437 protein-coding genes, 1 tRNA gene, 5 pseudogenes and 3 riboswitches (2 of these 446 cut by a window edge) are annotated in these 454,636 nt (G+C 74.6%); of the genes and pseudogenes, 240 read left to right on the top strand and 203 right to left on the bottom strand.

The window, feature by feature from the left end; translation table 11 throughout:
• Positions 1-333, bottom strand: the start of a protein-coding gene (locus KPL57_RS31565; protein WP_226354303.1) for an iron ABC transporter permease. Its footprint begins 717 nt before the window's first position; the window shows 333 of its 1,050 coding nt (coding positions 1-333); its start codon is at positions 331-333; the stop codon falls past the left edge of the window.
• Positions 330-2,180, bottom strand: a complete 1,851-nt coding sequence (locus KPL57_RS31560; protein WP_226354302.1) for a siderophore-interacting protein — start codon at positions 2,178-2,180, stop codon at positions 330-332. Before KPL57_RS31560 ends, KPL57_RS31565 begins: the two co-directional genes overlap by 4 nt.
• Positions 2,181-2,334: 154 nt before the next feature.
• Here KPL57_RS31560 and KPL57_RS31555 point away from each other — a divergent pair, with 154 nt between their 5' ends.
• Together KPL57_RS31555 and KPL57_RS31550 are read left to right on the top strand one after the other, a co-directional pair.
• Positions 2,335-3,900 (top strand): helix-turn-helix domain-containing protein, encoded by a 1,566-nt coding sequence (locus KPL57_RS31555; protein ID WP_226354301.1) that lies wholly within the window; start codon positions 2,335-2,337, stop codon positions 3,898-3,900.
• Between the two features lie 305 nt (positions 3,901-4,205).
• Positions 4,206-4,427: a hypothetical protein gene (locus tag KPL57_RS31550; RefSeq protein WP_226354300.1), complete on the top strand. Its 222-nt coding sequence runs from the start codon at positions 4,206-4,208 to the stop codon at positions 4,425-4,427.
• A gap of 53 nt (positions 4,428-4,480) precedes the next feature.
• On the opposite strand, the gene KPL57_RS31545 is transcribed toward KPL57_RS31550, so the two are convergent.
• The 6 genes from KPL57_RS31545 to KPL57_RS31520 all read right to left on the bottom strand — a co-directional run bounded on the left by KPL57_RS31545 (position 4,481) and on the right by KPL57_RS31520 (position 9,824).
• Positions 4,481-5,188 carry an SDR family NAD(P)-dependent oxidoreductase gene (locus KPL57_RS31545; protein ID WP_226354299.1) on the bottom strand — a complete coding sequence of 236 codons (708 nt, stop codon included), beginning with the start codon at positions 5,186-5,188 and terminating at the stop codon, positions 4,481-4,483.
• A 106-nt stretch (positions 5,189-5,294) separates the two neighbouring features.
• Positions 5,295-5,702: a RidA family protein gene (locus KPL57_RS31540; protein WP_226354298.1), complete on the bottom strand. Its 408-nt coding sequence runs from the start codon at positions 5,700-5,702 to the stop codon at positions 5,295-5,297.
• Between the two features lie 287 nt (positions 5,703-5,989).
• The gene (locus KPL57_RS31535; RefSeq protein WP_226354297.1) at positions 5,990-7,969 is read right to left on the bottom strand and encodes an alpha/beta fold hydrolase; all 1,980 of its coding nucleotides are present in this window, start codon (positions 7,967-7,969) and stop codon (positions 5,990-5,992) included.
• Complete coding sequence (locus tag KPL57_RS31530; RefSeq protein WP_226354296.1) at positions 7,966-8,919, bottom strand: CPBP family intramembrane glutamic endopeptidase; 954 nt, start codon at positions 8,917-8,919, stop codon at positions 7,966-7,968. Before KPL57_RS31530 ends, KPL57_RS31535 begins: the two co-directional genes overlap by 4 nt.
• A 159-nt stretch (positions 8,920-9,078) precedes the next feature.
• The gene (locus KPL57_RS31525) at positions 9,079-9,495 is read right to left on the bottom strand and encodes an ester cyclase (RefSeq protein ID WP_226354295.1); all 417 of its coding nucleotides are present in this window, start codon (positions 9,493-9,495) and stop codon (positions 9,079-9,081) included.
• Positions 9,496-9,629: 134 nt separating this feature from the next.
• Positions 9,630-9,824 carry a putative quinol monooxygenase gene (locus tag KPL57_RS31520; RefSeq protein ID WP_226354294.1) on the bottom strand — a complete coding sequence of 65 codons (195 nt, stop codon included), beginning with the start codon at positions 9,822-9,824 and terminating at the stop codon, positions 9,630-9,632.
• Positions 9,825-9,980: 156 nt separating this feature from the next.
• Here KPL57_RS31520 and KPL57_RS31515 point away from each other — a divergent pair, with 156 nt between their 5' ends.
• Positions 9,981-10,847 carry a DedA family protein gene (locus KPL57_RS31515; RefSeq protein WP_226354293.1) on the top strand — a complete coding sequence of 289 codons (867 nt, stop codon included), beginning with the start codon at positions 9,981-9,983 and terminating at the stop codon, positions 10,845-10,847.
• A gap of 164 nt (positions 10,848-11,011) precedes the next feature.
• On the opposite strand, the pseudogene KPL57_RS31510 reads toward KPL57_RS31515, so the two are convergent.
• Positions 11,012-11,903 (bottom strand): annotated as a pseudogene (locus tag KPL57_RS31510) (IS5 family transposase).
• Between the two features lie 58 nt (positions 11,904-11,961).
• Here KPL57_RS31510 and KPL57_RS31505 point away from each other — a divergent pair.
• On the top strand, positions 11,962-12,417 hold the full coding sequence (locus KPL57_RS31505; protein ID WP_226354292.1) for a bifunctional 2-polyprenyl-6-hydroxyphenol methylase/3-demethylubiquinol 3-O-methyltransferase UbiG: 456 nt from the start codon (positions 11,962-11,964) through the stop codon (positions 12,415-12,417).
• Between the two features lie 40 nt (positions 12,418-12,457).
• Here the strand turns inward: KPL57_RS31505 and KPL57_RS31500 are convergent, their stop codons facing one another.
• Entirely contained in the window at positions 12,458-12,835 is a 378-nt protein-coding gene (locus KPL57_RS31500; RefSeq protein ID WP_308253101.1) for an ATP-binding protein, read from the bottom strand.
• Between the two features lie 48 nt (positions 12,836-12,883).
• On the opposite strand from KPL57_RS31500, the gene KPL57_RS31495 reads away from it, so the two are divergent.
• The 3 genes from KPL57_RS31495 (at position 12,884) to KPL57_RS31485 (ending at position 15,448) form a co-directional block, all read left to right on the top strand.
• Entirely contained in the window at positions 12,884-13,693 is an 810-nt protein-coding gene (locus tag KPL57_RS31495) for a ThiF family adenylyltransferase (protein ID WP_226354291.1), read from the top strand.
• A gap of 152 nt (positions 13,694-13,845) precedes the next feature.
• Positions 13,846-14,370 carry a citrate/2-methylcitrate synthase gene (locus tag KPL57_RS72870; protein WP_226354290.1) on the top strand — a complete coding sequence of 175 codons (525 nt, stop codon included), beginning with the start codon at positions 13,846-13,848 and terminating at the stop codon, positions 14,368-14,370.
• A 556-nt stretch (positions 14,371-14,926) separates the two neighbouring features.
• Complete coding sequence (locus KPL57_RS31485) at positions 14,927-15,448, top strand: transposase (protein WP_226354289.1); 522 nt, start codon at positions 14,927-14,929, stop codon at positions 15,446-15,448.
• Positions 15,449-15,663: 215 nt separating this feature from the next.
• Here the strand turns inward: KPL57_RS31485 and KPL57_RS31480 are convergent, their stop codons facing one another.
• Together KPL57_RS31480 and KPL57_RS31475 are read right to left on the bottom strand one after the other, a co-directional pair.
• On the bottom strand, positions 15,664-16,449 hold the full coding sequence (locus KPL57_RS31480; RefSeq protein ID WP_308253056.1) for an alpha/beta hydrolase: 786 nt from the start codon (positions 16,447-16,449) through the stop codon (positions 15,664-15,666).
• 69 nt (positions 16,450-16,518) lie between these two features.
• Positions 16,519-17,214: a GntR family transcriptional regulator gene (locus KPL57_RS31475; RefSeq protein ID WP_226354288.1), complete on the bottom strand. Its 696-nt coding sequence runs from the start codon at positions 17,212-17,214 to the stop codon at positions 16,519-16,521.
• Between the two features lie 140 nt (positions 17,215-17,354).
• Between KPL57_RS31475 and KPL57_RS31470 the strand changes: the two genes are divergently transcribed.
• From KPL57_RS31470 to KPL57_RS31450, 5 genes and pseudogenes are all read left to right on the top strand, one after another.
• Positions 17,355-18,161 (top strand): alpha/beta fold hydrolase, encoded by an 807-nt coding sequence (locus KPL57_RS31470; protein WP_226350940.1) that lies wholly within the window; start codon positions 17,355-17,357, stop codon positions 18,159-18,161.
• An 81-nt stretch (positions 18,162-18,242) separates the two neighbouring features.
• Positions 18,243-19,664 (top strand): aminopeptidase P family protein, encoded by a 1,422-nt coding sequence (locus KPL57_RS31465; RefSeq protein WP_226354287.1) that lies wholly within the window; start codon positions 18,243-18,245, stop codon positions 19,662-19,664.
• On the top strand, positions 19,661-22,060 hold the full coding sequence (locus KPL57_RS31460) for a S9 family peptidase (RefSeq protein WP_226354286.1): 2,400 nt from the start codon (positions 19,661-19,663) through the stop codon (positions 22,058-22,060). Before KPL57_RS31465 ends, KPL57_RS31460 begins: the two co-directional genes overlap by 4 nt.
• A gap of 59 nt (positions 22,061-22,119) precedes the next feature.
• On the top strand, positions 22,120-22,926 hold the full coding sequence (locus KPL57_RS31455; RefSeq protein WP_226354285.1) for an alpha/beta fold hydrolase: 807 nt from the start codon (positions 22,120-22,122) through the stop codon (positions 22,924-22,926).
• Positions 22,927-23,430: 504 nt separating this feature from the next.
• Positions 23,431-23,631 (top strand): annotated as a pseudogene (locus KPL57_RS31450) (IS30 family transposase); the annotation flags it as partial.
• Between the two features lie 18 nt (positions 23,632-23,649).
• On the opposite strand, the gene KPL57_RS31445 reads toward KPL57_RS31450, so the two are convergent.
• Positions 23,650-24,768 (bottom strand): serine hydrolase, encoded by a 1,119-nt coding sequence (locus KPL57_RS31445; protein ID WP_226354284.1) that lies wholly within the window; start codon positions 24,766-24,768, stop codon positions 23,650-23,652.
• Positions 24,769-24,938: 170 nt separating this feature from the next.
• Complete coding sequence (locus KPL57_RS31440) at positions 24,939-26,057, bottom strand: DUF418 domain-containing protein (protein WP_226354283.1); 1,119 nt, start codon at positions 26,055-26,057, stop codon at positions 24,939-24,941.
• Between the two features lie 642 nt (positions 26,058-26,699).
• Here KPL57_RS31440 and KPL57_RS31435 point away from each other — a divergent pair.
• The 4 genes from KPL57_RS31435 (at position 26,700) to KPL57_RS31420 (ending at position 31,636) form a co-directional block, all read left to right on the top strand.
• Positions 26,700-26,966, top strand: coding sequence for an amidohydrolase family protein (locus KPL57_RS31435; protein ID WP_226354282.1), 267 nt, complete (start codon positions 26,700-26,702; stop codon positions 26,964-26,966).
• A gap of 125 nt (positions 26,967-27,091) precedes the next feature.
• Positions 27,092-27,826: a DUF1345 domain-containing protein gene (locus tag KPL57_RS31430; RefSeq protein WP_226354281.1), complete on the top strand. Its 735-nt coding sequence runs from the start codon at positions 27,092-27,094 to the stop codon at positions 27,824-27,826.
• A 1,174-nt stretch (positions 27,827-29,000) separates the two neighbouring features.
• Positions 29,001-30,416 carry an MFS transporter gene (locus tag KPL57_RS31425; protein WP_226354280.1) on the top strand — a complete coding sequence of 472 codons (1,416 nt, stop codon included), beginning with the start codon at positions 29,001-29,003 and terminating at the stop codon, positions 30,414-30,416.
• Complete coding sequence (locus KPL57_RS31420) at positions 30,413-31,636, top strand: amidohydrolase family protein (RefSeq protein ID WP_226354279.1); 1,224 nt, start codon at positions 30,413-30,415, stop codon at positions 31,634-31,636. Before KPL57_RS31425 ends, KPL57_RS31420 begins: the two co-directional genes overlap by 4 nt.
• Positions 31,637-31,661: 25 nt before the next feature.
• Here the strand turns inward: KPL57_RS31420 and KPL57_RS31415 are convergent, their stop codons facing one another.
• Complete coding sequence (locus KPL57_RS31415; protein WP_226354278.1) at positions 31,662-32,900, bottom strand: CdaR family transcriptional regulator; 1,239 nt, start codon at positions 32,898-32,900, stop codon at positions 31,662-31,664.
• A 305-nt stretch (positions 32,901-33,205) separates the two neighbouring features.
• On the opposite strand from KPL57_RS31415, the gene KPL57_RS31410 reads away from it, so the two are divergent.
• From KPL57_RS31410 to KPL57_RS31400, 3 genes are all read left to right on the top strand, one after another.
• Positions 33,206-34,507, top strand: a complete 1,302-nt coding sequence (locus tag KPL57_RS31410) for an FAD-binding oxidoreductase (protein WP_226354277.1) — start codon at positions 33,206-33,208, stop codon at positions 34,505-34,507.
• Positions 34,508-34,560: 53 nt separating this feature from the next.
• Entirely contained in the window at positions 34,561-35,463 is a 903-nt protein-coding gene (locus KPL57_RS31405) for an alpha/beta hydrolase-fold protein (RefSeq protein WP_308253099.1), read from the top strand.
• A gap of 199 nt (positions 35,464-35,662) precedes the next feature.
• Positions 35,663-36,814: a nucleotide disphospho-sugar-binding domain-containing protein gene (locus KPL57_RS31400; RefSeq protein WP_226354275.1), complete on the top strand. Its 1,152-nt coding sequence runs from the start codon at positions 35,663-35,665 to the stop codon at positions 36,812-36,814.
• 96 nt (positions 36,815-36,910) lie between these two features.
• On the opposite strand, the gene KPL57_RS31395 is transcribed toward KPL57_RS31400, so the two are convergent.
• Together KPL57_RS31395 and KPL57_RS31390 are read right to left on the bottom strand one after the other, a co-directional pair.
• Positions 36,911-37,675 (bottom strand): DUF1345 domain-containing protein, encoded by a 765-nt coding sequence (locus tag KPL57_RS31395; RefSeq protein ID WP_226354274.1) that lies wholly within the window; start codon positions 37,673-37,675, stop codon positions 36,911-36,913.
• Positions 37,656-39,200, bottom strand: coding sequence for an alpha/beta hydrolase (locus KPL57_RS31390; RefSeq protein ID WP_226354273.1), 1,545 nt, complete (start codon positions 39,198-39,200; stop codon positions 37,656-37,658). The genes KPL57_RS31395 and KPL57_RS31390 overlap by 20 nt, the downstream gene beginning before the upstream one ends.
• Before the next feature lie 192 nt (positions 39,201-39,392).
• Between KPL57_RS31390 and KPL57_RS31385 the strand changes: the two genes are divergently transcribed.
• The 3 genes from KPL57_RS31385 (at position 39,393) to KPL57_RS31375 (ending at position 42,335) form a co-directional block, all read left to right on the top strand.
• Positions 39,393-40,112 carry a MerR family transcriptional regulator gene (locus KPL57_RS31385; protein ID WP_226354272.1) on the top strand — a complete coding sequence of 240 codons (720 nt, stop codon included), beginning with the start codon at positions 39,393-39,395 and terminating at the stop codon, positions 40,110-40,112.
• A 215-nt stretch (positions 40,113-40,327) separates the two neighbouring features.
• Positions 40,328-41,239 (top strand): patatin-like phospholipase family protein, encoded by a 912-nt coding sequence (locus tag KPL57_RS31380; RefSeq protein ID WP_226354271.1) that lies wholly within the window; start codon positions 40,328-40,330, stop codon positions 41,237-41,239.
• A gap of 88 nt (positions 41,240-41,327) precedes the next feature.
• Positions 41,328-42,335 carry a PHB depolymerase family esterase gene (locus KPL57_RS31375; protein WP_226354270.1) on the top strand — a complete coding sequence of 336 codons (1,008 nt, stop codon included), beginning with the start codon at positions 41,328-41,330 and terminating at the stop codon, positions 42,333-42,335.
• A 10-nt stretch (positions 42,336-42,345) separates the two neighbouring features.
• On the opposite strand, the gene KPL57_RS31370 is transcribed toward KPL57_RS31375, so the two are convergent.
• Both KPL57_RS31370 and KPL57_RS31365 read right to left on the bottom strand, forming a co-directional pair.
• Positions 42,346-43,215, bottom strand: a complete 870-nt coding sequence (locus tag KPL57_RS31370) for a mycofactocin-coupled SDR family oxidoreductase (protein WP_226354269.1) — start codon at positions 43,213-43,215, stop codon at positions 42,346-42,348.
• Entirely contained in the window at positions 43,212-43,808 is a 597-nt protein-coding gene (locus KPL57_RS31365; protein WP_179761573.1) for a hypothetical protein, read from the bottom strand. Before KPL57_RS31365 ends, KPL57_RS31370 begins: the two co-directional genes overlap by 4 nt.
• Positions 43,809-43,972: 164 nt before the next feature.
• On the opposite strand from KPL57_RS31365, the gene KPL57_RS31360 reads away from it, so the two are divergent.
• Positions 43,973-44,890 (top strand): LysR family transcriptional regulator, encoded by a 918-nt coding sequence (locus KPL57_RS31360; RefSeq protein WP_226354268.1) that lies wholly within the window; start codon positions 43,973-43,975, stop codon positions 44,888-44,890.
• A gap of 18 nt (positions 44,891-44,908) precedes the next feature.
• Here KPL57_RS31360 and KPL57_RS31355 read toward each other — a convergent pair whose 3' ends face one another.
• The 5 genes from KPL57_RS31355 to KPL57_RS31335 form a co-directional block, all read right to left on the bottom strand.
• Positions 44,909-45,694, bottom strand: coding sequence for a sulfite exporter TauE/SafE family protein (locus tag KPL57_RS31355; RefSeq protein ID WP_226354267.1), 786 nt, complete (start codon positions 45,692-45,694; stop codon positions 44,909-44,911).
• On the bottom strand, positions 45,691-46,323 hold the full coding sequence (locus KPL57_RS31350; protein ID WP_226354266.1) for a rhodanese-like domain-containing protein: 633 nt from the start codon (positions 46,321-46,323) through the stop codon (positions 45,691-45,693). Before KPL57_RS31350 ends, KPL57_RS31355 begins: the two co-directional genes overlap by 4 nt.
• A gap of 34 nt (positions 46,324-46,357) precedes the next feature.
• On the bottom strand, positions 46,358-47,755 hold the full coding sequence (locus KPL57_RS31345; RefSeq protein ID WP_226354265.1) for an MBL fold metallo-hydrolase: 1,398 nt from the start codon (positions 47,753-47,755) through the stop codon (positions 46,358-46,360).
• A 79-nt stretch (positions 47,756-47,834) separates the two neighbouring features.
• Positions 47,835-48,101: a metal-sensitive transcriptional regulator gene (locus KPL57_RS31340; protein ID WP_226354264.1), complete on the bottom strand. Its 267-nt coding sequence runs from the start codon at positions 48,099-48,101 to the stop codon at positions 47,835-47,837.
• Positions 48,102-48,205: 104 nt separating this feature from the next.
• The gene (locus tag KPL57_RS31335; protein WP_226354263.1) at positions 48,206-48,844 is read right to left on the bottom strand and encodes a TetR/AcrR family transcriptional regulator; all 639 of its coding nucleotides are present in this window, start codon (positions 48,842-48,844) and stop codon (positions 48,206-48,208) included.
• Between the two features lie 101 nt (positions 48,845-48,945).
• Here KPL57_RS31335 and KPL57_RS31330 point away from each other — a divergent pair, with 101 nt between their 5' ends.
• Both KPL57_RS31330 and KPL57_RS31325 read left to right on the top strand, forming a co-directional pair.
• A complete protein-coding gene (locus tag KPL57_RS31330) occupies positions 48,946-49,527 on the top strand; it encodes a hypothetical protein (protein WP_226354262.1) in 582 nt (193 codons plus the stop codon).
• Positions 49,528-49,634: 107 nt separating this feature from the next.
• Positions 49,635-50,090: a MarR family winged helix-turn-helix transcriptional regulator gene (locus tag KPL57_RS31325; protein WP_226354261.1), complete on the top strand. Its 456-nt coding sequence runs from the start codon at positions 49,635-49,637 to the stop codon at positions 50,088-50,090.
• Between the two features lie 15 nt (positions 50,091-50,105).
• Here the strand turns inward: KPL57_RS31325 and KPL57_RS31320 are convergent, their stop codons facing one another.
• Positions 50,106-50,798 (bottom strand): DJ-1/PfpI family protein, encoded by a 693-nt coding sequence (locus KPL57_RS31320; protein ID WP_226354260.1) that lies wholly within the window; start codon positions 50,796-50,798, stop codon positions 50,106-50,108.
• 88 nt (positions 50,799-50,886) lie between these two features.
• Between KPL57_RS31320 and KPL57_RS31315 the strand changes: the two genes are divergently transcribed.
• Together KPL57_RS31315 and KPL57_RS31310 are read left to right on the top strand one after the other, a co-directional pair.
• The gene (locus tag KPL57_RS31315; protein WP_226354259.1) at positions 50,887-51,381 is read left to right on the top strand and encodes a DUF2269 family protein; all 495 of its coding nucleotides are present in this window, start codon (positions 50,887-50,889) and stop codon (positions 51,379-51,381) included.
• A 3-nt stretch (positions 51,382-51,384) separates the two neighbouring features.
• The gene (locus KPL57_RS31310; RefSeq protein ID WP_226354258.1) at positions 51,385-51,648 is read left to right on the top strand and encodes a hypothetical protein; all 264 of its coding nucleotides are present in this window, start codon (positions 51,385-51,387) and stop codon (positions 51,646-51,648) included.
• 10 nt (positions 51,649-51,658) lie between these two features.
• Here KPL57_RS31310 and KPL57_RS31305 read toward each other — a convergent pair whose 3' ends face one another.
• The gene (locus tag KPL57_RS31305; protein WP_226354257.1) at positions 51,659-52,570 is read right to left on the bottom strand and encodes an alpha/beta hydrolase; all 912 of its coding nucleotides are present in this window, start codon (positions 52,568-52,570) and stop codon (positions 51,659-51,661) included.
• Positions 52,571-52,675: 105 nt separating this feature from the next.
• Positions 52,676-53,458, bottom strand: a complete 783-nt coding sequence (locus KPL57_RS31300) for an IclR family transcriptional regulator (RefSeq protein WP_226354256.1) — start codon at positions 53,456-53,458, stop codon at positions 52,676-52,678.
• Between the two features lie 182 nt (positions 53,459-53,640).
• On the opposite strand from KPL57_RS31300, the gene KPL57_RS31295 reads away from it, so the two are divergent.
• The 10 genes from KPL57_RS31295 (at position 53,641) to KPL57_RS31250 (ending at position 61,893) form a co-directional block, all read left to right on the top strand.
• Positions 53,641-54,471, top strand: coding sequence for a DUF6282 family protein (locus KPL57_RS31295; RefSeq protein ID WP_226354255.1), 831 nt, complete (start codon positions 53,641-53,643; stop codon positions 54,469-54,471).
• Positions 54,472-54,517: 46 nt separating this feature from the next.
• On the top strand, positions 54,518-54,892 hold the full coding sequence (locus KPL57_RS31290; RefSeq protein ID WP_226354254.1) for a helix-turn-helix transcriptional regulator: 375 nt from the start codon (positions 54,518-54,520) through the stop codon (positions 54,890-54,892).
• Between the two features lie 31 nt (positions 54,893-54,923).
• Positions 54,924-56,357 (top strand): substrate-binding protein, encoded by a 1,434-nt coding sequence (locus KPL57_RS31285; RefSeq protein ID WP_226354253.1) that lies wholly within the window; start codon positions 54,924-54,926, stop codon positions 56,355-56,357.
• A 126-nt stretch (positions 56,358-56,483) separates the two neighbouring features.
• Positions 56,484-58,028, top strand: a complete 1,545-nt coding sequence (locus KPL57_RS31280; protein WP_226354252.1) for an amidase — start codon at positions 56,484-56,486, stop codon at positions 58,026-58,028.
• Positions 58,025-58,729, top strand: coding sequence for a nitrile hydratase subunit beta (gene nthB, locus KPL57_RS31275; protein WP_226354251.1), 705 nt, complete (start codon positions 58,025-58,027; stop codon positions 58,727-58,729). Before KPL57_RS31280 ends, nthB begins: the two co-directional genes overlap by 4 nt.
• A 3-nt stretch (positions 58,730-58,732) precedes the next feature.
• Positions 58,733-59,365 (top strand): nitrile hydratase subunit alpha, encoded by a 633-nt coding sequence (gene nthA, locus KPL57_RS31270; RefSeq protein WP_226354250.1) that lies wholly within the window; start codon positions 58,733-58,735, stop codon positions 59,363-59,365.
• The gene (locus KPL57_RS31265; RefSeq protein ID WP_062398650.1) at positions 59,362-59,769 is read left to right on the top strand and encodes a nitrile hydratase accessory protein; all 408 of its coding nucleotides are present in this window, start codon (positions 59,362-59,364) and stop codon (positions 59,767-59,769) included. Before nthA ends, KPL57_RS31265 begins: the two co-directional genes overlap by 4 nt.
• Positions 59,770-59,850: 81 nt before the next feature.
• Positions 59,851-60,600, top strand: coding sequence for a nitrile hydratase subunit alpha (locus tag KPL57_RS31260; RefSeq protein WP_226354249.1), 750 nt, complete (start codon positions 59,851-59,853; stop codon positions 60,598-60,600).
• A 221-nt stretch (positions 60,601-60,821) separates the two neighbouring features.
• Complete coding sequence (locus tag KPL57_RS31255) at positions 60,822-61,169, top strand: hypothetical protein (RefSeq protein ID WP_226354248.1); 348 nt, start codon at positions 60,822-60,824, stop codon at positions 61,167-61,169.
• A 328-nt stretch (positions 61,170-61,497) separates the two neighbouring features.
• On the top strand, positions 61,498-61,893 hold the full coding sequence (locus tag KPL57_RS31250) for a hypothetical protein (protein ID WP_226354247.1): 396 nt from the start codon (positions 61,498-61,500) through the stop codon (positions 61,891-61,893).
• Positions 61,894-61,954: 61 nt separating this feature from the next.
• Here KPL57_RS31250 and KPL57_RS31245 read toward each other — a convergent pair whose 3' ends face one another.
• The 4 genes from KPL57_RS31245 to KPL57_RS31230 are packed head-to-tail and all read right to left on the bottom strand — an operon-like array spanning position 61,955 to position 66,260.
• Positions 61,955-62,380, bottom strand: a complete 426-nt coding sequence (locus KPL57_RS31245) for an acyl-CoA thioesterase (RefSeq protein WP_350665836.1) — start codon at positions 62,378-62,380, stop codon at positions 61,955-61,957.
• Positions 62,381-62,415: 35 nt separating this feature from the next.
• Positions 62,416-63,129: a S9 family peptidase gene (locus KPL57_RS31240; RefSeq protein ID WP_226354245.1), complete on the bottom strand. Its 714-nt coding sequence runs from the start codon at positions 63,127-63,129 to the stop codon at positions 62,416-62,418.
• Positions 63,130-63,149: 20 nt separating this feature from the next.
• The gene (locus tag KPL57_RS31235; RefSeq protein ID WP_226354244.1) at positions 63,150-65,678 is read right to left on the bottom strand and encodes a cation-transporting P-type ATPase; all 2,529 of its coding nucleotides are present in this window, start codon (positions 65,676-65,678) and stop codon (positions 63,150-63,152) included.
• 15 nt (positions 65,679-65,693) lie between these two features.
• Positions 65,694-66,260, bottom strand: a complete 567-nt coding sequence (locus KPL57_RS31230) for a Chromate resistance protein ChrB (RefSeq protein WP_226354243.1) — start codon at positions 66,258-66,260, stop codon at positions 65,694-65,696.
• Positions 66,261-66,346: 86 nt separating this feature from the next.
• On the opposite strand from KPL57_RS31230, the gene KPL57_RS31225 reads away from it, so the two are divergent.
• Complete coding sequence (locus tag KPL57_RS31225) at positions 66,347-67,321, top strand: aldo/keto reductase (RefSeq protein WP_226354242.1); 975 nt, start codon at positions 66,347-66,349, stop codon at positions 67,319-67,321.
• A 107-nt stretch (positions 67,322-67,428) separates the two neighbouring features.
• Positions 67,429-68,319 carry a hypothetical protein gene (locus KPL57_RS31220; RefSeq protein WP_226354241.1) on the top strand — a complete coding sequence of 297 codons (891 nt, stop codon included), beginning with the start codon at positions 67,429-67,431 and terminating at the stop codon, positions 68,317-68,319.
• A gap of 68 nt (positions 68,320-68,387) precedes the next feature.
• On the opposite strand, the gene KPL57_RS31215 is transcribed toward KPL57_RS31220, so the two are convergent.
• The 11 genes from KPL57_RS31215 to KPL57_RS31165 all read right to left on the bottom strand — a co-directional run bounded on the left by KPL57_RS31215 (position 68,388) and on the right by KPL57_RS31165 (position 75,301).
• Positions 68,388-68,987, bottom strand: coding sequence for an alkaline shock response membrane anchor protein AmaP (locus KPL57_RS31215; RefSeq protein ID WP_179761582.1), 600 nt, complete (start codon positions 68,985-68,987; stop codon positions 68,388-68,390).
• Entirely contained in the window at positions 68,987-69,532 is a 546-nt protein-coding gene (locus KPL57_RS31210) for a DUF6286 domain-containing protein (RefSeq protein WP_226354240.1), read from the bottom strand. The genes KPL57_RS31215 and KPL57_RS31210 overlap by 1 nt, the downstream gene beginning before the upstream one ends.
• Positions 69,529-70,044, bottom strand: coding sequence for an Asp23/Gls24 family envelope stress response protein (locus tag KPL57_RS31205; RefSeq protein WP_226354239.1), 516 nt, complete (start codon positions 70,042-70,044; stop codon positions 69,529-69,531). The genes KPL57_RS31210 and KPL57_RS31205 overlap by 4 nt, the downstream gene beginning before the upstream one ends.
• A 5-nt stretch (positions 70,045-70,049) precedes the next feature.
• A complete protein-coding gene (locus KPL57_RS31200; RefSeq protein ID WP_179761584.1) occupies positions 70,050-70,262 on the bottom strand; it encodes a hypothetical protein in 213 nt (70 codons plus the stop codon).
• A 67-nt stretch (positions 70,263-70,329) separates the two neighbouring features.
• The gene (locus tag KPL57_RS31195) at positions 70,330-70,731 is read right to left on the bottom strand and encodes a hypothetical protein (protein WP_073575989.1); all 402 of its coding nucleotides are present in this window, start codon (positions 70,729-70,731) and stop codon (positions 70,330-70,332) included.
• On the bottom strand, positions 70,728-71,192 hold the full coding sequence (locus KPL57_RS31190) for an Asp23/Gls24 family envelope stress response protein (protein WP_226354238.1): 465 nt from the start codon (positions 71,190-71,192) through the stop codon (positions 70,728-70,730). The genes KPL57_RS31195 and KPL57_RS31190 overlap by 4 nt, the downstream gene beginning before the upstream one ends.
• Positions 71,193-71,473: 281 nt before the next feature.
• Positions 71,474-71,947 carry a hypothetical protein gene (locus KPL57_RS31185; protein WP_226354237.1) on the bottom strand — a complete coding sequence of 158 codons (474 nt, stop codon included), beginning with the start codon at positions 71,945-71,947 and terminating at the stop codon, positions 71,474-71,476.
• Between the two features lie 109 nt (positions 71,948-72,056).
• Entirely contained in the window at positions 72,057-72,872 is an 816-nt protein-coding gene (locus KPL57_RS31180) for a trans-aconitate 2-methyltransferase (protein ID WP_226354236.1), read from the bottom strand.
• Between the two features lie 106 nt (positions 72,873-72,978).
• A complete protein-coding gene (locus KPL57_RS31175) occupies positions 72,979-73,524 on the bottom strand; it encodes a L,D-transpeptidase (RefSeq protein WP_226354235.1) in 546 nt (181 codons plus the stop codon).
• 317 nt (positions 73,525-73,841) lie between these two features.
• Positions 73,842-74,168: a putative quinol monooxygenase gene (locus tag KPL57_RS31170; RefSeq protein WP_226354234.1), complete on the bottom strand. Its 327-nt coding sequence runs from the start codon at positions 74,166-74,168 to the stop codon at positions 73,842-73,844.
• A gap of 107 nt (positions 74,169-74,275) precedes the next feature.
• Positions 74,276-75,301, bottom strand: coding sequence for an NAD(P)-dependent alcohol dehydrogenase (locus KPL57_RS31165; protein WP_226356600.1), 1,026 nt, complete (start codon positions 75,299-75,301; stop codon positions 74,276-74,278).
• Between the two features lie 249 nt (positions 75,302-75,550).
• Here KPL57_RS31165 and KPL57_RS31160 point away from each other — a divergent pair, with 249 nt between their 5' ends.
• The 7 genes from KPL57_RS31160 (at position 75,551) to KPL57_RS70455 (ending at position 79,952) form a co-directional block, all read left to right on the top strand.
• Positions 75,551-76,660 carry a hypothetical protein gene (locus tag KPL57_RS31160; RefSeq protein ID WP_226354233.1) on the top strand — a complete coding sequence of 370 codons (1,110 nt, stop codon included), beginning with the start codon at positions 75,551-75,553 and terminating at the stop codon, positions 76,658-76,660.
• Positions 76,661-76,677: 17 nt separating this feature from the next.
• The gene (locus tag KPL57_RS31155) at positions 76,678-77,208 is read left to right on the top strand and encodes a PadR family transcriptional regulator (protein WP_226354232.1); all 531 of its coding nucleotides are present in this window, start codon (positions 76,678-76,680) and stop codon (positions 77,206-77,208) included.
• A gap of 57 nt (positions 77,209-77,265) precedes the next feature.
• Positions 77,266-77,715: a DUF1707 domain-containing protein gene (locus tag KPL57_RS31150; protein WP_226354231.1), complete on the top strand. Its 450-nt coding sequence runs from the start codon at positions 77,266-77,268 to the stop codon at positions 77,713-77,715.
• Positions 77,702-78,109 (top strand): hypothetical protein, encoded by a 408-nt coding sequence (locus KPL57_RS31145; protein WP_226354230.1) that lies wholly within the window; start codon positions 77,702-77,704, stop codon positions 78,107-78,109. The genes KPL57_RS31150 and KPL57_RS31145 overlap by 14 nt, the downstream gene beginning before the upstream one ends.
• A 31-nt stretch (positions 78,110-78,140) precedes the next feature.
• Positions 78,141-78,773: a class I SAM-dependent methyltransferase gene (locus KPL57_RS31140; protein WP_226354229.1), complete on the top strand. Its 633-nt coding sequence runs from the start codon at positions 78,141-78,143 to the stop codon at positions 78,771-78,773.
• A 14-nt stretch (positions 78,774-78,787) separates the two neighbouring features.
• Positions 78,788-79,171 carry a hypothetical protein gene (locus KPL57_RS31135; protein WP_226354228.1) on the top strand — a complete coding sequence of 128 codons (384 nt, stop codon included), beginning with the start codon at positions 78,788-78,790 and terminating at the stop codon, positions 79,169-79,171.
• Between the two features lie 376 nt (positions 79,172-79,547).
• Positions 79,548-79,952: a transglycosylase family protein gene (locus KPL57_RS70455; RefSeq protein WP_373324044.1), complete on the top strand. Its 405-nt coding sequence runs from the start codon at positions 79,548-79,550 to the stop codon at positions 79,950-79,952.
• 140 nt (positions 79,953-80,092) lie between these two features.
• On the opposite strand, the gene KPL57_RS31125 is transcribed toward KPL57_RS70455, so the two are convergent.
• The 4 genes from KPL57_RS31125 to KPL57_RS31110 form a co-directional block, all read right to left on the bottom strand.
• Positions 80,093-81,244 (bottom strand): acyl-CoA dehydrogenase family protein, encoded by a 1,152-nt coding sequence (locus tag KPL57_RS31125; protein WP_226354227.1) that lies wholly within the window; start codon positions 81,242-81,244, stop codon positions 80,093-80,095.
• The gene (locus KPL57_RS31120; protein ID WP_226354226.1) at positions 81,241-82,251 is read right to left on the bottom strand and encodes a TIGR03617 family F420-dependent LLM class oxidoreductase; all 1,011 of its coding nucleotides are present in this window, start codon (positions 82,249-82,251) and stop codon (positions 81,241-81,243) included. Before KPL57_RS31120 ends, KPL57_RS31125 begins: the two co-directional genes overlap by 4 nt.
• 1 nt (position 82,252) lies before the next feature.
• Positions 82,253-83,140: an alpha/beta fold hydrolase gene (locus tag KPL57_RS31115; RefSeq protein ID WP_226354225.1), complete on the bottom strand. Its 888-nt coding sequence runs from the start codon at positions 83,138-83,140 to the stop codon at positions 82,253-82,255.
• 65 nt (positions 83,141-83,205) lie between these two features.
• On the bottom strand, positions 83,206-83,676 hold the full coding sequence (locus KPL57_RS31110; protein WP_226354224.1) for a MarR family winged helix-turn-helix transcriptional regulator: 471 nt from the start codon (positions 83,674-83,676) through the stop codon (positions 83,206-83,208).
• 57 nt (positions 83,677-83,733) lie between these two features.
• Between KPL57_RS31110 and KPL57_RS31105 the strand changes: the two genes are divergently transcribed.
• Positions 83,734-84,585 carry an alpha/beta fold hydrolase gene (locus tag KPL57_RS31105; RefSeq protein ID WP_226354223.1) on the top strand — a complete coding sequence of 284 codons (852 nt, stop codon included), beginning with the start codon at positions 83,734-83,736 and terminating at the stop codon, positions 84,583-84,585.
• On the opposite strand, the gene KPL57_RS31100 is transcribed toward KPL57_RS31105, so the two are convergent.
• Positions 84,575-85,183: a class I SAM-dependent methyltransferase gene (locus tag KPL57_RS31100; protein ID WP_226354222.1), complete on the bottom strand. Its 609-nt coding sequence runs from the start codon at positions 85,181-85,183 to the stop codon at positions 84,575-84,577. The two genes, KPL57_RS31105 and KPL57_RS31100, sit on opposite strands and share 11 nt — an antisense overlap.
• Before the next feature lie 20 nt (positions 85,184-85,203).
• Between KPL57_RS31100 and KPL57_RS31095 the strand changes: the two genes are divergently transcribed.
• Positions 85,204-85,917, top strand: a complete 714-nt coding sequence (locus KPL57_RS31095; protein WP_226354221.1) for an alpha/beta hydrolase — start codon at positions 85,204-85,206, stop codon at positions 85,915-85,917.
• On the opposite strand, the gene KPL57_RS31090 is transcribed toward KPL57_RS31095, so the two are convergent.
• From KPL57_RS31090 to KPL57_RS31080, 3 genes are all read right to left on the bottom strand, one after another.
• Positions 85,918-86,835 carry an alpha/beta hydrolase gene (locus KPL57_RS31090; protein ID WP_226354220.1) on the bottom strand — a complete coding sequence of 306 codons (918 nt, stop codon included), beginning with the start codon at positions 86,833-86,835 and terminating at the stop codon, positions 85,918-85,920.
• A 225-nt stretch (positions 86,836-87,060) separates the two neighbouring features.
• A complete protein-coding gene (locus tag KPL57_RS31085) occupies positions 87,061-89,181 on the bottom strand; it encodes a chorismate-binding protein (RefSeq protein WP_226354219.1) in 2,121 nt (706 codons plus the stop codon).
• Positions 89,182-89,239: 58 nt separating this feature from the next.
• Positions 89,240-89,896: a nuclease-related domain-containing protein gene (locus KPL57_RS31080; protein WP_226354218.1), complete on the bottom strand. Its 657-nt coding sequence runs from the start codon at positions 89,894-89,896 to the stop codon at positions 89,240-89,242.
• A 73-nt stretch (positions 89,897-89,969) separates the two neighbouring features.
• On the opposite strand from KPL57_RS31080, the gene KPL57_RS31075 reads away from it, so the two are divergent.
• A complete protein-coding gene (locus KPL57_RS31075; RefSeq protein ID WP_226354217.1) occupies positions 89,970-90,470 on the top strand; it encodes a DUF1992 domain-containing protein in 501 nt (166 codons plus the stop codon).
• Between the two features lie 55 nt (positions 90,471-90,525).
• Here the strand turns inward: KPL57_RS31075 and KPL57_RS31070 are convergent, their stop codons facing one another.
• The 4 genes from KPL57_RS31070 to KPL57_RS31060 are packed head-to-tail and all read right to left on the bottom strand — an operon-like array spanning position 90,526 to position 92,432.
• Complete coding sequence (locus tag KPL57_RS31070) at positions 90,526-91,014, bottom strand: SRPBCC family protein (protein WP_308253055.1); 489 nt, start codon at positions 91,012-91,014, stop codon at positions 90,526-90,528.
• The gene (locus KPL57_RS70450; protein WP_308253054.1) at positions 91,004-91,330 is read right to left on the bottom strand and encodes a metalloregulator ArsR/SmtB family transcription factor; all 327 of its coding nucleotides are present in this window, start codon (positions 91,328-91,330) and stop codon (positions 91,004-91,006) included. Before KPL57_RS70450 ends, KPL57_RS31070 begins: the two co-directional genes overlap by 11 nt.
• An 8-nt stretch (positions 91,331-91,338) precedes the next feature.
• The gene (locus KPL57_RS31065) at positions 91,339-91,860 is read right to left on the bottom strand and encodes a hypothetical protein (protein WP_226354216.1); all 522 of its coding nucleotides are present in this window, start codon (positions 91,858-91,860) and stop codon (positions 91,339-91,341) included.
• Positions 91,857-92,432: a DUF1707 domain-containing protein gene (locus KPL57_RS31060; protein WP_226354215.1), complete on the bottom strand. Its 576-nt coding sequence runs from the start codon at positions 92,430-92,432 to the stop codon at positions 91,857-91,859. Before KPL57_RS31060 ends, KPL57_RS31065 begins: the two co-directional genes overlap by 4 nt.
• Positions 92,433-92,600: 168 nt before the next feature.
• On the opposite strand from KPL57_RS31060, the gene KPL57_RS70445 reads away from it, so the two are divergent.
• Genes KPL57_RS70445 through aroQ form a run of 3 tightly spaced genes read left to right on the top strand, consistent with a single transcriptional unit; the run spans position 92,601 to position 95,093 of the window.
• Positions 92,601-93,950 (top strand): sensor histidine kinase, encoded by a 1,350-nt coding sequence (locus KPL57_RS70445; RefSeq protein ID WP_226354214.1) that lies wholly within the window; start codon positions 92,601-92,603, stop codon positions 93,948-93,950.
• Positions 93,947-94,615 carry a response regulator transcription factor gene (locus KPL57_RS31050; RefSeq protein ID WP_226354213.1) on the top strand — a complete coding sequence of 223 codons (669 nt, stop codon included), beginning with the start codon at positions 93,947-93,949 and terminating at the stop codon, positions 94,613-94,615. The genes KPL57_RS70445 and KPL57_RS31050 overlap by 4 nt, the downstream gene beginning before the upstream one ends.
• A gap of 4 nt (positions 94,616-94,619) precedes the next feature.
• A complete protein-coding gene (gene aroQ / locus KPL57_RS31045; protein ID WP_226356599.1) occupies positions 94,620-95,093 on the top strand; it encodes a type II 3-dehydroquinate dehydratase in 474 nt (157 codons plus the stop codon).
• A 55-nt stretch (positions 95,094-95,148) separates the two neighbouring features.
• Here aroQ and KPL57_RS31040 read toward each other — a convergent pair whose 3' ends face one another.
• Positions 95,149-95,559 (bottom strand): VOC family protein, encoded by a 411-nt coding sequence (locus KPL57_RS31040; protein ID WP_226354212.1) that lies wholly within the window; start codon positions 95,557-95,559, stop codon positions 95,149-95,151.
• Positions 95,560-95,687: 128 nt separating this feature from the next.
• Between KPL57_RS31040 and KPL57_RS31035 the strand changes: the two genes are divergently transcribed.
• On the top strand, positions 95,688-96,677 hold the full coding sequence (locus KPL57_RS31035) for a Gfo/Idh/MocA family protein (protein WP_226354211.1): 990 nt from the start codon (positions 95,688-95,690) through the stop codon (positions 96,675-96,677).
• A 72-nt stretch (positions 96,678-96,749) separates the two neighbouring features.
• Entirely contained in the window at positions 96,750-98,213 is a 1,464-nt protein-coding gene (locus KPL57_RS31030) for a peptide MFS transporter (RefSeq protein ID WP_226354210.1), read from the top strand.
• A 66-nt stretch (positions 98,214-98,279) separates the two neighbouring features.
• Here KPL57_RS31030 and KPL57_RS31025 read toward each other — a convergent pair whose 3' ends face one another.
• The 3 genes from KPL57_RS31025 to KPL57_RS31015 form a co-directional block, all read right to left on the bottom strand.
• Positions 98,280-98,558, bottom strand: coding sequence for a hypothetical protein (locus KPL57_RS31025; protein ID WP_062398562.1), 279 nt, complete (start codon positions 98,556-98,558; stop codon positions 98,280-98,282).
• A 138-nt stretch (positions 98,559-98,696) separates the two neighbouring features.
• Complete coding sequence (locus KPL57_RS31020) at positions 98,697-99,116, bottom strand: DUF1772 domain-containing protein (protein ID WP_226354209.1); 420 nt, start codon at positions 99,114-99,116, stop codon at positions 98,697-98,699.
• Positions 99,113-99,976, bottom strand: coding sequence for an NAD(P)H-binding protein (locus tag KPL57_RS31015; protein ID WP_226354208.1), 864 nt, complete (start codon positions 99,974-99,976; stop codon positions 99,113-99,115). The genes KPL57_RS31020 and KPL57_RS31015 overlap by 4 nt, the downstream gene beginning before the upstream one ends.
• A 122-nt stretch (positions 99,977-100,098) precedes the next feature.
• Between KPL57_RS31015 and KPL57_RS31010 the strand changes: the two genes are divergently transcribed.
• The gene (locus KPL57_RS31010) at positions 100,099-101,118 is read left to right on the top strand and encodes an AraC family transcriptional regulator (RefSeq protein ID WP_226354207.1); all 1,020 of its coding nucleotides are present in this window, start codon (positions 100,099-100,101) and stop codon (positions 101,116-101,118) included.
• Positions 101,119-101,488: 370 nt separating this feature from the next.
• Here KPL57_RS31010 and sigJ read toward each other — a convergent pair whose 3' ends face one another.
• Both sigJ and KPL57_RS31000 read right to left on the bottom strand, forming a co-directional pair.
• A complete protein-coding gene (sigJ, locus tag KPL57_RS31005) occupies positions 101,489-102,355 on the bottom strand; it encodes an RNA polymerase sigma factor SigJ (RefSeq protein WP_226354206.1) in 867 nt (288 codons plus the stop codon).
• Between the two features lies 1 nt (position 102,356).
• Complete coding sequence (locus tag KPL57_RS31000; protein ID WP_226354205.1) at positions 102,357-103,403, bottom strand: FAD-dependent oxidoreductase; 1,047 nt, start codon at positions 103,401-103,403, stop codon at positions 102,357-102,359.
• 108 nt (positions 103,404-103,511) lie between these two features.
• On the opposite strand from KPL57_RS31000, the gene KPL57_RS30995 reads away from it, so the two are divergent.
• Positions 103,512-104,249 carry an SDR family oxidoreductase gene (locus tag KPL57_RS30995; RefSeq protein WP_226354204.1) on the top strand — a complete coding sequence of 246 codons (738 nt, stop codon included), beginning with the start codon at positions 103,512-103,514 and terminating at the stop codon, positions 104,247-104,249.
• Between the two features lie 68 nt (positions 104,250-104,317).
• A complete protein-coding gene (locus KPL57_RS30990; protein ID WP_226354203.1) occupies positions 104,318-104,845 on the top strand; it encodes a bifunctional nuclease family protein in 528 nt (175 codons plus the stop codon).
• Here KPL57_RS30990 and KPL57_RS30985 read toward each other — a convergent pair.
• The 7 genes from KPL57_RS30985 to KPL57_RS30955 all read right to left on the bottom strand — a co-directional run bounded on the left by KPL57_RS30985 (position 104,842) and on the right by KPL57_RS30955 (position 114,270).
• Positions 104,842-106,698, bottom strand: coding sequence for an ABC transporter ATP-binding protein (locus KPL57_RS30985; protein WP_226354202.1), 1,857 nt, complete (start codon positions 106,696-106,698; stop codon positions 104,842-104,844). The two genes, KPL57_RS30990 and KPL57_RS30985, sit on opposite strands and share 4 nt — an antisense overlap.
• Before the next feature lie 49 nt (positions 106,699-106,747).
• Positions 106,748-107,983, bottom strand: coding sequence for a multidrug effflux MFS transporter (locus KPL57_RS30980; RefSeq protein ID WP_226354201.1), 1,236 nt, complete (start codon positions 107,981-107,983; stop codon positions 106,748-106,750).
• 101 nt (positions 107,984-108,084) lie between these two features.
• Positions 108,085-110,406, bottom strand: a complete 2,322-nt coding sequence (locus KPL57_RS30975) for an FdhF/YdeP family oxidoreductase (protein WP_226354200.1) — start codon at positions 110,404-110,406, stop codon at positions 108,085-108,087.
• A 126-nt stretch (positions 110,407-110,532) separates the two neighbouring features.
• Positions 110,533-111,015: a carboxymuconolactone decarboxylase family protein gene (locus tag KPL57_RS30970; protein WP_226354199.1), complete on the bottom strand. Its 483-nt coding sequence runs from the start codon at positions 111,013-111,015 to the stop codon at positions 110,533-110,535.
• Between the two features lie 10 nt (positions 111,016-111,025).
• Complete coding sequence (locus tag KPL57_RS30965; RefSeq protein ID WP_226354198.1) at positions 111,026-111,496, bottom strand: Rrf2 family transcriptional regulator; 471 nt, start codon at positions 111,494-111,496, stop codon at positions 111,026-111,028.
• A 141-nt stretch (positions 111,497-111,637) separates the two neighbouring features.
• Positions 111,638-113,623: an acyl-CoA dehydrogenase gene (locus KPL57_RS30960; protein ID WP_226354197.1), complete on the bottom strand. Its 1,986-nt coding sequence runs from the start codon at positions 113,621-113,623 to the stop codon at positions 111,638-111,640.
• Positions 113,620-114,270 carry a TetR family transcriptional regulator gene (locus tag KPL57_RS30955; RefSeq protein ID WP_226354196.1) on the bottom strand — a complete coding sequence of 217 codons (651 nt, stop codon included), beginning with the start codon at positions 114,268-114,270 and terminating at the stop codon, positions 113,620-113,622. Before KPL57_RS30955 ends, KPL57_RS30960 begins: the two co-directional genes overlap by 4 nt.
• A 205-nt stretch (positions 114,271-114,475) precedes the next feature.
• Here KPL57_RS30955 and KPL57_RS30950 point away from each other — a divergent pair, with 205 nt between their 5' ends.
• From KPL57_RS30950 to KPL57_RS30930, 5 genes are all read left to right on the top strand, one after another.
• On the top strand, positions 114,476-115,780 hold the full coding sequence (locus KPL57_RS30950; RefSeq protein ID WP_226354195.1) for an acetyl-CoA C-acetyltransferase: 1,305 nt from the start codon (positions 114,476-114,478) through the stop codon (positions 115,778-115,780).
• Positions 115,777-117,129 carry a 3-oxoacyl-ACP reductase gene (locus KPL57_RS30945; RefSeq protein ID WP_226354194.1) on the top strand — a complete coding sequence of 451 codons (1,353 nt, stop codon included), beginning with the start codon at positions 115,777-115,779 and terminating at the stop codon, positions 117,127-117,129. The genes KPL57_RS30950 and KPL57_RS30945 overlap by 4 nt, the downstream gene beginning before the upstream one ends.
• A complete protein-coding gene (locus KPL57_RS30940) occupies positions 117,129-118,025 on the top strand; it encodes a MaoC family dehydratase (protein WP_226354193.1) in 897 nt (298 codons plus the stop codon). The genes KPL57_RS30945 and KPL57_RS30940 overlap by 1 nt, the downstream gene beginning before the upstream one ends.
• A gap of 363 nt (positions 118,026-118,388) precedes the next feature.
• Positions 118,389-119,549 carry a pyridoxal phosphate-dependent aminotransferase gene (locus KPL57_RS30935; protein WP_226354192.1) on the top strand — a complete coding sequence of 387 codons (1,161 nt, stop codon included), beginning with the start codon at positions 118,389-118,391 and terminating at the stop codon, positions 119,547-119,549.
• On the top strand, positions 119,546-119,974 hold the full coding sequence (locus tag KPL57_RS30930; protein WP_226354191.1) for an SRPBCC family protein: 429 nt from the start codon (positions 119,546-119,548) through the stop codon (positions 119,972-119,974). The genes KPL57_RS30935 and KPL57_RS30930 overlap by 4 nt, the downstream gene beginning before the upstream one ends.
• Here the strand turns inward: KPL57_RS30930 and KPL57_RS30925 are convergent.
• Positions 119,940-120,614, bottom strand: coding sequence for a VC0807 family protein (locus tag KPL57_RS30925; RefSeq protein WP_226354190.1), 675 nt, complete (start codon positions 120,612-120,614; stop codon positions 119,940-119,942). The two genes, KPL57_RS30930 and KPL57_RS30925, sit on opposite strands and share 35 nt — an antisense overlap.
• Before the next feature lie 205 nt (positions 120,615-120,819).
• Complete coding sequence (locus KPL57_RS30920; protein ID WP_226354189.1) at positions 120,820-121,521, bottom strand: hypothetical protein; 702 nt, start codon at positions 121,519-121,521, stop codon at positions 120,820-120,822.
• A gap of 303 nt (positions 121,522-121,824) precedes the next feature.
• Here KPL57_RS30920 and KPL57_RS30915 point away from each other — a divergent pair, with 303 nt between their 5' ends.
• The gene (locus tag KPL57_RS30915; protein WP_226354188.1) at positions 121,825-123,411 is read left to right on the top strand and encodes a mononucleotidyl cyclase; all 1,587 of its coding nucleotides are present in this window, start codon (positions 121,825-121,827) and stop codon (positions 123,409-123,411) included.
• 31 nt (positions 123,412-123,442) lie between these two features.
• Complete coding sequence (locus KPL57_RS30910) at positions 123,443-125,059, top strand: acyl-CoA synthetase (RefSeq protein ID WP_226354187.1); 1,617 nt, start codon at positions 123,443-123,445, stop codon at positions 125,057-125,059.
• A 13-nt stretch (positions 125,060-125,072) separates the two neighbouring features.
• Here KPL57_RS30910 and KPL57_RS30905 read toward each other — a convergent pair whose 3' ends face one another.
• The 6 genes from KPL57_RS30905 to ppc form a co-directional block, all read right to left on the bottom strand.
• Positions 125,073-125,753 carry an SIMPL domain-containing protein gene (locus KPL57_RS30905; RefSeq protein WP_226354186.1) on the bottom strand — a complete coding sequence of 227 codons (681 nt, stop codon included), beginning with the start codon at positions 125,751-125,753 and terminating at the stop codon, positions 125,073-125,075.
• Entirely contained in the window at positions 125,750-127,753 is a 2,004-nt protein-coding gene (locus tag KPL57_RS30900; RefSeq protein WP_226354185.1) for a prolyl oligopeptidase family protein, read from the bottom strand. Before KPL57_RS30900 ends, KPL57_RS30905 begins: the two co-directional genes overlap by 4 nt.
• A gap of 14 nt (positions 127,754-127,767) precedes the next feature.
• Positions 127,768-128,526, bottom strand: coding sequence for a LamB/YcsF family protein (locus KPL57_RS30895; RefSeq protein ID WP_226354184.1), 759 nt, complete (start codon positions 128,524-128,526; stop codon positions 127,768-127,770).
• 425 nt (positions 128,527-128,951) lie between these two features.
• Positions 128,952-129,785 carry an rRNA methyltransferase gene (locus tag KPL57_RS30890; RefSeq protein WP_226354183.1) on the bottom strand — a complete coding sequence of 278 codons (834 nt, stop codon included), beginning with the start codon at positions 129,783-129,785 and terminating at the stop codon, positions 128,952-128,954.
• A 49-nt stretch (positions 129,786-129,834) separates the two neighbouring features.
• Complete coding sequence (locus KPL57_RS30885) at positions 129,835-130,035, bottom strand: hypothetical protein (RefSeq protein WP_062398523.1); 201 nt, start codon at positions 130,033-130,035, stop codon at positions 129,835-129,837.
• Between the two features lie 34 nt (positions 130,036-130,069).
• On the bottom strand, positions 130,070-132,838 hold the full coding sequence (ppc, locus tag KPL57_RS30880) for a phosphoenolpyruvate carboxylase (RefSeq protein WP_226354182.1): 2,769 nt from the start codon (positions 132,836-132,838) through the stop codon (positions 130,070-130,072).
• A gap of 207 nt (positions 132,839-133,045) precedes the next feature.
• Between ppc and KPL57_RS30875 the strand changes: the two genes are divergently transcribed.
• Positions 133,046-135,064 carry a beta-galactosidase gene (locus tag KPL57_RS30875; protein WP_226354181.1) on the top strand — a complete coding sequence of 673 codons (2,019 nt, stop codon included), beginning with the start codon at positions 133,046-133,048 and terminating at the stop codon, positions 135,062-135,064.
• Positions 135,065-135,203: 139 nt separating this feature from the next.
• On the opposite strand, the gene KPL57_RS30870 is transcribed toward KPL57_RS30875, so the two are convergent.
• From KPL57_RS30870 to KPL57_RS30850, 5 genes are read right to left on the bottom strand one after another with little or no spacing between them, the layout of a single operon-like run.
• Positions 135,204-135,482, bottom strand: a complete 279-nt coding sequence (locus tag KPL57_RS30870; protein WP_226354180.1) for an HPr family phosphocarrier protein — start codon at positions 135,480-135,482, stop codon at positions 135,204-135,206.
• 26 nt (positions 135,483-135,508) lie between these two features.
• A complete protein-coding gene (locus KPL57_RS30865) occupies positions 135,509-137,023 on the bottom strand; it encodes a PTS fructose transporter subunit IIC (protein WP_062398517.1) in 1,515 nt (504 codons plus the stop codon).
• Entirely contained in the window at positions 137,020-137,469 is a 450-nt protein-coding gene (locus KPL57_RS30860) for a PTS sugar transporter subunit IIA (RefSeq protein WP_226354179.1), read from the bottom strand. Before KPL57_RS30860 ends, KPL57_RS30865 begins: the two co-directional genes overlap by 4 nt.
• Positions 137,466-138,413, bottom strand: coding sequence for a 1-phosphofructokinase (pfkB, locus tag KPL57_RS30855; protein ID WP_226356598.1), 948 nt, complete (start codon positions 138,411-138,413; stop codon positions 137,466-137,468). Before pfkB ends, KPL57_RS30860 begins: the two co-directional genes overlap by 4 nt.
• 26 nt (positions 138,414-138,439) lie before the next feature.
• Complete coding sequence (locus tag KPL57_RS30850) at positions 138,440-139,201, bottom strand: DeoR/GlpR family DNA-binding transcription regulator (RefSeq protein ID WP_226354178.1); 762 nt, start codon at positions 139,199-139,201, stop codon at positions 138,440-138,442.
• A gap of 98 nt (positions 139,202-139,299) precedes the next feature.
• Here KPL57_RS30850 and KPL57_RS30845 point away from each other — a divergent pair, with 98 nt between their 5' ends.
• From KPL57_RS30845 to KPL57_RS30830, 4 genes are all read left to right on the top strand, one after another.
• Positions 139,300-140,961, top strand: coding sequence for a putative PEP-binding protein (locus tag KPL57_RS30845; RefSeq protein WP_226354177.1), 1,662 nt, complete (start codon positions 139,300-139,302; stop codon positions 140,959-140,961).
• 203 nt (positions 140,962-141,164) lie between these two features.
• Positions 141,165-142,796, top strand: a complete 1,632-nt coding sequence (locus KPL57_RS67540) for a DICT sensory domain-containing protein (protein WP_264198689.1) — start codon at positions 141,165-141,167, stop codon at positions 142,794-142,796.
• Positions 142,797-142,875: 79 nt separating this feature from the next.
• Positions 142,876-143,493: a ClpP family protease gene (locus KPL57_RS30835; protein WP_062398509.1), complete on the top strand. Its 618-nt coding sequence runs from the start codon at positions 142,876-142,878 to the stop codon at positions 143,491-143,493.
• 5 nt (positions 143,494-143,498) lie between these two features.
• Positions 143,499-144,110 (top strand): ClpP family protease, encoded by a 612-nt coding sequence (locus KPL57_RS30830; protein ID WP_062403890.1) that lies wholly within the window; start codon positions 143,499-143,501, stop codon positions 144,108-144,110.
• An 11-nt stretch (positions 144,111-144,121) separates the two neighbouring features.
• Here the strand turns inward: KPL57_RS30830 and KPL57_RS30825 are convergent, their stop codons facing one another.
• The 3 genes from KPL57_RS30825 to KPL57_RS30815 all read right to left on the bottom strand — a co-directional run bounded on the left by KPL57_RS30825 (position 144,122) and on the right by KPL57_RS30815 (position 145,704).
• Complete coding sequence (locus KPL57_RS30825) at positions 144,122-144,403, bottom strand: helix-turn-helix domain-containing protein (RefSeq protein ID WP_226354176.1); 282 nt, start codon at positions 144,401-144,403, stop codon at positions 144,122-144,124.
• A gap of 71 nt (positions 144,404-144,474) precedes the next feature.
• Positions 144,475-145,320, bottom strand: a complete 846-nt coding sequence (locus tag KPL57_RS30820; protein ID WP_226354175.1) for an alpha/beta fold hydrolase — start codon at positions 145,318-145,320, stop codon at positions 144,475-144,477.
• Positions 145,321-145,383: 63 nt separating this feature from the next.
• On the bottom strand, positions 145,384-145,704 hold the full coding sequence (locus tag KPL57_RS30815) for a metalloregulator ArsR/SmtB family transcription factor (protein ID WP_226354174.1): 321 nt from the start codon (positions 145,702-145,704) through the stop codon (positions 145,384-145,386).
• 100 nt (positions 145,705-145,804) lie between these two features.
• On the opposite strand from KPL57_RS30815, the gene KPL57_RS30810 reads away from it, so the two are divergent.
• Entirely contained in the window at positions 145,805-147,736 is a 1,932-nt protein-coding gene (locus tag KPL57_RS30810) for a heavy metal translocating P-type ATPase (RefSeq protein ID WP_226354173.1), read from the top strand.
• Positions 147,737-147,758: 22 nt separating this feature from the next.
• On the opposite strand, the gene KPL57_RS30805 is transcribed toward KPL57_RS30810, so the two are convergent.
• Positions 147,759-148,382: a TetR/AcrR family transcriptional regulator gene (locus KPL57_RS30805; RefSeq protein WP_226354172.1), complete on the bottom strand. Its 624-nt coding sequence runs from the start codon at positions 148,380-148,382 to the stop codon at positions 147,759-147,761.
• 96 nt (positions 148,383-148,478) lie between these two features.
• Between KPL57_RS30805 and KPL57_RS30800 the strand changes: the two genes are divergently transcribed.
• A complete protein-coding gene (locus KPL57_RS30800; protein WP_226356597.1) occupies positions 148,479-150,773 on the top strand; it encodes a HAMP domain-containing sensor histidine kinase in 2,295 nt (764 codons plus the stop codon).
• A gap of 15 nt (positions 150,774-150,788) precedes the next feature.
• On the opposite strand, the gene KPL57_RS30795 is transcribed toward KPL57_RS30800, so the two are convergent.
• Entirely contained in the window at positions 150,789-151,478 is a 690-nt protein-coding gene (locus KPL57_RS30795) for a response regulator transcription factor (protein WP_073576792.1), read from the bottom strand.
• Between the two features lie 101 nt (positions 151,479-151,579).
• Here KPL57_RS30795 and KPL57_RS30790 point away from each other — a divergent pair, with 101 nt between their 5' ends.
• The 8 genes from KPL57_RS30790 (at position 151,580) to KPL57_RS30755 (ending at position 161,337) form a co-directional block, all read left to right on the top strand.
• Positions 151,580-153,178: a carboxyl transferase domain-containing protein gene (locus KPL57_RS30790; RefSeq protein WP_226354171.1), complete on the top strand. Its 1,599-nt coding sequence runs from the start codon at positions 151,580-151,582 to the stop codon at positions 153,176-153,178.
• 8 nt (positions 153,179-153,186) lie between these two features.
• Positions 153,187-155,271, top strand: a complete 2,085-nt coding sequence (locus KPL57_RS30785) for a biotin carboxylase N-terminal domain-containing protein (protein WP_226354170.1) — start codon at positions 153,187-153,189, stop codon at positions 155,269-155,271.
• On the top strand, positions 155,268-156,428 hold the full coding sequence (locus KPL57_RS30780; RefSeq protein WP_226354169.1) for an acyl-CoA dehydrogenase family protein: 1,161 nt from the start codon (positions 155,268-155,270) through the stop codon (positions 156,426-156,428). The genes KPL57_RS30785 and KPL57_RS30780 overlap by 4 nt, the downstream gene beginning before the upstream one ends.
• Before the next feature lie 92 nt (positions 156,429-156,520).
• Positions 156,521-157,540: an NADP-dependent oxidoreductase gene (locus KPL57_RS30775; RefSeq protein WP_226354168.1), complete on the top strand. Its 1,020-nt coding sequence runs from the start codon at positions 156,521-156,523 to the stop codon at positions 157,538-157,540.
• Between the two features lie 22 nt (positions 157,541-157,562).
• Positions 157,563-159,026 (top strand): fused MFS/spermidine synthase, encoded by a 1,464-nt coding sequence (locus tag KPL57_RS30770; RefSeq protein WP_226354167.1) that lies wholly within the window; start codon positions 157,563-157,565, stop codon positions 159,024-159,026.
• 649 nt (positions 159,027-159,675) lie between these two features.
• Positions 159,676-160,116, top strand: a complete 441-nt coding sequence (locus KPL57_RS30765) for a hypothetical protein (RefSeq protein WP_226354166.1) — start codon at positions 159,676-159,678, stop codon at positions 160,114-160,116.
• 64 nt (positions 160,117-160,180) lie between these two features.
• Positions 160,181-160,780, top strand: coding sequence for a superoxide dismutase (locus KPL57_RS30760; protein WP_226354165.1), 600 nt, complete (start codon positions 160,181-160,183; stop codon positions 160,778-160,780).
• A complete protein-coding gene (locus tag KPL57_RS30755) occupies positions 160,777-161,337 on the top strand; it encodes a flavin reductase family protein (protein WP_226354164.1) in 561 nt (186 codons plus the stop codon). The genes KPL57_RS30760 and KPL57_RS30755 overlap by 4 nt, the downstream gene beginning before the upstream one ends.
• Here the strand turns inward: KPL57_RS30755 and KPL57_RS30750 are convergent.
• Complete coding sequence (locus KPL57_RS30750) at positions 161,279-161,455, bottom strand: hypothetical protein (RefSeq protein ID WP_168172146.1); 177 nt, start codon at positions 161,453-161,455, stop codon at positions 161,279-161,281. The genes KPL57_RS30755 and KPL57_RS30750 overlap by 59 nt on opposite strands.
• A gap of 301 nt (positions 161,456-161,756) precedes the next feature.
• Between KPL57_RS30750 and KPL57_RS30745 the strand changes: the two genes are divergently transcribed.
• Entirely contained in the window at positions 161,757-163,133 is a 1,377-nt protein-coding gene (locus tag KPL57_RS30745) for an ATP-dependent 6-phosphofructokinase (protein WP_224401228.1), read from the top strand.
• A gap of 8 nt (positions 163,134-163,141) precedes the next feature.
• Here KPL57_RS30745 and KPL57_RS30740 read toward each other — a convergent pair whose 3' ends face one another.
• On the bottom strand, positions 163,142-163,969 hold the full coding sequence (locus KPL57_RS30740) for a SirB1 family protein (RefSeq protein ID WP_226354163.1): 828 nt from the start codon (positions 163,967-163,969) through the stop codon (positions 163,142-163,144).
• Positions 163,970-163,988: 19 nt separating this feature from the next.
• Entirely contained in the window at positions 163,989-164,951 is a 963-nt protein-coding gene (locus tag KPL57_RS30735; RefSeq protein ID WP_226354162.1) for an ATP-binding protein, read from the bottom strand.
• 222 nt (positions 164,952-165,173) lie between these two features.
• On the opposite strand from KPL57_RS30735, the gene KPL57_RS30730 reads away from it, so the two are divergent.
• Positions 165,174-165,626: a MaoC family dehydratase gene (locus KPL57_RS30730; RefSeq protein ID WP_226354161.1), complete on the top strand. Its 453-nt coding sequence runs from the start codon at positions 165,174-165,176 to the stop codon at positions 165,624-165,626.
• 13 nt (positions 165,627-165,639) lie between these two features.
• Entirely contained in the window at positions 165,640-166,848 is a 1,209-nt protein-coding gene (locus KPL57_RS30725) for an acetyl-CoA C-acetyltransferase (protein ID WP_226354160.1), read from the top strand.
• A gap of 42 nt (positions 166,849-166,890) precedes the next feature.
• On the opposite strand, the gene KPL57_RS30720 is transcribed toward KPL57_RS30725, so the two are convergent.
• Positions 166,891-167,379 carry an inorganic diphosphatase gene (locus KPL57_RS30720; RefSeq protein ID WP_073576771.1) on the bottom strand — a complete coding sequence of 163 codons (489 nt, stop codon included), beginning with the start codon at positions 167,377-167,379 and terminating at the stop codon, positions 166,891-166,893.
• A 226-nt stretch (positions 167,380-167,605) separates the two neighbouring features.
• Between KPL57_RS30720 and dacB the strand changes: the two genes are divergently transcribed.
• The 4 genes from dacB (at position 167,606) to hpt (ending at position 171,868) form a co-directional block, all read left to right on the top strand.
• Positions 167,606-169,015, top strand: coding sequence for a D-alanyl-D-alanine carboxypeptidase/D-alanyl-D-alanine-endopeptidase (gene dacB / locus KPL57_RS30715; protein ID WP_226354159.1), 1,410 nt, complete (start codon positions 167,606-167,608; stop codon positions 169,013-169,015).
• A gap of 147 nt (positions 169,016-169,162) precedes the next feature.
• Positions 169,163-170,140 carry a zinc-dependent metalloprotease gene (locus tag KPL57_RS30710; RefSeq protein WP_235975617.1) on the top strand — a complete coding sequence of 326 codons (978 nt, stop codon included), beginning with the start codon at positions 169,163-169,165 and terminating at the stop codon, positions 170,138-170,140.
• Positions 170,137-171,249 (top strand): tRNA lysidine(34) synthetase TilS, encoded by a 1,113-nt coding sequence (gene tilS, locus KPL57_RS30705; protein ID WP_226356596.1) that lies wholly within the window; start codon positions 170,137-170,139, stop codon positions 171,247-171,249. The genes KPL57_RS30710 and tilS overlap by 4 nt, the downstream gene beginning before the upstream one ends.
• 58 nt (positions 171,250-171,307) lie before the next feature.
• A complete protein-coding gene (gene hpt / locus KPL57_RS30700; protein WP_073576928.1) occupies positions 171,308-171,868 on the top strand; it encodes a hypoxanthine phosphoribosyltransferase in 561 nt (186 codons plus the stop codon).
• Between the two features lie 7 nt (positions 171,869-171,875).
• On the opposite strand, the gene KPL57_RS30695 is transcribed toward hpt, so the two are convergent.
• The gene (locus tag KPL57_RS30695) at positions 171,876-172,886 is read right to left on the bottom strand and encodes a S1 family peptidase (protein WP_226354157.1); all 1,011 of its coding nucleotides are present in this window, start codon (positions 172,884-172,886) and stop codon (positions 171,876-171,878) included.
• Between the two features lie 345 nt (positions 172,887-173,231).
• Between KPL57_RS30695 and ftsH the strand changes: the two genes are divergently transcribed.
• The 11 genes from ftsH (at position 173,232) to KPL57_RS30635 (ending at position 183,956) form a co-directional block, all read left to right on the top strand.
• Complete coding sequence (ftsH, locus tag KPL57_RS30690; protein ID WP_226354156.1) at positions 173,232-175,733, top strand: ATP-dependent zinc metalloprotease FtsH; 2,502 nt, start codon at positions 173,232-173,234, stop codon at positions 175,731-175,733.
• 32 nt (positions 175,734-175,765) lie between these two features.
• Positions 175,766-176,380 carry a GTP cyclohydrolase I FolE gene (folE, locus tag KPL57_RS30685; RefSeq protein WP_226354155.1) on the top strand — a complete coding sequence of 205 codons (615 nt, stop codon included), beginning with the start codon at positions 175,766-175,768 and terminating at the stop codon, positions 176,378-176,380.
• A 49-nt stretch (positions 176,381-176,429) separates the two neighbouring features.
• A complete protein-coding gene (folP, locus tag KPL57_RS30680; protein WP_226356595.1) occupies positions 176,430-177,260 on the top strand; it encodes a dihydropteroate synthase in 831 nt (276 codons plus the stop codon).
• Positions 177,257-177,622 (top strand): dihydroneopterin aldolase, encoded by a 366-nt coding sequence (gene folB / locus KPL57_RS30675; protein ID WP_226354154.1) that lies wholly within the window; start codon positions 177,257-177,259, stop codon positions 177,620-177,622. Before folP ends, folB begins: the two co-directional genes overlap by 4 nt.
• Entirely contained in the window at positions 177,619-178,134 is a 516-nt protein-coding gene (gene folK / locus KPL57_RS30670; protein WP_226354153.1) for a 2-amino-4-hydroxy-6-hydroxymethyldihydropteridine diphosphokinase, read from the top strand. The genes folB and folK overlap by 4 nt, the downstream gene beginning before the upstream one ends.
• Entirely contained in the window at positions 178,131-178,667 is a 537-nt protein-coding gene (locus KPL57_RS30665; RefSeq protein ID WP_226354152.1) for a DUF3180 domain-containing protein, read from the top strand. The genes folK and KPL57_RS30665 overlap by 4 nt, the downstream gene beginning before the upstream one ends.
• Before the next feature lie 48 nt (positions 178,668-178,715).
• Positions 178,716-180,605, top strand: a complete 1,890-nt coding sequence (locus tag KPL57_RS67535; protein ID WP_264198688.1) for a PrsW family glutamic-type intramembrane protease — start codon at positions 178,716-178,718, stop codon at positions 180,603-180,605.
• A 296-nt stretch (positions 180,606-180,901) separates the two neighbouring features.
• Complete coding sequence (locus KPL57_RS30650) at positions 180,902-181,825, top strand: Rossmann-like and DUF2520 domain-containing protein (RefSeq protein WP_226354151.1); 924 nt, start codon at positions 180,902-180,904, stop codon at positions 181,823-181,825.
• Complete coding sequence (gene panC / locus KPL57_RS30645; protein WP_226354150.1) at positions 181,822-182,709, top strand: pantoate--beta-alanine ligase; 888 nt, start codon at positions 181,822-181,824, stop codon at positions 182,707-182,709. Before KPL57_RS30650 ends, panC begins: the two co-directional genes overlap by 4 nt.
• Before the next feature lie 22 nt (positions 182,710-182,731).
• Positions 182,732-183,142: an aspartate 1-decarboxylase gene (gene panD / locus KPL57_RS30640; protein ID WP_226354149.1), complete on the top strand. Its 411-nt coding sequence runs from the start codon at positions 182,732-182,734 to the stop codon at positions 183,140-183,142.
• A gap of 10 nt (positions 183,143-183,152) precedes the next feature.
• A complete protein-coding gene (locus KPL57_RS30635; protein WP_226354148.1) occupies positions 183,153-183,956 on the top strand; it encodes a type III pantothenate kinase in 804 nt (267 codons plus the stop codon).
• A 58-nt stretch (positions 183,957-184,014) separates the two neighbouring features.
• Here KPL57_RS30635 and KPL57_RS30630 read toward each other — a convergent pair whose 3' ends face one another.
• The gene (locus KPL57_RS30630; protein ID WP_226354147.1) at positions 184,015-184,773 is read right to left on the bottom strand and encodes a class I SAM-dependent methyltransferase; all 759 of its coding nucleotides are present in this window, start codon (positions 184,771-184,773) and stop codon (positions 184,015-184,017) included.
• A gap of 160 nt (positions 184,774-184,933) precedes the next feature.
• On the opposite strand from KPL57_RS30630, the gene lysS reads away from it, so the two are divergent.
• The 4 genes from lysS (at position 184,934) to KPL57_RS30610 (ending at position 190,696) form a co-directional block, all read left to right on the top strand.
• Entirely contained in the window at positions 184,934-186,391 is a 1,458-nt protein-coding gene (gene lysS / locus KPL57_RS30625; protein ID WP_226356594.1) for a lysine--tRNA ligase, read from the top strand.
• A gap of 276 nt (positions 186,392-186,667) precedes the next feature.
• Positions 186,668-187,015 carry an Lsr2 family protein gene (locus tag KPL57_RS30620; RefSeq protein ID WP_073576759.1) on the top strand — a complete coding sequence of 116 codons (348 nt, stop codon included), beginning with the start codon at positions 186,668-186,670 and terminating at the stop codon, positions 187,013-187,015.
• Positions 187,016-187,094: 79 nt separating this feature from the next.
• Positions 187,095-187,922, top strand: a complete 828-nt coding sequence (locus tag KPL57_RS30615; RefSeq protein ID WP_226354146.1) for a siderophore-interacting protein — start codon at positions 187,095-187,097, stop codon at positions 187,920-187,922.
• A 230-nt stretch (positions 187,923-188,152) separates the two neighbouring features.
• Positions 188,153-190,696: an ATP-dependent Clp protease ATP-binding subunit gene (locus KPL57_RS30610; protein WP_226354145.1), complete on the top strand. Its 2,544-nt coding sequence runs from the start codon at positions 188,153-188,155 to the stop codon at positions 190,694-190,696.
• Between the two features lie 71 nt (positions 190,697-190,767).
• On the opposite strand, the gene KPL57_RS30605 is transcribed toward KPL57_RS30610, so the two are convergent.
• Positions 190,768-191,454 (bottom strand): nucleoside/nucleotide kinase family protein, encoded by a 687-nt coding sequence (locus KPL57_RS30605; RefSeq protein ID WP_226354144.1) that lies wholly within the window; start codon positions 191,452-191,454, stop codon positions 190,768-190,770.
• Positions 191,455-191,483: 29 nt separating this feature from the next.
• Between KPL57_RS30605 and KPL57_RS30600 the strand changes: the two genes are divergently transcribed.
• Positions 191,484-192,518, top strand: coding sequence for a YihY/virulence factor BrkB family protein (locus KPL57_RS30600; RefSeq protein WP_226354143.1), 1,035 nt, complete (start codon positions 191,484-191,486; stop codon positions 192,516-192,518).
• A gap of 4 nt (positions 192,519-192,522) precedes the next feature.
• Here the strand turns inward: KPL57_RS30600 and KPL57_RS30595 are convergent, their stop codons facing one another.
• A complete protein-coding gene (locus tag KPL57_RS30595; protein ID WP_226354142.1) occupies positions 192,523-193,998 on the bottom strand; it encodes a helix-turn-helix domain-containing protein in 1,476 nt (491 codons plus the stop codon).
• Positions 193,999-194,189: 191 nt separating this feature from the next.
• Here KPL57_RS30595 and KPL57_RS30590 point away from each other — a divergent pair, with 191 nt between their 5' ends.
• The 3 genes from KPL57_RS30590 (at position 194,190) to KPL57_RS30580 (ending at position 196,764) form a co-directional block, all read left to right on the top strand.
• Positions 194,190-195,713 (top strand): aldehyde dehydrogenase family protein, encoded by a 1,524-nt coding sequence (locus tag KPL57_RS30590; protein WP_100878912.1) that lies wholly within the window; start codon positions 194,190-194,192, stop codon positions 195,711-195,713.
• Positions 195,713-196,114, top strand: coding sequence for a DUF779 domain-containing protein (locus KPL57_RS30585; protein WP_226354141.1), 402 nt, complete (start codon positions 195,713-195,715; stop codon positions 196,112-196,114). Before KPL57_RS30590 ends, KPL57_RS30585 begins: the two co-directional genes overlap by 1 nt.
• A gap of 65 nt (positions 196,115-196,179) precedes the next feature.
• Positions 196,180-196,764 carry a cysteine hydrolase family protein gene (locus KPL57_RS30580; RefSeq protein WP_226354140.1) on the top strand — a complete coding sequence of 195 codons (585 nt, stop codon included), beginning with the start codon at positions 196,180-196,182 and terminating at the stop codon, positions 196,762-196,764.
• A gap of 44 nt (positions 196,765-196,808) precedes the next feature.
• Here KPL57_RS30580 and KPL57_RS30575 read toward each other — a convergent pair whose 3' ends face one another.
• The 5 genes from KPL57_RS30575 to KPL57_RS30555 form a co-directional block, all read right to left on the bottom strand.
• Complete coding sequence (locus tag KPL57_RS30575) at positions 196,809-197,549, bottom strand: Sir2 family NAD-dependent protein deacetylase (protein WP_226354139.1); 741 nt, start codon at positions 197,547-197,549, stop codon at positions 196,809-196,811.
• Between the two features lie 101 nt (positions 197,550-197,650).
• Positions 197,651-197,968, bottom strand: coding sequence for an antibiotic biosynthesis monooxygenase (locus KPL57_RS30570; protein WP_226354138.1), 318 nt, complete (start codon positions 197,966-197,968; stop codon positions 197,651-197,653).
• Positions 197,969-197,978: 10 nt separating this feature from the next.
• On the bottom strand, positions 197,979-198,332 hold the full coding sequence (locus tag KPL57_RS30565; RefSeq protein WP_226354137.1) for an MmcQ/YjbR family DNA-binding protein: 354 nt from the start codon (positions 198,330-198,332) through the stop codon (positions 197,979-197,981).
• A gap of 9 nt (positions 198,333-198,341) precedes the next feature.
• Positions 198,342-198,866, bottom strand: a complete 525-nt coding sequence (locus KPL57_RS30560; RefSeq protein ID WP_226354136.1) for a 2'-5' RNA ligase family protein — start codon at positions 198,864-198,866, stop codon at positions 198,342-198,344.
• Between the two features lie 12 nt (positions 198,867-198,878).
• Positions 198,879-199,742 (bottom strand): A/G-specific adenine glycosylase, encoded by an 864-nt coding sequence (locus KPL57_RS30555; protein WP_226354135.1) that lies wholly within the window; start codon positions 199,740-199,742, stop codon positions 198,879-198,881.
• A 426-nt stretch (positions 199,743-200,168) separates the two neighbouring features.
• Here KPL57_RS30555 and KPL57_RS30550 point away from each other — a divergent pair, with 426 nt between their 5' ends.
• Positions 200,169-201,005: a hypothetical protein gene (locus KPL57_RS30550; RefSeq protein WP_226354134.1), complete on the top strand. Its 837-nt coding sequence runs from the start codon at positions 200,169-200,171 to the stop codon at positions 201,003-201,005.
• Positions 201,006-201,008: 3 nt separating this feature from the next.
• Here the strand turns inward: KPL57_RS30550 and radA are convergent, their stop codons facing one another.
• Together radA and KPL57_RS30540 are read right to left on the bottom strand one after the other, a co-directional pair.
• Complete coding sequence (gene radA, locus KPL57_RS30545; protein ID WP_226356593.1) at positions 201,009-202,388, bottom strand: DNA repair protein RadA; 1,380 nt, start codon at positions 202,386-202,388, stop codon at positions 201,009-201,011.
• On the bottom strand, positions 202,385-203,122 hold the full coding sequence (locus tag KPL57_RS30540; protein WP_226354133.1) for a copper chaperone PCu(A)C: 738 nt from the start codon (positions 203,120-203,122) through the stop codon (positions 202,385-202,387). Before KPL57_RS30540 ends, radA begins: the two co-directional genes overlap by 4 nt.
• A gap of 344 nt (positions 203,123-203,466) precedes the next feature.
• On the opposite strand from KPL57_RS30540, the gene KPL57_RS30535 reads away from it, so the two are divergent.
• From KPL57_RS30535 to ispF, 3 genes are read left to right on the top strand one after another with little or no spacing between them, the layout of a single operon-like run.
• Positions 203,467-203,958, top strand: coding sequence for a CarD family transcriptional regulator (locus tag KPL57_RS30535; RefSeq protein WP_020625956.1), 492 nt, complete (start codon positions 203,467-203,469; stop codon positions 203,956-203,958).
• A gap of 5 nt (positions 203,959-203,963) precedes the next feature.
• Positions 203,964-204,680, top strand: coding sequence for a 2-C-methyl-D-erythritol 4-phosphate cytidylyltransferase (gene ispD / locus KPL57_RS30530; RefSeq protein ID WP_226354132.1), 717 nt, complete (start codon positions 203,964-203,966; stop codon positions 204,678-204,680).
• Positions 204,677-205,144 carry a 2-C-methyl-D-erythritol 2,4-cyclodiphosphate synthase gene (ispF, locus tag KPL57_RS30525; RefSeq protein WP_226354131.1) on the top strand — a complete coding sequence of 156 codons (468 nt, stop codon included), beginning with the start codon at positions 204,677-204,679 and terminating at the stop codon, positions 205,142-205,144. The genes ispD and ispF overlap by 4 nt, the downstream gene beginning before the upstream one ends.
• Here the strand turns inward: ispF and KPL57_RS30520 are convergent.
• The gene (locus KPL57_RS30520) at positions 205,141-205,560 is read right to left on the bottom strand and encodes a glyoxalase/bleomycin resistance/extradiol dioxygenase family protein (protein ID WP_226354130.1); all 420 of its coding nucleotides are present in this window, start codon (positions 205,558-205,560) and stop codon (positions 205,141-205,143) included. The two genes, ispF and KPL57_RS30520, sit on opposite strands and share 4 nt — an antisense overlap.
• A gap of 67 nt (positions 205,561-205,627) precedes the next feature.
• Here KPL57_RS30520 and cysS point away from each other — a divergent pair, with 67 nt between their 5' ends.
• Complete coding sequence (cysS, locus tag KPL57_RS30515; RefSeq protein WP_226354129.1) at positions 205,628-207,019, top strand: cysteine--tRNA ligase; 1,392 nt, start codon at positions 205,628-205,630, stop codon at positions 207,017-207,019.
• 14 nt (positions 207,020-207,033) lie between these two features.
• A complete protein-coding gene (rlmB, locus tag KPL57_RS30510) occupies positions 207,034-208,008 on the top strand; it encodes a 23S rRNA (guanosine(2251)-2'-O)-methyltransferase RlmB (protein WP_226354128.1) in 975 nt (324 codons plus the stop codon).
• Between the two features lie 112 nt (positions 208,009-208,120).
• Here rlmB and KPL57_RS30505 read toward each other — a convergent pair whose 3' ends face one another.
• Genes KPL57_RS30505 through KPL57_RS30495 form a run of 3 tightly spaced genes read right to left on the bottom strand, consistent with a single transcriptional unit; the run spans position 208,121 to position 210,826 of the window.
• Entirely contained in the window at positions 208,121-208,966 is an 846-nt protein-coding gene (locus tag KPL57_RS30505) for a metal ABC transporter permease (protein ID WP_226356592.1), read from the bottom strand.
• 8 nt (positions 208,967-208,974) lie between these two features.
• On the bottom strand, positions 208,975-209,811 hold the full coding sequence (locus KPL57_RS30500) for a metal ABC transporter ATP-binding protein (protein WP_178375751.1): 837 nt from the start codon (positions 209,809-209,811) through the stop codon (positions 208,975-208,977).
• A gap of 1 nt (position 209,812) precedes the next feature.
• Positions 209,813-210,826: a metal ABC transporter solute-binding protein, Zn/Mn family gene (locus tag KPL57_RS30495; protein WP_226354127.1), complete on the bottom strand. Its 1,014-nt coding sequence runs from the start codon at positions 210,824-210,826 to the stop codon at positions 209,813-209,815.
• Between the two features lie 163 nt (positions 210,827-210,989).
• Between KPL57_RS30495 and KPL57_RS30490 the strand changes: the two genes are divergently transcribed.
• The 3 genes from KPL57_RS30490 to KPL57_RS30475 all read left to right on the top strand — a co-directional run bounded on the left by KPL57_RS30490 (position 210,990) and on the right by KPL57_RS30475 (position 214,324).
• Complete coding sequence (locus tag KPL57_RS30490; RefSeq protein WP_226354126.1) at positions 210,990-212,093, top strand: LacI family DNA-binding transcriptional regulator; 1,104 nt, start codon at positions 210,990-210,992, stop codon at positions 212,091-212,093.
• Positions 212,087-212,929, top strand: a complete 843-nt coding sequence (locus KPL57_RS30485) for an MOSC domain-containing protein (protein ID WP_226354125.1) — start codon at positions 212,087-212,089, stop codon at positions 212,927-212,929. The genes KPL57_RS30490 and KPL57_RS30485 overlap by 7 nt, the downstream gene beginning before the upstream one ends.
• 444 nt (positions 212,930-213,373) lie before the next feature.
• Positions 213,374-214,324, top strand: coding sequence for a transglycosylase domain-containing protein (locus KPL57_RS30475; protein ID WP_226354124.1), 951 nt, complete (start codon positions 213,374-213,376; stop codon positions 214,322-214,324).
• 15 nt (positions 214,325-214,339) lie between these two features.
• Here KPL57_RS30475 and otsB read toward each other — a convergent pair whose 3' ends face one another.
• From otsB to KPL57_RS30460, 3 genes are read right to left on the bottom strand one after another with little or no spacing between them, the layout of a single operon-like run.
• The gene (gene otsB, locus KPL57_RS30470) at positions 214,340-215,104 is read right to left on the bottom strand and encodes a trehalose-phosphatase (RefSeq protein WP_226354123.1); all 765 of its coding nucleotides are present in this window, start codon (positions 215,102-215,104) and stop codon (positions 214,340-214,342) included.
• Entirely contained in the window at positions 215,101-216,519 is a 1,419-nt protein-coding gene (locus KPL57_RS30465) for a trehalose-6-phosphate synthase (RefSeq protein ID WP_226354122.1), read from the bottom strand. The genes otsB and KPL57_RS30465 overlap by 4 nt, the downstream gene beginning before the upstream one ends.
• A gap of 33 nt (positions 216,520-216,552) precedes the next feature.
• On the bottom strand, positions 216,553-218,025 hold the full coding sequence (locus tag KPL57_RS30460) for a threonine/serine exporter ThrE family protein (protein ID WP_226354121.1): 1,473 nt from the start codon (positions 218,023-218,025) through the stop codon (positions 216,553-216,555).
• A 153-nt stretch (positions 218,026-218,178) separates the two neighbouring features.
• Here KPL57_RS30460 and KPL57_RS30455 point away from each other — a divergent pair.
• Positions 218,179-218,253 (top strand) — tRNA-Thr (locus KPL57_RS30455).
• Positions 218,254-218,310: 57 nt separating this feature from the next.
• Here KPL57_RS30455 and KPL57_RS30450 read toward each other — a convergent pair.
• The 3 genes from KPL57_RS30450 to KPL57_RS30440 are packed head-to-tail and all read right to left on the bottom strand — an operon-like array spanning position 218,311 to position 220,421.
• Positions 218,311-218,772, bottom strand: a complete 462-nt coding sequence (locus KPL57_RS30450) for a nitroreductase/quinone reductase family protein (RefSeq protein ID WP_226354120.1) — start codon at positions 218,770-218,772, stop codon at positions 218,311-218,313.
• 48 nt (positions 218,773-218,820) lie between these two features.
• Positions 218,821-219,816, bottom strand: coding sequence for an alcohol dehydrogenase catalytic domain-containing protein (locus tag KPL57_RS30445; protein ID WP_226354119.1), 996 nt, complete (start codon positions 219,814-219,816; stop codon positions 218,821-218,823).
• Complete coding sequence (locus KPL57_RS30440; RefSeq protein WP_226354118.1) at positions 219,813-220,421, bottom strand: NAD(P)-binding domain-containing protein; 609 nt, start codon at positions 220,419-220,421, stop codon at positions 219,813-219,815. Before KPL57_RS30440 ends, KPL57_RS30445 begins: the two co-directional genes overlap by 4 nt.
• Positions 220,422-220,565: 144 nt before the next feature.
• Here KPL57_RS30440 and KPL57_RS30435 point away from each other — a divergent pair, with 144 nt between their 5' ends.
• On the top strand, positions 220,566-221,177 hold the full coding sequence (locus tag KPL57_RS30435) for a TetR/AcrR family transcriptional regulator (protein ID WP_226354117.1): 612 nt from the start codon (positions 220,566-220,568) through the stop codon (positions 221,175-221,177).
• A 124-nt stretch (positions 221,178-221,301) separates the two neighbouring features.
• Here the strand turns inward: KPL57_RS30435 and KPL57_RS30430 are convergent, their stop codons facing one another.
• Complete coding sequence (locus KPL57_RS30430; protein WP_226354116.1) at positions 221,302-221,931, bottom strand: TetR/AcrR family transcriptional regulator; 630 nt, start codon at positions 221,929-221,931, stop codon at positions 221,302-221,304.
• Positions 221,932-222,267: 336 nt separating this feature from the next.
• Here KPL57_RS30430 and KPL57_RS30425 point away from each other — a divergent pair, with 336 nt between their 5' ends.
• Positions 222,268-223,710 (top strand): alpha/beta hydrolase, encoded by a 1,443-nt coding sequence (locus tag KPL57_RS30425; RefSeq protein WP_226354115.1) that lies wholly within the window; start codon positions 222,268-222,270, stop codon positions 223,708-223,710.
• 46 nt (positions 223,711-223,756) lie between these two features.
• Positions 223,757-224,344: a hypothetical protein gene (locus KPL57_RS30420; protein WP_226354114.1), complete on the top strand. Its 588-nt coding sequence runs from the start codon at positions 223,757-223,759 to the stop codon at positions 224,342-224,344.
• A gap of 263 nt (positions 224,345-224,607) precedes the next feature.
• Here KPL57_RS30420 and KPL57_RS30415 read toward each other — a convergent pair.
• Together KPL57_RS30415 and KPL57_RS30410 are read right to left on the bottom strand one after the other, a co-directional pair.
• Positions 224,608-225,631: pseudogene (locus KPL57_RS30415) on the bottom strand (aldo/keto reductase).
• Between the two features lie 467 nt (positions 225,632-226,098).
• Complete coding sequence (locus tag KPL57_RS30410; RefSeq protein ID WP_226354113.1) at positions 226,099-227,040, bottom strand: GlxA family transcriptional regulator; 942 nt, start codon at positions 227,038-227,040, stop codon at positions 226,099-226,101.
• A 121-nt stretch (positions 227,041-227,161) separates the two neighbouring features.
• On the opposite strand from KPL57_RS30410, the gene KPL57_RS30405 reads away from it, so the two are divergent.
• From KPL57_RS30405 to KPL57_RS30395, 3 genes are all read left to right on the top strand, one after another.
• The gene (locus KPL57_RS30405) at positions 227,162-227,830 is read left to right on the top strand and encodes a DJ-1/PfpI family protein (protein WP_226354112.1); all 669 of its coding nucleotides are present in this window, start codon (positions 227,162-227,164) and stop codon (positions 227,828-227,830) included.
• Entirely contained in the window at positions 227,827-228,147 is a 321-nt protein-coding gene (locus KPL57_RS30400; protein WP_226354111.1) for a hypothetical protein, read from the top strand. Before KPL57_RS30405 ends, KPL57_RS30400 begins: the two co-directional genes overlap by 4 nt.
• Before the next feature lie 126 nt (positions 228,148-228,273).
• Entirely contained in the window at positions 228,274-229,221 is a 948-nt protein-coding gene (locus KPL57_RS30395) for an acyl-CoA desaturase (protein WP_226354110.1), read from the top strand.
• A 24-nt stretch (positions 229,222-229,245) separates the two neighbouring features.
• Here the strand turns inward: KPL57_RS30395 and KPL57_RS30390 are convergent, their stop codons facing one another.
• Positions 229,246-229,974: an AraC family transcriptional regulator gene (locus KPL57_RS30390; protein ID WP_226354109.1), complete on the bottom strand. Its 729-nt coding sequence runs from the start codon at positions 229,972-229,974 to the stop codon at positions 229,246-229,248.
• A gap of 196 nt (positions 229,975-230,170) precedes the next feature.
• Between KPL57_RS30390 and KPL57_RS30385 the strand changes: the two genes are divergently transcribed.
• The 6 genes from KPL57_RS30385 (at position 230,171) to KPL57_RS30360 (ending at position 237,076) form a co-directional block, all read left to right on the top strand.
• Positions 230,171-231,214, top strand: a complete 1,044-nt coding sequence (locus KPL57_RS30385) for an ABC transporter substrate-binding protein (RefSeq protein ID WP_226354108.1) — start codon at positions 230,171-230,173, stop codon at positions 231,212-231,214.
• 31 nt (positions 231,215-231,245) lie between these two features.
• A complete protein-coding gene (locus KPL57_RS30380) occupies positions 231,246-231,554 on the top strand; it encodes a YciI family protein (RefSeq protein ID WP_226354107.1) in 309 nt (102 codons plus the stop codon).
• 164 nt (positions 231,555-231,718) lie between these two features.
• Positions 231,719-233,254, top strand: a complete 1,536-nt coding sequence (locus KPL57_RS30375) for a long-chain fatty acid--CoA ligase (RefSeq protein WP_226354106.1) — start codon at positions 231,719-231,721, stop codon at positions 233,252-233,254.
• Between the two features lie 45 nt (positions 233,255-233,299).
• On the top strand, positions 233,300-234,298 hold the full coding sequence (locus KPL57_RS30370) for an LLM class flavin-dependent oxidoreductase (protein ID WP_226354105.1): 999 nt from the start codon (positions 233,300-233,302) through the stop codon (positions 234,296-234,298).
• Between the two features lie 73 nt (positions 234,299-234,371).
• Positions 234,372-236,327: an acetoacetate--CoA ligase gene (locus KPL57_RS30365; RefSeq protein ID WP_226354104.1), complete on the top strand. Its 1,956-nt coding sequence runs from the start codon at positions 234,372-234,374 to the stop codon at positions 236,325-236,327.
• Between the two features lie 2 nt (positions 236,328-236,329).
• A complete protein-coding gene (locus KPL57_RS30360) occupies positions 236,330-237,076 on the top strand; it encodes an LLM class flavin-dependent oxidoreductase (RefSeq protein ID WP_226354103.1) in 747 nt (248 codons plus the stop codon).
• Positions 237,077-237,084: 8 nt separating this feature from the next.
• On the opposite strand, the gene KPL57_RS30355 is transcribed toward KPL57_RS30360, so the two are convergent.
• Entirely contained in the window at positions 237,085-237,858 is a 774-nt protein-coding gene (locus tag KPL57_RS30355) for an SDR family NAD(P)-dependent oxidoreductase (RefSeq protein WP_226354102.1), read from the bottom strand.
• Between the two features lie 58 nt (positions 237,859-237,916).
• On the bottom strand, positions 237,917-238,228 hold the full coding sequence (locus tag KPL57_RS30350) for a hypothetical protein (RefSeq protein WP_226354101.1): 312 nt from the start codon (positions 238,226-238,228) through the stop codon (positions 237,917-237,919).
• Between the two features lie 170 nt (positions 238,229-238,398).
• Between KPL57_RS30350 and KPL57_RS30345 the strand changes: the two genes are divergently transcribed.
• Both KPL57_RS30345 and KPL57_RS30340 read left to right on the top strand, forming a co-directional pair.
• A complete protein-coding gene (locus KPL57_RS30345) occupies positions 238,399-239,559 on the top strand; it encodes an LLM class flavin-dependent oxidoreductase (RefSeq protein WP_226354100.1) in 1,161 nt (386 codons plus the stop codon).
• A 105-nt stretch (positions 239,560-239,664) separates the two neighbouring features.
• Positions 239,665-239,919 (top strand): nuclear transport factor 2 family protein, encoded by a 255-nt coding sequence (locus tag KPL57_RS30340; RefSeq protein ID WP_226354099.1) that lies wholly within the window; start codon positions 239,665-239,667, stop codon positions 239,917-239,919.
• 10 nt (positions 239,920-239,929) lie between these two features.
• On the opposite strand, the gene KPL57_RS30335 is transcribed toward KPL57_RS30340, so the two are convergent.
• Positions 239,930-240,667 carry a LuxR C-terminal-related transcriptional regulator gene (locus KPL57_RS30335; RefSeq protein ID WP_226354098.1) on the bottom strand — a complete coding sequence of 246 codons (738 nt, stop codon included), beginning with the start codon at positions 240,665-240,667 and terminating at the stop codon, positions 239,930-239,932.
• A 101-nt stretch (positions 240,668-240,768) separates the two neighbouring features.
• On the opposite strand from KPL57_RS30335, the gene KPL57_RS30330 reads away from it, so the two are divergent.
• The 3 genes from KPL57_RS30330 to KPL57_RS30320 are packed head-to-tail and all read left to right on the top strand — an operon-like array spanning position 240,769 to position 243,904.
• On the top strand, positions 240,769-242,352 hold the full coding sequence (locus KPL57_RS30330) for a class I adenylate-forming enzyme family protein (protein ID WP_226354097.1): 1,584 nt from the start codon (positions 240,769-240,771) through the stop codon (positions 242,350-242,352).
• Positions 242,349-242,849 carry a flavin reductase family protein gene (locus KPL57_RS30325; protein WP_226354096.1) on the top strand — a complete coding sequence of 167 codons (501 nt, stop codon included), beginning with the start codon at positions 242,349-242,351 and terminating at the stop codon, positions 242,847-242,849. The genes KPL57_RS30330 and KPL57_RS30325 overlap by 4 nt, the downstream gene beginning before the upstream one ends.
• On the top strand, positions 242,846-243,904 hold the full coding sequence (locus KPL57_RS30320; RefSeq protein ID WP_226354095.1) for a zinc-binding dehydrogenase: 1,059 nt from the start codon (positions 242,846-242,848) through the stop codon (positions 243,902-243,904). Before KPL57_RS30325 ends, KPL57_RS30320 begins: the two co-directional genes overlap by 4 nt.
• A gap of 43 nt (positions 243,905-243,947) precedes the next feature.
• Here the strand turns inward: KPL57_RS30320 and KPL57_RS30315 are convergent, their stop codons facing one another.
• The 4 genes from KPL57_RS30315 to KPL57_RS30300 all read right to left on the bottom strand — a co-directional run bounded on the left by KPL57_RS30315 (position 243,948) and on the right by KPL57_RS30300 (position 246,259).
• Positions 243,948-244,151, bottom strand: coding sequence for a CsbD family protein (locus KPL57_RS30315; RefSeq protein ID WP_208822960.1), 204 nt, complete (start codon positions 244,149-244,151; stop codon positions 243,948-243,950).
• Between the two features lie 74 nt (positions 244,152-244,225).
• A complete protein-coding gene (locus tag KPL57_RS30310) occupies positions 244,226-245,023 on the bottom strand; it encodes an aldo/keto reductase (RefSeq protein ID WP_226356591.1) in 798 nt (265 codons plus the stop codon).
• A gap of 145 nt (positions 245,024-245,168) precedes the next feature.
• On the bottom strand, positions 245,169-245,609 hold the full coding sequence (locus tag KPL57_RS30305) for a CBS domain-containing protein (RefSeq protein WP_073576711.1): 441 nt from the start codon (positions 245,607-245,609) through the stop codon (positions 245,169-245,171).
• Between the two features lie 35 nt (positions 245,610-245,644).
• On the bottom strand, positions 245,645-246,259 hold the full coding sequence (locus KPL57_RS30300; protein ID WP_226354094.1) for a carboxymuconolactone decarboxylase family protein: 615 nt from the start codon (positions 246,257-246,259) through the stop codon (positions 245,645-245,647).
• 189 nt (positions 246,260-246,448) lie between these two features.
• Between KPL57_RS30300 and KPL57_RS30295 the strand changes: the two genes are divergently transcribed.
• Positions 246,449-247,495, top strand: a complete 1,047-nt coding sequence (locus KPL57_RS30295; RefSeq protein WP_226354093.1) for a Glu/Leu/Phe/Val dehydrogenase dimerization domain-containing protein — start codon at positions 246,449-246,451, stop codon at positions 247,493-247,495.
• Positions 247,495-248,691, top strand: coding sequence for a 4-hydroxyphenylpyruvate dioxygenase (hppD, locus tag KPL57_RS30290; protein WP_226354092.1), 1,197 nt, complete (start codon positions 247,495-247,497; stop codon positions 248,689-248,691). Before KPL57_RS30295 ends, hppD begins: the two co-directional genes overlap by 1 nt.
• Before the next feature lie 5 nt (positions 248,692-248,696).
• Here the strand turns inward: hppD and KPL57_RS30285 are convergent, their stop codons facing one another.
• A complete protein-coding gene (locus tag KPL57_RS30285; protein WP_226354091.1) occupies positions 248,697-250,094 on the bottom strand; it encodes an amidase in 1,398 nt (465 codons plus the stop codon).
• A 100-nt stretch (positions 250,095-250,194) separates the two neighbouring features.
• Here KPL57_RS30285 and KPL57_RS30280 point away from each other — a divergent pair, with 100 nt between their 5' ends.
• From KPL57_RS30280 to KPL57_RS30265, 4 genes are all read left to right on the top strand, one after another.
• The gene (locus tag KPL57_RS30280) at positions 250,195-251,835 is read left to right on the top strand and encodes a sigma-54-dependent Fis family transcriptional regulator (RefSeq protein ID WP_226354090.1); all 1,641 of its coding nucleotides are present in this window, start codon (positions 250,195-250,197) and stop codon (positions 251,833-251,835) included.
• 114 nt (positions 251,836-251,949) lie between these two features.
• A complete protein-coding gene (locus KPL57_RS30275) occupies positions 251,950-253,062 on the top strand; it encodes an NDMA-dependent alcohol dehydrogenase (RefSeq protein ID WP_226354089.1) in 1,113 nt (370 codons plus the stop codon).
• Positions 253,062-253,994 (top strand): MoxR family ATPase, encoded by a 933-nt coding sequence (locus KPL57_RS30270; RefSeq protein WP_226354088.1) that lies wholly within the window; start codon positions 253,062-253,064, stop codon positions 253,992-253,994. The genes KPL57_RS30275 and KPL57_RS30270 overlap by 1 nt, the downstream gene beginning before the upstream one ends.
• Positions 253,995-254,077: 83 nt before the next feature.
• Positions 254,078-254,944 carry a VWA domain-containing protein gene (locus KPL57_RS30265; RefSeq protein WP_226354087.1) on the top strand — a complete coding sequence of 289 codons (867 nt, stop codon included), beginning with the start codon at positions 254,078-254,080 and terminating at the stop codon, positions 254,942-254,944.
• A gap of 14 nt (positions 254,945-254,958) precedes the next feature.
• Here the strand turns inward: KPL57_RS30265 and KPL57_RS30260 are convergent, their stop codons facing one another.
• The 9 genes from KPL57_RS30260 to KPL57_RS30220 form a co-directional block, all read right to left on the bottom strand.
• Positions 254,959-255,708: a DUF1345 domain-containing protein gene (locus KPL57_RS30260; RefSeq protein ID WP_226354086.1), complete on the bottom strand. Its 750-nt coding sequence runs from the start codon at positions 255,706-255,708 to the stop codon at positions 254,959-254,961.
• Positions 255,709-255,728: 20 nt separating this feature from the next.
• Positions 255,729-256,658 (bottom strand): undecaprenyl-diphosphate phosphatase, encoded by a 930-nt coding sequence (locus KPL57_RS30255; RefSeq protein ID WP_226354085.1) that lies wholly within the window; start codon positions 256,656-256,658, stop codon positions 255,729-255,731.
• 129 nt (positions 256,659-256,787) lie between these two features.
• Positions 256,788-257,411 carry a DedA family protein gene (locus KPL57_RS30250; RefSeq protein WP_208822936.1) on the bottom strand — a complete coding sequence of 208 codons (624 nt, stop codon included), beginning with the start codon at positions 257,409-257,411 and terminating at the stop codon, positions 256,788-256,790.
• 278 nt (positions 257,412-257,689) lie between these two features.
• Complete coding sequence (locus tag KPL57_RS30245; protein ID WP_226354084.1) at positions 257,690-258,448, bottom strand: FAD:protein FMN transferase; 759 nt, start codon at positions 258,446-258,448, stop codon at positions 257,690-257,692.
• A complete protein-coding gene (locus tag KPL57_RS30240) occupies positions 258,445-258,912 on the bottom strand; it encodes an FMN-binding protein (protein ID WP_226354083.1) in 468 nt (155 codons plus the stop codon). The genes KPL57_RS30245 and KPL57_RS30240 overlap by 4 nt, the downstream gene beginning before the upstream one ends.
• 5 nt (positions 258,913-258,917) lie before the next feature.
• Entirely contained in the window at positions 258,918-260,333 is a 1,416-nt protein-coding gene (locus tag KPL57_RS30235) for a ferric reductase-like transmembrane domain-containing protein (RefSeq protein ID WP_226354082.1), read from the bottom strand.
• 23 nt (positions 260,334-260,356) lie between these two features.
• A complete protein-coding gene (locus KPL57_RS30230) occupies positions 260,357-261,793 on the bottom strand; it encodes a HAMP domain-containing sensor histidine kinase (RefSeq protein WP_226354081.1) in 1,437 nt (478 codons plus the stop codon).
• The gene (locus tag KPL57_RS30225; protein WP_255656658.1) at positions 261,790-262,488 is read right to left on the bottom strand and encodes a response regulator transcription factor; all 699 of its coding nucleotides are present in this window, start codon (positions 262,486-262,488) and stop codon (positions 261,790-261,792) included. Before KPL57_RS30225 ends, KPL57_RS30230 begins: the two co-directional genes overlap by 4 nt.
• Before the next feature lie 12 nt (positions 262,489-262,500).
• Positions 262,501-263,892, bottom strand: a complete 1,392-nt coding sequence (locus KPL57_RS30220) for a helix-turn-helix domain-containing protein (protein ID WP_226354080.1) — start codon at positions 263,890-263,892, stop codon at positions 262,501-262,503.
• Between the two features lie 202 nt (positions 263,893-264,094).
• On the opposite strand from KPL57_RS30220, the gene KPL57_RS30215 reads away from it, so the two are divergent.
• Genes KPL57_RS30215 through KPL57_RS30205 form a run of 3 tightly spaced genes read left to right on the top strand, consistent with a single transcriptional unit; the run spans position 264,095 to position 266,849 of the window.
• Positions 264,095-265,111, top strand: coding sequence for an amidohydrolase family protein (locus KPL57_RS30215; RefSeq protein WP_226354079.1), 1,017 nt, complete (start codon positions 264,095-264,097; stop codon positions 265,109-265,111).
• Positions 265,108-265,827, top strand: coding sequence for an iron-sulfur cluster assembly protein (locus tag KPL57_RS30210; protein ID WP_226354078.1), 720 nt, complete (start codon positions 265,108-265,110; stop codon positions 265,825-265,827). Before KPL57_RS30215 ends, KPL57_RS30210 begins: the two co-directional genes overlap by 4 nt.
• The gene (locus tag KPL57_RS30205; protein WP_226354077.1) at positions 265,824-266,849 is read left to right on the top strand and encodes an NAD(P)-dependent alcohol dehydrogenase; all 1,026 of its coding nucleotides are present in this window, start codon (positions 265,824-265,826) and stop codon (positions 266,847-266,849) included. Before KPL57_RS30210 ends, KPL57_RS30205 begins: the two co-directional genes overlap by 4 nt.
• Before the next feature lie 164 nt (positions 266,850-267,013).
• Here the strand turns inward: KPL57_RS30205 and KPL57_RS30200 are convergent, their stop codons facing one another.
• Entirely contained in the window at positions 267,014-267,475 is a 462-nt protein-coding gene (locus KPL57_RS30200) for a MarR family winged helix-turn-helix transcriptional regulator (protein ID WP_226354076.1), read from the bottom strand.
• 100 nt (positions 267,476-267,575) lie between these two features.
• On the opposite strand from KPL57_RS30200, the gene KPL57_RS30195 reads away from it, so the two are divergent.
• The 3 genes from KPL57_RS30195 to KPL57_RS30185 are packed head-to-tail and all read left to right on the top strand — an operon-like array spanning position 267,576 to position 269,838.
• Complete coding sequence (locus KPL57_RS30195) at positions 267,576-268,712, top strand: LLM class flavin-dependent oxidoreductase (protein ID WP_226354075.1); 1,137 nt, start codon at positions 267,576-267,578, stop codon at positions 268,710-268,712.
• On the top strand, positions 268,712-269,323 hold the full coding sequence (locus tag KPL57_RS30190; RefSeq protein WP_226354074.1) for a CE1759 family FMN reductase: 612 nt from the start codon (positions 268,712-268,714) through the stop codon (positions 269,321-269,323). The genes KPL57_RS30195 and KPL57_RS30190 overlap by 1 nt, the downstream gene beginning before the upstream one ends.
• A gap of 5 nt (positions 269,324-269,328) precedes the next feature.
• Positions 269,329-269,838 carry a VOC family protein gene (locus KPL57_RS30185; protein WP_226354073.1) on the top strand — a complete coding sequence of 170 codons (510 nt, stop codon included), beginning with the start codon at positions 269,329-269,331 and terminating at the stop codon, positions 269,836-269,838.
• A gap of 9 nt (positions 269,839-269,847) precedes the next feature.
• Here KPL57_RS30185 and KPL57_RS30180 read toward each other — a convergent pair whose 3' ends face one another.
• Positions 269,848-270,432 carry a hypothetical protein gene (locus tag KPL57_RS30180; protein ID WP_226354072.1) on the bottom strand — a complete coding sequence of 195 codons (585 nt, stop codon included), beginning with the start codon at positions 270,430-270,432 and terminating at the stop codon, positions 269,848-269,850.
• A 102-nt stretch (positions 270,433-270,534) separates the two neighbouring features.
• Between KPL57_RS30180 and KPL57_RS30175 the strand changes: the two genes are divergently transcribed.
• Together KPL57_RS30175 and KPL57_RS30170 are read left to right on the top strand one after the other, a co-directional pair.
• Positions 270,535-271,374, top strand: a complete 840-nt coding sequence (locus KPL57_RS30175; protein WP_226354071.1) for an alpha/beta fold hydrolase — start codon at positions 270,535-270,537, stop codon at positions 271,372-271,374.
• A gap of 31 nt (positions 271,375-271,405) precedes the next feature.
• Positions 271,406-273,409, top strand: coding sequence for an alpha-amylase family protein (locus KPL57_RS30170; protein ID WP_226354070.1), 2,004 nt, complete (start codon positions 271,406-271,408; stop codon positions 273,407-273,409).
• A gap of 16 nt (positions 273,410-273,425) precedes the next feature.
• Here the strand turns inward: KPL57_RS30170 and KPL57_RS30165 are convergent, their stop codons facing one another.
• The 4 genes from KPL57_RS30165 to KPL57_RS30150 all read right to left on the bottom strand — a co-directional run bounded on the left by KPL57_RS30165 (position 273,426) and on the right by KPL57_RS30150 (position 278,286).
• The gene (locus KPL57_RS30165; RefSeq protein ID WP_226354069.1) at positions 273,426-274,514 is read right to left on the bottom strand and encodes a hypothetical protein; all 1,089 of its coding nucleotides are present in this window, start codon (positions 274,512-274,514) and stop codon (positions 273,426-273,428) included.
• A gap of 120 nt (positions 274,515-274,634) precedes the next feature.
• Complete coding sequence (locus KPL57_RS30160; RefSeq protein ID WP_226354068.1) at positions 274,635-275,609, bottom strand: NAD(P)-dependent oxidoreductase; 975 nt, start codon at positions 275,607-275,609, stop codon at positions 274,635-274,637.
• Between the two features lie 17 nt (positions 275,610-275,626).
• Positions 275,627-277,411: a choline/carnitine O-acyltransferase gene (locus KPL57_RS30155; RefSeq protein ID WP_374203814.1), complete on the bottom strand. Its 1,785-nt coding sequence runs from the start codon at positions 277,409-277,411 to the stop codon at positions 275,627-275,629.
• 5 nt (positions 277,412-277,416) lie between these two features.
• On the bottom strand, positions 277,417-278,286 hold the full coding sequence (locus tag KPL57_RS30150; protein ID WP_226354066.1) for a pre-mRNA-splicing factor SPF27 family protein: 870 nt from the start codon (positions 278,284-278,286) through the stop codon (positions 277,417-277,419).
• A gap of 204 nt (positions 278,287-278,490) precedes the next feature.
• Here KPL57_RS30150 and tatA point away from each other — a divergent pair, with 204 nt between their 5' ends.
• Entirely contained in the window at positions 278,491-278,766 is a 276-nt protein-coding gene (gene tatA / locus KPL57_RS30145; RefSeq protein WP_264198684.1) for a Sec-independent protein translocase subunit TatA, read from the top strand.
• Positions 278,767-278,786: 20 nt separating this feature from the next.
• Positions 278,787-279,527 (top strand): SDR family oxidoreductase, encoded by a 741-nt coding sequence (locus tag KPL57_RS30140; protein WP_226354064.1) that lies wholly within the window; start codon positions 278,787-278,789, stop codon positions 279,525-279,527.
• A gap of 93 nt (positions 279,528-279,620) precedes the next feature.
• Here the strand turns inward: KPL57_RS30140 and KPL57_RS30135 are convergent, their stop codons facing one another.
• Complete coding sequence (locus tag KPL57_RS30135) at positions 279,621-279,929, bottom strand: hypothetical protein (RefSeq protein WP_226354063.1); 309 nt, start codon at positions 279,927-279,929, stop codon at positions 279,621-279,623.
• Between the two features lie 326 nt (positions 279,930-280,255).
• Between KPL57_RS30135 and ectA the strand changes: the two genes are divergently transcribed.
• The 4 genes from ectA (at position 280,256) to thpD (ending at position 283,601) form a co-directional block, all read left to right on the top strand.
• Complete coding sequence (gene ectA / locus KPL57_RS30130) at positions 280,256-280,858, top strand: diaminobutyrate acetyltransferase (protein WP_226354062.1); 603 nt, start codon at positions 280,256-280,258, stop codon at positions 280,856-280,858.
• The gene (ectB, locus tag KPL57_RS30125) at positions 280,855-282,108 is read left to right on the top strand and encodes a diaminobutyrate--2-oxoglutarate transaminase (RefSeq protein WP_226354061.1); all 1,254 of its coding nucleotides are present in this window, start codon (positions 280,855-280,857) and stop codon (positions 282,106-282,108) included. The genes ectA and ectB overlap by 4 nt, the downstream gene beginning before the upstream one ends.
• 9 nt (positions 282,109-282,117) lie before the next feature.
• Positions 282,118-282,513 (top strand): ectoine synthase, encoded by a 396-nt coding sequence (locus KPL57_RS30120; protein ID WP_226354060.1) that lies wholly within the window; start codon positions 282,118-282,120, stop codon positions 282,511-282,513.
• Between the two features lie 128 nt (positions 282,514-282,641).
• Positions 282,642-283,601 carry an ectoine hydroxylase gene (gene thpD, locus KPL57_RS30115; protein ID WP_226354059.1) on the top strand — a complete coding sequence of 320 codons (960 nt, stop codon included), beginning with the start codon at positions 282,642-282,644 and terminating at the stop codon, positions 283,599-283,601.
• Here the strand turns inward: thpD and KPL57_RS30110 are convergent.
• On the bottom strand, positions 283,581-284,369 hold the full coding sequence (locus KPL57_RS30110; RefSeq protein WP_226354058.1) for an SGNH/GDSL hydrolase family protein: 789 nt from the start codon (positions 284,367-284,369) through the stop codon (positions 283,581-283,583). The genes thpD and KPL57_RS30110 overlap by 21 nt on opposite strands.
• 155 nt (positions 284,370-284,524) lie before the next feature.
• Between KPL57_RS30110 and KPL57_RS30105 the strand changes: the two genes are divergently transcribed.
• Positions 284,525-285,193, top strand: a complete 669-nt coding sequence (locus KPL57_RS30105; protein WP_226354057.1) for a DUF3159 domain-containing protein — start codon at positions 284,525-284,527, stop codon at positions 285,191-285,193.
• Between the two features lie 272 nt (positions 285,194-285,465).
• The gene (locus KPL57_RS30100) at positions 285,466-286,671 is read left to right on the top strand and encodes a hypothetical protein (protein WP_226354056.1); all 1,206 of its coding nucleotides are present in this window, start codon (positions 285,466-285,468) and stop codon (positions 286,669-286,671) included.
• 44 nt (positions 286,672-286,715) lie between these two features.
• Here the strand turns inward: KPL57_RS30100 and thiE are convergent, their stop codons facing one another.
• Complete coding sequence (gene thiE, locus KPL57_RS30095; RefSeq protein WP_374203856.1) at positions 286,716-287,417, bottom strand: thiamine phosphate synthase; 702 nt, start codon at positions 287,415-287,417, stop codon at positions 286,716-286,718.
• A gap of 30 nt (positions 287,418-287,447) precedes the next feature.
• Positions 287,448-287,556: riboswitch (TPP riboswitch) on the top strand.
• Between thiE and thiO the strand changes: the two genes are divergently transcribed.
• The 3 genes from thiO (at position 287,554) to KPL57_RS30080 (ending at position 289,699) form a co-directional block, all read left to right on the top strand.
• Positions 287,554-288,726: a glycine oxidase ThiO gene (gene thiO, locus KPL57_RS30090; protein ID WP_226354054.1), complete on the top strand. Its 1,173-nt coding sequence runs from the start codon at positions 287,554-287,556 to the stop codon at positions 288,724-288,726. Its footprint overlaps the riboswitch before it by 3 nt.
• A complete protein-coding gene (thiS, locus tag KPL57_RS30085; RefSeq protein ID WP_062398305.1) occupies positions 288,726-288,926 on the top strand; it encodes a sulfur carrier protein ThiS in 201 nt (66 codons plus the stop codon). Before thiO ends, thiS begins: the two co-directional genes overlap by 1 nt.
• Positions 288,927-288,928: 2 nt before the next feature.
• Complete coding sequence (locus KPL57_RS30080) at positions 288,929-289,699, top strand: thiazole synthase (protein WP_226354053.1); 771 nt, start codon at positions 288,929-288,931, stop codon at positions 289,697-289,699.
• 46 nt (positions 289,700-289,745) lie between these two features.
• Here the strand turns inward: KPL57_RS30080 and KPL57_RS30075 are convergent, their stop codons facing one another.
• Positions 289,746-290,267: a gamma carbonic anhydrase family protein gene (locus KPL57_RS30075; RefSeq protein ID WP_226354052.1), complete on the bottom strand. Its 522-nt coding sequence runs from the start codon at positions 290,265-290,267 to the stop codon at positions 289,746-289,748.
• Between the two features lie 97 nt (positions 290,268-290,364).
• On the bottom strand, positions 290,365-290,970 hold the full coding sequence (locus KPL57_RS30070) for a hypothetical protein (RefSeq protein ID WP_226354051.1): 606 nt from the start codon (positions 290,968-290,970) through the stop codon (positions 290,365-290,367).
• A 64-nt stretch (positions 290,971-291,034) separates the two neighbouring features.
• Between KPL57_RS30070 and KPL57_RS30065 the strand changes: the two genes are divergently transcribed.
• Positions 291,035-291,841: a class I SAM-dependent methyltransferase gene (locus KPL57_RS30065; protein WP_226354050.1), complete on the top strand. Its 807-nt coding sequence runs from the start codon at positions 291,035-291,037 to the stop codon at positions 291,839-291,841.
• A gap of 208 nt (positions 291,842-292,049) precedes the next feature.
• Here KPL57_RS30065 and KPL57_RS30060 read toward each other — a convergent pair whose 3' ends face one another.
• The 7 genes from KPL57_RS30060 to KPL57_RS30030 all read right to left on the bottom strand — a co-directional run bounded on the left by KPL57_RS30060 (position 292,050) and on the right by KPL57_RS30030 (position 301,414).
• Entirely contained in the window at positions 292,050-293,837 is a 1,788-nt protein-coding gene (locus KPL57_RS30060) for an HNH endonuclease signature motif containing protein (protein WP_226354049.1), read from the bottom strand.
• Between the two features lie 533 nt (positions 293,838-294,370).
• Positions 294,371-295,309 carry a response regulator transcription factor gene (locus tag KPL57_RS30055; RefSeq protein WP_308016853.1) on the bottom strand — a complete coding sequence of 313 codons (939 nt, stop codon included), beginning with the start codon at positions 295,307-295,309 and terminating at the stop codon, positions 294,371-294,373.
• Positions 295,306-296,685 (bottom strand): histidine kinase, encoded by a 1,380-nt coding sequence (locus KPL57_RS30050; protein ID WP_308253052.1) that lies wholly within the window; start codon positions 296,683-296,685, stop codon positions 295,306-295,308. Before KPL57_RS30050 ends, KPL57_RS30055 begins: the two co-directional genes overlap by 4 nt.
• Positions 296,686-296,707: 22 nt before the next feature.
• On the bottom strand, positions 296,708-298,051 hold the full coding sequence (locus KPL57_RS30045; protein WP_226354048.1) for an iron-containing alcohol dehydrogenase: 1,344 nt from the start codon (positions 298,049-298,051) through the stop codon (positions 296,708-296,710).
• A gap of 169 nt (positions 298,052-298,220) precedes the next feature.
• Positions 298,221-299,336 carry an XdhC/CoxI family protein gene (locus KPL57_RS30040; protein WP_226354047.1) on the bottom strand — a complete coding sequence of 372 codons (1,116 nt, stop codon included), beginning with the start codon at positions 299,334-299,336 and terminating at the stop codon, positions 298,221-298,223.
• Positions 299,329-300,510 carry a VWA domain-containing protein gene (locus KPL57_RS30035; protein WP_226354046.1) on the bottom strand — a complete coding sequence of 394 codons (1,182 nt, stop codon included), beginning with the start codon at positions 300,508-300,510 and terminating at the stop codon, positions 299,329-299,331. Before KPL57_RS30035 ends, KPL57_RS30040 begins: the two co-directional genes overlap by 8 nt.
• A 10-nt stretch (positions 300,511-300,520) precedes the next feature.
• Positions 300,521-301,414: a MoxR family ATPase gene (locus tag KPL57_RS30030; RefSeq protein WP_226354045.1), complete on the bottom strand. Its 894-nt coding sequence runs from the start codon at positions 301,412-301,414 to the stop codon at positions 300,521-300,523.
• A gap of 578 nt (positions 301,415-301,992) precedes the next feature.
• On the opposite strand from KPL57_RS30030, the gene KPL57_RS30025 reads away from it, so the two are divergent.
• Positions 301,993-302,517: a transglycosylase family protein gene (locus KPL57_RS30025; RefSeq protein WP_226354044.1), complete on the top strand. Its 525-nt coding sequence runs from the start codon at positions 301,993-301,995 to the stop codon at positions 302,515-302,517.
• A gap of 156 nt (positions 302,518-302,673) precedes the next feature.
• On the opposite strand, the gene KPL57_RS30020 is transcribed toward KPL57_RS30025, so the two are convergent.
• From KPL57_RS30020 to moaC, 3 genes are read right to left on the bottom strand one after another with little or no spacing between them, the layout of a single operon-like run.
• Positions 302,674-303,123, bottom strand: a complete 450-nt coding sequence (locus KPL57_RS30020) for a molybdenum cofactor biosynthesis protein MoaE (RefSeq protein ID WP_226354043.1) — start codon at positions 303,121-303,123, stop codon at positions 302,674-302,676.
• The gene (locus tag KPL57_RS30015; protein WP_062403845.1) at positions 303,120-303,602 is read right to left on the bottom strand and encodes a molybdenum cofactor biosynthesis protein B; all 483 of its coding nucleotides are present in this window, start codon (positions 303,600-303,602) and stop codon (positions 303,120-303,122) included. The genes KPL57_RS30020 and KPL57_RS30015 overlap by 4 nt, the downstream gene beginning before the upstream one ends.
• A complete protein-coding gene (moaC, locus tag KPL57_RS30010) occupies positions 303,599-304,108 on the bottom strand; it encodes a cyclic pyranopterin monophosphate synthase MoaC (RefSeq protein WP_226354042.1) in 510 nt (169 codons plus the stop codon). Before moaC ends, KPL57_RS30015 begins: the two co-directional genes overlap by 4 nt.
• A 456-nt stretch (positions 304,109-304,564) precedes the next feature.
• Here moaC and KPL57_RS30005 point away from each other — a divergent pair, with 456 nt between their 5' ends.
• Positions 304,565-305,170: a transglycosylase family protein gene (locus tag KPL57_RS30005; protein ID WP_226354041.1), complete on the top strand. Its 606-nt coding sequence runs from the start codon at positions 304,565-304,567 to the stop codon at positions 305,168-305,170.
• A 73-nt stretch (positions 305,171-305,243) separates the two neighbouring features.
• On the opposite strand, the gene KPL57_RS30000 is transcribed toward KPL57_RS30005, so the two are convergent.
• Positions 305,244-305,846, bottom strand: a complete 603-nt coding sequence (locus KPL57_RS30000) for an NTP transferase domain-containing protein (protein WP_073576670.1) — start codon at positions 305,844-305,846, stop codon at positions 305,244-305,246.
• A gap of 2 nt (positions 305,847-305,848) precedes the next feature.
• Positions 305,849-306,031 carry a hypothetical protein gene (locus KPL57_RS29995; RefSeq protein WP_020623622.1) on the bottom strand — a complete coding sequence of 61 codons (183 nt, stop codon included), beginning with the start codon at positions 306,029-306,031 and terminating at the stop codon, positions 305,849-305,851.
• A gap of 123 nt (positions 306,032-306,154) precedes the next feature.
• Here KPL57_RS29995 and KPL57_RS29990 point away from each other — a divergent pair, with 123 nt between their 5' ends.
• A complete protein-coding gene (locus KPL57_RS29990) occupies positions 306,155-308,476 on the top strand; it encodes a helicase-associated domain-containing protein (protein WP_226354040.1) in 2,322 nt (773 codons plus the stop codon).
• Between the two features lie 78 nt (positions 308,477-308,554).
• On the opposite strand, the gene KPL57_RS29985 is transcribed toward KPL57_RS29990, so the two are convergent.
• The 4 genes from KPL57_RS29985 to KPL57_RS29970 all read right to left on the bottom strand — a co-directional run bounded on the left by KPL57_RS29985 (position 308,555) and on the right by KPL57_RS29970 (position 314,805).
• Positions 308,555-309,124: an ATP/GTP-binding protein gene (locus tag KPL57_RS29985; RefSeq protein WP_224387299.1), complete on the bottom strand. Its 570-nt coding sequence runs from the start codon at positions 309,122-309,124 to the stop codon at positions 308,555-308,557.
• A gap of 28 nt (positions 309,125-309,152) precedes the next feature.
• Complete coding sequence (locus tag KPL57_RS29980; protein ID WP_226354039.1) at positions 309,153-309,863, bottom strand: DUF742 domain-containing protein; 711 nt, start codon at positions 309,861-309,863, stop codon at positions 309,153-309,155.
• A gap of 77 nt (positions 309,864-309,940) precedes the next feature.
• A complete protein-coding gene (locus KPL57_RS29975; protein WP_020623626.1) occupies positions 309,941-310,369 on the bottom strand; it encodes a roadblock/LC7 domain-containing protein in 429 nt (142 codons plus the stop codon).
• The gene (locus KPL57_RS29970) at positions 310,366-314,805 is read right to left on the bottom strand and encodes a nitrate- and nitrite sensing domain-containing protein (RefSeq protein WP_226354038.1); all 4,440 of its coding nucleotides are present in this window, start codon (positions 314,803-314,805) and stop codon (positions 310,366-310,368) included. The genes KPL57_RS29975 and KPL57_RS29970 overlap by 4 nt, the downstream gene beginning before the upstream one ends.
• Before the next feature lie 363 nt (positions 314,806-315,168).
• Between KPL57_RS29970 and KPL57_RS29965 the strand changes: the two genes are divergently transcribed.
• From KPL57_RS29965 to KPL57_RS70440, 3 genes are all read left to right on the top strand, one after another.
• Positions 315,169-316,830 (top strand): DNA repair helicase XPB, encoded by a 1,662-nt coding sequence (locus KPL57_RS29965; protein WP_226354037.1) that lies wholly within the window; start codon positions 315,169-315,171, stop codon positions 316,828-316,830.
• 82 nt (positions 316,831-316,912) lie between these two features.
• Positions 316,913-317,146, top strand: coding sequence for a hypothetical protein (locus tag KPL57_RS29960; RefSeq protein WP_226354036.1), 234 nt, complete (start codon positions 316,913-316,915; stop codon positions 317,144-317,146).
• Positions 317,147-317,266: 120 nt separating this feature from the next.
• Positions 317,267-317,818: a PspC domain-containing protein gene (locus KPL57_RS70440; RefSeq protein WP_308016851.1), complete on the top strand. Its 552-nt coding sequence runs from the start codon at positions 317,267-317,269 to the stop codon at positions 317,816-317,818.
• 97 nt (positions 317,819-317,915) lie between these two features.
• On the opposite strand, the gene KPL57_RS29950 is transcribed toward KPL57_RS70440, so the two are convergent.
• A complete protein-coding gene (locus KPL57_RS29950; protein WP_226354035.1) occupies positions 317,916-318,524 on the bottom strand; it encodes a TIGR03086 family metal-binding protein in 609 nt (202 codons plus the stop codon).
• A gap of 63 nt (positions 318,525-318,587) precedes the next feature.
• Here KPL57_RS29950 and KPL57_RS29945 point away from each other — a divergent pair, with 63 nt between their 5' ends.
• Complete coding sequence (locus KPL57_RS29945) at positions 318,588-319,553, top strand: YafY family protein (protein WP_226354034.1); 966 nt, start codon at positions 318,588-318,590, stop codon at positions 319,551-319,553.
• Positions 319,554-319,644: 91 nt separating this feature from the next.
• Here the strand turns inward: KPL57_RS29945 and groL are convergent, their stop codons facing one another.
• On the bottom strand, positions 319,645-321,273 hold the full coding sequence (gene groL / locus KPL57_RS29940; RefSeq protein ID WP_020622657.1) for a chaperonin GroEL: 1,629 nt from the start codon (positions 321,271-321,273) through the stop codon (positions 319,645-319,647).
• A gap of 218 nt (positions 321,274-321,491) precedes the next feature.
• Between groL and glp the strand changes: the two genes are divergently transcribed.
• From glp to KPL57_RS29920, 4 genes are all read left to right on the top strand, one after another.
• Complete coding sequence (gene glp / locus KPL57_RS29935; RefSeq protein ID WP_226354033.1) at positions 321,492-322,745, top strand: gephyrin-like molybdotransferase Glp; 1,254 nt, start codon at positions 321,492-321,494, stop codon at positions 322,743-322,745.
• Positions 322,746-323,347: 602 nt separating this feature from the next.
• The gene (locus tag KPL57_RS29930) at positions 323,348-324,058 is read left to right on the top strand and encodes a phosphatidylserine decarboxylase (RefSeq protein WP_226354032.1); all 711 of its coding nucleotides are present in this window, start codon (positions 323,348-323,350) and stop codon (positions 324,056-324,058) included.
• A 10-nt stretch (positions 324,059-324,068) separates the two neighbouring features.
• Positions 324,069-325,076 carry a CDP-diacylglycerol--serine O-phosphatidyltransferase gene (pssA, locus tag KPL57_RS29925; RefSeq protein ID WP_226354031.1) on the top strand — a complete coding sequence of 336 codons (1,008 nt, stop codon included), beginning with the start codon at positions 324,069-324,071 and terminating at the stop codon, positions 325,074-325,076.
• A gap of 23 nt (positions 325,077-325,099) precedes the next feature.
• Positions 325,100-327,448 (top strand): AAA family ATPase, encoded by a 2,349-nt coding sequence (locus tag KPL57_RS29920; RefSeq protein ID WP_226354030.1) that lies wholly within the window; start codon positions 325,100-325,102, stop codon positions 327,446-327,448.
• Between the two features lie 91 nt (positions 327,449-327,539).
• On the opposite strand, the gene KPL57_RS29915 is transcribed toward KPL57_RS29920, so the two are convergent.
• Both KPL57_RS29915 and KPL57_RS29910 read right to left on the bottom strand, forming a co-directional pair.
• Positions 327,540-328,235: a LytR C-terminal domain-containing protein gene (locus tag KPL57_RS29915; protein ID WP_224401311.1), complete on the bottom strand. Its 696-nt coding sequence runs from the start codon at positions 328,233-328,235 to the stop codon at positions 327,540-327,542.
• 16 nt (positions 328,236-328,251) lie between these two features.
• On the bottom strand, positions 328,252-328,569 hold the full coding sequence (locus KPL57_RS29910; protein WP_100878847.1) for a DUF3263 domain-containing protein: 318 nt from the start codon (positions 328,567-328,569) through the stop codon (positions 328,252-328,254).
• Positions 328,570-328,773: 204 nt separating this feature from the next.
• On the opposite strand from KPL57_RS29910, the gene KPL57_RS29905 reads away from it, so the two are divergent.
• Together KPL57_RS29905 and KPL57_RS29900 are read left to right on the top strand one after the other, a co-directional pair.
• Positions 328,774-329,355, top strand: a complete 582-nt coding sequence (locus KPL57_RS29905) for a peptide deformylase (RefSeq protein ID WP_226354029.1) — start codon at positions 328,774-328,776, stop codon at positions 329,353-329,355.
• Positions 329,356-329,461: 106 nt separating this feature from the next.
• Positions 329,462-329,728: a hypothetical protein gene (locus KPL57_RS29900; protein WP_226354028.1), complete on the top strand. Its 267-nt coding sequence runs from the start codon at positions 329,462-329,464 to the stop codon at positions 329,726-329,728.
• 10 nt (positions 329,729-329,738) lie between these two features.
• Here KPL57_RS29900 and KPL57_RS29895 read toward each other — a convergent pair whose 3' ends face one another.
• Positions 329,739-330,383 (bottom strand): response regulator transcription factor, encoded by a 645-nt coding sequence (locus KPL57_RS29895; RefSeq protein WP_226354027.1) that lies wholly within the window; start codon positions 330,381-330,383, stop codon positions 329,739-329,741.
• Positions 330,380-331,534, bottom strand: coding sequence for a sensor histidine kinase (locus tag KPL57_RS29890; protein WP_226354026.1), 1,155 nt, complete (start codon positions 331,532-331,534; stop codon positions 330,380-330,382). Before KPL57_RS29890 ends, KPL57_RS29895 begins: the two co-directional genes overlap by 4 nt.
• Before the next feature lie 122 nt (positions 331,535-331,656).
• Between KPL57_RS29890 and KPL57_RS29885 the strand changes: the two genes are divergently transcribed.
• Both KPL57_RS29885 and KPL57_RS29880 read left to right on the top strand, forming a co-directional pair.
• Positions 331,657-332,469 (top strand): ABC transporter ATP-binding protein, encoded by an 813-nt coding sequence (locus tag KPL57_RS29885; RefSeq protein WP_226354025.1) that lies wholly within the window; start codon positions 331,657-331,659, stop codon positions 332,467-332,469.
• Complete coding sequence (locus tag KPL57_RS29880; protein ID WP_226354024.1) at positions 332,466-334,580, top strand: FtsX-like permease family protein; 2,115 nt, start codon at positions 332,466-332,468, stop codon at positions 334,578-334,580. The genes KPL57_RS29885 and KPL57_RS29880 overlap by 4 nt, the downstream gene beginning before the upstream one ends.
• Positions 334,581-334,626: 46 nt before the next feature.
• Here KPL57_RS29880 and KPL57_RS29875 read toward each other — a convergent pair whose 3' ends face one another.
• Positions 334,627-335,058 carry a nitroreductase family deazaflavin-dependent oxidoreductase gene (locus KPL57_RS29875; RefSeq protein WP_226354023.1) on the bottom strand — a complete coding sequence of 144 codons (432 nt, stop codon included), beginning with the start codon at positions 335,056-335,058 and terminating at the stop codon, positions 334,627-334,629.
• A 236-nt stretch (positions 335,059-335,294) separates the two neighbouring features.
• On the opposite strand from KPL57_RS29875, the pseudogene thiC reads away from it, so the two are divergent.
• From thiC to KPL57_RS29850, 5 genes and pseudogenes are all read left to right on the top strand, one after another.
• Positions 335,295-336,293: pseudogene (thiC, locus tag KPL57_RS29870) on the top strand (phosphomethylpyrimidine synthase); the annotation flags it as partial.
• Positions 336,294-336,509: 216 nt separating this feature from the next.
• Positions 336,510-337,361: a bifunctional hydroxymethylpyrimidine kinase/phosphomethylpyrimidine kinase gene (thiD, locus tag KPL57_RS29865; RefSeq protein WP_226354022.1), complete on the top strand. Its 852-nt coding sequence runs from the start codon at positions 336,510-336,512 to the stop codon at positions 337,359-337,361.
• Between the two features lie 190 nt (positions 337,362-337,551).
• Positions 337,552-339,813 carry a xanthine dehydrogenase family protein molybdopterin-binding subunit gene (locus KPL57_RS29860; protein ID WP_226354021.1) on the top strand — a complete coding sequence of 754 codons (2,262 nt, stop codon included), beginning with the start codon at positions 337,552-337,554 and terminating at the stop codon, positions 339,811-339,813.
• A complete protein-coding gene (locus KPL57_RS29855) occupies positions 339,810-340,358 on the top strand; it encodes a (2Fe-2S)-binding protein (protein ID WP_073576649.1) in 549 nt (182 codons plus the stop codon). The genes KPL57_RS29860 and KPL57_RS29855 overlap by 4 nt, the downstream gene beginning before the upstream one ends.
• Complete coding sequence (locus KPL57_RS29850; RefSeq protein WP_226354020.1) at positions 340,355-341,173, top strand: xanthine dehydrogenase family protein subunit M; 819 nt, start codon at positions 340,355-340,357, stop codon at positions 341,171-341,173. Before KPL57_RS29855 ends, KPL57_RS29850 begins: the two co-directional genes overlap by 4 nt.
• A gap of 34 nt (positions 341,174-341,207) precedes the next feature.
• Here the strand turns inward: KPL57_RS29850 and KPL57_RS29845 are convergent, their stop codons facing one another.
• Together KPL57_RS29845 and KPL57_RS70435 are read right to left on the bottom strand one after the other, a co-directional pair.
• Positions 341,208-341,846 carry a response regulator transcription factor gene (locus KPL57_RS29845; RefSeq protein ID WP_226354019.1) on the bottom strand — a complete coding sequence of 213 codons (639 nt, stop codon included), beginning with the start codon at positions 341,844-341,846 and terminating at the stop codon, positions 341,208-341,210.
• On the bottom strand, positions 341,843-343,069 hold the full coding sequence (locus KPL57_RS70435; protein WP_226354018.1) for a histidine kinase: 1,227 nt from the start codon (positions 343,067-343,069) through the stop codon (positions 341,843-341,845). The genes KPL57_RS29845 and KPL57_RS70435 overlap by 4 nt, the downstream gene beginning before the upstream one ends.
• A gap of 110 nt (positions 343,070-343,179) precedes the next feature.
• Between KPL57_RS70435 and KPL57_RS29835 the strand changes: the two genes are divergently transcribed.
• Both KPL57_RS29835 and KPL57_RS29830 read left to right on the top strand, forming a co-directional pair.
• On the top strand, positions 343,180-343,779 hold the full coding sequence (locus KPL57_RS29835; protein ID WP_226354017.1) for a hypothetical protein: 600 nt from the start codon (positions 343,180-343,182) through the stop codon (positions 343,777-343,779).
• Entirely contained in the window at positions 343,769-344,905 is a 1,137-nt protein-coding gene (locus KPL57_RS29830) for a DUF418 domain-containing protein (protein ID WP_226354016.1), read from the top strand. Before KPL57_RS29835 ends, KPL57_RS29830 begins: the two co-directional genes overlap by 11 nt.
• Here KPL57_RS29830 and mftM read toward each other — a convergent pair.
• Both mftM and KPL57_RS29820 read right to left on the bottom strand, forming a co-directional pair.
• Positions 344,859-345,569 carry a mycofactocin oligosaccharide methyltransferase MftM gene (gene mftM, locus KPL57_RS29825; protein WP_226354015.1) on the bottom strand — a complete coding sequence of 237 codons (711 nt, stop codon included), beginning with the start codon at positions 345,567-345,569 and terminating at the stop codon, positions 344,859-344,861. The two genes, KPL57_RS29830 and mftM, sit on opposite strands and share 47 nt — an antisense overlap.
• Before the next feature lie 127 nt (positions 345,570-345,696).
• A complete protein-coding gene (locus tag KPL57_RS29820) occupies positions 345,697-346,299 on the bottom strand; it encodes a hypothetical protein (RefSeq protein ID WP_226354014.1) in 603 nt (200 codons plus the stop codon).
• 135 nt (positions 346,300-346,434) lie between these two features.
• On the opposite strand from KPL57_RS29820, the gene KPL57_RS29815 reads away from it, so the two are divergent.
• Positions 346,435-347,430: a zinc-binding alcohol dehydrogenase family protein gene (locus KPL57_RS29815; protein ID WP_226354013.1), complete on the top strand. Its 996-nt coding sequence runs from the start codon at positions 346,435-346,437 to the stop codon at positions 347,428-347,430.
• A 55-nt stretch (positions 347,431-347,485) separates the two neighbouring features.
• Here KPL57_RS29815 and KPL57_RS29810 read toward each other — a convergent pair whose 3' ends face one another.
• The 3 genes from KPL57_RS29810 to mdo (KPL57_RS29800) form a co-directional block, all read right to left on the bottom strand.
• Positions 347,486-349,027 (bottom strand): VWA domain-containing protein, encoded by a 1,542-nt coding sequence (locus KPL57_RS29810; protein WP_226354012.1) that lies wholly within the window; start codon positions 349,025-349,027, stop codon positions 347,486-347,488.
• Between the two features lie 13 nt (positions 349,028-349,040).
• A complete protein-coding gene (locus tag KPL57_RS29805; protein ID WP_226354011.1) occupies positions 349,041-350,306 on the bottom strand; it encodes a MoxR family ATPase in 1,266 nt (421 codons plus the stop codon).
• Positions 350,307-350,442: 136 nt separating this feature from the next.
• Positions 350,443-351,735, bottom strand: a complete 1,293-nt coding sequence (gene mdo, locus KPL57_RS29800) for an NDMA-dependent methanol dehydrogenase (protein WP_226354010.1) — start codon at positions 351,733-351,735, stop codon at positions 350,443-350,445.
• A gap of 233 nt (positions 351,736-351,968) precedes the next feature.
• Positions 351,969-352,178, top strand: a riboswitch (cobalamin riboswitch).
• Positions 352,179-352,304: 126 nt separating this feature from the next.
• On the opposite strand from mdo (KPL57_RS29800), the gene metE reads away from it, so the two are divergent.
• The 4 genes from metE to KPL57_RS29780 all read left to right on the top strand — a co-directional run bounded on the left by metE (position 352,305) and on the right by KPL57_RS29780 (position 357,951).
• Complete coding sequence (gene metE / locus KPL57_RS29795) at positions 352,305-354,614, top strand: 5-methyltetrahydropteroyltriglutamate--homocysteine S-methyltransferase (RefSeq protein WP_226354009.1); 2,310 nt, start codon at positions 352,305-352,307, stop codon at positions 354,612-354,614.
• Positions 354,615-354,704: 90 nt separating this feature from the next.
• Entirely contained in the window at positions 354,705-356,228 is a 1,524-nt protein-coding gene (locus KPL57_RS29790) for an ABC transporter substrate-binding protein (RefSeq protein ID WP_226354008.1), read from the top strand.
• The gene (locus tag KPL57_RS29785) at positions 356,225-357,169 is read left to right on the top strand and encodes an ABC transporter permease (protein ID WP_226354007.1); all 945 of its coding nucleotides are present in this window, start codon (positions 356,225-356,227) and stop codon (positions 357,167-357,169) included. The genes KPL57_RS29790 and KPL57_RS29785 overlap by 4 nt, the downstream gene beginning before the upstream one ends.
• Positions 357,166-357,951: an ABC transporter permease gene (locus tag KPL57_RS29780; RefSeq protein WP_226354006.1), complete on the top strand. Its 786-nt coding sequence runs from the start codon at positions 357,166-357,168 to the stop codon at positions 357,949-357,951. Before KPL57_RS29785 ends, KPL57_RS29780 begins: the two co-directional genes overlap by 4 nt.
• A gap of 2 nt (positions 357,952-357,953) precedes the next feature.
• Here the strand turns inward: KPL57_RS29780 and KPL57_RS67525 are convergent, their stop codons facing one another.
• Entirely contained in the window at positions 357,954-358,085 is a 132-nt protein-coding gene (locus tag KPL57_RS67525; protein WP_264198683.1) for a hypothetical protein, read from the bottom strand.
• Positions 358,086-358,171: 86 nt separating this feature from the next.
• On the opposite strand from KPL57_RS67525, the gene KPL57_RS29775 reads away from it, so the two are divergent.
• Complete coding sequence (locus tag KPL57_RS29775; protein ID WP_226354005.1) at positions 358,172-359,173, top strand: hypothetical protein; 1,002 nt, start codon at positions 358,172-358,174, stop codon at positions 359,171-359,173.
• Positions 359,174-359,179: 6 nt separating this feature from the next.
• Here KPL57_RS29775 and KPL57_RS29770 read toward each other — a convergent pair whose 3' ends face one another.
• The gene (locus tag KPL57_RS29770; RefSeq protein WP_226354004.1) at positions 359,180-359,854 is read right to left on the bottom strand and encodes a TetR/AcrR family transcriptional regulator; all 675 of its coding nucleotides are present in this window, start codon (positions 359,852-359,854) and stop codon (positions 359,180-359,182) included.
• A 79-nt stretch (positions 359,855-359,933) separates the two neighbouring features.
• On the opposite strand from KPL57_RS29770, the gene KPL57_RS29765 reads away from it, so the two are divergent.
• The 4 genes from KPL57_RS29765 to KPL57_RS29750 are packed head-to-tail and all read left to right on the top strand — an operon-like array spanning position 359,934 to position 365,297.
• The gene (locus tag KPL57_RS29765; protein ID WP_226354003.1) at positions 359,934-360,899 is read left to right on the top strand and encodes an ABC transporter substrate-binding protein; all 966 of its coding nucleotides are present in this window, start codon (positions 359,934-359,936) and stop codon (positions 360,897-360,899) included.
• A complete protein-coding gene (locus KPL57_RS29760; RefSeq protein WP_226354002.1) occupies positions 360,896-362,695 on the top strand; it encodes an ABC transporter ATP-binding protein in 1,800 nt (599 codons plus the stop codon). Before KPL57_RS29765 ends, KPL57_RS29760 begins: the two co-directional genes overlap by 4 nt.
• A complete protein-coding gene (locus KPL57_RS29755) occupies positions 362,692-364,434 on the top strand; it encodes an ABC transporter ATP-binding protein (protein WP_226354001.1) in 1,743 nt (580 codons plus the stop codon). The genes KPL57_RS29760 and KPL57_RS29755 overlap by 4 nt, the downstream gene beginning before the upstream one ends.
• Entirely contained in the window at positions 364,431-365,297 is an 867-nt protein-coding gene (locus KPL57_RS29750) for a siderophore-interacting protein (protein ID WP_226354000.1), read from the top strand. Before KPL57_RS29755 ends, KPL57_RS29750 begins: the two co-directional genes overlap by 4 nt.
• 34 nt (positions 365,298-365,331) lie before the next feature.
• Here KPL57_RS29750 and KPL57_RS29745 read toward each other — a convergent pair whose 3' ends face one another.
• The 3 genes from KPL57_RS29745 to KPL57_RS29735 form a co-directional block, all read right to left on the bottom strand.
• Positions 365,332-366,456, bottom strand: a complete 1,125-nt coding sequence (locus KPL57_RS29745) for a HoxN/HupN/NixA family nickel/cobalt transporter (protein WP_374203813.1) — start codon at positions 366,454-366,456, stop codon at positions 365,332-365,334.
• Positions 366,457-366,647: 191 nt separating this feature from the next.
• Positions 366,648-367,724: a ribonucleotide-diphosphate reductase subunit beta gene (locus tag KPL57_RS29740; protein ID WP_226356586.1), complete on the bottom strand. Its 1,077-nt coding sequence runs from the start codon at positions 367,722-367,724 to the stop codon at positions 366,648-366,650.
• Between the two features lie 5 nt (positions 367,725-367,729).
• Positions 367,730-370,630 carry a ribonucleoside-diphosphate reductase subunit alpha gene (locus tag KPL57_RS29735; protein WP_226353999.1) on the bottom strand — a complete coding sequence of 967 codons (2,901 nt, stop codon included), beginning with the start codon at positions 370,628-370,630 and terminating at the stop codon, positions 367,730-367,732.
• 131 nt (positions 370,631-370,761) lie between these two features.
• A riboswitch (cobalamin riboswitch) is annotated at positions 370,762-370,966 on the bottom strand.
• A gap of 169 nt (positions 370,967-371,135) precedes the next feature.
• Here KPL57_RS29735 and KPL57_RS29730 point away from each other — a divergent pair.
• Complete coding sequence (locus tag KPL57_RS29730) at positions 371,136-371,885, top strand: trans-aconitate 2-methyltransferase (protein ID WP_226353998.1); 750 nt, start codon at positions 371,136-371,138, stop codon at positions 371,883-371,885.
• On the opposite strand, the gene KPL57_RS29725 is transcribed toward KPL57_RS29730, so the two are convergent.
• Positions 371,886-373,406, bottom strand: a complete 1,521-nt coding sequence (locus KPL57_RS29725; protein ID WP_226353997.1) for an ABC transporter substrate-binding protein — start codon at positions 373,404-373,406, stop codon at positions 371,886-371,888.
• The gene (locus KPL57_RS29720) at positions 373,403-373,789 is read right to left on the bottom strand and encodes a hypothetical protein (protein ID WP_226353996.1); all 387 of its coding nucleotides are present in this window, start codon (positions 373,787-373,789) and stop codon (positions 373,403-373,405) included. Before KPL57_RS29720 ends, KPL57_RS29725 begins: the two co-directional genes overlap by 4 nt.
• Before the next feature lie 120 nt (positions 373,790-373,909).
• On the opposite strand from KPL57_RS29720, the gene KPL57_RS29715 reads away from it, so the two are divergent.
• Positions 373,910-374,272 carry a hypothetical protein gene (locus KPL57_RS29715; RefSeq protein ID WP_226353995.1) on the top strand — a complete coding sequence of 121 codons (363 nt, stop codon included), beginning with the start codon at positions 373,910-373,912 and terminating at the stop codon, positions 374,270-374,272.
• Positions 374,273-374,300: 28 nt separating this feature from the next.
• Here KPL57_RS29715 and KPL57_RS29710 read toward each other — a convergent pair whose 3' ends face one another.
• From KPL57_RS29710 to KPL57_RS29695, 4 genes are all read right to left on the bottom strand, one after another.
• Positions 374,301-375,728: an ABC transporter ATP-binding protein gene (locus tag KPL57_RS29710; protein WP_226353994.1), complete on the bottom strand. Its 1,428-nt coding sequence runs from the start codon at positions 375,726-375,728 to the stop codon at positions 374,301-374,303.
• Positions 375,725-376,531, bottom strand: coding sequence for an ABC transporter permease subunit (locus tag KPL57_RS29705; protein WP_226353993.1), 807 nt, complete (start codon positions 376,529-376,531; stop codon positions 375,725-375,727). The genes KPL57_RS29710 and KPL57_RS29705 overlap by 4 nt, the downstream gene beginning before the upstream one ends.
• Complete coding sequence (locus tag KPL57_RS29700; protein WP_308253051.1) at positions 376,528-377,469, bottom strand: ABC transporter permease; 942 nt, start codon at positions 377,467-377,469, stop codon at positions 376,528-376,530. The genes KPL57_RS29705 and KPL57_RS29700 overlap by 4 nt, the downstream gene beginning before the upstream one ends.
• A gap of 76 nt (positions 377,470-377,545) precedes the next feature.
• On the bottom strand, positions 377,546-379,114 hold the full coding sequence (locus KPL57_RS29695; RefSeq protein ID WP_226353992.1) for an ABC transporter substrate-binding protein: 1,569 nt from the start codon (positions 379,112-379,114) through the stop codon (positions 377,546-377,548).
• 42 nt (positions 379,115-379,156) lie between these two features.
• Between KPL57_RS29695 and KPL57_RS29690 the strand changes: the two genes are divergently transcribed.
• Positions 379,157-379,744: an NADPH-dependent FMN reductase gene (locus KPL57_RS29690; protein ID WP_226353991.1), complete on the top strand. Its 588-nt coding sequence runs from the start codon at positions 379,157-379,159 to the stop codon at positions 379,742-379,744.
• Between the two features lie 19 nt (positions 379,745-379,763).
• On the opposite strand, the gene KPL57_RS29685 is transcribed toward KPL57_RS29690, so the two are convergent.
• The 4 genes from KPL57_RS29685 to KPL57_RS72865 form a co-directional block, all read right to left on the bottom strand.
• Positions 379,764-381,296: a VWA domain-containing protein gene (locus KPL57_RS29685; RefSeq protein ID WP_226353990.1), complete on the bottom strand. Its 1,533-nt coding sequence runs from the start codon at positions 381,294-381,296 to the stop codon at positions 379,764-379,766.
• Positions 381,293-382,351, bottom strand: a complete 1,059-nt coding sequence (locus tag KPL57_RS29680; RefSeq protein ID WP_226353989.1) for a MoxR family ATPase — start codon at positions 382,349-382,351, stop codon at positions 381,293-381,295. Before KPL57_RS29680 ends, KPL57_RS29685 begins: the two co-directional genes overlap by 4 nt.
• Before the next feature lie 86 nt (positions 382,352-382,437).
• Complete coding sequence (gene mdo, locus KPL57_RS29675; RefSeq protein ID WP_226353988.1) at positions 382,438-383,709, bottom strand: NDMA-dependent methanol dehydrogenase; 1,272 nt, start codon at positions 383,707-383,709, stop codon at positions 382,438-382,440.
• A 135-nt stretch (positions 383,710-383,844) separates the two neighbouring features.
• Positions 383,845-384,981 (bottom strand): GNAT family N-acetyltransferase, encoded by a 1,137-nt coding sequence (locus tag KPL57_RS72865; RefSeq protein WP_374203812.1) that lies wholly within the window; start codon positions 384,979-384,981, stop codon positions 383,845-383,847.
• Positions 384,982-385,139: 158 nt separating this feature from the next.
• Between KPL57_RS72865 and mftA the strand changes: the two genes are divergently transcribed.
• From mftA to mftE, 6 genes are read left to right on the top strand one after another with little or no spacing between them, the layout of a single operon-like run.
• Positions 385,140-385,226 (top strand): mycofactocin precursor MftA, encoded by an 87-nt coding sequence (gene mftA / locus KPL57_RS29660; RefSeq protein ID WP_060710386.1) that lies wholly within the window; start codon positions 385,140-385,142, stop codon positions 385,224-385,226.
• Positions 385,216-385,527: a mycofactocin biosynthesis chaperone MftB gene (gene mftB / locus KPL57_RS29655; RefSeq protein ID WP_062398180.1), complete on the top strand. Its 312-nt coding sequence runs from the start codon at positions 385,216-385,218 to the stop codon at positions 385,525-385,527. Before mftA ends, mftB begins: the two co-directional genes overlap by 11 nt.
• A gap of 37 nt (positions 385,528-385,564) precedes the next feature.
• A complete protein-coding gene (gene mftC, locus KPL57_RS29650) occupies positions 385,565-386,800 on the top strand; it encodes a mycofactocin radical SAM maturase (RefSeq protein ID WP_062398178.1) in 1,236 nt (411 codons plus the stop codon).
• A gap of 58 nt (positions 386,801-386,858) precedes the next feature.
• Positions 386,859-391,565: an FAD-dependent oxidoreductase gene (locus KPL57_RS29645; protein WP_226353987.1), complete on the top strand. Its 4,707-nt coding sequence runs from the start codon at positions 386,859-386,861 to the stop codon at positions 391,563-391,565.
• On the top strand, positions 391,562-393,073 hold the full coding sequence (locus tag KPL57_RS29640) for an MFS transporter (protein ID WP_226353986.1): 1,512 nt from the start codon (positions 391,562-391,564) through the stop codon (positions 393,071-393,073). Before KPL57_RS29645 ends, KPL57_RS29640 begins: the two co-directional genes overlap by 4 nt.
• Positions 393,074-393,090: 17 nt before the next feature.
• Entirely contained in the window at positions 393,091-393,813 is a 723-nt protein-coding gene (mftE, locus tag KPL57_RS29635) for a mycofactocin biosynthesis peptidyl-dipeptidase MftE (RefSeq protein WP_226353985.1), read from the top strand.
• 7 nt (positions 393,814-393,820) lie between these two features.
• Here mftE and KPL57_RS29630 read toward each other — a convergent pair whose 3' ends face one another.
• On the bottom strand, positions 393,821-394,954 hold the full coding sequence (locus KPL57_RS29630; RefSeq protein ID WP_226353984.1) for an alkaline phosphatase family protein: 1,134 nt from the start codon (positions 394,952-394,954) through the stop codon (positions 393,821-393,823).
• A gap of 96 nt (positions 394,955-395,050) precedes the next feature.
• On the opposite strand from KPL57_RS29630, the gene mftF reads away from it, so the two are divergent.
• The 7 genes from mftF to KPL57_RS29595 all read left to right on the top strand — a co-directional run bounded on the left by mftF (position 395,051) and on the right by KPL57_RS29595 (position 402,984).
• Positions 395,051-396,544, top strand: a complete 1,494-nt coding sequence (mftF, locus tag KPL57_RS29625; RefSeq protein ID WP_226353983.1) for a mycofactocin biosynthesis glycosyltransferase MftF — start codon at positions 395,051-395,053, stop codon at positions 396,542-396,544.
• Between the two features lie 383 nt (positions 396,545-396,927).
• Positions 396,928-397,443 carry a (2Fe-2S)-binding protein gene (locus KPL57_RS29620; protein WP_100878813.1) on the top strand — a complete coding sequence of 172 codons (516 nt, stop codon included), beginning with the start codon at positions 396,928-396,930 and terminating at the stop codon, positions 397,441-397,443.
• A gap of 1 nt (position 397,444) precedes the next feature.
• Positions 397,445-399,928 (top strand): xanthine dehydrogenase family protein molybdopterin-binding subunit, encoded by a 2,484-nt coding sequence (locus KPL57_RS29615; protein ID WP_226353982.1) that lies wholly within the window; start codon positions 397,445-397,447, stop codon positions 399,926-399,928.
• Positions 399,925-400,776 carry a xanthine dehydrogenase family protein subunit M gene (locus tag KPL57_RS29610; protein ID WP_226353981.1) on the top strand — a complete coding sequence of 284 codons (852 nt, stop codon included), beginning with the start codon at positions 399,925-399,927 and terminating at the stop codon, positions 400,774-400,776. Before KPL57_RS29615 ends, KPL57_RS29610 begins: the two co-directional genes overlap by 4 nt.
• Before the next feature lie 81 nt (positions 400,777-400,857).
• Positions 400,858-401,586 (top strand): SRPBCC family protein, encoded by a 729-nt coding sequence (locus KPL57_RS29605; protein WP_374203811.1) that lies wholly within the window; start codon positions 400,858-400,860, stop codon positions 401,584-401,586.
• Positions 401,587-401,662: 76 nt separating this feature from the next.
• The gene (locus tag KPL57_RS29600; protein ID WP_226353980.1) at positions 401,663-402,679 is read left to right on the top strand and encodes a P1 family peptidase; all 1,017 of its coding nucleotides are present in this window, start codon (positions 401,663-401,665) and stop codon (positions 402,677-402,679) included.
• Positions 402,676-402,984, top strand: coding sequence for a hypothetical protein (locus KPL57_RS29595; RefSeq protein WP_226353979.1), 309 nt, complete (start codon positions 402,676-402,678; stop codon positions 402,982-402,984). The genes KPL57_RS29600 and KPL57_RS29595 overlap by 4 nt, the downstream gene beginning before the upstream one ends.
• Positions 402,985-403,010: 26 nt before the next feature.
• Here KPL57_RS29595 and KPL57_RS67520 read toward each other — a convergent pair whose 3' ends face one another.
• Positions 403,011-403,487, bottom strand: a complete 477-nt coding sequence (locus KPL57_RS67520) for a PepSY domain-containing protein (RefSeq protein ID WP_308253050.1) — start codon at positions 403,485-403,487, stop codon at positions 403,011-403,013.
• Positions 403,488-403,635: 148 nt separating this feature from the next.
• Between KPL57_RS67520 and KPL57_RS29585 the strand changes: the two genes are divergently transcribed.
• From KPL57_RS29585 to KPL57_RS29560, 6 genes and pseudogenes are all read left to right on the top strand, one after another.
• Positions 403,636-405,096 carry a hypothetical protein gene (locus KPL57_RS29585; protein WP_073576609.1) on the top strand — a complete coding sequence of 487 codons (1,461 nt, stop codon included), beginning with the start codon at positions 403,636-403,638 and terminating at the stop codon, positions 405,094-405,096.
• Positions 405,093-405,830 (top strand): annotated as a pseudogene (locus KPL57_RS29580) (hypothetical protein); the annotation flags it as partial. The gene KPL57_RS29585 and the pseudogene KPL57_RS29580, both read left to right, overlap by 4 nt.
• A 496-nt stretch (positions 405,831-406,326) precedes the next feature.
• Complete coding sequence (locus KPL57_RS29575; RefSeq protein ID WP_226353978.1) at positions 406,327-410,808, top strand: hypothetical protein; 4,482 nt, start codon at positions 406,327-406,329, stop codon at positions 410,806-410,808.
• A complete protein-coding gene (locus tag KPL57_RS29570; protein ID WP_226353977.1) occupies positions 410,805-411,800 on the top strand; it encodes a hypothetical protein in 996 nt (331 codons plus the stop codon). Before KPL57_RS29575 ends, KPL57_RS29570 begins: the two co-directional genes overlap by 4 nt.
• 120 nt (positions 411,801-411,920) lie before the next feature.
• Entirely contained in the window at positions 411,921-412,802 is an 882-nt protein-coding gene (locus KPL57_RS29565; protein WP_226353976.1) for a polysaccharide deacetylase, read from the top strand.
• Entirely contained in the window at positions 412,802-413,098 is a 297-nt protein-coding gene (locus tag KPL57_RS29560) for a hypothetical protein (protein WP_226353975.1), read from the top strand. The genes KPL57_RS29565 and KPL57_RS29560 overlap by 1 nt, the downstream gene beginning before the upstream one ends.
• A 25-nt stretch (positions 413,099-413,123) precedes the next feature.
• On the opposite strand, the gene KPL57_RS29555 is transcribed toward KPL57_RS29560, so the two are convergent.
• Positions 413,124-414,401: a HAMP domain-containing sensor histidine kinase gene (locus tag KPL57_RS29555; RefSeq protein WP_226353974.1), complete on the bottom strand. Its 1,278-nt coding sequence runs from the start codon at positions 414,399-414,401 to the stop codon at positions 413,124-413,126.
• Positions 414,401-415,147 carry a response regulator transcription factor gene (locus tag KPL57_RS29550; RefSeq protein ID WP_226353973.1) on the bottom strand — a complete coding sequence of 249 codons (747 nt, stop codon included), beginning with the start codon at positions 415,145-415,147 and terminating at the stop codon, positions 414,401-414,403. The genes KPL57_RS29555 and KPL57_RS29550 overlap by 1 nt, the downstream gene beginning before the upstream one ends.
• A 104-nt stretch (positions 415,148-415,251) precedes the next feature.
• Here KPL57_RS29550 and KPL57_RS29545 point away from each other — a divergent pair, with 104 nt between their 5' ends.
• Positions 415,252-415,713: a hypothetical protein gene (locus tag KPL57_RS29545; protein ID WP_226353972.1), complete on the top strand. Its 462-nt coding sequence runs from the start codon at positions 415,252-415,254 to the stop codon at positions 415,711-415,713.
• Between the two features lie 25 nt (positions 415,714-415,738).
• Here KPL57_RS29545 and KPL57_RS29540 read toward each other — a convergent pair whose 3' ends face one another.
• From KPL57_RS29540 to KPL57_RS29530, 3 genes are all read right to left on the bottom strand, one after another.
• Entirely contained in the window at positions 415,739-416,011 is a 273-nt protein-coding gene (locus tag KPL57_RS29540; RefSeq protein ID WP_226353971.1) for a MoaD/ThiS family protein, read from the bottom strand.
• A 2-nt stretch (positions 416,012-416,013) separates the two neighbouring features.
• Entirely contained in the window at positions 416,014-417,072 is a 1,059-nt protein-coding gene (gene moaA, locus KPL57_RS29535) for a GTP 3',8-cyclase MoaA (RefSeq protein WP_226353970.1), read from the bottom strand.
• A gap of 152 nt (positions 417,073-417,224) precedes the next feature.
• Positions 417,225-418,445, bottom strand: a complete 1,221-nt coding sequence (locus KPL57_RS29530) for an acyl-CoA dehydrogenase family protein (protein WP_374203810.1) — start codon at positions 418,443-418,445, stop codon at positions 417,225-417,227.
• Between the two features lie 107 nt (positions 418,446-418,552).
• Here KPL57_RS29530 and KPL57_RS29525 point away from each other — a divergent pair, with 107 nt between their 5' ends.
• The 4 genes from KPL57_RS29525 (at position 418,553) to KPL57_RS29510 (ending at position 422,280) form a co-directional block, all read left to right on the top strand.
• Positions 418,553-418,957, top strand: coding sequence for a molybdopterin-binding protein (locus tag KPL57_RS29525; RefSeq protein WP_062398137.1), 405 nt, complete (start codon positions 418,553-418,555; stop codon positions 418,955-418,957).
• Between the two features lie 95 nt (positions 418,958-419,052).
• Positions 419,053-419,826: an ABC transporter permease gene (locus KPL57_RS29520; protein ID WP_226356580.1), complete on the top strand. Its 774-nt coding sequence runs from the start codon at positions 419,053-419,055 to the stop codon at positions 419,824-419,826.
• Positions 419,823-420,914: a sulfate/molybdate ABC transporter ATP-binding protein gene (locus KPL57_RS29515; RefSeq protein ID WP_226353969.1), complete on the top strand. Its 1,092-nt coding sequence runs from the start codon at positions 419,823-419,825 to the stop codon at positions 420,912-420,914. Before KPL57_RS29520 ends, KPL57_RS29515 begins: the two co-directional genes overlap by 4 nt.
• 184 nt (positions 420,915-421,098) lie before the next feature.
• A complete protein-coding gene (locus KPL57_RS29510) occupies positions 421,099-422,280 on the top strand; it encodes a S8 family peptidase (protein ID WP_226356579.1) in 1,182 nt (393 codons plus the stop codon).
• On the opposite strand, the gene KPL57_RS29505 is transcribed toward KPL57_RS29510, so the two are convergent.
• A complete protein-coding gene (locus KPL57_RS29505; protein ID WP_226353968.1) occupies positions 422,277-423,140 on the bottom strand; it encodes a hypothetical protein in 864 nt (287 codons plus the stop codon). The genes KPL57_RS29510 and KPL57_RS29505 overlap by 4 nt on opposite strands.
• Positions 423,141-423,188: 48 nt before the next feature.
• On the opposite strand from KPL57_RS29505, the gene KPL57_RS29500 reads away from it, so the two are divergent.
• The 4 genes from KPL57_RS29500 to KPL57_RS29485 all read left to right on the top strand — a co-directional run bounded on the left by KPL57_RS29500 (position 423,189) and on the right by KPL57_RS29485 (position 428,138).
• Positions 423,189-424,820, top strand: a complete 1,632-nt coding sequence (locus tag KPL57_RS29500; protein WP_226353967.1) for a phosphatidylserine/phosphatidylglycerophosphate/cardiolipin synthase family protein — start codon at positions 423,189-423,191, stop codon at positions 424,818-424,820.
• Between the two features lie 79 nt (positions 424,821-424,899).
• Positions 424,900-426,564, top strand: coding sequence for an AMP-binding protein (locus KPL57_RS29495; RefSeq protein ID WP_226356578.1), 1,665 nt, complete (start codon positions 424,900-424,902; stop codon positions 426,562-426,564).
• A gap of 105 nt (positions 426,565-426,669) precedes the next feature.
• Entirely contained in the window at positions 426,670-427,056 is a 387-nt protein-coding gene (locus tag KPL57_RS29490; protein WP_062398128.1) for a cold-shock protein, read from the top strand.
• A 158-nt stretch (positions 427,057-427,214) separates the two neighbouring features.
• A complete protein-coding gene (locus KPL57_RS29485) occupies positions 427,215-428,138 on the top strand; it encodes an MsnO8 family LLM class oxidoreductase (protein WP_264198681.1) in 924 nt (307 codons plus the stop codon).
• 16 nt (positions 428,139-428,154) lie between these two features.
• Here the strand turns inward: KPL57_RS29485 and KPL57_RS29480 are convergent, their stop codons facing one another.
• The 3 genes from KPL57_RS29480 to KPL57_RS29470 form a co-directional block, all read right to left on the bottom strand.
• Positions 428,155-428,664 (bottom strand): DUF2771 family protein, encoded by a 510-nt coding sequence (locus tag KPL57_RS29480; RefSeq protein ID WP_226353965.1) that lies wholly within the window; start codon positions 428,662-428,664, stop codon positions 428,155-428,157.
• Between the two features lie 43 nt (positions 428,665-428,707).
• The gene (locus KPL57_RS29475; protein WP_226353964.1) at positions 428,708-430,210 is read right to left on the bottom strand and encodes an MFS transporter; all 1,503 of its coding nucleotides are present in this window, start codon (positions 430,208-430,210) and stop codon (positions 428,708-428,710) included.
• Between the two features lie 76 nt (positions 430,211-430,286).
• The gene (locus KPL57_RS29470; protein ID WP_226353963.1) at positions 430,287-431,111 is read right to left on the bottom strand and encodes a glutaminyl-peptide cyclotransferase; all 825 of its coding nucleotides are present in this window, start codon (positions 431,109-431,111) and stop codon (positions 430,287-430,289) included.
• A 39-nt stretch (positions 431,112-431,150) separates the two neighbouring features.
• On the opposite strand from KPL57_RS29470, the gene KPL57_RS29465 reads away from it, so the two are divergent.
• From KPL57_RS29465 to KPL57_RS29440, 6 genes are all read left to right on the top strand, one after another.
• Complete coding sequence (locus KPL57_RS29465; protein WP_308253049.1) at positions 431,151-431,984, top strand: DUF3027 domain-containing protein; 834 nt, start codon at positions 431,151-431,153, stop codon at positions 431,982-431,984.
• Positions 431,882-434,791: a sacsin N-terminal ATP-binding-like domain-containing protein gene (locus tag KPL57_RS29460; RefSeq protein WP_374203855.1), complete on the top strand. Its 2,910-nt coding sequence runs from the start codon at positions 431,882-431,884 to the stop codon at positions 434,789-434,791. Before KPL57_RS29465 ends, KPL57_RS29460 begins: the two co-directional genes overlap by 103 nt.
• Positions 434,788-436,062 (top strand): D-inositol-3-phosphate glycosyltransferase, encoded by a 1,275-nt coding sequence (mshA, locus tag KPL57_RS29455; RefSeq protein WP_226353961.1) that lies wholly within the window; start codon positions 434,788-434,790, stop codon positions 436,060-436,062. The genes KPL57_RS29460 and mshA overlap by 4 nt, the downstream gene beginning before the upstream one ends.
• Entirely contained in the window at positions 436,059-436,538 is a 480-nt protein-coding gene (locus tag KPL57_RS29450) for a YbjN domain-containing protein (protein ID WP_226353960.1), read from the top strand. The genes mshA and KPL57_RS29450 overlap by 4 nt, the downstream gene beginning before the upstream one ends.
• A gap of 122 nt (positions 436,539-436,660) precedes the next feature.
• Complete coding sequence (locus tag KPL57_RS29445) at positions 436,661-438,238, top strand: AMP-binding protein (protein ID WP_226353959.1); 1,578 nt, start codon at positions 436,661-436,663, stop codon at positions 438,236-438,238.
• Between the two features lie 265 nt (positions 438,239-438,503).
• Positions 438,504-438,995, top strand: a complete 492-nt coding sequence (locus KPL57_RS29440) for an N-acetyltransferase (protein ID WP_226353958.1) — start codon at positions 438,504-438,506, stop codon at positions 438,993-438,995.
• Positions 438,996-439,005: 10 nt separating this feature from the next.
• Here KPL57_RS29440 and KPL57_RS29435 read toward each other — a convergent pair whose 3' ends face one another.
• The gene (locus KPL57_RS29435) at positions 439,006-439,944 is read right to left on the bottom strand and encodes an AraC family transcriptional regulator (protein ID WP_226353957.1); all 939 of its coding nucleotides are present in this window, start codon (positions 439,942-439,944) and stop codon (positions 439,006-439,008) included.
• Positions 439,945-440,105: 161 nt separating this feature from the next.
• On the opposite strand from KPL57_RS29435, the gene KPL57_RS29430 reads away from it, so the two are divergent.
• On the top strand, positions 440,106-440,549 hold the full coding sequence (locus tag KPL57_RS29430) for a VOC family protein (RefSeq protein ID WP_226353956.1): 444 nt from the start codon (positions 440,106-440,108) through the stop codon (positions 440,547-440,549).
• 4 nt (positions 440,550-440,553) lie between these two features.
• Here KPL57_RS29430 and KPL57_RS29425 read toward each other — a convergent pair whose 3' ends face one another.
• Positions 440,554-441,513, bottom strand: coding sequence for an FAD-dependent oxidoreductase (locus KPL57_RS29425; protein ID WP_226353955.1), 960 nt, complete (start codon positions 441,511-441,513; stop codon positions 440,554-440,556).
• A gap of 83 nt (positions 441,514-441,596) precedes the next feature.
• Between KPL57_RS29425 and KPL57_RS29420 the strand changes: the two genes are divergently transcribed.
• Positions 441,597-442,031, top strand: a complete 435-nt coding sequence (locus KPL57_RS29420; RefSeq protein ID WP_226353954.1) for a hypothetical protein — start codon at positions 441,597-441,599, stop codon at positions 442,029-442,031.
• Here the strand turns inward: KPL57_RS29420 and KPL57_RS29415 are convergent.
• Positions 442,019-442,651, bottom strand: a complete 633-nt coding sequence (locus KPL57_RS29415; RefSeq protein WP_226353953.1) for a TenA family protein — start codon at positions 442,649-442,651, stop codon at positions 442,019-442,021. The genes KPL57_RS29420 and KPL57_RS29415 overlap by 13 nt on opposite strands.
• A 122-nt stretch (positions 442,652-442,773) precedes the next feature.
• Here KPL57_RS29415 and gabP point away from each other — a divergent pair, with 122 nt between their 5' ends.
• Both gabP and KPL57_RS29405 read left to right on the top strand, forming a co-directional pair.
• Complete coding sequence (gene gabP, locus KPL57_RS29410) at positions 442,774-444,177, top strand: GABA permease (RefSeq protein WP_226353952.1); 1,404 nt, start codon at positions 442,774-442,776, stop codon at positions 444,175-444,177.
• Between the two features lie 46 nt (positions 444,178-444,223).
• Positions 444,224-444,988 (top strand): GntR family transcriptional regulator, encoded by a 765-nt coding sequence (locus KPL57_RS29405; RefSeq protein WP_208818916.1) that lies wholly within the window; start codon positions 444,224-444,226, stop codon positions 444,986-444,988.
• An 8-nt stretch (positions 444,989-444,996) separates the two neighbouring features.
• On the opposite strand, the gene KPL57_RS29400 is transcribed toward KPL57_RS29405, so the two are convergent.
• Positions 444,997-445,506, bottom strand: coding sequence for a VOC family protein (locus KPL57_RS29400; protein ID WP_100878790.1), 510 nt, complete (start codon positions 445,504-445,506; stop codon positions 444,997-444,999).
• A 57-nt stretch (positions 445,507-445,563) separates the two neighbouring features.
• Positions 445,564-445,995, bottom strand: coding sequence for an Lrp/AsnC family transcriptional regulator (locus KPL57_RS29395; protein WP_208818931.1), 432 nt, complete (start codon positions 445,993-445,995; stop codon positions 445,564-445,566).
• A 122-nt stretch (positions 445,996-446,117) separates the two neighbouring features.
• Between KPL57_RS29395 and ddaH the strand changes: the two genes are divergently transcribed.
• From ddaH to KPL57_RS29350, 9 genes are all read left to right on the top strand, one after another.
• Complete coding sequence (ddaH, locus tag KPL57_RS29390; RefSeq protein WP_226353951.1) at positions 446,118-446,918, top strand: dimethylargininase; 801 nt, start codon at positions 446,118-446,120, stop codon at positions 446,916-446,918.
• Entirely contained in the window at positions 446,915-448,135 is a 1,221-nt protein-coding gene (gene rocD, locus KPL57_RS29385) for an ornithine--oxo-acid transaminase (RefSeq protein WP_374203809.1), read from the top strand. Before ddaH ends, rocD begins: the two co-directional genes overlap by 4 nt.
• Before the next feature lie 17 nt (positions 448,136-448,152).
• Positions 448,153-448,887: a phosphoglyceromutase gene (locus tag KPL57_RS29380; protein ID WP_226353950.1), complete on the top strand. Its 735-nt coding sequence runs from the start codon at positions 448,153-448,155 to the stop codon at positions 448,885-448,887.
• 166 nt (positions 448,888-449,053) lie between these two features.
• Positions 449,054-450,316 (top strand): cell wall metabolism sensor histidine kinase WalK, encoded by a 1,263-nt coding sequence (locus KPL57_RS29375; RefSeq protein WP_226353949.1) that lies wholly within the window; start codon positions 449,054-449,056, stop codon positions 450,314-450,316.
• 1 nt (position 450,317) lies between these two features.
• Entirely contained in the window at positions 450,318-451,007 is a 690-nt protein-coding gene (locus tag KPL57_RS29370) for a response regulator transcription factor (protein WP_062398072.1), read from the top strand.
• 46 nt (positions 451,008-451,053) lie between these two features.
• On the top strand, positions 451,054-452,061 hold the full coding sequence (locus tag KPL57_RS29365; RefSeq protein WP_226353948.1) for a Ppx/GppA phosphatase family protein: 1,008 nt from the start codon (positions 451,054-451,056) through the stop codon (positions 452,059-452,061).
• Positions 452,061-453,575, top strand: a complete 1,515-nt coding sequence (locus tag KPL57_RS29360) for a hypothetical protein (protein WP_226353947.1) — start codon at positions 452,061-452,063, stop codon at positions 453,573-453,575. Before KPL57_RS29365 ends, KPL57_RS29360 begins: the two co-directional genes overlap by 1 nt.
• A 62-nt stretch (positions 453,576-453,637) precedes the next feature.
• Positions 453,638-454,462 (top strand): sugar phosphate isomerase/epimerase family protein, encoded by an 825-nt coding sequence (locus KPL57_RS29355; RefSeq protein WP_374203854.1) that lies wholly within the window; start codon positions 453,638-453,640, stop codon positions 454,460-454,462.
• Positions 454,463-454,471: 9 nt separating this feature from the next.
• A protein-coding gene (locus KPL57_RS29350; protein WP_226353946.1) for a thioesterase family protein crosses the window boundary here: on the top strand, positions 454,472-454,636 show its 5' portion. Its footprint extends 681 nt past the window's final position; only the first 165 of its 846 coding nucleotides appear in the window; the start codon lies at positions 454,472-454,474; its stop codon lies beyond the right edge, outside the window.

Here is a 454,636-nt window from a genome sequence, read left to right as displayed (position 1 = left end):
GACCCCCAGGATCCCCGGGTCGGCCAGCGGGTTGCGGGTGTAGGCCTGCATCAGCGCCCCGGCGACGCCGAGGGCGGCGCCGACCGCGATGGCCACCAGGGTGCGCGGCATCCGGTAGTACGCGACGAGCGTCCACGCGTCCGGATCGGTGTGCCACCCGGACACGGCGGCGGACAGCACCCGCACGGGGGAGGGGGTCTCGGCGCCGATCGCGAGACTGGCCAGCACCGTGACCGCGAGCACGAGCACGAGCACACCCAGCGCCCGGCCGATCGGGCGTCGCCGCGGGGCGTGCTCCGTCGCGGGGCCGAGCGTGTCCGGGACGGCGGTCACCGCAGGGTCCGCAGCGTGCTGCGCCAGCCGAGGCCCTCGGTCCGCTCGACGCGCAGGCCGGCCCGCTCGATCACCGCCTGCAGCTCGGCCGGAGTCCGCAGACCGGTCCCGTCGCGGGTCAGGGCGAGCAGGTCCGCCTCGGCGTCGTGCTCGTCCATCTCATCGAGGTCGAACGTGTCCTCGACGACGAGCACTCGCCCGCCCGGCTCGAGGTTCTCCGTCATCCGGCGCAGCGCGTGCGCCGCGTCCGCGTCGGGCAGCGGCCCCAGTGCCCGGACGACGAGCACGGCGTCCGCGGCCGGAGACGGCTCGAAGATCGACTGCTCGACGACGGCGACGCGCTCGCGGCTGCTCCCGTCGGGAATCGAGTCGGGAAGGTCCCGGCGGAGCCAGTCGGCCTGCGCGGGCAGGGCGCAGATCGTGATCCGCAGGTCGGGGTTCGCCGTGGCGATCTCCCGGGCCTGGACCCCGGCGCCGCCCGAGTGGATCACCAAGTGGGCGACCCCGTCCAGCGCGGGCGCCTTCGCCAGCGGCTCGGCGATCCACTTCGACGCGCCCGCGACGGTGTCCAGGAACCGGTCCTCGTAGGACTGGTCGCGCCGCAGCGCCGGGAAGTCCCGGCCGGTCACGGCCGCGTAGCTCGGGCCACCCGTGCGGACCGACTCCCCGAGGCCGTACAGGCCGAGCCACTGCCGCCCGACGACGCCGTCCGGGGCGAGCGCGTCGATCCAGAGGTCCGCGGCCAGGAACTCCCCGACCTCGGTCAGCCCGTAGTGTCCCGGCTCCGTCTCGTTCACCACGTCGACCGTGTGCAGGTACCGCAGGAGCTTGCCCAGCGCGCGCTCGTCGCTGCCGGACCGGGCGGCGAGGTCGGCCACCCCCGTGACGCCGCGGGAGATCAGGTCGCCGATCCCCAGACCCGCGGCGACCCGCAGCGCGATCGGCGGGACCAGCTCGGAGAGCTCGTGGAACCGGTCGAACGCGCCGGCGGTCCGCTCGACGTCGGGAACGGCGGCGTCGTCGGCGCGGGCGACGGTCTCGGTGCGCCGCCAGTAGCCGGTGAACTCGACGTCCTCCTTCGGCATCCCGCGCTCCTCGACGAGGTGCCTGCGGATGTCGCGCACGACGGCCTGCTCGCCCGCCACCCACGCGAACGGCCGGCCCGGGGGCCACTCCAGGTCGCGCACGGCGTCGAGCAGGAGCGTGGACGTGCCCGCCTCGGCGCCGTCGCGCACGAGCCAGCGGACCGTGACGCCGGGGAGCTCGCGCAGCGGCTGGACGTGCGAGGACTCGGCGACCTCGATCAGCACCCGTGCCGCGGCCGTCTCCGGCAGCTCGTCGAGCAGCCGCGCGATGGCCGGCAGCGCGGTCTCGTCGCCGACGACGAGCAGCCGGTCCGCGCCGACCGGCATGCCCATCGACGAGCTGGGGCCGCCCATGTGGATGCGGTCCCCCGGCTCCGCCCGGTAGGCCCAGGTGGTGGCGACGCCGACGCCGTGGCGGACGACGTCGACATCCAGCTCGCCGGTCGCGGGATCCCAGCGCCGCACCGAGTACGCCTTGGACAAGGGTCGCCTGCCGGGAGGCATGGCGGTCCCGCCCTCGCGCTGGATCGGCAGCACCGGCTCCGTCTCCCCGGGGTAGGGGAAGATCAGGCGGACCGAGTCGTCGAAGCCGGACGAGGTGAACGCCGGCCGCTTGATGCCATTGGCTGAGGTGAACGCGTCCAGCTGCGGTCCGGTGAGCGTCACCCGGCGCATGCCGGGGGTCAGGTCCTCGATGCGGGCGACGCGGAGCTCGCGCACGCTGATCGGGTGCACCGTCACGGGGCGCGAGGTCTTCGGCACGGTTCTCCTCGATGTCGTCGGTGCGCGACCGGCGTGGCGCGACGGTCGGGGGAGTCGGTCCGTCGACCCGTAACTTAGGCATCCCATTGCTAAGGTGATGGTGCGCGTACTGCCAGATGGTTGTCAGCGACGGCGTCGACCGGGACGGAGGGCCGTGGCCGTTCTCACCGCCGCCTCACCACCGCCGATCCCGGGCGCGCACACCGGGGCCGGGTGGAACCGGGGGACGCACCTGCTGGCGTGGGTGCACACCGGGGTGGCCCGGGTGGAGCTGGAGTGCGGGCGCGTCGAACGGCTCGCAGCCGGCGAGGGGATCTGGGTCCCGGCCGAGCACGGCCGGCGGATCAGCACCCGTCCGGGCGCCGTGGCCTTCCCCTACGGCGTGCCGCCGGAGCTCGCCCCGGGGGCCGGGTCGGCGGAACCGGTCCGGTTCGACGTCCGGCCGGAATGGCACGACTGGCTGATCCAGCACTACGTGCACTTCATCGCGCCCGTGACCAGCTTCGGCTACACCCGGGCCTCGCTCCTCGACGTCGTCGACACCGCCGCGGGGCCCTCCACCGGGCCGAACGGCGGTCCGCCCCTGCCCGCGGGCCCCGTCGCGCGGTCGGTCGCCGAGGGGTTGGCGCGGAACCCGGCGCTCGACCACACCGCCGGGCAGTGGGCGGACCGGGCCGCGTGCAGCACCCGGACGCTGCACCGGGAGTTCCTGCGCGACACCGGGATGACGTTCGCGCAGTGGCGCACCGCCTACCGGCTGACGGTGGCCTGCGAGCTCCTGGCTGCGGGGGAGGACGTCAGCCGCGCCGCGGTCCGGTCCGGGTTCGCCGGGCGGAACGGGTTCGCGCGCGCGTTCCGCGGCCGCTACGGCATCACGCCCCGTGAGTACCGGGAGCGGTCACGGGCCCGCGACACCCACCCGTCGCAGCGGCCACCGGACCTCCCCCGGGCCGGGGTCCTCGGCCGGGTGCTGGGCGGAGCAGCGGGCGGGCGTCCGCTGTCGGCCACCCAGACCCCGCCGCACACCAACCGCGTGCACGTCCTCAGCTGGATGTATCGCGGGTCCGGCTATCTGCGCGTCGACGGGGTGACCCACCACCTCCGCCGGGGCGACGCGATATGGATCCCGGCCGGTCGGGAGCACCAGTTCGGAACCCATCCCGGCTCGATCGCGCTCCCGCTCGGGGACCTCCACCCCGGGGACGGGCACGGCCTCGGCGGCCTGCGCGTGGAGTTCCCGCCGAGCTGGGACGCCTACCTGCTGCACCGCTCGGTGAGCGCGCGCACCCCGCTGCGCCCGGACGGCCACGACCACCGGACGATCCTCGACCTGTTCCGCGGGCAGCTCGCGTCTGATCGCGCACGCTCGCTCCCGATGCCGCGCAGCGATCCAGCCCGCGCCGTGGCCGAGGCCGTCCTGCGGCGGGCCCCGGAGACTGCGGACATCGTCGTGGACAGGCCGCTGAACGACGTCTTCCGCCGTGAGACCGGGATGACGTTCGCTCGGTGGTGTCTGGCCGCGCGGATGCGCGAGGCCCGTGAGCTGCTGGCCGGCGGCGCCACGCCGACCAGCGTCGCGCGGCAGGTCGGGTACACCCGGCTGTCGAACTTCAGCCGTGCGTTCACCGCCTTCCACAGCGAGCCGCCACGGGAGTACGTAAGCCGGGTTCGTTCGATCCGCACCGGGCCCGGCGATGCGCGGGGACGGCCTCCTCGGTAGTGGACCCGTTCCATGGTTGCCCCGGCCGCCCCGACGGCTTCGGCGGTGACCGCGCCGGGCGAGGCCAGGAACACCATCATGCCGGCGATCTCCGGCGTCGTAGGCCCGAGGCTAGACGGGCGCCGCCGCACCCGCCCGCGACCTACGGATCAGAGGTCTGTGTGAGTCCCGTCAGTCCGCGCAGCAGCCTGCCGACCGTGATCAACGCCAACATCTGTCCCAACGGATGCGACTGCCCACGTTGCCCGTCCCTTCGACGCTGTTGATGATCGATCCCGAGTTCGACCACGGACCACGGACCGCAGGTGCGCGCGCTGGGCGGTGCCGACGTCGTCCTCGACACGGTCGGCGAGGGCACCCTGAAACGCAGCCCCCTCGCCCTCGCCCTCGCCGACCTCGGCTGTGTCGTGTCTATCGTGGACACGCCACGGCCGCAGACTGCTCGCGGGTGGTGGGGCGGCCACGGGCCGGGTACGGCTGAGTGGGAAACCGCCATCACCACCCGCCCTCTCGACGAGCCGGTGTAGCGGCCGGGGTCCGGGCCGGCGCCTGCCGCGCGGCCGGAACCGAATAGGCCGGGTCACCGCACCGGGGCGGCAGGAGGTGGGGAGCCGACACCGTGTTCGCCGTACACCACCTCGGCGACTCGACGCTCACGGTGCAGATCGAGGTAGGTCCGGGCGATCGTGTCCGGCATGCTCGCCGGGCCCGCGCGCCCGATCCAGGTCGCGAGCGCGACGTGGGCGACGTACACGCCGGTGTCCCGGAGCTCCTCGTGCAGGTTGAGCACCCAGTTGCGGAGCGCCCCGCTCGCCGCGGCAATGTTCCCGAGCGGCGGGTGCACGACCGGGCCCGACGAGGCGCCGGTGGTGACGATGATCGTGCCGCGGCCGCGACCGATCATGCCTGGGAGCACCTGTCGTACGGAGGTGACCCCGCCGAACAGGAAGAGCTCCAGATACGGCTGCAGCGACTCCACGGTGACCTCGGTCGCTCCGGTCACCGTGGCCTCGGTGGTGTCTCGCGGGAACGGGGAGTACCCCAGTACGTCGATGTCGCCGAATTGCGCCCTGATCGCCTCGAACGCGTCGATCAGGGCACGCCGATCGGTCACATCGGCGACGAAGCACCCGGCGGTGACGCCGGTCCGGGCCAGTTCCTCGGCGCCGGCGTCGAGGGTGGAGCGGGTGCGCCCGATGAGGGCGATGTCGTACCCGGCTGCGCCGAAGCGCCGGGCGATGGACAGCCCCAGCCCCGGTCCGGCGCCGACCACCACTGCGACGGCCATCGGTCTTCCTCTCTCTCTGCGCGGTAGGGACTGCCGACGGCGCGCTCGTTCAACGCGCGCCGTCGGTGGGACCCGAGCCCGACTGTGGCGGCCGGGTGCGTCTGTTTCAGGGCAGGACGGCCACGGCGTCGATCTCGACGAGATACCCCGGTGCGGCCAGGGCGGTGACTCCGATCCAGGTGCTCGGCTGCTGCAGCTCCACGCCCAGCGCCGCGGCCGCCCGGTCACGTCCCTCGACGATCTGTCCGGCCTTCTGCTCGTCGAGGTCGACGACGTACACGGTGACCTTGGCCAGATCGGCCATCGTCGCGTCGACGGCGTCGAGGGCGGCGGCGACGTTGAGGAAGCACTTCTCGGCCTGGGCGGCGACGTCGTCGTGGCCCACGAGGTTGCCCTCGGTGTCCCAGGACACCTGGCCGGCCAGGTGGATGATGCGCGATCCCTGTGCGACGGCCACCTGGTGGTGGACCTCGACCCGGTTCACGTTCTCGGGGTGTACCAGCTTCACGGGCACGGGTGTTCTCCTGTCGGTGAGGGGGTGTACCTGTCGGGCTCGGTCGGTCGGCCAGGTCCCTGCGGGCCGGCCGGGACCGATATCTCGGGGGTGAGGAACAGCAGGAGGTCCTCGGACGGTGTGCCATGTCGTCCGGCACGTCACGGATCGGCCACGGACCCGACCGTCGCGTGCGCGATTGCCTCCGCCGGCTCGACCGGCCGGGACCGGAACGGCGAGTAGGAGGACGCGAGCTCCAGGGCGGCTGTGGCCGGCTGCGACACCGGTCCAGCCCAGGACGGCGCAGCTCACCGATGTCCCCCGGCCGAACCCGGGGGCGTTCCCGCGGAGGTGCCCGCGCGGCCACCGAGGTGGGTCGCGAAATGCGACTCGATGGCGAGGTAGAGGCGTCGGCGGTTCTGCGGGTTGGCGAAACCGTGTCCCTCGTCGGGGGCGAGGAGGTACTCCACCGGGACGCCGCGCTTGCGCAGTGAGGCGACGATGTTGTCCGACTCGGCCTGTACGACGCGGACGTCGTTGGCGCCCTGGGCGACGAGAAGGGGGGTGCGTATCCGGTCGACCATGGTGATCGGTGAGCGGGCGGCCATGTCCGCCTCCTGCTCGGCGATCTCGGGGTCCCCGACGTAGCGGTACCAGTTGTTGACGAACTGTGGGCGCAGGAATTCCGGCAGTGTGCGCATGAAGTTTGCCAGGTCGGAGACGCCGACGTAGTCGACGGCGGCGGCGAAACGGTCGGGGGTGACGGTGACTCCGACCAGGGCGGCGTAGCCGCCGTAGGACCCGCCGTAGATGCCGACCCGGTCGGGGTCGGCGTATCCCTGTGCCATGGCCCAGTCGACGGCGTCGATCAGGTCGTCGTGCATGGCGCGGGCGAACTCGCCGATCGCGGCGGTGACGTGGTGGCGCCCGTAACCGGTGGAGCCGCGGAAGTTGACCTGCAGGACGGCGTAGCCGCGGTTGGCCAGGAATTGGGCCTCCGGGCTGTATCCCCAGGAGTCGTGCATCCACGGGCCGCCGTGCACGGCCAGCACGAGGGGCAGGCCGCGGGGTTCGACGCCGACCGGCAGGGTCAGCTGGGAGTGCAGCTCGAGTCCGTCGCGGGCGGGGAAGGAGACCGGCGTCATCGGGGCCAGGTCGTCGGGCCCGAAGCTGCGCTCGGGCCGGTGCAGCAGCCGCGCCTGCCCGGTGGCGTGGTCGTAGAGCCAGGTGACGCCGGGCTCGCGGTCGTGCACGAACGTGGCGACCCACCGCCGGCCGGCGTCGTCGGAGGACAGGGGGCCGAGCACGCCGTCTGAGAGCTTCTGCAGCGCGGCGTAGACCTCGGCGAACTCCGGGTTGACGACCTCCACGTGCGGGCGGTCGGAGACGAAACGGACCGCGAGGACCTCCCCGGTGCGCCGGGCTGTGTAGACCATCGGTGGCAGGACCCCGGGGACCGCGGTGCCGCTGATGTCGACGTCGAGGCCCTCGACCTCGGCGACGACGGTCTCGTCACCGGTCGTTCGGTCGATCCGGACCAGCCGCAGGTGGTCGCCGTCGCCGAAGGAGCCGACGAGCAGGCCCTGCCCGTCGGAGGTGACCAGCTGGGGGTGGATGCCCATCGGATGCTCCGCACCTCCCACGGTCCGCAGCAGGCGCGGCGTGCCGGCGTCGACGGTCCCGGTACCGGCGGCCCCGGTGTCGAAGGCACTCACCTCCACCGTGCCCTGCGGGGTCAGCACGGTCTGGAAGGCGGGCCGGTCGTCGCGGTCGAGCAGCACCGACGCCCTCGGGTCGTCCTGCGCGAGGTGCACGGTCGTCTCACCGGTGGCCACGTCGATGCGGAACACGTCGGTGAACAGCGTCCGCCGGTTCATCCAGACCAGGACGGTGCCCGGGATCGAGGTGACCGGCTCGACGCCCAGCACGCGTGAGCCCGGGTCCATCGGGGTGAGGTCGACGGCGGCGCTGCCGGGATCGTCGAGATCGACCCGGAACAGGTGCCAGTCCTCGTTGCCGTCGTTGTCCTGCAGGTAGAGCAACCACCGCGGGTCGTCGGTCCAGTGGTGGATGTAGATCCCGCGGCGGGTGTCGGCGGTGACCTGGACGGCCTCGTCATGGGTTTGTTCGACACCCCGTACCCAGATGTTCAGCCGCCCGCCCGCCGGAGCCGAGTAGGCCAGCCGGGTGCCGTCCGGGGACAGCGAGGGAGCGGCGAAGGCCGGGTCGGCGAAGAACTCCTCGAGCTCGATCAGATCCGTCGTCGACCCGGTCGGTGTGGCGGTCATCGGTTGCTCCTCGTCTGTGTGGGGCGGTGGTCAGGACGTGTCGTCGTCGGCCGGGGCGGTCGGGGCGTGCGCGCGCGTCGTTCGTAGGCCCAGACCAGGACGACCATGGCGATGTTCCCGGCGACGAGGATCAACAACGCCGGGCCGCCGGTGTCGGTCGTGCGGTCGATGGTGGCGCTCCCGCCGCCGGAGAGGAGGTTGCCGGCGATACCGGCGAGGACGTTGTTGGCCACGTGGAACGCCATGGGCGCCTCCATGCCGCCGCTGATGATCGCGATCAGGCCGGTGTTCACGGCGATCACCAGGAAGTAGCCGAACAGCCACGGATCGCCGGAGCCGTGGGCCACGGCGAATCCCAGGGCGGAGACCACGAGTCCGACTGCCAGGGCCGGGCGCACGGCTCGCACCCAGCTCGCGGCCGCGGGCAGCAGGGCGCTGCGGTACGTCAGCTCCTCGCCGACGGCCTGGATCGGGGTGGTGAGCACGGTGACCGCCAGCAGCGCGACCGTCGTGCCCGTGATCCCGAAACCGGTCCAGCCCGTGGACTGCGGAGCCACGACACCGGTGATCGTCAGCACGGTTCCCATGACGATCGCCGCGCCGATCAGGTGATGAGCCAGCCGCCGCCGGTCGAACGCCCGTCGATGACGAAGCAGCGAGCTCCACGGCACTCCGGTCATCCACACCAGCAGTCCGGCCGCCACCAGCCCGGTCACGCCGATCGAAAGGTTGGCGGCCAGCGCCTTCCACGGCGTGAACACGGTGGACAACGGATCGTCGCTGCCCTCGACGAGACCGGCGAGTAGGAAGAAGACGACCTGCAGTCCCACCAGGACCGGGGGCAAGGCCACGATCAGGACGAGCGGCTTCCACCAGCTCATACGCAGGTGAGCGCCGAACGGCCGGGAGTCGTCGACGCCGGGTCGGGTGGACCGTGCCGGGGCGCTCATCGGCTGCTCGGGACGAGGCGGTTCGTGCTGCGCCGGAACGCCCACACGACGACCCGGGCGGCCGGGCTGAGGTCGGGACGGACGTGGTCCGGAGACCGGCTGATCGTGGACATCGGAAGCTCCCGGGTCGATGGTGTGCGGTGAGGGAAGTCGATGCCGCTACGGCACCCTCAAGAAGGAGTGGCGTAGGTCATACAGCGGGCCGGTGCAGCGTGTCGACGTCGACGAAGTTCCGCAGCTGAGTGAGCCGGTCGTCGCGCAGCTCGTACATGCCCTACTCGGTGAAACGGAACGACGTTCCGGACCGAGCCCGGCCGAGCCGGTCGCGTATCGGGTGCCGGCGAGCGTGAGCCGGGCCGCCACCCGGACGCCGTCGACGAGCGGGTCCTCCAGATGCCAGGAGAAGTCGGGCACCGTGTCCACGAGCGCGCGCGGGGCCGCGATCGGCTGATCGCGGGTGACCGGCTCGCCGTTGAAGCTCACCTGCTCGTGGACGAACTCGTCCATGCGGTCGAACTCGTGAGCATTGAGCGCACCGAGATGGGCCCGGCAGAGTTCGCGCACGTTGCCGGTCACGTCCGCTCGCTGCTGTGTAGGGGGATCAGGATCTCGACGTGCCGTGGGGTGGCGTAAATCGCCTCGCCGACCGCGGCGTACTCCCGCTAGAAGTCGAGCGCGCGGATCTCTTTCCAGCACGTGTCCCGGACCCGTCAGCTCTCGACAAACCGGATGGTGTCCGGATCATCCGCGGAGTCGAACACGTGGCGGTAGCGGCACTCCGGCCGGGCCCGGACCCGGCCGATGACCCGTGCGAGCGCCTTACGGTGGGACTCGCGGCACTCCGGCCGGATGTGCAGCGCCACCTGGATGACGAACGGGTTCGACGTGCCGGCAGTGCAAACCATGCCACCGGGCAAGGTCGAGATCGGTCCCGATCGAGCGCCGGGCCGTTGCCATGACCCGCACGGGTGAAACGTGTTGACCCTGCCGTAACGGCAGGGTGTCTGGTTCAACCGTACGTGATCAGTGCCGTGTCGGACGGCCGACCGTGGGGGACAGCGATGACGGGTACCAACGACGGCCCGCGACCGGATGGGTTGGGGAACACCGAGGCCGAGACGACCCGGCTCCCGCAGGTCGATCCGGCCGGCGGACCGGCACCGGGGACGGGTCCGACGACGAAGCGGATGCGGTGGCGGAGCAAGGACTACTCACCCGAGGAGCTCGCCGAGGCGAAGAAGGCATGGCGCGACGCCATGCCGTGGGACCACCCGATGTCGCGCACGGACAAGGTGCTGGCCTTCTCGACCCTCGGCGTGATCGTGTTCATGTTGGCCACGATGCCGGTGCGACCGTTCCTGCTGGCCTCCTACCCGGTCGCGCTCAGCGCCGTCACCGGCAGCCTGTCCGCGATCGGTGCGGGAGCGGCATTCGCCAGGATCGGGGAGGGCCAGCTGTGGCTGGTGATCGCGGCGGGCGTGTTCGGAATGATCAAGTTCGACTGGCTGTTCTGGCTGGCCGGCAGGCGCTGGGGTAGCAAGATCGTGGAGCTCTTCGCCCCCGGTGAAGCCGCGAAGCGGCTTGTGGCCCGGATTCGGTCCTGGCCGTCGTGGGCCATGCCGCTGGTCGTCGTGGGAGCGGCCCTGCCCGGTATCCCGGCTCCGGCGGTGTTCGCCGTCGCCGGTCTCGGCGGGATGGGCCTGGTCAGGTTCCTGATTTTCGACGCGATCGGGGCTGCGCTGATCACCGGGCTGGTCGCCGGACTGGGGTACGGGGTCGGCCAGAGCGCGGTCGACATCGTGCTGCTGATCGACGACTACGCGCTGTACATCACGCTGGCGCTCGTCGTCCTGGTGTCGTTCCGGGCCGGATACCGCGGATACCAGGAGGACAAGGCCAAGAAGGCCCGCGCTGCCGAGGCGTCGTGATGCGCAGGCACGGGCGATCCTCGCTCGGCACCCGGTCTGCCCGCCGGTCGCGCGCCCGGGTCCCGGTCGACGAGGCCCGCGCCGTGATCGCCCGTGCCGTTGCGCGACGCACCGAACCCAGCTGACCCGAAGATCTGGGGGCGATCGACACTTCGCTACTACACCTAGGCAGTGTCTCCCAATGCCCGTAGCCAGGTGATGATCGCCTTCAACACGACCCCGCCACGGAAGGTCAGGGCGAGTTTGTCGTAGCGGGTCGCCAGGCCGCGCCACTGCTCACAGAACCCGCGCTCGACGACGTTGCGGCCGCGGTAGTCGACACGGTCGAACGCGGGTGGTCGACCGCCGCGTGAGCCTCGCCGTTTCTGATGCCTTTGTTGGTCAGCGGGCTCGGGGATGACCGCGACGATCCGCCGTTCGCGCAGATGCCGGCGGATCGCGCGCGAGGAGTAGGCCTTGTCTGCGCGGACCCGCTCCGGGCGGGTCCGCGCACGGCCCGGCCCGGCCCGGTCGATACGCAGGTGACTCATCAGGTGCAGAAACATCGGGGCGTCGCCGGCCTGGCCGGGACCGACGAGCACGACCAGCGGGCGGCCGTGGCCGTCAACGAGCTGGTGGATCTTCGTGTCGAGCCCGCCGCGGGACCGACCGAGTGCGTGATCGGGCGGCTCGACGCGCAGATTGTTGTAGTTCGATCCTGCCCCCTGTGTCCCGCGTGAGGGTCGCGGAGTGCTGGCGAGCACGAATGATCGACGAGTCCACCGACACCGCCCAGTCCACGAGCCCGGCCGAGTCGGCATCGGCCAGCAGAGCTGCGAGAACGTGATCCCAGGTGCCGTCACCGCAGTAGCGGCGATGCCGCTTCCACAACGTCTGCCAGGGCCCGAACTCGGCCGGTACATCGCGCCAGGCCAGCCCGCAGCGGTATCGGTAGATGATCCCCTCGACCACCCGGCGGTGATCGGCGAACGGGCGACCCGGCAAACCGTCAGAGGTCGGCAGCAACGGCTCAAGCCTCGCCCACTGGGCATCGTTCAGAACAGCTCGCCGCGACACCTGATGATCATCCCCCAGCGCCACGCGACCGGATTAGGAGACACTCCCTAGCTCGGCTTTGGATGTGGGCACAGGAAACGGCCTGCTCGCAGCCGAACTGCGTCGTGCAGTCCCCAACGTGACAGGCATCGACTGTGACTCGACTGTTCTGGACTCGGCGCGGCTGGAGGTTGACTCGGTCCGCTGGGTGCAGGGAGACGTCATGAGTCACCCTTTCGAGCTTGGCGCGTTCGATGTGGTCGCCTCGGTCGCCACGACGCACCATCTCCCAGATCTCGAAGCGACGTTGCTGCGGTTCGCCGAGCTGACCGCACCGGGAGGTGTTGTGGCTGTGGTCGGTCTTGCTCGGACCTCCCGACTCCCAGAGGTGCTGCTTCATGGGTTCGGTGCGGTGCAGCACGCCTACCTCCGGAGACGCCTGGGCTTCTGGGAGCACTCCGCGCCCATGGTCTGGCCGCCGGAGCACACCTACGCCGAAGTCCGCCGCGCAGTGTCAACGGCGGGTTTGGAGTGACCCCGTAACGACGGTCTGGGACTGACCCCCCTGTCGGTTCTCAGTCGTTGCTGGCGCGGTTGTGCTTGGCCAGGAGTTCGCGGCGGGCTCGGGTGCGGTAGGAGTCCCCGGACAGGGTCAGGACCTCGGCGTGGTGGACGAGGCGGTCGATCATGGCTGCGGCGACGACGTCGTCGGAGAACGTCTCGCCCCACCGACCGAACGGCAGGTTCGAGGTGACCATCACCGAGCCCTGTTCATAGCGTGAGGCGATGAGCTGGAAGAACAGGTTCGCCGCGTCCTGGTCGAACGGGATGTAGCCGACCTCGTCGATGATGATCAGTTTGTAGCGGCGGATCTTCTTCAGCTCTGCCTCGAGCCGTCCGCTCTGGTGCGCGGCGGACAGTCTGGTGATCCAGTTGCTGGCGGTGTCGAACAGGACCGAGTAGCCGGCGTGCGCAGCCTTGACCCCGAGCCCGATCGCGTCATGGACTACGACGTGGTCGAGCCGATCAACCTCGACCGCATGATCGGCACGACCCGTCGTGACGCGCGGCGATCCCGAAAGAAGACCAGCGTGGCGGCCCGCCTCATGCGAGCCGCGTCGACCGCGGCCTCACCGACCATCGAGAGGTTCAACACCAGCATCTGCTCGCCGGAGGGCCTGGCCGCGGCGCTCGACTTCGACATCATCTTCTCCTGTGTTGACCGCCCGTGGCCCCGCGCCGTGCTCAACACCCTCGCCTACGCCGACCTCATCCCCGTCATCGACGGAGGTATCAACATCGAGACCCGCCCCGGGCCCGACGGGGGCATGCGCGGCGCGAGCTGGCGAGCCCACACGCTCGTGCCCGGACGTACATGCCTGCAGTGCTCCCGACAACTCGCGGCGCACGAGGCGACCCTCGACATGGGCGGCCTGCTCGACGATCCCGAGTACATCCGACGCGCTGGCCGCCCCACAGGCGGAAGCCCCAACGTCGCCCTGCTGTCCGCCAGCGTCAGCGCCGCCCAGCTCGCCCAGCTCGCCCAGCTCGTAAGTCTGGTGGCCAAACCCGCAGGTTTCGGCGTACCCCTCCCACTTCGCTACAGCCTCGCCGGGCACCTCCATGAGCACCTGAACTGCGAGCCCGCCGAGTACTGCCCCGTTGAGAAGAGTGTCGCTGTGGGGGATCAACGGCAGAGTCTCATCCGCGACGAGGGGCCCTGGATACAGGGGCAGAGGGAGCCGACACTTCTTGCCCGCGCTCGGTCCGCAGTCGGTCAGCGAGTTGGCCGCTTGCGCCCCAGAGGGTAGAAGGTGGCTCGCGCCGCGTCCCAGGCCGCCACCCGCCTCGTCCCCGGTTCGAGGAGCCACACACGGGACGAGCCAAGGTGTCGGCGCGGGCACCTTGCTCGCCTCGATGATCCCCGTAACGCTTCGCTGGTGTCCCTCGAATTGCTCAGCCTGTGCAGTCTGCCGGCAAGCTCGCGCTCGGTGGTGTGCTGCCCGGCTTCGGTCAGGCCCGCTACGAAGGGGTCGATCCACGCGCCGGCCACCTGCTCGACGAGCTGCTCGCCGACGACACGGCCGATCCGGTGCGGCGGCGCGTCGTGGGCGACGTCCTCGAACTCGTGGCCGGCCGCGGCGGTGAGTCCCCCAACGTCGAGTTCGCCCTCGGCGCTCTCTGTCACGTGCACGGGTTGGTCCACGGTGCGGGGGAGGTCCTGTTCCACCTCGGACGGTCGGCAGGGTGGCTCGCCCACGCGCTGGAGGAACGGGATGGTCGCGCGCAGGGTGTGTCCGCCGATCTTCCCGGCCGCGTTCGTCGTGGGGACCGCGATGGTCAGCACCGTCGCTGCGCTACTGATGCGGGAGATCGTCGGTCGGGGACTGCCCGACCTGACCCCGCGGACGCGCGGAGCGAGCAGGGCTACCGTGACCGAGGACGGCGGGTAGGGAGTCGACCGTCACAGCGTCAGGCCGGCGCTTGATGCCCTGAACTGGGACCGTGCACCGAATGATGTCGTGGCCTCCCTCATGGCCTCCAACGGTGTCCACCGATGGTGCTGGATGGGCATCGTGTTCTGCACGACGTGCATGAACGGACGGCCTGCGCACGGGTGTTTCCACGATGGAAGAACTCGTAATGCGTAGGTCTGGGGTTCGACCCCCCAAGGCGGCTCCATTTTCGCTGGTCAGAGCCCTGACGGTGGCTTCGTTCGTGCTTCCGGACACCAGCGTGGCCTCCATGGCTGAACTCTGTGCTGGTCAGCGCCGTGGTGACGTGGCCTCCACCGGTATGCGTGTGTCGCTGGTGCCAAACCTGATGCGCGTGTCCCGAGAACACCGAGAGGAACTGAGAGCATGTTTGAGAAGAGTCGGCGTGTCTACCTGACCACGAGTCCGTGGTGATCCACCGTGGACGGTGATGACACGGCGACGCTGGCGGTAGCCGTCGGATGCCAGTGACGAGCAGAGGGCGGTGATCGAGCTGTTGTTGCCCGCGCCGGAGCCTGGTGGGCGTCCGGAGAAGCATCCGGCCGGCACGTGGTGGATGCGATCCTCTACGCCGTGCGGGCGGGGTGTGTGTGGCGGGCGTTGCCTGCGGATCTCCCGCCGTGGCGGACCGTGTACTGGTACTTCAACCGGTGGGGGCGGCAGCGGGTCACCGAGAATCTCCTCCCGGTCGTGCGCGGGCAGGTACGGGTAGGCGAGGGTCGTGATCGGGAGCCGAGCGCGAGGATCATCGACTCCCAGAACGTGAAAGGTGCCGACACCGTCGGGAGCGGGTCACGGAGCTATGACGCGGGGAAGAAGATTGACGGCCGGAAGCGGTTCATCGTCACCGATACCACCGGTCTGCTGCTGACGGTCACGGTGTGCTCGGCCGGACGCCAGGCCCCCGACGGCGCCAAGGCCACACTGCTCGGGCTGCATCTGGCGACTGCGGTCCGATTCGTGTTCGCCGACGCCGGTTCGCCGGACGCCTGCTCGACTGGGCCCAGACCTTCCTACGCACCAGGATCGAGGTCGTTCGCAGAGCCACAGGACAGCGCGGGTTCGCGGTGATCCCCCGCCGGTGGGCGGTCGAACGGACCCTGGCCTGGCCCACCGCGCACCGCCGCCTGGCTCGTGACTACGAACGTCACCGAGCTTCCTTCGAGGCCATGGTCCGCTGGGCAGTGATCAACACCATGACCCGCCGCCTGGCCCGGGGGAGGCTCCGCCATTCGACAGCAACGACGCCAGTTCGCACCTACAAGCTGATCTTCTTGAACACCCTCTCAAGGGTCGGTGCGGGCGACCATGTCGCGGACCGTGGCCAGTGTCCGGTCCGGGAACTCGAGATGCATCGCGTGTGTCGAGCCCGGCCAGATCTCGAGTGTCCCGCCGAAGCCGTCGGCCAGCCTGCGGTGGCTGGCGTTGACCCTGCCGCCCTTGCGGTCGGCGGTCACCACGACGGTGGGTACGTGGCGGAGGTCGGTCTCGCGGAACTGGTCGGCCGTACGCGCGAGACCGTGTAGCGATCGCCGTAGCTGGGGCTGGTCGGTGTCGGCGAGGCGTCGGTAGGCATCGATGCAGTCGGGGCGGAGCGGGCGGCGTCGGATCGACCTGTCGATGGACCGGAGCGTGGCGTACCTCAGCAGCGCCGGGACGCCGGGGAGACGGGCGGCGGCGGCGACCATCCCGTAGGCGCGTTCCAGCCGCGCGGCGACGGTCGGGTCGTTGACCGGGGTGGGGTCCAGCAGGACGAGCCCGGCGACATCGTCGGGGTGATCGTGGGCGAGCGATGCGGCGGCGGCGCCACCGAGGCTCTGGCCGACAACGATTACCGGGCCGACCTGCAGGTCGGTGATCATGCGGTGCAGGTGCGACGACGCTTCGGCGAAGGTTCCGCGCTCGGTGGAGAGTCCGGTCCCGGGGCGGTCGTACTCGATCACTCGACACCCCGGTTCGTCGCGCAGCCCCCTGACGAGGCCCGGGAAGAAGCCGTGGCTGGAGGCAGCACCTCCGGCCAGCAGCAGCATCGTGGGGCCGTCGCCACCGTGGATGCGGATGGTCTCGTTCATCAGCGCTCCTGTTCGTGTGATCGATGTGTCGGTCGGGCGGTGTGGTCGACGGTGACGTCGTGCGAGGGGTCAGCGGCCGAGCATGCGTGCTGCGTCCTCGGATCGGGCGAGGCTGTGCAGCAGGGCCGCCCGACCGGTGTGGTCGATGTCGTCGGCGAGCGCGGCGACGGCGGGCTCGCCGCCTTCACGCAGGCGCTCGAACAGCGTTCGGTGCAGGGCCGCCATCGCCGCCGCGTCGAAGTCGGGCCGGACGAAGGTCAGCAGCAGCCGCAGCTCGTCCTCGCAGCGCCGGTAGCTGTCCATGAGCAGTGGGTTGCCGGATGCGGCGACGATCCGTTCGTGGATCGCGCTGTGCGCCATGGTGAGCTCGCGCCACGCGAGCGGCTCGTCGCGTTCGGCAATCGCCTCCAGGTGCTCGACGGCGGCCTCGACCTCCGACAGGTCCGCGCCGGCGGTCTGCGCGAGACGCAGCGCGCCGAGCTCGAGCACCTTGCGGTAGTCGAAGACCTCGTCGATGCGGGTCCTGCTCAGCGGTGCCACGCCGACGCCGCGATGGCGCTCGTGGGTGACGAGACGGGAGTCGACGAGCAGGCGCAGCGCGGCACGGATCGTGTGCCGGGCGACGTCGAACCGCTTCGCGAGGCTCTCCTCGCGGAACCGGGTGCCGACCGGGTGTGCGCCGTCGAGCAGCTCGTCGCGCAGCACGGCGGCGACCCGCTCCGCTGCGGTCCCCGCGCGGTCGTTCCCGGGGATGGTTGCGCTCATGCGTGCACCTCCATATTGTTCCACAATACAGCCCGACGATTGATGACCAAATCTTGCGCGCGTCGCGCCATCGACGTGCAGGTGAGCGAGGCCCGGACCCGATCCGCCGCCCTCGCGTCAGGGAAGCGACGGAGAGCCCCATGAACGAGAGCACCCAGGTCCACGGCAGCTCCGGTCCTCCCGTCCTGCTGCTGCCCGGAGGCCACGTCAGCTGCCGCGGCTTCTATCCCGGCTACCCGGAAGCCCTCGTCGCGGACCCGGGTGCGCGCGTCATCCTGCACGACCGACCGGGCACGGGTGTCTCGCCGGTGCCGGGGACCCTCGCCGACGCGAGTGAGGACCTGCACGCGCTGGTGGGTCGGCTCGGGATGGGACCCGTCGTCGTGGTCGGGCAGAGCCTCGGCGGCGACGTGGCCCTGCACTTCGCCCGGGACTTCCCCGACGACGTCGCCGGCCTCGTGCTGCTCGATCCCATGCCGTGCGGCGACGTGGAGCTCGCTTCCACGATCGAGGGCATGCACGCCAGGACAACGCGTGCCGTCCGTCTGCCCCTGGTGCGATGGCTCCTGCGTCGCAGGATGCGCTCCGTGATCGAACGCGCCATCGAGAACACCGGACTGCGCGGCCCGTACGCCGACGCGGCGCGGGCGAACGCCGACATCGACGTCCGTGAGCTCTCGCGCGCGATCGAGGGACTCACCGCGCGCGCGGCGGATCTCGACGAGTCGGACCTGCCCCGTGGCGTCCCGGCGGCGATCGTGAGCGCCGACCACGAGCCGGGCCGCATCGGCGACAGCGCACGGGCCGTCCACGCTCGCATCGCCGAGGCGCTCGGCGTGCCGGTCACGCGGTGGCCGGGCACCTCGCACGGGCTTCACCTCGAGCGGCCCGAGCAGACGATCGAGGTCATCCGCGCGGTCGTGCGCGAGAGCGCGAGCCGTGCGTGAGCGGCACAGACCCGACGGCATGGCGTCGCCACCGAGCCGCTCGCCGCCTACGCCATTGCACCCTCAACTGGAGGTCACCCCATGTGCGAACCGACCGACGCCGAGCTCGACGCGCTGCTCACCGCGCGCCCGGGCATGTGCCGCGCCCAGCTGCGACTGCTCGTCGGGGGATGGGCGCCCCCGCCGCCGGGTGCGGTGCCGTGGGCCGGCGCGGAGCCGAGGGCCCGTCGGCGGGCCGAGCTCGCGGACGCGTTTCCCGGCGAGTGGCTCGTGGTCCCCAGCGGTCGTCCGCAGCGCCGGTGCAACGACCTGCTGTATCCGTTCCGGCCGGGCTCGGACTTCACCTGGCTGGTCGGCGACGACGAGCCGGGGTCGGTGCTCGTCGTCGACCCTTGGGGAGCGTCCACGCTCTACCGCGACGAACGTCCCGCACTCGGCGATCCGCTGTCGCTGCTCGACGGTCACCGTGGCGCGTTCTGGGCCGGCCAGCCGACGCCGTCTCCGGTCGTCGCCGCCGAGCTCGGCCTGCCCGTACTCCCGCTCTCGCTGCTTCCCGGGGTGCTCGCCGACGCCGGCCCCGTCCGGGCGATCCACGGACTCGATGCCGACGTCGACGCCGCCATCCCGAACAGCGATGCGAGCGCCGAGCTCCCGCGCACGATCGCGCGGATGCGACTGGTGAAAGACACCCACGAGATCGCTCTCCTCCGGCGGACCGCCGCCGACACCGTCGCGGGATTCGAGGCGCTCGCCGCGGCGCTACCGGCGGCGGTCGCGCTCGGTGAGGCGCACCTGGAGGGTGTGTTCGCCCGGCACGCGCGCACGGTGGGGCACGGTCCCGCCTACAACTGCGTCGTCGGCGCCGGGGACAACGCCACGGTGCTGCACTGGATGCGCAACGACGGTGCGGTGCGGGCCGACGACCTCGTGCTGGTCGACGCCGGTGTCGAGGGGGCCGAGCGGTACGCGGCGGACGTGACGCGCACGTTCCCCGCCTCGGGTTCCTTCACACCCGAGCAGCGGGCCGTCTACGACGTCGTGTTCGCCGCGCAGGAGGCCGCGCTCGCCCTCGTCCGACCGGGCGCGACGCTGCGGGACCTGCACGCGGCCGCGATGGACGTCGTGGGCGCGGGTCTGCGCCGGCTCGGCGTGCTCACCGACGAGGTCGCCGGGGAGCTGACCGACGCGCAGACGGCGGTCCGGTGGATGCCGCACGGCATCGGCCACATGCTCGGCGTCGACCTGCACGACTGCATGGCGGTCGCGACTGAGTGGATGACGGCGCCGCTCGAGCCCGGTCACGTCATCACGGTCGAGCCCGGTGTGTACTTGTCGCCGCACGATGCGCACGTGCCAGGGCACCTGCGCGGGATCGGTGTGCGGATCGAGGACGACGTCGTGGTGACCGAGGACGGGTACGAGAACCTGACCGTGGCGCTGCCGCGTTCCTCGGACGATGTCGAACGGTGGATCGCGTCGATCAATGCGCGAGGTGCGGCGTGAGCGCACCGGAGTTCATGTCCCCCGAGCACGTCGCGATCATGCGCGAGAAGCTGCTCGACGAGCCGACCGTGCTTGCGGTCTGCCGCGACCTCGACCGCAGCTACGGCATCACCTACGTACTCGACGACGGCCCCGGCGGCGAGCAGGTCCGTTGGCAGATGACCTTCGACCCGGAGGCCGGGGTCCACGTCGATCTCGGCGATCCCGCCCGTGCCGACCTCGTGTACCGCGGAACCTGGGCCGCGGTGATGCGAGCGGCGACCGCACGGCGCCGCGGCGAGGAACCGGCCGATCCGCTCACGCTCCACGGCGACCCCGCCGTGCTCGACCGGATCGGTCCTGCCTTCGCAGCGGCGCACCGGGTGGCGGCGATCGAGACGAGCCTGCCCGACGTCGAGGAACGACCGGAGCAGCACGCTCGGATGGGCGCCGACGTCCGCGACACCCCGCTGTACGCAGAGGTCGCGCAGCACCTCGACCGGCTCCTCGGGCCGACGTACGGCCGGCCCGGTGTGCTCCGCGACCTCGAGGTGTCGCCCGATGGCACACAGGTCGTCGTGACCGCGACGGTGCTCGACGGACCCGACGCATCCCCCCGGGCCGCGATCCTCGCGGTGCGCGACGGGTCGATCGAGCCGCTCACCTCCGACGTCGGGTCGGCGCACGGCGCGAGGTTCTCACCGGACGGCCGCACGCTCGCCTTCCTCACCGACCGCCGGACACCCGGTGCCGCGCAGGCCGCCCTGCTGCGGACCGGCCTGGGCGAGGCCGTGGCGGCACCGGTGGCGGCCGGCGCGGTCGAGTACGTGCGCTGGTCACCGGACGGTCGGCACCTGCTGCTGGGGGTGGCCGGCGAGGGAGCCGACCGGGCCGCCGCGGCGGGCTCGGGAACGACCGCCGCACGCCCCGACCCCGATCGTGCCTCGTGGCTGCCCCGGGTGACCTCGGACTCCGACGACGTCCCGTGGCGGACGCTGTGGGTCGTCGACGTCGACAGCGGCGGGCTGCGGCGGGTCGGCCCCGAGCGGTGGAACGTCTGGGAGGCCGACTGGGCCGGATCGGACGCCGTGGTCGCGATCGCCTCGAGCTCCCCGGACGAGGACGCCTGGTACAGGGCGACGCTCGACCATCTCGACCTCGGCACCGGCGACGTCCGGACCCTGCTCACCAGCGACGTCCAGCTCGCCGTGCCCACCGGATCCCCGGACGGCCGTCGGATCGCCGTCGTGCAGGCGCTGTGCAGCGACCGCGGTATCGCCGCCGGCGAGCTCACCGTCGTCGACGTCGACACCGCCGAGACCCACATGCCGGACACGCTCGGCGCCGACGTCTCGGACGTGCGGTGGATCGACCCGCAGCGGCTCGGGTACGCGGGCCTGCGGCGTCTGGAGTGCGTCGCCGGCACCGTCGACACGACCCGGTGGACCACCGAGGAACAGGTGCGGAGCACGGGCTCCCTCGGCGGCGGGTCAATGCATCCGGCGGCGGCCTTCGCCGGCGACGACGTGCTCACCATCCAGGAGAGCTACGTCAAGCCGCAGCGGATCGTGCGTACCTCGGGTGGCCGGGACGACCTGCTGTACGAGCACCGTCACGCCGGCGTCGACCACCTCCGCTCGATCGCCGGGACCGCCGCCGCCGTGCGGTGGCAGGCGCCGGACGGGCTCGAGATCGACGGCATTCTCTGCACCCCGGACGGTGCCGGCCCGTTCGCGCTCGTGGTCAACCTGCACGGCGGGCCGGTCTGGGGTTTCCGCGAGACGCAGGGCATGACCTACCCCTGGGTGGCGTTCCTCGTCTCGCGCGGCTTCGCCGTGCTGAGCCCGAACCCGAGGGGCAGCAGCGGTCGCGGACGGGCCTTCGCCGAGCGCGTCGTCGGCGACATGGGCGGCGCCGACGCGCACGACGTGCTCGCCGGGATCGCTTCGCTCGTCGACCGCGGCATGGCCGACCCGGATCGTGTCGGGCTCATCGGCGGCAGCTACGGCGGCTTCCTCTCCGCGTGGCTCCCCACGCTGGACACGCGCATCGCGGCCGCCGTGCCGATGTCCCCGGTCACCGACTGGACGAGCCAGACATTCACGACGAACATCGCGCGATGGGGACTGCAGTTCCTGCAGGCCGATCCGCAGGACGGGGACGGCCACCTGCACACCAGGAGCCCCGTGACGTACGCGAGCCGGGTGCGGACGCCGTGCCTGCTCGTCGCCGGAGCGCACGACCGGTGCACCCCGCCGGGGCAGGCCGAGGAATTCCACCGCGCCTTGAGGCTGCACGACGTGCCGTCCGCGCTCGTCGTCTACCCGGAGGAAGGCCACGGCGTACGGCACCCCGCCGCTCGTGCGGATCTCCTGACCAGGGTGGCCTCGTGGTTCGAGCGACACATGCCCCAGTGAACGGGACGGGCGTCGACCCACCGACGCGACAGGCAACAGCACACACGGAGGAGAGCACGGTGGACGACGAGGTACGCATCTACGGTGAGACAGGTCAGCCGGTGCTACTCATTCCGGGCGGTAACGTCACCTGTGACGGCTTCTACCCGGAGCTGATCGAGGCGTTGCTGGACGATCCCGGCGCCCGGGTGATCGTTCACGACCGGCCGGGGACGGGCTCGTCACGCACCGAAGGCACGATCGCCGGCGCCACCCGCCACCTGCATGCGCTCATCCGGCGTCTCGGGATGGGCCCCGTCGTGGTCGTCGGACAGAGCCTCGGGGGCGGGATCGCGCTCCTGCTGGCACACGACTACCCCGACGACGTCGCAGGCATCGTCTTCCTGGACGGCACACCGGTGAACGCCGAAGGGGTCACGCGCCAGGTCGAGCAGTCGCTAATGGACGGCGCAGCGGCCGTCACCGACCCCGCCGCGCGTGCCGACGTCGACGAGGCCACCGCCGCCTGGGTCGAGTCCGAGATCGAGAACCACCGGATGCGGCCGCCGCAGGCGGAGGCGATGAGACGGAGCTTCCAGATCGACAAGGCGCGCCTCGCCGACTACGCGAGAGGGCTGGGCGACATCGCCGCGACGTTCGACCAGACACGTCTGCGTCCCGACATCCCGGCTGCGATCATCAGCGCGGACTACCCACCGGGCAACGAGCTGACCGACGCGGGCCTGGCCGCACACCGGCGCATCGCCACGGCGTTCGGAACGGTCGCCACAATATGGCCCGGCTCCCTCCACACGGTGCACCTCTCGCACCCCCAGGAGACCACCGAGATGGTCCGCGACATCACGCGCCGCGCCGCCGGTATCTGATGTGCGCACGGCGGCGATGGGGCGGACACCAGTCGACATCACGGCCGGCGCACCACCCGGACACGGCCGCCTTACGGTGCAGAGAGGCCCATCCCGACCGACGAAGCCGTCTCGTCGTCGTTCCCGGTAGTTAACGTCGGCTGGCTGCATTGCCTGCCTGTCCGCGGTGCCTGACCCCGTGACCAGCCACTGGGACGGGGACCTACGATCCCACGCCTGCTGATCTGTAGAGAGCGGTGGATCTCCTGAGCCGCGCACACCGCCGCCCGGCCCGGGACCAAAGGCGCCACCGCGCCGTGTCCAGGCCATGACCCACCCGACGCATCGCGCCATCGCGGGCATGCCCGACGCCAGCAGAAGCACGTGTTCCCTCCCGCCACACGGACTTCTCAAACACGTTCTGAGAGACGGCGAGGGCGCGGGCCCCCGCAACGAGTTCACGCTGCGGCCCGGTCGTCACCGCAGCGCTCGGTCTGCCGACTATTTCTGCCATCTGCGTTCGCCTGGCAATGCCCAACGAACGAGAACGCCAACGGGCTGCCCCGCGAGTACTTCCCTAAGGGCACTGATCTGAGCGTCTATACCGTTGACCATCTCGAAGAGGTCGCCGCCGAGCACAACGCCCGCCCTCGCAAGGTCCTCGGGTGGTCCAGCCCGCAGGCCGCTTTCAGTAGCCTTCGGGACGTCCCCGTGTTGCGACGCTGACTGGAACCCGCCCCGTCGTTACGGGGTTACTCCGGACCCGCCGTCGACAGCGCTGGCTCGCTCGACGGCGAAGTCGATGAGTCGTTGTCCCATCTGCGGGAACTCCATGACGTCCTGGAGATTCTCCGCGCTTGACGTCATCGCCACGAGGCCCGTTCCCGACTTGCGATGCAGAGCGCCGAAGGACTGGTACGACATCGTCGCTCCGGCGTGTTGGCTAACCGGACCGTGGCCACGGTCCAGGTTCCACCAGCCGATTGCCTGCCGGAAGCCGGCGGTACTGCCGTATGGGGTGTTCGCCGGATCAGAACCCGCCGGCCACTCGAACTCTGTCTCCTGGGCGAATCGCAGGGCCGTCGTCAGCTCGCTGTCGTCATGTGCGAGGTTGGCTTCGATGAAGGTCAACATGTCGGCCATGGTGGACCGGATTCCCCCTTGCGGGAGCATGATGTCCCAGTACCAGTTCGGCGACGGCGTGCCATCTGCGTAGTAGCCTCGGACCAATCGGGAGGATTGGTCCGTCGATAGTGTGTAGGCGGTGTCGACGAGACCCAGGGGGTCGCCGAGGTGACGCTTCAGGAGCGATTCGAAGGTCTGTCCTGATGCGACTTCGAGGATGTGGCCCAGCACGGATAATCCGGTACGCGAGTACTCCCAACCGCTACCACGCGGCCGGACGAGTTCGGCAGCCTCCAGCTCCTCGTCCAGATGAGCTTTGGTGTAGTCGGCGTAGTACGTGAACCGCGTGGGGTCTTCCGTCGACACCGCCTCGCTGATCATGCGAGCGAGTACCACGCCGTCCCCCGACAGGCCGGACGTATGCGTCGCAAGGTCGAACACGGTGATCTCACCGACCTCCGACCTGATGTTCAGATCCGGGAAGTAGTCAGCGATGGTGTCGGTGAAGGAGAGCACGCCCTGCGATACGAGAATCGAGAGTACAGATGTCGTGTACACCTTCGAGAACGACCCGATCTCGTAGAGCGTCCGCTCGTCCGGCACCGTGACGTACTGGGCGTCCGGTGAGCGGAAAGCGAAGATCGACCGGTGTCCGTTCTGGGTCAAGCCGATCGTGAGTGTCAGCTCGTTCCGGTTGCGGATATACTCTTGGCCGGCTTTCTCGAGTTCGAGCTGCACAGTCAACAATTCTTCTGTCCCATGATTTGACCTTTCCTTTACATCTCATTGTGGTTACCTGCCACGGGCATGTCACCGAGATTGCGTCGGTCCTGTCGTCGAATTTGCTCGGCCGCGCCACGGCTTGGCTGCATGACGGTTGTTCGGCGGACCCGTGGGTCCAGGCGAGGTCAGCCGGTACGTGCCGGTCGTTTGCCGTGGGTCAGTCGGCGGAGTACCACCTCGGCGGGACCGCGTCGTCCGGCACGGTCGAGGGCCGCTGAGAGAGCGATCCCGAGCAGCCAGGTCGTGAGGCCGAGCAGCGAGGCTTGCCACACCGTCAGGTCGGCGCCCAGCCCGAGCGACCAGGCGGGCAGCAGAGCGCAGAAGACGACGGACTGGCCGAGGTAGTTCGACAGCGACCGCCGACCGGTGGCGAGCAGCGCCTGCGGGACCGCACGCGTCGCGAACAGGCCGAACAGCGCCCCGAACCCGAGTCCGCCTGCGAGCCCTCCGGTCTGGTGCAGCACCCCGGCGACCATTGCGAGTCCGATGGTCGGCTGCCACCAATCCACGGCTGCGAGCGCGAGCGGCAGCCCGGTCAGTGCCGCGACGGTGATCCCGATGACGGCGGTTCGGCGCAGGAGCGGGCGGTACCGGCCGGGCTCGTCGAGAATGCCGCGCTGGGCCGCGAGCGCGCCAAGGGCGACCATCCCGACCGTGGTGAGCGCTGCGACGACCGTGCTGCCCAGCCACTCGGGCAGGTGCAGCAGCATGGCCATGGTCGGGCCGGTCGCCGTCATGCTGGGCCAGGCGGGACCCGCTGGCAGGCCCGACGTCGCCCCGACCGCGCCTGCGATCAGCAGGCCGATGACCGCGATCGCTCCCAGGGTGCGGTCCGAGGCGCGGACCACGACCACGGCGGACAGGAGCAGCAGCAAACCGTAGGCGCCGACGATGTCGGCGGGGAACAGCAGCACGCCGTGCAATGCACCGATCGCAATCATCCACGCCCCGCGGCGGCGCAGGACCCCGACGGCGCGGCCCGGCTCCCGCCCTCGTGCGGACTGGACAGCGCCATATCCGACGAGCATCGCGAACAGCGGGTAGGCCCGCCCGTCGACGAACAGCATCTGGAACACGACCACGATCTGGTCGGCCAGGCCCAGGTCGGCCGGGTAGCCACGCAGCCCGGCGGAGCCGTAGAGATAGAGATGGACGTTCGCGAGCGCGATCATCAGCAGCATCGCGCCCCGAGCGAGGTCGGGCGCGACGGCTCGGGCTGTCGGCGTACCGGCGACGGTACTCATGCCCGTCCGCTCGCACGGTGCATCGGTGCGGCAGCGCCGGGCGGTGTGGCCACACCGGTCGGTGTCCTGGGCACTCTCGTCCTCCTAGTCGGGCCGTCGCCACGGTGGCGTCCGGCGGGTGCTCCCCGGCTACGGGCGGGCACAGGTGTGGCGACCGCGGTTGGTTGTTGCTCGCGGCCGTACCAGTGGAAGGTGTGCCGTCGGGGCAGAGTCAAGGCGGCGGTGCCACTGTCACCGGGTCGGGTTGCTCGACGAGCCCGGACGCGGGCGGAATGACTACGAGCAGTACCGGATGCCCCACTTGCCGAGCTCCTGAGGGTCGCCGCAGCGTCGGACAACTCTCGGGCGGATCTGCTCTCACCAGCAGCGATTCCCCGTGATAGTCGTCAGTGCGCCGATATGCGACGCGATCGCGTACCGAGTTCAACGCCCCGGCCAGGCGCAGCAGGTCGATCCGAGTGCTCGGCGATCAGTGCAGTACTCAGCCGCCGGATCAGGAACGGACCGGCGTGCGGGAACGCCGCCTCAACGCTCGAACTAGGCACGGTCGCAGTAGGGGTCAGCTAGCTCAGGTCCCCAATCCGCGGCTAGAGCTGCAACCCCAGGTAGGCGGTAGAGCGCGAAACCGACCACCGTGACGCCGTGGCCGCCAGCCTCGACTCACTGCGCTGGGCCACCGTCCACGGTGCCGACGCGCTCGGGATGAACGACCGCATCGGCACCTTGTCCCCCGGCAAGCAGGCCGACGTGATCGTCGCGGGAGGCCCGGGCGTCGGCCAGCACCCGGTGTACGACGCCGCCGCCGGGATCGCCGAGCGGGTGCGAGCCACCGCCGGGGCCCTGCCGGGCACGCCCGAGGACGGGTTATCCGACCTCACGGCCCTCGCCACGGCCAACCTGGCGTGCTGACCCCAGTGGTCGCCGCTACCTGCTGACCGCTCCGGCGCGATCGCCCGGTTCCGGCGTCGCCGAGCTCGAGGCGGTGCGATCCTCGCACCGCTCGGAAGATCGATTCACAAGGTGAGGGAACTGAGATGACCACTACCGAGACACCGACTGCCGACAACAGCGTCGCGACGGGCGGGTCGTGGGGCACGCGCGTGCTCGACCTGCTCCTGCTGCTCGTCGCCATCGTCATGTTCGCCGACCTGTCGGTCAACGAGAACATCGACGACGTCGTCTACCAGGTGACCGCGCTGCTGTGGATCGTCCTGGCCAGCGCGTTCATCGGCGTCCGGCTCTACCGGATGCGACGCGCACGGCGCGGCGACGTGAACTGGACGCGACGGCTGCAGGACACCCGGCTGGGCTATCTCGTCGTCACGACGACAGTCCTCACCATCATGAACGCGATCATCCTGCTGCTGCAGTTCACCGGCGACGCCGGGGAGAAGGCGACCGCCGAGCTCGTCGCGCAAGGCGGTGACCCGGACCAGATGGACGCCCTGGTCTCGATGTACTCGGCATCAGCGCTCCTGCTGATCGTCCTGTCCTGGGTCGTGCTACACCTCAGCTACGCGGAGCGGTACGCCCGGATCTGGGCGCTGGGCCGGAGCAAGGGCGTCGAGCACGTCGAGTTCCCCGGGTGCACGGAGCCGACGCTCACAGAGTTCGTCTACATGGCTGTCACCGTCGGCTTCACCTTCGCGACCTCCGACGTAAGCGTGCTGTCGACGGAGATGCGCTCGAAGATGGTCTTCCACGGACTGCTGGCGTTCCTCTACAACACCGTCATCGTCGCGGCCACGGTCGGCGTCCTCACCGGCTGAGCAGCCCCAAGGCGGGCCGTTTCTGCCACCCGGTCACCTCAACGACAACTTTGTCAGTGCTCCGGGAATTCGTATCCGTGCTGACCTTCGCGCCGTGGAACTCGTCGAAGTGTGTGGCGCCTCGCAGTTGGTCAGGCAACGGGCGGTTAGAGACAACACGATCTTGTCCCTACCGGTTGTGCCAGCCGAGAGGGGAGGGCCGGGAGATGGGTCGCGAGCGGGACTGGACGGTGGCCCGGCGCAGCACGCGCCGGGTGGGAGGCCAGAGCAGTGACGGTGTCGTTCCTGTAGGACGCAACGATCGCCCGCGAGATGTGCCTGAGCAAACTCATCGACGCACTCGACATCGCGGCCAGGGCGCTGCGTCCGGCGTGGCGCGCAGAGTCCGGTCGCTCGATGTGCGGTGCAGGAACTCGTGACGTTGTCGAGGATCCAGGGTGGGAGTGGGGTGCCGCAGCGGCCGTCGTGGCCTCCCTCGTGGCCTCCAAAGGTGTCTACCGCTGGTGTCAGATGTGCACCGTGTTCCGCCTGACGTGCACGGATGGACCGCCTGCGCATGGTTGGTTCCACGACGGGAGAACTCGTAATGCGCAGGTCTGGGGTTCGACCCCCCAAGGCGGCTCCGAGAAGCCCCTGGTAGCGACGCTGCCGGGAGCTTTCCCTTTGGCCTGGCGGGCAGAAATCCCCTCCACCCCCCGGCTTCCGTGCCATCCCCTTCGGCCCTGCTCGACCGTTCGGCTACAGCGTGTAGCGAACACGACGGAGCGCGCCTGCGGACGATCGTGATCAACTTGCCGCTCGGGCGACTGCGCTCGTGGCTCCGTGCGGAGTGCCGTCGCGGTCCTCAACCGCGGGAGGTGCGGCTACGGCAGGCGTCGGCCGTAGCGGCGCGACACCGTGGCTCGGATCTCCGCCGAGTCGCTCGCAGCCGGCGTCACCGCCCCCCCTCGGCGTACAGCCGCTGCGCACCCGGTTCCACGATCACCGCCGCGAACTGGTCCTCCCTCGGCCGGACCGTGCCGCAACCGGGCGCGACACATGTCGCGGCCCGGCCACACAAGTCGCAACCGACGACCACTGCTCTGCCCGGGACGGGCGCACCAGGCTGGGCCCCTCAGCCGTCGGTCCGCGCTGCGCAGGGTCGTCGCGATCGCCGATGACGAAGGGACCTAGCATGAGCGTTCCGGAGCCCCGTCGCGAAGACCTCGTCGAGGTGCCGTCCGGTCGTCGCCGGACCGTTCTCGCCGCCGCGGTCGGGAACTACGTCGAGTGGTACGAGTTCGCGGTGTACGGCGTGGTCGCGGCCTACATCTCGCGAGCGATGTTCCCCGCCGACGACCCGTCCGTCGCGATGCTGAACACCTGGGCGACCTATGCGGTCTCGTTCCTGGCACGTCCGGTCGGCGGCGTCCTCCTCGCGCGCTTGGGCGACCGGCATGGTCGTCAGCACATCCTCTACGTCACCATCGCGATGATGTCGATCGCGACGTTCTCCATCGCCCTCATCCCGTCCTACGCGGTGGTGGGGATCGCGGCACCGATCCTGCTCGTCTGCGCTCGCCTCGCCCAGGGCATCGCCGCAGGCGGGGAGTTCGCCGGGGCGACGGCGTTCCTCTACGAGCACGCGCCGGCCGGGCGCCGGGCCCGGACGGTCAGCTACCTGGGCGCCAGTACCTTCTGCGCGATCGTCTCCGGATCCGCGGTGGCGACCCTGCTCGCCGTCGCACTGCCCGCCGAGATGATGCAGTCCTGGGGGTGGCGCGTGGTCTTCGCCACGGCGCTCCCGCTCGGCCTCGTCGGCATCTACATCCGACGCCGGCTCACCGACACCCCCGCCTTCCACGCCCTGCGCGAGCAGGCCGAGTCGGACGACCACGGGGACGACCACCTGAGCCTGTGGCAGGTGGTCCGACGGAACCACCGCGCGATACTGCTCTACCTGGGGTTCGGCAGCTTCTACTCCGTCGCCGTCTACGTCAGTTTCACCGCCTACTTCGCGTACATGCAGGTCAACGGGATGCCACCGGGCTCGGCTCTGGCGATCAACACCGTCGGCGGCGTCGTCGTCATCGTCGGGATCCTCCTCTCGGGCGGTCTGGCCGACCGGGTCGGCCGACGGCCGTTGCTGATCGCGTGCATCGGCGCCCTCGCCGTCGTGACCGTTCCCACGTTCCTGCTGGGGGCGACCGGCTCCCCGGCACTGGCCCTGCTGGGCGCGTTGCTCTTCGTCGTCCCCCTGTCGGTCCTCATCACCCCGGCCGTCATCTGCGTGGCGGAGCTGTTCCCGGTCCGGGTACGGGTCACCGCGGGAGCGATCGCCTACAACCTGACCGTCGTCGTGGGCGGATTCACCCCGTTCATGGCCGTGTGGCTCACCTCGGCCACCGGTTCCGGCCTGGCCTTCCCACTGCTGGTCGTCGTGCTCGCCGTCGTGGCGCTGATCGTGGTCCTGCGCGGCTATCGCGAACCGGGTGCGGCGCAGGAGGAACTCGATAGGCTCTCCCCACCGCGTCCCACGGCGGCGGACCGTGCGTCCCCGGTCGTGCGGCCCCCCTTCCGTGACGACGACGAGAGGCCGATCCGACCGTGAGAATAGTAGGAGCGACCGTCGTCGACGGAACCGGGGACGGGCCCATCGACGGCCGGGCGGTCGAGGTGGCGGGCGGACGTATCGTCGGCCGGCCGGCCGCAGCGGGCCCACCGTCCGACGTCGTCGACTGCACCGGCCTGACCGTCGTCCCGGGACTGATCGACGCCCACGTTCATCTCGGCCTCTCCAGCCACATCGACGACGCCCTCGCCTTCCGGATATCGGTCGCGGAGCTGGCCGCCGACATGTTCGAGAACTGCCGCCGCACGCTGCACGCCGGATTCACCACGGTCCGCGACACCGGGGGCATCGACGCGGGACTCGCGGGCGTGGTGGCGAGCGGCAAGATCCCCGGACCGGACATCATCCACTGCGGTCCGGTGCTCTGCCAGACCGCGGGCCACGGGTACCAGGCGGCCGAGTGGGAACCGACCTCGCTGTGGCACCAGCACGACATCCTCGGGCTGCGGTTCGTCGCGCTCCCCGGTGACGGTCCCGACGAGGTCCGGAGGAACGCCCGCGAGGCGTTCGGCCGGGGGGCGAGCTTCCTCAAGATGTGTGTGACGGGCGGTGTCGTCTCGCGCCACGACAAGCTGACCGATACCCAGTTCACCGTCGCGGAGATCGCCGCCGCCGTCGGCGAGGCCGACGCCCGCGGCACCTACGTGACGGTGCACGCCCACAACAACGCGGGGATCCGCAACGCGGTCGCCGCCGGTGTGCGGTGCGTCGAGCACGGGACCATGGTCGACGACGAGACGGCCGCACTGCTCGCGGCGCACGACGTCGCGCTCGTCCCCACCCTGTCCGTCGTGCGTCTGCTGACGGAGAGCACCACCGGGGCGGGCCTTCCGGAGTCCATGCGGTCACGGCTCGACGGCACCTACCAGGGAATGGTGGACGCCGTCGGAGCCGCGCGTCGCGCGGGTGTCCGGGTGGGCCTGGGGTCGGACCTGATCGGCCCGAACCAGGACCGGCGCGGCCTGGAGCTGCTCCTACGTTCCCGCATCGAGAGTCCGCAGGCGGCACTCGAGGCGGCGACGAGGGTGAACGCCGAGATCCTCGGGATCGCCGACGAGGTGGGAACGATCGAACCGGGGAAGCGCGCCGACCTGGTGGCGTTCGCCGGGAACCCGCTGGATGACCCGGAGCTGTTCGAGGATCCCGACGCGGTCGTCCTCGTCGTCCAGAACGGGAGGATCGTGAAGGACCTGCGCTGACGTCGGTCGCGGCGCACTCGCCACGTCATGGCTGCTCGCCGACGGCTCGCGACGCAGACGAGGCGGCGAGCGCCCGCAGCTTGAGTCCCAGGTGCAGGGTCAGCCGGTCGTCACCGTCGTCGAGCCGGTGGTCGGTGATCTCCTCGATGCGTCGGAGCCGGTGGTACAGCGTCGCCCGGTGGATGCACAGGCGCCCCGCGGCCCGCCGGACGTCGCAGGCGCTGTCGAGGTACGTCTCGAGGGTCGTGACGAGCACCCGCCGCCCGTCCGCGGCGTCGAGGGCCTCCAACGCCGGCACCCGCGCGGCGGCCGCCAGCTCGTCGGCCGGCAGCCGGAGCAGGACGTCGTGGACCCCCAGCCGTCCCCAGCTCGCCACCTCCCCCAGCGAGGGCACCAACAGCGCAGCGCGTGCGGCGGCGAATGCCTGACGGTGGGCGTGGACGACCTGGTCGAGCTCCTCCACGACGTCGCTGACGCCGACGACGAACCGGGTGTCGCGCCCGCTCAGCTGCCGGAACCGGGCGAGCACGGTACGGGTGAGCGCGTCGGTCCGGCGCGGGGCCGGGTCGCTCGTGACGGCGAGCAGCAGCCAGGCTCGGGAACGGGTCGCGACCATCAGCCCGACCCCGTCGGGAAGGCTCGCCAACCCGTCCTGGACCGCCGCGGCGACCGCCACGTCGTCCGGCCCCCCGGCCGTGCCCGCGGGCCCCCTCTGCGCCGCGACGACCTGGAAGCCCGTCGTCCGTCCGCCGAACACCTGCTCGGCTCGCAGGTCGTCCACCGCCTGCGACCTGAGCTCCTCGTCGGATGTGACCAGATCCCGCAGGATCGTCTCCCGCCGGACGTTCGTCCGCTCGCGCAGCAGCAGACGCGCATAGAGCATCACTCCCGCGCGCGACGCAGCCTCCTCAGCCATCGCGATCTCGGCGCCGGTCAGCGGGTTCGCCTCGTTGTCGATGAGCCACAGGTGACCGAGCAGCAGGGTGTTGCACCGCACGGGAGCGCAGAGCCGCCTCCCGATCCCCGGCAGGTCGAGCTCCACCGTGCCCGGCCGGGTCCATCCGCCGATGCCGAGGGCGAGCAGCGCGCGGGTCACCTCCTCGGACACCGCCCGGTTCAGCACCGACGTGATCCGCGTCGGGTCCTCGTCCCCGAAGTGCCTGCTGGCGGCCAGGAGCCGGATCGCCGGATCGTCGATCGCCACCGACCGCCCCAGCCGCCCGGCCAGGTCGTCGACGAGCAGCTGCAGGTCCTCGTCGGGCATGGGGCTCCTCCGGGCTCGTCGCGGCCGCACGGTGGGCGCGTCCGGGTGGCGGACCGGTCCGAACCGTACCGAGACCGCCGGTCGCAGGGCCGGGCCGTCGAGGGGACGGGTGTGTCGCGTGCGGGACGGTCGGGTCATGCGCCGGCGTCGGCGCGCGCCCGCGACAGATGTCGCGCGCCGGCGGCCCGACGTTCGTCAGCTCGCCGATGTTCGTGGCCCGGTCGCGATGGAGACTGGAACGGGCATCCGGCCCGGAGCCGTCCGTGGGGGCGGCGGCACGGGTGCGACCAGGAGGAGGTGCGTCCGTGCGGTCGGAGGTCGTGGTCGTCGGCGCCGGCGTCGTCGGCTCGTCGATCGCCCTGGACCTGGCCCGTGGGGGGTACGGCGTCCTCGTCGTCGACAAGGCGGGCGGGGTGGGGCACGGATCGACCAGCGCCTCCAGCGCGGTGGTGCGGTTCAACTTCTCCACGTGGGCGGGGGTGGCCGGAGCGTGGGAGTCGAGGGCTGCGTGGGAGCGATGGGACGAGCACCTCGGCGGTGCGGACCCGGCGGGAACGGCGCGCTACGTCCGCACCGGCCTCGCGGCCCTCGACGTCGATGCCGCCCCACGGAGCACCTACCTCCCCTTCTTCGACGACGCCGGCATCCCCTACGAGGAGTGGGACGCCGATACCCTGGCCCGGCGGGTCCCCGGCATCGACAACGGTCGCTACTGGCCGCCCCGCAGGATCGACGACGAACGGTTCTGGGCCGACGCCCGCTCCCGGCTCGGTGCGGTCTTCACCCCCGATGCCGGCTACGTGTCCGATCCGCAGCTCGCTGCGCAGAACCTGGCCACCGCGGCCCGCCGGCACGGCGCCGAGTTCCTCCTACGCCGCGCGGTGACCGGCATCGGGTGCCGGCACGGCCGGACGTCGGAGGTCCGGCTCGACGACGGCACCCGGGTCTCCTGCAGCATCGTGGTCAACGCCGCGGGCCCCTGGTCGGCGACGGTCAACGCGCTGGCCGGCGTCGGGTCCGACTTCACCGTCCGGACCCGGCCGCTGCGTCAGGAGGTCGCCCATGTCGCGGCGCCCCGCGGCTACAACGCGTCTGGGACCGCCGGTACCAGCCTCGCGGACCTGGACCTGGGGATCTACGTCCGCGGAGAGGTCGGTGACGGCATGCTGGTCGGGGGCACCGAACCGGAGTGCGACCCGTTCGACAGGGTCGACTCGCCCGACGACGTGGACCCGGCACCGACGGCCGCGGTGTTCCAGGCCCAGGTGACCCGCGCCGCCAGGCGGCTGCCGGACCTCGGGGTGCCGAACCGGGCCCGAGGCGTCGTCGGGGTGTACGACGTCGCCGACGACTGGACCCCGATCTACGACCGGACCGGGCTCCCCGGCTTCTACGTCGCGATCGGGACCAGCGGGAATCAGTTCAAGAACGCCCCGGTCGTCGGACGGTTCATGCGAACGATCATCGAGTGCGTCGAGAACGGCGTCGACCACGACACCACCCCCGCCCGGTTCACCGCACCCCTCACCGGGGCCACGATCGACCTGGGCGCCTTCTCCCGCCGACGGCCGGTCGGTCCGGGGGGACCGGGGACCGTCATGGGCTGACGGCCGCCACGCCGCAGGCATCGTCACCACGAGAGGACACGGGATTGAGCACCATGCTGCACGGCTGCCTCGGCGGCACGGAGTACTTCGAGATCACGGCGTCGTACGGACGCCGCTACGGCATCTGGGTGACCACGCCCCCGGGGTACACCGCCGCAGCGGACCCGCTGCCACTGGTCTACGTGCTGGACGGGAACTTCTCCGTCGGGCTCACGGCCCCCCTCATCGTCACCCAGGCGGACCCGTACCTGACGGTGGCCCCCTACGTCCAGGTCAGCGTCGGCTACGCGGGCGACGACGCCGGGAGCTGGGAGACCCTGCGCAACCGCGACCTCGTACCCCCGGGTGAGCCGGTCAGCCCGGTCATGGTGTCCACCCTGGAGGCCGCCCGTGACTCCGGCGCCATGTCCCAGGAGCAGGTGGACGTCTACCTCCGCGAGCTCGCCGACACCCGCGCGGACGACTTCCTCGACTTCCTGACCGACGAGCTCCACCCCCGTCTGCGGACACGGCTGGGTGTCGGCGACACCGGGCACGGGCTGTTCGGCTACTCCTACGGCGGGCTGTTCACCCTCTACGCCTGGCTGCGCGGCGCGGCGCCGTTCTCGACCTTCGGAGCGGGGAGCCCCGGCGTCATCGCAGCCGACAGCCGGATCTTCGACCTGCTCGACGCCGCTCCGGAGCCCCGCGCGGGCTCGTCCGCTGCGCGGCTGCACCTCACGGTGAACGAGGTCGAGCTGCTCGGCGACATCCCGGTCTACCGTGGACTCGGGCAGAACGTGCTCGTCGTCCTCGACCGTCTCCGGCGCACCGGGCGGGCGTCGGATGTGACCGCCGCGGTGCTGCGCGAGACGCATGTCACCGGGTTGCAGGCGTCGTTCCTCGACTACCTCACGACCTGCCGGGCGCGACCGGAGCGGACGACGGGAGCGGACTCGGTCCTCGGCCGGACCTGAGCTGGTCGGACGGCCGGAACGGCCCGGAGGCTCGGAGCCGCACCGCGCGGTCCGGGGTGGTCGCGGGGGGTGCTCCGGTGGGGCGTGACGAGCGCGGTGAGGTCGCCGTCGTCGGCGACCGGATCACGCTCCGGCCGGGAAGCTGCTACAACCGACGATGACGATCTTGTCGCCCGCCCCCGTGAAGGACCGGCCTCCCATGCGCATCCTGTTCACCGCGGTCGCCGCGCACGGGCACGTCCTGCCGCTGGCGCCGCTGATCGCCGCCGCGCTGGAGCAGGGGCACGCCGCGGCGTTGGTGACGAGCGCCGGGCTGAGCGATGTGGTCGCCCGTGAGCTCGCCGACGGTGTGGAGCACCTGCCGGCCGGTCCGATGCCCGTCGAGCTGGCCACGGAGGCGGCGCGCCGCTCGGGTGAGGACATCATGGCGCCGTCGGTCGACGGGATCGGCGAGACCTTCGGCGGGGTGCTGCTCGACCTGGCCGCCGACGACGCCCTCGCCGCCGCGCGGCGGTGGTCGCCGGATCTGGTGGTGTCCGAGTTGTACTGCACCGTCGGACCGCTGGTCGCGACCGCTCTGCAGCTCCCGCTGCACGAGGTCCGGATGACCGCCCCGCTGCCGGCGCCGCTCGCCGCTGCGATCGCCCGTGCCGCCGAGGGCCCCTACGCGCGGCGCGGCCTGCGACCGCGCGACCCGGACACGGTGCTCGACCTGTGGCCGGTGGAGCTACGCGACCCCGCCATCGCGACCCGCCCGGACCCGGGACACGTCCTGCCGGTCCGGGCCACTCCCCATCGGCGCCCCCGTCCGGAGCCGCGCTGGTCCCCGCCGCCGTCGTCCTCCGGGCGGCCGCGGGTGTTGGTCACGCTGGGCACCATCTTCTCCGGTGCCGACATGCTCACCGCCGTGGTCGACGCGGTGGCCGGGGCACCCGTCGACGTGGTGGCGACCCTCGGCCTGGCTCTGGGCGACGCCGCGGCGGTGGACCGGGACCGGACCGGTGCGGGAGGGGGCACGGTCACCGTCGTCGGGTTCGTGCCGATCGACGAACTCCTCGACGATGTCGACCTCGTCGTCGGTGTCGGCGGCGCCGGGACCGTCCTGGCCGCGCTCGGCCGCGCGATCCCGCTGGTCCTCTGGCCCCGGGGCGCCGACCACCCCACGATCGCGGCAGGCGTCGCCATGGCGGGAGCGGGGGTGGTGGTCGACGATCTCGCGGCGGTCGGGCCGGCCGTCGCACGGGTGCTCGACGATCCCGCGATCCGTGCCGGGGCCCGCTCGGTCGCCGAGTCGATCGCCCGTGCCCCCGGCCCCGCCGAGGCCGTCCGCGTGCTCACCGGACGCGGCTGACCGGCGAGGACGGTGCCCGGCGTCCACCGGCGGTCAGGGCGCCGATGTACACCGGCGTCGCACGGCGCGCCCGGGGACGACGACGCGTGCGTGCGATCACGTGGCGACTGTGACGAGCAGCGACACCAGCAGCGCGATGAGCACGGTGTTGAAGACGAAGGCGACGACGGCGTGCAGCGCCGCCGTCTGCCGCATGGCGCGCCCCGTCACGGCGACGTCCGCGCTGGTGTAGGCGGTGCCGACCTGGATCGCGAGGTAGAGGTGGTCGGTGAACCCAGGTGGCCCGTCACCGGTGCCCGCGAAGACCAGCCCGCCGACGCGGGCGTTCTCCCGGGCGTAGTGCACGGCGTAGACCGTCAGGATGAGCAGCCACGAGGTGCTCACCACCAGGACCGCCAGCCCGACGACGACGGGGTCCTCCCGCAGCTCCCGCAGCACCATCGCGCCGACCACGGCCCCGATCGCCACCGTGCAGAACGAGAGGGCGCCGAGCGGGCCACCGCTGCCCGCGAGCCACTCGACGCGTCGTCGGCGCCGTCGTCCCGAGCGGTTCTCGGTCAGCCACCCGGCCAGCGCGGCCCCGTCGGCCCGGCGCAGGACCGTGATGGTCAGGCCCGCGTAGAGCGCGGCCCAGACACTCCATGCTCCGAAGTAGACGGAGACGACGAAGCCCAGCGATCCGATGTCGTCGGGTGCGACGGTCTGGACGGCGGCGCCGTACGCGGCGGCGAGGACGACGGTGACCGCGGTCGTGACGAGGTACCGGGTGCCGTCGGAGGCCAGGCGCGGCCGGCGGGGCGCTGCGGGGCCGCCCCGTCCCGGGCGGGACTCGGAGAGCGGGTCAGAGGGAGCAGTGGGCATCGTCGGGCACCGTCAGGTCGATGAGGTAGTCGGCGACGACGTCGTCGACACAGGCGTTCCCGGCGACGAGCACCGTGCCGTGCCGCTCACCCTCGACGGTGAGCAGGCCGGATCCGAGGGTGTCGGCGAGGGCGACGCCGCCCTCGTGCGGCGATGCGGGATCGCCGGTGACGGAGACGACGAGCGTCTGCGGCAGGCCGTCGACGTCGGTCGCGTAGGGCGACCCCAGCGTCGGGTCGGCGGGCCAGTGCTCGCAGCCGTCGCGGGCCCCGCTCCCGCGGCCGTCGTCGAGGAACGGCGCGGCCTGCAGCATTTCCCGGCGCATCGCCGTCTCCTGGTCCGGGGTCAGCCGCTCGCGGTCGTTGCAGTGGGTCGCGAAGGCGCCCTCGATGAACGTGGACCAGCTGCCGTCGCTCTGCAGCTCGTGGGCCCCGTCGCGGATCGCCAGCAGCAGGTCTCCCCGGCCCGCCGTGAGCTCGGTCAGTCCCTGGACGAGCGTCGGCCAGTTGTCCTGTGAGTAGAGGGCGAACAGCACGGCCTCGACCGCGCTCCGGTAGGTCAGCCCGCGGTCCCGGCCGGTGGGGGCGGGGTCGTCGGCGAGCGGCCGGACGAGCTCCTGGAACCGCGCGGTGGCCTGCTGCGGGTCGTCCCCCAGCGGGCAGCTCCCGGCCGCGGCGCAGGCGGTCGCCATGGCGTCGAACGAGCGCTGGAAGCCGGCGTACTGCTGGACCATCCGGTCCCGGATGCCCAGGTCCGGGTCCATCCCGCCGTCGAGGACCATGCTCCGGACGTTGCGCGGGAACGTCTCGGCGTAGACCGCGCCCAGCCGGGTGCCGTAGCTGGCCCCCAGGAAGTTCAGCTGGTCGTCGCCGAGCACGGCGCGCAGGACGTCCATGTCCCGGACCGTGTCGCGGCTGCCGAGGTGGCTGATGACGTCCGCCCCGCCGGAGCCCTCGGCGCAGCTCGCCGCGGCGTGCCGGGTGACGTCCTCGCTCCAGGTCTCCCCGCCGAACAGGAAGGTGGCCATGAGCAGGTCGGCCCGGCGCTCGGCGTCGGTGAAGCAGTCCACGGTCGGGGTGGACGCCCCGGTGCCGCGCATGTCGAAGCCGACCAGGTCGAACCGCTCGGTGATCCGGTCGGAGCCTGGGAAGGCCGCCAGCTGGGCGGCGTAGGACATCCCCGGCTTCGCCGGCCCGCCGGGGTTGACGACCAGGGAGCCGATCCGGTCCCCGGTCGCCGGGACGCGCAGGACCCCGAGCTCGGCCGTCCGTCCGGCGGGGTCGTCGTAGTCCAGCGGGACCGTCAGCCGGGCGCACTCGAGGCCGTCCGCGCCGAGGACGGCGGCGTCGGTCTCGGTGGTGGCGTACCCGGCGCACGGGCCGAAGGCGAGCTCCTGGGTGTGGAAGGCGGCTAGCGGTGCGGGGTCCGACCCGCCGGCGGTGGCCGGCGCGGTGGCGCACCCGGCGAGGAGACCGAGCAGGACGGTGGAGGTGATCAGCGGGCGTAGGCGTGGGTGACGGGACACGGCGAGGACGACTCCGGATCGAGCAGGTGACGGGGCAGGGGCAGCGCACACCTGGCCGTCACGGCCACCTCAAGATGCAACGGTGTAGCGCCGGTCACCGGTTATGGTCGGTTCGTCCCCGTCCCCCGACGGCGCCGCGACCGCGCCCGGGCCGGGCGTCCGCGCACGCTGGTCGGAGGGAAGGACGGTGCCGTGGTGTGGAGCCCCCGCCGGCTGGCCGAGCTCGCCGGGACGAGTCGTCGCGCGGTGCGGCACTACCACGAGCTGGGGCTGCTCCCCGAGCCGGAACGGCGGTCGAACGGGTACCAGCAGTACGGGGTGGAGCACCTCGTCCGGCTGATCCGGATCCGTCGGCTCACCGAGCTGGGTCTGTCGTTGTCGCAGGTCGCCGCGGTCGGGGACGCCGACCGGCTGCCCACCGGGGTGCTGCGCGAGGTCGAGGCCGGGATCGCCCGCGACATCGACCGTCTGCAGCGGACCCGCGCGGAGCTCGTGACGATGCTCGAGCAGGAGACGCCGCTCGACGTGCCCGTCCGGATCGCCAGCCGGATCGAGGGGCTGCCCACGGCCGAACGGGGCCTCGTCGTCGTCCTCAGCCGGCTGCTCGGTCCGCGGCCGCTCGAGGCCTACCTGGACCTGCTGCCCCCGTACCGGTCGCACGCGGCCGTCGTCGCCTTCGACAACCTCCCCGGCGACGCCGACGAGTCGAGCCGCGAGGTCGTGGCGACCGGCATCGCCGAACACCTCCGGCGCCTCTCGGCGGAACGCCTCACCCAGTTCCAGCTGATCGAGGCCGGTCTGCGGGGGGCCGGACCGGGGCGCCAGGACGTCCGGAGGGCCGTCGGAGACCTGTACAACCCCGCGCAGCTCGACGTCCTGACGAGGGCGCGGCGCCGCACCGCCGCCCGCTGACCGGACCGGCCGCACGCGGGGACACCGCGTCATCGACCTCCGGCCCTCGTCGTGATCTCCGACCTGCACCGTGTCCCACCCGACGCGGTGGGGCATCCTGCACCGGACGGCGGCCGAGCACCGACGGCGATCGTCACCCGGAGAGTCGGCGGAGGGGGAGCGGCATCCATACCTCGCAGCGGCTGCCCGAGGACGGCGAGGTCCTGCGGGCGCTGGTGCGTCGCCGCGACACCGGTCGCCGCGACGACGGCCACCGGATCGCACTGGTCATCGCGAGCGGCGGCATGCGCGGTGCCTACGCGGGCGGGATGGCCCACGCGATCGACGACGCGGGGCTGGCCGGCGGGTTCGACGCCGTCTACGGCAGCTCGGCGGGTGCCTACATCGGCGTCGCACTGATCCACGCGGGTGGTGCGAACGCGGCACGCATCTTCTTCGAGGACATGGCCTGCCGGGACTTCATCGATCCGCGACGGCTCTGCGGCCGCGGGTCGATGGTGTCGCTGGACCACCTGGTGGACCGGATCCTGGTGGACTCGAAACCCATGCCGTGGGACCGGATCCGTGACTCGACCGTCGCGTTGAACGTGGTCGCGACGGCCGTGGACGACCTGAGCGGGCACGTCCTCGAGCCGCGCACGATCTCCGACTGGAAGCTCGCCATGCGCGCGACGTCGTCGATCCCGCTGCTCGCGGGCGGGCCGGTGCGGCTGCACGACCGCTCGTGGATCGACGGGGCCGTGTCCGAGCCGCTGCCGCTGCTCCGGGCGCTGCGGGACGGCAGCACGCACGTACTGGCGCTGATCAATCTCTCGGTCCCGGAGCTCCGTCGCATCCCGGCCGACCCGCCCTCCCCGCTCTGGGCCCGGGGACTGAACCGCCTGGTCCCGGGGCTCGGCGACATCGCGCAGAGCGAGAGCGGTCTGGGGCCGGTCCGGGCCGTCCTCGAACAGGCCGACCACCCGCACCGACGGCACGCCCACCTGCTGACGGTCGGTCCCGAGGCCGACGCGGGGGTCGGTCCGCTGACCATCGACCCCGTGAAGGTGCGGACCGCCACCGAGATCGGCTACGCGGCGTTCACCGCGGCCCTGGACCGCGCCGTGGAGAGGGCGCAGCCGATCTGAGCCGACGGTGCCGACGTGGGGTTGACCCGGCCGCGACGGCACGGGCTGCACTGTCGTCGTCCACCGGGAACGAGGAGCTGAGGCCGGAATGCGCGACCGTCGACCCACCCGCCGTCCCGCGGCCCTGCTCGCGGGGGTGACCGCGCTGGCGCTGCTCGCCCTCCTGGTCCCCGCCGCGATCGCCGAGGCGCGGGAACCGGCGGGCGGCCAGGACCGGCATGGCAGCTACGCCGGCTCGCAGGGCCGGCTCGACTACCAGGTCCACCTGCCGCCCTCGTGGCGTGCGGACCGGACGCTGCCGGTCGTCGTGGCCGTGCACGGCTGCGGCATGACCGGGTCCGGGCTGAACTCGATGCGGGCCATGACCGGTTTCGACGACCTCGCCGACCGGGAGGGCTTCATCGTCGTCTACCCGACCCAGTCGATCCTGCGCAACGCGATGATGTGCTGGAACTCGTTGTCACCGGAGCACCAGCAGCGGGGCCGGGGTGAGCCGGAGCTGCTGGCGGGCGCGATCAGGCAGGTCGTCGAGGTCTACGGGGCGGACCCGGCCCGCGTGCACGTCGCCGGGGCGTCCTCCGGTGCGGGCTCGGCGGTGATCCTCGGGGTCACCTACCCCGACCTGGTCGCGACCGTCACCTCGGTCGCGGGTGGGGAGTACCGGTTCCACCGGTTCGAGGAGGACCCGACCCTGACGCCGGTCGACACGGCCCGTCTCGCGCAGGCCGAGATGGGCCCGCGTGCCCGGCAGGTCCCGCTGCTGGTCGTGCAGGGCGACCGGGACGAGGTCGTCCGCCCGTTCATGGCAGACCGTCTGGTGCGGCAGTGGCTGGCGCGCGGTGCGCTCGTCGCCACCGGGCGGCCCGACACCGACACCGCACCCGGTGTCGTCACACGCGTCGAGCCGCCCGACGGCCACCCCTGGACCCGCACCGTCCACCGCGCCCCCGGCCGGGCGGACGTCGACCACCACCTGGTCGAGGGCATGGGGCACGCCTGGTCCGGGCCCCGCTCCGACGGCCTGTTCGCCGACCGGGCCGGGCCCGACCTGTCGGCGGCGGTGTGGGAGTTCGCGTCGGCGAGGCCGATGGGCTGACGGCCGGCCGTCAGACCGCGTCGTGCGGGACCTTGAACGGCGCGGTGATTCCACCGTCGACGGGGAGCGCCACCCCGGTCACGTACCGGGCCTCCTCCGAGGCGAGCCACACGACGGCGTTGCTGATGTCCACCGGATCCACCCAGGAGATCGGCAGTGCGTGCATCGCCTTCATCGCCGCGGCGGCCAGTGCCGGGTCGGTACCGGGCGCACCCCCGGTGAACAGGCCGTGGATCGCCGGGTTCTGGATCATGTCGGTGTCGACGTGGGTGGGGTGCACGGTGTTGACCCGGATGCTGTGCGGCGCGAGCTCGACCGCGAGGACCTTCATCAGGCCCACCAGGCCGTGCTTGGCCGCGCAGTAGTGGGCGAGGTTCGGGAACCCCATCAGCCCCGCGACGGAGCTGGTGAGCACGATCGCACCGCCGCGGCCGCCGTCGACGATCGCGGGCGCGGCGGCGCGGACGGTCTTCCACACCCCGGTCAGGTTGATGTCGATCATCTCCTGCCAGACGTCCTCCTCCATCTCCAGCGCGGGGCCGAAGCCGGCGATGCCCGCGTTGGCTAGGACGATGTCGAGGCGGCCGAGCTCCGCGACGGCGTCGGCCACCGCGGACCGCAGCGCCGGCAGGTCGCGGACGTCGGCCCGGACCGCCAGGACGCGCCGGTCCAGGTCCTCGACGAGCTTCACCGTCTGTTCGAGGTCGGCGGGTCCGGCGGTCGGGTAGGGCGCCGACGCGACCGGGGCGCAGTGGTCGACGAGGACGATGTCCGCGCCCTCCTCGGCGAGCCGGACGGCGTGCGACCGTCCCTGCCCGCGCGCTCCGCCGGTGATCAGCGCGACCTTCCCGGCCAGACGGCCGCCGGAGGCGGCGCTCACGGCAGGACCCGGTCGATCTCGGGCGCGAGCAGCTCGGCGGCGCGGGCGGCGGTGATGACGTCGGCCGGGTCCGGCTCGATGATCTCGCGGGACGCCCCGTCCTCGTAGACGTGCTCGCCGATGAGCCGGCAGCGCTCGTCGTAGGGCCAGACGAACGCGAGGGTGCGGCGCAGCAGGTACATCTCGCCCGGGTCGCCGGCCCGGATGTCGGAGAAGGCGCTCTCGCCGAGCATCGGCGCGGGGACGAACGCGTTGAAGACGACCTCGCCGGAGAAGCCGTGGTCGTTGACCGCGATGTCCTGGTCGGCCACCCACATGACGAGCGCGTTCGCGGCCACCAGCGACTCGTAGAACCCGAGGACCTGCTCCATGCCGTCGAGGACGATCGACTGGCCGCCCTCGTGCAGCCGGTACTGCGGGTGCTCGACGGTCATGTCCGGGGCGAGGAGCTCGTGGTAGCGCCCGGCGACCTCCAGCAGCCCGTGCCGCCGGTAGTTCTTGAGGATCGCGCGGTGGCGCGGGTTGTCGATGCTCTCGAGCTGTTTCTCCAGCCCGGCGAACATCGTCACGAACTCCTGTTCGTAGCGGCTCATGGGTACTCCTCCGTCGGTGGTGGGACGCGACGGAGCCTCGCCGGGGGCGGCCGGGTGCGTCCATGACATGTCCCGGCGCGACCGTGAACCATCCGGTTATCACCGCAGCTCAGTGGTCCTCATCGACGGTGTCGTGGGACACTGCGTCACGGAGGGGAGTCGATGTGGACCTCAACCTGCACCTCGTGCGCTACCTCGTGGCCGTCGTCGACGAGGGGCACCTCGGGCGGGCGGCGGCCCGGCTGTACGTCAGCGGGCCCGCGCTGAGCAAGCAGATCCGGACGCTGGAGCACAAGCTCGGCGCCGAGCTGCTCGACCGCAGCGCGCACCCCCTGGTCCCCACCGAGGCGGGCCGCCGGTTCCTCGCCGAGGCCCGCGTGGCCCTCGACGCCGCGGACCGGGCCGTCGCCGCGGTCGAGGCACACCGTCGCGCCGCCGCCGGCGTCGTCCGCCTCGGGTTCATGACCGCGGCGACCGGTACCCACACCCGGCGCATCATCGAGCTGGTGCAGCGCGACGTCCCCGCCGCGTCGGTCCAGCTCGTGCAGCTGCCGTGGCCCGACCAGGCCGCCGCCGTCCGCGCCGGGACCGTCGACGCCTCGCTCGTCCGGCCGCCCGTCGCCGACACCGACGGGCTCCGGCTCGACGTGGTCCGGCTCGAACCCCGCGTCGTCGCGCTCCCGCGCGGCCACCGGCTGGCGGCCCGCGCCGTCGTCGAGCTGGCCGACCTCGACGGCGAACCCCACGCGAACGACGACCGGACCGACGAGCAGTGGGTGCGCTGGTGGGCCTGCGACCCGCGGCCCAGCGGCGTGCCGGTCACCTACGGGCCCACCGTGCACACCATGGACGAGCTGCTGGAGGTCGTCGCCGCCGGTGCGGCCGTCGCGATCACCGGGAGCTCCGTGGTCGACAGCGTCCGGCACCCGGAGGTCGTCTTCGTCCCGATCGCCGACGTCGCCCCCTGCCCGATCTCGCTCTGCACCCGCAGCGCGGACCGGTCACCGCTGGTCGAGGCGCTCCGCCGGGCGGTGGACGCGGTCCGGACGGCGATCGACGCCGAGGCACTCGTCGACGGCTGACCGGCGGCCGGGGCCTCCTCAGGCGAGGAGCGCGAGCGTGCTGCGCACCCCCACCCCGGCGGCCACGAGCAGCACGAGGACGGCGAACCCGCGACCGAGCAGGGCGGCCGGCAGCCGGCGGGCCAGCCGTCCCGCGGGCAGCGACACGGCGACGGCGGCGACCGCGAACGGGCCGATCGCCGTCCACGGCAGGTGCAGCCCGCCGGCCGCCAGGTACAGGACCAGGGCCGCCGCCGAGTTGACCACGATGATCACCAGCGAGGTGGCGACGGCCGTCGTCGTGCGCAGCCCGAGGGCCACGACCAGCGCCGGCACGAGCAGGAACCCGCCGCCGACGCCGAGCAGCCCGGTCAGCAGCCCCACGGCCAGGCCGGTGAGGATCGCGCGGGGGAGGCAGCGTCGCCAGGCGACGCCGCCGTCCGGGAGCTCGCAGACCCCGCCCGTCCCGGTGCCGCGCCGCAGCATGTGGACACCCGCGGCGACCATGACGGCGGCGAACACGAGCATCAGCCACCGGTCGTCGAGGTGGTGGTGGAGGACCCCGCCGAGCAGCGAGGCCGGGACCCCCGCGGCGCCGACGACGACGGCGAGCCGCCAGTCGACGTCGGTGCGGGCCCGGGGGAGGGCGGCCACGAGCGAGGCCAGGCCGACCACGACGAGCGAGCCGGGCACCGCGTCGGACAGGGGCAGCCCGAGGCCGTAGACCAGGGCGGGGACGGCGAGGATCCCGCCGCCCCCGCCGACGAGCCCGAGCAGCGACCCGATGACGACGCCGAACGCGGCCGCGAGCGCGACCGTGGTCATGACGGGCGTGTGCCGGGTCGGCGTTCCAGCGCGGCCAGGGTCTCGGCCACGGTCGGGTCGGCCGCCGCCCGGTTGAACGGGAGCCGGGCCAGGACCGCGCCCATGGTGCAGGTGTCGGTGAGTGCCGAGAGCACGAGACCCGTGCCGACGGCGCCGGACAGCAGCCGCCCGGCGGGGGCGAGGTACCGCCCGGCGAGCAGCCCGGTGAGCACGAGGGCCCCCGCGCCGAGACGGACCTGCCGTTCGAGCGCCCAGGCGTGCCGGCCCCGGACGACGTCGCCGCCCGCCTCGGCGTAGGCGGGGACGCCGCCGTCGAGGACGTGGGCGTGGTCCAGGCCCGCGCCGGTCAGGTGCCGGCGGGCCTGCTCGGCGCGGACCCCGGACCGGCAGACGAGCACGACGGGCGCGCTCCCGGTGTCGAGCAGGCGGGCGAGCTCGGCGGTGTGCTCGGCCAGGGTCCGGACGGGGACGTGGTACGAGCCGCGGATGTGCTGCGCCTCGTACTCCGCGGCGCTGCGGACGTCGACCACCATCGGGGTGCCGGTACCGGCCGGGGGCTGCTCGACCCAGCTCCGCAGGGTCGCGGGGCTCACGGTGGACGCGTCGGTGGACGCGGTGGGGGCGTTCATGGGGTGGGTGTCTCCGGGGGTCGGGTCGGGCGGGTCAGTGCGCGGCCGTGGCGCGGACGGTGTCGGCGAGCCGCAGGCCCGCACCGGCGGCGCGGGTCCAGTCGTCGTCGACGAGGACCAGGTCGCGGCCGGGGCGGGTGGGGTCGGCGGCGAGGAGCGAGACCGCGACCGAGGCGCGGTAGCCGGAGCCGCAGTGGACCCACACCTGGCGGTCGGTGGGGACCTCGTGGCGTCGTGCGGGGAGCTGGTGCAGCGGGACGTGGGCGGACCCGGCGAGGTGGCCGGCGCGCCGTTCGGCCTCGGTGCGGGTGTCGAGGACGAACACCTCGTCCTGGCCGCGGGCGGCGAGCCCGGCGAAGTCCGAGACCGGGTAGGACGCGAGCCCGCCGTCGCCGGCCAGCTCGGTGATCTCCCCGGTGCCCGCACCGGAGGGCCGGTCGATGCCGATCCGGACGAGCTCCCGCTGGGCCCGCGCGACCTGCTCCGGGTCGTCGCCGACCAGGGTGAGCGCGGCGCCGTACGGGAACAGCCAGCCCAGGTACGTGGCGAAGGGCCGGGCCAGCTCGAACGACAGGCTGCGCGGCAGGTGCCCGGCGGCGAACGCGGTCCGCGAGCGCAGGTCGACGACCCACTGACCGGCCGCGATGCGCCGGCGCAGCTCGGCCGGGTCGACCGGCTCCGGCGCGGAGAGGTCGACCGGGGCCGGACCGGCGGCGTTGGCCGGACCCATGTGGACGTAGTACGCCGGGTAGGCGCCCAGGCCGGCGATCAGGGTGTCGACGAAGTCCTGCTCGTCCTGGGTCATCGCCGGGTTGACCCGCGCCTGCTCGGCGACGGTCGAGGCGTCGCCGGAGGTCGGGGTGGCCGAGCAGAAGCTGCCGAAGCCGTGGGTCGGCAGGACGGCGGCGTCGGCGGGCAGCTCGGCGACCAGGCGCCGGACCGAGTGGTACTGCGCGTGGGTCAGCTCGACCGTGTCCTCGGCGGAGATCAGGTCGGTCCGGCCGGTGGACCCGTGGAGCATCGAGCCGCCGGTGAACACCGCGACCGTGGCGCCGGTGGAGTCGGCCAGCGCGTAGGACAGGTGGTGGTGGGTGTGGCCGGGGGTGGCGATCGGCCGCAGCAGCATGGCGCCGACCGCGAACTCGTCGCCCTCCGACGCCGGGGTGCGGTCGAAGGCGACCCGGTCGCGCGCGTCGACCAGGTAGACGGCGCCGGTCCGCCGGGCCAGCTCCAGGCCGCCGCTGACGTAGTCGTTGTGGATGTGGGTCTCGGCGACGCAGGCGATCGTGACGCCGAGCTCGGCGGCGAGGTCCAGGACGCGGTCGATGTCGCGCTGCGGGTCGACCACCAGTGCGGTCGTGCCGTCGGTCGCGAGGTAGCTGCGGTCCCCGAGACCGGGGGTCCCGAGGGTGCGGATGTCGATATCGGTCATCGTGGATTCCCTACCCGGTAGGGTATGTCCTACCGAATCGTCGGTACTGCGGGGACGGGGTCGTGCGGGCTCGGCCGGGTCAGGCGAGCGACAGGAACAGGCGCTCCATCTCGGCCATGTCGACCGACTGCTCGCCCTCGGCGCTCTCGGTCACGCACTGCCGGAGCCCGGTGGCGATGATCTTGAAGCCGGCCTTGTCGAGGGCGCGGGACGCCGCCGCCAGCTGGGTCACGACGTCCTTGCAGTCGCGGCCGTCCTCGATCATGCGGATGACACCGGCGATCTGGCCTTCCACGCGACGCAGGCGGCTGACCACGTCGGTGAGTTCTGCGGTCTTGACCTGCATGGGGGCTCCCTCGTCTCGTGCCGGCCCGCGGTCGGCGCGGTCCCTGTGTGGACGAAGGTACCCCCAGGGGTACCCCCGGCGGGTGTCGCGTGCGGCACAGGTCCTCAGTGCAGCAGCGTGAGCAGGCCGTCGAGTCCGCGGTGGAACGCGTCGCCGACGTGGGCCGCCCCGTCGATGTCGGCGCCGGACATCGCCCCGTCGCGCATCATCAGGAAGTGCTGGGCCGCGTGGTCCGGCCGCCCGCGTCGCGGCGAGGAGCCGAAGACCTGCGCGAACAGGTCGGTGAGGGTGGCGACGTACCAGGCGCGGTGCTCGGCGACGACCCGGCGGACGGGGTCCTCGGGATCGGGGAACTCGGCGGCGGCCTTCAGGAACGCGCATCCCCGGAACTCCGGCCGGGACAGGTCGTCGACCAGGGCGGTGCCGATCGCGCGGACGGCGCCGTCCGCGGTGGCCGCGGACCCGACGGCCTCCTGCAGGGCGGCGCGGGTGTGGGCGTCGACGCCGCGCAGGTAGGCGACGACGAGCGCCTCCTTCGACGGGAAGTGCCGGTAGAACGTGGCGCGCGTCGTCGGGGTCTCGGCGACGATCCGCTCGACCCCGACCGCCCGGATGCCCTCGCGGTAGAACAGCCCGCCGGCCGTCGCGAGCAGGCGCTCACGCGCCTCGGAGCGCCCCGGTCCGGTCGACGCCGGGGCGGTGCCGGTTCTGTCCGCGGGGGCGTCGGACGTCGTGCGGATCACCTGCGCAGGCTAGCAGAAAGAACGATCGGTCTTGCGGACGGCGACGCCCGCTGCCATGCTCGCCCCAGCAAGGAAGAACGGTCTTTCTACCTGGAGGCGTCATGGCGAGCACCCACACCACCGACCGGACGGCGAACGGCCCGTCCTCCGCGCAGGGCGACGCGCCCGCCCTGCGGCGGCTCTACCTGGTGCGTTCCGGGTTCGCGCTGGTCTGGGCGGTCCTGCTGTTCCTGAACGCGTCGGACATCGGCCCGATGACGGCGGCGCTGCTCGTGCTCTACCCGCTGTTCGACGTGGCCGCCGCGGTGGTCGACGCCCGCTCGTCGCGGGCGACCGGGGTGGCCCCCGGGCTGTACGTCAACGTCGTCCTGAGTGCGCTCGCCGCGGCCGGGCTCGCCGTCGCCCTCACCTCGGGCGTGCCGGCGGTGCTGCGGGTGTGGGGCGCCTGGGCGGTCGTCGCGGGGATCGTGCAGCTCGTCGTCGCGCTGCGGCGCCGACGGCTGGGCGGGCAGGGCGCGATGATCGCCAGCGGGTCCCTGTCGGTGGTCGCGGGCACCTCGTTCGTCGTCATGGCCTCGGGTGCGGGGGCGTCCCTGTCCGGTGTCGCCGGCTACGCCCTGCTCGGCGGCGTCTTCTTCCTCGTCTCGGCGCTGCGGCTCGGCCGCGTGCTGGGGAGCCGCTGACCGGGTCCCCGGCGACCACGACGCCGAGCGGGCCGGAGCCGACGAGGAGAACGGCCGGTGCGTGCCCGTGCGAGACTGGCGGGCCCCACCGTTCCTGCGGAGATGAGTTGTCGGACGACACCGGCGGACCGCCCCCCGAGCCCCGGACGGCCTTCCTGGTCATGGCCCTCGGTCGTCGGCTCCGGGAGACCGCCGAGACGAGGCTGCGCGCACGCGACCTGTCGATGCGCCACCTCGCCGCGCTGGGGCACCTGGCCCGCGACCCGGGGTGCTCCTACAGCGAGCTCGCCCGCCGCGCCGGCGTCACCGCGCAGAGCATGCAGGCCACGTTGGTGCAGCTCGAGGAGCTGCGGGCGGTGGAGCGGCGCACCCCCGCCGGGCGCGGGCGGCGGGCCCGGCTGCACGTCACCGCCGTCGGGGCGGAGCTGAACGACTGGGGCCGTGCGGTCCTCGACGCGCTCGACGACGAGGTGTTCGGTCACGTTCCGGGGGAGCTGCGTCGCGGTGTCGCGGAGGTCCTCCTGGAGGCGTTCACCGGAGAGGCTCCCGGCGGCGGGTCGTAGCGGTGGAACGCCCGGTCACCGCGCCCGCGCGGCCGTCGTCCGTTCGATCTCGGCGTTCGCCGCCGCGACCATCGCCCGCACCTGCGCGACGGCCGCGGGTGTCGACCGTTCGGGCGTCCCGGCGTCGAACGGGGGCTGCGGGTCGTACTCCAGGGCGAGCTGGACGGTGCGGGCCCGCTCCTCGCCGAGCATCCCGGCGAGGACGGTGAGGCCGAAGTCGATGCCCGCCGTGACCCCGCCGCCGGTGATGCGGTTGCCGTCGACGACGGTGCGCGCCACGACGTTCTCGGCACCGAACGCCGCCAGCAGGTGGCGGGTCGTCCAGTGCGTCGTGGCCCGGCGGCCCCGCAGCAGGCCCGCCGCGCCGAGGACGAGCGACCCGGTGCAGACCGAGGTCACCCAGCGGGCGCGGGCGCCGACGTCGGCGACCCAGTCCAGCAGCTCGGGGTCGGCGATCACGTCCTTCGTCCCGAAGCCGCCCGGGACCATCAGCAGGTCGACCTCGCGCGGGCAGTCGCGCAGCGTCGTGGTCGGCAGGATCGCCATGCCCGAGTCCGAGACGACCGGATCGGTGTCCTTCCAGGCCAGGTGCACGTCCATGTCCGTCGCGAGCACGGCGTGCGGCCCGACGAGGTCGAGGTGGGTCAGGCCGGGGAAGAGCAGCATCGCCGCGACCGGGCGGCGGGGCGGGTCCTGGGGCTGTGACACGGGTACCTCCTCCGAAGTTTCAGTCGAACTGTAACATCGTGTTTCAGTCGGACTGCACGTCGAACGTGGGACCCGGGAGGGGCATGCGATGGGAAAGGTGCTGCTGAGCCTGCACGTGGTGGCGGCGATCGTCCTGATCGGACCGGTGACGGTCGCGGTCAGCCTCTTCCCCCGGTACGCGGGCCTCGCACTGGGCGTCGGCGGCGACGGGCCGCGCCCCGTCGGCGCACAGGGTGTGCCGGCGCTGCTGCACCGGATCAGCCGCGTCTACGCGGTCGCTGGCCTGAGCGTCCCGGTCCTCGGTATCGCGCTGGCGGTGCAGATGGGCGTGCTGACCGACCCGTGGCTGGTGATCTCGCTGGTCCTGACCGTCGCCGCCGCCCTGGTGCTGGCCCTGGTCGTGCTGCCCGAGCAGCAGCGCGCGATGGACCTGATCGCCGACTCGGACGCGGCCCCGACCGACCGGGCGACGTGGGCGCGGCGCGCCGGGAAGCTCAGTGCGGCGTCGGGGATCTTCGGTCTGCTGTGGGTGGTCGTCGTGGTGCTGATGATCGTCCGCCCCGGCTCCACGACGGGGGTCTGACCGGTGCCCGACCCCGCGGAACGCCGCTGGCTCGCCCTGGCGTCGGTGGTCGAGACGGCGTCGCTGGCCGTCCTGCTGCTGAACCTGGCCACCGTGCACCTGCCCGGGGTCGCGTCGGTCCTCGGGCCGGTGCACGGGCTGGCCTACCTGGTCACGATCGCCGTCGCCTGTCTGATGCCGACGACCGGGACGACCCGGCTGCTCTCGGTCGTCCCGGCCGTCGGCGGGCTGCTGGTCCTGCGCCGGACGCGGACGCCCGCCGCCTGACCGGCGGGACTCAGGCCACGGCGACCGGGGCGAACGCGTCGCCGAAGAACTTCTCCACCGTCTCCATCAGGTGCGCGAAGGTCGGGTTGTCGTCGAACATCCACTCGGTGTGGCCTGCACCCTCGATGATCTCCAGCCGCTTCGGCTCGGCGGCGTGGTCGTAGAGCGACCGCGCCTCCTCCGGCCGGTGCAGCCGGTTCTCGGCACCGTGCACGACGAGCAGCGGCCGCGGCGCGATGCGGTGCACGAGGGACTCGGGGCTGAAGCGCAGCAGCATGTCGGCGGACTCCAGGGTCACCCCGGCCCCGAACCCGGGGGCCCTGTACAGCTCCTCGCCGACGTAGCCGTCGGTGCGGGCGTCGCGGTCGAGCCGCACGACGTCCCATGGGGAGGTCACCTCGGACCGTCCGGCCGTCGCGCGGATGCCGCGGTCGGCGGCGATCCGGCGCACGAGGCTCGCCCAGGAGCTCTCGTCGTGCATGGTGCGGGTGGACCGGGTGCCGTCGGCGATGCCGTTGACCGCGGCGACCGCGCGGACCCGGGGGTCCTCCGCCGCCTCGGCGACGACGACGCCCCCGCCGAGACCCCACCCGAGCAGCCCGATCCGGGAGGGATCCACATCGGGCTCGACGGTGACCCGGTCGACGGCGGCGCGCACGTCCTCCGCCCACTCCTGGGGGACCAGGCGGCCGCGCTCGCCCTCGCTGGCGCCGAATCCGCGGTAGTCGAAGGCCAGGACGGCGTAGCCGCGCGGGGTCAGCGCCCTGGCGAAACGCTCGGGGTGGATCACCTTCAGGCCCTGGTAGCCGGAGGCGGCGACGAGCACCGGGTACGGGGCACCGGAGCCGCCGTCGTCGGGGAGGTGGAGATCGGCGTCGACGCGGGCGCCGGTGCTGAAGAAGGGCAGGGGTCGGACGGGCACGGCGTTCCTCCGTGGTCGGTGGTGCGGGCGTGAGGGGGTGCCGGACCCCGCCGTCGTGCAGGGACCGGTGTCGGTGCTGCGGCGCGGGCGCGTGTCGGCGCGGCGTCAGGGGGTCCGCTGCGGACCGGCGGGCGACCCGGCCATCTCGCGGGTGATCCGTCCGGCGGCGGCCTGCACGAGCCGGGCGACGGCGTCGAGCTGCGGCGCGACGCGGGCCTTCGGCGCGGAGACGTTCAACGCGGCGCAGACCCGTCCGTGCAGGTCGCGGACGGGGGCGGCGATCGCGATCCGGCCGGGCTCGAACTCCTCGTCCACCCAGGCGAAGCGCTGGTTGCGGGCCCGGCGCAGCCGTGCCACCAGCTCGTCGAGGTCCACCCCGGCGGGCAGGGCGGCCGGCGCAGTGCCCCCGGCGAACAGCCGGCGGGCCACGTCGTCGGGGTGGTCGAACAGCAGCGCCCTGCCGGAGGAGGTGTTGTGGACCGGCGCGAACCGACCGGCCCAGTCATCACGGACCGGGGTCGGGGTCCGGGACAGCAGGGTGAGCACACCCTGGTCGTCGAGCACCGACAGGTGCGCCCGCTCCCGGGTCAGCACGGTGAGCCTGCCCAGCACCGGCGGGGTCCGGGCCAGCAGCCACTGCCGCTCCGCGTGGCGGGCCATCGTGACGATCCGCAGCCCGAGCCGGTAGGTCCGGGTCTCCGGGTCCCGCTCGGCCAGGCCGGTCTCCTCCAGCACGCGCAGTGCCCGGGAGATCTGGGACTTCTCGCGCCCCACCCGGCGGGCGATCTCGACGACCCCGAGACCGCCCCGCTCCACCGCCTCGGCCGAGCCCAGCAGGTCGAGGATGGTCGCCGCCCGGTGGACGCTGGACGGCCGCTCCGTAGCCATGGGCAGAAGCTTGCGCAGCGTCCCGCGGCGAATCAAGAGCAGTTGTCCGTGCAGCAACATCTCGGGGCCGCCGCCCGTCACCGATGCCCGGAACGGTCGATCTGTGCAGGTCGGACGGGTGAACGGTTGCTCCCGGAGCACCGGGTCTTGTGGTCGGGGGGCGGCGTCGCCACGGTGGGCGCGTGTTCGATCTGCACGTCCACGCGGCGCCCGACATCGTCCCCCGGCGGGCCGACGACCGGGACACCGTCGCCGCCTACGCCGCGGCGGGGTTCCGGGGCTGTGTCCTCAAGGGCCACTACGAGTCGACCGTCGGGCGGGCCGCCGCCGCGGGCCGGGACACCCCGCTCGCCGTCCACGGGGGACTCGCACTCAACCAGCACGTGGGCGGGATCAACCCGGCCGCGGTCGTCGCGTGCCTGGAGTCCGGCGGCCGGGTCGTCTGGATGCCGACGGCCGACGCGCACACCCAGCGCACCGCCGGTCTGCCCGCGCTGTGCTGCGTGCGGCCCGAGCTCCCGGCGACCTCGTACGCGGTCCCGCCGGTCGACCCGTCGACGGCCGACACGGTCCGGGCCGTGTGCCGCGCGGTCGCCGAGGCCGACGCCGTCCTCGCGACCGGGCACCTCGGCGCCGACGAGTGCGACTGGCTGGTGCGGACCGCGTCCGGGCTCGGTGTCCGCCGGATCCTGCTGACCCACCCCGGCTACACCGTCCCCGGCATGCCCGCCGCGCGGGCCCGCGCGCTGACCGACCTCGGCGCCGTCGCCGAGATCACCACCTTCCAGCTCCTCCACCAGCCCGGATGCACCGCGGAGGCGCTCGCCGGCTACGCGCGGGCCGTCGGCCTCGACCGCGTCGTGCTGTCCTCCGACGCCGGGCAGCCGGACTCCCCGCCACCACCCGAGGCACTGGCGCTGCTCGTCGACACCCTCGCCCGGCAGGGCCTCGACCGCGGGGCGCTGGCGGCGTGCGCGGGGGACCTCCCCGAGGCGCTGGTGACGCCCGCCTGACGGTGTCACACCCGACGGACGGGCCGTCCGCGTTAGACTCCGCATCATGTCATCGGATCCTGACGCGTCTGCCGGGGCCGGCCGGGACGCCGGCCCCGCCTTCGACGCGCTCGCCGATCCCGTCCGCCGCCGCATCCTGACCGTGCTCTCCGAGCACGACGAGGTCAGCGCGGGCGACCTGGCCGACCGCATCACCTCGGTCGGCCGGACCGCCGTCTCCACCCACCTGCGGGTGCTCCGCGTCGCGGGGCTGATCACCGAGCGCCGTTCCGGCCGGTACCGCTACTACTCCATCGAGCCCGGTGGTGCGGCCGCCGACGTCATCGCGTTGCTGCGCACCCTGTTCCAGTCCTCCCTCGGCGAGGTGGGGTCCGCCGTGGAGAGCCGTCCCGCGACGGACCGGGAGGGCGCGACCGGATGACCGGCCCCTCCGTGCGGGGAGACTGACCCCCATGGGGACGATCGCGCTCGCGGTGGAGGAGTTCGTCGCCGCCGACCCGGCGGTCGTCTTCGGACGTTTCGGGCGTGACTCCGGCGCGGGCTGGCTGTTCGGTGCGGCGTGCGACCGGGTCGCGGTGGGCGAGCCGGTCACCCTGCGGGCGCCCATCGCCGGCGGGCCGCCGGTCGACGTGCTCGGCCGGATCAGCGAGCTCCGCGGACCGCGCACCATCACGATCACCCACGACCAGCCCTGGCGGGGCCGCATCCGGCTGCGGTTCACCCCCGCACCCGGCGGCACCCGGATCCGGCTCGACGCCGGGATCGACGAGCGCGGGCTGGAGTGGCTGATGCGCCGCCGCGGGCACCCGGTCCGCGACCACGCCGTCACCGGGCCGCGCATCGGGGTCCTCACCAGCCGGTCCGGCTCGGGCGGGCTGTTCGCCTCGGCGGTGGCGAACGTGGCCACGCTCGCCGTCGAGGAGATCAACGCGGCGGGCGGGGTCGGCGGCAGGCCGGTGGACCTGCTGGAGGCCGACGACGCCACCGACCCCGGCACCGGGGCGCTGGAGGCGCTGCGGCTGGCCCGGGCCGGCTGCCGGACGATCTTCCTGACGACGACGTCGGCCACCTACCACGCCGTGTCGACCGCTCTGACCGGCCGCGACGTGCTCGTCGTGCACACCAACATGAACGAGGGCGGCGGCGAGTCCCGGCTGCGGATCCGGCTGGGCGAGCGGCCCGCGACCCAGCTCGCGACGGCCGCGGGGCCGGTCATGCGGGCGGCCGGCGGGCGTCGCTGGTTCCTGGCGGGCAACGACTACGTGTGGCCCCGTGCGGTCAACACCGCCGCGCGCGAGGTGCTCCCGGCGCACGGCGCAGTGCTGGTCGGCGAGGGCTACGCCGCGCTCGGGGCCCGGGACTTCGCCCCGCTGGTCGAGCGGATCGCGGCCTCGGGCGCCGACGTCGTGCTCAACACCTTCGTGGGCGCCGACGCCGCCGCGTTCGAGCGCCAGTGCCACGCGATGGGGCTGCGGGACCGGACGGTCAGCCTGGGCCCGGCGATGGACGAGGCGACCCTGGAGCGGGTCGGGCTGCGGGCGGCGGAGGGCATCCACGGGGTCTCGGGCTACTTCCAGCACCTGCAGACCGAGCGCAACGGCACGCTGCTGGAGCGCTACCGGGCCCGCTTCGGGCAGTGGGCGCCGCCGCTGTCGTCGCTGTCGGAGTCGATGTTCGAGGCGATCCACGTGTGGGCCGTCGCGGCGCGCCGGGTCCGCTCGACCGAGCCGGTGCCCGTCGCCGACGAGATCCGGTTCGGCCGCTACGACCTGCCGCGGGGCACCCTGGCGCTCGACGGCCACCACCACGTCGAGCAGCCGCTGCACCTCGCGACCGCCCGCGGCGCGACCTTCGGCTCGATGGACGACAGCGAGGGACGGTCGTGAATACGCGCATGTGACAGGGGTGGAACGGACGCGTCAGACCTCGTGTCAATGCGTCTGTATTGATTGACATGAGCAGGCATGAACCCTAGCTTTCTCGCATCCCCCCGATGTGAGGAGCACCGCTCGATGGCGATTCCACCTCCCGACGCCGCCCGTCTGGCGGCCCTGAACGAGCACTACGCGTTCGGCCTGTCGGAGGCCGAGCTGGCCGAGTTCGGCCCGGCGGTGACCGCGACCCTCGCGTCCTCGGAGCGGGTCGAGGAGCTCTACCGCGCCACCGCGCCGCAGGCACCGCAGCGGGAGTGGTCCGAGCCCGCGGACAACCCCCTGGGTGGCTGGTACGTCACCACCTCGGTGCCCGGCGCCGCGCAGGGCCCGCTGGCCGGGCGGACCGTGGCACTCAAGGACAACATCTCCCTCGCCGGGGTGCCGATGACCAACGGGTCGGCCACCGTCGAGGGGTTCGTCCCCTCCCGCGACGCCACGGTCGCGACCCGGCTGCTCGCGGCCGGGGCGACGATCACCGGTAAGGCGATGTGTGAGGACCTGTGTTTCTCCGGGGCCAGCTTCACCTCCCGGCCGTGGCCGGTGCGCAACCCCTGGGACCCGACCCGGGTCTCGGGCGGATCCTCGAGCGGGAGTGCGGCGCTGGTCGGGTCCGGCGCGGTCGACATGGCCGTGGGCGGTGACCAGGGCGGCTCGATCCGTATCCCGTCGGCGTTCTCGGGGACCGTGGGGCACAAGCCCACCCACGGGCTGGTCCCCTACACCGGGGCGTTCCCCATCGAGGCCACGATCGACCACCTCGGCCCGATCACCCGCACCGTGTCCGACGCCGCGCTGATGCTCGGGGTCCTGGCCGGGGTCGACGGGCTCGACGCCCGCCAGCCCACCACGCTGGACCCGGTCGACTACCTCGCCGCGCTCGAGCAGTCTGCGGCCGGGTTGCGGGTCGGGATCGTGACCGAGGGCTTCGGCCGTCCGGAGAGCGACCCGGGTGTCGACGAGGCCGTGCGCGCGGCGATCACCACCCTGACCGGGGCCGGGCTGGTCGCCGAGGAGATCTCGATCCCCTGGCATCTGGACGGTATGGCGGTCTGGAACGTCATCGCCACCGAGGGCGCCGCGCACCAGATGGTCGACGGCAACGCCTACGGCATGAACTACCCCGGCCTCTACGACCCCGAGCTGATCGGCCACTACCACCGCCGGCGCCACGCCCGCGGGTCGGAGCTGTCCAAGACCGTCAAACTCGTCGGGCTGTCGGGTGGCTACACCTTCGGTCACGGCGGCGGCGCCTACTACGGGATGGCCCGCAACCTGGCCCTGGAACTGCGCGCGGCCTACGACCAGGCGTTGACCGGCTACGACGTGCTGGTCATGCCGACCCTGCCCTACACCGCACCCGAGCTGCTCGGTCTCGACGCCGACCTGGGCACCTACCTGCCCACCGCGCTGGGGATGGTCGGCAACTGTGCCCCGTTCGACGTGTCCGGGCACCCCGCCGCGAGTGTCCCCGCCGGGCTGGTCGAGGGCCTACCGGCCGGGCTGATGATCGTCGGCCGGCGTTTCGACGACGCGACCGTGTTGCGGGTCGCGCACACCTTCGAGCAGGCCGTCGGCGGCTTCCCCGCTCCGCCGGCCCTCACCACCGTGGGAGGACAGAAGTGAACGGAGTCTTCGATCTCGGCGGCACCGACGGGTTGGGCAAGGTCGAGAACGACCACATGTCCGAGCCCGTGTTCCGCGCCGACTGGGAGAAGCGCGCCTTCTCCATGTTCGCGCAGAGCGCCCGCGCCGGGCTGTTCAACGTGGACCAGTTCCGGCACGGCATCGAGAAGATGGACCCTGCCGAGTACCTGATCTCGAACTACTACGAGCACTGGATGCACACGGTCGAGCACTACGCCGAGGCCGCGGGCGTGCTCGACCCGGCCGAGCTGGAGGCGCGGACCCAGCACTACCTGGAGAACCCCGACGCGCCGCTGCCCGAGCGGGAGACCGACACCGAGATCGTCGAGTTCGTCGACTGGGCGGTCACCAACGGGTTCCCGGCCCACCGCGAGTCGGACAAGGTCGCGCAGTTCTCCGTCGGCGACGAGGTCGTCATCTCTTCCGAGAGCCCCTACGGCCACACCCGCCGGGCCCGCTACATCCGCGGCCGCCGCGGCGTGATCAGCGCGGCCCACGGCACCTACCTCTACCCCGACACCGCCGGCAACGGGCTCGGCGACTGCCCCGAGCACCTCTACACCGTCCGCTTCGACGCCACCGAGCTGTGGGGCGCCGAGTACGCGGACCCGAACGGCGTCAACTACTTCGACGTGTGGGAGCCGTACCTCTCGCTCGTCCCCGCCACCCAGGGAGCCTGACCCATGACCGCGAAGCCCACCGACACCCCGCTCCGCACGCAGGAGGAGATCACCGCCCGGGTCAAGGCCCTGGAGTCGCTGCTGATCGAGAAGGGCGTGATGACCACCGCGGCGGTCGACCGTCTCGCCGAGGTCTACGAGAACGAGGTCGGCCCGCAGCTGGGCGCGAAGGTCGTCGCCAAGGCCTGGACCGACCCGGAGTTCAAGGCGCGCCTGCTGGAGGACGCCTCCGCGGCCTGCCGCGAGCTCGGGATCGGCGGCCTGCAGGGCGAGGAGATGGTCGCCGTCGAGAACACCGACGACGTCCACCACGTCATCGTCTGCACGCTGTGCTCGTGCTACCCGTGGCCGGTGCTCGGGCTGCCCCCGAACTGGTACAAGGCGCCGCCGTTCCGTGCCCGTATCGTGCGTGAGCCCCGGAAGGTGCTGGCCGAGGACTTCGACCTGCCGCTGCCCGACAGCGTCGAGATCCGGGTGTGGGACTCCAGCTCCGAGCTGCGCTACTGGGTGCTGCCGCAGCGCCCGGCCGGCAGCGAGCACCTCTCCGAGGACGAGCTGGCCGCGCTGGTCACCCGGGACTCGATGATCGGCGTCGGTAAGGCGAAGCCGGTCGTCACCCAGGCGGCCCGCGGATGAGCGCCGGGGTCCGGACGGACGCCACCGAGCTGGGCGACGCCCGCCGCCGGATCGAGAAGCTCGTCTGCGACATGCCCGGGGCGGACAAGCCGTTCACCGAGCCGTGGGAGCTGCGGGCCTTCGCCATGGCGGTCGCCGCCTACCACGAAGGCCACTACGAGTGGAGCGAGTTCCAGCTCTCCCTGGTCGAGGCGATCAAGGCCTGGGAGAACGGCGACGGCGGCGAGCCCTGGAGCTACTACCAGCACTGGCTGGACGCGCTCGAGCACACGCTCGCCGCGAGTGGGGCCCTGTCCGACTCCGTCGCGCTCGACGACCGCACCCGCCAGGTCCTGGCCACGCCGCGCAACGCGAACCACCACGAGGCACGACGCGAGCCGGTCGCGATCGACCCGGCCCGCTGAACGACGCGTGCGGGGCCGGTCCGCGCTCCCCGCGGGCCGGTCCCGCACGTCCTTCCCGACACCCCGATCGGAGGCGGCACCGTGGACCTGCTGGTCAACCTGGCCGAACGCGCGGTGCTCCGGCACGGCCTCACCACCGCCGCCACGATCGACCGCTGGTACGACCACCACGCCGACGAGGTCGGCCCCCGCGCCGGTGCCCGTGCGGTCGCCCGGATCTGGACCGGCACGGGGCGGCCGGACACAGCGGACGCGGCCGGTGCCCGGCTCGGCCGCTGTGACTGCGGCCGGGTCTGGCGTACCCACCGCGACACCCCCGGTGTCCGCAACGTGGTGCTCCCCGCCGGGACCGGGTGCAGCGGCTGGCCGGTGCTCGGGGTGCCCCCGAGCTGGTACCGGCCGCGCTCGGAGTACCTGCTCGACGTCGCGGGGCACACCGGCCCCGGGGTCCGCACCGCGATCTGGTCGGACTCGGCCCGCGTCCACCACCTGGTCGTCCCGGGGGCGCCGGCGCGGTGCACCGACGGCCCGGCCGACCTGGAGGGACGTGTCAGCCGGGCGGCGCTGCGGGGTCTCGACCCCGCCCCGTCCCCGGCGCCGCCGGACGCCCGGTGGGCCCGCGGCCTGCCCGGTTACGACCTCGACGAGCGGCTGCTCGACCGGCCGTGGCAGCTCCGCGCGGTCGCACTCGTCCTCGCCGTCGGGACCGACCGCCCGGACCTGCGCCCGCTGCTCGCCGCCGCGGTCGCCGCCGCGCCGTCGGCCGAGGTCTACGCCGCCTGGCCCGCCGCGGCGGCCGCGGCCGTGCGGGCCACGACATCCCCGCGATGAACCGACGGTCCCGTCGTCGTGCGAAATCGCCGACTCGGCGACGAAACCATATCGTGTGAATATCTGACGCTCGGTGATTGTTCCCCACGATGGTGTTCTGAGCTTGATGGGTACCTTTCCCGCCATTACGGTTCTTCTCAGCCGGTTCGGGCTCCCCCCTTTGTCGTCGGGCCGGCACGTGCCCGGATCCGAATGGATCCGTGACTCACCAGGAGAAGACTGTGCAGAAGAAGAAGGCCGGTTTCGTCGCCGCCGTGTCCGCCGTCGCCCTGCTCGGCCTGTCGCCGCTGGCGTTCGCCGGCTCGGACAGCGTCATCGACAAGGACGCCAAGGGCATCGTCGCGGGCGCCAACGGCAACAACGGCAACGTGCCGGTCCAGGCGTGCAACAACAACGTCCCGGTCAACGTCCTGGGTGTCCAGGTTCCGGTCGAGGACGCCGCTGCGGGCAACGGCCTGACCGGTGCCGCCGGCATCGCGGGCAAGGGCAAGGCCGTGTCGGGCGACTCCACCACCGACCAGTCCGACAACTGCGGCCAGGAGGCCGGCGCGGGCGACTCGGTCAACTGACCGACTCCTCGTCGCTGACGTGCCCCGGGACCCTCGCGGTCCCGGGGCACGTCCGTGTCCGGGGCAGGGGCGCGTGACCACCCGCCGTGGTCGTCGTCGCCGGCCCCGGTGCCGCTCCGGGCGGTTCGCCCCGATCGCATTCGACCCGATCGTGGGAGTATCCGAACGGAAAGTAATTCGGCCACCCGATGGTGGTAGAAGAATTGTTCGGGCTCTCCCGCGCAGCTAGATTCGCAGCCAGTCGGCACGGGCTCCCCCCTTTTTGTCAGCGTGCCGTCATGGAACGGGGCCTTCACCACGGCCCTGAGACCTCATCAGGAGAAGAACTGTGCTGAAGAAGGCCGGAATCATCGTCGCGGCGTCCGCCGCGTCCCTGCTCGCCGTTTCCCCGCTGGCCTTCGCCGGCGACTACGCGGGCGACTCCGCCAAGGACGGCAAGCACCACGGCAAGCACGAGTCGGGCCACATCGACAAGGACGCCAAGGGCCTGCTCGCGGGTGGCCTGAACGGCAACAACGTCAACGTGCCGATCCAGGTCTGCAACAACAACATCCCGGTCAACGTGCTGGGTGTGCAGGCCCCGATCGAGGACGCGAACCTGCTGAGCGGCCTCACCGGCGCCCTCGGCCTGGGTGGCAAGGCCAAGGCGGTCTCCGGCGACTCGACCACCGACCAGTCCGACAACTGCGGCCAGACCTCCGGCGCGGGCGACTCGGTCAACTGACCTCCCCGTACCTCGACGTGCCCCGGGACCGTGCGGTCCCGGGGCACCGTCGTGTCCGGGGTCAGTCGCCGGCCCGGCGCGCCTCGCGACGCCTGCGCGCCTCGTCCCGGCGACGGCGCTCGGTGTCGGTCGACGGGACCAGCTCCGGGACCGGGACCGGCCGCCGGTGCTCGTCCATCGCGACCATCGTGAAGTAGCAGCTGTTGGCGTGCCGCTGGGTCCGCTCGGTGATGTTCTCCGTGGTGACCCGGATGCCGATCTCCATCGAGCTGCGCCCGGTGTCGTTCACCGACGCCTGGAAGGTCACGAGCTCGCCGATGTAGATCGGTTCGCGGAAGCGGACCCGGTCCACCGAGAGCGTCACGACGTAGGTCTCGGCCCAGCGGCTCGCGCAGGAGAACGCGACCTGGTCGAGCAGCTTCAGGATCGCGCCGCCGTGGACGTTGCCGGAGAAGTTGGCCATGTCCGGTGTCATCAGCACGGTCATCGTGAGCTGGTGGCGGGGCAGGCCGCCGGGCGCGGTCACGTCGCCGCCGCCAGGATCTCCCGGGTCACCGTCTCCCAGGCCGCCGACAGCGGGTCGACCACCGCGAAGTGGTCGCAGCCGGGCAGCTCGACGAGCCGCACCGACGGGTGCCGGCCGGCGTAGGAGCGCGAGACGCCCAGCGGGACGCGGTCGTCGGCGTCGCCGTGGACGATCGTCACCGGCCCGGGCGGGGTCGGGCCCGCCGCCGGGTCCAGGTCGGTGCGCCCGGCCGCCGGGCCGCCGAGGTAGGCGCGGACCGCGCCGTCGCCGAGGTTCTCCGCGTCGGCCAGCGCCAGGTCCGCGACCGGGGCGAGCGGCACCGTCGCCCGCACCAGCGACGGCTCGACGGCCGCGGCGTGCAGCACGAGGTGCCCGCCCGCGGAGTGCCCCACCGCGACGACCGGACCGGCGACGGCGCGGGCGGCCCGCAGACCGGCGAGCACGTCGGCGACCGTCGCGTCCGGGTCGCCGGGCACCCGGCGGTACTCCAGCGAGGCCACCGGCAGCCCCAGCGCGTTCAGGGCGGCCGCCATCGACCGCAGGTGCGTCCGGTCGATCGGGGGCCGCCAGAACCCGCCGTGCACCAGCACGACCAGCGGGCGGCCGGGCCCGCCGTCCGGCCACAGGTCCATGACCTGGTCGGGGTCGTCGCCGACGGCGACGGTGCGGGGCGGCTCGGGAGCCGGGCGGGACAGGACCGATCCGTTCACGACCGGTGGTCTAGCACGGATCACCCCGCCGGGCGCCCCGTGGCGGCCCGCCGTCGCCCGGCCTTGCGCAGCTCCAGCACCGCGACGGCGGCCACCGGCACCAGCACCGCCGCCGTCCACTGCGGACCGGTCAGCGGGGTGAGCCGCAGCGTCTCCCGCAGCACCGGCACCGTCGTGACCACCCACACCGCCACGGCGGTCACCACCGTCCACCACGGCAGGAACCGGTTCGCGAACAGCCCCGCCCGCAGCACCGGCGTCCGCTCGGTGCGCATCACCCAGGCCAGCGCCAGGTGCCCGGACAGCCAGCCCACGAACGCGACGGTCTGCGAGGCGGTGACCAGGTACAGCCCGCCGACGGCGACGAACAGCGCCGCCGCCCCCGCGGCGAGGTCGCCGAGCAGGGCCCGGTCCAGGAAGCGTGCGCCCGGGTCGCGCGGCGGGCGGGTCATGGCGTCGCGCTCGGCGGGTTCGGCGGCGAAGGTCGCGCTGCCCGCGATGTCCATGAACATCTCCAGCACCACGATCTGGATCGGGGTGAACGGCACGGCCATCCCGGTGAGCACCCCGGCGGCGACGGTCGCGACCAGCCCGGCCTTGCAGGCCAGGTAGTAGGCGACGCCCTTGCGCAGGTTCCCGTGCAGCGTGCGGCCCTCGTGCAGGGCCCGGGTGAGGGTGGAGACGTCGTCGTCGGCCAGGACCAGCCCGGCCGCCTCGCGGGCCACGTCGGTGCCCGACGAGCCCATGGCCACGCCGACGTCGGCCCGGGCGAGCGCGGGGGCGTCGTTCACGCCGTCCCCGGTCACCGCCACCACCTCCCCGCCGGCCTGCAGCGCGGTGACCAGGCGCAGCTTGTGCGCGGGCGTGACCCGGGCGAACACCGGCGTCGACGCGACGGCGGCGGCCAGCGTCGCGTCGTCGAGACCGTCGAGATCGCGGCCGGTCAGCACCGGGTCGGGGTCGATCCCGACCTCCGCGGCGACGGCCCGGGCGCAGGCGGGGTGGTCGCCGGTCACCATTACCACCCGCACCCCGGCCCGCCGCGCGGCGGCGACGGCCTCGGCGGCGCCCGGGCGCGGCGGGTCGGACAGCGCCACGAGCCCGGCGAGAACGAGGTCGCGCTCGGCGTCGCCGACCGTCGCCGGGACCTGCGACGCCGGCCTGCTCGCCACGGCGATCACCCGCAGGCCGCGGGCGGCGAGCGCGGCGACCCGGCCCGCGGTCTCCGGCGACGGCGCCGCGCAGCGGGCCAGGACCGACTCCGGCGAGCCGGTGGTCACCACCGTGGCGGTGCCGGACGCGCCGGCGGGCAGGACGACCGTCATCGTCTCCCGGCCGGGGTCGAACGGGAACCGGGCGACCGGCTCGGTGGGCGTCGGCAGGCCCCGGTCGCGGGCCGCGACCAGGAACGCGACGTCGGTCGGGTCGCCGGACCAGCCGCCGTCGGGCTCGGGGGCGGTCTCGGTGCAGGCCGCGCCGAGGCCGAGCAGGGTGTCGTCGTCGACGCCCGGGGCCGGTTCGACCCGCGCGACGGCCATCCGGTTGCGGGTCAGCGTGCCGGTCTTGTCGGTGGCGAGCACCGTCACCAGCCCGAGGGCCTCCGCCGCGCGCAGCCGCCGGACCAGCCCGCGCCGCCGCGACAGCCGGTGCGCGCCGAGCCCGAGCACCAGGCTGACGATGATCGGCAGCTCCTCCGGGACCGTCGCGAAGGCCAGGGTGAGCCCGGTCAGCACCATCTCCCTCCACGGCCGCCCGGTCAGCACCCCGACCAGCGGGACGAGCACGCTGAACGCGATCGCCAGTGTCGCGAGGCTGCCGGCGAGCTCGCGCATGGCCTGCTGGAGCGCGGTCCGGGGCGGCCGCGCGGCGACGACGAGCCCGGTCAGCGTGCCCAGCTCGGTGGCCGTCCCCGTCGCGACGACGACGCCGCGGGCCCGCCCGGCGACGACCGTCGTCCCGGCGAACACCAGGTTCGCCCGCTCGGCCAGCGCGGTGTCGCCGGACAGCACCCGGGCGGCGTCCTTGGGGGCGGCGACGGGTTCCCCGGTGAGGGTCGACTCGTCGACGCGCAGCCCCCAGGTCTCGACCAGGCGCAGGTCGGCGGGCACCCGCGAGCCCGCCGCCAGCGGTACGAGGTCGCCGGGCACGACGTCGTCGACCCCGACCGAGACGGTGCTCCCGTCGCGCACCACCGGCGTCGTCGGGGCGGTGAGCTCGCCGAGCGAGGCGATGACCGACTTCGCGCGGAACTCGGCGAACACCTCGACCCCGACGACCGCCGCGATGATCACGACGACGGCGACGGTGTCGTCGAGCCGCCCCCAGACGCCGTAGAGCACCGCGATCGCCGCGAGCAGCAGCATCATCGGCTCGGTGACCTCGTCGGCCAGCACCCGCAGGAAGGTGACCCGGCGCGGGACGACCCACCGGTTGGGACCGTGCCGCCCCCGCCGCGCCGCGGCCTCGGCGCCGGTGAGGCCCCGCAGTGCGTCCGTACCGAGGTCGTCGACCACGGCCGCGCCGGTCGCGGTGTGCGCCCCGCTGCTCACGGGCTGCTCACGGGCTCAGTCCGTACGCGGTGGCAGGTCGGGGGCCACGCCCTCGGCGCGGTAGACGGCGGCGGTGAACGCGTCGAGCGCGCGCCGGCAGCGGTCGAGCAGGGCCTCGGCGTCCTTGCCACGCTCGTCGGGGAAGAAGTCCCGGGACGAGATCGTCGCCAGCCAGCGGGTGAGCCGCTCCAGGTCCTGCTCGTTCTCCTCCAGCTCGGCGAAGGAGTAGTTGTCCCGGGCGGACTCCTTCTCCAGCTCCGCCAGCAGCGCGTCGCCGCGCTCGGTGAACTCGGCGAACTCCTTGCCGCGCTCGGCGCGGATCCGGGCGACGATGCCGTCGTCGCTGCTCCCGGCGGCGACGTCGAGCGCGAACGCGGTCCCGCCGGACTCGCGGACGTAGGTCGCGAGCCCCTCCAGGAACGTGCGGTGCTCGTCGGTCGCCGGCAGCACCCAGGCGCCGTTCTGCAGGCCGACCGCGCCCGCGGCGCGGGCCCGGCGCCACAGCGTGACCCGGGGGCTCGAGGGGGAGGCGGGCAGCTGCGCGAGCAGCAGGACCCAGCCACCGGACGGCGCGTCGGTCATGCCCGGGGACGGTACCGGCCGGCACCGGCATGCAACAGGTGTTTCGTCGGGTGCGGCGCCGCCGCCCGGTGCGGCAGGCTGGGGCCATGCCCGCCCCCGCCCACCGTCTCGGCCTCGGCCTGGCCGCCATCGCCCGCCCCGCCTACATCACCTCCGGCCGCGCCGACGAGCTCGGCGACGACCGCGACGTCGCCACCCTGCGCGACCGCTCCCGCGCCCTGCTCGACGCCGCGTACGCCGCGGGTGTCCGCTACCTCGACGTCGCCCGCTCCTACGGCCGCGCCGAGGAGTTCCTCGCCGGCTGGCTCGCCGACCGGCCCGGGGTCACCGGAGGCGGGGACCCCGTCGAGATCGGCTCGAAGTGGGGCTACCGCTACGTGGGCGGGTGGCGGACCGACGCCGGCACCCACGAGGTGAAGGACCACTCGCTCGACGCCTTCACCGAGCAGTACGCGCTGAGCCACGAGCTGCTCGGCGACCACCTCGGGACCTACCACGTGCACTCCGCGACGCTCGACACCGACGTCCTCGACGACGGGCGCGTCCACCGCGCGATGGCCCACCTGCGCGACCGGGGGATCCGGGTCGGCATCTCCACCTCCGGCCCCGCCCAGGCCGACGCGGTGCGCCGGGCGCTGGACGTCCGGGTGGACGGCGAGCCGCTGTTCACCTCGTTCCAGAGCACCTGGAACCCGCTCGAACCCTCGGTGGGCCCGGCGCTGGCCGAGGCCGCCGACGCCGGGGCCCGGGTGATCGTGAAGGAGGTGTTCGCGAACGGCAGGCTCGCGCCGGGCGGGGAGGACGGCACCGAGGGCGCCCGCGCGGCCGCGGCGCTGGCCGCGCGGACCGGGATCGGGCTGGACCGGATCGCCGTCGCCGCGGCGCTGGCGAACCCGTGGGCGTGGCGGGTGCTGCTCGGCCCGGTCGGGACCGACCAGCTCGCGTCGAACCTCGCGGGCGCGGAGCTCACGCTGCCCGCGGACGCGGCCGAGGAGCTCACTGCGCTGGCCGAACCGGCCGAGCGCTACTGGGCCACCCGCTCCGCGCGCCCCTGGAGCTGACCCCGCGTTTCCCGGCGGACATACGCTCGTTTACCTTCCAGCCACCTTGCGGTCCCGCCGACGTCGCCCGCCGATGCCGCCCGGCCGCGTGGTGAGGAGGAGGGGACATGACCGCCCAGGACCATCTCGCCCAGGGCCACGGCGCCCAGGGCCGCGGCGCGCACAGCGCCGACGACGACCCGGCCACGGTCGTCATCCCGCGCTACACCGAGGACGCCGGGGCCGGTCCGCGGCCCGCGGCGGCGCCCGGGGCCGCGAGCCCGGCCCGCGCGGAGCCGTCGCCCGAGGCCCAGGCCGCCGCGCCCGGCGCACCGCACCTGGCGCTGCTGCGTCGCGGGCCGGTCGTCGGCACCGCCGCCGCGATCGTCGCCGTGCTGGCGCTGGCCCACTACGGCGCCGCCGTCTACGGCATCGGGCGGCCGGGCTTCGAGATCCCGGCCCCGATCCGGCTGGGCACCGAGCTGAACATCTCGACCTGGTTCAGCTCGGCGATGCACCTGACCAACGCGGCGCTGCTCGCGCTGATCGCGGCGAACTCGGTGCGCCGCGAGCGGTGGCGCTGGATCCTGCTCAGCCTGTCCTGCGCGGTCGTCGCGATGGACGAGACCGCGGCCAACCACGAGCAGGTCGGCTGGATCATCCACACCACGTTCGGCACGAGCGGCTTCCTGACCTACGCCTGGATCATCCCGGCCGTGGTGCTCGTCGCCGTCGTCGCGGCGCTGTGCCTGCCGATGGTGCTGCGCCGGCCGGGAGCCTGGCTCGTCGTCGCCGGGGCGGCGGTGTTCCTGCTCGGCGCGGTCGGGCTGGAGTCGGCCGGTGGGGCCCTGTTCGAGCAGACCGGTGACGTGCAGTCCTTCGCCTACAACGTCCTGGCCGGCACCGAGGAGACCTTCGAGATGGTCGGTCTGGTCATCGCGATGGCCGGGCTGCTCCGCATGGCGGGCGGCAGCGGCCTGCGGATCGCCGGCGCCGGGTTCGTCGACCGGTCCCGCTGACCCACCCGCACACGACGACGGGGCCCCGGTGATCCGGGGCCCCGTCGTCGTTCGTGGGTGCGGAGTGCTCAGCCCACCCGCGAGTGCTCCTTCTCCTCGGCCAGGCGCAGCACCAGGTCGGCGCGCCCGGACTCGATGTCCAGTGCGGACCGCAGCCGCGGCAGCGCGTGGTCGGTGATCCGGGTGCGCAGCGCGGCGAGGTCGGCACCGTCGTCCGCGGTCACGTCCAGGTGGATCTCCGGACGGCGGCGGTCGCCGACGAGCGCGGCGGCGGCGCGCTGGACGCCGTCGTAGCTCTCGATGTCGGCGGCCAGTGCGTCCGCGGCGTGGTCGGAGTGGATCCGGGTCGTCCCGGCGTCCCGGCCCGCCACCTGCGCCGACGGCAGCGTCCACGCCGAGGTGCGCGGCCTGCGCCGGGCCTGGGCGAGCAGCCAGCGCAGCGCCAGCAGCCCGACCACGACGGCGACGGCGAGCGTCACCCACGGCGCCCACTCGGGCAGCGTGAGACCGGCGGGCAGCAGCGGGACCGACGGGTCGATCCCGGGGAGCACCTGGCGCAGGACGCCGGTGCCGAACAGCAGCCCGAACACGCCCGCGGCGAGCAGGACGAGCCCGATCAGGAACAGCAGGGTCCGGTTGAGCCGGGCCGGTGGGGTCGCGCTGGCCATCACGCCTCCTGCTGCTTCGTGCCGGTCACGGACACCGTGACCTTCGGGCTGCGGGCCGGTCCCACCGCGTCGAGCCGCTGCGCGACCGCGCTGCGGACCCGGTCGCGCAGGTCCTTCGGGTCGCCGAACGCGGCGTGCGCGGTGACGGCGGCGCGGCGCCCGGTGCTCTTCACCGACGCCTTGGTGACGCCGTCGACGCCGGTGGCGGCGTCGGCCAGCGCCCGGTTGAGGCTGCGCCGGGTGATCCCGGAGTCGAGGTGCTCGGCACCGCCCGCCGAGGTCAGCGGGAACACGGTCGGGGTGCCCGGCCGCAGTGCGACCACGACGAGCACCAGCCCGACCAGCCCGACCAGACCGGACACGACGAGCACGGGCACGTCGGCACCGGTGAACCCGGCGATGGTGGAACCCAGCACGCCGAAGTCGACGATCGGCTGCTGTCCGAGGAGCAGCTGCACGACCGCGACGGCGACGACGACACAGAGCGCGAGCAGGACCAGCGCCACGATGCCCGCGGCGAGGGACTTGCGGGGGCGGCGGATCATTCGAGCTCCCTCGCGGCCGGCCGGGCGGCGCCCGGGACGGTGAGTGCGGTGACGACGACGTCGACCCGCGCGACGGACAACCCGGTCAGCGCCTCGACCTGCCGCACGACGTGCGCGCGGGCGCGGTCGCAGACCGCGGCCACCGGGGACGGGTAGGCGACGGAGATCCGCGCGTCGATCCGGGTCGACTGCCCGGAGACGGTCGCCTCGACGCGGGGGTGGCCGCCGGAGTCGTCGCGGCCGAGCATCCGCCCGACCGTGCCGGTGGTCCCACCGACACCCTCGGTCTCCTCCAGGGCCCCGAGCGCGATCTTCTGCACGACCTGGTCGGCGACGTCGACCCGGCCGCGGTCCTCCGGGGCCGTGCCGCCGGGGCCGTCGGCACCCGCGGAGCCGGTGCCGGTGTCGATCGTGCGGGTCGGGGTGTCGTCCGGCGGGGGAGGGGCGAGGCGGGTGGCCCGGATCGTGTCCGGGTCCCCGGTCGCCGTCCCCGTCGGCTCGACGGTGCTCACCGGGTTCACCGGACCTTGTCGCGGCCGCGCCCGGACAGCCCCGACCGCTCGGAGAGCTCGGACAGGTCGAGGTCGCCGTCGAGCCAGCGGCCGATGGCGAGGCCGATCGCGCCGAGGATCAGGGCGAGGACGAACCCGCCGAAGCCGCCGACGATGCCGGCGATGGCCAGGAGGAGACCGGCGATCAGGCCGATCTGGGTGTTGGTGGACAGGGACATCACAGTCACGTCCTTCGAGACGAGGAGGTACCGGACGTCCGGGGATGTGGACGGGCGTCCGGGCGGATCAGGGGGTGGCCGCGGGAGGGACCGGGAGCTCGCCGGTGGCGGGTGCCGAGTCCGACGGCCGGATCGGCGTCGACTCGGTGGGGCCGGCGTAGTCGCCGACCACCACGTCCACCCGCGCGCCCCCGACGACCGGGAGCAGCGCGGTGCGGACCTGGCGGTCGATCTCGGCCACGGAGGCCGGGTAGCGGCCGACCACGTGCACCTCGACGGCCGGGGCCGTGGGGTCCACGCGGATGCCGCTCACCCGGCGTCCGGGCAGGTAGGTGGCGATCTCACCGAACCGGCCGCCGTGCAGCTGTGCGACGCCGGGGCAGCCCAGCACCGCGTCGGCGATCCGGTCGGTGTCGACCGCACCCGTGGCGACGATCCCGTCGCCGTCCGCGGCGACGCGGGCGCTCACGCCACCCGCGAGGTGGACTCGATCTTCTTCGGCTCCTCGTCCTTGCCGTCGTCCTCGGACGGCAGGTGGACGTCGTCGACCGAGATGTTGACCTCGACGACCTCGAGCCCGGTCATCCGCTCCAGGGCGGAGATGACGTTGCGGCGCACGGCCTTCGCCAGGTCGGCGATGGAGACGCCGTACTCGACGACGACGTTGATGTCGACGGCGGCCTGCTTCTCGCCGACCTCGACCGACACACCCTGCGAGGCGTTGGTGGTGCCACCCGGGATGCGCTCGCGCAGCGCGCCGAACGCGCGAGCCGCGCCGCCGCCGAGGGCGTAGATGCCGCTGACCTCGCGGGCCGCCAGGCCGGCGATCTTCGAGACGACCGTCTCGGCGATTCGGGTGCTGCCGTGCTCGGACTGCAGGGCGGACGGGGTGCCGGTGACGGCCGGGGCCTTGGTGTCGGTGGTGCTCATGTGCGCCTCCAGGTCATGGCCCGGTATCGGGCCTCACAGTGGTCCGGATCGGGGGGCCGGTTCGCACCGGTTGTGCCCCCTCGATCCGCTCGACACACATGGGAGGCCCGGCGGTGGCGCATCCTCACGCACGACTTCGGGTGGTCGTCGTCACACCGCGGTCGGGGTTACGGGTCGCTGACCTGGGCAGGAACCCTCTGACCTGCGACGGGAGGGCTCCGCAGGGGGGTCGGAGTGGCGGCTTTGCGATCACACGATCGGATGATCATCGGACGTGGCGCTCAGCCGGGCGGGAGGCCGATCGTCCAGCCGGTGACGTCGCGCAGCGCCACCTGCCAGCAGGCCGGCTCGACGTAGTTCGGCCCGCCGACGGCGGTCGGGACCACGAGCGCGTCGGTGAAGTAGATCCAGTGGATGTCCTTCACCGGGATGTCCCGGCCGGGGCGCTCGTCGCCGCGGCCGTCGGCCATGTCGTCGAACATGTCGGCCATGGACGCCGCGGACTCGTTGCCCGGGTCGCCCGCGGTGAGCCGGCGCAGCTGGTCCCCGAGCCCGCGCAGCCAGGCCGAGGGGTGCACGGCGTTGCCGAACACCAGCCCGGCCGGCGTGGCGACGGTGAGCGGGACGCTGTTGCGCTCGTCGCGGTAGGCGATCGACAGCACCGCCTGCAGGTAGCTCGGTGCGCTCAGCTCGGGGATCGTGACCACGCGCTGTGCGTCGGCCATCCCGGCGGGTCCGTCGGCTTCGACCGTCATGGCTCCGGACGGTAACCAGGAACCGCCCGGTCACGACAGGTCCACGTCGACCTGACGAGAACGGCCGGACGGTCCAGCGGTCGCACCGCCACCCGGCCCAGCCGACCCCTCAGGAACGACGTGCGCGCGCTGCGACGCCCGGTTCCGGGCGGCGCGGGGACGGCACCGCGACCTCGGGGTGGACGACGACGTCGAACCGGGCCCCGGCGCCGTCGGGGCCGACGCCGTCGACGGTCTCGTGCGCCCGGACCGTCAGCCCGCGGGCGGCCGCCGCGGCGGCGAGCGCCTCGTGCACCCGGTCGGCCGTCCCGGCCTGCCCGAACGCCCCGCGGTAGTGGTAGGCGAGCAGCATCCCGCCCGGCCGCAGGCGGTCCAGCAGGGCGGCCAGGCCGACCTGCAGTGTGACCGTCTCCCAGTAGTAGAGGACGTCGGAGCAGACGATCAGGTCGAAGTCGCCCTCGGGCATCTCGTGCGGGAGCGTGCGGCGGACGAAGGTCCCCGACGGCACCCGGGCGGCGGCCCGCTGGACCGCGGCCGAGCAGATGTCGACCCCGAGCAGCGCCGCGGTGTGCCCGGCGAGTCGGACCGACAGGGCACCCTCGCCGCAGCCGACCTCCAGCACCCGGTCGAAGCGGCGGCCGGCGAGCGCGTCCATGACGGTGCCGTACTTCTGCTGCTCGTAGGCCGACAGCCCGATCGAGTACGGGTCCGGGCTGCGGTAGAGCCGGTCGTGCGTGCGCCGGCCCCAGCCCGGCTGCCACAGCCAGGTCTGGCCGGTCCAGCGCGGGTCGTGCTCGTCGCGGCCGAGCCGGGCCAGGCTGCGCACCGGGACCGCGGCGGCACGCGCGCCGCCGCTCAGGGAGAGCCGCGCGATCCGCCGGGCGTGGTCGATCGGCGTGCGACGGGCGGGTCGGCTCTCGGCCATCGGGCGCTCCCGGGGACGGACGGGTGATACGTCCGGTGTGTCGCCGGACGACCACCTCCGCGTTACGCCGGACGACCGAGCAACCCCCGATGCGGTGACTCCGCGCTCACTGGCCCTTACGGGCCGCGGTCTCCTCGGAGGCCTTCACGACCTGCACCTGGTCGCCGATCTGCAGGTAGTCGAAGTACGCCTTGGCCTCGGCCGGCGGGACGTGGATGCAGCCGGCCGAGGAGCGGTTCGGGTCGCCGCTGTGGAAGGCGATGCCGCCGTCGTTGAAGAACACCGACCAGGGCATCGGGGCCGGGTCGCCGTTCGGCAGCCGCGACTCCTCGCTCTTGTGGGTCGCGTCCTTGCGGTAGACGCGCAGCGAGTGGCCGACCGGGGTCTCCTGGCCGTTGCCGCCCGAGGAGATGCCGATCGGGCCACGGATGACCTTGCCGTCCTGGATGAGCCAGGACTTCTGCGAGTCCAGGTCGACGCAGGCCTTGGCGGTGATCGAGCACGGGGTGCCCGGGACGAGCGGCTGTGCGCGGGCCTGCTCGGCGGCGGGGGATCCGGCCAGTGCCGTCCCGGCGACGGCGACACCCGCGATGGTGGCCAGTCCGAGGCCCAGTGCGACGAGGCGGCGGGGCCGCTGTCGGACGGTGTCCATGGGGTGCTCCTGTTCGTCCGCGTCGCCCGGGGCGGCGACGCCACGTGATCGTTCCGTCACCGTGGGAGACGCGCGGGGAGCGCCCAGGTTGCGTGACGAAAAGCTCTGCCGTGCGCGGCCAGTCTGCACCCCGGCCCCGACCGGCCCGGACGCGGTGCGCTCCCGTCCCGATCACCCGGAAGGACCGTCTCGGTTCCGATGTCCGGTCCGCCCGGCTCCGTCCGTCCGGCGCAGCCGGGACACCTGCTCGCGGCACCGGTGGACACGACGATGCCGGCGACCCGTGGGGGGCGCCGGCATCGTCGGGAGGGACGGGGTCAGTGCGGGGTGACCTCACCCATCTCGACCCAGGCGTCCTTGCCGTCCTCGCTCTGGAAGTTGATGAGCGGCTTCTCCGGCACGACCGAGCCCATGAAGTCGAAGAACTTCTGCGCGTGGTCGGTCTTGACGTGCGCGTCGCCGGCCGCGCTGTCCTTGAAGACCTCCACGATCACGAACTCGTTCTGCTTCTCGACGTTCTCGTGGTAGTCGAAGGAGATGTTGCCCGGCTCCGAGTTCACGTCCTTCTTGTACTGCGAGATGCCGGACAGCCACTCCTCGCGCTTGTCCGGGCGGATCTGGGCCTTGAGCACGATGAGGATCACGTGAGCCTCCGGTTCACTTCTGGTCGGCAACGTCGCCGGGGATCGTTCCACGGATCGCCGCACCGCGGGCGTCTCGAAGTGCGACGCCGCGGGGCTTGACGGACCCCTCAGGCGAAGGTCGCGGTGTCGATCACGAAGCGGTAGCGCACGTCGCCCCGCACGACCCGCTCCCAGGCCTCGTCGACCTGGTCGCAGGAGATCGTCTCGATGTCGGCGCCGAGGCCGTGCTCGGCGCAGAAGTCCAGCATCTCCTGGGTCTCGCGGATGCCGCCGATCTTCGAGCCGGACAGGCTCCTGCGGCCCGCGACCAGCGAGAACCCGTGGTAGGACAGCTTCTCCTCGGGCACGCCGACGTTGACCATCGAGCCGTCGAGCTTCAGCAGGCCGAGGTAGTCGTCGACCGGGATCACCGCGGCGACGGTGTTGACGATCAGGTCGAAGGACCCGGCCAGCTCGGTGAAGGTGGCCTCGTCCTCGGTCGCGTGGTAGTGCGCGGCCCCGAGTCGCCTGCCGTCCTCCTGCTTGGACAGCGTGCGGGAGAGCACCGTGACCTCGGCGCCCATCGCCGCGGCGATCTTGACGCCCATGTGGCCGAGACCGCCCATGCCGACGATCGCCACCTTCTTCCCGGGGCCCGCGTTCCAGTGGTGGAGCGGGGAGTAGAGGGTGATGCCCGCGCACAGCAGCGGCGCGGCGACGTCGAGCTCGACGCCCTCCGGGATGCGCAGCACGTAGTTCTCGTCGACGACGATCTGCGTGGAGTAGCCGCCGTAGGTGGGCTCGCCGTCGTACTCCGTCGCGTTGTAGGTCTGCACCTCGCCCTTCAGGCAGTACTGCTCCTCGCCGGCCCTGCAGTTCTCGCACTCGCGGCAGGAGTCGACGAAGCAGCCGACGCCGACGGTGTCGCCCACGGCGTAGCGGGTCACGTCGTCGCCGACCGCGGAGACGACGCCGGCGATCTCGTGGCCGGGGACCATCGGGTAGATGCCCTCGCCCCACTCGTCGCGGGCCTGGTGGATGTCGGAGTGGCAGATCCCGGCGTACCGGATGTCGATGACGACGTCGTGCGGCTTCGGGTCGCGGCGGGTCACGGTGCCGCGCTCGAACGGCTTGTTCGGGCCGGCGGTGGTCATGGCGGGCACGGTCGTGGGCACGTTTCCTCCTGGTCGGCGTCGCGTGTGGACGTCGTGTCTGGGGTGGCCGGGCTCCGGTGCCGCGGCGGTACGGGCGGCCGTCGTACGGCCGCATCGCCATGTGGCTACCCGTCGATGGTTGTGCACAATGCATCGGCGGGCTGTGGTTCACGTCTCCCACCCGCGGAGGAGCGCAGGATCCGTCGGAGGAGGGATCCGCGGCCGCGCCACCGTCCCTACCGTCGTGTCATGACCTGGACGAGGGGGGACGCCGCGGTGCGGCGGGAGGACGATGTGGACGGCGCCGCCGCGACGACGGCGGTGCCGACGACGCCGCGACCGTGGTGGAACCGGGTGGGCTGGGCGCTGCACGCGCTGCTGCGGTTCGTCCTGATCCTGCTCATGCAGGCCTACGTCTGGTCCAAGCTGAACCTGTCCCAGATGGGCCGGGCCGACTACTCCGACGCGCTGGCCATGACCGGTGAGAAGAGTCCGATGGGCCTGCTGTGGGGGCTCATGGCCTACTCCCCGGTGATCCAGTTCCTCGCCGGGTTCGCCGAGCTCGTCGTCGTGCTGCTGCTGGTGTTCCGGCGCACGGCGTGGGTCGGCGGCCTGCTCGGGACCGTCGCGCTCGGCACCGTCTTCCTGCTGAACATGACCTACGACGTGCCGGTCAAGCAGTTCGCCCTCGCCCTGACGGTCGGGTTCGCGCTCGTCGCGGCTCCCGAGCTGCCGCGGGTGGTCCGGTTCCTGGCCGGGCGTCCGACGGCGGCGACCGTGGGCTCCCCGTGGCTGCTGCCGTGGCCGCGGGTCCGCCGGGTCACCCGGTGGCTCGTCCCGGTGCTCGGGCTGGCCCTGGTCGCCGCGCAGGGCGTGCTGTTCCAGCAGTTCCAGCCCGCCCTCCAGCGGAGCGACCTCGCGCTCGCCGGGGTGTACCGGGTGGTGGAGGACCCGACGGCCCCGGCCGCGCGGCTCGCCGACGACCGGCGCTGGCAGCACGTCGCCGTCGGGCAGTGGACCTACGTCGGCCCGTCGATCCCGATCCCCGGCTACCCGCAGTCCGGGTCCGCCGGGATCTCGCTCCGGCTCGCCGACAGCACCTTCGTCCGGGGGACGTGGCGGCCCGTGGGGGACCGGACGATCCGGGTCGAGTGGAACCCGCCGCAGTCCGGGGCCGCCCCGATGTTCGAGCCCGCCGTCCGGACGGTCGAACTCACCTGGGCGGTCCGGCCCGACGGCCGGGTCGAGCTGGCCGGGGACGGGCAGCGGCTCGTGCTGGAGAGCGATCCGGAGCTGCGCTTCCTCTACGACCGCGGCTTCTCCTGGGCGGAGGGCAACGGGGCGGCCGTCAACCGCTGAGGCCCTACGCTGGCCCGATGATTCCGCGGCTGGGACTCGCCGAATGGGTGGTGCTGGCCGTGGCCGGCGAGCGTCCGGTGCACGGTTTCGCCGTCGCCGCGCTCACCGCCGCCGACGGCGAGCTGGGCCGGGTGTGGCAGATCCCGCGCCCGGTCGTCTACCGGGCCATCGGCAGGCTGGTCGACGCCGGCCTGATCACCGCCGAGGCCGTCGAGACGAAGGGCGGCCCGCCCCGCACCCTCTACGCCGCGACCCCCACCGGCCGCGGCCACGTCGACGCCTGGCTGGGCACCCCGGTCCCGCACGTGCGGGACCTGCGCTCGGAGTTCCTGCTGAAGCTGGCGGTGCTGCATCGGCACGGCCGGGACGCGACCGCGCTGGTCGACGCCCAGCGTCGCGAGCTGGCCCCGATCGTCGCGGCGCTGCGGGCGGAGCAGGACCGGGCCGGGCGGGCGGGGGACGACGGCGCCGACGAGTTCGACCGGATGCTGGCCGCCTGGCGGCGCACCTCGGCGGAGGCGGCGCTGGCCTTCCTCGACGAGCTCTGACTTGTGCTCCCGACACGGATAGCGGATAGTCTCGATATCCGATCAGGAGGGGTGGTCATGGTGGACGTACGCATCGGTGACGCCGAGCGGGAGCGCGCACTGGAACGGCTCGGCAGGCACGTGGGGGACGGGCGGCTCGACCTCGCCGAGTTCTCCACCCGCAGCGAGCAGGTGACCGCGGCGCGCACGGCGTCCGAGCTCGCCGCCGTCGAGGCGGACCTGCCCCGGCTGCCGCGACCCGCCGACCCGGAGCGTGAGCGCCGGGTCCGCCGGACCGTCCTGGCCGCGACCTGGGGGCCGTGGGCGCTGACCGCGGTGATCGTCCTGACGGTCTGGGCCGCCGTCGCGCTCGGCGGGGGCGGCGGCTACTTCTGGCCGATCTGGGTGATCGGGCCGTGGGGTGCGGTGCTCGCGCTCGGCACGCTCACCGGCCGCTCGGTCGCCGGTCCGTGCGGGCGGGCGAGAACCGGCGCGGAACGGGTACACCGGGTACATGCCCCGTCGTGACCTGACCTGGATCCCCCGCCTGCTGGGCGCCGCCACCGCCGCCTACGGCGCGGCCGTCGCCGCGAAGCCGGACGTGCTGCTGTCGCCGACGAAGCTGTCCGGCGGCGGCCGGACCCCGTCTTCGGGGACCACGCTGCTCGCGCGGGCGGTCGGCGGGCGCGACCTCGCGTCCGGCCTGGCCATGGCGCTGGCCCCGGCCGGCACCCCGCTCAAGGCCGCCATCGCGGTGCGGGTCGGCGCCGACGTCGTCGACCTCGTGGTGCTGGGCTCGCAGCTCCCCGACCGCGACGCCCGGGAGAAGGCGACCATGGTCGCCGCCGGCTGGGGCGCGCTGTGCGCGCTCTCGCTGCTCGCCGCCGACCCGCCGCGCCGGGGGTTGCTCGGGCGCGCATGACAGCCCGCGGGCCGTCCACCATGATCGGGCGATGGCCACGAGCACCGGGGGCGACCCCCACCTGGAACGCGCCTACTCGCTGAGCGGCCCGGCCGACGCCCGGGCCCTCTACGACGAGTGGGCCCCCACCTACGACGCGGACCTCGCCGGCGAGACCCAGGGCTACGTCGCGCCCGCGGTCACCGCGGACGCCGTCGTCGCGGCCGCGGGCCCCGGCGGGGAGATCCTCGACGCCGGCTGCGGCACCGGGCTGGTCGGCGTCGCGCTCCGCGAGCGCGGCGCGACCACCGTCGACGGGATCGACCTGTCGACCGGGATGCTGGAGCGGGCCCGCGCCACCGGCGCCTACCGGGAGCTGCGCGAGGCCGACCTCACCGCCGCGCTCGCGCTGCCCGACGACTCCTACGACGTCGTCGTCTGCGTCGGGACGCTCACCCACGCCCACGTCGGGCCCTCGGCGCTGGCGGAGTTCACCCGGGTCGTGCGGCCGGGCGGGTACCTGGTCGCGACCGTCCTCGACGACGTCTGGGAGTCCGGGGGCTACCGTGCCGAGGTCGACCGGCTCGCCGCCGCCGACGTGTTCGAGGCCGTCTCGATCGAGGTCGCGCCCTACCGGTCCGGGCAGCAGGTCGACTGCCGCCTCCTGGTGCTGCGGGTGCGGTAGGTGAGGATGGACCCATGAGCGACGACCGCGGCCCGGTGACCGGGCGCCGGATCCTGACCGTGCTGCTGGTGCTCTCGGCCGCTGTGCACGTCCGGCTCGCGTTCGGCGCCGCGGGGCCGGTCCTGGCCGGGCTGGACGGGCTCGTCGCCGCGGCCGCCGTCGTGTCGCTGCTCCTGCTGCTGCGCCGGGCCGACGGCCCGGCGCTGCTCGCCTGTGCCGTCGCCGGCGGGCTCGGTGTCGCGCTGTTCCTCGTGCCCGGGCTCCTCGCCGTCGCGCAGGGGGTGAACTGGACCGCCTGGCTCGACGCGTGGGCGTTCGGCGGTCTGCTGCTCGACGCGATGGTCGTGCGGATCGCGGTGTTCACCCTGCGCCGGGCCGAGGGCGCGCCGCGCCGCTGACGCCGGTGGAACATCTCCGGATCGAAAGCATCGGCGCCTTCCCTGTCGGTTCCGTGATCGTGGAAATGTACTCCTGAGCTGCGACGACGTAATCGGTCGTTATCTCCGTGTGATACGTCACCGGCCGTCCGCTTGACCTGATCTCGGCCGGTCGGCGAACTTCGTGGTCGCTCCGGTCCACACGGGCCGGGCACGCACCGAAGCGCCGGAACCGCCACGCCACCACGGCCCCGTCCCGCGGTCCCCGGCCAGTCGACCTGCACGGACCGAGACGGGGCCGCGGGCCGCGAGTCCCCTCGCGACGACACCGGCACAGCGCTCCCCGCGCGACCGGCCCGCCCGGAAAGCCGTGGGTCCGGACCTCAGGTGATCAACAATGAGCAGCACGCGCATGTCCATCCGTGGGCGTTTCGTCGGAACTCTCGTCGCCGGTGTCCTGGCGTTCGGCGCTCCGCTCGCCCTCGCCGGGCCCGCGACGGCCGCCCCCGAGACCTCCGCCGCGGTCGCCCCCGCCGCCGTCGCGGTCCCCACGCAGTCCGTCGCGACCTCGACGTGGGACAAGCTCGCCCAGTGCGAGTCCAGCGGGAACTGGAACACCAACACCGGCAACGGCTTCTCCGGCGGCCTGCAGTTCACGCAGTCCACCTGGAAGGCCTTCGGCGGGTCGGGCAAGGCGCACAACGCCAGCAAGTCCGAGCAGATCCGCGTCGCCGAGAACGTCCTGGACGCCCAGGGCTGGAAGGCGTGGCCGGCCTGCTCCAAGAAGCTGGGCCTGCGGTAGTACGCGGCACGCACGGCGGCCGGTGACCCGCTCGGGTCACCGGCCGCTGTCGTGATCACGGATCGGGCACCGATCACGTCGCCCGGCGACTCGTCCGGTGCCCGATCGGTGATCACCGGAGAGTCGAGGGCGGCGTCGGGTCAGTAGCTGCGGGGCAGCCCGAGCACGTGCTCGGCGACGTGGTTGAGCACCATCTCCTGCGGCAGCGGCGCCAGGCGCATCAGGCGGGCCTCGGTGAAGTAGCGGCTCACGTCGTACTCGGTGGCGTAGCCGAACCCGCCGAGGGTCTGCACCGCCCGGTCCGCGGCGAAGAACGCGGCCTCGGCGGCCAGGAACTTCGCGGTGTTGGCCTGCTCGCCGCACGGCTCGCCCGCGTCGTAGCGGGCCGCGGCGTCGGCGATCACCAGTGCCGCAGCCTGGAGCCGCATGTGCGCCTCGGCCAGCGGGAACGCGATGCCCTGGTTCTGCCCGATCCGCCGCCCGAACACGGTGCGCTCCTTCGCGTAGGCGACGGCGGCGGCCAGCGCGGCCCGCCCGGTGCCCAGCGCCTCGGCGGCGATCAGGATCCGTTCCGGGTTGAGCCCGTCGAGGATCAGCCGGAAGCCGCGGCCCTCCTCGCCGACCAGGTCGGCGGCGTCGACGGGAAGGTCGTCGTAGACGACCTCGCAGGACACCACCGCGTTGCGGCCCAGCTTGTCGATCGGGGTGATCGTGACCTCGGGGCGCTGCAGGTCGGCGAGCAGCAGCGACAGCCCGTCGGTCCGCTTCGCCACCTCCGCGCGCGGGGTGGTGCGCACCAGCAGCAGGACCTTGTCGCAGAACGGCGCCTTCGACGTCCACACCTTGCGCCCGCGGACCAGGTACCGGTCGCCGTCGCGGCGGGCGGTCGTGGTGATCGCGGTGGTGTCGAGGCCCGCGTCGGGCTCGGTGACGCCGAACGCGACCTGCAGCGACCCGTCGGCGACCCGGGGCAGGTAGCGCCGCCGCATCTCCTCCGAGCCGTGCCGGACGACCGGGTTCATCCCGAAGACCGACAGGTGGATCGCCGACGCCCCGTTCATCGCCGCCCCGGACGCGGCGACCTCCTCCATCACCGCGGCGGCCTCGGAGATCCCGGCGCCCCCGCCGCCGTAGGCCTCGGGGATGGCGACGCCGATCCAGCCGCCGGCGGCCATCGCGTCGTGGAACTCTTGCGGGAACCGGTGCTCGCGGTCGCAGGTGCGCCAGTACTCCGCCCCGAAGCCGGAGCAGACCGCGCGGACCCCCTCCCGGATCTCCGGATGCGTGCTCACGCCGCGCGCAGCCGGGTGACGACGTCGAGCACCAGGGCGGGGTCGGCGTCGTAGGGGGTGTTGAGCGAGACCCGGTCGACGAGGCCGCGGTAGCGGTCCGCGACCCCGGACGCCACCCCGGCCGGGTCGCCCGCGACGGCGAACAGGGCCAGCAGGTCGTCGTCGACCAGACCGGCCATCTCGTCCCAGGCCTGCCGGCGCGACAGTCCGTTGAGCTCGTCGGCGAGCGCGCCGCGGCCGTGGTGCTCCAGGACCGGCTTGTACGGCGGGGTGGAGGCGTAGAAGGCGATCTGGCGGCGCACCCCGGCCTCGGCGACGGCCCGGGCCTCGGCGTCGGCGCCCAGGACCGCGAAGACCGGCAGGCACACGTCGAAGCCGGTGAGGTCGTCGCGGCCGCGTCCGCGGCGCAGCGCGGGCAGCGTCACCTCCGCCAGGTACGACGGCGAGGTCAGCGAGTGCGCCAGCAGGCCGTCGGTGACCCGGCCCGCGACCTCGGTCATCCGCTCGCCGACCGCGGCCAGCATCACCGGCGGGATCCCGTGCGGGTTCGGCCCCGGTGAGAAGAACTCGGTCATCAGGGTGTGGGAGTAGAACTCGCCGCGGTGGTGCAACCGGTCCCCGGTGGCCCAGGCGTCGAAGATCGCCCGCAGGGCCGAGACGAAGTCCTCCATCCGGGCCGCGGGGCGGCTCCACGGCATCCCGAACCGGCGCTCGATGTGCGGGCGGACCTGCGAGCCGAGCCCCAGGTCGAACCGGCCGCCGGAGAGCAGCTGCACGTCGTTGGCCTGGTAGGCCAGCGTCATCGGGTTGCGGGCGAAGGCGACCGCGATCGCCGACTGCAGCCGGATCCGGCTGGTCGCCCGGGCGGCCAGCGCCAGCGACACGAACGCGTCGTGCGAGGTCTCGGGGACCGACAGGGCGTCGTAGCCCTCGGCCTCCGCGGCGACGGCCGCCGCCTCGGTCTCGAGCGGGGAGGCGGAGAAGCCGCCGGTGGTGTCGACGCGCAACTCAGGCGCCCCGCTGCTCGGGGACGACACGGTCGAGCCAGGACAGCAGGTCCGCGACGATCTCCTCGCGGTTGGTCTCGTTGAACACCTCGTGCCGGGCACCCGGCCAGATCTTCAGCGTGACGTCCTGCAGCCCGGCCTCGGCGTAACGCTCGGTCAGCGGCCGCACCAGGGCCAGCCCGGCGTTGACCGGGTCCTCGTCCCCGACGACGACGTACACCGGCAGCCCGCCCGCGATCCGCTTGAGCGTGGCGACCTCGCCGAGGGGCCGGGCGGCGGCGAACATCGCCTGCGTGCCGGGCAGGTCGAGGCCGAAGCCGCAGCGGGCGTCGGCGACGTAGGCGTCGACCTGCGCGGGGTCGCGGCTGAGCCACTCGAAACCGGTGCGCTGCTCGAACGGCGCGTTGAACGACGACAGGTCCAGCGGCGCGGACAGGTCCAGGCCCTGCTCCATCAGGTCGAGCAACGCGGTGCCGGACAGCACGACCGCGTCCGGCGGCGTCCCGTCGGCGACGAGGAACTGCTGCACGGCGAACGAGCCCATGCTGTGACCGAGCAGCACCAGCGGGGCGCCCGGGTGCTCGGCGCGGGCGTGCGCGGACAGCAGCCCGATGTCGCTGACCAGCTGTCCCCAGCCGTCGTCGCCGAGGACGCCGAAGTTCTCGGGCCCGCCCGCGGTGGCGCCGTGACCGCGGTGGTCCTGGGCGTAGACGGCGAAGCCGCGGGCGGTCAGCGCGTCGGCGAGGGCGACGTAGCGCAGGGCGTGCTCGCCCATGCCGTGGGTGATCTGGACGATTCCGCGCACCGGGTCGCCCGCGGCGGCGGGGAGCCAGCGGTAGGCGGTGACGGCGGCGCCGTCGCGGCCGGAGAAGGTGAACGTGTCGGACATGCGTGGGCACCGCCAGTGGTGAGGGGTCGATCTCGGTCGGATCGTGCGTCACGGGGCCGGGGCGGTCAATGCTCAGGCCCGATCCCGGGTTCGATCTCGGCCAGGTCGGCGACCATCGCCGCCAGGACGCGCAACGTGGCGTCGACGTCGCCGGGCCGCAGCCGCGCGGCGACCGCCCGCAGCCGGGCGTGCTCGCGCCCGACGACGTCGTCGATGACCGCCCGGCCCGCCGCGGTGGCGGCGACGAGCTTGGACCGCCGGTGGCGGGGGTTCTCGGTCCGCTCGACCAGGCCGGCGGCGAGGGCGTCGTCGACCATGCGCTGCACGAACTGACGGCTCAGTGACTGCGACCGGCCGATCTCCGGCACGGTCATCGGTCCGTGGCGGCGCAGCTGGTCGAGCACCGCACGCACGCCGGCGGACATCCGGTTGTCCGGCTCCGCCTCCTCGACCTCGCGCAGCACCCGCCGATACAGGGGCCCCACCAGCACGTACACCTCGGCGAGCTGCTCGGCGGCCCGGTCGACATCGGTCACCACCGCAGTATGACACCTCAGTTGTCATTCTCTGTGTGCTATGACACCTTGGTTGTCATGACACTCACGCTCGCCCAGGCCACCGTCCCGACGTTCCTGACCGTGCCGGGCGTCCGGATCGCCTACCGCGACACCGGTCCGCACCCCGGCGGGCTGCCCCCGCTGGTCCTGCTGCACGGCGGTGCGCTCGACGGCCGGATGTGGGCCCGGCAGGTCGCCGCGCTCTCCGACCGGCACCGGGTCGTCGTCCCGGACGCCCGCGGGCACGGTGCCTCGTCCGACCCCGGCCCCGAGGGGTACCGCCCGCACGACGACGTCGCGGCGCTGCTCGAGCACCTTGACCTGGGCCCGGCGGTCCTGGTGGGGCTGTCGATGGGGGCGCGGACCGCGTTCGACACCGCGCTGGAGCGCCCGGACCTCGTCGACCGGGTCGTGGTCTGCGGGGCCGGAGCCGGGGAGCCGGCCTGGACGGACCCGTGGATGCTCGACACCATGGCCCGCTGGGAGCAGGCCCGTATCGACCTCGACGCCGAGCGGTGGATCGCGGTCTTCCTGGAGTTCGTGCCCGGCCCGTACCGCACGGCCGCCGACGTCGACCCTGCCGTGCTCGCCGAGGTCCGGCTGATGGCCGTGGACCTGCTCGCCCACCACCTGCCCGCGGACCCGGCCGCGCCGCCGCCGCCGATCGGTTTCCTCGACGACGCCCTCGCCCGCACCCGGAACCTGGCGGTGCCGCTGCTCGGGATCGTCGGCGACCTGGACTCCGAGGGCCACCGGCGGATCGTCGCCGACACGGTCGCGGCCGTGCCGGACGGCCGGCTCGTGACGCTGCCGGGGACCGCGCACTACCCGAACATGGAGTGCCCGGCGGAGTTCGAGCGGGCGGTGACCGAGTTCCTCAGCCGGTAGGGGTGCGGGCCCACACCGCGTACAGCGGATCCCCGGGCGCGCCGCAGTCGCGGGCCGAGGGGGCGTCGAACGCGCCGCTGCGCCGGAAGTACTCCCCGACGATCGCGACCCGCGTCCTGTCGTCGGAGGCGAGCCAGCCGCGGACCGCCTTGGTCGGGAAGCAGCGGTTCGAGAACGTGGCGGCGAACACCCCGCCCGGCACCAGCACCCGTCCCACCTCGGCGAACACCGCGACCGGGTCGGTCAGGTAGTCGACCGAGACGGTGCAGACGCAGGCGTCGAACGCGGCGTCGGCGAAGGGGAGCACCGGGTCGGCGTTGAGGTCGTGGCGGACGGCCTCGTGGGCCATCTCGTTGGCGGCGAGCTCGGCCCGGTTCATGCCCAGCACGGTCAGGTGCTCCGGGCGGCGCGGCAGGTGCGACACCCACGACGACATCAGGTCCAGCACCCGGCCGGTGGTGCCGATCTCGTCGTAGAACGCCGACGCGGCGGCGATCGCGCCCTCGTCGATGTGCTGGACGAAGCGCGGGGGCAGGTAGAACTCGCGGTCGTCGACCGGGTCGGCGCGGTCGAAGAAGCCGTCGGGGAAATCGCTCATCGTCGTGGAAGTCTGCCGTCATGACGACGTTCGTGCTGGTCCACGGCGCCTGGGGTGGCGCCCACTCCTTCCACCTGGTGCGTCCGCTGCTGCGCGCGTCCGGCCACGACGTGCTGACGCCCGCGCTCACCGGCATCGGGGAGCGCTCGCACCTGGCGGGGCCGTGGATCGACCTGTCCGTGCACGTGCGCGACGTGGTCAACGCCGTGCTCTACGAGGACCTGCGCGACATCGTGCTGCTCGGGTTCTCCTACGGCGGCATGGTCGTGACCGGGGCGCTCGACGAGATCGGCGACCGGGTCCGCGAGCTGGTCTACCTCGACGCGTTCGTCCCCGCCGACGGCGAGTCCGCGCTGGACCTGGCGCCCGGCCTCGCCGGCGCGGTGCCGGCCCCGGGCGCACCGGGACTGGGGGCGTCGTGGCTGGTCCCGGGCCCGGAACGGCACTACGACGACCCGGCCGAGGCCGCGTGGTCGGCGCCGCGGCGCTCCCCGCAGCCGGTCCGCACACTCACCGAGCCGGTGCGGCTGTCCCGGCCGCTGGAGCAGTGGCCGTGCGGCCGGACGTTCGTGCGAGCCACCCGGGAGGACGTCGCGGGCGGGCCGTTCACCGCGGCCGCCGACCGCGCCCGGACCTCCGACGCCTGGCGCTACGCCGAGATCGACACCCACCACCTCGTGCCGCAGAACCGGCCCCGCGAGCTGGCCGCGCTGCTGCTGGACCTGGCCGGGTGATCAGCCGCCGAGCGCGCCGCGCAGCCAGGCGACCGAGCGACCGGTGAAGTCGTCGGCGAGCGCGACGCCCTTGCCCCAGCCGTCGAAGCCGTGCGGGGCGCCGGGGACGACGTCGAGCTCGACCGGCACCCCGGCCTCGCGCAGCCGCCGCGCGTAGGTGATGTCCTCGTCGTGGAACAGGTCGACGTCGCCGACGCCGATCCACGTGGGCGGCAGCCCGGACAGGTCGGCGCGACGGGCGGGCACCGCGTACGGGGCGGGCTCGCCGGTCCCGGGCGGGCGCCCCAGGTAGGCCCGCCAGCCGACCTCGTTGTTGCGGTTGTTCCACACCCGGTGCGGGGGCCGGTCGAGCTCGCGACGGGCGGCGGTGCGGTCGTCGAGCATCGGGTAGACCAGCCACTGCGCCACCGGCTGCGGTCCGCCCTCGTCGTGCAGGCGCTGGACCAGCGCGGCGGCCAGGCAGCCCCCGGCGCTCGCCCCGCCGACGGCGATCCGCGCCGGGTCGACCTCCAGCCGGTCGGCGGCGTCGCGCAGCCAGGTCCAGCCGGCGTGGCAGTCGTCGAGCGCGGCCGGGAACGGGTCACCGGGCGCGAGCCGGTAGTCCACCGAGACGACGACGATCCCCAGGTCCGCGGCGAGCCCGCCGCACCGCACGTCGTCGATCATGGGGGAGCCCAGTACGAGGCCGCCGCCGTGGAACCACAGCAGCGCCGCGGGGGTCGTGCGGTGGTCGGGGACGTGCACGCGCAGCAGCGGCGGGCCCGGGTGGGTGGTGGACCGGACCCCGTCGACGGCGGCGGGCCTGCCGCGCCGGGACAGCCGCTGCAGCAGGCGCAGCAGCCGGGGGCGGTGCAGCGGGATCGGGGGGACCCACCGCAGGGGGCGACGCAGCTCGGCGGCGATCCGGTCGGTGCTCACGACCCGATCCTGCCGGTGCGGGCCGACCTCGCACACCTTCTGAGGATCTCGCACCGTCTGCAGGGGCTGCGAGGTGCGGGGAACCGGTGCGAGGTCGTGCGGTCCGTGGCCGACGGGGCGCTGCCGGTCGCGCCGCCGGTCGCGCTGACGCTGCCCGGTGCCGGGCGGGGACCGCGGGGCGGCACCGGCGGTCGCCCGGAGGCGGTGTGGTGGCGCGGCGCTCGGTCAGCGCGACAGCGCCGCGGCGAGGCGGCGGGTCAGCGGGTCCGGGGCCGCCCACGCGGCGACGGTGTGGCCGTCGTCCTCGACCCGGCGCACCCACTGCACCCCGCGCAGCGCGTTGACCAGCAGGAACCCGGCGGCCTCGGCGAGCGCGGCCAGGGGCAGCGGAGCGATCCGCACGGCGCCGGGGCCCAGCAGGTCGAGCAGTGCGCGGCGGCCGGTCCCGGGCAGGATGCGGCCGTCGAGCGGGGGGACCCACAGCCGCCCCCGGTGCACGGCGGCGACGGCGGAACGCGTCGTCTCCAGCACCAGGCCCGCCGGGTCGCACAGCAGCGGCGCACCGTCCCCGACCTCGGCCTCGTGGGCGTCGAGCCAGCGGCGGTCGGCGAACTTGTGGGACTCGCCGTCGGAGCCGCGCCGGACGACGGCGACCACACCGCCCTGCGCGTCGAGCGGGACCGGTCCGGACCAGGGGACCGCGCGCACGGTGACCCGCGACGGGTCGTCCGGAGTCGCCTCGACCCGGACCCGGTGGTGCCCGGCCAGTCCGGCGACGGCCGCGGCGACCTCGGTCTCGACCCGCGCGTCGAGGGGGCGGCCGGTGACCGCGAGGTAGGAGCGACGCAGCCGGGCGGCGTGCTCGCCGACCCGGCGGGCCCGGCCGTCGACGCAGGCCAGCGTCTCGAACAGGCCCGCGGCCCGGTCGGCGGGCCGGGCGACGGGCGGCCGGACCGGTCGGGGCGGGCCGTCCAGCGCGGCCAGGACCGGGGCGGCCTTGGTCAGGACCTCGCCGAACTCCTCCGCCGGGTCGGAGTCGACGGTGATGCCCCCGCCGACGCCGAGCCGGCCGGTGCGGCTGCCGTCGGGCCCGGCGGGGCCGAGGTCGAGGGTGCGGATCGCGACGTTCAGCTCCAGCCCGGCCAGCGGGCTCACCCCGCCGACGGCGCCGGTGAACAGCCCGCGGTCGCCGTCCTCGCAGTCGGCGATCACCTCGCAGGCCCGGATCTTCGGCGCGCCGGTGACCGAGCCCGGCGGGAACGTGGCGGTGAGCAGGTCGGCGTCGGTGACGTCGTCGTGCAGGGTCGCGTGCACCCGCGACACCAGGTGCCACACCCCCGGATGCGGTTCGACGGCGAGCAGCCGCCCCGGCCGCACCCCGCCGGGCCGTGCGACCCGGGCCAGGTCGTTGCGCATCAGGTCGACGATCATCACGTTCTCGGCGGCGTCCTTCACCGAGGCGCCGAGCCGCGCGCGTTCGGCGTCGTCGGCGTCGCCACCGGTGCGCGGCCGGGTGCCCTTGATCGGCGCGGTGGTGACCCGGGCGCCGGCACGGTGCAGGAACAGCTCCGGGCTCGCGCCCACCGCGGCCCGCTCCGGCGTCACGACGAGTGCGGCGCGGGCCGGTGCGACCGGCTCGACGAGCCGGGCCCACGCCTCGTGCGGGTCGCCGTCGAGCCGCACCTCCAGCCGGGTCGCGATGTTGGCCTGGAAGATCTCGCCGCGGCGGATCTCGGTGACGCACCGCTCGACCGCGGCCAGGTGCGCGTCGCGGTCGGGCCACCGGGTGACCGCGATCCGGGCCGTCCGGTCCGGCGCCGGGCGGGCGAGGTCGGCGCACAGCTGCGCGTACCGGCGCTCGGCCGAGCCGGTGTCGGGGTGCACCGCACCGGCGTGGTCCGGCAGGCCCGGCAGCGGGGTTCCGCCGGCGACCAGCGCCTCGAACCACCAGCGCTCGCCGTCGTGCCGCAGCACGTCGCGGTACCAGGACAGCGCCGCCGTCGGCCGCACACCGGGCGGGGCGTGGTCCAGGAGCCCGAACCAGCCGCCACCGACGGCCCCGCCGGTCCCCGCGTCCGTCCCGGCGCCCGGGCCCGCGACCGGGCCCGCCTCCGGGCCGGCGGACCGTGGCGGCGCGTCCAGCACGGCGAACGGGTCGGCCCCGTCCGGCGCGGTGAGCACCGGGTCGGTGGCGACCAGCGCCCCCCACGACCAGCTCCCGCCGAAGGCGACCAGCCGCGGCCGGTGGGCGAGCCGGCGCACCGCCGCCGCCACCCCGGACGGCGCGACGCCGTCCGGGACCGGGACACGGTGCAGCCCGGTCCGGGCCGGGGCGGTCGAGGTCACCGGGAGAGCATGCTGATCCGGCCCCGCGCGGGGAAGGCGCCGTGACCCGGCGCACGTCTCATCCCCAGCTCTCGGGGCGCCGGGCGACGGCGTGGATCCGCTCCACCTCCCGTGGGCCGAGCACCGGGGTCAGCCCGCGCAGGGCGTACACCAGCGCGCCCTCGGTGGCGACCACGACGTCGTCGGGCCAGCGGCGTACCCGGAGCGGGGCCCCGACCAGCGCGATCACCGGGCGGACCGGCGTCGACGCGGCGGCGGCCCCGAGCCGGGGGAGCAGCAGCTCGCGGACCCGCTGCGCCTCGGCCCGGGCCCGCGGCACCGCGTCCGTGGCCGTCCCCGCGACGACCAGCCGCTCGCCGTCGAGGAGCAGGGAGCGGCCGCGGTGGTGGCGGGTGTCGATGACGCAGATGCCGGGTGGCCCGATCAGGACGTGGTCGAGGTCGGCGGTGCCGCCGTCGAGCGGGACCGAGTGCAGGACCTGCCACGCCGCGGGCCTGCCGAGCAGCCGGTCCCGGCGGGTCCGCCCCGTCAGCGCGGTCAGCAGGTGCGCGGTGCGCTGCTCGCCGTCGGCGCCGAGGCGCCAGTTCCGGTCGGGGAACCCCGCCCTCCGCTGCTGCGCGGCGACGTGCCCCACCCGCCGGCCGGGGTAGTGGCGCGCCAGGTCCAGCGCGCGGGAACGGTCGGTCGTGGGGGTCGTCGCGGGTGTCGTCGTCATGGCGCGGAGTGTGCACCCGACCACCGACAGGAAAGGGCGCTCGCCGGTAACCTCGCGACGGGGTGGTGCAGCCATGAACGGTGTGGACCCGCGGTTCGAGTCACCGGTCGACCGGACGATCCGGGAGGCCGTCGAGCGGGGCGACTTCGACGACCTGCCCGGCAAGGGCAAGCCGTTGCCCGGCGCGGGACGGATCGGCCCGGTCGACGAGAACTGGTGGATCCGCGGCTACCTGGAGCGGGAGGGCGTCCCGGGCGACGCGATGCTGCCGCCGTCGATCCAGCTGCGCAAGGAGCTGGACCGGATCGACGAGACCGTCACCCGCTTCGTCGACGAGCGCCGCGTGCGCGAGCACGTCGAGGAAGTCAACTCCCGGGTCGTCGATTACATGCGCCACCCGATGGGCCCGCGCGTGCCGATCCGCAGGCTCGACGCCGACGAGGTCGTCGCGCGCTGGCACACGGCCCGGGAGCGACGGCGGGCCGTCGCCCGGGCCGTCGCGCCGCCGCCCGCCACCGCGGAGCCCGTGCCGGGGGCCCGCCGTGGCTGGTGGGCCCGCCTGTTCGGCCGCTGAGAGCCGTCGGGGACCCTCCGGCGCGGAGACCACCGGGCGACGGGTCCGCGCGGACTCACCGGGCGGGCGTCGCCGGTGTCCGTGGCGCGAAGTGACCGGGGGAGGCCAGCGGCCGGTCGGTCTCCAGCAGCGTCTTGAGCGCGGACAGGATCGCGGGCCAGCCCTCGCCGACGTCGCGGGCGTCCTGCGCGCCCTGCTCGTCGTCGGTGAAACCGGTGTGGACGACCTGCAGCTTCACCGCCTCGTCGCCGAACGGGGAGACCGCGAACTCGACGACGGTCGGCGGCCGCCCCGCGGCCTGTTCGGCGCGGCCGGTGAAGGTGTAGGACAGCCGGTGCGGCGGCTCGACGGCGAGGATCTCGCCGATGAAGTCGTCGCGGTCGGGATGGACCGCCTCCAGCGGGCTCCCGACCCGCCAGTCCGAGGTCAGCTCCGCGCCGCCCCAGTACTGCATGGTGAACGCGGGCGTGGTCAGCGCCCGGAACACCTGCTCGGCGGTGCTGCGGATGTAGGTCGTGTAGACGAACCTGCGCTCACTGCTCATCGTGCTCCTCCAGTGCCGCGCGCAGGGCGGTGACCGCCTGCGCCCGGCTGCGCTCGAACTTCCCGATCCACCGGTCGTGGATCTCCTGGATGGGGACCGGGTCGAGGTGGTGGAGCTTCTCCCGGCCGCGACGCAGGGTCGTCACCAGCCCGGCCGCCTCCAGCTGCGCGAGGTGCTTGGACACGGCCTGCCGGCTCATGTCCAGTCCCTCGCACAGTGCGCCGAGCGTCGACTCGCCCTGCTCGTGCAACCGGTCGAGGATGCGCCGCCGCGTCGGGTCCGCGAGTGCGCGGAAGACGGCGTCCACGTCGGTCACGCGGCCAATTATGCAACCATTCGGTTGCCTGTCAACCGCTGCCGGGACAGCCGTCCGCCGGGCTTCTCCACCGACAGCACCGTCGCGCCCAGCAGCATCACCTGGTGCAGCACCGACGCCGCGACCAGCAGCGGCAGGACCGACCGGTCACCGGCCGCGGCGGTGTCGACCCACCCGGTGGTGAGCGCGACCGACGAGACGATCACCGCCAGCGCCAGCACGGTCTTCGCGACGACCCAGCGGTACCGGAACAGCCCCCACGCCGTTCCGAGACCGAGGGCCGCCCCGCTGAGGACGGTGCCGACGGCGAGGAACGGGATCATCCCGTTCCCGACGGTGCCCATCACCGCGACGGCGAACCCGGCGTCGGTGCCCTGCAGCAGCACCGCCACGGGCAGCACCAGCATCACCAGCGACGCGCCGGTCCAGGCCACCGCGAGCAGCACGTGCACCGTCCGCAGCGCGGCCCGCGGGCGCCGGGCGAGCCGCCGCGGTGCGGTCCGTCCGGCCCGCTCGGCGACGGCGGTCACCGCAGTTCCTCGGGCAGCTCCTCGTCCGGCGACGCCTCGCGCTCGGCCCGCCGGGAGTGCACGAACAGGATCAGGCCCAGCCAGAACGCCGGCCCGATCGGGACGAACAGCGGCGCCGGGCCGAGCACCGCGCCCAGCACCAGCAGGAGCAGCACGGCGACGGTCACCCCGGCGTGGATCCGCAGGTTGCGCTGCGCGCGGGGGGTGAGCGGACCGCGCCGGGGGCGACGCGGGCGCGGCGGGCGGGGCAGCCCGGCGAGCAGCGGGACGAGCTCGTCGCGGGTGCGGGCGGCGTAGGCGGCGGCCTGCCGCTCGTCGGACTCGGCGAGGGTCAGGCGCCCCTCGGCGGCGGCCGTCCGCAGCCGGGCGGTGACGTGCTCGCGCTCGGCGTCCGAGGCGAGCAGGGCGTCGGACCGGGGCGGGAGGCCGCCCGCGGTCGTCGCCGTGGGCGCGGTCGGGGCCGTGTCGGCCGGGAGCGGTGTGGCGGGGGACGGTGTGGCGGAGGACGGTGCGGCCGGTGCCGGTGCGGTGGCCGGTCCGGGTGCGGGACGGGTGTCCGGAGTCGCTGTCATGACGGCCAGCGTCGCCGTGCCGAGGGGGCGCGCGCGTCCGCCCGCGGTCGCCGATCCCGCTGCCGCCCCCGGGGAAGGAGCGGCCGCCCGCGTACTCCCGCGGGTGTACGGCACCGGTCACCGTCCGGACGACGACCGCTGTCGGTGCCCCGGTCTACGGTGTCCCGCGTGCCCGCCGACCGACGTCCGAGGTGGGGCGGGATCGCGCGGATCCTCGTCCCCGCGCTGGTCGTCGGCCTGTTCACCGTGGGCGGGACGGCGTTCTACGCCGTCCGCAGCGCGCAGTACCCGGACCCGGACACGACGGCGCTCCCGCTCGACGGGCTCGCCGCCGTGCTGCTCGCGGTGGGGCCGGTCGCGCTGCTGTTCCGGCACCTGAACCGGGTCGTGGCGCTCGCGGTGTGCGCGGCCGCGGTCGTCGTCTACCTGGGCCTGGGGTACCCGCTGCTGGGGCCGCTGGGGTTCGCGTTCGCCGTGGCGCTGGTGTCCGCGGTCGCCGCGGGGCGCCACCACCGGGCGCTCGCGGTGCTCGTCGTCGCGCTGGCCGTGCTGGCCGGATGGCTGCTCGTGACCGGGCGGCCGATCCCGTGGCCGGCGACCGCGCCGGTGCTGGCCTGGCTGGCGGCGCTCGTCGCGGGCGGCGCCCTGTGGCGGGTCCGGCGCGAGCGCACGGCGCAGGCCCGGCGGGCCGCCGAGGCCGAGCGTCGGCGCAGCGCCGACGCCGAACGGCTGCGCATCGCCCAGGAGCTGCACGACGTGCTGGGCCACCACGTCTCCCTGATCAACGTGCAGGCCGGGGTCGCGCTCTACCTGATGGACGACGACCCGGAGCAGGCCCGCACCGCGCTCACCGAGATCAAGCGGGCCAGCCGCGACCTGCTGCGCGAGATGCGCTCCACCCTCGGCGTGCTGCGCGGGGTCGACGAGCAGGCACCGCGTGCGCCCACCCCCGGCCTGGACCGGCTCGACGCGCTGCTCGACGAGGTGCGCGTCGCGGGGCTGCCGGTGCACCGCGGCACCGAGGGGACCCCGCGGCCGCTGCCGACCGGGGTGGACCTGGCCGCGTACCGGATCGTGCAGGAGTCGCTGACCAACACGCGTCGGCACGCGGGGGCGGGCACCGCGGTGGTCACCCTCCGGTTCGGCGACGACGCGCTGGACCTGACCGTCGACGACGACGGTGCCGGCCCGGCGCCCGGCGCGGTGGACGGCACGGGGCTGACCGGCATGCGCGAGCGCGCGCGCTCGGTCGGCGGGACCCTGGAGGCGGGGCCGGGCCCGGAGCGGGGCTTCCGGGTGCACGCCCACCTGCCCGCGCCCCCGGCCGACCGCGCCGCCCCGGACGACCCCACCGTTCCGGGCGCCCCCGCCGCTCCGGCCGACGCCCCCGCCTCGGACGCCGCCGCCCCGGACCGTGCTGCCCCGGACGCCCGGCCGCACGTGGAACCGGCTGCGACCGGACGGGTGGGGTCGACCGGGGCGACCGACCGCCCCACGACCCCGGGAGCCGACAGGTGATCCGCGTCCTGCTCGCCGACGACCAGGCGCTCGTCCGCTCCGGGTTCCGCGCCCTGCTCGGTTCCCAGCCCGACCTGGACGTGGTCGCCGAGGCCGCCGACGGCGCACAGGCCGTCACCGCGGCCCGCGAGCACCACCCGGACGTCGTCCTCATGGACATCCGCATGCCCGGCACCGACGGCATCACCGCGACCCGGGAGATCACCGACGACCCGGACCTCGCCGGCACCCGGGTGGTCGTCCTGACCACCTTCACCGACGACTCCTACGTCTTCGACGCGATCCGCGGCGGCGCCAGCGGCTTCCTGGTCAAGGACTCCGAACCGGCCGACCTCATCCACGCCATCCGGGTCGTCCACAGCGGGGAGGCCCTGCTCGCCCCGGCGGTCACCCGCACCCTGATCGCCGAGTTCGCGGCGCGCTCCCGGGGCGGCCCCGACGGCGCGGTCCGGCTCGGCGAGCTCACCGACCGCGAGCGGGAGGTCCTCGCCGAGGTCGCGGCCGGGCTGTCCAACGACGAGATCGCCGCCCGCCTGCACATGAGCCCGACGACGGCGAAGACCCACGTCAGCCGCACGATGACCAAGCTCGGCGCCCGGGACCGCGCGCAGCTGGTCGTACTGGCCTACGAGTCGGGCCTGGTCCGCCCCGGCTGGCGCGGCTGAGAGGATCGCGGGCGTGACCACCGTCTTCGTGTTCAACGGCCCGAACCTCAACCTGCTCGGGACCCGCAAGCCGGAGGTGTACGGGACCACCGTGCTCACCGACGTCGAGGCGCTGTGCCGGGAGTCGGCCGCCGCGCACCATCTCGAGCTGGACTTCCGCCAGACCAACCACGAGGGCGTCCTCGTCGACTGGATCCACGAGGCCGGTGCCGCGGTGAAGCGCGGCGACGCGGTCGGCCTGGTCCTCAACGCCGCCGCCTACACCCACACCTCGGTCGCGCTGCACGACGCGATCGAGGGTGCCGAGCTCCCCACGGTCGAGGTGCACATCTCCAACGTGCACGGCCGCGAGACCTTCCGGCACCACTCGTTCGTCTCGCCGGTGGCGGCCGGGATCGTCGTCGGGTTCGGCGTCGACGGCTACGCACTCGCCATCGACGGGCTCGTCCGCAAGGCGCGCCCGCTGCGCGCGGTCTGACCGGGACCGCCGCTGCCGCACCCCCCGTGGGCGGCAGCGGCGGACCGGGCGCCGGTCACCCCCCGGCGACGGCCGACGGGTCCATCCACACGAACTCCAGGTGGTGGCCGTCCGGGTCGTCGATGCCGCGGCCGTACATGAAGCCGTGGTCCTCGGTCTTGCCGGACAGCGTCCCGCCCGCGGCCAGACCGGCGTCGATCAGCCGGTCGACGTCGTCGCGGCTCTCCACGCCGAAGGCGTTGATGACCTCGCGGGCGGTCCGCGGGTCGGCGACACTGGGCTGCTCGGTGAACTCCCGGAACCGGTCCTGCGCCATCACCATGATCACGATGGCGTCGCTGACCACGAACGACGCGGTGCGCTCGTCGGAGAACTGCTCGTTCAGCCCGAAACCGAGCGCGGAGTAGAAGGCCTTCGCCGTGCCGAGGTCGGCGACCGGCAGGTTCACGAAGATCATGTTCGGCATCGCGGGCTCCTGTGTGGACGTGGCGCCGGAGGTTCCGGTGCCGTTCGAAGGGGTGGACCGGGCGCGGTGACCGGACTCATCGGTCGGCCGCCGGGAACTTCCCGCCGGGGCCGGGCAGGATCGGGGCCATGAGCGTGAAGTGGGGAATCATCGGTCCCGGACGCATCGCCGACGCCGTCGCGCCGGACTTCGCGCACGTGCCCGGCGCCGAGCTCGTCGCCGTCGCGTCGCGTTCCGCGGAACGCGGCGCGGAGTTCGCCCGCCGGCACGGGATCGAGCGGGTGCACACCGGCTACCGGGCGATCCTCGACGACCCCGACATCGACGTCCTCTACGTCGCGACCCCGCACCCGCAGCACCGCGCGATCGCCCTGGCCGCGATCGAGGCCGGGAAGGCGCTGATGGTGGAGAAGGCGTTCACCGTCAGCTCCGTCGCGACCCGCGAGATCGCCGCGGCCGCCCGCCGCCGGGGCGTGTTCGTGATGGAGGCGATGTGGACGCGGTTCTTCCCGGCCGTCGTCCGGCTGCGCGAGCTCGTCGCCGAGGGCGCGATCGGGGAGGTCCGCTCCGTGCAGGCCGACCTCGGCGTGCGCAACCGCACCGCGGACGACGACCGCTTCTTCTCCCCGGAGCTCGGCGGCGGTGCCCTGTTCGACCTCGGCGTCTACGTGGTCTCGTTCGCCCAGATGCTGCTCGGCAGCCCCGGTACGGTCGCCGCGAGCGGTGCGCTGACGCCGTCCGGTGTGGACCTGGAGGAGTCGATCCTGCTCGGCTGGCCCGACGGCCGCAGCGCCGCACTGCAGGTCAGCCTGCAGTGCGCGATGCCCGGCTCGGCCCGGGTGATCGGCACCGAGGGCTGGATCGAGGTGCCGCCGCGCTTCCACCACCCGGACCGGATCGTGGTGCACCGGCACGGCGCCGACCCCGAGGAGATCGTGCTGCCGGCCACCGGGCGCGGCTACGCGCACGAGATCGAGGAGGTGACCCGCCGGGTCGCGGCCGGGGAGACCGAGAGCCCGGTCATGCCGCTCGCGGACACCGTCGCCGTCCAGGACGTCATGGCCGCCGTCGCCGACCGGGTCGGGATGGTCCCGGAAGAGGGACCGGCGTCCCTCTGACGGGTTGCGATGCGGTGACGGTCACTCGTCAAGCGCTTTACGACCGTTGCGTCGCGGAGTAGACCGAACGGCGTGTCCGACACCACGACCACATCCCAGCGCCGGGAGAGGACCTTTCTCGGCCACCCCGTCCAGCTCTCGACCCTGTTCGGCGTCGAGATGTTCGAGCGGTTCTCCTTCTACGGCATGCAGGGGATCCTGCTCATCTACATGTACTACTCGGCCACCCAGGGCGGCCTGGGTCTGGACGAGGGGGTGGCGGCGGGCATCGTCGGCGCCTACGGCGGCACCGTCTACCTCTCGACGATCCTCGCGGCCTGGTCCGCCGACCGGCTCTTCGGTCCCGAGCGGGTGCTGTTCGGCAGCGCCGTCTCGGTGATGGCGGGCCACATCGCGCTGGCCCTGGTCCCCGGTGCGCCCGGGCTCGCGATCGGCCTGGTGCTGGTCGCGTTCGGCAGCGGCGGGATCAAGGCGAACGCCTCGACGATCCTGGCGTCGCTCTACGGCCCGGGCGACGACCGTCGCGACGCCGGGTTCTCGATCTTCTACCTGGGCGTCAACATCGGTGCCTTCAGCGGGCCGCTGCTCACCGGGCTGCTGCAGTCGACGTGGGGCTTCCACATCGGCTTCGGCGCCGCCGCGGTCGGCATGGCGATCGGCCTGGTCCAGTACTGGTTCAACCGGTGCGCGCTCCCGGAGTCGGGCTGGGTCGTCCCGAACCCGCTTCCGGCCGCCACCCGGATCCGGGCCGGGATCGGCGCGGTCGCGCTGCTGGTCGTCGTCGGTGTCCTGATCGCCACCGACGTGATCACCGCCGACCGGCTGAAGTGGATCGTGTTCGGGATCGTCCTGGTCGCGACCGTCTCCTACTTCACGCTCATGCTGACCAGCCCGAAGGTGGACCGCGTCGAGCGCCGCCGGGTGCTGGCGTTCCTGCCGATGTGGCTCGCCTCGGTGATGTTCTGGGCGATCTTCCAGCAGATCTTCACCGTGCTCACCATCTACGCCGACAAGCGCCTGGACCGGACGATCCTCGGCTGGGAGATGCCGGTGACCTGGACCCAGTCGATCGAGCCGGTCTTCGTCATCCTGCTCGCCGGCGTCTACGCCACGGTGTGGACCAAGCTCGGGCCGCGCCAGCCGTCGTCGCCGCTGAAGATGGCGATCGGCACCGTGGTCGTCGGCTGCGCGTTCCTGCTGTTCGTGCCGTTCGCCGGCACCGGCGCCAACGGGACGCCGCTGCTCGCGGTCGTCGGGATCCTGCTGGTGTTCTGCCTGGCCGAGCTGTTCACCTCGCCGGTCGGGCAGTCGCTGTCGACCAAGCTGGCGCCGCAGGCGTTCCAGACCCAGATGGTGGCGCTGTTCTTCCTGTCGGTCTCGATGGGCACCGTGCTGTCCGGGCTGCTCGCGGAGCTCTACAGCGAGGGCGCCGAGGTGGCCTACTTCGGCATCACCGGGGTGACCGCGATCGTGGTCGGCCTCGTCGTCGTCGCGCTGGTGCCGAAGCTGAAGGTCCTGATGGAGGGCGTCCGCTAGGCCCCGGTCGAACACCGGTTCGATCCGTCCCCAGCTGTGCACACACCTGTGGACAACTCCGGTGGATCACCGACGACGGGTGCGCCGGATCGTCGGTGAGTCCATCGTGTCGCCGGCCATCTCCCGGGCGATCCGCACGACGTGCGCGCGGACGTCCGGGGGCTGGTCGGCGATCCGCATCGCCAGCATCTCCAGCACCGAGGCCAGGCCGAACGCGATCTCGGGGCGGCTGAGTCCGGCGTAGCGCGCCTGCACGGCCTCGTGCCGCAGCGCGGCCGCGGCGGCGAGCACCGTCTCGCGGTCGGTGCGCAGGGCGGCCAGCCGCCGTCGTTCGTGGGTGTTCATGCTCCCCCGGTCGTCGCTGCGGAGCCGTCGCGGGCGACGGCCGGTCCGCACCCGGGGGAGCGGGCGCGGCGACCAGCGTGCCCCGCCCGCCCCGGCAGACGCCAGACGGGTCCCCGAGATGTCGCACACACGTTCGGCTCAGAGCAGCAGCAGGGCCACGCCGAGTGCCGAGAACGCCCCCCGGAGGTGGTTCGCGGCGCTCCACCGCGGGGCGAACGCGGCCCAGTCGCCGTCGCGCTCCAGGGCGTTGTTGAGCGGGATGTTCACCGCGGCGGTCACGGCGAACCCGGCCAGCACCGCGACCCCGCCCGCGATCCGCAGCGGCTGCCCGCCGAGCGCCCCGGCCACCGTCACCGCGCCGGCGAGCAGTGCGGTGCCGGCGAACAGCGTCCCGAACACCGGGTTCACGATCACCCGGTTCACCCCGCGCATCACCGCGACCGCCTCCGCGGCGGGGCGACGACGCAGGGCGGGGAGCACCGCGACCGAGAAGGCCAGGTAGACCCCGCCGAGCAGGCCGGCCCCGGTGAGGGTGGCGCCGTCGAGGACGCCGGTCATCCCGCCACCCCCGCCGCCCACTCCTCGACGGTCAGCACGCCGTCGACGGCGCCCCGCGGGCCGTGCGCGCGGATCTCCCCGCGGTTGAACGCCCGGTTCATCGCGACGTGCAGCCGCGCCCCGTCCGCGGACAGCCCGGCCCCGCGCAGCAGCCGCTCCATCTCCTCGTCCGGGACGCGCACGTAGGCCAGGTCCGGCAGGCCCAGCGCGGGCCCGAGCGCGGCGACGGCGTCGGGCACCGTCCGGTCCGCCGCGCCCTGCACCTCGACGACCCCCGGCGCGTCCGGGGCGAGCAGTGCCGCGGCGGCGGCCCGGCCGACGTCGCGGGTGGCGACCATCGGCAGCGCGACGTCCAGGTCGACCGAGTCCGCGTGCACCCCGTGCGCCCGCATGGCGTCGACCGACCACAGGAAGGACTCCAGGAACAGGCCCGGCCGGACCCGGGTGACGTGCGCGTCGAGCGTCGCCAGCCGGGCCTCCTGGTCGTGCAGGCTGCCCAGGTACCCGGTCGCGGCGAGGTCGGGGCCGCCCGGAACCTCCGCCCCGAGCGAGCTCAGCGCGACGACCCGGGGCACGGCCGCGTCCCGCAGCGCGGCGACGACCGACTCCCCGAGCCGGGCCTGGTGGGCGGCGTGGTCGGGCCCGGTGACGTCGAACGGCAGCAGCACGAACGCGGCGGCCGCGCCGTCGAACGCCCGGCGCAGGAACGCCCGGTCGCCCAGGTCACCGGGCCACGGCCGCACCCCCGGCGCGGCGACGGCCGGGCGGCGCGCGACGGCGCGGACGTCCACCCCGGCCGCGGTCAGCTCCCGGACGACCTGCGATCCCACGTTCCCGGTCGCACCCAGCACGGTGATCATGTCGAACTCCTCTCGTCGGTGTCCGTCCACGATCACCGCCGTCGACCGGACGGAGAATGGCTATGGATCCACAACTGATGCTCGTTCGTCCACAGGTAGGGATGAGCTGTGGACGGACTGTCATGCTGTGCACCGTGTCCACCGCGCCGCCGTTCCCGGCCGCCGACCCGCTCGGGGAGGCGCTGCACGTGCTGCGGATGGACGGCGTCTTCTACTGCCGCTCCGAGCTCGGCGAGCCGTGGGGGATGACGCTGCCGCCGACGCCGGGCTGCCTCTGGTTCCACGTCGTCACCTCCGGCGGGTGCCGGCTCACCGTCGACGGCGCCGGCGGCCGGGACGGGCCCGCGGACGGGGCCGACCGCGAGCTGCGGCCCGGCGAGCTCGTCGTCGTGCCGCGGGGGACCGGCCACGTGCTGCGCAGCGCGCCCGGTGTGTCCGCCCCGGACATCCGGTCGATCCCGCACCCGATGCTCGACGGGCGCTACGCGCTGCTCCGGCACGGCGGTGACGGTCCGGTGACCCGGATGGTGTGCGGCGCGGTCCGGTTCTCCCACCCCGCCGCGGGCGACCTCGTCGCGAGCCTGCCCGACCTCGTCCGGGTCGAGCCGTCGCCGATCGGGGACCGGGTGCAGGACACACTGCGGCTGCTGGCCGCGGAGGTCGAGCTCGGCGGACCCGGCAGCGACGCGGTGATCACCCGGCTGGCCGACGTGCTGGTCCTCCAGGCGGTGCGCGGCCGGCTGCAGGCCGACGCGGCCACCCGTACCGGCTGGCTCGGAGCGCTCGCCGACGACCGGATCGGCCGCGCTCTCGCCGCGGTGCACCGCGAGCCGGAGCGGGACTGGACCGTCGCCGCGCTCGCCGCGACGGCGGTCATGTCGCGGTCGGCGTTCTCCGCCCGGTTCACCGAGCTCGTCGGCGAGCCCGCGATGGGCTACGTGACCCGGTGGCGGATGCACGCCGCCGCCGAGTTCCTGTCAGGGGGGAGTGGGACGGTGGCGCAGGCGGCCCACCGGTTCGGCTACCGCTCCGAGGCGGCGTTCGCGCGGGCCTTCTCGCGGGTCGTCGGGGAGCCCGCCGGACGGGTGCGCCGGCACGGGCTCGCGGGCACGACCGACGTCCTCGCCGCCTTCCGGAGCTGATCCGGGCCCTCGCACACACGTTCGACACAGGGCTGCTACGCTGCGACGACGCCACCGGGAGAGGAGCGGCGCATCAGATCGATCGTCCCGTATCCGGATCTCTCGCGACCGTCCTAGACGGCGGTATGCGACGGCATGCGCGTGCGTCGATGCCGTCGTATGACGCTATCTAGTGCTGGTGCGAGAAAGCGGTACAGAGTCGGATCGACGGTCGATGCACTCGTCTGCGCTTCTCTCGGGACGATCCGAGACAGGGCTAGAGAACGCTACGTGCGCCCGCCCGCTCGGGTCGTCTGCGCTTCTCTAGCGTGCGCGCGAGACGGCGGGAGAGAGCCCGAGGTGCCGCCGGCCGGCACCCGGGCCCGGGTGCTCACAGGTGGGCGAGCTTCTCCGGGTTGCGTACCGCGTAGACCGCGGTGACCAGGTCGGCCCCGTCCACCTCGGACACCTCGATGAGCACGACGCTGTCGACGCCGTCCGGCCCCCGCACCACCACCGCGGGGAGCCCGTTGAACTCCGCGGCGCCGGTCAGCGCACCCGGCAGCGGCCGCGCCGCCAGCCCGACGAGGAACCGCGCGACCTTCTCCGCCCCGCGGATCGGGCGCCGGGCCGCCGACACCGCGCCGCCGCCGTCGGCGAGCGAGACGACCTCGGGGGCCAGCAGCGCGGTCAGCGCCGCGACGTCGCCGCCCAGCGCCGCACCGACGAACGCCTCCGCGACCCGCCGGGCCCGGTCCGGGGGCACGGTGAAGCGCGGCCGGCGGGCCCGCACGTGTTCGCGCGCCCGGTGCGCGATCTGCCGGACCGTGGCGACCGGGCGCCCGGTCGCGGCGGCGATCTCGTCGTAGCCGGTGCCGAAGGCCTCCCGCAGCACGAACACCGCACGCTCCTCCGGGGCGAGGGTCTCCAGCACGAGCAGCATCGCGACGGTCACGTCGTCGGTGCGCAGGGCGCGGTCGGCGGCGCCGTCGTCGCCGGTCGGCAGCGGGTCGGGCAGCCACGGTCCCGGGTAGGTCTCCCGGGCCCGGGCCACGGTGCGCAGCCGGTTCAGCGCCTGCCGCGACACCACCCGCGCCAGGTACGCCCGCGGGTTCCCCACCTCGTCGTGCGCGGTGGCCGACCAGCGCAGCCAGCTGTCCTGCAGCACGTCCTCGGCGTCGGCGACGCTGCCGAGGATCTCGTAGGCGACGGCGAACAGCAGGCCGCGGTGACGGTCGAACTCGGCGAGCGGGTCCACCTCAGGCCACCCGCCCCCGGGCCCGGCGCAGCGCGTAGCGGCACACCTGCTCCTTCACCACGGCCGCCGCGCCGCCGCCGAGCGCGACCGGCCGGGGCACGTCGTGGCGGTCCACGAGCTGGATCAGCGCGGCGTCCGGCCCGAGCGCCAGGCACTGCGCGGCGTAGGACACCGAGGCCGCCGGTGCGGGGCGTCCGCGCAGGCCCGCGAGCACGGTGCGTGCCGCGGCGACCCCGAGCGGGAGGGCGGCCTGGCAGCTCGCGCGGACCAGCCCGACCTCCGGTGGGGCGGCGACGGCGTCGCCCGCGCCGACGATCCGGGCGTCGCCGGTGCAGGTGAGCGTGGCGTCGGTGCGCAGGCGGCCGTCGTCGTCGACGGGCAGGCCGGAGTCCCGGGCCAGCCCCGGGACGGCGGGCGTCGTGGTCCACACGACCAGTTCGGCGCCGAGCGCGGCCGGGTCGGTCACCGTGACGCCCTCGCCGACCTCCACCCCCAGCGACGCCAGCCGGGCGCGGACCCGGTCCCGGCTGCGGGCGGGCAGCTCCGCGGCGACCGGGCCCGCCGACAGCAGCCGCACGCGCAGGCCGGGCCGGGCGGCGGCGAGCTCGGTGGCCGTCTCCAGCCCGGTCAGCCCCGCCCCGACGACGGCGACGACCGCCCCGTCGGGCAGGGCCGCGGCGGCGTCGTGCACCCGGCGGGCGCTCTCCAGGGTGTCCACCCGCAGCGCGCCGTCCGGGGCCGTCCCCGCCCCGCTGCCGACCGCGTACACGAGCCGATCGAACCGCAGCACGTCGCCGTCGTCGAGGGTCGCCGTGCCGTCCCCGATCCGGATGACCCGCGCCGCGCGGGTGCGGACCCGCCGGTGCAGGACCTCGCGCAGCGGCACCGTCGCCGCCCCGGTGCCCGCGGCGAGCCGGTGCAGCCGCACCCGCTCGACGAACTCCTCCCGCGGGTCGACGACCGTGACCGCCGCCCCGCCCGCCGCGATCCGGTTCGCCGCCGCGACCCCCGCGTACCCCGCTCCGACCACCAGCACCGTCGCGTCCATGTCGCTCTCCTCCCGTGTGTGCGCTGTCGGGACTCCGACACCGCCCGGGGCCGCCCGCGTGACGATCTGTGTCCGGGGTCACCGGTCGGCGCGTGGCAGGGTGGGCCCATGAGCGGGGTGGCGGTGGTGACCGGGGCCGGGTCGGGCATCGGCGAGGCGGTGACCCGCGGCCTGCTCGACGCCGGCTGGCGGGTCGCACTGGCCGGGCGCCGGCGTGAGCCCCTGACCGGGGTCGCGGCGGGCCGCGACGGGACGCTCGCCGTCCCCACCGACGTCACCGACCCCGCCTCGGTCGACGCCCTGTTCGCCGCGGTGCACGAGCGCTGGGGCCGGGTCGACCTGCTGGTCAACAACGCCGGCACGTTCGGCGCGGGCGGCACCGTCGACGAGATCTCCGTCGAGGACTGGAACGCGGCCGTCGCGGTCAACCTCACCGGCTCGTTCCTCTGCGCCCGCGCGGCGTTCGCGGCGATGCGGGCCCAGGACCCGCAGGGCGGGCGGATCATCAACAACGGCTCGATCTCCGCGCACGTCCCCCGGCCGGGCAGCGCGCCCTACACCGCCACCAAGCACGCGATCACCGGGCTGACCAAGTCGCTCTCGCTCGACGGCCGCGGGTTCGGCATCGCCTGCGGTCAGATCGACATCGGCAACGCCGCCACCGAGATGACCGCGGGCATCGCGACCGGCGCCAAGCAGGCCGACGGCTCGGTGCGGCCGGAGGCCACCTTCGACGTCCGGCACGTCGCCGACGCCGTCGTCTACATGGCCGGGCTGCCGCCGGAGGCGAACGTGCAGTTCCTGACCGTCGCGGCGACGACGATGCCCTGGCTCGCCCGGGGCTGAGGGGGCGTCTCTTTCTGAGACTTCCGTCACCTGCCGTCGCGGGGGACACTGTGCGAATGACTCGGAGGATGCACGTCCTTCGCCTGATCGTGCATGCCCGGTCGCGCCAGCCGGTGCTGCTGCTCGGCGAGGCCGACGGCGACCGCTGCGTGCCGGTGTTCCTGCGGCCCCCGCAGGCCGAGGTCATCGCCGTGGGCCCGCGCGACGACGAGGGCACCCCGCTCACCCAGGACGTGCTGCTCCCGGTCGTGGAGGCCCTGGGCCGCACCCTGGAACAGGTCGAGATCTCGGACCTCGTCGACGGCGTCTACACCGCCGAGCTGGTCTTCGACGGCGGCACCCGGCTGGCCGTGCGACCGTCGGACGCGTTGTCGCTGGCCGTCCGGGAGGGGCTGCCGATCGGGATGGCCGAGCACGTGCTCGACGAGGTCGGCCAGGCCGTCGACGACGTCCTGCCCCCCGACGGCGACGACACCACCGGCGCCGCCGCGCAGGCCCGCGCGGCCACCGCCGGCCCGGCGGACGCCCCGCCGGAGCAGCAGATGCAGGAGTTCCGCGAGTTCATCGACGAGGTGTCGCCGGAGGACTTCCGCTAGGCCGCGGCCGGCGCCCCGGCCCACAGCTCGGCGTAGCGCCCGCCCCGGGCGAGCAGCCCGGCGTGGTCCCCGCGCTCGACGATCCGGCCCTGTTCGAGCACGAGGATCTCGTCTGCGTGGCGGACGGTGGACAGCCGGTGCGCGATGACGAGCGCGGTCCGCCCGTCCAGCGCCTCGGCCAGCGCCGCCTGCACCGCGGCCTCCGAGGTGGTGTCCAGGCTGGCCGTGGCCTCGTCCAGCACCACGATCCGCGGCCGGGCCAGCAGCACCCGCGCGATCGTCATCCGCTGGCGCTCCCCGCCGGACAGCCGGTACCCCCGCTCCCCGACGACGGTCCCGAGTCCGTCCGGCAGGGCCGCCACCAGGCCGTCGAGCCGGGCCCGGCGCAGCGCCGCCCACAGCTCGGCGTCCGTGGCCTCCGGTGCCCCGATCCGCAGGTTCGCCGCCACCGTGTCGTGGAGCAGGTGCCCGTCCTGGGTCACGAACCCGACCGCGCGGTGCACCGAGGCGGTCGTCAGCTCGCGCACGTCCACCCCGCCGATCCGGACCGCGCCGTCGCCGACGTCGTAGAGGCGGGCGAGCAGCTGGGCGACCGTGGACTTCCCGGCCCCCGACGACCCGACGACCGCCACCACCGCCCCGGGCGCCGCGCGGAACGAGACGTCGTGCAGCACCTGCTCGCCGCCGCGGGTGTCGAGCGTCGCGACCTCCTCCAGCGACGCCAGCGACACCTGGTCGGCGGTCGGGTAGGCGAACGAGACCCGGTCGAACTCGACGCCGACCGGCCCGTCGGGCACCGGGCGCGCGTCCGGGGCGTCGGTGATCATCGGCTCCAGGTCGAGCACCTCGAGCACCCGCTCGAAGCTGACCAGCACGGTCATGATCTCCATCCGGGCGCCGGCCAGCGCGGTCAGCGGCTGGTAGAGCCGGGTCAGCAGCAGCGCGAGCGCCACGACGTTCCCCGCCGACAGCGCCCCGGCCAGCGCGAACCCGCCCCCGACCCCGTAGACGACGGCGACGGCCAGCGACGACGCGAGCGTCAGCGCCGTCACGAACGTCCACTGCAGCATCGCCGAGCGCACCCCGATCGCACGGACCCGGTCGGCCCGTTCGGCGAACTCCGCGGACTCGCGCTCCGGGCGGCCGAACAGCGTGATCAGGGTGGCGCCGGGCGCGGAGAACCGCTCGGTCATCCGGGTGCTCATCACCGCGTTGTGGTCCGCGGCCGCCCGCTCCAGCGCGGCCAGCCGCCGCCCCATCAGCCGGGCCGGGACCAGGAACGCCGGCAGCAGCAGCGTCACCAGCAGGGTCACCGGCCAGGAGATCACCAGCATCGCGGCGAGGGTCAGCACCAGCACGACGACGTTGGACACCACCCCGGCGAGGGTGTCGGAGAACGCCCGCTGCGCCCCGAGCACGTCGGAGTTCAGCCGCGACACCAGAGCGCCGGTGCGGGTGCGGGTGAAGAACGCGACCGGCATCCGCTGCACGTGGTCGAACACGGTGGTCCGGAGCTGGTGGATCAGGCTCTCGCCGAGGTTCGCCGAGTACCAGCGGGTCAGCATCGACAGCGCCGCCTCGACCAGCGCGACGGCCGCCATCAGCCCGGCCAGCAGCGCGAGCACCGACAGCGGCTCGCCGCGGGTCACCGCGTCGGTGGCCCGCCCGGCCAGCAGCGGCACCGCCACCGTCAGCACGGCGGCGGCGGTGCTCACGGCGAGGAACGCCGCGATCCGCCGCCGGTGCGGCCGGGCGAAGGCCAGGATCCGACGGGCCGTCTCCCCGGCCGGGCGGGTGCGCCTGCCGGGCTCGGTGCTCGCGTTGCGCAGGGCCGTCCAGGTGCTCGCGTCCATGGTGCGGCACGCTACGAACTGAAGTTGACTTCAGGTCAAGTGCGGGCTCTCACGCGGCCGCGAGCCCGGGCTCCTCGTTCAGGTCCGGCAGCGTCCACGGCCGTGCGACGACGACCAGCGCGATCCCGGCGAGCGCGATCGCGCCGAACATGGCGGTGCCCATCGCGGCCGCGTCGTTGCCGAGCAGCCCGACCACGGGCGAGGTCGCGGCGCCGATCCCGAACTGCAGCGACCCCAGCAGCGCCGACGCCGTCCCGGCGGACTCGCCGTGCCGGGCCAGCGCCAGCGCGGGCGCGTTCGGCAGGACGAAGCCACAGGCCAGCAGCAGTGCCCACACCCCGGCGAGCACAGCGGGCAGGCCGCCGGTGCCGGTCGCGGTGAGCACGGCCAGCACGAGCCCGACGAGCACCCCGGCGGCGACGGCGGTCGACATCACCTGGCGGGGCTCGAAGCGGCGCAGCACCACCGGGTTGAGCTGGGTGCCGACGACCAGCCAGATCGCGCCGGCGCCGAAGGCGATGCCGAACGTCTGCTGGTCCATCCCGAACTGCTGCTGGTAGACGTACGCGGCGCCGGAGACGTAGCTGAACAGCGCGCCCATCGCGAGCCCGGCGACGAGCACCAGCCCGACGAAGGTCCGGTCGCGCAGCAGTCCGCCGTAGGTCCGCAGGGTGGGGCCGAACCGGGCCGACCGGCGTCGGGAGACGGGGAGGGTCTCGGGCAGCCCCGAGGTGACCACGGCCAGCATGACCAGGCCGTAGCCGGCCAGGAACAGGAAGACCCCGCGCCAGGAGACCCAGTTGAGCAGGGCGGCGCCGAGGGTCGGGGCGAGCACCGGGAAGGCGCCCATCACCAGGATCAGCCGCGAGAGCATGGTCGCCGCGGCCCGGCCGGTGAACAGGTCGCGCACCACGGCGAGACCGATCACCGCGCCCGCCGAGGCGCCGACGCCCTGCAGCACCCGCAGCACCGCCAGCACCTCGATGCTCGGGGCGACCGCGACCAGCGCGGAGGCCAGCACGTGCACGGCGGTGCCGGCGAGCAGGAGCCGGCGCCGGCCGTAGGCGTCGGACAGCGGGCCGATCACCAGCTGGCCGAGCGCGAGACCGGCGAGCGTGCCGGTCAGCGTCAGCTGCACGACCGGCTCGGACGCGACGAGGTCGCGCCCGACGTCCGGCAGCGCGGGCAGGTACGTGTCGATCGTCAGTGGACCGAGCGCGATCAACGCGCCCAGGATCAGCGCGATCCGTAATCGGCTCGGCGCGGTGACTGCAGTGGTGGTCACTCGGACGTCCCCCCTCGTGTGGCCGAACGGTGCAACCTCACGAGGGGTGACGCCGATTCCGCCCGGACGTCACCGGACGGGTGAGCGCGCTCACACGTCGATCACCGGGTGGCGGGCTCCAGTCGCACCTGCACCCACTTCGACGTCGGGCAGCGCGAGGACTCCGCGTAGGACTCGAGCGGGATCAGCGGGTTCGTCTCCGGGTAGTACGCGGCGATGCAGCCCTTCGGCGTCGAGTACGACACCAGCCGGAAGTCGTCCGCGCGCCGCTCGCTGCCGTCGGTCCACTCGCTGACCAGGTTCACCCGTTCGCCGTCGGCGAAGCCCAGCTCGCGCAGGTCGGCGTCGGAGATGAACACGACCCGGCGGCCGGAGTGGATGCCGCGGTAGCGGTCGTCCAGGCCGTAGATCGTGGTGTTGAACTGGTCGTGGCTGCGCAGGCTCTGCAGGACCAGGCGGCCCTCGGGCAACGTCAGCACCTCCAGCGGGCTGACGGTGAACTCCGCCTTGCCCGACGCCGTCGGGAAGGTGCGGCTGTCCCGCGGCGGGTGGGCGAGGGTGAACCCGCCGGAGCGGGCGATCTTCTCGGTGTAGGCCTCGCAGCCCGGGACGACCCGGCCGATCCGGTCGCGGATGCGGTCGTAGTCGGCGGCGAAGTCGGCCCACGGGACGAGGTGGTCCGCGCCGAGGGTGGCACGCGCGATCCCGCACAGGATGTCGACCTCGGAACGCAGCAGCTCACCGGCCGGCTCGGAGCGGCCGTGCGAGGCGTGCACCGCCGACATCGAGTCCTCGACGGTGACCCGCTGTGCCCGGCCGCCGGTCAGGTCCTTCTCGGTGCGGCCCAGCGCGGGCAGGATCAGCGCGTCGGTCCCGGCGACGACGTGCGACCGGTTCAGCTTGGTCGAGATCTGCACGGTCAGCGCGCAGCGCTCCAGCGCCGGCTCGGTGACGCCGGTGTCCGACATCGCCTGGGAGAAGTTGCCGCCCAGGCCGACGAACACGCTCGCCCGCCCGTCGGCCATCGCCTGCACCGCCGCGACCGAGTCGTGGCCGTGCTCGCGGGGCGGCTCGAAGCCGAACTCGTCGCGGATCGCGTCGAGAAAGCTGTCCGCGACCCGCTCCCAGATGCCCATCGTGCGGTCGCCCTGCACGTTGGAGTGACCACGGACCGGGCACAGGCCCGCGCCCGGCTTGCCGATCATGCCCTGGAGCAGGGCGACGTTCACCATCTCCTTGATCGTGTTCACGGCGTTGCGGTGCTGGGTGATGCCCATCGCCCAGCAGTTCACGATCCGCTTCGAGGTCGCGAGCATCTCCGCGGCCTTCTCGATCTCGCCCCAGGTGAGCCCGGTCGCGGCGACGACGGCGTCGCGGTCCAGGTCCTTCACGTGCGCGGCGTAGGCCTCGAAGCCGTTCGTGTGCCGCTCGATGAAGTCGCGGTCCAGCACGCTGCCCGGGTTGCGGTCCTCGGCGGCGAGCAGCAGGTGCCCGAACGCCTGCCACAGCGCGAGGTCGCCGTTGCTGCGGATCTGCAGGAACTCGTCGGCCAGGTGGGTGCCGATGCCGGACATGCCGCGCGGGGTCTGCGGGTTGTCGAACTTGAACAGCCCGGCCTCGGGCAGCGGGTTGACCGCGAGGATCCGCGCGCCGTTCTTCTTGGCCGTCTCCAGCGCCGACAGCATGCGCGGGTGGTTGGTGCCCGGGTTCTGCCCGGAGATGACGATCAGGTCGGCGTCGTGCAGGTCCTGCAGCGAGACCGAGCCCTTGCCGACGCCGATCGCCTCGGCCAGGCCGACCGAGGTCGACTCGTGGCACATGTTCGAGCAGTCGGGCAGGTTGTTCGTGCCGTAGGCGCGGGCGAACAGCTGGTAGACGAACGCGGCCTCGTTCGAGGCCCGGCCGGAGGTGTAGAACAGCGCCTCGTCCGGGCTCGACAGGGCCCGCAGGTGGGTCCCGACCAGGGCGAACGCGTCGTCCCACGAGATGGGCTCGTAGTGCGTGCCGCCGGCCCGGCGGACCATCGGGTGGGTCAGCCTGCCCTGGCTCTCCAGCCAGTGCGCACTGCGGTCCCGCAGGTCGGCGATGGAGTGCTCGGCGAAGAACTCCGGGGTGACCCGGCGGCGGTCGCCCTCCCAGGACACGGCCTTCGCGCCGTTCTCGCAGAACTCGGCGGTGTGCCGCTCGCCCGGGGCCGGGTCCGGCCAGGCACAGCTCATGCAGTCGAAGCCGTCGACCTGGTTCATCGTGAGCAGGTTCTTGGCGGTCTTCACCACGCCCTGCTCGGCGAGGGAGCGCTTCATGGAGATCGCGACGGCCTTCGCCCCGGCGGCGGAGGTCTTCCGCTCCGAGACGCGCAGATCGGACTCCTCGGTGTCGACCGGGGGGTGGATCGGGGCGCTGTTGACCGGGGTGGGGGACACGGGCACCTCATCTGAACACAACGACGGCGGAACGGGTCAGACTACCCACGCGGGTGGGGCACGGAAACGATGTTGCCCCAGCGTGGGACGCCGTGCCCAGCCCGCTCCGCGGATGCGCGGGGAAGGTCACGGACGGTCCGCGGCCGCGGCGCGCCGACGGCTCCCCGCGACCTGCCGGGTGGCGACGCTGATCCGGTTCCAGGCGTTGATCGTCGCGATCGTGGTGACCAGCAGGGTCAGGGCCCGCTCGTCGAACACCGCGGCGGCCTCGTCCCACACCGCGTCCGGGACGGCGTCGGGCCGGTCGGCCAGCCGGGTCACCTCCTCGGTGAGGGCCAGCGCGGCCCGCTCCTCGCGGGTGAACCACGGGGCCTCCCGCCAGGCGGCGACGGAGAACAGGCGCTCGACGGTCTCGCCGGAGTCCAGCGCGTCGTGCGAGTGCATGTCCATGCAGAAGCCGCAGCCGTTGATCTGCGACGCCCGCAGCCGCACGAGCTCCTGCAGGGCGTGCGGGAGGACGGCGTCGTCGCGGGTGGAGGCCTCCAGCGCGGTCAGGGCGCGGTAGCCGTCCGGGACGTGGCGGTAGGGGCGGGTGATGCGGGGTTCCACGATGGTCTCCTCAGGGGGTGAGTGCTGCCCGCGCGCGCTGCGGCGCGTCGGGGGCGGACCGGACGACGTCGGCGCTCACGTCGGCGAGCGAGCGCGCGGCCAGCTCGCGGCGCCAGGCCAGCTCGGCCGAGCGCATGGACAACGAGATCGCGCACGACCGCGAGTAGTCCGCGGACGGGTCACCGCCGGGTGCGGCGCCCAGGATGGAGGTGCAGCGGAACGCCTCCTCCGGTCCCTCCAGCGCGACGACGACGTCGAGCAGGGACACCTCCGCCGGGTCCCGGGCGAGGCGGAAACCACCGCGCGGGCCGGGCACCGACTCGCAGACCCCGGCCCGCGCCAGGGCCTGGAGCTGCTTGTTCAGGTAGGCGGGCGGGAGGTCGTAGAAGCCGGCCAGCCGGGCGCCGGGCACCGGCCCGCCGACCCAGGCGAGGTTCAGGCAGCAGTGCAGTGCCCACTCGACGCCCTGGCTCATCCGCATGTTCCGGATACTACATATCCAGGATCTACGTTGTCCAGGATTCGGGCGACGCCGGTCTCCGCGAACTTCCGAGGCACACGACCGACGGCCGGCCCCGGGAGCTCCCGGGGCCGGCCGTCGGTCGTGCGGGGTGGTCGCGGCTCAGCCGGTCTCGACCTGGTCGGTCAGGGGCTCGGCCGGACGGCCGGGGGCGGGGGCCCACGCCTCGTCGTCGAGCATCGGGCAGGCCAGCCACTCCTCCGGGACGCCGAAGCCGTCGACCAGCGTGCGGGCGTAGGGCCGCAGCTCGGCGCACAGCGCGTTGACCAGCGGCCGGATCGAGCGGGACTCGGCCGCGGTGAGCCGGCCGGTCTCCAGGTACCAGGCCCGCTCGCGGTCGATCACGGTGAGCACGTGCAGGTCGTAGACCCGCTCGAGCAGCGCGCGCACCGCCGGGTCGCCGACGGTCACGAGCTTGTCCGCGAACGACGCCTCCACCAGCGTGTCCACGTGCGCCCGGGCCGCGGTGAGCAGCAGGTCCTGGGCGGAGTTGAAGACGGCGAACTCGTCGTTGCCCTTGCGCATGGCCGGTGCCAGGTTGCGGATCGCGGCGGCCAGGGTGTCCTCGCGACGGACCGCGAGCAGCTCCCGGCGGCGTGCGCGGTCGGTCAGGTCGATCCCGCGGAACGGGAGCCGCCGGGTCAGCGACGCGGCCCCGGTGTGCTCGGCCAGCACCCCGGCGAGCTGGCGGCCGAGCAGCGGCGCGATCTCGAGCGGGTTGCCCTTCTTGATCGTGCGGCCGTAGTCCGACAGCAGCTCCTTGGCCAGCAGCTGGAGCAGGACCGTGTTGTCGCCCTCGAACGTGGTGAACACGTCGGTGTCCGCCTTGAGGGCGGGCAGCAGGTTCTCCTCCAGGTAGCCCGCGCCGCCGCAGGCCTCCCGGCAGGTCTGGATGGTGTGCGTGGCGTGCCAGGTCGCGATCGCCTTGATCCCGGCGGCGGACTGCTCCAGCGTGCGCTGCTCGCGTGCGCCGACCGGTCCGGCGCCCGGGGCCTGGATGTCGTGCATCCGCTGGACCAGGTCGTCCTGGGTGAAGTGCAGGGCGAACGTCGTCGCCAGCGCGGGCAGCAGCTTCTGCTGGTGGGCGAGGTAGTCGAGGACGGCGATCTCCTCGCCGGTCGCCGGGTTGGCGAACTGGCGACGGCGCTCGCCGAACCGCACGGCCAGGGTGAGCGCCTTCTCGGTCGCCGCGCCGGCGCCGCCCGCCACCGAGATGCGGCCGCGGACCAGCGTGCCGAGCATGGAGAAGAACCGTGCCGTCTCGTTCTCGATCGACGACGAGTACGTCCCGTCCGGGGCGACGTCGGCGAAGCGGTTGAGGAGGTTCTCGCGCGGGATGCGGACGTGGTCGAAGGCCAGCCGTCCGTTGTCGACGCCGTTGAGTCCGGCCTTGCGGCCGTCGTCGCCGATCTGCACGCCGGGCAGGGCCTTGCCGTCGCTGTCGCGCAGCGGCACGAGGAAGGCGTGCACGCCGGGCTTCTCGTCGCCGGTGATCAGCTGGGCGAACACGACCGCCATCCGGCCGTCCCGCGCGGCGTTGCCGATGTACTCCTTGCGGGCCTGCGGGTACGGGGTGTGGACGACGAACTCGCCCGCCTCCCGGTCGTAGGTCGCGGTGGTGTGCAGGTGCTGGACGTCCGAGCCGTGCCCGGTCTCGGTCATCGCGAAGCAGCCGAGCAGCTCGCCGTCGATGATCTTGCGGAGGTACTGCTCGTGGTGCCGCTCGGTGCCGAGCACCTGGACCGCGCCGCCGAACAGGCCCCACTGCACACCGGCCTTGACCAGCAGCGACAGGTCGCCGTAGGCGAGCATCGCGAACGCGGCGACGACCCCGCCGACGTCGCCCTGGCCGCCGACCGACGGGTCGAACCCGGTGTGCGGGCGGCCCGAGGACGTCAGGAACTTCAGGGAGTCGGTGATCCACTCGCGGTACTGCGCCGAGGTCAGGTCGGGGTCCGCGCGCATCTCGGCGTTGGCCGCCAGCTGCTCGCGGGTCTCCTGCCGGGCCCGGGCCCAGCGCCCGTCGACGACGGTGCGGAGCGCCTCGGCGGGGACGGCGTCGGGGCTCGGAAGGGTGCTGCGGGTCATGACTGAACCTCCTGCTGCACGTGCGATGCCAGGCCGGACAGTCCGGACCAGGCCAGGTCGGTGAGATGGGCGGCGATCCGCTCGCGGGGGGTGCCGTCCGGACGGGCGAGCCAGTCGTCGGCCGCCCCGCGGACGAGGCCGACGATCGCGTGGCCCCAGATGCGGGCCGCGGCCCGCGGGTCGGTGCCGGTCCCCGCCGCGGTGCCGAGGTTGCCGGCGATGACCACCGCCACCTCGTCGCCGATCACGGTCACGAGGTCGTTGACCGGGTCGCTCGCCTCGGTGCGGCCGGTGTCGGCGGTGGGGGCGCGCCGGGTGGTGCCCTGGGTGAGCAGCGGTCGCTGTACCACGAACCGGTACAGCTCCGGGTCGATCTCGATCAGCCTGAGGTAGGCGTCGATGCCGGCCGCGACGGCCGCCCGCGGCCCGCGGCCCGAGTCGGACAGGGCCTCGGCGGTGGCCCGCCGGACCTCGGCCAGCAGGACGCCGGCCACCGACTCGCAGATCGCGGTGTAGAGGCCGGCCCGGTCGCCGAAGTGTCGGTAGATCACGGTCTTGCTGGTCCCGGCGGACGTGGCGATCTCGTCCATCCCGATGCCGGCGCCGTGCCGGCGGATGGCTCCGATCGCGGACCCGACGAGTGCCACCCGCCGCTGCTCGCGGTGGGCGTCCCATCGGCTGTCGCGTCTGTCTCGTCCGGCCTTCACGAAACCCATAGTACCGTGTACCTTGAGTACCGGCTACCCCGTGGTAACGACGAACCACGAGCTGATGCTCCGCCCGCCCGGAGCCGCGTGCAGCGCGGCGACCCGATCGGGTGGGGCGGGACCCGATCCAGGAGGGACGACCCCCATGCCAGCCAGCACCCGGCGCGCCGCCGTCATCGGCGGCAACCGCATCCCGTTCGCGCGGGCCAACGGTGCCTACGCCTCCGCCTCGAACCTCGACATGCTCACCACGACGCTCGACGGTCTGGTGGCCCGCTTCGGGCTGGCCGGCGAGCGCCTGGGTGAGGTCGTGGCCGGCGCCGTGCTCAAGCACTCCCGCGACTTCAACCTGACCCGCGAGGCGGTCCTCGGCTCCCGGCTGAACCCCGCCACCGCGGCCTACGACGTGCAGCAGGCCTGCGGCACCGGCCTGGAGGCGACGATCGCCGTCGCCAACAAGATCGCGCTCGGCCAGATCGAGTCCGGCGTCGCCGGCGGTGTGGACACCGCGTCCGACGCGCCGATCGCGCTGAACGACGACCTGCGTCGCGTGCTGGTCAAGCTCAACGCCGCGAAGACGGCGGTGGACCGGCTCAAGCTGGTCGGGCAGCTGCGGCCGGGCCAGATCGTCCCGGACATCCCCGAGAACTCCGAGCCCCGCACCGGCCTGTCGATGGGCGAGCACGCGGCGCGCACCGCGCTGGAGTGGGGCATCGGCCGCACCGAGCAGGACGAGCTGACCGCGCGCAGCCACCACAACCTGGCCGCCGCCTACGACCGCGGCTTCTTCGACGACCTCGTCACGCCGTACCTGAAGCTGACCCGCGACAACAACCTGCGCGCGGACTCCTCGGTGGAGAAGCTGGCGAAGCTCAAGCCGGTCTTCGGGAAGGGCCCGGACGCCACGATGACGGCGGGCAACTCGACGCCGCTGACCGACGGCGCCGCGCTGGTCCTGCTCGGGTCCGACGAGTGGGCCGCCGAGCACAAGCTGCCGGTGCTGGCCCACGTCGTCGACGCCGAGACCTCGGCCGTGGACTACGTGCACGGCCCGGACGGGCTGCTCACCGCGCCGGTGTTCGCCGTCCCGCGGATGCTCGAGCGCAACGGCCTGTCCCTGCAGGACTTCGACCTGTACGAGATCCACGAGGCGTTCGCCTCGGTCGTGCTCGTGCAGCGCAAGGCCTGGGAGGACCCGCGCTTCTGCAAGGAGCGCCTGGGCCTCGACGCGCCGCTGGGCGCGATCGACGACGCGAAGCTCAACGTCGCGGGCTCCTCGCTCGCCGCGGGGCACCCGTTCGCCGCGACCGGCGGGCGGATCGTCGCCACCCTGGCCAAGCTCCTGCGGGAGAAGGCCGACACGGAGAAGAAGGACCAGCGCGGCCTGATCTCGATCTGCGCCGCGGGCGGCCAGGGCGTCGTCGCGATCCTGGAGGCGAAGAAGGCATGAGCGACCTGCTCGCGACCCTGTCCAACACCGGCATCGCCAAGCAGCTCGGGCTGCCCACGGTGCCGACCCTGCGCCGGCACCGTCCCGGCGACCCGCTGCTCGCCGGCCCCGTGCTCGTCGCGGCCGTGGGCGAGGGCCGCTTCGCCAAGGCGGTCACCGCGTTCGTCGAGGAGCAGGGTGTCCCCGCGCTCACGGCGGTCGGCGAGGACCGGCTGCACGGCGTCGTCGTCGACCTGTCGGGAGCGCGGACGCTGGCCGACCTCGCCGCCGCCCAGCAGATCCTCACCCCCGCGGTGAAGAGGCTCGGGCCCTCGGGCCGGGTGCTGCTGATCGGCGCCGAGCCCGCCGAGGCGTCCGGGGCCGAGGCGGCCGCCGTCGCCCAGTCGCTCGACGGCCTGGTCCGCTCGATCGGCAAGGAGCTGCGGTTCGGCGCGACGGCGAACCTGCTCGTCGTGACCTCCGACGTGACCCCGGCCGCGATCGACTCGTCGGTCCGGTTCTTCCTGTCGGCCCGCTCCGCCTACGTCGACGGCCAGGTAGCGCACGTCGCCGCCCCGGTCGGGAACCCGCGGGAGCCGGCCGAGGTCGACGACCCGCGCGCCGAGGAGCAGCCGCTCGCCGGGCGCGTCGCGGTGGTCACCGGGGCGGCACGGGGCATCGGCGCGGCCATCGCCGACACCCTGGCCCGCGACGGCGCGACGATCGTCGCCGTCGACATCCCGGCGGCCGGCGAGGGCCTGGCCCGCACCGCGAACCGCACCGGCGGCACCGCGCTGCAGCTGGACATCACCGCCTCCGACGCGGCGGACCGGCTGCTCTCGCATCTCGCCGACCGGCACGACGGCGTCGACATCGTGGTGCACAACGCGGGCATCACCCGCGACAAGCTGCTCGCGAACATGACCGAGGACCGCTGGAACTCGGTCCTCGGGGTCAACCTGGGCGCCCAGCTGACGATCAACGAGGCGCTGCTGGCGAAGGGCTCCCCGCTGCACGAGGCCGGCCGCGTGGTCTGCGTGTCGTCGCAGTCGGGCATCGCGGGCAACCGCGGCCAGACCAACTACGCCGCCTCGAAGGCCGGTGTGATCGGGATGGTCCGCGCGCTCGCCCCGCGCTTCGCCGAGCGCGGCGCGACGATCAACGCCGTCGCACCCGGGTTCATCGAGACCGACATGACCGCGAAGATGCCCGTCGCCACCCGCGAGGGCGGCCGCCGGATCAACTCGCTCAAGCAGGGCGGGCTGCCGGTCGACGTCGCCGAAGCCATCGGCTGGTTCGGCCGCGCCGAGTCCGGCGGGCTCAACGGGCAGGTCGTGCGGGTCTGCGGCCAGTCGATGCTGGGGGCCTGATGACCGTGGCCGAGGACCGGAAGGTCACCGAGCTGCCCGGCCCGCCGTCGCTAGGGCCGTACTACGCCTCCGCGGCCGCCCGGGCGGCGCTGCCCGGCGGCTCCGGCCGGTCGCTGCCCGCGACCGAGCTGGTCCGCCGCGGCGTCACCGTCGAGCAGGGGCACCTCGCCGACTACGCCCGGGTCTGCGGGTTCCGGGTCGGCAACGCCCTGCCGGTGACCTACCCGCACATGCTCACCTTCCCGCTGCAGGTCGTGCTGATGGCCGGCCGGTCGTTCCCGCTGCCGCTGCCCGGGCTGGTGCACATCGCCAACCGGATCACCGTGCACCGGGCGATCGCCCCGACCGGGACGCTCGACGTCCGGGTGTGGGCCGAGCGGTTCACCCGCCACCCCAAGGGTGCGCAGGTGGACCTGATCGGCGAGGTCTCCGCGGACGGGGAGACCGTCTGGGAGGGCCGCAGCACCTACCTGGCCCGCGGGGCGACGGCCCCGGACGGCCCGGCGGGCGGCGACGGCACGGCCGACATCGCCGAGCCGCCGGTGCCCACCGGTCCGGCGAACGCGCTGTGGCGGGTCCCGGGCGACATCGGGCGCCGCTACGCGGCCGTCTCCGGTGACGTGAACCCGATCCACCTGCACCCGCTCACCGCGAAGGCGATGGGCTTCCCGCGGGCGATCGCGCACGGCATGTGGACCGCGGCGCACGCCGCCGCGGCGCTGGAGGGCCGGGTCCCCGACGCCTGCACCTACGACGTCGTCTTCCGCAAGCCGGTGCTGCTCCCGGCGAAGGCCGAGCTCGTGACCGAGCAGGCCGCAGGCGGTGCGTGGGGACTGGCCCTGCGCAGCGCCAAGGACGCGCAAAAGCTCCACCTGGTCGGCCGCATCGGCGGGTAGACCTGACGCATGGACGAGGAACGACCCCGACCGGGTGGGCAGGTCTGCTCACCCGGTCGGGTGATTCTGGATCGGTCCACAGGCCGGTACAGCAACGTTTTCCCGATGACGGACGTCTTCCTCTGTGTCCATCATTCGTCATCCGACATCCGTGAGGAGGCCATGCGATGAACGAGGACATCTCGATCGAGACCGACGAGCAGCACGACGACGAGTCCCACATCGTCCGCGGACTCGACTAGGTCGGGCGGAGGAGCTCGTCCCGGCGCGGTGGAACCCACCGGCGTCCGTGGACCGGCACGGGTTCGCGCAGACCCTCGATCAGGAGCTGCGCCACCCGCCCACCCGGATAGTGTCGGGCCCATGCTGGTCGAGCGCATGCGCCCGTTCACCTCGACGATCTTCACCGAGATCTCCCGCCTCGCGGTCGAGACCGGTGCGATCAACCTCGGCCAGGGCTTCCCGGACACCGACGGTCCGGCCTCCCTGCTTGCCGACGCCGCCGCCAACATCACCGAGCGCGGCCTGAACCAGTACCCGCCCGGCCCGGGCGTACCCGCGCTGCGCGAGGCCGTCGCCGCGCACCAGCACCGCTGGTACGGCCTCGAGGTCGACCCGGCCGACGTCGTCGTCACCACGGGGGCGACCGAGGCGATCGCCGCGACCCTGCTCGGGCTCTGCGGCCCCGGCGACGAGGTCGTCGCCTTCGAGCCCGCCTACGACTCCTACGCCGCCGCCGTCGCGCTGGCCGGCGCCACGCTGCGGACCGTGCCGCTGCTCCCGCCCGACTTCGGCTTCGACGACGACGCGCTGGCCGCCGCGTTCTCCGACCGCACCCGGGTGGTGCTGGTCAACACCCCGCACAACCCGACCGGCGCCGTGCTCACCCGCGACCAGCTGACCCGGGTCGGGGAGCTCGCCGTCGCGCACGACGCCGTCGTCGTCACCGACGAGGTGTACGAGCACATGGTCTTCGACGACGCCCGGCACGTGCCGATGGCGTCGCTGCCCGGACTCGCCGACCGCACCCTCACGATCTCCTCGGCGGGCAAGACGTTCTCGGTGACCGGCTGGAAGGTCGGCTGGGTGCACGGCCCGCCGGAGCTCGTCGCCGCGCCGCGGGCGGTCAAGCAGTTCCTGACCTTCCACGGCGGCGCCCCGCTGCAGCCCGCCGTCGCGCACGCGCTGGCCCTGGGCGACGACTTCTACACCGGCCTCACCGCGGACCTGGCCCGCAAGCGGGACCTACTGTCCGCCGGGCTGCGGGCGGCCGGGTTCGACGTGCTCACCCCGCGCGGGACGTACTTCGTGGTCGCCGACCCGCGCCCCCTCGGGTTCGACGACGGCGTCGACCTGGCCTGGAAGCTGCCCGGGCTGTGCGGGGTCGCCGCCGTCCCGGTGTCGGTGTTCTGCCCGTCGCCCGACGCGGCGCGGGCCTACCGGCCGTTCGTGCGGTTCGCGTTCTGCAAGCGCGACGACGTACTGGAGCAGGCGGCCGGGCGGCTCGCGGGGCTGCGGGCGTGAGCGTCGCCGCGAGCTGGGTGTCGGTCGTCGTCGGCGCCGACCCGCAGCGGGTCTACGCCTTCGCCCGCGACCCGCGGAACCTGCCGCGGTGGGCGGCCGGCGTCGGGGACCGCATCGAGGAGCGCGACGGCCGCTGGGTCGTGCCCGGCGGCCCGCTCGGGGGGATCGAGCTCCGGTTCGCCCCCGAGAACACCTGGGGCGTGCTCGACCACGAGGTGCTGACCGCGACCGGGGAGCGCTTCCACAACCCGATGCGGGTGGTGGAGCACCCCGGCGGCGCCGAGGTCGTGTTCGGCGTCCGGCGCACCCCCGGGGCACCGGACGCCGACCACGCCGCGGACGTCGCCGCCGTCGTCGCGGATCTGGAGCGGCTGCGGGACCTGCTGGAGGTCACCGGCCCGCCCGCACCGCCCGCTTCACACTGACCACCAGCAGCGCGGACAGGCCCGTCCACATCACGATCGACTGCACCGACAGGATCGGCAGCGCCACCACCGGGGCCAGCGTGTAGGCCAGCGTGATCCGCAGGGTCGCCTCCAGCGCCATCACGCACGCGGCGACGCCCGTCGCGCGGCGCAGCGTCCGGCGGAACACCGGGTTGGCGGCCCACTGGCGCTCCATCAGCGCGGGCAGGTCGGGGCGCTGGGCGCTGCCGAAGAAGCGGCACACGTGGAACACCAGCGGGCGGCGCCCGACCACCAGCGACCCGGCGAGCAGCAGTCCGAACGCGATGCTCTGGATCGCGTCGCGGGCGACGGCGAACCGGGCGTCGCCGCTGAGCAGCGACGTCGCCAGCCCGGCCGCGATGGTGACCAGCACGATCACCCCGACCGGGTTGAGCCTGCGGTGCCGCACCGCCTGCACCAGCACGTTCAGCGCGGGCGGCAGCGCGGACCAGGCCAGCGCCGCGACGTCGGACATGCCCTGCCCGGTCAGCACGACGTAGACGAGGTAGGGCAGCGCCGCGTCCACCAGCAGCGAGCCCACGGTCTGCCGCAGCACGGCGCCGCGGCCCGCGGGGGCGGTGGGCGCCGGGGTGGCCGTCGGTGTGGTGGTCGGGGTCATCGGTGCCTCCGGGGTGCGGCGGATCGGACCCGACGACGGTCCCGCGCGCGGACCCCCTCCCGGATCCACCCGGGGACCGACCCCGGGTGGAGATCGGCTCTCCACCCACCGGCCCGGACACGGCGACGCCCCCGTCCCGTCGCTGCGGCGACGGTGGCGGGGGCGGTCGTGTGCCGGTGCGGCGCCCGGTCGGCGCCGGGCGCGGTCAGATCCGGGCGGTCCGCTGCGCGGCACCCGGCCAGAGGCGGGCACCGACGGCGCCACCGATCGCCGCGGCCGCGGCGGTGACACCCATCCCGAGGACCGACCAGCCCGCGGCGTCGCGCGCGAGGCCGACGATGCCCGTGCCGTTCATGCCGGCGAACGCCGAGCCCGCGTAGCCGGCGAGCGCGCCGCCACCCGCGAGGGCGAGCGCGACCAGCAGCATCGTGGTCAGGACCCACATCGCCAGGGCGTTGACCACGCCGTCGCCGGGGCTGTCCCACAGCGTCGACGACCCGGTCGCCATGCCACCGAGGAAGAACGCGAGCAGGCCGATGACCACCGACACCACGGCCGCCGTCGTCGTGCCGGGACCGCCGAAGGCCAGCCAGCCGAAGGCGAAGAACAGCAGCTGCAGGACGATGTTGGTCGCGAACGTGGTCAGCGCGCCGATCCACACCGCGCCCCAGCGGATGCGGTCCAGCCGCGGGCTGCCCGCGACCGGTACCCCGCCCGGGTGGTGCGCGACGCCCGGCCGGTGGTCCACCGTGGTGCGGTCGGTGACGGTGCGGTCGGTGACGGCGTGGTCGCTGTGCCGGTGGTCGGCGTGCCCGGGGTCGGCGTGCCCGGGGGCCACCGCGCCCGCGTGCTCCGCCGGTCCGCCTGCGACGGCGCCGCGGCCGGTGGTGCCATACGTGCTGGTCATCTGGTTGTCCCCTCTGTGTGACGGGCCCCGCCGGAGCCGGTCCGTCCCGATGTGTGACCTACCCGGGGCCAGTACCCGTGAGCTGGGTCTCACAACGTCGCGGCGACGAGAACACGCGAACGGGGAGCCGCCGTAGTGGGTTCGGCCCAGGCGGCCGACCGCGCAGGGTGGGCGGCCATCCCGTCGCGCAGCACGGTGGTGGCGCCCGTTCCCCGTCCCGGCGGGCTGGGGCGCGGGGAGGGTCCGGCATCCGGTCCCGATCTCCGGCGGCCCGGCTCACTCGATCGGCCTAGACTCCGGCCCATGGATGCGCAGCGACCCGCGACGCGGCCGGGCCGCCAGGTCGTCGGGCTGCCGGTACGGGCCCTGCTCGCCCTCGTCGTGGCGTCGGCGAACGTCATCGGCGCGGCCGTGGTGCTGGTCATCGCGGCCTTCGTGCTGCCCCGCGAGCAGCTGCTCGACGCCGTCGAGATCCGGCTGGTCAACCTCGTCGTGCTGGGGATCTACCTGCTCGTCGCGGTCCCGGTCGGGATCTGGTTCGGCCGCCGGAAGCTGACCGTGCGCCGCTCCTCGCGCGACCCGCAGGCCGACGAGCGACGGCTGGTGCTGCGGGCACCCGCCCGGATCACCTCGATGGTCGCGCTGCTGTGGGCGGTGGCCGCGGTCCTGTTCTGCTTCCTGAACCTGCGCTACTCCGGCCGGCTGGGCTTCTCGGTCACCGCCACCGTGCTCATCGGCGGCGTGACCACGTCGTCGCTGTCCTACCTGCTGGTCGAGCGGATGCTGCGCCGCGCCGCGGCCCGGGTGCTGTCCGGACGGCCGCCGAAGCGGCGTCGCCTGGTCACCGGGGTCATGCTGCGCTCGGTCGGGTTCTGGGCGCTCGGCACCGCGGTCCCGATCTCCGGGATCATGCTGGCCGGGCTCGTCGCGCTGGTGTTCGGCGACTCCTCACCCACCCAGCTCGCGGTCACCATGCTCGCGCTGGGCGGCACGGCGATCGGGGTCGGGCTGATCACGACCCTCGGTGCCGCCCGCGCCATCGCCGACCCGGTGCTGGCGGTGCGCCGCGCGCTGGCCCGGGTGCAGGACGGCGACCTCGACGTCCGCCTGCCCGTCTACGACAACACCGAGCTCGGCCAGCTCCAGGCCGGGACGAACAGCATGGTCGAGGGCCTGCGCGAGCGGGAGCGGATCCGCGACCTGTTCGGCCGCCACGTCGGCCGCGACGTCGCCGAGGCCGCCTCGGCACGCGGCGACGGCATCCGGCTCGGCGGCGAGGTGCGCCCGGTCGCCGTGCTGTTCGTCGACCTCGTCGGTTCGACGACGATGGCCGCCCGCCGCCCGCCCGAGGAGGTCGTGGCGGTCCTGAACCGCTTCTTCGGGGTGGTCGTCGAGTGCGTCGAGCAGGCCGGTGGGTGGATCAACAAGTTCGAGGGCGACGCCGCACTCGCGGTCTTCGGTGCCCCGCTCGACCTCGACGACGCCCCCGGCGCCGCGCTGAGCGCCGCCCGCTGCCTGGGCGCCCGCCTGGCCGAGGAGATGCCCGAGGTCGAGGCCGGGATCGGCGTCTCCGCGGGCGACGCCGTGGCCGGCAACATCGGGGACCCGCGCCGCTACGAGTACACCGTGATCGGCGACCCGGTGAACGAGGCCGCCCGGCTCACCGAGCTGGCGAAGTCGGTGCCGGGGATGGTCGTCGCGTCCGCGCGGGCCGTCGACGCCGCCGGTGCGGAGGCCGCGCGGTGGCGGGCCGGGGAGTCGGTGACGCTGCGCGGACGGGACGAGCCGACCGGCGTCTGCGTGCCGGCCGAGCACGCCCAGGACACCGCCCGGGACACAGCCCGGGACACCGCCGCGCCCGTCGGATCCGGGGAAAACAGTCGTACGTGACTGTCGGGGTGTCCTCGGGCAGGATGCCGCCATGGGCAACGGTGCTACCGAGTTCAGTGAGCAGACCGCCGCGGCGATCCAGCGGGTGCGCCGGCACTCGCTCGGGGACCTCCTGCACCGCACGGCCGTCCGGTATCCGGGCAAGACCGCGGTCGTCGACGGCGACACCCGCTGGACGTTCGCCGAGTTCGACGCGGCGGTGAACCGGTGCGCCGCCGCCCTGGCGGAGCAGGGGCTGGCCAAGGGCGACCGGCTCGCGCTGCTCTCGCACAACTGCCGCCAGTTCGCGGTGCTCGTCTACGCCACCGCGCGGCTCGGCGTCGTGCTCGTGCCGATCAACTTCATGCTGAACGCCGAGGAGATCGCGTTCATCCTCGACCACTCCGGGGCGACGGCGTTCGTCGTCGAGGACGCGCTGGCCGCCACCGGGGAGAAGGCGCTCGCGCAGTCGTCGGCGCCGGCGTCGGTCCGGGCCTGGATCGGACTGTCCGGGCAGGCGCCGACCGGCGACTGGGCCGACCTGGACGCCTGGATCGACGGCGACGGCGACCCCGGCGAGCCCGACGTGCACATCGCCGACGACGACCCGCTGCGCCTCATGTACACCTCCGGCACCGAGTCGCGGCCCAAGGGCGTCATGCTGCCGAGCCGGTCGCTGATCACCCAGTACGTGTCGTGCGTCGTCGACGGCGGGATGGAGCACGACGACGTCGAGCTGCACTCGCTGCCGCTCTACCACTGCGCGCAGCTGGACTGCTTCCTGTCCGTCGACGTCTACCTGGGCGCGACCAGCATCATCCTCCCGTCGCCGGATCCGGCCCGGCTGCTGGAGACGATCGAGCGGGAGAAGGTCACCAAGCTCTTCTGCCCGCCGACGGTGTGGATCTCGCTGCTGCGCCACCCGGACTTCGACACCCGGGACCTGTCGAGCCTGCGCAAGGGCTACTACGGCGCGGCGGCGATGCCGGTCGAGGTGCTGCAGGAGCTGTCCCGGCGGCTGCCCGACGTGCGGCTGTGGAACTTCTACGGCCAGACCGAGACCTCGCCGCTGGCGACCCTGCTGGCCCCGCACGAGCAGCTCAGCCACGCCGGGTCGGCCGGGCGGGCGTCGCTGAACGTCGAGACGCGCGTCGTCGACGACGAGGGCAACGAGGTCCCGCCGGGCGAGGTCGGCGAGATCGTGCACCGCAGCCCGCACGTGACGCTGGGGTACTACGAGAACGAGGAGAAGACCGCCGAGGCGTTCGCCGGCGGCTGGTTCCACTCCGGCGACCTGGGTGTGATGACGGCCGACGGGTACCTGTCCGTCGTCGACCGCAAGAAGGACATGATCAAGACGGGTGGGGAGAACGTGGCCTCCCGCGAGGTGGAGGAGGCGCTCTACCTGCTCGACGGCGTCGCCGAGGTCGCCGTGTTCGGCGTCAGCCACCCGCACTGGATCGAGGCCGTCACCGCGGTCGTCGTCCCGAAGGACGGCGTGACGCTGACCCGCGAGCAGGTCGACGCGCACGCGAAGGACAAGCTCGCCGGCTACAAGCGGCCCAAGTACGTCGTGTTCGCCGACGCCCTCCCGAAGAACCCCAGCGGGAAGATCCTCAAGCGGGAGCTGCGCACAGAGCACTCGGAGATCGCCGCCCGGGAGGGCTGAGCCCGCCCCGGCGTCAGCAGCCCGGCCGGACCACGAACTCGGCCTCCACCTCGGCCCGGACGGTGATGTCGTCCGGGGCGAGCAGCGTCCCGAGCCCGCCGTCGGCGGACTCGGCGCCCCAGCTGCCGGGCGCGCTCACGGCCCGGGCGCTCATCGCGACCGCCCGTGTGCCGAGCATCCCGGTGTCGGCGACCGAGCGCGGGGCGACGGTGCCCAGGTCCAGGGCGTCGGCGTAGTCCTGGGCGCGTTCGACGGCCTGGCGCAGCGCGTCCTGCCGGGCCGCGCGCTCGACCTCGCGGCGGTGGTCGCGGGCCAGGTCCCAGGTGATCCCCTGGACCTGCGCACCGGTGAACCGGTCCACACCGGACAGCCACGCGCCGAGCCGTGCGACGTCGTCGAACTCCACCGACACCGACACCGACGCGTGGTGCACCGGCGGCTGCGGGCGCCCCTCGAAGGAGGGCTGCTCGACCCAGCTGCGGGCCTGGTCGACGACGTAGCGCCGGACCGGCCCGGCGTCGGGGTCGTGCAGGCCGCGCACGTCGGCGACGAGCGCCGCGGTGCCGCGCTCGACCTCCGCCCGCACCGGGGCGGCCTCGGGGCCCTGCGCCTCCACGACGACGAGCGCGGTGCCGCGCTCGGCGGGCACCTGCCGCTCGTGCTCGCCCCGCACCCTGATCACGACGTCGCTCATGCCAGCTTCTCCCACAGGAATCCGTAGGCCAGTGCGGCCATCCTCGCGGCCTGCGCGTTGTCCGCGGCGCCGCCGTGCCCGCCCTCGATGTTCTCGTAGTAGGTCACGTCGTGACCGGCGGCCTCCAGCGCGGCGGTGAACTTGCGGGCGTGGCCGGGGTGCACCCGGTCGTCGCGGGTGGAGGTCAGCAGGATCGTCGGCGGGTAGTCGGCCGCGTCGTCGATCAGGTGGTACGGCGAGAACGTCCGGATGAACTCCCAGTCGTCGGTGTCCGGGTCGCCGTACTCGGCCATCCAGGAGGCACCGGCGAGCAGGTGGCTGTAGCGCTTCATGTCCAGCAGCGGCACCTGGATCACCACCGCGCCGAACAGCTCCGGGTAGCGGACCAGCATGTTCCCGGCCATCAGGCCGCCGTTGCTGCCGCCCTGCACGGCGAGGTGTGCCCGCGAGGTGACGCCGCGGTCGATGAGGTCCCGGGCGACGGCGGCCATGTCCTCGTAGGCCCGCGGCCGCTTCTCGCGCAGCGCCGCCCGGTGCCAGCGCGGCCCGTACTCGCCGCCGCCGCGCAGGTTCGCGACCGCGTACACGCCGCCGCGCTCCAGCCAGGACCGGCCGGTGCCACCGGAGTAGCCGGGCGTCATGGGGATCTCGAAGCCGCCGTAGCCGTAGAGCAGGGTGGGGGCGGTGCCGTCGAAGGGCAGGTCCTTCGCTCGGACCAGGAAGTACGGGACCCGGGTGCCGTCGTCGCTGGTCACGAAGTGCTGCTCGATGACGTGGCGGGACGCGTCGAAGAACGCGGGCGCGCTGCGCAGCGGACGGGGCTGTTCGCCGACCGTCGCGATCGACAGCGTCGACGGGGTCAGGTAGTCGGTGACGATCAGCCAGACGTCGTCGCTCTCGTCGGCGTCGACCGCGGCGACGGTGACGCTGCCGAACTCCGGCGCCCCGGTGAACGGCGTGCGGGTCCAGCCCTGCTCGCCCGGGGTGAGCACGACGAGCCGGTCGACGACGTGCTCCAGCACGTCGAGCACGAGGTGGTGGCGGGTCCAGGTGTACCCGGCGAGCGAGGAGGAGTCGGTGGGCTCGAACAGCACCTCCCAGGTGGGGGCGCCGGCCAGGACGTCGTCGAAGCGGGCGGCGAGCAGCGAGCCCGCGGTGAACGAGCCCCAGTCCTCGCGCAGCTCGACGGTGCACCACTCGCGGTGCACGTCGGCCATCGCGGAGTCCGGGACGTCGATCTTGGTGAGGGTCCCGTCCGCGCCGATCAGGTGGAGCTCGTCGGCGTAGAAGGCCAGCGCCCGGCGCAGGAAGTCCCGCTCGAAGCCGGGGGTGTGGTCGCGGAACGCCGAGATGCTGAGATCGGTCTCCTCGCCGGCGTAGACCAGCTCGGCGGACTCCAGGGCCTCGCCGCGGCGCAGCCGGCGCACCGTGCGCGGGTAGCCCGAGGTCGTCATGGTGCCCGGACCGAGGTCGGTGGACAGGTAGACGGTGTCGCGGTCGATCCAGCTCATCCCGCCCTTCGCCTCGGGCCGGGAGAACCCGTCGTCGACGAAGCTGCGGGTCGGGAGGTCGAACTCGCGTGTGACGTCGGCGTCGGCGCCGCCGCGGGACAGGTCGACCAGCGCGCGGTCGAGGTCCGGGCGCAGGAACCGGGCGCCGTGCCAGACCCAGTTCTCGCCCTCGGCCGCGTTGAGCGCGTCGACGTCGAGCAGCACCTCCCACTCGGTGTCGGCGCTCCGGTAGGACTCCGGGGTGGTGCGCCGCCACAGGCCGCGCGGGTGCTGCTCGTCGGTCCAGAAGTTGTAGTAGTGCCCGCCGCGGGCGGTGACGAACGGGATCCGGTCGCGGGAGTCGAGGACCTCGCGGATCCCCGACTCCAGCTCGGCGAACAGCGGGGTGCCGGTCAGCCGCGCCTCGGTGCGGGCGTTGCGCTGCGACACCCATTCCAGGGCCTCGGTGCCGGTGACGTCCTCGAGCCAGGCGTGCGGGTCGTTCGTCATGACCCGATCATCGCTCACACGAACGGTGCGACGGTGATCCCGGCCCGGGCGAGCTCGTCACGGACCCGTCGGGCGGTCGCGACGGCGCCGGGGGAGTCGCCGTGCAGGCAGGCGGACTCGGCACGGACCGCGACGTCGCTGCCGTCGACCGCGCGCACCGTCCCCGTCCCGACCACGCGGACGAGCCGTTCAGCCGCCTCCGCGGGGTCGTCGAGCAGCGCACCCGGTTCGCCGCGCGGCACGAGCCCGCCCTCACCGGTGTAGCCGCGGTCGACGAAGAACTCGCCCACCGCGCGCAGCCCGGCCCGCTCGGCCTCCGCGAGCAGCTCGGACCCGGGCAGCCCGAGCACCGGCAGCGACGGGTCGTACGCCCGCACCGCCCGGACCACCGCGCGCGCCTGCTCGGTGTGCGTCCGCGTGGCGTTGTAGAGCGCACCGTGCGGCTTGACGTAGCGGACCCGGGTGCCCGCGGCCCGGCACAGGGCCTCGAGGCCGCCGATCTGGTAGAGCACGTCGTCGGTCAGCGCGCCGGGCTCGATGTCGAGGAACCGGCGCCCGAACCCGCGCAGGTCCGGATACGACACCTGCGCCCCGACGACGACCCCCGCCCCGGCCGCCCCCGTGGTCGTGACCCGCAGCGTCGAGGGGTCCCCGGCGTGGAACCCGCACGCGACGTTCGCCGAGGTGACGAGCCCGAGCATCGCCTCGTCGTCGCCGAGGGTCCACCGGCCCCAGGACTCACCGAGGTCGGCGTTCAGGTCGATCGTGCTCACGGGCGTGTCCTCGGTGTCTGTGTCGGTCTCACGGTGTCGGTGTCGGTGTCGGTGTCGGTCCGGGGTCCAGTGTGACCGGTACCGGCTCGCCCGGAGGTCGGAGCTCCTGGGCCCGGCGGCCCGGTATCGGGCCACCTCGCCCGGGCCGGGGCACGGCAGGGTGCTGGTTCTCCGAATTCGCTTACCCGGTAAGCGAATTCGGAGAAGAGGGGGTGGCCGGGCACCCGGTCCCTGCAAGGCGTGGAGGCGCGTCGCCCGGCCGGCACCCCTGTTCCACGAGAGACAGTTCGTCCCGTGAACGGTTCTGCGGGCGTCGGACCTCCCCGGAACCGAGGGGGCCGGGGCGAGGCACCGACGGGGATCGATCGGCCCTGCCCCGGCGCGAGGGTGCCGAGCAGCCCTGCCCCGGGCGATCCTGCCCCCGGTCAGCCCTCCCGCAGCGCGCCCGCCCGCACCAGGACGGCGGCCCGGTGCCCCACGCGGACCCGGTCGAGGGGCCGGACCCCGCCCGGCAGCGGCACCGTCCGTCCGCGCCCGACGGCCACGACCACGGCGTCCGGGCGGAGCACGGTGGCGACCGCGCGCAGGAACTCGACCCCGGGGTCCTGGTCGTCGTCGGCGGCGCGGGCGGGACCGGCGGCGCGGACAGGCCCGGCGGCGCGGGCGGGCCCGGCGGCGGGGGCCGGCATCTCGGCCGCGCCGGGCCGGGTCGGGGAGGCGGCCCAGGTCGTCCGGTGCCCGTGCGGCAGGTCGGCCAGGACCAGGTCCGGGCCGGTCCCGTACCGATCCGCCCCGGCCAGCGCGCTGCGGACGGCAGCGGTGTCCCGGGCGTCGGCGGGGGCGACGGACCAGGCCGGGGTGCTCGCCGGGACCAGGGTCCGGGCGGCGGTCGCGGCGTCGGCGTAGGACGGCTTGTCGTGCCGGGCCGCGAGGGCGTCGAGGTCCGCGGCGCGGGCGGTGAGGCCGCCGGGGTCGAGCAGGGCGAGGTTGCGCCGGGCCAGGTCGAGCGGCTCGGGGTCGGCGTCGGTGCCCACCAGCCGCGCGAGGCCGGGGACGAGCAGGCCCAGCACGGTGAGGGTCACCCCGGCGCCGCAGCACGGGTCCCACACGGTGAGCGGGGCGTCGGCGGGCAGGTGGGCGCGGGCGCGGCCGGCGAGCTCGACGGTCAGGCGTACCGGGAGGGTCGGGCGGCCCGGCGCCGACGCCAGCACCGCGTCGAGCGCCGCGTGGTTCGCGGCCGGGGCGTGGCGGTACTGCACCCGGGCAGTCCAGCAGCCCGCGACCGCACCGGTTCCAGCGGGTGGCCGGTCAGCGGGTGCGGCGGTGCAGCCAGAACGCCACGCCGCCGACCAGCAGCGCGACGACCACCAGCGCGCCGACGATCTGCGGGCCTGCGGTCCCGGCCAGGTAGCTGAGCGGGAGCCCGGCCAGCGCGATGATCAGCACCCAGGCGACCACCCGGCGGGTCGCGGGGCCCTCCGGGCCGGGTGTGTTCCGATCGTGCTCCATGTCCGGAACGTACCGGTCGGCCCGGTGCCGGAGCTCAGCCGGTGTTCTTCATCCCGGCCGCGATCCCGTTGATCGTCAGCAGCAGGGCGCGCTCCAGGTCGGGATCCGGGTCGTCGCCCGCGGCCCGGCGCTGGGCGAGCAGCTCGACCTGCAGGTGGTGCAGCGGCTCGAGGTAGGTGTTGCGCACCGACAGCGTGCCCCGCAGCACCGGGTGCCGGGCGAGCAGCTGGTCCTCCCCGGTCACCGCGAGCAGCTCGCGGCGGGTCAGCTCGTGCTCGGCCCGGATCTGCGCGAACAGTCCCTGCTGCTCCGGCTCCACCAGGGTCGCGACGTAGTTCGACGCGATCCGCAGGTCGGTCTTCGCCAGCGTCATCTCGACGTTGCCGATCAGGTTCCGGAAGAACGCCCACTCCCGCATCTCGGCGAGCTCGTCGGCGTAGCCGGCCTCACGGGCGGCCTTCAGTCCCGAGCCCAGGCCGTACCAGCCGGGCACGACCATCCGGGTCTGTGTCCAGCCGAACACCCACGGGATCGCCCGCAGGTCGTCGAGCGTCGGCTCGCCCTGCCCCGGTCGCTTCGACGGCCGCGACCCGACGTTGAGCCGCCCCAGCTCCTCCACCGGCGTCGCCGCGGTGAAGAACAGCGGCAGACCCGGGTCGTCGACGAGCGTCCGGTAGGTCGCGGTGGCCGCCTCGGACACGCAGTCCATGACCTCGTCCCAGCGCTTCAGGGTCTCGGCCGGCCAGCGCGACGCCTGGTGCAGCAGCGACGCGTCCAGCATCGACGCCAGCAGGATCTCCAGGTTGTCGTGCGCCAGGCTGGGCAGCGAGTACTTGTCGGAGATGACCTCACCCTGCTCGGTGAGCTTCATCGTGGCGTCGACCGACCCGAACGGCGCCGACGCGATGGCCTCACCCGCCGGACCGCCGCCGCGCCCGACCGACCCGCCGCGGCCGTGGAACAGCCGCAGCCGCACCCCGTGCTCGGCGGCCACGTCGCGCAGCTGGCGCTGCGCCCGGTGGATCTGCCACTGCGACGCGGTGATCCCCGCGCCCTTGTTGGAGTCGGAGTACCCCAGCATGATCTCCTGCAGGTCACCGCGGTTGCGGACCTGCTGCCGGTACCCCGGGTCCGACAGCAACCCCTCCAGCAGCTCCCCGGCCCGTGACAGCTCCTCCACCGTCTCGAACAGCGGCACGAGGTCGATCGAGGAGCGCGGGTCGTCGCCGATCTCGACCATGTACGCCTCGCGGGCCAGCACGGCGACGGCGAGCAGGTCGTCGACGTCGCGGGCCATCGAGACGATGTAGGTCCGCACGACCTCGTCGCCGAACTCGTGCTGCAGCGCGTGCACCGTGTCGAACAGGTCCAGCACCGGCGCGGCGGCCTCGGGCACGCCGTAGTGGCGGCGGAACAGCGGCCGCTTGCTGCGCAGCTCCGCCGAGAGCAGCTCGCGGCGCTCGTCGCGGGTCAGCTCGGCGTAGGGCTTCTCCAGCTCACCGAGCCCGTCGAACACCGCGCCGAGCGCGTCGTGGTGCTTCTGCGAGTGCTCGCGCACGTCCATCTCGACCAGGTGCAGGCCCAGCGCGCGGGCCGAGCGGATCGCCCGGGCCAGGGTGCCGCCGGCGATCCGGGCGCCGTGGTGGCCGCGCAGCGACCGGTCGACGACCAGCAGGTCCTCCAGGTAGCCGGCCGACCCCAGGTAGTCGACGCCCGGCTCGTGCGCGGCGCCGGCCGCGATCCGCCGGCGGGTGTTCTCCAGCCGGGCCGCGACGTAGGACAGCTTGAGCCGGTACGGCTCGTGCGCGTTGAGCCGGATGTAGCGGTCGTGCACCGCGGGCAGCGCGCGGCGGTCCCGGGCCAGCGAGCCGCGCAGCTCCTCCGACACCCCCATCACCCGCGTCGACACCGACAGCTCGAAGACCAGCTTCTCCACCAGCGCGGTGTGGATCCGGATCGCCCGGTCGGCGTTGAGCTCCAGCACCTCGCGGGTCACCGCGGGGGTGACGTTGGGGTTGCCGTCGCGGTCGCCGCCGACCCACGACCCCAGCACGAGCGGACGCGCGTCGTCGGGGATCTCCAGCCCGGCCTCGGCGGCCTCCCGGGCGAACTCGCCCAGCAGGTCCGGGACGGTCCGCTCACCGAGCCGGGCCGCGAACCAGGCGACGTTGCGGGCCTCGTCGATCACCATCGGCTTGCCGGGGCGGATGTCGTCGGTCTGCCACAGCAGGTCGACCAGCGCGGCGAGCTCCTCGTCGGGCGCCCGGTCGTCGAGGGCGTCGACGACCCGGCGCAGGATGCCCAGCACCGACTGCCGGGTCGACTCGGTCGGGTGCGCGGTGAACACCGGGCGCAGCTCGGCCCGGGCCAGCACGTCGGCGACCTCGTCCGGGTCGGCCTCGGTGGCCAGGCGGCGCAGCACCGTCCGCAGCGGTCGCGCGTCGGCCGGGCGCAGCTCGCGCAGCTCACGGGACCGGTGCAGCTGCTCGGCGACGTTGGCCAGCTGGAAGTACTGGGAGAACGCCCGCGCCAGCAGCACCGCGGTGCCGGTGTCGATCCCGTCGAGCAGGGCCGCGACGACGTCCGGCCCGGCCTCGCCGCGCGCGGAGTCCCGGGCCGCCCGGCGCACCTGCTCGACCAGCTCCAGGACCTCGGGACCGGACTCGTCGGACAACGTCCGCCCGAGCATCGTCGACAACCGCCGGATGTCGGCGCGCAGCGCCTTCTGCTCGCTCTCGCTGACGACGCCCGAGTGCGCGGTCAGCGAGTCGGGGGCGAGTGCGGTGGTCTCCGAGGGGCTCACGCAGGCTCTCCGGTTCTCCGCGCGGTGGCGCGGGTCGGGACGGGCCGCTCGCGTCGTCGGGAACGGGGTTCGGGCAGCGGCATCGTCCCCCGCCGGCGCGGGGCGGGGCCATCGCTGGCGCCGCCCGTAACCCCGGGGAAACCTGATCCGCACGAACCCGGACACATCCGCACGACATCGCACATCGTCGCGGGCCACACTGGGCGCATGACCCGCTGGCTGCGTCGCACCCCCGGTGCCTCCCGTCCCCGCATCGAGTTCGGGGCCGACTACAACCCCGAGCAGTGGCCGCGCGCGGTGTGGGAGTCCGACGTCGCGCTCATGCGCGAGGCAGGCGTGACGGTCGCGACCGTCGGCGTCTTCTCCTGGGCGCTGCTCCAGCCCGCGCCGGACCGCTGGGACCTCGGGTGGCTCGACGACGTGCTGGACCTGCTGCACGCGGGCGGGATCGCCGTCGACCTCGCGACGGGCACGGCGTCACCCCCGCCGTGGCTGCACCACCGGCACCCGGAGATCCTCGCCGCCGACGCCGACGGCCGGACCCTGGCGCCGGGCGGGCGCCAGCACCACCGCCCGACCTCCCCGGTGTTCCGCCGACACGCCCTCGCCCTGGTCGAGCGGCTCGCCCGCCGCTACGGCGACCACCCCGCGCTCGCCGCCTGGCACGTGTCCAACGAGCTGGGCTGCCACGACGTCCACGACCACTCCGACGACGCCCGGGTCGCGTTCCGGGCCTGGCTGCAGCGCCGCTACGGCGACCTCGACCGGCTCAACCACGCCTGGGGCACCGCGTTCTGGTCCCAGCACTACGGCGACTGGGACGAGATCGGCACCCCGCGCCGCACCGGCCCGGGCACCCACCCGAACCCGACCCAGCAGCTCGACTTCGCCCGCTTCTCCTCCGACGCCCTGCTCGACCACCTGCGCGCCGAGCGGGACCTGCTGCGCGATCTCACCCCGGACGTGCCCGTGACCACCAACTTCATGGTGATGGGCGAGACCAGCGGCATGGACTACGCGACCTGGGCGCCCGAGGTCGACATCGTCGCCAACGACCACTACGTGTTCCCCGGCCCGGACGCCCGCGACGAGCTGTCGTTCTCGGCCAACCTCACCGGCAACCTCGCCGGCGGGCACCCGTGGTGGCTGATGGAGCACTCGACGTCGGCGGTGAACTGGCAGCCGGTCAACCGCGCCAAACGCCCCGGGGAGCTCGCCCGCGACGCGCTCACCCACCTCGCGCACGGCGCCGACGCGCTCTGCTTCTTCCAGTGGCGCCAGTCCGCGGCGGGCGCGGAGAAGTTCCACTCGGCGATGGTGCCGCACGCCGGGCCGGCCTCGGCGCTGTTCCGCGACGTCACCGCGCTCGGGGCGACACTGCGCGACCTGGCCCCGGTCGCCGGGGCGCGGCGGGTCCCCGCGCCGGCCGCGGTGCTGTGGGACTGGCCGTCGTGGTGGGCCGCCGAGCAGCCGTTCACCCCGACCACCGAGCTGCGCTACAAGGCCGAGGCGCTCGGCTGGTACCGGGCGTTCCTCGACGCCGGGGTGCGGGCCGACGTCACGTCCGCGGACGCGGACCTGTCCGGCTACGGGCTGGTCGTCGCCCCGGTGCTGCACGTGGTCGGCCCGGACCGGGCGGCCGCGCTGACCGCCTACGTCGGGGCCGGTGGGCACCTGGTCACCACCTACTTCTCCGGCACCGTCGACGACGACGCGCACGCCGTCCTCGGCGGCTACCCGGGCGCGCTGCGCGACCTGCTGGGCATCCGGGTCGAGGAGTTCGCGCCGCTCGACCCGGGCGCCGTCGTCGAGCTCGACGACGGCTCCACCGGTGACCTGTGGAGCGAGGCCGTGCAGGTGGTGGACCCGGCCGTCGAGGTGCTCGCCCGCTGGACCGGCGGCGGCACCGACCCGGCCGCGGGGGACCTCGCCGGGCTGCCCGCGGTGACCCGCCGCCCGGTCGGGGACGGGTCGGCGACCTACGTCCCGACCCGCCTCGCCGACCGCGCCCCGCTGCTGCGACGCCTGCTGGCCGCCGCCGGGATCGCCCCCGAGCTGCCCGGCGAGCTGGCGGGACGGGTGGAGCTGGTCCGCCGCGACGGGTTCCGGTTCGTCGTCAACCGGACCGACGCCCCCGTCGACCTGGGGCCGCTCGGCGCGGCGGAGGTGCTCGCCGGCCCGGCCGGCACCCTGCCCCCGCGCGGGGTGACCGTCCTGCGGGACTGAGCCGCGGGATCGAGCCGCACGTTCCGGCCCCCGGGAGGGCGGACACGTGCGTCTCGGCGGGACCGGGGTGCGGACGGCCGGACGCCCCGCCGCGCGGGAGGCGCGGCGGGGCGTCCGGGTCGTACCGGGTGACGCAGGGTCAGCTCGCGTCGAGGTCCTGCTCCAGCAGCGCGGCCAGGGCCGCGACGGCGGCCTCGCCCTGCTCGTCGTCGGAGGAGGTCAGCACGACCTCCTCGCCGGACTTCACGCCCAGGCCCATCACCGACAGGATCGAGGCGGCGTCGACCGGACCACGCTCGCCGTCGGCGGTCCCGATCCTCACCTTGACCCCCTGCTCCTTGGCGGCGGTCACGAACAGGTTGGCGGGGCGGGCGTGCAGCCCGACCGACGAACCGACCTTCACACGGCGCTCGGCCATGGTGGGTGCTCCTTCTCTCGGGTGGGTCAGCCCGCGACCGGCGCGGCGGCCGGGGCGGTGGCGGTCTGCTCGGCGGCGGCCGGGGCCGGGGTGCGGCGGGCGGACTTCAGGCCGACGACCAGGGCGGCGGAGACCAGGGTGCCCGCGATGATCGCCAGCAGGTAGGCGAACGGGTTGCCGATCAGCGGGACCACGAAGATGCCGCCGTGCGGGGCCCGCAGGGTCGCGCCGAAGGCCATCGACAGCGAGCCGGCCACCGCGGACCCGGCCATCAGCGACGGGATGACCCGCAGCGGGTCGGCCGCGGCGAACGGGATCGCGCCCTCGGTGATGAACGAGGCGCCCAGCAGCCAGGCGGCGCGGCCGTTCTCCTGCTCGGCCTTGGTGAACAGGTTCTTGCGGACGGCGGTGGCCAGGGCCAGCGCCAGCGGCGGGGTCATGCCGGCGGCCATGACCGCAGCCATGATCATCAGCGCGGTCTCGGAGCCGGTGGACAGCCCGGCGACGGCGAAGGCGTAGGCGGCCTTGTTGACCGGGCCGCCCATGTCGAAGGCCATCATCAGGCCGAGCAGGGCGCCGAGCAGGATCGCGTTGGTGCCCGAGAGGCCGTTGAGCCAGTTGGTCAGGCCGGTCGTGGCGGCCGCGAGGGGCGTGCCGACGACCAGGAACATGATCGCGCCGACGACGGCGGTACCGATCAGCGGCAGCACCAGCACCGGCATGATCCCGGCCAGGGCGCGCGGCGGCTGCCACAGCTTGAGGCCGTAGATGACCGCACCGGCGAGCAGACCGGCGACCAGACCGCCGAGGAACCCGGCGTGGGTCTGGACGGCGATCATGCCGCCGACGAAGCCGGGCACCAGGGCCGGGCGGTCGGCGATGGCGTAGGCGATGAAGCCGGCCAGGACCGGGACCAGGAAGCCGAACGCCAGGCCACCGACCTGGAAGAACAGCGCGGCCCAGGACTGCAGGGCACCCGGGTCGAACACGACCGAGGCCACGCCGTCGTCACCGAAGGAGACGACGTCGGGCGCCTCGGTGATCTGGTAGCCGCCCAGGGCGAAGCCCAGCGCGATCAGCAGACCGCCGGCCGCGACGAACGGGATGACGTAGGAGACGCCGGTCATCAGCCAGCCGCGCAGCTTCGAGCCGAAGCCGGCGCCGAAGTTCTTGGTGTCCAGGTCGGACCCGTCGCGCTGGGCCGGGACGGCGGCCGCGGCCGAGCCCTTCGGCTGCGCGGTCGCCTTCGCGACGGCCTGCTCGATCAGGCCCGGCGCGCCGCCGATGGCCTTCTTGACCGGGGAGGTGACGGTCGGCAGGTGCGCGAAGCGCTCCTTGTCCCGCACCTCGACGTCGGCGGCCAGGATGATCGCCTCGGCCTCGTCGAGCTGGGCCTGGGTGAAGGGCGTCGAGCCCGCGGACCCCTGGGTCTCGACGACGATCTCGTGACCCGCCTCCTCGGCGGCGACCTCGAGGGCCTCGGCGGCCATGTAGGTGTGGGCGATGCCCGTCGGGCATGCGGTGACGGCGAGGAGCTTCACGCTCCCACCTCCTGCTGGATGAAGGTCGCGACGGCGGCCGGGTCGGTGGCGTTGCGGAGCTCGTTCTTGAACGAGGCACGGACCAGGCGACGGGCCAGCGCAGCGAGCACCGTCATGTGGTCGGTGTTCCCGCCCTCGGGGGCGGCGATCATGAAGATGAGGTCGGCGGGGCCGTCCTCGGCGCCGAAGTCGACACCCGACGGCGCGCGGCCGAAGGCCAGCGTCGGCTCGGTGACGGCCGCGGAACGGCAGTGCGGGATGCCGATGCCACCCTCCAGGCCGGTCGGCATCTGGGCCTCGCGGGCCTCGATGTCGGCGAGGAACCGGTCGAGATCGGTGACCCGGCCGGCCTTCACCAGGCGCTCGGCGAGCGCGGTGACGGCGGTCCTGCGGTCGGCCGACGGCACGTCGAGGTCGACCAGATCTGCGGTGATCAGTGCGGTCATGCGGCATCTCCGGTGAGGGCGAGGGTGACGTCCGGCGTGGGGGCCAGTTCGACGTCGTCGATTCGGATGTCGGCCGGACCCGGCGTGGCGGAGCCGGGCAGTCGGCAGGCGGCGGCGCCGTAGGCCACGGCCTGCCGCAGGGCGTCGGGTCCCTCCCCACCCGCGGCCAGGAACCCGGCCAGGGTGGAGTCACCGGCGCCCACCGTGCTGAGCACGGTGATCGGAGGGGTCCGGGCGTGGTACTCGCCGGACCGGTCGACCAGCAGGGCGCCACCGGCGCCCAGGCTGACCAGGACCGCGCCGATCCCGCGGGCACGCAGCTCGCGGGCGGCCAGCAGCACGTCGCCGAGGCTGCCCAGGGGGCGCCCGACGAGCTCGGCCAGCTCGGCGTGGTTGGGCTTCACGAGGTCGGGGGCCGCCGCGACGGCGTGGTGCAGCGGCGCGTCCGAGGTGTCGACGGCGATCCGCAGGCCGGGCCGGCGGCAGCGCCGGACCAGCTCGGCGTAGAAGTCGTCGCCGACGCCCGACGGCAGCGAGCCGCAGCCCACCAGCCAGGTCGCGCCCGCGCCGAGCGCGCAGGCCCGGTCCATCAGGGCCTCGACCTCGTCGGCGGCCAGGTGCGGGCCCCGCTCGTTGATCTTCGTGGTGACGCCGTCCGGCTCGACCAGGGTGATGTTGACCCGGGTGGCCTCGGTGATGGGCACCGCGACGGTGGTGACGTCGGTCGGCTCCAGCAGTGCGGCCAGCCGCTCGCCGGGCGTCGCGCCCGACGGCATCAGCGCCACCGTGCGGTGCCCGGCCGAGGCCAGGGCGCGGGCGACGTTGACGCCCTTGCCGCCGGGGTCGATCCGGACCGACTCGGCCCGGTGGACCTCGCCGCGCACCAGGTGCGGCAGCGCGATGGTCCGGTCCAGGCTCGGGTTCGGGGTGACCGTCACGAACATCCGCGGTGCGGGGACGGAACGGGGTGTCATGCGCGTACCACCTTGGGGCCGGCGGCCTCCAGCGCGGCGGCGTCCGCCGCGTCGAGGCCGGTGTCGGTGATCAGCGTGTCGACCTCGGCCAGCGTGCCGAAGCGGACGAACTGGTCGGAGCCGAACTTGCTGGCGTCGGCGAGGACGACGGTGCGGCGGGCGGCGCGCAGCATCGCCCGCTTGGTCGCGCCCTCGCCGGTGTCGGGTGTGGTGAGGCCGCGTGCCACGGAGAAGCCGTTGGTCCCGATGAAGGCGACGTCGATCGTGAGACCGGCCAGCACCTCGGTGCCCCAGTCGTCGACGGTGGCAAGCGTCGTCCCGCGGACCCGGCCGCCGAGCAGTCGCAGGTCCACGTTCGGGCGCCCGGCCAGCGAGGACGCGATCGGCAGCGAGTTGGTGACGACGGTGACGTCGCGCTCGCGGGGCAGGGTGCTCGCGAGCCGGGAGGTCGTGGTCCCGGCGTCGAGCAGGACGGTCGCGGCGGTGCCCAGCTCGGCGAGGGCGGCCTTGGCGATCCGCTCCTTCTCCGCGCCGAACTGGCTGTCGCGCTGGCCGACCCCGGGCTCGAAGTTCAGCAGGTCCGACGGGATCGCCCCGCCGTGCACCCGCCGGACGAGGGCCTGGCGCTCCAGGGTCCCGAGGTCCCGGCGGATGGTCTCGGGGGTGACATCGAGCTCCTCGGCGACAGCGGCCACGTCGACCCGGCCCCGATCCCGGGTCCGGTCGAGCAGCCACTGCTGACGCTCCGCTGCGTACATCTTCGTTCGCTCCCGCTTCGATGCTTGCTTGTGTCTGAGTATGTGGGTTTTACTGTGTTTGTCAACGGGTCACGTCGAAGTAACCCCGGGAGCCACTCATGCCGAGCACGACCGCCCTCACCGGAATCCCCGCCAGCCCCGGCCGTGCCGGCGGCCGCGTCGTCCGCGTCGCCGAGCCGCCGGGCGAGCCGGCCGCCGGCCCCGCCCCGGCCGACGCCTCCGCCGAGGCCGCGCGGATCGCGCCGGCCGTCGAGCTGGTGTCGCAGCGCCTAACCGCGCGCGCCGCGACCGTCAGCGGGGACGCGCGGGAGGTGCTCGAGGCGACCGTGACGATGGTCGGGGACCCGGCCCTGCTGGAGAGCGCGCAGGACCTGGTCACCGGCCAGGGCCGCCCCGCCGCGCGCGCGGTGTGGGAGGCCGCGAACTCCTTCGCGGAGATGCTGACGTCGATGGGCGGCTACATGGCCGAGCGCGCCCGCGACATCCACGACGTGCGCGACCGCATCGTCGCCGAGCTGCTGGGGCTGCCCGCGCCGGGCGTCGCCGACCTGGACGCGCCCGCCGTGCTCGTCGCGACCGACCTGGCCCCGGCCGACACCGCCGGGCTGAAGCCGGGCGTCGCGCTCGCCCTGGTCACCGAGCAGGGCGGCCCGACCAGCCACACCGCGATCCTCGCGCGTTCGCTGGGGATCCCCGCGGTCGTCGGCTGCGCGGGCGCGACCCGGATCGCCGAGGGTGCCGCGCTGACCGTCGACGGCGGCACCGGTGAGGTCGTCGAGGTCGCCACCCTCGACGAGGCCACCGCGTTCGCCGCCGCCGCCTCGGTCACCGCCGAGTGGGACGGCGTCGGCCGCACCGCCGACGGCCTGGTCGTGCCGGTCCTGGCCAACGTCGGCGACGGCCCCGGCGCGGCGAAGGCCGCGGACGCCCGGGCCGAGGGCGTCGGCCTGTTCCGCACCGAGCTCGCGTTCCTCTCCGCGGCCGAGGAACCCACCGAGGCCGCCCAGCGCGAGGTCTACACCGCGGTGCTGTCCGCGTTCGCCGGCAAGCCGGTCACCGCCCGCACCCTCGACGCCGGCGCGGACAAGCCGCTGCCGTTCCTGTCGCTCGACGGCGAGCCCAACCCGGCGCTGGGCGTGCGCGGCCTGCGGATCGCCCGCGTCCCGGGCAACGGCGACGGCGTGCTGGAGCGCCAGCTCGCCGCGCTCGCCGCCGCGGCGAAGGAGACCGGCGTCGCGCTCAAGGTGATGGCGCCGATGGTCGCCACCGCCGAGGAGGCGCGCTGGTTCGTGCAGCGCTGCCGGGCGCACGGCATCGAGCAGGCCGGCGTGATGATCGAGATCCCGGCCGCGGTGCTCACCGCCGACGAGATCATGGCCGAGGTCGACTTCGTCTCGGTCGGCACCAACGACCTGGCCCAGTACCTGTTCGCCGCGGACCGCCAGTCCGGGCCGGTGGCCGCGCTCAACGACCCGTGGCAGCCAGCGCTGCTGCGGCTGATCGGGCTGCTCGGCGAGGCGTCGGCGCGCACCGGCACGCCGGTCGGGGTGTGCGGCGAGGCCGCGGCCGACCCGGGGCTCGCCGCGGTGCTGGTGGGGCTCGGCGTCGCGAGCCTGTCGATGGGCACGGGCGCGCTCGCCGCGGTCGGGGCGAACCTGGCCGGGCTGACGGTGGAGCAGTGCCGGGAGCGGGCGCGCGCGGCCTGCGCCGCGGCCGACCCGATCGCGGCCCGCCGGGCCGTCGCCGCCCTCGACGGCTGATCGTCCGTTCGTCGCGTCCGTCCTTCCGCTCGGCCGTGCGGTGGACGGACCGGCGGCCGTCACGCCGCTGGTCGCAGTGACCTGTGGTCCCACCGGACGTACCCGGCCACCGGTTGCCCCCGGCGACCCGCGGTTGTTGGCTCGACACACGGCGTGATCCTGTATCGCGAACCGGGGCGCCGTCCGACGACCGGAGGTCACCCATGTCCGAGGGACCGCTTGCCCACGCCGTCCGGGTGGCCTCGGAGCAGGCCTATGTCGACGGGCTGTCCGAGGGCCGCCGCGAGGCCTGGGAACGGGCCTCGGGGGCCCGTCCGGAGCCGGCGTCGAAGCGGCTGCTCGTGCACCTGTCGCACTCCATCGAGCGCGCGGTGATGTCCGGTCCGCGGGAGGACCCGACGGTCGTCGTCGCGCTGTTCCAGCAGCTGCGCTTCTTCGACCGCGAGCGCGAGGTCTACGCGCGGATGGCCCAGGCCGGGATGCACGTCGTCGTCGCGTTCGCCGACGGCGGGGTGCACGACGTGCCGGACGGCGTCCACCTCGTGGTGCTGGACCCGGACGAGCCGCTGGCGTCGGAGTGGAGCGTCGTCGCGCTCGGGCCCGGGGCGGGTGCGTTCCTGGTCGCGACCGACCAGTACGCCCGCGACCCGCGCGAGCAGGGCGAGGCCGGGCGGGTGTTCCTCGGACGCTGGGGCTACGCCCGTGCCCAGGCCGGGACCGAGCTCGCGCGGCTGCGGTTCGCGCTGGGGGACCGGCTGCCGTCCTCGGTGCGGCGCACGGTCGACGAGCTGCTCGGCTCCTCGATGCCGACCGGCGGCGACCCGGCGGCCTCGGCGGGCACCACCGGCGAGGCGTGGGCGACGACCTCGCTCAACCACATGATCGACCGGTTGCTGTCGGCCCGGGCCGGCACCCGTGAGCTGCGGTCCCAGCTGGCCGACGCCCAGCGCGCCGCGGCCGCCCGTGCCGCCGCCGCGGTCGACCCGGCGAGCGGCCTGCCCACCGCCGAGGCCCTGGACCGCTTCGCCGGTCCGGCGGGGCCGGAGGCGCTGCCCGTCGGCGTCGCGCTGTTCGACCTGCCCGGCCTCGACGGCTCCGTCGTGCACGACGACGACCGCGCCGCCTGGTTCGCCGCCCACCAGGTCGCGGCGGCGATGACCCAGCCGCTCGGCCCGGTCGACGCGGCCCTGCGGCTGTCCGAGCGCGAGTTCGCGCTGGTCGTGCCCGGTGCCTCGGACCGGCACCTGGCCGGGCTCTGCGACCGGGTCGGCGAGCGGCTGGCGCTGGCCTCGCAGGGCTGGCCAGGCATCGCGCTGGCCGGGCGGGTCGCGTTCGCGGTCACGACGACCCGGCCGCTGCCGCTGGCCGACCTGCGCGAGGCGCTGGCCCACCTGCCTGAGGAACCGGGCGACGCCGGCCCGGTCGACGCCGGCCGGAACCCGGCCGGGGACCGCATCGTCGTCGCGGCGACCGGGCGGGAGGGCGCCCCGCCGCGGCCGTCCCCGGAGCCGTCGGCCGCGGCCCGGCACCGCGGTCCCGACGACGTCGCACCGCGCCCGCGGCCGGCCGGGAAGGGCGGCGGGTCCGACGACCCGGTCGCGCCCCCGCCCGACGCGCACGCCCCGCCGCCGCGGCCCGCGCCGGCCCCGCCGCCGTCGCGGCCCCGGCCCTACCTCGACGCGTCCTCGACCGGCCCGCAGCCGGTCACCGGCGAGGCGGCCGCCGACCCGCGGGCCGCGGCGCAGGAGGCGCTGCGCCGCCTGGTCCAGGGCGACCAGGGTGCCGGCTACGACGTGTTCGCCGACCGGCACCCGGGCGGCGGACACCCCGGCTGACCGGCGCGTTCGCCCTGGGCGGAGCTGCCCAGGGCAGAACCGGGCGCGGACCGGGCCGTCCCCCGGCCACGGTGGGGTCATGAGCGACTCACCGCGCACCCCGCGCTTCGACGACCGCGCCCGCCGCGACCTCTACGACCAGCGCGTCGTGGTGCTCGACGGCCCCCTCGACGACGACAACGGCACCCTGCTCGCCACCCAGGTCGTGGCGCTGGCCGCCCGCGACCCGGACGCCGACATCGCTTTCTGGATCCACTCGCCCGGCGGGTCGGTGCCGGCGATGCTGGCGCTGCGGGACCTGTTCCGGCTGGTGCCCTGCGACGTCTCGACGCTCGTGCTCGGCATCGCCTACAGCGCCGGGCAGTTCCTGCTCTCGGCGGGCACCCCGGGCAAGCGGCGCGCGCTGCCGCACTCGCGGGTGCTGATGCACCAGGGCTCGTCGGGGATCGGCGGGACGGCCGTCGACATCGAGCTGCAGGCCGACGACCTGCGCCACACCCGCGACACCGTGCTCGGCCTGATCGCCCAGGACACCGGGCAGCCGGTGGACCGGATCTTCACCGACTCGCTGCACGACCGCTGGTACTCCGCGGCCGAGGCGCTCGACTACGGCTTCGTCGACGCCGTCGTCGACCGGTTCGACCAGGTGGTGCCGCGCCGCGGTGCCGTCCCGACCGGCTTCGGCGTGGGGCGGTGACGGCGGTGAGCACCTACACGATCCCGAACGTCATCGCCCGCACCCCGGGTGGCGAGCGGGTCCTCGACGTCTACTCCCACCTGCTCACCGAGCGGGTCGTCTACCTGGGCACCGAGATCGACGCGGGCGTGGCGAACGCGCTGATCGCCCAGCTGCTGTTCCTGGAGGCCGACGACCCCGACCGCGAGGTGCAGCTCTACGTCAACTGCGGGGGCGGCGACCCCAGCGCGATGCTCGGCATCTACGACACGCTGCGTCACGTCCGCTGCCCGGTCGCGACGACGTGCGTCGGCCAGGCCGTCTCGGTGGGGGCGGTGCTGCTCGCCGCCGGGACCGAGGGTCGTCGCGGCGCGCTGCCGCACGCCCGGGTCGTGCTGCACCAGCCGGCGGCGCAGGGCCGCGGGTCCATCCCGGACCTGATCCTGCAGGCCGACGAGCTGGTCCGGATCCGTGCCGACATCGAGGAGATCCTGGCCCGGCACACCGGGCAGACCGTCGAGCGGCTGCGCGCCGACACCGACCACGACCGCGTGTTCACCGCGTCCGCGGCCCGGGACTACGGCCTGCTCGACACCGTGCTCGAACCGCAGCCGCCGCGCACCCGCGAGCGTCGCTGAGCGGCGCCGGGTCAGGCCGCCAGCGCGTAGGCGCACTGCGGCCCGTGCGCCCGCGGGGCCGTCGCGAGACCGTCGGCGACGCCGCGGGTCAGCCCGGCCAGGTCGGTCCCGAGCGCCCCGGCGACGGCGGCGATCATCTCGCTGGAGGGCTCCTTGCGGCCCCGCTCCACCTCCGAGAGGTACTGCGGGGACACCCCGGCGCGCCCGGCCGTCGCGTGCAGGGTCTCGCCGCGGGCGTGCCGCCGTCGTCGCAGCTCACGACCGAGTGCGTGCCGCCAGAGGGGTTCGCTCATGGGGGCACGGTAGGGCCGGACGGCGGCCGCGGTCCCCGGGTTCCGCCCACAGCGGAACCCGGGGCGGGCGCTCAGGCCTTCAGGAAGTCGAGCAGCGCGGCGTTGAACTCGTCGGGGTGGGTCGCGTTGAGACCGTGCGGGCCACCCTCGATCAGCACGAGCCGAGCACCCTCGATCGCCTCGTGCGAGCGCTTGCCGGACACCTCGAACGGGACGATCGCGTCGGCGTCGCCGTGGATGACCAGGGTCGGGATGCCGGCGTCGGAGACCTTCTGCACGTCGTCGCGGAAGTCGGTGCGCCCGAACGCGGTGATGCAGTCCAGGGTGCCCTTCGGCGACGCGAACTCGGCGATCGCGCGGTGGTAGGCACGGTTCGGCTCGCTGATCAGGTCGGTCCGGTCGCCCGCGGCGAAGAAGTTCGACGTGAACTCCTCCAGGAAGGCGATCCGGTCACCGGTGACGCCGCCCTGGAACTGCTCGATCGTGGCGTCGTCGAGACCGCCGTCGGGGTTGTCGTCGGACTGGTAGAGGTACGGCGGGACGGCCGCGGCCAGCACGGCGCGGGCGACCCGGTCGGTGCCGTGCCGCGCGATGTGGCGGACGACCTCGCCGCCGCCCATCGAGAACCCGACGAGGGTGGCCTCGCGCAGGTCGAGGTGCACGAGCAGGGCGTGCAGGTCGTCGGCGAAGGTGTCGTAGTCGTAGCCGTCCCAGGGCTGGGAGGACTGGCCGAAGCCACGACGGTCGTAGGTCACGACCCGGTGACCGGCGTCGACCAGCGCGGGGACCTGCTTCTCCCAGGACCTCCCCGACAGCGGCCAGCCGTGGATCAGCACGACGGGGGCGCCGGAACCCTGGTCGGTGTAGTGCAGCTCGACCGGGCTGCCGTTCTCGGTACCGATGTTGAGCTGGGGCATGGGGTGCTCCTCCGGGAAGATCGGTTGCGTCCTCCCGATTCGCGTACCCGCCCCGCCGCGGGCCTACCCGTCGACGGCCGTGCCCTGCCCGAGCATCCGCTCCAGCACGGCGCGGACGGTCGCGTCCTCCACGGTGTAGTACACGTAGGTCCCCTCGCGCCGGTTCTCGACCAGGCCCGACAGCCGCAGCTTGGACAGGTGCTGGCTCACCGCCGTGGGGGCGGCGCCGACCAGGTCGGCGAGGCAGGCCACCGAGGACTCGCCCTGCAGCAGCGCCCAGAGGATCTTGACCCGGGTCGGGTCGGAGAGCATGCGCATCGCGTCCGCCACCCGGCGGACCTCGTCCTCGGGCGGCATCGCGAAGCCGTGGATGGACTCGTGCACGACGCCGAGGATACCTGCGTGACTGCGCGGATGGTCCACCGTCTCACCATCTGGATGGCTGGCTGCGTATCTTCGTGCATGCGCAGGTACGGTTCCACGCATGCGATCCGCTCTGACCCTGCCCGAGGTCCGCTGGGCCGGGGCCTCCCTGCTGGCCTTCCTGGCCGCGCTCGGGGCCGACCTGCTCGGCGCGCCGTCCGCGGTGGTCGTCGGCCTGTACCTGGCCTGCTACGTCCTCGGCGGCTGGGAGCCCGCGCTCGAGGGCCTGCGCGCGCTCGGGGAGAAGCGGCTCGACGTCGACCTGCTGATGATCGTCGCCGCGGTCGCGGCCGCCGCGATCGGACAGTGGTTCGACGGCGGCCTGCTCGTCGTCATCTTCGCGACGTCCGGCGCGCTGGAGTCGGTCATGACCGCCCGCACCCGGGCCGGCATCCACGCGCTGCTCGACCTCGCCCCGGAGACGGCCACCGTCGCCGACGACGACGGCACCGAGCGCACCCTCCCGGCGGCCGGGCTCGTCGCGGGGCAGGTCGTGGTCGTCCGGCCGGGGGAGCGGGTCCCCGGCGACGGCACCGTGCTCGACGGGGTGTCGGAGGTCGACACCTCCGCGCTGACCGGGGAGCCGGTCCCGGCCCGCACCGGCCCCGGCGACGCGGTGCTCGCGGGCACCGTGAACGGCACCGGCGTGCTGCGGGTCCGGGTCTCGCGGGACGCGGCGGACACCGTCGTCGCGGGGGTCGCGGCGCAGGTCGAGCGGGCCGCGGAGACCAAGGCGGGCCGCCAGCTGTTCATCGAGCGCGTCGAGCAGCGCTACTCGGTGCTGGTCGTCGCGGGGACGGTGCTGCTGCTCACCGTGCCGCTGCTGCTCGGCGCCCCGTTCCAGGAGACGCTGCTGCGCGCGATCGTCTTCATGATCGTGGCCTCGCCGTGCGCGATCGTGCTCGCGACGATGCCGCCGCTGCTCGCCGCGGTCGCGGTGTCCGGCCGGCGCGGGACGCTGGTCAAGGACGTCACCGTGCTGGAGGCGCTCGCCGAGGTCGACACCGTGGTGCTCGACAAGACCGGCACGCTGACCTCCGGCCGCCCGCAGGTGGTGTCGGTGACCCCGCTCGGGTCCCGGCGCGCCGACGAGCTGCTCGCCCTGGCCGGGGCCGCCGAGGCCGGCAGCGAGCACGTGCTGGGCCGGGCGGTGCGCGCGCACGCCCTGGAGCGCGGCCTGCACCTGCCCCACGCCGAGGGGTTCACCGCGGTCCCGGGCGAGGGTGTGCGGGCGGTCGTCGGCGGGCGGAGCGTCGCCGTCGGGCGCCCGGAGCTCGCCGGTGACGTGGAGGTCCCCGGGGTCGCCGCGCTGCAGGAGGCGGGGCGGACCGCCGTCGTCGTGCTGGTGGACGGCGAGCCCGCCGGGGTGGTCGGGCTGTCCGACGAGCCGCGTCCGGGTGCCGCGACCGCGCTGGCCGCGCTGCGCCGCGAGGTCGGCGGCGACCCGCAGGTCCTCACCGGCGACGCCGAGCGCCCGGCCCGGGTGCTCGCCGAGCGGCTCGGCCTGACCCGGGTGCGGGCCGGGCTGCTGCCCGACGGCAAGGTCGAGGTCGTCCGCGCCGAGCAGGCCCGGGGCCGCCGGGTGCTCGCCGCGGGCGACGGCATCAACGACGCGCCGCTGCTCGCGTCGGCCGACGTCGGGCTCGTCGTCTCCGAGGGGGCGGGGGCGCTGTCCCTGGACGCCGCCGATGGCGTGCTCACCCGCGACCCGCTCGGCTCGCTGGCCCCGCTGGTCGTGCTGGCCCGGCGGGCGCGGCGGATCGCGCGGGCGAACCTGGCCTTCGCCGCCGCGGTGGTCGTCGTCCTGGTCGGGTGGGACCTGGTCGGGACGTTGCCGCTGGTCGTCGGCGTCGCCGGGCACGAGCTGTCCACGGTGCTGGTGTGCCTGAACGGGCTGCGGCTGCTCGTCGTCGCGCGCCGGGAGGACCGGCGGGCCCGGGCCGCCGTCGCGCCGGTCGCCGTGGCCGCCGAACGGGAGCGCGTCGGGGTCTGACGGGTGCTCGGCCCGGAGCTGGTCAGGCCGGGTCGACCGCCAGCGCGGCCAGCGCCATCCGGCGCAGCACCGCGGCCCGGGCGTCCGCCCCGCGCGGGGACGGCTGCTCGGCCCGCGGCGCGTACGGCGTGGAGTTGAGCAGGCCGAACACCCCGTGGGCGACGGTGCGGGCCTCGGCCGGGGCGACGTCGGGGTGCGCCCGGCGCAGCGTGTCCACCCACAGCTCGACGTAGGTGCGCTGCAGCCGCCGCACGGTGCGGCGCGGCTCCTCGGGCAGGTTCGCCAGGTCCCGGTCCTGCACGACGATCAGCTCCGGCTCGCGGGTCGCGAACGCGACGTGGAAGTCGACGAGGTCGGCCAGCGCGGCACGGGGGTCGTCGTGGTGCACGCGGGCGCGGCCGCCGTCGAGCAGGCGCTCGGAGATGTCGATGAGCAGCTCGGCGAGCAGCGCCTCCTTGCCGGGGAAGTGCCGGTAGAGGGCGGGGCCGCTGACACCGACCGCGGCGCCCAGGTCGGCGATGCTCACCCCGTGGAAGCCGTGCCGGGCGAACAGCCGGGCCGCCTCGGTGAGGATCTGCTCGCGCCGCGACGGGGCCTCCGTGCGCGCGCCCGCGCCGTCCGCGGGGGAGGGTCCTGCTGCGACCATCGGACGATCGTAGCGTCGTCGGTTAACGGTTGTTAACGCGCCGTGCGGTCCGTCTCAGGCTCCGCACAGGTCGGCGGCGATACCCTCGTGAGCGTGATGAGGACCCTGCGCCGGATGCGCGAGCGTCTCGGCGTGCGCGCCGCGTCCGCCCTCGCGGCGGCGACGGCGGTCGCGATGGTGCTCGTCGTCGCCGGTGTGTCGCTGGTGCTGATCCTCGAGAGCCAGCTGAAGCGCAACACCGAGGAGGCCCTGCTGGCCAACGCCCAGCAGGTGGCCGAGCGCATCCAGGCCAACTTCGCCGACTACCGCCCCGGCGACCCGGCCAAGGAGAACGCGGTGGTGACCACCGCCCGCCGCACCGACCTGGTGCAGGTCGTCACGGCCTGGAGCGACCGGACCGGCGCGCCCGACGACCGGGTCGGGTCGAACGGCGAGGGCCGCAACATCGAGGTGTTCGCCTCGTCCGAGCCGCTGGACGGCCAGCCGAAGCTGGTGGACTGGGTCCTCGCCCCGCACGAGACGCGCTCCCAGATGGACGTGCCGGTCACCTTCCACGACGCGGGCGGCCCGGAGCCCGACGCCGGGCCGCTGCAGACCGAGAACATGATGGTCGTCGGGCTCGGCGTGCGGGCCTTCGACCGGCCGATCACGATCTACTCCGCCCAGCCGACCGACCAGATGCACAGTGCCGTCGACCTCGTGACCTGGCTCGTCGCGGGCGGGGTCCCGCTGCTGGTGCTGGTCGCGGGCGGCTTCACCTACCTGTTCGCCGGCCGCGCGCTGCGCCCGGTGGAGGACATGCGGTCCCGGGTCGCCGGGATGGGCGACAAGGACCTCTCCCAGCGCGTCGACGAGCCGGCCGCCCGCGACGAGGTCGGCCGTCTCGCCCGCACCATGAACCAGATGCTCGGGCGGATCGAGTCCTCCCAGGCGACCCAGCGTCGCTTCGTCGCCGACGCCAGCCACGAGCTGCGCAGCCCGCTCGCGACCGTGTCGACCGGTCTGGAGCTGCTCGGCTCGGGCATGCCGGAGGCGTCCGCGGACCGGGCCACCGTCGACGTCCTGCGCGGGGAGGCCTCTCGGCTGACCGGCCTGGTCGAGAACCTGCTGTTCCTCGCCCGTGCCGACGAGCGCGGCATCGCGCCGCGCCGCGAGGAGGTCGACCTCGACGAGATCGCCGACGCCGAGCGGGAGCGTCCGTCGGCCGAGACCGCCGTCGCGGTCCGGGTGACCAGCGAGCCCGTCCGGGTGGTCGGCGACCGCGGGCAGCTGGTCCGGGTGCTGCGCAACCTGGTCGACAACGCCAAGCGGCACGCGTCGTCGACGGTCGCGGTGTCGGTCCGGGCCGAGGGCGACCTCGCGGTGATCGAGGTCGACGACGACGGCAACGGCGTCCCCGAGGCCGACCGCGCCCGGGTCTTCGAGCGCTTCGTGCGGCTCGACGAGGCCCGGTCCCGCGGCGACGGCGGCTCCGGGCTCGGCCTGGCGATCGTCGCCGAGCTGGTCGCGGCGCACGGCGGGACCGTGGAGGCGACCTCGTCGCCGGAGCTGGGCGGGGCCCGGTTCCGGGTCACCGTGCCCGCCGTGACGGCGCCGCTGCCCGAGGAGGAGACCCCCGAACCGGTGGCCGCCGACCACGCCGGTGCCGGGCCCGGCGGCGAGCCGGCCGCGGAGCTGTGCGACGACCGGCCCTCCGGCCCGATCCCGCGGGTGACCGCGCGGTCGCCGTGGGCGCGGGCCGAGGAGCCCGCCGACTTCGGCCCGGACGCGTGGCTGGGGCAGGGCGGCGCCGACCACGGGACACCGGAGCACGGCACGGCGCGGAACGTCACGGCGCAGAACGGTGCGGAGCAGCCCGACCCGGCGCGGAACGGTGCGGCGCGGAACGGTGCGGCGCAGGGCGGCGCGGCGTCGGGCGGCACCGCTCCGGTCCGCCCGGTCATGGGCTCCGCGGTCGCTCCCGAGGGCACCGTGGGGGCGGGCGCGTCGGCGCGCGGGACCGCCGCTGCGGATGGCATGATGCGCACGCCCGGTGACCCGGCCGTCACCCACGGCTCGGGCACGGACGGTCGGACCCCGGACAGCGGTCCGGTGACGACCCCGCCCGACCCGGAGGACGACGTGTCCGCACCACCCGCCCACAGTCGTCTCGACCCGCCGACCGGTCCGCTGCCGATCCGGCCGAACACCGTCGGCAGCCCGTTCGACGAGAACGCCACCCGGCCGTTGCCGGTCGTCACGCCGCGTGGGCAGCGGGCCCGTGGCGGCACCGCCGTCGCCAGCCGGGAGACGGCCCGTGACACCCGGGACACCGGGCGCGAGCCCGCCCGGGCCGAGCGGGAGCCGGTCGGGACGCCGTCGCCGCGGCGGCCGTTCGACCGTCGTCGCTGAGCGGGTCCCCGCAGGTCAGCGGGGCGGCGCGGGCGCGGGCTCGGACATCCGGTAGCCGACGCCGCGCAGTGTCTCGATGCTGTGCGTCCCGAACGGTGCGTCGATCTTGCGGCGCAGGTAGCCGACGTAGACCTCGACGACGTTGACCTCGCCGTCGTAGTGGGCGTCCCAGACCGAGCGCAGGATGTCGGTCTTGGTCACGACCTGCCCGGTGTTCTGCATCAGGTGCTCGAGCACGCCGAACTCGCGCGGGGTCAGCGGGATCTCGGTCTCGCCGCGGTGCACCCGGTGCGTGCCCGGGTCCAGGCTGAGGTCCCCGACCCGCAGCACGGTCGGTGCGGCCTCCCCGGCCCGGCGCAGCAGCGCGCGCAGCCGCGCCTGCAGCACGACGAACGAGAACGGCTTGGTCAGGTAGTCGTCCGCGCCGAGGTCGAAGGCGTCGGCCTCGTCGTACTCGCCGTCCTTGGCGGTCAGCATGAGCACCGGCGTCCACACGCCGCGGTCGCGCAGGTGCTGCAGGATCCGGTAGCCCGACAGGCCCGGCAGCATGATGTCGAGGATGACCACGTCGTGCCGACCGGTCAGCGCGAGCTGCAGCCCGGTGGGGCCGTCGTGCGCGACCTCCACCTCGTGCCCCTCCCCGGCGAGGCCGCGGCGGACCAGCTCGGCGAGCGGCTTCTCGTCCTCGACCAGTAGCAGGCGCACGCACCCAGCCTAGTCCGCGGGACGCCCGCTCTGGACGCCACGTGTTAACAACCGCTAACCTGTTAACGGTCATTAACAGACAGCGTTCCCCGGGAGGTCCGATGACGGCACCGCAGGCCCCACCCGCGCCGGCCTCGGAGGCCCCGCGGCTCGGCACGGCGGTGGATCCGGCCGACCCGCGCGCCGCGGAGAACGACGCCGCGCACCGCGCACTGGTCGCCGACCTGCGCGACCGGCTGGAGCGGACCCGGCTCGGCGGGCCGGAGCGCTCGCGGGCCCGGCACGTCGAGCGCGGAAAGCTGCTGCCGCGCGACCGGGTGGACGCGCTGGTCGACCCGTCGTCGCCGTTCCTGGAGCTGTCCCCGCTGGCCGCGAACGGCATGTACGACGACCAGGCCCCCGGCGCCGGGATGATCACCGGGGTCGGGCGGGTCGCCGGCCGGGAGGTCGTGGTCGTCGCCAACGACGCGACCGTCAAGGGCGGCACCTACTACCCGATGACGGTCAAGAAGCACCTGCGCGCGCAGGAGGTGGCGCTGCACAACCGGCTGCCCTGCGTGTACCTGGTGGACTCCGGGGGCGCGTACCTGCCCGAGCAGGACGACGTGTTCCCCGACCGCGAGCACTTCGGCCGGATCTTCTACAACCAGGCGCAGATGTCCGGGCAGGGCATCCCGCAGATCGCCGCCGTCCTCGGCTCCTGCACCGCGGGTGGCGCCTACGTCCCCGCGATGAGCGACGAGGCCGTCATCGTCCGCAACCAGGGCACGATCTTCCTGGGCGGCCCGCCGCTGGTGAAGGCCGCGACCGGCGAGGTCGTCACCGCCGAGGAGCTGGGCGGCGGGGACCTGCACGCGAAGGTCTCCGGCGTCACCGACCACCTCGCCGTCGACGACGCCGATGCGCTCGCCCGGGTCCGCGCGATCGTCGCGACGCTCGGCCCGCGCGCCCCGCGGCCGTGGGAGGTGCGCCCCACCGAGGAGCCCGCCGTCGACCCCGCCGGGCTCTACGCCGCGGTGCCCACCGACACCCGCACCCCCTACGACGTGCGCGAGGTCATCGCCCGCGTCGTCGACGGCTCGCGGTTCGCCGAGTTCAAGTCCGAGTACGGCACCACCCTGGTCACCGGGTTCGCCCGGATCCACGGCCACCCGGTCGGGATCGTCGCGAACAACGGGATCCTGTTCTCGGAGTCCGCGACCAAGGGCGCGCACTTCGTCGAGCTGTGCGACCAGCGCGGCATCCCGCTGGTGTTCCTGCAGAACATCTCCGGCTTCATGGTCGGCCGCGAGTACGAGGCGGGCGGCATCGCCCGCAACGGCGCGAAGATGGTCACCGCCGTCGCCTCCACCCGGGTGCCGAAGCTGACCGTCGTCATCGGCGGGTCCTTCGGCGCCGGCAACTACGCGATGTGCGGGCGGGCGTACTCGCCGCGGTTCCTGTTCATGTGGCCCAACGCCCGCATCTCGGTCATGGGCGGCGAGCAGGCCGCCACCGTGCTCGGCACCGTCGGCAACGCCGACCCGGACGCGATCCGCGCCCAGTACGAGGAGCAGGGACATCCCCTCTACTCCACCGCCCGGCTGTGGGACGACGGCGTCATCGACCCCGCCGACACCCGCACCGTCCTCGGGCTGTCCCTGTCCGTCGCCGCCAACGCGCCCCTGGCCGACCCGGCCTTCGGCGTCTTCCGGATGTGAGGCCCCCCATGGGATCGGCACTGTTCGACACCGTCCTGGTCGCGAACCGCGGCGAGATCGCGGTCCGCGTCATCCGCACCCTGCGCTCGCTGGGCGTCCGGTCGGTCGCCGTCTACTCCGACGCCGACGCCGCGGCCCCGCACGTCCGCGCCGCCGACGAGGCCGTCCGGATCGGCCCGGCCGCTGCCGGCGAGTCCTACCTGTCGGTGGAGAACGTGATCGCCGCCGCCCGGGCGACCGGTGCGCAGGCGATCCACCCCGGCTACGGCTTCCTGTCCGAGAACACCGCGTTCGCCGCCGCCTGCGAACAGGCGGGCATCGCCTTCGTCGGGCCGCCGTCGTCGGCGATCGAGGCGATGGGCGACAAGATCCGGGCCAAGCAGACCGTCGCCAAGGCCGGGGTGCCGGTCGTGCCCGGCTCCGACGGCTCCGGCCTCACCGACGACGACCTGACCGCCGTCGTCGCCGACATCGGGTACCCGGTGCTGCTCAAGCCGTCCGCGGGCGGCGGGGGCAAGGGGATGCGCGAGGTGCACTCCCCGGAGCAGCTGGCCGACGCGATCGCCGGTGCGCGCCGCGAGGCCCGCGGCTCCTTCGGCGACGACACCCTGCTCGTCGAGCGGCTGGTCACCACGCCGCGGCACATCGAGATCCAGGTGATGGCCGACGCGCACGGCGCCGTCGTGCACCTCGGCGAGCGCGAGTGCTCGCTGCAGCGCCGCCACCAGAAGATCATCGAGGAGGCGCCGTCGGCTCTGCTCACCCCCGCGCAGCGCGACGAGATGGGCCGCGCCGCCTGCGAGGCCGCCCGCAGCGTCGGCTACACCGGCGCCGGGACCGTCGAGTTCATCGTGAGCTCGGACCGTCCCGACGAGTTCTTCTTCCTCGAGATGAACACCCGCCTGCAGGTCGAGCACCCGGTCACCGAGGAGGTCACCGGCCTGGACCTGGTGGAGCTGCAGCTGCGCGTCGCCGCGGGGGAGCCGCTGCCGATCTCCCAGGACGACGTGGTGCTCACCGGGCACGCGATGGAGGCCCGGGTGTACGCCGAGGCCACCGCCGTGTCCGGCGACGCGCTCACCTTCCTCCCCTCCGGCGGGCCGGTGCTGGACTGGACGCCGCCGCCCGGGGTGCGGGTCGACGCCGGGATCGAGACCGGCACCGTCGTCGGGTCCGACTACGACCCGATGCTGGCCAAGGTCATCGCCCACGGTGCCACCCGCGACGAGGCGCTGCGCCGGCTCGACGCCGCGCTGCGTGACACGGTGCTGCTCGGGCTCGACTCCAACATCGGGTTCCTGCGGGCCCTGCTCGCCGACGACGACGTCCGCGCCGGTGACCTCGACACCGGGCTGATCGCCCGGCGCGGCGCCGCGCTCGTCGACGACTCGGTGCCCGCCGACGTCCTCGGTGCGGTCGCGGGTCTCGGGCTGCTGCGCCGGGAGCCGGCCGGGCCCGTGGTGGACCCCTTCGACGTCCCCGGTGGCTGGCGGGTCGGGGAGCCCGCCTGGACGGTGAGCCGCCTGGTCACCGGGGGCGCCGACGGTGCCGTCGAGGTGCGGGCCCGCGGCCGGGCGGCCGGGTTCGACCTGGCGCTGCCCGCCGCCGGTGGGGCGGCGGACCGGGACGCGGGGGACACCGCCGTCCCGGCGTCGGCGACACCCGCCGCGGCCGCCGCCCGGTGCCGCACCGCCGCCGTCGCACCGGGGGTCGTGGAGCACACCCAGGACGGCCGCACCCGCCGGTTCGCCGTCGCCGAGGGTGCCGACGGGGTCGTCTGGATCGGCCGCGACGGGCACGCCTGGGGCGTGCGCGAGCAGGCGCCGACGGAGGCCGCCGCGGCCGCCGGCGGTGCGGGCGGGCCGGTCGTCTCGCCGATGCCGGGGACGGTGACCGTCGTCGAGGTCGCCGATGGGGACGCCGTCGTCGCAGGTCAGAAGTTGGTCGTCGTCGAGGCCATGAAGATGGAACACGTGCTCACCGCCCCCGTCGACGGGACGGTGCGCGAGCTGAGGGCCCGGGCCGGAGCCACCGTCGCGAAGGACGCGGTGCTGCTCGTGGTCGAGCCCGCCACCCAGGAGGAGCAGGCATGACCACCGCCCAGGACACCACCACCGCCGAGGAGTACGAGGCGCTGCGCGCCTCGGTCGAGGAGTTCGCCCGCAAGGAGGTCGCGCCCGTCATCGGCGACCTCTACATCCGCGAGGAGTTCCCCTACGACATCACCGCCAAGATGGGCGAGATGGGCCTGTTCGGCCTGCCCGTCCCCGAGTCCTACGGCGGTATGGGCGGCGACTACCACGCCCTCTGCCTGGCCCTGGAGGAGCTGGCCAGGGTCGACTCCTCGGTCGCGATCACCGTGGAGGCCGGCGTCGGGCTCGGTGCCATGCCGATCCTGCGCTTCGGCACCGACGAGCAGAAGGCGCGCTGGCTGCCCGACCTGGCCGCGGGCCACACCCTCGGCGCGTTCGGCCTCACCGAGCCCGGCGGCGGCTCCGACGCCGGCGCCACCCGCACCACCGCCCGGCTCGACGGCGACGAGTGGGTGATCAACGGGTCGAAGTGCTTCATCACCAACTCCGGCACCGACATCACCTCGGTCGTCACCGTCACCGCCGTCACCGGCGAGAAGCCCGACGGCCGCAAGGAGATCTCGGCGATCCTCGTCCCGGCGGGCACGCCCGGGTTCACGGTGAGCGAGAAGTACTCCAAGGTCGGCTGGAACTGCTCCGACACCCGCGAGCTCTTCTTCGACGACGTCCGCGTCCCCGCGGCGAACCTGCTCGGCGAGCGTGGCCGCGGCTACGCCCAGTTCCTGTCCATCCTCGACGAGGGCCGGGTCGCGATCGCGGCGCTGGCCACCGGGCTGGCCCAGGGCTGCGTCGACGAGTCCGTCCGCTACGCCGGCGAGCGCGAGGCGTTCGGGAACACCATCGGCTCCTACCAGGCGATCCAGTTCAAGATCGCCGACATGGAGGCCCGCGCGCACACCGCCCGGCTGGCCTGGCAGCACGCCGCGCGGCTGCTCGTCGCGGGGGAGCCGTTCAAGAAGGAGGCGGCGATCGCCAAGCTCGTCTCGTCGAACGCCGCGATGGACAACGCGCGCGACGCCACCCAGATCTTCGGCGGCTACGGCTTCATGAACGAGTACCCGGTCGGGCGGTTCTACCGCGACGCCAAGATCCTCGAGGTCGGCGAGGGCACCTCCGAGGTGCAGAAGATGCTGATCGCGCGGCACCTGGGCCTGTAGCGACGATCCGTTCGGTCACCGAACGACATTCCCGTCACGCGCGTGACGACCGTGATGCGGTGCCGCGCGCGTGACGGGGGTAGACCGGTGTCATGAGCAACGAGGTCAACCACCAGGTTCGGCTCGCCGCACGCCCGCAGGGCACCCCCGGCCCGGAGGTGTGGGAGCACACCACCGAGCCGGTGCCCGAGCCCGGCGAGGGCCGCATCGTCGTCCGGATCAGCCACATCTCGCTGGACCCGGCGATGCGCGGCTGGATGAACGAGGGGCGTTCGTACGCGCCCCCGGTCGGGATCGGCGAGGTGATGCGCGCGCTCGGCCTCGGTGAGGTCGTCGCGTCGAAGAACGCCGACTTCGCCGTCGGCGACACCGTCACCGGTGTGCTCGGCGTGCAGGAGTACGTGGAGAGCGACGGCCGCGGCCTGCAGAAGGTCTCCCCGACCGCGGACGTGCCGCCGGAGCGCTACCTCGCGCTGCTCGGCATGACCGGCATGACCGCCTACTTCGGGCTGTTCGACGTCGGCGCCCTCAAGGAGGGGGAGACGGTCGTCGTCTCTGGTGCGGCCGGCGCCGTCGGGTCGGTGGTCGGGCAGCTCGCGAAGGTCAAGGGCGCCCGGGTCATCGGCATCGCGGGCGGCCCCGAGAAGTGCGCGTGGATCACCGACGACCTCGGGTTCGACGCCGCGATCGACTACCGCTCCGACAACGTGTCGCAGCGCCTCAAGGAGCTCGCCCCCGAGGGCGTCGACGTCTACTTCGACAACGTCGGCGGGGACATCCTCGACGCCGTGCTCGGCAGGCTCGCGATGCACGCCCGCGTCGTCATCTGCGGGGCGATCAGCCAGTACAACGCCGAGGGCGGCATGACCGGCCCGAAGAACTACATGAACCTGCTGGTCAACCGGGCCCGCATGGAGGGCTTCCTGGTCGGGGACTACATCCCCCGCTGGGGCGAGGCCGGCACCGAGCTCGCCGGCTGGCTCGCCGACGGGCGCCTGCACAGCCGTGAGGACGTCGTCGACGGCGCCGTGTCCGACTTCCCGGAGGTGTTCCTCAAGCTGTTCCGCGGCGAGAACACCGGCAAGCTCGTGCTCCGGCTGAACCGGGCCTGATCCCGACCGGCACCATGGCGGGGTGCGCCTCGCCATGGCCCGGACCGCCGTCGTCGTCTCGGGGGCGGCGATCCTCGTCGTCGAGACCCTCGCGACCCGGCTCGTCGCGCCCTACGTCGGACTGACGCTCGAGTCGACCACCGCCGTGATCGGGGTGGCCCTCGCCGGGATCGCGGCGGGCGCCTCGCTGGGTGGGCGGTGGGCCGACGAGCGCGACCCGGTGGCCGTCGCCGCGCTGATGATGGTCGTCGGCGGGCTCGGCACCCTCGCCGTACGGCCGGTGGTCCGGCTGCTCGGGCCGCTGCTCGGCGCGGGGCCCTACGCCGCCGTGGTGCTCGTCGCCGCGTCCACCCTGGTCTCGGTGACGGCGCTGGCCGCGGTCACCCCGGCCGTCACCAAGGCCCGGCTGACCGGGCTGGACCGTTCCGGCGAGGTCGTCGGCGGGTTGTCCGCGGCGGGCACCCTCGGGTCGCTCGCCGGGACCTTCCTCACCGGGTTCGTGCTGGTCGCGCTGTTGCCGGTGAGCGCGATCCTGCTGGTCACCGCGGCCGCCTGCCTCGTGCTCGGGCTCGTCCTGGCGCCCCGGCGGCGCCGCTCGGACATCGCGAAGGGCGGCGCCGCGGCGCTGCTGCTGGCCGTCGCGCTCGTCGCGCTGCCGGGGCGCTGCGACGCCGACACCACCTACTACTGCGCCGCCGTCCGGACCGACCCCGCGGACCCGGCCGGTCGCTATCTGGTGCTCGACGACCTGCGCCACTCCTACGTCCGCCTCGGCGACCCCGCGCACCTGGAGTTCGCCTACACCAAGCGGTTCGCCGCGGCCGTCGACACCGCGTTCCCGCAGGGGCGCCCGGTCGACGCGGTGCACATCGGCGGCGGCGCGCTGACCATGCCGCGCTGGCTCGCCGCGACCCGCCCCGGCAGCACCTCGACCGTGCTGGAGCTGGACCAGGGCGTGATCGACCTCGGCGTCCGCTCCCTGGACGCGGGCGGGATCCCCGGCACCACCGTGCGCACCGGCGACGCCCGGGTGAACCTCGCCGCGCTGCCCGACGACTCCGCCGACCTCGTCGTCGGCGACGCCTTCGGCGCCCGCTCGGTGCCCTGGCACCTGTCCACCGCGGAGTTCCTCGACGAGGTGCAGCGGGTGCTGCGCCCGGGCGGGCTCTACGTCCTCAACGTGATCGACCGGTACCCGCTCGACCTGGTCAAGGCCGCCACCGCGACCGTCGAGTCGCGGTTCGCGACGACGATGCTCCTCGCCCTCCCCGACGAGTTCGCCCCCGGTGGCGGCGGGAACGTCGTGGTCGTCGCCTCGGACCGGCCGCTCGACCCGGCCGCCCTCGGCGCCGCCGTCGCCCGCTCCGAACCGGCCGGCACGGTCCTCGCCCCGGACCGCACCGCCGCGTTCACCGCGGGGACGCCGGTCCTGACCGACGACCGCGCCCCGGTGGACCAGCTGATCACCACCGGGCTGACGGGGTAGGGCGCCGCCCCCTCCGCGCCCCGGGGTGCTGTGCCCGGCCCGCCCGCCCCGCCCCGCCCCGCTCGGCTCGCCCTGCCCGGCTCGCCCTGCCCGGCTCGCCCCGCCGCGCTCGGCCTGACCTGCTCGGCCCGCCCTCGCCTTGCTCGCCCCGTCCCGCGCGGACCGCCCCCGCCCTGCTCGGCCCGCCGTGCCGCACTCCCGTTGCGGCCGGCCGGGCGCCCGCCACACCGCGCCCGCCACACCGCGCCCCACTGCGCCGAGATGCAGCTCAGCGGGAATTGTGGATCTACAGGGCCCGCTGAGCTGCATCTCGGCGCCGGTGATCCGAGCACGGACGATCCGTCGGCCTGCTGGGCCGTTCGTCGAGATGCAGCTCGGGGCGGTCCACGGACCGCCGTGACGACCCTCAGTCGCATCTCGGTGGAATCAAGCCGGGCTCGGACGATTCGGTCCGTCGCTGAGCAGCCCCGGGTGAGACGGGGCCCATCGAGAGACTGGGCCCATCGAGAGACGAGGCCCATCGGGAGGCGGGGTCCATCGGAGACGCGCCCCACCGGGAGGCGAGGCCCGGCCGCGCGGGGTCCGGATCACGCTAGGGTCGGCGACGGGGTCCGGTGGGCCCCGTCGGACGATCGAGGGGGAGACGGGCGTGGCGACCTGGGAGGACCTGAAGGCCTACGTCGTGGTCCGGTACGAGATCGTCCGCCAGGGTGCGGACGAGCTGCGGTTCCGGCTGCCGACGACCGAGGACCGGGACCAGCTCGTCGTCGTGAAGCGGGTGCGGGAGGGCGCGGGCCGCCCCGGCGTCGAGGTCACCGACGCGGCGGCCGCGGTCGCCGACCCGGACCAGGAGTGGGTGCAGATCGAGTCCCCGGTCGCACGGCTCGGCGAGGTCGACCTCGGCCGCGCCCTGGAGCTCGCGGGGCCGTCGGTGGTCGGTGGGCTGGCCGCGGAGGAGGGCGTCGTGGTGTTCCGGCACTCGATCCCGCTCGGCCCGGCCGCGCTGGACGGGTTCGAGTTCCCGTTCCGCCAGGTCGTCCACCTCGCCGACGAGCTGGAGCACGCGCTCACCGGGCGCGACGACAACTGAGGCCGGGCCGTGCGGCCGCCGTCACACTTGACCTGAAGTCCGGTTCAGCTATCAGGCTGCGGGCATGGCCGACTACACGCTTCCGGACCTGCCCTACGACTACTCCGCGCTCGCCCCGCACATCGCGCCCGAGATCATGGAGCTGCACCACTCCAAGCACCACAACACCTACGTCCAGGGCCTCAACACCACCCTCGACAAGCTCGCCGACGCCCGCGACAAGAACGACTTCGGCGCCGTCGTCGGACTCGAGAAGACCCTCGCGTTCAACCTCGGCGGCCACGTCAACCACTCCGCCTTCTGGAACAACCTCTCCCCCGACGGCGGCGACAAGCCCACCGGCGACCTCGCCACCGCCATCGACGCCGACTTCGGCTCCTTCGACGGCTTCCAGGCCCACTTCACCGCCGCCGCCACCACCATCCAGGGCTCCGGCTGGGCCGTCCTCGGCCACGACCAGCTCGGCGACCGCCTGCTCATCCACCAGCTCTACGACCAGCAGTCCCAGCTCCCCGCAGGCCAGACCCCCATCGTCCTGCTCGACATGTGGGAGCACGCCTTCTACCTGCAGTACAAGAACGTCAAGCCCGACTACGTCGCGGCCTGGTGGAACGTCGTCAACTGGGCCGACGCCGCCGAGCGGTTCGCCCGGGCGCGGGCGTGACGGTCGCCGATCCGGCCGGGGGCCTGCGGACGGCGTTCCGCGGGCACCCCGCCGGGGTCGCCGTGCTCACCGCGACCGGGCTCGACGGGCCGGTCGGGATGACGGCGTCGTCGGTCGCCTCGGTCGGGGTGGACCCGCCCGCGGTGTCGTTCTCGACCGCCCGTGACTCGCGGCTGGCCGGTGCGCTCGCCGGGGGCGGGACGGTCGTCGTGCACCTGCTCGACGACACCGACACCGGCCTCGCGGCGGCGTTCGCGGTCCCGGGCGCGGAACGGTTCGGGGCGGGCGTCCGGTGGATGGCCCTGCCGACCGGGGAGCCGTGGCTGGTCGACGTGGGCACCGCGCTGCGCTGCCGGGTCCTGTCGGTCACCGAGGTCGGGGCGTCGCTGCTGGTCGCGGCCGAGGTCGTCGAGCTGCTCGGGCTGCGCCGTCGCGGCCGGCCCCTGGTGTGGGTCGGACGGGCCTACCGCGGCGCCACCGTCGAGGACGCGGACGCGGTCACAGCGGCTGCGGATGCACGTCCAGCGCCTGGTCGATCACCGTGCGCAGGCGGTTGAGCAGCTCGTCGGCCTCGCTCCAGGTGACCGCGCCGGTCGCGACGCCGTGGCGCAGCTCCTCGGCGATGGTGCGGGCGAATCCGGTGGACCAGGTGTGACGGGGGTCGATGCTCCGCATGGACGAATTTTGCCCTACGCGACCTGCGGTGTTCACCCCGGGTGCTCGTTTCGTTCACAGCGCGTGTGCGACAGGGTGGGCGAAATCGGTGACGTCTGTCGATGCACACCGCAACGACGCGGGGCGGTCCGCGGGCCGGCCGGTGACGCAGCGGCGACGACGATGGTCCGATCGGCGGGACCCGGCGCACCCGCGGGTGGTCCCGCGGCGTCGTCCCCGGGGGTCGGATCGACGATTCGCCCGGTGTGCGTCACGATGATCGCCCGGCCCCCGGGCGAATCGATCCAGACGGAGTGTGCGCGTGACCACCTCGGAGTACAGCAGCATCACGCCCGGGGACCTGGCCATCGACACGCTCGGCCCGGCCCGCATCACCTCGCCGCTGGCGCCGCTGCTCGACGCCCGCCGCACCACCGAGCACTACGTCGACGCCGGTGACCGGGTCCTGCTCGACGACACCGCCGCCGGGATCCGCGCCCGCGGCGTCGAACCGGAGGAGCTGCCGGGCCTGGAGCCGTGCGGGCCGCGCCGGCAGATCTACTTCGACCCGTCGAAGACCCGCGCCGGGATCGTCACCTGCGGCGGGCTGTGCCCGGGGCTCAACGACGTCATCTCCGGCCTGGTCCGCACCCTGACCTACCACTACGGCGTGCGCCGGGTCGTCGGGTTCCGCAACGGCTACCGCGGCTTCGTCTCCTCCTACGGCCACGACGTCGTCGAGCTGAGCCCGGAGTCGGTGCGCGACATCCCGGTCGACGGCGGCACCTTCCTCGGCACCTCGCGCGGCCCGCAGGACCCCGAGGAGATCGTCGACTGCCTCGAGCAGATGCACCTCAACGTGCTGTTCGTGATCGGCGGCGACGGCACCATGCGCGGCGCGATGGAGATCGCCAGGGTGGTGGGGGAGCGGGGGCTGCGGATCGCCGTCGTCGGGATCCCGAAGACGATCGACAACGACATCCCGTTCATCGACCAGTCCTTCGGATTCCAGACGGCGTTCTCCCAGGCCAGCGAGGCCATCCGGTCGGTCACGGTGGAGGCCAAGTCCACCCCCGGCGGGGTCGGCCTGGTCAAGCTGATGGGCCGGCACTCCGGCTTCATCGCCTGCTACGCCTCGCTCGTGCGTTCCGACGCCGACGCCGTCCTGATCCCCGAGGTGCCCTTCGAGCTGGACGGCGAGACCGGTCTGCTGAACCACCTGCGACGACGGGTGTCCCAGCGCGGGCACGCGGTCGTCGTCGTCGCGGAGGGAGCCGGGCAGGAGATGCTGCCGCCGGTCGGGCGCACCGACGCCTCCGGCAACGCGAAGCTCTCCGACGTCGGCCCCTGGCTCAAGGAGCGCATCGCCGACTCCTTCGCCGACGCCGGGATGGAGACCACCGTCCGCTACGTCGACCCGAGCTACATCATCCGCAGCGTCCCCGCGAACCCCTACGACAGCGTGTACACCGTCCGGCTGTCCCAGGCCGCGGTGCACGCCGCCATGTCCGGGCGCACCGCGATGGTGGTCGGACGGGTGCGGCGCCGGTTCGTTCACATCCCGATGAGCCTGGCCGTCAGCCGTCGCAACCAGGTCGACCCGCACGGCGACCTGTGGATGGCGGTGCTGGAGTCGACCGGGCAGCCGTGGCGCTTCGGCGAGGACTCCGGCGCACCGACCCGGGCCCCGCACACCTGACCGGGGTCCTAGTTGAGATGGGCCCGGTGCTTCATCGCCTCGGTGCGCACCGCGTCCAGCACCTCGGCGCCCGAGCGCGATCCGCGCCCCGGACCGTCCACCCAGGACTCCATCAGCCGGGCCGCCTCGTCCCAGCGGGCCTGCGCGGCGAGCACCTCGCCGAGCTCGCGGATGAGCTCCGGGCCCTGGTGGCGCAGGCCCAGCCGCATCCGGAGCACCCACTCCAGGCCGTCGTGGTCGCGGGAGCGGCCGTAGGTCGCCCGCAGGTTCTCCAGCATCCGGGCGAGGATCTGGCGGGTCGAGGTGCGCGGCAGCATGCCCGAGTCGAAGGGCACCTCCGGGCCGGCGCCCGTCGTCGCGCGGAAGAGCTCCTCGCAGCCCGCCGGGTCGAGCCGCCTGCCGCCGTCGAAGGCGTCGACGAGGCGCTGGGTGCCGGGCACCCGCACCAGGAAGTGTCCGGGCATGCCGACGCCCTCCAGCGGCACCCCGGCCCGGCGGCCCACCTCGATCGCGACGACCGACAGGGTGATCGGGATGCCGGTGCGGCGCTCGAGGACGTCGGGCAGGAAGGAGTTGCGCGGGTCGGCGTAGTCGGTGGAGTTGCCGCGGAACCCGGCCTCGGTGAACAGCCGGTGCAGCAGCGACTCGAACCCGGTGACACCGTCGGCGAGCTCGTCGAGCGTCGCGCGGGCCCGTGCGGTGGACACCGCCGCGACCTCCGGGTCCGGGGCGGCGCCGGCGGCGATCGCCAGTGCGGCCTCGTCGAGCGGCGGTTCGGGCCCGGTCACCATCCGCAGGAAGCGGGTCACCGGGTCGGCGCGGTCGTGCCGGGTCACCCCGGGACCGTACCGGGATTCACGGGGGCGACATCGTGACGCGCACGACCGTGCCCGTCACCTGACCGGGATCGTCCTCCGCGGTCCACACCTGCAGCACGTCCGACAGCTCCGAGGCCAGCCACATCCCCCGGCCACGGTTCCCGGCGACCGGCGGTGCGGCGAGCCCGGGGAACGCGAGCCGGCACGTCGCGGCGTCGCTCATCTCCGAGACCAGCCCCGCCTCGGTGCGCCACATCCGCAGGACCGGGTGACCCGACCCGTGCTCGACGCCGTTGCTGATCAGCTCGTTGACCGCCAGCACGAGGTCGGAGATCCGGCTGGGCCCCAGCCCGGACAGCTCGGCCTGCCGCTCGACGACGCGCCGCATCGACCCGAGGTCGTCCAGGGTCACCGGCAGCGTCACGAGCGCAGGCCCCAGCTCGTCCGGCGGGCACTGCGGGTTCTCGGCCAGCAGCTCGTGGTCGTCGCGCCGGCAGCCGCTCGGGACCGGGGCGCCGTCGACGAGGAACTCGTCGTGCAGGGCCCCGGCGTGCGCGCGGTCGGCCTCGACGTCGGGGAAGCAGCACAGCAGCTCGACGGGCAGCGCGCGCAGGGCGTGCGAGAGGGCGAGGTCGAGGCGGGTCCAGTAGGCGGCGTCCGCACCGGGCAGCTCGACCGGCTGGCCGACCGTGCAGACCCCGGACGCGCCGTCGGCCAGCGCCTCGCGCACCGCGCGGCTCCAGCGCCCCGCGACCGTGAACGGCGGGGCCGAGTGCATCCGGTCCGGCGTGCGGAACTCCACCCCGGCGTCGTGGCCGAGGGAGCGGCGCAGCACCGCGGCACACCGCGGGTCGACCACCACGAGCGCACGACGGCCCGCCTCCAGTGCCTCGGTCACCGGTGCGGTGAGGGCGACGGCCTGGTGTTCGGGATCCCGGTACGGCACGGCCCGGTGGACGAGGCCGTCCGGGTCGGGACGCGGGGTGGTGGTGGCGGTCATCGGCGGTCGGGGGCGGTCGGGGTCATGGGGCGTAGGCCTTCCACGTCGAAGCTGTGCCCATCTGCTCAAGGCGGCTCCTGACGGGGTGACCATAACCAAGCCGCACCGGTCGTGTGGTGCGGGGCGTGTGTGTTCGACGACGTCGCACCCCCCGGCGGCCCGCGGTGCGGTAGGGAAAGCTGGAAACGGATCACCCATCACGCACCACGAACGGAGTGACAGATGCGCGTCTTCGACGGAGTGGACGAGCTGCGGGCGGCCAAGGGGACCGAGATCGGGACCTCGCCCTGGCTGACCGTCACGCAGGAGCGGATCGACGGCTTCGCCGACGCCACCGACGACCACCAGTGGATCCACGTCGACGCCGAGCGGGCCGCGTCCGGACCGTTCGGCGCCACCATCGCCCACGGCTTCCTGTCGCTGTCGCTGCTGCCCAAGCTGGTCCAGGCCGTCTACAAGGTGGACGGGGTCAAGATGGGCGTGAACTACGGCCTCAACAAGGTCCGGTTCACCAGCCCGCTGCCGGTGGGCAGCCGGATCCGCGGCCGGGTCGAGCTGACCGACGTCAGCGACGTCCCCGGCGGCGTCCAGCTCACCATCGGCGTGACCGTCGAGGTCGAGGGATCCGAGAAGCCCGCCCTGGTCGCCGAATGGCTGACCCGGCAGTTCGTCTAGGAGGAGAGACCCCATGCGTGATGCGGTGATCTGCGAGCCGCTGCGGACCCCGGTGGGCGGGTTCGGGGGGTCGCTGCGCGACGTCCCGGCCCACACCCTGGCCGCGACGGTGATCCGCGCCCTGATGGAGCGGACCGGGCTGGACCCCGACGTCGTCGAGGACGTCGTGCTGGGCAACTGCTACCCGACGATGGACGCCCCGGCGATCGGCCGGGTCGCCGCGCTCGACGCCGGCCTGCCGGCGACCGCGGGCGGCATCCAGATCGACCGCCGCTGCGGCTCGGGCCTGCAGGCCGTGCTCTACGCGGCCGGCCAGGTCCGGACGGGTGCGGCGGAGGTCGTGCTGGCCGGCGGCGCCGAGTCGATGTCGGGCGCGTCGTTCTACTCCACCGGGATGCGCTGGGGGGTCAAGGGCGGCGGCGTCACGCTGAACGACTCGCTGGCCCGCGGCCGCGTCACCGCCGGCGGGAAGAACTTCCCGGTGCCGGGCGGCATGCTGGAGACCGCGGAGAACCTGCGCCGCGACTACGCGATCCCGCGCGCCGAGCAGGACGAGTACGCCGTCCGCTCGCACCACCGGGCCGCGGCCGCGCAGGAGTCCGGGATGTTCGCCGAGGAGATCGTCCCGGTGACCGTGCCCGGCCGGAAGGGCGACACCGTCGTCGAGCGCGACGAGCACGTCCGCCCCGACTCGACGGTCGAGAAGCTGGCGACGCTGCGCCCGATCCTGGGCAAGGACGACCCGGACGCCACCGTGACCGCCGGCAACGCCTCCGGCCAGAACGACGGCGCCGCGATCTGCGTGGTGACCAGCCCGGAGAAGGCCGCCGAGCTGGGACTGCGCCCGCTGGCGAGGGTCGTGTCCTGGGGCCTGGGCGGGGTCCCGCCCAAGACGATGGGCATCGGCCCGGTCCCGGCGACGGCCAAGGCCCTGGACGTGGCCGGGCTGACCCTGGCCGACATCGACCTAATCGAGCTGAACGAGGCGTTCGCGGCGCAGGTCCTGGCCTGCACGCGGGAGTGGAAGTTCACCGACGCCGACTTCGAGCGCACCAACGTGCACGGGTCGGGGATCTCGATGGGGCACCCGGTCGGCGCCACCGGCGGCCGCATCCTGGCCACCCTCACCCGCGAGATGCAGCGTCGCGACGCCCGCTACGGGCTGGAGACGATGTGCATCGGCGGCGGCCAGGGGCTCGCCGCGGTGTTCGAGAAGGTGTGACCCGTACCCGGGGCGGCCGTGCGCGGCCGCCCCGGCGACCGGTCAGTGCCCGGCGTTCTTCGCGCGCTCGTAGGACGCCTTGATCTCGCGCTCGGCGTCGGCCCGGCCGACCCAGGACGCGCCCTCGACGCTCTTGCCCGGCTCGAGGGTCTTGTAGATCTCGAAGAAGTGCTGGATCTCCGCCCGGTCGAACTCGGCCAGGTGGTGGATGTCGCGCAGGTGCTCCTGGCGGGGGTCGTCCGAGGGGACGCAGAGGACCTTGTCGTCGCCGCCCTTCTCGTCCTTCATCCGGAACATGCCGATCGCGCGGGAGCGGATGACGCACCCCGGGAAGGTCGGCTCCTGCACCAGGACCAGGGCGTCCAGCGGGTCCCCGTCCTCGCCCAGGGTGTCGTCGATGAACCCGTAGTCGGCGGGGTACTGGGTGGCGGTGAACAGGGTGCGGTCGAGCCGGATACGTCCGGTCTCGTGATCGACCTCGTACTTGTTCCGGCCGCCCTTGGGGATTTCGATGGTGACGTCGAAGTCCACGGTTCGTTGCTCCTTGAAGAGGGTCAGCGGTCTTGTGTCACGGCTCCACCGGATCCGGGGCGGGGCCGCTGGCCCGCCCGCTCCGGCGGTGTCGGTGCTGCCCCCTAGTGTGAGGGACCGGGTGGGCACGGGTGCACGCCGGTGAGGGCGGAGCGGGCCGATGTGGCCCGCGTCGCACCACCGTGCGGGCAGGTCGGCCGCCGGACGAGCAGGTACAGGAGGGTCCGTGGGACGCAGGCATCGCCGGCCGGAGCGCAGCTACCGGCGGTTCGCCGTGGTCGCGGTCGCGGTGATGGCACTGGCCTCGCTGTTCGGCGCCGTCGCCCTGGCCGGGCCGGACGCCCGCAGCTCGTTCGGGCTCGGCACCGCCGCCACCCAGTACCCGCCGGTCCCGATGCCCGCGCTGCGCCCGCTCACGCCGACAGCGCCGGTGCCGAGCGCCGCCGGGATCACCCAGGCCCTGTCCTCCCAGCTCGACGCGCCCGAGCTCGGCGAGGTCACCGGGGTCGTCATGGACTCCGCGGCCCCGCGCGGGGTGAAGCCGATCTGGGAGCGCGACGGCGACCGCGGCATGGTCCCCGGCTCCACGACGAAGCTGCTCACCGCCGCGGCCGCGCTGCTGTCGCTGAACCCGACCGACCGGCTCGCGACCCGGGTCGTGCCCGGCCCGTCCCCGGACTCGGTCGTCCTCGTCGGGTCCGGCGACCCGTCGCTGACCGCGCTGCCCGACGGGCAGGACGGGCTCTACCCGGAGCCCGCGCGGATCGCCGACCTCGCCGAGCAGGTGAAGAAGGCCGTCGGCCGCCCGATCACGACGGTCTACACCGACGCGAGCCTCTGGAAGGGCCCGGCCGAGTCGCCGGGCTGGGGGCCCACCGACGTCGCGGACGGCTACGTCGCCCCGATGTCGGCGCTGATGCTCGACGGCGGGCGCACCGACCCGCTGCAGCAGGACGGCCCGCGCAGCACCGACCCCGCCGCGGCCGCCGGCAAGGCGCTGGCCCGCGCGCTCGGCGCCTCCGACGTCCGCGAGGGCGTCGCCGCCGCGAACGCGCCGGTGCTGGGCAGCGTGTCCTCCCCGCCGATCGCGAGCCTCATCGAGTACATGCTCACCGCCTCGGACAACGTCACCGCCGAGGCGATGGCCCGCCAGGTCGCGGTGTCCAAGGACGGCGAGGCCTCGTTCGACGGCGCCTCGAAGGCCGTCACCGAGGCGCTGGTCCAGGCCGGCTACGACGTGTCCGGGCTGAAGCTCGCCGACGGCAGCGGCCTGTCCCGGGACAACCTGATCCCGGCCCGGCTGCTCGGCGCGGTGCTGTCCTCGGCCGCCGCCCAGTCCGACAGCCCGACCGACGTGCAGTTCCTGCGCCCGATCCTCACCGGGCTCCCGGTCGCCGGTGGTGGCGGGACGCTCGCCGACCGGTTCGGCGACCCGCGGTCGGTCGCCGGGCGCGGCGTCGTGCGGGCCAAGACCGGCACGCTGTCCGGCGCCTCCAGCCTGGCCGGGGTCGTCACCGACGTCGACGGCAGGCTGCTGGTGTTCGCGCTGCTGTCCAACGGCACCTCGCCCGCCGACGCCCGGCCCGCGCTGGACCGCATCGCGGCGACGCTGTCGCGCTGCGGCTGCCGCGGCTGACCCGGTCTCGCGCACCCGTCGTCGCGGGTAGCGTGGGGACGCATGGAGACCGACACGACCGGCCAGGTCACCGGCCGCCGGCCCGACCGCACCGGCGCCGGACTACCGGTGAACTGGTCCCTGGCCGCGTCGACGGCGGCCTCGCTGATGCCCGCCGGGCCCCGCACCACCCCCGCGGTGGCGGGCGCGCTGGTGGAGCGTCTGCGCACCGACTCCGCCCGCGCCGAGGGACACGTCCGCGAGGTCACCGGCCTCGGGGCGGACCTGCCGCTGCTGCCCGCCGACGTGCTGGACCGGCCCGCCTGGGCGCGTGCCGCCGTCGGGGGGATGGAGGCGCTGACCTCCGGCGCCCGGCTGCCCGACTCGCCGTGGCCGCTGCGCACGGTCACCGCGGCGGGCTCGGGGGTGCAGCTCGGCGCGCTGCTCGCCTACATGGGTGCCCGCGTGCTCGGCCAGTACGACCCGTTCGGCGGGCCCGGCGGGGCGGGGCGGCTCATCGTCGTCGCCCCGAACGTCTACGCCGCCTCGCGCTCGCTCGACGTCGACGGTGACCAGTTCGGCCTCTGGGTCTGCCTGCACGAGGCCACCCACCGGCTCCAGTTCACCGCGGTGCCGTGGCTGCGCGACCACTTCGCCGGGCTGGTCACCGAGCTGCTGTCGCTGCAGGAACCGGACACCGCGCGGCTCGCCCGGCTGCCCGACGCGATCCGCGCGCTGCGCGGCGAGGACGGCCGCAAGGCCGACGTGCTCGCCCTGGTCGAGCTGTTGCAGGGCCCCGAGCAGCGGGCCGTGCTCGACCGGCTGCTCGCCCTGTCGACCCTGCTGGAGGGGCACGCCGACCACGTCATGGACGCCGTCGGGCCGGACGTGGTCCCCGACGTCGCGCTCATCCGGCGCCGGTTCACCGAGCGCCGCCGCGGCGGCGGGCTGATCGACCGGATCCTGCGCGCGCTGCTCGGGGTCGAGGCGAAGATGCGCCAGTACGCCGTCGGCGCCGCGTTCTGCCGGGCCGTCGAGCGCGAGGCCGGGATGGCCGGGATCAACCGGGTCTGGGAGTCGCCCGAGACGCTGCCGACCCGCGCCGAGCTGGACGACCCCGCCGCGTGGCTGCGCCGCGTCGCCTGACGGGTCACGGGCCCGCCGCGGCGGGCCGGGTCCGGCGCGCCGTGCGGGCCGCACTGGACCGGCTGCCCGGTGACGCGGCCGCCGCCCCGCCGCTGGTCGCCTGCTCCGGCGGTGCCGACTCCACGGCGCTGGTGCTCGCCGTCCGGGAGGCCGTCGAGGGGCCGGTGCACGCCGCCGTCGTCGACCACGGGCTGCAGGACGGGTCCGCGGAGCGCTCGGCGGGGCTCGCCGCGCGGCTGCGCGGGCTCGGGGTGACGGCGACGGTGCACCCGGTCGTCGTCGGCGCCGTGGGCGGCCCCGAGGGCGCGGCCCGGACCGCCCGGTACGCGGCGCTGCGGGCGGCGCGGCCGTCGCCGTCGTCGCCGGTGCTGCTCGGGCACACCCTCGACGACCAGGCCGAGACGGTGCTGCTGGGCCTCGGCCGGGGCTCCGGGGCACGGTCTTTGTCCGGGATGCGTGAGTGGACCGAGCCGTGGCTGCGCCCGCTGCTCGGGGTGCGCCGGGCCGACACCGTCGCCGCCTGCGCGGCCGCCGGCGTCGCGGTCTGGGCGGACCCGCACAACGCCGACCCCCGCTTCGCCCGCTCCCGGCTGCGCCACGAGGTGCTGCCGCTGCTGGAGGACGTCCTGGGCGGCGGGGTCGCGGCCGCCCTCGCCCGCACCGCCGACCAGCTCCACGACGACGACGCCGCCCTCTCCGCCGCCGCGGCCCGGCTGCTGTCGGCGGCCCGCGTGGCCACGGACGGTGAGCGGGGTGCACCGGCGGGGGAGACCGGGCCGGGTGATTCCGGCGACAACGGCTCACCACCGGGTACCGCCGTGACCGACCCGACCGGGGTCGCGGCGGGGGTCGGGGAGGCCGTCGGCACCGCGCTCGACACCGGGGTCCTGGCCGCTGCCGAGCCCGCCGTGCGACGCCGGGTCCTGCGGGAATGGCTCGCCGGAGCGGGCGCGCGGGCCCTCACCGACGCGCAGCTGCGGGCCGCCGACGACCTCGTCGGGGCCTGGCGCGGGCAGGGCGGACCGGCGCTGGGCGGCGGCTTGGTGCTGACCCGCGCCCGTGGCAGGCTCGTGCTGCGCCGCCGCAGCCGGCCGCGTGACCGGGCGTGACCGCGGGTCCGGTGGAGGCGTCGACCGGGCCGTCACACGGTCCGTGCGAGGGGGTCGGGTGTACGACGGGGACATCTCCTCGGTGCTGGTCACCGAGGAGCAGGTGCGCGAGAAGACCGCGGAGCTGGCGCAGCAGGTCGCCGGTGACTACGCCGACCTCGTGCGCGACGGCCGCGAGTCCGATCTCGTGCTGATCGGCGTCCTCAAGGGCGCCGTCATGTTCATGACCGACTTCGCCCGCGCGCTGCCCATCCCGGCCCAGCTGGAGTTCATGGCGGTCAGCTCCTACGGATCGTCGACCTCGTCGTCGGGCGTCGTGCGGATCCTCAAGGACCTCGACCGCGACATCGCCGGGCGGCACGTGCTGATCGTCGAGGACATCATCGACTCGGGGCTGACCCTGAACTGGCTGCTGGGCAACCTGCAGACCCGCTCGCCCGCGTCGCTGGAGGTCGTGACGCTGCTCCGCAAGCCGGACGCGGTGAAGGTCGACGTCCCGGTCCGCTACGTCGGCTTCGACATCCCGAACGAGTTCGTCGTCGGCTACGGCCTCGACTACGCCGAGCGCTACCGCGACCTGCCCTACATCGGCACGCTCGACCCGTCGGTCTACGCCTGAGCGCGGCTCAGCCGAGCCCGGGCCCGGCGGGTGTGGCCAGCGCCCGCGGGTCCACCCCGGCCGGGGCCGCGGTGAACGCGGGCCCGCCGGCGAGCGCCAGACCGGCCGGACCGTCGGTGCGGGCGGCGTAGTCCAGCGCCCTCGCCAGGTCGGTGTACTCGATGCTGGGCAGGTCGTCGGTGGTGGTGAGGCTGGACAGCACGCCGATCGCGCGGCCCTGCGCGTCGAGCAGCGGGCTGCCCGACTCCCCGGCGACGCCGTCCTGCACGGCGAACACCGTGTGCCCCCAGCCGCCACCGACCTCGGCGGCGGCCGCACCGGCGCGCACCCCGACCGTGCGGACGCCGCCGGCGCCGGGCGGGTTGGTGAGGCCGTAGACGGGGGTGCCGGCGGGCAGCGGCGCGGTGCGGACCGCGCCGGGACCGCCGAAGAACGGCACCGCGGCACCCACCGAGGGGCGGGCGCCCGCGGGCAGCTCGACGAGTGCGAGGTCGTTGTAGGCGCAGACGTCGGGGTCGCGCTCCCCGCGGGCCTGCATGGTGTTCCACGAGCTCCACGCCAGCGTCCCGGTGACCGTGCCGTCGCGGCCGTGCACCAGCACCGGGGTGCCCAGCGGCACCGCGTCGGAGGTGCAGCCGTCGGTCTCGGTCTCGTCGCCGGTGCCGCCGCAGTGGGCGGCCTGCCCGAGGAAGGTGCGCTCGCCCGCGGTGAACACGAACCCGGCCGTGCACAGGCCCGCGCCGGTGGTCTCGGTGACGGTCCCCGGCCCGATCGACCCCGGCCCCGCGACGACGGCCGGGTGCGGAACGAGGTCGCTCGCCTCGGCCCGGGCGGTGGTCGCCGGCGGCGCGGTCACGACCGGCGGCGTCGGTGCGGCGGCCGCGGGCGCCGGGATCACGGGCACGGCGACGGCCGTCCCCACCGGCACGGTGAACACCGCCAGTGCCGCCGCGGCGGCGAGACCGGCGGCGAGCACCGACACCGTCCGCCGGGGTCCGGCCACCGCGTGCAGCGCCATCCGATCGTCCCTCCCGACCCGCAGACCATCGCCGCTGGACCGGACGGAGCAGGGCGCCGCTGCCCTCCGCCGCCGTCCGGGTACCGAGCGTGCTGCACAGTTGTCCCACACCACGGTGTCGACGTGTGCGTCGGGACACCCCTGTGGGGGAACCGGGCAGGTCGCCGGTTCGTTCATGGATCGGCCGCCCGCTCACCGGGCGGTCCGGCCAGGTCCGTCCGGAGCACTCCACCCACCGTGGGGCTATCCTGGCGGGTCAGGGCCCTCCGGCGGGGCGGTACACCGTCCGCCGCCGCTGCCGAGAACCACTCCCGGGAAGGTGAAGGCCACCCAGGCCGACGTTGCATGGACCGCAAGCGCCTGCTCCGCAACCCGCTGATCTGGATCCTCGTCGCACTCCTGATCTATCTCGGGTTCAGCCAGCTGTTCGACGACACCCGCGGATACACCGAGGTCACGACGTCGGTCGCGCTCTCCCAGGTGCAGTCGGGGAACGTCAAGGACGCCCTCGTCGAGGACCGTGAGCAGCAGCTCCGCCTCACGCTGGACCGCCCGATCGAGGTCAACGGCAACGAGACCACCCAGATCCTCACCCAGTACCCGGCGCAGATCTCCGGTCAGATCTTCGACCAGGTCCGCCAGGTCCCCGGGATCGCCGAGTACGACACCGTCGTCCGCCAGGACTCCTTCCTCTCCACGCTGCTGATCACGATGATCCCGCTGGCGCTGGTCCTGATCCTGCTGTTCTGGTTCCTGAACAACGCCCAGGGCGGCGGGAACCGGGTCATGAGCTTCGGCAAGTCCAAGGCCAAGCAGCTGAACAAGGACATGCCGAAGAACACGTTCGCGGACGTGGCGGGCGCCGACGAGGCGGTCGAGGAGCTCTACGAGATCAAGGACTTCCTGCAGAACCCGGGCCGCTACCAGGCCCTGGGCGCGAAGATCCCCAAGGGCGTGCTGCTCTACGGCCCGCCCGGCACCGGCAAGACGCTGCTGGCCCGTGCGGTCGCCGGCGAGGCGGGCGTGCCGTTCTACACGATCTCCGGGTCCGACTTCGTCGAGATGTTCGTCGGTGTCGGTGCCTCCCGGGTGCGCGACCTGTTCGAGCAGGCCAAGCAGAACGCGCCCTGCATCATCTTCGTCGACGAGATCGACGCGGTCGGCCGCCAGCGCGGCGCCGGCCTCGGCGGCGGGCACGACGAGCGCGAGCAGACCCTGAACCAGCTGCTCGTCGAGATGGACGGCTTCGACGCCCGCGGCGGCATCATCCTGATCGCCGCGACGAACCGGCCGGACATCCTGGACCCGGCGCTGCTGCGCCCGGGCCGGTTCGACCGGCAGATCCCGGTCGGCGCCCCCGACCTGGCGGGCCGTCGCGCGATCCTGAGCGTGCACTCCAAGGGCAAGCCCTTCGCCGACGACGTCGACCTCGAGTCGCTGGCCAAGCGCACCGTGGGCATGTCCGGTGCCGACCTCGCCAACGTGATCAACGAGGCCGCGCTGCTGACCGCCCGCGAGCACGGGACGCTGATCAACGGCGCCGCGCTGGAGGAGTCGGTCGACCGCGTCGTCGGCGGCCCCCGGCGCAAGTCGAAGATCGTCTCCGAGCGCGAGAAGAAGATCACCGCGTACCACGAGGGCGGGCACGCGCTGGCCGCGTGGGCGATGCCGGACCTGGAGCCGGTCTACAAGCTCACGATCCTGCCGCGCGGGCGCACCGGCGGGCACGCGCTCGTCGTCCCGGAGGACGACAAGGGCCTCATGACCCGCGCCGAGATGATCGCGCGGCTGGTCTTCGCGATGGGTGGGCGTTCGGCCGAGGAGCTCGTCTTCCACGAGCCCACGACCGGCGCGTCCTCCGACATCGACCAGGCCACCAAGATCGCCCGCGCGATGGTCACCGAGTACGGCATGAGCGCCAAGCTCGGCGCCGTCCGCTACGGCCGCGAGCAGGGCGACCCGTTCCTCGGCCGCTCGATGGGCAACCAGGCCGACTACTCGCTCGAGGTCGCCCACGAGATCGACGAGGAGGTGCGCAAGCTCATCGAGGCCGCGCACACCGAGGCGTGGGAGATCCTCAACACCTACCGCGACGTGCTCGACGACCTGGTGCTGGAGCTCCTGGACAAGGAGACCCTGAACCGCAAGGACCTCGAGCGGATCTTCGGGTCGGTGGAGAAGCGGCCGCGGATCACCGCGTTCGACGACTTCGGCGTGCGCACGCCGTCGGAGAAGCCGCCGATCAAGACCCGGCGCGAGCTGGCGCACGAGCGCGGTGAGGTCCTGCCGCCCGAGGAGGACGAGCGCACCCCGGCCGAGGTCGGCTCGGGCTCCGCGAACGGCTACGGCGACGCGCCCGGCACCCCCGGCGCCTCCCCGTTCCCGGCGGGCGGCTCGGTCCCGAGCCGCCCGGACGCCCCGAACGACGGCGGCTACGGCCCCGGTGACGGCGGCCCGGGCCACGGCGGCGGCAACGGCGGCAACGGGAACGGCTACGGCGCGCCCGGCAACGGGCACGGCGCCCCGGCCCACGGCTACGGCCGGGCCGGGTCCTACGGCGGACCGGGGCAGCCCCCGCCGCCGGCCGTCGCCCCGAACTACGGCGCCCCGCCGGACTGGCGGCCCGCGACGACCCCGCAGGGGCAGAGCTGGCCGCCGCCGAACTGGGCGCAGCCGCCGCAGCAGGGTGGGCCGCAGGGCCCCGCCCAGGGTGGTCCGTGGCCCGGTCCCGGACCGGGCGACGGCGGCAACGGCAACGGCGCGCACGGCAACGGCGCGCCGGGTGGTGCGAACGACCCCGGCGCCGGCGAGCAACGGCGCGGACACGACCCGGAGGCAGGACACTGAGCACGTCGACGACGGACGGACGCTCCGGACCGGTGGAGTCCGCCGCGGTGGCGGCCGGGGTGACCCAGGCCGTACCCGGCGGGGTCGACCTGGACCGTGCGGAGCGCGCCGTCCGCGAGCTGCTGATCGCGGTCGGGGAGGACCCGGACCGCGAGGGCCTCAAGGAGACCCCGGCCCGGGTCGCGCGCGCCTACGGCGAGATCTTCGCCGGGCTGTTCGTCGACCCGGACACGGTGCTGGAGAAGACCTTCGACGAGGGCCACGGCGAGCTCGTGCTGGTCAAGGACATCCCGATGTTCTCCACCTGCGAGCACCACCTCGTGCCCTTCCACGGGGTGGCCCACGTCGGCTACATCCCGGCCGTCGACGGCCAGGTCACCGGGCTGTCCAAGCTGGCCCGGGTGGTCGACCTGTACGCCAAGCGCCCGCAGGTCCAGGAGCGGCTGACCGCGCAGATCGCCGACGCCCTGGTGCGCAAGCTGAACCCGCGCGCGGTGATCGTCGTGCTGGAGGCCGAGCACCTGTGCATGGCCATGCGCGGCATCCGCAAGCCGGGGTCGCGCACCACCACCTCGGCGGTGCGCGGGCTGTTCAAGAGCTCGGCGACCTCCCGCGCGGAGGCGCTCTCGCTGATCAGGGGGCGCTGACGTGGTCGCCCCCGGCGGGGCGTTGCCGGAGCTCGGCCGCTGCGCGGTCATGGGGATCCTGAACGTCACCCCCGACTCGTTCTCCGACGGCGGCCGCTACGTCGACCGGTCGCACGCCGTCGCGCACGGCGTCGCGATGCGCGACGCCGGGGCCGACCTCGTCGACGTCGGCGGGGAGTCGACCCGGCCCGGCGCGCAGCGGATCGACGCCGCGACCGAGCGGGACCGCGTCCTGCCGGTGGTGCGCGAGCTCGTCGCCGCGGGCGTGCGGGTCAGCGTCGACACGACCCGGTCCGAGGTCGCGCAGGCCTGTGTCGAGGCCGGTGCGGCGATGGTCAACGACGTCTCCGGCGGCCTGGCCGACCCGCGGATGGCCGCGGTCGTCGCCGAGGCGCGGACGCCCTGGGTGATCATGCACTGGCGCGGGCACAGCGCCGGCATGCAGCAGCTCGCGGGCTACGAGGACGTGATCGGCGAGGTCCGGTCCGAGCTCGTCGCCCGGGTCGACCACGCCGTGATGGCCGGGGTCGACCCCGGCCGCATCGTGCTCGACCCCGGTCTCGGGTTCGCCAAGAACGCCTCGCACAACTGGGCGCTGCTGCGCCGGCTCGACGTGTTCGTCGACCTGGGCTTCCCGGTGCTGGTCGGGGCCTCGCGCAAGCGGTTCCTCGGTGAGCTGCTGGCCTCGGCCGAGGGCGAGCCGCGCACCCCGCCGGGCCGCGACATCGCGACCGCCGCGGTCAGCGCGCTCGCCGCCAACGCGGGCGCCTGGGGCGTGCGGGTGCACGACGTCGAGTCCACGATGGACGCCATCGCGGTCGCCGCCGCCTGCCGGCTCGGCGCCTCGCGCGCCCGCACCCCGCGGGAGACCGGGCGGTGAGCGACCGGATCGAGCTACGGGGTCTGCGGGTCCGCGGGAACCACGGCGTGTTCGACCACGAGCGCCGCGACGGCCAGGAGTTCGTCGTCGACCTGGTGGTGCACGCCGACCTCGCGCCCGCCGCCGCCTCGGACGACCTGGCCGACACGCTGCACTACGGCGAGCTCGCCGAGCTGGCCGCGAGCATCGTCGGCGGTCCGGCCCGGGACCTCATCGAGGCCGTCGCCGGGGAGATCGCGCAGGCCGTGCTGGACTCCGACGCCCGGGTCGCCGCCGTCGAGGTGACGCTGCACAAGCCGTCGGCGCCGATCCCGCTGACCTTCGACGACGTCGCGGTCGTCCTGACCCGGAGCCGGGCGTGACCCGCGCGGTCCTGTCCCTCGGCTCCAACCTGGGCGACCGGGCCGCGCACATGCGCACGGTCGTCGCGGACCTGGGGGCGGCCGTCGTGGCGGTGTCGCCGGTGTTCGAGACGGCGCCGTGGGGTGTGACCGACCAGCCGGACTTCCTCAACGCGGTGCTGGTCGCGGACGACCCGGCGCTCGACGCGTGGGGCTGGCTGCGCCGTGGGCAGGCCCTCGAGGACGCCTCGGGCCGGGTCCGCGAGCAGCGGTGGGGGCCGCGCACACTCGACGTCGACGTCGTGCAGGTGACCGACGACGGCGCCCCGGTCACCTCGGAGGACCCGGAGCTGCTCCTGCCGCACCCGGGCACCCCCGACCGGGCCACCGTGCTGCTGCCGTGGCTGCTCGCCGAGCCCGGCGCCGTCCTGCACGGGCACGGGCCGGTCGCCGACCTGCTGGACCGGCTCGGCCCGGACGGCCGTGCCGGTGTGCACCGCCGTGACGACGTCGTCCTGCGGGATCCGGCATGACCGCGCCCGGACCGGGCGGACGGCGCCCCGGCCGCGGCCCGGACGACGACCCGCGCCCGACGGTGCGCCCCACCCGGGTCCGCGACGTCGCCGCGATCGCCGTGGTCGCGGCCCTGCTCGGTAACATTCTCGTCCAGCTGACCTACGGGTCGCTGCCGACGCTGCCGGTCGCCGCGGCGGTGGTCGTCGCGGTCCTCGCCGCCGCCGAGGCCGCGGGCGGGGTCGTGCTGCGGCGCCGGATCGAGCGCCGGAACGGGGCCGTCCCGGTACCGCCGCTCGTCGCGGCCCGGGCGGTGCTGCTCGCCAAGGCCTCCGCGGTCGGCGGCGCGGTGGTCGCCGGGCTGTGGGTGGGCGTGCTGATGCACACCCTGCCACGGGCCGCGGTCGTGGTGGCCGCGTTCCGGGACAGCGTCGTCGCCGGGGTCGGCGTGGTCAGCGCGCTGCTGCTGGTCGGCGCCGCGTTCTGGCTGGAGTACTGCTGCCGGTCCCCCGACGACCCGGACGACACCGACGGTGGGATCCGCGCGGGCTGAGGCGCGTCCCCCCGCGCGGACCGGGCCGGTTCTCTACGCTGGACGGTCATGACGTCCCCGACGCTCGGCCGCCCGTACGCCCCGGTGCCGGCGCCGTCCGCCAAGCGACGGGGCGTGCTGCTGCCGGTCGTGGGCCTGGTGGTGCTGGCCCTGCTCGCGGTGATCACGATCGGGGTGCTGCAACGCGCGATCGGGACGCCGGGGGTGATCGTCGGGACCCTGGCCGCGCTGCTGCCGGTCGTGCCGGTGGTGGCGGCGTTCCTCTGGGTGGACCGCTGGGAGCCCGAGCCGCCGCGGATGCTGATGGGCGCGTTCCTCTGGGGCGCCGGGTTCGCCGCGCTGGTCGCCCTGCTGATCAACACGAGCGCCTCGGCGGTGCTCGACGCGGCCGCCGGGCGCGGCGCGGGCGACCTGTTCGGCCCGGTCGTGGTCGCCCCGGTCGTCGAGGAGTTCACCAAGGGCCTGTTCCTGGTCGGGCTGCTGGTGTTCCGGCGCCGCGAGTTCGACGGGATCGTCGACGGCGTCGTCTACGCCGGGATCGTCGCGGCCGGGTTCGCGTTCAGCGAGAACATCCTCTACCTGGGCCGCGCGGTGTCCGAGCCGGAGTCGGCGGGCGTGCTCGCGACGCTGTTCGTCCGCGGCGTCGCCTCGCCGTTCGCGCACCCGCTGTTCACCTGCATGATCGGCATCGCCGCCGGGATCGCGGTGACCAGCCGCAGCATCGGGGTGAGGGTGCTGGCGATGATCGCCGGCTACGTCGCCGCGGTGGTGCTGCACGCGCTGTGGAACGGCGCGTCGGTGCTGGCCGCGACGCCCGGCGGCTTCTTCCAGATCTACCTGTTCGTGATGGTCCCGATCTTCGTCGGGCTGATCCTGCTCGTGGTGTTCGCCCGTCGCCGCGAGGCGCGGATCGTGGCCGCGCAGCTGCCCGGCTTCGCCGCCGCGGGCTGGATCGCGCCGAGCGAGGTGACGCTGCTGGCCCGGCTGTCCCGGCGGAAGGGCTGGCGCACGCTGGTGCGGCGCCGCTCCGGCCCGGCCGCGGCGAAGGCCGTCGCCGAGTACCAGTCCGCGGTCACCGAGCTGGCGTTCATGCGGAACCGGATCGCGCGCGGCGCGGTGCGGGAGAGCGCCCACGCCCTGCACGACGAGAAGCTGGCCGCGGTGCTGCGGGCCCGCGCCGTCGCCGTCGGGGTGCCGGAGGCGCTGGTCGCGGCCTGGGCGCGGAAGCGTCCGTCGGGCTGGGAACCGCCGCCCCCGGCCGCGCCGGACGGCAGCTTCTCCGGCCAGTTCCGCATCCCGACCTTCCCCGACGGCGGCGGCGCCTCCTCCTCCGCGGGGCCCGCCGTGCCGCCGCTCCCGCCCGGCCCGGACACACTCATGACCGCGGCGCCCTGGGGGCGCCCCGAGGGACCGCGGGCCGCTCCGTGGTCGGGCGCGCCGCGGACCCCCACCCCGCCCGCCCCGTACACCCCGGGACCGCCCGGCGGCAGCGCCCGTCCCGCCATCCCGCGGGGTCCGGGGGCGGCCGATCCCGAGGCCCGCTCCGACGGCCCGGGCGTGCCCGGCCGTCCGCAGGAGCCGGCCCGACGTCCCGGCCACCCGGGTGCCGGGCCCGGTCCGGTCCCCGGCGGCCGGGGAGCGGGCTCGCCGTCACCCGGACACCAGCAGCCCGGACACCAGCAGCCCGGCCACCAGCAGCCCGGTTCCCCGGTGTCCGGTCCGGCACCGTCCGCCTCGCCGGCGCCGGGCCCCGCGGTCCCCGGCGCCGCCGGACCCGCCCCGGGGGGAGGCGACGAGCACCTCACCCGTGCCGTCCGCCGCCCGGAACCACCCGCCGCCGAGCACCGGGGCCGCCACCACGACAACCCGTCCGACCCCGGCCCGACCCGTCCGATGCTCCGCCCCGACGACGACCCGGACCGTCCCGCCGCCCGGTGACCCGGGCCGATCCGGAGCCGATCCGGGGCCGATCCGGGCGCCGGGGACCGCCCGCCCGCCCCCACCCCGTCCCATGATCACCGGTTGTGGAGCGGAGCGTTCGCGAGGCGGGCGCTGAACTCCACAACCGTCGATCACCGACGGGGCCGGGGTGAGGCCGGTCTCAGGAGCACGCCCCGCCACCCGGCGCCCGTCTACCCTCGCGTCCGGCGCGCGGCCACCGGAGGTCGCGCCACCCGCGGATTGCCCGACCGGTACCCCACCAGGACCGGAACGGGAGGAAACGGATTCTCGTGATGGACTCTGCGATCGATGGCGGTCGCCCCGCGCGGCTCGCGGTCGGGGTGGTCTCGGCCGGTCGGGTCGGTGCGGTGCTGGGCGCCGCGCTCGCCCGCGCGGGCCACCACGTCGTCGCCGCCTCCGGGGTCTCGCAGGCCTCGGTGCGCCGGGCGGAGACCCTGCTCCCCGACGTCCCCCTGCTCCCGCCGGACGAGGTCTGCTCGCGCGCCGACCTGGTCCTGCTCGCCGTCCCCGACGACGTGCTGCCCGGCCTGGTCCGCGGCCTCGCCGCCGCCGGATGCTTCCGCCCGGGCCAGATCGCCGTCCACACGGCGGGGTCGCGCGGCGTCGCGGTGCTGGACCCGGCGACGGAGCGGGGTGTGCTGCCGCTGGCGCTGCACCCGGCGATGACGGTGACCGGCCGCCCCGAGGACGTCGACCGGCTCGCCGCCTGCTGCATCGGCGTCACCGCCCCCGGCGACCCGGAGCACGGCGACCCGCGCGACGCCGTCGGCTGGAGCGTCGCCGAGGCACTCGTGCTGGAGATGTCGGCCGAGCCCGTCCGCATCCCCGAGGCGATGCGCCCGCTCTACCACGCCGCGCTCGCCCACGGCGCCAACCACCTGACCACCCTGGTCGGGGACTGCGTGCAGCTGCTGGAGACCGCGGGCATCCGGCCCGCGGAGCGGCTCGTCGCGCCGCTGCTGTCGGCCGCGCTGGACAACGCGCTGCGCCACGGCGACCGCGCGCTGACCGGACCGGTCGCCCGCGGCGACGCCGGCACCGTCCGGACCCACCTGGAGCACATCGCCGACGCCGACGCCGACCTGGCCGCCGTCTACCGAGCGCTGGCCGGGCGCACCGCCCACCGCGCCGCCGCCGCCGGGCTCCTCGGCCCCGACGGCGTCCGCGACATCGAGACCGCACTGGAGGAGAAGTGAGCACCCCCGGCTCCACCCGGAACGGCTACGGCACCGGCCGGCTGACCGTGCACGCCGACCCGGCGAAGCTCGCCGCGGTCACCCGCGCGCTGCGCGGCGCGGGCCGCAAGGTCGTCCTCATCCCCACGATGGGCGCCCTGCACGAGGGCCACCGCGAGCTGATCCGGCACGCGAAGCGGATCCCCGGCGCCGTCGTCCCGGTCGTGTCGATCTTCGTGAACCCGCTGCAGTTCGGCGCGGGCGAGGACCTCGACCGCTACCCGCGCCCGATCGAGGCCGACCTCGACGCCTGCCGCGACGAGGGCGTCGAGCTGGTGTTCACCCCGCAGGTCGAGCACATGTACCCGCCGGGCTCGCAGACCCGCGTCACCGCCGGGCCGCTCGGCGACGAGCTGGAGGGCGCCTCCCGGAAGGGGCACTTCGACGGCGTCCTGACCGTCGTGTCGAAGCTGTTCCACATCGTCGGCCCGGACGTCGCGCTGTTCGGCGAGAAGGACTACCAGCAGCTGACGCTGATCCGCCGGATGGTGCGCGACCTGGACTTCCCGACCCGGGTCGTCGGCGTCCCGACCGTCCGCGAGGACGACGGCCTGGCCCTGTCCTCGCGCAACGTCTACCTCGAGCCCGGGCAGCGCCGCGCCGCCGCCGTGCTGTCGCGCGCGCTCGCCGCCGGTGCCGCGGTGTCGGTCCGCGGGCACGACGCCGTGCTGGACGCCGCCCGCGCCGAGCTGGCGACCGAGCCGGAGGTCGACGTCGACTACCTCGAGCTGCGCGACACCGACCTCGGACCGGCCCCCGCCCCGGGCGCCGGGGACGGCCGCCTGCTCGTCGCCGCCCGGGTCGGCGCCACCCGCCTGATCGACAACGCCCCCATCGCGTTCTGACCGCGTCCCGAGGAGAACCGCCGTGAACCGCACGATGATGAAGTCCAAGATCCACCGCGCCACCGTGACGCAGGCCGACCTGCACTACGTCGGCTCGGTCACCGTCGACGCCGACCTCATGGCGGCCGCCGACCTGCTCGAGGGCGAGCAGGTCAGCATCGTCGACATCACCAACGGTGCCCGCCTGGAGACCTACGTGATCACCGGCGAGCCCGGCTCCGGGGTGATCGGCATCAACGGCGCCGCCGCGCACCTGGTGCACCCCGGTGACCTGGTCATCCTGATCTCCTACGGCTCCTACGACGAGGCCGAGCTGCGCGACTACACCCCGCGCGTCGTCTTCGTCGACGCCGACAACCGGATCGCCGACCTGGGCGCCGACCCCGGGCACGCCCCGGCGGGTTCGGGCCTGCTGACCAGCGCGGCCCGCTGAGGACGACACGGTGCTGCTCTGCATCGACGTCGGGAACACCCACGTCTCGCTGGGGCTCTACCCCGACACCGGGACGGGTGCGGAGGCGCTCGACCCGGAGCCGGAGCGGCGCTGGCGGCTGCGCACCGACACCTCCGCGACCGCCGACGAGCTGGACCTGACCGTCACCGGGATGCTCGGCGCACACTTCCCCGAGGTCACCGCGGTCGCCGCGCTGTCCACGGTGCCCGGGCCGTCGCGGGAGCTGCGCACGCTGCTCTCGCGCTGGTCGGACCGGATGCGGACGCTCGTCGTCGGGCCGGGGGTGCGGACGGGCGTGCCGCTGCTGGTGGACCACCCGCGCGAGGTGGGCGCGGACCGGGTCGTGAACTCGCTCGCCGCGCACCACCTGTTCGGCACCACCTGCATCTGCGTCGACCTCGGGACCTGCACGAACATCGACGTCGTCACCGCGAAGGGCGAGTTCCTCGGCGGGGCACTGGCCCCGGGCATCGACATCGCGATGCAGGCGCTGGCCGAGCGGGCGTCGTCGCTGCGGCCGGTGGACCTGGTCGAGCCGCGCTCGGTGATCGGCCGGACGACGGTCGAGGCCGTCCAGGCCGGGGTGCTCTACGGCGCCGCCGGGCAGGTCGACGGGCTGGTCCGCCGGATCCTCGCCGAGCTGGGCCCGGACGCGCTGCCGGTCACCGTGATCGTCACCGGTGGGCTCGCGGAGCTGGTGTACGGCCGCGCGGACACGGTCACCCACCACGTCCCCGACCTGACGCTGCACGGGCTGCGGCTGACCCACCTGCGCCACCACCGGCCCCGCTGACCGGCCCCGCGGACCGGCTGCGCAGACCGGCTCTGCCGAACGCGCCCGCCGGCCGGGCTCAGAGCCTGCGGGACCGCCGCACGATCGTGCGCATCGGCATGGTGAAGCGGCCGTCGGCGTCGGCGACCCGCCCGGTCAGGAACTCCCGGGCGGCGGCGAACACCGCGTCCCGGTCCTGCTGGGTGCTCAGCAGCGCCCAGGAGTGCGTGGCGATGTCGGCGAGGTGCTCGTCGACGGTGGTCGGGCGGCCCCAGGTGACGCGGTCCTCCGCGTCGTCGACGAACCAGGGGGAGCCCGGATGCGGCGTCGCGTTGCCGCCACCGGCCGGGTTGTCGGGCACCCGCCGCCCGCGCACGGTGAGCTCGCCGAACTCGCGGATCCAGGCGACGTCGTCGTCCCCGCCGTTCCACAGCCCGGCCAGCACCCCGCCGGGCCGCAGCACCCGCGCCATCTCCGGGGCGGCCCGGTCGAGGTCGAACCAGTGCAGCGCCTGGCCCACCAGCACGGCGTCGACGTGGCCGTCGGGCAGCGGGATGCGTTCCGCGGATCCAGTCCGGGCCTCGACGCCGGGGGAGCGCTCGCGCAGCACCGCGAGCATCGCCGGGTCCGGCTCCACCGCGACGACGTCGAGCCCGCGCGCGGTCAGGACGCGGGTCAGCTTCCCGGTCCCCGCGCCCAGGTCGAGCACGCGGGGCCGTTCCGGGGTCCCGGCCAGCGCCGCGTCGACGGCGGCGTCGGGGTAGGCGGGGCGGTGGTCGTCGTAGGCGCGGGCGACGGCGCCGAACGTGCGGCCGCGGTCCACCTCGTCGTCGGGCACCTCCGCACGGTAGGCCGTTGTCCGACCGCCGCGCGAGGCCTCGGCGCGGGGGTGGGGGGGTGACGACGGGCGCCCCCGGATACCGCCGATAGCCTGACCTGCCGTGAACACTCCCGGCACACCGTCCGACCCGGCGACCGAGGCCGACCTCCCCGAGCAGATGCGGGTCCGCCGGGCCAAGCGCGCGGAGCTGATCGCCGCGGGCACCGACCCGTACCCCGTCGAGGTCCCCCGCACGCACTCGCTGCGCCAGGTCCGCGACGCCCACCCGGACCTGCCCGCGGACACCGCGACGGGCGAGACCGTCGCCGTCGCCGGCCGGGTGATCTTCGTGCGGAACACCGGCAAGCTGTGCTTCGCGACGCTGCGCGAGGGCGACGGCACCGAGCTGCAGGCCATGCTCTCGCTCGACCGGGTCGGGGCCGAGGCGCTGGCCGGCTGGAAGGCCGTCGTCGACATGGGTGACTTCGTCGCGGTGCGCGGTGAGGTCATCACCTCGCGACGGGGCGAGCTCTCGGTGATGGTCGACGAGTGGACGGTCGCCGCGAAGTCGGTCCGGCCGCTGCCGACCGCGCACAAGGAGCTCTCCGAGGAGAACCGGGTCCGGCAGCGCTACGTCGACCTCATCCTGCGCCCGCAGGCCCGCGAGACCGTGCGCGCGCGGTCCACCGTGCTGCGGACCGTCCGCGAGTCGCTCACCGGCCGCGACTTCATCGAGGTCGAGACGCCGATGCTGCAGAACCTGCACGGCGGTGCCACCGCGCGTCCGTTCGTGACGCACGCGAACGCACTCGACTCCGATCTGTATCTGCGGATCGCACCGGAGCTGTTCCTGAAGCGTTGCGTGGTCGGTGGTATCGAGCGCGTCTTCGAGCTGAACCGGGTGTTCCGGAACGAGGGCATCGACTCCACGCATTCCCCGGAGTTCGCGATGCTGGAGGCCTACCAGGCCTACGCGACCTACGACGACATGGCGGTCCTGACCCGGGAGCTGATCCAGTCCTCGGCGCAGGCGCTGTTCGGTTCCACCACGGTGCGCCACCACGACGGCACCGAGCACGATCTCGGTGGCGAGTGGCGATCGGTGACCATCTACGGATCGGTGTCCGAGGCCGTCGGGCAGGACGTGACGCCGGACACGGAACTGTCGGAACTGCAGCGGATCGCGCACACCCACGACGTCGACATCACCGATTATCCGACGGCCGCACAGATCGTGCTCGAGTTGTTCGAGAAGCTGGTCGAGCACACCCTGCACGAGCCGACCTTCGTGCGCGACTTCCCGGTCGAGGTGCGGCCGCTGACCCGCGCGCACCGCGACGACCCGCGGCTGTCGGAGTCCTGGGACCTCATCGTCTTCGGCGTGGAGCTGGCCACGGCCTACTCCGAGCTGGTGGACCCGGTCGAGCAGCGGGAACGCCTGCACGCCCAGTCGCTCAAGGCCGCGGCGGGCGACCCGGAGGCCATGCAGCTCGACGAGGACTTCCTGCGCGCCATGGAGTACGGCATGCCGCCCACCGGTGGGATGGGAATGGGTATCGACCGTCTCCTGATGACGCTGACCGGCCTCGGAATCCGCGAGACGATCCTGTTCCCGCTGGTCCGCGGCGAGTCCTGAACCGGTTCCGAACGCACATCCGACGACGTCCCCGGCCGCGAAGAGCGACCGGGGACGTCGTGTTTGTCGGACCCGTACGAGTGGTGTCGAACTCGTTTCGCCGTATTCTTCGTACCCAGGTCGACGCCACGAACATTTCTCGGATACTCTCTGATTCGAGTCGGAACCGGTACCCGGTGGCCTCATATTGCGTCCTGCTATTGCATCGCGCAGTCGCCGACGTCCGCCCCGGTCCCTCATCATGAACGTGTTCGGCCATTCAGGGAGGCTGCGGAGATGGCGCAGATCAAGGAAGTCCGGCTCGTCGACGATCTGACCGGCGACGCGGCGGACGAGACGATCGAGTTCGGTCTCGACGGACGCAACTACGAGATCGACCTGTCCGACGGGAATGCGAAGAAGCTGCGCGACGTGCTCGCCGACTACGTCGCGGCCGCCCGTCGCGCCGGTGGCGCGGCCCGCCGGCGCAGCAGCGGTTCGTCTGGCGGGGCGGCCCGCCGCCCGTCGGTCGACCGCGAGCAGAACCAGGCGATCCGCGAGTGGGCCCGCAACCGCGGGATGAAGGTCTCGGACCGCGGCCGCATCCCGGCCGAGGTGCTCGAGGCCTACCACCAGGAGAACTAAGGTCTGCCTTACCCAGCGGTGCGGGGGAGGGGTACCGTCGCGACGGCCCCTTCCCCTCTCGTCGTTGGGAGGCAGCCTGATGGCCCGCCCCGTCACCGATCTCCGGGTGCTCCGCACCGAACGCCTGAGCCCGCACATGGTGCGCGTCGTCGCCGGTGGCGACGGCCTGGCGGCGTTCCCCGTCACGGAGCACACCGACCGCTACGTCAAGATCCTCTTCCCGCTCCCCGGCGTCGAGTACCCCGAGCCGCTGGACATGGACCGGGTGCACGCCGAGCTGCCGCGCGACCGGTGGCCCGCCCAGCGGACCTACACCGTCCGCTCGCTCGACCACGCCGCGGGCGAGCTCGTCATCGACTTCGTCCACCACGGCGACACCGGCCTCGCCGGCCCGTGGGCGGCCGCCGCCCGCCCGGGCGACCGGCTGCGGATGCTCGGCCCGGGCGGCGCCTACGCCCCCGACCCGGACGCCGACTGGCACCTGCTCGTCGGCGACGAGGCCGCGCTGCCCGCGATCTGCGCCGCGCTCGAGCGGATCCCGGCCGGGCGGCCGGCCGTCGCCGTCCTGCAGGTGGACGGTCCCGGCGACGAGATCGACGTGCCCGCGGGCCCCGGGGTGGACGTGCGGTGGCTGTACCGCACCGACGCCGGGGGCGACCCGGACTCGGAGCAGCTGGCCGCCGTCGTCGCGGATCTGGAGTTCCTCCCCGGGCGCGTGCACGCCTTCGTGCACGGTGAGGCGATCGCCGTGCGCGAACTCCGCAGGCACCTCACCCGCGAGCGCGGCGTCGCCAAGGACGACCTGTCGATCTCCGGGTACTGGCGCCGCGGGCGTGACGAGGAGGGGTTCCGGCAGTTCAAGGCGGCCGAGCGGGAACGCGAGGAGGCCGCCGCCACGACCGGCTGACGTCTGCCGGGAACACGGCAGGTGTCACCCGTGTTACTGCGGGCACGTACCCCGGTGCACGTCAGGTGGAGGCGCCGGGGCCCCTTCGACCGATACAGTGGTATGAGGTCTCCCGTGAGGGTGGCCTGGCGCGGTGTCACGCGAGGGCGCAGTGTCGGTTCGGGCGAGCCCGGACCGTACGGAGATGCTGGTCGCGCCGTCAGTGAGGCGCAGCAGGCAAGGAGTGCGAATTGTTCGAGAGGTTCACCGACCGAGCGCGACGTGTTGTCGTCCTGGCCCAGGAAGAGGCCCGGATGCTCAACCACAACTACATCGGGACCGAGCACATCCTCCTTGGCCTGATCCACGAGGGAGAGGGCGTCGCCGCGAAGGCGCTCGAGTCCCTCGGTATCGCTCTGGAGGGCGTGCGACAGCAGGTCGAGGAGATCATCGGCCAGGGGCAGCAGGCCCCGTCCGGGCACATCCCCTTCACCCCCCGGGCGAAGAAGGTGCTGGAGCTGTCGCTGCGCGAGGCGCTGCAGCTCGGCCACAACTACATCGGGACCGAGCACATCCTGCTCGGGCTCATCCGCGAGGGCGAGGGCGTCGCGGCCCAGGTGCTGGTCAAGCTGGGCGCCGACCTCAACCGTGTCCGTCAGCAGGTGCTCCAGCTGCTGTCCGGCTACCAGGGCAAGGAGCCGCAGGAGAGCGGCACCGGTGGCCGTGGCGAGGGCACCCCGTCCTCGTCGCTGGTGCTGGACCAGTTCGGTCGCAACCTCACCCAGCAGGCCCGTGAGGGCAAGCTGGACCCGGTCATCGGCCGGGAGAAGGAGATCGAGCGGATCATGCAGGTCCTCTCGCGGAGGACCAAGAACAACCCGGTGCTGATCGGTGAGGCCGGCGTCGGCAAGACCGCCGCCGTCGAGGGCCTCGGCCAGGCGATCGTCAAGGGCGAGGTCCCGGAGACGCTGAAGGACAAGCAGCTCTACACCCTCGACCTGGGCTCGCTGGTCGCCGGTTCCCGCTACCGCGGTGACTTCGAGGAGCGCCTCAAGAAGGTGCTCAAGGAGATCCGCACCCGCGGCGACATCATCCTGTTCATCGACGAGATCCACACCCTGGTGGGTGCGGGTGCCGCCGAGGGCGCGATCGACGCCGCCTCGATCCTCAAGCCGATGCTGGCCCGCGGCGAGCTGCAGACCATCGGTGCGACGACGCTCGACGAGTACCGCAAGTACGTCGAGAAGGACCCCGCGCTGGAGCGCCGCTTCCAGCCGATCCAGGTGTCCGAGCCGTCGGTCGAGCACACGATCGAGATCCTGCGTGGTCTGCGTGACCGGTACGAGGCGCACCACCGCGTCACGATCACCGACGACGCACTGGCCTCGGCCGCGACGCTGGCCGACCGCTACATCAACGACCGCTTCCTGCCGGACAAGGCGATCGACCTGATCGACGAGGCCGGCGCCCGGATGCGCATCCGCCGAATGACGGCTCCGCCGGACCTGCGGGAGTTCGACGAGAAGATCGCGAACGTCCGCCGGGACAAGGAGTCGGCGATCGACGCGCAGGACTTCGAGCGGGCCGCGCACCTGCGCGACCAGGAGAAGACCCTGCTCGGCGAGAAGGCCGAGCGCGAGAAGCAGTGGAAGTCGGGCGACCTCGACGTCGTCGCGGAGGTCGACGGCGAGCAGATCGCCGAGGTGCTGGGGAACTGGACCGGCATCCCGGTGTTCAAGCTGACCGAGGAGGAGACGACCCGTCTGCTCAAGATGGAGGACGAGGTCCACAAGCGGATCATCGGCCAGGAGGACGCCGTCCGCTCCGTCTCGCAGGCGATCCGTCGTACCCGCGCCGGTCTGAAGGACCCGAAGCGCCCGTCCGGCTCGTTCATCTTCGCCGGCCCGTCCGGTGTCGGTAAGACCGAGCTGTCCAAGGCGCTCGCGAACTTCCTGTTCGGCGAGGACGACGCCCTCATCCAGATCGACATGGGTGAGTTCCACGACCGCTACACCGCCTCGCGGCTGTTCGGTGCCCCTCCCGGGTACGTCGGCTACGAGGAGGGCGGCCAGCTCACCGAGAAGGTGCGGCGCAAGCCGTTCTCGGTGGTGCTGTTCGACGAGATCGAGAAGGCGCACCAGGAGATCTACAACACGCTCCTGCAGGTGCTCGAGGACGGCCGTCTCACCGACGGTCAGGGCCGCACGGTCGACTTCAAGAACACCGTGCTGATCTTCACCTCGAACCTGGGCACCCAGGACATCTCGAAGGCCGTGGGGCTGGGCTTCTCCTCCGGCGGCGACGAGAAGTCGAACTACGAGCGGATGAAGACGAAGGTCAACGACGAGCTGAAGAAGCACTTCAGGCCGGAGTTCCTCAACCGCATCGACGACATCATCGTCTTCCACCAGCTCAACCAGGAACAGATCATCCAGATGGTCGACCTGATGATCGGGCGGGTGGAGAAGCAGCTGGCGAACAAGGACATGGGCATCGAGCTCACCGACTCCGCCAAGAAGCTGCTGGCCCACCGCGGGTTCGACCCGGTCCTGGGCGCCCGGCCGCTGCGCCGGACGATCCAGCGGGAGATCGAGGACCAGCTGTCGGAGAAGATCCTGTTCGGCGAGATCGAGGCCGGGCAGATCGTCATCGTCGACGTCGAGGGCCTCGACACCTCCGCGGAGGAGGGCTCCAACGCCTGGTCGGACAAGGCCAAGTTCACCTTCCGTGGTGAGCGCAAGCCGTCCGAGCCGGTGCCGGACTCCCCGCCCACCGCGCTGGCCGGCGAGGAGTGAGACAGACCCACGCATGACGACGGCGGGCCGTCCCGGGAACTCCCGGGGCGGCCCGCCGTCGTGTGCGGGTCCTACGCCGAGGGCAGCGCGACGACCAGGTCGGCCCGGTCCCGCGACGCCTCGACGAGCCGGGCGTTCGGCTCGTCGGTCCGTTCCACCCAGGCCCGGGCGGCCTCCGGTGTCTTGCCGAAGTGCACGTGCCGCGCGACCAGGCGTTCCAGCCGGAGCGCCTCGTCGGTCTCGTGGAACCAGACGGCGTCGAACCCGGCCCGCACCGCCCGCCAGCCGGGGGTGTCGAGGAGCAGGTAGTTGCCCTCGCTGACCACGAGCCGGCACTCCGGGTGCACCGGGACCGACCCGGCGACGGGTTGCTCGATCTCGCGGTCGAACGCCGGGGCGTACACCGGGCCCGCGCCGTCGTCGGGGGTGAGTCGCAGCCGGGCGAGCAGCGCGGCGTAGCCGTCGGCGTCGAAGGTGTCCGGGGCGCCCTTGCGGTGACGGCGGCCCAGCCGGTCCAGCTCGACGTCGGCGAGGTGGAAGCCGTCCATCGGGACGTGGGTGACCCAGCCGGGGCCGTGCCCGTCCGGGGGCGTGGCGGCGAGCGCCCGGACCAGGGCCAGCGCGACGGTCGTCTTCCCGGCCCCGGGGGCGCCCGCGATGCCGAGCACCGCCCGTCGTCGTCCGGCGGCGAGCGCCCGCGCGCGCTCCACCAGCTCGTCGAAGCGGTCGGTCCGGGCCGGGGTGTCCACGAGCGTCATTCTCGCCCGCCTGCGGCTAGGTTCTGCGCATGAGCTCGGTGCGCCCGGTCCCCGAGACCCGGCTGATGACCGGCGAGGAGCTCTCCGCCGACGACGCCGCCCACACGCTGCGCCGCTACGGCCTCGGGCACCTGCTGTCCGCGGGCTTCCTGCGCTTCCGCTACGGCGACGGCTTCTCCCACGCCCGCGCGTTCGGCCTGCAGCTGGCGCTCGCCGCCGTCCCGCTGATCATCGCCGGGGTCGGGCTGTCCGCCGCGGCGGGCGCCGAGGGGGCCTCGGAGGTCGTCGCCCGCACGGTGCTGGCGCTGTCCCCCGGGACCAGCGACGAGCTGGTCGCCGACGCCGTCCGCGGTGCCGGGGCGGGGGAGGCCGACCCGGACGACCCCGGTGAGCCCGCCGAGCGCGACGACACCCCCACCGGCGAGCGCGGCGAGCTGGTCCTCGCACTCGGCCTGCTCACCGCGTTCGCCGCGGCGACCTCGGCGTTCGCGCAGCTGGAGCGGGGCGCGAACCGGATCTACGGCACCGAGCGGGACCGGCCCGCGCTCGCCAAGTACGCGCGTGCCGCGGCGCTCACCGCCACCGCGGGCGTCGCGATGGCGGCCGGGCTGCTGCTGATCGTGGCGGGGGAGCCGTTCGGGGACGCGGTGCGCGAGGTGTACCGGTGGGGTGCGGTCGCCGAGACGGTGTGGGACGTCGTGCGCTGGCCGGTCGGGCTGGCGCTGCTCGTCGTCGCGGTGACGGTGCTGCTGCGGTTCGCGCCGCGCCGCCGCCAGCCGGGACTGTCCTGGCTGGGGGCCGGGGCCGCGGGCACGGTGCTGCTGTGGCTGGTCGCGTCCGGGCTGCTGGGCCTCTACGTCGCCGTCGCGGACACCTTCGGTGAGACCTACGGCCCGCTGACGGCGGTGATGGCCCTGCTGATCTGGGCGAACATCACCGGGATCGCGTTGCTGGCCGGGGTGGCGCTGTCCGCGCAGCTGGAGGCGGTGCGCGCCGGTGAGGAGGACCCGCGGCTGCCCGACTCCGACGACGACGGCATCCCCGACCACACCGACCCGGACTGAGCGCTCAGCCGAGCTCGTCGCGCCGCGGGTCCGACGACGGCAGCAGCGCCCGCAGCCGGTGGCGCAGCTCCTCGTCGTCGGTGCCGTCGCCCCGGCCGGCCCGGACGAGGGTCCACAGCGCGTCCGGGTCGTCGGCCCGCAGCAGCGCCGACCGGACGGCGACGGCGAGCTGCTCGCGGGCCCGGCGGATCTCCGGTGCGTCCGAGGTCGGCAGCAGCGGCCCGCGGGCGGCCTCGGCCGCGGCGTCGCGGATCCGGCCCTCCCGCAGCGCCGCGCGCAGCCGCAGGAAGTCGGCGTCGACCTCGGCGACGAGCCGGTAGGGCTGGGTGCGCACGGTGTCCTCGCCGACGGCGCGGCGCAGCCGGTGCACCTCGGCGCGCACGGTGATGGCGCGGCCGCCGTCGCCGTAGAGGGCGGCGGCGAGCTGGTCGGCGGTCAGTCCCTCCGGGTGCAGCGCCAGCAGCGCGAGGACCTCGGCGTGCCGCAGGCCCAGGCGCACCGGGCGCCCGTCCCGGCGGGCGACGACGGGGGTGCGCGCCCCGAGCAGCGGCAGCGTCAGGGCCGTCCGGACGGGTCCGCCCGCGGGCAGCCGCAGCAGCCAGCCCTCGCCGAGCGGCTCCAGCACCCCCGCGACGGGCCCGCCGCCCAGCGGCACCCCGCCGACCGCGACGCCGTCGACGACGACCCGGTCCCCGCCGTCGGGCAGGGCGATCCGCTCCGGGAACTCGCTGCCCGGCGACGCGGCCAGCACCCGCCCGTGCGCGGACAGCAGCGCGCCCGGGGTGCCGCCGAGCCGGGTCAGGTGCGGCCAGTACTCCTCGCGCAGCCGCCGGTCGTGGGCCTCGGCGATGGCCAGCAGCCGGTGCTCGGCCAGCCGCGCGGCCGCGGTGACCAGCGCCAGCGTCGTCGGGTGGAAGCTCTCCTCCGGCCCGGTGACGTCGACGGTGCCCACCACCCGTCCGGTCGCCGGGTCGCGCACCGGGGCGGCTGCGCAGGTCCACGGGTGGTAGGCGCTGACCAGGTGCTCGGCGGAGTGGATGCGGACCGGGGCGGCGCCGGCCAGCGCGGTGCCCATCGCGTTGGTCCCGACGGCGTCCTCGCTCCACCGGGTGCCCTCCACGAGGTCGACCCGCTCGGCCCGGGTCAGCACCGCGCGGGCGCCCTCGCGCCACAGGATCCGCCCCTGCTCGTCGGTCACGATCATCATGTGCCGGGCCTGCTCGGCGGCGTCGGTGAGCGTGTCGCGCAGCACCGGCAGCACGGACGCGAGGGGGTGCGCCGCCCGCCGGTCGGTGAGCTCGGCGCGGTCGTAGTCGTGCGGAGGGCGGGAGCGTTCCGGGTCGACCGCCGCGGCCAGCGAGCGGGCCCAGGAGGCGCGGACCTCGGGCCGGACCCCGGCGCCGCGCGCACCGGGGGAGCCGCCGAGCACGGCGTCGCGCGCCCGCTCGTACACCCGGCGATCCGCGTGCTGCGCTGCCACGTCCTCACCTTACGGTCAGCTTTGCCTTACCTGAATCGAATCCGCGTCATCGGTACTCACCGGAGGGTCAGGTTCCGCATCTGCGTGCAACTTCCGTGCAACCCCCACCTTCCTAGTGTCGGCGGTCACGCGCAACGTGCGTTCCGCACCGCGCCCTCGGTTCGACGAAGCACCTCAGGGAAGGACCATTCATGGCCGTCTACGCCAACCCCGGTCAGCCGGGCAGCGTCGTCTCCTTCAAGCCGCGCTACGAGCACTTCATCGGCGGCGAGTACGTCGCTCCGGTGAAGGGCCAGTACTTCGAGAACCCGACCCCGATCACCGGTGAGAACTTCACCGAGGTCGCCCGGGGCACCGCGGAGGACGTGGAGAAGGCGCTCGACGCCGCGCACGCCGCCGCCCCGGCCTGGGGGAAGACCTCCGCCGGCGAGCGCGCGAACATCCTGAACAAGATCGCCGACCGGGTCGAGGCCAACCTCGAGCTGATCGCCATCGCCGAGTCCTGGGACAACGGCAAGGCCTGCCGCGAGACCCTGGCCGCCGACATCCCGCTGGCCGTCGACCACCTGCGCTACTTCGCCGGTGCGATCCGGGCGCAGGAGGGCACCTCGTCGGAGATCGACGCCGACACCATCGCGTACCACTTCCACGAGCCGCTGGGCGTCGTCGGCCAGATCATCCCGTGGAACTTCCCGATCCTGATGGCGATCTGGAAGCTGGCCCCCGCGCTGGCCGCCGGCAACGCGATCGTCCTGAAGCCCGCCGAGCAGACCCCGGTCTCGATCCACGTGCTGCTCGAGCTGGTCGCCGACCTGCTCCCGCCGGGCGTGCTGAACGTCGTCAACGGCTTCGGCGTCGAGGCCGGCAAGCCGCTGGCGTCGAACAAGCGCATCCGCAAGATCGCCTTCACCGGTGAGACCACCACCGGCCGGCTGATCATGCAGTACGCCTCGGAGAACCTGATCCCGGTCACCCTGGAGCTGGGTGGCAAGAGCCCCAACATCTTCTTCGACGACGTCGCCTCGCAGCAGGACGCCTTCTACGACAAGGCGCTCGAGGGCTTCGCGATGTTCGCCCTCAACCAGGGCGAGGTCTGCACCTGCCCGTCGCGTGCCCTCGTCCAGGGCGGCATCTACGACGAGTTCATCGAGCAGGCCGTCAAGCGCGTCGAGCAGATCAAGCAGGGCAACCCGCTCGACACCGACGTCATGATGGGTGCGCAGGCCTCGAACGACCAGTTCGAGAAGATCCTCTCCTACATCGACATCGGCCGGCAGGAGGGCGCCAAGGTCCTCGCCGGTGGGGAGAAGGCCGAGCTGGGCGGCGACCTCGCGGGCGGCTACTACATCAAGCCGACCGTGTTCGAGGGCAACAACCAGATGCGGATCTTCCAGGAGGAGATCTTCGGCCCGGTCGTGTCGGTCGCGCGCTTCAGCGACTACGACGACGCCATGAAGATCGCCAACGACACGCTCTACGGCCTCGGCGCCGGCGTGTGGAGCCGCGACGCGAACACCGCCTACCGCGCGGGCCGCGAGATCCAGGCCGGCCGGGTGTGGGTGAACAACTACCACGCCTACCCGGCGCACGCGGCCTTCGGTGGCTACAAGCAGTCCGGCATCGGGCGCGAGAACCACAAGATGATGCTGGACCACTACCAGCAGACCAAGAACATCCTGCAGAGCTACTCGCCGAACGCGCTGGGCTTCTTCTGATGGGTGAGCCGGACGTCGGCGTCACCCCGACCGAGCGGGTGACGCTGACGCCGGCCGCCGCCGATCTGCTGGTCAGGCTCACCGACCTGCACGGTCCGCTGATGTTCCACCAGTCCGGTGGGTGCTGCGACGGCAGCGCCCCGATGTGCTTCCCGGACGGGGACTTCAAGACCGGCGACTCGGACGTCCACCTGGGAGACCTGCAGGTGGACGGTGTCGGGAAGCCGATCGGCTTCTGGATGTCGGCATCGCAGTACGAGTACTGGAAGCACACGCATCTCACGGTCGACGTCGTCAAGGGACGCGGCAGCGGGTTCTCGGTCGAGGCGCCGGAGGGCGTCCGGTTCCTGATCCGCTCGCGGCTGTTCACCGACGACGAGTACCGGGCGATGCAGGACTGACCACTCCACACCACGGCCCGGGACACCCGTCCCGGGCCGTGGTCGTCCCCGGCCGAGGAGCACCGATGACGCACACCCTGCGCGGGCTGATGGGCCTGCCGGCAGAACCGGCCCCGCTGTCCCGCTCCGCACTCATCATGATCGACCTGCAGAACACCTACACCGAGGGCGTGATGCGGCTGGAGAACGTCGAGCCGGCCCTCGGGGAGGCGGCCGAGCTGCTCGACCGCGCCCGCTCCGCCGGGTCCCGGATCATCCACATCCGGCACGACGCCGGCGAGGGCAGCCCGTACGACGTCACCGCGCCGATCGGCGCCATCCACGACTCGGTCGCCCCGCGCGACGGCGAGGCCGTGGTGACCAAGAACTTCCCCAGCGCGTTCGTCCACACCGGGCTGGCCGACCTGCTGGAGGGCTACCAGGACCTGGTGCTCGCCGGGTTCATGACGCACATGTGCGTGAACTCCACCGCGCGCAGCGCGTTCTCCGGCGGCTACGTGCCGACCGTCGTCGCGGCGGCCACGGCCACCCGGGCCCTGCCCGGCGTGCACGGCACCGTCGCGGCGGCCGAGGTCCACGACGCGGCACTGGCCGGCCTCGCCGACCTGCCCGCGATCGTCGTCCCGGACCAGAAGGCCGTCCCCTCCTGATCCCTGCCCCGCCCCGCGGCACGCAGGTGCGCGGGGCGGGCGGGTCAGAGGGCGGCGTCGATCGCGGCGAGGGTCGCGGCCGCGGGGGCCGCGATGCCGACCCCGCGGCCGTGGCGCACCTGCGGCTCGCGGACGTTGATCCGCACCAGCGCGCCGGTCGCGGCCGAGGCCAGCTCCGAGCGGCGACGCACCGTGGGCAGGGCACCGCCCGCCCCCAGCTCGACGACGACCACCCCGGTCCGGTGCGCCGCCAGCCAGTCCACGTGGCGCTGCAGCGCCGTCGCGGCGTGCGTGTCGTCCCAGCCGCCGTCGCCGAACATCAGGATCGCCGGACGGGCGATGCCGCCGCAGCCCGGGCAGCGGGGCAGCTCGCCGACGGCACGCATGGTGTCCTCGTCGACGTGCACCTCGACGCCGTCGGCGGGCCACACGCCGTGACCGCAGAGCCGCAGGCACTGGAGATGGTGGATGGAGCCGTGCACCTCGGCGACGTCGTCCGGGGCGAAGCCGGCCCGCTGGAACTGGCCGTCGACGTTCGAGGTGAAGACGTTCGAAGGCACCCGGCCGGCCCAGCGGCGCAGCACCGCGAACCCGGGGTGCGGCACCGTGTCCCGGTAGAGGTGCAGGCGGTGGCCGTAGAAACCCCAGGCCAGCGCCGGGTCGTCGGCGAAGTGCTCCGGGTCGGCGAGCTCCTCGAAACGCAGGCCGAGCCGCGCGTAGGGCGGGTAGGCCCGCCAGAAGCCCTCACCGCCGCGGAAGTCCGGCAGCCCGGAGTCGACGCCCATCCCGGCGCCGGCGGTGATCAGCAGCGCGCCCGCGTCGCGGACCAGGCGGGCCGCCGCGGCGATCTCGTCGGAGAAGGCCGCGGCGACCTCGCGGGCGTCGATCAGGACCCCGCCGCGATCTGCTGCAGGTCGACGACCTCGAACTCCAGCAGCGACGCGCCCTTGGCGACCGGCTGCGGCGAGCGCTGACCGGCGTGCGCCTCGGCGGCCGGGCCCGCGCGCCAGGCCTGGAAGTCCTCCTCGGTCTCCCAGCGGGTCACGACGAAGTACCGGTCGTCGCCGGACACCGGGCGCAGCAGCTCGAAACCGAGGAAGCCGGGCTGCCCGTCGACGGCGTGCAGGCGGTTCGCGAACCGCTTCTCCAGCTCGGGGCCCGCGTTCTCCGGGACCTCGATCGCGTTGATCTTCACAATGGCCATGTCCGCCACGTTATCCCTGCCCGGCGTCGTCGATGCGCATGCGCCGGGCGTCGCCGACCAGTTCGGCCAGCCGGGCCTCGTCCACCGCGTCCAGGCGGACGAGCACCAGGGGCCACGGCGCGTGCCCGGGGTCGGTGAAGAACAGGTCGGGCTCGCCGAGCAGCAGGGCCTGCTTCTCCGCCTCGTCGCCGACGTACAGCACGGCGACGTCGGTCCTGATCACCCGTCGCCTGCCGGGCACCCGCTCCGGCCACGACCACACGAAGCCCTTGCCGCGCACCCGGAAGTCGAACCCCTCGCTCGGGTTCTCGACGACGCCGTCGAGGGCGAGCGCGATCCGCCGCACGTCCTGTTCGTCCGCCACGGGGCAAGCCTAGGGGCGTCGGGGCCGGTCCTCCGGCGGCGCTCCGAGGACCGCCGTCTCCCCGGTGCGCGAGTCGTGCAGCTCGACGGCGGTGATCCGCGCCCGCACCGGCTCGACCGGGTGCAGCAGCGCGAACGCCTCGGCGGGCCGCCCGGTCGCCAGCACCACGTGCGGCAGCCAGGAGCCCGGCAGGTGCGCGGCGTGCGCGCCCCGCACCCGTCCGGCCAGCGCGTCGTGCACCGCCGTGTGCACGGCCAGCACCTCGGGGTCGGTGACGGCGGTCAGCGCCAGCACGTCCGGCGCGTCCGGCCCGACCGAGCCGAGACCGGCCAGCCACAGCACCGGCAGCGCGACCAGGCGCAGCTCCGCGGTCAGCTCCCGCACTGCGGGCGGCGGGACCGTGCCCGCCGCGGCGACGGTCACGTGCGGCGTCCCGGCGGCTACCGGGATCCCGGCCGCGGCGAGCCGGTCGCGCAGCGCGGTGAGCGCGGCGGCGCCGTCGTCGTCGAGCCGGAAGCGGACGGTGCTGGGCATCGGTCCCCCCGCTCAGACGGGGAGGGCGAAGCGGCCGTCGTCGGTCTGCTCGGCCAGGCCGTCGACCAGCAGCGAGTGCAGGCACCGGTCGCGCTGGCCCGCGTCGGACCAGACGGCGTCCAGCGCGGCCCGCTCGACCGGCCCGTGCGCGGTGCGCAGCACGTCCATGAGCTTGCCGCGCACCTGCCGGTCGGTGCCGGCGAAGCCCTGGACCGGCTTGCGCGGACCGTCGTAGGCGGGTCTGCCGGCCGCCACCCAGGCGCAGCGGGCCGCGACCGGGCAGTCCGCGCACCGCGGCGAGCGGGCGGTGCAGACGACCGCGCCCAGCTCCATCAGCCCGGCCGAGACGACGGCGGCCTCGGCGTCGTCGTCGGGCAGCAGTGCGTCGACGTCGGCCAGGTCGGCCCGGGTGCGGGCCGGTCCGGCGTCGCCCTGACCGTGCACCGCGCGGGCCACGACCCGGCGGACGTTGGTGTCGACGACGGCGGCGCGCAGCCCGAAGCCGAACGCCGCCACCGCCCGCGCGGTGTAGGAGCCGACACCGGGCAGGGCCTCGAGCGCCTCGACGTCGGAGGGGACGGCGTCGCCGTGCTGGGCGGCGATCGCCGCGGCCGCGTCGTGCAGCCGGATCGCGCGGCGCGGGTAGCCGAGCTTGCCCCAGGCCCGCAGCACGTCCGCGCGCGGCGCGGCGGCCAGCGACGACGGCGCCGGCCAGCGCTCCATCCAGTCCCGCCAGACCGGTTCGACCCGGGCGACCGGGGTCTGCTGGAGCATGAACTCGCTGACCAGCACGCCCCACGGGGTGGTCTCCGGGCGCCGCCACGGCAGGTCGCGGGCGTGCGCCCGGAACCACTGGGAGATCAGATCGGCCACCACCGCTCCAGTGTCGCGCGCCCCGGCCGGGCCCCCGGCGACGACCCCGCCGTGATCACGGAACGGGCACCGCCGGCGTCGCCCGGTGACCGTCCCGGTGCCGGCGTGTGGATCACGGTCTCTACCGCGCCCGCCACCGGGGCGCGCGCCACGACCGGGGCGGTTCCCGTCCGCGGGGGGCCGGGCGGGACCCTGTCGCCGGACGACGCCGGTCACCCCGGGTCGGTCCGCCACCCGCCCGGGGGTCGGGCGATCCGGGTCGCCGACCCCCGTCCGGGCCGGTCCCGGGAGTGCGCGCGCGGTCGTTCCGGCGCTGCGCTCACCCGGTCGGGACGCGCGGGTCGCCCCGCCGGGTGGACCTCGCCGGACATGTCCGGTCCCGGCGCGGCGGCGGCGACTTCGTGTAACCGGAGATCTACCGTCGGTGACATGCACCCGGTGGGTCCCCTGCCGGCGTCGGTCTACTGGCGCCGGCGCGCATGCGCGGTCGGCGTCGCGCTGCTCGCGCTCTTCGCGCTGCTGTGGCTCACCACCTGGCTGCTGATCCCGCGGGGCTCCGACGAGCCCGCCGGGACGGCCGCACGGACGACCCCCCAGTCGTCGCAGACCACACCGGACACAGGGACGGCCGCACCCGCGCCGCCCCCGGGGTCCCCGTCCCCGGCATCCCCAGCCCCGGGGACGGGGGCACCCGCGTCCGTGCCGCTCCCCGACCCCGCCGCGCCCGGATCCCCTCCGGCTGCCGCGGCGGGGACGTCCGCCGGGCCCGCGACCCCGAACGCGGGCCCGGCGGACGAGACGGTCCGCCCCGACGACACACCACGCCCGTCCGTGCAGGTGCCGCAGGCCGCACCCTCCCCGCCGACCGGTCCGGTGCCCTGTACCGACGCGATGATCGAGGTGCGCGCCGAGACCGGGCAACCGACCTACCCCTCCGGCGCGCGGCCCGAGCTGCGGCTGGTCGTCACCAACGTCTCCGGCCAGCCCTGCGTGCGCGACCTCGACGGCGCCCAGCAGGAGATCGCCGTCTGGAGCGGCGACGGGGCGACCAAGCTCTGGTCGTCCAACGACTGCGCCAACCCGTCGTCGGACGACCTGCGCACCCTGGTGCCCGGCCAGCCGGTGGCCTTCGCCGTGACCTGGACCGGGCTCGCCTCGGAGCCCGGCTGCGCGGGCGAGCGCACCCGGGTGGGCCCGGGCGGCTACCGGGTGCTGGCCCGGCTCGACCGGGTCGTGAGCGAGCCCGCCCCGCTGCTCATGAGCTGAGGCTCAGCGGATGCGGGCCATGATCTCGCGCAGCGACGACGCCTCGGTGATCTGCATCCCGGTCCGCCCGACCTCGGCCCCGGTGGGGACGATCGCCCGGGTGAAGCCCAGCCGTGCGGCCTCCGCGAGGCGCCGGTCCACCCCGTGCACCCGGCGCAGCTCGCCGGCCAGCCCGAGCTCGCCCAGCACGACGAGGTCCGCGGGCAGCGCCGCGTCCCGCTTCGCCGAGACGACCGCCAGCGCGATCGCGAGGTCGGCCGCGGGCTCGGTGATCCGCATCCCGCCGACGGTGGCGGTGTAGACCTCGGCGTCGTGCAGCTTGAGCCCGCCCCGCCGCTCGACGACGGCGAGCAGCATCGGCACCCGGGACGAGTCCAGCCCGGTCACCGCGCGGCGCGGGCTCGGGATGTTCGCCCCCGCCACCAGCGCCTGCACCTCGGCCAGCAGCGGCCGTCGCCCGTCCATCACGACGGTCACCGCGGTCCCCGGCTGCACCGCGTCGGCGCCCTGACCGAACCGGCCGAGGAACAGCCCCGAGGGGTCGGCGAGACCGACGATGCCGGAGTCGCGCAGCTCGAAGCAGCCGACCTCGTCGGCCGGGCCGAACCGGTTCTTCACCCCGCGGACCATCCGCAGCGCCGAGTGCTTGTCGCCCTCGAAGTGCAGCACCACGTCGACGAGGTGCTCCAGCACCCGCGGACCCGCGATGCCGCCGTCCTTGGTGACGTGGCCGACGAGCAGCACGGCCAGGCCGCGTTCCTTCGCCAGCGTGGTCAGCCCCACCGTGACGGCGCGGGTCTGGGTCACCCCGCCGGGGCTGCCGTCCACCGAGGCGGTGGACATGGTCTGGATGGAGTCCACCACCAGCAGCGACGGCCGCAGCGCGTCGACGTGGCCGAGCACCGACTCGAGGTCGGACTCGGCGGCGAGGTAGAGCTCGTCGTGGACGCCGCCGGTGCGCTCGGCGCGCAGCCGGACCTGGCCCGCGGACTCCTCACCGGAGACGTAGAGGACCCGGGACCGGGCCGCTGCCTGCGCGGCGACCTCCAGGAGCAGCGTCGACTTGCCGACGCCCGGCTCACCGGCCAGCAGCACCACCGCGCCCGGGACGAGCCCGCCACCGAGGACCCGGTCCAGCTCGTCGACGCCGGTCGGCCGGGCCCGGGCGGAGTCCAGCTCCACCTCGGCGATCCGCCGGGCCGGGGTGCTGGGCGCCCCGGCGACGACGGTCCGGCCGCCCCCGCCGGTGCGCACCGGCTCGACCTGCTCCAGCGACCCCCAGGCCTGGCAGCCCGGGCAGCGCCCCACCCACTGCGCCGTGCGGTGGTCGCACTCGGTGCAGCGGTAGCCGCCCGAGCGGGCGGCGCGGGACCGGGGGGTCAGTTGCCGGCGACGCCGCCGGCGCCGCTGCCCTCGTTGCCGGGCGCGACGGGGGCGCCCTCACCGGCCGGGACCGGGTTCGACTGGTCGACCGGCGGGGCCTCGGCCTGGCCGCCGGTCTCGGAGTTGACGCCGGTCTCGGCGCCGTTGGTGCCCGACTCCTCCGTGCCGGTCGAGGCCCGCTCCGGGGCGTGCCCCGGCGAGTTCGTGTCGGTCGGCACGCCGGTCGGGACGGTGACGGTCACCGAGCCGGCCTTCTCGAACACGAACGTCATCGGGAGCTGCGCGCCGGAGGGGATCGGGCGGGTCAGGCCCTCGGCGACGAGCTGCACGCGCTTGGCGTTGGTCGGGGCCAGCTGCAGGTTGCCCGGCGAGACCAACGCGATGTCCTGCGGCATGGTCGCGTCGCCCTGGATCTGCACCGACGCCGCGGCCGGCGAGGTCACCGACACCAGCCGGTCGGCGACCGAGCCGGTGTTGACCAGGGTGGCGACGAGCGGTGCGGCGCCGCCCTGGCGGTAGAGCGCGTCCGGTCCCGCGGGCGTGGTCGGGTAGGCGACCTGGACGTCGCGCAGGTCGACCGAGCCGACCGAGGCGTTGGCGCCGTTGACGGCGGCGACCTGCTCTGCGGTCTGCGCGATCTGCCCGGCTCCACAGCCGCTGATCAGCAGGCCGGTCAGGGCGACGGCGCCGGCGACGCCGGCCAGGGTCCGGGCGGAACGGCGGGTGCGGCTCACGGTCGTCGTGTCCTTCCTTGCCGGTGCCCCGAAGTGCCCCCGGCGCACATGCTGGGTCTGTCGGGGGGCAGCCTAGTCGCGCGCTCCGACGCGTTGCGCGGTCGGGCACCCGGGTGTGACGACCGCGTCCCCGCCGGACGGTGGGGCGGCAGACCCGGTGGTCCGGGACGTGACGCGGCGGCGACCGGCACGTGGCCGGGCCGCCCCGGATGGGCGCCACACCCGCGGGAAACACGTTCCTTCGCCGTTGTCAACCCCCTGACCTGCGACGACGGTGAAAGCCGGTCACCGTCCCGCCCGGGCGACGTGTTAATCTGGACCCAGCGAAAGGGGCCAGAGGACACATGGTTTTCAAGGTCGGAGAGACCGTCGTCTACCCGCACCACGGTGCCGCGCTCATCGAGGCGATCGAGACCCGGACGATCAAGGGCGAGGAAGTGCAGTACCTCGTCCTGAAGGTCCAGCAGGGCGATCTGACGGTGCGCATCCCCGCCGACAACGTCGAGGTGGTCGGTGTTCGTGACGTCGTGGGCCAGGAGGGGCTGGATCGGGTCTTCGAGGTGTTGCGCGCGCCGCACACCGAGGAGCCCACGAACTGGTCGCGCCGGTACAAGGCGAACTGGGAGAAGCTCACGTCCGGTGACGTGAACAAGGTCGCCGAGGTCGTCCGCGACCTCTGGCGGCGGGAGAAGGACCGGGGCCTGTCCGCCGGTGAGAAGCGGATGCTGGCCAAGGCGAGGCAGATACTGGTCAGTGAGCTCGCGCTGGCCGAGGGCACCGACGAGGAGCGGGCCGAGGTCCTGCTCGACGAGGTGCTCGCCACCGCGAACGCCTGACCGGCGTGCACGGACCGTCCTCCGGGGCGGGTGTCGTCGCGGTGCTTCCCGCGGCCGGTTCCGGGGTGCGTCTGGGTGCAGGTGTGCCCAAGGCGTTCGTCGGACTGGCCGGGGTTCCCATGCTGGTACGCGCGGTCGACGGCCTTCTCGCGTCCGACGTCGTCGGACACGTGGTGGTCGTCGTCCCCGCGGACCAGGTGGACGATGCCGCCGCCATGCTGCCCGGACGCCCGGCGACCGTCGTCGCCGGCGGTGCCGACCGCACCGCCTCCGTCGCGGAGGGTCTCGCCGCGACCGGGCCGTACGCCGAGGTCGTGCTGGTGCACGACGCCGCGCGCCCGCTCACACCACCCGACGTCGTCCGCCGGGTGGTCGACGCCGTGCGCGCGGGCGCGCCCGCGGTGATCCCGGTGCTCCCCGTGGCCGACACGGTCAAGCGGGTCGACGCCGCCGGGACCGTCGTGTCCACCGTGGACCGCTCCGAGCTGCGTGCGGTGCAGACACCGCAGGGGTTCCGCGCGGCCGACCTGCGCCGCGCCCACGCGGGCACACCCGACCCCCGCACCGACGACGCCGGGCTGGTCGAGGCGCTCGGCGACCCGGTCACCACCGTCGCCGGGGACCCGCTCGCGTTCAAGGTCACCACCGCGTGGGACCTGCGCATCGCCGAACTGCTGCTCGCCGGGGCGGGCCGCGTCACCGAGCACGAGGAACACGTATGAGGGTCGGGATCGGTACCGACGTGCACCCGGTCGAGCCGGGCCGCGACTGCTGGGTCGCGGGTCTGCTGTGGCCCGGGACCGACGGCTGCGCCGGGCACTCCGACGGCGACGTCGCCGCACACGCCCTGTGCGACGCCCTGCTGTCCGCGGCGGGGCTGGGCGACCTGGGCGCGGTGTTCGGCACCGGCCGTCCGGAGTGGACGGGTGCGAGCGGGGCGACCCTGCTCGCCGAGGTCCGCCGCCTGCTCACCCGCGACGGCTGGACCGTCGGCAACGCCGCCGTCCAGGTGGTCGGGAACGACCCGAAGATCGGGAAGCGCCGGGCCGAGGCCGAACGGGTGCTGTCGGAGGTGGTCGGCGGCCCGGTGTCGGTGTCCGGCACGACCACCGACGGCCTGGGGCTGACCGGGCGCGGCGAGGGCCGCGCCGCCGTCGCGACGGCGCTGCTGCTGCCCGCGGGCTAGAGACGCCCGGTCCGCTCCTGGATCTGCTCCGGGGTGAGGTCGTCGGCGTGGGCCGCCACCATCCAGGCGTGGCCGAACGGGTCGGCGAGCCGGCCGCCGCGCTGCCCGTAGTCGTGGTCGGTCACCGGGAACAGCACCCGGCCGCCGTGCTCCACCATCGCCGCGGCGACCGCGTCCGGGTCGTCGACCTCCAGGGCCAGGATCACCGCGCCGGGCCCCGACGGCGCGGGGTCGACGTCGTCGCCGTCCTTGACGGCCCACTCCGCGCCGCCGGCCCGCAGCAGGGCGTGCACCACGGCGCCGGAGCCGTCGGTGTAGCGCTCCACGAGCTCCGCGCCGAACGCGGCGAGGTAGAAGTCGATCGCGGCGTCGGCGTCGTGCACGACCAGCCGCGGGTACATCCGCTGAACAGCCATGTCGGACACCTTGCCGCAGCGGCACCGCCCGTGTAGTGGACGAATCGGAGGCCCGTACCCTGGTGACGTGAGCCTCAGACTTCTCGACTCAGCGACCAGGGAGCAGCGTGCGTTCACGCCGCTGCGGGCCGGAGCAGTGTCGATGTACGTCTGTGGGGCGACGGTGCAGGGCCTGCCGCACATCGGTCACGTCCGCTCGGGCCTGAACTACGACGTGCTGCGCCGCTGGCTGGCCCGGTCCGGGTACGACGTCACGCTGGTCCGCAACGTCACCGACATCGACGACAAGATCCTGCGCAAGGCGCACGCCGCGGGCCGTCCGTGGTGGGAGTGGGCGGCCACCCACGAGCGGGCCTTCACCGCCGCGTACGACGCGCTGGGCTGCCTGCCGCCGTCGGTGGAGCCCCGGGCGACCGGGCACATCACGCAGATGGTCAAGCTGATCGAGCGGCTGATCGAGCGCGGTCACGCCTACCCCGCGGGCGGCGACGTGTACTTCGCCGTGCGCACCCTGCCCGACTACGGCGCGCTGTCCGGTCAGCGCGTCGACGACGTCCACCAGGGTGAGGGCGAGGGCGGCGCCAAGCGCGACGCCCTGGACTTCACGCTGTGGAAGGCCGCCAAGCCCGGCGAGCCCAGCTGGCCCACCCCCTGGGGGAACGGGCGTCCCGGCTGGCACCTGGAGTGCTCGGCGATGGCGACCGCCTACCTCGGCCCGGAGTTCGACATCCACGGCGGCGGCCTCGACCTGGTGTTCCCGCACCACGAGAACGAGCGCGCCCAGAGCCACGCGGCCGGGGACGGGTTCGCCCGGTTCTGGCTGCACAACGCCTGGGTGACCATGGGCGGGGAGAAGATGTCGAAGTCGCTGGGGAACACCCTGGCGATCGAGAACCTGCTCGAGCGGGTCCGCCCGGCCGAGCTGCGCTACTACCTGGTCGGCCCGCACTACCGGTCGGCGATCGAGTACTCCGACGCCGCGCTGGACGAGGCCGTCGCCGCGTACCGGCGGATCGAGTCGTTCGTGCACCGGGTGCGCGAGCGGCACGGCCTGCCCGAGGTCGCGGCGGAGCTGCCCGGCGCGTTCACCGCCGCACTCGACGACGACCTGGGCACCCCGCTCGCGCTCGGCACCGTGCACACCCTGGTGCGCGAGGGCAACACCGCCCTCGACGCCGGGGACGTCACCGGTGCGCTGCGGGCCGCGTCCGCGGTCCGTGCGACGACCGAGGTACTCGGCCTGGACCCGCTGGCAGCCGGCGGCGTGGCCGAGGAGTCGGGCGACGCCGCCCGGCAGGCACTGGGCACCCTGGTGGAGACGATGCTCGAGCGCCGCCGGGCCGCGCGCGCCGAGCGCGACTTCGCCACCGCGGACCGGCTCCGCGACGAGCTGCTCGCCGCCGGGATCGCCGTCGAGGACGGCGCCGACGGCTCCACCTGGACTCTCAAAGACAACTAGGACTCGTAGAACTCATGGCAGGCAATTCCAAGCGCCGCGGTGCGATCCGTAAGGAAGGCACCAAGAAGGGCATGGTCGTCGGATCCGGCGGCCAGCCCCGGCGCGCACTGAAGGGCAAGGGCCCGACCCCGCCCGGCGAGATGCGACCCGGCCACCCGAAGGCAAGGGCGGCCGCGCGCCGCGCCGCCCAGGACCAGCAGCAGCGCCGGCGCCCGGTCGCGGGCCGTCGCGGTGACGGGGAGACCCCGGAGACCGTGCTCGGCCGCAACCCGGTCGTCGAGTGCCTGCGGGCCGGCGTCCCGGCGACGGCGCTGCAGGTGGCCACCGGCATGTCCGCCGACGACCGGGTCACCGAGGCCGTCGCGCTGGCCGCGGAGCGGGGCATCTCCATCCTGGAGGTGCCGCGCAACGACCTCGACCGGATCAGCGGCGGAGCGCTGCACCAGGGCCTCGCCCTGCAGGTGCCGCCCTATGCCTACGCCCACCCCGACGAGGTGCTGGAGGCCGCGTCGCACTCCGGGCGCCCGGCGCTGGCCGTCGCCCTGGACGGGGTGACCGACCCGCGCAACCTGGGTGCGGTCGTCCGGTCGGTGGGGGCGTTCGGCGGGCACGGCGTCGTCGTGCCGCAGCGGCGCGCCGCGGGCATGACCGCGGTGGCCTGGCGGACCTCGGCGGGCACCGCGGCCCGGGTCCCGGTCGCGCGCGCCACGAACCTGACCCGCACCCTGCAGGAGTACGCCTCCGCCGGGCTGATGGTCGCCGGTCTGGCCGCCGACGGCGACGTCTCCCTCGACGACTTCGACCTGGCCACCGGGCCGCTGGTGATCGTCACCGGGTCGGAGGGCAAGGGACTGTCCCGGCTGGTCCGCGAGACCTGCGACGTGACCGTCTCGATCCCCCTGGCCGGCCGCGTGGAGTCCCTGAACGCCTCGGTCGCCACCGGCGTGGTGCTGGCCGAGGTGGCCCGCCGCCGTCGCGTCGGCCGCTGACCCGACGCGTGATCGCCGCGACGCGCGGTGATCCGCTCCCCGCGCGCGTCCGGACGCACGCGACGGGCGGATCACCGCGCGGACAGCGGATCACCGCCGCCGGAGCCGAGGGTCAGGCGCGGACCGGGCCCCGGCCGCGCAGCCGGCCCACCAGCCGGCAGAGCAGGTAGGCGACGAACCCGATGGTCGCCACATAGGCCGAGATCGGCAGCCCCGGCGCCAGCGACAGGATCGTCCCGCCGACCAGCGCGACCTCCGCGATGACGATCGCGAGGACGGTCGCCAGCAGCGGGTTCGCAGTGACCCGGTTCGCCGCGGCGCCGGGCACGATCAGCACCGACAGCACCAGGATCGCGCCGACGATCGGCACGGCCAGCGCCGTCACCAGGCCGATCAGCACGCCGAACACCAGGGTCAGCGCGCGGACGGGCACGCCGCGCGCCAGCGCGACGTCGGGGTCGGTGCTGGCGAACAGCAGCGGCCGGTAGAGCAGCGCCAGGGTCACGAGCACGACGACGGCGACGACCCCCAGCACCCACAGGTTCTGCTGGTCGACCGACACGATGGAGCCGGTGAGCAGGCCGAACCGGTTGGAGGAGCGGCCGTCGTAGAGAGCCAGGAACAGCACTCCCAGGCCGAGCCCGAACGCCATCACCACGCCGATCGCGGAGTCCCGCTCGCGCTGGCGCAGGCCCAGCACGCCGAAGATCACCGCGGCGACGACGGCGCCCACCACCGCCCCCACCCCGACGGCGACGCCGAGCAGCAGCCCGGCCGCGGCCCCGGTAAAGGCCAGCTCGGCGGTGCCGTGCACGGCGAAGGCCATCCCGCGGCTGACGATCAGCGGGGCGAGCAGCCCGGCGACCAGCCCGAGCACCGCGCAGGCGATGAGCGCGTTGCGGACGAACGGGTAGCCCAGCAGCGTGCCGGTGCCGGACAGGTCGAGGATCCGGGCCAGGAACTCGGTCACGCGCCACCCCCGACCGCGACGCCGTGCTCGGCGTGCTCGTCCCGGGTGACCGGGGAGTCCTCGGCCCCGACGACGACCAGCCGGTCGCGGACCCGCAGCACGTCGACGTCGGTGCGGTAGAGCCGCGACAGCGTCTCCGAGGTCATGACCTCGTCGGTGGTGCCGATCGAGAACCGGCCGTCGACGAGGTAGAGGACCCGGTCCACCAGCGGCAGCACCGGGTTGATCTCGTGGGTCACGAACAGCACCGCGGTGCCCGCGGCGCGGCGGCGCTCGTCGATCAGCCGGGTCACGATCCGCTGGTGGGACAGGTCCAGGCTGAGCAGGGGCTCGTCGCACAGCAGTACCGCCGGGTCCCCGACGAGTGCCTGCGCGACCCGCAGCCGCTGCTGCTCGCCGCCGGACAGCCGCCCGACGGGGGCGTCGGCGTACCCGGTCCCGCCGACCTGGGCCAGCGCGCGGTCGACGCGCTCGCGCCGCTCGCGTCGCCGGCCCAGGCCGAGACCGAAGCGGTGCCCGTCGAGGCCGAGGCCGACGAGGTCGCGCCCGCGCAGCGGCAGATCCGGGTCGAGCGGCTGCTGCTGCGGGACGTAGCCGATCTCGGGGCTGCCGCGCCGCGGGGTGTGCCCGCCGACGGTCACGGTGCCGTCGGAGAGTGGGAGCAGCCCCAGCAGGACGCGCATCAGCGTCGTCTTGCCGGAGCCGTTCGGGCCGAGGACGGCGACGAACTCGCCGGGTGCGACGTCCAGATCGAGGCCGGACCACAGGGTCCGGTCCCCGAACCGGAGGCCCGCTCCGCGCAGCGACAGCGCGGACTGCTGCGAGGAACCCATGTCAGCGGTTCAGCGCCGCGGAGAGCTCGTCCAGGTTGGCGTTCATCCACTGCACCCAGTCGGTGGTGCCCGCGGGCAGCGTCTCCGACATCTCCACGACCGGGACGCCTCCCTTCTGGGCGGCGTCGCGGACCTGGTCGGTGGTCGGCGAGGTCGTCTGGCTGTTGAGGATCAGCGCGTCGACCGGCGGCTGCGCAGTGAACAGCCCCAGCATCTGCGCGACGACGGCGGCCGGCGGGTCGGTGCCCTCCTCGACGGCCGAGGAGAACTCCTGCGGGGTCGCGTTCGCGATCCCGGCGGCCTGCAGCAGGTAGGCGGGCACTGGCTCGGTGACGGCGACCCGGGCCCCCGGGTGCGCGCGGCCGATCTCGGTGGCCTTCGACGTCAGCTGGGCGACGCCGCCCTCGAGGGTCTTGGCGTTGGTGCGGAAGTACTCCGCGGCGCTCGGGTCGATGCGGCCGAGCTGGTCGGCGAGCTGCTCGGCGACGCGGCCGACCGCGGCCGGGTTGTACCAGACGTGCTCGTTGAACGAGCCGTGCTCGTGCTCGTGGTCCGCCTCGGCCGCGGGCGCGGGGGTGGCCTCGGCGGCGTGGTCGTGGCCGTGGTCGTCGGCGGCGGCCTCCTGGGCCCCCTCGATGCCGGAGACCTCGACGGCGTCGACCAGCGGGGCCTTGTTGCCGGACGCGGCGACGAGGTCGGTCATGAACGCGTCGTAGCCGCCGCCGTTCATGATCAGCAGCTGGGCCTCGCCGACGGTCGCCGCGTTCTGCGGGGTCGGCTCGTAGCCGTGCGGGTCGACGTCGGGGGAGCTGATGATCGACTCGACCCTGGCGTAGTTGCCGCCCACGGCGCGGGCGACCGCGCCCCAGGCGTCGGTGGAGGCGACGATCTTCACCTGCGGGGTGTCGGCGCTGGTGGGGGCGTCGACCTGGCCGGAGCCGCAGGCGGTCAGACCCAGGGCGAGTGCGGCCAGCCCGGCCACGAGCGCGGCCGGGCGGAGCGGGGATCGGGACACGGACGGAACTCCCATCAACATATCGGCATAGATTTATTGGAAATCATTCTCAGATTCACTCTACCGCTGTACGGGGAGCCGGGAACGCGCGCGGCGTGTGATCCCGTCGTGGCCGGTCGGGGCGGACTTTCACGTGCGTGACCGCGCCGCTACCGTTCGGGGAATGACCGGCCCCCAGCACCCGCGGCGTCCGGCGACGCTCGCGTCGCTGGCCGCCGAGCTCGGGGTCTCCCGGACGACCGTGTCGAACGCCTACAACCGTCCCGACCAGCTGTCCGCGCCGCTGCGCGAGCGCGTCCTGGAGGCGGCCCGGCGGCTCGGCTACCCGGGCCCGGACCCGGTCGCCCGCTCGCTGCGCACCCGGCGCGCTGGAGCGGTGGGCCTGCTGCTGACCGAGGCGCTCAGCTACGCCTTCCGCGACCCGGGCGCCACCGGCTTCCTGGAGGGGCTCGCGCTGGCCTGCGAGAAGGCGGGCACCGGCCTGCTGCTGATCCCGGTCAGCCCGGAGCACTCCGACGTCGACTCCGTCTACCAGGCCGGGGTCGACGGCTTCGTCGTCTACTCGGTCAGCGAGGACGACCCGCACTTCCGGGCCGTCCTGCAGCGACCGGTGCCGACCGTCGTCTGCGACCAGCCCACCGGGATCACCGGGGTGGACCGCGTCGGCGTCGACGACCGCGCCGGGACCCTCGCGCTCGGGCGGCACCTCGTCGAGCTCGGCCACCGCCGCGTCGGTGTGCTCTGCATGCGCCTGTCCTCGCACCGGCACGACGGCAGGGCCGACGTCGCCCGGCAGGAGGGCAGCTCCTACGCCGTGCAGCGCGAACGCCTCGCCGGGCTGCGCGCGGCGCTCGCCGAGGCGGGCGTCGAGTGGGCCGACGTCCCGGTCATCGAGCGGTTCGAGCACTCCCTCGACGCCGGCGCGGACGGCGCCGCCACCCTGCTGGACTCCCACCCCGGGATCACCGCGCTGGTGTGCACCTCCGACATCCTCGCCCTCGGCGCGCTGCGCGAGGCCCGCGACCGCGGCCTGCGGGTGCCCGAGGACCTCTCGGTCGCCGGGTTCGACGGAGTGCCCGAGGCCGAGCGCGTCGGCCTGACCACGGTCCGCCAGCCGTTCCGGGAGAAGGGCCTCGAGGCCGGGCGGCTGCTGCTCGAACGCGGCGACCGCCACGTCCCCGAGCACGTCACGCTCCCGACCGAGCTGATCGTCGGGGTGACCACCCGCGAGCTGCGCCAGTCCGGGGAGTTCTTCTCCGGATGGTGAGCCTGACCGGGCTGCGCCGCTACCCGGTCAAGTCCTGCCGGGGCGCGGACGTGGCCCGCGCCGTCGTCGAACGGGCCGGTCTCGCCGGGGACCGGCGCTGGATGCTGGTCCGCGACGACGGCGCCATGGTCACCGCGCGCACCCACCCGCGGCTCGTGCTCGTCGCGCCCACCCCCGCCGCCGACGGGCTCCGCCTGACCGGACCGGGGCTGCCGCCGCTCACCGTCCCCGTGCCCGACGGCGAGCCGGTGCCGGCCCGCGTGCACCGCTGGGACACCGCGGGCGTCCCGGCCGGCCCGGAGGCCGACGCCTGGTTCTCCGAGCTGCTCGGCGACCCGGTCCGGCTGATCCACCTCGACGACCCGGCCCGGCGCCGTCCCGACCCCGACTTCTCCCACGACGACGACCGCGTCTCCTACGCCGACGGCTACCCGCTGCTGCTCGCCTCCACGGCCTCGCTGCACGCGCTGGACGCGCTCGTCGCCGACGGCCCGAACGCGGCCGAGGCGCCGCTGCCGATGACCCGGTTCCGGCCGAACGCCGTCGTCGACGGCGCACCCGCCTGGGCCGAGGACGGCTGGCGGCGCATCCGGATCGGCGCCGCGGAGTTCCGGGTGGCCAAGGGCTGCGCCCGCTGCGTGCTCACCACCGTCGACCCGGACACGGCGGTCAAGGGCCGCGAGCCGATGGCGACCCTGGCCCGGCACCGGCGGTTCGACGGCAAGGTGTGGTTCGGGGTCAACCTGATCCCGGACGACCCGGGCGCGGAGATCGCCGTCGGCGACGAGGTCGAGGTGCTCGACGCCGTCGACCCGGCCTGCGGTCCGCCGCGCTGACCCGGACCGGCCACGGTTCCTCCCGCCCCGTCGGTATCGTCGGGTTCGGGTCGCCCGTCCGGGTGGCCGGACCGGGGCGAGGGGGAGGCTGCGCTGAACGACGAGCGCGACCCCCGTCGCCGTCCACCGCCGCCGCCCCCGGGCCCCGCCGGGCGCGGACGACCGCTGCCCCCACCCGCCCCGCGCCCCGGCGCGGGTCCGCGACGCGTCGTGCCGCCCCCGCCGTCCGGACGTCCGCCGGCGGGCGGGCGGCCACCCCGCGCCGTGCCACCCCCTCCGGCCCCGCGACCCTCCGCGCCGCCCGACCGCCCGGACGCCCTGCGCCCGGCCCCGCGCCCCGCACCGTCCGACCGCCCGGACGTGCTCCACCCGGCTCAGCGGCCACTGCCCACGCGCCGCGGCGCCCGCCGGACCGGCCCGCCGCCGCGTCGCCGAGCGGTCCCCGTGCCCCGCCCCGAGGAGACCCGCGCCCCGCGCCGCCCGATCGGGCCGCAGATCGCGGCGCTGCGGGAACGGCTGCGCCGGCTGCGGCCGCAGCGGCCGCCGGGGACCCCGCCGCCGTCGACCCGGGCCCGGCTGCGCAGGCTGCTGCGCTGGGCCCTGGTCGCCCAGGCCGTCCCGCTGGTCCTGGTGCTGCTGTTCACCCTGGTCAACCCGCCGTACACGATGTTCCGGCTGTGGAACTTCGGGCCGACCGTCGCGCAGTGGACCGACGCCGAGCACGTGTCGCGCAACTTCCTGGTCGTCGTCATGGGGCAGGAGGACCAGCAGTTCCCGGAGCGCATCCTCGCCGTCGACTACGGGATGCAGTGGGCGCGGGTGCAGGCGTACATGGACGGCACCGACGACCCGTCCGGGTCGACCATCACCCAGCAGACGTCGAAGAACCTGTTCCTGTGGGCCGGGCGCTACCCGCCGCTGGAACCGGTGCGCAAGGCGCTGGAGATCCCGCCGGCGGAGACGATGGAGCTCGTCATGTCCAAGCGCCGGATCCTGGAGATCTACGTCAACGTCGCGCAGTTCGCGCCGCGCGTCTACGGCGTCTGCGCCGCCTCCTGGTACTACTTCGGCAAGTCCAGCCGCTCGCTCAGCGTGGACGAGTCCGCCCAGCTCATCGGGCTGCTGCCGTCCCCGCTGCACGTCGAACGCGCCCCCGGCGGCGGCATGCGCTTCCTCGGCGACACCAACGGCAACGGCGTCGCCGACCCCGGCGAACGCGGCTGGATCAGCGCGAAGGGCTACTGGCACGCCCGCGAGCGCGCCCCGCGCTGGTACGCCCAGATGGGCGGGCTCGCCGCCACCGAGGGCCTCGGGATCCCCGGCAACGCCTCCGACCTGCCCGCCGCCGACGACCCGTGCCGCGAGCCACCGGCCGCGCTGGCCGACCTCGACTGAGCTGCCGCGACCCGGTCAGGATCCGCAGCGCAGCGCGGCCAGCCGCTCCAGGACCCCGGCCATCTCCTGCGGGTCGGTGACCCGGAAGCGGGCCGCGGTGTCGCCGTCGCCGACCTTGATGCCGACGTCGCCGTCGCCCAGCACCCGGAACGCGGTCTCGTCGGTGACGTCGTCCCCGGCGAACAGCACCGCGTCCGCGTGCAGGGCCGACCGCAGCGCCTCGACCGCGGAGCCCTTGGTGGTCTCGACGACGGCCAGGTCCAGCACGTCCTTGCCCGCGACGGCGTCCACGCCGTCACCGACCCACTCGGCGTCGACCCGCTCCAGCAGCGCCGCCCCGGCGGCCGGGTCCATGCCGCGCACGTGCACCGCTCCGCCCGCGGGCTTGGTCTCCAGCCGCGCCCCGGGGGTCCCGTCGACCAGGGCGCGCAGCCCGTCGAGCAGCGCGGTCCGCCGGCGCTCCTGCTCGGGCGTCAGCAGGCCGCCGCGCCCGAGCAGGGCGGCGAGCCCGTCGTCGTACTCGGCGCCGTGGCTGCCCACCAGCCCGACCGGCGGGACGAACCCGGAGACGGTCGCGAGGTCGTCGCGGCCCCGGCCGGACAGCATCACGACGGTCGTCGCGTCGTGCGCGGCGAGGCGCCGGACGGCGTCGGCCGAGGCGGGCAGCGGCCGCGACGCCGACGGGTCGTCGACCAGCGGGGCCAGTACGCCGTCGAAGTCGAGGGCGACGAGCAGCCGCCCCACCCCGGCGAGCCGCTCCAGGGCGGCGTCGGGGCTCACTGCTCGACCCGGATGCCGAGTGCCTCCAGGAACCCGGTGGCCCAGCGGTCGACGTCGTGGTCGAGGACCTGGCGGCGCAGCGTGCGCATCCGCTTGCGCCCCTCCTCGGCGTTCATGGTCAGCGCCGCGTAGAGCGCCTCCTTGACGCCGTCGGTGTCGTGCGGGTTGACCAGCAGTGCGCTGGTCAGCTCGATCGCGGCACCGGCGAACTCGGACAGCACGAGACAGCCGCCGTCGTCGGGTCGGCAGGCGACGTACTCCTTGGCGACGAGGTTCATGCCGTCGCGCAGCGGGGTCACGAGCATGACGTCGGCGGCGAGGAAGAACGCGGCGAGCTCCTCGCGCGGCAGCGACCGGTGCAGGTAGTGCACCGCCGGGTGCCCGACGCGGGCGAACTCGCCGTTGATCCGGCCGACGGCCTGCTCGATGTCGGCGCGCATCTGCTGGTAGTGCTCGACCCGCTCCCGCGACGGCGTCGCCAGCTGGATCATCACGGCGTCGTCGACGGACACCCGCTCCTCCTCGAGGAGCTCGTGGAACGCGCGGAGCCGGACGTCGATGCCCTTGGTGTAGTCGAGCCGGTCGACCCCCAGCACGATCTTCTCCGGGCTCCCGAGCTCCGTCCGGATCTCGGCGGCGCGCTTCTCGACCTCGGGGGTGCGGGCCAGCTCGTCGAGCCGGTGCGAGTCGATCGAGATCGGGAACGCGCCGAGCCGGATGCGCCGTCCGCCGTGGTGGAGCACCTCGGGGTCGCGGTCGGTGGAGGCCCCGGCGAGCTCCTGGGCGAGCCAGTGGAAGTTGCGGACGCCGCCGTCGGTGTGGAAGCCGACGAGGTCCGCGCCGAGCAGGCCCTCCATGATCCGGGTCCGCCACGGGAGCTGGCGGAACAGCTCGACCGGCGGGAACGGGATGTGCAGGAAGAAGCCGATCCGCAGGTCCGGGCGCAGCTCGCGCAGCTTCCCCGGGACGAGCTGGAGCTGGTAGTCCTGCACCCAGACCGTCGCACCCTGCGCGGCGACCTTCGCGACCTCCTCGGCGAAGCGCTGGTTCACCGCGGTGTAGGCGCGCCACCAGTGCCGGTGGAACTGCGGCGGTGCGACGACGTCGTGGTAGAGCGGCCAGAGCGTGCCGTTGGAGAAGCCCTCGTAGTAGTCGGTGACCTCCTGCGCGGTCAGCGTCACCGGGAACAGCGACAGGCCGTCCTCGGCGAAGGGCTCGACCTCGGCGTCGGGGACGCCGGGCCAGCCGACCCAGGCACCCTCCCGGGCCCGCAGGGTCGGCTCCAGCGCCGTGACCAGGCCGCCCGGGCTGCGACGCCAGGTGGTGCTGCCGTCCGGGTGCCGCTCCAGGTCCACGGGGAGCCTGTTGGCCACCACCACCAGATCCGCTGCGGTCACCGGTTCCCCTGTGGACACATGCCCTCCTCGACGCTCGCCCCGCGGCCGACCCTACTTCGGATCGGCCCCGTCGGCCGTGGCGTCCGACACCGGGGAACCGACGGCCGCGCCGCCGGTGGGCGAGTTCTCCGCTCCGCCCGGCCGGTCCTCCGGCCGGCGCCGGGGGCTGGCCACGAACTGCCCGAGGGCGACGCCCGCCGCCAGCGCGAGCCCGACGGCCAGCGCGATCGTGATCGTCACGAGCCCTTCGGAGGGGCCCTCGATCGCCAGCTGGTAGAAGCCGCGGTAGGCGGCGAGACCGGGCAGCAGCGGGGTGACGCCGGCCAGCGTGACGACCATCGGCGGGGTCTGGGTGCCCCGGCGCAGCAGGCCCGCCGCCAGGCCGACGACGAGCGCCGCGGCTCCGGTCGCGGGCACCTGCCCGAGGCCGGCGTTCTGCGTGAGCAGGCCGTAGACCAGCCAGCTCGACGCGCCGACCGCACCCGCGATCGGCAGCGACCGTAGTGGCGCGTACCCGGCGAGTGCGTAGAACGCGGCCGCCAGGGCACCGGAGACCAGCGACAGCCCGAACTGGCCCGGCCCGGACGGCAGGTCTCCGGACACCTCGATCTGAGTGCCCATCGCGAGCCCGAGCTGCAGGCCCAGCACGACGCCGGTCAGCAGCCCCGCCGACAGCAGCGAGATCTCGACCATGCGGGCGGCCGCGGTCAGGTAGTAGCCGGTCAGGGCGTCCTGCACGGTGGAGACCACGCTCAGCCCGGACAGCAGCACCGTGATGCCCGCCGCGACGACGTAGGACGCCCGGGTGCCCGGCGGGAACACCTCCAGCTGCACCAGCGCGACCGTCGAGGCGGTGACGAGGAAGCCGCCGACCACCTGCTGGAAGAACGCCGCGACCCCGCGCCGGGCCAGCATCCGGCCGATCCGGTCGATGATCGCGGTGGTGACGAACGCCGTCGTCGCCGTGAGCGGACCGCCACCGAGCAGCAGGGCGATCGACGCGGCCAGCGCGGCCCAGCCGAACGTCGCCACCCAGCGGGGGTAGGGGTGCGGGTGCCGCACGACCTCCGACACCTTCGACGACGCCGCCCGCACGTCGAGCCGGCCCGCCTCGACGTCGCGGATGATCTCCTCGGTCTCGGCCAGCCGGGACAGGTCGAGCGTGCGGTAGCGGACCAGCCGCATCGTCGTCACCGGCTGCGCGGCGTTGCCCCGGTGGCAGCACATGGTGATCGAGGTGAACGTGATGTCCACGTCGACGGCGGGCAGGCCCGCCAGGTTGGCCAGCCGCAGCATCGTCGCCGTGACCTCGTCGACCGACTCGCCGGAGGACAGCTCGATCTCACCGATCCGCATGCAGAGGTCCAGGACCTCCTGCACGCGGGCGTCGTCGGGAACCTGCGGGCCGAGCATGAGCATCGGCACCGTCGACGGACCCGGGGTGAGCAGCCGTTTCGCGTCACGCCGCAGCGCGCCGCGCAGTCGCCGTGCGAACCGGTCGGCCGTCGGCGTCTCCTCGGCCACGATCCCTCCATTCCGTCGTGCGGGTCTGGCGTCGCCCACCAGGCTAGGGGCGGGCCGCCGACCGGCGTCGGGGCGTCGGCCGACCTCACACCGTCCGACGGCCGGACGGGGTGAGCGGTTGCGACGGAGGGGCGGGTTAGGCTGGGGCTGCCCGCCGGTGTAGCTCAGTGGTAGAGCAACCGCCTTGTAAGCGGTAGGTCGTCGGTTCGATCCCGACCTCCGGCTCCATGTCCGACCTGCGGTCACCTCCGGCGGTGGATCCCTGCGGCGAGGTTCGTCGGCAGGTCAGGCCGTGACGGGTTCTAGCAGCACCAACGGCACCTCGCGGTCGCCGAAGCGGACGGCGCGCTCGCGCAGGTCGACGAAGAACGGGTACAGCTCGTCGGCGTAGGCGAGCCAGTCCGCTCGCTCGGCGCCCTCGGCGGTGCGTGCGGTCATCAGCGCCCGGCGGGCCCCGTCCTGGAGCTGCGCGGTGTGGTGGGCCATCAGGTTGTGGAACCAGCCCGGGTGCCGGGCCTGCCCACCGGCCGACGCGCCGAGGGCGTAGACACCGCCGCGCTCGATCCGCATCAGGGCGGTCTTGCGCAGCGTGCCCGACCGCGCGCCGCGGGTGGTCAGGATGACGACAGGTCCGCCCAGCATGGTCGCGCCCTCCCTGCCGTCGGTGCGCTCGTAGAGCTCGACCTGTTCGCGGGTGGCGGGGTCGGAGCTGGGGGCGTACTCGCCGTCCAGCAGGTCCGGTGTCATGTCGGGTCGTTCCTTCCGTCGGTGGGGCCCGGGCCGGACGGGCCGGGGTCAGAGAGTGATCACGGTCTTGCCGACCGTCCGGCGGCTCTCGACGAGCGTGTGCGCGGTCCGCATGGTCTCGGGGGTCAGTCCGCGAAGGGTCGTCGTGCCGATCGGGCGCAGGCGTCCGGCGGCGACGTCGTCCGCCGCGCGGGCGAGGATCCGGCTCTGGCGAGCGGCATCGCCGCCGGTGACGATCGTGCTGAACACCATCTCGCCGTGCAGCGACAGCGACCTGCCGGCGACCGCCTCCATGTCCCAACGTCCGGGCGCGTCGACGAAGGCGAGGTGCCCGAACGGGCGCAGCAGATCGACGATCGAGGCGAGCCGGCTGCCGGTGTCCGAGGTGGACAGCACGAGGTCGACGGCGCCGATCCCGGCGTCGCGCAGCTGTGCGGCGAGGTCGCCGTGGTGGTCGACGACGAGATCGGCCCCCATGGCGGTGGCCCACTCCCGTGACTCGGGCCGGGACGCCGTGCCGATCACGAACGTCGACGTCCACGCCGCGAGCAGCTGTGTGGCCATCGAACCCACACCGCCGGCGCTGCCGATGACCAGGACGTTCCCGACATCGGCGGGCGGTGCGTCGCGGTCACGGGCCAGTGCCTCCCATGCGGTGAGCACGCCGATCGGCAGGGAGGCGGCGTCGGCGAACGTGAGCTCGTCGGCGATCGGGGCGACGACCCGGTGGTCGACCGCGACGCGTTCGGCCCAGCTCCCGTCGCGGGTGATGTCGCCGGTGCCCATGACCCGGTCCCCGATCGCGAATCCGGTGGCCGCGGGCCCGGTCGCGACGACGACGCCGGCGAACTCCCACCCGAGGACGACGCGGCCGCCCGGCGGCGCACTGCGGGTCCGCCGGATCGCCGCCTCACCGGGGTTGATGCCGATCGCCCGCACCTCGACCAGCAGGTCACCGGCGCGCAACCGCGGTTCGGCGACGTCGACCAGGTCGATGGCGAACGCGTCGAGCGGGTGCGCCCGTTCGTAGGCGAGTGCCTTCACCGCGCTCCTCCGGACGAGTCCTGCCGCAGGGCGTGCAGGGCCGAGAGCGGGCCGCCGACCTGCATCAGCCGCCCGCCGTCGCGCAGCGTTCCGGCGTCGACCGGCGCGAACCCCATGCGGTCGGCGACGTCGTGGAACGAGGCCTTGGCCGCGGCGTCGTCGCCGGCGTAGAACAGCAGCTGCCGTCCCTCCGGGTGTCGGGGGTCGGCGGCGATGTAGCGGGCGTAGAGGGTGTTGAACGCCTTGACCACGCGTGCGCCGGGGGCCAGCGTCGCGACGAGCTCGCTCGGCGTCACCGCATCGGGATCGACGCCCGCCGCCTCCGTCATCCGGTTCGTCGTGTCCACCAGGATGCGGCCGTCCCAGGGCGGGAGCCCGGCCAGTGCGTCGCCGACCCGCGGCCACGGCACGGTCAGGAACACCATGTCCGCCCGCGCGGCCTCGTCGACCGGCGCCGCCCCTGCCGACGGCCCCAGCCGCGCCACGACATCGCGCAGCGAGCCGGGGCCGCGGCTGTTGCTCAGGGTCACGGCGTGTCCCGCCGCCACCAGATGACCGGCGACGGCCTGCGCGACCGTTCCGGCGCCGATGGTTCCGAACCGCATGACGACCTCCTTTTGATGATGACTCACATCAATAAGTACACGACCGGAGGCGAGCGACGTCAAGTCGGGCGGGCCGTTTTGATGGTGGTCATCATCGACTGCGGACTAGACTCCGCCCGGGTTCTCGCCTGGGAGGTGGTCGACGTGCCCCGCGTCACACGGGAGCAGAAGCAGCGCAACCGCGAGCGGATCCTGGCCGCAGCGGGTGCAGGATTCCGGCTGCGCGGCATCGACGGCACGGGCATCGAAGGGCTGATGAAGTCGGCGGGCATGACCCACGGCGGCTTCTACAACCACTTCGCGTCCAAGAGCGACCTCGCCGTCGAGGTCCTGCACCAGGGGTTCGTCGACTCGCTGGCGGCGCTCGACGCCATCCGCGCGGCGCACGCCGGCTCGGCGCGCGCAGCCCTGCACGGCATGGTCGACCAGTACATCGACGCCGAGCACCGCGACCACCCCGAGACCGGATGCCCCTCGGCCGCGCTCGTCTCCGACGCCGGGCGGCACGACACCGCCGCGCAGGCCGAGTACCGCCGCGGCCTGGACGGCTACTTCGAGGCCATCGCGGAGATGGTGATCGAGTGCGGCCGCGAGTCCGGTACCGAGATCGCCCCGGTCGAGGCCAGGGAGCAGGCGGTGGCGCTGTTCAGTCAGATGGTCGGCGCGCTCCTGCTCTCCCGCGCGGTCGCCGACGTCGCCCCCGACCTGTCGGACGAGGTCCTCGCGACCAACCGGAACCGCCTCACGGGCCGGTGAGCATGCGGCGCCGCCGGACGAGTATGGGCGGCGGAGTCGGATGATCGTGAGCTGAAAGTGGACGACGGGCGTCGCGGCCCCCTGATGACGTGGCGCTACGGCGATGTCGGTGGCGCCGGCGTGCTCAGGGCCCCGATCGCTCCACCGGTGCCTCCCGGCGAGGCGGGTAGGCGTCCCTTATGCGGTGCAGGGTGTTCGTCACGACGGCGCGGACATCCGCCTCCTGCAGTGGGGCCGAGGACAGGGCCGAACCGAGCGAGAAGCCTTCGTCCAGGGTCAGCAACAGGAGCGCTTCGCGGCGCAGCGCCTCGTCGTCGATCATCCGGTCGGCGAGCGCCTCGCGCAGGAGCGCCCGGATCGCCTCCGCGGCCGCGAGCGAGGTCGTGTCGGCCTCGGCTGCGAACTCCGGGTCCGTGCGCGCCATCATGCGGTACTCGACGAGCGCGATGTTCTCCTTGCGTTCCTGCTCGCTGGTGGGTGCGAGGAAGACGATCAGCTCGGCGACCCGGCTCGCAGGGTCCCCGGGGAGGCCCGGGTTGCGGTGCTGCGCACGTTGCACGAGGACGTGCAACGTGAACGACATGACCTCCCGCAGGTTGTCGCCGAAGTAGTGCCGGATGCTCCCGATGGCCAGACCGGAGCGTGCGGAGATCCGCGCGAGGGTCACCGAGCGAAGTCCGTGTGCGGCGATCTCGTCGATCACGGCGTCCGCGACCTGCGCTCGCCGGATCTCCGGGTCCACGCGTTTGGGCATGGCTCCAAAATATCGTCCCCGTTATGGCATGAGCATGCTATTTTCTTAGCATGCTCATGCTAGAAACGGTGTCGTCCAGTGACGAGGGCCCACCTCTGACCGTCCTCGCCGAGCCCACAGCGATCCGCGTCCACCGTTTCCCGACCCGGTCGAACGCGCACCGCCGTCGCTGACCCCGCGACCCGACCCAGGAGAGACATGTCCTCGTATCGCCGACGCCCGTACCGATCGGGACGGGCCGCTTTCCGTCTCGCCGCGGCCATCGCCGTCATCCCCGTCGTCCTGCTGGCGGCCTGCACGTCGACGACCCCGGCGGCGCCTGGTGGTCAGGCGGACTTGGCCGCCTATCTGACGCAGGAACTCGACTGGGGCGGCTGCACGGACACTGCGACGAACGCCGCGGACGCCGAGCTGTTCGCGAACCCCGCACTGGAGTGCGCGTCGGTCGAGGTTCCGCTCGACTACGGCGCCCCGGAGGGCGAGAGGGCTCGTATCGCGCTCACGCGTCTCCCCGCCCGGGGAGAGGCCGAGGGGTCACTGCTGATCAATCCGGGCGGCCCCGGCGGGTCCGGCACCAGCTTCGTGGCGTCCTTCCTGCCCCAGTGGCAGAACGGTCCCGTCGCAGAGCGCTTCGACATCGTCGGCTTCGACCCGCGCGGGATCGGAGCGTCGACCCCTGCACTCGACTGCTACACCGACGAGGAGTACGACGCCGGAGATGTTCCCCGGTTCGGCGCCGTCTACGACATCACCAGCGCCGAGCAGGCGGTGGACCACGCGCAGCGCTGCATCGACGGCTCCGGAGGCGTCGAGAACCTCGTCAACGCCGGATCGGCGAACGTCGTGCGTGACATGGACATCCTGCGGGAGGTCCTCGGCGACGAGCGGCTGACCTACCTCGGCTACAGCTACGGCTCCGAGATCGGCGCCATGTACCTCGCCGCACACCCCGACAAGGTCCGTGCCGTCGTGCTCGACAGCGCCGTCGGCCCCGACTGGACACCGAGCGAGCTCCGCCTCGCCCAGTTCACCGCCTCCCAGTCACGGTTCGACGAGGTCGCCGCGCTCTGCGCCCGGTCACCAGACTGTGTCCTCGGCCCCGATCCCGCAGCGGCGAACGAGCGTCTGCACGAGATCGTCGCGCCGCTCGTCGAGACACCGGCGCCCACCGCCGACGGCAGGGACGTGAGCGTCTGGGACGTCTACCTCGGCATCACGGCGGGCCTGGCGGCGGAGGCCCACTGGCCCACGCTGATCTCCGCCCTGACCGAGCTCGACGCGGGGCGGGCCGAGGAGATCCGCGCCCTGCGCGACGGCTTCTACAGCCGCACCGCCGACGGCGTCTACACCACCGACATCGACACGAACATCGCCGTGCGCTGCATGGACTGGCCCCGCCTGACACCGGAGGAACAGACCGCGCACGCGCGCGAGGTCGCGAACGTCGCGCCCATGTTCGACATCGACCTGCTGACGGCGGGGACCCACCACAGCGAGTGCGAGGCGTGGCCCGCACCGCCGACACGCGACGAACCGTGGCTGCCCGCCGATCTCGAAGGCCTGCCCGAGACGCTCGTCGTGGGGATCACCGGTGATCCCGCGACGCCCTACGAGGGCAGCGTCTCCATGGCACGAACCCTCGACGCGAGCCTGCTCACCGTCGACGGCAAGCAGCACGGCGCCTACCTCCTCGGTGGCAGCACGTGCGTCGACGATGCGGTCGACGCCTACCTCCTCGACCTCGAGACCCCGCCGGCCGATGCCCGATGCAGCCTCTGACCGGACGGCCGAGGACCGCTCCCACTGACAGGACGAGGTGACGACCATGCTCCGACCCGTGCGACTCCACCAGGCACTGAGCCGCACCGTCCACACGATCACGCTGCCGGACCCCGACGGGCCGGCCGTCTGGGCCGTCGAGACCCGCACCACCGAGGACCACCGCGCCCGGCTCTACCGGGACGGGCAGCGCACCAGCACGGCCGAGATGCCCGCCACCTTCACCGTCCCCGGAGGGAGGATCGAGGTCGACGCCGGGTTGTACGGCGTCACCCGGGTCCATCTCGTCACCCCCGACGGACGGGAACGCAGACTGGCCCCGGCTCCGGGGACCCTGGAGCACCGGCGCGCAGTCCTGACCCGGGACCACCCGCGTCTGAGCAGGGGGATCGCCGCCACCGCCGTGATGATCCTGCTGGTCAACCTCGTCCTCGCCGCACCCGTATGGCTCGAGATGGTCACCTCGATCCCGGAGGTGGCGGACCGGTTCGGGACGTTCACCTCACCGGTGCTCCTACCCGGCTGGCTGCTCGGGACCCTCACGGTCGCCGGTGTCGTCGCCGCCATGGAACGAGCAGTCACCTGGCGGCACAACCGCATCGTCGACGCCGAGACCATCTGGACCTCGCTCTGACCCGCCCCGCCCGGGGCGCGGACCGGCTGCGGTGGGCCGCGGTGCTCGTCACGGGGGCTCGCACACGTGCGCGAGGGGGCACGTGTGCGAGCCGGCGTCGTGCGGACGGCGCGAGGCGCACCGGCAGCGGGGCCACCGCCGCCATGACGAGCACCGGCTCGCCACGGTGCCGGGTGCCGGCCATCGGTCCCTCCCGGGCCGTGAGCCGGTCCGGGGGGATCGGGGGAGTCACGGTCCCGGCGAGGGGCCGGGGTCGAGCGCGGTCACCGGCGGCGGCGTAGCCCCGCATCGAGCAGGGCGGGCGGTGTGTCGTTCTTCTCGCCGGAGGCCAGGTCGAGACCGGGGGCCACGATGTCGTCGATCGTGTCCAGCACGTGGGCGGGCAGTACGGTGTCGGCCGCGGCGAGCTGGCTGGTCAGGTGTTCGACGGTGCGCGGTCCGATCAGCGCCGCGGTGACCGCAGGGTGAGCGGTGACGAACCCGAGCGCCAGCTGGATCAAGCTCAGTCCTGCCTGCTCGGCGACCGGGACGAGTTTCTCGACGGCGTCGAGGCGGGCCCGGTTGTGCGGCAGCGAGACGTCGAAACGGGCTGTCATGAGCTGCGAGCGGTGAGTGGTGATCTCGTGGCCCTCCCGGACCGCGCCGGACAGCCAGCCCGACGACAGTGGACTCCAGACCGTGACGCCCATGCCGTACTGCTCGACGACCGGGAGGACGTCCCGCTCGATACCGCGCTGCAGGATCGAGTAGCTGGGCTCCTCGACGGTGTAGCGACCGAGGCGGTGCTCGCGAGCTGCCCACTGTGCCTCGACGATGCGGTGGGCGGGGAAGGTCGAGGATCCGAAGTAGCGGATCTTGCCCGCGCGCTGCAGGTCGGTCAGCGCGGACAGCGTCTCCTCGTCGCCGGTGGCCGGGTCCCAGCGGTGCACCTTGAACACGTCGACGTGGTCGACGCCGAGTCGGCGCAGGCTGTCCTCCAGCGCGGTGGTCAGCCATCGGCGCGACGCACCCTGCCGCAGGCCGCTCCGGTCCATCGGGAGCCCGGCCTTCGTGGCGAGTACGACATCGTCACGCCGCCCGGCCAGCGCCCTGCCCAGCATCTCCTCGGCCTGTCCGCCCGAGTAGAAGTCGGCGGTGTCGACCAGGTTCACCCCCCGCGTCCAGCGCCGTGCCGACGATGGCATCGACGTCGTCCTGGGTGGTCCGGCCCAGGTGGCCGAAGTTCATCGTCCCCAGTGCCAACGCACTGACCGACAGGCCGGTTCTTCCGAGTGTGCGGTACTGCATGGTTCGTCCTCTTCATGCCGCGCGGGCGGCGGTCTCGGTGGTGGGAGCTCCACGGCGGGCCCGATATGGAACCTTGTTCCGGATAATACGGAACAAGATTCCGTTTGTGCAAGCCGGTGCGGCGGGGTGGTCCGTGACGCCCTCCCCGGGGGCGACGACGTCCGAGCTGTGCGGCGTGGGTCCTCCGCCACCGTGAGGTGCGAGCGCGCTGCTCGCCGACGACGCCCTCGGCACAGGGCCCGGCCGGTCCGGATGCGGGTCGCCCGGGCTCGAACCACGTCCCCGTGGAACCGGGACGAGCAGGACCGGGTGGACCCGGACGACGCCGTCGACCGCACCTCGCGGCACGCCCACCGGGACCGGGACCGGGACCGGCGGATCTCCCGGATCAGGGTCCCCACCCTCAGGACGTCCTCGGCCCGGGCCGCACCGGGCCGGGCCGTCGACCCCTCCGGCGACCCGCCGGCTCAGGCTCGGCCGAACGTCCGGCGGTAGGCGCCCGGGTTGGCCCCGACGGTCTGGACGAACCGGGCGCGGAAGTTGCTCGGCGACGGGAACCCGACCTGCGCGGCGATCCGGTCGACGGTGTGGTCGGTGAGCTCCAGGAGCTCCTGCGCGTGCCGGACGCGGACGCCGGTGAGCCACTGGATCGGGCTCTGCCCCGTCTCGGCGTGGAACCGCCGTGTCAGGGTGCGGTTGCTCGTTCCGGCCGCGGCCGCGATGTCGGCCAGGGTGAGCGGCCGGTGTGCGTGCTCCTCGATCCAGGCCAGGGTCGCCTCCAGCGTCGCGGTCCGGTGCGTCGGGCGGTTGCGCAGGACGAACTGGCCCTGGCCGCCGCTGCGCTGCAGGGGCGCGACGGCCAGCCGGGCCGCGTCGGCCGCCACCGCGACACCGTGGTCGCGCTCGACGATGTGCAGGCACAGGTCGAGCCCCGCCGACGCGCCCGCAGACGTCAGGACCTGACCGTTGTCGGTGAACAGCATGTCGGCGTCGACGTGGACGGCAGGGTGGCGGCGCGCGAGCTCCTCGGCGGCGAGCCAGTGTGTGGTCGCCCGCAGCCCGTCGAGCAGCCCCGCCTCGGCGAGGGTGAACGCCCCGACGCAGATCGACGCCAGCCGGGTTCCCGCGGCCGCGGCCGCACGCAGCGCCTCGACGACCGCGGGCGGCGTCGGCGCGGAGGTGTCGTTGCGGCCGGGGACCACGACGAGGTCCGCCCGGCGCACCTCGTCGAGCCCGGCGCCGACGCCGATGCGCAGCGGTCCCGCGCCGACCTCCGGCTCCGGCCCGGCGACGACGACCCGGTAGCCCGGTCGTCCGTCCGGCAGCCGCACGCGCCCGAGCGTCTCGACCGGTGTGGCCAGATCGAACGCGATCACGTCCTCCAGTGCCAGCACCACGACCGTGTACACGCACCGAAGCTAGCCCGCCGTCGTGTGGCCGGATACAGGTGCTGGATGTCCGGATGGACGGTGGCCGCGTCCGTCGCCGGCGCGCACGATGGCGACGGACGCTCCAGCGAGAGGACCCGCCGTGCCCCACCCCCGTGTGCAGTTCGTGCTCTTCGACGGCTTCGACCCACTCGACGTCATCGCCCCGTACGAGGTCCTGACCGCCGGGAGCGACGTCCTCGGCGGCGCGCTCGACATCGGGCTCGTGTCCGCCGAGGGCCCCCGGGACGTCGTCTCCGGGATCACCGGCGTCACGCTCGCCGCCACCGCGGCGCTGGACCCGACCGCGCCCGGCTACGTCGTGGTGCCCGGGGCCGCGGGCCCGGTCGACGGCGACCCGGACGAGATCGACACCATCCCCGTGCTGCTGTCCCGGTTCGCGGCCGGGCCCGCGGCCCCGCTGCTGCGCGCCTGCCTGGACCACACCGCCGTCACCGTCGCGACGGTCTGCGGCGGGTCGCTCGCGCTGGCCATGGCCGGACTCCTGGAGGGCCGGACGGCGACCACGCACGTCCTCGGTGTGGACCTGCTGGAGGCGGCCGGCGTCACCGCCGTGCGTGCCCGCGTCGTCGACGACGGCGACCTGGTCACCGCGGGCGGTGTCACCTCCGGCCTCGACCTCGGGCTCCACCTGCTCGAACGCGACTTCGGCCCGCGGATCGCGCACGCCGTCGAGGAGCTGTTCGAGTACGAGCGCCGGGGGACCGCCTGGCGGGACACCGGCCTCGTCGCGGCGGAGGGGGCCGCGTGAGCACCGGCGTCGCCGGGACCTGGCACCTGCGGATGAGGACGCCGATCGGCACCATCGACGCCGACTACCGGTTCACCGAGACCGACGGTGGCCTGACCGGCACCGCCGTCGGCGCGGGCGAGACGACGACGCTGGACGACGTCGTCCGCACCCCGACGCCCGAGGGGGAGCGCCTCACCTGGAGACAGCGGGTCACCCGGCCGATGCGGCTGAACCTCGAGTACGACGTGGTCGTCTCCGGTGACACGCTCGTCGGCCACTCCCGGGCGGGACGCCTGCCCCGCACCGCCGTCTCCGGTGAGCGGACGTGCGACTGACGGCGTGCGTCGTTCCGCTCCCGGGGGTACGCGATCGAGCGAACGGCCCAGTCCAGGAGATACCCCCGTCGACACAGGGGGGCCAGCCGCACTGTGCCGGCGCCCGTCACGCGGTGTGGTGGAGCCATGACAACACTCGACGCGGCCCCGGCTCCCACGAAGGGCGGTCCCGCACCCCTCCTCGACGGGAAGCGGCCGCCGGGGGAGATGGTCCTGGTGGGGCTGTTCGTCGTCCTGCCGACCGTGGCGCTGCTCGCGGCCGTCCCCCTCGCGTGGGGCGCGGGCTTCCTGGGCTGGACCGACGTCGTGCTGGCCGTCGTCTTCTACTACGTGAGCTGCCTCGGCGTCACCGTCGGGTTCCACCGGTACTTCACCCACGGCTCGTTCAAGGCGAAGCGCCCGCTGCGGATCGCGCTGGCGATCGCGGGCAGCCTGTCGCTGCAGGGCAGCGTGCTCGACTGGGTCGGTGACCACCGCCGGCACCACGCGTTCTCCGACAAGGAGGGCGACCCGCACTCGCCGTGGCTCTACGGCACCGGCCCGATGGCCCTGGTCAAGGGCTTCTGGCACGCGCACCTGGGCTGGATCTTCAACCGCGACCTCACGAACATGAAGCGGTTCGCCCCCGACCTGCTGGACGACCGCGACATCGCGCGCGTCGACAAGGCGTTCCCGCTGATCGTCGTCGCGAGCCTGCTCGGCCCGGCGCTGCTCGGCGGTCTGATCACGATGTCCTGGTGGGGTGCGCTGACCGCGCTGTTCTGGGCGGGCTTCGTCCGCGTCGCGGTGCTGCACCACGTCACCTGGTCGATCAACTCGATCTGCCACATCTGGGGCGAGCGACCCTTCGCGGCGCGCGACCGGTCCGCCAACGTCTGGTGGCTGGCCCTGCTGTCCTGCGGCGAGTCCTGGCACAACCTGCATCACGCCGACCCGACCTGTGCCCGGCACGGCGTGAAGAAGGGGCAGATCGACATCTCCGCCGTGGTCATCCGCGGTTTCGAGAAGGCGGGCTGGGCGACGAACGTCCGCTGGCCCACCACCCGTCGCCTGGAGCGCCTCGCGGCGAAGTGACCCGCGGTGGGTGCGGGGACCGGCTCAGCGCCGGTTCCCGCCCACGCGTCTGCGGTACACGGCGGGTGTCTCCCCGCGGATCCCGTGGAACACCTCGATGAAGGCGCTCGTCGTCGCGTAGCCGACCCCGGCGGCGACGGCGTCCACCGACCGCCCGGCGGCCAGCAGGTCGACGGCGTGGTCGACCCGCGCCCGTGTCCGCCAGCGTCCCAGTGACAGCCCGGTCTCGGACGCGAAGATCCGGTTGAGGGTCCGTGGGCTCGTCCGGACGTGGGCGGCCCACTCCTCGACCGACCGCCGGTCCGCGGGGTTCCGACGGATCGCGTCGGCGACGGTCCGGGCGCGCCGGTCGAGGGGGAGCTGCAGGGCGCAGCCCCGCTCCTCCGCCACGAGCAGGAGCCGCCCCAGCAGGGTGCGGCCCGCGACCCTGTCGGCGGCCGGCCGGTCGGTGTGCAGCCAGAGCAGGAGCTCCCCGGCCAGGGGGTCGGCCCCGAGTACCCGTGGTTCCCTCCACCGGTCTCCGGCCGGGCGCAGGACGGGATCGAGCAGGGCGCACACCAGGTCGCCGCCGGCGGACACGGTGGCCGCGTGGACGGTCCCGGCCGGGATCCAGGCCAGGTGCCCGGCGTGCAGCGAGGGGCGTCCCGCACCGGTGCCGAGTTCGACCCGGCCCCGGCGGGCCCACATGAGCTCGTCGGCGTCGTGGCGGAGTGCCGCGAAGTGCAGCGGCTCGCGCTGGGTGTCGCGCGTCACATGGATGCCCTGGAGTGGCCGACCCGGCCCGACGGTCGGCGGACGCTCCTGCGGCAGCGATGCTCGATACGGCGTTCCGGCCACGAGGGTGTCCTCCCCGCGGCACCGGGTGACCGGATCACCGCATTCCGTCTGAGGTTAGGCGACACTAATCTCGCCGCCGGTAACGGTCAACCATGGTGGCGAGGAGTCCTGGATGAAGCGACGTCGGCAGGTGGCCCCGTGGTCGGGGGCTCGTCGTCCGGTGCTGGTGACGGTGCTGCTGGCAGTGGTCCTGCTCGTCGGGGCGTGCGCCGGGGGCACGGCCGGTCCGCGGCCCGCGGATGCCGGCCCGGGGGCGGACGGGGCGTTCCCGGTGACGGTCCGGCACATGTTCGGCGAGACCACCGTGCCCGCCCGGCCGCGACGGCTCGTCGCGCTGGGCAGCTCGGACGTCGAGGTGGTCTACGCGCTGGGCATCCGCCCGGTCGGGGTGGCGACCTTCCCGACCTTCGCCGCCGCCGATACCGACGGGGTCCTGCCGTGGGTGCGTGAGCACGTCGACCGCGGCCCGGTCACCCTCCTGCCGAACGGCGCGGCCGACCTGGAGAAGATCGCCGCGCTGCGGCCGGACGTCATCCTGTTCACCTACGGCGCCCTGGACGACACGATGTACCGGCAGCTGAGCCGGATCGCGCCGACGGTGGCGTCGTCGTCCGGGGAGTGGACCGTCGACTGGCGCAGGCAGCTCGACCTCATCGGCACGGTCACCGGCGAGTCCGCGGCCGCCGCACGCACCGAGGCCGCCCTCACCGCGCGGATCGCGGCGGTCCGGCAGCGGCACCCGGAGCTGGACGGGCTCACGTTCACCTTCCTGGAGCGGTCCGCCGACTCCCTGTTCGTCTACCTGTCCGCCGACCCCCGGGTGGCCTTCATCGGCGAGCTCGGGCCCGTCGCGTCCCCCGGGGTCGCCGCCCTGGACCGTGCCACCGGCGGGGCCTTCTTCGCGGACCTGTCGCTGGAACGCGCGGCGGAGGCCGACGCCGACGTGATCGTCGCCAACACCACCGAGAGCAGCGCGGAGTCCCTGCGGGCGACGCCCGTCCTGGGGCAGCTCCCGACGGTCACGGCCGGTGCGGTCGCGCTCTACGGGGCCGAGGACCTCGCCTTCCTCGCCGCCCTCGTACCCAGCCCGCTCACCATCCCGGTCGTGCTGGACCGGCTGGCCGCCGACCTGGCACGCGCGGCCGCGGCCCGCTGACCGGTGGCCGCCGTCGTGCGAGGATCGCCCCGTGGCCACGACCTTCGCGCTGATCTACACCTACACCGACGACACGGAGCTCCGGGACGCCACGCGTCCGGCCCACCGTGACTACCTGCGCCCCTTCGCCGAGGACGGGACGATGCTCGTCGCCGGCGCCTGGGCCCCGGGTGAGGACCCGGGCGGCCTGCTGATCTTCCGCGTCGAGGACCGGGCCGCCGTGCAGGCGATCGTGGACGCGGACCCGTTCTCCACGGCCGGCGTCGTGGCCCGCGCCGAGATCCGCGAGTGGGCGCCGCCGCTGGGCCCGCTGGCCGGGTCGCTGACCGGGCAGGCGTAGGCACCCCCCCGCACCGCACCACGACGGCGGACGGCCCGGGACCGATCTCCCGGGCCGTCCGTCGTCGGCGTTCCCCACTCCGGTCGGGCAGGAAATCTTGACAACTGTCCAGATTCCCGCCACGGTCGTCGCTGTCCGCAACGGTGCAGATCCGGGGAGCCGCGATGTCGCTGACCTTCTACCTCGACAAGGGCGCCTCCCTCGATCCCGCGGCCCCCTGTCTGACCCTCGACGGCAGGACGCTGTCCTACGGCGACGTCGTCGAGCTCTCGCACTCCGTCGCCCGGGCGCTGCGACGCTCCGGAGTCGCGCCGGGGGACAAGGTCGGCATCCTCTCGGCGAACGACCCGACCGCGTTCTCCTGCGTGTTCGGCATCGCCCGCGCCGGCGCGGTGTGGTGCCCGATCAACCCGCGCAACGCGGCGGGCGAGACCGCCGAGCTGCTCGACCTGTTCGACTGCACCACGCTGATCTACCAGCCCTCCTTCGACGGCCTGGTCGCCGAGATCGCCCCGGACCTCCCGCAGCTGACCACCCTGGTGCGCCTCGGTGACCCCGGCCCGGACGGCCGTGCCGAGGCCTTCGACGCCTGGCTCGACGCCGCCCGTGACGACCCGTCCGCCGAGGCGGCACCGCCCGACGAGATCGTGGCGCTGGTCGGCACCGGCGGCACCACCGGGCGTCCGAAGGGCGTGCTGCTGACCGACCGCAACGTCGAGACGATGTCGGCGATCACGCTGATGAGCTACCCGTTCGACGAGCGGCCGGTCTACCTCGCGCTGGCGCCGCTGACCCACGCCGCGGGCGTCCTGTGCTTCCCGGTGATGGCCCGCGGCGGCGAGGTCGTGATCATGGCGAAGCCCGACGTCGGGCGGTTCCTGGAGCTCATCGAGGCGCACCGGGTGACGCACACGTTCCTGCCGCCGACGCTGATCTACATGGTCCTCGGCCACGAGGCGCTCGACGCGACGGACCTGTCGTCGCTGCAGTGCTTCTGGTACGGCGCGGCCCCGATGTCGGTGGCCCGGCTGACCGAGGCTCTGACCCGGATCGGCCCGATGGCGCAGCTGTTCGGCCAGTCCGAGGCGCCGATGATGATCTCGACGATGTCCCCGGCCGAGCACCGCAGGCCCGACGGGAGCATCGACACCGAGCGGCTGTCCTCGGCGGGGCGCCCGTCGCCGCTGGTCACCGTCGCGATCCTGGACCAGCAGGGACACCCGGTCCCGCGGGGCGAGCGCGGCGAGATCTGCGTCCGCGGCTCGCTGGTGATGGCCGGCTACCACCGCAACCCCGAGGCCACCGCGGAGGTGTCCGCGCACGGCTGGCACCACACCGGCGACATCGGCCGGCTCGACGACGACGGCTTCCTCTACATCGTCGACCGCGCCAAGGACATGGTGATCACCGGCGGCTTCAACGTGTACTCCGCCGAGGTGGAGCAGGCCCTGATGGCGCACGACGCCGTCCGGGACTGCGCGGTGGTCGGCCTGCCCGACGAGAAGTGGGGCGAACGGGTCACCGCGGTGGTCCAGCCCCAGCCCGGTGCCGAGATCGACACCGGCGAACTGGCCGCGTTCGTCAAGGCGCGCATCGGTTCCGTGAAGACGCCCAAGCAGATCGAGATCTGGACCGATCTTCCGCGCTCGACTGTGGGTAAAGTTCTCAAGAACGAGATCCGAGTCACACTCTCCCGTTAGCGACACCGTAAGCGACACTGTCATGCCGCAAGGAGGCAGCATCACATGAAGCTCGCTCTGTACCTCCCCAACTTCCGCGACCTCGTCACGGTCAAGGAGCTGGAGGACCTCACCGCGCTCGCCGAGGACCTGGACTTCGACTCGGTCTGGACGCTCGACCGGATCGTCGTCCCGGAGAAGTCCGACCGCCAGGAGCTGCAGTACTCGTTCGGCATGATGGACGGGCTGCCGAACGCCCTGCCGGTGTCCTCGCGCGGCAAGTGGTTCCAGGGCTACCCGCTGATCCCGTGGCTCGCCGCGAAGACCACCAAGGTCCGTATCGGGATGAGCATCATCGACACGCCGTTCCGCTCGCCCGGCGTCCTCGCCGCGGAGCTGGCGACCATCGACCACCTCTCCGGCGGCCGGCTCAACGTCGGTGTCGGTTCCGGCTGGATGCCCGAGGAGTTCGCCGCGGCGAGCGCCGCGCACGTCTTCCCGAAGCGCCACAAGCACGTGCGCGAGTCGATCGAGATCATGCAGGGCGTCTGGGACAAGAGCGCCGACCACTACGAGTTCCACGGCGAGTTCGCCGACTTCGAGGCGTGCGGCTTCGGGCACAAGCCGCTGCAGGACCCGCGCCCGCCGATCTTCATGAGCGGCCTCAAGGACCCGCTGCGCTCGGCGCGCCGGATCACCAAGTACGACCTCGACGGCTGGATCGGCATCCAGGACTCGCCCGAGGGCCTCGCCAAGTGGATCACCGCCATCGACGAGCAGTTCGAGGAGATCGGCAGCCCGAAGCGGGCCAAGGACCTCGAGATCTGCTCGATGATCTGGACGGTCATCACCGACGAGGAGGTCGACCAGACCGTCAACGGCGTCGCGTCGAACCTGCTGGTGGGCACCGAGAAGCAGCTCACCGACCGGCTCAAGGCGTACAAGGAGGCGGGCATGACCATGCCGCTGATCTGGCCGCCGTTCGCCGACGTCCCGGTGTCGAAGACGCTCGACGACCTCAAGCGGATCAAGAACGACATCATGCCGAAGGTGCTCGCCTCCTGACACGGACGAGCCGGTGGCGGGCCCGTTCCCCGGTGGGCGGGCCCGCCACCGCACGGCACGAGAGGTGACCGGCATGGCCGACGACGTCCTCTGGACCCCGCCCGCGGAACGCGTCGAGCGGTCCGCGCTGCGCGCCTACCTCGACTGGCTGGCCGAGCGGGAGGGCCGCCCGTTCGACGACCACGACGCCCTGCACGCGTGGTCGGTCGCCGACGTCGACCGGTTCTGGCGTTCGGTCGTCGACCACTACGACGTCGCGTTCTCGACGCCGTGGGAGCAGGTCCGCACCGCGGACGCCATGCCGCACACCCGGTGGTTCACCGGGGCCCGGCTGAACTGGGCCGACCACGCGCTGCGCCGCGGCGCCGACGACGACCCCGCCCTGGTGTGCGTGCAGGAGGGCGGCACCCCTGCCCGTGAGATCACCTGGGCGCAGCTGCGCCGCTCGGTCGCGGCCGCCGCCGGCTGGCTGCGCCGGGCCGGGGTGCGCCCCGGCGACCGGGTCTGCGCCTACCTGCCCAACACCGAGCACGCCGTGATCGGGCTGCTGGCCGCGGCCGCGGTCGGCGCGGTCTGGTCGTGCTGCTCGCCGGACTTCGGCGCCGAGGGCACCATCGGACGGCTCGCCCAGCTCGAACCGACCGTGCTCGTCGTCGCCGACGGCTACCACTGGAACGGCAGGCAGGTCGACCGCGCCGACGTCGTCGCGCGGCTGCGGGCCGAGCTGCCGACCGTGCGCCACGTCGTGCACGTCCCGTACGTGTTCGACCGGCCCGCCCCCGAGGGCACGACGCCGTGGGACGAGCTGCTCGCCGTCGACGCCGAACCGGAGTTCGCGCAGGTCGAGTTCTCGCACCCGCTGTGGGTGCTGTTCACCTCCGGCACCACCGGCCTGCCGAAGGGCCTCGTGCACGGTCACGGCGGCATCACCCTCGAGGGCCTGAAGTGGTCCGGGCTGTACTGCGGCCTGCGGCCCGGCGAGCGCATGTTCACCTACACCTCCACCGGCTGGGCGCTGTGGAACATGCAGCTCGGGGCGCTCACCCAGGGCGCGAGCATCGTGCTCTACGAAGGCAGCCCCGGCCACCCGCCGGGCGCGGTCTGGGAGGTCGCCGCCCGGACCGGCGCCGACGTCGTCCTGATGGGGGCGGCGGTCGTCACCGCGACGGCGAACACCGGTGTGTCACCGCGCGCCGAGCACGACCTGTCCCGGCTGCGGCACGTCATGGTCAGCGGCTCGGCGCTGCCGCCCGCCGGCTACGACTGGCTGTACTCCCACGTCAGCCCGGACATGCGGATCGACTCGACCAGCGGCGGCACCGACATCTCCGGCTCGTTCGTCGGGGCGAACGAGTACTCCCCGGTCCGGGCCGGCCGGATCGGCGGCCAGCTCGCGGGCGTCGACTGCGCGGCCTGGGACGAGGACGGCAACCCCGTCGTCGACGAGGTCGGCGACCTGGTGGTCCTCCAGCCGATGCCGTCGATGCCGGTGCACCTGTGGAACGACCCGGACGCCGAGCGCTACACCGACTCCTACTTCGACACCTGGCCCGGCGTGTGGCGGCACGGGGACTGGGTGACCCTGCACGCCGACGGCAGCGTCTCCATCCACGGCCGCTCGGATTCCACGCTCAACCGGCAGGGCGTCCGGCTGGGCAGCGGCGACTTCTACGACGTCCTGGAGACGATGGAGGAGATCGCCGAGGCGCTGGTCGTCGGCGTCGACCTCCCCGACGACGGGTACTGGCTGGGCCTGTTCGTCGTCCCCGCGGAGGGGCACACCCTCGACGACGACCTGCGGGCCACGATCGTGTCCACCCTGCGGTCCCGGCTGACGCCGCGGCATGTCCCGGACGAGATCGTCGAGGCGCCCGCGGTGCCGCACACGCTCAGCGGGAAGCGGCTGGAGGTCCCGATCAAGAAGCTGATGGCGGGCCGTCCGCTGGAGAAGGCCGCGAACATCGCCTCGGTCGACGACCCGGACGCGCTGCGCTGGTACGCGCGGTTCGCCGAGGACCGGCGGGCGTAGCGGTGCGGCTGGGCGCGACGCTCGCGCACCTGTCCGACGCGCCGCCCTACCCGGTCGCCGGCTGGGCTCGGCGACTCGCCGGTGCCGGCTTCGCGCACCTGTGGGCGCCGGAGATCATCGGCCGCGGACGGCTCGTACCGGACCCGTTCGTCGCACTGGCCGTCGCGGCCGGGGCCACCGACGGCGTCGGCCTGTCGACGGGCACGGTGCAGGTCCCGCTGCACCACCCGGCCGAGCTGGCCCACCGGATGCTGTCGCTGCAGGCGGTCTGCGGGGACCGGCTCGCGCTCGGGGTGAGCCCCGGCTCGACCCGCGACGACTACGCCGCCCTCGACCGGGACCACCGCAGCCGTTTCCGGACCTTCGACGAGAACGTGGTCCGGCTGCGTGAGCTGCTGGAACGCGGCGGCGACGACCGCGCCCGGCTCGCCGACCCGCCGCTCTCCCGGCCGCCGCTGCTGCTGGGCTCCTGGGGTGCGAACGTCGAGAAGGCGGCCCGGTCCTTCGACGGCTGGCTGGCCTCGGGCTACCGCACCTCGCCCGCGGAGATGGTGGAGGCGCTGGGCCGCTACCGGGCCGCGGGTGGACGCCGCGCCGTCGCCTACGCGCTGCCGGTGCCCGCCGGCGTCGACCTCGGCCGGCTGCGCGAGGACCTGCTCCGCTACGCCGACGCGGGCTTCGACGACGCCGTCGTGGTCGTCGAACCCGGTGGGCCGGACCCGGAACGGGTCCGGGCGCTGCTGCCGTAGCGACCGCGTCAGGACGGCACGGCCGCCGAGATGTCCGGGTAGTTGGTGATCTCCCACCCGCCGTCGACGACGAGGCTGGTCCCGTTCACGTACGACGCGTCGGGCCCGGCCAGGAACACGGCGGGCCCGGCGAGCTCGTCCGGGTCGGCGGGCCGGCCCGCGAGGATCCGGGCGGCGAAGTCCTGCTCGACCGGGCCGCCGTCGAACCAGCCCGCGGTGAGCGGGGTGCGCACCAGACCGGGCAGCACCGCGTTGACCCGGATCCCGTGGCGCGCCAGCTCCAGCGCGGCGTTCTTCGTCAGCATCTCTACGCCGGCCTTGCCCGCCGCGTAGGAGCTGCCGCCGTAGAGCGGGACGTGCGCGTTCAGCGAGGCGACGTTGACGATCGCGCCGCCCCGACCGGTGTCGCGGATGGCGCGACCGCCGTACCGGATGCCCAGGTAGGTGCCGCCGAGCACGAGGTCGACGGTGGAGCGCCAGTCGTCCTCGTCGCCGTCGAGGACGGTGCCCAGCCGCGCGGCCCCGGCCACGTTGAACACCAGGTCCAGACCGCCGAACGCCTCGACGGCCGCGGCGCAGGCGGCCTCGACGTCGGCCGCCCGGGTGACATCGGTGACCGCGGTGCGCAGCCGCTCACCCGACGGGCCCGCCGCGAGCCGTCCGGCGTCGATGTCGGCGAGCAGCACGCTCGCCCCCGCCGCGTGCAGGCGCGCGGTGATCGCCGCCCCGATACCCGATGCCGCCCCGGTGACCAGGGCGACCCTGCCCGTGAAGTCCGTCATGACCGCGACGGTAGGGCCACCCGGACCCGGCGGTGAAGTGCACGAAGGTGCACGTGCCTCAGGTGCGCTCGACGTGAGCGCGCACCGAGCCGCCGTCGTCGGAGAGCCAGCCCTTGCTGCGGGCGTAGCCGAGCATCCCGGCGAGGTCGTCCTCCCAGCCCGGGCCGACCCGGCCCGCGGCCAGCCTGCGGACCGCGTCGACCCGCACCAGGACGTGGCCGCCGTCGGCGGTGGCCTCGCCGAGACCGGTGTCGCGCACCGTCGCCGCAAGGTCCTCCGCGCCCAGGTCCGCCGGCGCGGTGACGTGGAAGGCCCGTACGTCGGCGGGGTCGACGAGCTCGACGTCGCCGGGGGTGATCCGGAAGTACATGCGCCCGACGCTAGCCCGCCCCGGCGGATCCGGACAGTGCACTGAGGGGGACACCCGGGCGTCCCCTTTCGTGCACTCGCCGGACCACGGCCGCCCGGAGCACGGTGATCGCCACGACGTCACCGACGGTGCGACGCGACGGCGCGTCGCCGACGAGAGGGTCTCCTCCGATGGCCAGGCTGAAGTTCGGCATCTTCCTCGCTCCCGTGCATGCCCCGGGGCTCAACCCGACCCTGCTGTTCGAGCAGGACCTGGAGCTGATCGAGCACCTCGACCGGCTCGGCTACGACGAGGCGTGGTTCGGCGAGCACCACTCCGCGGGCAGCGAGATCTACGCGTCCCCGGAGCTGATGATCGCCGCGGCCGCACAGCGGACCCGGCAGATCAAGCTGGGCACCGGCGTCACCTCGATCGCCTACCACAACCCGCTGTGGGTGGCGGACCGCATGGTGCAGCTCGACCACATGACCCGCGGCCGGGCCATGCTCGGCGTCGGGCCCGGCTCGCTGCCGACCGACTCGGCGATGATCGGGCTGAACCCGACCCAGACCCGGGAGCTGCTCGGCACCAACCTCGACATCATCCTGCGCCTGCTGCGCGGGGAGAGCGTCACCGCCGAGACCCCGACCCACTCGCTGTTCGACGCCCGGCTGCAGCTGGCGCCCTACTCCGACCCGCTGTTCGACATCGCGGTCGCCGCGGTCGCCTCGCCGACCGGTGCCCGCCTCGCCGGGACGCACGGGATCGGGCTGCTCAGCATCGGCGCGACGCTGTCCGCCGACGGCTTCGACGCCCTCGCCCACCACTGGAACGTCATGGAGGAGCGCGCCGCCGCGGCCGGCACCGCGGTCGACCGTTCCGGCTGGCGGCTGGTCAGCCCGTTCCACCTCGCCGAGACCGCCGACCAGGCCTACCGCGAGGTCGAGTACGGCATCGAGCACTGGTTCGGCTACTTCCAGAAGGTCGCGGCCTTCCCGCAGATGGCGGTCTCCGGCGACAACGTCAAGGAGATGATCCAGTTCATCAACGAGGCGGGCATCGGCGTCATCGGCACGCCGGACCAGGCCCGTACGCAGGTGCAGCGCCTCGTCGACCAGGCGGGCGGCTTCGGCAGCCTGCTGCTGATGGGCCAGGACTGGGCCGACCCGGCCGCGACGAAGCGCTCGTTCGAGCTGTTCGCCCGTGAGGTCGCCCCGCACTTCCAGGGCCAGGCCCAGCCGACCGTCGACGCCGCCCGGCGCGCCTCGGAGGTGCGCGACGGTCACTCGAAGGCCCAGCTCGACGCGGTCGCCCACATGACCGAGAAGTACGAGCAGGAGCGCACCCGGTGACCGCGGCCGCCCGCGTCGTCGACGCGCTCATGACCCTCGACCCGGGGGAGAGTCTGTTCGCTCCCGGCGCCGTCACCTGGCACGGCTTCGACGAGGTCGCCGACGGTGCCGGACACGTTCGGATCGGTCCGCGCCATCCGGTCGGTCGTGCCGGACTTCGCGATGACCGGGGTCCGTACCCACGACGCCGGGCCGGTGTCGGTCGCGCAGTACACGCTGCGCGGCACCCTGCCCGACGGTGCGACGTTCCGGGCGCCCGCGGTGCTGGTCGTGCACACCGGCGACGACGGCCGGGTCACCCGGATCGAGGAGTACGTCGACACCGCGCAGCTCGCGCCGCTGTTCGCGGCGCTGGGCTGAACCCCGCGGGTCAGGCGTCGTGCAGCAGCAGGGCCAGCTCGGTCCTGCTCTGCGCGCCGGTCCGCTCCAGCAGTCGGCTGACGTACTTCTTCACGGTGTCCTCGGACAGCTCCATCGTCCGGGCGATCATCGCGTTGGTCATGCCGCGTCGCACCAGGTCCGCGGTCTGGGCGAGCCGCGGGGGCAGCGACGGCGCGGCGGATGCCGCCCGGTCCGGCAGGTGCCGGGCCACGGCATCGAGCTGGCGGCCCAGCAGCCGCAGCACCGCGAGCTCCTGCGGGCCGACGGTCCCGGGCGGGCCGAAGATCCCGAACAGGGCCTCACGTCCGCCCGGCCCGACCCGGACGGCGGCCAGGTTCCCCAGGCCGTGGTGGGCCAGCCAGTCGACGTAGGGCCGGTCGGCGGCACCGACCGGCTCGCCGGCGTCGATCGCGGCGGCGTGCGTGCGGTGCAGGACGGCCGCCTCCCGGGGCCGGGCGAACACGTCGTGCCGCTCCCAGCGGTCCCGGTACTCGCGGATCAGCGTGCGCTGGTGGCCGTTGAGCAGCGGGGCCGGGTCCTGGAACAGCCCGCGGTAGGTGGACCCGACGAAGAACGTGGTGTTGCGGAAGCCGAGCACCGAGCCCAGCGCCTCCAGCGTGGCGTCGGCGAACCCGGCCACGTCCCGGGCGCGGTCGACCCGCTCCAGCACGGCGAACACCTGGCCGAGCTGTCCGGCGGACAGCGTCGAGGCCTCCGCGGCACGCATCGTCGTCGTACCTCCCCACACACCGCTGTGTGGGCCCGATCATAGCCCGCCCCCGGTGGCCGACCGTCGTCCGAACAGACCGATCCCTCCAGGAGGAACGCGTGACCGCACCACCCGCATCGGTGCTCGAGGCCTTCCGCGCGACGGTGGCCGCCGCCCCCGGCGACCCCGTGCTGCGCTGCCCCGGGCGCGACCTCACCGCGGCCGAGGTGGACCGTCGTTCGGACGCGTTCGCCGTCGCGCTGCTGGCCGGCGGCCTGCGCCCGGGCGACCGGGTGGCGTTGTACCTGCAGAACGACCCGCAGTACGTGGTGGCGTTGCTCGCGGTGTGGAAGGCCGGTGGCGTCGCGGTGGCGGTGAACCCGATGCTGACCGCGCGTGAGGTGCGGTTGATCCTCGACGACTCCGGGGCGCGGGTGCTGGTCGCGTTGGCCGGGTTGCACCGCGCGCACGGTGCGACGGCGGTGGAGGGGTCGTCGGTGGTGACGGTGGTGACCACCGATCCGTTCGACGACGCCCCGCTGCTGCGCCCGCAGGATCATGTCCGGTCGGTCCCGGAGGGCACCCGGGACCTGGCCGCGTTGATCGCGGAGCACGACGGTGATGTGCCGCCGCCGCACGCACCGGAGCCGGGTGAGGTGGCGGTGTCGACCTACACCTCGGGGACCACGGGGAAGCCGAAGGGGGCGTGCAACACCCACGGCAACGTGGTGGCCGGTGGGCTCGCCTACCGCGACTGGTACGGCATCACCGCACCCGGTGCGGTCCTCGGGATCGCGCCGTTGTTCCACGTCACCGGCCTGTCCGGGCACATCGCCGCGGCCCTGGTGGCCGGGGTGCCGCTGGTGCTGACCCACCGCTTCGACCCGGGCGTGGTCGCCGACGCGGTGCGGGCGACCCGACCGACGTTCACGGTCGCGGCGATCACCGCGTTGATGGCGCTGTGCCGGTCCGACCCGGACCCGCGGGACCTGTTCGCCTCGTTCACCGCGGTCGCCTCCGGAGGCGCGCCGATCGCGCCCGCCGTCGTCGCGGAGTTCGAGGCCGCGACGGGTCTGTACGTGCACAACGCCTACGGGATGACCGAGACGACCTCGCCCACCCACGCCGTGCCGGTGGGGGAGCGGGCCCCGGTCGACCCCCGCTCGGGGGCGCTGTCGGTGGGCCGCCCGGTCCCGGACTGCGTCGCGCGGATCGACGCCCCGGACGAGTCGGGGGTGGGGGAGCTGCTGGTGCGTGGTGGCCGGGTCGTGCCGGGTTACTGGCAGCGGCCCGGGGAGACCGCGGCGGCGTTCACCGAGGGCTGGTTGCGGACCGGGGACGTCGGGTTCGTCGACGACGACGGCTGGTTCTTCGTGGTGGACCGGAAGAAGGACGTGATCGTGGCGAGTGGCTACAAGGTGTGGCCGCGGGATGTGGAGGACGTGCTGCTGTCCCATCCGGCGGTGGTCGATGCGGCGGTGGTGGGTGTGCCCGACGAGCGGCGTGGGGAGACGGTCAAGGCCGTGGTCGCGTTCCGGCCGGGTGTCGTCGACCCGCCGTCCCCGGACGAGCTGATCGCGTGGTCGCGGGAACGGATGGCCGCCTACAAGTACCCGCGGATCGTCGAGGTCGTCGGCGAGATCCCGAAGACCGCGACCGGGAAGGTCCTGCGCCGCGCACTACGCCAGGAGGACACCCGATGAGCATCGATCCGCAGCGCTTCCGCACGGTGCTCGGCGCGTTCTGCTCCGGCATCACCGTGGTCACCGCGCTCGACGCCGACGGCGCACCTCTCGGGCTGACCTGCCAGTCGTTCAGCTCGCTGTCGCTGGACCCGCCGCTGGTCCTGCTCGCCCCGGCACGCAGCTCCAGCACCTGGCCGCGGATCCGCGCCGCCGGCGGGTTCGGCGTCGCCGTCCTCGCCGCCGGACAGGAGGACGTCGCGCTCGCGATGGCGCGCAGCGGCACCGACAAGTTCGCCGGCCTGGACTGGGCGCCCTCGGCGCACGGGCGTCCGCGCCCGGCCGGGATCGCGGCCTGGCTGGACTGCGACCTGCACGCCGAGCACGACGGCGGCGACCACACGATCGTCGTCGGGGCCGTGCGCGACCTCGACGTGACCGACCACCCGCCGCTGCTCTACCACCGGGGCGCGTTCGCGACCCTGCACCGCTCCGACCCACCGGGAGGCACCCCGTGAAGGCTCTGCGCTGGCACGCCCGCGGCGACGTCCGGCTCGACGACGTCGACGAACCGGTCGCCGGACCCGGCGAGATCACCGTCGAGGTGGCGGCCGCCGGGATCTGCGGCTCCGACATCCACGAGTACCGGGGCGGGCCGATCGCCGTCCCGGTCGACGCCGACCACCCGCTGACCGGGCAGCGCGCCCCGGTGACCCTCGGCCACGAGCTGGCGGGCACCGTCGTCGCCGTCGGGGAGGGGGTCCGCGACATCGGCGTCGGCGACCGCGTCGCGGTGAGCGCGGTGCTGCGCTGCGGGACCTGCCGGACCTGCGCCGCCGGGCTGCCCCAGCTGTGCGCCACCCTCGGGTTCCACGGGCTCAGCGGCGGCGGGGGCGGCTTCGCCCCGCTGGACACCTTCCCCGCCTACCTCGCCCACCGGCTGCCCGACGCGGTGGACACCGAGACGGGCGCACTGCTCGAACCGCTCGCGACCGGGGTGCACGCGGTCGCCCGGTCCGGGATCGGGCCCGGGAGCACGGTGCTCGTCGCGGGCGCCGGCCCGATCGGCCTGATGACGGTCGTCGCGGCCCGGGCCCGCGGCGCCGCGACAGTACTGGTCGCCGAACCGGCACCTGCCCGGGCCCGCGCCGCGACGGCACTGGGCGCGGACGCCGTGCTGGACCCGCTCACCGAGGACGTCGGCGAGCGGGTCCGCGAGCTGACCGGCGGGACCGGGGTGGACGCCGCGTTCGACGCCGCCGCGGCCCCGACCAGCTTCGACACCGTCCTGGCCGCGGTGCGGCCGCGGGGCACCGTGCTGAACGTCGCCGCCTGGGAGCAGCCGGTCGCGTTCCACCCGAACCTGCTGCTGTTCGGCGAGCCGACGGTCACCGGCGCCCTGGCCTACACCCCGGAGGACTTCGCCGAGGCGATCCGGATCGCGGCGTCGGGGACCGTGGACCTGGGAGCCCTGGTCACACGCCGGATCCGGCTCGCCGACGCCGTCACCGACGGGTTCGCGCGGCTCGCCGCCGCGCCCGGCGACGACATCAAGGTGCTCGTCGTGCCGTGACCGGGCCGCGGCGGTGTGCGTCGCCGTCACGCCACCGCCGAACTCAGCCCTTCGAGCCGCCGAACGCGTCCTTCACGTTGCCGGCGGCGTCCTTGAGCTTCTCGCCGGCGTCCTTCAGCGACGCCTTCGACTGCTCGGCCTTGCCCTCGGCCTGGAGCTCCCGGTCGCCGGTGGCCGCACCGGCCTTCTCCTTGGCGACGCCCACGGCGTTCTCGGCCTTGTTCTTGACCTTGTCGGTGAACGACACGACTGCCTCCTCGATGGACTGGTCGTTCGAGGATGCTCGCTCCGCCGTCCTCACGCGGACGTGACACACGTCACTCAGGACGCGATGCGGTCCACCCGGTCGGGCACCGGGCCGATCCGGCCCCGTCCGTCGGCCCGGTGCAGCGCGGCGACGGCGTCGAGGTCGGCCCCGTCGAGGGTGAACCCGGCGAGGTCGCGGTTGGCGGCGATGCGCCCCGGGTCGTCGGACTTCGGGACGGCGACGGTGCCCTGCTGCAGGTGCCAGCGCAGGACCACCTGGGCGGGGGTGACGCCGTGCCGGTCGGCGATCCGGGCCAGGACCGGCTCGCCGAGGACCGCGCCGCGGCCCAGCGGGCTCCAGGCGCCGGTGACGATGCCCAGCGTGGCGTGCACCGCGCGCAGGTCCGGCTGCTGGTGGTGCGGGTGCAGCTCGACCTGGTTGAGCGCCGGGAGCCGGCCGCCGAGCGAGCGGAGCCTGCGCAGGTGCGACGGCCGGAAGTTCGACACCCCGACCGCGCGGGTGCGGCCCTCGGCGAGCAGCTGCTCCATCGCCTCCCAGGTCGACAGGCAGTGCCCGAGGTCGTCGTTCGGCCAGTGCACGAGCAGCAGGTCGACGTGGTCGAGCCCCAGCCGGTCCAGGCTGCGCCGTGCCGCGCCCAGCGCGTCGGGGCGGTCGCCGTCGACGTTCCAGACCTTGGTGGTCACGAACAGCTCGGAGCGGGGCAGGCCGGACCCGGCCAGCGAGGCGCCGACGCCGGCCTCGTTCTCGTAGACGGCGGCGGTGTCGATGCTGCGGTAGCCCTGCGCGAGCGCCTCGGCGACGGCGGCGCGGGCGTCGCGGGACTCGGACACGCCGAACCCGACACGGGGCATGGCGACGCCCCCGTCCAGGAGCACGGTGTCGTCGGGGTGGGTCACCGGGAGGGTCCTCTCGACTGCGGGTGGCGACGGCGGCGTCGGAGGTGGTCACCCCGTCCAGCGTCCGGCCCGGCGCCGGTGTTCCCCGCGGTGGGCGGCCTCACGGCCCGTCCGGGGCCGCCGCGCGCTCGTCGATCCGGGCCTGGATGCCCGCGTCGGAGCAGAACCCGCGACCGTGCCGCTTGAGGCAGAGCAGCCCGAGCAGCCGGCCGGCGTCGTCGACGACGGCGACCCGCCGCCGCCCGGCGTCGGCCATCGCCGCCCAGGTCGACGCCAGGTCGTCGCCGGCGTGGGCCACCCGCCCGCCGAGCGTCCCGAGGGGCGCGGCGGGCTCGTCCGGGCCGGCCCCGGTCAGGTCTGCCCGGTCGACCACGGCGAGCAGCCGCCCGGCGTCGAGGACCAGCAGCGAGTGCACCTTGGGCCGCTCGAACGCCGCCCACGCCTGCGCGACGGTCGTGGCCGGTCCACAGGTCTTGGGGAAGGTGTGCATGGCCGCGGCCACGCGCACCCCGTCCGGTGCGGTGCTCGGTGCGGTGCTCATCGCGACCCTCCCCTCTCCACGCGGGTTACCCGGCCTCACTCCGGCCGGAACACGGCGAGTGCCGTGGCCAGCATCGAGTAGTACCCGGTCAGCCACACCAGCGCCGCGAGGGTGTCCCGGCCCAGTGCCCGCAGCGCGGTGGCGTAGGCGCCGTCGCCCAGGTCGTGCCGGGTGAGCAGGGCCCGCACGGTGGTCAGCGCGACCCGCTCGGCCTCGTCGAGGCCGTCGGGGACGCCGCCGTCGAGCAGGGCCTGCAGCTGTGCCCCGGACAGCCCGGTGTCGCGGGCGAGGCCCTCGTGCGCGGACCACTCGAACGCCGACCCGTGGTGCACGGCGATGGCGAGCACGGCCAGCTCGCGCAGCCGCGGCGGGAGGTCGTCGTCGGTGCGCAGGGCCGCGCCGACCTGCTGCACGGCGTCGCCGATGCGCGGGGAGAACAGCATCGTCGCGAACGGGCCGAGCAGGCGGTCGGCGTCGTCGACCAGCGGGACCCGGGCCTGCGCGCGGCGCGGGCCGGTCGCGATGCGGGCGTGCAGCGCGGCGCGCTCGGGGTCCAGCCCGGCCGGGTCCGACGGCGCGGTCCGCGGGTGGACCGGCGGTCGCGGCCTGCCGCGCAGGTCGGCGGGCGTCGTGGCGTCGCTGGTCGTCACCGGTCCAGGTTACGGACGCGGGCGACGGGCCCCGGGAGTGACGCCGGTCTCCTGGACGATCCGTCCAGGTCGACCGGCACTGTGGCCCGGTGACCTGCCGTCGATGTGCAGCTCGTGATGGGCCGGTTGCGCAGATACCGGGGTCAGGGGTGTCCTCGCTGCACACCAGCGAGGCGATGGAGGCGCGGGATGGCTCTGCCCGAGTGGGACGGCGAACTGACCTCGGTCCGGTACGACCGGGGGACGGGCGCGTGGTTCGTGATCGGGGTGCACTCGACCCGGCTCGGCCCGGCGTCGGGCGGGACCCGCGCGATGGTCTACCCCTCGCCCGCCGACGCCGTCGCCGACGCCCGCCGCCTGGCCGGGGCGATGACGCTGAAGATGGCCGTCGCGGGCCTGCCGATGGGCGGCGGCAAGTCGGTGATCGCGCTCCCGGCGCCGCGCGCCGAGCTCGGCGACGCGACCTGGCGGCGCATCCTGGAGATCCACGCGGCCAACCTGGAGCTGCTCGGCGGGAACTACACCACCGGCCCGGACGTCGGGACCTGCTCGGCCGACATGGACGTGCTCGCCGGCCTGACCCCGCACGTGTTCGGCCGCTCGGTCGCGGCGGGCGGGCCCGGCTCGTCCGGCCCGATGACCGCCCTCGGGGTGTTCGCCGCGATCCGCGCGGGAGTCGCGGAGGCCGGGTTCGACGGCGTCGACGGGCTGCGGGTGCTGGTCCAGGGGCTCGGCGCGGTCGGCGCCGACGTCGCCCGGCTCGCCGCCGACGCCGGGGCCAAGCTGATCGTCACCGACGTCGACCCGGCCCGCTGCGCCGCGGCCGCCGACGAGCTGGGCGCCGAGGTGGTCGACACCGGAGCGGTGACCACCCGCGAGTGCGACGTGCTGGTCCCGTGCGCCACCGGCGGGCTGATCACCGCCGAGGTCGCCGCGACCGTCCCCACCGCGGTGGTCGCGGGCGCGGCGAACAACCTGCTCGCCGACCCGTACGCGGCCGAGGTCCTGCGCCGGCGCGGGATCGTCCACGCCCCGGACTTCGTCGCGAACGCCGGCGGCGCCATCCACCTGGTCGGCCGCGAGGTCCTCGGCTGGAGCGCCGACGCCGTCGCCGACCGGACCCGCGCGATCGGCGACACCCTGACCGGCGTCTTCGCCGACGCCCGCACGCACGGCACCAGCACGGTCACCGCGGCGCAGGACCTGGCCGCCCGCACGCTGACGGGAGAGCATTGATGGACATCCTCACCGACTCCGAGAAGCTCGCCGACCTCGACGCCGCCGCCCTGCACCGCCTGGTCGGCCTCGTCGAGCACGACGACTCCGCCGACCCGTTCCCGGTGACCGGCTGGGACGCCGTGGTCTGGGCGGTCGGCAACGCCACCCAGGCCGCGCAGCTCTACCAGGTCGTCTACGGCATGGAGCTCGTCGCGTACTCCGGGCCGGAGACCGGCAACCGCGACCACCACTCCTACGTGCTGCGCTCGGGCGCGGTCCGGTTCGAGCTGCGTGGCGCCGTCGACCCGGACAGCCCGGTCGCCGACCACCACCGCCGCCACGGCGACGGCATCGTCGACATCGCCCTCGAGGTCCCCGACGTCGACCGCTGCATCGCCCACGCCCGTGCCCAGGGCGCCACCGTGCTCGTCGAGCCGCACGACACGACCGACGAGCACGGCACCGTGCGCTCCGCCGCGATCGCCACCTACGGCGACACCCGGCACACCCTGGTCGACCGGTCCCGCTACACCGGCCCGTACCTGCCCGGCCACGTCGCCCGCAGCTCATCGGTGGACCGGCCCGCGGACGCGCCGCGCCGGCTGTTCCAGGCGCTCGACCACGTCGTCGGGAACGTGGAGTACGGGCGCATGGACTCCTGGGTGGACTTCTACCACCGGATCATGGGCTTCACGAACATGGCCGAGTTCATCGGCGACGACATCGCCACCGACTACTCGGCGCTGATGAGCAAGGTCGTCGCGTCGGGCAACCACCGTGTGAAGTTCCCGCTCAACGAGCCCAGCCCCGGCCGGCGGAAGTCCCAGATCGACGAGTACCTGGACTTCCACCGCGGCCCCGGCGCCCAGCACCTCGCGCTGGCGACGAACGACATCCTCACCACCGTCGACGTGCTGCGTTCCCGCGGCGTCGAGTTCCTCGACACCCCGGACGCCTACTACTCCGACCCGGAGCTGCGGGCCCGGATCGGGTCGGTGCGGGTGCCGATCGAGGAGCTGGCGTCCCGCGGGATCCTCGTCGACCGCGACGAGGACGGCTACCTGCTGCAGATCTTCACCAAGCCGGTCGGGGACCGGCCCACGGTGTTCTTCGAGCTCATCGAGCGGCACGGCTCGCTCGGCTTCGGCAAGGGCAACTTCAAGGCGCTGTTCGAGGCGATCGAGCGGGAGCAGGAGCGCCGCGGCAACGTCTGAGCGGCTCAGTCCCGGATCCGCCGCCAGGGGCGGTCGGCCTCGATCGCGTACGCGAGCTCGAGCAGCGTCCGCTCGTCGCCGACCGTGCCCTCCAGGTGCACCCCCACCGGCAGGCCGCCGGCCGTCGCCCCGGCGGGCAGCGCGACCGCAGGCGCCCCGGCGACGTTGGCCAGCGGGGTGAACGCCACGTAGTCGAGCAGCCGGGCGGTGAGCTGCTCGATCGGCACCGTCGGCGCGAGCCACCCGATCTCCGGCGGGGTGTGTGCGAGCACCGGGGAGAGCAGCACGTCGTGCCGGGTGAACAGCTCGGCGTGGGTGGCCGCGACCCGGCGCAGCCGGTGCAGGAACACCGGGGTGCGGGCCAGCGCGCGACGGTAGTGGTCGGCCAGGCCGTGGGTCAGGCCGTCGAGGCGGTGCGGGTCGAAGGTGCGCCCGTGCAGCAGCCGCCCGCCGGTGACCACGGAGAACGCGAGCAGCCCCCAGTAGTCGAGGAAGTCGTCGACGAACCGGGTCCCCACCCCGGTGACGGCCTCGGACACCTCGTGGCCCTGCTTGGCGAGCAGCTCCGCGACGGCGGTGACGGTCTCGCGGGTGTCGGCGTCGACGGCCGCGCCGGTGGGGGACTCCAGCAGCAGCCCGACCCGCAGGCGTCGCCGGGCGGGGCCCTCGACCAGGCCCAGCGGGGGCAGCGCCGGGTTGCGGCGCCCGCGGTCGGCGGCGCCGAGGAACACCGCGGTGTCGCGCACCGAGCGGGACACCACGCCGTCGGCGACGAGGTCGATCGGCATCCGGGTGCCGGTCGCGTTCGGCGCCAGCCGCCCCCTCGACGGCTTGAGCCCGACCAGCCCGCAGGCCGCGGCCGGGATGCGGATCGAGCCGCCGCCGTCGTTGGCGTGGGCCAGCGGCACCACCCCGGCGGCGACGAGCGCGGCCGCCCCGCCCGACGACGCGCCGGCCGAGAAGCGCGGGTCCCACGGGTTGCGGGTCGGCTCGGCGTCGGCGAACTCGGTGGAGGCGTTCAGGCCGTACTCCGGCATCCGGGTCGTGCCCAGCAGGTCCAGCCCGCACGCGAGCAGCTGCCGGGTCACCTCGGCGTGCTCGCGCGACGGGGCCGGGACGAACGCCCGGGTGCCGTGGCCCGCGGGCCAGCCCCGGACCTCGACGTTGTCCTTGACCAGCGTCGGCACCCCGGCCAGCGGGCCGCCGGCGTCCCCGGTGACGGGGTCGGCGGTGCGGTCCAGGGCGAGTCCGTGCAGGTGCGGCTCGACCCGGGCGGCGCGCGCGGCGACGGCGGCGCGCAGCTCGGCGGGCGCGACCTCACGGCGGCGCAGCCGCTCGGCGAGGGCGACGCCGTCGTCGTCGCCCAGGGCGTCGTCGGTGAACGCGTGCACGCGTCGGTCCATGTCGGACGATCCTGCACCCCGCCCGCCCGCACACGACCGGGGACCCGGCCGGGCGCGGGTAGTGTCGCCTCCGTCACCACGGTCACGGAAGGTGTGCGCCATGGGTTTCGACGGAGCCGTCGGCCGATCCGCCCCGGGGGGCGTGCGCGAGCACATCGCCTCGTCCTGGCGGCGTGCGCGGCTGGCGGGCATCGACCCGGAGGGCGCCGACCGGCCGGAGGTCGCGGAGGTCGACCGGGTCGGCCGGCTCGCCGTCGCCGCGGAGCCGGTGCTGCGGGCGCTGGCGGCCGAGCTCGCCGGTGAGCCGTTCTCGGTGCAGCTCGCCGACCGCGACTGCCGGATCCTCGACATCTGGTGCGACGACCGCACCCTCGACTCGGCCTTCGACGACATCGGCCTGGTGGTCGGGGCGGCCGCCGACGAGCAGGTGCTGGGGACCAACGGGATCGGCACGGCCGCCGAGACCGGCCGCGGCATCGCGGTCCACGGCGAGGAGCACTTCCTGGCCGGGCTCAAGGGCGTCAGCTGCTTCGGCCACCCGATCCGGCACCCGCTGCGCGGCCGCACCGAGGGCGTCCTCGACATCACCGTCGTAGGCGGGCGCGCCCACCCGCTGTTCGCGCCGCTGCTCTCGCGTGCCGCCCGGGACATCGAGGAGCGGATCGTCGAGACCGCCCGCGACGGCGACCGCAGGCTGTTCCTCGCCTTCCAGGAGGCCACCCGGCGGCGCTCGTCGCCGATCGCGGTCCTCGGCTCGGACGTGGTGCTGACCAACCGCAGCGCCGTCACCGTGCTGGGCGAGGGCGGGATGGACCTGCTCGCGACGCTGCGGACCGAGGTCGTCGAGAACGGCCCGCTGACCCGGGTGCTGGAGGCGCCCGACGGCGCCGGGATCCGGGTGCGGGCCGAGACCGTCGCGGACACCGCGGACGGCGTGCTGTTCCACCTCGTCCCGGTCCGTGCGGCGCCGCGCGAGCCGGTCCGCCGCACCGCGCGGCCGGTCCCCACCGGGCGCTCGGTGCTGGTCGCGGGCGAGCCCGGGACCGGGCGCAGCACCGAGGCGGCCCGGCTGCTCGGCATCGCCGACCCGGTCGTGCTGGCGGCCACCGACGCCCTCACCGGACCGTCCCGGGACTGGGCGGCCCGGCTGTCCGCGCTGGTCGGGGAGGGGGTGCCCGCGGTCGTCGTCGACGACGTGGACGTCCTGCCCGAGGAGCTCTGCGCCGTGCTCCGCCCGCTGCTCGACGCCGGCCCGACCCGTCTCGTGCTCACCTGCGGCCCGGTCGGGGAGCTGCCCGTCCCGGCGGCGCGGCTGGTCGCCCGGTGCGCGAGCCGCATCGAGCTCGCGCCGCTGCGCGAACGCCGCGACGAGCTGCCCGGTCTGGTCGCCGACGTCGCCGCGCGGGTCCGGCCGGGCCGGGAGCTGATCCTGACCCGGTCCGCGGTCGCGGCGCTGTCCGCGTACGCCTGGCCGGGCAACCTCACCGAGCTGACCCGGGTCGTGACCGAGCTGGCGCACCTGCCCGGGACCCGCCGGATCGACGTCGACGACCTGCCGGAGCACCTGCGGCCCGGCCCGCGGACCACCCGGCTCGGCGGCCGGGAGCGCGCCGAACGGGTCGCGATCCAGCACGCCCTGACGGTCGCGGGCGGCAACAAGCGCGAGGCCGCGCGGGCGCTCGGGATCAGCCGCACCACCCTGTACCGCCGGATGCGCGCGCTCGACGTGGCGGAGGCGTAGCGCCGCCCGGGTATGAGGCAGTGCGCACGTGTCCACATGTGGAACACGCCACACCCCCGCGGGTGGGACAGGATCGGGACGACACCGACGTCACCAGCGCAGAGGAGCGTGCCCGTGAAGACCAAGGCAGCAGTCGTCTACGAGGCCGGCAAGCCGATCGAGATCGAGGAGCTCGAGCTCGACGGGCCGCAGCAGGGTGAGGTCCTCATCCGCTACACCCACGCCGGGCTGTGCCACTCCGACGTCCACATCGCGCACGGCGACCTCGAGGCGCGCCTGCCGATGGTCCTCGGGCACGAGGGCGCCGGGATCATCGAGGACGTCGGCCCGGGTGTCACCCGGGTGAAGCCGGGCGATCACGTCGTCTGCTCGTTCATCCCCAACTGCGGGGTCTGCCGCTGGTGCGCGACCGGGCAGCAGGCCATCTGCGACATGGGCGCGACCATCCTCGAGGGCTACCTGCCGGGCGAGCGCTTCCCCTTCACCGGGCCGAAGGGCCAGTACGGCGCGATGTGCATGCTGGGCACGTTCTCCCAGTACTCCACGATCCACCAGAACTCGGTGGTCAAGGTCGACGACGACCTCCCGCTGGACAAGGCCGTGCTCGTCGGCTGCGGCGTGCCCACCGGGTGGGGCTCCGCGGTCAACGCGGCGAAGGTCGAGCCGGGCGACACGGTGATCGTCGCCGGCGTCGGCGGCATCGGCATCAACGCCGTCCAGGGCGCCCGCTACGCCGGCGCGAAGAACCTCATCGCCGTCGACCCGCTGGCCAACAAGCGCGAGAAGGCGATGGAGCTCGGCGCCACGCACGCCGTCGCCACCGCCGCCGAGGCCGGTGACCTGGCCCGCGCGATGACCAACGGCAACGGCGCGGACAAGACGATCGTCACCGCGGGCATCGTGACCGAGGAGATCGTCACCGGCGCGTTCGAGAACACCGGCAAGGGCGGCACCGTCGTGCTGACCGGCCTGAACAAGCTCTCGACGACCAACGTCCAGCTGCCGGGCTCGATCCTGACCCTGTTCAAGAAGACGGTGAAGGGCTCGCTGTTCGGCGACTGCAACCCGACCGTCGACATCCCCAAGATCCTCGGCCTCTACCAGAGCGGGGACCTGAAGCTCGACGAGATCATCACGCGGACCTACACCCTCGAGCAGGTCAACGAGGGCTACGACGACCTGCTCGCGGGCAAGAACGTCCGCGGCGTCCTCGTCCACGAGCACTGATGGGGTCTGTCACGAACCCCGCGGGACCGGCTGCGGCCGGCCCCGCGGGGACCCCCGTCGTCGGCCGCGGCCGGGAGGTCGAGCTCCTCGTCGCGGCGCTGGAGGCCGGCGCCCACGTCGTCCTGGAGGGCCCGCCGGGCACCGGGAAGACGACGCTGCTGCGGTCGGTGGCCGAGGAGGCCGAGCTCCCGTTCGTGTTCGTCGAGGGCAACGCCGAGCTCACCCCGGCCCGGCTGGTCGGGCACTTCGACCCGGCCCAGGTGCTGGAGCGCGGCTACAACCCCGAGACCTTCGTCGACGGCCCGCTGGCCGAGGCGCTGCGCTCCGGTGCCCTGCTCTACGTCGAGGAGATCAACCGGATCCCGGAGGAGACCCTCAACGTCCTCATCACCGTGATGAGCGAGGGCGAGCTGCACGTTCCCCGGCTCGGCCGGATCACCGCGCACGGCGGCTTCCGGCTGGTCGCCGCGATGAACCCGTTCGACGCCGTCGGCACCGCCCGGATCTCCTCCGCCGTCTACGACCGGGTCTGCCGGATCGCGATGGGCTACCAGACCGCCGGGGACGAGACCGCGGTCGTCGCGCTGCGCGGCCCCGCGGTCGACGAGCAGTGGCGGGCCAAGGTCGTCTCCCTGGTCCGCCGGACCCGGGAGCACCCGGACGTGCACGTCGGCTCCTCGGTACGCGGGGCGATCGACATCGTCCGCATCACCACGGCGCTGGCCGCCCGGCGCGGCCGGAAGACCACCGACTGGCGGGCCGGGCTGGACGCGGCGCTGGTCGCGCTGTCCGGCCGGATCCGGCTCACGGAGTCCGGCTCCCGCAGCGCCGAGGACATCGTCCGCGAGCTGTACACGGCCGAGTTCGGCCGGGAACCCGCCGAGGACGCCGACGAGGCACCGGACGGCGGTGATGCGTCGGGGGGAGCCTGAGCCCGCCACCGGCGGGCGGTCCCCGGCCCGCGGACGGCTCCACCCGTCCGTCCCGGCCGCGTGCGCGCCCGGAGGACCGCACGGTGGCCCGCAGCTCCCTGGCGGGCCACCCGGGGTTCACCGAGATCTCGCCCGAGGTCGGGGTGCTCGACGTCGACGCGTTCGACGCCGCGCTGGCCGAGCGTCCCGACGAGACGCTGACGCTGCTCATCGACATGGGCAAGGCCACCGACGAGAAGCTGCGGGCGGCGGCCCGCAGGCTCGCCGGCCGGGTCGTGCTGGAGATCGGCCGCTCCGGCCGGGTCACCCGGCGCGGCATCGGCAGGCTGCGGGCGGTCCCGGCGGACCGCGGCGGCGACCTGGACCTGGACGCCTCGCTGGGCGCGGTCGCCGAGGCCCGCGCGGCGCGGCGACCGGTCGGGCTCGACGAGCTGACCGCGCGCACCTGGGCGCGGCCCGCGCTCGCGTTGTGCCTGGTGGTGGACGCGTCCGGGTCGATGGGCGGGGACCGGCTCGCCGCGGCGGCGCTGACCGCCGCGGCCTGCGCGTTCCGGGCGCCCGGTGACCACGCGGTGCTGTCGTTCGCGGCCGAGACCCAGGTCCTGCGCGACATCGGGTCCACCCGTCCGCCGTCGGCGGTCGTCGACCGGGTGCTGGGCCTGCGCGGGCACGGGGTGACCGCGCTGTCCGGTGCGTTGCGGGCGGCCACCGCGCAGCTGGAACGGACGCGGGCGGAGCGGCGGATCGTCGTGCTGCTCTCGGACTGCCGGGCCACCGACGACCACGACCCGGTCCCGGCGGCGCGGCGGGTCCCGGAGCTGCTGATCCTGGCTCCGGAGTCCGACCACGAGCAGGCGGCCGAGCTGGCCGCGCGCAGCAACGCGCGGTGGGCGCCGGTCGCCGGCCCGTCGGACGCACCGGGGGTGCTGCGGACCCTCCTGGGAGGCTGAGTTCCGCCCGGGACTCAGCCGCCCAGGACGTTCACGGCGCGGGAGACGACGAGCGCGATCGTCACCAGCGACACCAGCGCCTGGACGAGCATCAGCATCTTCGCCCACCGGCTCAGCGGCATCACGTCGGTGGGGCTGAACGCGGTGGCGTTGGTGAACGACAGGTACAGGTAGTCGGCGAAGCGGGGCTCCCAGTCGGCGTCGTGCGGGTCGGTGCTCTGCATCTGCACGAACAGGAAGTCCGCGGTGGGACGGCGGCCGTGCGCCCGCGCCGCCGGCCCGCCGCGGTCGAGCTGCCAGTACCAGACCGCGAACGCGATGATGTTGGTCAGCCAGATCGCCGCCCCACTGGCCAGCAGCGGGGCGGCCGAGCCGCCGGAGGAGCCGTCGAGGATCGCGGTGACCAGTAGTCCCGCCGACACCGCGTTCGCCACGCTCAGCAGCCCGACCAGGGCCAGCCCGAGGCCGCGCAGCAGCGCCGACTCGCGGTCCATCCGGGCCGGGCCGGCCACCGCGAGCACGACCAGCACCACCAGCTCCAGCGACGGCAGCAGCCACCGCGACACCAGGGTGAGCTGGTCGGGCAGCAGCAGCTGCAGCCCGATCGCGACGACGATCGCCGCCGCGGCGGGCCACCGGTGTTCGCCGGGGGTGACCCGCTTCCAGGCGGGCACGATGCGGCGCCCGCCGTCGCCGAGCCGGTCCAGCTCGCGGCGGATGGCGTCCAGGGCGTGCCGGTGCGGGTCGGCCGACGGGTCGCTCATGACCACGATCCTGCTCCTCGTCAGCGGACGGTGAACCACAGCAGGCAGCCGAGCCCGGCGACCACGCAGTAGATCCCGAACGGGCGCAGCGAGCGGGTCTCGAAGTAGCGGGACAGGAACCGCACCGACAGGTACGCCCCGAGCCCGGACAGCAGGCTCCCCACCAGGATCTGCGGCCGGATGCCGTCCCCGAGCGGACCGGCGAGGTCGCCCAGCTTCAGCACGCCCGCGGCCAGGATGACCGGCGTCGCGAGCAGGAACGACAGCCGCGCCGCGTCGACGTGCGGGAGGCCCTTGAGCAGCCCGGCCGTCATCGCGGACCCCGACCGGCTGATCCCCGGGGCCAGCGCGGCGATCTGGGCCGCGCCGACGGTCACCACGTCACGCACGCGGAGCCGGGCGATGCGGTGGTCGGAGGCGACCTCGGTGGCGAGCAGCACCGTCCCCGGCTCGGCCCTGCCGCCGGCGGCCGTCGTCGCGGGGGCGGGTGCGGGGCGTCGCCGCAGGTGCTCGACGACCAGCAGGACGGCGCCGTTGAGCACGAGGAACAGCGCGGTCGGGACGGGCAGCGCCAGATAGGTGCGGAAGACCCGGTCGAGTGCGAGCCCGGCCAGCCCGACGGGGACGGTCGCGAGCACCAGCAGCCAGGCCAGGCGCTGGTCGGGGTCGCGGACCTCGCGGCGGGCCACCGAGGTCACCAGTCCACGCACGATCCGCACCCAGTCGGCGCGGAAGTGCACGATCAGGGCCAGTGCCGTCGCCACGTGCAGCCCCACGACGAACGCCAGGTACGGCGACCGCGGTGCGCTCACGTCGAGGTCGGCCGCCCAGCTCCCGCCGACGACGGCGGGCAGCAGGATGCTGTGGCCGAGGCTGGAGACCGGGAACAGCTCGGCGACGCCCTGCATCGCCCCGATCACGATCGCCTCGGCCCAGGTCAACGTGCTCACCGCGTGGTCCTCTCCCGTGGTCCGGCCGTGCGTCCCGGACGGTGCTCGCCGGGGGTGGTCCGGGGTGTGGCGACACGCCGGGGGTGCCCCGGGACGTCGGGGACGTTCGGCGCGAGGGGGTCGACCCGGTCAGGACCGGGCGTCGGCGCGGCGTCGCGAGCCGGTGGCCCGCACGATCGCGGTGCGGCCGAGGACCAGGGTCAGCCCGACGGCGATCCCGCCGACGACGAGCAGCCAGGGCCGCGACTCCAGGTCGGTGGCGAGCCGGTCACCGGCCGCGTAGCCGATCCCGACGAGCACCGCGGCGCGTACCGCGGTGGTGGGGATGATCCAGGCCAGGAAGCGGCGGTAGCCGACCTTGGACAGCCCGGCCGCCAGGTAGGCCGGGATCGCACCGATGTCGACGAGCTTGGCGCCGATGACGATCCGCGGCAGGTGCGTGTGGACCTCGCGGGTCAGCACCTCGCGGCGCTCCTCGGTCAGGCCCAGCCGGTTCAGCACGCGGGCGACGGCCGGCCGGTCGCCGTTGCGGCCCAGCGCGTAGAGCGCGGTGTCCCCGACGACGTCGGCGACCAGCGCGGCCAGCCACACCCCCCACCAGGGCAGCTGACCGGCCCCGGCGAGCGCGGCGGCGGCGACGGTGACGATCGGACCCTCGAGGAACGCCCCGACCCCGATCACGAGGAGCGACCGGACGGGCGCAGCAGGGATCGCGGCCAGCAGTGCGGCCACGGTGTCCGCGAGTCCGAACACGAACGCCTCCCATCAGGTCCTACACCGAATGGTGCCCTGTGTGCCGCACCGGGCGGCGGGCGCCCCGCCGTCGTCGCACGACGCGGGCTCCTCGTCACCGGGTGTGACCGCGCCGTCGGCTGGCGGTGTCGAGGTCCGTGGCCGGGCCGGCCGCCGGGTCTCCCGGGGCGTCGTTGCCCGGCACATCGATCGTCCCACCGTCGGCCGGGATCGGCAGGCCCGGAGCACCCGCCACGGCCGTGAGCACGGCCACCGGTAGCGCCGGTCCGGTGAGCGCGTCACCCGTCCGGGTGGTGCGGGCCCGCGACGGCGACGGCGGCCCCGTCCGCGCCGACGACGAGCGCGGTGCGCCCGGCCCGGTGGGAGAGCCAGCCCGCGGCTCCGGACCCGAGTGCGTAGGCGGTCGTCGCGTCGACGTCGGCCCGGGTCAGCGACGCGTCGAGCACCGTCACCTGGGCCACCCCGTGCGGGACCCGGCCGGTGCGGCCGTCGACGAGGTGGTGTCCGCGGTGCGCGGTGCCGGAGGTGGCGACCGCGCCGTCGACGACGGGGACGGTCGCGACCAGCCGGCGCGGGTCGGCGGGGTCCTCGATCCCGATCCGCCAGGGTTCCCCGTCGTCGGCGGCGCGGGCCTGGAGGTCCCCGCCCGCGGCGAGGCACCAGCCGGTGTCGTCGAGGGCACGCAGGTGCCGGCAGGCACGTTCGACGGCCCAGCCCTTCACCACGCCGGAGGGGTCGAGCCGCCCGTGCGGCCGGACGGTGAACGCCCCGCCCGAGGCGCGGGCCGCGGCGTCGCCGATCGCGAGGACCTCGGCGACCTCGGCCGGTGCGTCGGCGACGGTGAGCTCACCGCGCCCGATCCGGGAGACCGCGGAGTCCGGGCGGTAGGTGCTGAACACGGCGTCGGCGTGACGCAGGTCGGCGACGACGGCGGCCCACGCGTCGCGGGCGGCGGCGTCGGCGGTGTGCCTGCCGCGCAGGGCCAGCGACACCGCCGTCCCCATGACGTGGTCGACGTGGCGGACGGGCGCGGTCACGACGGCAGCCCCGCCCGGTCCAGCGCGCTCTGCAGCGAGGTGACGTAGCCGTCGCTGGTGTAGGTCGCGCCGCTGACCATGTCGATGCCCGCGCCCTGCGCGGCGACGGTCTCGTCGACGAGCTGCGGGACCGCCATGGCGTTGATCCGCTGGTCCCTGCCGTCGCCGTCGGGGTACTCGGGCACGTCGACGGCGGTGATCCGTCCGCCGGCCACGGTGATCCGCACCTGCACCGGTCCGTACCGGGTCTGCGCGGCGTCCCCGGTGACGGTGGTCCCGCCGGAGGTCGCGGTCGTCGCGCCCGCGCCGGTCGTGGACGTCCCGGACGGGGCGGAGGTCCCGGAGGAGGTGGGCAGCGGTGTGGTGGTCGCGGCGGCTTCCGGGCCGGAGGTCGAGGTCCGGTACCCGAACAGCAGGGTGAGGGCGCTGAGCGTGGCCATGAGGCCGACGACGATGCGGCGCACGGGGGTCACCATCCGAAGTGTTCGACGTGGACGCGGTCGGCGGGGACGCCGCCCGCGGCGAGGGTGCGCACGACCAGGGCGGTCCACGGGGTGGGGCCGCAGACGTAGACGTCGCGGTGGGCCAGGTCCGGCACCCGGGCGCGCAGCGCGGCGAGGTCGTCGCCCGGGCCGACGCCGTGGCCGAGCCAGGAGTCGTCGCGACGACGGGGACCGGCGACGGGGACGAGCTCGCAGCGCCCGCCCGCCGACAGGGCGGTGAGCTCGCGGGCGAACAGGGGCTCGTCGGCGAAGCGGTGCACCAGGGTGACCCGTCCGGGGCCCGCCGGGTCGTGGACGAACTCCTCGACGAGCGCCCGCAGCGGTGTGATGCCCACCCCGGCGCCGATGAGCAGCACGTCCGGCGCGGTGCGGGCGTGCGCGGTCAGCCGTCCGAAGGGGCCCTCGACGAGGACCCGGGTCCCGGGACGCAGCCCGGCCACGGCGGCGCTGCCGTCGCCGAGGTCCTTGACGGTGATCCGCAGCGCGCGGCCGTCCGGTGCCGCCGACAGCGAGTACGGGTGGCCCCGGGTCCAGCCGCTGCCGGTCAGGAAGCGCCAGGTCAGGAACTGTCCGGCGCGGGCGCCGAGTGCGTGGAGCCGGTGCCCGGCCAGGTGCACGGACACGCTGCCGTCGCCCTCGGGCACGATCGCGGTGACCACGATCCGGTGCCGCACCGAGCGGGCCACCGGCAGCGCGACGCGCCAGAGGAGCACCGCGCCGAGTGCGGCGCCCCACAGCCCCCACCAGAACACGGTGCGCGCGGTCGAGGCGGTGAACTCCTGCCCGGTCCACAGCTGGTGCGGCAGCGCGAGCCCGGCGCCGAGGTAGGCGTAGAGGTGCAGCAGGTGCCAGGACTCGTAGCGCAGCCGTACCCGGGCGGCGCGCACGCTGGTCACGACGACCAGCACCAGGCAGGCGGTGCCCGCCGCGGCGAGCAGCATCCCGGGCGTGTCCCACGTGAGGTCCCACAGCGTGCCGGGGGTGGCGAACAGGTCCCCGGCGGCGTAGCCCCAGGTCACGAGTCCGATGTGGGCGAGCATCCCGGTGAACGACACGAACCCGACGGTGCGGTGGACGGCGGCGAGGCCGTCCTGGCCGAACGCCCGCTCCAGCACCGGGACCCGGGCCATGAGCAGCACCTGCACCAGCAGCAGGACCGACGCGACCAGCCCGGTCAGCCGGCCCGCCGAGGTGAGTCCGGACGCCCAGCCGCCCAGGTCGCGCAGCCCGCCGTCGGCCGCCCACCACCAGGTGACCAGCAGGAGCGCGGCCCAGAGCGCGACCCCGGACCCGAAACGGACCCGGGAGTCGAGCCGGGCGCGCCGGCCGGCGGGGGCGACCCGGGCGGGTGGGGGAGCGGGACGGACGGCGAGGGTGGACATCGGCTCCCCGGGGGGCTCGGCGGTCAGGTACCCCCGAGGCTCGTCGCGTCCGGTGAGGTGTCGGCATGAGAAGGGTCGGAATCCGGTGAGAGCCGCCGCGCGCCGACGGTGAAGCCCACCGCGGCGCCACCGCCGGGCCGGTTGCCGGCGAAGACGGTGCCGTCGTGGGCGAGGGCGACGTCGCGCACGATCGCGAGTCCGAGCCCGGAGCCGGGCAGGGCGCGGGCGGCGTCGGCGCGGTGGAAGCGGTCGAAGATCCGCTCGGTCTCCCCGGTGTCGATGCCGGGGCCGCGGTCGGCGACCGTCACGGTCCCGCCCCGCACCTCCACCTCGACGACGTGGTCGGGGTCGGCGTCGAACTTCGCCGCGTTCTCGAGCAGGTTGCCCACGGCCCGCTCCAGCCCGGAGGCCCGCCCCCGCAGCAGGGGGGCGCCGCCGCCGTCGTCGTCGACGGTGATCGTGCGCCCGGTGCGCCGCCGGGTGCGCTCCACCGCCGCCCCGACGACGGCGGCGAGGTCCACCTCGGTCTCCGGCTCGTCGGTGCGCCGGGCCAGCGCCAGCTCGACCAGCTCCTCGACCAGCCGGGCCAGCTCCCGGGTCTCGCCGTCGATGTCGGCGACGAGCCGTTCGCGCGACTCCGGGGGGAGCCGGTCGATCCGGCGCAGCACGCTGGCGTTGGTGCGCAGGCTGGTCAGCGGGGTGCGCAGCTCGTGCGCCGCGTCCTGGACCAGGCGTTCCTGGGCGTCGCGGGCGTCGGCGAGGCGGCGCAGCATCGTGTTGACCGACGCCGAGAGCCGGGCGACCTCGTCGCGGCCCTCCACCGGCACGACGCGTTCGCCCAGCCCGGACTCGGCGACCTGCTCGGTGAGCGCGGTCAGCCGGACCAGGCGCCGGGTGATCCGGCTCGCGAGCAGCCGCCCCAGCACGGCGGCGACCAGCGCGACGAGGACCGAGGCCACCGCGATCTCCAGCGCGGTCCCGGCGAGGACCCGCCGGGAGCGGTCGACGTCGACACCGACCTGCAGCGCCGAGCCGCCGACCGCGGTGGTGAGGACCCGGTAGGTCTGGTCACCGACCCGGACCTCGGTGCTCGTCGCCTCCCCGCCCATGGGGTCGGCGGCCAGTGCCCGGTCGGCCGCGGACACCGGGAGGTCGACCTCCCGTCCGCCGAGCGGGACGACGGTGCCGTCGGCGCCGATCCGCCGCCCGACGAGCTGGCGCGGGTCGTCCCAGTCGTGCATGCCGGGCCCCGGGCCGTCGGGGTCGGGCAGCTCGGCGACCGGCTCGCCGAGCACCGCGGTCTGTCCGCCGGCCAGCGCGGTCGTCGTGGCCTGCAGGCTGCGGTCGATCTCGTCGGAGATCCGGTCCGACGCCGAGCGGTAGCTGAGCACCCCGACCGTCGCGGCGACGACGGCGGCGACCACCGCGAACGCCACCGCGAGCCGGGTGCCGAGCGTCATCCGCGGCGCACCGTGTACCCCACCCCGCGCACGGTGTGGATCACCTCCCCGGCGCCCGCCGCGGCGAGCTTGCGCCGCAGGTAGCCGATGTAGACGGCGAGGTTCTTGGAGTCGGCGCCGAAGTCGTAGCCCCAGATCCGCTGGTAGACGCCCGCGTGGTCGAGCACGATGCCGACGTTGCGCACCAGCAGCTCCAGCAGGTCGAACTCGGTCTTGGTCAGGGTCAGCTCGGTGGCCTCCCACCAGGCGCGACGCGCGGCCGGGTCGAGCCGCAGCCCACCCGCGGCGAGGGCGCCGCCCCGCTCGTCGCCCGGCGGGGCGGCCCGGCGCAGCAGCGCGCGCAGCCGGGCCAGCAGCTCGTCGAGCTCGAAGGGCTTGGGCAGGTAGTCGTCGGCGCCGGCGTCCAGCCCGGCGACCCGGTCCGGGGTCTCGACGCGCGCGGTCAGCATCAGCACCGGGGTGCGATCGCCGTCGGCGCGCAGCACACGGCACACCCCGAGGCCGTCGAGGCCGGGCATCATCACGTCGAGCACCAGCGCGTCGACGGGGTCACGGCGGACCCGGGTGAGGACCTCCACTCCGTCGGCGGCACCCACGACGGTGTAGCCCTCCAGCTCCAGGGCACGGGCGAGGGACTCCCGGATCGCGCGGTCGTCGTCGGCGACCAGGACCGTCTGCGGCACGTCACCGATCATGCCGCAACGGTCTCACCGGGAGGTCGTGATCCCGTAGCGCTGCACCCGCCGGTACGCCGTCGCGCGGCTGATGCCGAGCGTCTCCGCGGCCCGGGTGACGCTCATGCCGTGCTCGGTGAGGCAGCGGACCAGCTCGTCGCGCTCCAGCGACTCGATCCGGGTCAGCGAGCCCGACCGGGTCGCGAGCAGCTCCGGGGGCAGGTGCCGCACGTCGACGAGGCTGCTGCGGGCGGCGGCGTCGCGCACGGTGCGGCGCAGCTGCTCGACGTTGCCGGGCCAGGAGTAGGTGCGCAGCGCGCGGGCGGCGGCGTCGGTGAAAGTGACGCCGTCGCGGGCGAGGTGCGCGGCGAGCACCGGCACGTCCTCGGGACGGTGGCGCAGCGCCGGCACCTCGACGACGACGTCGAGCAGCCGTGACAGCGCGTCCGGTATCCCGTCGACACCGCCCGCGGTGACGCTCAGCGACGCCCGCGGCAGCGACCGGACCAGCGCCGCCAGCCGGGTCGCGACGGGCGCGGGCAGCTCGTGCACCCGCCCCGCGATGACCGCGGTGTCGTCCTTGCCCAGCTCCGGGGACCACAGCGACAGCCAGGACACCGCGTCCTCGGCGGCCGGCGGGCGGGCGTGCAGCACCCGGTGCCGAGGGCGGACGGTGCGCAGGGCCGCGGCGAGCAGCGCGGACTTGCCCGCACCGGGCTCGCCGACCACCCCGACCCGGGCGCCGTCGCGCAGCGCGTCGCGGACCTCGTCGAGCGCGGCGGCCCAGGCCGGGCCGAGCGCCGCGGTCCCGCCGACGGGCTGCGGGGCGACCCGGAAGACCTCGCCGCGCGGCGCGCGCCGGGGGCTCGCGCCGCGTCCGTGCGCGAGCATCAGCGCCGAGGTCTGCCCGGCGGCGGTGCGCGCCAGCGCGAGCAGCAGACCGTCGGAGCGCTGCGACCAGGTGGTGAGGTTGATGCTGCCGAGCAGCGACCCGTCGACGGGGTCGAGCACCGGGGCCGCCGCGCAGGTGTAGCCCCACAGCCCGGTGCAGTAGTGCTCGTCCCCGCGGACCAGCGACGGGACCCGGTCGGCCAGGGCCAGACCGAGCCCGGTGGTCCCCGCCTCCCGCTCGCCGAAGGCGAACCCGGGCGCGAGGTAGGTGCGGTCCAGCGCGTCGAGCAGGGCGCGCTCGTCGCACAGCCGGGAGACGACGATGCCGTCGGCGTCGGTCAGCATCAGCGAGATCGGCTCGCCCGGCAGCCCCTCGTGCAGCCCGGCGAGCACCTCGCCGCCGCACCGGGCGAACAGCGAGCCGTCGTCGACGGCGCCGGTGAACGCCGGGTCGACCGCCTCGGTGGGAGCGCCGTAGGTCTCGCTGCGCGCCCAGGACGCCGAGATCCGGGCCGGAGCCAGTGACTGCCCCATCGCGCGTACCTCCTCGTACCTGCTGCTCACGACCGTGTCACATCGGCGACGCCGTCGCGACGCCGTCTCGTCTCAGCTTGAGACGGTGATCACGACCGCCGGGGCGCCGCCGTTCCTACCGTCGCCGACGGACGCGGGATCCCCACCGGCCCGCGCAGTCGCGGGGTGCCCACCACCTCGCCGCGACCTGAGAGGGACGACGATGTACTCGAAGAACGGTGAGTCCTACTTCATCGTGGACGCCCACGTGGCGCTCTGGGACGCACGCCCGGAGAACCAGCGCAACATCCACGGCAAGCAGTTCATCGACTGCTTCTACGACTACCACCGCAACCTGAGCCCCGAGTCCGAGGTCTGGCCCTACGAGGACTACCTCTACCAGGGCGGCGAGCGGCTGATGAAGGACCTGTTCACCGACGGCCACGTCGACCACGCCGTCTTCCAGCCCGCCCACCTCGGCGAGTTCTACACCGCCGGGTTCGGCCGGACCGAGGAGGCGTTCGCCCTCGCGCAGGCCCACCCGGACAAGCTGACCTACAACCACAACTGGGACCCGCGCAACGGCGAGCAGGGCCTGCGGCAGCTGCGCGAGGACGCGAAGCGCTTCGGCCTGAAGGGCGCGAAGCTCTACACCGCGGAGTGGCACGGCGAGTCCCGCGGCTGGAAGCTCGACGACTACTGGTCCTACAAGTACTTCGAGGCGGCCCAGGAGCTGGGCATCCGCAACATCCACATCCACAAGGGCCCCACCATCCGCCCGCTGGACCGCGACGCGTTCGACGTCGCCGACGTGGACAAGGCCGCCACCGACTTCACCGACCTGAACTTCGTCATCGAGCACTGCGGCCTGCCGCGCCTCGAGGACTTCTGCTGGATCGCCACCCAGGAGCCGAACGTGCACGCCGGCCTGGCCGTCGCGATGCCGTTCATCCACACCCGGCCCAAGTACTTCGGCCAGATCATCGGTGAGCTCCTGTACTGGCTGGGCGAGGACCGCATCCAGTTCTCCAGCGACTACGCGATCTGGACCCCGCGCTGGCTGGTCGAGCGCTTCGTGGACTTCGAGATCCCGGACGAGCTGTCCGAGTACGCGCCGCTGACCACCGCCCAGAAGAAGAAGATCCTGGGTCTCAACGCCGCGGCGATGTACGACATCGAGGTCCCCGCCGAGCTGCGGCTGCGCGACGAGACCCCGACCGAGGTCCCGGTGGCGTCGTGAGCGCCCCCGCCCTCGCCCGCACCTCGCGTGCGGACCAGGCGTTCCGGGCGCTCGACGCCGTCGTCGACCCCGAGCTGGACGAGCCGATCACCGACCTGGAGTTCGTCCGCTCCCTCGACGTCGACGGCGACCGGGTCACCGTGCACCTGCGCCTGCCCACCGCGTTCTGCGCGCCGAACTTCGCGTACCTGATGTGCTCGGACGCGAAGGACGTGCTCACCGCGCTGGACTGGACCGGCGAGGTCGTGGTCGAGCTCGACGACCACCACGACTCCGACCTCATCAACGCCGGGCTGGCCGCCGACGCCGGCTACAAGGGCACCTTCCGGCACGAGGCCGAGTCCGACCTCGACGAGCTGCGCGAGACCTTCCGGCGCAAGGCGCACACCGCCGCGATGGAGCGCTCGCTCACCGGGCTGCTGCGGGTCGACCCGGACCGGACGCCCGAGTCGCTGCACGGCGTCACGCTGGCCGACCTGCCCGCGGGCCCGGCCACCGACGCCCTGCTGCGCCGCCGCGCGGCGATCGGCCTGCCCACCGGCGGCGACCGGCCGGTCCTGGTCGGCCACGACGGCGTCCCGTACCCGGCCGAGCAGGTCCCGCTGAAGCTGCGGATGGCCCGCTCGGTGCGGATCTCCATCGAGGGCAACGCCCACTTCTGCCGCGGGCTCCTGAAGACCCGCTACCCCGAGTCCGTGAAGGGATCCGTGTCGTGAGAGCAGTACAGGTGGTCGGCTACCACCGGCCGATGGAGCTGACCGAGGTCCCGAAGCCGGAGGTCGTCGACCCGTTCGACGTCGTCGTCCGGATCGGCGGGGCCGGGGTGTGCCGCACCGACCTGCACGTCCTCGAGGGGCAGTGGGCGGAGAAGTCGCAGGTCGCGCTGCCCTACACGATCGGCCACGAGAACGCGGGCTGGGTCGAGTCCGTGGGGTCGGCCGTGACCCACGTCCGCGAGGGCGACGGCGTCATCCTGCACCCGCTCGCCACCTGCGGCCTGTGCCGCGCCTGCCGCTCCGGCGACGACGTGCACTGCACCGCCTCGGCGTTCCCGGGCATCGACACCCACGGCGGCTACGCGGAGTACCTGCGCACCTCGGCGCGCAGCGTCGTGAAGCTGGACCCGTCGCTGCAGCCCGCCGACGTCGCCGCCCTCGCCGACGCCGGCCTCACCGCCTACCACGCCGCGGCCAAGGCCTCACGCCGGCTGGGCCCGCGCGACACCTGCGTCGTCATCGGGGCGGGCGGGCTCGGCCACATCGGCATCCAGGTGTTGAAGGCGCTGACCCCGGCCCGGCTGGTCGTGCTCGACCGCAACCCGGACGCGGTGAAGCTGGCGCTGGAGATCGGCGCCGACGACGGGATCGTCGCCGACGGCGGGCAGGTCGAGGAGGTCCTGTCGCGCACCGGCGGGAACGGCGCCGAGGCCGTCATCGACTTCGTCGGCGAGGGCGGCTCCACCGCCCAGGGCCTGGCGATGACGCGGCGGGCCGGGGACTACCACGTCGTCGGCTACGGCGAGAACGTCGACGTCCCGACGATCGACCTGATCTCGGCCGAGGTGAACGTGGTCGGCAACCTGGTCGGGTCCTACAACGACCTGTGCGACCTGATGGAGCTGGCCGCCCGCGGCCGGGTCACGCTGCACACCAGCACCTACGCCCTGGACGACTTCCAGTCCGCGCTCGACGACCTCGACGCCGGGAAGGTCAGGGGCCGCGCCATCCTGGTGCCCTGACCTGCTGTTCTATTCGTGGTCACGCTCACGACGGCCCGTACCGGCGACGCCCGGTGCGGGCCGTCGCGCGTTCCGCGGAACGCGCCGGGCGGACGTCGCGGGGGGCCGGGTCGCGTTCCGCGGAACGCGACCGGGCGGTGTCGTGGGCCGGTGCCGCGGGCCGGTCAGGCGGGGTCGCGGCCGTCGAGCCGGGCCTGCACCGCGGCGGTGATCCGGGTCAGCGCGGCCACGTCGTCGTCGGACAGCGCGTCGAAGACCAGCTCCCGCACGGTGTCCACGTGCCCCGGCGCCGCGGCCTCGATCGCCGCCCGGCCCGCCCCGGTGAGCACGACGTAGTTGCCGCGGCCGTCGTCGTCGCACTCCTCGCGGGCGACCAGGCCGCGCTTCTGCATCCGGGCCAGGTGGTGGGAGAGCCTGCTCTTCTCCCACTCCAGCGATGTCGCCAGCTCCAGCACCCGGCACCGTTCGTCGGGCCGGTCGGTCAGCGCCACCAGCACGTCGAAGTCGGTGATCGAGAGCCCCGACCCGGCCTGCAGCCGCCGGTGCAGCTCGCCCTGCAGGCGCGCCTGCATCCGGAGCAGCCCTCGCCAGGCCGCCTGCTCGCGCTCGTCCAGCCACCGTGTCACGGGGCCCACCCTACCGGAATAGTTGACGCATCACCTATGTTGCTGCACGATGTAGATGACGGATCAACCAACGGTCCGTCGACGAGCAGAGGAGGAAGCCGTGCAGTTCGGAGTCTTCACGGTCAGCGACATCACGCCGGACCCGACGACCGGCCGCACGCCGACCGAGGCCCAGCGGATCCAGGACGTCCTGACCATCGCGAAGCACGCGGAGCAGGTCGGGCTCGACGTCTTCGCGATCGGCGAGCACCACAACCCGCCGTTCTTCTCCTCGTCGCCGACCACCACGCTCGGCTACCTCGCGGGCGTCACCGAGACCCTGCAGCTGTCCACCTCGACCACGCTGATCACCACGAACGACCCGGTGAAGATCGCCGAGGACTTCGCGATGCTGCAGCACGTGGCCGGGGGCCGCGTCGACCTCATGCTCGGCCGCGGCAACACCGGCCCGGTCTACCCGTGGTTCGGCCAGGACATCCGCCAGGGCCTGAACCTGGCGGTCGAGAACTACGCGCTGCTGCGGAAGCTGTGGGACACCGAGGTCGTCGACTGGGAGGGGCACTTCCGTACCCCGCTGCAGGGCTTCACCTCGACCCCGCGCCCGCTCGACGGCGTCGCACCGTTCGTGTGGCACGGCTCGATCCGCAGCCCCGAGATCGCCGAGCAGGCCGCGTACTACGGCGACGGCTTCTTCCACAACCACATCTTCTGGCCGGCGTCGCACACCAAGCGGATGGTCGAGTTCTACCGCAAGCGCTGGGAGCACCACGGTCACGGACCGGCCGAGCGCGCGATCGTCGGCCTCGGTGGCCAGGTGTTCATGCGCCACAACAGCCAGGACGCGGTGCGCGAGTTCCGGCCGTACTTCGACAACGCCCCGGTCTACGGGCACGGGCCCTCGCTGGAGGACTTCACCCGCGAGACCCCACTGACCGTCGGCAGCCCGCAGCAGGTCATCGAGCGGACACTGGGCTTCCGCGCCTACGTCGGCGACTACCAGCGCCAGCTGTTCCTCATCGACCACGCGGGCCTGCCGCTGAAGACCGTGCTGGAGCAGCTCGACCTGCTGGGCGAGGAGGTCGTGCCGGTGCTGCGCAAGGAGTTCGCCGCGCTGCGTGCGCCGGGCGTCCCGGACGCGCCGACCCACGCCTCGCTGGTCGCCGCCCGCGACGCCGCGGGCACCGGCAGCCCTGACGACACCGGCAGCGCCGGGACGCAGGAGAAGGAGGTCGCGTGATGACCACCCGCAGGATCGTCGTGCTCAGCGCCGGGCTGTCGACGCCGTCGTCGACCCGGCTGCTGGCCGACCGCCTCGCCACCGCGGTCACCACCGCACTGGCCGACCGGGGCGAGCGGGCCGAGGTGCAGGTCGTGGAGCTGCGCGAGCACGCCCGCGACCTCGCCGACCACCTTGTCGCCGGCTTCCCGAACACCGCGCTGGCGCCGGTGCTGGAGTCGGTGGCCGCCGCGGACGCCGTCGTCGCCGTCACGCCGATCTTCTCGGCGTCCTACAGCGGGCTGTTCAAGACCTTCGTCGACGTCCTGGACCGCGACGCGCTCACCGGCACCCCGGTGCTGCTCGCCGCGACCGGCGGCACGGCGCGGCACTCGCTGGCCCTGGAGCACGCGATGCGCCCGCTGTTCGCGTACCTGCGGGCCGCGACGGTCCCGACCGCGGTGTTCGCCGCGCCCGAGGACTGGGGCGCGACCGAGGTGGGCACCACGCTGGAGGGCCGCGTCGCGCGGGCCGCCGGTGAGCTGGCGTCCGCCGTCGCGGCCCGGCCCGCCACCACCCGCACCGACGCGTTCGACGACGTCCCCGACTTCACCGCACTGCTGAAGGGCTGACCACCATGACCGACACCGGCACCCCCACCGACACCACCGCCCTCGACGCCGCCCGCGACCGCATCCGCTCCGCCCACCTGAAGCCCGCGGGGGAGCGGCCGGCCTCGACCGCCCGCGGCCTGCACCACACCGCCCTGGTGAGCTCGGACGTCGAGCGGACCGTGCGCTTCTACCAGGACGTCCTCGGCTTCCCGCTCACCGAGCTGATCGAGAACCGGGACTACCCGGGATCCTCGCACTTCTTCTTCGACATCGGCAACGGGAACCTGCTCGCGTTCTTCGACTTCCCGGGCCTCGACGTCGGCCCCTACGCCGAGGTCCTCGGCGGGCTGCACCACATGGCGATCAGCGTCGAGCCGCAGCGGTGGGACGAGCTCGTCGCGCGGCTCACCGAGGCCGGGGTGGAGCACGAGGTGCACTCCGGTGTCTCGGTCTACTTCCGCGACCCCGACGGCGCCCGCATCGAGCTCATCGCCGACCCGCTGGGGGAGATGTACGGCCAGCACGTGCTGTGAGCGGGGTGCTCACCGGCGGACGCTGACGTGGACGTGGTCGAAGTGCCCGCCGGTGGCGTCCTCCGGGTCGTAGACCCCGCCGCCGTTGTACGGCCGCCCCCAGTTCTCCCGGCCCTCCCCGGAGTCCCCGGTGCCGCGGTACCAGATCCGGCCCTGCCAGATCACGTACCGGACCCGCAGCTCGGAGGCGTTGTCGCGGGCCCAGTTCGCGACCGCCCAGCCGTCCTCCAGGTCCTGCCCGGCGGGGAACTCGCCGTAGCGGGCGGGGAAGGCGTCGCACGCCCGGCCCGCGGGGTGGTCGCTCGACGGGTTCCACGCGTGCTCCGACCAGCACGTGACCGCCCGCACCGGCGCCCCCGGGCCCGGCTCGCCGAACCGCCCGACGAGGGCGTCGTGCAGGCGCAGCGCGGACGGGGTGAGGCAGCCCGACGTCGTCGGGTCCGGCTGGTCGCACTGCTCCGGCGGGGGCGGGTCGACCAGGTCGCGCAGGTCGTCGGGGGTGAACCCGCGGCTCGCCGCGAACCACACGAGCCCGCCGGCGAGCAGGGCCAGGACGAGGAGCACGGCCAGCGCCGGGGCGATGCGGGTCTTCACGGGGGGTTCGTCCGTTCCGTCGGAGTGCTTCCCACGGTACGGCGATGAGTCCGGCGTGCGCCGACGGTCCACACCACGACACCGCCGCGAGGAGGCACACCCATGACCACCGTGACCACGGATCTGCTCGACCGTCCGGGCGCCCGCATCACCTTCGACGTCCGCGGCTCCGGCCCGCTGCTCGTGCTCGTCGGCTCGCCGATGGGCGCCGACGGCTTCGGTCCGCTCGCCGACGCGATGGCCGCCGACCACACCGTCGTCACGTTCGACCCGCGCGGCACCGGCCGCAGCCCCGCCGACGACCCGGACACCGACTCCACCGTCGCGCTGCGGGCGGCGGACCTCGCCGCGCTGGTCGAGCACGTCGGCGGCGCCCCGGTCACCCTGTTCGGCTCCAGCGGCGGGGCGGTGGTGTCGCTCGCGCTGGCACAGGAGCGCCCCGAGCTGGTGGGGGTCGTCGTCGCGCACGAACCGCCGCTGGAGGAGCTGCTGCCCGACGCGGCGGAGCACCGCGCGGCGACCGAGCAGATCGTCCGCACCTACCGGGAGCAGGGCGGCGCGGCGGCCTGGGCGCTGTTCCTGGAGTCGGCCGGGTTGGGCGCGGCACCCGACGACGCCCCGGCGAGCGCGGCCGACGACGCCGGGCTCCCCGCGACCGACGGCGACGCGACCGCGCAGCAGGCCGCCGACGAACGGCACTTCTTCCTGCACGAGATGCGCGAGACGGTCCGGTGGCGTCCGGACCCGCAGCAGCTGCGCGGGCGCCGGGTCGTCGTCGGCATCGGGTCCGCCTCGGCCGGGCAGATCTGCGACCGGACCTCCCGGGCGCTGGCCGCGGAGCTGGGCCGGGACCCGGAGCCGTTCCCCGGCGGGCACGTCGGGTGGCTGGAGGACCCGGCCGGTTTCGTCGCCCGGCTGCGGGAGGTGCTGGCGCGCACCTGACAGCGGCCGCACGGTTCGGCAGGATGGCGCGGTGATCAGCACGACCGCTGCGGGCGACGCCGTCCGCGCCCGGCCCGACTCCGAGCGCCGCCGCCGGGCCCGGGCCGCCCTGCACGACCTGCTGCCGCAGCTGTCCCGGGAGGCGGTCGCCGCGCTCGGCGCGGTCGAGGCGGCGGGGTTCCTCGCCCGCACCGAACGCTGGTACGCCGACGCGCACCTGCCGCTGGACGCGCTCTACGGCGCCGTCGCCGACCCGGGCGGGCTGACCGCCCGGCTGGTGCGCGCCGCGCTGGCCGCCGCGGCCGCCCGCCCGCAGGCGCTGCGCGAGCTCGACCGCCGCCGCGAGGTCGACGGCGACTGGTTCCAGGACCCCCGCACCGTCGGCTACGTCGCCTACACCGACCGCTTCGCGGGCACCCTGCGCGGCATCCGCACCCGCCTGGACCACCTGTCCGACCTGGGCGTGCGCTACCTGCACCTGATGCCGCTGCTCAAGCCGCGCGACGGCGAGAACGACGGCGGCTACGCCGTCGCCGACTACACCGCCGTCGACCCGCGGCTGGGCACGATGGACGACCTGGAGTCCCTCGCCGGGGCGCTGCGCGAGCGCGGGATGAGCCTGTGCGTGGATCTCGTCCTCAACCACACCGCCGCCGAGCACCCGTGGGCGCGCGGCTGGCTCGCCGGCGACCCGCGCTACGCCGGCTTCTACACCGCCTACCCGGACCGGGAGATGCCCGACGCCTGGGAGGCGACGATCCCCGACGTCTTCCCCGACCGCGCGCCCGGATCGTTCAGCTGGGTGCCCGGGGCGAACGGCGGCGACGGCGGCTGGGTGTGGACGACGTTCTGGGACTACCAGTGGGACCTCGACTGGACCTGCCCCGAGGTGTTCGCCGCGATGCTCGGCACCGTGTTCACCCTGGCCGGGCGCGGGGTCGAGGTGCTGCGGATGGACGCGGCGCCGTTCCTCGGCAAGCGACTCGGCACGAACTGCCAGAACCAGCCCGAGGCCCACGACGTGCTGCAGGCGCTGCACGCGCTCACCCGGATCGCGGCCCCGGCGGTGGTCTTCAAGGCGGAGGCGATCGTCGCGCCCGACGACCTCGTCGGCTACCTCGGCGCGCACGACCGCTACCGCCCCGAGTGCGAGCTGGCCTACCACAACCAGCTCATGGTGATGCTGTGGTCGAGCCTGGCCACCCGCGACGCCCGCCTCGCCGCGCACGCGCTGCGCCGCATGACCCCCGCCCCGTCGGCGACGGCGTGGGCGACCTACGTCCGCTGCCACGACGACATCGGCTGGGCCGTCTCCGACGTCGACGCCGCCGCCGTCGGCTGGGACGGCCCGTCGCACCGGCGGTTCCTCAACGACTTCTTCGCCGGGCGCTTCCCGGGCAGCTTCGCCCGCGGCGCCCTGTTCCAGGAGGACCCCGACACCGGGGACGCCCGCATCTCCGGCAGCGCCGCGGCGCTCTGCGGCATCGACGACGCCCGCGCCCGCCACGACCCCGCCGCCCTCGACGCGGGTGTGCGACGCCTGCTGCTCGCGCACGCCGTCGTCTACGGCTGGGGCGGCATCCCCCTGCTCTACATGGGCGACGAGCTCGCACTGGCCAACGACACCGGCTACCGCGCCGACCCCGAGCGCGCCGCGGACAACCGCTGGATGCACCGGCCCCCGATGGACGAGGCCGCGTTCGCCCGCCGCTACGACCCGGACACGGTGGAGGGCCGGGTGTTCGGCGCGCTGACCGGGTTCGCCGCGGTGCGGGCCGAGCTGCCCGCGCTGCACGCGTCGGCGCCGGTGGAGGTCCCCGAGCTCGACGACCCCGCCGTGCTCGGATGGACACGGCGGCACCCGCGCGGCGGCCGCTTCGTCGGGCTGGTCAACGTCGCGGACCGGCCCGCCTCGGTCGACGCCGCCCTGGTCACCGGCCTGGACACGGTGCTGTCCTCCGACGGGCCGGTCCGCACCGAGGGCGGGCGGGCCCACCTCCCGCCGCTGTCCTGGGCGTGGCTCGCAGAGCCGTGAGCCACGCCCGGCGTCGTCAGTAGCTCCCGAATGGCGTGCCGCCCCCGAACAGCGGTGACGTGCTCATGGCCTCGCGGAACTCCAGGAACATCACGAGCCCGTAGACCGCCGAGGCCAGGAACACCAGGCAGGACAGCGACACCAGCACGTAGGTGATGACCCGCAGCACGGTGAGCGCGGTCGGATCCTTGGCCACGGTCACCGGGGCCGGTACGGACGCCGCGGACGCCGCGGCCGCCGGGCGGTGCGCCGTGGTGACCGGCCCGGTCGCCTCGACGCCCGGTCCCGCCGGTGCGGTCGCCCGGGCCGGGGGCCCGGTCCGCTCGGCGAGCTCGTCCCGCGCCGGGGCGGCGGTCCGGCCGGACGCGCCGAAGCGGGCCGCGGCGGCCTCGGCCACCGTCGCCGGTCGATGCCCGCCGGACTCCGACGGGGGCCGCGGCGCCGGAACGGCCCTGGTCCCGGTCCCGCTCCCGAGGGCGGTGCGCTCGGCGACCGCGGTGCCGCCGGTCTCCCCGTGGACGGCGCGCTCCTCCCGGCCGTACGCGGCGGCCGGGGCGGCGGCGGTCGGGGCTGCGGCGGCCGGCGCGACGGCGGTCGGCGCGACGGCGGTCGGCGCGGCGTCGTCCTCCTTGGCGGTGACCGGGTAGGGCGGCCCGCCGTCGATCGCGGTCCCGCCACGGGACTCGGGGTCGCCGTACTCGCCGTAGGCGGCCCGGGTCGGGGTGACCGGCTCCTCGGGCTGGCGGTGCGCGGCCCGGCCGTACGCGCCGTACCCGCCGTCGTCGGGGTCGTCCCCGCCCGGCTGCGACCCGCCCGCCGGCACGGGGGCGCCGTAGCCCTCGTAGCGCATCGGTGCGGCGTACCCGCCCCGCCCGACGGTCGGCTGCGGCCCGGTCCCGCCGTACAGCTCGCCGAAGCCCTCCGGGTCGGTGGGCGTGGCCCGCTCCACCGGCCGCGACGACCGCAGGTCCGGGTAGCCGCCCTGGTAGGAGTCCTCGGGGAACTCGTGGTCGTCGAACCCGTGCCGCGGTCGCGGCGACGGCCGTGCGCGGTCGGCGTCGGCACCGCGCGGGCCGGGGCTGGGTCGGTGCTGCGGGCCGGTCATGGCAGGACCTCCGGGGTACGGCGTCACGGTCGGCGACACGTGCTGTGTCACCTCTACCGCCGGTCGTACCCACGGCGTTAGCCCTTACGACCTACAGTCACCCGGTCCGGCGAGGTGAAATCACCGGGTGTACACCCCGGTCGGGGAATCGTGGTACCCCTTCGCCCCGACGGCGTCGGCCAGCGGGCTGCGCGGCGGCCCGCCGTCACGCACCCGCGCGACGACGGCGTCGACGTCCCAGACCGGGGTCCAGCCGAGCTCGGCGACCGCCCGGTCCGGGCAGTACACCCGGTCCACCGGCGGGACCGGCCGGCCGCGGTCGGCCAGCAGCGCGGCGAGGGCCGGGGCCCGCCGCTCCAGCACCGCGGCCGGGTCACGGCCCAGCTCGGCGAGGTCGGACCGGCGGAACGGCGTCGGTGCGCCGACCACGTAGCGGGCGAACCCGAGCCCGGGTGCCCGCCGGGCCGCGGCCAGGTGCGCGGACACGACGTCGGCGACGTCGACCCGCCGGTGGCAGAACTCGACCAGCTTGAGCGTGGTGTCGTCGTGGACGGCGCGGACCTCGTCGCGGTCGTCGGCCTCGGGGAAGAACCGCGAGGTCCGCAGCACCACCACCGGCAGCCCCGGGTCCAGCGCGGCCAGCTCGCACAGGTCCTCGGCGGCGGTCTTGGTGGCGCCGTAGACGTTGCGCACCCGCGGGACCACGGTCTCGTCGATCCAGGTCGCGGGCCCGCCCGGCGCCGGGGTCAGAGCACGGCCGAAGGCGCTGGTCGAGGAGGTGAACACCACGCCCCGCACCCCCGCGGCGGCGGACTCCTCCAGCACCGCGAGGGTGCCCGACACGTTCGTGTCGACGAAGTCCTGCCTGCTGTGCGAGCCGACGTGCGGCTTGTGCAGCGTCGCGGTGTGCAGCACGTGGGTGACCCCGCGCAGCGCCGACCGCAGGGCGTCGCGGTCGGTCAGCGACGCGACGACCGCGGTCCACGGCGAGGGCCGCCGGTCCAGGCCGACGACGGGCACCCCGTCGCCGGCCATCGTGCGGACCAGCGCCTCACCGAGGTGGCCGGAACTGCCGGTGACGAGGACCCGCTCCATCCCACCAGTGAACCCGCTCAGGCAAGCAGGTTCCGCAGCTCGGTCACCGCCGTCCGCAGCTCCCGGGCGAAGGCGTGCATCCCCTCGGCCTGGTCGGCCGGGGTGGACAGGTGCACGTGGAAGCGGTCGGGCAGCAGGACGTAGGCCACCCCGATGCAGCGCGAGCTGGTCGAGCCGAACCCGAAGTACCGGATGTTGTCCGACGGCGCGGAGCTGGTCGACAGCCAGTCGTCGCGCATGATCGTCCAGCCGGGGGAGTCGAACACCGCGAGCTGCTCGGTGACGCCCAGCTCCGCCCCGCGACGGCGCCGGATCCAGTCCAGCTCCCACAGGTGCTGCTCGGGCGCGTCGCCCTGCTGGCACTGCTTCGCGCGGGCGCCGTGCGCCGCGGCGGCGGCCCGGAAGGTGTCGACCTTGTCGGCGTCGGAGGCCAGCGGGTCCCCCATGGTGTCGACGAAGGTCACCATCTCCGGCGTGATCACCCGCATCGCCTCGGTGCGGCCGCGCCGGAACTGCCGGGTCGCGATCGACTCGTAGGTGGCCCCGGTGACGCCCTTGGCCCGCCGGTGCGCGACCTGGTAGCAGGCCTGCACGAAGGCGTCCGGGGAGCACTTCAGGGCCTTGGCGTCGCGGGCGCCGAAGTCGTCGAAGGCGACGAGCTCGGTGGCGGTGGCGTCGAGGAACGCCGCGAACGCGTCGTGCGCGCGGGTGACGGTGGCGCGCAGGTCGTCGTCGAGGACGAACCGCAGCTCGCCGTGCGGCGGGACGCCCTGCGGGCGGGTCCCGATCCGCTCGGCGTGCACCTCGACCGGGTCGGCGAACATGGCGTCGACCAGGGTGAGCACGGTCGTGCCGTCCAGCTCGCAGTGCTCGACGTTGATCCCGGCGGTGCCGTCGGCGAGCACCACGATCGACAGCGCCTTGTCGAACCAGCGGTCACCGGAGTCCCCGGCCAGCAGGGTCCGCGCGGCGGACTCCTCGTCGGCGGGGTCGGTCTCGTCGAGACAGATCGCGAGCAGCGCCCGCTCCACGAGGTCGACGGCCTCGGCGTTGGCCGGGTCCAGCCCGGTCAGCCGGTCCCGCACCGCGGCCCACTCGGCGCGGGCCAGGGTGGTCAGCGCGCCGACCGCGTCGCCGGTGGCGGCCCGCTCGGGGTGGGCGTCGCGGATCTCGCGCAGCGCGCCGGCGATCTCCTCGGCGGTGTGCGCCGCCCCGTCCGGCCCGATCACGTCGAGGCGGTGGATCCGGCCGCGGTGCAGCACCACGACGTGCCGCTCGGTGGACGGGCCCGGCCAGTCGTCGCTGTAGGGGGTGCGGACGCTGTCCTGGGGGTCGCCCGGGATGCGGGTGGTGGAGAAGATGTGGCGGCTTTGGTCCATCGACTGCGCCACGTCGCGGTTGAGCAGCGGCGGGAACGTCCCGGCGTCGAGGTCGGCCTTGTGCCCGAGGGCGGCCACGGTGAGCTGCGCGGCCCGCTCGCACGGGTCGGTGGTCGGGCCCGGCCCGAACAGGAAGAAGAAGTTCGCGTTGAGCGCGATCCGGTCGCGCCGGCCCAGGTAGCGCGACGGCCAGAACGCGTCCAGCCAGCTGTGGGCGCCGGTGTCGAAGCGCTCGAGGTCGGCCTGGAGCACCGACGCGGGGCCGCCCTCGGCGAGCAGCTCGCGGGCGGCGGACTCGGTGCGGGAGTACTCGTCGGGGGTGAGCAGCGGGGCGCACCACTCGAGGAAGCGGTCGACCGAGGCGGACAGGGTCGGGAGCGGCACCTTCGGCAGGTCGTCGTCGGCCGCGAACGTGGTGGTCACGGGCATCAGTCCAGCAGCCCGTCGACGCGCACGGCGCGCGACCCCCCGTGTTCGGACAGTGTTCTCCCGAACAGCTGGCGGGTGCGGACCGCGCTGCCGACCACTCCGGGGCGGGTGCTGTAGGAGAAGATCGCCGTGTGCCGGGCGGTGTCGCCGCGCACCTCGGTCACCCGGTGCAGCGAGTACCGGCCGCGGAACAGCTGCAGGTCACCGGGGCGCAGCACCAGCCGTCGGACGCGGTCGCCGCCCCTGCCGTGCAGGACCTCGGCGACGTCGGCGGTGTTCTCCGAGGAGGTGCTGCGGATGTCCGGGCAGTACTCGAAGACCCCACCGGCCTCCGGCGCGCGGGTGAGCAGGCTGATCGCGATCTCGTTGGTGTCGAAGTGCCAGGGGTGCGACCGGCCGTCGCCGACGATGTTCAGGCACAGCCCGGCCAGCGGGTCGGCCAGCTCGTGCAGCTCGGCCACGCCGGTGCAGGCGGCGAGGAAGGCGCGGAAGGCGGGCTGCGGGTACAGGCGGTGGACCACCGCGGCGGCCGGGATCCGGTCGCGGGCGACGAAGGCGTTGCCCCGCTCCATCGGCACCCGCGCCGGGTGGTCGGCGGGCAGCGAGGGGTCGGGGTCGGTGTTGTAGACGTTGACCACGGCGGTCTCGTAGTGCGCCAGCGGGGCGACCGCCTCGCCCTCGGTCCGCAGCCGGTCCCGCCACGACGCCCGGACGAACCCGGGGAGCACCGCGCAGCCGTCGGCGGCGAGCTGGGCGCGGGCCCGGCGGACCGCGTCCTCCCACCCGGACGAGCCCGGTTCGTGCACCGGGTAGCGGTTCAGGTCGACCGGGTCGAGCTCCTGCGGGGCCGCGAGTGCGGTCGGCTGCACGGATCAGCTCCTTCGTGCCCGGGCAGCGCCGGTGCCGCCCACGGTGTCACCGTCATCCAAACCCGTTCGACGTCGCCGGATCAACGGTGAGTGACCGAGCGATCAGTTTCCGTGCGCCGTGGGAGGCTGTTCTTGCGAGAGGGAACCCCGGCGGAGGATGGTTCGTTGATCCCGTCGGCGAGCGAGGAGGCTGTCATGGGAGCTATGAGCCCCACCCACTGGTTGATCGTGCTGGTCGTGCTGGTCCTGCTGTTCGGCGCGAAGAAGCTGCCGGAGATGGCGCGGTCGGTCGGTCGGTCCAGCCGGATCCTGAAGAGCGAGATGCGCGGCCTGCGCGACGACGACGAGCACCCCGGGGAGATCGGCCCCGGCGGCGCGACCCGCGCGGACACCGAGGTCCGTGACCCCGGTGCCCGGCAGCCGGGGACGCCGGAGGGCACCGCCCGTCCGGAGCCCGGCCCCGAGACCCACCGGGCCTGACACCGCAGGACGGACGACGCATGACGGTGCTCGTGACGGGGGCCAGCCGCGGGGTCGGCGCGGCCACCGCCCGGCTGCTGGCCGGCCGCGGCCAGGACGTCCTCGTCGGGCACCGGGCCTCACCGGAGGACGCCGCGGCGGTCGTCGCGGAGTGCCGGGCGGCCGGGGTGCACGCCGACGCGGTCGCCGCCGACGTCACCCGCACCGAGGGCGTCGAGCGGCTGTTCGACGCGGCGGCGGCCATGCCGTCGCCGCTGACCGGTGTGGTCGCGAACGCCGGCGGTGCCCCCTCGCGGCAGCGGCTCGAGGACATGAGCGACGCCCGGATCGACGAGGTCGTCGCGCTCAACCTGCGCGCGGCGCTGCTGTGCTCGCGCGAGGCGGTGCACCGCATGTCCACCCGCTACGGCGGGGCGGGCGGGGTGCTCGTGCACGTCACCTCCCGCGCGGCGGTGCTCGGCTCGCCCGACGAGTGGAACGACTACGCGGCCGCGAAGGCCGGGGTCGAGGCGCTCGTCGTCGGGCTCGCGAAGGAGGTCGCCGCGGACGGGATCCGGGTCGCGGCCGTCCGGCCGGGCCTGCTCGACACCGACTTCCACGCCCGGGCCGGCGAGCCGGGGCGGATCGAACGGATGGCGCCGTCGATCCCGATGGGCCGCGCCGGTCACCCCGACGAGGTGGCGACGGCGATCGCCTGGCTCCTGTCGGACGAGGCCAGCTACGTCACCGGGGCCGTGCTGGACGTGTCCGGCGGGCGCTGAGCCGACGGGTCGGGGGAGCCACCGGCGCGGGTCGGGGCCCGGCCGGCGGTGGGGGAACGGACCGGCTGTGTGGACGGCGGTCGGCGGCGGCGCTCAGGAGGCGGCGCGGGCCGAGCGTCCGAAACCGATCCGCCCGCGGCGGCGGGCACGGCGCCCGGCCCCGGAGGTCTCGGCACACAGCAGGCACCCGTCCCCGGGCGGGGAGGCCAGCGACGCCGGCAGCACCACGTGCCCGCAGAGCGCGGTGCAGTGGCCGGTCCCGGCGGCGAGCGAGTCGGCCAGGACCGCCTGTGCGACGACGTGGCTGCGGCTGTCGCGGGCGCAGGTGACCGTGACGGTCTGCTCCTCGTCCGGCGCGGTCGCCACGGCCACGGGGCGCGTACTGGCGGGTGTCACCGACACGGCAGCTCCTCCGGGCACGATTGGACGGAGTATCCATCGTCACCCCGCAGCGGTGCAGATGCAAGTGCATCCGCACGATTGGCCGAACGTGCGGCCGGGTGGTCGCGGAGCGTGGCGAGCGCCACGTCGGGCCCCCCGGCCGCTCCGGACGGGGGTCCCGGGCGCCGTCCGGACCGGCCGGTGATCACGGTGTCTTCCAGGGCGGACACCGGGTACCGCCGCGCAGGGCCCGGCTGTGGCGCCGGTCACGTGGATCACGGCCCCGGAGGCCGCCGCCCGTCGTCAGCGGCTGCGACGTGCGCCCGACGGCACTAATCTCGCCAGTCATGACCGCTCCCGAACAGGCTCCTCCTCGGGCGTCCACGGTTCCGGACGGGGACGCCGCGACCGGCGCACCCGCCCCGGCGGCCGACGCCGACGGTGACCATTCGTACGAGATCGGCTCCCCTGTCCCGGCGGACGGGGTGGACATGTGGCGGCTGGCGGTGGAGGCGCGGACGCTGGACGCGAACTCCCGCTACGCCTACGTCCTGTGGTGCCGCGACTTCGCGCGCACCTCGGTCATCGCCCGGCGCGACGACGGCCGTGCCGTCGGCTACGTGACCGGCTACCTGCGCCCGGAGAACGGCGCCCTGCTCATCTGGCAGGTGTGCGTCGACCCGGTGGCACGCGGGGCGGGGCTCGCCGGCCGAATGCTGGACGCCGTCTGGGACCAGGCGGTCGCCGCGACGGGCGTCGAGCGGATGGAGACCACCATCACGCCGGACAACGCCTCCTCGATCCGCCTGTTCACGAAGTTCGCGGAGCGCCACGACACGACGATCGAGCGGGAGGACCTCTTCGGTCCCGACCTGCTCGGTGACGAGCACGAGCCGGAGAACCTGTATCTCATCGGCCCGATCGCAGCAGACAAGGGTGGGAACACATGACCGTTTTCGAGGATCTCGAGTCCCAGGTCCGGAGCTATTGCCGTAACTGGCCCGTCGTCTTCGACACGGCGAAGGGAAGCCGTCTGACCGACGTCGACGGCAACTCCTACCTGGACTTCTTCGGTGGTGCGGGCGCCCTGAACTACGGGCACAACCCGGACGTGCTGAAGAAGCCGCTGATCGAGTACCTGACCCGTGACGGCATCACCCACGGGCTGGACATGTACACCTCGGCCAAGGGCGAGTTCCTCAGCACCTTCGAGGACGTCATCCTCAAGCCGCGGAACCTGCAGTACAAGGTGCAGTTCCCCGGCCCGACGGGCGCGAACGCCGTCGAGTCGGCGCTGAAGCTCGCCCGCAAGATCAGCGGCCGCGAGGCGCTGATCAACTTCACCAACGCCTTCCACGGCATGACGCTGGGCGCGCTGTCGGTGACCGGCAACTCGATGAAGCGCGGCGGCGCGGGCATCCCGCTGGTCCACTCGACGCCGATGCCGTTCGACAACTACTTCGACGGCAAGATGCCCGACTTCCTGTGGTTCGAGAAGGTCCTCGACGACACCGGGTCCAGCCTCAACGAGCCGGCCGCGGTCATCGTCGAGACCGTGCAGGGCGAGGGCGGGCTCAACCCGGCCCGCATCGAGTGGCTGCAGGGTCTGCGCGACCTGTGCACCCGCAAGGGCATCCTGATGATCGTCGACGACGTGCAGATGGGCTGCGGCCGGACCGGCCCGTTCTTCTCCTTCGAGATCGCGGGCATCGAGCCCGACATCGTCACCATCTCGAAGTCCATCTCCGGCTACGGCCTGCCGATGGCGCTCGTGCTGATCAAGCCCGAGTACGACCAGTGGGGCCCCGGCGAGCACAACGGCACCTTCCGCGGCAACAACCCCGCGTTCGTCACCGCCACGCACACGCTGCGCAACTGGTGGACCGACGACACGCTGGAGAAGGAGACGCTGCGCAAGGGCGAGAAGGTCGAGGAGGCCTTCAACAAGATCATCGGTGACAACCAGGGCACCGAGATGTTCACCAAGGGCCGTGGGATGGCGCGGGGCATCCAGTTCGAGGGGGAGGGTCTCGCCGAGAAGGTGGCGGCCAAGGCCTTCGAGCACCGCCTGCTGCTGGAGACCGCCGGTCCGAACGACGAGGTCCTCAAGCTCCTGGCGCCGCTCACGACCACCGACGACGAGCTCGACGAGGGTCTTGCGATCATCGGCGAGTCCGTCAAGACCGTCATCGGGAGCTGATCAACAACCATGATCGTCCGCACCATCGACGAGATCACCGACACCGAGCGCGACGTGATCTCCGAGGACCAGCAGTGGCGCAGCAAGCGCATCGTCCTGGCCAACGACAAGGTGGGGTTCTCGGTCCACGAGACCACGCTGAAGGCCGGCACGGTCAACGACTTCTGGTACGCGAACCACATCGAGGCCGTCTTCATCACCTCCGGTGAGGGGGAGCTGTACGACAAGGACAACGACGTCACGTACCAGCTCAAGCCGGGCTCGATCTACGTGCTGAACGGCAACGAGAAGCACCAGCTCCGCCCGAAGACCGAGATCGTCTGCGTGTGCGTGTTCAACCCGCCGGTGACCGGCCGCGAGGTGCACGACGAGAACGGCGTGTACCCGCTGGTCACGGAGGACTGAGCCTCCGTACGAGGACCGACACCGCGAGGGGTGTTTCCGCTGTACGACAGCGGGAACGCCCCTCGCGGCCGTTCACACGGCATCCATCCGAAGGGACACCGAACCCACAGCGACTCACAGGAGGGTCCATGACCGCACCGGTCGGAGACGCCCAACCGCGTCTCGCGCGCCCCGCCGGGGACCGCTACCCCACCCGCGTCTCGAACACCCCCGCCTTCGTCGACCGTGCCGAGCCCACCGTATGGGGGCCGCGATCGAGCGCGGGCATGTTCGGCGCCCAGGAGCTGGAGGCGCACGAGCGCGACGGCTTCGTGCAGGTGCCGGGCCTGCTCACGTCCGAGGAGATCGTGGAGTACCAGGCCGAGCTGGACCGGCTCGCCCGGGATCCCGCGGTCCGCGCGGACGAGCGCTGCGTCGTCGAGAAGTCCTCCGACGAGGTCCGCTCGATCTTCGAGGTCCACCGGATCTCCGAGGCGATCGGCCGGCTGGTGCGCGACGAGCGGGTGCTCTCCCGGGCCCGCCAGATCCTCGGCTCCGAGGTGTACGTCCACCAGAGCCGCATCAACTACAAGCCCGGGCTCGGCGGCGGCGGGTTCTTCTGGCACTCCGACTTCGAGACCTGGCACGCCGAGGACGGCATGCCCGGGCCGCGCGCGGTGAGCTGCTCGATCTCGCTGACCGACAACCACGCGTTCAACGGCTGCCTGATGATCATGCCGGGCTCGCACCGGACGTTCGTGTCCTGCGTCGGCGAGACGCCGGAGGACTACCACCTGACGTCGCTGACGGAGCAGGAGATCGGTACCCCGGACCCGGCGTCGATCGCGAGGCTCGCCGAGCGTCACGGCATCGCGATGATGACCGGCGAGGCGGGCGGCGCCACGTTCTTCGACTCCAACTGCATGCACGGGTCGGGGGACAACATCACCCCGTACCCGCGCTCGAACATCTTCCTGGTGTTCAACAGCGTCGAGAACGCCTGCGTGGCGCCGTTCTCCGCCCCGCGGCCGCGGCCGTCCCACATCGCCGCCCGGGACCGTTCCCCGGTGCGCCGAGCGGTCCCGCGCTCAGGCGCCCTGGAGGGGTGAGAGCTCCGGGCGCTTGGGCCGGTAGTCGTCCCACGTGTGCGTGCCGCGCAGCCTCCTGCGCAGGTACGGCATCACGTGGTGGGTGACCCACCGCAGGTCCTCGGCCTGGCGCGCGGTCCAGGGGGCCGGCCCGCCCTCGGGCTCCGGCCACGGCCCACGCCAGTCCGGGGCCTGCTCGCCGAGGGTCTCCAGCACCCGCCAGGCGACCCGCTCGTGCGCGTGCGGGACCAGGTGCAGCCGGTCCGGCCCCCAGGCCCGCGGGTCGGCGAGGCAATCCATCGCCCACAGGTCGACGACGCGGCAGCCGTGCCGTTCGGCGGCGGCCCGCATGTCCTCGTTGTAGCAGGCGATCCGGCCGCGCAGCCTGCGGATGAACGGGTGCATCCGGCGCAGGTCGAAGCCGGTGAAGATGAGCACCTCGGCGCCGGTCGCGACCAGCCTGCCGAGCGCGGCGTCGAAGCGGGCGGCGAGGTCGTCGACGTCGCAGGACCAGCCGATGATGTCGTTGCCGCCCGCGCAGAAGGTGACCAGGTCGGGGCGCATCCGTTCGGCGACCGGGATCTGCTCGTCGACGATCTGGTCCAGCACCTTCCCGCGCACGGCGAGGTTGGCGTAGCCGAAGCCGGGGCGGCGGTGGGCGAGGGTCTCGGCGACGCGGTCGGCCCAGCCGCGGGCCCGGCCGTCGGGGGTGAGGTCGTCGAGCCCCTCGGTGAAACTGTCGCCGATCGCGACGTAGCTCCGGTGCTGTGCGTGCCTCTGCTGGTGCATCGACACGGCCCCCCTCTCGTCCCCGGTCCTCCGCGTGCCTTGTCTGTTGTTCACCGCAACGATGTCCGGTGTTACGCCGATGATCACCCTGTTCCGGGCTGTCCGCCAATCGGATCCCGTCGACCCGGCGCGCGGGATAGGGCACCCTTAGCGGGGTGACGTCCGATCGCGCTCCGCACACCGCGTCCCGGGAGGACCCGAGGCTCGCCGAACTGCTCGGTGGCCGGGCCGGTGCCGTGGACGCCTCGATACCGGTGGTCGCGTTCGTGCTCGCCTGGGTGGTCGCGGGGGCGGCGGGGTCGGCGTTCCCGATCAACTGGGGGGCCGGCGCGGCGATCGTCGCGGGGGCCGTCGTGGCCGGGTGGCGGCTGTACCGGGGCCGGCGGCCGCGGGCGGTGCTGTTCGGGCTGGCCGGGGTCGTCGTCGCGGCCGGGATCGCGCTGGTGACCGGGCGGGCGTCGGACTTCTTCCTGGTTCAGATCGTGTCCAACGTCGGCAGCGCGCTGGCCTGGGCGATCTCGATCGTCGTGCGGTGGCCGCTGCTGGGGGTCGTCGTCGGCGGGCTGCTGGGACAGCGCACGAGGTGGCGGCGCGATCCGGACCTGCTCCGCGGGTACCAGCGGGCGTCCTGGGCGTGGGTGGCGCAGTACGTCCTACGGCTGTCGGTCTTCCTCCCGTTGTGGGCGGCCGACCAGGTCGTGCTCCTGGGTGTCGCGCGGACCGTGCTGAGCCCGGTGCTGGTCGGGCTGAGCGTGCTCGTGTCGTGGCCGTTGCTGCGTACGGCCCTGCCGGCCGATCACCCGGGCATCCGTCACCCCCGGTGACAGGCCCTGACACCTCGTAGCGCTAGAATCGTGATCTTCCCGTGACCTTCGCTCGGTCGTGTGAAGGTCACCACTTCGGGTGATCGTCCGGCGCAATCGTGGCCTCCCGGACGTTCCCCCGGGGCGAGCCGCCGCACCGACGATCACTGCAAGGAGCCATGCCACACCAGCGCCCCCCGGAGCCCGGCTTCGGCGACGCCCCCCGTGGCGTCCCCGGCCCGGCCCGTCCCCCCGCCCAGCCGTCCGCTCCCCGACCCGGTACCGGTCGCCCGGTGGCCGCCCCCGACGCCCCGCGGCTGCCCCGCCAGCGCACCGCGCACCCGCCCCGCACGCACGGCGGCCGGGTCCCGCAGCCGCCGTCGGGCGCCGTCCGCGGACGGACCACGCAGACCCCGCCCGGTGGCCGTCCGGTGAACCCGGTCGTGCCCGGGCCGGGCGTGCCGGATGGGACCCCGCCCGGCGGGCGTCCGCGCACCCGGGTGCTGCCGCCCGCGTCGGACACGACCCGCGCGGCCGGTCCCGGCGGTCCGGTGGGCCCGGTCGGCGGTGGACCGAACGGGCCCGGTGGGTCCGGAGGCTCGGGCGGGTCCGGTGACGGCTCCGGCGACGCCTCGTCGGACACCACGAAGGCGAGCGGCCTCAAGGCCGACCTCAGCCCGACGAAGATCGCAGCCGGCGCCGGCGCGGCGATCGTCACAGCGGTGCTCGGCTCGTTCCTCGGCGCGGTCGGCACGGTGATCGGCGCGGCGCTCGGCTCGATCATCTCGACGCTGGCCACCACGCTGTTCACCCGCTCGCTCGAGGTCAGCAAGGACAAGGCACTCGAGCTGAAGGACAAGGCGACCCGGCGCGGCAAGGGCGTCGCCGAGGGCACCGCTGTCGCCGCGCAGAACGGTGCCGGCCACGGTCTCGCCGGGCCCACCGGCGAGGAGACGGTGCTGCTGGACCCGTGGCAGACACCCGGCGGCACCACCCGCGCCGCCGGAGCGGGCCACGGCCGGTTCCGCCGGGTCCGGGTCACCCGCAAGACGGTGATCGTGTCCGCGGTGCTCGGCGTCGTCACCTTCGCGGTGTCGATGTTCCTGATCTCCGGCATCGAGTTCGTGAAGGGCTCGTCGCTGTCCGGCTCGTCCGGGACCTCGGTGAGCAACGTCGTCCGCGGCGGTGCTCCCCCCGCCCAGCAGGAGAACGACCGGGGCGAGGGCTCCGGGGGCGACTCGTCGACGTCGTCGTCGAGCTCGACCTCCACCGAGGAGTCGGGGACCAGCACGTCGGAGTCGTCGACCAGCACCCGTGACCGGGACTCCGGTCAGGACGGCTCGGGCTCGTCGAACCCGCTGCAGGACGGGCTGAACCGGGTCCTGCCGACCCAGCAGCCGGGCTCCGGCCAGTCGGGTCAGGACTCGGGCGGGCAGAACTCCGGCGGCCAGGGCTCGGGCAACCAGGGCTCGGGCCAGGGGTCCGGCACGCAGAACTGACCCGCGTGCCCGCGGCGCCGGATCCCGGCGCCGCGGGGCCGGGCTCAGCGCAGACGGGCCCGAAGCGCCGCCGCGGCCGCGCGCGGGTCCTCGGCCTCGGTGATCGCCCGGACGACGACGATCCGGTCCGCACCGGCGTCGAGGACCTCGTCGAGGCGGTCGCCGTCGATGCCCCCGATCGCGAACCACGGCCGCGCCGGGGCCCGTCCGGCGACCGTGCGCACCAGGTCCAGGCCGGGTGCCGGGCGTCCCGGCTTGCTCGGGGTCGGCCAGCACGGGCCGACGCAGAAGTAGTCGACGCCGTCCTCGTCGGCGGCGGTCAGGGTCTCGGCGGGGCTGTGCGAGGACCGGCCGACGAGCACGTCGTCGCCGACGACCCGGCGCGCCCACGCCACCGGCAGGTCGTCCTGGCCGAGGTGCAGCACGTCGGCGCCCGCGGCGAGCGCGACGTCGGCGCGGTCGTTCACCGCGAGCAGCGCGCCGTGCCGGCGGCAGGCGTCGGCGAGCACCTCCAGTGCGGCGAGCTCGGCGCTCGCCTCCAGCGGCCCGTCGGGCCCGCCCTTGTCCCGCAGCTGGACGATGTCGACCCCGCCGGCGAGCGCGGCGTCGGCGAACTCCGCCAGGTCACCGCGCGCGGTGCGGGCGTCGGTGCACAGGTAGAGACGGGCGTCGGTGAGGCCGTCGAGCCGGGCGCGCCGGGTGTCGCCGGTGCCGGGACGGGTATCGGTGTCGGACACGGCTCGCAGGCTACGGCGTAGCCTGGGCCCCGGACGACGACGAACCACGGGAGCCCGGACAGCGGGCTGAGAGGGGATCCGCGACGCGGTCCCGACCGTCGAACCTGATCCGGGTCATGCCGGCGCAGGGAGTGAGGTGGATCCGATGAGCGCGAGTGCCGGACGGCTGGTCGTCGCGGGTGCGGGGGCCGTCGGCCTGTCCGTCGCCCGCGCGGCGGCCCGCGACGGCTGGTCGGTGACGGTGTTCGATCCGGCCCCCGGCCGCGGCGCGTCCTGGGTGGCCGGCGGGATGCTCGCCCCGGTCACCGAGGCCTGGCCCGGCGAGGAGGACCTGCTCGCCCTCGGGCTGGACTCGGTCGCACGCTGGCCGGAGTTCGCCGCGGCCCTGTCCGCCGACGCCGGCACCGACGCCGGGCTGCACCCGGAGGGCACCGTCGTCGCCGCGACCGGGTCCGGGGACCGCGCCGAGCTGACCGCGCTCGCGGACTACCTGGAGTCCCTCGGCCGCGACGTGCACCGGCTGACCGGCCGTGAGCTGCGCCGCCTCGAACCCGCGCTGGGCCCGGAGGTCCGCGGCGGCCTGTCGGTGCCCGACGACCCGTCGGTGGACAACCGGCGGCTGCTCGCCGCACTGGCGACCGCGGCCGGGCGGGCCGGGGTCGTCGTCTCCGACCGCGGGGTCGCGCGCGTGCTCGACGACGGCGTCCGTGTCACCGGCGTGCGGCTCGCGGACGGGACCGAGGTCGCGGCGGACGCGGTCGTCGTCGCGGCGGGGGCGCACTCGTCGTCGCTGCACCCGGTGCTCGACGGGCTGGTCCGCCCGGTGAAGGGCGAGATCCTGCGGCTGACCCGGCGCGCCGGGGCGCTGCCACCGCCGTCGCGGACGGTGCGGGCGCTCGTCGACGGACGGCCGGTCTACGCCGTGCCGAGGACGCTGCCCGGGTACGGCGACCTCGTCGTCGGCGCGACGACGGCGGAGAACGGATTCGACACCGACGTCACCGTCGGCGGGGTGCGCGACCTGCTGCGCGACGCCGAGCGGATCCTGCCCGGTATCGCCGAGTACGCGCTGACCGAGACCGCGGCCGGGCTGCGGCCGGGCAGCCGGGACAACCTGCCGCTGATCGGGCGCACCGGGCCCGACGGGCTGATCGCGGCGACCGGGCACGGCCGCAACGGGATGCTGCTGGTACCGGTGACCGCGGCGGCCGTCGCGGCGCTGCTGCGCGGCGACGACGTGCCGGAACCGGTCCGCGCGGCGGACCCGCGACGGTTCGCCCCGGCCGCCGCCGGGGCACGCGAGGAGGGGAACCACTGATGCGGATCGTGCTGAACGGCGAGCACCGCGACGTCGACGACGGCGCCGACCTCGCCCGGATCCTGGCCGAGGCCGGGCTGCCGGAGCGGGGGATCGCCGTCGCCGTCGACGGGGAGGTCGTGCCGCGTACGTCGTGGGCCGGGCACCGCCCCGCCGACGGCGCGCGGGTCGAGGTCCTGACCGCGGTACAGGGAGGATGAGCATGGCTGTGCAGACCGACAAGCTCGCGTTCGGCGACCACCTGTTCGACTCGCGGCTGGTGATGGGCACCGGTGGTGCCGCGAACCTGGAGATCCTGGAGCGGGCGCTGGTCGCGTCCGGCACCGAGCTGACGACGGTGGCGCTGCGACGCGTCGACGTCGCGGGCGGGACCGGGCTGCTGGACCTGCTGCGCCGCCTCGGGATCGCCGTGCTGCCCAACACCGCGGGCTGCCGGACCGCCGCCGAGGCGGTGCTCACCGCGCGGATGGCGCGCGAGGCGATGGAGACCGACCTGGTGAAGCTGGAGGTCGTCGCCGACGAGACGACCCTGCTGCCCGACCCGGTCGAGCTCCTCGACGCCGCCGAGCAGCTCGTCGACGACGGCTTCACCGTGCTGCCCTACACCAACGACGACCCGATCCTCGCCCGTCGCCTGGAGCAGGTCGGGTGCGCCGCGGTCATGCCGCTGGGCTCGCCGATCGGCACCGGGCTGGGCATCCGCAACCCGCACAACATCGAGATGATCGTGGCCGCCGCCGGCGTGCCGGTCGTGCTCGACGCCGGGATCGGCACCGCCTCCGAGGCGGCGCTGGCGATGGAGCTGGGCTGCGACGCCGTCCTGCTCGCCACCGCGGTCACCCGCGCCGCCGACCCGGAGCGGATGGCGCGCGCGATGCGCCGCGGGGTGGAGGCGGGGTGGGACGCCCGGCACGCCGGCCGGATCCCGCGCCGCTACCGGGCACAGGCGAGCTCCCCCGAACGCGAGGACTGACGGTCCGGCGCGTTCCGCGGAACGCGCCGGAACCGATCGGGAGGCCTCAGGCGGGGGTGACGCCGTCGGCGTGCCGCCGGGCCAGGGCGCGGTAGAAGTCCGGGTTGGTCCGCACCCACCAGCGGGCCTGCTCGGTCAGCTCGCCGCGCTCCTTCGCCGCGGAGCCGAGCATCAGCCGGTCGGCGGGCAGCTCGGAGTTCGGCGCGACCGTCGACCCGGCGGCGACCATCGCGCCCTCGCCGATCCGGGCACCGTCCTGCACGGTGCTGCCGTTCCCGACGACCGCCCGTGCCCCGATCACGGCACCGTGCACCACGCACAGGTGCCCGATCGTGGCGCCCTCGCCGATCTCGGTGACCGGGTCGTCGCCGCCGTGCAGCACCGACCCGTCCTGCACGTTGGCGCCGGCGCGCACGACGATCGGCCCGAGGTCGGCGCGGAGCACGGCGTTGTACCAGATCGAGGCGCCCTCCTCGACGCGTACGTCCCCGACGAGCGTCGCGGTCGGGGCGACGAAGGCGTCCGGGTGCACGGTGGGGGAGAGGCCCTCCAGGGCGAACAGCGGCATGGTCGACAGCTTCGCACCCGCCGCGGTGCCCGTCGGTAACGAGACCGCGTCGTCGCCCGGTCGTTGCGTCCTCGCCCGGTCGTCGTCGTGCCGTCGCTCAGTCGTGCGGGTGCGCGTGCAGGCCCAGGTCGGACAGCTCCAGCGCGGCCAGTGCCGCCACGACGGCGGGGTCCCCGGACCGCCACGCCGCCGCCGGGTCCGGCGCGACCCGGACCAACCGCGACACCGGCACCCGGGACAGCGCCCGCACGGCCAGCAGGTCCGGCGCGGCGGCCCGCGCGGCGACGGCGGCACCGGCCCGCCGGGCGTAGCGCAGCCGCAGCGGCAGCCAGCCGAGCAGCACCGGCAGCAGCATCACCAGCGGGACGACGACCAGCGCCCCCGCCGCGAGGGTGCCGACGGCGTCGCCGAACTCCCGCCCCGCCGCGACGAGCTCGGTGCCCGCCCCCGCGGCCGGATCCAGCGCGCGGGCCAGGTCGGACCCGATGAACGGGATCGCCCCGACCGCCCCGGCGACCCCGGTGAAGGCGTCGGAGACCCGCCCGCCCGCGACGACCAGCGAGTCGCCGGGCCCCCGCAGCGCGGACAGCCCGTCGTGCACGGCCACGCCGGCGGTGACGGCGAGGACCGTCCACAGCAGCGCGACGACGTCGGCGACGACCTGGCGGGCGATCCGGTCGGGACGTTCGGCGTACCAGCGCATCGGTCCTGTCTACCGGGGCCGGAAACCGGTCGTCCCCGCGGCCCGCCCGTGCTCTGCTGGGCGGGTGGACCGCTCGCTCTCGCTCAACCGCGCCTCCTGGGACGACCGCGCCCCGCTGCACGCGCAGAGCCCCGACTACGGCGTGGACGCGCTCGTCGCCGATCCCGCACGGCTGTCCGGGGTGGTCCGCTTCGACGCCGACCGGCTCGGCCCGGTCGCCGGCCTGCGCGTCGTGCACCTGCAGTGCCACATCGGCACCGACACGCTGTCGCTGCACCGGCTCGGCGCCCGGGTCACCGGCCTGGACTTCTCCCCGGCCTCGCTGGAGCAGGCCCGCGCCCTCGCGGCCCGCGCCGGAGCCGACATCGACTACGTCGAGTCTGACGTCCTGCGCGCCGACGAGGTCCTGCCGCACCACGGGTTCGACGTGGTCTACACCGGCATCGGCGCACTCTGCTGGCTGCCGAGCGTCACCCGGTGGGCGGCGGTCGTCGCCCGGCTGCTCGCGCCCGGCGGCCGGCTGTTCGTCCGGGACATGCACCCGTTCCTCGGGACCCTCGACGAGCACCTCGCCGTCCGCCACCCCTGGTTCGAGACGACCGAACCGCTGGAGTTCGACGACGACAGCAGCTACGTCGCCACCGCACGCCCCCTGACCGCGACCGTGACCCACGAGTGGAGCCACGGCCTCGGTGAGATCGTCACCGCGCTGCTCGACCAGGGACTGACGCTGACCGGTCTCACCGAGCACCGGACCGTCCCCTGGGAGGCCCTGCCCGGCCGGATGGCCGAGGACGACGACGGCGAGTGGCACGTGACCGACGGCCTCCCCGACGTGCCACTGAGCTTCACCGTCCAGGCGACGCGCTGACCTGGCCGGTCACGGGTGCGCCGACCCGGTCCGGGCGTGGATGCCGGGTGGGTGGGCCGACGTCGCGTTCCGCGGAACGCGGTCCGTCCCCTCGCTCGCCGGTTCCGCGCCGGTCTCCCGCGGGGCTCCCACCGGCCCGGTGCGCCGCAGCCCGCGTCGGCTCCCGGCCGGGTGCGTGCTCGGCCGCCCGGCGGAGGACCTGCGGGGTTCAGGCCGCGGCGGCCGTCGTGCCGGGCGGGAGCAGGGCGTCGAGGATCGGCTCGGGGTCGAGCCGGTCGCCGTACCAGTCCGGGGTGAGGGTGCTGCGATCGATCCGCAGCCGGGCCCGCGTGTTCCGTTCGACGAGGGACTCGGCGCTGCCGTCCAGCGGTCTGCCCGTGGCCTCGACGGGGGTGCCGTCGGGCCGGTGGAACAGCCAGTCCTCGCCGGGTGGGCGCAGGACCAGGTAGCCGTGGTCGTGCACCAGACGGTGGTGGAACGAGCAGAGCAGGACCAGGTTGTCGACGTCCGTCGGCCCGCCCCGCAGCCAGTGCCGGACGTGGTGGGCGTGCAGGTGGCGGGTGTGGTGGCACCCCGGGAACCGGCAGGAACCGCCGCCGTCGGCGGTCAGTGCGGCGATCTGCGCCGGGCTCGCCAGGCGCCTGCTCCGGCCGAGGTACATCCGGTTCGCGGCGCGGTCGGTGAGCAGCACGCGGGCCCGGGCGTCGCAGGCCAGGCGCTCGGCGGTGCTCGCGGCGATCTCGGGGCCGCCGGCGAGCCGCGCGGTGCCGGTCCCCGCGTCGACGACGACCGTCACCCGCGCCGCGCCCCGCTCCACCACCGCGCCACCGGCCGCTCCCGGCTCGCGGACGACCAGGTCCAGCAGGGCGTCGGCCCGCCGGGCGGCCAGGGTGTCGACGACGGCGCCCGGGGCCTGCTCCTCCGTGCGGCGGGCCTGTTCGTGCGGATCGGGCCCGTCCCATCCCGACCGTCGCCCCTCACGTGCGGCCGGATCGTCGGTGTCGTCGTCGCCGGGCGGCGTGGTGGGGCCGGCGGGAGCCGGGCGAGCGGCGGCGACCCCGGCCTCGATCGCCGCGACCAGGAGGGCGCCGTCCTCGGGAGTGAGCCGGGCCCGGACGACCAGGGACCCGTCGACGTCGTGGTGCCAGCTCACCCCACGCCGGGCGGCGAGGTCGCGCGGCGGCGCGCAGCGTCGGCGGACCGCCCGGACGACGGTCTCGACATGGCTCGCGGTCCCGCCCAGCGCGAGGTCCAGGAGCACCTGCTCGGCGTCCGGCCCGGCCGCGGCCCGCGGAGGATCGTCCGGCTTGGTGCCCCCGTGCGACTCCGGAGCGGCGACCGCGACCTGCCGGCTCCCCGTGCCGACCCACGGACCGGTGTCCCCGGCGGGTGACGTGGTGGCCCCGTCCGCACTCCCGGCGTCCGACAGGTCGGAGCCGGCGCCCGATCCGCGGCCGTCTCCGGCGCCGTGACCCGTGCTCGTGCCCGTGCCGGACACGACTCCCGCTCCCCGGACGGCGTCGTCAGGCCCTTCCCGTGATGCGCCGTCGACCGATGCCCCGCCGGAGTCGTCGTCGGGATCGCTGCCGGGGCGACGGAGCGGCTCCGTGGCGGAGGCCGGCGAAGCGGCGGCGGCCATGCGGTCGAGGACCGCATCGTCCGCGCCGACGAGGCGGGTGACGGCCCGGACCTTCGAGTAGGAGATCCGGCCGGCCGCGAACGCCTCGGTGATCCGGGGCAGCCGGGTCAGCGCGTGCGCGACGCGCAGGTGCTCGGTGGCGGTGCGCAGGCTCATCCCCGCGCGCCAGGTCAGCCAGTGGGCGCAGGACCGGACGCCGACGCCGCACCAGCCGCCGCGGTCGTCGAACTCGGCGAGCAGGCGCAGGAACCGGCACTCGGCGGCGGCGATGTGGCCGGCGAGACCGAGGAGCTCGGACTCGAGATCCGGCAGGCTCAGCTCACCGGCGGGCGTGGTCGTGAGGGTGGAGGTCGGCACGGCACTCTCCTTCGTCGAACGTGTGTTCGATCGGAGTGTGCCGGGTGGGTCCGACAGTTCCGGTCCGCACCGACGGTGGGATCCGGCCCGGACCGGGGCGATCGCGTTCCGCGGAACGCGGCCGCGCGGTTGCGTGGTCGCCTACGTCCGCAGGTCGGAGAGACGGACGGACTGTCCGCCGGACCCCTCCCGGTCCACCGGCCGGCGGGCATCCGGGCCCGGGATCGCGTTCCGCGGAACGTGCGCCGGGGTGTGGGAGCGCGGTCCGGCCGCCTGTCGGGGTCCGGGTGCACGGGGACTGTCGAGGCCGTCCGTGGGGACCGCGCCGCGGGCGCGGTACGCGGGCTCGACCACGGCGCTCCGAGAGCGGACCGCGTTCCGCGGAACGCGATCCGGAGTCGTCGACGACGCCCCTCGGCTCGCGCGCACCCTCACGCTGTGCCGCTGTGCCGCTGTGCCGCTGTGCCGCTGTGCCGCTGTGCCGCCGTGACGTGAGGAAGGGCGGGCGGAGAGGGGTGGCCGGGACGTCGGGGTCAGAGGAGGCCGAGCTTGGTGGCCGCGTAGACCGCCTCGGCACGACGCGACACCATCAGCTTGCGCATCAGGTTGCCGACGTGGAACTTGACCGTCGTCTCGGAGATGAACAGCTCGGCACCGATCGCGCGGTTGGACAGCCCCCGGGCCAGCAGGCGGAGCACGTCCAGTTCACGGTCGGTCAGCCGTTCCCGGTCGGGCATCCCGCCGGACAGCGACCGCACCATCGCCGACGCCGACCGGGCGTCGAACGCGCTCTCCCCACGGGACACCGCGCGGATCGCGCGGACGAGCTCGGTGGTGTCGACGTCCTTCACCACGTAGCCGCGGGCGCCGGCCTGCACCGACTCGACGACGAGGCGGTCCTCGGCGAAGGTCGTCAGCACCAGCACCCCGATGCCGGGGTGGTCGGCGCACAGCTTGCGGCAGACCTCGAGACCGTCGGTCTGCGGGCCGGACGCCAGCTTGAGGTCGAGCAGCACCACCTGCGGCCGGCCGGTCGCGACGGCGGCGAACGCCTCCGGTGCGCTGCCCGCCTCGCCGACGATGCGCAGGTCGTCCTCGCGCTCCAGGACCGCGCGCAGCCCCTGGCGCATGATCGAGTGGTCGTCGACCAGCACGATCCGGATCGGCCGCGCCACGACGCCCGCGGGACCGGGACCGGTGCGGGTCGCCGCGGTCCCGCCGGACCCGTGCATCCCGCCGCCCGGCGCGTTCCCGCCGCCCTGCCCGGGGCCCGCCTGACCGGGGATGCCGTGACCACCGCCGTGACCGCCCCCGTGACCACCGCCGTGGCCGGGGCCGCGCGCGCCGACACCGGCCCCGCCGCGGGCATCCGGTCCGCCGCCGCTGCGGGCGTCCGTGCCGGTGCGGCCCCGGGCGGCGCCGCCGGTGGCGTGCCCGGGACCTCCCGGGGCGGTCCGTGTGCCGCTGCTCATCCGAGCTCCTTCCCCGGCGTCCCGATCGGGACGTCCACCTGCACCTGCAGCCCACCGATCCGCGAGCGGCGGAACCGCAGGGTCCCGCCCATCTCGCGGGCGCGGGCGTCCATGTTCACGAGGCCGCGGTGCTCCCCGGAGGGGCCGCGGACCGACGCCGCACGCAGCGTGCGGCGGATCTGCTCGGGGGAGGCGCCGCCGTCGTCGGAGATCGACAGGCGGACGCGGCCGTCGGCGTAGGCCAGCCGCACCACCGCCCGCGAGGCCGACGCGTGCATCGCCGTGTTGAACAACGCCTCGCCGGCGATCCGGAACAGCGACTGCTCGTGCTCGTGCGGCAGCGGCACCGGGGCCCCGCCGATCGTCACCTCGACCCGCAGCTCGTCGGGCATGTGCACGGTGGACAGCTGCCGCAGCATCGAGGGCAGGTCCTTGTCGGCGTGGTCGTCGTCGTTGAGTGCGTAGATCGCCGACCGCAGCTGCTCGACGGCGCGCCGCGTCAGGTCCTTGGCCGTGTCGAGGTGCTGGAGCAGGTCCGGCTCGGTGATCTCCGACCGGCACAGCTCGATGTGCATCCCGGCCGACAGGGCGTACTGGGTGACGCTGTCGTGCAGCTCGCGGGCGATGCGGTGCCGCTCGTTGTCGAGGACCTCCCGCTGGCGGGCCGCGCCGAGTGCCTGCTGGGTGAGCATCAGCTCGTCGTTGCGGACGCGCAGGTCCTCGGCCTGGGCCGCGGTGCGCGCGTGCAGCCGCTCGGCCCGCTCCAGCAGCGCGCAGTTCTGCAGCGCCGACGCCGTCTGACCGGCCAGGATGCGCAGCACCGAGTGGTCGGTGTCGTCGATGTGACGTTCCGGCGGCGTCCACGCGACGAACCCGCCGACGGTGCGGCCGTCGAGCCGGATCGGGACGTGCAGGTGCCGGGGGCGCGGGTCGTCGTCGTGATGGTGGTGGCCGTCGCCGGCGTGCAGTCGTTCCACGTGCCGGCGCACGCGCTCGGGCACCGACCCCAGGTCGGCCCACTCGACGCCGTCCGGCCCGAGGACGACGTGCCGCGGCGCGGCGTCGGGCAGCTCGCCGTCGACGAGCCCGAGCACCACCCAGTCCGCCGACAGGTGGTCGGCGGCCGCGTCGGCGACCGCGCGGACCAGCGCCTCGGAGCCCTCCATCGTGCGGACCAGCGCGGCCGAGATCCGGTCCAGCGCGAGGATGACCCGGCGCAGCCGCTCGGCCCCCTCGCGGTACTCCGGGTAGAACGACGGCTTGCCGGTCCGCAGGCCGGTGAGCTGGTCGAGGTCGGGGCGGACCCGGCCCCCGGCGGCCGGCGACGAGGGCGGTGCGGGTGTGCGGCGGCGCGGGAAGCGGGCGGCGGCGGTCACCGCGAGGGCCTCCGTGCGGGCGTCACAGCGCTTCCCGGAACAGGTCCTCGATCTGCTCCACGCTCGCCGTGCGCGGGTTGGTGGTCAGGCAGGCGTCGCCGAGGGTGAGCCGGGACAGCCGCGGGACGTCGGCCTCGCGCACCCCGATCGCGGCGAGCCCGGTCGGGACACCGACCTCGTCGGCCAGCTTGCGGACCTCGGTCGCGACCATGTCCACGGCCTCGTCGCCGGGCATCCCCGGCCGGGCGGGCAGCCCCATGGCCTGGGCGATCGGGACGAAGCGCGCCGCGTCGGCGTCGGAGGCCGAGCCGTTGAACCGGATCACGTGCGGCAGCAGCACCCCGTTGATCAGGCCGTGCGGCAGGTCGAGCATGCCGCCGACCTGGTGGCTCATCGCGTGGGTGGCGCCGAGGATCGCGTTCGTGAACGCCAGGCCCGCCTCGAGCGCGGCCTGCGCCATCGCGGTGCGGGGGCCGTCGTCGTGGCGGCGGATCATCGTTGTCGGCAGGTTGGCGTGGACGAGCGCGACCGCGTGCAGCGCGTGGGTGTCGGTCAGCGGGCCGTGGGCCAGTGACACGAACGCCTCGATGCCGTGGGTGAGCGCGTCCAGGCCGGTCGCGGCGTTGAGCCAGTCCGGCATGGTGACGAGCAGCCGCGGGTCGATCACCGAGACGTCCGGGACCAGGGCCCGGCCCATGATGGTGATCTTGGTGAGACGCGCCGTGTCGGTGATGATGCAGAACTGGGAGACGTCGGCGCCGGTGCCCGAGGTCGACGGCACCATCACCAGCGGCGGGATCGGGTTGGCGATGCGGTCGATGCCCTCGTAGTCGAGGATCGTGCCGCCGTTGGCCGCGAGCAGGGCGACACCCTTCGCGGCGTCGATCACCGAGCCGCCGCCGACGCCGATCACCACGTCGCAGCCGGAGCTCTCGTAGCGCTCGAACCCGGCCTGGATCTCGTGGTCCTTCGGGTTCGGGGTGATCTCGTTCCACAGCTGCGGGCGCAGGCCCGCGGCGCGCAGGTGGCGCAGCAGCTCGGCGGGCCACCCGGCCTCGGTCACCCCCGGGTCGGTGACGACGAACGGGCGGCGCGCGCCGAGTCGCAGTGCGGCGTGCGCGGTCTCCGGCAGCGAGTCCGGCCCGAAGACGATCTCGGGGGCGTGGAACTTGGACAGCCGCGGCCGTGGCTCCCGCGGGCTGTGGGCCGCGCGGACGGTGTAGCCCTCGTCGGTGCCGGACGTGCCGGTCTCCCCGTCGAGCACGAGAACGGTCTCCCGTCGCACGGTCCCGCGGTGCCCGTGGTCAGGGGCGACGGAGCCGGCCGAACCGGTGAGGACCACGTTGCCCTCCTCCTGCTGCTGCACGTTTCGACTCGCCGCTCGACGACGGCAACGAGCGGCTCGGTCACGAGCGTGTGGCCCACGGTACAGGGACACCCCCTCCCCGGACCTGCTCGATCGGCGGGCGGCAGAACGGACCGCAGGTCGGGGCCGGTGTCCGGACCGGCCCCGTCCTGACCGAAAGCGGAGGGACTCAGGACGCGTGGATGGGCCCCTCGCGTTCGGCCAGCCGGATGCCCTCGCCGCCCCAGTGCTGGGCGATCATCTCCGCGGCGATCGACACCGCGGTCTCCTCCGGGGTGCGGGCGCCCAGGTCCAGCCCGATCGGCGACGACATCTTCGCGATCTCGGCCTCGGTCACGCCCCGCTCGCGCAGGCGCTCGAGCCGGTCGTCGTGGGTGCGCCGCGAGCCCATCGCCCCGATGTAGCCGACCTCGGGCAGTCGCAGCGCGACCTCCAGCAGCGGCACGTCGAACTTCGGGTCGTGGGTGAGCACGCACAGCGCGGTGCGCTGGTCGATCCGGCCCGCGTCGGCCTCGGCCTGCAGGTACCGGTGCGGCCACTCGACGACGACCTCGTTGGCCCCCGGGAAGCGGCTCGCGGTCGCGAACACCGGACGGGCGTCGCAGACGGTCACCCGGAAGCCGAGGAAGGTGCCCATCCGGGCCACCGCGGCGGCGAAGTCGATCGCCCCGAACACGATCATGCGGGGCGGCGGCGCGAACGACTCGACGAAGATCTGCAGACCCTCCCCGCGACGCTCGCCGTGGACGCCGTAGGTCAGCGTCGCGTTGCGGCCGGAGTCGAGCAGACCGCGGACGTCGTCGCGCACGGCGTCGTCGATCCGGTCCGAGCCGGTGCCGCCCTCGGTCCGGTCCGGCCAGACGATCAGGCGCCTGCCGAGCAGCTCCGAGGGGCCCGCGACGACCGTGGCCACCGCGACCGGGTCCTCGTCGCGGATCGCCTCGGCGATCCGGCCGAGCTGTGCGTAGGTCTCCGGGGTCACCTTCTCCACGAAGATGTCGAGGATGCCGCCGCAGGTCAGGCCGACGGCGAACGCGTCGTCGTCGGAGACGCCGTAGCGCTGCAGCACCGGTCGTTCCTCGGACAGCACCTGCTGCCCGAGCTCGTAGACCGCGCCCTCGACGCAGCCGCCCGAGACCGAGCCGACGGCCTCGCCCGCCGGGCCGACGAGCATCGATGCCCCCGGCTGGCGCGGTGCGGACCGGAAGGTCCCGACCACCGTCGCGAGCGCGGCCGGCTCACCGTTCTTCCACCAGCCTTCGAGCTGGTCGATCACGTCACGCATTGCGCACCACCTCGAGCAGTTTCTCCAGCGTGTCCAGGCTGTGCCCGGCCAGCAGGTCGTCCAAGTGCGGAAGGGCCGCGACTATTCCCCCCTGGACCGGGGCGTAGCCGTCCTTGCCCGCGTGCGGGTTGACCCAGATCAGCCGGTGGGCCAGCCGGGACAGCTGCTCGGCCTGGGTGCCGAGCAGCTCGGTGCCGCCGCGCTCCCAGCCGTCGGAGAAGACGACCACGACCGCCCGCCGGGCCGCGCCGCGGCGTCCCCAGCGGTCGACGAAGGCCTGCAGCACCTCGCCCAGCCGGGTGCCGCCCGACCAGTCCGGGATGGCCCTGCCCGCGGCGCGCAGCGCGTGCTCGGGGTCGCGCAGCCGCAGCTCACGGGTGATGCGGGTGAGCCGGGTGCCCAGGGTGAACGCCTCGACCGAGCGCGGCGAGCGGCGGACGACGACGTGGGCGAAGCGCATCAGCGCGTCCGCGTAGGGCTCCATCGACCCCGAGACGTCGATCAGCAGCACGACCTTGCGCGGCCGGCGCGAGGTGTCGCGCCGGGCCAGCCGGAAGATCTCGCCCTGGTTGCGCAGCGCCGCGCGCAGCGTGCGCTGCGGGTCGGCCTCGCCGTGCCGGTTGCGCCTGCGGCGCCGCGACGCCCGGGTCGGCGGCTCCGGCTTCAGCAGGGTCATCAGCCGGCGCAGGTGCTCGCGCTCGGCGGGGGAGAGCTCGCCGAGGTCGCGGTTGCGGAGGATCTCCGCGCCGGTCGCGGCGGCCTTGATCTGCGGGCCGTCGGTGTCGTCGGGGTCGTCCTCCCCGCCCTCGCTGCCGGGCAGCAGCGCGGCCAGCTTCGGGGGTGCGGGCGGGCGGTCGTCGCGGTTGCTCGACGGGCGGTTGCTGGTCGGCTCGAACCAGGACGGGAACGCCAGGTCGTACCGGACGATGTCGTCGGGGTCGGCGCACAGCGTCAGCCGGCCGGCCCAGTACGTCTGGTCGCGGTCGGTGACCTCCAGGGTGTCGAGCGCCTGCAGGTAGGCGGTCACCCGGTCCTGGGTGACCGGGACCCCCGCCGCGCGCAGGACCTCGGTGAACCCGACGAATCCGGTCAGCAGCTCGTCGGTGGTGCCGGTGGGCTCCGCCGCAGGCGGCCGTGGCGGGGCCGCCGGGGACGGGCTCGGGGGGACGGTCATCGCGGCCGGGTCAGGACGCCAGCAGGGTGTCGAGCTGCTTGTGGACCCGGTCGGCGTCCTCCCGGTACTTGAGGACGGCCCCGAGGGTGCGCGCCGCCGACTCCGGGTCCAGGTGCCGGGCACCGATCAGCTGCAGCGCCCGGGCCCAGTCCAGGGTCTCCGCGACGCCCGGGGGCTTGATCAGGTCGGCGTGGCGCAGCTTCTGCACGGCCCGCGCGACCGACGCGGCGAGGCGCTCGGGCACCTCGGGCAGCCTGCTGTGCAGGATCTCGATCTCGCGCTCGATGTTCGGGTGCTCCAGCCAGAGGTAGAGGCAGCGCCGCTTGAGCGCGTCGTGCACCTCGCGCGTCCGGTTCGAGGTGAGGACGACGACCGGCGGCGTCGCGGCGCGCACCTCCCCGAGCTCGGGGATGGTCACCGCGTGCTCGGTGAGGACCTCCAGCAGGAAGGCCTCGAACTCGTCGTCGGCGCGGTCGATCTCGTCGATGAGCAGCACCGACGGGCTGGTGCGCAGCGCCTGCAGGATCGGGCGGGCCAGCAGGAAGCGCTCGTCGTAGAGGCCGGCCTCGACGCTGTCCGGGTCGAACCCGTCGCGCCCGCTCGCGGCCTCCAGGGTGCGCAGGTGCAGCAGCTGCCGGGGGAAGTCCCAGTCGTAGAGGGCCTGACCGGCGTCGATACCGTCGTGGCACTGCAGGCGGATGAGCGGTGCGTCCAGCGTGGCGGCCAGTGCCTGGGCCAGCGCGGTCTTACCGGTCCCCGGCTCGCCCTCGCAGAAGAGCGGACGGTTCATGCGCATGGCGAGGAAGGCCGCCGTCGCGAGACCGTCGTCGGCGAGGTAGCCGGTCGCGCGCAGCGCGTCGGCGAGCTCGTCCGGGCTCCCGGGGCCGGGTGCGGGTTCGTTCACCGAACCAGCATGCAGGACGAGCGGTGAACGCGGCCACACCAGGAGGGCCCCTCCTCACCGCGCGGGCGGGTCCGGGACCTCCCCGTGAAGACGAACGAGGGGCCCGGAAGGTTCGAGTTGCTTCCGGATCAGAAATGTTCACGACCGCGAGATAGGTCCGTGATGTGAAGCCGTTGACCAGTGCGTTTAGGGAGAATCTGATAATTACATCGTTGTTACAGTGATTCCGCTCACGGGTCCCTTCATTGACGAATTCTTTCCGCGCATTCACCTTTCTCGTCGGCCGGTCCACCGGAGCGGCCGCCTGAACGAGTCACACATCCGGACCCGCCGCGCCGAACCACCCCCGTCCCGCGGCTGTCCGGTCCGTCGAGGAAACGGAACGGGACGGGGACGAGAGAGACCACCTCCGCGGGCGTCATGGACGTCGCTCCCCGGTCCCGATCGACGCACCCGCGACGACACGGTGGGCACAACTGTGCCCTGGGGACCTCCTGCGCGGAGTGTGCGTGTCCTCGGGACGGCGCGGTGGGAGCGAAACAATGACCAAGGGACCCAAGGGCCGAAGTCTCCTGCGCATGGCTGCGGCGGGTGTCGTCGCGGTCGGCGCGACGGCTGCGATCGCCGGTACCGCCAACGCCGCCCCGGACAGTGTCTGGGACCAGCTCGCCCAGTGCGAGAGCGGCGGGAACTGGTCGATCAACACGGGTAACGGGTACCACGGCGGGCTGCAGTTCTCGCCGTCCACCTGGTCCGCCTACGGCGGCCAGGGCTCGGCGTACAACGCCAGCCGCTCCGAGCAGATCGCCGTCGCCGAGAAGGTGCTGGCCGCCCAGGGTTGGGGCGCGTGGCCGTCCTGCTCGAAGAAGCTGGGCATCACCGGCTACTCGGCCGACACCAACAAGCGTGTGAAGGCGTCGGCCCCCGCCGCCGCGCCGAAGAAGGCCGCCGCCCCGGCCGCTGGTGGCTACACCGTCAAGTCGGGCGACACGCTGGGCCGGATCGCGGCCGCGCACGGCACCTCGGTGGCGAAGCTGGCCGCCGCGAACGGCATCGGCAACGTGAACGTGATCAGCGTCGGCCAGGTCCTGAACCTCGGCTGATCCCGCCGACCGTCCCCGGACCGCCATCCGGGACGGACGGCACGGGGCGCGCGGTGTCCCCAGCACCCGCCCCGGCGGACGACGGCCCGGGTCCCCTTCCCCTCGCGGGGAGGCGGACCCGGGCCGTTCCGTCGTTCCGGGGGTGCGCGGCCGGGCTCAGGTCGAGTTGACCCACTCGTCGGAGCCGTCGGCGAACCGCTGGTGCTTCCAGACCGGCAGCAGCCGCTTCACCTCGTCGACGAGCTCGGCGCAGGCGGTGAACGCCTGCCCGCGGTGCTCGGCGGCGACGGCGCAGGCGAGGGCGACCTCGCCGATGTCGAGCGGGCCGACCCGGTGGCTGACCGCGAGCGCCCGGACGCCGGGGGAGTGCGCGGCCACCTGCTCGGCGACCTCGGCGACGATCCGGGCGGCCGTCGGGTGCGCGCTGTACTCCAGCCCGTGCACCGACTTCCCGCCGTCGTGGTCGCGCACGACGCCGGCGAAGGTGACGACCGCGCCGGCCGCGGCGTGCTCGACCAGGCGGGCGTGCTCGTCGACGTCGAGCGGCTCCTCGCCGACGGCCGCACGCAGGACCGTCGCGGTCCGCGTGGTCGCGGGATCGGTCATCGGTGGTCTCCTCCGTGCAGCTGGTCGACCGCGTGGTCGAGGACCCCGGCGAGTACGCCGAGGCCGTCCTTCACCCCGCCCGGGGAGCCGGGCAGGTTGACGATCAGGGTGCGGCCCGCGACCCCGGCCAGGCCGCGGGAGAGCACCGCGGTGGGCACCTTCTCCTCCCCGGCGCGGCGGATCGCGTCGGCCAGGCCCGGGATCTCGTGGTCGAGCACGGCCCGGGTGACCTCGGGGGTGGCGTCGGTGGGGGAGATGCCGGTGCCCCCGGTGGTGACGACGACCGCGACCCCGTCGGCGACGGCCGCCCGCAGCGCCTGCCCGACCGGCTCGCCGTCCGGCACGACGACCGGGTCCGGGGTGTCGTAGCCGCGCTCGCGCAGCCAGGCGACGATCGGCGGCCCGCCGCGGTCGGTGTAGACGCCCGCCGCGGCGCGGTTGGACGCGGTGACGACCCGGGCGGTGCGCGCGGCGGTCATGCCCCGCGCTCCCACAGCCCGGTCTTGCCGCCCTCCTTGCGCTCGACGCGCACGGCGTCGAGCACGGCGGCCGGGTCCACGGCCTTGATCATGTCGTGCAGGGTGAGCCCGGCGACGGCGACCGCGGTCAGCGCCTCCATCTCCACCCCGGTGCGGTCGGTGGTGCGGACCTCGGCGCGGATGGCGACCCGGCCGGCGTCGCCGTCGGTGGCCGGGGTCAGGTCCAGCGTCACCCCGCTGATCGCGATCGGGTGGCAGAGCGGGACGAGGTCCGGGGTGCGCTTGGCGCCCATGATCCCGGCGATGCGGGCGGTGGCGAGCGCGTCGCCCTTGGGGAGGCCGTCGGTCTCCAGCAGGTGCACGACCTCGGCCGTGGTGTGCACGGTCCCGGTCGCGACGGCGGCGCGGCGGCCGGGCCGCTTGTCGGAGACGTCGACCATCCGGGCCGCCCCGGCGTCGTCGACGTGGCTGAGCGCGGGGCCGGGCCGGTTGTGCTCGGTGGTCACGACCCCGACAGTACGGGGGCGTCGGTAGGGTGGCCCCCGCCACTCCGTGTGCACGGACCGGGGCCCCCCGATGGCCCAGTGACTGTGATCTGTATCACGTTTGTGGAACCGATCGCACTGTTTGCGCGAACGTTTCCCGTTCGTGATCGGGGCTCGTCACCTGCGCAAACGCAGGGCCCGAACATCATGTGTCCGGTACGTCCGACGCCACGCCGTGTCGCCGTCGACTTTCGCGTCGTCCTGACGTGACCTACCTTCGGTCCCGGCTCGGCCGACTCCCCCATGCGGCCGGGCTCCGGTGCCGCAACGCTCCCTGTCCGGCGGTCCACCGGCCCCCGAGGTATCGGTGTGGGACAGGGCCGATCGTCAGACGGATCGGTGGCCGCTCCCCCGGCCGCCGGAACGGGCACCCACTCCCCGGGTGCGGTTCGGGTCGCGTCACGCGGGAGACCTGCCATGCCTCGTTACCGTGGGAAACACCGTAAACCGAGCACCGCCGGCCGCACGATCGTCCGGACCGCCGTCGCCGGTGCCGTCCTCGGCGCCCCGATGCTGGCCGTCGTGGGCACCGCGAACGCCGCCACCGACTCCACCTGGGACTCGCTCGCGCACTGCGAGAGCACCGGGAACTGGGCCGCGAACACCGGCAACGGCTACTACGGCGGCCTGCAGTTCAGCCCGAGCACCTGGAAGGCCTACGGCGGCGGCGAGTACGCCACGTCGGCGCACCAGGCCACCCGGGCCCAGCAGATCGCCGTCGCCGAGAAGGTCCTGGCCGCCCAGGGCTGGAACGCTTGGCCGTCGTGCTCGTCGAAGACCGGCGCGTCCGGGTCCGCCACGCCGCGGACCCTGGAGACCGACACCGGCACCCGGGCCCCGGAGCGCGTGAAGGCCAGCGCCCCCGCGGCGTCGTCCGGCGGCACCTACACGGTGAAGTCCGGCGACACCCTGGGACAGATCGCGGCCGCGCACGGCATCGCGAACTGGAAGGACCTGCTGTCCAAGAACCCGGGCCTCGGCGCCGGGCACCTGATCACCCCCGGCCAGGTCATCAACACCTGATCCCGGCACGACGATGCCCCGGTCCCTCCGCGAGGGACCGGGGCACGCGTGTGTCGGGGGCCGGTGCTGCGGCTCAGGTACCGGCGAGGCGGCGCAGCTGCCCCGGGGTGTCGACATCGTCCGGGACGGCGACGTCGCCGCACTCGACCAGCTCCACGTCGGAGCGGCCGGCCAGGTAGTCACGGGCGCCGGAGTCCCCGGAGGACAGCGCGACGACCCCGGACCAGTGGTCCCGGCCGAGCAACACCGGGTGCCCGGGGACGCCGTCGAACGCGGCGCGCCGCAGCGACGACGGCCCGGCGCCGTCGACGACCCGGCGGATCGCCTCCGGCCCGATGCCCGGCAGGTCGACCAGGTGCACCAGCGCCGCGCCGGTGCCGGGCAGGTGGGTCAGCGACCCGAGCCCGCGCCGCAGCGACGCACCCATGCCCTCGTCCCAGTCCTCGGCGACCACGACACCGACGTCACTGCCGTCGGTACCGAGGCCGGCGCCGCGCAGCACGTCGGTGACGTCGTCGGCGCGGGCGCCGAGCACGACGGTGACCGGGCCGCACCCACCCGCCTGCAGCGCTTTCACCGCCCGCACCGCGAGCGGCTCACCGTGCAGTCGGACCAGCGCCTTCGGGGTGCCCATGCGGCGCCCGGCGCCGCCCGCGAGCAACAGGCCGGCGACCACGGTCAGCGGTTGATCTCGGTGACCGGGTGCTCGTAGGGCACGCTCGCGACCGGGAACTCGATGTCACCGAACGGCGACATGTTTCCCTGGACGCTGCCCAGGAGCTCGGTGACCGGGTGGTCGCCGTCCTCGGAGTGCGGCCACTCCGGGTGGATCCGGTCCTGCTTCGCGGGCTTGGCGGCCATCGCGTCCTCCAGCGTCGTCGTCCGGTCCCGGGCGGGACCGCGGCAGTCTCCTGTGCCCAGTATCGCGGACGCGGGCGCGGCTGTCCGCCCCGGTGCGCCCGCGATCGTCCGACTACCCTGGCGATGATGCAGACGTCCCTGGTCGAGTGGTTGCGCGGGCAGGACGACGGGTTCCTCGCCGCGCTGCTGCGCGCGCGTCCGGACCTCGCCGTCCCGCCCCCCGGCGACCTCACCGTGCTCGCGACCCGCGCCTCGATCCGGGCGTCGGTGCAGCGCGCCTGTGAGGACCTGGGCACCGTCGCGCTGACCGTGCTGGACGCGCTGGTGCTGGCGACGGCCTGGCGGACCCCCGCCGACGCGACGACGCCCGGCGCGGGCCTGCGCGGCTGGCTCGGCGCCGACGTCGACGCGGCCACCGTCGCCGAGGGACTCGCCGCGCTGCGCGACCGCGCGCTGGCCTGGGGTCCGGACGACGCGGTGTCGCTGGTCCCCGCGGCCGCCGACGTCGTCGGGCCGTGGCCCGCCGGGCTCGGCGCCCCCGCCACCGGTGCGGCGGCGGGCCCCGAGCTCGACACGCTGCTCGCCGGGGTGGGCGACGACGAGCGCAAGGTCCTCGACGTGCTCGCCCAGGGCCCGCCGGTCGGCCGCTCCCGCAATGCGAACGGCTCGACCGGGCCGGTCGGCTCGCTCGTCGACAAGGGACTGCTCGTGCGCCGCGACGCCGACACCGTCGAGCTGCCCCGCCAGGTCGCGCTCGCCCTGCGCGGCGACCGTCCGATGGGGCCGCTGGACCTGTCCCGGCCGGACGTCCCGCTGCGCGCGCGGGAGACCTCGCTGGTCGACGGCACCGGCGCGGGGGCTGCGCTGGAGTTCCTGCGCCGCACCGACCTGCTCCTGGAGTGGCTGGCGCGGGAGTCCGTGCCGGTGCTGCGCTCGGGCGGGTTCGGCGTCCGCGAGCTCAAGCGTGCGGCGAAGGCGGCCGACACCGACGAGCCGACCGCCGCGCTGATCCTGGAGATCCTGCACGCCGCGGACCTGGTCGGGGCGACCGAGTCGGTGGCCCCGGAGTGGCTGCCGACCACCACGTGGGACGTCTGGGGGACCGGTCCGGAGGAGTCCCGCTGGGCGGTGCTGGCCCAGGCCTGGCTGGAGCTGCCGCGGCTGCCCGGGCTGGTGGGGCGCCGCGACGAGACCGGCAAGCCGATCACCGCCCTGTCCGACGGGCCGCGCCGTCCGCCGGCCGCGCGGGACCGCCGCCGGGTCCTGGACGCGCTCGCCGACCTCGCGCCCGGCACCTCGGTGGGGTCGCCGGAGGACCTGGCGCGGCTACTGGCCTGGCACGCCCCGCGGCGCGGCGGACGGCTGCGCGACGAGACGGTCGGCTGGACGGTCGCCGAGGCCACCGCGATCGGCGTGGTCGCCCTCGACGCGCTCACCACGGCCGGACGGGTGCTGCTCGACCCGGCCCTGCGCCCGGACCCGGCGCACCCCACCCGGCACCCCACCGAGCTGGCCGCGACGCTGCACGCGGCGCTGCCCGCCCCGGTGGAGGAGATCCTGCTGCAGGCCGACCTGACCGCCGTCGCACCCGGGCGGCTGTCGGCGGACCTCGCGCACGAGCTCGCGATCCTGGCCGAGGTCGAGTCCGCGGGCGGCGCCACGGTGTACCGCTTCACCGAGCGCAGCCTGCGCCGGGCGCTGGACACCGGCCGCACCGCCGACGACGTCCGCGCGATCCTCGAGGCCCGCTCCCGCACCCCGGTCCCGCAGACCCTGACCTATCTCGTGGACGACGTCGCCCGCCGGCACGGCAGGCTGCGCGGCGGCGCGGTCAGCTGCTTCCTGCGCTCCGACGACGAGGTGCTCCTGTCCGAGGTGCTCGCGCACGAGGCGGCCGAGGAGCTGGGGCTGCGCCGGATCGCCCCGACCGTCGTGGTCAGCTCGCTGCCGCTGGCCGAGGTGCTCGACGGGCTGCGGGCCGCCGGGTTCAGCCCGGCCGCGGAGGACGCGGGCGGCGCCGTCGTCGACCTCGGGCCGAAGGGGCGGCGCACCGAGCCGCGGCTGCGTCGCGGCACCCGCGACGCCGGCCGGGTCGTCGACCGGTCCCCGACGAACCGGGCCGAGGAGCTCGTCGAGCGGCTGCGGGCGGGGGACCGCCTGGCCGGGGTGCGCGACAGCGTCGCCGGGCGGCGTGAGCTCACCGGCGCGACCGGGAACCTGGCCTCGCTGCAGGAGGCGGTGCGCGAGGGCCGGACCGTGTGGATCGGCTACGTCGACGCGCACGGCGTCGCCGGGGACCGGGTGCTCGCGCCGGTCTCGGTCGGCGGCGGGTACGTCGAGGGCCGCGACGCGCTCGACGGCGAGCTGCGCCGCATCCAGCTGCACCGCATCACCTCGATCGCGCCGGTGGACGCCGGATCGGAGCAACCGGCCGGACGCGACTAGCCCCGGACGCGGTACCGCGGCGGCGCCGGCACGCGAGGTGCCGGCGCCGCCGCGGTGTCCGGGTCGGCCGGGTACGGGTCAGCGCGCGCCGGCGGCCATCCGCTGGTGCATCGCGTGCTGCACCAGCGCGATCAGGGTCTCCTTGGTCGACTGCCGGTGCCGGGCGTCGCACACGACCATCGGGACGGCCGGGTCGATCGACATCGCCTCGCGCACGTCGTCGAGGGTGTGCTGCAGCTGCCCGTCGAAGGCGTTGACCCCGACGACGTAGGGCAGGCCACGGTCCTCGAAGAAGTCGATCGCGGCGAAGGAGTCGGCCAGGCGCCGGGTGTCGACGAGGACGACGGCGCCGATCGCGCCGCGGACCAGGTCGTCCCACATGAACCAGAACCGCTGCTGGCCCGGCGTACCGAACAGGTAGAGCACCAGGTCGGAGTCCAGCGAGACGCGGCCGAAGTCCATCGCGACGGTCGTGGACCGCTTGTTGGGGGTGGCGGAGAGGTCGTCGTGCGACGCGCTCGCCTCGGTCATCACCGCCTCGGTGGTCAGCGGCATGATCTCCGAGACCGATCCGACGAAGGTGGTCTTCCCGACGCCGAACCCACCGGCCACCACGATCTTGGCCGACATCGTCGCGGCACGGGCCATCCCGGCCGCGGGCTGGGGCGGCTGTGGCCTAGAGCCGACGGAGTCCACTCAACACCCTTTCCATCAGCGCGAGGTCCGGCGCGTTGCCGGGGGTGCTCGCGGTCTGGTGAACGGTCACCGTGCCGTTCGAGGCCATGTCCCCGAGCAGCACCCGGGCCACGCCCAGGGGGAGCGACAGCAGCGCCGCGACCTCGGCCACCGAGCGGGTCTGCTCGAGCAGCAGGTCGGCGACGGAGCGGTGCTCCATCGGCAGCCGTTCCAGCTGGCTGCGGGCCCGGTTGCTGACCGAGACCAGGGTCTCGACGGCCAGCTCGTAGCCCGACTTGGTCCGTCCCCGCGTCCAGGCGTAGGGCCGGACGAAGGCGGCGCCACCCGCGGACGGGGGCACCGGCGGCGGCGCTGCCACTGGGTCGTGCGCGGGGCTCGGCCCCGTGTTCTGTGCCGGGTACGGCGACGGCGCCGGCCGGTCCGGCCGGTCACCGGTCCGCTGGGCCTCCAGCTCGGCCGGGGTGGGCGGCAGCCCGTAGGCCGCCGACCCACCGATGGGACCGGTCACCTCGGCCGGGTCCGGCGGTGGGACCGGCCGCCCGGGGGCGGCGACCTCCGGCTCGACGTCGTCCTCCGGACGGTTGCGCCCCCATCGGCGCTTCTTCGGCTTGCGCTTGGAGTCCAGGCTGAACCCGTTCATGACGTCGGCGAACGTCGGCTCGGGGCCGTGTCCGCCCGGGTCCTGGGTCATCGGATCTCACCCGCTCTGGTCGATCCTGGGATGGGGTGCATGACGGTAACGCGTCCTGGGGGTCCGGAGTCGCGGCCTCAGGGCCCGAACGAACCCTGCAGCTCCGCGCGCAGCTCCGGGGTGAGCAGCTGGCCGACCCGGTCGACCAGCAGCGTCATCTCGTAGCCGACGAGGCCGATGTCGCAGCTCGGCGAGGCGAGCACGGCCAGGCAGGAGCCGTCGCTGATCGACATCAGCAGCACGATCCCGCGGTCCATCTCGACGACGGTCTGCACGACGCCACCGGCGTCGAAGCAGCGCGCGGCGCCCTGGGTCAGGCTGACCAGACCGGATGCGACGGCGGCGAGCTGGTCGGCCCGGTCGCGCGGCAGCCGGTCGGACGCGGTCAGCAGCAGCCCGTCGGTCGACACCACGATGGCGTGCGCGACACCCGGGACGCGCTCCGCGAAGTTGGTGACCAGCCAGCCGAAACGGCTCTGGCTCGGCTGTGCCTGCGGTGCCCTCACTGGTTCTCCTCGGGGTCGGACGAGTTCGGTCGGTCCGCGGCGGGCTCGGGGGTGCCGGTCGCGGTGTCCTGCGGGGCACGGGTGCCCTGCCGGTCGTGCTGGTCCTGCGGGTCGTGCTGCTCGGAGTCGCCGTCGACCGTGTCCGTCGTGCCGGCCAGTGCGTTGCGGCGGACACCGGAGGCGCTCTCCCGGCCCTGACGCACGCCCTGCTGGTAGCTGGCGAGACGGCCACGGACGCTCTCGGCGTCCCTCGGCTCCGCCGGAGCGGGGCTGAGCACGGTCGATCCTGCCGCACTGCCCGGGAGCAGTCGCGCCCGCGGGCGTCGCTTGGGCAGTCCGGCGGTCGTCAGGTCGTCACCGGTGGTCTCCGACTCGTCGCCGTCGGTGGCCTCGCGGGCCTGCCGCCAGACGTCGTCGGCGGGGGAGGCGAAGCCCGACGGGGGCGCCGGGGCGTCGGCCGCGGCGGGGGCCGGAGCACCGGCCGGGGCGCCGCCGTTCGGGCCGGCACCGTCCTGCCAGCGGACCGGCACCGAGCGGTTCGAGCGGAACCAGGCGGAGGCGATGTCGTCGAAGATCGGGGTGGTCTGACCCATGTCGAACCCGGTCTGGGCCCGGGCCGACTCGACCGCCCCGGGGCGCCGGAGCTGACCCCGGTCGCCCTCGACGGGCACCTTCGGTGCGAACAGCTCGTCCTGCGAGGAACCGGCGGCGTTCGCGGCGAGGCTCGCCGGGCCCGCGGCCCGGCCACTCTCCCGCTTCGGCAGCGGTGCGGGTGCCTGCCGGCCCGGCGCCTGCTGCACCGGACGCTCCTGCGGCGCCTCCGGGTGCTGAGCCTGTGGGACCGGCTGAGCCTGCTGGACCGGCTGTGCCTGCTGGGAGGCGGGCTGCTGCGGTCCGCGGGCCGGTGCCGGGGGCGGGCCCTGGCGGCCGGGCCCACGGGTGGGCAGCGCCGGTCCGGCGCCGCGGGCCGGCATGACCGGGCGTCGCGACGGGGAGGGGCGGGACCCGTTGGTGCGGGCCGGGAGCGGCCCGCCCATCGGCGTACGGCCGGACGGGCGGATCGTCGGGAGGGCCGCGGTCTCGGGGTCGGTACCGGCGGAGCCGCCGTCCCCGGATCCGGTCTCCCCGGACCCGCCGTCCGCTGCCGAGCCGTCCACGGATGCGGTGTCCGCGGGACGGTCGCCGTCGGCGCCGGTCCCGGGGACCTCCGTGGACGCGGCCGCCCCGGTGGTGTCGTCCGCGGTGGTGTCGGCGGTGTCGTCGACGTCTGTGGTGTCGGACGCGGTGGTGTCGGACGGGGCGCTCACGTCGGTTCCGGTCGCGTCCGCGGTCCCGGTCCCGTCGTGGGCGTGACCGTCGGTCCCGCGGGCGTCGGTGCGGTCCCCGGGGGCCGGGGGGAACGGCGCGATGCCGTTCGTCCGGGCCGGGAGCGGGGTCTCCTCCGGGGCGGTCCCGTCGGTGTCCCGGACGGCGTCCCGGTCGGTGGCGTCCTCGGTGTCCCCGTCGGCGTCCCGGTCGGCGACCGTGTCGGTGGCCCGGGGGGCCTCGGAGCCGTCGGTGTCCGGGTCGGTCGCGTCCGGACCGGCCTCGGTGTCGGCGTCGGCCTCCGCGGAGCCCTCGTCGTCGGCCGGGGTCCGCCGCTGGTCCTCGGGACGGTCACCGATCGCCCGGTCCAGGACGACGGTGTCGTCCATGTCGCGGTCGGCGCGGGCCCGGGCCGCGGCGGCCGCCGCAGCGGCACCCGCCAGCCCGAGCGCGGCGGCGGCCGACGGGGCCGCGGTGCCGCCGGAGCGGTCCGCGTCGTCGGTGCCGTCGGCATCGGTGTGGTCGACGCCGGTGTGGTCGGGGTCGGTGTGGTCGGTGCCGTCGGCGGGGACCGCGGCCTCGGTGTCCTCGGTGTCCGTGAGGGACCCGGCGCCGGTGCCCGCGTCGCCGGACGGGCCGTCACCGTCGCCGGACGGGGCCGGGCCGCTGGCTCGGAACGCCTCGGCGCCGCGCGGGGCGTCGCCGTCGGCGGGACCGGAGCCGGCCTCGTCGGCCGGGGTGAAGACGTCGGCCGGGGTACGCCCGTCGCGCGCGCCGTCCTGCGACGGTGCGAAGGCCGACAGACCCTGCGGGGCGGACCCGTTCAGGGTCGGGGCCGACCCGTCGGCGGTCTGCCCGCCGGCGTCGCCGGGGGCCGCGTTCTTCGTCAGCGACGACCCTGGACGGCGCGTCGGCAGGCTCGAGCCCGAGCCGTTGCGCGCCGTCGTGGACGAGGGCGCGCCGGTCTCGAAGGTCGGGGTCATCGGGCCGTCGGAGCCCGCGACCATCGACGGCAGCGACCCACCGCGACCGTTCCCGTTCACCGCGACCGGGGAGTCCGGGCGGGGCCCGTCGGGCGCTCCGCCGCCGGTCAGCGCCGGGGCCGGCAGCTGCGGGGCCTGCTGCTCGCCACCCTGGGGCGGCACGCCGCCCCAGGTGCCCGGGTCGCCGTCGCGGCGCTGCTCGGGCAGCTGCGCGGAGGGCACCAGCTGCGGCGGGACGGTGACCGACGCGCTCAGCCCACCGGAGCCGCCGCCGACGGCGGCCGAGGCGAGCCGGACGCCGACGCGGTGCCGTGCGGCCAGCCGGCCGACCACGAACAGGCCCATCCGCCGGGAGGCCGACACGTCGACCTCGGCCGGACCGGACAGACGCTGGTTGGCGTCGACCAGCTCGGAGTCGGTCATGCCGACACCGCGGTCGGAGATCTCGACCAGCAGCGACTCGTCGGCGGTGCGGGTCGTCGACATGACGACCTGCGAGTCCGGCGGCGAGAAGTTCGTCGCGTTGTCCAGCAGCTCGGCGAGCAGGTGGACGAGGTCGTTCGCGGCGCGACCGGCGATCGTCGCGTTCGGCGGGGTCTGCACGACGACCCGCTGGTACTGCTCGACCTCCGACACCGCGGCCCGCAGGACGTCGACGACCTGCACCGGCGCCACGTTCCGCTTCGCCAGGTCGGTGCCCGCGAGGACCAGCAGGTTCTCGCTGTTGCGGCGCATACGGGTCGCGAGGTGGTCCAGCTGGAACAGGTTCGACAGCTGGTCCGGGTCCTGCTCGTTGCTCTCCAGCTGCTCGATCAGCTGCAGCTGGCGCTCGACCAGCGCCTGCGAGCGGCGGGAGAGGTTGACGAACATCGAGTTGACGTTCTGCTGCAGCGCGGCCTGGTCGGCGGCGAGGCGGATCGCCTGGCCGTGCACGGCGTCGAAGGCCCGTGCCACCTGGCCGATCTCGTCGCGGCTGTCCAGCGGGACCGGCTCGACGAGCGCGTTCGGTGCCTGCCCGGAGCGCATGCTCTGCACCGCCGCGGGCAGCTTCTGCTCCGCGACCTCGAGCGCCGAGCTGCGCAGCAGGCGCAGCGAACGGACCATCTGACGGCCCAGCAGCAGGATGATGCCCGCGGTCAGCAGGATCGTGAGCATCAGCAGCACGGAGTTGAGGCCCGCGGTGTTGCCCGCCTGCTCGGCGGCCGCGGCCCGGCCGTCGACGAACGCCTGCTCGGCGGCAGCGGTGGACTGGTCCACCGCGGCGACGGACCGGTCGACGGCGGCGTTCCACGCGTTCGGGTCGACCGGCGGCGCGACCCCCGGCGGGACCGCGAGTGCCTGGTCGCGCAGCGCGTTGCGCTCGCCGTTCGCCTGGCCCGCGCCGAAGTTCCCGAAGGACTCGGCCTGCTCCGGCGTCAGCGACGACTGGAAGTCACCGGCCGCGGCCTGGAACGAGGCCTCGGCCCCGGTGACCTGCGCGCGCTGCTGCTCCTCCAGCGTCCCCGCGGCGAGCGCGCCACCGATCACGGTGCGCTCGAGCTGCAGGGCCTCGCGGGCGCTCGACCCGGCGGCGATCGCCGTGGTCAGGCCGGCGGTGTCGGCGGTCTGCAGCCGCCCCACCAGCGCCCGGTCCAGCCCCAGCGTGCGCTGGACGACCGCGGTGTAGCGGCCGGTGAGGTCGGCGGCCGCGGTTGGGCCCTCGGCGACCTGCGACCGGATGACCGGCAGCTGGCCCAGCGTGGTGTCCGCCTGCCGGCGGGCCGTGGCCAGGTCGGGGGCCTGCTGCTCGGCGGTGTCGAGCCCCGCCGTGGTGGCCTGCAGCGCCTGGTCGGTCGTGGCCTGCGCCCGGTCGACGGCGGCCCGGTCACCGAGCCGGTTGCCCGCCACGAAGCGGACCGCGGCGTCGCGCTCGGTCTGCAGTGCGCCGGTCAGCGTCTCGATCTGGCGGTGCACGTCGACCAGGCCGCTGCCGCGGCCGAGCTCCTCGGCCACGTTGGCCTGGTCGACGACGCGGACGGCGCCGATGGACAGGGCGAGGACCGTGGGCACCAGACCGACGACCGCCAGCTTGGCGACCAGGCTCCAGTTCCGCGGGTCGAGTCGCTCCGACCACGTGCTCGGGCGTTCCGTGCTGGTCACGGTGGTCACGGCGAGATCTCCCTGTCGGTCTCCGGTCCGGGGACGGGCGGCGCGGCGGGCACGAGGTCGGGGAGCATCAGCTGGTCCGGTGCGCCTTTCGGGGTCACGACGGGAACCGCTCGACCACACCACGACCGACACGGGGCGGCGGTTGCCGCGTCCCGGGGGAGTCGGACGGATATGATCGTGCCGGGTCCCGTCTGTGCGTGACGGACGGCTGCCGAGTCTAGCCCCCGGAACCCCCGTCTCCCGAGTGGCGTAGGGCCGGTTGCCTCATGGTCACGTGACGTGACACACGCCGACCGCTCGTCTCCGCTCGGCGTCCGGCGGACCCGCACCGCTCCGTTCCCCGGCCTCGAGAGGATTCGTTCCGTGACCGACGGCCCCCTGATCGTCCAGTCCGACAAGACGCTGCTGCTCGAGGTCGACCACCCCGACTCCGCGGCGGCCCGTGCGGCCATCGCGCCCTTCGCCGAGCTGGAGCGGGCACCCGAGCACGTCCACACCTACCGGGTCACCCCGCTGGCCCTGTGGAACGCGCGCGCCGCCGGGCACGACGCCGAGCAGGTCGTCGACGCGCTGGTCCGCTGGGCCCGCTACCCGGTCCCGCAGCCGCTCCTGGTCGACGTCGTCGACACGATGGGGCGCTACGGGCGGCTGCAGCTGTCCAACCACCCCGCGCACGGCCTCGTCCTCACCGCGCTGGACCGCGCCGTGCTGGAGGAGATCCTCCGGCAGAAGAAGATCAGCCCGATGCTGGGCGCGCGGCTCGACGACGACACCGTCGTCGTGCACCCGTCCGAGCGCGGGCACCTCAAGCAGGCGCTGCTCAAGGTCGGCTGGCCTGCCGAGGACCTCGCCGGGTACGTCGACGGCGAGGCCCACCCGATCGCCCTGGAGCAGGACGGCTGGACGCTGCGCGACTACCAGCAGCAGGCCGTCGACGGGTTCTGGGAGGGCGGCTCGGGCGTGGTCGTGCTGCCCTGCGGCGCCGGCAAGACGCTGGTCGGTGCGGCCGCGATGGCCAAGGCCGGCGCGACGACCCTGATCCTGGTCACCAACACCGTCTCCGGGCGGCAGTGGAAGCGCGAGCTGATCGCGCGGACGTCGCTGACCGAGGAGGAGATCGGCGAGTACTCGGGCGAGAAGAAGGAGATCCGCCCGGTCACCATCGCCACCTACCAGGTCGTCACCCGCAAGACCAAGGGCGAGTACAAGCACCTGGAGCTGTTCGACTCCCGCGACTGGGGCCTGGTCGTCTACGACGAGGTGCACCTCCTCCCGGCGCCGGTCTTCCGGATGACGGCGGACCTGCAGTCCCGCCGCAGGCTCGGCCTCACCGCGACCCTGGTCCGCGAGGACGGCCGCGAGGGCGACGTGTTCTCCCTGATCGGCCCGAAGCGCTACGACGCCCCGTGGCGTGACATCGAGGCGCAGGGCTGGATCGCGCCCGCCGAGTGCATCGAGGTGCGGGTCACGCTGACCGACGCCGAGCGGATGTCCTACGCGACGGCGGACTCCGAGGAGCGCTACCGGACGGCGTCGACGGCGAACACCAAGCTCAACGTCGTGCAGGCGATCCTCGACCGGCACTCCGGGGAGCAGACGCTCGTCATCGGGGCCTACCTGGAGCAGCTCGACGCGCTGGGGGAGAAGCTCGGTGCCCCGGTCATCCAGGGCTCCACCCGCAACAAGGAGCGGGAGAAGCTGTTCGACGCGTTCCGCCGCGGTGAGATCGCGACGCTGGTCGTCTCCAAGGTCGCGAACTTCTCCATCGACCTGCCGGAGGCGACGATCGCGGTGCAGGTCAGCGGCACGTTCGGGTCCCGACAGGAGGAGGCCCAGCGGCTCGGGCGCCTGCTGCGCCCGAAGAACGACGGCCGCCAGGCGCACTTCTACTCGGTGGTGTCCCGCGACACCGTGGACACCGACTACGCCGCGCACCGGCAGCGCTTCCTCGCCGAGCAGGGCTACGCCTACCGGATCGTCGACGCCGACGACCTCCTCGGCCCCGCCCTGCCCGACGCCGGCTGAGCCCGCTCACCCGGACCGGGGGCCTCCGTACGGCGCCGATCACGGGCACACTGGTGCCGTTCGCGACGGCCGGGGAGGGCACATGTCGACCGCCCTGTGGATCCTCGTGGGGATCGGGGCGTGGCTGGTCCTGTCGGTCGTCGTCGCGCTGGTGCTCGGCCGGGTGGTGCGCATGCGGGACCGGCAGGTGCCCGACCCGCCGCCCCGGCCGGGCCCGCCGTCCGCGGCCCCGCCGGAGCAGCGCGGCCCGGTCGAGCCGCCGCCCGGCCACCTCCCGCCCGGATCCCGCCCGCCCGAACCCCGCCCGCCGGGCTGAGCGGCACCGCGACCCCGGGACGCGCGGGGCCGCGCCCCTGAGACGGGGCCGTCCCGGCTCCGGGTCGGTCTCCGGGCTCGTCCCGAGTCCCGGCGCGCGCCGGGACGACAGCCTGGAGCCATGGAGAACAACGCGAGCACGACCGGCACGGCACCGACCGGGACCGACGTCCACGACGCCTCGACCGAGGCCGTCGGGACCGACGACGCCGGGGTGACCGCCCGGGTTCCGGTCGCCGCGGCGGCCACCGGTCCCGACACGCTCGGCGCCGCCGGGGGCGCCACCCCCGGCATGCCGGAGGGCACCGGCACCGCGGGACCCGAGGTCCCGCCCACCGGCACCGGCCCCTCCGACGCGGGCCCGGCCGCCGCTCCGCACCCCGGGGCCGCCCACCCCGGTCCGGGCACCGGGGCGCCGTACACCGCGGGCGCGCCGTACGGCGGCGCCGGGACCCGGACGACGGCGCAGGCGATCGGCGACCGCGTCGCCGCGTTCCGGCTCCGGCGCAGCAGCACCGACCGGATGCTCGGCGGTGTCTGCGGCGGCCTCGCCGCCGACCTGGGTGCGGACGCCGCGCTGCTGCGCATCGCGGTCCTCGTCCTGACCCTGTTCACCGGCGGCGCGGCGGCACTGGTCTACCTCGCCGCCTGGCTGATCGCACCGGCCGCCTGAGCCGGCGGGGTGGGCGGGGTGTCGGCGTCGCGGCTCACGAGGGGGAGCCGCGACGCCGGAGCCCCGGTCCACTCAGGGCGTCAGCCCACCCGGCCCGTCAGCCGACCCAGCCCGTCGACACCCGGCCCGACCAGTTCGCCAGCCGCTCGGTCGGCCCCGCCTCCGGGCGGTGCTCCACGACCGGGCCGAACGGCACCGGGCCGCCACGCCGCTCGGCGGGCAGGTACGCGTGGGCGGTGGCGAGCGCCGTCGTCGCCAGCTCCGGGTCGGCCTCCGGGTCCTGCCCGGTGGCGACGGCCAGGTCCCAGCCGTGCACCAGCGTCTCGTTCAGGTAGACGGCCAGTGCGGCCCGCGCCGGGACCTCGCCGAACGGCAGCCGCGCGACCCGGTCGAGCAGCGCCTCGCCGTCCGGGCCGGACCAGACGGCCTGCAGTGCCGCCGCCTCGTCGACGTAGGCGGACACCGGGTCGTCGAGGACGTCGTCGCTGACCAGCGGGGCGGCCATCGGGTCGGTCCCGGCGGCCAGCGCCGCCGGCCTGCGCAGCGTCGTGACCAGGTGCGCGAGCAGGGTGCGGACGTCGAAGTCGTCGCAGGGGGTGGGGTCGGCCATCCGGTCGGCGGGGACGGCCCGGGCGAGGCCGGCGACCCAGTCGAGAGCGGCCAGGTAGGCGGGGCGCGGGTCGGTGGTGAGCGTCGGGTTCGTCATGGGCGCCAGCGTGCCCGCGATACCCGACACCTCCTGTCGTGATTCCGTGACATTCTCCGGGACGTGCGCGCCGACCGGCTCCTGTCCCTCGTGCTCCTGCTGCGCCACCGCGGCCGGACCACCGCCGCCGTGCTCGCGCGCGAGCTGGAGGTCTCCGAGCGCACCGTGCTGCGCGACGTCGAGGCCCTGTCCGCCGCGGGCATCCCGGTCTACGCCGAACGCGGCAGGCACGGCGGCTTCGCGCTGCTGCCGGGCTTCACCACCGACCTCACCGGCCTGACCCCGGGGGAGGCGGTCGCGCTGCTCGGCTCCGGCGCGACGTCGACGCCCGGCGCGCTCGGGCTGGGGCCGGAGTTCGCCTCGGCCATGCGCAAGATCGTCGCCGCGCTGCCGGACGCCGCCCGGGAACAGGCCACCGACGCCGCCGGCCGGGTGCTGGTCCGGCGCGGTGGCTGGCTGCGCGACTCCGACGACGGCGCGACCACCGACGTGCTCACCGCCGTCCAGCGCGCGGTGTTCGGCGGGGTCCGGCTCCGCATCCGCTACCGGACCGGGACCCGGCCGGGTGCGGAGCCCGGGCCCGCCGCCGAACGCGTCGTCGACCCGGTCGGGCTGGTCCAGGCGTCGGGGCGCTGGTACCTGCTGGCGCTGCGCGACGGGGAGGACCGCACCTACCGGGTGTCGCGGATCGAACAGGCCGAGCCGCTGGCCGAGCCCGCGCACCGGCCCGAGGGCGTCGACCTGGAGGAGCTGTGGCTGCGCCGCCGGGAGGACTTCCGGGCGCGGCGGCCCGGGGTCCGGGTCCGCCTCGCGCTGCCCGCCGACCGCCGCGACGCGCTGTCCGCCGTCACCGTCGACGAGGAGCGGACACGGGACGGGACGACCGAGGTCGTCGCCGCGTTCGGGGACCTCGTCCACGCCGGGCGGGTGCTGTGGCCGTTGCTGCCGGACGTGCGGGTGCTGGACCCGCCGGAGCTGGTGACGGCGCTGCGGGAGCGGGCCCGCGCGGCCGTCGTCGCCCTGGGGTGACGGCGGCCCCCGGACGCGCCGCGGGGGCGGCACCGGCGAACCGGTACCGCCCCCGCGGGGTGGTGCTGTGTGCCTGGTGAGGCAGGACCGATCAGAAGTCCATGCCACCCATGCCACCGGTCGGGTCGGCGGGGGCGCCGCCACCCTTCTCCGGCTTGTCGGCGATGACCGCCTCGGTGGTGAGGAACAGGGCCGCGATGGAGGCCGCGTTCTGCAGCGCCGAGCGGGTCACCTTGGCGGGGTCGATGATCCCGGCCTTGATGAGGTCCTTGTACTCGCCGGTGGCGGCGTCGAGGCCCTCACCGGTGGGCAGGTTGCGGACCTTCTCCGCGACGACGCCGCCCTCGAGGCCGGCGTTGACCGCGATCTGCTTGAGCGGGGCCTCCAGCGCGACCTTGACGATGTTCGCGCCGGTGGCCTCGTCACCGTCCAGGCCGAGGCCCTCGAACAGACCGGCACCGGCCTGGATGAGCGCCACGCCGCCGCCGGCGACGATGCCCTCCTCGACGGCCGCCTTCGCGTTGCGGACGGCGTCCTCGATGCGGTGCTTGCGCTCCTTGAGCTCGACCTCGGTCGCCGCGCCGGCCTTGATGACGGCGACGCCGCCGGCCAGCTTGGCGAGGCGCTCCTGGAGCTTCTCGCGGTCGTAGTCGGAGTCGGTGCGGTCGATCTCGGCGCGGATCTGGTTGACCCGGCCGGCGATCTGGTCGGCGTCACCGGCGCCGTCGACGATGGTGGTCTCGTCCTTGGTCACGACGACCTTGCGGGCGGTGCCCAGCAGGGACAGGTCGGCGGTGTCGAGCTTGAGGCCGACCTTCTCCGAGATGACCTCGCCACCGGTCAGGATGGCCATGTCGGCCAGCATCGCCTCGCGGCGGTCACCGAAGCCCGGGGCCTTGACGGCGACGGACTTGAAGGTGCCACGGATCTTGTTGACGACCAGGGTGGCCAGGGCCTCGCCCTCGACGTCCTCGGCGATGATGGCGAGCGGCTTGCCCGACTGCATGACCTTCTCCAGCAGCGGGAGCAGGTCCTTGACGGTCGAGATCTTGGAGGAGACGAGGAGGACGTACGGGTCCTCGAGCTCGACCTCCATGCGCTCGGCGTCGGTCACGAAGTAGGGCGAGATGTAGCCCTTGTCGAAGCGCATGCCCTCGGTGAGCTCGAGCTCGAGCCCGAAGGTCTGCGACTCCTCGACCGTGATGACGCCTTCCTTGCCGACCTTGTCCATCGCCTCGGCGATGAGCTCACCGATCTGCGGGTCGGCGGCCGAGATGGAGGCCGTGGCAGCGATCTGCTCCTTGGTCTCGATCTCCTTGGCCGACTTCAGCAGCGCCTGGGAGACGGCCTCGGTGGCCTTCTCGATGCCGCGCTTGAGCGACATCGGGTTCGCGCCGGCGGCCACGTTGCGCAGGCCCTCACGGACCAGCGCCTGGGCCAGCACGGTGGCGGTGGTGGTGCCGTCGCCCGCGATGTCGTCGGTCTTCTTGGCGACCTCCTTCACCAGCTCGGCGCCGATCTTCTCCCAGGAGTCCTCGAGCTCGATCTCCTTGGCGATCGACACACCGTCGTTGGTGATGGTCGGCGCGCCCCACTTCTTCTCGAGCACGACGTTGCGGCCCTTCGGGCCCAGCGTCACCTTGACGGCGTCGGCGAGGGTGTTCATGCCCCGCTCGAGGCCCCGACGGGCCTCCTCGTCGAACGCGATCTGCTTCGCCATGGGGGTGTTGCCCTCCGATAGAGGTGAGTCGAGTGATCGGATGCGGTGCCCGCGACGGACGCCCGGCAACCCTGCGCCGGACTCACCGACCCGACCTTGGCACTCCACGGACACGAGTGCCAGTGGATGCTGAGCCCGTTTCTAGCACTCGCCCGTGGTGAGTGCAAGCGGACCCTGCCCGGCTGCGGGCCGTCCGCGACGGCGGGCAGGATGGGGCCATGAGCACCTGGTCGCAGGCCGGTCCGCGCACCGTCTCCGAGCACGCCGCGGCGGTCGCGGCCCTGCTGCCGCCGACCGGGACCGAGCCGGTCGCGCTGGCCGCCGCGAGCGGCCGGGTACTGGCCGAGGACCTGACGGCGGGCGTCGCGCTGCCGCCCTTCGACAACTCCGCGATGGACGGCTACGCGGTCCGCGCGGCCGAGCTCGCCGGCGCCTCGGCGGCCTCGCCGGTGGAGCTCCCGGTCGCGGCCGACATCCCGGCCGGGCGCACCGACGTCCCCGCGCTGGCGCCGGGCACGGTGGCCAGGATCATGACGGGCGCCCCCGTCCCCGGGGGCGCGGACGCGATCGTGCCGGTCGAGCAGACCGACGCCGGTCCCGGCGGCGGGCTCGACCGCGTCCGGATCCACGAGGCCCCGCAGCCGGGCGCGTTCGTCCGCCGGGCCGGCGAGGACGCCGCGTCGGGTGCCGTCGTGCTGCGCGCCGGGACGGTGCTGGCCGCGCCCCAGATCGGGCTCGCCGCCGCGGTCGGCCGGGCCGAGCTGCCGGTCCGCCGCCGCCCGCACGTGCTCGTGCTGTCCACCGGCTCGGAGCTCGTCGCCCCGGGCGGCACGCTGGAGCCCGGGCAGATCTACGAGTCCAACGGCACGATGCTCGCCGTCGCGGTCCGGGAGGCCGGCGCGACGGCCGAGCAGCTGTCCTTCGTCCCCGATGACGTCGAGCGGTTCCGTGTGGTGCTCGCGGAGAAGGTCGGCGACGGCGTGGACCTCGTCCTCACCTCCGGCGGCGTGAGCGCCGGCGCCTACGAGGTCGTCAAGGACGCCATGACCGGCCACGGCGTGGAGTTCGGCAAGGTCGCGATGCAGCCCGGCGGTCCGCAGGGCTGCGGGCGGCTCGAGCTGGGCGGGGCCGAGGTCGCCACCGTCACCCTGCCCGGGAACCCGGTGAGTTCCCAGGTCTCGTTCGAGGTGTTCGTCCGGCCCGCGCTCCGGGCGGCGGCCGGGCACCCCGCACCGGAGCGACCGGTGGTGACCGCCCGGCTGTCCGGGGCGCTGTCCTCGCCCGCCGGGCGCCGCCAGTTCCGGCGCGGCCTGCTCGACGCCGCCGCCGGGACCGTGTCCGAGGTGGGGTCCACCGGGTCGCACCTGATCGCGGCGCTCGCCCGGGCCGACTGCCTGATCGACCTGCCCGCCGACGCCACCTCCGTCGCCGACGGCGAGCAGGTCGCGGTCTGGCTGCTCGACGCCCCGTGACCCGGCGTCCGGTGGTCACCGCCCGGCGCGCCGGGCGGTGACACGCGGTGCCGGACGGGCCGGAAAGGCGTCCGGGTGTCGCGAGCAGGATCGCGCTCTGCGACGGGTCCACCACTCGCGCGGACGTGCGGCTGCGCCGAAAGTGTGAGCTGTTTCATAGGCAGTCGGGGCAACGATCTCACCGCGCGCGACGTCCTAGGGGGTGTCCGTTCGGCCGAAAGAGGTAGATCACGGCGGACATCCGTCGTGATCTGGACTGCCGGTCGTCGGAGAGGAATACTTTCTGGTGTGAAGGGGTAGACCCTTTACAGCACAAGACCCACCGCCCGTCGCTGGGGAGCGGACGAGCGGTTCCAAGGCCGGGGTCGTCGTCTCGGGGGACGACGGCCCCGGCCCTTTTAATGCCCCCGACCGGCCCGCGGGGTCGCGCACCGCGTGCGGACGGCGCCGGGCACGAACCGACGATCGTGCCACCGGTTCCGTCCCGGTACGGGGACCCCCGGATCCTCGGCGTGTCCCGGTCGTCCCGCCGGACAGCCGTCCGCGGCGCCCGCGTAGCGTTGGTGATCCCCCACCGGAGCATCAGGAGCCGACGACCCACCATGGCCGAAGGAACCGGGACCTCCCCGACCCACATCGCCCGACTGGTCCGGGACGCGATCCCCCCGATGCACCCGGGCGGGCGTCCGATCGTCGCCGGTGTGGCACTCGCCGCGGCGGGGGTGCGCGCCCTCACCGGCCGCGGCACCCTGCCGGGCCTGCTCGCCACCGCGGCCACCGCGCTGTTCTTCCGCGACCCCGTCCGGACCCCGCCGCTGCGCACCGACGCGGTGCTGGCCCCCGCCGACGGCGCGGTCGCCACCGTGACCGAGACGGTCCCGCCCGCCGAGCTCGACCTGCCGCGCGTCCCGCACACCCGGGTCTCGATCTTCCTGACCGTGCTCGACGTGCACGTCCAGTGGGTCCCGGTGCACGGCCGCGTCGCGCGGGTCCAGTACTCGCCCGGCACGTTCCTGTCCGCGGACCTGGACAAGGCGAGCGAGGACAACGAGCGCAACGCGATCACCGTGGTCCGCGCCGACGGCGTCGGGGTCGGGGTCGTGCAGATCGCCGGCCTGCTGGCCCGCCGGATCGTCTGCGCCCTGCGCGACGGCGACGAGGTCGCCGCGGGCGAGCGGTTCGGCCTCATCCGGTTCGGCTCGCGCGTGGACACCTACCTCCCGCCCGGGACGACCGCGCTGGTCCGCCCCGGCCAGCGGACCGTGGGCGGGGAGACCGTGCTCGGCCTGGTGGCCGGGCCGGCGGAGCGCTGAGGTCGTGGGGATGTCCCGCCCCGCCGGCGGTTATCCCGCCGGCGTGCGGCTGCTGCCGAACGCGGTCACCGTCCTCAACCTCTGTGCGGGCCTGACCGCGGTCTACTTCGCGCTCCAGTCGCGCTTCGACTTCGCGATCATCGCCGTCCTGGCGGCCGCGCTCTGCGACGCCCTCGACGGCGGCCTGGCCCGGCTGCTCGACGCCTCCAGCCGGATCGGCGCCGAGCTCGACTCGCTGGCCGACCTGGTGTCCTTCGGCGTCGCCCCCGCCCTGGTCATCTACATCTGGGCGTTCGAGGGCACCCGGGCCGGCTGGATGGTGGCCCTGGTGTTCGCGGTGTGCATGGCGCTGCGCCTGGCACGCTTCAACACCCTGATCGACGACGACAGCGCCCCGCCGTTCGCCCGCGAGTTCTTCGTCGGCGTCCCGGCACCCGCGGCCGCGCTGACCGCGGGCATCCCGATCTACCTGTGGCTGCACTTCGGCCAGGGCTGGTGGTCGGAGCGGCCGCTGGTCGCGGTGTGGGCGCTGGTCACGGCCGGGCTCATGGTCAGCCGCATCCCGACGCTGTCGCTCAAGACGGTCCGGGTCTCCCCGCGCACCACCCGCTGGCTGCTCGTCGGGGTGGCCGCGGTCGTCGCGATCCTGATCACGATCCCGTTCCTCGGGATCGCCGTCGCCGGGCTCGCCTACCTGCTGCTCCTGCCCTGGACGGCCTACCGCTACCGCTGGCTGTCGCGCCACCCCGAGGCGTGGGACGTGCCGACCCGTCAGCGTCGCGCCGTCGCCCGCGCGGCCCGGTCCGCCCGTCGGCTCGGTCTGCGGCCGCCGCTGCGCCGCCGGGTCGCCGGCCGTGCCGGTGCGGTGGCCCGCGGTGTCCGGCGCCGGCTCGACCCGGAGGGCGAGGCCCGCCGGGACGGCATGCGCGACACCGGTGCCGTCCGCGACCCGCGCGGTCCGGGCGTCGCCGCCGCGCCCCGCGGTTCCGGCCGCCGCCTCGGCCTGCGCCGTCGCTGACCCGATCCCCCGGAGGACCGCCCGTGCTGGAGCTCGTCGCCCGACTGGCCCCCGCGGCCGCCGACGCCCGCCGCGGCGTCGTCCGGCTGCACCCCGAGGTGCTCGCCGCGCTCGGCCTGCGCTCCTGGGACGCGGTGACCCTCACCGGGGCCCGGGTCACCGCGGCGCTCGCCGTCGCCGGTGAGCCGGGCGACCCGCACGGTCAGGCCCGCTTCGACGACGTCACCCTGTCCAACGCCGGGCTGACCGACGGCGCGACCGTCGTCGTCGCGCCGGCGCCGGTCACCGCGGCCCGCGAGGTGCGCCTGGTCGGGTCCGCGCTGACCACCGCGACGGTCGCCCCGGCGACGCTGCGGCTCGCCCTGATGGGCAAGGTCCTGGTCCGCGGCGACGCCGTGTCCCTGCTCCCGCAGGACATCGCCCCGGCGGCCGGGGCCGACGTCCGCTCGGTGCGCCGTGCGCTGGCCGCGGCCGTCGGCGGGACGTGGACCTCGGAGCTGCTGACCGTGGCGGTCGCCGACCCGGCGGGGCCGGTCGTGGTGACGCCGTCGACGGTCGTGGGCTGGCAGGGCGGCCGCGACACCGGCGACCCCGCACCGGCCGCGGCCGGCGCGCTCCGCATCCCCGCTTCCGGCGTCCCCGGGAACGGCGGCCCGGCCCTCGCGGGACCGGCGGCGCCCGGGCCCGGTGTCCCCGGCCCGGGCGGGGCCGCCGCCCCCTCCGTCGTGGGAGCCACGGGAGCCGCGGCCGGAGCCGACGCGCCCGCCGGACCCGCCGAGCCCGTGTTGCCGCTGGAGGACCTCGCCGCGAACGAGGCCGTCGCCCGCCGCCTGCTGGACTGGTTCGAGCTCATGTTCCGGCGCCCGGAGCTGCTGACCCGGCTCGGCGGCGACGCCCGGCTCGGCGTGCTCGTCTCCGGGCCGGAGGGCGCGGGCAAGGCGACCCTGGTGCGCAGCGCGGCCGCGGCGGCGGGCGCCCGGTGCGTCGAGCTCGTGGCCCCGGCCGTCGCCGCCGTCGAGCCGGCCGCCGCGGCCGAGCGGGTCCGGGCGGCGATCGCGCAGGCCCGCACCGGCGGGACCGGCACCGGCGCACCCGCGGTGCTGCTCGTGCACGACGCGCACGCCCTGCTCCCGGCCACCGACCCGCCGCCGCTGGCCACCCTGGTGCTCGACGAGCTGCGCGCGGCGACCGCGCCGGGCGGGCCCGCGCTCGTCGTCACCAGTGCCGAGCCGGAGGCGCTGGACCCGCGGCTGCGGGCGCCCGACCTGGTCGACCGCGAGCTGTCGGTAGGCCTGCCGGACGCCGCGACCCGGCGCGCGCTCCTGGAGCGGCTGCTGGCCGACGTGCCCCGCGCCGGCGACGTCGACCTGGGCGCGGTCGCCGCCCGCACGCCCGGCTTCGTCGTCGCCGACCTCGCGGCGGTCCGCCGGGAGGCCGCGGTGAGCGCGGCGCTGCGCGGCACGGGCTCCGAACCCACCGAGCAGGTCCGCCAGTCCGACCTGCTCGACGCCGTCGGCTCGGTCCGCCCGATCTCGCTGTCCGGTGGCGGCACGCTGGGCAGCGGCGGCCTCACCCTCGACGACGTCGGTGACATGACCGAGGTCAAGGCGGCCCTCACCGAGGCCGTGCTGTGGCCGCTGCGCCACCCGGACTCGTTCGCCCGGCTCGGGGTCGACGCCCCGCGCGGGGTGCTGCTCTACGGCCCGCCGGGTGGTGGCAAGACGTTCCTGCTGCGTGCGCTCGCCGGCTCCGGTGACCTCAACGTGTTCGCGGTGAAGGGCGCCGAGCTGCTCGACAAGTACGTCGGCGAGTCCGAGCGCGCGGTCCGCGAGCTGTTCCGCCGGGCGGCCGAGGCCGCCCCCGCACTGATCTTCCTCGACGAGGTCGACGCGCTCGCCCCGCGCCGCGGCGGCTCCACCGACGCCGGGGTGGCCGACCGCGTCGTCGCCGCGCTGCTGACCGAGCTGGACGGCGCGACACCGCTGCGCGAGGTCGTGGTGGTCGGGGCGACGAACCGGCCCGAGCTGATCGACCCGGCGATGCTGCGGCCTGGCCGGCTGGAGCGGCTGGTGTTCGTCCCGCCGCCGGACGCCGACGCGCGGGCGGACATCCTGCGCGCGGCGGGCCGCGACGTGCCGCTGGCCGACGACGTGGACCTCGACGCGCTCGCGTCCGAACTGGACGGCTACTCGGCCGCGGACTGCGCGGCGCTGCTGCGCGAGTCCGCGCTGACCGCGATGCGCGAGTCCCTCGACGCGGGGGAGGTGACCGCCGCGCACCTGGCGACGGCGCGCCGCACGGTGCGGGCGTCGCTGGACCCGGCGCAGGTCGCCGAGCTGGAGGCCTACGCCCGCCGCCGCAGCGACGGCTGAGCCGTCGCAGGGGCGCGGCACCGGAACAGCGGCACCGGGACAGCAGAACGGCCCCGGACGGGATCGTCCGGGGCCGCTGCGGTCGTCGGGGTCAGGCGGCGGAGAAGTCCCGCGTCACGATGACGATGACGCCGGGCGTCGCGTCCTGGATGCCGTCGAAGCGGGGCTCGGAACGGATGCCGAACTTCTTCGCGATCTCCTCGGCCGCGGCCTTCTCGCCGGTGCCCTGCCGGTAGTAGACGGTCGTGGTCGGGATGACGCCCTGGGAGTAGTTCTGCACCTGGGACACGGTCCAACCGTTGGTGCGGAACTCCCCGGCCGCCTTCTCGGCGAGACCGCGGATGGTCGAGTTGTTGTAGATCCGCACGACCGGGCGGGCCGCGACGGCGGACCCCTCACCGGCGGCGGAGCCGGAGCCGCCCTGGCCCGCGGAGCCGGAGCCCGCGGCGGGGGGCGCGGCGACGGCCGGGCCCGCGCCGTCGTACCCGGGGGAGCCCGGCGTGCCGGGCGCTCCGGGGGTGAACGGTGAGGTCTCCCCGGGGGTGCCCGGGGCGGGGGTGCCGCCGGTGCCGGGCGCGGCGCCGTCGCCGGTGCCGTCCCCCGGAGCGGGGGCCGGGGCCGGGGCGGGCTCGGCCGACGCCGACGGGGGCGCGGCCTGGTTGCCGCCGTCCTCACCGCCGCCGGTGAGGCCGATCAGGCCGACGACAGCGGCGACCACACCGACGCCGATCAGCGCGATACCGGCGATCTTCAGCGGTGACTGCCCGCCGGACGCGGGTGCGGTCATCGTGACCTCCTGGCTGTCAGGGCTCGAGGCCGAGGCGACGGGCGGCGCGGGTGCGCTGCCTGCTGGAACGCAGCCGGCGCAGACGCTTGACCAGCAGCGGGTCCACCGCCAGCGCCTCGGGCTTGTCGACCAGGGCGTTCAGCACCTGGTAGTAGCGGGTGGCCGACATGTCGAACAGCTCGCGGATCGCCTGTTCCTTGGCACCCGCGTACTTCCACCACTGGGCCTCGAACGCGAGGATCTCGCGTTCGCGACGGTCGAGCTCGCGGGGGGACGCGGCAGCGGTGCGCCGGTGCGCTCCGCGGCGTTCCGGCAGGGACCCGGCGGACTCCATCACGCTCCTCGAGCGGACGACGATCTCGTGCTGCGGCGGCCCCGCCCGGGCGCCGCGACGACGAACGACACGTCTGTCATTCGCGGTGCGGATTCAACCACAGGGGACCGACGGTCCCGGGCTGCGACGCGCCTGGAGGGCGGGTCGGACGACACCGAAACCGCCCGGCCGGGTCACGTCCGGCGGCGACCGTAGGCTGCTCCGGTGACGGTTCTGCGCATCCGCATGGTCGGCGACCCCGTGCTCCACACCCCCACCCGCCCCGTCGGCACGGTCGACGACACGGTCCGGACGCTGGTCGAGGACATGTTCGAGACGATGGCCGCGGCGAACGGCGTCGGGCTCGCGGCCAACCAGGTGGGAGTGGACCTGCGGCTGTTCGTCTTCGACTGCCCCGACGAGGAGACACGCACGATGCGGCGCGGTGTCGTGGTCGACCCGGTGCTGGAGACCGACGGGATCCCGGAGGTCATGCCCGACGCGGACGACGACCAGGAGGGCTGCCTGTCGGTGCCCGGCGAGAACTTCGCGACCGGCCGGGCGGAGTGGGCCCGGGTCACCGGCACCGACCTCGACGGCGAGCCGGTCTCCTACGAGGGGCGCGGCTTCTTCGCCCGCTGCCTGCAGCACGAGACCGACCACCTCGACGGTCACCTGTACCTGGACCGGCTGATGGGCCGCCACCAGCGCGCGGCGAAGAAGATGCTCAAGCGCAACGGCTGGGGCTCGCCGTCGGACTCGTGGGACCCGTCGGCCGTCGAGGCCGAGGACGTCCCCCGGGGATGACCCCGGGTCCGACCCCGGGAGTCATACCCCGGTACTAGGGGTCGACCTGCGAGACCGGCCCCGCGGCCGATGTGGCGGGGTGCCCCCGGCGGGCACCGTGGTCCCCATGCTGCTCTCGATCCTCGCCGTCGCCCCCGTCCTCGCGGTGCTGCTGGTCATGGCCGCGCAGCCGCTGTTCGAGCTGTGGGACGCCCGCGCCTCCGACCACGACCGCGCCCGCTCCGCCGGTGCCGTGCTCGACTCCGACGCCCCCGCGCTGCCGGTCGTGCCGGCCGCCTACCCGGAGGCGCTCGGCGACGTCGCCGCACCGCTGCGGATCCCCGCGCCGCGCGGCCCGCTCGCCCCGGTCGGCCGGAGCGCGGCCCGGGCCTGAGGGCCCGGCCCTACTCGACCAGCCGGTTCTCCCACGCCCACGCCGCGATCTCCACCCGGTTGCGGGCGTCCAGCTTGGACCCGATGTTCGCGATGTGGGTCTTCACCGTGGACAGCGACACGAACAGGTCCCCGGCGATCTCGGAGTTCGTCCGGCCCCGGGCCACCGCCTTCACCACCTCCAGCTCGCGCGGTGACAGCGCGGCGTGGACCTCGGCGCGGGCCGGCTCCGGCTCGGTCAGCCGTTCCAGCAGCCGCACGGTGACCGACGGCGACACCAGCGCGTCGCCCGCCGCGGCGGCCCGGACGGCCTCGACGAGCAGCCGCGGGCCCGCCGTCTTCAGCAGGAACCCGCAGGCCCCCGAGCGCAGCGCGCCGTAGACGTACTCGTCGAGGTCGAAGGTCGTCACCACCACGATCCGCGGGGGGAACGGGTCCGCGCTCAGCGCGCGGGTCGCGGCGATCCCGTCCATCCCCGGCATCCGGACGTCCATGAGCACGACGTCCGGGCGCAGCTCGCGGGCCATGGCGACGGCGTCGGTGCCGGTGGCGGCCTCGCCGACGACCTCGATGCCGTCCTCGGCGGACAGGATCAGCCCGAAGCCGGTGCGCACCATCTCCTGGTCGTCGGCGAGCAGGACACGGATCGCGGTCACCGACCCGCCCCGGCGGGCACCTCGGCGACGACGATCCACCGGCCGGGCCCGTCCGGCCCGGCGTGCAGCGAGCCGTCGAGGGCCTCCACCCGCTCACGCATCCCGGCCAGCCCGAACCCGCCCGGGTCGCGCAGCGGGTTCTCGGTCCCGGTCCCGTCGTTGTGCACCACGGTCACCAGTCTCCCGGCCTGCAGGTGCACGCCGACCGACACCGTCGTCGCGCCGGGGGCGTGCCGGTGCACGTTGGTCAGGGCCTCGCGCACCACACGGAACGCGGTGGCCGCGACCGCGGGCCCGAGCACGGCGGTCCGCACCTCGGGGTCGATCTCCAGCCGGGTGCGGGTGCGGTCGGGGTCGAACCGCGCGACCACGTCCTCGACGTCGGCGATGTCGTGACCCGGGGCGCGGTCGGCGCCGCCGTCGGCACCGGCGCGCAGCACCCCGACCATGCGGCGCATCCCGTCGAGGGCCTCGGCGCCGGCCCGCTCGATGGACTCCAGCGCCCGGCCGGCCTCCTCCGGGCGGCTCCCCGCGACGACGACCCCGGCCTGCGCGGCCACCACGATCGCGGTCACGTGGTGGGCGACGGTGTCGTGCAGCTCGCGGGCCAGCTCCAGGCGCTCGTCGTTGCGGGCCTGGGCGAGCCGGGCCGAGCGGCGCTGGGTCAGCTCGCGCGCCGCGGTCGCGACGACCATCGTCCCGGCCCAGCCGACGACGGTCAGGCTGGCGAACACCTCACTGTCGTTCCCCGGGACCCGCAGCAGCGGCATGCCCACGATCACCAGCAGCGACACCGCCGCCGCGCCGAGGACGACCCGGACCGGAGCGGTCCGCACCGTCGCCACCGTGACCACGGCCAGCGCGAACAGCTCGGTCAGCGACACGAACGGGATCCCGCCGAGGAACACCGCGGCGGCCGAGCCGCCCGCGGACAGCGCGACCGCCACCACCGCGACGCCGAGCGGCCCGGCGTCGACCCGGTGCCGGGTGAGCACGACGCCCGCCACGAGCAGGCCGTAGACCGCGCCGCTCTGCGCCCACGTCGTCCCGTAGCCGAGGCCGAGCGCGACGTCGCACCCGGCCCAGAACAGGTAGGCGAGCAGCTCCAGCCCGACCAGGACGGGGCGGCCACGGCGGGTTGCGGTGCGCATGGATCACACCGTAGGACGCGTCCGGGCCCGTCGACCTCGGTCGGAAGTACGACGACCCGGTCGGGCAACGCCCTACCACGGGCCGATGCCCCGGACCCCCGTCGAGCGGCAGCCTCGTCGTCATGATCGAGGGGTTGAGGAATCCGGCCGACGTGCCGTCGCAGGTCGCCGCGGCGACGGTGAACCTGGTGCGCACCTACGGGCGGGGGCGCGCCACGGTCCGCGCGCTCGACGGCGTCACCCTGTGGCTGCCCGCGGGGCGGTTCACCGCGGTGATGGGCCCGAGCGGGTCGGGCAAGTCGACACTGCTGCACTGCCTGGCCGGGCTGGACCGGCCGACGTCCGGGCAGGTGCTACTGGGCGGGACCGACCTCGGGAGCCTCGACGACACCGCGCTGACCCGGGTCCGGCGCGACCGGATGGGCTTCGTCTTCCAGGACGGCAACCTGCTGCCGCACCTCACCGCGGGCGAGAACATCGACCTGGCGGCCTCCCTGGCCGGGCGCAGGCCGAACCACGCCTGGCGGGCCGAGCTCGTCGAACGGCTCGGCATCGCCGACCGGCTCACCCACCTGCCCTCGGAGCTGTCCGGCGGGCAGCGTCAGCGCGTCGCGGTGGCCAGGGCGCTGCTCGGGCGCCCGGAGATCGTCGTCGCCGACGAGCCGACCGGTGCGCTCGACACGCGTTCCGGGCGCGAGCTGCTGGGCCTGCTGCGAGCCTGCGTCGACGACTACGGCCAGACCGTCGTCATGGTCACCCACGACCCGATCGCCGCCTCCGCGTCGGACCAGGTCCTGCTGCTGCGCGACGGCCGTGCCGCGGGCCGGCTGGACCGGCCCACCCCGGACCGGGTGCTGTCCGCGATGGGCGCGCTGACCGGCGCCGACGACCCCGACCTGTCCGACGTCACGGCCACCGGGCCGGTGACCCGGTGAACCCCGCCACCCGCGCCGCGGTCGCCGGTGCCCGGCGCAGTCCGCGCCGGCTGCTGCTGACCGGGCTGGCCGTGCTGGTGGCGACGGTGTTCGCCGCCGGTGCGGTGCTGCTGACCGCGAGCCTGCGCGCCGACCTCGTCGGGAGCACGTCCTCGGTGCCCGCGGGCGCGACCTTCGCCGTGGAGACCGACACCTCCGCCGGGGCCGCCACCACGGAGCTGCAGGATCGGCTGCGCGCGGTGCCCGGGGTGACCGCGGTGTCGACCGCCCGGTCGGGGACGGCCGCCGTCGTCGCGGGTGGCGCGAGCGGCAGCTGGCTGCTGAGCACCGACCCGATGACCGGGCCGCTGCAGGGACTGGAGCCGGTGACGGCCGGTCGCCTGCCGTCCGGGCCGGGGGAGGCGCTGATCGGGGCGGGCACCGCGGAGCGCACCGGGCTCGCCCCCGGCGCCACCGTCGGCCTCGGCGACCGCACGCTGACCGTCACCGGTGTGGTGCCGGTCCGGTCCGAGTACGGCGACGTGCTCGTCGTGCGCGACGACGACCCGGCCGCCGCCGGTCTGTCCGGCTACCGGACCGCCGTCGCGGGGGACCCGGACCCGGCCGCGCTCGCCGCCGTCCCGGGCGTCACCGGGGTCCGGACCGCCGACGACCAGCGCACCGAGGACCTGGCGTCGGCGTCGGCGTCGGCGGACGCGCTGCTCGCCGGGCTGTCGGTGTTCGTCGGGCTGGCGCTGGTCGCCGCGGCCGTGGTGGTCGCCTCGACGTTCCGGATCGTGCTGGCCCGCCGCACCCGTGAGCTGGCGCTGCTGCGCTGCGTCGGCGCGGGCCGCGGGCAGGTGACGCGGTCGGTGCTGGTCGAGGCGGCGCTCACCGGGCTGGTCGCGGGGGTCGCCGGGGCGCTCGTGGCCGTCGCGGGCGGGTGGGCCGCCCTGGCGGCGGCGGGCGCGGCCGGGGTGGACGTACCGGCGCTCGTGGTGCCGTGGGGTCGGCTCGCGGGATGCGTGCTGCTGGCGGTCGTCGTGACGGTGCTGGCCGCGCTGGCCCCGGCGCTCGCCGCCGGCCGGACCCCGCCGGTGGTGGCGCTCGGCGCGGCGGACGCGAGCGGTGCCCGCGCACCGCGGGCCCGGGTGCGGCTGCCGCTCGCCGCGGTCGCGCTCGTCCTGGCCGTGGTCCTCGCCGTCGCCGGGGTGGGGATGGGCAGCCCGCTGGCGGGGACGGCGCTGGCCGCGCTGTCCGGGATGCTGGTGTTCGCGGCGCTCGTGGTGACCGGACCGTTCGTGGTGTCCGGGGCGGCGGCGCTGGTGGCGCCGGTCGTCGCACGCTGGGCGCCGGGGCGGATCGCGGTGGGCAACGCGCGGCGGATGTCGCGGCGCACCGCGGCGATGACGACGGTCCTGTCGCTGGGTGTGGGCCTGACCGCGGCGCTGCTGGTGGCCGTGGCCGGCGCCTCGGCCGACGCGACGGCGTCGATCGAGCGGAACTACCCGGCCGACATCGTCGTGTTCGCCGGCGACGACGGCCAGGCCGCGACGCTCGCGACCCGGCTCGACGCCGCACCCGAGCTGACCGCGCGGCCGTCCGACGGCATGGTGCTCGTCGACCCGGCGCCGGGGGCCGACCCGGTCGCGGTGCGCACCGCGGTGGTGCGGGCCGCGGGCGAGGCACCCGTCACCTTCACCGCGGAGCTGCGCGAGCAGACCGAGGTCGCGGTCGGCGCCGTCCGCTGGGTCGGGCTGGGGCTGGTGGGGATCACGCTGCTCGTCGCCGTCGTGGGGGTCGGGGTGACCCTCGCACTGTCGGTCAGCGAGCGGACCCGGGAGATCGCGCTGCTGCGCACGCTCGGCCTGTCCCGGGCCGCGGCCCGGCGGGCGGTGGCGTTCGAGGCGGCACTCGCCGGTGCGGTCGCGGCGGTGCTCGGCGTGGTGCTGGGGGGTGTGTACGGCCTGCTGGCGCTGAGGGCGACCGGCATCGGGGCGCTCACGGCGCTGCCGCTGGGCCAGCTCGCCGGGCTGGCCGCGGTGGTGGTCGGTGTCGCGGTGGTCGCCTCGGTGGGGCCGATGCGCCGCGCCGGACGGGTCGAGCCCGCGCACGGCGTCGCCGCCGCCTGAGGGCCGCCCGCGTGCCCGGTTCGGACCGGGCACGCGGGCGCCGGGCTCAGCTCGCGGGCTCCAGCACGAACACCGGGATGACCCGGGAGGTCTTCTGCTGGTACTCGGCGTAGGGCGGGTAGGCCTCGACGGAGCGGTCCCACCACTCCTGGCGCTCGTCGCCGGTGACCTCGCGGGCGACGAAGGTGCCGGTCTGCGTGCCGTCCTGCACCTGGACCTGCGGGTTCGCGACCACGTTGTGGTACCAGGCCGGGTGCTCCGGGGTGCCGCCCTTTGACGCGATCATCGCGTAGGAGCCGCCGTGCTCGACGCGCATCACCGGCACGTAGCGCTGCTTGCCGGACTTCGCGCCGGTCGTCGTGACCAGGATGATCGGACGGTCCATGACCGTGACGCCCTCGGTGGTGCCGTTCTCGAGGATCTTCTCGGTCTGCTCGCGGACCCAGTCGGTCGGGGAGAGCTCAGCGTTCTGCGTCATAACGGTGGGGAACCCGATACCACCGGTGATCATTCCTCGCAGCCGGGTGAGGGGCTGGTGCGCGTCGCCGGACGGTGCCTACGGTGCGGGTGCACGACCAACTGAACACGCGGGAGCTCCGTCGCGCGGGGCTGAGAGGGCGACTCGCCGGTCGCCGACCGCAGAACCGGCCGGGTAATGCCGGCCAGGGAGGACCGTCATGACAACGGCACCAGTGCGTCCGCAGCAGGTCACCACCGGCCCGGCTGAGCTGGGAGGTCTACCGCGACACCGTGCTCGAGCAGTGCGAGCAGGGCGTCGACTACATGACCGTGCACGCCGGGGTGCTGCTGCGCCACGTGCCGCTCACCGCGAAGCGGGTCACCGGGATCGTCTCCCGCGGCGGGTCGATCATGGCCGCGTGGTGCCTGGCCCACCACGCCGAGTCGTTCCTGTACACCCACTTCGACGAGCTCTGCGCGATCCTGCGCCGCTACGACGTCACCTTCTCCCTCGGCGACGGGCTGCGGCCCGGCTCCATCGCCGACGCGAACGACGAGGCGCAGCTGGCCGAGCTCGCCACGCTCGGCGAGCTGACCCGCATCGCCCGCGGCCACGACGTCCAGGTGATGATCGAGGGCCCCGGCCACGTCCCGATGGACAAGATCGTCGAGAACGTGCGGCTGGAGGAGGAGTGGTGCGACGAGGCGCCGTTCTACACCCTCGGTCCGCTGGCCACCGACATCGCGCCCGGCTACGACCACATCACCTCCGCGATCGGCGCGGCGCGGATCGCCGAGGCCGGCACCGCGATGCTCTGCTACGTCACGCCGAAGGAGCACCTGGGCCTGCCGAACCGCGACGACGTCAAGGTCGGCGTGATCAGCTACAAGATCGCCGCGCACGCCGCGGACCTGGCCAAGGGGCACCCGCACGCCCAGGCCCGCGACGACGCGCTCTCGCAGGCCCGGTTCGAGTTCCGCTGGCGTGACCAGTTCGCGCTGTCGCTCGACCCGGACACCGCGACCGCCTACCACGACGAGACCCTGCCGGCCGAGCCCGCGAAGACCGCGCACTTCTGCTCCATGTGCGGGCCGAGGTTCTGCTCGATGAAGATCACCCAGGACGTCCGGGACTACGCCGAGGCGCACGGGCTGACCAGCGTCGAGGCGATCGAGGCCGGGATGGCGGAGAAGTCCGGGGAGTTCCGTGACGAGGGCGGCCGGGTGTACCTGCCGATCGCGGCGACGGAGTAGCGGCACGACGCCGGGTGCCGCGGGTGGCGTCGCCCGCGGCACCCGGCCCGCCGGTGACGTGGCCGGCGCCGCGCCGGCACGGGCTACCGTCTCCGGCGACACGCACGACGCGGGAGCTCGCGGAGCGAGCGGGCTGAGAGGGCGGCTGGGTCCCACCGGGACCGGCGCCGCCGACCGCGGACCGGCCGGGTAATGCCGGCCAGGGAGGACACGTCCATGGAACCCACCGTCGGCACCACACCCCCGCGGGTCATGACGATCGCCGGCACCGACTCCGGCGGCGGCGCGGGCATCGCCGCGGACCTGCGCACCTTCGCCGCCTGCGGGGTGCACGGCTGCCTCGCCGTCTGCGCGGTGACCGTGCAGAACTCGGTGGGCGTCACCGGCGTCCACACGGTCCCGGTCGACACGATCGCCGGCCAGATCGCCACGGTCGCCTCCGACATCGGGCTGCAGGCCGCGAAGACCGGGATGCTCGCGAACGCCGAGATCATCGAGACCGTCGCGCGGGCCTGCGACGGGAACGGCATCGGCGCGGGTCTGGCGACGCCGTTCGTCGTCGACCCGGTGGCGGCCTCGATGCACGGGGACCCGCTGCTGGCCGCCGAGGCGCTCGACGCCTACCGGCACACGCTGTTCCCGCGGGCCACGCTGGTCACCCCGAACCTCGACGAGATCCGGCTGCTCGTCGAGCACGACGTCCACGACCGCGCGGGCCAGTACGCCGCGGCGAAGGCGCTGCACGCGCTCGGCCCGCGCGCGGTCCTGGTGAAGGGCGGCCACCTCGCCGAGGACACCGAAGGCTGCCTGGACCTGCTCTACGACGGCGAGACCGCCGTCGAGCTGCCCGGCCCGCGCTTCGACACCGGCCACACCCACGGCGGCGGGGACTCCCTGGCCGCCGCGATCGCGTCCGGGCTCGCCCGCGGGATGGAGCTGGAGGCGGCGGTCCGGTTCGGGAAGCGCTACATCGTCGAGGCGGTCCGCCACGCCTACCCGCTGGGCGCCGGGCACGGCCCGGTCTCGGCGCTGTGGGCCGTACGGCCGTGGTGGGACGAACGCGACTGACCCTCGCCGTTCCTTGGATACGAGATGGATGCGATCTCAACAGATCCGAGGTCGGGGACGACCGGCCCCCGGCGTGCCGCAGATGCGGCGATCCGCCCGCGCGTCGCTCCGCGAAGGGTGCCCTGACCTGCGGATCGGGCGCTGTGGTCTGCATCGCACAGGCCGGTGGAGATGTATACGCTCGCGTCCGATGAGCATCTTGGGCACCCGCGTCGTCCGCACCGAGGATCCGGTCTTCCTCACGCGCGGCGCGACCTACACCGACGACCTGACCGAGGAGCGGCTGACCGGGGCGTTGCACCTGACGCTCGTCCGCTCCCCGCTCGCCCACGCGACGATCACGTCGATCGACACCTCGGCGGCGCTCGCGTCGCCCGGCGTCGTCGCCGTCGTCACCGGGGCCGACCTCGACATCGCACCGGCACTGCTGTTCCCGGGCGCGAACAAGGCCATGACCCGCCCGTTCCTGGCGACCGACCGCGTGCGGTTCGTCGGCGAGCCGGTGGCCGCGGTCCTCACCGAGGAGTTCTACCAGGGTGAGGACGCGGCCGAGCTGGTCGACGTCGAGTACGAGCCCCTGGACGTGGTGATCGACCCGCTGGCCGCCGCCCGCGACGAGACGCTGCTGTTCCCCGAGGCCGGGACCAACACCGCGGCCGCCTACGGGCACGACGAGGAGCAGGACGCCTCGTTCTTCGACGGCTGCGAGGTCGTCGTCACCCGGGACCTGGTGAACCAGCGCCTGGCCGCGGCCCCGTTGGAGACGCGTGCCGCGAGCGCCTTCTGGGAGGGCGACCACCTCACCGTCTACATGTCCAACCAGAACGCCCAGGGCGGCCGCGACGAGATCGCCGGCTGGCTGGGCCTGGACAAGGACAAGGTGCGGGTCGTCCTGCCCGACGTCGGCGGCGGCTTCGGCGCGAAGATCGGCTCGGACCCCGAGTTCGGGCTCGTCGCCTGGCTCGCGCGCCGGCAGGGCCGTCCGGTCCGCTGGAACGAGTCCCGCTCCGAGAACATGACCGGCATGGTGCAGGGCCGCGCCCAGCGTCAGACCGTCACGATCGGCGGCACCCGCGAGGGCCGGGTCACCCACTACCGGATCGACGTCGTGCAGGACCTGGGCGCCTACCCGCGCCTGGGCACCTTCCTGCCGATGTTCACCCGCATGATGGCGCCCGGCACCTACGACATCGCGAACGTCGACTCCCGGGCGCGCACCGTCGTCACCAACACGACCTCGATCGCCGCCTACCGCGGCGCCGGGCGTCCGGAGGCGACCGCCGCGATCGAGCGGGCGATGGACCTGTTCGCCGCCGAGATCAGCAAGGACCCGGCCGAGGTCCGCAGGATGAACGTCGTCTCGCCGGACAAGTTCCCGTTCCAGACCAAGGGCGGCGTCGAGTACGACTCCGGCGAGTACGCCAAGGCCATCGACCTGGCCCTGGAGAAGTCCGACTACGCCGGGCTGCGCGCCGAGCAGAAGGCCCGCCGCGAGCGCGGCGACGCCCGTCAGCTCGGCATCGGCGTCTCCTCCTACGTCGAGATCACCGGCGGCGGCGCGTACGCCGAGGACGCCTCGGTGGAGGTCCACCCGGACGGCTCGGTGACCGTGCTGACCGGCACCTCCCCGCACGGGCAGGGCCACGCGACGGCGTGGGCGATGCTCGCGTCCGACCAGCTGGGCGTCCCGATCGAGAAGATCACCGTCAAGCACGGCGACACCGACCTCGTCCCGCGCGGCGGCGGCACCATGGGGTCGCGGTCGCTGCAGACCGGCGGCGTCGCGGTGCACCAGGCCTCGGCCGAGCTGATCGACCTGGCCAAGCAGCGCGCGGCCGACCTGCTCGAGGCGAGCGTCGAGGACCTGGAGCTCGACCCGGCGAACGCCGCGATCACCGTCAAGGGCGTCCCCGGCGCGAAGTCGGTGACCCTGGCGGAGCTGGCGGCCGCCGAGCAGCTCAAGGTCGACACCACCTGGGACGGCAAGAAGCCGACCTTCCCGTTCGGCTCGCACGTCTGCGTCGTCGAGGTCGACACCGACTCCGGCAAGGTGACGGTCGAGAAGATCGTCGCCGTCGATGACGCGGGTCCCATCCTCAACCCGCTGCTCTGCGACGGGCAGCGGCACGGCGGGATCGCCCAGGGCATCGCGCAGGCGCTGCTCGAGGAGGTCATCTACGACGAGGAGGGCCAGCCCCTCACCGGCACCTTCGCCGACTACGGCATCCCGTCGGCGGCGGAGCTGCCCAGCTTCGACCTGGTCGAGATGACGACCCCGACGCCGGTCAACCCGATGGGCTACAAGGGCATCGGCGAGGCCGGGACGATCGGCTCCACCCCCGCCACCCAGAGCGCGGTCATCGACGCCCTGTCCCACCTCGGCGTCACGCACATCGACATGCCCCTGACCCCGATGCGGGTCTGGGAAGCCATTCAGGAGGCCTCCAAGTGAAGGTCGAGATCACCGTCAACGGTGAGCCCACCAGCGCCGACGTGGAGCCCCGCCAGCTGCTCGCGCACTACCTGCGGGAGACCGTCGGGCTGAAGGCCACCAACATCGGCTGCGACACCACGTCCTGCGGCGCGTGCACCGTGCTGCTCGACGGCGACGCGGTCAAGTCGTGCACCGTGCTCTCGGTGCAGGCCGACCAGCAGTCGGTCACCACCATGGAGGGGCTCGACGGCGCGTCCGAGGGCCGCCCCGAGCACCCGGTCACCGCGGCGTTCCGGTCCGAGCACGGGCTGCAGTGCGGCTTCTGCACCCCGGGCATGGTCATGTCCGCGGTGTCGCTGATCAGCCACGACGACGACCTGGACGAGCGGAAGGTCCGCGAGGGCCTGGAGGGCAACCTCTGCCGCTGCACCGGCTACCACAACATCGTGCGCGCGGTGCTCGTCGCCGCGGGCAAGGACCCGGACGCCGCGCAGAAGGCCGAGGCCGAGTCCGACGCGCTGCGCACCGCGCCCGCCTTCTCCCGTGGGGAGGCCGGCGCATGATCCCCCTCGCGTTCGACTACGCCCGTCCCGACACCCTCGACGACGCCATCGCGCTGCTCGCCGAGAAGGGTGAGGACGCCAGCGTCCTGGCCGGCGGGCACTCGCTGATCCCGGTCATGAAGGTGCGCCTCGGCGCGCCGGAGTTCCTGATCGACATCGGCCGGCTGCCGGAGCTGAGCTACATCCGCGTCGAGGGCGACGAGCTCGCCGTCGGTGCGGCGACCAAGCACCGCGACGTGGTCGACTCGGCCGAGGTCGCGAAGGAGGTCCCGCTGCTCGGGGCCGTCGCCCGCACCGTCGGCGACCCGCAGATCCGGGCCCGGGGCACGCTGGGCGGCACCGTCGCCCACGCCGACCCGGCCGCGGACCTGCCCGCCGCGCTGCTCGCGCTGGACGCCACCGTCGTCCTGCAGGGGCCGCGCGGGAAGCGGACCGTGCCGATCGGCGAGTTCTACACCGGCGTGTTCACCACGGTCCGCGAGCCCGACGAGCTGATCGTCGAGATCCGGATCCCGCGCTGCGGGGACAAGGGCTGGGCGTACGAGAAGTTCACCCGTCGCAGCAACGACTGGGCGATCGTCGCCGTCGCCGTGTCCGACGACCGGATCGGCCTGGTCAACATGGGATCGACGTCGCTGCGGGCGTCCGCGACGGAGCAGGCGCTGAAGGACGGGAAGTCGGTCGCCGAGGCGGCCGCGCTGGCCGCCGAGGGCGCCGAGCCGCCTGCCGACACCCACGGGTCGGTCGCCTACCGCACCCACCTGGTGCAGGTGCTGACCCGGCGCGCGCTCGAGACGGCGCGCGGCCAGGGCTGAGCCGGCACGCCGAGCCACCTCCGGGGGGCCGGGCTCACACGAGCCCGGCCTCCTGGGCGGCGATCGCGGCCTGGGTGCGGGAACGCAGGCCCAGCTTCGCCAGCACCCGGGAGACGTGCGTCTTCGTCGTCCCTTCCGAGATCACCAGCTCCGCGGACAGCTCCGCGTTCGAGAGCCCGCGGCCCAGCCCGGCGAGCACGTCGGTCTCGCGTGCGGTGAGCCTCTCCAGCCCCGGCACCGACGACGGCCGCGGCGCCCCCGCGTAGCGGCGGATCACCCGCCGGGTCACCTCCGGCGCCAGCACGCCCTCGCCGCGGGCGACCGCCCGGACCCCGTCGGTGAGCCGGGTCGCGTCGACCGACTTGAGCAGGAACCCGCCCGCGCCCGCCGCGAGCGCGCCGTCGACGAGCTCGTCGAGGTCGAACGTGGTCAGCACCAGGACCTGCGCAGACCCCTCCGTGAGGATCCGCCGGGTGGCCTCGATGCCGTCGATGCCGGGCATCCGGATGTCCATCAGCACCACGTCGGGCCGGTGCTCGGCGGCGGCCCGCACCGCGGCGAGCCCGTCGGCGACCTCGGCGACGACGTCGATGTCCGGTGCCGAGCCGAGGATCAGCACGAGCCCGGTGCGGACGGCCTCCTGGTCGTCGGCGACGACCACCCGGATGCTCATCGCTCCACCTCCGCCGGGATCTCGGGGCCGAGGGGCAGGTCGGCCCGGACCAGCCAGCCGTCGTCGTCGGGGCCCGCGTGCAGGGTGCCGCCGACGGCCCGGGCGCGCTCGCGCAGGCCGTCGAGCCCGGTGCCGCCGTGCAGCCCCGGGCCCGCCGCGGGACGCCGGCCGGGACCGTTGCGCACCTCGACGAGCAGCCGGTCGTCGACATCGGGGGTGAGAGCGAGGCGCACCGTCACGTCCGAGCCGGGCGCGTGCTTCGCCGCGTTGGTCAGCGACTCCTGCACGATCCGGTACCCGGCGAGGTCGACCGGGGCGGGCAGCGGGGCCGCGCCGCGCCCGTCGCGCAGGACGGGGGACAGGCCGGCGGCGCGGGCCTCGTCGAGCAGGGCGTCGACCTCGGACAGCCGGGCGGGCGCCCCGGGCGGGTCGGCGGTGTCGCCGTCGCGCAGCAGCCCGATCATCGTGCGCATCTCCCCGAGCGCGGCGACGCCGGAGGACCGCACCGTCCCCAGCACCCGCCGGACCAGCGCCGGGTCGGCGCCGGGCTGCAGTGCCGCCTCGGACTGCAGCGCGATCGCCGACAGCCGCCCGGCGACGACGTCGTGCAGGTCGCGGGCCATCCGGGCACGCTCGGCGGCGACGGCGGCGTCCCGCTCCCGGGCCGCCGTCCGCTCCACCGCGACGGCCCGCTCCCGCTCGACGGCCGCCAGGTCCCGGAACCGGCGCACCTCCAGCCCCCAGACCAGCGGGAGCCCGACCACCAGCGTCAGGTTGAGCACGGCGTAGGTGCCGGTGCGGGTGCCCGCCACGAGCAGCGCCGCGACACCGAGGACGGTGGCGACCCCACCGGCGGCGACGGCGACCGCCCGCGCGGTGCGCCGCGGCGGGAACACCACGGCGCAGTAGAGCAGGTCGGTGAACACGAGCACGGTCCCGATCTCGGTGCGGCCGCCCAGGACGGGGCCCGCGACCAGGGCCGCCGTGCCGACCAGCAGCCCGGCGGGCACCGCGATCCGGCGCACGGTCGACGCGGCGCAGCCCAGCCCCATGACCAGCAGCGACGCCGCCGTCGCCCCGGTGTCCGCGCCCCACCAGGTGATCCCCGCGTCGGGCAGTGCCCAGATCAGCAGCAGCCCGACCACGAACCACACCACGCCGGTACCGGCGTCCCGCAGCACCGAGGGTGCGCCGCCGTCGCGGTTCACCAGGTACGTGATCACACCCCATCCCAGCACGCCCGGCGCCCGCGCGGCGTCCGTCGAAGGTGGTACGCGCGGATCGGTCGCACGCCGGACGCGTCGCCGCGGCCGGGTCGGCACGATCACCGGCCATGGGGGAGTCGTTGTTCGCCGAGCCGCTGCTGTGGCTGATCGTCGGTGCCGAGATCGGGTTCTGGGTGTTCCTGCTGGCCGGGCTGGGGGCGCGCTACGTGCTGCGCCGCCGGGGCCTGGGGGCGGTGCTGCTGCTGGGGGTGCCGCTGATGGACCTCGTGCTGGTCACCGCCTCGACGGTGGACCTGGCGACGGGCGGCGCACCGTCGCGGGTGCACGGGCTGGCCGCGCTCTACCTCGGGATCACCGTCGCGTTCGGGCACTCGCTGGTGCGCTGGGCCGACGTCCGGGTCGCCCACCGCTTCGCGGGCGGCCCGGCACCGGTGCGCCCGCCGCGGGGCGGGGTCGCCCGGACGCGGTACGAGTGGCGCGAGTACGGCAAGGTCGTCGCCGCCTGGGTGGTCACGGCGGCGGTGCTGGTCCTGCTGTCGGTGGCCGGCGGCCGCGCGTTCCCGGCGCCTGGTGCCTGGCCGGAGGACCCGATGTGGTCCTGGCTCGCGACGGCGTCGCTGGTCGCCGGGATCTGGTTCGTCGTGGGGCCGCTGTGGGCGACCGTCTTCCCCGGCACCGGGGACCGGGAGCGCACCGGTGTCCGGTGACCGCCTCGCCGCCCCGGACGTGCTGCGCGGCCTCGCGATCGCCGGGACCTTCGCGACGAACGTCTGGGTGTTCGCCGACCCGCGCGGGCCGGGCGCGGTGTTCGCCGGGTTCGCCGGGGGCTGGTGGCTCGACACCGCGCTCCGCGCCGTCGCGAACGGGAAGTTCCTCGCACTGCTCACGCTGCTGTTCGGGATCGGGATGGAGCTGCAGTACCGCTCCGCGGTGCGCCGCGGGCTGCGGTGGCCGGGCCGGTACCTCGCCCGCGCCGCGATCCTGTTCACCGAGGGACTGCTGCACTACGTGCTGGTCTTCGAGTTCGACGTGCTGATGGGCTACGCGATCGCCTCGGTGCTCGTCGCATGGCTGGTGGGGCGGTCGGCGCGGGTGCGGGTGGCGGCCGCCTGCGTCGCCGGGGTGGTCACGGTGCTGCTGGTGGGCGGTGCGACCGCCGCGACGGCCGGGAGCACCGGCGCCGACGTGCCGCTCCCGCCGTACCCGGCGACCTGGACCGGGCAGGTGGCCGCACGGCTGGCCGACCCGCTGCTGTACCGGGTCGAGCTGGTGCTGATCGTCCCGTCGGCGGTGGTGCTGTTCCTGGCCGGATCCGCGCTGCTCCGCGCCGGCCTGTTCGACGCCGGCGCCGTCACCCTGCGCCGACGGCTGATCGGCACCGGGGTGGCCGGGGCGGTGCTCACCGTGCTCACCACGCTCGGCGGCGGCCCGTGGTTCCTCGTCGAGCGCTACCTGGTGGCCCCGCTGGTCGCGCTGGGGCTGCTCGGCCTGGTTCCGGAGGTCCTGGCCCGGCTGCGCGGTCCGGCCGGCCCGGTGCGGCGCGGGCTCACCGCGCTCGGCCGGACCGCGATGACCTGCTACGTCGGCCAGAACGTCGTGGCCGCGGTGCTGTTCGGCGCCTGGGGGCTCGGCCTGGCCGGGGCGCTCGCCGGTGTCGCGGCGCCGCTGCGGACCGGGGCGGTGGTCGGGGTGTGGGCCCTCGTCGTCGCCGGGTCCGCCGCGACGGCGGGGTGGTGGCTGCGCCGCCACGACCGCGGGCCGCTGGAGGCGCTCACCCACGCCCTGCTCAGAGGTCGATCACCAGCCAGCCGCCGTGGTGCTCGGACACCGTGAACGGATGGCCGGTGCGCTCCCCGATCCGGGTCAGGACGCGCTCGTCGAAGACCCGGACGTGACCCCAGGCGGGGTTCGGCTCGTCCTCGAACGGGACGGCGACGACCACCCGTTGCCGGGCCAGGCGCAGCATCTCGCCGACGACCTCGTCGCCGTCGGACTCGGACAGGTGCTCGACGAGGTGCACGGCGAACACGGTGTCCGCGCAGCCGTCGGGCAGGGCGACGGCACGCGCGTCGGCGACGTGGGTCTCGACATCGGCGCCGAGCTGTGGCGCCATCCGGGTCAGCAGCTCGACGGTGCCGCCGGTCAGGTCGGTGGCGGTGACGCGGTGGCCGTCGCGGGCCAGCTGCAGCGACAGGAAGCCGAAGCAGCAGCCGAGCTCCAGCACCTCCTCGCCCAGCACGAGGGAGCGGGCGCGGGCGTGCACCGGCGCCATCTCGGCGTTGGTGCCGCCCGGCTCGGGCTCACCGGCCAGCGCGTCGAGGGTGTTGCGGTAGAAGGCGAGCCACGCGTCGTCCGGGAGGTCGGGGTCCTTCGCGGCGCTCGCGACGCAGGCGACGAACGCCTCCTCGAAACGCTCGGCCGGCAGGATCCCGGGCTGCACCAGGGTGCGGTCCAGCCAGCCGGCGAGGTCGTTGGAGAGCCGGTCGGTTCCGATCATGGATCGCTCCTGTGCGTGCGGGGGCCCGTTCCACGCTAGGCGGTCACGGGCACGCCGCACCACGTCCGACGGCCGGGGCCCTCCCCGTCCGGACGGTGGGGGTGGGCTCCGGTGCCGGCCGGGATGCTCAGGCGCCCTGGGCGGCGAGCAGCCGGGCCTTCAGCGCGGCGTCCTTGTTGACCGGGTCGTGGGCGCCGTCCGGGACGGTCCCCGCGGCGACGGCGATCGCGTTCATGGTGCCGACCATCCGGCACAGGTGGGCGATGCGGCGCTCGTCGGCGTCGACGGGCGGGGCGCCGTCGAGCAGGGCCAGGGTGCGGTCCACCCAGATCACCTCGGCGTGCATCCCGGCCTCCTCGAGCACACCGCGCAGCCGCAGCCCGATCTCGCGGCGGGACAGCCCGTTCCAGCTCGCCAGGGTGCGGGCGTCGAGCGGGAACAGCAGGTCCCGGTCGCGCAGGTGGATCAGCTCGAGTGCGTGCGCACGGCCGTAGGCGCAGTACGTGCACCCGTTCACCAGGGAGATCGTGAGCCCGGCGAGGTGGGTGCGCACGGGGCCCAGCACGCGCAGGGTGACCAGGAAGCGCGGGAAGTTGGACGCGAACCAGCGCAACGCGGGCCCGCTGCCCATCGTGGCGACCATCGCCGGGATCACGCCCGGCGTGTAGCCCCACAGCGCGGTGCACACGCGGCCGACGATCCGGAGGACCGCTCCGCCACCGTCCGACATCCGGCCCTCCTTCCCGAAGGGGACGCCCGATCGTACTCCGGGCGGCCCCCGCGGCGGCACGAAATCGGCCGATCGGCCCAGCCGGGGTCGTCGGTGCGGCGGGCGGCGGCCCGGTGGCGCGGATAGCGTCCGGTCATGGCTTCCGTACCCGCCGTCGTGGCGCCCCGGCCGCTGCCCGTCGACGACCCCGAGTGCCTCGTCGACGCCGAGATCGAGGTCGGTGCGCCCGGCCCGCACGACCTGCTCGTCGACGTCCGCGCCGTCTCGGTGAACCCGGTGGACGGCAAGGTCCGGTCGTCGTTCGACCCGGCCGACGGGCCGAAGGTCCTCGGCTTCGACGCCGCGGGCGTCGTCGTCGAGGTGGGCGACCGGGTGCAGGGGTACGCCCCCGGCGACGAGGTCTACTACGCCGGCGCGATCGACCGGCCCGGCAGCAACGCCCACCGCCAGCTCGTCGACTCCCGCATCGTCGGGCGCAAGCCGTCGACCCTCGACTTCGCCGCCGCGGCCGCGCTGCCGCTGACCTCGATCACCGCGTGGGAGTGCCTGCACGACCACCTGCGCGTCACCGCCGACACCACCGGGACGCTGCTCGTCGTGTCCGCCGCGGGCGGGGTCGGGTCGATGGTCCTGCAGCTCGCCCGGCGGACCGGGCTGACGCTGGTCGGCACCGCCTCCCGCACGGAGTCCGCGGACTGGGCGCGGCAGATGGGTGCGCACGAAGTCGCCGACCACCACGACCTCGTCGGCACGGTGCGCGAGGTCGCCCCGGACGGCGTGCAGTACGTGTTCTCGCCGGTGTCGGCGGGCAACGTCGAGGCCTACGCGGAGCTGATGACCCCGCGCGGGATCGTCGTCGCCATCGACGAGCCGGAGGGCCTGGACACGCTCCCGCTGAAGACGAAGTCGCAGGCCTGGCACTGGGAGCTGATGTTCACCCGGCCGCTGTCGGAGCCGGGCTCGACGGTGCAGCGGGAGATCCTGGACGAGGTGTCCCGGCTCGTCGACGCCGGGGAGCTGCGGACCACCGAGACGCGGCGCCTGCAGGGGCTGACCGCGGCGTCGCTGCGGGCGGCGCACCGGCTCGTCGAGTCCGGCGGCACCGTCGGGAAGATCGTGGTCGAGCGGTAGGCGGACCCCCGGTGGGTGGCCCCGGTGCGGACACCGGCACCACCCACCGGCGGGGTCAGCGGCCGATCAGCTCGCCGGCCATCTCGTTCGTGGTCGCCTCGAAACCGGACAGGTCCCGGACCACGCGGACGCGGTCGCAGTACTCGGCGTAGGCGGGCAGGTCGCAGCGGCCCAGCCCCCACGAGTACCGCGGCTCCGGGGTGAGCCAGATCGTCTCCCGGGCCCGCCGGGTGATCTCGACGAACGCCTCCATGTTGGGGTCGTTGCCGTTCCCGCGGCCGTCGCCGAGCACCAGCACCGTCGTCCGGCGGGTGACCGCCGAGCCGTGGTCCTCCAGGAACTGGCCGAAGGCCAGGCCGTAGTTGGAGTTGGCGTCGACGTCGAGCTGGTCGCCGCCGAAGATCAGCCCGAGGGCGTGCTCGACGGGGTGGTCGGCGAACAGGTCGGTCACCTCGACCAGGTCGGCCACGAACGCGAACGAGCGCACCTGGCCGAACAGGTCCTGCAGACCGTGCACCAGGTGCAGGGTGAACCGCGCGGTGGCCCGGACCGACAGCGACACGTCGGCCAGCACCACCAGGCGCGGCTTGTCCTCCTGACGCTGCACGGTGACCGGGGAGAACGGGACGCCGTCGTAGCGCATGTTCTTGCGCATGGTGCGGGCCGAGTCGATCCGGCCCCGCGGCGAGACCCGCCTGCGGTGGGTCAGCGCGCCGTGCAGCGACTTCGCGAGCCGCCGCAACGAGTCCTCCAGCTGCATGCGCTCGGTCTCGCTGGCCCGGTCGACCTCGGCGACCCGCTCCGCGTCGTCGTGGCCCTCGACGATCCGCTGCTCGATCGCGAGCAGCTTCTCCAGGTGGGCCTTGAGCAGCTCGGGGAGGTTGTCGAGCACCCCGGTGAGACGCCGGCGCAGCGCGGCGGCGTCGTCCTCGGTGCCCTGCTCCTCCTCCGAGAGCCGGTCCTCCTCGGAGTTCAGCCAGCCCAGCAGCGCGTCCTGCTGGGCGACCGAGAGGTCGGCGTCGACCTTGGTGCCCTGCTGCTGGGAGATGTCCCCGGGCTGACCGCCGCCGGAGAACCGGTCGGTCTCGATCTGCACGCGCTGGCCGTCGGTGACGTCGTTGGATTGCTCCTTCGAGAGCACGATCTCGTCCGTCATCGAGGCCATGTCGATCTTGTTGGCCTCCTGGTGCAGGTTGTACTGCTCGGCCAGGTCCTCGGGATCGAAGAACTCCTTGATGTCGACCGGGGAGCCGTGGTCGTGCCCCTCCTGCGGGGTCTCCGACGGCTCCTCGGACAGCGTGAAGTTCTCCAGCGGGGTGTCGTCGCTCAGGTCCCCGTGCCCGTGGCCGTGCCCGTGGCCGGTGTCGGCCTCGCCCACCCTGACCAGGGAGAAGAACAGGTCGAAGACCTCGTCGTAGGTCGCCTCGTCGCGGCGGTCCTTGACCAGCGCGATGCGCAGCGCCTCCTTCAGCACCGACTTGTCGGACAGCACCCCGGGCTGGGCGGCGCAGGCCATCGCGTCGAGCGCCTCGGAGACCGAGATGCGCACCGACCGGATCCGCAGGAGCCGGACGAAGCGGTGGATGCTCGCTTCCACGCCGACGCCCCGATCAGACCGGGCGCTTGCGGGAGCCGCCGAAGGAACGGGCGCCCTGGCCCGGACTCACGGTGCGCACCTTCTGCGCCGCGTTGGGGTTGCCGGCCGCGGCCTTGTTGCCGTAGCCGTCGTGGTGGCGGCCCGCGTTGTCCTTGCCGGTCCGCTTCCCGCGGCCGTCCACGTCACCGTCGTCGGGATCCGTGGTGTCGTGCCGGGTGGAGCGCGCCGCGGGCTCGTCGTGGCTGTGGTCGCCGTCGTGCCCGTGTCCGTGGCCGTGTCCGTGTCCGTGGCCCTGCTCGGCGACGACCGCGTTCGGGTCGACCAGGTTCGGCAGCGCGTCCAGCGCCTTCTTGACGTCCTTGTCGTACTTGACGACGACCGAGACGGTGTCGGACAGGATCTGCGAGCTCAGCTCGTCGACCCCCAGGACGGCCAGCGTGCGCGCCCAGTCGATGGTCTCCGAGATCGAGGGCGACTTGCGCAGCTCCAGCTCGCGCAGCCCGCGCACGACGTTGACGAGCTCCTCGGCCAGCTGGTCCGACAGCCCGGTCTTCTTCGACTTCACGATCTCCAGCTCGCGCGAGGCCGACGGGTAGTCGAGGAACAGGTGCAGGCAGCGGCGCTTGAGCGCGGCGGCGAGGTCACGGGTGTTGTTCGAGGTCAGCAGCACGTACGGGCGCTGCTCGGCGACGAAGGTGCCGATCTCGGGCACGGAGATCTGGAACTCGCCCAGGGTCTCCAGCAGCACGGCCTCCAGGGCCTCGTCGGCGCGGTCGACCTCGTCGATCAGCAGCACGACGGGCTGTTCGGAGCGGATGGCCTCCAGCAGCGGGCGCGGCGCGAGGAAGCGCTCGGAGAAGAACACGCTCTCCTGGGACCCGATGCGGTCGACCGCGGAGGCGAGGTCGGGGGCGTCCTCGACGAGCTGCCCGATCTTCTCGCGGAGGATCTGGGTGTACATGAGCTGCTTGCCGTAGTCCCACTCGTACAGGGCCTTGGTCTCGTCCTGGCCCTCGTAGCACTGCAGACGCAGCAGCCGGCGTCCGGTGGCGACGGCGAGCATCTTCGCCAGCTCGGTCTTGCCGACCCCGGCGGGCCCTTCCAGCAGCAGCGGCTTGTCCAGCCGGGTCAGCAGGAACACCGTCGTGGCCAGGCGGGTGTCGGTGATGTAGCCCTGCTCCCGCAGGGTCTCGATCACCTGGTCGACGGACTCGAACGGACCGGTCGAGGCGACGGCGTCCGCCGCCTCGGTCACAGTGGGGACGACAGCCTCGGACACGCGGGTATCTCCTTCGCGGGCCGCACCGGCTCTGGTGCGGAGAAGAGCGGGACCGCAGCCAGCGGGCCCACCCATCCGAGTATCACCTCGGATGGCTGGGCCCGCTGGTGCGACGGTGGACGTCCTGACCTGCGGATCAGGTCAGCAGGTCGTCCAGGTCACCGTTGATGGAGTGGTCGACGACCGGGCGGACGGTCTCGAACGTGCACTCCTTCGGGTTGCCCGGGGTGCAGGCGTCGCCGAGGACGTGGTTGGTGATCCGGTCGACGTCGGCCGCGTCACCGATGATGGTCGGCGCGTTCTCGTAGAACTTGGTCGGGCCGATGCCCAGCCGGTTCTTCGAGTAGGTGTCCTGCTTGACGTCGGCGAACTTCTCCGGGATGCCCACGTCGCGCAGCAGCCGGATGGAGGCGGCGAGCGCGGCGTCGGCGGCCTGCGGCTTGGTCATGCCGCGGGTGTCGACACCCATCGCCTCGGCGATGTCGGCGAAGCGCTCGTAGACGACCGGCATGTTGAACGCCCACACGCGGGGCAGCGCGATGGCGTTGTTCAGGCCGTGGTGGGTGTCGTAGAACGCCGACACCGCGTGGCTGATCGAGTGGATGATGCCGAGGCCACCGGAGTTGAACGCCTGGGCGGCGATGTACTGCGCGTACATCATGCCCTCGCGGCCGGAGAGCTCCTGGCCGTTCCAGACGGCCTTGCGCAGGTTCTGCGAGGTCAGCTTGATGGCGTGCAGGGCGTTGCCCAGCGACGGCTGGAAGTCCAGACGCGAGACGTAGGGCTCCGAGGCGTGCGCGAGCACGTCGAACCCGCACTGCGCGGTGTAGTCGATCGGGCAGTCGTAGTACAGCACCGGGTCGTCGATCGCGAGGGTGGTGACCGACTGGTCGTCGAACGCGACGTACTTGTGCGGGTTGTCGGGGTCGGTCGTGGTGTCGGTGATGACGTAGGCCCACGAGGTCTCCGAGCCGGTGCCGGCCGTGGTGGAGACCGCGATGTGCGGCGGGTTGGACGGGTTCTCGGACTTGTTGAAGCCCTCGAACTCGTTGACGTTGCGGCCGTCGTGCGCGACCGAGATGCGCGCGCCCTTGCAGGCGTCGTGCGAGGAGCCGCCGCCGATGGAGACGAAGGAGTCGCAGTTGTTCTGCTGGTAGAGGCCCACAGCGTCCATGACGTTGTAGTCCTTGGGGTTCGACTCGACCTTGTCGTACAGCACGACCTCGAGGCCGTGGTACTTCATCGACTCGACGATCTTGTTGACGATGTCGGTGCCGCGCAGGCCCGACGTCATGACCAGGGTCTTCTTGAAGCCCAGCTTCAGGGCCTCCGGGCCGATGAGCTCGTGCGACCCCGGACCCATGAGCGCACGGGGGAACGGGTGGAACTCCTTGATGGGGAACGGCTTGAGCAGCTCGTCTACCTGCATGTCAGCCCTTTCTGAGGCAGGTGGATGGGTCGAGACCGCACGCTATGACCCCTGTGGCCGCGGGCACAGGGGTGATCGCCATTACCCCTCGGGAGACCGGGCAGGTTCCCCCTCCGAACGGAGGGGCGCAGGGTGAGGTCGCCCTCGACCCGGGTGACGGGGAGGGTGTGAAAGTAATGCCAAACTATGGCAACAAGGATCGTTCGGCAACAGTTCGGCCGTCGGGCCCGGGGTAGTGTCGGGTCGCCGACGGTTCGTGCCGGCCCGGGAACGGGGCGTCACGAGGCAAGAGGGAACCCGGTGGGAATCCGGGACTGCCCCGCAGCGGTGAACGGGAACGACCGCCGTCAACAGCACTGGGAGCCATCCCGGGAAGCGACGGCCAGTAGGTCTGAGCAGTGTGCCCGTGAGTCCGAAGACCTGCCGCCGGTGCGTGCGCCGTCCGGCGTGCGCGGATCCGTGGCCTCGCGGGAGGGCCGGGCGGACGACCGGGCACCGCCGTGCCCGGCGGTCGCAGGCGCCCCGTGCCGGCGACGGGTCCTCCACCGCACTCGCGAGGAGAGAGGGCCGTGAGCATTCCTTCCAGCAGCACCATCGGCAGCACCGTCCTGGGGTACCCCAGGATCGGACCGGACCGGGAGCTCAAGCGGGCGACCGAGTCGTACTGGGCCGGGCGGACCGACGCGTCCGCACTGCACGACGTCGCCGCCGGGCTGCGCCGCGACACCTGGACCGGGCTGCGTGACGCCGGGCTCGGCTCGGTGCCGGGCAACACGTTCTCGTTCTACGACCACGTCCTGGACACCGCGCTGGCGGTCGGGGCGGTGCCGGAGCGCTTCGCCGGCGTCACCGACCCGCTGGAGCGGCTGTTCGCGATGGCCCGCGGCCGCACCGGCGCCCCGGCCTGCGAGATGACCAAGTGGTTCGACACGAACTACCACTACCTGGTCCCCGAGGTCGGCCCGGACACCCGGCTCGCGCCGGGCAGCCGCAAGGCCCTCGACGAGTTCCGCGAGGCCCTGCGCAGCGGGATCACCACCCGCCCGGTGCTGGTCGGGCCGGTGACCTTCCTGCTGCTGTCCAAGCCGGCCGACGGCGCACCGGAGGGCTTCCGCCCGCTGGACCTGCTCGGGCCGCTCGTCGAGGTCTACCGCGACCTGCTCGCCGAGCTCGCCGAGGCGGGTGCGGAGTGGGTGCAGCTCGACGAGCCCGCCTTCGCCGCCGACCGGACGCCCGAGGAGGTCGCGGCGCTGCGCCGGGCCTACGACCGGCTCGCCTCGGCGACCCGGCGGCCCAAGATCCTCGTCGCGTCGTACTTCGGGGAGCTGGGACCCGCCCTGCCCGCGCTCGCCGCCACGGCCGTCGAGGGGCTGGCGCTCGACCTCGTCGCGGGGGCCGCCGACCTCGACGCCCTCGACCCCGGAGGCCCGGCGGTGCCGGGGCTGGACCGGAAGGTGGTGCTGGCCGGCGTCGTCGACGGGCGCAACGTGTGGCGCACCGACCTGGACCGGGCGCTGGCGACGGCGCAGCGGCTGGTCGGCGTCGCGGGGCGGGTCGAGGTCTCGACGTCGTGCTCGCTGCTGCACGTCCCCTACGACCTGGCCGCCGAGACGGCCCTGCCCGGCGACGTCGTCGACATGCTGGCGTTCGCCCGGCAGAAGGTCACCGAGGTCGTGCTGCTCGGACGCGCCCTGCACGAGGGACCCGACGCGGTCGCGGCGGAGCTCGACGCCGCACGGGCCACCCGGGAGCGGGTCGCCGCCACCGCGCGCCGCGACGAGCGGGTGCGGTCCCGGCTCGACGCGCTCGGCCCCGACCACTACCGGCGCAGCCACGGCGACGTCCGGGCGAAGGTCCAGCGCGAGGCGCTCGGCCTGCCCGTCGTCCCCACGACGACGATCGGCTCGTTCCCGCAGACCGCGCAGATCCGGCGCGACCGGGCCGCGCACCGCTCCGGCACGATCGACACCGGCACCTACACCGAGCGGATGCGCCAGGAGATCGTCCGGGTGGTGCGGCTGCAGGAGGACATCGGGCTCGACGTCCTGGTGCACGGTGAGCCCGAGCGCAACGACATGGTCCAGTACTTCGCCGAGAACCTCGACGGCTTCGCCACCACCGACCACGGCTGGGTGCAGTCCTACGGCTCGCGGTGCGTGCGCCCGCCGATCCTGCACTCGGACGTGTCCCGGCCCCGGCCGATCACGGTGGAGTGGGCGCGGTTCGCCCAATCGCTGTCCGACGCGCTGGTCAAGGGGATGCTGACCGGCCCGGTGACGATCCTGGCCTGGTCGTTCGTGCGTGACGACCAGCCGCTGGGCGACACCGCCCGGCAGGTGGGGCTGGCCCTGCGCGACGAGGTACTCGACCTGGAGGCCGCCGGGATCCGGATCATCCAGGTCGACGAGCCCGCACTGCGCGAGCTGCTGCCCCTGCACGAGCGGGACCGGCCCGCGTACCTGGACTGGGCGGTGGACGCGTTCCGGCTGGCCGTCGGGGCCGTCACCGACGCCACCCAGATCCACACCCACCTCTGCTACTCCGAGTTCGGCGAGGTGGTGGGGGCGATCGACGGGCTCGACGCCGACGTCACCACCGTCGAGGCGGCCCGGTCGCGGATGGAGGTGCTGGCCGACCTCGGGCCGGGGGTCCCGCGCGGGCTCGGCCCGGGCGTCTACGACGTCCACTCGCCCGAGGTGCCCGGCACCGACGAGCTGGTCGAGCAGCTCGGCGCGGCCCTGCGCCACATCGGACCGGACCGGCTGTGGGCCAACCCGGACTGCGGGCTGAAGACCCGCGGTGAGACCGAGACGGTGGCGGCCCTGACCAACCTGGTCGCCGCCGCCCACCGGGTCCGGGACTCGGCGACGACCGGCTGAGCCCGTGTCGCGACGCCCCGCGGCTCCCCGGCCGCGGGGCGTTGCTCACGCTCCATTGAATGAACAGGTGGTCAGATGTAGTCATATGGGGTGATCGCACGAAAGATGGCCGCGCTGCTCGCGGCCGCCGCCCTGGTGCTGACCGGCTGTGGAGCCGGCGGTGGCGGCACCGGGACCCCGGACCCGGCCGGTGAGCTGACCGTGGCCCTGCAGTTCCCGCCGCGCGCCGACTACGCCTTCGACGCCGACGACGGCGCCCGGCTGCAGTCCCTCGGCGTCGCCGAGACCCTGACCACGGTCGACGCCGAGGCACGGCCCGCGCCGATGCTCGCGACGGCCTGGGAGCAGCAGGGCAACGCCTGGCGGGTCACCCTGCGCCAGGGCGTGCGGTTCCACGACGGCACCCCGCTCACCCCGGACGCCGTCGTCACGGCGCTGCGCTACGTCGCGGGCGTCGAGGCCCCGCCGCGGGCGATCCGGGGCATCGGCTTCGCCATCGCCCCCGACGGCGCCGACGCCGTCCGGATCACCACCACCGAGCCCGACCCGGTGATGCCGCTGCGGCTGTCCAGCGGCAACCTCGGCATCCTCGCGCCCGCCGCGTACGCCGGCGGCGGGGCGCCGGCCTACCTGCGCACCGCGACCGGCCCGTTCGTGCTGGACTCCGTCAGCGGCGCCGACTCCGCGCAGCTGGTCCGCAACGACGACTACTGGGGCGAGCCGGCGGGCGCCGCCCGGGTCACCGTCCGCTACGTCGAGGACCCGCAGGCCCGTGCGCTGGCGGTCCAGTCCGGCGACGTCCAGTTCGCCGAGGGCCTGCCCCAGGCCCAGCTCGACCAGGTCCGCTCGGCCGGGGCCGAGGTCGTCGAGTACCCGAACGCGCGCACCGTGCCGCTGCAGCTCAACCAGTCCGCGGCGCCGTTCTCGGACCTGCGGGTCCGCCAGGCCGTCACCGCGGCGATCGACCGCCCGGTGCTGGCCCAGCAGGTCCTCGCCGGGGGCGCCGCGCCCGCGGCCGACCTGTTCGGTGCGGCCGTGCCGTGGGGCGAGACCGCGCCGCCGCCCGGCGCCGACGTCGCCCGCGCCCGGCAGCTGCTCGCCGAGGCCGGCTACACCGAGCAGAACCCGCTGACCGTGCGGCTGTGGACCTTCCCGAACCGGCCCGAGCTGCCCGCGCTGGCGAACGCGATCCAGGCGATGCTCGGTGCCGCCGGGGTGAAGGTCGACATCACCGTCGGGAACTACGAGGCCCAGGAGCCGAAGGTCCTCGCCGGTGACTACGACATGTTCCTCAACTCGCGCAGCTACCTGTCCGACTTCCCGGACGCGGCGAGCACGCTGACCTCGGACTACACCTGCGACGGCAGCTACGCCATCGACCAGTACTGCAGTCCCGCCTACGACGCGCTGGTCGACCGGCTCAACGCCACCGTCGACCCGGCGGCCCGCCAGCAGCTGTTCGGAGAGGCCGCCGCGATGCTGACCCGCGACGCCGTCGGCGTCATGGTCGTGCACCCGCGCAACACCGCCGTGCTGCGCGGCGCCACCGGCTTCGTCCCCGACCCGCTGCAGATCCGCCCGGTGCTGCCGCAGCTCTCCCCGACCACGGGGTGATCGGGCTCCTGCTGCGCCGGCTCGTCGTCGTCGGGCCGGTGCTGCTGGCCGCGTCGGTGCTCGTGTTCGCGCTGCCGCGGCTGGTCGGCGTCGACCCGGCGCGGGCGGTCCTGCGGGCCCGCAGCGCCGAGGCGGTGCCGGACCCGGCGACCGAGGCGCGGCTGCGGTCCTCGCTGGGGCTGGACGCGCCGGTCACCGAGCAGTACCTGCGCTGGCTGGGCGGGGTGCTGCGCGGCGACCTCGGCTACGGCTACGTCGCGCGGACCCCGGTCGCCGGGCAGATCGCCGACGCCGCGGCGGTGTCCGGGCTGCTCGCGGTGCTCGCGCTCGCCCTCGCGGCGGTCGTCGGCATCCCCGCCGGGGCCTACGCGGCGCGCCGCCCCGGCGGGCTGCTCGACCGGTTCCTCGGGCTGGGCACGGTCGCCGGGGTCGCGGTGCCCGAGTTCGTGCTCGCCCCCTGGCTGGTGCTGGTGTTCGCGGTGTGGGCCGGGGCGCTGCCCGCGCTCGGCTGGGGCGACCCCGCCCACCTGGTCCTGCCGGTGCTGACCCTCGCCGCCTACCCGGGTGCGCTGGCCGCGCAGCTCGTCCGCGCCGAGACCGCCGGGGTGCTGACCCGGCCGCACGTGCTCGTCGCCCGGGCCAAGGGCCTCGGTGAGCACCGGGTCCTGTGGCGGCACGGCGCCCGGCTCGCGACGACGTCGGTGACCGCCCTGGCCGGGATGTTCGTCGCCGGGCTGCTGGGCGGCTCGGTGGTGGTCGAGGTCGTGTTCGGCATCCCGGGGCTGGGGCGTCTGCTGCACCGGGCCGTCGTCGCGCAGGACCTGCCGGTGGTGCAGGCGGGCACGCTGCTCGTCGTCGCGGTCGCGGTGGTCGCGGGGGTGCTGGTGGAGGTGCTGGCGACGGCGCTGGACCCGGTGCTGCGCTCGGCGGGGTCACGGTGAGGCCCCGGGCGCGGACGGCGTGGTGGGTCGCGGCCGGGGTGGCCGCCCTGGCCCTGGCCGCGCCGGCACTCCTGCCCGACCCCGACGCCGTCGACTTCGCCGGGATGCTCGCCGGGCCGTCCGCGGCGCACCCGCTGGGCACCGACCAGCTGGGCCGGGACCTGCTCGCGCGCACCGTCCACGGCGGACGGTTGACGGTCGGGCTGGCGCTGTCCGCGGTGCTGGTCACCGGGGTGTTCGGGGTGGCCGTCGGGTCGCTCGCCGCGGTCGCGGGCCCGGTCGGGCGGGCGGCGATGCGGGTGGTCGACGTCCTGGCCGCGATCCCGGTGGTGCTGTTCGGGCTGCTCGCCGCGGTCGCGCTCGGTCCGGGCGTCGGGTCGCTGCTGGTGGCGGTCACGGTGATCGCCTGGACCCCGTTCGCCCGGCAGGCCTACCTGCTCGCGCTCGCCGAGCGGCAGCGGGAGTACGTGACGGCGGCGGTCGCCCTCGGCGCGGGGCCCGCGCGGGTCCTGACCCGCCACGTCGCGCGGAACCTCGTCCCGCCGCTGGCCGCGCACGCCTGCGTCCGGTTCGCGAGCACCCTGCTCACCGTCTCCGGGCTGTCGTTCCTCGGGCTCGGCGTCCAGCCGCCGACCGCGGAGTGGGGCGCGATGGTGGCCGAGGGCCGCGAGTACCTGTTCGGCGCGCCGCAGGTGGTGCTCGTGCCCTCGCTGGCGGTCGTGCTGACGGCCGGGACGGCCCTGTGGTGGGGGCGCCGGTGGGAACGGGTGGGTGCCCGGTGAGCTCAGGACGCGTGGACCTGCCCGCCCGCGGGTTCGAGGGGCCTGCCCAGCTCGGGGAACCAGCGGAACGCCTCCGGCCTGCCCTCCCAGTCGCAGCCGGCGCACTCCGGGCCGTCGTGCGGGTGCTCGTCCACGATGCCTCCCGATCGTTGTTGCCATCACTGTGCAACAGACTGTGTCGGGGTGTGAACCCTCCGGTCGGAGGGGCAGGGTGAGGGACGTGGGCGATGGGGACGACGTGGACGACGTGGCCGGGCTGCTGAGCGCGTACCTGGCCGACCCGTACGCGGGCTGGAGTATGGGGGCGCCCGGCGCGATCGCGGAGTTCGTGCGGACCCCCGACGAGCCCGTCGAGCCGTCCGGGCCGGGTGCGGTCGTCACCGCGCGCGGCGGGATCCGGATCGAGCCGCACCCGGCGACCCGGCCGCTGGCCTACCGGACGCCGGTCGGCCCGCACGAGCACTGGAACCACGCGGTCGCGCTCTGCCTGCCCGCGACCGCGGCCCGCGGGGCCGCGCGGAGGGCCGTCACCGTGCTCGGGCCCGACCGCTCCGCGCTGCGGCGGGCCGACCGCGACGCCGTGCTCGTCGACCTCGGGCTGGGCACGACCACGGTGGACGCCTGCGTGCGCACGGCCGATCCCGACCTGCTCGGGCTGCTGCACCGTGCCGCGGGCGGCCCGCTCGACGGCGCGCTCACCGCCGCACTGGTCGCGGCGGGCCCGCACCGCGTGTTCACCACCGCGCTCGGCCGGGTCGAGGTGTACGCCGCGATCCCGCCGCCCGAGGGCCGCTCCCCGGACGGACCGCACACCCACCTGCTCCCGCACGTGCTGCGCGAGGGCCGCACGCACGCGGCGACCGTGCCCGTGCCCGCCGGTCACCTGCCCTGCGCGCACCTCTACCCGGCGCACCCGCTGACCGACCTCACCGGGCGTCCGATCCCGTTCGACCCGACCCGGGCGGCCGCCTTCGACGGCCTGCTGGAGCGGTTCGGCGACCCGGACCAGTGGGCGGTGACCGCCGGGGTGGTCCGGGCGGTCGCGGCGGGGGAGGCGCCCGGGCCGCGTCCGGCGACGGCGCCCGGCCGGGCCGCGCAGGCGGTCGCGCTGCGGGTGCTCGCCGTCGCCGGTGGGGCGGACCCGGCCGTGCTCGACGCCTGGCGCGGCCGGACCGGCGCGGACGGGCTCCTCGACCCGAGCGGCGACCGCAACGCCGGCTGACGGCCCTCAGCCGATCCCGGCGTACCCCGGCCTGCCGGTCGCCCGCCGGTGCTCGACGCCGTCGAGCACCAGTGCGACCTTGTCCAGCACGTGCTCGCGCGGCTCGTTCATGATCGCCTCGACGCCGGGGCGGACCTGCTCGTCGAGCGAGTCGAGATAGGCCCGGGCGGGGTCGGACAGATCGCCGGGGCCGCCGCCGGGCCCGCGCACCCAGCGGGTCTGGTGGGCGCCGTCGGCGACGATGTCGAGCACGGCGTCGGCCACCCGCACCGCGGCCGACGTCCCGAAACCCGCGCCGTGCAGGGCCGCGACGATCCGCCGCATCCGGTCCCCGGCGACCGCGCTGAGGTCCGCCCCGAGGTCCTGGATCAGGCCGGAGTAGCGGAGCAGCAGGTCGAACGCCAGCGCCGCCTCGGCCTCCAGGAACGCCCGCCAACCCTGCGTCGTGTCCGGCAGGGCGGTGCGGGCGAACACCAGGGCCACGGCCGCGGCGGCGATCTCCTCCAGGCCGTCGACGTAGCGGTAGAGCGTGCCCGGCGCGACGCCGAGCCGGTCGGCCACCGCCGCGACCGACAGCCGGTCGACGCCGACCTCGACGGCCGCCTCGACGATCTCCTCGCGGGTCAGACGGGGCTTGGGTCCCGGACGGTTGCCCGCCCGCGCACCGGAGGTGGGTGTCACCCGACGACCGTACGACGGAGGGGATTGCGAACGCGATTCATGGATAGCTAAGGTTTGCCTTACTGAAAGGAGGTGGGCCGTGCTGATCCGATCGACCGTCCTGGTCGTGGCAGGGGTACTCGTGCTCGCGGGGTGCGGGGCCGGTGACTCCGGTGCACCCGTCCGGGGCGCGGCCGCGGACGCCGCATTCCCGGTGACGGTGGTGCACGGGCAGGGCGAGGCCGTCGTGCCCGCCGCGCCACGGCGCGTCGTCGTGCTGGGGGCGGGCGATGCGCAGATCGCGAGTGCGCTGGGTGCCCCGGTCGTCGGCGCGGTGCGCAACCCCGCGTCGCCGGACGGGTCGTGGCGCGGGGTCGACCCGCCGCTGCCGGCCGCGGTGTCCACGCTGGACTCCCTGGAGCCGGACCTGGAGGCCGTCGCCGCACTGCGGCCGGACCTGATCCTGATGACGACCGCCCAGCCGACGTTCGCCGCGGCCTACCCGCGGATCGCGGCCATCGCGCCGACCGTGTCCTACCGGACGGCGCTGCTGCAGGACCCGGGGGAGGACCTGACCCGGATGATCGGCGCCGCGCTCGGCCGTCCGGAGGCGGCGGCGGAGCTGATCGCACGCTCGGACGCGCAGCTGGCGCGGTTCCGGGCCGAGCTGCCCGCCGGGCGCAGCTACGTCTTCGGGCAGTACGTCGGCGGGACCGCCTACCTGGTGACGGCCGCGGACGGACCCTCGGTGCGGTTCTTCGACCGCATCGGACTGCGGCTCCCACCCGCGGTCGCCGCGCTGCCGCCGTGGCAGGCCGGCATCTCCCAGCTGCCCGACGAGCAGCTCGGCCTGCTCGACGCCGCCGACGTCGCGCTGGTCGGCGTCCCGACCGGGGCCGACGGCGCCGCGCTCACCGCGCGACCACTGGTCGCCCGCGGACCGCTCGTCCGCGAGGGCCGGTTGCACCTGGTGTCCACCGATGTGGCCGCCCTGTTGATGACGCCGAACCCGGCCTCCACCCCCGCCCTGATCGAGACCCTGCGTCCGCTGCTGGAGGCATCGTGACCACCCTGACCGACCAGGTCGCCGCGCCGGCGGCCGCTCCGCCCGATCCGCCGTCCGGCCCCCGGGCCGAGGCGTCGGCGCTGTCCGAGCTGCTGCGCCCGGTCGTCGGCCGGATCCGGGTCGCGCAGGTGCTGGCCGCGGTCGGCGCCGTCGCCGGGCTGGTCCCGTTCGTCGCGCTGGCCGGGCTCGCCGACGCGCTGCTCGCACCCGGTCCGGTGGACCGCGGGGCGGTCACCGGGGCGGTGTGGCTGATCGTCGTCGGGCTGGGGGCCCGCGGCGGGATCACCGGGCTGGCCCTGGCGATCACCCACTTCGCCGACGTCCGGCTGCAGGCGGTGCTGCGCCGCCGGATGACCGCCCACCTGGGACGGGTGCCGCTGGGCTGGTTCTCCGAGCGCACCTCGGGGGTGGTGCGCAAGGCCGCCCAGGACGACGTGCACGACCTGCACCAGGTCGTCGCCCACCATCCCGTCGAGTGGGTCGCGGCCTGGGTGCTGCCGCTCGCCGGCGTCGGCTACCTGGCCTGGCTGGACTGGCGGCTGGCGCTGCTCGCGCTGGCCACGGTGCCGTTCTACGCCGCGGCCTACGCCTGGATGATGCGTGGCTACGCCACCAAGGTCGAGCAGATGAACGCCGGGAACGCCCGGATCAGCTCAGCGGTCGTCGAGTTCGTGTCCGGCATCGCGGTGGTCAAGACCTTCGGCCAGGCGCGGCGTGCGCACCGCGGCTACGCCGACGCCGCCCGCGACTTCGGCCGCTTCTACGCCGAGTGGGTCGGCCCGATGCTGCGGCTCGAGGCCCTCTCCACGATGGCGATCTCCGCACCCGTCGTGCTGCTCGTGTCGTGTGCGGGAGTGCTGTGGTTCGTCGACGCGGGCTGGGTCACCCCGGTCGAGGCGATGACCGGGATCCTGGTCTCGCTGGTCGTCCCGACGACGATCACCGCCCTCGGCTTCGGCGCCGCCAACCGGCGCACCGCCGCCGCGGCCGCGCTGCGCATCCACGACCTGCTCGCCACCCCGGTGCTGCCGGTCCCCGCCGCACCGCGCGTCCCGGACGGGCACCGCGTCGAGCTCGACGGCGTCCGGTTCGCCTACCCCGGCGGCCCGGAGGTCCTGCGCGGGATCGACCTCGACGCCCCGGAGGGGACGGTGACCGCGCTGGTCGGGCCGTCCGGTGCGGGCAAGTCCACACTGGCCACGCTCGTCGCCCGGTTCCACGACGTCACCGCGGGTGCGGTGCGGATCGGCGGCGTCGACGTCCGGGAGATCGCGCCCGAGGTGCTGTACCGCCACGTCGGCTTCGTCCTGCAGGACGTGCAGCTGGTGCACGGCACGGTCGCCGACAACGTCCGGCTCGGCAGGCCCGACGCGACGGAGGACGAGCTGCACGCCGCCTGCCGGGCCGCGCGGATCCACGACCGGGTCCTCGCGCTGCCCCGCGGCTACGACTCCGTGGTCGGGCAGGACGCGCTGCTGTCCGGGGGCGAGGCGCAGCGGGTGTCCATCGCCCGCGCGCTGCTCGCCGACACCCCGGTGCTGGTGCTCGACGAGGCGACCGCCTTCGCCGACCCCGAGTCCGAGGCCGAGATCCAGGACGCGCTGTCCGGGCTCGCCCGCGGGCGGACGGTGATCGTCGTCGCGCACCGGCTCTCGACGATCGCCGGCGCCGACCGGATCGCCGTGGTCGACGGCGGGGTCGTGTGCGAGTCGGGCGCGCACGACGCGCTGCTGGCCCGAGACGGCCGTTACGCCGCGATGTGGGCCGCCCACCGGGCGGGGGAGGAGCTCTCGTGATCACCGACCTGCTGCTGATCCTCGGTCCCGCCCACCGGCGGCGGCTGTTCGGCTACCTCGCGTCGGTGACCGCGTTCGGGGTGGTCCAGGGCGTCGCGACGGTCCTGCTGGTGCCGTTCCTGGAGGCGCTGCTCGCCGGGGACACCGCGGCCGCGCTCGTCTGGACCGGGGCGCTGCTGGTGGCCGTCGTGGCGGCCTGCGTGCTCTACCACGTCCAGGCCATGGCGGGGTTCGGCGTCGCGCTGGTGGTGCTGACGACACTGCACGAACGGCTCGGCGACCACGTGTCCGCGCTGCCGCTGGGCTGGTTCTCCGCCGAGCGGGTCGGCAGGCTGTCCCGGATCACGACCGGCGGGACGATGACCGTCGCCGGACTGTTCGCGCACCTGCTCACGCCGCTGGTCGTCGCGGTCGTGACCCCGGCGACGATCGTGCTGGCGATGCTGCTGTTCGACCCGCTGCTCGCGCTCGCGGCGCTGGTCTGCGTGCCGGTGCTGTGGCTGGCGTTCCGGGCGTCGGCGTCCTGGGTGGGGCGCGGTGACGCCCTCGACGACGCGGCCGCGGTCGAGGCGGGCAACCGGGTCGTCGAGTTCGCACGCACCCAGCGGGTGCTGCGGGCCTTCGGCCGCGGCGCCGCCGGGCACCGGCCGCTGGAGGACGCGATCGACGCCCAGCAGCGGGCCGGCCGCCGGTCGGTGTGGCTGGCGACGGCGGGCATCGTCGCGGGCGGGTTCGCGGTGCAGGTCGCGTTCAGCGCGCTGATCCTCACCGGCACCCACCTCGTGCTCGGCGGCTCGCTCGACCCGGTCCGGATGGTCGCGCTGCTCGCGCTGGCCGCCCGGTTCACCGGCCCGCTGGCCGAGGTCGGCGACTACGCGGGCGTCGTCCGGATCGCCCGCAACGACCTGGGCCGGCTGGTCGCGGTGCTGCGCGAGGAGCCGCTGCCCGAGCCGCGGTGGTCGGCGCAGCGGCACGAGCGGGGCGCCGTCGAGCTGGACGGGGTCGGCTTCGGCTACGACCCGTCGACGCCGGTGCTGCGCGAGGTCACGCTGCGGGTCGCGCCGCGCGAGACGGTCGCCCTGGTCGGGGCGTCCGGCTCGGGCAAGACCACCGTGACCCGGCTGGTCGCACGGTTCTGGGACGTCGGCTCCGGCACCGTCCGGGTCGGCGGCGCGGACGTGCGCGACCAGACCACCGAGGACCTGATGGCCCAGCTCGCGCTGGTCTTCCAGGACGTCTACCTGTTCGACGGGACCCTGGAGGACAACGTCCGCCTCGGTCGCCCGGACGCCTCCGCCGCCGACGTCGCGGAGGCGGCCCGGCTGGCCGGGGTGACCGAGATCGTCGAACGGCTCCCGGACGGCTGGGCCACCCGGGTCGGCGAGGGCGGCACCTCGCTGTCGGGCGGGGAGCGCCAGCGGGTGTCGGTCGCCCGCGCCCTGCTCAAGGACGCCGACATCGTGCTGCTCGACGAGGCCACCGCCGCGCTCGACCCGGAGAACGAGCGGTTCTTCACGGAGTCGATGCGGGTCCTGGCCCGGCGCAGCACCGTGCTGGTGATCGCGCACCGGCTGCCGACGGTCGTCGCGGCGGACCGGATCGTCGTGCTGCACGACGGTGGGATCGCCGAGGCCGGGACGCACGCCGAGCTGCTGGAGCGCGGCGGCCGCTACGCCGCCTTCTGGGAGTCCCGCCGCCGCGCCCGCGGCTGGCGGCTGATCGGATCGGAGACCCCGTGAGCCAGGACCTGCCCTCGTACGCGCTCTGCCGGGTGGTCGGCGTCGAACCGCTGACCCCGCGGATGCGCCGGATCACCCTCGCCTCCGACGACCTGCTCGGCGCCCGGCCGGTCGCACCCGACCAGCAGGTGAAGATCTTCCTGGCCCGCGACGGCGGCGTGCCGGAGATCCCGGCCGCGCCGGAGGACGGCAGCGGCGTCGCGGGCTGGTACGTCCGCTACCTGGCCGTGCCGGAGGAGCGACGGCCGTGGATGCGGTCCTACACGGTGCGGGCGCTGGACCCCGACGCCGGCCGGATGGTGGTCGACTTCGTCCTGCACGGCGACGGCGAGCCCGGCGGCGGGCACGCCGGCCCGGCGAGCCGCTGGGCCGCCCGCGCCGCGATCGGCGACGTCGTCGGGGTGCTGGGGCCGGCCGTCGCCGGGTACCGCAGCCCGGACGGCGAGCCGGTCCGGCTGCTCGTCGGGGACGAGACCGCGCTGCCCGCGATCGCCGCGATCGTCGAGCAGCTGCCGCCGGGGACCCGGGCGGTCGCGGTGGTCGAGGTGGACGGCCCGGCCGAGGAGCAGGAGCTGCCCGGGGTCGACGTGCACTGGGTGCACCGCGGCGGCGGCTCGCTGCCCGACGCGGTGCGCGCGGTCGAGCTGCCCGAGGGGTCGGTGTTCGCCTGGGTCGCCGGGGAGGCGTCGGCGGTGCGGGCGGTCCGCCGGCACCTGGTCGGCGAGCGGGGGCTGGACAGGCGGCGGGTCGCCTTCACCGGGTACTGGCGTCGCGACCTCACCCAGGACGACGCCCCCACCGAGCAGGACATGGCCGACGCGGCCGAGCAGCTGCCCGCACCGGACGGTGCCGCCGCCGGGTGAGCGAGGACCCCGGGCCGGTCGGCGCGGGCGGCCCTCAGGCCTCCGCCGCCGGTTCGGGGGCACCGGTGGCGGACCACCGCTGCTCGACCCGTCCGAAGCGCCACACCGCGATCGCGACCAGCCACGCGACGACGAACAGGCCGACGATGCCGTAGCCGGCGTCGTCGAGCGTGACGTCGGCGATCGCGACGAGCGGCCCGGAGGTGGTGCCGGTCTCCTGGACGAGCACCCCGACGAGCTCGATGGTGCCGATGACCAGCGCGACCGCGACGGAGAGCCCGGTGATCGTGATGTTGTAGTAGACCTTGCGCACCGGCCGGGCGAAGGCCCAGCCGTAGGCGACGTTCATGAACACCCCGTCCACGGTGTCGAGCAGGCTCATCCCGGCGGCGAACAGGACCGGCAGGACGAGGACCGCGTAGAACGGCAGCGCGAACGCCGCGGCGCCCCCCGCGAGGACGAGCAGCGTCACCTCGGTCGCGGTGTCGAAGCCGAGGCCGAACAGGAAGCCGATCGGGTAGATGTGCCACGGCCGGCGCACCGTGCGGGTCAGGCCGCCGAGGAAGCGGTTCATGACGCCGCGCTTCGCGAGGTGCTCCTCGAGCTCGGCCTCGTCGTACTCCCCGCGGCGCATCCGGCGGAACACCCCGACGATCCCGACGAGCACGCCCAGGTTGACCAGGCCGATGATCCACAGGAACACGCCGGAGACCGAGGACCCGACGACGCCGGTCACGGCGTGCAGCACCGAGCTGTCGTCGCCGACCTGCCCCGCCAGCGCCCGTACGCCCACGCCCAGCAGGAACGTCAGACCGAACACGACGGTCGAGTGCCCGAGGGAGAACCAGAACCCGACCGACAGAGGCTTGCGGCCGCCGTCGGCGAGCAGCTTGCGGGTGGTGTTGTCGATGGCGGCGATGTGGTCGGCGTCGAAGGCGTGCCGCAGCCCGAGGGTGTAGGCGAGCACCCCGATCCCGATGCCGAACACCCCGGTGGCCCCGAGGCTGTAGTGCGCCGGGGCGACGAGGAACACGAGCACCCCGAACCCGGCGAGGTGCAGCAGCGCGACGAACGCGGCCATCCCGGCCAGGGAGCGGCGGTCGTGCCGGTCGAGATCGGCCCGGAAGCGGCGGGCGGGGGCGGAGCGGGGGGCGGACATCGGGGGCTCTCCTGGGCTCGGCGGCCGGCCGGAGCGGTCGGCGTCGTGACCCCGTGACGGTGCGCCGTCCACCCCGCGTTGTCATGGCTGTTGCCCGGGAATGGCGACAGAGGTCCGCGTCTGTCGGGTTGATCCCTCCCCGAAAGGTCAGGTCCGCGGGCCGGGCCGGTCACCCGGCCCGGCCCACCCCCTCAGTCCCAGTCCAGCGACCCACCCGTCCGGTACTCGGTCACCCGCGTCTCGAAGAAGTTCTTCTCCTTGCGCAGGTCCATGGCCTCGCTCATCCACGGGAACGGGTTCTCCGGCTCCCCGAACAGCGGGGCGAGCCCGATCTGCTCGGCGCGCCGGTCGGTGATGAACCGCAGATAGCGCTCGCAGGACTCGGCGGTCAGCCCGAGCATCCCGCGGGGCATGGTGTCGCGGGCGTAGGCGACCTCCAGCTCGCACGCCTCGTGCAGCATCGTCCGGATCTCGGCGGCGAACTCGGCCGTCCAGAGGTGCGGGTTCTCGATCTTGATCTGGTTGATGCAGTCGATGCCGAAGTTCAGGTGGATCGACTCGTCGCGCAGGATGTACTGGTACTGCTCGGCGATGCCCACCATCTTGTTGCGCCGGCCGAGCGAGAGGATCTGCGCGAACCCGGTGTAGAACCACATGCCCTCGAAGACCACGTAGAACGCGACGAGGTCACGCAGGAACGCGCGGTCGTTCTCCGGGGTGCCGGTCCGGAAGTCCGGGTCGGACAGGGCCCGGGTGTAGCGCAGCGCCCAGGCGTCCTTCTCGGTGATCGAGGGGACCTCGCGGTACGCGTTGAACAGCGCCCCCTCGTCGAGCCCGAGCGACTCGCACACGTACTGGAACGTGTGGGTGTGCACGGCCTCCTCGAACGACTGCCGCAGCAGGTACTGGCGGCACTCGGGGTTGGTGAGGTGGCGGTACACCGCGAGCACGATGTTGTTCGCGACCAGCGACTCCGCGGTGGCGAAGAACCCGAGGTTGCGGGTGAGCATGAGGCGCTCGTCGTCGGTGAGCCCGCCGGGGGAGCGCCACAGCGCGATGTCGGCCTGCATGGCGACCTCGGTCGGCATCCAGTGGTTGGCGCAGCCGGCCAGGTACTTCTCCCAGGCCCAGGTGTACTTCAGCGGCAGGAGCTGGTTGACGTCGGCGCGCGCGTTGATCATGCGCTTGTCGTCGGCGTCGATCGGGGCGGCGCCGCGGGCGATCTCGCCCAGGCCGCTGGCGTTCTCGGTGCTTCCGGTGGGCTGCAGAGTGGTCACTGGCAGGCCTCGCAGTCGGGGTCGTCGATCGAGCAGGCACGGCCCGGATCGAGGTCGGGGGCGGTGGCGGGCACGGCTGTGGCGGGCACGGCGGTGGCCGGGACCGCGGGCACGGTCGCCGCGGGCGACGCGGTGGGGGCGGCGGCCGGGGTGCTCGGCACGCCGGTCAGCCGGCCGTCGGTGCCGGTGAGGGTGGACTTCTCCACCGACGTCGCCGCGCGGGTGCGCAGGTAGTAGGTGGTCTTGAGCCCGGAGCGCCAGGCGAGGCGGTAGAGCTCGTCGAGCGCCCGGCCGCTGGGGGCGGCGAGGTAGAGGTTCAGCGACTGCGCCTGGTCCAGCCACTTCTGCCGGCGCGACGCGGCGGCCACGAGCCAGCGCGGCTCGATCTCGAACGCGGTCGCGTAGAGCTCCTTCAGGTCGGCGGGGACCCGGTCGATCTCGGCCAGCGACCCGTCGAAGTACTTGAGGTCGGCGACCATCACCTCGTCCCACAGCCCGCGGTCCTTGAGGTCGCGGACCAGGTGCGGGTTGATCACCGTGAAGTCGCCGGACATGTTGGACTTCACGTAGAGGTTGAGGTGGATCGGCTCGATCGACTGCCCGACCCCGCAGATGTTCGAGATCGTCGCGGTGGGCGCGATCGCGAGGACGTTGGAGTTGCGCATCCCCTGGGCGACGACCTTCTCCCGCAGCGACGCCCAGTCCAGCGTGGACGACCGGTCGACGTCGAGCTCGCCGTCGCCGCGGGCCGCGGCCAGCAGCTCGACCGAGTCCAGCGGCAGGATCCCGCGGCTCCACAGCGACCCGTCGAAGCTGGCGTAGCGGCCGCGCTCGACCGCCAGGTCCGACGACGCGGTGATCGCGTGGAAGGACAGCGCCTCCGCGCTGCGGTCGGCGAACTGCACCGCCGCGTCGCTGCCGGGCGCGATGCGCTGGGTGAACAGCGCGTCGGAGAAGCCCATGAGGCCCAGGCCGACCGGGCGGTGACGCAGGTTGGACCGGCGGGCCTCGGGGATCGTGTAGAAGTTGATGTCCACGACGTTGTCGAGCATCCGCACCGCGGTGGTCACCGTGCGGCGCAGCTTGTCGGCGTCGAGCCCGTCCGCGGTGACGTGCGCGGCGAGGTTCACCGAGCCCAGGTTGCAGACCGCGACCTCGCCCTCGTCGCCGGCACGGGTGTTGAGGGTGATCTCGGTGCACAGGTTCGACGAGTGCACCACGCCCGCGTGCTGCTGCGGGCTGCGCAGGTTGCACGGGTCCTTGAACGTGATCCACGGGTGCCCGGTCTCGAACAGCATGGTCAGCATCCGCCGCCACAGCTCGACCGCGCGCACCGTGCGGTGCACCCGGACCTCACCGCGGGCCGCGGCCGCCTCGTAGGCGCGGTAGCGCTCGGCGAACGCGGTGCCGTAGAGGTCGTGCAGGTCGGGGACCTCGTCCGGGGAGAACAGGGTCCATTCGGCGTCGGCCTGCACGCGGCGCAGGAACTCGTCGGGCACCCAGTTCGCGGTGTTCATGTCGTGGGTGCGGCGGCGGTCGTCGCCGGTGTTCTTGCGCAGGTCGAGGAACTCCTCGATGTCGACGTGCCACGTCTCCAGGTAGGCGCACGCGGCGCCCTTGCGCTTGCCGCCCTGGTTCACCGCGACGGCGGTGTCCCCGGCGATCTTGAGGAACGGCACCACGCCCTGGGAGACGCCGTTCGTGCCCCGGATGTGCGCGCCGAGCCCCCGGACCGGGGTCCAGTCGTTGCCCAGCCCGCCGGAGTACTTCGCCAGCAGCGCGTTGTTGCGGTAGCCGCCGAAGATCGACTCCAGGTCGTCGTCGACGGTGGTGAGGAAGCACGACGACAGCTGCGGGCGGGTGGTGCCCGAGTTGAACAGCGTCGGGGTCGAGGCCATGAAGTCGAAGCTCGACAGCAGCTCGTAGAACTCGACCGCCCGCGCCTCGCGGTCGACCTCGCGGACCGCCAGTCCCATCGCGACCCGCAGGAAGAACGCCTGCGGCAGCTCGAAGCGCACGCCGCGCTCGTGCAGGAAGTAGCGGTCGTAGAGGGTCTGCAGGCCGAGGAACCCGATCTGCAGGTCGCGCTCGGGGCGGATCGCGGCGGTGACCCGCTCCAGGTCGAAGGTCGCCAGCTCCGGGTCGACCAGGCCGACCGCGATCGCGTGCCGCAGGTAGTCGCGGAAGTAGGAGGCGTAGGCCGCGCCCATCTCCGCGTGGTCCGGGGTGGACGGTGTGCCGGCCAGGTGCGACACGGCCTCGGCGCGCAGCCGGTCCAGCAGCAGCCGCGAGGCCACCAGCGAGTACGCGGGCTCGCGCTCGACCAGGGTGCGGGCGGCCAGGACGAGTGCCTGGGCCAGCTCGTCGGCGGTGATGCCGTCGTAGACGGTGCGGTCCAGCTCGGCGAGCACCGGCTCCGGGGTCACGTCCTCGACGCCGGCGCAGGCCTCGTCGAGCACCGCGGCGACCCGGGCGCGGTCCAGCGGGGCCCGGCTGCCGTCCGGGTGGGTGACGTGCACGACCGGGGCGTCCGCGGCGGTGTCCCCGCCGTCGTGCGCGCGGGCCTGGGCCTGCTGCTCGCGGTAGAGCACGTAGGAGCGGGCGACCCGGTGGTGCCCGCCGCGCATCAGGGCGAGCTCGACCTGGTCCTGGATCTGCTCGACGTGCACCGCGTGCGCGGGGTGGCGGGCCAGTGCCGCGACGACCTGGTCGGTCAGCCCGGCGACGAGGTGGTGCAGCCGCGACGACGACGCGCCGGCGTCCCCCTCGACGGCGAGGAAGGCCTTGGTCATCGCCACCGAGATCTTGGTGGCGTCGAAACCGGTCTCCGACCCGTCGCGCCGGATGACGCGCAGGGCCGGGGGTGCTGTTGCCGGTGCAGCGGTGGAAGCCGTCACGGGCTCTCTCCTCGCGAGTCGCCGTCGTCCCCGGGGGGCGGAGCGGTGCGAGGAGGCGGTGGGACCGAACGACCGCGATGGCCCACCACACCCTGGCGCCGTCCCACGAGGCCCCGGAGCAGCGCGCACCGGTCGGCACGCGCACCGGTGGCAGGTCTTCGGACTCACGGGCGCACTGCTCAGACCTACTGGCCGTCGCTTCCCGGGAGGAGCTCCCAGTGCTGTTGACGGCGGTCGTTCCCGTTCACCGCTGCGGGGCAGTCCCGGATTCCCACCGGGTTCCCTCTTGCCTCACCGGCCCGTGCGGACCGGTGAACCACCAGCGCCCCGGACACTACATCTGGGGTCCGGACGCGATCGACCCCCCTATCGGTTCCGGTTTCGACGACCGTTGAGTCACGCACGGTGAACGTCGCCGGTCACGGGCCCGGCGGTCCCTTCCGTTCGGCGGGTCCGCGCGGATACCGTCGGCCGCACTGTTGCCACCGCTGTGCAGGAGAGTGCGATGACCACCGGAACGGACCTCGACGCCGAGCACTGGCTGCGCCGGTGGGACGCCCAGCAGGAGCGCTACATCCCCGACCGCGAGGAACTGTTCGCGCTGGCGCTCGACGTCGTCGACCGGCTCGCCGGCACCCCCGCCCGGCTGCTCGACCTCGCCTGCGGGCCCGGGTCGTTCGCGGCCCGCGCGGCGGCGCGCTGGACCGGTGCCGAGGTGGTCGGCGTCGACGTCGACCCGGTCATGCTGGAGCTGGCCCGGCGGACCACCGGCGAGCGCGTCCACTGGGTCGACGCCGACCTCTCGCGTCCCGGGTGGACCGACGCCGTCGGCGGCGGGCCGTTCGACGCGGCCGTCTCGGCCACCGCCCTGCACTGGCTGCCCGAGCCCGCGCTCCCCGGGCTCGCGCAGCGCCTCGCGTCCGTGCTGCGCCCCGGCGGGGTGTTCGTGAACGTCGACACCGTGCTCGCCGACCCGGAGCAGCCGCGCCTGGCCGAGTTGACCCGGGCCCTGCGGGTCGAGCGCACCGACCGGGGACTGGCCACCGGCGAGGACTTCCGGACCTGGTGGGACGCGCTCGCCGACGAGCCGGCCCTGGCCGAGGGGTTCGCCGAGCGGGAGCGCCGCTTCGCCGGCCGGGTCACCGGTGGGTCGTCGCTGCCGGCCTGGGAGCAGGCGCTGTCCGGCGCCGGGTTCGCCGAGGTCGGGACGCTCACCCAGACCTTCGACCGGCGCACCCTGGTCGCGATCCGCTGATCACCCGAGCCGGGCGCGCGCGAAGTTCGCCCAGGCGAACGTGTTCGGCCGGGCCGCCTCCAGTCCGGTGAGCCCGGCCGCCACGCCGACGTTCCAGTCCCGCACACCCCACACCAGGGCGCCCGAGTCGGCGCGCAGCAGACCCAGGATCCGGGCGAACGCGTCGGTGCGCGCGGCGTCGTCGGTGGTGGCGACGGCGGCGTAGTAGAGGCGGTCGATCTCGGGGCTGCGGTAGCCGGTGAAGTCGTAGGTCGGGGTGCTGGTCAGCATCCGGCGTCCGATGTAGTCCGGGATCGGCAGCGAGCCGGTGCTGTTCTGGGAGAACACGCCCTGCTGCCGGATGGCCCGGAAGTAGCCCGACGACGGCAGCGGCCGCGCTGTGACCCGCAGCCCGACCTCGCCGAGCTGGCGCGCGACGAGCGCGGTGGCGGCGTCGAAGGTCGGGTCGGCGCCGCTGGTCTGCAGCTCGATCGCCGCCCCCTGCGCCCCGGCCTCGGTGACGAGCGCGCGGGCCCGCGCGACGTCGCGCGCCACCGGGCCCACCCCCGCCGGGTGGTAGCGCAGCCCCTGGCCGAACATGTCGTCGCCGACCCGGCCGCGCCCGAGCAGCACGACCCGCACGAGCTCCTCGCGGTCGATGCCCAGCCGCACCGCCTCGCGCAGCCGCGGGTCGGAGAACGGTGCCCGGTCCACCCGCATCACCAGGAACTGGCTCGCCGAGGCCGGCGCGGACAGCGCCGAGGCGCGCTGCTCGCCGTCGAGCCGGGCGGCGCCGGTGGGGGTGAGGTCGTGGGCGTAGTGCACCTGGCCGGACAGCAGGGCGCCGATCCGGGCGGCCTCGTCGTCGACGGGCAGGAACTCCAGCTCACGCACGCCGGGCGCGCCGTCCCAGTGGTCCTCCGACGCGGTGTAGACGGTGGACCCGCCCGGGGTGAACGACGCGAGCCGGAACGGCCCCGTCCCGTTCGGACGGTCGAACGACGTCGTCCCGGCCTTGACGATCTCGGTGCCGGGCGCGCCCCAGGCCAGCGGGAACAGCGTGTTCGGCCGGGTCAGCACCAGCTCGACCTGGGTCGGCGACACCGCCCGCGAGGCGGCCGCGTCGAGGTCGCGGAACAGGGTCGCGGCGATCGCGGTGGTCGCCGGGTCGGTGATGCGGGCCAGGGTGGCGAGCACGTCGTCGGCGGTGAGCGGGGAGCCGTCGTGGAAGCGGGCCGCGCGCAGCCGGATCCGCCACCGCCGCCCGGTCGCGTCGCTCTCCCAGGACTCGGCCAGCCGCGGCTCGGGGGTCATGTCCTGCGACCACCCGGTGAGGGTGTCGAAGCACGCCTTGGCCCGGGCCTGGTCGACGTAGAGCGGCAGGACGTGCGGGTCCAGCGACTCGCGCGAGCCACCGGTCGCGAAGGCGACCCGCAGCCGCTCCTCGCCCGTCCCGCCGCCGGAGCAGCCGGTGAGGGCGAGCGCGGCGACGCCGAGCGCGCCGGTCAGCACCCGGCGCCGGGACAGCTCGGGCGGGGTCATCCGGCGGCCCGCCCGGTGTCCGAGGCGCGCAGGCCGGGGGCGAACACGTGCCCGTCGAGGACGGCCGGGCGCGGCGCCGTACCCGGCCCGCCCGCGCGGACCCAGTCGGCGACGGCGTCGGTCGTCGCCGCGTCCAGGACCGCACGCAGCCACACGGGCCGCGCACCGGCCCGTCGCGCGGCCGGGGTGGGTCCGACCACGACGACGTCGGAGTCGGCACACGGGCCCAGGCACTCGCTGGTCCGCAGCCGCGCGTGGCCCTCGGTGCCCCGGGTGAGCCGGTCGAGCAGCCTGTCGTGGTGGGGCCGGTCCAGGCCCGGGTGCTTGCGACCGGAGCCGCAGCAGCACCCCCGGCAGACGGTGACGGCGGACAGCGCAGACATGATCCGACCCTACGTGACGTATGACGGGTTGTTCAGACGTAGAGGTCGACGATCAGGTGAGTGCGGCCACCGCCACGCGGGAACCCTCCGGTCCCACACCCCGGACACCAGGAGATCCCCATGAGCCACCACGTCCTCGAGGCCGCCGGCGTCGCCACCCCGGCCACCGTCGTCGAGAAGCTGCACGACGCCGCCCGCGCGAGCACCGCCTGTGCCTCGGCCATGGTCGCCTCCGGCGGCATGGAGACCGAGGTGCTCCTCGCCCTCGACGCCGCCGACCTCTGTACCGCGGCCGCGAGCGTGCTCGGCCGCCGGACCGGGGACAAGGCGGTCGGCGAGGCCGCCGCGTCGGCCGCCGCGCTCGCCTGCGAGGCCAGCTCGGCCGCCTGCGGCGCGCACGCCGACCACCACGAGCACTGCCGGCTGCACGCCGAGATCACCCGGGAGACCGCGCAGCTGCTGCGCGAGCACGCGGGCGCCTGAGCGGTCCGGCTCAGCCGGCCGGGACCGGCTACGGTGCCGCGGCCACCCGGCCGTCGAGGAGCGTCACGACCCGGTCCGCCGACGCGACGGCGACCGGGTCGTGGCTGATCAGCAGCACCGCGGTGCCGTCCTCGCGGCAGGAGCGCCGCAGCTCGGCGAGCAGCAGCGCGCGGTGCCCGCCGTCCAGCGCCGAGGTGGCCTCGTCGGCCACCAGCACCGCGGGCCCGGCGAGCAGGGCCCGCGCCACCGAGGCGCGCTGGAGCTGACCGCCGGACAGCCCGCCCGGGCGGCGCGCGGCCGTCGCGGCGGGGACCCCGAGCCGCTCCAGCAGCGCGACGGCGGCGGCCCGGGCGTCGGCCGGGGACCGCCCGCGCAGCAGCACGGCCGGCCGCGCGACCTGGTCCAGGACCGGGCGGTGGTCGAGAAGGGCGGACCGGCAGTCCTGGTGGACGTACTGCACGGCGCGCCGGTCGCCCGCCGGGTCCCGGCCGCCGACGCGGACGGTCCCCGAGCAGGGGGTCAGCCCGGCCAGGGCCCGGCCGAGCGTCGTCTTGCCCGCCCCCGACGGCCCGGTCAGCGCGACGAACCCGCCCCGCCCGACGGCGAGGTCCACCCCGGACAGCAGCTGCGCCCCGCCCGCGGCCCGGACCCCCAGGTCCGTCACCTCGAGCAGCGCCCCGACCGCCGCCGGTGGTGGCGGGGGCGCGGTCGGGACGGGTGCACCGAGCAGCGCGGCGGCCGGGCCGGTGCGCACGACCCGGCCCGCGGCCAGCTCCAGCAGCGTCACCGGGACGGCGGCGGCGAGCCTGCGGACCACGTCGAGGTCGTGGGTGAGCAGCACCAGCGCCGTCGAACCCGCGGCCAGCGCCGCGAGCCGGTCGGTCACCGCGCGGGTGGCGGCCGGGTCGAGCCCGGTGGTCGGCTCGTCGAGCACGACGACGTCCGGGCCGGTCACCAGCGTCCCGGCGAGCGCGACCCGCTGCTGCTGACCCCCGGAGAGCCGGTGCGGGTGGCGGCGGAGCAGGTGCGGCTCGGCGCCGAGCCCGGCCCGCTCGCACGCCTCGGCGACCGCCCGGGCCCGGGCGGCCCGGTGCCGTCGCCCGCGGCCGTGCACGGTGGCGGCGAGCTCGTCGAGGACCGGTCCGACCCTGCGCACCGGGTCCAGGACCTGGCCCGGGTGCTGGGGCAGGTACCCGACCCGCCCGGCCCGGCGCGCCCGCAGCTCCCGCGGGCCGACGCCGAGCAGCTCGGCCGCGCCGACCCGGACCGACCCGGCGATCTCCACCCCGGTCGCGGTCCCGCCGAGCAGCGCCAGCCCGAGCGTCGACTTCCCCGCCCCGGACGGCCCGGCGACGGCGAGCACCGCGCCGGGCGCGAGGTCCAGGTCGACGCCGTCGAGGAGCACCGTCCCGTCGGCGGTGCGCGCGGTCAGCCCGCGGACCGTCAGCGCGCTCACACGACCGCCCCCGTCCGGTCCGCGAGCCGGTCCACCAGCACGTTCGTCCCCGCGGCGAGCGCGACGAGCAGACCCGCCGGCACCAGCAGCGCGTACGGTGCGAGGAACAGCGACGACGAGTTCTGCTCGATCACCACCGACCAGTCGACGGTGTCCGGTGGCAGCCCGACCCCGAGGAAGCTCGCGCCGGTCAGCACGGTCAGCACGAGCACGCCGCGGGTCCCGGCGTCGACGAGCACCGGTCCGGCGACGAACCGCCCGGTCTCGACGAGGTGCACCCGCCACCACCGCTCGCCGTTCTGCGTCATCGTCTCCAGCGCCACCCGCCGCGCCGGCGCCCCCGCGGCCCCGCGGACCACCCGGACGACCGCGGGCAGCTGCAGCAGCGCCGTCGCGACCAGCATCGGGCCGACCCCGCGCCGCCCGGTCCCGGCCAGGACCAGCAGCACCAGCAGCGACGGCAGGACCAGCAGCACGTCCAGGGCCCGCTGGGTGAGCAGCACCGCCCACCGTCGCCCCGACGCGGCCAGCAGCAGCCCCAGCGGGACCCCGGCTGCGTAGGCCAGGACCAGCGTGCCGACGGCGAGCGCGACGACGGTGGTGCCGCCGGTCAGCGCGAGAGTCAGCACGTCGCGGCCCAGCGCGTCGGTGCCCAGCGGATGCCCCGGCCCGGGCGGGAGCAGCGCGCCGGCGCCGTCCGGGGCCGGCAGCAGCGGTGCGAGGAACGGCCCGGCGAGTGCGCACAGCAGCGGTACCCCGGCGAGCGCGGCCGCGATGAGAGTCCCCACCGGCACCCGGATCACGCCCGCTCCTCCCGCACCGGGCTCAGCCGCGCGACGGTCGCGTCGGCCGCCAGGTTCACCGTGATCGTGACGACCGCGGCGAGCACCGCGTAGCCCTGGACGAGCGGGATGTCGCGGTTCTGCACCGCGTCGACCACCCCGGCCCCGACCCCGGGCAGCGCGAACAGCGACTCGACCACGACGACCCCGCCCAGGGTCCCGCCGACGATCCGGGCGAGCTGCTGCACCGACGGCGCGAGCCCGCCGGGCAGCACGTGGCGCAGCAGCACGTCGCGCTCGGGCAGGCCCAGCCGTCGCAGGTGGGTGACGTGCGGGGACCGGTCGGTCTGCAGGACGCCCTGGCGGACCTGTCGCGACAGCCTGCCCAGCTGGGCGAGGACCAGCACGGCCACCGGCAGCACGAGCACCGCCGGGGTGAGCAGCGACCCGCCGCCCGCGGTCGCCGGGAGCCACCCGAGCTGCAGCGAGAACAGCCCGACCAGCAGCAGCCCGGTCGCGAACTGCGGGGCGGCCGCCAGCGCGGACACCGTCGCCGTCGAGACCCGGTCGAGGGTGCTGCCGGGTCGCCGGCCGGCCGCGGTGCCGATCGCGACGGCCAGCGCGACGGTGAGGACCAGCGCGGGCACGGCGAGCAGCGCGGTGCTCGCGAGCCGGCCCGCCACCTCGTCGACGACGGGACGGCCGGTCACCAGCGACCGGCCGAGGTCCCCGGTGACGAGCCCGCCGAGCCAGCCGGCGAGCCGCTCGGTCGCGGGGAGCCCGGTCCCCAGCTCGTCGCGCAGCCGCGCCACCTGCTCGTCGGTGGCGTCCGGTCCCAGGACGACGTCGGCGGCGTCGCCGGGCAGCAGCGTGGTCAGCGCGAAGATCGCCACGACGGCGGCGAGCAGCTGCCCGGCCGCGACGGCGGCCCGCCCGGACCGGCCGACGCCACGCAGCACTCCGCCCCTCCGTCTCCTGGTCACCTGAACAGGATCACAGTCGTCGGGGCCGGGACAAGTGCCGCGCCGGAGGCGGTCAGCCGAGGCGGGCGCGGTGGAACCGGGCCCAGGTCCCGGTGTCCGGGCGGGCGGGCTCGACGCCCGACAGGTCCGCGGTGACGCCGACGTGCTCGTCCCCGACCGACCAGGCGGTGGCGTCGTCGCGCAGCAGGAGCTGGGCGCGGCGCAGGGCGTCGGTCCGGCGCGCCTCGTCCGGGGCCCGGGCGGCGACGGCGAGCAGCGCCCGCACGTCGGGGCGGCCCCCCGCGGCGTCCCCGCTCCCGGCGGCCCCGCCGGTCCCGGGACCGGCCGCGCCGTCGGTCGCGGTGTCGTCCCCGGTGTCGCCCGCGGTGTCGTCCCCGGGTGCCCGGGGCACCGCGGCCACGGCCTGCAGGTAGAGCGGGATCGGCTGTGCCGCGGCACGGCGGAACCGGATGCCCGGGGTCGGCTCGACGTCCGGCGGCTCCGGCTCGCGCGGCTCGCACCGCAGCCCGACCGCCGCCAGCTGCTCCACGACCAGGTCGGCGGTCGGCCGCGACATCGGGTCGAACGGGTCGAAGAACAGCGGCACCCGCGCCCCATCGGCCCCCGCCGCGACGACCAGCTCCCGGGCCCGCGCGACGTCGCGCACCACCGGCGCGACCCCGTCCGGGTGGTGGGCCAGCCCGGCCCCGAACAGGTCGTCGCCGGGCTGCGCGAGGTCCAGCAGGATCTCGTGCACCAGCTCCACCCGGTCGATCCCGAGCCGCACCGCCTCGCGCAGCCGCGGGTCGGCGAGCGGGCCGGGCCCGGTGTCGAGGAACCGGGTCACCGAGCCCGGTGCGGACAGCACGGTCGTCCCGGTCCGCCCGAGCAGCCGTCGTGCGCTGTGCGGGAACAGGTCGTGCGCCCAGTGCACGTAGCCGTCCACCAGGGACTGGTAACGGTTCTCCTCGTCGTCGTCGACCAGGAACTCCACCGCGGGCGCGGGCGGGCGGCCGGCCCAGTGGCCGTCGTGCCGGTAGAGGGCGTCCGGCGAGCCGGGCAGGAAGCGGAACGCGCCGGTCCCGACGGGCACGTCCCCCCGCCCGCCGCGCACGATGCCGGTCCCCGGCGCGGCCAGGGCCAGGGCGAACAGGAAGTCGGGACGGCCCAGCACGAGCTCCACCTCGGTCGCCGACACCGCGCGGCTGGCGGTCAGGTCCAGGTGCGCGAGCATCGGCGCGGCCGTCGCCCCGGTCGCGGGGTCGAGCACCCGGCGCAGCGACGCGAGCACGTCGGCCGGGGCCAGCGGCCGCCCGTCGTGGGCGACGGCGTCGCGCAGCCGGATCCGCCAGCGCGTCCCCGTCCGGTCGGGTGCCGCGGAGGCCGCCAGGTGCGGGCGCGGGGTCATGTCCTGGTCCCACACCAGCAGCGTGTCGGCGACGGCGGCCGCCCGCGCCCGGTCCACCGGCCGCCACACCCGGTGCGGGTCGGGGGCCCCGAGCGGGCCGGTCCCGGCGAACGAGGTGACCAGCCGCGGCGACGCCGCGTCGGCCGGCGCGCCGCACGCCGCCAGAGCCGGGATCCCCGCGAGCGCCGCGGACGCGCCGGCGGCCCGCAGGAACGAACGACGGCTCAGCTGCACGACACCAGGGTGCCGGGTCGGGCGGCGGCTAGGGTCGCCGGGATGGATCTCCTCGCGATCTCCGGCAGCCCGTCCGACCCGTCGAAGACCGCGCTGCTGCTGGAACTGGCGGTGGCCAGGGCCGCCGCGCACGACGGCGTGTCGGCGGAGCTGCTCGCCCTGCGCGACCACGACGTCGTCTTCTCCGACGGCCGCGACCCCGCCGACTACACCGGCGACACCCGCGCGGTGATCGACCGGGTCGTCGCGGCGGACGCGCTCGTCGTCGGCACCCCGATGTACCGCGGCAGCTACACCGGCCGGCTGAAGAACCTGTTCGACGTGCTCCCCAACGACGCACTGGCGGGCAAGCCCGTCGGGCTCGTCGCGACCGGGGGCACCGACCACCACTTCCTCGCGGTCGAGCACGAGCTCAAGCCGCTCGTCGGGTTCTTCCGGGCCTGGGCGGTGCCCGGCGCGGTGTATGCGAACAACACCCACTTCACCGGCGGCGACCTCACCGACGACGGCGTCCGCGAGCGGCTGCACGACCTGGCCGACGCCGTCGTCGCGTTCGCGCGGGCGGTGCCCCGCGGCGCCGCGGGACCGGCCGCCCCGGACATCCCGCGCCGCTCCCTGCGCGAGGGGTGACCGCCCCGTCCGGACCGGGTCAGGACAGGGCGTGGCCGAGCTCCCCGGCCCCGGCGCGGAGCTCGTCGGCGTCGCGGGCGACGAGCACGTGGTCGAGCACCCGGGCGTAGTCGCGCATCGCGCACGACGCCTGGTCCCAGTACCGCTCGGGCTCCGGGGTGATCCACCCGACCCGGTGGGCCCGGCGGGCGAGGGTCTCCAGCTCCGCGGTGCCCGGGGGCAGGCCGTTGGACCGGCCGTCGCCGACGACCAGCACCGCGGTGCGGCGGTCCACGGCGTCGCGGTGCCGCGCGTTCAGCTCGTGCAGGACGCGGCCGTAGTCGCTGCTCGCGTCCAGGTCGATGCCGGGCGCGGCCAGGACCGCGGCGAGCGCGTGGTCGTCGTGGGCCCGCAGCAGCAGGTCGGTGACCTCGACGGGGGAGTCGGTGAAGGCGACCACCCGGCAGCGGAACGCCTGCCGGTGCAGCGTCCGGGCCAGCCGCAGCACGAACGCGGTGATCGACCGCACCGACAGCGACACGTCGACGACGACCAGCAGCCGGACCCGGTCCGGGACCCGCGTCCGGTGGTACAGGTGGAACGGGACGCCGTCACTGCGCATGCTGCGCCGCATCGTGTGCCGCGCGTCGAGCGGGCCGTGCGCGTGCTCGCGCGGCCGTCGCCGCGGGGCGCCCCGCATGCGGTGCAGCAGCTCGTGGCAGGCCGACGCCATGTCCGCGGAGCCCGTCGTGTCGGGGCCGGTGCCGTCGGGGTCCGGGCGCCGGGACCCACCGGCCCCGACCCGGTCGGCGAGCCGGCCCACGAACTCGGTGATCGCCTCGACGAGCCGGTCGAGCTGGACCGCCGACAGCTCCTCGCCCGGCGGACCGTCGGCGTAGACGTCGTGCGGGTCGTACGCGGCCAGCCAGGCCAGGACGGTCTCCGGGTCGTCGAAGGAGATCGACCCCGAGACCGGGGTGCTCGCCCCGGAGGTCAGCTCCCTCCCGACGGCGGCACCGGCCCGGTCCAGGTCGACGGTGTAGGTCGTGCCGCGCCGTCCCCGGTCCTCGCCGGAGGACACCGACAGGTCCCTGTCCGATCCGCCGAGCGAGACGTCGTCGTCGTCGCGGTGGGGGTTGAAGCCCTTCTCGGTCTCCTCGGCGTCGAGCAGGTCGCCGACCTCGGCCGCGGACGGGTCGTCGTCGGCGGAGCGCCCGAGTGCGTCGCCCACCTCGGCCAGCTCCAGGGCGTCCGGCAGCCCCTCCGCGCCCGGCCCGCGCAGGCCGGGACCGCCGCCCCGCCCGGGGGGCCCGTCGTCGGGGAGCAGGCCGAAGAACGCGTCGAACGCCGTCTCGAACCCGGGGCGCTCGTGGGCGTACTTGACGGTGACCGCGCGCAGCGACGCCCGCAGCCGGTCGGTGTCGGCGCCCCCGACCATCGCCAGCACCCGGTGGACCTCGATCGACTCGGCGGGCGAGACCCGGACCCGCCGGGTGCGCAGCACCCGGCAGAACGCCGCGGCGAGGACCGGGAGCAGCCGGGCCGCGACGCTCCCGGGGGACGGGCCGCTCATCGGAGGCCGCGCCGGGCCCGGTCGGCCTGTGCGCGGGCGCCGGTGGTCGCCCCGCCCGCCGACGAGGCCGCGCGTCCCCGCCCGAACGCCCCGGACGTCGTGTCGGCCGGGCGGCCCGGCCGGGGCTCCGCCGCGGGGCCGCCCGCCCCGTCGTCGCCGTCGAGCCGGGCGAGGGCCAGCTCGCGGTCCGAGCCGTACTTGAGCAGGGCGGCGAGCAGCGCGGACCGGACCTTCGCGGCCTCCCCGGCCGACCCGCACCCGAGGACGGCGGCGGCGCGGGCGGCGTCGATCACCTCCGAGATCGAGGGGGCCTTGCGCAGCGGGAGGTCCCGCAGCCGCCGGGCGAGCTCGACGACGTCGGCGACGACGTCGTCGGCCACCGCGGGCGCGCGCCGGGACACGATCGCGGTCTCGCGTTCGGGCGTCGGGAAGCCGACCCCGAAGTGCAGGCAGCGGCGCTTGAGCGCGGGGGACAGCTCCCGGGTGTCGTTGGAGGTCAGGACCACCCACGGCGTCGAGCGGGCGGTGAAGGTCCCGATCTCGGGCACCGTCACCTGGCGTTCGGCCAGCACCTCCAGCAGGAGTGCCTCCATCGACTCCTCGGTGCGGTCGACCTCGTCGACGAGCAGCACCACCGGCTCGGGCGACAGCAGCGCCTCCAGCAGCGGGCGGGGGAGCAGGAAGTCCTCGGTGTAGAGACCGGTGTCCTCGGCGCGCAGCCGGGCGGAGGCCTCGGCCATCGTCGCGGTGCCCGACAGGAGCTCGCCGATGCGGTCGCGCAGCATCTGGACGTGCATGAGCTGCTTGCCGTAGTCCCACTCGTACAGGGTCCGGCCGTCGTCGAGGCCCTCGTAGCACTGCAGGCGGATCAGGGTCCGGCCGCTCGCCGCGGCCAGGGACTTCGCCAGCTCGGTCTTGCCGACACCGGCCGGGCCCTCCAGCAGCAGCGGCCGCTCCAGCGCGGTGGCCAGGTGCACGACCACGGCGAACTCGGGGTCGATGACGTAGTTCTCGCCGGCCAGGGCCTCGGTCAGCGTCTCGGGGCTGTCGAACACCGGTCTCCTCAGCGGGTGTGCACGGACAGGGACCCGCCGCGCCCGGGGGCTGATCCGGGCGCGGCGGGGAGCTCCTGCAGGTCGTCCTAGTAGGACTTGTTGAACGCGTGGTCCACCAGCGGGACCAGGGCGTCCACCGTGCACTCGCGGGGATTGCCCGGGGTGCAGTAGTCGCCCATCATGTGCTCGGCGATCCGGTGGACGGTGTCCCCGTCGGTCGGGATCGTGTCGCCGACACCGGCGTACTTCCCGGTGTTCATCCGGTTCTTGTCGTAGCTGTCGGACCGCAGCACACCGAAGTTGTCCGGGATGCCGACGTCCTTGGACAGCCGGATGGCCTCCTCGACCGCGGCGTCCGCGGCCTGCACGGTGGTCATGTTCCGGGTGTCGACGCCCAGCGCGGTCGCGATCTTGGCGTAGCGCTCGTAGCGGGAGGGGAGGTTGTACTCCCAGACCCGGGGCAGGGCGATCGCGTTGTTGAGCCCGTGGTGGGTGTCGAAGAACGCCGACACCGCGTGCGAGGTCGAGTGGACCAGGCCCAGACCACCGGAGTTGAACGCCTGCGCGGCGATGTACTGCGCGTGCATCATCTTCGAGCGGGCCTGCAGGTTGCGGGGCTCGTAGGTGGCCTCGCGCAGGTACTGCCCGACCAGCTCGATCGAGTACAGCGCGTTGCCCAGCGACGGCTCGAAGTCCAGCCGCGAGACGAACGGCTCGGAGCCGTGCGCGAGCACGTCGAAGCCGCAGTACGCGGTGAAGTGCTGCGGGCAGCTGTAGTAGAGCAGCGGGTCGTCCAGCGCCAGGGTGGTGACGACGGCGTCGTCGAACCCGACCCACTTCTTCGGGTTCTCCATGTCGCTGGTGTTCGTGATGACGTAGGCCCAGGATGTCTCCGAGCCGGTACCCGCGGTGGTGGAGACCGCGATGTGTGGCGGGTTCTCCATGGTCGTGGACTTGGAGAAGCCCTCGAACTCGTTGATGTTGCGACCGTCGTGGGCGATGACGACGCGGGCGCCCTTCGCGGCGTCGTGCGAGGAGCCGCCGCCGATCGAGATGATGCCGTCGCAGCGCTCGCTCGTGTAGAGCGCGGCGGCGTCCATGCAGTTGTAGTCCTTGGGGTTGGACTCGACCTGGTCGTAGACGACCACGTCGACGCCCTGGTACTCGACCTTCCCCTTGAGCTCGTCGATGATCCCGGAGCCGCGCAGCCCGGTGGTCACGAACAGCGCCCGCGTCATGCCGAGGTTCTTCGCCTCGACCCCCAGGATGTCGTGCGCGCCCACCCCCAGCAGGGCCCGGGGGAACGGGTGGAACTCCTTGATCGGGAAGTCCCAGATCTGGTTGAGCTCGATGGCCATTGGCTCTCCTCGACGGCGTCGTCGGCTGGCGGACGAGCACAACCATGGTTGTTGCGAACTACTGGCAACAGCTACAGATGGGTACCTGACCACCCGGCCGTTCGCCGGGGCAGGTCCACCCTCCGTCCGGAGGGGTCACCGGCGTGGGGCGGAGGCCTCGAGGTGGGTGCCGACCGGGGTGAACCCGCTGCGCCGGTACCAGTCCCGCGGCCAGTCGGCGGCGTCGGCGCCGAGCGCGAGCAGGTCGCAGCCGTACTCGGCGGCGAGCTCGCGGGAGCGGGCCAGCAGCGCCCGGCCGTGCCCGCGGCCGCGGTGGGCCGGGTCGGTCTCCAGGGCGTCGAGCCAGGCCGTGGCCCCGTCGCGGCGGAGGGTCGCGGCCGCCACCACCCGGTCGTCGGCGACGACGGCGAGCCGGTGCAGGGCCAGCACCCGGTCGTCGCCGGTGTCGCGGTCGACCAGCTGGTCGAGGTCGCCGGGTCCGGTGCCGGGCAGGTCCCGGGCCCAGGAGGCGCGCCGGAACCCGCGGAGCTCGTGGTGGTCCAGCTCGGTGACCGTCGACGCGCCCGCACCCGTGGCCGCGCCGGTCGCGGTGGGGGCGGTCATGGTCTCGTTCGCCGAGACCGACCACCCGGCGGCGCGGAGGCCGTCAGCGAGCTCGTCCGCGCCCGGGCCCCACAGCAGCGCCCCCGGGTGCAGGCCGTGCGCGGTGAGCGCCCGGTCGGCCTCGGCGAGCACGGTGGCCGGGTCGGTGCGGTCCGGTCGGCCGAGCAGCAGCTGGTTGTGCATCCGCGACACCGGCCAGGCGTCGGTCCGGACCGCGACGCCGCCGGTCACCGGCTCCTCCGCGGTCGCGCCGCGCCGCAGCATCGACGGCTCGAACCCCATCGCCCGCGCCGCCGCGCCGGGCTCGGGGACCTCCGGTGCGGCGAAGCCGTCCGGGCCCGGGCGGTAGGGCAGCACCATCAGCACCGCCGACGCCGGCACCGCCCCGTAGGCGTGCGGGAACCGCATCGACGACGGGTCGGTCGGCACCCCCGGCTCCCACCGGACGTCGACCCCGGCGACGTCGATCCGGGCCGGGTCGAGGACGAGCAGGACCAGGTCGGTCCGGCCCGCGAACAGGCGCTGCGCGGGCAGGGCGACCTGTCCGGGCGTCGACAGGTGCACGAAACCGACCTCGTCGAGGGAGGGGGGCGCCACGGCTCCCGTGCCGAGCCACCTCCGCCACTCACCAGGGGTGCAGAGGTGCAGCAGGACCGTCCCGACCGTCATGGGAGACAGCCTGCCCGCCCGTCCGATCGGACGGGCGTGGACATCGAGTATTGATTTCCGGCACCGGGTGCCAATAGCGTCCGATCCGCTGCCACCGCCGGCCGGCGGGGCGGTTCACCACCTCTCTCGCCGAGAGTCGGATCCAGCGGAGGTTGCGCATGAGCGAGCACCAGAACGAGGACGCCCTGACCGAGGAGACCCTCGTCGAGGAGGTCTCCATCGACGGCATGTGCGGTGTCTACTAAGCCCCTCGACACCACGGTTCCGGACGGCGCCGCGGGGGCTTTCGACCCCGCGGCGCCGTACCGGCTCAGCGAGAGCGTCTCGCTGCGTCCGGAGCCCTTCGGCGCCCTGGTGTACGACTTCGTGACCCGCAAGCTCTCCTTCCTCAAGACGCCCCAGCTGGTCTCGGTCGTGCGCGACCTGGAGAACCAGCCGGACGCCCGCTCGGCGGTCCGTGCCGCCGGCGTCGAGGAGCCCCAGCACGACGCCTACCTGCGTGCCCTCGCCGGACTGCTGAAGTCCCGCACGATCGTCGCCCGTTAGTCCCGCCCGCCCCGCCGACCACCACAGTGAGGTGCCCGTGAAGCTGGTCGACCACTTCCAGTACGGCCTGAACTCGCCCATCTGCCTGACCTGGGAGCTCACCTACGCGTGCAACCTCGCGTGCGTGCACTGCCTGTCCAGCTCCGGGCGGCGTGACCCGCGCGAGCTGAGCACGGCCGAGGCCAAGGCCGTCATCGACGAGCTGCAGCGCATGCAGGTCTTCTACATCAACATCGGTGGTGGCGAGCCGACCGTGCGCCCGGACTTCTGGGAGCTGCTGGACTACGCCATCGCCCACGACGTCGGCGTCAAGTTCTCCACCAACGGCGTCAAGCTCGACAAGCAGCGGGCCGCGCAGCTCGCCGCGACCGACTACGTCGACATCCAGATCTCGATGGACGGCGCGACGGCCGAGGTCAACGACTACGTCCGTGGCCCGGGCTCGTTCGACACCGCGATCACCGCGCTGGAGAACCTCGCCGAGGCCGGGTTCAAGCACCCCAAGATCTCGGTCGTGATGACCCGGGAGAACGTCGACCAGCTCGACGAGTTCAAGGCCATCGCCGACAAGTACGGCGCCCAGCTGCGCATCACCCGGCTGCGCCCGTCCGGCCGCGGTGCCGACGTCTGGGACGAGCTGCACCCGACCCAGGCCCAGCAGAAGCAGCTCTACGACTGGCTGGTCGCGCACGGGGACCAGGTCCTGACCGGTGACTCGTTCTTCCACCTGTCCGCCTACGGCGAGGCTCTGCCCGGGCTGAACCTGTGCGGCGCGGGCCGCGTGGTCTGCCTGATCGACCCGGTCGGCGACGTCTACGCCTGTCCGTTCGCCATCCACGAGAACTTCCTGGCCGGCAACGTCCGCGACGAGGGCGGCTTCAAGGAGGTGTGGGAGCACTCCGAGCTGTTCACCGAGCTGCGCCAGCCGCAGACCGGCGGGGCGTGCGCGTCGTGCTCGCACTACGACACCTGCCAGGGCGGGTGCATGGCCGCGAAGTTCTTCACCGGCCTGCCGCTCGACGGCCCGGACCCGGAGTGCGTGCAGGGCTACGGCGAGGCGATGCTGGCCGCGCGGGACGGCGGGACGGTCATCCCGAAGTCCGACGTCGACCACTCGCGCTCCGCGCCACGCAACACCCGTGCGCCCAAGCAGCCGACGATGCTCTCGCTCACCCCGCCGCCGCGCCGGCCGGACCGGGCCTGCGACGAGAACCCGCTCGCCGGGTTCGCGCCGGACGCCGTGCCCGCGGCGCAGCCGGTCGCGGGGAGCTGACACGGACCTGCTGCTGACGGGGCCCGTCGACCTGCGCGGTCGGCGGGCTCCGTCGCGTGTGCTGTTCGGGCCGCACGAGACCAACCTCGGCGACGCCGCACGCGGGATCACGGCCGACCACGTCGCCTACTACGCGGCGCGGGCCGCGGGGGGCGCGGGGATCGTCGTGGTCGAGCCGGCGTCGGTGCACGCCTCGGACCACCCCTACGCCTACGCCCCCGCCGCGTTCCCCGCCGTCCCCCACGCCGCGTCGCCCGGCTCGGCCGCGGCGTCGGGGCGCGTCGAGATGCAGCTCAGCGGGAGTCGTGGATCTTTCGCGCCCGCTGAGCTGCATCTCGGCGACCGGGACGGCGCGCGGGTGCCCGCCGCGGCCGGGTGGGCGGCGGTCGTCGCGGCGTGCCGGCCGCACGGGACGCTCGTACTGGCCGGGCTCGCGCACGCCGGTGGGCAGGGCAGCTCCGCGCACTCCGGGCACCCGCTGTGGGCGCCGTCGCCGGTCCCGGACGTCGTGTCCCGCGAGGTCCCGGTCGCGATGGGGTCCGCGGAGATCGACGCCGTGGTCCGCGGCTTCGCCGACGCCGCCCGCGCGGCTGTGGACAGTGGTGTGGACGGTGTGGAGATCTCCGCCGGGCAGCACTCGGTGCTGCGCCAGTTCTGCTCCGGCCTGACCAACCACCGCGGCGACGCGTACGGCCGCGACCGCACCCTGCTGCTGCGCGAGGTACTCGACGCCGTGCGGGCCGCGATCGGGCCGGACCCCCTGCTGGCGCTGCGGCTGTGCGTCGACGAGCTCGCCCCCTGGGCCGGCATCACCCCCGGCGACGGCCTCGCCCTCGCCCGGGCCGTCGCCGACCGGGTGGACCTGCTCGTGCCCGTCGTCGGGAGCGCGCTGTCGGTCGCCGCGACCCGGCCGGACCTGCACACGCCCGAGGCGTTCCTGCGGGCCCGGTGCGGCGAGCTGCGACGTGCCCTCGGCGGCGCGACGACGGTCGTCCTGGCCGGCAGCGTCGTCACCCCGGCCCTCGCCGAGGACGCGCTGAGCAGCGGCGACGCCGATGTCGTCGAGATGACGAGAGCGCAGGTCGCGGACCCGCGGCTCGTCGCGCTGACCCGGGCCGGGACGCCGGAGCGCATCCGGCCGTGCCTGCTGACGAACGCCCTCGCCGCGGCCCGGGACCCGCGCAACCCCGTGGTCGGCGACGAGCTGGAACCGCGGTCGGGGCACGAACGGACCGACCCGGACCCGGATACGTCGCGTTCCGCGGAACGCGGTCCGGACGCCGCGGCGGGCCCCGAACACCTCGATGCGGAACGCGATCGGGACGCCGTCGCGGGTGCCGGGGCGCGTTCCGCGGAACGCGCCGCAGGGGCGCGACGGCCGGCCCTCGTCGTCGGCGGCGGGCCTGCGGGGCTCGAGGCGGCCCGGACACTGGCGCTGCGCGGGCACCCGGTGACGCTGCACGAGCGCACCGACCGGCTCGGCGGCCTGCTCCCCGCGGCCGCGGTACTGCCCGGCCGGTACCGGCTCGCGCTGCCGGTGCCGTGGTGGGCCGCGGAGCTCGACCGGCTCGGCGTCCGGGTCGTGCTGGGATTCGAGGTGGACACCGCCGTGCTCGACGCGGCCCGCGCGCGCGGCGACGCGGTGGTGCTCGCGACGGGCTCGCGGCCGTCGCCGTCGGTGCGGGACACGGACGTCCCGGTGCTCACCGCGGCGGAGCTGTGCGCCGGGGTGGCGCGGTCAGCCCCGTCCCTGGCAGCCCCGGTCGGTGGTGGCGGTGGCGCGGACCGCGCGGCGGAGCACGGAGAGGAACGCGAACGCCACGACCGGGAGGAGCAGGACGACGACCTCCGTGCCGGGCACCGTGACCCGGTCGTCGCGGTGCTCGCCGCCGCGGGCGTTCCGCGGAACGCGCCGGTGCTCGTCGTCGACCCGCTCGGGGACTGGACTGGACCGGGGGTCGCGGAGCTGCTCGCCGCAGCCGGGCATCCCGTGGTCCTGGCCACGCCGGACGCCGTCGCCGGGCACCAGCTCGGCCGCTGCGGCGACATGGCCGCGGCGAACGCGCGGCTGGAACGGGCCGGGGTCCGCCGGGCGTTGTTCACCCGGCCGGGGGCCGTCCGTGGCGGCGTCGCGGAGCTGGTGGACGTCCACACCGGAGCGGTGACGACCGTGCCGTGCGCGGCCATCGTCGACTGTGGACCGCGGCTGCCGCAGGACGCGCTGCCGGCGCTGCCCGGCTGCGCGGCCGCGGGGGACCGGGTGGCGCCGCGGACGCTCGCCGAAGCGGTGCGCGAGGGGCGGCGGGCCGGCGTCGCCCTGGCCGACGCCGACGCGGGCAGCACGGCCGGTCCCGCGGCCGACGCCGCGACCGCCGCGCTCCCGACCGCCGCGCTCCCGACCGCCGGGCTCCCGACCGCCGGGCTCCCGACCGCCGGGCTCCCGACCGCCGGGCTCCCGACCGCCGGGCTCCCGACCGCCGCGCTCCCGACTGCTGCGCTCCCGACCGCCGCGCCCCCGGCCCCCGCGCGCTCGGCCGTCGCCCTACCGGAGTCCGCGTCCCCGGAGTCCGCGCTCCCGTCGCGCGTGGCCCCCGGGTCCCGCAGCAGCGTGGCGCCGCACCCCGGGCCCGTCGCGGTCGCGACGCAGGAGGCGGCGGACCGGGAGCATCCGCGGCCCCGGCTCGGCGACCCCCTGCGCCTCGGCCGCGCCACGTTGCGGAACCGGATCGTCTTCACCGCCCACCTCACCGGCTTCGCCGAGGGCGGCATGCCGACCGACCGGCACACCGCCTACTACGCGGCCCGTGCCGCGGGCGGCGCCGGACTGGTGATCACCGAGGAGCACGCCGTCCACCCCGGCGACCGGCCCTACGAGCGGCTGATCCGCGGCCACGACCCGGCCGTGCTGCCCGGCTACCGCGCCCTCACCGACGCGGTGCACGCCCACGGCGCCCTCGTGCTCGCCCAGCTCAACCACAACGGCGCGCAGGGGTCGGGGATGTACTCGCGCACAGCCGTCGTCGGGCCGTCGCCGGTGCCCGACCCGATGTTCCGCGAGGTCCCCGCCGAGCTCGACGCGGCCGGGATCGGCGCGATCGTCGACGCCTTCGCCGACGTCGCCGCGCGCTGCGTCGAGGGCGGGTTCGACGGCGTCGAGCTGCAGTGCTCGCACGCCTCGCTGCTGCGGCTGTTCCTGTCCCCGGCCACCAACCGTCGCACCGACGCCTGGGGGCGCGACCGGGCGAAACTGGTGCTCGACGTCGTCGCCGCCGTCCGCGCGGCCATCGGCCCGGACCCGGTGCTGGGCCTGCGGATCGGCGTCGACGAGCGCATCGAGGGCGGCATCACCCCCGCCGACGGCGCCGACCTCGCCCGCCGCCTCGCCGCGACCGGGCAGGTGGACCACCTCAACACCTCGATCGGCGTCGCCACCTCGACGCTGCACCTGATCGAGCCGTCCATGCACACCCCGCCGGGCTACGCCGGGCACCTCGCCGCGACCCTGCGCCGCGCCGTCCGCGCCGCCGGGGCGGACCTCCCGGTGATCGGGGTCGGCCGGTTCACCACGCCCGACCAGGCCGCGGCGGCGCTGGACCGCGGGGAGTGCGACCTCGTCGGCGTCGCCCGCGGGCAGATCGCCGACCCCGGCTTCGCGCACAAGGCCCTCACCGGACGCCCGGTACGCCGGTGCGTCGGGTGCAACCAGGACTGCATCGGCCGGGTCGGGCTGAACCTGCCGCTGGGCTGCGCGGTCGACCCGGCCGCCGGGCGCGAACGGCTCGTCCCGCCCGCCCGGGCCGCCGATCCCGGCGCGGGGCGGGTGCTCGTCGTCGGGGCCGGGCCGGCCGGGCTCGCCGCGGCGGCCTCGCTCGCCGGGCGCGGGCACCGGGTGCTGCTCGCCGAACGCGCCGGCACCCCCGGTGGACGGCTCGCCCTCGCGGCGACCGCGCCCGGGCGGGCCGAGCTCGGCCACGTCGTCGCCGACCTGCTGCGCGAGGCGCACGCGGCCGGGGTCGAGATCGGGTACGGCACGACCGTCGACCGCGGGTTCGTCGAGGAGCTGGAGCCCGCGGCGGTCGTCGTCGCCACCGGGTCGGTGCCTGCCGTCCCGTCGTGGGACCCGGAGCGGCTGACCGTCCCCGTCGACGACGTGCTGGCCGGGGTGCGCCTGCCCGCGGGCCCGGTGCTCGTCGTCGACGAGCTCGGGTTCCACCAGGCCACCTCGGTCGCCGAGCTGCTCGCCGCCCGCGGGCACGCCGTCGAGGTCGTCACCCCGGCGCTGGTCGTCGGGCAGGACCTCGGGCTCACCCTGGACCGCGAGGGGTTCCGCCGCCGCGCGCACGCCGCCGGGATCCGCTGCCGCACCGACCTCGCCGTGCTGGGGGTGCTGCGCAGGGGTGAGCAGAGCCGTGGTGAGCAGAGCCGTGGTGAGCAGAGCCGTGGTGAGCAGAGCCGCGGTGAGCAGAGCCGCGGTGAGCAGAGCCGTGGTGAACAGAGCCGTGGTGAACAGAGCCGCGCCGAGCCCGGCTGCACCGTGGAGCTGCTGCACCACCCGACCGGCCGCACCGAGCGGCGCGCCGTCGGCGCCGTCGTCGCCGCGACGGCCACCGTCCCCGCCACCCGCCTGTGGACCGCGCTGGCCGGCGGGCCGTGGCCGGTGCACCGGATCGGCGACGCGCTGACCCCGCGCCGGTTCGACGCCGCGATCCGTGAGGGCCGCCTCGTCGACCTGGAGCCGGGGCGAGTTCCTACGGTCGTCCGGTGACCACCGAGATCCCGGCCCGCCGCGCCGGACCGCGTGAGTGGGCCGGTCTGGCCGTCCTCGCGCTGCCCCTGCTCGTCCTCGCCCTCGACGTGAGCGTCCTCTACCTGGCCGCGCCCGCACTGGCCGCCGACCTCGCCCCGACCGCCACCCAGGAGCTGTGGATCCTCGACATCTACGGCTTCCTGATCGCCGGGTTCCTCATCACCATGGGCACCCTCGGCGACCGCATCGGCCGCCGTCGGCTGCTGCTCGTCGGCGGCGCCGCGTTCGCCGCGGCGTCGGTGCTGGCGGCCTTCGCCCCCACCGCCGAGCTGCTGATCGCGGCCCGCGCGCTGCTCGGCGTCGCCGGGGCGACCCTGATGCCCTCGACGCTCGGGCTGATCTCGACGATGTTCCCCGACCCCACCCAGCGGCGGTTCGCGGTCGCGGTGTGGATGACGACGTTCTCGGTCGGCATCGCGATCGGCCCGCTCGTCGGCGGGGCGCTGGTCGGGTCGTTCTGGTGGGGCGCGGTGTTCCTCATCGGCGTCCCCGCCATGCTCGCGCTGGTCGTCCTCGGCCCGTTCCTGCTGCCCGAGGAGCGTGCCGCCGGCGGCGGGCGGTTCGACGTCGCCGGGGTCGTGCTGTCGCTGGCCGCGATGCTGCCGCTGGTCTACGCGGTGAAGAACCTCGCCGCTCACGGTCCGGGGCCCGGGGTGCTGGTCGCCGGGGTCGTCGGCCTGGCCGCGGGGACGGCGTTCGTGCGCCGCCAGCGCCGGCTGCCCGCCCCGCTGCTCGACGTCGCGCTGTTCACCCGGCCCGCGTTCACCGCGGCGGTGTCGGTGCTGCTCATCGGACTGCTCGCCGTCAACGGCCTGTTCTTCGTGCTCCCGCAGTACCTGCAGCTCGTGACCGGCCTGTCCGCGCTCGCCGCCGGGGTCTGGATGCTGCCGCTCGCACTGGCCACCGTCGGTGGGTCGCTGGTGACGCCGGTGCTGTCGCGGCGGTTCGGGGTGCCGGCCGTCGTCGCCGGGTCGGCCGCGTTCGCCGCGGTCGGCGCGCTGCTGGTCGGGCTGGTCGGCGCGGGTTCCGGGCCGGTCGCGCTGGTGGCGCTGACCGCGGGCACCGTGCTCGGCCTGGGCCCGATCGGCGTGCTCGCGACCGACCTGGTCATCGGCTCGGTGCCCAGCGCCCGCGCCGGGTCCGCGGCGTCGATCTCGGAGACGGCGGGCGAGCTGGGTGTGGCGCTCGGCGTCGCCGTCACCGGAAGCGTGCTCACCGCCGTCTACACCGGACGGCTGGTGCTGCCCGGCGGGCTGCCCGCCGACGTCGCCGGCCGGGCCGGGGAGAGCCTGGCGGGGGCGGTCGCCGCGGCCGCGCGGCTGCCCGGCACCGGCGGGGACGCGCTGCTCGCGGCCGCCCGGGACGCCTACACCGCGGGGATCGGCGTCGTCGGGCTCATCGCCGCCGGGCTGCTGACCGGCGCCGTCGTCCTCGCGCTGACCGCGCTGCGCCGGACCGGGGCCTGAGCGGGCAGGCTGGGACCGTGCTCCTCGCGGATCTGACCTGGCCCGACCTCGACCCGGCCGCGGCGTACACGCTGCTCGTGCCGGTCGGCTCCACCGAGCAGCACGGCCCGCACCTGCCGCTGGGCACCGACACCGCCGTGGCGTCGGCGGTCGCGGCGGCGCTGCACGACGCCGACCCGGGGCTCGTCCTCGCCCCCGCCCTGCCCTACGGCGCCGCCGGTGAGCACGAGGGCTTCCCCGGCACCGTGTCGATCGGGGAGGACGCGCTGCGCACGGTCCTCGTCGAGTACGGCCGTTCGGCGTGCCGGTGGGCGTCGCGGCTGGTGCTGCTCAACGGGCACGGCGGCAACGTCGCCGCGCTCCGCTCGGCGGTGACCCTGCTGCGCGACGAGGGCCGCGACGCGGGCTGGCTGTCCTGCGTCGCCGACGTCCCCGGAGTGCCGCTGGACGCGCACGCCGGGCGCTACGAGACCTCGCTGCTCGCCCACCTGCACCCCGGCCTGGTCCGCACCGACCGCGCCCAGGCGGGCGACACCCGGCCGCTGCGCGAGGTCATCGGGGAGCTGCGGGCCGGGGGGATCGCCGCGGTCAGCCCGAACGGGGTGCTCGGTGACCCGGCCGGCGCGACGGCCGGGGAGGGGCTGCGGCTGCTCGCGGCGATCACGGCGACGGCGTCGGCGGCGGTCACGGCGTGGGACCCCGACCCCGGCACCGGACGCCTCCGCCCGCCGCCGGCGTAGCGCGGGGTCACACCGCGGGGTGCACCAGCAGGGGCACGAGCTGCTCGGCCGTGGTGAACGAGCCGTGCTGGCCGGGCAGCGTGGACAGGAACGGCTCCGCCTCGCTCCGGACCACCGCGGCCGTCCCGTGCATCGCGGCGACGACGTCGCCGACCCGGTCGAGCACCCGGTCGGTGACCGGCCCGAACCAGCCCCGGGCGACCGCCTCCTCCCGGGTGACGACGGCGGCGTCGTCGCCGAGCACCGCCCGCCAGGCGGCGAGCACGTCGGCCGCCGCCCCGGGCTCGGCGTAGACGTGCCGGGCGCGCGGGTCCCCGCCGAGCAGCGCCACGCCGTCGGACAGTGCCGGGGTGGTGTCGGCGTCGACGGTCCGGTCGACGGTGACCATGCCGTGGTCGCCGGTGACCGCCAGCAGGGTCCCCGCGGGCAGCGCGTCCAGCAGCATCGCGAGCAGCGCGTCGACCTGGCGCAGCTGCCAGCGCCACGCGGGGCTCCCGGGGCCGTACAGGTGGCCGACCTTGTCCAGGTCGGCGTGGTAGCCGTAGACCAGCCGCGGACCGGGGCCCTCCAGCCCGGCGAGGATCTCCACGGCCAGGTCGCCCAGCGCGGCGACCCCGCGGTACTCGCCGCCGCGCAGCCCCGACCGGGTCAGCCCGGACGTCCGGAACTCCAGCGGCGACACCGACCGCACCGCGACGCCCGCCGCCGCGGCCCGCTCCAGCACGGTCGGCTCCGGCTGCACCCGCTCCGGGACGAGCCGCTCCCGCAGGTCCCGGCGGCCCGAGGACCAGCCCAGCGCGTCGAGCAGCTCGCCGTCGACGCGGAACCGCAGCCCCAGCGTGCCGTGTGCGCCCGGCGGCAGCCCGGTGCCGAGCGAGGTCAGGCTGATCGGGGTGGTCGAGGGGAACCCGACGGTGAGCGGGCCGGCGTCGGCGAGCCCGGCCAGCACCGGCGCGTCGGCGGCGTGGGCGTGCAGCAGTTCGTGGCCCAGCCCGTCGACGAGCAGCAGCACCGCCGCCCCGGCCCGCGGGAGCCCGAACGCGGGCGGCCGGTCGTCGAGCGGGGCGCCGATCGCGTGCAGCAGGGCGGGGAGGACGTCGGCCAGCGTCGCCGAGCCGTAGCGGGGGAGGACCTCGGGCATGCCCCGGAGTCTGCACGGCAGGACCCGTGCGGACCACGCCGATCGGGCAGGTGCGGGTGTCGACCCGCGACGGCCGGGGATGGAAGGCTCCCGGAGGTGACCGCCGCCCGGACCGACCCCGACCGTCCCTCCGCCACGACCCCCTCGGGCCCGGCGGACCGGCGGCTCCCGGACGGCTTCCGGGTGCTGCTCGACCGTCGCACCCGGCGGCTCGACGGAGGCGCGGCGCTGCTCGGCGGCGCCCCGCCCCGGCTGGTGCACCTGTCCGCGCGGGCCCGCGCGCTGCTGCCCGCCCCCGGGCGGCCGCTGGTCGTCACCGGCCCCACTGAGCGGTCCCTGGCCCGCACCCTGCTCGACGCCGGGCTCGCCCACCCCGTCCCCGACGCCCCGGCCGGGATCACCGCGGCCGAGGTCACCGTCGTCGTCCCGGTGAAGGACCGGCCGCTGGACCGGCTCCTCGCCGCGCTGGCCGGGACCGGGGTGGCCGGCCCGGTCGTCGTCGACGACGGGTCCGCCGACCCGGCCCCGCTGCGCCGCGCCGTCGAGCGGGCCGGGGGGACGGTCCTGCGGCACGCCACCCCGCGCGGCCCGGCGGCCGCCCGCAACGCCGGCCTCGCCGCCGCGACCACCCCGTTCGTGGTGTTCCTCGACTCCGACGTCGTCCCCGAACCCGGCTGGCTGCCCCCGCTGCTCGCCCACCTCGCCGACCCCGCGGTCGGTCTCGTCGCACCGCGGATCGTGGCGCCGGACCCGGAGCGGGGAGGCGGGCTGCGCGGGGCGGTCGGGCGCTACGAGGCGGTGCGGTCGTCGCTGGACCTGGGGCCCGACCCGGCGCTGATCGTGCCGCGGTCCCGTGTCGCCTACGTGCCGAGCGCGGCGATGCTCGTCCGGGTCTCGGCGGTCGGGCCGGTCGCGTTCGACCCGGGGATGCACGTCGCCGAGGACGTCGACCTCGTCCTGCGCCTGCACGCGGCCGGCTGGGCGATGCGCTTCGAACCCGACGCGCGGGTCGCCCACGACCACCGCACCCATCCGGGGGAGTGGCTGCGGCGCAAGGCGTTCTACGGCACCGGGGCGGCGCCGCTGGCGCGCAGGCACCCGGGCGCGGTCCCGCCGGTGATCCTCTCCCCCTGGACGGCGGCGGTCTGTCTGCTCCTGCTCGCCCAGCGGCGGGGGGCGACGGCGCTCGCCGCCGTCGTCACCGGGGTCGCGACCGAACGGCTGTCCCGGAAGCTGCCCCGGCTCGAGCACCCGCGGCGCGGGGCGGCGCTGCTCACCGCGCTCGGCCTGTCCGGGGCGCTGTGGCAGACGGCGTCGGCGCTGACCCGGCACTTCTGGCCGGTCGCCGCGCTCGCCTGCCTGGTGTCGCGCCGGGCCCGTCGCGCGGTCGTCGCGGCGGCGCTGGTGGAGGGGCTGACCGACTGGTGGCGCCACCGCGACCGCGACCCGCGGGTCCGGACCGGGCCGCTGCTGCACCTGCTCGCGCACCGGCTCGACGACCTCGCCTACGGCGCCGGTCTGTGGTGGGGGGCCGTCGAGCACCGGACCTCCGCCCCGCTGCGCCCGACCGGTCCTGGCGCACGACGCTGACACAGGTTAGGCTTCCCTGACCTCCGGTGTCGTACCACTCCGTCTGGACTGGTCTGAACGGGTGATTCGTGTTGCGTCACGGATCCGATTCTGAGGGCGTCTCTCGCCCACCTTCTCCGCGCCTGCGGTTGCGCACGACAGGCTGTCGCCGTGACGTCGGCAACACGCCACCCGACCTCCGGTCGCCCCGTTCCCGGCTCCTTGCACCCCAGGAAGATCGGGAGTGTGATGTGGGCGCTGCCACACGAGACGTGCGGCAACTTTTCCGGGCGCGCCGGCGTGGTCGCGAGTCAGGCGACGGCGAACGGCGTTCCTCGGACGAAGTCCCCGGTCAGACCCCGCGCTTCGGAGCGTGCGTGGTCGCGTACGAGGAGTGAGAGTTCATGACAGAGGTCCGGGTCACCGTCGACGGCGTGAACTACGCCGACGACGTCGAGCCCCGCATGTTGCTCGCGCAGTACCTGAGGGAGACGCTGGGCAAGACGGGGACGCTGATCGGCTGCGACACCAGCAACTGTGGTGCCTGCACGGTTCATCTCAACGGGCAGAGCGTGAAGTCCTGCTCGGTGCTCGCGGTCCAGGCGGACGGCGCCGAGGTCACCACCATCGAGGGTCTCGCCCGCGACGGTCAGCTGCACCCGGTGCAGGAGGCCTTCCGTGAGTGCCACGGTCTGCAGTGCGGGTACTGCACGCCGGGAATGATCATGGCTGCGGTGGACCTGCTCGGGGACAACCCCGACCCGTCCGAGCAGGAGGTCCGTGAGGGCATCGAGGGCAACCTCTGCCGGTGCACGGGCTACCAGAACATCGTGCGTGCCGTGCAGACCGCGGCGAAGAACATGAAGCCGGGAGCCGCTCAGCCCTCCGGCCAGGCCGCCCCGGTTGCGGGAGGTAACTGACGTGACGACGACCGCCGAACCCACCACGACCGGCGAGATCGGCAAGGCCCGGGTCCGCAAGGAGGACCAGCGCCTCATCACCGGCCGGTCCCGCTACACCGACTCCATCACGCCTCCGGGAACCGTCCACATCGCCGTCGTCCGGTCGACGATCGCGCGGGCGACCATCACCTCGATCGACAAGTCCGAGGCCGAGAAGGCCCCGGGTGTGTTCGGCGTCTACACCGCGGCCGACCTGGGTGCGGAGGAGGTCGGCATGCCCTGCGCGTGGCCGATCACCCCGGACCAGAAGGCCCCGCAGCGCCCGGTGCTCGCCGTCGGCCGCGTCAACTTCTCCGGTGAGGGCGTCGCCGTCGTCGTCGCCCGGTCGGCCGCCGCCGCGCGCGACGCCGCCGAGCTCGTCGAGGTCGACTACGAGCCGCTCGACCCGGTCCTCGACATGGAGGCCGCCGCGCAGGACGGTGCCGAGCTGGTCCACCCGGACCTCGGCACCAACGTCTCCGCGACCTGGGTGTTCGACTCCGCCGCCGCCGGCACCGGTGCCGACGTGGCCGAGGCCATCAAGGCCGCCGAGGCCGACAGCGACTCCGTCGTCGTCCGCCGCCGCTTCCGCCAGCAGCGCCTGATCCCCGCGTTTATGGAGCCCCGCTCCTGCGTGGTGGACCCGACCGGTGAGCAGCTGACCATCTGGGCCGCGACCCAGGTGCCGCACATCCTGCGCACCATGACCACGGTGACCCTCGGGGTGCCGGAGTCCAAGCTGCGCGTCATCGCCCCCGACGTGGGCGGCGGCTTCGGCGGCAAGATCGGTGTCCTGCCCGAGGAGATGCTCTGCGTGCTGCTCGCGCAGAAGCTGGGCAAGCCGGTCAAGTGGACCGAGACCCGCAGCGAGTGCATGCTCACCGCGCACCACGCCCGGGACCAGATCCAGGACCTCGTGATGACCGCCAAGAAGGACGGCACCATCACCGGGTTCGACATCCACCTCTACGCCGACATGGGCGCCTACCTGGGCCTCGTCGGGCCGGGTGTGCCGATCCTCGGCGCGTTCATGTTCAACGCGATCTACAAGATCCCCGCGCTGAAGTTCACCTGCTCCAACGTCTTCACCAACAAGACGCTGACCGACGCCTACCGCGGCGCCGGCCGTCCCGAGGCGACCTTCGCCGTCGAGCGCATGCTCGACGAGCTGGCCGTCGAGCTCGGCCGCGACCCGATGGAGCTGCGCGAGCAGAACTGGATCAAGCACGAGGAGTTCCCCTTCACGACCGTCGTGGGCCTGACCTACGACACCGGCAACTACGAGCAGGCCACGCAGCGCGCGATGGACCTGTTCGACTACGCCGGTCTGCGCCGTGAGCAGGAGGAGCGCCGCAAGTCCGGTGACCCGGTCCAGCTGGGCATCGGCATCTCGACCTTCACCGAGATGTGCGGTCTCGCCCCGTCCCGCGTGCTCGGCTCGCTGGACTACGGCGCCGGCGGCTGGGAGGCCGCCAGCATCCGGATGCTGGCCACCGGCAAGGTCGAGGTCACCACCGGTGCCTCCGCCCACGGCCAGGGCCACGAGACGGCGTTCTCGCAGATCGTCGCGGACAAGCTGGGCGTCGCGTTCGAGGACGTCGAGATCCTGCACGGCGACACCCAGGTGGCGCCGAAGGGCCTCGACACCTACGGCTCGCGCTCGCTGGTCGTCGGCGGTGTCGCCATCGTCAACGCCGCGGACAAGGTGATCGAGAAGGCGACGAAGATCGCCGCGCACCTGCTCGAGGCCTCCGAGGACGACATCGAGTTCGCGAACGGCCAGTTCACCGTCCGCGGCACCGACAAGGGCAAGGCCATCCAGGAGATCGCGTTCGCCGCGTTCATGGCGCACGACTACCCGGAGGGCATGGAGCCGTCGCTGGACTCCGACGCCGTCTTCGACCCGGAGAACTTCTCCTACCCGCACGGCACCCACCTGGCCGCGATCGAGGTCGACACCGACACCGGCCGGGTGAACCTGCGCAAGTACGTCTGCGTCGACGACATCGGCAACGTCATCAACCCGCTGATCGTCGAGGGCCAGGTGCACGGCGGTCTTGCCCAGGGCATCGCGCAGGCGCTGTTCGAGGAGGCGAACTACGACGACCAGGGCACCCTGGTCAACGCCACGTTCGTCGACTACACGATCCCGTCGGCGGCGGACCTGCCGAGCTTCACCACCGAGACGGTCTCCACCCCGGCGACGAGCAACCCGCTCGGCGTGAAGGGCGTCGGCGAGGCGGGCACCATCGCCTCGACCCCGGCGATCCTCAACGGCGTGCTGGACGCGGTGCGGCACCTCGGCGTCGACGAGATCGAGATGCCGACCACCTCGCAGCGCGTGTGGCGTGCGCTCCAGGTCGCGAAGGGCAAGAGCCCGCAGGAGACCCCGAGCGACACCCACTCGCCCGGCGCCGGCCTCGGCTCCATCGACCCGAACAACCCCAAGGGAGAGGTCCAGTGATCCCGGCCAAGTTCGACTACGTCCGGCCCTCCTCGGTCGAGGAGGCCGTGACGGCCCTGCAGTCCGCCGGTGAGGACGCCAAGATCCTCGCCGGCGGCCAGAGCCTGCTGCCGGTGCTGCGTCTGCGGATGGCCGCGCCGAGCACGATCATCGACCTCGGGGGCATCCCCGAGCTCAAGCGGATCGGCGAGGACGACCAGTACGTCATGGTCGGCGCGATGGCCACCCACCACGAGGTCATGCGCAACGACCTGGTGAACAAGCACGTGGAGCTCATCGCCCGGGCGACCGAGACCGTCGCCGACCCGCAGGTCCGCCACCGCGGCACCCTGGGCGGCGCGCTCGCGCACGCCGACCCGGCCGGTGACCTGGGCGCGGCCGCCCTGGCGCTGGACGCCGAGTTCGTCATCCTGGGTGCCGGTGGCACCCGCCTGGTGACCGCGGCGGACTTCTTCCAGGACTACTTCACGACCGCGATCGGCGAGGGCGAGATCCTCACCATGATCCGGTTCCCGAAGTACACCGGCTGGAAGAGCCACTACGAGAAGTTCAACCGGGTCGCCCAGGCGTGGTCGATGGTGGCCGTCGCCGTCGCGCTGAAGGTGGACGGCGGGACGATCACCGAGGCCCGTGTCGGCCTGACCAACATGGGCAACACGCCGGTCCGCGCGACCGGGGTCGAGGCGGCCCTGGTGGGCAAGGCCGCGGGCCCGGACGTCGCGAAGGCCGCCGCCGAGCACGCGCTCGAGGGCACGTCGGCTCCGAGTGACGCGGACGCCGCAGCCGACTACCGTGAGCACCTGGCGAAGGTTCTCACCGGTCGTGCGGTGCTGGCCGCGGCCGGCTGACGAACCCGACAGACACACCGACGCCGGCGCCGGCTCCCGGAGAACATCCCGGGACCGGCGCCGGCGTTCGTTCGAGGAGGCTTGGCAGAGAAGATGCAGCTGGAGAACAAGTTCACGATCGCGGCGCCGATCGAGGACGCCTGGAAGGCGCTCAACGACCCGGAGCTCATCGCTCCGTGCTTCCCCGGGGCGACCCTGACCGAGTACGAGGGCGACTCGTTCCAGGGCACCGTCAAGGTCAAGCTCGGCCCGATCTCGCTCACCTACAAGGGCAAGGGCACCTACATCGACCGTGACGACGCCAACCACAAGGTCGTCATCGACGCGTCCGGCCGCGACGCCCGCGGCAACGGCACCGCCAAGGCCATCGTGACCGGCACGATGGTCGCCGACGGTCCCGACAAGACCTCGGTCACGATGGTCACCGACATGACCGTCACCGGTCGTCCGGCGCAGTTCGGCCGGGGCGTCATCTCCGACGTCGCCGACAAGATCATCGGGCAGTTCTCGAACTGCGTCGCGGACAAGCTGACCGGCCCCGGTGCCGCGTCGTCCAACGGCGCGGGCCCGAAGCACGCGGCCGACGAGACCAGCCCGATCCCGGCCGTCCCGCCGGCGCCGGGCGAGCAGGCCGCGCCCGCCCCGGTGAAGCGCACCTACCAGCCGCAGAGCAGCCCGGTCGAGGCCATCGACCTGCTCGACTCGGCGGGTGCCCCGGTGCTCAAGCGCCTCGCGCCCGTGCTGGGCGGCGTGGGTGCGCTGGTGCTGCTGTTCGTGCTGATCCGGCGTCTGCGCGGCGCGAAGGGCTGAGTCCCCCGCACGTCCCTCCGGGCCGGTACCGCGTTCCGCGGTGCCGGCCCGTGGCGTTGCGGGGCAGGATGGAGCGGTGCGAGCGGGCGAGCGGAACGGGCTGACCGACGTCGAGGGCCTGCGGGTCGGGCACGCGGCGGTGAGCGGGCCGGGCGCCCGCAGCGGGACGACGGTCGTGCTGGCCCCGCCGGGCGGCGCGGTCGCCGGCGTGGACGTACGCGGCGCCGCGCCCGGCACCCGGGAGACCGACCTGCTCGACCCGGTCGCGACGGTCCAGCGGGTGCACGCCGTCACCCTGTCCGGGGGCAGCGCCTTCGGTCTCGACGCCGCCTCCGGGGTGATGGCCCGGCTGGAGCGCGACGGCGAGGGCTTCCCGGTGCCCGGCGCCGTCGTGCCGATCGTGCCGGCCGCCGTGGCGTTCGACCTCGGCCGCGGCGGCGACCCCCGGGCCCGCCCGACCGCGGTGACCGGCACGGCCGCCTACGACGACGCGCACGCCGGCCCGGTCGTCCAGGGCTCGGTCGGGGCGGGCACCGGCGCGGTGTCCGGCGGGCTGCGCGGCGGGATCGGGTCGGCGTCCGCGGTGCTCACCGAGGGCTCTGCCGCCGGGACGACGATCGCGGCCCTGGTCGTGCTCAACTCCGCCGGTGCGGCCGCGGACCCGGCCACCGGTGAGGTGTACGGCGCCCGGCACGGTCTGCCGGGCGAGTTCACCGCCGGGGTGGCCCCGGTCCTCGCCCCGCCGGAGCGGCTCGCCGAGCTATACGCGGGGCACGTGAACCCGCTGGGGACGGCGACGACGCTGGTCGTCGTCGGCACCGATGCGGCCCTGGACAAGGTCGGCTGCACCCGGCTGGCGACGATGGCGCACGACGGCCTGGCCCGGTCGATCTCGCCGGTGCACACGATCCGCGACGGCGACTGCGCGTTCGCGCTGGCCACGGGCACCCGGGCCGCGCCGGACGTCGCCGGGGTGTTCGCGCTGCAGGCGGCTGCGGCGGAGGTGACGGCGCGGGCGGTGGCGCACGCGCTGCTCGCGGCGGAACCGGCGCCGGACCGGCCGTCGTACTCGTCGCTCCTGGTGGGTCCGTGAGCGCGCCGAACCCGTGGCTGGGGCGCCCGCGTGCCCCGCGTCCGCCGTCCGCGCCGGACCCGGACGCGGTGCGTCTGGTGGGACTGCCCCGGCGGCGGGCGGCGGCCCGGGCGGTGAACGACGTGGTGCGGGGCGTGGACGTGCGCGCGTTCGGCGACGGGTGGACCGTGTCGTTCCTCAGCGGCTACTACACGCTCTGCCACACCCTCGACCAGCTGCTCGACGCCGTGGCCCCACCCGGGGAGCGGGAGCTGCTGCGGGCGACGGTGCTGGCCGCGGCCGACGGGACCGCGGGCCGGGGCTGACCGGCCCGGCCCGCGCCCCGCCGCCGTCAGTCGTCGTCCCGGTCGTCGCCGTCGTGGTGGTCGACGTCGTGGTCGAGGACCCGGCCGGTGGCGGCGTCGACGTCGATGTCGTGCTCGGTGGTGCCGTTCCGGACCTCGACCTCCCAGTGGTCCCGGTCGTCGCTGCCGTCGTCGTCGCGGTCGTCCCGGTCGGCGCTCTCCCACTCGCTCTTCGTGACCCGGCCCCCGCCCGCGGCGGCCAGTGCGGCGCGCTCGGCGGCGGCACGGTCGACCGCGGGCGCGGCGGGGGTGGGGGCCGCCGGCGCGGTGGCCGCGGCGGTGGGCGCGGCGGTGCGGGGCAGCTCCGGCGGCAGCAGGTCGGCGGTGCGTGCGATCGCGGCGCCGGTCGGGACGACGGTGAGCTCGTCCGGGGCGCCACCCGCGCCGAGTGCGAGGGCGGTGCCCCCGCCGACGAGCAGGAGACCGGTGGCGGCGACGGCGGCGACGGTGAGCGGGGTACGCACGGTGATCTTCCTCCGAGAGGTTCCGGCTGGTCCGGGTCGGTGCGACCCGGATGCTGGTGGGAACTGTGCCGCCGCCCGCCCCAAGGTCGCGCTGCGTGAGCCCTAAGGCGGCGTTAGGGCCCGGAGCGGCCGAACTACAGTCGTCGGGGTGTCGACCATCAGCCCGGACGAGGGAGTGGCGCGCCGGCTGAAGGCCCTGGCCTGCACGGCGCCGCTGCACGACCTCGACGCTCGCAAGGGGCGGCTCGACTGGGACGCGACCGGCTACCAGATGGCCGAGATCGGCCTGCAGGCGATCGACCAGGTCACCCTGGCCATGGACTTCGACCACGGTGCGGACCACGCGGAGGTCGTCCGGCGGCTGCTGCCGTTCGTGGGCGCGCAGGTGCCGGGGGCGCCGCGGTCGGAGTATGTCCGCGTCGCACAGTGGGTCATCGACAACCTGATCAACGTGGGGTCGATCGACCGCGGGTTCGCCGTGGAGTACGGCACGACCGACGACGACGGCCGCTACGTGCGTCGCCGGTTCGACTTCAAGCTGCTCGTCGAGGTGGCCGCCCCGGACGGCGGGATCTACCTGCGCGCCTCGGACGAGGCGATCAACGTGCTGGTCGGGGCGTTGGACACCGACGTCGAGTCGGCCCAGGAGGCGGCCGAGACGAAGCTGGAGACGCTGATCGTCCGCGGTCGTCTCGGCGACGCCCGGCTGGCCGCCGAGCAGGCCCGCTACCGGACCGTGCAGTACGCGGAGTCGTTGCGGCGCAAGCTGGAGGCGACCCGGCGCGACGTCCGCTCGGTGGACTGGCTCGACGCCGTCCCGCAGCTGCTCGACGAGGCGCTGACCCACATCGAGTCCCGCTACCGCGCCGAGACGATGATCAAGGCGAACATCGCCGACGCCCGTGACGAGGCCACCGAGCCCGGGCGCCGCAGGCAGGCCGCGGAGCTGGTGACCGTCGTCGACGACTGCATCCAGCGGCACACCCAGCTGCAGGCGCGGTTGCAGGAGGCGGGCGCGTCGTTCCGCGCCGAGCAGGACCGCCAGCAGTTCTCCGGGAAGCCGAAGCGGGCCGCCGTCGACGTGTTCGGGCAGCTGCTGCGGCCGTCGCTGGCGCTGACCGTCGAGGCGGCGCACGACCCGGTGACCGGCTACTTCGGTGCCGGGGCCGGCGTGCGGAACCCGTCGGTGCCGAGCCTGGGCGGGCTGGTCGAGACGCTGCTGACACCGCCGAGCGACCGTGACCCGTTCGGCGCCGAGGTGCCCGAGCCGGAGCTGGCACCGCAGCCGCGCGAGCGGTTCGGGGTGGACACGTGGGCGGCCGCCGACGCGGTGCTGCCCGCCGACGTCGAGCACCCGGTGCGGCTGTCCGCGGCGCTCGCGGCGGCCCGCGCGGCCGGGGCGGACCTGCCGCAGCTGGTCGCGCTGCGGGCGATGCACGCCGTCGGGACGGCGGTGGCCACGGCACGGACCCAGGGCGACCCGTCGGTGCTGGTCGCCGTCGACGACGGGACGGTCCTCGACGACCCCGAGTTCGGCGGCGCGGACCTGCTGCTGGCGCGGGCCGGGGTGCAGGGCGGACAGACGAACCGACGGACGGCGCAGACATGAGTGACACCGAGACCGCGGCCCGCCTGGTCGGCTACGGCATGCGCCCCAAGGCGCTGCCCGGCCGCGACCCCGACTACGCCGACCTGGTCCGGCGCTACCGCGAGGACGACGAGTTCCGCACGACCGTGCAGCGCGTGGCGTCCGGTCTGGGCCTGGTCGTGCTGGCCGTCGACACCGGCCCGGGCATCGTGCTCGCCGCGACCGAGGGCTCGGTGTTCGAGATCCGGATGGACGAGTACGCCCGCCGCACCGCCCTGGCCAACCGGGGCGCCGACAAGGTCCTGCACGGGATCGCGCACCTCGCCGTCGCCGCGCTGGCCTTCCCCCGCCCCGACGACCTCGGCGACGACTCCTACGTCGGCCGGGTCTCGGTGGAGCTCGTCGACGGCGCCGTCCGCGAGGCCTGCCGGGTGCTGAACGAGCGTGCCGCGGGTCCCCCCGACCCCGAGTCCGACGCCCCGCAGCTCGAGGAGGTCTGGCGGGTCTGGCAGCGCCGCCCGGAGGCCACCGCGACCAAGGACGGCCGCGTCGGGGAGTCCACCACCCGCGGGATCGTCGGCAAGGCGCTGCGGTTCCTCGCCGACCAGGGCTTCCTCGTCCCGGTCGGTGCGGAGGGCGCCTACCGGACGACGCCGCGCTACCAGGTGCAGGTGCGCGAGCTCGCGGCCCAGCGGGCCTTCGACGAGCTGCTGGCCCTGAACGTCCTGCCCGCCGCGACCGCCGCCGGGACCCTGGTGACCGAGCACGACGGCGTGTTCGACGCGCCGGGCTCCGGTGCTCCCGGCACGCCCGGTCCCGACGGTGCTGCCGGCGCGTCCGGCGTCTCCGGCTCGGTCGACGGGCCTGGTCCGGAGGACACGCCCGGGGCGGGGAGCGACCCGGACCTCGACGACCCGTCGGACTCGGGGGAGGCCGCCGGGCCGTCGTCGGCGCCCGATCCGGCACCGGCGGTGGGGCCGGCCGATGAGCCCACCGCTCCGGCGGGCGAGGTCGCAGGGAACGGTGCCGGGGGTGGCGGCCCGACCGGCTCTGTCGGCTCTGTCGATGACGCTGCGTCCGCGGAGTTCGCTTACCCGGTAAGCGAATTCGCACAGGACAGCGCCGGGGGTGGCGACGCGGCCGAGGAAGGACACCCTGCCGACGCGGGTGCAGAGCGTGCGAATCCGGCCGATCCGGCCGCCGCCGACCCGTCGAGCACCCCGCCGACCGACCACCCCACGGAGGACCGCGATGTATGAGCTGACCCGCGTCCGCCTGTTCTCCGTCGGTCCGACCGCTGCCCGCTACCAGGACGTCGCGCTCGACCTGCGGGGCGTCGGGGCCCCGGTGAAGGTCGCCGTGCAGGAGGACCTGTTCGCCCCGGACGCGCTCGACCGCACGACGCCGCGCCGGCCGTCGCCCGCGTCGGTGCTGTTCCTGGAGAACGGCGGCGGCAAGTCCGTCCTGCTCAAGCTGATCTTCTCGGTGCTGCTGCCCGGGCGGCGCCAGGTCGTCGGGACCACCAGCACCACGGTGCTGGAGAACTTCGTGCTGGCCGAGGACGTGGCGCACGTCGTCTGCGAGTGGATGCACGTCGGCACCGGGCGGCTGCTGGTCACCGGGAAGGTGTCGGAGTGGCGCGGGCACGTCGCCTCCACCGACCCGGAGAAGCTGGCCGACGCCTGGTTCTCCTTCCGGCCGGTCCCCGGGATGGGCCTCGACGACCTGCCGTTCACCCACGACGGGCGCCGGGTCACCCTGGCCGCCTTCCGGGAGCGCCTGCAGACCGCGCACCGCGAGCACCCGGACGCCGAGCTCGCCTGGGAGACCGGGCACCGGGACTGGACCCGTCACCTCGTCGAGGTCGGGCTGGACCCGGAGCTGTTCCGCTACCAGCGCGCGATGAACGCCGGCGAGGGCGAGGCCGCCGAGGCGTTCTCGTTCTCCTCCGACGAGGCGTTCGTCGACTTCCTGCTGCGCGCGGTGCTCGACCCGGCGGAGCCGCAGAACGTCGCCGAGCTCGTCGCCGGCTACGCCGACCGGCTCGCCCAGCGCGAGGAGCTGGAGACCGAGCGGGAGTTCGTCGACGGCACGCTGTCCCGGCTCGAGCCGATGGTCGACGCCGAGGCCACCGCGACCGCCGCCCGCGACACCGAGACCGCCGCGCGCACCGAGCTGGCGGCGACCGCGTCGCGGATCGCGGCCCGCCGGATCGCCGAGGAGGCCCGCTCGGTGACCGCCGCCGAGGAGGCCACCGGTGCGGTCGAGGCCGAGCAGTCCGCGGCCCGGGCCGCGGAGCGGCTGCAGGACACCGTCGGTGAGCTGCGCAGACTCACCGCGGGGCTCGCCGTCGAGGCCGCCGAGCGGACCGCGGCCGAGGCGACCCGCGAGCGCGACGCCGCGTCGGCCGTCTCGATGGCCCGCGACGCCGTCGAACCGGTCCTGGCGCACCGCGTCGCCGCCGCCGAGGCCGCGCGGCTGCGCGCCCGCGTCGAGGAGGAGGAGCAGAAGGCCCGGCCCGCGCTCGCCGCCCGGCAGGACGCCGCCCGCGCGCTCGCGGTCGCGCTGGCCCGGGTCGCCGCGGAGGCCGACGCCGCCGCCGACGCGGCGGAGGAACACCGCGCCGACGCCGAGGAGCGCGCGGCGGCCGCCCGTCGCGAGCAGGTCACCCGCACCGCCGACGCCGCCCGCGCCGAGAGCGCCGCCACCACCGCCCGGGAGGCCCTCGACGACCTCGACACCCGGGTCGCCGCCGCCGTCTCCGCCGGGCACCTGAAGGCGGGCTCGACCGCCGCCGACGTCGAGGACTCCGCGGCCGCCGCCCGGACCGAGGCGGAGCGGTGCGCCACCGCGCTCGCCGACGCCGACACCGCGGCCGCCACGATCCGCGAGGAGCGACGGGCCGCCGAGGCCCGCCGCACCGCCGCCCAGGACGCGGCGGCCGCCGCCCGCGCCGACGCCGCGACCGCCGAGGCCGCGCGCTCCGCCGCGGAGGCCGACGCCGTCGCGCTCGCCGGGGAGGTCCGGCCCGCGGAGCTGCTCGGGCTCGACGAGATCCGCCCGGACACCGACGCGGGCCTCGTCGTCGACACCCTGACCACCGCGATCCGCGGCGCCGAGCGGGAGCGGACGACCCTGCACGGCGACCAGCGCCGCGACGAACGTGCGCTCGCCGCGCTCGGTGACGGCGGCCTGCTGCCCGACCCGACGGAGATCGAGGACGTCCTCGCGGCGCTGGAGGCGGCCGGGATCACCGCCTGGTCCGGCCGTCGCTACCTGGCGAAGCTGCCCGCCCCCGACCGGGAGACCGTGCTGGCGCGGCTGCCGCACCTGGCGGGCGGGGTGCTGCTCAACGACGCGCGCGACGCCGAGCGGGCCCGCGCCGAGCTGGACGCGGCGCGGCTGCTGCCGGCCTGCCTGGTCGCGGTCGGCACCACCGCCGCGCTGCGCGCCGACGCCGACGCGGCGCCCGGGATCGACTTCGTCGTGCCGCCCAACCCGGCCCTGCACGACGAGGAGGCCGCCGAGCAGGTCCGGGTCCGGCTCGTCGCCGAGACCACCGAGCGCGCCGCCCGGCTCGCCGAGCTGGAGACCGTCCTCGACGACGACCGCAGGCTGCGGGACCGGTTCGCCGCGCTGCGCGACCGTCGTCCCACCCTCGCCGACCTGACCGGGGCCGCCGAGGCCGCGGAGACCACGCGGGCCGCCGCCGTCGCCGAGCACGAGGCGACCCGTGCCGAGGTCGAGGACCTCGACGAGCGCGCCGACCGGCTCACCGTCGACCGGCCGGGTCTGGAGCGGACCGCCGGGGACACGCGTCGCCGGGCGGACGCGCTGGCCGCGCTGCGCACCGAGCTCGCCCGCCGGGCGACGCACGAGGAGCGGATGCGCACCGGGGAGGCCGACGCCGCGCGGGCCCGCGAGGAGGCCGACGCCGCCGGGACCACCGCCGACCGTGCCGGTCGCGAGGCCGCCGACGCCCAGCAGACGCGCGACCGGCAGCGCGGCATCGGCACGACCCTGCGCGACGAGGCCGCGGCCCTCCCGGTCTCCACCGACGAGGTCGGCGGGCAGGACGGGGAGCCGGAGGGGACCCCCGAGGGGTCGCTGGCCGAGCTGCGCGAGGAGTTCCAGCGGGCCCGCGACGCCTACGCCTCGGCCTCCGTCGACACCGACCTGCACGGTGCGCTGGAGCGGGCCGAGGCCGACGCGCGGGAGCGGCGGGTCGCCGTCGACGGGCTGCCGCGCACCGTCGTCGAGGCCGCGACGGCGTTCCTGCACACCCCCGACGGTGCCGACGCCGCCAGCCGCCGCGCCGCCGCCGACCAGGCCCGGACCGCCTACGACGAGGCCGAGAGCCGCCGCGCCGACGCCGCGACCGAGCTGGCCGTCGCCCGCCGCGAGCTGGAGCGGTTCACCGGCGGCGAGCGGCCGATCGACCCCTACGACCCGCCCCGCGACGCCGAGCACGGCCGTGAGCTGGTCGCCCGCGCCACGGCCGACCTGGACGCGGCGGGCAAGGACCTGGAACGCCGTCGTCGGGCCCGGACCGACGCCGAGGACGCCCACCGCACCGCCACCGACCTCGCCCGTGGGTTCGGGCTGGTCGTGTCCTCGCTGGACGAGACGCCCGAGCCGGCCGGGGTGCCGTTCGACGGTGACGTCGAGGCCGCCCAGGCCGCGCTCAAGCGCCACCAGAACGCCGTCCGCGACGCGGCGGGGGAGCGGACGCGGGCCGAGAAGAAGGTCCGCGAGGGGGTCGACGCCGTCGCCCGCTTCGCCCAGGACCCGCGGTTCGCGACCCTGAGCTCCCCGGTGCACCGCCACATCGGCGGCGTCGACCGGTCGGAGATGCCCGGCCTCGCCGCGGAGTGGATCGCCGCGCTGCGCCCGCGGCTGCGCTCCCTCGACGACGACCTCGGCAACATCGAGCGGCACCGCTCCGGGATCGTCACCCGGCTGTCCGGGATGGTCGGCGAGGCGCTGCGCACGGTGCGCCTCGCGCAGCGGCTGTCCCAGCTGCCCGAGGGCCTCGGCGACTGGTCGGGCCAGCAGTTCCTGCGGATCCGGTTCGAGGAGCTGCCCGACGCGGCGCTGCGCCACGAGCTCGGCGCCGTCGTCGACCGCACCGCCACCGGCATGGCGGGCGGCAAGGCGAAGGACCGGCGCGACGGCATGTCCATGCTGCTGCGCGGGGTCCGGGCGGCGATGCCGAAGGGCGTCCGGGTCGAGATGCTCAAGCCCGACGCCGTGCTGCGCACCGAGCGGCTGCGCGTCTCCGCGATCAAGGACGTGTTCTCCGGCGGGCAGCAGCTGACCGCGGCGATCGTCCTGTACTGCACGATGGCGGCGCTGCGGGCGCACCAGCGCGGGCAGGGCAGGCGGGCGCACGCGGGCGTGCTGTTCCTCGACAACCCGATCGGGCGCGCGTCGGCGGGGTACCTGCTGGAGCTGCAGTTCGGCGTCGCGCAGGCCCTCGGCGTGCAGCTGGTCTACACGACCGGGCTGTTCGACGCGGGCGCGCTGTCGTCGTTCCCGCTGCTCGTGCGGCTGCGCAACGACGCCGACCTGCGCGCCGGACGCAAGTACCTGTCCGTCGACGAGCGGGTCACCCGGTCGGTGCCCGACGCCGACGCCCCCGGCGGCCGGATCACCGCCGCCCGCGTCTACCGGCGCCCCGAGGCCGCGGTGGCCGCCGGCACCGGCGACGACGGCGCGGGGTCGGCCGGATGACCCCGCCCGGGCCCGTCGCGGAGCGGCTCGCCGAGCTGCTGGCGGCCTCCGGGCGGACCCGGATCCCGCGCTCGGCGGTGCGAGCGGCGTTCCTGCAGGCGGACCCCACGATGGCCGGAAGCGTCGACGCCCGGCGGAACCTCGCCGGGGTCCTGGCCGAGCTGGCCGCCGCGGGCGTGCTGGAGCCGACCGACCGGACCGACGACGGGGTGCCGCCGCTGCCGAACTCGGTACGGCTGGTCCGTGCGCGCGCGGACGTCGCCCCGGCCACGGCCGACCGGGGCCCGTGGCATCCCGCGCTGTCGGGGGCCGCGGACCTGCGACGGCCGTCGCGGGTGCTGCTGCAGGTCAACGACTGGCTGTTCGCCCACGCGTCCCGCGCGGCCGAGGTCCCGCTGCGCGAGCGCGCGCTGGAGATCACCGGCGACGAGAAGGCCTTCGACGGCCCGCTGCCCGGCGGGCTGACCCCGGAGGTCCTGCGGGCCCGCCGGGTCGTCCCGCCGCTGCACCGCGACCGCCTGCCCGGCGACGGGCCGGTGCTGCTCGTCGTCGGGAACGCCGACACCCTGGACTCGCTGCGCCGCGCCCTGGCGCCCGACCCCGGCCCGGTCGGTGGCCTCGCCTGGGGCGCGGGGAACGCGTTCACCGCGTCGGTGCTCGCCCTGCGCGACGACCCGCCCGCGGCGGTCCGCTACTTCGGCGACCTCGACGCCGCCGGGCTGCGGATCCCACGTGCCGCCTCCGACCTCGCCGAGGCGCACGGCCTGCCGCCGGTGCGGCCCGCGACCGGGCTGTACCGGGCGCTGCTGCGGCACGGGCGTCCGGCGTCGTCGCGAACGGTGGACCACAGCGACGTCGAGTGGCTCGACGCCCGGCTGCGCGGTCCCGTCCGTGACCTGTTCGCCGCCGGGGCGCGGCTGGCCCAGGAGGCCGTCGGGGTCACGGTGCTGGCCGGTGACCCGGACTGGCGCGACGGGCTCACCCCGGCCTGAGGGCCCACCCGGTCCGGATCAGCGGTTCCCAACGCCACCTCAGGATCTGCGCCGACGGTGTGACCGTGGTCGCATCGGGTGTCGCCGCCGACCGGGCGGCGCGGGTGCGGAGGTGCGGACGTGGCCGGTAAAGAGATCTTCGTGGCGTTCGGGATCGACGTCGACGCGGTCGGCGGCTGGCTCGGGTCCTACGGCGGTGAGGACTCGCCGGGGGACATCTCGCGCGGCGTGTTCGCCGGGGAGGTCGGCGTCCCGCGGCTGAACCGGCTGCTCGCCCGCTACGACCTGCCGTCGACCTGGTTCTGGCCCGGGCACTCGATCGAGACGTTCCCGGAGCAGTTCGACGCGGTCGTCGCGGCCGGGCACGAGATTGGTGTGCACGGCTACTCCCACGAGAACCCGATCGCGATGAGCCGGGAGCAGGAGTCCGACATCCTCGACCACTGCATCGGGCTGATCACCGACCGGGCCGGGGCCCGCCCGACCGGCTACGTCGCGCCGTGGTGGGAGTTCTCCCGGGTCACCAACGAGCTGCTCCTCGAACGCGGCATCACCTACGACCACTCGCTGATGCACCGCGACTTCGAGCCGTACTACGTCCGCGTCGGCGACTCCTGGACCCCGATCGACTACGACCGGCCCGCCCGCGAGTGGATGAAGCCCCTCGTCCGCGGGGAGGAGACCGACCTGGTCGAGATCCCCGCGTCCTGGTACCTCGACGACCTGCCGCCGATGATGTTCATCAAGTCCAGCCCGAACTCGCACGGCTTCGTGAACCCGCGCGACATCGAGCAGATGTGGCGCGACCAGTTCGACTGGGTGTACCGCGAGCAGGACTACGCGGTCTTCACGATCACGATCCACCCGGACGTCTCGGGACGCCCGCAGGTGCTGCTCATGCTGGAACGGCTGATCGAGCACATCTCCGGCCACGACGGGGTGCGCTGGTCCACCTTCGACGGCATCGCCCGGGACTTCCTCACCCGGCACCCGCGCCGCTGATGTGCGGGGCCTGCGGGCGTCCGCACGACCCGGACGGCGCACTCGTCGCGGGGCCCCGGCGGCGGGCCGCCGTCGCCGCGGCGGCGACCCGGCTGGTGCGGGCCCCGGCCGCCGACGGTCCCGGGCCGGGTGGCGGGGTCCGCGTGCGGGCGGTGCCCGGGGGATGGACGGTGACCGCGCCGACCGGGCGCGGCACGGTCGCGCGGACCCTCGGACAGCTGGTGGACGCGCTGCACGCGGGTGACCGCGCCGCGGTGCGCGACGCCCTGCTGGCCGCGGCCGCCGCGGTCCGGTGAGGGCGGAGGCCCCGAGCGGCCGGGCTCAGCCCGCCGGTGGCCCCAGCTCCAGCTCGACCCGCAGCCCGCCCCCGGCGGGGGAGTCCACCGTCAGCGACCCGCCGCCCTGGTCGGCGGTGCGCCGGGCGATGTCGAGGCCCAGCCCCGTCGAGCCGCCGCCGCTGACCCCGCGGGAGGTGGGGTCGGTCCCGGGCGGCAGCCCCGGGCCGTCGTCGTGCACGACGACCCGGGCGCCCCCGCCGGTCCGGGCCGACAGCTCCACGCCGAAGGCCGTGCCGTCCGGGGTGTGTGCGAAGACGTTGCCCAGCAGCGCGTCCACACACGCCTCCAGGTCGCCGGGTGCGCAGGCCACGGGCAGCGGGCCGTCGGCCAGGTGCAGGGTCACCGAGCGGTCGGTGTCCTCGGCCAGCACCCGCCAGAACTCCACCCGCTCCCGGACGACGGCCGCCGCGTCCGCGCTGCGGGTCGTGCCGCCGCGTCGCCGGGCCTGCTCGATCGCGCCGGTGACCGCGCGCCGGACGCCGTCGACCCCGGCCGACAGCCGTGCGGACTCGTCCGGGTCGCGCAGGGCCTCGGCGTCGAGCTGCAGGGCGGTCAGCGGGGTGCGGACCCGGTGCGCCAGGTCCGCGACGTTCTCCCGCTCCTCGCGCAGCAGCTCCGAGATCCGCCCGGCCAGCCCGTTCAGCGCGCCCGCGACGACACCGAGCTCGGCCGGGGCGCCGGCGTCGGCGCGCGCGGACAAGTCCCCGGCCGCGAGCCGCTCCGACACCCCGGACAGGTCGGTGGTGGCGTCGACGAGGGTGCGGGCCAGCCGGTCCGCGAGCAGCAGCCCGCCGGCGAGCAGCACCAGCGACAGCCCGCCCAGCAGCAGCCAGGAGCGGGTCACCCCGCGGGTGAGCTCGGCGTCGGGGACGAACACGCGGATCGCGGCGTTGCCGCCCGCGGCGCCGGTCACCGCGAACACCAGCTCGCGCCCGCCGGCCGCCTCGGTCGACGCGCTCGTCCCGAGCAGTCCCAGGCGGACCACCGGGCTGCGCGGTGCGGGCGCGCCGAGCACGGTGCCGTCGGGCAGGAACACCGAGACGTCGGAGGCGTCGCGGCCGTCGGCGTTCTGGACGGCGGGGACCAGCACCGACCGGTCCCCGCCCGCGACGGCCGGGGTCAGCACCTGGGCCTGGACGGTCGCCGCGGACACCGCCGAGCTCTCCGCGACGGAGCGGATCAGCGTCGCGAGCGGGACCGCGAACGCGACCAGCACCAGCAGCACGGTCGCCCCGACGAGGACGAGGATGCGCCGTCGCATCAGGCGGTGCCCGGCCCGGTCCCCGGCGGCGCGGGCGTCGCCGACGGCGCGGACGGCGCGGACGGCGCGGACGGCGCGGACAGCCGGACCCCGACGCCGCGCACCGAGTGCAGGTAGCGCGGGGCCTGCGCGGTCTCGCCGAGCTTGCGGCGCAGCCACGACAGGTGCACGTCGACGGTCTTGTCGGCGCCGCCGTAGGGCTGCTGCCAGACCTCGGTCACCAGCTCCCGCTTGCTGACGACCTGGTCGGCGCGGGCGGCGAGGTGGTGCAGCAGGTCGAACTCGCGCGGCGTCAGCTCCAGCTCGGCGCCGTCGAGCACCGCGCGCCGCGAACGCGGGTCCACCGACAGCCCGCCGACGACGACCGTCGGGTCGGCCGCCCCGTCGCCGAGCCGGCGCAGCACCGCCCGGATCCGGGCGTCGAGCTGGGCGGCGGCGAACGGCTTGACCAGGTAGTCGTCGGCGCCCGCGTCGAGCACGGAGACGATCTCGGTCTCGTCGTCGCGGGCGGTCGCGACGATCACCGGCACCGTGCTGGCGCCGCGCAGCATCCGCAGCATGGTGGTGCCGTCCATGTCGGGCAGGCCGAGGTCGAGCACCACGAGGTCGGGCCGCTTCCCGACGGCGTGCTCCAGCCCGGCCATCGCGGTCGGTGCGGAGTCTACGGCGTGCCCCCGCTCGGTCAGCCCGCGGATGAGCGCACCGCGGATGCCGGGGTCGTCCTCGACGATCAGGATCTGGGCCACGGAGGGAGAACCTATCCGCCGCGACCCCGCCCGCGGTGGGGCACAGCCGTCGCTTGTGTCCCGTTTAGGGATCCGTTAACCGGGGTCCGGGGCATGCTGTGCGCGTGGAACGACCGACGCGCCCCGTCCTGCAGATCGCGCTCTGGACCGCCGCGGCCGCCGGTGCCCTGCTCCTGGGCCTGACGGCCGTCGGGAGCATCGGCAGCGACCTCGCGGGCACGCAGACGCAGCCGCTCAGCGCCGAGCAGGTGGACGCCCGCCTGGCCCAGCAGGCCGCCACCGCCGCGCCACCGGCACCCGCGCCCGTCCCGACGACGGCACCCGCCGCCGCCCCGCCCGCGGTGGTGCAGGCCGGGTCGGCGGGGAACGTCCTGGTCCGCTGCGACGGCGCGACCCCGCGGATCGTGTCGGTCAACCCCGCGCAGGGCTGGGAGCGCGAGGACGACAAGGACATCGGCCCGGCCGAGGTCGTCTTCGACGGCGACGACGTCCCGGACGTCCGGGTCACGCTGGGCTGCGCCGGTGGGGTGCCGACCGGCCGGGTCGCGACCGTCCCCGAGGACTGATCCCCTCGGGGACCGTGCCGGGGTCTCAGCCGCCGGCGAACGGCGGGAGCACGTCGAGCGTGGCCGCTCCGCCGACCGCGGCGGAGCGGTCGCGCACCGCCACCTCGTCGAGCAGGAAGCTGCAGCGCAGCAGCACCTGCCCCAGCTCCGGGCCGTGCGCGGTGCCGAGCGCGGCGACGGCGTCGGCCACCGTCGCGCCGTCGGGCAGCTCGACGGTCTCCTCGCCGGTGCCGGCGGCCGCCTTGGCGGCGGCGAAGTAGCGGACGGTCAGCGTCCTGGTCTCCAGGGACAGGGTCATGCTCATCCTCCGATCGCGCTCATGGGGCGCGCGGGCTGCAGGAATCCGGGGTCGTCGATGCCGTGGCCCGCCTTCTTGCCCCACATCGCGTCGCGCCAGACGTCGGCGATCTCGGCGTCGGTCGCGCCGCCGCGGAGCATGGCGCGCAGGTCGGTCTCGCCGGTGGCGAACAGGCAGGTGCGGACCTGGCCGTCGGCGGTGAGGCGGGTCCGGTCGCAGGCCCCGCAGAACGGGCGGGTCACCGAGGCGATCACCCCGACGGTGGCGGGGCCCCCGTTCACCACGAACCGCTCGGCGGGCGCACCGCCGCGGTCCTCGTCGGACGGGGTGAGCACGAAGCGCTCCTCGAGCCGCGCCAGGATCTCGTCGGCGGTGATCATCTCGGTGCGGCGCCAGCCGTGCTGGGCGTCGAGCGGCATCTGCTCGATGAAACGCAGCTGGTAGCCGTGGGTCAGCGCGAACTCCAGCAGGTCCGCGGCCTCGTCGTCGTTCACGCCGCGCAGCAGCACCGCGTTGATCTTCACCGGGGACAGGCCCGCGGCGTGCGCGGCGGCCATCCCGTCGATGACGTCCGACAGCCGGTCGCGCCGCGTGATCTGCGCGAACCGCTCCGGGCGCAGGGTGTCCATCGAGACGTTGAGCCGGTTCACCCCGGAGGCCGCGAGGGCCTCGGCGCGGCGGGCGAGCCCGATGCCGTTGGTCGTCAGCGAGATGTCCGGGCGGGGCTCCAGCGCCGACGCCGCGGAGAAGATCTCCTCCAGGCCCTTGCGCAGCAGCGGCTCACCGCCGGTGAAGCGCAGCTCCTCGATGCCGAGGTCGCGCACCGCGACGGCGATGAGCCGGTTCAGCTCGTCGTCGGTCAGCTGCTCCGAGCGCGGCATCCAGTCCAGGCCCTCGGCGGGCATGCAGTAGGTGCAGCGCAGGTTGCAGCGGTCGGTGAGCGAGATCCGCAGGTCGGTCGCGACCCGGCCGAACCCGTCGACGAGACGGGGGTCGGCCGGTCGGGCCGGGTCCCGGGACGTGCCGCCCCGCAGCGACGGCAGGCCGAGCTCGGTGGTCATGGGCCCGAGGCTAACCGCCGTCGCCCGCGCCCGCCCAGGGCGGGTTTCCGCAGCTCAGACCGATGATCCGCACCCGCGGACGTGGCCGGGGTCACGCCGTCGCAGGTGCGGAACTAGTCATCGTGTACCTAGTCGAAAGGACAGGGACACGATTACTTCCGGTGGGCCTTCAGCTCCTGCCGGGCGACCGAGCGGATGTGCACCTCGTCCGGTCCGTCGGCGAAGCGCAGGGCGCGCGCCCAGGCGTAGAAGTAGGCCAGCGGGGTGTCGTCGCTCATCGCGGCGCCGCCGTGCACCTGCATCGCCCGGTCGATCACGGTGCACGCCATCCGCGGCACGACGACCTTGATCGCGGCGATCTCGGTGGCCGCGCCCTTCGCGCCGTGGTTGTCGATCAACCACGCCGTCTTGAGCGTCAGCAGCCGGGCCTGCTCGATCTCCATCCGGCACAGCGCGATCTGCTCGCGCACCACGCCCTGCTCGGCCAGCGGCTTGCCGAACGCGACCCGCGCCTGCGCGCGCTCGGTCATCAGGTGCAGCGCCCGCTCGGCCATGCCGATCAGCCGCATGCAGTGGTGGATGCGGCCCGGGCCGAGCCGGGCCTGGGCGATGGCGAACCCGCCGCCCTCCTCGCCGAGCAGGTTCGACGCCGGCACCCGCACGCCCTCGAGGCGCAGCTCGGAGTGCCCGTGCTGGTCCTGGAAGCCGAACGTCGGCAGGTGCCGCTCGATCGTCAGGCCGGGGGTGTCGCGCGGGACGAGGATCATCGACTGCCGGCGGTGCGTCGACACGGTGTCGTCGCTGTCGTCGGCGGTCTTGCCCATGACGATGAAGATCCGGCAGCGCTCGTCCGCGGCACCGGAGATCCACCACTTGCGGCCGTCGATGACGTAGTCGTCGCCGTCGCGCCGGATCCGGGTCTCGATGTTCGTGGCGTCCGACGACGCGACGTCCGGCTCGGTCATCGCGAACGCCGAGCGGATCTCGCCGTCGAGCAGCGGCTCCAGCCACTGCTGCTTCTGCTCGTCGGTGCCGAACAGGTGCAGCGTCTCCATGTTCCCGGTGTCCGGGGCCTGGCAGTTGATCACCTCCGGCGCGATGACCGGGGACCAGCCGGAGACCTCCGCGACCGGCGCGTACTCCAGGTTCGACAGCCCCGACACGTCCGGCAGGAACAGGTTCCACAGGCCACGCCCGCGGGCCTTCGCCTTCAGCTCCTCGACCACCGGGGGCAGGGCCCACTCCTCCGGGGTGCCGCGCCGCTCGCCCCGGAACGCGTCGTAGGAGGCCTCGGCCGGGAGGACCTCCTCGTCGAGGAAGGCGCGCATGCGCGCGGTGTAGTCGGCCGCCACGGCGCTGGGTGCGAAGTCCACGTCACCGATCAGACCACAGGTCCCCGGCACCCGGCAGCGCGCGATCCCGACATCCCGCGGGGTATCCAGCGTGGCACCACCGCAGGCGCGACCATAGTATCCGGGTCGTGCCGCACTTCAGGATCTCCGAGGCCGCCCGACTGCTCGGCGTCAGCGACGACACCGTCCGCCGCTGGGTGGACGCGGGGACGCTGCCGGTGCAGGCGGACGCGTCGAACCGCAAGGTCATCGACGGCGCCGCGCTCGCCGCGTTCGCCCGCGACCACGCGTCCGCCCCGCCGGACCCCTCGGTGGTGCAGCGCTCGGCCCGCAACCGCATGGTCGGCCTGGTCACCTCGGTGCTGGCCGACACGGTGATGGCCCAGGTCGAGATGCAGTGCGGCCCGCACCGCGTGGTGTCGCTGATGAGCAGCGAGGCCGTGCGCGACCTCGGTCTCGAGCCCGGCGCGCTCGCGGTGGCGGTGATCAAGTCGACGAACGTGGTGGTGGAGACGCCGGGCGGGCACCTGTGACCCCCGGGGCCGGCACCGCCCCCGCGCCGGCCCCGACCCGGCGCCGCGAGGGCGCCGCCGACCGCCACGGCACCGGCGTCGGACTGCCGGTCTGGATGTGGGTCCCGGCCGGCATCGGCTTCCTGGTCATCGCGCTGCCCGTGCTCGGCCTGCTGTGGGAGGCCGACTGGGCGGAGACCCCCCGCCTGCTCACCAGCGAGGCCGCGCTGTCGGCGCTGCGCCTGTCGCTGCTCACCGCGGCGATCTCCACGACGCTGTGCCTGCTGCTCGGCGGGCCGCTCGCGGTGGTCCTGGCCCGCGGCCGGATCAACCGGCTGCCCCGCCTGATGCGCGGGATCCGCTCGGTCGTCCTGCTCCCGCTGGTGCTGCCGCCGGTCGTCGGCGGGCTGTCGCTGCTGTTCCTGCTCGGTGCCAAGGGCCTGGTCGGGCAGGGTCTGGACACCGCGTTCGGGATCTTCATCCCGTTCACGACGGCGGCGGTGGTGCTGGCCCAGACCTTCGTCGCGATGCCGTTCCTCATCGTGTCGCTGGAGGGCGCCCTGCGGACCGCGGGGGAGCGCTACGAGGCGACCGCGGCCACCCTCGGCGCGTCGCCGGGGCTGGCCTTCCGCCGGGTCACCGTGCCGCTGGTGCTGCCCGGACTGGCGTCCGGGCTGGTGCTGGCCTTCGCCCGCTGCATGGGCGAGTTCGGGGCGACGATCGCGTTCGCCGGCAGCCTGGAGGGCACCACCCGGACCCTGCCGCTGCTGGTCTACCTGCAGGGCGAGACCGACGTCGCGGGGGCGGTCGCGCTGTCGCTGCTGCTGGTCGTCGTGTCGCTGGTCGTGATCGTCGTCGGGCGTCCGCGCGGGCTGGACGGCCGCGGATGAGCGGGGTGGAGATGGTCGCGCGGCTGGACCGGGACGGGTTCGCCCTGGACCTGGAGCTGTCGGTCGCCGCGGGCGAGGTGCTCGCGGTGCTCGGCCCGAACGGGGCGGGCAAGTCCACGATGCTCGGCATCCTGTCCGGGCTGCTGCGCCCGGACTCCGGGCACCTGCGCGTCGACGGCCGGACGCTGCTCGACACCGCCGACGGGACCTTCGTGCCGCCGCACCGGCGCGGTGTCGGGCTGCTCGCCCAGGAGCCGCTGCTGTTCCCGCACCTGTCGGCGCTGGCGAACGTCGCGTTCGGGCCGCGGGCCCAGGGCACGCCCCGCGCCGCGGCCGACTCCCGGGCCCGCGAGCTGCTCGACGCCGTCGGTGTCGGCGGGCTCGCCGCCCGCCGCCCCGCGCAGCTGTCCGGCGGACAGCAGCAGCGGGTCGCGCTGGCCCGCGCGCTGGCCCCCGGGCCGGGGCTGCTGCTGCTCGACGAGCCGCTCGCCGCCCTCGACGTCGACGCCACCCCCGCCATGCGCACCCTGCTGCGCCGGGTCATCGCCGACGGCAAGCAGACCGCCCTGCTCGTCACCCACGACGCGCTCGACGCGCTCGTGCTCGCCGACCGCGTCGTCGTGCTGGACCGGGGCCGGATCGTCGAGTCCGGCCCCGCCCGGGACGTCCTGGCCCGTCCACGGAGCGCGTTCTCCGCCCGCATCGCCGGCCTGGACCTGGTGCCGGGCGTCGCCGAGGGCTCCGGGGTGCGCACCGCAGACGGGACCGAGATCCGGGGCCGGGTCGTCGAGGTGGCCGAGGGGGAGCCCGCCGTCGCGGTGTTCCCGCCGTCCGCGGTCGCGGTGCACGCGAGCAGGCCCGAGGGCAGCCCGCGCAACGTCTTCCCGGTCCGGATCGCCGCGCTGGAGCCGCGCGGGGACACCGTGCGGCTGCGGGCCGCGCCCGTCGCCGGGGGGCCGGACTGGGTGTCCGGGCTGGCCGCCGACGTCACCCCGGCCGCCGTCGCCGAACTGGGTGTCGAACCCGGTCACGAGGCGTGGTTCGCGGTGAAGGCGACCGAGGTCGCCGTGCACGGCCGGCACGCCTGAGGGCCCCGGCCGATCCGCTGATCGTGCAGCTCGGAGCCCTGCCGGGCCCCGGTCGGCAGGCGTCCCCGGCACCGCCGGTACCAAAACGCTCCGTCACCCGGGTGGTCCCAGGTGTCACCCGGGCCACCATCGTGTCTCTCGCACCAGGCGTCACAGGCGCATAGCGTCGCTGTCTGTGAGCCCCATGCGTCCCCGCGCCGCCCGTCTGGTCACTGCCGGTGTCCTGGCGGTCGCGCTCGGTGTTCCTCTCGCACCGACGGCGTCCGCCGCCGAGACGGCGCCGTCGGCACCCGCCGGGTACCTGGTGCAGACGGCGACCGACGGGCAGACGCGGGCCGCCGCGGAGTCCGTCGGCGTCGAGCCGAAGGTCACCTTCGACAGCGTGGTGCACGGCTTCGCCGCGGACCTCACCCCGGCCCAGGCGACCGAGCTGCGCGACCGGCCCGGCGTCGTCGGGGTGGAGGAGGACCGCGCGATCTCCCCGCTCGACCCGCAGGCCGTCCACCAGGACGCGCCGGTCGGCCCGCCCGCGGGTGCCGAGCAGGCGCCGGGCAACTGGGGGCTCGACCGCATCGACCAGCCGAACCTGCCGCTGGACGGGCAGTACCGGCACACCGCGACCGGCGCCGGGGTGGACGTGTTCGTCCTCGACACCGGCGTCGACGCGAGTCACCCGGAGTTCGGCGGCCGGGCGAAGCTCGAGCTCAACACGATCGACCGGACCGACACCGACTGCGACGGGCACGGCACCGTCGTCGCCGGGATCGCCGCGTCGAAGGACTACGGCGTGGCCCCGGGCGCGACCGTGCGCGCGGTGAAGGTGCTCGACTGCAACGGCACCGGGACGCTGTCGTCGCTGATCTCCGGTCTGGACTGGGTGTCGAAGAACAAGCGCGGCCCCGCGGTCGCGGTGATGTCGTGGAGCTACGGCGGCTCGCCGATCCTCCAGCAGGCCGTCCAGCGCATGATCGACTCCGGGGTGTTCGCGGCCTCCTCGGCCGGCAACACCGGCGGCGACGACTGCACCGCGCTGCCCCGCGCGATCGGGGACGTGCTGGTCGTCGCGAACTCGACGATCGACGACAAGCGCTCGTCGAACTCCTCGACCGGCCGCTGCGTCTCGCTCTACGCGCCGGGCACCCGGATCGTCGCGCCGGTCCCCGGTGGCGGCACCGCCTCCTACAGCGGGACCTCGATGGCCGCGCCGTTCGCGGCCGGGGTGGCGGCGCTGTACAAGCAGGCCCGCGGCGACGCGCCGGCCACCACCGTCAAGAAGTGGATCGTCGACAACGCGGTGCCGGGGAAGATCGACGGCGGCGGCACCGGCGGTACCCCGAACCGGCTGCTGCAGACCGGCGGACTCTAGGCCCGGGCCTCGTCGGCCCACTCCCACAGCTCGTACACGGGCTGGTCGAGCAGGTCGTTCAGCTCGGCGGGCGGGACCGACGGCGTCGCGAGCCACACCACCTGGTCGGTCCACAGCCAGGCGATCCGGGGTGCGCCGCGGTCGTGCAGGGCACGGGCGGCGGCGACGAGCGGGCCGGGGTCGAGGGCCTTCGGGTGACCGGGGGTCACGACCGCGACGACGGCGCCGTCCACCTCGACCGACGCCCCGGCGACGGAGACCCTGTGGTCCGGACCGGCGAGCCGGTCGAGCGCGGCGGTGTGCTCGGCGGGGTCCTGCTCGGCCCAGGTCGAGAGGGGGGCCAGCAACGCGTCCCAGCCGTCCGGGTCGGCCTCTCCCAGCGCGCCCAGCACGGCCCCGGCCGTGACCGGCTCGCCGTGGTCGGCGACCCCGCCGGCCAGCGCGTCGGGCTCGGCGATGCCGGACGGCAGCACCCCCGCGTCCACGAGGACCGCGATCGTGTGCGCCAGCCGGTCCCGGCCCTCGGCCGACAGGTCCGGGACGACCCGCACCGCGACCGGTGGCGCCGGGGTCGTCGGCGCCCCGGGCAGCGGCGTCGGCAGCACCACCGGCGCCGGGACCGGGGGCGCGGCCGCGTCCGCGCGGTCCGCCGCCCGCCACGACCGCCACGCCATCAGCCCGAACACCGCGACCGCGGCCGCGGCCAGCAGGAACGGGAACGCACGGTCCAGCGGACCGCGGCCCGGCGGTCCCACCAGCTCGATCTGCACCCCCGTCACCACGAACCATCCGCCGACCACCACCGCACCCGCCAGTGCGATCGCGGCGGAGACCCGGTCGACCGTGCCAGGGCGAGCCATGCCCGCAGGATAGGCGCGACCCCCGGTGATCCGGATAGCGTCCGGCGCATGCCCGGCACGCCCCCCGCCGACCTCGCGTCCCTCACCCGTCGCTACCTCGCCCCCGCCACCCCCGAGTGCCCCACGTTCGTCGAGGACACCGAGTGGGAGCCGATCGTCGACGGCGTCGACTACTTCGCCCGGCTGCGGGAGCTGTTCGACCGGGCAGGGCCCGGCGACACGGTGCTGGTCACCGGGCTGAACCTCGAACCGGACATGGACCTGCACGGCCTGGCCCCCGACGAGGACGGCTACGAGTCGCTCGCCGACCGCTTCGCCCGCCTCGTCGACGCCGGCGTCGACGTGCGCGTGCTGCTCACCGCCGCGCTGTTCTCCGGCTCCGTCCCGGGGGTGGCGATCGGGCCGTTCCGGGCGAACGCGTTCGCCGCGCTGGAGCTGCGCCGCCGCCCCCAGCTGGCCGGACGGGTGCTGCTCGACTGGTCCGGCTCCGGGATCGGCTGCCACCACCAGAAGGTGGTGCTCACCCACGTCGGGGGCGAGCTGACGGCGTACGTCGGCGGGCTGGACCTGTCCGCCAACCGGTTCGACGCCGAGCCACACGACCGGCTGTCCATCGGCGAGGAGCGCTGGGGCTGGCACGACGGCGCCGCCGCGCTGCGCGGGCCCGGCGCCGCCCGGGTCTGGGAGGTCTACCGCGGCCGCTGGACCGAGGCCGCGACGCTGCCGCCGCGCCGGTTCATGGTCGGCCCCACCGACTGGGAACCGATGAACCCCGAGCCGTTCGCCGCCGCCCTGCCGCCGTCGCCGCCCGCCCCGCCGCGCCCCGCCCCGGGCACCGCGGTGCAGGTCCTGCGCTCGCTGCGGCCGTGGAAGATCGACCACTTCGGGATGCTCTACCGGCGGCACTGGACGGTGCTCCCGCGGCACGGCGCGCAGGAGGTCTTCCACACCCTGTCCGCGGCGATCCGCGGCGCCCGCCGCTACGTCTACCTGGAGGACCAGTACTTCTTCGAGGTCCCGGGCGGGCGACGGGCGTTCCGGCTCTACGGGCTGCTGCGCGACGCCGCCGCCCGCGGGGTGAAGGTCGTGCTCGTCTGCTCGGGGCGCAAGGACCCGGTCGACGCCGGGGTGAACAAGTTCCGTCGCCGCGTCACCGGCGACGTCCAGCGCGGCGTGATCGACCAGCTCGACCCGGGCGACCGCGGCAACGTGATCATGCACCGGATCGAGGACCTCACCGTCCACACCAAGCTGGCGCTGGTCGACGACGTCTTCGCCTCCATCGGGTCGGCCAACTTCTTCTCCCGCTCGATGCGCGGCACCGACACCGAGCTCTCGACGGCGTTCGTCACCACCGGCGACCAGGTGCTTGACCTGCGGGTACGGCTGTGGGCCGAGCACCTGCGGACCGCGCCGACCGACGAGCTCGCCCCCGCACTGGCCGACCTGGACCTCGCGCTCGGCATGTGGCGCCCGGAGTGGCTGCCGCCGGACGCGCCGGCCGGGACCTGGCGGGTGCCCGGCTACCCCGCCGGGTTCGCCCCGGCCGAACGGGTGCTGGTGCCGGTCGGTCCGTGGCCGGAGCCGTCGCCGCGGCCGCTGCGCCGCGCGGCCCACGGGGCGCGGCGCGGGGCGGCGAAGGTCGCCGAGTCGGGAAGGCGGCGCCTGTCCTCGTCCTGACCGACGGGTGTTGGCAACCGCGTCGTCCGGGGGCGAGGATGTGACGACCCGCACCGAACCGCCCGAGGAGTACGACGTCGTGACCTCAGCCGCCGCAGCCCCCGCCGTCCCGTCCTACGCGTCCGGGACCTCGGACACGCCGTTGCTCGGCGACACCATCGGCGACGACTTCGACCGCACCGCCGCCCGGGTGCCGGACAACGACGCGCTCGTCGAGGTGCAGACCGGGCGCCGCTGGACCTACCGCGAGCTGCGGACCGCCGTCGACGACCTGGCCACCGGGCTGCTCGCCGCCGGTCTCGCCGTGGGGGACCGGGTCGGGATCTGGTCGCCGAACACCGCGGAGTGGACGCTGACCCAGTTCGCGACGGCCAAGATCGGCGTCGTCCTGGTCAACATCAACCCGTCGTACCGGACCCACGAGCTGGAGTTCGTGCTCAAGCAGGCCGGGATCTCGACGCTGGTGTCGGCGTCGTCGTTCAAGACCTCCGACTACCAGAAGATGATCGCCGAGGTCCGGGGGAACTGCCCCGACCTGCAGCGCGTCGTGATCACCGGCTCCCCCGAGTGGGACGCGCTGGCCGCGGGCGACGCCTCCCGCCGCGACGAGCTGGCGCAGGTGCAGGCGTCGCTGACGGCCGACGACCCGATCAACATCCAGTACACGTCCGGGACGACCGGGTTCCCGAAGGGCGCGACGCTGTCGCACCACAACATCCTCAACAACGGCTACTACGTCGGCCGGACCTGCGGCTACACCGAGGCCGACCGGGTCTGCATCCCGGTGCCCTTCTACCACTGCTTCGGCATGGTCATGGGCAACCTCGCCTGCTCCACCAGCGGCGCGACGATGGTCATCCCGGCGCAGGGCTTCGACCCGAAGGCGACCCTGCACGCCGTGCAGCAGGAGCGCTGCACCTCGCTCTACGGGGTGCCGACGATGTTCATCGCCGAGCTCAACGACCCCGCCTTCGGCGACTACGACCTGTCCAGCCTGCGCACCGGGATCATGGCCGGCTCGCCGTGCCCGGTCGAGGTGATGAAGCAGGTCGTCGACCGGATGGGCATGACCGAGGTGACCATCGCCTACGGCATGACCGAGACCAGCCCGGTGTCCACCCAGACCCGGGCCGACGACTCCGTCGAGCGCCGGGTCTCCACGGTCGGGCGGGTGCACCCGCACCTGGAGGTCAAGGTCGTCGACCCGGAGACGGGCCGCACGCTGCCGCGCGGCGAGCCGGGCGAGCTGTGCACCCGCGGCTACTCGGTGATGCTGGGCTACTGGGAGCAGCCGGAGAAGACCGCCGAGGTCATCGACCGCGCCCGCTGGATGCACACCGGCGACCTCGCCGTGATGGACGACGAGGGCTACGTCAACATCACCGGCCGGATCAAGGACATGGTCATCCGCGGCGGCGAGAACGTGTACCCGCGCGAGATCGAGGAGTTCCTCTACACCCACCCCGACGTCGTCGACGCCCAGGTCATCGGTGTCCCCGACGAGCGCTACGGCGAGGAGCTCTGCGCCTGGGTGGTGCTGCGCGAGGGCTCCGCGCCCATGACCGCCGACACGCTGCGCGAGTTCGCCACCGGGAAGCTGGCGCACTACAAGATCCCGCGCTACGTGCTCGTCGTCGACGAGTTCCCGATGACGGTCACCGGCAAGGTCCGCAAGGTCGAGATGCGGGAGAAGTCGGTCGGGCTGCTCGACCTGGAGAGTGCGGCGAACGTCCGAAACGCCTGACCCCGGACGGGTCCCCAGGCGTACCATCGGTGACGGCGCGTCCGGCGAGCCCGGGCGCGTTTGTCGTGCACGCAGCAACACAGCAAGCAGGAATCGAGGACGACGGTGCCCACCGGCAGGGTGAAGTGGTACGACGCGGAGAAGGGCTTCGGCTTCCTCTCCCAGGACGGCGGTGAGGACGTCTACGTGCGCAAGGCGGCGCTGCCGTCCGGCGTGGAGGCGCTCAAGTCCGGCCAGCGGGTCGAGTTCGGGATGGCCGAGGGCCGCCGCGGGCCGCAGGCGCTCTCCGTGCGCATCGTCGAGAAGCAGGCGTCCGCGGTGGAGAACGCGCGCCGTCCCGCCGAGGAGCTGCACGGTCTGATCGAGGACATGATGGGCCTGCTGGAGAACAAGATCCAGCCGGCTCTGCGACACGGGCGCTACCCGGACCGCAAGACCTGCAAGCTGGCCGCCGAGGTCGTGCGGGCCGTCGCCCGCGACCTGGACGGCTGACCGCCCGTCCCGTCGCGCCGCGCCCCGGCAGCTGCGTGGCGACCCGGCGCGGTGCGCGGCGACCCGTGCGTGGGGTGCCGCGGAACGTGGCGGGGTGCCGCGCAGGCGGCGGAATGGCGGCGGGTACGGACGGTGTTGGGGCGACTGTGCGCCTGTCGATGTTGGACCGCTCGCGGACGCGGGCCGGGGAGCCCGACGCCGCCGCGGTCCGCGGCACGGTGGCGCGGGCCGTCCGCGCCGAGCAGCTCGGCTACCACCGGTTCTGGGTGGCCGAGCACCACGCCGTGCCCGGGATCGCGTCGGGCAGCCCACCGGTCCTGATGGCCGCGGTGGGCGCGGCGACCTCGCGGATCCGGGTCGGCTCGGGCGGGATCATGCTGCCCAACCACCAGCCGCTCGTCGTCGCGGAGCAGGTCGCGCTGCTGGAGGCACTGCACCCCGGGCGGATCGACCTGGGCATCGGCCGCTCGCCCGGGTTCACCGAGCCGGTCCGCCGCGCCCTGCGCGCGGGCGGGGCCGGCGACGCGGAGTTCCGCGCCGCCCTCGACGAGCTCCGCTCCTTCCTCGACGGCAGCGGCCCGGTGACGGCCCGGCCGCGGCTGGAGCACGCCGTCCCGCTGTTCCTGCTCGCCACCGGCGCGGGCCTGCGGCTGGCCGGGGACCTGGGGCTGCCGGCCGTCGTCGGCGGTCCGGTGCTCGACGACCCGGCGGCACTGGCGTACTACCGCGAGCGGGCCGGGGACGCGGCGCACCTGGTGGTGTCCGCCGACGTGCTCGTCGGGGACCCGCAGCTGGCGCTGTCCGAGGCGTGGGCGCACGCCGCGGCCCGCACCACCGGGGAGTTCCCGCCGCTGGAGCCGCCGGACCCGCACCGCGCGACGACCCGGCGCCAGCGCGAGACCGTGGACCGGGCGCTGGCGAACGCGATCGTCGGCGACGAGGACACCGTCGCCGAGCGGCTCGACGACCTCGTGGCCCGCACCCGCGCCGACGAGCTGCTGGTGTTCTCCTCGACCCACGACCGCGACGCGCAGGCCGACTCCGACGCCGCGCTGGCCCGGCTGCTCGGCGCGGGCCGCTGAGCCCCGGGTCGCCCGCTCAGCCCTGCTCGCCGACCAGTACCCAGGTCGCCCGGACCGGGAACTGGATGTCGGTGCTCTCCGGGTCGATCGACGGCGGCGCCCCGAACACCTGCACCTGCGCGGTCACGAGCCGGTCGCCCGGCTCGGGCAGGGACAGCGTGAAGTCGGTGCGGGTGCCCGGCGCGGCGATCGCGCTGCGCTGTTGGACCGGGGTCGGGTCGGTGCCGCGGGTGAACGCGTAGGCGACCTGCCAGGGCGCGGAGGAGACCTCCTCGGGCACCGTGATGCGGACCTCCGTCCCGGGAGGGACCTGCGCGGTCACCCGGGCGTTCGGGGCGTCCTGGCAGTTCTGCAGGCTGGTGTCGCAGAACTGGGTGGGCGCGGCGGTCAGCGAGGTGCCGCCGACGTCGAACGTCACCGTCGGGGCCTCGCCGCCGCACCCGGCGAGGACGAGGGCGGCCGCGGCCAGGGTCCCGGCCAGCGCACCGGCGGACCGGCGGGGGCGCGGTCGGGGGCGGGTGATCACGCCGACCAGCGTACGGATCCGGGCCCGGCGCGCGGGTGGGCCCTCAGCGGGCGACGGCCGGGCGCGGCCCCAGACCGGGCACGAGCGAGGTGCCGCGGCGCACCAGCGCGGCCTGCAGCGCGAACACCGCCACCACCCCGGTCACGATCACGAACCCGGTGCGGAACGTGTCGTGCGGGGCGAGCACCCCGATCGCGCCGCCCAGCACCCAGGCCAGCTGCAGGACCGTCTCCGACCGCCCGAACGCCGACGCCCGCGCGTCCTCGGGCAGGTCGCGCTGTACCACCGCGTCGAGGCAGACCTTCGCCAGCGCGCTCGCCGTCGACGCGACCAGGGCCGCGACCACCGCCGTCGGGACGCCCGGCAGCAGCGCCACCGCCGCCGCGGCCAGCACCGCCGCCGCGGCCGCCGCGAGCACCACCGGCTCGACCCGGGAGAAGCGGCTGCGCGCCCCCACCGCGTTCCCGGCGAACAGCCCGACGCCGGCGGCCGCGCCGACCATCCCGATCACCACGAGCTGACCCGCGGGATCGCCGTCGGGGGACTGCTCGGCCCCGGCCTTCACCACGAACGCGACGAACAGCGTGAGGAACCCGGTCAGCACCCGCACCGTGCTCGTGCCCCACAGCGCGACGAGCACCGCCCGCGTCGCGGGGGCGCGGGACCGGCGCTTGCCCGGCCGGGTGGCGGGCACCGCCGCGGTCACCTCGCCCGCGGTGGACTCGACCCAGCGGGGGATCCGCAGGCAGAGCACGGCACCGGCGACGCCGAGCACCGCCGTCCACCACAGCGGCCCGGCCCCGCCGACGGCCAGCGCCGCACCGCCCGCGACGGCCCCGGCGATCCCGCCCGCGGCCATCCCGAACGTGGTGAGCCGGGAGTTCGTCGTCGCCAGGGTGATCGTCGACGGCAGCACCCGCGGGGTCACGGCCGCCTTGAGCACCAGGAACGACTTGGACAGCACCATGATCCCCAGCGCGGCCGGGTAGAGCAGCCAGTCGTCGAGGTGGAACACCAGCACCACGGCGAGCACCGCACGGCCGGCGCAGGACACCGCCATCGCGATCCGCCTGCCCCGCTGCAACCGGTCCAGCGCGGGGCCGATCACCGGCGCCACCAGCGCGAACGGCGCGACGGTGATCGCCAGGTAGAGCGCCACGTTCGCTGTGGACTCCGCCGTCGCCGCCGCGAAGAACAGCGTGTTCGCCAGCGCGACGGCCACCGCCGCGTCGAGCGCGTAGGTCAGCATCGTGGCGTAGGTGAGCGCCGTCAGCCCGGACCGGTCGGCGCCGTCGGCGGTCGCGGCGCGCCGGAACAGCGCGACCGCGCGCCCGCCCAGCTCGCGGGTGCGGTGCACGGCGACCCGGGTGACCGTCAGCTTGCGGGGGACCGCGGCCGGGCCGGGGCGGGGCAGCTCGTCGGTGGCGGCACCGGCGGAGCGCGCACGGCGCAGCGCCGGGTCCGAGGCGATCGGGGCGGTGCGCGGGTCCGGGCCACGTCTCGACCCGGCCGCCCGGCGGCGGCTGCGGAACGGGTTCGGTGCCACGCGGTCATTGTGCAGGCGGGCACCGACGGTTCCGGCGATCCCGCCGGGTGGTGTCACCCGCCCGGCGCAGCGCCGGTCAGGCCGGGGGCACCGGGAGCCGCACCCGGAACGTCGTCGGCCACAGCTTTCCGGTGAGCAGGTACTCGTCGCCGTCGACGTGGGCGATGCCGTTGAGCACGTCGGCCCCGGCCCGTTGCCCGGCCGGCAGCAGCCCGGTCGCGTCGACGACGGCGTCGACCACCCCGGTCGACGGGTCGATCCGCACCAGGTCGTCGGTCTGCCAGACGTTGGCCCACACCCGGTCCCCGACGCACTCCAGCTCGTTGAGCCGGGTCACCGGGGCGCCGTCCAGGGTGACGGCCACCGAGCCGGTCCGCGCCAGGTCGGCCGGGTCGTGGAAGAACAGCCGGTCGGTGCCGTCCGAGCGCACCACGCGGTCGCCGGAGCCGCCGGAGAGCAGGCACAGCCCCCAGCCCTCGCCGTCGACGGGCACCTCGCGCAGCGGCCGCAGCGTCGCCCGGTCCCACTCGACCGCCACCCCGTCCTGCCAGGTCAGCTGCCAGATCCGGTCCCCGACGACGGTGATGCCCTCCCCGAAGTACGCCGGTGGCAGCGGGCTCGCCGCCCGCACCGCGCCCGTCGCCGGGTCCAGCGCGCGCAGCTGCGAGCGCCCCACCCGGCCGGTCCCCTCGTAGAGGGTCCCGTCGCGCAGCTCCAGGCCCTGGGTGAACGCCTGCGGGTCGTGCGGGATCTCGGCGAGGACCTGCGGACGGACCACCGGAACGGGGCCCGGGTCGGGCAGACCCGGCGCCGGTGCGGCGGCCCCGCAGGCCGCCAGGGCCAGCAGGAGGGGGAGCAGCCCCGTTACGGAGGGGCGGCGGAGCAGCGCTCGGGCGGGCACCCGCCCAGGATGCCCGGGCACGGGTGGCACACTGGTGAGGTGAGCACTGGTGAGGTGGGTGTCGAGGTCGGCGACTCCGGTGACGAGCGGGCGGAGACGCCGCAGCCCCGGGTGACACCCGCGCCGTCGCACCTGTTCGACGCGGTGGACGAGGCGCGGGCCGCGGCCGTCGAGGAGGCGGCCGACGAGCTGGGTGGCGAGGCGGCCGTGGCCGCCGTCGGCGCGCACCTGGGCACGACCGTCGAGGACGACGGCTCGGTCACCCACTCCTTCGCCGCGCACCTGCCCGGCTACCGCGGCTGGCGCTGGGCGGTCACCGTCGCCGCCGCGGCCGGTGACGGTCCGGTGACGGTCTCGGAGTCGGTGCTGCTGCCCGGCTCGACCGCACTCGTCGCGCCCGACTGGGTGCCGTGGGACCAGCGCGTGCGCCCCGGTGACCTCAAGCCCGGCGACCTGCTGCCCACCCCGGCCGACGACCCCCGCCTGGTGCCGGGATACGTCGACTCCGGGGACCCGGCCGTCGACGCGCTGGCCCGCGAGGTCGGCCTGGGCCGCGAGCGGGTGCTGTCGTTCGAGGGCCGCATCGCCGCCGCCGAGCGCTGGCAGGACGGGGAGCGCGGCCCGGCCGCCGACCTCGCCCGGTCCGCGCCCGCGTCCTGCGGGACCTGCGGGTTCCTGGTGCCGCTCGCCGGGTCGCTGCAGGGCGTGTTCGGGGTCTGCGCGAACGGCTCCTCCCCGGCCGACGCCCAGGTCGTCGCCGTCGGCTTCGGCTGCGGCGCGCACTCCTCGGTCGCCGAGCCGTCCGGCTCCCCGGTCCACGTCTCGGCCCTGGTCTACGACGACGGCGTCGACCTCGAGCCGGTCGGGTCCTGAGCCCGACCGGCGTCGCGGGCGGCACCGACCCGTTCGGCACGGCGGCGCTGCGGGACGGGGTCCTGGCGGCCTGGTCGTCGTCGCCGACCCGGTTCCGGGAGGACGTCAACGCCGAGGACGACCTGCGCCGCGGCGGGTACGCCGACACCTGGGTCGCCGAACTGCTCCAGAACGCCGCCGACGCCGCGCTCGCCGCGGACCTTCCCGGCCGGGTCCGGGCCGTCGTGGTGGACGGTGAGCTGCGCGTCGCCAACACCGGTGCCCCGCTCGACGCCGCCGGGGTCGCCGCGCTCGCCGCGCTGCGCGCCTCGGCCAAGCGGGACGCGGCCGGCGCGACCGGCCGGTTCGGCGTCGGGTTCGCCGCGGTCCTCGCCGTCTGCACCGCGCCCCGCCTGGTGACCGCCGCCGGCGGCGTCGCGTTCTCCGCGGCCCGGACCGCGGTGGAGGTGGCCGGGCTGGGCGGTGCCGCGGCCGCCGAGCTGGCCCGCGACGCCCGGGTGCCGGTGCTGCGGCTGGCCTGGCCCGCGCCGGAGGAGGAACCGCCGCCGCCCGGGTTCGCCACCGAGGTCCGGCTGCGCCCGGCGCCCGGCACCGACCCGCACGACCTGCTCGACGAGCTCGCCCGCACCGCCGGAGACCTGCTGCTGGCCCTGCCGGGGCTGGAGTCGGTCACGGCGGGCCCGGTGACCGTCGCCCGCACCGACCTCGGCGACGGCCGGGTGCGTGTCGGCGACGCCGGGTACCTGCTGGTCACCGGGGACGCGGGCGTCCGCTGGGCGCTGCCGCTGCACGGCGACCGGCCCGCCCCGTACGGCCCGGACGACGGCGAGGTCCTGCACGCCCCCACCCGCAGCGCCGAGCAGCTGTCGCTGCCCGCCCGGCTGGTCGCACCGTTCCCGCTCGACCCGGACCGCCGCCGGATCCGTGCCGACCACCCGGGCGTCGACGTGCTGGTCGACGCCGCGGCGGCCGCCTACGCCGACCTCGTCCGGCGTGTCGGCCCCGCCGACCGCACCGCCCTGGTGCCGGAGCCGGGCTTCCCGCGCTCGCCGCTCGACGGCCGGCTGCGCGAGGCGGTCACCGCGGCGCTGACCCGCACCCCGTGGCTCCCCGCCGCCACGGGCGACGCGGACGTGCTCGCACCGGAGCGGGCCGAGTGGCTCGACGTGCCCGCCGACGGGCTGCCCGAGCTGCTCGCCGCGACCGGTCCGGCGTTCGCCCGGCTCGTCGCGTCCGGGGTCGTCCCGCCCGCCGGGCTCGGCGTGGACCGGGTCGGCCCCGCCGCGCTGGCGGAGCGGCTCACCGGCGTCGAGGTGGATCCGGGCCGATGGCGGGAGCTGTACGCGGCGCTCGCCCCGGCCGCCGACACCGTCCCGGGGCTGGCCGCCGAGCTGGGCGCGCTGCCCGTCCCGCTCGTCGACGGCCGCCTGGTGCCCGGACCCGCCTCGGTGCTGCTCCCCGTCGGGGGCGACCCGGCCGGGGCGGCGGCGCTCCCCGAGCTGCGGATCGCCCACCCCGACGCCGTCCACCCGCTGCTGCGCCGCCTCGGCGCCGCCGACGCCGACCGCGACACCCTGCTCGACGCGCCCGCGCTGCACGCCGCCGTCGAGCGGTCCGTCGACGACGCCGAGGCGGGCCTGGACACCACCGCGGCGGCCCGCGCCGTCCTCGCCCTGCTCGACACCCCCGCCGCCGCGCCGGACCCGCGGTTCGGGGCCCTCGCCCTCACCGACGACGACGGCCGCCCCGCCCGTGCCGACGAGCTCGTCCTGCCCGACGCCGCCGTCCGGGACCTGCTCGACCCGGACGCCCCGGTGGGCGTGCTGGGGCCGGAGTGGGCCGACGTGCCCCGCGACGCCCTGGTCGCCGCGGGCGTGCTGGACCGGTTCACGGTCGTCGCGTTCGACCCCGACGTGCTGCACGACGCCGAGCACTACCCCGGCGACGGCGACCCGCCGCCCGCCGTCCGCGACCTCGACCTCGTCGCCGACGACCGCTGGCCCGCGGCGCTGGCCCTGCTCGCCGGCGACCGCGACACCCGGGCCGCAGCGCTCACCGGCTACACCGCCTGGTGGCTGTCGCGCCACGTCCGCCTCGACGGCCGGCTGGCCGGCACGTGGCGGCTGCGCTCGGCGACCGGGCTGACCGGGCTCTACGACGAGGTCGGGGCCCTGCCCGGAGTCGACGACGCGGTGCTCGCCGCCGTCGGCGTCCGGGACCGGGTCGTCGTCGACGGGCCGGACGAGGTCACCGAGCTGCTCGACCGGCTCGCCGACCCGGCCCGCACGGTGACCGGGGAGGTGGCCGCGGCCGCCTACTCCGCGCTCGCCGCGGCCGTCGCCGACGGCCGGGTGGACCTCGACGACGTCGACCCGCCGGACCGGGTCCGCACGGTGACCGGGTCGGTCGCGCCGACCGACCGCGCCGTCGTCCTCGACGCGCCGTGGGTGCTGCCCGCGCTGGACGCGCTGCCCGCCGTCCCCGGCGGGCCCGACCCCGCCGCCCTCGCGGAACTGCTCGACGTGCCGCTGGCCTCGGACCGGGTCGCCGGGACCGCCCGCGGCACCGGCACCCCCGGCCCGTGGACCGCCGACCCCGAGGTCGTCCTGGCACTGGCCGCGCTGGGGGAGACCGCGCCCCCGGGGCGGCTGCACCGGCACGAGGAGCTGGTCGTCGACCTCGACGACGGCGGGACGGTGACCGTCCCGGCCTGGCCCGGCCGCGGCGACGACTGGCACGCCGCGGACCCGCTGCGGGCGCTGGTGGCTGCGCTGGCGGTCCGGCGCCGTGTCAGGATGCTCCGGTGAGTGAGCGACTGCCCCGACGGGTCGCGGTGCTGTCGGTGCACACCTCCCCGACCGAGCAGCCCGGCACCGGCGACGCCGGTGGGATGAACGTCTACGTCGCGCAGACGGCGATCCGGATGGCCCGCCGCGGCGTCGAGGCGGAGATCTTCACCCGCGCCACGTCGTCGGAGCAGCCACCGACGGTCGAGCTGGAGCCGGGCGCGACGGTCCGGTTCGTCGCCGCGGGCCCCTTCGAGGGCCTCGGCAAGGACGACCTGCCGAGCCAGCTGTGCGCCTTCACCGCCGGGGTGCTGCGGGCCGAGGCCCGCCACGACCCGGGCTGGTACGACGTCGTGCACTCCCACTACTGGCTGTCCGGTCAGGTCGGCTGGCTGGCCCGGGACCGCTGGGGGGTGCCGCTGGTGCACTCCGCGCACACCCTGGCCAAGGTCAAGAACGCCGCGCTCGCCGCCGGGGACACCCCCGAGCCGCGGGTGCGGGTGATCGGCGAGGACCAGGTCGTCGCCGAGGCCGACCGGCTGGTGGCGAACACCGAGATCGAGTCCAAGCAGCTGCTGGACCTCTACGACGCCGACCCGCACCGCACCGTCACCATCCCGCCCGGGGTTGACACCGACCGCTTCCGGCCCGGGGACCGCGCCGCGGCCCGCGCCGAGCTGGGCCTGCCCCCCGAGGCGGTGGTGCTGGCGTTCGTCGGGCGCATCCAGCGGCTCAAGGCCCCCGACGTGCTGCTGCGCGCCGCCGCCGAGCTGGCCGCGCGCGCACCGGGGCTGCGGGAGCGCCTCGTGGTGCTCGTCGCGGGCGGTCCGTCCGGGTCCGGGCTGGCCGAGCCGACGTCGCTGCACGAGCTGGCCGCCGAGCTGGGGATCACCGACCTCGTCCGGTTCCTGCCGCCGCGGGCCGGCGACGAGCTGGTGACCGTCTACCGGGCGGCCGACGTCGTCGCCGTCCCGAGCCACAACGAGTCCTTCGGGCTGGTCGCGCTGGAGGCCCAGGCCTGCGGGACGCCGGTGGTGGCGACCCGGGTGGGCGGGCTGCCGGTCGCCGTCGCCGAGGGCCGGTCCGGGCTGCTCGTCACCGGGCACGACATCTCCGACTGGGCCGACGCGCTGGGCGAGCTCGCGCTCGACCCGGGCCGTCGCGAGCAGATGGGGCGGACCGCGGCGACGCACGCGCACCGCTTCTCCTGGGACCGCACGACCGACGCCCTGCTGGGCGCCTACGACGAGGCCCGCACCGAGTTCGCGGCGCGGCGACGGAGGGACGTATGAGCGACCTGGAGCAGCGGATCGGGGCCGCGCTGGCCGACTCCGGCGCCGAGCACGTCCACCGCGGGCCCGGGCAGTGGCTGGTCACCCTCCCCGGCGAGGCCCGGCTCCAGACCCAGACCTGGCTGATCCTGCGCGAGCAGACCCTCGCGGTGCAGGCGTTCGTGTGCCGCAGGCCCGACGAGAACCACGAGGGCGTCTACCGGTTCATGCTGCTGCGCAACGCCAAGCTGTACGGCGTGCACTACTGCCTGGACCGGGTCGGGGACATCCACCTCGTCGGGCGGCTGGCGCGCCACGCCGTCACCGCGGACGAGCTCGACCGTGTCCTCGGCTCGGTGCTGGAGGCCGCCGACGGCGACTTCAACACCTTCCTGGAGCTGGGCTTCGCCTCCTCCATCCGCCGCGAGTACGCCTGGCGCAGCGAGAACGGCGAGTCGACCGCGAACCTGGCCGCGTTCGAGCACCTCTTCCAGTGACCCACGGGTAACTTTTCACCGCGCTACGCGGACGGCACACGGAGGGTGCGCCTAGCATGGCGCGGACCCCCGACCGGACGTCCGTTACGTCCGGCCCGCAGGACCTCGCGAAGGAGCGAACCTTGTCGTTGCGCAGCCCGTACCCGGACGTCGAGATCCCCGACGTCTCGCTCACCGAGTTCCTGTTCGCCGACGGGTTCGGCGACCGGGCGGACGCGCCGGCGATCCTCGACGGCACCACCGGTGACCAGCTGACCTACACCGAGTTCCACGGCCTGGTCGAGAAGATCGCCGGCGGGCTCGCCGCCCGCGGCATCGGCACCGGCGACGTCGTCGCGCTGTTCGCGCCGAACCTGCCGCAGTGGGCGGCGCTGTTCCACGGCATCCTGCGCGCCAACGGCATCGTGACCAGCGCGAACTCGATGTACACCGGTGGCGAGCTGGCTCACCAGCTCAAGGACTCCGGCGCGAAGATGGTCATCACCGTCTCGCCGTTCCTCGACCGCGCCGTGGCCGGGGCGAAGGAGGCCGGGCTGTCGGAGGACGTCGTCCTCACCATCGACGCCACCGAGGGCCACGACTCGCTGCGGGACCTCGTCTCCTCGGGCGCGCCGGCACCGGAGCTCACCACCTCCGCGGACGACACCGCGGTGCTGCCCTACTCCTCCGGCACCACCGGCCTGGCCAAGGGCGTGGTGCTGACCCACCGCAACCTGGTGGCGAACCTGCTCCAGATCCAGGTCATGGGCGACGTGACCAGCGAGACCAAGATCATGGCGTTCCTGCCGTTCTTCCACATCTACGGCATGACCGTGATGATGAACCAGGGGCTGCACGCGCGCGCCACCGTCGTCACCATGCCGAAGTTCGACCTCGAGCAGTTCCTGACCATCACCCAGGACCTGCAGGTCGACCGGCTCTACATCGCCCCGCCGGTCGCCGTCGCGCTGGCCAAGCACCCGATCATCGACAAGTTCGACCTGTCCTGCGTGAAGACGATCTTCTCCGGTGCCGCCCCGCTGGACGGCGAGCTCGGCCGCGCCGTCGCCAAGCGGCTGGACTGCACCGTGCTGCAGGGCTACGGCATGACCGAGCTGTCCCCGGTCAGCCACTGCATGCCCGACGACCGCGGCGACCTCGACCTGAACTCGTCGGGCTTCGCGCTGCCGAACATCGAGTGCAAGCTGGTCGACCCGGAGTCCGGCAAGGAGGTCGGCGTCGGCGAGCGCGGCGAGCTGTGGGTGAAGGGCCCGAACGTGATGGTCGGGTACCTCAACAACACCGAGGCGACCGACGCCACCAAGGACGCCGACGGCTTCCTGCACACCGGTGACATCGCCGTCGTCGACGACGAGGGCGTCTACTCGATCGTCGACCGGGTCAAGGAGCTCATCAAGTACAAGGGCTACCAGGTGCCGCCCGCCGAGCTGGAGGCGCTGCTGCTGACCCACGACAAGATCGCCGACACCGCGGTCATCGGGGTCAAGGACGCCGACGGCGAGGAGGTGCCGAAAGCGTTCGTGGTGAAGCAGGCCTCGGGTGAGGACCTGACCGAGGACGACGTCATGAGCTTCGTCGCCGAGAAGGTCGCGCCGCACAAGAAGGTGCGCGTGGTCGAGTTCATCGACCAGATCCCGAAGTCGGCCTCGGGCAAGATCCTGCGCAAGGACCTGCGGGCCCGGGAGAACGAGAAGGCCTGACCCGCATGACCGGCCGGGACGGCGCCGTGACCTGCAGCGATGCGGGGGCGGCGCCGTCCCGTCGTCGACACACCTTCCCCGGGCTCCGCACCCGAGCCGCCGGCACGGATCCGGGACGTCGATCAGTACATGAGCGCTGTCGCGACCCGGCCGGACAGCACTCAGGTACTGATCGACGCCGGCTCGATGCACACCGGCGTCCGAACCCGGTGGGGCGGGCGCGGTGATCCGCGGGGCGGCGGCGCCGGCGTGCTGTCCTGTACCCATGACCGCCGACGCCCCCACCCCCGTGCGACTCGGCCCGTCCGACGCGGGCGAGGTCCTCACGCTGCAGCGGGCCGCCTACGTCACCGAGGCCCGGGCGCACGACGACCTGTCCCTCCCGCCGTTGACCGAGGAGCTGCCCGCGGTCCGCGAGGAGCTCGGCCGCGCCTCGGTGACGGCCTGGGGCGTCCGCGACGACCGGGGGCGGCTCGTCGCCGCCGTGCGGGTCGAGGTGCGCGGCGACGTCGCCCGGGTGAACCGCCTGGTCGTCGCACCGGACCGGCAGGGCGCAGGCCTCGGGTCCGGGCTGCTCGCGTTCGCGGAGGGCCGGCTCGGCGACGCCGTGACGACGGTCGCGCTGTTCACCGGTGAGCACAGCGCGGGCAACCTCCGCCTGTACCGGCGGGCCGGCTACGTCGAGACGCACCGGACGGGTGCCGGCACCTACGAGCTGGTCCACCTGACCAAGGCCCGCACGTCGTTCTCGGCGTGACGGGCGCGGGTCAGCGGCCCGCGGTCTGCTCGGGGGTCTCGCCGAAGGCGCGTGTGTAGGCCACGCGGAACCCGCCCGGGCGCAGGAAGCCCCACCGGCCCGCGATGCGGCCGACCGACGTCGCGTCGCCGGAGGCGCGGAGGTCGGCGCGCACGCCGTCGAGCCGGGCCCGCCACAGCACGGCGCCCGGGTCGGTCCCGGCCCGGCGCAGCCCTGCGACCGCGGCGCGGGCCGGGCCCCCGGTCAGCCGGGCCAGCTCCGCGGGGTCGACGGGGCGGTGCGCGTGGGCGCGCAGGTGCTCGGTGACGCGGCGGACCAGCCGGGCGGGCAGGGCCGGGGTGCGGGTCCGGCCGCGCCGGGTGACCTCGTCGAGCACGGTGTTCGGGAACGTCTCCAGGAACCGCGACGCCAGCAGCCCGAACGCCTCGTCGACGGCGACGGACCCGTCGAGCAGCATCGGGTTGCCGAGCACCCGGTCGCGCACGTGCACCACGGTCGCGGCCCAGCGCTGCGCGTGCGCCCCGCTCAGCGGGGTGATCCCGGACAGCCGCACCCGGTCGACCGCGACGCCGTGCACCTGCCCGGCCCAGCGGGTCAGGGCCGCCGTGTCGAGGGCGACGACGTCGAGGTCGATGTCCTCGGCGAGGTCCCGGAAGCGGCCCTCGGGCGGGAGCACGCCGACGTCGCCGGGCTGCAGCAGCACGGTGCCGTACGCCTCGGTGTCCAGGCGCATGCGCCCGCCCTGCACCAGGTCGATCATGAAGTCGTTCTCGACCGGGTCGACCGTCGCGTCGATCTCGGCGGTGACCCACAGGTCGCTCAGCGAGAACCCCGGGGCGGCGACGGTCTCGTTCCCCACCTCGAAGTCGCGGCCGTCGCCCATCGGCCGGACGACCGCGCCCGCGTAGAACTCCGCGGCGAACCGTTCGACGTCGGCCGCCGACCCCATGCGGAGGCTCAGACGTCGCACTCCGTTGCCGGGCGGTTGTCCGTTCACTCGCCCTCCACCGGTGCACCGGGTGATCGGATGCGGAAAGCTACCCCGTGACCGGGCGTCGGCGCGACCCGCGTCACCGTGGAACGGTCGGGGCCCGGCCGTAGCCTCCACCCATGGCGACCCCCTGGACGATCACCGTCGACTGTGCCGACGCACGCCTGCTCGCGGAGTTCTGGAGCGCCGCGCTCGGCTACGCCGCCGCCCCTCCGCCGACCGGGTTCGAGACCTGGGAGGCGTGGATGGTCCACCACGAGGTGCCCGCCGACGAGTGGGGCGACGTCGCCGCGATCAGCGACCCGGACGGCGCGGGCCCGCGGATCTCGTTCCTGCGGGTCGACGAGCCGCGCACGGTGAAGAACCGGCTGCACCTGGACCTGCAGGTCTCCGGCGGCAGACACCTGCCCGCCGAGCTGCGCGGCGAGCGCCTGGCGGCGGAGGCCCGGCGGCTGTGTGCGCTCGGCGCCCGGGTCGTCGAGGAGCACCTGTCCCCGAGTTCTCCACATGTGGACCACCTGTGGATGGCCGACCCGGAGGGCAACGACTTCTGCATCGTGTGAGCGGTCAGGGGGCGTCGGCGAGGTCCGCGACGTCGTCGGCGCAGCCCCAGGACAGGGTGATGCCGGAGCCGCCGTGCCCGTAGTCGTGGATCACCCGCGGCCGGGTCGCGGTGGCGGGCTCGGCCTCCAGCCGCACCTCCGGGCGGGCCGGGCGCAGGCCCGCGAGGTGCTCCAGGACCTCGGCGTCGCGCAGGGCGGGGACGATGTCGCGGCAGCGCCGCAGGATCGCCTCGCCCGCGGCCGGGTCCGGCGTCGCGTCCCAGACGCCGTCGTCGAGGGTGCCGCCGAGGACGCAGTCGTGCGCGCGGGGGTGCACGTACGCGCGTCCGCCGGGGTGCGCCTCGTCGCGGACCGACATCGTCAGGCCGGGGTTGGTGACGCGCACGATCTGCCCCCGCACCGGGGTCACCGTGGTGTCACCGACCAGGGTGCGCGCGCCCATCCCGGAGCAGTGCACGACGAGGTCGGCGTCCCGCCCGGCCTCGTCGAGCGAGGTGACGCGGCGGCGTTCCAGGACGATCCCGCGGCGCCCGGCCTCGGCGGCCAGCCAGGGCAGGTGCACCGGCATCTCGACCAGCGGCACCGTGAAGCGCAGGCCGTGGGCGTAGCCGGGCGGCAGCTCGCCGGGCCGGGCCGGGCGGACCTCGCCGACGGCGTCGGCCCACCACTGCGGCTCCGGCTCGGCCCGGTAGAGGGTCAGCGACTCCCGCATCACGACGCCGGGGACGCCGTCGGCGGCCTGGCGGGCCAGCTCGGTGAAGGTGCGCCGGCCCCAGTCGAGGACCTTGTCCCGCGGCCCGGCGCGGGTCGGGAACCACACGGCCGCGGCCAGGTGCGACGTCGACGCCTCCCCCGGCGCGTCGGCCAGCACCCGCACCGACCAGCCCCGCTCCCGCAGCCGGACCGCGCAGCTCAGGCCCGCGATCCCGGCGCCGACCACCACCGCCCGTCGGTTGCCTCCCATGCCGGCGATCCTCGCAGCCACCGGCCCCGGATCGTCATCCGGACGTCGGCGCCCGGCCACCCCCGGGGCGCACACTCGGCCCGGTGACCGCACCGCTGCTGACCGGCCCGGCACTGGCCCGCCGGGCCGCGCTCGTCCTCGCCGTCCCGCTGCAGGCCGCGCTGGGCGCCCGGCTGCTCGACGACGCCGACCCGGCCGCCGGGGTCGCGTTCACCGTCGACGAGCTCGCCGACGGCGGCGCGGGCGGCGCGCACGCCGGTGCGCTGGCCGTCGGGCTGGAGGTGGCCGCGCTGCTCGCCGTCCTGCCGCACCTTACCGAGGCCGAGCACGCGGTGTCGGTGTCCACCGCGGTCACGCTGCCCGCGCAGGCCCCGCGGGGCCGGGAGGTCGCGTTCCGCGGAACGCTCGACCGGCGCACCGGCCGGTCCGCGTTCACCTCGGTGACGGCCGTCTGCGACGGCGTCGTCGTCGCCCGGGCCCAGGTCGTGAAGGCCGTCGTCGGCTTTCAGCCGGGGTAGGCGGCGTCGAAGAACGCCAGCTCCAGGTCCACCGCGCGGACGAACAGCGCCGCGACCCGCTCCCGGTGGACGGGGTCGAGCCGGTCGGCGGCGCGGTCGAGCTCGTCGCGCAGGAACGCGACCCACTCCTCGAACTCGACGCCGCGGTGCAGCTCGATCCACTCGCGGGAGATCCGGTCGTCGGGGGTGGTGGCGCCCGGCCGGGTCGCCCAGTCCAGGTACAGCCACTCGGCGACGACCAGCACAGCCAGGGTCTCGGCGTACCCGGCGTCGCGGGCCTCGTCCATCAGGTCGACGAACCCGACGGTCGGCGCGGTCCGCTCCGGCTCGGTGTTCCCGTCCAGCTCACCGAGCGAGCGCTCGAAGTAGTCGTTCTCCGGGCCCGCGACCAGCCCGAGCTGACGGGCCAGCCGGACCCGCGGGCCGGGCCGGTCGGCCGTCGCGACGGCGGCGCCGAGCAGCGCGAGGAACGAGTCGACGAACTGCAGGTCCTGCTCCAGGTAGTGCCGCAGCACGCCGCGGTCCAGAGCGCCGGACCACAGCTCGTCGACGAACCGGTGCCCGACCGCCGCGTCCCAGGTCGCGGCCGTCGACTCGCGCAGCTGCGCGCTGAATCCCATGCCGCCCAGGCTAGGCGCCGCCCCCGGACGCGGCCCGGGGTGTGACAACGGGCGACGCCCGGGTGACCATTGCGCAACGCACCGGCCACCGCCGGCTGTGGCACCGAGGAGGGGGAGGCGCCATGACGGAGACCGCGAACCGGCCGGAGGCCGGTGGCGAGCTGAAGGCGGGGCTGCGCGACCGGCACGTCACGATGATCAGCATCGCCGGGGTGATCGGCGCCGGGCTGTTCATCGGCTCCGGCAGCGCGATCGCCACCGCGGGCCCCGCGGTGCTGCTGGCCTACCTCTTCGCCGGGACGCTGGTCGTGCTGGTCATGCGGATGCTCGGCGAGATGGCGGCCGCGCAGCCGGACTCCGGCTCGTTCTCCACCTACGCCGACCGGGCGATCGGGCCGTGGGCCGGGTTCACCGTCGGCTGGCTGTACTGGTGGTTCTGGGTCCTCGTGATCCCGGTGGAGGCCACCGCGGCCGCGGTCATCCTCAACTCGTGGCTGCCCGGGGTGCCGCAGTGGGGCTGGGCGCTGGCCGTCACCGTGCTGCTGACGGTGACCAACCTGTTCTCCGTCGCCAACTACGGCGAGTTCGAGTTCTGGTTCGCCCTGCTCAAGGTGGTCGCGATCATCGCGTTCATCGTCGTCGGGGTCCTGGCGGTGCTGGGCCTGCTGCCCGGCTTCGTCGGCGACGACTCGTCGGTGTCGGGGCTGTCCCGGCTGGTGTCCGAGGGCGGGTTCCTGCCGAACGGGCCGGGCGCGGTGGTCGCCGCGGTGCTGGTGACGATGTTCAGCTTCATGGGCACCGAGATCGTCACGATCGCGGCCGCGGAGTCCGGCGACCCGGCCCGCGGGATCGGCCGGGCCACCCGCTCGGTGATCTGGCGGATCGCGGTGTTCTACCTGGCCTCGATCCTGCTCGTCGTCGCGATCGTGCCGTGGAACGACCCGCGGCTGCCCGAGGTCGGCTCCTACCAGGCGGCCCTGGAGGCGCTGGGCGTCCCGTCGGCCAAGCTGATCGTCGACGTCGTGGTGCTCGTCGCCGTCGCCAGCTGCCTGAACTCGGCGCTGTACACGGCGTCGCGGATGCTGTTCTCGCTCGGCCGCCGCGGGCAGGCCCCGGACCTGGTCAACCGGACCACCTCCCAGGGCGTGCCGCGGTTCGCGGTGCTCGGGTCGACGCTGGTCGGGTTCGTCGCGGTGATCGCGAACTATGCCTTCCCCGAGGAGGTCTTCGCCGCGCTGCTCGCGACCTCCGGCGCGATCGCGCTGCTGGTCTACCTGGTCATCGCGGTGTCCCAGCTGCGGATGCGCCGGGTGCTGGAGCGCGACGGCGTCGCGATGCCGGTGCGGATGTGGGGCTACCCGGTGCTCACCTGGGCGGTGATCGTCGTGATCCCGGTGGTGCTCGTCTACATGGCCACCCGCGAGGGCTCGCGCTTCGAGCTGGGCATGACCGCGCTCATCGCGGCCGGTGTCGTGGGTGTCGGCGTGCTGCTCACCCGGCGTCGCGCGCGGGCCGCCGTGCGGTGACCCCACGGCGCTCGCCTACGGTGATCACGCGCGAGGGGGTGGGGCGATGACGGCGCGAGCACTGGTCCGCAACGGGGCGATGCCGCTGTGGCAGCAGCTGCTGGCGGACCTGCGCCGCCGGCTGTCCGACGGCGAGTTCGACGAGGCCCTGCCCGGCGAGTTCGCGCTGGCCGCCGACTACGGGGTCAGCAGGCACACCGTGCGCGAGGCGCTGCGCCGGCTGCGGGAGGACGGCGCCGTCGTCGCCGGACGGGGGCGGGTCGCCCGCCCGACCGTGCGCTCGGAGATCGAGCAGCCGCTCGACGAGCCGTACTCGCTCTACGTGGCGGTCGAGTCCGCCGGGCGCACCCAGCGCAGCGTGGTGCGGACCTTCGAGGTCCGCGCCGACGGCGTGGTCGCGGCCCGGATGGGGCTGGAGGAGTCCACGCCGCTGGTGCACCTGGAGCGGCTGCGTCTCGCCGACGCCGAGCCGCTCGCCGTCGACCGGGTGTGGCTGCCCGAGGAGCTGGCGGCGCCGCTGCTCGACGTCGACTTCACCCACACCGGCATCTACCCCGAGTACCGGCGCCGCTGCGGGATCCGTGTCGACGGCGGCATGGAGAACATCCGAGCCGTGCTGCCCGGGCGCGGCGAGCGGGAGCTGCTCGGCATCGACGAGGGCGTCGCCGCCCTGTCGATCGAGCGGCTCGGCCTGTCCGCCGGGCGCCCCGTGGAGTGGCGGCACACCCTGGTCCGCGGCGACCGGTTCTCGGTCACCGCCCAGTTCTCGTCCCGCTCGGGCTACCGGGTGGACCTCAACGAGCCGGGCTGAGGCGCGGCTCAGGCCGGGACCGAGACGCCGATCCCGCCGCGGGTGTCCGCGCCGTAGCGGGCGATCTCGGCCGCGATGTCGAGCGGCTCGATGCGCATGTCGTGGTCGTCGCCGTCGATCAGGGCCGCCGGGACCAGCCAGCACACCTCGAACTCCAGACCGTCGGGGTCCTTCGCGTAGAGCGCCTTGGTCGTGCCGTGGTCCGAGGCGCCGACCAGGGCCCCGGCCGCCTGCAGCCGCTCGCCGATCCGGGCGAGCTCGCCGAGGGTGTCGACCTCCCACGCCAGGTGGTAGAGCCCGACGGTGCCGCGGCCCGCCTGCGAGGCCCCGGCCTGCGCGCCGATCCCGAACAGGGCGAGGTCGTGGTCGTTGGTCGAGCCCTCGGCCTGCAGGAACGCGCCGCGCCCGCCCGGGAGCTCGACGACCGGGCGGAAGCCGAGGGTGTCGCGGTAGAAGCCGACGCTGCGCGGGACGTCGCGGACGTAGAGGACGGCGTGGTTGAGGCGCTGGACGGGCACGGCTGCTCCTTTGGTTGAACTCTCAACCGACTACGGTACGCGGTGACCCGTGAGAGTTCAACGAGTCACCAGCCAGGTCAGGACGACGGCCGAGCGGGTGTGGTCGACGTCGGCCGCGAGCCGCAGCCGCTCCAGAGCGTCCTCCAGGGACCGCACGTCGCGCGAGCGCAGCAGGACCAGCGCGTCGGCCTCCCCGGTGACCGTCCCCGCCGTGACGACCTCCGGCACCGCCGACAGCATCCGCTGCAGCTCGGCCGGGGCGACCGTGCCGCGGCAGAACAGCTCGACGTAGGCCTCCACGCCCGGACCCTGCTCGACGTCGGGGTCCACCTGCACGGTGAAGCCCCGCACCACGCCGCGGGCGGTCAGCCGATCCACCCGGCGCCGCACCGCCGACGCCGACAGGCCCACCCGCTCGCCCAGCTCGGCCCAGCCGGCCCGCCCGTCGACCCGGAGGAGGTCCAGCAGTCTGCGGTCGATCGCGTCGATCCCGTCCACGACGCCGGATGCTAGACCGGGCCGCGCGGAACCGGCGCCGAACCGGGACTGAACGCGCGGATCGTGCGCCCGAAGCCGGGAAACGCACGGGGTGTGCGCGCCATGCTGTTCCCATGACCTCTGTGCTGATGTGCCGCCCCGAGCACTTCACGGTGAGCTACCGGATCAACCCGTGGATGCGTCCGGAGCAGGCGACCGACACCCGGCTCGCGCTGGCGCAGTGGGAGACCCTGCACGCGGTCTACCGCGACCTCGGGTTCGACGTCCGGCTCGTCGACCCGCTGCCCGGGTACCCGGACATGGTCTACGCCGCCAACGGCGGCACCGTGATCGACGGGACCGCCCTCACCGCCCGGTTCCGGCACACCGAGCGGGCCGCCGAGGGGCCCGCGTACGGCGCGTGGTTCCGGGCCGCCGGGTTCGGCGTGCACGAGGCCCGCCACGTCAACGAGGGCGAGGGCGACCTGCTGCTCGTCGGCGACACCGTCTACGCCGGCACCGGGTTCCGCACCGACCCGCGTGCGCACGCCGAGGCCGCGGAGGTGTTCGGCCGCGAGGTCGTGTCCCTGCAGCTGGTCGACCCGCGCTACTACCACCTCGACACCGCGTTCGCGGTGCTCGACCCGGCCGGCGGGCCGGGCGCGGTCGCCTACCTGCCCGGCGCGTTCGACGACGCCTCCCAGGAGGTGCTGCGGTTCCGCTTCCCGGACGCGGTGGTCGTCTCCGACGACGACGCGGCGGTGCTGGGCCTGAACTGCTTCTCCGACGGGCGCACGGTCGTCCACGCGCCGCAGGCCGAGAAGTTCGCGGCCGACCTGGCCGAGCGCGGGTTCGGCACCGTCGGCGTCGACACCTCGGAGCTGCGCCGGGGCGGCGGCGGCATCAAGTGCGCCACGCTGGAGCTGCGGTCGTGACCGCCGTGGTCCCGGGCACCGACCCGCAGATCGCCCTCGCCGAGGAATTCGGCGTCCGGAACTACGCGCCGTTGCCGGTGGTGCTGTCCCACGGCGACGGCGCCTGGGTCACCGATGTCGACGGCGTCCGCTACCTCGACGCGCTCGCGGGCTACTCCGCGCTCAACTTCGGGCACCGCCACCCCGCGCTCACCGCGGCCGCGCACGCCCAGCTCGACACGCTCACCCTGACCGCGCGGGCGTTCCACAACGACCGGCTGCCGGCGTTCCAGCGCGACCTCGCCGCGCTGACCGGCACCGAGGCCGTCCTGCCGATGAACACCGGCGCGGAGGCCGTCGAGTCCGCGGTGAAGGTTGCCCGTGCCTGGGGGTACCGGGTGAAGGGCGTGCGGCCGGGGGCGGCGCGGATCGTCGTCGCCGGGGGGAACTTCCACGGCCGCACGACGACGGTGGTCTCCTTCTCCGACGACCCGGTCGCCCGCGACGACTTCGGCCCGTTCACCCCCGGCTTCGACCGCGTCCCCTACGGCGACGCCGACGCGCTGGCCGCCGCGCTCACCGACGACACCGTCGCGGTGCTGCTCGAACCGGTGCAGGGCGAGGCCGGGGTGCTCGTGCCGCCGCCCGGCTACCTGCGCGCGGTCCGCGAGCTCACCGAGCGGCGGGGCGTGCTGCTGGTCTGCGACGAGATCCAGTCCGGGCTCGGCCGGGCCGGGGCCACGCTGTGCACCGACCTGTCCGGGGTGCGCGCCGACCTCTACACCCTCGGCAAGGCGCTCGGCGGCGGGATCGTGCCGGTCAGCGCCGTCGTCGGGCGGCGCGACGTGCTCGGCGTGCTGCGCCCCGGCGAGCACGGCTCCACCTTCGGCGGCAACCCGCTCGCCGCCGCCGTCGGGTCCGCGGTGTGCGCGCTGCTGGCGACGGGGGAGTACCAGGCGCGGGCCCGCGAGCTCGGCGCGCACCTGGACGCGCGGTTGCGCGCGCTGCCCGGGCTCACCGCCGTGCGCGGGGTGGGGCTGTGGTCCGGCGTCGACGTCGACCCGCGCATCGGCACCGGCCGCGACGTGTGCGTCGCACTCGCCCGGCGCGGGGTGCTGGCCAAGGAGACCCACGGCGTGACCGTGCGGCTGTCCCCGCCGCTGGTGGTCACCCACGACGAGGTGGACGTGCTGGTGGACACGTTCGGGGCCGCGCTCGGGGACCTTTCCCGGGGGTAGGTGGCAGGCTGTCCGCCATGCCGACCCTCGTACTGCTGCGTCACGGTCAGAGCGACTGGAACGCGAAGAACCTGTTCACCGGCTGGGTGGACGTGCCGCTCTCCTCCCAGGGCGAGGCGGAGGCCCGCCGGGGCGGCGAGCTGCTGGCCGAGGCGGGCGTCGCCCCCGACGTCGTGCACACCTCGCTGCTGCGCCGGGCCATCTCCACCGCGAACATCGCCCTCGACGCCGCCGACCGGCACTGGATCCCGGTCAAGCGCGACTGGCGTCTCAACGAGCGCCACTACGGCGCGCTGCAGGGCAAGGACAAGAAGCAGACCCTGGAGCAGTACGGCGAGGAGCAGTTCATGCTCTGGCGCCGCTCCTACGACACCCCGCCGCCCGCGATCGAGAAGGGCTCGGAGTTCTCCCAGGACGCCGACCCGCGCTACGCCGGCGTCGACGCCCCGCTGACCGAGTGCCTGGCCGACGTCGTCGACCGGTTCCTGCCGTACTGGACCGAGGCCGTGGTGCCGGACCTGCGCGAGGGGAAGGTCGTGCTGCTCGCCGCGCACGGCAACTCGCTGCGCGCGCTGGTGAAGTACCTCGACGGCATCTCCGACGCCGACATCGCCGGCCTCAACATCCCCACCGGCATCCCGCTGGTCTACGACCTCGACGACGACCTGAAGCCGACGAACCCGGGCGGGCGCTACCTCGACCCGGCCGCGGCCGAGGAGGCCATCGCCGGAGTGGCGAACCAGGGTCGGTGACCCGTCGCCGTGCCCTCCGGCGCCGGGAGCGCCGGGGGGCACGGACGGGGTTCGCTGAACCCACGGTGAACGGGGACCGAACAGTGTCGCGCGAAGGGGTCGCGGGCGTCACCATCCGGTGTCCGGCGCTGGTCAGGGGGTACCCCCGGCTGCCTACCATGCACCCGTGACCACGCTCGCGTGGCTGATCCCGGCCCTCGCCCTGCTCCTCGGTCTCCTCGCCGGGGCGGCACTGGCGCGACGGCCGTCGCACGGCCGACCCAGCCCCGGCACCGGCCGCCCCCCGGCGGACCCCGTGGCCGCCGACGGACCCACCCTCGGCGAGCTGCTGCACCGCACGTTCCGCCAGTCGAGCTCCGGGCTCGCCGTGGTCGGGGCCGGGGGCGAGGTGCTCCTGCACAACCCGCGGGCCGCCGCGCTCGGCGCCGTCACCGGCGAGCGGCTCGACCCGCGCGCGCTCGCCGCCTGCCGGCGGGTGCAGGGCGGGGACCGGCTGCTCGCCTCCGGCGACTACACCGTCGACCTCTCGCCGCTGGACCGCACGCCCCGCGGCCCGGTCGCGGTGCAGGCCAGGGTCCGCTCCCTCGGGGACGGCTTCGCGCTGGTCGAGGCCGTCGACACCTCCGAGGTGGCCCGGCTGGAGGCGACCCGGCGCGACTTCGTCGCCAACGTCTCGCACGAGCTCAAGACCCCGGTCGGCGCGGTCGCGCTGCTGGCCGAGGCCCTGCTCGACAGCCTCGACGGCCTGGAGCCCGCCGACGGCGGCGAGCCCGACCCCGACGCCGTCCGCGAGGTCCGCCGGTTCGGCGACAAGCTGCTGCGCGAGGCGACCCGGATGGGGAACCTGGTCTCGGAGCTGATCGCGCTGTCCCGGCTGACCGGCGCCGAACGGCTGCCCGCGCTGGCCGCCGTCGACGTCGACGAGGTCGTCTCCGAGGCGCTGGCCCGCAGCCGCACCTCCGCCGAGTCGCACGCCGTCGAGATCACCGCCGACGAGACCTCGGGGCTGGTCGTCGACGGCGACCGCACACTGCTCGTCACCGCGCTGACGAACCTGCTGGAGAACGCGATCGCCTACTCCGCGGCGGACTCGTCGGTGTCGGTGAGCCGGCGCTCGGTCGACGGTTCGATCGAGATCGCCGTGACCGACCGCGGCATCGGCATCGCCCCCGAGCACCAGCAGCGGGTCTTCGAGCGCTTCTTCCGGGTCGACCCGGCCCGCTCGCGGGCCACCGGCGGCACCGGTCTCGGCCTGGCGATCGTCAAGCACGTCTGCGCCAACCACGGTGGCGAGGTGCGGCTGTGGAGCCGCCCCGGCACCGGATCGACCTTCACCATGCGCCTGCCCGCCCGGATGGGCATCGGCGGCGCCCCCCACGGTGAGGCTGCCGCCGGCAGCTCCCCCCAGACCGCCGGAACCGGAGGATGAGATGACCAGGGTGCTGATCGTCGAGGACGAGGAGTCCTTCGCCGACCCGCTCGCGTTCATGCTGCGCAAGGAGGGGTTCACCACCGCCGTCGCGGCCAACGGCAACGACGCGCTGAGCGAGTTCGACCGCAACGGCGCCGACATCGTGCTGCTGGACCTGATGCTGCCCGGCATGAGCGGTACCGACGTCTGCAAGGCGCTGCGCTCCCGCTCCGCCGTGCCGGTGATCATGGTGACCGCCCGCGACAGCGAGATCGACAAGGTCGTCGGGCTGGAGCTCGGCGCCGACGACTACGTCACCAAGCCCTACTCGGCGCGCGAGCTCATCGCCCGCGTCCGCGCGGTGCTGCGCCGCGGGGGCGAGACCGGCGGCGAGACCGAGGGCGGCACCGGTGTGCTGGAGGCCGGCCCGGTGCGGATGGACGTCGAGCGGCACGTCGTGTCGGTCAACGGCGACGAGGTCGCGCTCCCGCTCAAGGAGTTCGACCTGCTGGAGTACCTGCTGCGCAACGTCGGACGGGTACTCACCCGCGCCCAGCTGATCGACCGGGTGTGGGGCGCGGACTACGTCGGCGACACCAAGACCCTCGACGTGCACGTCAAGCGGCTGCGGTCCAAGGTCGAGGGCGATCCCTCGACACCCAAGCACCTGGTCACGGTGCGCGGGCTCGGCTACAAGTTCGACGTGTGAGCCAGGGGTTGCCCGAGGGTCGATAACGGCTCGGTAACCTGATCGGGTGCGCCTGGCAGTTCTCGACGTGGGGTCCAACACCGTTCACCTGCTGGTGGTGGACGCCCACCGGGGTGCCCACCCGAAGCCCATGTCGTCGGAGAAGGACCAGCTGCGCCTGGCCGAGCACCTCGACCGCAAGGGCGCGCTGGGCCGCGACGGCGTGAAGGCGCTGCTGGAGAGCGTGCACCGGGCCCGGGACACCGCCCGGGCCGCCGGCTGCGACGACCTCCTGGCGTTCGCCACGTCCGCGCTGCGCGACGCGACGAACTCCGCCGAGGTCCTCGCCCGGGTGCAGCGCGAGACCGGGGTGGCGCTGGAGGTCCTGCCCGGCGAGGACGAGGCCCGCTGGACCTTCCTCGCCGTCCGCCGCTGGTGCGGCTGGTCGGCCGGGCGGCTGCTCGTGCTCGACATCGGCGGCGGCTCGCTGGAGCTGGCCGTCGGGCGCGACGAGACCCCCGACGTCGCCGCGTCGGTGCCGCTGGGCGCGGGCCGGCTGACCCGCGACGCGTTCACCTCCGACCCGCCGTCGCGGGCGGAGGTCGCCGCGCTGACCGAGCGCGTCCGCGACGAGATCGCCCCCGTCGCCGGACGGCTGCGTGCCGCGGGGCGCCCGGACCGGGCCGTCGGCACCTCCAAGACCTTCCGGACGCTGGCCCGGCTCGCCGGTGCCGCGCCGTCCAGCGCCGGGCCGGGCGCCCGCCGCACGCTGACCGCGCAGGGCCTGCGCCAGCTGTCGGCGTTCATCACCCGGATGTCGGGTCCCGACCTCGCCGAGCTCGACGGCGTGAGCGCCAGCCGGGCGCACCAGCTCGTCGCCGGGGCGGTCGTCGCGCAGGCCGCGATGGACGCCCTCGGCGTGACCGAACTCGAGATCTGTCCGTGGGCGTTGCGCGAGGGAGTGATCCTCCGGCGCTTCGACATGCTCGATGGGACGAACGGGGACGACCGCTCGGCGCAGACATCCCCGGGCGGGCTTGGACCCTTGACAACACACAGGGCACGGTGGTCGTGATGAGTGTGGACAGCGGAGAGCCTCGCCAGCGGACGGTCGCGGAGCTCCTGGCCGCCAACGGCGGCCAGCAGCCCGGACGACGCCGCCGTCGTCGCGCCGCGGAGGACGACGAGGGGCCCGGCGCCCCGTCGCCCGCGGCACCCGCGCGGACCGACGTGGCGGCCCCGCCGCGCCGCCCCGCGGCCGCCGACCGTGTCCGCCCGCCCGAGGGGTTCGCCCCGCGCGGTGGCGACGGTCCGCCCCCCACCGAGCACCCGTCGTTCCCGCCCGCGCGCCGCCCCGACCCCTCCGAGGGGCCGGCCGGGCGCGCACCGGAGCCGTTCGTACCGAACGGCAACGCCCCGAACGGCGGTGCTCCCCACGGCGGCGCCCCGAACGGCAGCGCCCCGAACGGCAGCGCCCCGAACGGCAGCAGCCCGAACGGCGGCAGCCCGAACGGTGCTGCGCCCCACGGGGCCACGGCCTTCGGCGGCGCCCCGAACGGTGCCCCGCCCCGCAGGCCGCAGGGCCCGCCCCCCGGCCAGTGGTCCGCGGGTCCCGGCCCGGCCCCGCAGGCCCGTCCGCTCCCGCCCGAGCCGCAGGGCCCGCCGAACGGCCGCCCCTACGGCCACGACGACGGCCCCGCCACCCAGGCCTGGGGTCCCCGCGGCGACGCCCCGCGCCCGTCCGGTCCGTACGGCCCCCCTTCCGGCGCGGCCGACGACGTCCCCGACGAGATCCCCACCAGCCGGCTCGGCGCCCGCCGCCCGGCCCCCACGGCCGACGACGACGGCGGCCCGCCCACCCAGTTCGGCGCCCCGCCGCTGGACGACGAGCATGACGGCCCCCGTCCGCATCCGGCCGACGCGGGCCCGCCGACCGGCGCCTACGACCCGTACGCCGACGACTACGACGACCGGCAGGGCTACGACGACCGGGGCCGTGACGACCGGGGCTACGACGCCGACCCCCGCTACGACGACCGGGGCTACGACGCCGACCCCCGCTACGACGACCGCCACGGCCCCGCCGGGTACGACGACGGACCCGGCTCCGCCGACGGCGGCCGCACCGGCGTGCTCGCCCCCGAGCGCCCGCAGGACGACGACTACGACGACTACGACGAATACGAGGACCACGGCGAGCTCGCCGCCGGCGCCGTCGAGGAGGACGAGCCCCCGCGTCGCCGCTTCGGGCGCCGCGGCGCCGTCACCGACAGCGGTGCGCAGCCGCCCGCGGGCCTCGACGACGACGCGTCGACCGGTGCGGCCGGGACCGGCCAGGCCTGGGCGGTCGTCATCGCCCAGTGGATCGGCGGCGCCGTCGCCGGTGCGGCGATCTGGGTGCTGTTCCGCTACCTGTGGACCTCGCTGCCGGTCGTCGCGATCGGTGTCGCGGTCGCGGTCACCATCGGTCTCGTTCTCGCTGTGCGGGCCCTGCTGCGTCAGGACGACCTGAAGACCACGTTGTTCGCGGTGCTCGTCGGACTGCTGCTGACCGTGTCCCCGGCCATGTTGGTGTTGTTGGACCGGTAACGATGAGCGACGGTGTGACGACTCCACGATTCGTGACACCGTCGCGCCTGTCCACCGCCGACCTGCCCGGGTCGGCACCCGTCGCGCTGTCCACGGCCTCGGTCTACCCGGAGGGCGTTGCCGCCGGGTTCGAGATCGCCGGTGAGCTGGGCTACGACGGCGTCGAGCTCATGATCTGGACCGACCCGGTCAGCCAGGACCCGCGCGCGGTCGAGCGCCTCGCGCACCGCCACGGGGTGCCGATCCTCGCGGTCCACGCGCCCTGCCTGGCCGTCACCCAGCGGGTCTGGGGGGCCGACCCGGTGCACCGGCTGCGGCGCACCGTCGAGGTCGCCGCCCGGCTGGGCGCGCGCACCGTGGTGGTGCACCCGCCGTTCCGCTGGCAGCGCCGCTACGCCGACGTCTTCGCCGACGAGGTCGCCCGCGCCCACGAGGTCCACGACGTCACGCTGCCGGTGGAGAACATGTTCCCGGTGACTCGCGGCGGGATCAGCACGGTGCCCTACGCGCTGGGCCACGACCCGACCGGCATCGGGTTCGGCGCGTACACCCTGGACCTGTCGCACACCGCCGCGGCCGGCGTCGACGCGCTCGACCTCGCCGAGCGGATGGGGGACCGGCTCACCCACCTGCACCTCACCGACGGCTCAGGCGCCCCGCGCGACGAGCACCTGGTCCCCGGCCGCGGGGCGCAGCCGTGCGCCGAGGTGTGCCAGCGCCTGGCCGACTCCCGGTTCGCCGCGGACGGCGGCACCGTCGTCCTGGAGGTGTCGACCCGGCGCTGCCGGACCCGGCAGGAGCGCACCGCGCTGCTCGCCGAGTCGCTGCTGTTCGCCCGGCTGCACCTCACACCGACGATGTCCGCCGTCGCTCCTACCCGTGGGTAACATGCCCGTATGAGCAGTACGACGGTTCGGCCGTTCGCCGACTCGCACGTGATCGAACACCTCGGGGACGGCCGGTTCCGCGCCCGGCTCGACGAGACCTGGGCGATCGGGGACAAGGCCTTCGGCGGCCTGCTGATGGTGCTCATGGCCAAGTCCGGGCTGGCCCGCCTCGCG

Source organism: Pseudonocardia sp. ICBG601 (genome assembly GCF_020496245.1).
Note: the sequence above shows the minus strand (reverse complement) of the source record. Positions and strands in the feature narration are given on the sequence as shown.

Coding starts and splice junctions, on each gene's coding strand:
- KPL57_RS29555 (WP_226353974.1), bottom strand. CDS start 414,401: ATGCGACGGCGCATCCTCGTCCTCGTCGGGGCGACCGTGCTGCTGGTG.
- ftsH (WP_226354156.1), top strand. CDS start 173,232: ATGGACCGCAAGCGCCTGCTCCGCAACCCGCTGATCTGGATCCTCGTC.
- KPL57_RS30375 (WP_226354106.1), top strand. CDS start 231,719: ATGTCGCTGACCTTCTACCTCGACAAGGGCGCCTCCCTCGATCCCGCG.
- KPL57_RS31440 (WP_226354283.1), bottom strand. CDS start 26,057: ATGAGTACCGTCGCCGGTACGCCGACAGCCCGAGCCGTCGCGCCCGAC.
- KPL57_RS29980 (WP_226354039.1), bottom strand. CDS start 309,863: ATGACCCAGGACCCGGGCGGACACGGCCCCGAGCCGACGTTCGCCGAC.
- KPL57_RS30175 (WP_226354071.1), top strand. CDS start 270,535: ATGACCACCGTGACCACGGATCTGCTCGACCGTCCGGGCGCCCGCATC.
- KPL57_RS30260 (WP_226354086.1), bottom strand. CDS start 255,708: ATGAGCGACCCGTCGGCCGACCCGCACCGGCACGCCCTGGACGCCATC.
- KPL57_RS30885 (WP_062398523.1), bottom strand. CDS start 130,035: ATGGAGCACGATCGGAACACACCCGGCCCGGAGGGCCCCGCGACCCGC.
- KPL57_RS29720 (WP_226353996.1), bottom strand. CDS start 373,789: ATGTCTGCGCTGTCCGCCGTCACCGTCTGCCGGGGGTGCTGCTGCGGC.
- KPL57_RS30235 (WP_226354082.1), bottom strand. CDS start 260,333: ATGTCCACCCTCGCCGTCCGTCCCGCTCCCCCACCCGCCCGGGTCGCC.
- KPL57_RS29685 (WP_226353990.1), bottom strand. CDS start 381,296: ATGAGCGGCCCGTCCCCCGGGAGCGTCGCGGCCCGGCTGCTCCCGGTC.
- KPL57_RS30430 (WP_226354116.1), bottom strand. CDS start 221,931: ATGCCCAAACGCGTGGACCCGGAGATCCGGCGAGCGCAGGTCGCGGAC.
- KPL57_RS31160 (WP_226354233.1), top strand. CDS start 75,551: ATGACCTGGACGAGGGGGGACGCCGCGGTGCGGCGGGAGGACGATGTG.
- KPL57_RS30985 (WP_226354202.1), bottom strand. CDS start 106,698: ATGGACGCGAGCACCTGGACGGCCCTGCGCAACGCGAGCACCGAGCCC.
- KPL57_RS29510 (WP_226356579.1), top strand. CDS start 421,099: ATGCGTCCCCGCGCCGCCCGTCTGGTCACTGCCGGTGTCCTGGCGGTC.
- KPL57_RS30310 (WP_226356591.1), bottom strand. CDS start 245,023: ATGCCCCGTGTCGGGTTCGGCGTGTCCGAGTCCCGCGACGCCCGCGCC.
- KPL57_RS30285 (WP_226354091.1), bottom strand. CDS start 250,094: ATGGACCGACGCGTGCACGCGTTCACCGACGACGCCCTGGGCGACGAC.
- KPL57_RS30850 (WP_226354178.1), bottom strand. CDS start 139,201: ATGTACGCAGCGGAGCGTCAGCAGTGGCTGCTCGACCGGACCCGGGAT.
- KPL57_RS30560 (WP_226354136.1), bottom strand. CDS start 198,866: ATGCCCAGCACCGTCCGCTTCCGGCTCGACGACGACGGCGCCGCCGCG.
- KPL57_RS30775 (WP_226354168.1), top strand. CDS start 156,521: ATGAGCAACGAGGTCAACCACCAGGTTCGGCTCGCCGCACGCCCGCAG.
- KPL57_RS31265 (WP_062398650.1), top strand. CDS start 59,362: ATGAGCGCCGGGGTCCGGACGGACGCCACCGAGCTGGGCGACGCCCGC.
- KPL57_RS30055 (WP_308016853.1), bottom strand. CDS start 295,309: ATGAGCAGCGGCACACGGACCGCCCCGGGAGGTCCCGGGCACGCCACC.
- KPL57_RS31025 (WP_062398562.1), bottom strand. CDS start 98,558: ATGAACACCCACGAACGACGGCGGCTGGCCGCCCTGCGCACCGACCGC.
- KPL57_RS29430 (WP_226353956.1), top strand. CDS start 440,106: ATGGCGACCCCCTGGACGATCACCGTCGACTGTGCCGACGCACGCCTG.
- hppD (WP_226354092.1), top strand. CDS start 247,495: ATGGACATCCTCACCGACTCCGAGAAGCTCGCCGACCTCGACGCCGCC.
- KPL57_RS29835 (WP_226354017.1), top strand. CDS start 343,180: ATGGGGGAGTCGTTGTTCGCCGAGCCGCTGCTGTGGCTGATCGTCGGT.
- KPL57_RS30665 (WP_226354152.1), top strand. CDS start 178,131: ATGACCGCGCCCGGACCGGGCGGACGGCGCCCCGGCCGCGGCCCGGAC.
- KPL57_RS31115 (WP_226354225.1), bottom strand. CDS start 83,140: ATGTCCGACACGTTCACCTTCTCCGGCCGCGACGGCGCCGCCGTCACC.
- KPL57_RS31035 (WP_226354211.1), top strand. CDS start 95,688: ATGAGCGTGAAGTGGGGAATCATCGGTCCCGGACGCATCGCCGACGCC.
- KPL57_RS30385 (WP_226354108.1), top strand. CDS start 230,171: ATGAAGCGACGTCGGCAGGTGGCCCCGTGGTCGGGGGCTCGTCGTCCG.
- KPL57_RS31290 (WP_226354254.1), top strand. CDS start 54,518: ATGTCATCGGATCCTGACGCGTCTGCCGGGGCCGGCCGGGACGCCGGC.
- KPL57_RS29500 (WP_226353967.1), top strand. CDS start 423,189: ATGCCCGGCACGCCCCCCGCCGACCTCGCGTCCCTCACCCGTCGCTAC.
- KPL57_RS31430 (WP_226354281.1), top strand. CDS start 27,092: ATGACCACTACCGAGACACCGACTGCCGACAACAGCGTCGCGACGGGC.
- KPL57_RS31010 (WP_226354207.1), top strand. CDS start 100,099: ATGCTGTGCACCGTGTCCACCGCGCCGCCGTTCCCGGCCGCCGACCCG.
- KPL57_RS30920 (WP_226354189.1), bottom strand. CDS start 121,521: ATGACCAGCACGTATGGCACCACCGGCCGCGGCGCCGTCGCAGGCGGA.
- KPL57_RS29915 (WP_224401311.1), bottom strand. CDS start 328,235: ATGACCGCACCCGCGTCCGGCGGGCAGTCACCGCTGAAGATCGCCGGT.
- KPL57_RS30860 (WP_226354179.1), bottom strand. CDS start 137,469: ATGACCGCACTGATCACCGCAGATCTGGTCGACCTCGACGTGCCGTCG.
- KPL57_RS30230 (WP_226354081.1), bottom strand. CDS start 261,793: ATGACGCTCGGCACCCGGCTCGCGGTGGCGTTCGCGGTGGTCGCCGCC.
- KPL57_RS30485 (WP_226354125.1), top strand. CDS start 212,087: ATGGTGAGCCTGACCGGGCTGCGCCGCTACCCGGTCAAGTCCTGCCGG.
- KPL57_RS31000 (WP_226354205.1), bottom strand. CDS start 103,403: ATGGACGCGACGGTGCTGGTGGTCGGAGCGGGGTACGCGGGGGTCGCG.
- KPL57_RS30120 (WP_226354060.1), top strand. CDS start 282,118: ATGATCGTCCGCACCATCGACGAGATCACCGACACCGAGCGCGACGTG.
- KPL57_RS31495 (WP_226354291.1), top strand. CDS start 12,884: ATGGACTACGACGTGGTCGAGCCGATCAACCTCGACCGCATGATCGGC.
- KPL57_RS31285 (WP_226354253.1), top strand. CDS start 54,924: ATGGGGACGATCGCGCTCGCGGTGGAGGAGTTCGTCGCCGCCGACCCG.
- KPL57_RS30040 (WP_226354047.1), bottom strand. CDS start 299,336: ATGCGTGACGTGATCGACCAGCTCGAAGGCTGGTGGAAGAACGGTGAG.
- thiS (WP_062398305.1), top strand. CDS start 288,726: ATGCGGATCGTGCTGAACGGCGAGCACCGCGACGTCGACGACGGCGCC.
- KPL57_RS31135 (WP_226354228.1), top strand. CDS start 78,788: ATGAGCGACGACCGCGGCCCGGTGACCGGGCGCCGGATCCTGACCGTG.
- folP (WP_226356595.1), top strand. CDS start 176,430: ATGGGGATCCTGAACGTCACCCCCGACTCGTTCTCCGACGGCGGCCGC.
- KPL57_RS30490 (WP_226354126.1), top strand. CDS start 210,990: ATGACCGGCCCCCAGCACCCGCGGCGTCCGGCGACGCTCGCGTCGCTG.
- KPL57_RS31405 (WP_308253099.1), top strand. CDS start 34,561: ATGCTGCACGGCTGCCTCGGCGGCACGGAGTACTTCGAGATCACGGCG.
- KPL57_RS29440 (WP_226353958.1), top strand. CDS start 438,504: ATGACCGCCGACGCCCCCACCCCCGTGCGACTCGGCCCGTCCGACGCG.
- KPL57_RS29885 (WP_226354025.1), top strand. CDS start 331,657: ATGATCGAGGGGTTGAGGAATCCGGCCGACGTGCCGTCGCAGGTCGCC.
- KPL57_RS31340 (WP_226354264.1), bottom strand. CDS start 48,101: ATGCAGGTCAAGACCGCAGAACTCACCGACGTGGTCAGCCGCCTGCGT.
- KPL57_RS29850 (WP_226354020.1), top strand. CDS start 340,355: ATGATCCCCCTCGCGTTCGACTACGCCCGTCCCGACACCCTCGACGAC.
- KPL57_RS31095 (WP_226354221.1), top strand. CDS start 85,204: ATGACGACGTTCGTGCTGGTCCACGGCGCCTGGGGTGGCGCCCACTCC.
- KPL57_RS31140 (WP_226354229.1), top strand. CDS start 78,141: ATGGCCACGAGCACCGGGGGCGACCCCCACCTGGAACGCGCCTACTCG.
- KPL57_RS31315 (WP_226354259.1), top strand. CDS start 50,887: ATGGGAAAGGTGCTGCTGAGCCTGCACGTGGTGGCGGCGATCGTCCTG.
- KPL57_RS30835 (WP_062398509.1), top strand. CDS start 142,876: ATGAGCGACTCACCGCGCACCCCGCGCTTCGACGACCGCGCCCGCCGC.
- KPL57_RS30875 (WP_226354181.1), top strand. CDS start 133,046: ATGACCCGCTGGCTGCGTCGCACCCCCGGTGCCTCCCGTCCCCGCATC.
- KPL57_RS30305 (WP_073576711.1), bottom strand. CDS start 245,609: ATGAGCACCGCACCGAGCACCGCACCGGACGGGGTGCGCGTGGCCGCG.
- KPL57_RS31530 (WP_226354296.1), bottom strand. CDS start 8,919: ATGAGCGCCCCGGCACGGTCCACCCGACCCGGCGTCGACGACTCCCGG.
- KPL57_RS31475 (WP_226354288.1), bottom strand. CDS start 17,214: ATGAGCGCAACCATCCCCGGGAACGACCGCGCGGGGACCGCAGCGGAG.
- KPL57_RS30025 (WP_226354044.1), top strand. CDS start 301,993: ATGGCTGCGGCGGGTGTCGTCGCGGTCGGCGCGACGGCTGCGATCGCC.
- KPL57_RS31365 (WP_179761573.1), bottom strand. CDS start 43,808: ATGAGCCGCTACGAACAGGAGTTCGTGACGATGTTCGCCGGGCTGGAG.
- glp (WP_226354033.1), top strand. CDS start 321,492: ATGAGCACCTGGTCGCAGGCCGGTCCGCGCACCGTCTCCGAGCACGCC.
- KPL57_RS29415 (WP_226353953.1), bottom strand. CDS start 442,651: ATGGGATTCAGCGCGCAGCTGCGCGAGTCGACGGCCGCGACCTGGGAC.
- KPL57_RS31330 (WP_226354262.1), top strand. CDS start 48,946: ATGGCGAGCACCCACACCACCGACCGGACGGCGAACGGCCCGTCCTCC.
- KPL57_RS30185 (WP_226354073.1), top strand. CDS start 269,329: ATGACCGACACCGGCACCCCCACCGACACCACCGCCCTCGACGCCGCC.
- KPL57_RS30365 (WP_226354104.1), top strand. CDS start 234,372: ATGGCCGACGACGTCCTCTGGACCCCGCCCGCGGAACGCGTCGAGCGG.
- KPL57_RS29370 (WP_062398072.1), top strand. CDS start 450,318: ATGACCAGGGTGCTGATCGTCGAGGACGAGGAGTCCTTCGCCGACCCG.
- KPL57_RS29515 (WP_226353969.1), top strand. CDS start 419,823: ATGAGCGGGGTGGAGATGGTCGCGCGGCTGGACCGGGACGGGTTCGCC.
- KPL57_RS30395 (WP_226354110.1), top strand. CDS start 228,274: ATGACAACACTCGACGCGGCCCCGGCTCCCACGAAGGGCGGTCCCGCA.
- KPL57_RS30730 (WP_226354161.1), top strand. CDS start 165,174: ATGCGCGTCTTCGACGGAGTGGACGAGCTGCGGGCGGCCAAGGGGACC.
- pfkB (WP_226356598.1), bottom strand. CDS start 138,413: ATGTTCGTGACGGTCACCCCGAACCCGAGCCTGGACCGGACCATCGCG.
- KPL57_RS29630 (WP_226353984.1), bottom strand. CDS start 394,954: ATGCCCGAGGTCCTCCCCCGCTACGGCTCGGCGACGCTGGCCGACGTC.
- KPL57_RS31185 (WP_226354237.1), bottom strand. CDS start 71,947: ATGACGGTCGAAGCCGACGGACCCGCCGGGATGGCCGACGCACAGCGC.
- KPL57_RS30420 (WP_226354114.1), top strand. CDS start 223,757: ATGCTCCGACCCGTGCGACTCCACCAGGCACTGAGCCGCACCGTCCAC.
- moaA (WP_226353970.1), bottom strand. CDS start 417,072: ATGACCACCGAGCTCGGCCTGCCGTCGCTGCGGGGCGGCACGTCCCGG.
- KPL57_RS31395 (WP_226354274.1), bottom strand. CDS start 37,675: ATGCCCACTGCTCCCTCTGACCCGCTCTCCGAGTCCCGCCCGGGACGG.
- KPL57_RS67540 (WP_264198689.1), top strand. CDS start 141,165: ATGTCCGAGGGACCGCTTGCCCACGCCGTCCGGGTGGCCTCGGAGCAG.
- thiO (WP_226354054.1), top strand. CDS start 287,554: ATGAGCGCGAGTGCCGGACGGCTGGTCGTCGCGGGTGCGGGGGCCGTC.
- KPL57_RS30535 (WP_020625956.1), top strand. CDS start 203,467: ATGGTTTTCAAGGTCGGAGAGACCGTCGTCTACCCGCACCACGGTGCC.
- KPL57_RS31425 (WP_226354280.1), top strand. CDS start 29,001: ATGAGCGTTCCGGAGCCCCGTCGCGAAGACCTCGTCGAGGTGCCGTCC.
- KPL57_RS30995 (WP_226354204.1), top strand. CDS start 103,512: ATGAGCGGGGTGGCGGTGGTGACCGGGGCCGGGTCGGGCATCGGCGAG.
- KPL57_RS30590 (WP_100878912.1), top strand. CDS start 194,190: ATGGCCGTCTACGCCAACCCCGGTCAGCCGGGCAGCGTCGTCTCCTTC.
- KPL57_RS70455 (WP_373324044.1), top strand. CDS start 79,548: ATGAGCAGCACGCGCATGTCCATCCGTGGGCGTTTCGTCGGAACTCTC.
- KPL57_RS30325 (WP_226354096.1), top strand. CDS start 242,349: ATGAGCATCGATCCGCAGCGCTTCCGCACGGTGCTCGGCGCGTTCTGC.
- KPL57_RS31480 (WP_308253056.1), bottom strand. CDS start 16,449: ATGAACGAGACCATCCGCATCCACGGTGGCGACGGCCCCACGATGCTG.
- ectA (WP_226354062.1), top strand. CDS start 280,256: ATGACCGCTCCCGAACAGGCTCCTCCTCGGGCGTCCACGGTTCCGGAC.
- KPL57_RS31280 (WP_226354252.1), top strand. CDS start 56,484: ATGGCGATTCCACCTCCCGACGCCGCCCGTCTGGCGGCCCTGAACGAG.
- KPL57_RS31150 (WP_226354231.1), top strand. CDS start 77,266: ATGGTGGACGTACGCATCGGTGACGCCGAGCGGGAGCGCGCACTGGAA.
- thpD (WP_226354059.1), top strand. CDS start 282,642: ATGACCGCACCGGTCGGAGACGCCCAACCGCGTCTCGCGCGCCCCGCC.
- KPL57_RS31350 (WP_226354266.1), bottom strand. CDS start 46,323: ATGAACGCCCCCACCGCGTCCACCGACGCGTCCACCGTGAGCCCCGCG.
- KPL57_RS29540 (WP_226353971.1), bottom strand. CDS start 416,011: ATGACCCTGTCCCTGGAGACCAGGACGCTGACCGTCCGCTACTTCGCC.
- KPL57_RS30915 (WP_226354188.1), top strand. CDS start 121,825: ATGGATGCGCAGCGACCCGCGACGCGGCCGGGCCGCCAGGTCGTCGGG.
- KPL57_RS30935 (WP_226354192.1), top strand. CDS start 118,389: ATGCTGGTCGAGCGCATGCGCCCGTTCACCTCGACGATCTTCACCGAG.
- KPL57_RS30800 (WP_226356597.1), top strand. CDS start 148,479: ATGAGGACCCTGCGCCGGATGCGCGAGCGTCTCGGCGTGCGCGCCGCG.
- KPL57_RS29570 (WP_226353977.1), top strand. CDS start 410,805: ATGACCCCGCCCGGGCCCGTCGCGGAGCGGCTCGCCGAGCTGCTGGCG.
- KPL57_RS29985 (WP_224387299.1), bottom strand. CDS start 309,124: ATGGCCCGTGCCGCGACGATGTCGGCCAAGATCGTGGTGGCCGGTGGG.
- KPL57_RS29875 (WP_226354023.1), bottom strand. CDS start 335,058: ATGACGCAGAACGCTGAGCTCTCCCCGACCGACTGGGTCCGCGAGCAG.
- pssA (WP_226354031.1), top strand. CDS start 324,069: ATGTCCCGCCCCGCCGGCGGTTATCCCGCCGGCGTGCGGCTGCTGCCG.
- thiD (WP_226354022.1), top strand. CDS start 336,510: ATGGAACCCACCGTCGGCACCACACCCCCGCGGGTCATGACGATCGCC.
- KPL57_RS30335 (WP_226354098.1), bottom strand. CDS start 240,667: ATGCGTGCCGCGGAGGCCTCGACGCTGTCCGCCGGACAGCTCGGCCAG.
- KPL57_RS31415 (WP_226354278.1), bottom strand. CDS start 32,900: ATGCCCGACGAGGACCTGCAGCTGCTCGTCGACGACCTGGCCGGGCGG.
- KPL57_RS30440 (WP_226354118.1), bottom strand. CDS start 220,421: ATGCGGTTCGGAACCATCGGCGCCGGAACGGTCGCGCAGGCCGTCGCC.
- KPL57_RS30735 (WP_226354162.1), bottom strand. CDS start 164,951: ATGACCGCCACCACCACCCCGCGTCCCGACCCGGACGGCCTCGTCCAC.
- KPL57_RS31545 (WP_226354299.1), bottom strand. CDS start 5,188: ATGGCCGTCGCAGTGGTGGTCGGCGCCGGACCGGGGCTGGGGCTGTCC.
- KPL57_RS29930 (WP_226354032.1), top strand. CDS start 323,348: ATGGCCGAAGGAACCGGGACCTCCCCGACCCACATCGCCCGACTGGTC.
- KPL57_RS30650 (WP_226354151.1), top strand. CDS start 180,902: ATGGACTCTGCGATCGATGGCGGTCGCCCCGCGCGGCTCGCGGTCGGG.
- KPL57_RS29730 (WP_226353998.1), top strand. CDS start 371,136: ATGACCACCGGAACGGACCTCGACGCCGAGCACTGGCTGCGCCGGTGG.
- KPL57_RS30350 (WP_226354101.1), bottom strand. CDS start 238,228: ATGTACTTCCGGATCACCCCCGGCGACGTCGAGCTCGTCGACCCCGCC.
- KPL57_RS30760 (WP_226354165.1), top strand. CDS start 160,181: ATGGCCGACTACACGCTTCCGGACCTGCCCTACGACTACTCCGCGCTC.
- KPL57_RS30165 (WP_226354069.1), bottom strand. CDS start 274,514: ATGACCGGCCCGCAGCACCGACCCAGCCCCGGCCCGCGCGGTGCCGAC.
- KPL57_RS30750 (WP_168172146.1), bottom strand. CDS start 161,455: ATGCGGAGCATCGACCCCCGTCACACCTGGTCCACCGGATTCGCCCGC.
- KPL57_RS30215 (WP_226354079.1), top strand. CDS start 264,095: ATGTACTCGAAGAACGGTGAGTCCTACTTCATCGTGGACGCCCACGTG.
- ectB (WP_226354061.1), top strand. CDS start 280,855: ATGACCGTTTTCGAGGATCTCGAGTCCCAGGTCCGGAGCTATTGCCGT.
- KPL57_RS30870 (WP_226354180.1), bottom strand. CDS start 135,482: ATGGCCGAGCGCCGTGTGAAGGTCGGTTCGTCGGTCGGGCTGCACGCC.
- KPL57_RS30140 (WP_226354064.1), top strand. CDS start 278,787: ATGACGGTGCTCGTGACGGGGGCCAGCCGCGGGGTCGGCGCGGCCACC.
- KPL57_RS31215 (WP_179761582.1), bottom strand. CDS start 68,987: ATGGCCAGCGCGACCCCACCGGCCCGGCTCAACCGGACCCTGCTGTTC.
- KPL57_RS30825 (WP_226354176.1), bottom strand. CDS start 144,403: ATGAGCGAACCCCTCTGGCGGCACGCACTCGGTCGTGAGCTGCGACGA.
- KPL57_RS30790 (WP_226354171.1), top strand. CDS start 151,580: ATGACGGCACCGCAGGCCCCACCCGCGCCGGCCTCGGAGGCCCCGCGG.
- KPL57_RS29960 (WP_226354036.1), top strand. CDS start 316,913: ATGTCGACCGCCCTGTGGATCCTCGTGGGGATCGGGGCGTGGCTGGTC.
- KPL57_RS30345 (WP_226354100.1), top strand. CDS start 238,399: ATGGCCAGGCTGAAGTTCGGCATCTTCCTCGCTCCCGTGCATGCCCCG.
- KPL57_RS31080 (WP_226354218.1), bottom strand. CDS start 89,896: ATGACGACGACACCCGCGACGACCCCCACGACCGACCGTTCCCGCGCG.
- KPL57_RS30160 (WP_226354068.1), bottom strand. CDS start 275,609: ATGGAGCGGGTCCTCGTCACCGGCAGTTCCGGCCACCTCGGTGAGGCG.
- KPL57_RS29910 (WP_100878847.1), bottom strand. CDS start 328,569: ATGGAGTCCGCCGGGTCCCTGCCGGAACGCCGCGGAGCGCACCGGCGC.
- KPL57_RS29725 (WP_226353997.1), bottom strand. CDS start 373,406: ATGACCCCGCCCGAGCTGTCCCGGCGCCGGGTGCTGACCGGCGCGCTC.
- KPL57_RS30550 (WP_226354134.1), top strand. CDS start 200,169: ATGCACCCGGTGGGTCCCCTGCCGGCGTCGGTCTACTGGCGCCGGCGC.
- KPL57_RS31075 (WP_226354217.1), top strand. CDS start 89,970: ATGAACGGTGTGGACCCGCGGTTCGAGTCACCGGTCGACCGGACGATC.
- KPL57_RS29380 (WP_226353950.1), top strand. CDS start 448,153: ATGCCGACCCTCGTACTGCTGCGTCACGGTCAGAGCGACTGGAACGCG.
- KPL57_RS31400 (WP_226354275.1), top strand. CDS start 35,663: ATGCGCATCCTGTTCACCGCGGTCGCCGCGCACGGGCACGTCCTGCCG.
- KPL57_RS30990 (WP_226354203.1), top strand. CDS start 104,318: ATGCACGTCCTTCGCCTGATCGTGCATGCCCGGTCGCGCCAGCCGGTG.
- KPL57_RS29715 (WP_226353995.1), top strand. CDS start 373,910: ATGAGCCACCACGTCCTCGAGGCCGCCGGCGTCGCCACCCCGGCCACC.
- KPL57_RS70440 (WP_308016851.1), top strand. CDS start 317,267: ATGGAGAACAACGCGAGCACGACCGGCACGGCACCGACCGGGACCGAC.
- KPL57_RS31020 (WP_226354209.1), bottom strand. CDS start 99,116: ATGACCGGCGTCCTCGACGGCGCCACCCTCACCGGGGCCGGCCTGCTC.
- KPL57_RS30070 (WP_226354051.1), bottom strand. CDS start 290,970: ATGCGCTGGTACGCCGAACGTCCCGACCGGATCGCCCGCCAGGTCGTC.
- KPL57_RS30280 (WP_226354090.1), top strand. CDS start 250,195: ATGGGTTTCGACGGAGCCGTCGGCCGATCCGCCCCGGGGGGCGTGCGC.
- KPL57_RS30015 (WP_062403845.1), bottom strand. CDS start 303,602: ATGACCGCCGCGCGCACCGCCCGGGTCGTCACCGCGTCCAACCGCGCC.
- KPL57_RS30190 (WP_226354074.1), top strand. CDS start 268,712: ATGACCACCCGCAGGATCGTCGTGCTCAGCGCCGGGCTGTCGACGCCG.
- KPL57_RS29860 (WP_226354021.1), top strand. CDS start 337,552: ATGAGCATCTTGGGCACCCGCGTCGTCCGCACCGAGGATCCGGTCTTC.
- KPL57_RS29505 (WP_226353968.1), bottom strand. CDS start 423,140: ATGGCTCGCCCTGGCACGGTCGACCGGGTCTCCGCCGCGATCGCACTG.
- KPL57_RS29425 (WP_226353955.1), bottom strand. CDS start 441,513: ATGGGAGGCAACCGACGGGCGGTGGTGGTCGGCGCCGGGATCGCGGGC.
- KPL57_RS30725 (WP_226354160.1), top strand. CDS start 165,640: ATGCGTGATGCGGTGATCTGCGAGCCGCTGCGGACCCCGGTGGGCGGG.
- ddaH (WP_226353951.1), top strand. CDS start 446,118: ATGACCTCTGTGCTGATGTGCCGCCCCGAGCACTTCACGGTGAGCTAC.
- KPL57_RS29405 (WP_208818916.1), top strand. CDS start 444,224: ATGACGGCGCGAGCACTGGTCCGCAACGGGGCGATGCCGCTGTGGCAG.
- KPL57_RS31015 (WP_226354208.1), bottom strand. CDS start 99,976: ATGATCACCGTGCTGGGTGCGACCGGGAACGTGGGATCGCAGGTCGTC.
- KPL57_RS31070 (WP_308253055.1), bottom strand. CDS start 91,014: ATGAGCAGTGAGCGCAGGTTCGTCTACACGACCTACATCCGCAGCACC.
- KPL57_RS30605 (WP_226354144.1), bottom strand. CDS start 191,454: ATGACGCTCGTGGACACCCCGGCCCGGACCGACCGCTTCGACGAGCTG.
- KPL57_RS31300 (WP_226354256.1), bottom strand. CDS start 53,458: ATGGCTACGGAGCGGCCGTCCAGCGTCCACCGGGCGGCGACCATCCTC.
- KPL57_RS31145 (WP_226354230.1), top strand. CDS start 77,702: ATGCCCCGTCGTGACCTGACCTGGATCCCCCGCCTGCTGGGCGCCGCC.
- KPL57_RS30585 (WP_226354141.1), top strand. CDS start 195,713: ATGGGTGAGCCGGACGTCGGCGTCACCCCGACCGAGCGGGTGACGCTG.
- KPL57_RS30810 (WP_226354173.1), top strand. CDS start 145,805: ATGCGATCCGCTCTGACCCTGCCCGAGGTCCGCTGGGCCGGGGCCTCC.
- mftM (WP_226354015.1), bottom strand. CDS start 345,569: ATGATCGGAACCGACCGGCTCTCCAACGACCTCGCCGGCTGGCTGGAC.
- KPL57_RS30905 (WP_226354186.1), bottom strand. CDS start 125,753: ATGAGCGACGTCGTGATCAGGGTGCGGGGCGAGCACGAGCGGCAGGTG.
- KPL57_RS31520 (WP_226354294.1), bottom strand. CDS start 9,824: ATGGTTTGCACTGCCGGCACGTCGAACCCGTTCGTCATCCAGGTGGCG.
- KPL57_RS31345 (WP_226354265.1), bottom strand. CDS start 47,755: ATGACCGATATCGACATCCGCACCCTCGGGACCCCCGGTCTCGGGGAC.
- KPL57_RS29900 (WP_226354028.1), top strand. CDS start 329,462: ATGCTGCTCTCGATCCTCGCCGTCGCCCCCGTCCTCGCGGTGCTGCTG.
- KPL57_RS30695 (WP_226354157.1), bottom strand. CDS start 172,886: ATGGCGCTGCACGCGGTGGCCGGACCCCGGCGGACGGTGTCGGTGCTC.
- KPL57_RS30450 (WP_226354120.1), bottom strand. CDS start 218,772: ATGACACCGGACCTGCTGGACGGCGAGTACGCCCCCAGCTCCGACCCC.
- KPL57_RS30940 (WP_226354193.1), top strand. CDS start 117,129: ATGACCGTGGCCGAGGACCGGAAGGTCACCGAGCTGCCCGGCCCGCCG.
- KPL57_RS30575 (WP_226354139.1), bottom strand. CDS start 197,549: ATGGGCGTCGACTCCGGGCTGCCGGACTTCCGCGGCGGTGAGGGCTTC.
- KPL57_RS30600 (WP_226354143.1), top strand. CDS start 191,484: ATGAGCTCGGTGCGCCCGGTCCCCGAGACCCGGCTGATGACCGGCGAG.
- rlmB (WP_226354128.1), top strand. CDS start 207,034: ATGGCAGGCAATTCCAAGCGCCGCGGTGCGATCCGTAAGGAAGGCACC.
- KPL57_RS29820 (WP_226354014.1), bottom strand. CDS start 346,299: ATGTCGGACGGTGGCGGAGCGGTCCTCCGGATCGTCGGCCGCGTGTGC.
- KPL57_RS31060 (WP_226354215.1), bottom strand. CDS start 92,432: ATGACAGCGACTCCGGACACCCGTCCCGCACCCGGACCGGCCACCGCA.
- KPL57_RS29520 (WP_226356580.1), top strand. CDS start 419,053: ATGTGGGTCCCGGCCGGCATCGGCTTCCTGGTCATCGCGCTGCCCGTG.
- KPL57_RS31515 (WP_226354293.1), top strand. CDS start 9,981: ATGACGGGTACCAACGACGGCCCGCGACCGGATGGGTTGGGGAACACC.
- KPL57_RS29435 (WP_226353957.1), bottom strand. CDS start 439,944: ATGGGGTCGGCGGCCGACGTCGAACGGTTCGCCGCGGAGTTCTACGCG.
- KPL57_RS31200 (WP_179761584.1), bottom strand. CDS start 70,262: ATGTCCCTGTCCACCAACACCCAGATCGGCCTGATCGCCGGTCTCCTC.
- KPL57_RS30035 (WP_226354046.1), bottom strand. CDS start 300,510: ATGACCGTCCCCCCGAGCCCGTCCCCGGCGGCCCCGCCACGGCCGCCT.
- KPL57_RS30805 (WP_226354172.1), bottom strand. CDS start 148,382: ATGGTCGCAGCAGGACCCTCCCCCGCGGACGGCGCGGGCGCGCGCACG.
- KPL57_RS29690 (WP_226353991.1), top strand. CDS start 379,157: ATGGATCTCCTCGCGATCTCCGGCAGCCCGTCCGACCCGTCGAAGACC.
- KPL57_RS31245 (WP_350665836.1), bottom strand. CDS start 62,380: ATGACCGTGCTGATGACACCGGACATGGCCAACTTCTCCGGCAACGTC.
- groL (WP_020622657.1), bottom strand. CDS start 321,273: ATGGCGAAGCAGATCGCGTTCGACGAGGAGGCCCGTCGGGGCCTCGAG.
- mdo (WP_226354010.1), bottom strand. CDS start 351,735: ATGCAGGTAGACGAGCTGCTCAAGCCGTTCCCCATCAAGGAGTTCCAC.
- KPL57_RS30780 (WP_226354169.1), top strand. CDS start 155,268: ATGACCACCGCCCAGGACACCACCACCGCCGAGGAGTACGAGGCGCTG.
- KPL57_RS30225 (WP_255656658.1), bottom strand. CDS start 262,488: ATGATCGGTGACGTGCCGCAGACGGTCCTGGTCGCCGACGACGACCGC.
- KPL57_RS31155 (WP_226354232.1), top strand. CDS start 76,678: ATGATTCCGCGGCTGGGACTCGCCGAATGGGTGGTGCTGGCCGTGGCC.
- KPL57_RS31535 (WP_226354297.1), bottom strand. CDS start 7,969: ATGACCGCCACACCGACCGGGTCGACGACGGATCTGATCGAGCTCGAG.
- nthA (WP_226354250.1), top strand. CDS start 58,733: ATGACCGCGAAGCCCACCGACACCCCGCTCCGCACGCAGGAGGAGATC.
- KPL57_RS29990 (WP_226354040.1), top strand. CDS start 306,155: ATGATGCAGACGTCCCTGGTCGAGTGGTTGCGCGGGCAGGACGACGGG.
- KPL57_RS30295 (WP_226354093.1), top strand. CDS start 246,449: ATGGCTCTGCCCGAGTGGGACGGCGAACTGACCTCGGTCCGGTACGAC.
- KPL57_RS30925 (WP_226354190.1), bottom strand. CDS start 120,614: ATGACCCCGACCACCACACCGACGGCCACCCCGGCGCCCACCGCCCCC.
- KPL57_RS30520 (WP_226354130.1), bottom strand. CDS start 205,560: ATGGCTGTTCAGCGGATGTACCCGCGGCTGGTCGTGCACGACGCCGAC.
- KPL57_RS31165 (WP_226356600.1), bottom strand. CDS start 75,301: ATGACCACCGCCGGCCCGAACAAGCCGTTCGAGCGCGGCACCGTGACC.
- KPL57_RS29450 (WP_226353960.1), top strand. CDS start 436,059: ATGAGCGACCTGGAGCAGCGGATCGGGGCCGCGCTGGCCGACTCCGGC.
- KPL57_RS31225 (WP_226354242.1), top strand. CDS start 66,347: ATGCCCGCCCCCGCCCACCGTCTCGGCCTCGGCCTGGCCGCCATCGCC.
- KPL57_RS31040 (WP_226354212.1), bottom strand. CDS start 95,559: ATGCCGAACATGATCTTCGTGAACCTGCCGGTCGCCGACCTCGGCACG.
- KPL57_RS31190 (WP_226354238.1), bottom strand. CDS start 71,192: ATGAGCACCACCGACACCAAGGCCCCGGCCGTCACCGGCACCCCGTCC.
- KPL57_RS30500 (WP_178375751.1), bottom strand. CDS start 209,811: ATGGGTTCCTCGCAGCAGTCCGCGCTGTCGCTGCGCGGAGCGGGCCTC.
- KPL57_RS30005 (WP_226354041.1), top strand. CDS start 304,565: ATGCCTCGTTACCGTGGGAAACACCGTAAACCGAGCACCGCCGGCCGC.
- KPL57_RS29950 (WP_226354035.1), bottom strand. CDS start 318,524: ATGACGAACCCGACGCTCACCACCGACCCGCGCCCCGCCTACCTGGCC.
- KPL57_RS29890 (WP_226354026.1), bottom strand. CDS start 331,534: ATGCGCACCGCAACCCGCCGTGGCCGCCCCGTCCTGGTCGGGCTGGAG.
- KPL57_RS31175 (WP_226354235.1), bottom strand. CDS start 73,524: ATGGACACCGTCCGACAGCGGCCCCGCCGCCTCGTCGCACTGGGCCTC.
- gabP (WP_226353952.1), top strand. CDS start 442,774: ATGACGGAGACCGCGAACCGGCCGGAGGCCGGTGGCGAGCTGAAGGCG.
- ispF (WP_226354131.1), top strand. CDS start 204,677: ATGAGGGTCGGGATCGGTACCGACGTGCACCCGGTCGAGCCGGGCCGC.
- KPL57_RS29620 (WP_100878813.1), top strand. CDS start 396,928: ATGACAGAGGTCCGGGTCACCGTCGACGGCGTGAACTACGCCGACGAC.
- KPL57_RS31230 (WP_226354243.1), bottom strand. CDS start 66,260: ATGACCGACGCGCCGTCCGGTGGCTGGGTCCTGCTGCTCGCGCAGCTG.
- KPL57_RS30820 (WP_226354175.1), bottom strand. CDS start 145,320: ATGCCCCAGCTCAACATCGGTACCGAGAACGGCAGCCCGGTCGAGCTG.
- KPL57_RS29995 (WP_020623622.1), bottom strand. CDS start 306,031: ATGGCCGCCAAGCCCGCGAAGCAGGACCGGATCCACCCGGAGTGGCCG.
- KPL57_RS30580 (WP_226354140.1), top strand. CDS start 196,180: ATGACGCACACCCTGCGCGGGCTGATGGGCCTGCCGGCAGAACCGGCC.
- KPL57_RS30110 (WP_226354058.1), bottom strand. CDS start 284,369: ATGCACCAGCAGAGGCACGCACAGCACCGGAGCTACGTCGCGATCGGC.
- KPL57_RS29815 (WP_226354013.1), top strand. CDS start 346,435: ATGGCTTCCGTACCCGCCGTCGTGGCGCCCCGGCCGCTGCCCGTCGAC.
- KPL57_RS30220 (WP_226354080.1), bottom strand. CDS start 263,892: ATGGGGCAGTCACTGGCTCCGGCCCGGATCTCGGCGTCCTGGGCGCGC.
- KPL57_RS29360 (WP_226353947.1), top strand. CDS start 452,061: ATGAGTGTGGACAGCGGAGAGCCTCGCCAGCGGACGGTCGCGGAGCTC.
- KPL57_RS30270 (WP_226354088.1), top strand. CDS start 253,062: ATGGGGTCTGTCACGAACCCCGCGGGACCGGCTGCGGCCGGCCCCGCG.
- KPL57_RS31470 (WP_226350940.1), top strand. CDS start 17,355: ATGAACGAGAGCACCCAGGTCCACGGCAGCTCCGGTCCTCCCGTCCTG.
- mdo (WP_226353988.1), bottom strand. CDS start 383,709: ATGGCCATCGAGCTCAACCAGATCTGGGACTTCCCGATCAAGGAGTTC.
- KPL57_RS31210 (WP_226354240.1), bottom strand. CDS start 69,532: ATGATCCGCCGCCCCCGCAAGTCCCTCGCCGCGGGCATCGTGGCGCTG.
- KPL57_RS30080 (WP_226354053.1), top strand. CDS start 288,929: ATGGCTGTGCAGACCGACAAGCTCGCGTTCGGCGACCACCTGTTCGAC.
- KPL57_RS31100 (WP_226354222.1), bottom strand. CDS start 85,183: ATGAGCGATTTCCCCGACGGCTTCTTCGACCGCGCCGACCCGGTCGAC.
- KPL57_RS30845 (WP_226354177.1), top strand. CDS start 139,300: ATGCCGAGCACGACCGCCCTCACCGGAATCCCCGCCAGCCCCGGCCGT.
- KPL57_RS30370 (WP_226354105.1), top strand. CDS start 233,300: ATGAAGCTCGCTCTGTACCTCCCCAACTTCCGCGACCTCGTCACGGTC.
- KPL57_RS30620 (WP_073576759.1), top strand. CDS start 186,668: ATGGCGCAGATCAAGGAAGTCCGGCTCGTCGACGATCTGACCGGCGAC.
- KPL57_RS30075 (WP_226354052.1), bottom strand. CDS start 290,267: ATGCCGCTGTTCGCCCTGGAGGGCCTCTCCCCCACCGTGCACCCGGAC.
- KPL57_RS29745 (WP_374203813.1), bottom strand. CDS start 366,456: ATGTCCGCCCCCCGCTCCGCCCCCGCCCGCCGCTTCCGGGCCGATCTC.
- KPL57_RS30570 (WP_226354138.1), bottom strand. CDS start 197,968: ATGGCCATTGTGAAGATCAACGCGATCGAGGTCCCGGAGAACGCGGGC.
- KPL57_RS30950 (WP_226354195.1), top strand. CDS start 114,476: ATGCCAGCCAGCACCCGGCGCGCCGCCGTCATCGGCGGCAACCGCATC.
- KPL57_RS29485 (WP_264198681.1), top strand. CDS start 427,215: ATGTTGGACCGCTCGCGGACGCGGGCCGGGGAGCCCGACGCCGCCGCG.
- KPL57_RS31105 (WP_226354223.1), top strand. CDS start 83,734: ATGACACTCACGCTCGCCCAGGCCACCGTCCCGACGTTCCTGACCGTG.
- KPL57_RS31375 (WP_226354270.1), top strand. CDS start 41,328: ATGCGCGACCGTCGACCCACCCGCCGTCCCGCGGCCCTGCTCGCGGGG.
- KPL57_RS29560 (WP_226353975.1), top strand. CDS start 412,802: ATGTGCGGGGCCTGCGGGCGTCCGCACGACCCGGACGGCGCACTCGTC.
- lysS (WP_226356594.1), top strand. CDS start 184,934: ATGCGGGTCCGCCGGGCCAAGCGCGCGGAGCTGATCGCCGCGGGCACC.
- KPL57_RS31180 (WP_226354236.1), bottom strand. CDS start 72,872: ATGGCCGAGAGCCGACCCGCCCGTCGCACGCCGATCGACCACGCCCGG.
- KPL57_RS30965 (WP_226354198.1), bottom strand. CDS start 111,496: ATGCGGATGAGCCAGGGCGTCGAGTGGGCACTGCACTGCTGCCTGAAC.
- KPL57_RS31465 (WP_226354287.1), top strand. CDS start 18,243: ATGTGCGAACCGACCGACGCCGAGCTCGACGCGCTGCTCACCGCGCGC.
- tatA (WP_264198684.1), top strand. CDS start 278,491: ATGAGCCCCACCCACTGGTTGATCGTGCTGGTCGTGCTGGTCCTGCTG.
- KPL57_RS30910 (WP_226354187.1), top strand. CDS start 123,443: ATGGGCAACGGTGCTACCGAGTTCAGTGAGCAGACCGCCGCGGCGATC.
- KPL57_RS31355 (WP_226354267.1), bottom strand. CDS start 45,694: ATGACCACGGTCGCGCTCGCGGCCGCGTTCGGCGTCGTCATCGGGTCG.
- KPL57_RS30900 (WP_226354185.1), bottom strand. CDS start 127,753: ATGACGAACGACCCGCACGCCTGGCTCGAGGACGTCACCGGCACCGAG.
- KPL57_RS67535 (WP_264198688.1), top strand. CDS start 178,716: ATGACGTCCCCGACGCTCGGCCGCCCGTACGCCCCGGTGCCGGCGCCG.
- KPL57_RS30960 (WP_226354197.1), bottom strand. CDS start 113,623: ATGACCCGCAGCACCCTTCCGAGCCCCGACGCCGTCCCCGCCGAGGCG.
- KPL57_RS30945 (WP_226354194.1), top strand. CDS start 115,777: ATGAGCGACCTGCTCGCGACCCTGTCCAACACCGGCATCGCCAAGCAG.
- KPL57_RS30710 (WP_235975617.1), top strand. CDS start 169,163: ATGCCCGCCGGGCCCCGCACCACCCCCGCGGTGGCGGGCGCGCTGGTG.
- KPL57_RS31220 (WP_226354241.1), top strand. CDS start 67,429: ATGACCGCCCAGGACCATCTCGCCCAGGGCCACGGCGCCCAGGGCCGC.
- mftA (WP_060710386.1), top strand. CDS start 385,140: ATGAGCGAGCACCAGAACGAGGACGCCCTGACCGAGGAGACCCTCGTC.
- KPL57_RS30785 (WP_226354170.1), top strand. CDS start 153,187: ATGGGATCGGCACTGTTCGACACCGTCCTGGTCGCGAACCGCGGCGAG.
- KPL57_RS29575 (WP_226353978.1), top strand. CDS start 406,327: ATGTATGAGCTGACCCGCGTCCGCCTGTTCTCCGTCGGTCCGACCGCT.
- KPL57_RS30615 (WP_226354146.1), top strand. CDS start 187,095: ATGGCCCGCCCCGTCACCGATCTCCGGGTGCTCCGCACCGAACGCCTG.
- KPL57_RS30355 (WP_226354102.1), bottom strand. CDS start 237,858: ATGACGGACTTCACGGGCAGGGTCGCCCTGGTCACCGGGGCGGCATCG.
- KPL57_RS72865 (WP_374203812.1), bottom strand. CDS start 384,981: ATGACGGTCGGGACGGTCCTGCTGCACCTCTGCACCCCTGGTGAGTGG.
- KPL57_RS30020 (WP_226354043.1), bottom strand. CDS start 303,123: ATGACCGATCCCGCGACCACGCGGACCGCGACGGTCCTGCGTGCGGCC.
- KPL57_RS29845 (WP_226354019.1), bottom strand. CDS start 341,846: ATGAGCATCCGGGTGGTCGTCGCCGACGACCAGGAGGCCGTCCGCACC.